At 69.2% G+C, this 450,440-nt stretch carries 424 protein-coding genes, 4 tRNA genes and 2 pseudogenes (2 of these 430 only partly in view); 240 read left to right on the forward strand and 190 right to left on the reverse strand.

The features are described from left to right. Together AB0C30_RS27645 and AB0C30_RS27650 are read left to right on the forward strand one after the other, a co-directional pair. Positions 1-18: the end of a zinc-binding dehydrogenase gene (locus tag AB0C30_RS27645; RefSeq protein WP_357949646.1), read on the forward strand. It extends 939 nt beyond the left edge of the window; only the last 18 of its 957 coding nucleotides appear in the window; the start codon falls outside the window, past its left edge; the stop codon is at positions 16-18. A gap of 75 nt (positions 19-93) precedes the next feature. After that, the gene (locus AB0C30_RS27650; protein WP_357949648.1) at positions 94-951 is read left to right on the forward strand and encodes an oxygenase MpaB family protein; all 858 of its coding nucleotides are present in this window, start codon (positions 94-96) and stop codon (positions 949-951) included. 59 nt (positions 952-1,010) lie between these two features. Here the strand turns inward: AB0C30_RS27650 and AB0C30_RS27655 are convergent, their stop codons facing one another. From AB0C30_RS27655 to AB0C30_RS27675, 5 genes are all read right to left on the reverse strand, one after another. After that, positions 1,011-1,751, reverse strand: a complete 741-nt coding sequence (locus AB0C30_RS27655) for a helix-turn-helix transcriptional regulator (protein WP_357949651.1) — start codon at positions 1,749-1,751, stop codon at positions 1,011-1,013. Then, on the reverse strand, positions 1,748-2,578 hold the full coding sequence (locus AB0C30_RS27660; RefSeq protein WP_357949654.1) for a DUF4097 family beta strand repeat-containing protein: 831 nt from the start codon (positions 2,576-2,578) through the stop codon (positions 1,748-1,750). Before AB0C30_RS27660 ends, AB0C30_RS27655 begins: the two co-directional genes overlap by 4 nt. Before the next feature lie 149 nt (positions 2,579-2,727). Continuing rightward, entirely contained in the window at positions 2,728-2,904 is a 177-nt protein-coding gene (locus tag AB0C30_RS27665; RefSeq protein WP_225301873.1) for a DUF6104 family protein, read from the reverse strand. A 238-nt stretch (positions 2,905-3,142) separates the two neighbouring features. Beyond that, positions 3,143-6,793: a multifunctional oxoglutarate decarboxylase/oxoglutarate dehydrogenase thiamine pyrophosphate-binding subunit/dihydrolipoyllysine-residue succinyltransferase subunit gene (locus tag AB0C30_RS27670; protein WP_357950741.1), complete on the reverse strand. Its 3,651-nt coding sequence runs from the start codon at positions 6,791-6,793 to the stop codon at positions 3,143-3,145. 204 nt (positions 6,794-6,997) lie between these two features. Further along, a complete protein-coding gene (locus AB0C30_RS27675; RefSeq protein WP_357949657.1) occupies positions 6,998-7,639 on the reverse strand; it encodes a phenylalanine--tRNA ligase beta subunit-related protein in 642 nt (213 codons plus the stop codon). A gap of 75 nt (positions 7,640-7,714) precedes the next feature. Here AB0C30_RS27675 and AB0C30_RS27680 point away from each other — a divergent pair, with 75 nt between their 5' ends. Further along, positions 7,715-8,287: a helix-turn-helix domain-containing protein gene (locus tag AB0C30_RS27680; protein WP_357949660.1), complete on the forward strand. Its 573-nt coding sequence runs from the start codon at positions 7,715-7,717 to the stop codon at positions 8,285-8,287. After that, positions 8,287-9,552 carry an MFS transporter gene (locus AB0C30_RS27685; RefSeq protein ID WP_357949662.1) on the forward strand — a complete coding sequence of 422 codons (1,266 nt, stop codon included), beginning with the start codon at positions 8,287-8,289 and terminating at the stop codon, positions 9,550-9,552. The genes AB0C30_RS27680 and AB0C30_RS27685 overlap by 1 nt, the downstream gene beginning before the upstream one ends. Positions 9,553-9,574: 22 nt before the next feature. On the opposite strand, the gene AB0C30_RS27690 is transcribed toward AB0C30_RS27685, so the two are convergent. Beyond that, positions 9,575-10,492, reverse strand: a complete 918-nt coding sequence (locus AB0C30_RS27690) for a CU044_5270 family protein (protein WP_357949665.1) — start codon at positions 10,490-10,492, stop codon at positions 9,575-9,577. A gap of 123 nt (positions 10,493-10,615) precedes the next feature. Between AB0C30_RS27690 and AB0C30_RS27695 the strand changes: the two genes are divergently transcribed. From AB0C30_RS27695 to AB0C30_RS27735, 9 genes are all read left to right on the forward strand, one after another. Further along, on the forward strand, positions 10,616-11,131 hold the full coding sequence (locus AB0C30_RS27695) for a SigE family RNA polymerase sigma factor (RefSeq protein WP_357949667.1): 516 nt from the start codon (positions 10,616-10,618) through the stop codon (positions 11,129-11,131). After that, positions 11,118-11,867 (forward strand): hypothetical protein, encoded by a 750-nt coding sequence (locus AB0C30_RS27700; RefSeq protein WP_357949670.1) that lies wholly within the window; start codon positions 11,118-11,120, stop codon positions 11,865-11,867. The genes AB0C30_RS27695 and AB0C30_RS27700 overlap by 14 nt, the downstream gene beginning before the upstream one ends. A gap of 109 nt (positions 11,868-11,976) precedes the next feature. After that, on the forward strand, positions 11,977-13,041 hold the full coding sequence (locus AB0C30_RS27705) for an MBL fold metallo-hydrolase (protein ID WP_357949673.1): 1,065 nt from the start codon (positions 11,977-11,979) through the stop codon (positions 13,039-13,041). Positions 13,042-13,227: 186 nt separating this feature from the next. Continuing rightward, complete coding sequence (locus tag AB0C30_RS27710) at positions 13,228-14,223, forward strand: ABC transporter substrate-binding protein (protein WP_357949676.1); 996 nt, start codon at positions 13,228-13,230, stop codon at positions 14,221-14,223. After that, positions 14,223-15,020 carry an ABC transporter ATP-binding protein gene (locus AB0C30_RS27715; RefSeq protein WP_357949679.1) on the forward strand — a complete coding sequence of 266 codons (798 nt, stop codon included), beginning with the start codon at positions 14,223-14,225 and terminating at the stop codon, positions 15,018-15,020. The genes AB0C30_RS27710 and AB0C30_RS27715 overlap by 1 nt, the downstream gene beginning before the upstream one ends. Continuing rightward, positions 14,980-15,852 (forward strand): ABC transporter permease, encoded by an 873-nt coding sequence (locus AB0C30_RS27720; protein ID WP_357949682.1) that lies wholly within the window; start codon positions 14,980-14,982, stop codon positions 15,850-15,852. The genes AB0C30_RS27715 and AB0C30_RS27720 overlap by 41 nt, the downstream gene beginning before the upstream one ends. Before the next feature lie 2 nt (positions 15,853-15,854). Continuing rightward, positions 15,855-17,135 carry an LLM class flavin-dependent oxidoreductase gene (locus AB0C30_RS27725; RefSeq protein WP_357950744.1) on the forward strand — a complete coding sequence of 427 codons (1,281 nt, stop codon included), beginning with the start codon at positions 15,855-15,857 and terminating at the stop codon, positions 17,133-17,135. Beyond that, positions 17,132-17,647 carry an NAD(P)H-dependent oxidoreductase gene (locus tag AB0C30_RS27730; RefSeq protein ID WP_357949685.1) on the forward strand — a complete coding sequence of 172 codons (516 nt, stop codon included), beginning with the start codon at positions 17,132-17,134 and terminating at the stop codon, positions 17,645-17,647. Before AB0C30_RS27725 ends, AB0C30_RS27730 begins: the two co-directional genes overlap by 4 nt. Continuing rightward, positions 17,644-18,132, forward strand: a complete 489-nt coding sequence (locus AB0C30_RS27735; protein ID WP_357949688.1) for a flavin reductase family protein — start codon at positions 17,644-17,646, stop codon at positions 18,130-18,132. The genes AB0C30_RS27730 and AB0C30_RS27735 overlap by 4 nt, the downstream gene beginning before the upstream one ends. Positions 18,133-18,168: 36 nt before the next feature. On the opposite strand, the gene AB0C30_RS27740 is transcribed toward AB0C30_RS27735, so the two are convergent. Next, the gene (locus AB0C30_RS27740; protein WP_357949691.1) at positions 18,169-19,227 is read right to left on the reverse strand and encodes a dihydrodipicolinate reductase; all 1,059 of its coding nucleotides are present in this window, start codon (positions 19,225-19,227) and stop codon (positions 18,169-18,171) included. A 181-nt stretch (positions 19,228-19,408) separates the two neighbouring features. Here AB0C30_RS27740 and AB0C30_RS27745 point away from each other — a divergent pair, with 181 nt between their 5' ends. Continuing rightward, positions 19,409-20,281, forward strand: a complete 873-nt coding sequence (locus AB0C30_RS27745; protein ID WP_357949694.1) for an SDR family oxidoreductase — start codon at positions 19,409-19,411, stop codon at positions 20,279-20,281. Between the two features lie 38 nt (positions 20,282-20,319). On the opposite strand, the gene AB0C30_RS27750 is transcribed toward AB0C30_RS27745, so the two are convergent. Next, positions 20,320-21,579 (reverse strand): nucleotide sugar dehydrogenase, encoded by a 1,260-nt coding sequence (locus tag AB0C30_RS27750; RefSeq protein WP_357949696.1) that lies wholly within the window; start codon positions 21,577-21,579, stop codon positions 20,320-20,322. Between the two features lie 661 nt (positions 21,580-22,240). On the opposite strand from AB0C30_RS27750, the gene AB0C30_RS27755 reads away from it, so the two are divergent. After that, complete coding sequence (locus tag AB0C30_RS27755; protein ID WP_357949699.1) at positions 22,241-24,199, forward strand: DUF4082 domain-containing protein; 1,959 nt, start codon at positions 22,241-22,243, stop codon at positions 24,197-24,199. Positions 24,200-24,441: 242 nt separating this feature from the next. After that, positions 24,442-25,452, forward strand: coding sequence for an ice-binding family protein (locus AB0C30_RS27760; protein WP_357949702.1), 1,011 nt, complete (start codon positions 24,442-24,444; stop codon positions 25,450-25,452). Between the two features lie 126 nt (positions 25,453-25,578). Here AB0C30_RS27760 and rfbB read toward each other — a convergent pair whose 3' ends face one another. From rfbB to AB0C30_RS27775, 3 genes are all read right to left on the reverse strand, one after another. Further along, entirely contained in the window at positions 25,579-26,568 is a 990-nt protein-coding gene (rfbB, locus tag AB0C30_RS27765) for a dTDP-glucose 4,6-dehydratase (RefSeq protein WP_357949705.1), read from the reverse strand. Further along, positions 26,565-27,632: a glucose-1-phosphate thymidylyltransferase gene (locus AB0C30_RS27770; protein ID WP_357949707.1), complete on the reverse strand. Its 1,068-nt coding sequence runs from the start codon at positions 27,630-27,632 to the stop codon at positions 26,565-26,567. Before AB0C30_RS27770 ends, rfbB begins: the two co-directional genes overlap by 4 nt. 144 nt (positions 27,633-27,776) lie before the next feature. Continuing rightward, on the reverse strand, positions 27,777-28,232 hold the full coding sequence (locus AB0C30_RS27775; protein ID WP_357949710.1) for a GtrA family protein: 456 nt from the start codon (positions 28,230-28,232) through the stop codon (positions 27,777-27,779). Between the two features lie 77 nt (positions 28,233-28,309). On the opposite strand from AB0C30_RS27775, the gene AB0C30_RS27780 reads away from it, so the two are divergent. Continuing rightward, positions 28,310-29,311 carry a glycosyltransferase family 2 protein gene (locus tag AB0C30_RS27780; RefSeq protein WP_357949712.1) on the forward strand — a complete coding sequence of 334 codons (1,002 nt, stop codon included), beginning with the start codon at positions 28,310-28,312 and terminating at the stop codon, positions 29,309-29,311. Here AB0C30_RS27780 and AB0C30_RS27785 read toward each other — a convergent pair. The 3 genes from AB0C30_RS27785 to AB0C30_RS27795 form a co-directional block, all read right to left on the reverse strand. Beyond that, entirely contained in the window at positions 29,262-30,044 is a 783-nt protein-coding gene (locus tag AB0C30_RS27785) for a GNAT family N-acetyltransferase (protein WP_357949714.1), read from the reverse strand. The genes AB0C30_RS27780 and AB0C30_RS27785 overlap by 50 nt on opposite strands. After that, positions 30,045-31,199, reverse strand: coding sequence for a dTDP-4-amino-4,6-dideoxygalactose transaminase (rffA, locus tag AB0C30_RS27790; protein ID WP_357949717.1), 1,155 nt, complete (start codon positions 31,197-31,199; stop codon positions 30,045-30,047). A gap of 87 nt (positions 31,200-31,286) precedes the next feature. Next, on the reverse strand, positions 31,287-33,617 hold the full coding sequence (locus AB0C30_RS27795; protein ID WP_357949720.1) for a hypothetical protein: 2,331 nt from the start codon (positions 33,615-33,617) through the stop codon (positions 31,287-31,289). Between the two features lie 114 nt (positions 33,618-33,731). Between AB0C30_RS27795 and AB0C30_RS27800 the strand changes: the two genes are divergently transcribed. Together AB0C30_RS27800 and AB0C30_RS27805 are read left to right on the forward strand one after the other, a co-directional pair. Further along, entirely contained in the window at positions 33,732-37,010 is a 3,279-nt protein-coding gene (locus AB0C30_RS27800) for a N,N-dimethylformamidase beta subunit family domain-containing protein (RefSeq protein WP_357949724.1), read from the forward strand. Positions 37,011-37,148: 138 nt separating this feature from the next. After that, positions 37,149-39,638: a hypothetical protein gene (locus AB0C30_RS27805; protein ID WP_357949726.1), complete on the forward strand. Its 2,490-nt coding sequence runs from the start codon at positions 37,149-37,151 to the stop codon at positions 39,636-39,638. 315 nt (positions 39,639-39,953) lie between these two features. Here AB0C30_RS27805 and AB0C30_RS27810 read toward each other — a convergent pair whose 3' ends face one another. Next, positions 39,954-40,784, reverse strand: coding sequence for a class I SAM-dependent methyltransferase (locus AB0C30_RS27810; RefSeq protein WP_357949729.1), 831 nt, complete (start codon positions 40,782-40,784; stop codon positions 39,954-39,956). A 542-nt stretch (positions 40,785-41,326) separates the two neighbouring features. Here AB0C30_RS27810 and AB0C30_RS27815 point away from each other — a divergent pair. After that, the gene (locus AB0C30_RS27815) at positions 41,327-42,652 is read left to right on the forward strand and encodes a UDP-glucose/GDP-mannose dehydrogenase family protein (RefSeq protein WP_357949732.1); all 1,326 of its coding nucleotides are present in this window, start codon (positions 41,327-41,329) and stop codon (positions 42,650-42,652) included. Positions 42,653-42,904: 252 nt separating this feature from the next. Further along, the gene (locus AB0C30_RS27820; RefSeq protein WP_357949735.1) at positions 42,905-44,044 is read left to right on the forward strand and encodes a glycosyltransferase; all 1,140 of its coding nucleotides are present in this window, start codon (positions 42,905-42,907) and stop codon (positions 44,042-44,044) included. Between the two features lie 73 nt (positions 44,045-44,117). On the opposite strand, the gene AB0C30_RS27825 is transcribed toward AB0C30_RS27820, so the two are convergent. Next, on the reverse strand, positions 44,118-45,713 hold the full coding sequence (locus tag AB0C30_RS27825; RefSeq protein WP_357949738.1) for an NAD-dependent epimerase/dehydratase family protein: 1,596 nt from the start codon (positions 45,711-45,713) through the stop codon (positions 44,118-44,120). On the opposite strand from AB0C30_RS27825, the gene asnB reads away from it, so the two are divergent. The 3 genes from asnB to AB0C30_RS27840 are packed head-to-tail and all read left to right on the forward strand — an operon-like array spanning position 45,712 to position 50,113. Next, positions 45,712-47,565 (forward strand): asparagine synthase (glutamine-hydrolyzing), encoded by a 1,854-nt coding sequence (gene asnB, locus AB0C30_RS27830; protein WP_357949741.1) that lies wholly within the window; start codon positions 45,712-45,714, stop codon positions 47,563-47,565. The genes AB0C30_RS27825 and asnB overlap by 2 nt on opposite strands. A gap of 39 nt (positions 47,566-47,604) precedes the next feature. Continuing rightward, the gene (locus tag AB0C30_RS27835; RefSeq protein WP_357949743.1) at positions 47,605-48,963 is read left to right on the forward strand and encodes a polysaccharide biosynthesis C-terminal domain-containing protein; all 1,359 of its coding nucleotides are present in this window, start codon (positions 47,605-47,607) and stop codon (positions 48,961-48,963) included. A 7-nt stretch (positions 48,964-48,970) separates the two neighbouring features. After that, positions 48,971-50,113 (forward strand): glycosyltransferase, encoded by a 1,143-nt coding sequence (locus AB0C30_RS27840; RefSeq protein WP_357949746.1) that lies wholly within the window; start codon positions 48,971-48,973, stop codon positions 50,111-50,113. Here the strand turns inward: AB0C30_RS27840 and AB0C30_RS27845 are convergent. Further along, positions 50,070-51,341: a hypothetical protein gene (locus AB0C30_RS27845; protein WP_357949749.1), complete on the reverse strand. Its 1,272-nt coding sequence runs from the start codon at positions 51,339-51,341 to the stop codon at positions 50,070-50,072. The genes AB0C30_RS27840 and AB0C30_RS27845 overlap by 44 nt on opposite strands. A 312-nt stretch (positions 51,342-51,653) precedes the next feature. On the opposite strand from AB0C30_RS27845, the gene AB0C30_RS27850 reads away from it, so the two are divergent. From AB0C30_RS27850 to AB0C30_RS27865, 4 genes are read left to right on the forward strand one after another with little or no spacing between them, the layout of a single operon-like run. Next, positions 51,654-52,805, forward strand: a complete 1,152-nt coding sequence (locus AB0C30_RS27850) for a glycosyltransferase (protein WP_357949752.1) — start codon at positions 51,654-51,656, stop codon at positions 52,803-52,805. Positions 52,806-52,809: 4 nt separating this feature from the next. Further along, a complete protein-coding gene (locus AB0C30_RS27855) occupies positions 52,810-53,790 on the forward strand; it encodes a GDP-mannose 4,6-dehydratase (RefSeq protein ID WP_357949754.1) in 981 nt (326 codons plus the stop codon). Then, a complete protein-coding gene (locus tag AB0C30_RS27860; RefSeq protein ID WP_357949757.1) occupies positions 53,787-54,830 on the forward strand; it encodes an MraY family glycosyltransferase in 1,044 nt (347 codons plus the stop codon). Before AB0C30_RS27855 ends, AB0C30_RS27860 begins: the two co-directional genes overlap by 4 nt. Before the next feature lie 4 nt (positions 54,831-54,834). Continuing rightward, positions 54,835-56,229: a polysaccharide biosynthesis tyrosine autokinase gene (locus tag AB0C30_RS27865; RefSeq protein ID WP_357949759.1), complete on the forward strand. Its 1,395-nt coding sequence runs from the start codon at positions 54,835-54,837 to the stop codon at positions 56,227-56,229. Here AB0C30_RS27865 and AB0C30_RS27870 read toward each other — a convergent pair. From AB0C30_RS27870 to AB0C30_RS27880, 3 genes are all read right to left on the reverse strand, one after another. After that, on the reverse strand, positions 56,207-56,788 hold the full coding sequence (locus tag AB0C30_RS27870) for a hypothetical protein (protein WP_357949762.1): 582 nt from the start codon (positions 56,786-56,788) through the stop codon (positions 56,207-56,209). The genes AB0C30_RS27865 and AB0C30_RS27870 overlap by 23 nt on opposite strands. 76 nt (positions 56,789-56,864) lie before the next feature. After that, a complete protein-coding gene (locus AB0C30_RS27875; RefSeq protein ID WP_357949764.1) occupies positions 56,865-58,643 on the reverse strand; it encodes a DUF4012 domain-containing protein in 1,779 nt (592 codons plus the stop codon). Between the two features lie 15 nt (positions 58,644-58,658). Next, positions 58,659-58,958, reverse strand: a complete 300-nt coding sequence (locus AB0C30_RS27880; protein WP_357949767.1) for an LPXTG cell wall anchor domain-containing protein — start codon at positions 58,956-58,958, stop codon at positions 58,659-58,661. Positions 58,959-59,542: 584 nt separating this feature from the next. Here AB0C30_RS27880 and AB0C30_RS27885 point away from each other — a divergent pair. Genes AB0C30_RS27885 through AB0C30_RS27910 form a run of 6 tightly spaced genes read left to right on the forward strand, consistent with a single transcriptional unit; the run spans position 59,543 to position 66,392 of the window. After that, on the forward strand, positions 59,543-60,700 hold the full coding sequence (locus tag AB0C30_RS27885) for an ROK family transcriptional regulator (protein WP_357949770.1): 1,158 nt from the start codon (positions 59,543-59,545) through the stop codon (positions 60,698-60,700). Between the two features lie 11 nt (positions 60,701-60,711). Beyond that, positions 60,712-62,199: a sugar ABC transporter ATP-binding protein gene (locus AB0C30_RS27890; RefSeq protein WP_357949772.1), complete on the forward strand. Its 1,488-nt coding sequence runs from the start codon at positions 60,712-60,714 to the stop codon at positions 62,197-62,199. After that, positions 62,199-63,206: an ABC transporter permease gene (locus tag AB0C30_RS27895; RefSeq protein ID WP_225292217.1), complete on the forward strand. Its 1,008-nt coding sequence runs from the start codon at positions 62,199-62,201 to the stop codon at positions 63,204-63,206. The genes AB0C30_RS27890 and AB0C30_RS27895 overlap by 1 nt, the downstream gene beginning before the upstream one ends. Next, positions 63,203-64,249 (forward strand): substrate-binding domain-containing protein, encoded by a 1,047-nt coding sequence (locus AB0C30_RS27900; protein ID WP_357949776.1) that lies wholly within the window; start codon positions 63,203-63,205, stop codon positions 64,247-64,249. Before AB0C30_RS27895 ends, AB0C30_RS27900 begins: the two co-directional genes overlap by 4 nt. A gap of 11 nt (positions 64,250-64,260) precedes the next feature. Continuing rightward, positions 64,261-65,391, forward strand: a complete 1,131-nt coding sequence (locus tag AB0C30_RS27905) for a Gfo/Idh/MocA family oxidoreductase (protein WP_357949779.1) — start codon at positions 64,261-64,263, stop codon at positions 65,389-65,391. After that, positions 65,388-66,392: a sugar phosphate isomerase/epimerase family protein gene (locus tag AB0C30_RS27910; protein ID WP_357949783.1), complete on the forward strand. Its 1,005-nt coding sequence runs from the start codon at positions 65,388-65,390 to the stop codon at positions 66,390-66,392. The genes AB0C30_RS27905 and AB0C30_RS27910 overlap by 4 nt, the downstream gene beginning before the upstream one ends. A gap of 238 nt (positions 66,393-66,630) precedes the next feature. Here AB0C30_RS27910 and AB0C30_RS27915 read toward each other — a convergent pair whose 3' ends face one another. Beyond that, positions 66,631-67,122 (reverse strand): DinB family protein, encoded by a 492-nt coding sequence (locus tag AB0C30_RS27915; protein WP_357949786.1) that lies wholly within the window; start codon positions 67,120-67,122, stop codon positions 66,631-66,633. Positions 67,123-67,562: 440 nt separating this feature from the next. Between AB0C30_RS27915 and AB0C30_RS27920 the strand changes: the two genes are divergently transcribed. Next, the gene (locus AB0C30_RS27920) at positions 67,563-68,453 is read left to right on the forward strand and encodes an NAD(P)H-binding protein (protein WP_357949788.1); all 891 of its coding nucleotides are present in this window, start codon (positions 67,563-67,565) and stop codon (positions 68,451-68,453) included. A 74-nt stretch (positions 68,454-68,527) separates the two neighbouring features. On the opposite strand, the gene AB0C30_RS27925 is transcribed toward AB0C30_RS27920, so the two are convergent. Beyond that, positions 68,528-69,109 (reverse strand): ATP-binding protein, encoded by a 582-nt coding sequence (locus AB0C30_RS27925; RefSeq protein ID WP_357949791.1) that lies wholly within the window; start codon positions 69,107-69,109, stop codon positions 68,528-68,530. A gap of 109 nt (positions 69,110-69,218) precedes the next feature. On the opposite strand from AB0C30_RS27925, the gene AB0C30_RS27930 reads away from it, so the two are divergent. From AB0C30_RS27930 to AB0C30_RS27945, 4 genes are all read left to right on the forward strand, one after another. Continuing rightward, positions 69,219-70,052, forward strand: a complete 834-nt coding sequence (locus AB0C30_RS27930; protein ID WP_357949794.1) for a helix-turn-helix transcriptional regulator — start codon at positions 69,219-69,221, stop codon at positions 70,050-70,052. Beyond that, positions 70,037-70,252, forward strand: coding sequence for a DUF397 domain-containing protein (locus tag AB0C30_RS27935; protein WP_357949797.1), 216 nt, complete (start codon positions 70,037-70,039; stop codon positions 70,250-70,252). Before AB0C30_RS27930 ends, AB0C30_RS27935 begins: the two co-directional genes overlap by 16 nt. Positions 70,253-70,437: 185 nt before the next feature. Then, positions 70,438-72,078, forward strand: coding sequence for a cytochrome bc complex cytochrome b subunit (locus AB0C30_RS27940; RefSeq protein ID WP_357949800.1), 1,641 nt, complete (start codon positions 70,438-70,440; stop codon positions 72,076-72,078). Positions 72,079-72,177: 99 nt separating this feature from the next. Further along, positions 72,178-72,732: a dihydrofolate reductase family protein gene (locus AB0C30_RS27945; protein WP_357949802.1), complete on the forward strand. Its 555-nt coding sequence runs from the start codon at positions 72,178-72,180 to the stop codon at positions 72,730-72,732. Positions 72,733-72,747: 15 nt separating this feature from the next. Here the strand turns inward: AB0C30_RS27945 and AB0C30_RS27950 are convergent, their stop codons facing one another. From AB0C30_RS27950 to AB0C30_RS27960, 3 genes are all read right to left on the reverse strand, one after another. Then, positions 72,748-73,263 (reverse strand): hypothetical protein, encoded by a 516-nt coding sequence (locus AB0C30_RS27950; RefSeq protein ID WP_357949805.1) that lies wholly within the window; start codon positions 73,261-73,263, stop codon positions 72,748-72,750. A gap of 109 nt (positions 73,264-73,372) precedes the next feature. Next, positions 73,373-74,275: a hypothetical protein gene (locus tag AB0C30_RS27955; protein WP_357949808.1), complete on the reverse strand. Its 903-nt coding sequence runs from the start codon at positions 74,273-74,275 to the stop codon at positions 73,373-73,375. Beyond that, a complete protein-coding gene (locus AB0C30_RS27960) occupies positions 74,272-74,904 on the reverse strand; it encodes a sigma-70 family RNA polymerase sigma factor (RefSeq protein WP_357949812.1) in 633 nt (210 codons plus the stop codon). The genes AB0C30_RS27955 and AB0C30_RS27960 overlap by 4 nt, the downstream gene beginning before the upstream one ends. A gap of 103 nt (positions 74,905-75,007) precedes the next feature. Here AB0C30_RS27960 and AB0C30_RS27965 point away from each other — a divergent pair, with 103 nt between their 5' ends. From AB0C30_RS27965 to AB0C30_RS27985, 5 genes are all read left to right on the forward strand, one after another. Beyond that, positions 75,008-76,192: a cytochrome P450 gene (locus tag AB0C30_RS27965; RefSeq protein WP_357949814.1), complete on the forward strand. Its 1,185-nt coding sequence runs from the start codon at positions 75,008-75,010 to the stop codon at positions 76,190-76,192. A 78-nt stretch (positions 76,193-76,270) separates the two neighbouring features. Further along, on the forward strand, positions 76,271-77,026 hold the full coding sequence (locus AB0C30_RS27970) for a dolichyl-phosphate beta-glucosyltransferase (RefSeq protein WP_357949816.1): 756 nt from the start codon (positions 76,271-76,273) through the stop codon (positions 77,024-77,026). Beyond that, the gene (locus AB0C30_RS27975; protein WP_357949820.1) at positions 76,999-78,720 is read left to right on the forward strand and encodes a glycosyl transferase; all 1,722 of its coding nucleotides are present in this window, start codon (positions 76,999-77,001) and stop codon (positions 78,718-78,720) included. The genes AB0C30_RS27970 and AB0C30_RS27975 overlap by 28 nt, the downstream gene beginning before the upstream one ends. 62 nt (positions 78,721-78,782) lie before the next feature. Beyond that, entirely contained in the window at positions 78,783-79,319 is a 537-nt protein-coding gene (locus tag AB0C30_RS27980) for a SigE family RNA polymerase sigma factor (RefSeq protein ID WP_357949822.1), read from the forward strand. After that, positions 79,306-80,265, forward strand: a complete 960-nt coding sequence (locus tag AB0C30_RS27985) for a hypothetical protein (RefSeq protein ID WP_357949826.1) — start codon at positions 79,306-79,308, stop codon at positions 80,263-80,265. Before AB0C30_RS27980 ends, AB0C30_RS27985 begins: the two co-directional genes overlap by 14 nt. Here the strand turns inward: AB0C30_RS27985 and AB0C30_RS27990 are convergent. The 3 genes from AB0C30_RS27990 to AB0C30_RS28000 are packed head-to-tail and all read right to left on the reverse strand — an operon-like array spanning position 80,255 to position 81,999. Continuing rightward, on the reverse strand, positions 80,255-81,340 hold the full coding sequence (locus AB0C30_RS27990) for a Zn-dependent alcohol dehydrogenase (protein WP_357949829.1): 1,086 nt from the start codon (positions 81,338-81,340) through the stop codon (positions 80,255-80,257). The two genes, AB0C30_RS27985 and AB0C30_RS27990, sit on opposite strands and share 11 nt — an antisense overlap. An 18-nt stretch (positions 81,341-81,358) precedes the next feature. Further along, complete coding sequence (locus AB0C30_RS27995; RefSeq protein WP_357949832.1) at positions 81,359-81,550, reverse strand: ferredoxin; 192 nt, start codon at positions 81,548-81,550, stop codon at positions 81,359-81,361. Then, entirely contained in the window at positions 81,547-81,999 is a 453-nt protein-coding gene (locus AB0C30_RS28000) for a pyridoxamine 5'-phosphate oxidase family protein (protein ID WP_357949834.1), read from the reverse strand. Before AB0C30_RS28000 ends, AB0C30_RS27995 begins: the two co-directional genes overlap by 4 nt. 85 nt (positions 82,000-82,084) lie before the next feature. Between AB0C30_RS28000 and AB0C30_RS28005 the strand changes: the two genes are divergently transcribed. Further along, positions 82,085-82,714, forward strand: coding sequence for a class I SAM-dependent methyltransferase (locus AB0C30_RS28005; RefSeq protein ID WP_357950747.1), 630 nt, complete (start codon positions 82,085-82,087; stop codon positions 82,712-82,714). Here the strand turns inward: AB0C30_RS28005 and AB0C30_RS28010 are convergent. The 4 genes from AB0C30_RS28010 to AB0C30_RS28025 form a co-directional block, all read right to left on the reverse strand. Next, a complete protein-coding gene (locus AB0C30_RS28010) occupies positions 82,711-83,715 on the reverse strand; it encodes a DUF1702 family protein (protein WP_357949836.1) in 1,005 nt (334 codons plus the stop codon). The two genes, AB0C30_RS28005 and AB0C30_RS28010, sit on opposite strands and share 4 nt — an antisense overlap. Positions 83,716-83,866: 151 nt before the next feature. After that, positions 83,867-84,907, reverse strand: coding sequence for a prenyltransferase (locus AB0C30_RS28015; protein ID WP_357949839.1), 1,041 nt, complete (start codon positions 84,905-84,907; stop codon positions 83,867-83,869). Next, the gene (locus AB0C30_RS28020) at positions 84,904-85,620 is read right to left on the reverse strand and encodes a methyltransferase domain-containing protein (protein ID WP_357949841.1); all 717 of its coding nucleotides are present in this window, start codon (positions 85,618-85,620) and stop codon (positions 84,904-84,906) included. Before AB0C30_RS28020 ends, AB0C30_RS28015 begins: the two co-directional genes overlap by 4 nt. A 41-nt stretch (positions 85,621-85,661) precedes the next feature. Beyond that, the gene (locus AB0C30_RS28025) at positions 85,662-86,915 is read right to left on the reverse strand and encodes a glycosyltransferase family 4 protein (protein ID WP_357949843.1); all 1,254 of its coding nucleotides are present in this window, start codon (positions 86,913-86,915) and stop codon (positions 85,662-85,664) included. Between the two features lie 250 nt (positions 86,916-87,165). Between AB0C30_RS28025 and AB0C30_RS28030 the strand changes: the two genes are divergently transcribed. The 3 genes from AB0C30_RS28030 (at position 87,166) to AB0C30_RS28040 (ending at position 89,646) form a co-directional block, all read left to right on the forward strand. Then, positions 87,166-88,188: a GDP-mannose 4,6-dehydratase gene (locus AB0C30_RS28030; RefSeq protein ID WP_357949844.1), complete on the forward strand. Its 1,023-nt coding sequence runs from the start codon at positions 87,166-87,168 to the stop codon at positions 88,186-88,188. Positions 88,189-88,265: 77 nt separating this feature from the next. Next, positions 88,266-88,823: a helix-turn-helix domain-containing protein gene (locus AB0C30_RS28035; protein WP_357949846.1), complete on the forward strand. Its 558-nt coding sequence runs from the start codon at positions 88,266-88,268 to the stop codon at positions 88,821-88,823. Continuing rightward, on the forward strand, positions 88,816-89,646 hold the full coding sequence (locus AB0C30_RS28040; protein WP_357949849.1) for an SRPBCC family protein: 831 nt from the start codon (positions 88,816-88,818) through the stop codon (positions 89,644-89,646). Before AB0C30_RS28035 ends, AB0C30_RS28040 begins: the two co-directional genes overlap by 8 nt. On the opposite strand, the gene AB0C30_RS28045 is transcribed toward AB0C30_RS28040, so the two are convergent. Further along, positions 89,643-90,107, reverse strand: coding sequence for a MarR family transcriptional regulator (locus tag AB0C30_RS28045; protein WP_357949852.1), 465 nt, complete (start codon positions 90,105-90,107; stop codon positions 89,643-89,645). The two genes, AB0C30_RS28040 and AB0C30_RS28045, sit on opposite strands and share 4 nt — an antisense overlap. Positions 90,108-90,192: 85 nt before the next feature. Here AB0C30_RS28045 and AB0C30_RS28050 point away from each other — a divergent pair, with 85 nt between their 5' ends. The 4 genes from AB0C30_RS28050 (at position 90,193) to AB0C30_RS28065 (ending at position 93,643) form a co-directional block, all read left to right on the forward strand. Then, entirely contained in the window at positions 90,193-91,059 is an 867-nt protein-coding gene (locus AB0C30_RS28050) for an LLM class flavin-dependent oxidoreductase (protein WP_357949855.1), read from the forward strand. A gap of 108 nt (positions 91,060-91,167) precedes the next feature. Then, entirely contained in the window at positions 91,168-91,749 is a 582-nt protein-coding gene (locus AB0C30_RS28055; RefSeq protein ID WP_357949858.1) for a hypothetical protein, read from the forward strand. A 368-nt stretch (positions 91,750-92,117) separates the two neighbouring features. Then, positions 92,118-92,948: a hypothetical protein gene (locus tag AB0C30_RS28060; protein ID WP_357949861.1), complete on the forward strand. Its 831-nt coding sequence runs from the start codon at positions 92,118-92,120 to the stop codon at positions 92,946-92,948. Positions 92,949-93,037: 89 nt separating this feature from the next. Continuing rightward, on the forward strand, positions 93,038-93,643 hold the full coding sequence (locus AB0C30_RS28065) for an SMI1/KNR4 family protein (protein ID WP_357949864.1): 606 nt from the start codon (positions 93,038-93,040) through the stop codon (positions 93,641-93,643). A gap of 85 nt (positions 93,644-93,728) precedes the next feature. Here AB0C30_RS28065 and AB0C30_RS28070 read toward each other — a convergent pair whose 3' ends face one another. From AB0C30_RS28070 to AB0C30_RS28080, 3 genes are all read right to left on the reverse strand, one after another. Continuing rightward, positions 93,729-94,022, reverse strand: coding sequence for a hypothetical protein (locus AB0C30_RS28070; RefSeq protein ID WP_357949867.1), 294 nt, complete (start codon positions 94,020-94,022; stop codon positions 93,729-93,731). Further along, positions 94,015-94,575: an RNA polymerase sigma factor gene (locus AB0C30_RS28075; protein ID WP_357949870.1), complete on the reverse strand. Its 561-nt coding sequence runs from the start codon at positions 94,573-94,575 to the stop codon at positions 94,015-94,017. The genes AB0C30_RS28070 and AB0C30_RS28075 overlap by 8 nt, the downstream gene beginning before the upstream one ends. 221 nt (positions 94,576-94,796) lie before the next feature. Continuing rightward, a complete protein-coding gene (locus AB0C30_RS28080; RefSeq protein ID WP_357949873.1) occupies positions 94,797-95,459 on the reverse strand; it encodes an NAD(P)-binding domain-containing protein in 663 nt (220 codons plus the stop codon). Between the two features lie 101 nt (positions 95,460-95,560). Between AB0C30_RS28080 and AB0C30_RS28085 the strand changes: the two genes are divergently transcribed. Further along, on the forward strand, positions 95,561-95,947 hold the full coding sequence (locus tag AB0C30_RS28085; protein WP_357949875.1) for a helix-turn-helix domain-containing protein: 387 nt from the start codon (positions 95,561-95,563) through the stop codon (positions 95,945-95,947). Positions 95,948-96,252: 305 nt separating this feature from the next. Here AB0C30_RS28085 and AB0C30_RS28090 read toward each other — a convergent pair whose 3' ends face one another. Continuing rightward, positions 96,253-96,648, reverse strand: coding sequence for a hypothetical protein (locus AB0C30_RS28090; RefSeq protein ID WP_357949878.1), 396 nt, complete (start codon positions 96,646-96,648; stop codon positions 96,253-96,255). A gap of 366 nt (positions 96,649-97,014) precedes the next feature. Between AB0C30_RS28090 and AB0C30_RS28095 the strand changes: the two genes are divergently transcribed. From AB0C30_RS28095 to AB0C30_RS28105, 3 genes are all read left to right on the forward strand, one after another. Next, entirely contained in the window at positions 97,015-98,601 is a 1,587-nt protein-coding gene (locus tag AB0C30_RS28095; protein ID WP_357949880.1) for an alpha/beta fold hydrolase, read from the forward strand. Between the two features lie 174 nt (positions 98,602-98,775). Continuing rightward, positions 98,776-99,591: a class I SAM-dependent methyltransferase gene (locus AB0C30_RS28100; RefSeq protein WP_357949883.1), complete on the forward strand. Its 816-nt coding sequence runs from the start codon at positions 98,776-98,778 to the stop codon at positions 99,589-99,591. Between the two features lie 162 nt (positions 99,592-99,753). Then, entirely contained in the window at positions 99,754-100,050 is a 297-nt protein-coding gene (locus AB0C30_RS28105) for a hypothetical protein (RefSeq protein WP_357949886.1), read from the forward strand. Positions 100,051-100,148: 98 nt separating this feature from the next. Here AB0C30_RS28105 and AB0C30_RS28110 read toward each other — a convergent pair whose 3' ends face one another. Then, the gene (locus AB0C30_RS28110) at positions 100,149-101,336 is read right to left on the reverse strand and encodes a cytochrome P450 (RefSeq protein ID WP_357949889.1); all 1,188 of its coding nucleotides are present in this window, start codon (positions 101,334-101,336) and stop codon (positions 100,149-100,151) included. Between the two features lie 261 nt (positions 101,337-101,597). After that, entirely contained in the window at positions 101,598-102,371 is a 774-nt protein-coding gene (locus AB0C30_RS28115) for an SDR family oxidoreductase (protein ID WP_357949892.1), read from the reverse strand. A 104-nt stretch (positions 102,372-102,475) separates the two neighbouring features. Between AB0C30_RS28115 and AB0C30_RS28120 the strand changes: the two genes are divergently transcribed. The 9 genes from AB0C30_RS28120 (at position 102,476) to AB0C30_RS28160 (ending at position 111,389) form a co-directional block, all read left to right on the forward strand. Then, on the forward strand, positions 102,476-103,078 hold the full coding sequence (locus AB0C30_RS28120; protein WP_357949895.1) for a TetR/AcrR family transcriptional regulator: 603 nt from the start codon (positions 102,476-102,478) through the stop codon (positions 103,076-103,078). A gap of 599 nt (positions 103,079-103,677) precedes the next feature. Beyond that, positions 103,678-104,523, forward strand: a complete 846-nt coding sequence (locus tag AB0C30_RS28125; protein WP_357949897.1) for a fumarylacetoacetate hydrolase family protein — start codon at positions 103,678-103,680, stop codon at positions 104,521-104,523. Then, entirely contained in the window at positions 104,520-105,830 is a 1,311-nt protein-coding gene (locus AB0C30_RS28130) for an L-fuconate dehydratase (protein ID WP_357949899.1), read from the forward strand. Before AB0C30_RS28125 ends, AB0C30_RS28130 begins: the two co-directional genes overlap by 4 nt. After that, positions 105,827-106,561 (forward strand): SDR family oxidoreductase, encoded by a 735-nt coding sequence (locus AB0C30_RS28135; protein WP_357949902.1) that lies wholly within the window; start codon positions 105,827-105,829, stop codon positions 106,559-106,561. The genes AB0C30_RS28130 and AB0C30_RS28135 overlap by 4 nt, the downstream gene beginning before the upstream one ends. A gap of 74 nt (positions 106,562-106,635) precedes the next feature. Continuing rightward, positions 106,636-107,661, forward strand: a complete 1,026-nt coding sequence (locus AB0C30_RS28140; RefSeq protein ID WP_357949905.1) for a sugar ABC transporter substrate-binding protein — start codon at positions 106,636-106,638, stop codon at positions 107,659-107,661. A 29-nt stretch (positions 107,662-107,690) separates the two neighbouring features. Beyond that, the gene (locus AB0C30_RS28145) at positions 107,691-109,142 is read left to right on the forward strand and encodes a sugar ABC transporter ATP-binding protein (protein ID WP_357949908.1); all 1,452 of its coding nucleotides are present in this window, start codon (positions 107,691-107,693) and stop codon (positions 109,140-109,142) included. Next, positions 109,139-110,131, forward strand: coding sequence for an ABC transporter permease (locus AB0C30_RS28150; protein WP_357949910.1), 993 nt, complete (start codon positions 109,139-109,141; stop codon positions 110,129-110,131). Before AB0C30_RS28145 ends, AB0C30_RS28150 begins: the two co-directional genes overlap by 4 nt. After that, complete coding sequence (locus tag AB0C30_RS28155) at positions 110,131-110,436, forward strand: L-rhamnose mutarotase (protein ID WP_357949913.1); 306 nt, start codon at positions 110,131-110,133, stop codon at positions 110,434-110,436. The genes AB0C30_RS28150 and AB0C30_RS28155 overlap by 1 nt, the downstream gene beginning before the upstream one ends. Continuing rightward, complete coding sequence (locus tag AB0C30_RS28160; RefSeq protein ID WP_357949916.1) at positions 110,433-111,389, forward strand: aldo/keto reductase; 957 nt, start codon at positions 110,433-110,435, stop codon at positions 111,387-111,389. Before AB0C30_RS28155 ends, AB0C30_RS28160 begins: the two co-directional genes overlap by 4 nt. A gap of 143 nt (positions 111,390-111,532) precedes the next feature. Here AB0C30_RS28160 and AB0C30_RS28165 read toward each other — a convergent pair whose 3' ends face one another. The 4 genes from AB0C30_RS28165 to AB0C30_RS28180 form a co-directional block, all read right to left on the reverse strand. Further along, positions 111,533-111,952 (reverse strand): GNAT family N-acetyltransferase, encoded by a 420-nt coding sequence (locus AB0C30_RS28165; RefSeq protein ID WP_357949918.1) that lies wholly within the window; start codon positions 111,950-111,952, stop codon positions 111,533-111,535. A gap of 539 nt (positions 111,953-112,491) precedes the next feature. Further along, on the reverse strand, positions 112,492-113,136 hold the full coding sequence (locus AB0C30_RS28170; protein WP_357949921.1) for a hypothetical protein: 645 nt from the start codon (positions 113,134-113,136) through the stop codon (positions 112,492-112,494). A 237-nt stretch (positions 113,137-113,373) separates the two neighbouring features. Beyond that, complete coding sequence (locus AB0C30_RS28175; RefSeq protein ID WP_357949925.1) at positions 113,374-114,120, reverse strand: hypothetical protein; 747 nt, start codon at positions 114,118-114,120, stop codon at positions 113,374-113,376. Between the two features lie 10 nt (positions 114,121-114,130). Then, positions 114,131-114,736: a hypothetical protein gene (locus AB0C30_RS28180; protein WP_357949928.1), complete on the reverse strand. Its 606-nt coding sequence runs from the start codon at positions 114,734-114,736 to the stop codon at positions 114,131-114,133. Positions 114,737-115,467: 731 nt separating this feature from the next. Here AB0C30_RS28180 and AB0C30_RS28185 point away from each other — a divergent pair. Continuing rightward, positions 115,468-116,643, forward strand: a complete 1,176-nt coding sequence (locus AB0C30_RS28185) for a C45 family peptidase (protein WP_357949931.1) — start codon at positions 115,468-115,470, stop codon at positions 116,641-116,643. Here the strand turns inward: AB0C30_RS28185 and AB0C30_RS28190 are convergent. The 6 genes from AB0C30_RS28190 to AB0C30_RS28215 all read right to left on the reverse strand — a co-directional run bounded on the left by AB0C30_RS28190 (position 116,630) and on the right by AB0C30_RS28215 (position 122,593). Continuing rightward, positions 116,630-117,577: a DNA polymerase ligase N-terminal domain-containing protein gene (locus tag AB0C30_RS28190; RefSeq protein ID WP_357949934.1), complete on the reverse strand. Its 948-nt coding sequence runs from the start codon at positions 117,575-117,577 to the stop codon at positions 116,630-116,632. The two genes, AB0C30_RS28185 and AB0C30_RS28190, sit on opposite strands and share 14 nt — an antisense overlap. A 16-nt stretch (positions 117,578-117,593) precedes the next feature. After that, the gene (locus AB0C30_RS28195; RefSeq protein ID WP_357949938.1) at positions 117,594-118,268 is read right to left on the reverse strand and encodes a FadR/GntR family transcriptional regulator; all 675 of its coding nucleotides are present in this window, start codon (positions 118,266-118,268) and stop codon (positions 117,594-117,596) included. Between the two features lie 25 nt (positions 118,269-118,293). After that, a complete protein-coding gene (locus tag AB0C30_RS28200; RefSeq protein ID WP_357949940.1) occupies positions 118,294-119,319 on the reverse strand; it encodes an MBL fold metallo-hydrolase in 1,026 nt (341 codons plus the stop codon). 139 nt (positions 119,320-119,458) lie between these two features. Beyond that, positions 119,459-120,577 (reverse strand): steroid 3-ketoacyl-CoA thiolase, encoded by a 1,119-nt coding sequence (locus AB0C30_RS28205; RefSeq protein ID WP_357949943.1) that lies wholly within the window; start codon positions 120,575-120,577, stop codon positions 119,459-119,461. Between the two features lie 43 nt (positions 120,578-120,620). Further along, positions 120,621-121,613 (reverse strand): sigma-70 family RNA polymerase sigma factor, encoded by a 993-nt coding sequence (locus tag AB0C30_RS28210; RefSeq protein ID WP_357949946.1) that lies wholly within the window; start codon positions 121,611-121,613, stop codon positions 120,621-120,623. Between the two features lie 41 nt (positions 121,614-121,654). Then, positions 121,655-122,593 carry an NADP-dependent oxidoreductase gene (locus tag AB0C30_RS28215; RefSeq protein ID WP_357950750.1) on the reverse strand — a complete coding sequence of 313 codons (939 nt, stop codon included), beginning with the start codon at positions 122,591-122,593 and terminating at the stop codon, positions 121,655-121,657. Positions 122,594-122,671: 78 nt separating this feature from the next. On the opposite strand from AB0C30_RS28215, the gene AB0C30_RS28220 reads away from it, so the two are divergent. Further along, complete coding sequence (locus AB0C30_RS28220) at positions 122,672-123,634, forward strand: helix-turn-helix domain-containing protein (RefSeq protein ID WP_357949948.1); 963 nt, start codon at positions 122,672-122,674, stop codon at positions 123,632-123,634. A 6-nt stretch (positions 123,635-123,640) separates the two neighbouring features. On the opposite strand, the gene AB0C30_RS28225 is transcribed toward AB0C30_RS28220, so the two are convergent. Continuing rightward, on the reverse strand, positions 123,641-124,234 hold the full coding sequence (locus AB0C30_RS28225) for a TetR family transcriptional regulator (protein WP_357644750.1): 594 nt from the start codon (positions 124,232-124,234) through the stop codon (positions 123,641-123,643). Positions 124,235-124,476: 242 nt separating this feature from the next. Here AB0C30_RS28225 and AB0C30_RS28230 point away from each other — a divergent pair, with 242 nt between their 5' ends. The 7 genes and pseudogenes from AB0C30_RS28230 to AB0C30_RS28260 all read left to right on the forward strand — a co-directional run. Beyond that, positions 124,477-126,105, forward strand: coding sequence for an AMP-binding protein (locus tag AB0C30_RS28230; RefSeq protein WP_357949950.1), 1,629 nt, complete (start codon positions 124,477-124,479; stop codon positions 126,103-126,105). Further along, positions 126,105-127,145, forward strand: coding sequence for an acyl-CoA dehydrogenase family protein (locus AB0C30_RS28235; RefSeq protein ID WP_357949953.1), 1,041 nt, complete (start codon positions 126,105-126,107; stop codon positions 127,143-127,145). The genes AB0C30_RS28230 and AB0C30_RS28235 overlap by 1 nt, the downstream gene beginning before the upstream one ends. After that, the gene (locus AB0C30_RS28240) at positions 127,145-128,299 is read left to right on the forward strand and encodes an acyl-CoA dehydrogenase family protein (protein ID WP_357949956.1); all 1,155 of its coding nucleotides are present in this window, start codon (positions 127,145-127,147) and stop codon (positions 128,297-128,299) included. The genes AB0C30_RS28235 and AB0C30_RS28240 overlap by 1 nt, the downstream gene beginning before the upstream one ends. After that, positions 128,296-129,351 (forward strand): bifunctional MaoC family dehydratase N-terminal/OB-fold nucleic acid binding domain-containing protein, encoded by a 1,056-nt coding sequence (locus AB0C30_RS28245; protein WP_357949959.1) that lies wholly within the window; start codon positions 128,296-128,298, stop codon positions 129,349-129,351. Before AB0C30_RS28240 ends, AB0C30_RS28245 begins: the two co-directional genes overlap by 4 nt. Continuing rightward, the gene (locus AB0C30_RS28250; RefSeq protein ID WP_357949962.1) at positions 129,351-129,764 is read left to right on the forward strand and encodes a MaoC/PaaZ C-terminal domain-containing protein; all 414 of its coding nucleotides are present in this window, start codon (positions 129,351-129,353) and stop codon (positions 129,762-129,764) included. The genes AB0C30_RS28245 and AB0C30_RS28250 overlap by 1 nt, the downstream gene beginning before the upstream one ends. Before the next feature lie 20 nt (positions 129,765-129,784). Then, on the forward strand, positions 129,785-130,951 hold the full coding sequence (locus AB0C30_RS28255) for a lipid-transfer protein (protein WP_357949964.1): 1,167 nt from the start codon (positions 129,785-129,787) through the stop codon (positions 130,949-130,951). Between the two features lie 509 nt (positions 130,952-131,460). Next, positions 131,461-131,760 (forward strand): annotated as a pseudogene (locus AB0C30_RS28260) (ISKra4 family transposase); the annotation flags it as partial. A 42-nt stretch (positions 131,761-131,802) separates the two neighbouring features. Here AB0C30_RS28260 and AB0C30_RS28265 read toward each other — a convergent pair. The 5 genes from AB0C30_RS28265 to AB0C30_RS28285 all read right to left on the reverse strand — a co-directional run bounded on the left by AB0C30_RS28265 (position 131,803) and on the right by AB0C30_RS28285 (position 137,209). After that, positions 131,803-132,189: a VOC family protein gene (locus AB0C30_RS28265; protein WP_357949967.1), complete on the reverse strand. Its 387-nt coding sequence runs from the start codon at positions 132,187-132,189 to the stop codon at positions 131,803-131,805. 18 nt (positions 132,190-132,207) lie between these two features. Continuing rightward, the gene (locus AB0C30_RS28270) at positions 132,208-133,806 is read right to left on the reverse strand and encodes an FAD-dependent monooxygenase (protein ID WP_357949970.1); all 1,599 of its coding nucleotides are present in this window, start codon (positions 133,804-133,806) and stop codon (positions 132,208-132,210) included. A gap of 59 nt (positions 133,807-133,865) precedes the next feature. Continuing rightward, a complete protein-coding gene (locus tag AB0C30_RS28275) occupies positions 133,866-134,678 on the reverse strand; it encodes an SDR family NAD(P)-dependent oxidoreductase (protein ID WP_357949973.1) in 813 nt (270 codons plus the stop codon). A gap of 17 nt (positions 134,679-134,695) precedes the next feature. Further along, entirely contained in the window at positions 134,696-135,925 is a 1,230-nt protein-coding gene (locus AB0C30_RS28280) for a serine hydrolase domain-containing protein (RefSeq protein WP_357949975.1), read from the reverse strand. Positions 135,926-136,060: 135 nt separating this feature from the next. Further along, positions 136,061-137,209: an FAD-dependent monooxygenase gene (locus tag AB0C30_RS28285; RefSeq protein ID WP_357949978.1), complete on the reverse strand. Its 1,149-nt coding sequence runs from the start codon at positions 137,207-137,209 to the stop codon at positions 136,061-136,063. 119 nt (positions 137,210-137,328) lie between these two features. On the opposite strand from AB0C30_RS28285, the gene AB0C30_RS28290 reads away from it, so the two are divergent. After that, entirely contained in the window at positions 137,329-138,318 is a 990-nt protein-coding gene (locus AB0C30_RS28290) for a LysR family transcriptional regulator (protein WP_357949981.1), read from the forward strand. Between the two features lie 426 nt (positions 138,319-138,744). Here AB0C30_RS28290 and AB0C30_RS28295 read toward each other — a convergent pair whose 3' ends face one another. Next, a complete protein-coding gene (locus AB0C30_RS28295; protein ID WP_357949983.1) occupies positions 138,745-139,905 on the reverse strand; it encodes a methyltransferase domain-containing protein in 1,161 nt (386 codons plus the stop codon). After that, positions 139,902-140,042: a hypothetical protein gene (locus AB0C30_RS28300; protein WP_357949986.1), complete on the reverse strand. Its 141-nt coding sequence runs from the start codon at positions 140,040-140,042 to the stop codon at positions 139,902-139,904. The genes AB0C30_RS28295 and AB0C30_RS28300 overlap by 4 nt, the downstream gene beginning before the upstream one ends. A gap of 202 nt (positions 140,043-140,244) precedes the next feature. Between AB0C30_RS28300 and AB0C30_RS28305 the strand changes: the two genes are divergently transcribed. Further along, complete coding sequence (locus AB0C30_RS28305) at positions 140,245-140,775, forward strand: hypothetical protein (RefSeq protein WP_357949989.1); 531 nt, start codon at positions 140,245-140,247, stop codon at positions 140,773-140,775. On the opposite strand, the gene AB0C30_RS28310 is transcribed toward AB0C30_RS28305, so the two are convergent. Then, entirely contained in the window at positions 140,765-142,381 is a 1,617-nt protein-coding gene (locus AB0C30_RS28310) for a hypothetical protein (RefSeq protein WP_357949991.1), read from the reverse strand. The two genes, AB0C30_RS28305 and AB0C30_RS28310, sit on opposite strands and share 11 nt — an antisense overlap. A 265-nt stretch (positions 142,382-142,646) precedes the next feature. Between AB0C30_RS28310 and AB0C30_RS28315 the strand changes: the two genes are divergently transcribed. From AB0C30_RS28315 to AB0C30_RS28335, 5 genes are read left to right on the forward strand one after another with little or no spacing between them, the layout of a single operon-like run. Then, positions 142,647-143,705, forward strand: coding sequence for an ATP-binding cassette domain-containing protein (locus AB0C30_RS28315; protein ID WP_357949993.1), 1,059 nt, complete (start codon positions 142,647-142,649; stop codon positions 143,703-143,705). Then, the gene (locus AB0C30_RS28320; protein ID WP_357949996.1) at positions 143,698-144,402 is read left to right on the forward strand and encodes an ABC transporter permease; all 705 of its coding nucleotides are present in this window, start codon (positions 143,698-143,700) and stop codon (positions 144,400-144,402) included. Before AB0C30_RS28315 ends, AB0C30_RS28320 begins: the two co-directional genes overlap by 8 nt. Beyond that, positions 144,399-145,070, forward strand: coding sequence for an ABC transporter permease subunit (locus AB0C30_RS28325; protein WP_357949999.1), 672 nt, complete (start codon positions 144,399-144,401; stop codon positions 145,068-145,070). Before AB0C30_RS28320 ends, AB0C30_RS28325 begins: the two co-directional genes overlap by 4 nt. A 36-nt stretch (positions 145,071-145,106) precedes the next feature. Next, a complete protein-coding gene (locus AB0C30_RS28330) occupies positions 145,107-146,033 on the forward strand; it encodes an ABC transporter substrate-binding protein (RefSeq protein ID WP_357950002.1) in 927 nt (308 codons plus the stop codon). A 40-nt stretch (positions 146,034-146,073) separates the two neighbouring features. After that, entirely contained in the window at positions 146,074-146,559 is a 486-nt protein-coding gene (locus tag AB0C30_RS28335; RefSeq protein WP_357950005.1) for a flavin reductase family protein, read from the forward strand. A 34-nt stretch (positions 146,560-146,593) separates the two neighbouring features. Here the strand turns inward: AB0C30_RS28335 and sppA are convergent, their stop codons facing one another. From sppA to AB0C30_RS28360, 5 genes are all read right to left on the reverse strand, one after another. Beyond that, the gene (gene sppA, locus AB0C30_RS28340; protein ID WP_357950008.1) at positions 146,594-148,291 is read right to left on the reverse strand and encodes a signal peptide peptidase SppA; all 1,698 of its coding nucleotides are present in this window, start codon (positions 148,289-148,291) and stop codon (positions 146,594-146,596) included. Positions 148,292-148,373: 82 nt separating this feature from the next. Then, complete coding sequence (locus tag AB0C30_RS28345) at positions 148,374-149,771, reverse strand: S8 family serine peptidase (protein WP_357950010.1); 1,398 nt, start codon at positions 149,769-149,771, stop codon at positions 148,374-148,376. Between the two features lie 110 nt (positions 149,772-149,881). Further along, complete coding sequence (locus tag AB0C30_RS28350) at positions 149,882-151,762, reverse strand: S8 family serine peptidase (RefSeq protein WP_357950013.1); 1,881 nt, start codon at positions 151,760-151,762, stop codon at positions 149,882-149,884. A gap of 65 nt (positions 151,763-151,827) precedes the next feature. Further along, positions 151,828-153,987: a 1,4-alpha-glucan branching protein GlgB gene (gene glgB / locus AB0C30_RS28355; protein ID WP_357950753.1), complete on the reverse strand. Its 2,160-nt coding sequence runs from the start codon at positions 153,985-153,987 to the stop codon at positions 151,828-151,830. Positions 153,988-154,114: 127 nt separating this feature from the next. Continuing rightward, positions 154,115-157,201: a BTAD domain-containing putative transcriptional regulator gene (locus tag AB0C30_RS28360; protein ID WP_357950016.1), complete on the reverse strand. Its 3,087-nt coding sequence runs from the start codon at positions 157,199-157,201 to the stop codon at positions 154,115-154,117. A gap of 82 nt (positions 157,202-157,283) precedes the next feature. Here AB0C30_RS28360 and AB0C30_RS28365 point away from each other — a divergent pair, with 82 nt between their 5' ends. Then, positions 157,284-158,123, forward strand: a complete 840-nt coding sequence (locus tag AB0C30_RS28365) for an NAD(P)-binding domain-containing protein (RefSeq protein ID WP_357950019.1) — start codon at positions 157,284-157,286, stop codon at positions 158,121-158,123. A gap of 7 nt (positions 158,124-158,130) precedes the next feature. Here the strand turns inward: AB0C30_RS28365 and AB0C30_RS28370 are convergent, their stop codons facing one another. The 3 genes from AB0C30_RS28370 to AB0C30_RS28380 form a co-directional block, all read right to left on the reverse strand. Then, entirely contained in the window at positions 158,131-159,495 is a 1,365-nt protein-coding gene (locus tag AB0C30_RS28370; RefSeq protein WP_357950022.1) for an aminoglycoside phosphotransferase, read from the reverse strand. Positions 159,496-159,498: 3 nt separating this feature from the next. Continuing rightward, positions 159,499-161,199 carry a maltose alpha-D-glucosyltransferase gene (gene treS / locus AB0C30_RS28375; RefSeq protein WP_357950024.1) on the reverse strand — a complete coding sequence of 567 codons (1,701 nt, stop codon included), beginning with the start codon at positions 161,197-161,199 and terminating at the stop codon, positions 159,499-159,501. Positions 161,200-161,269: 70 nt separating this feature from the next. Continuing rightward, on the reverse strand, positions 161,270-163,399 hold the full coding sequence (locus AB0C30_RS28380; RefSeq protein WP_357950027.1) for an alpha-1,4-glucan--maltose-1-phosphate maltosyltransferase: 2,130 nt from the start codon (positions 163,397-163,399) through the stop codon (positions 161,270-161,272). A gap of 238 nt (positions 163,400-163,637) precedes the next feature. On the opposite strand from AB0C30_RS28380, the gene glgP reads away from it, so the two are divergent. Together glgP and AB0C30_RS28390 are read left to right on the forward strand one after the other, a co-directional pair. Then, positions 163,638-166,220 carry an alpha-glucan family phosphorylase gene (gene glgP / locus AB0C30_RS28385; protein ID WP_357950030.1) on the forward strand — a complete coding sequence of 861 codons (2,583 nt, stop codon included), beginning with the start codon at positions 163,638-163,640 and terminating at the stop codon, positions 166,218-166,220. Between the two features lie 93 nt (positions 166,221-166,313). Then, a complete protein-coding gene (locus tag AB0C30_RS28390) occupies positions 166,314-167,210 on the forward strand; it encodes a MurR/RpiR family transcriptional regulator (RefSeq protein ID WP_225292140.1) in 897 nt (298 codons plus the stop codon). Here the strand turns inward: AB0C30_RS28390 and AB0C30_RS28395 are convergent. Next, positions 167,173-169,101: an N-acetylmuramoyl-L-alanine amidase gene (locus AB0C30_RS28395; RefSeq protein ID WP_357950032.1), complete on the reverse strand. Its 1,929-nt coding sequence runs from the start codon at positions 169,099-169,101 to the stop codon at positions 167,173-167,175. The genes AB0C30_RS28390 and AB0C30_RS28395 overlap by 38 nt on opposite strands. 111 nt (positions 169,102-169,212) lie before the next feature. Between AB0C30_RS28395 and AB0C30_RS28400 the strand changes: the two genes are divergently transcribed. Both AB0C30_RS28400 and AB0C30_RS28405 read left to right on the forward strand, forming a co-directional pair. Then, entirely contained in the window at positions 169,213-170,070 is an 858-nt protein-coding gene (locus AB0C30_RS28400) for an NAD(P)-dependent oxidoreductase (protein WP_357950035.1), read from the forward strand. Positions 170,071-170,072: 2 nt separating this feature from the next. Beyond that, positions 170,073-170,846, forward strand: coding sequence for an enoyl-CoA hydratase-related protein (locus AB0C30_RS28405; protein ID WP_357950037.1), 774 nt, complete (start codon positions 170,073-170,075; stop codon positions 170,844-170,846). Positions 170,847-170,906: 60 nt separating this feature from the next. On the opposite strand, the gene AB0C30_RS28410 is transcribed toward AB0C30_RS28405, so the two are convergent. The 6 genes from AB0C30_RS28410 to AB0C30_RS28435 form a co-directional block, all read right to left on the reverse strand. Continuing rightward, complete coding sequence (locus AB0C30_RS28410) at positions 170,907-172,259, reverse strand: glycoside hydrolase (protein WP_357950039.1); 1,353 nt, start codon at positions 172,257-172,259, stop codon at positions 170,907-170,909. Between the two features lie 501 nt (positions 172,260-172,760). Further along, the gene (locus AB0C30_RS28415; protein ID WP_357950041.1) at positions 172,761-173,495 is read right to left on the reverse strand and encodes an SDR family NAD(P)-dependent oxidoreductase; all 735 of its coding nucleotides are present in this window, start codon (positions 173,493-173,495) and stop codon (positions 172,761-172,763) included. Next, the gene (locus tag AB0C30_RS28420; protein ID WP_357950044.1) at positions 173,492-174,160 is read right to left on the reverse strand and encodes a VC0807 family protein; all 669 of its coding nucleotides are present in this window, start codon (positions 174,158-174,160) and stop codon (positions 173,492-173,494) included. Before AB0C30_RS28420 ends, AB0C30_RS28415 begins: the two co-directional genes overlap by 4 nt. Next, positions 174,157-175,155: a permease prefix domain 1-containing protein gene (locus tag AB0C30_RS28425; protein ID WP_357950047.1), complete on the reverse strand. Its 999-nt coding sequence runs from the start codon at positions 175,153-175,155 to the stop codon at positions 174,157-174,159. The genes AB0C30_RS28420 and AB0C30_RS28425 overlap by 4 nt, the downstream gene beginning before the upstream one ends. Beyond that, positions 175,152-175,496, reverse strand: a complete 345-nt coding sequence (locus tag AB0C30_RS28430) for a PadR family transcriptional regulator (RefSeq protein WP_357950051.1) — start codon at positions 175,494-175,496, stop codon at positions 175,152-175,154. Before AB0C30_RS28430 ends, AB0C30_RS28425 begins: the two co-directional genes overlap by 4 nt. A gap of 632 nt (positions 175,497-176,128) precedes the next feature. Then, positions 176,129-176,575, reverse strand: coding sequence for an ATP-binding protein (locus tag AB0C30_RS28435; RefSeq protein ID WP_357950053.1), 447 nt, complete (start codon positions 176,573-176,575; stop codon positions 176,129-176,131). Between the two features lie 524 nt (positions 176,576-177,099). Here AB0C30_RS28435 and AB0C30_RS28440 point away from each other — a divergent pair. From AB0C30_RS28440 to AB0C30_RS28455, 4 genes are all read left to right on the forward strand, one after another. After that, positions 177,100-177,987: a helix-turn-helix transcriptional regulator gene (locus AB0C30_RS28440; RefSeq protein WP_357950056.1), complete on the forward strand. Its 888-nt coding sequence runs from the start codon at positions 177,100-177,102 to the stop codon at positions 177,985-177,987. A gap of 2 nt (positions 177,988-177,989) precedes the next feature. After that, positions 177,990-178,226 (forward strand): DUF397 domain-containing protein, encoded by a 237-nt coding sequence (locus AB0C30_RS28445; protein ID WP_357950059.1) that lies wholly within the window; start codon positions 177,990-177,992, stop codon positions 178,224-178,226. 456 nt (positions 178,227-178,682) lie between these two features. Beyond that, positions 178,683-178,886: a DUF397 domain-containing protein gene (locus tag AB0C30_RS28450; protein ID WP_357950061.1), complete on the forward strand. Its 204-nt coding sequence runs from the start codon at positions 178,683-178,685 to the stop codon at positions 178,884-178,886. A 162-nt stretch (positions 178,887-179,048) separates the two neighbouring features. Further along, positions 179,049-179,588 (forward strand): GNAT family N-acetyltransferase, encoded by a 540-nt coding sequence (locus tag AB0C30_RS28455; protein ID WP_357950064.1) that lies wholly within the window; start codon positions 179,049-179,051, stop codon positions 179,586-179,588. 153 nt (positions 179,589-179,741) lie between these two features. Here AB0C30_RS28455 and AB0C30_RS28460 read toward each other — a convergent pair. After that, positions 179,742-179,849, reverse strand: a pseudogene (locus AB0C30_RS28460) (daunorubicin/doxorubicin resistance ABC transporter ATP-binding protein DrrA); the annotation flags it as partial. A gap of 249 nt (positions 179,850-180,098) precedes the next feature. Between AB0C30_RS28460 and AB0C30_RS28465 the strand changes: the two are divergent. The 5 genes from AB0C30_RS28465 to AB0C30_RS28485 all read left to right on the forward strand — a co-directional run bounded on the left by AB0C30_RS28465 (position 180,099) and on the right by AB0C30_RS28485 (position 185,652). Next, positions 180,099-180,503 carry a hypothetical protein gene (locus AB0C30_RS28465; protein ID WP_357950066.1) on the forward strand — a complete coding sequence of 135 codons (405 nt, stop codon included), beginning with the start codon at positions 180,099-180,101 and terminating at the stop codon, positions 180,501-180,503. 156 nt (positions 180,504-180,659) lie between these two features. Continuing rightward, positions 180,660-181,931, forward strand: coding sequence for a serine hydrolase domain-containing protein (locus AB0C30_RS28470; protein ID WP_357950068.1), 1,272 nt, complete (start codon positions 180,660-180,662; stop codon positions 181,929-181,931). Between the two features lie 294 nt (positions 181,932-182,225). After that, entirely contained in the window at positions 182,226-182,663 is a 438-nt protein-coding gene (locus AB0C30_RS28475; protein WP_357950071.1) for a Fur family transcriptional regulator, read from the forward strand. Between the two features lie 58 nt (positions 182,664-182,721). Continuing rightward, positions 182,722-184,953 (forward strand): catalase/peroxidase HPI, encoded by a 2,232-nt coding sequence (katG, locus tag AB0C30_RS28480; protein WP_357950074.1) that lies wholly within the window; start codon positions 182,722-182,724, stop codon positions 184,951-184,953. A gap of 150 nt (positions 184,954-185,103) precedes the next feature. Beyond that, positions 185,104-185,652: an SIS domain-containing protein gene (locus tag AB0C30_RS28485; RefSeq protein WP_357950076.1), complete on the forward strand. Its 549-nt coding sequence runs from the start codon at positions 185,104-185,106 to the stop codon at positions 185,650-185,652. A gap of 4 nt (positions 185,653-185,656) precedes the next feature. Here AB0C30_RS28485 and AB0C30_RS28490 read toward each other — a convergent pair whose 3' ends face one another. Next, positions 185,657-186,460: an alpha/beta hydrolase gene (locus AB0C30_RS28490; protein WP_357950079.1), complete on the reverse strand. Its 804-nt coding sequence runs from the start codon at positions 186,458-186,460 to the stop codon at positions 185,657-185,659. Positions 186,461-186,521: 61 nt separating this feature from the next. Here AB0C30_RS28490 and AB0C30_RS28495 point away from each other — a divergent pair, with 61 nt between their 5' ends. Further along, positions 186,522-186,941, forward strand: a complete 420-nt coding sequence (locus AB0C30_RS28495) for a MarR family winged helix-turn-helix transcriptional regulator (RefSeq protein WP_357950082.1) — start codon at positions 186,522-186,524, stop codon at positions 186,939-186,941. Positions 186,942-186,995: 54 nt separating this feature from the next. On the opposite strand, the gene AB0C30_RS28500 is transcribed toward AB0C30_RS28495, so the two are convergent. The 3 genes from AB0C30_RS28500 to AB0C30_RS28510 form a co-directional block, all read right to left on the reverse strand. After that, a complete protein-coding gene (locus tag AB0C30_RS28500) occupies positions 186,996-187,541 on the reverse strand; it encodes an RICIN domain-containing protein (protein ID WP_357950084.1) in 546 nt (181 codons plus the stop codon). 248 nt (positions 187,542-187,789) lie between these two features. Further along, positions 187,790-188,329, reverse strand: a complete 540-nt coding sequence (locus AB0C30_RS28505; protein WP_357950087.1) for a DinB family protein — start codon at positions 188,327-188,329, stop codon at positions 187,790-187,792. Between the two features lie 53 nt (positions 188,330-188,382). Beyond that, positions 188,383-189,360 carry a phosphotransferase gene (locus tag AB0C30_RS28510; RefSeq protein WP_357950090.1) on the reverse strand — a complete coding sequence of 326 codons (978 nt, stop codon included), beginning with the start codon at positions 189,358-189,360 and terminating at the stop codon, positions 188,383-188,385. 376 nt (positions 189,361-189,736) lie between these two features. Here AB0C30_RS28510 and AB0C30_RS28515 point away from each other — a divergent pair, with 376 nt between their 5' ends. From AB0C30_RS28515 to AB0C30_RS28565, 11 genes are all read left to right on the forward strand, one after another. Further along, the gene (locus AB0C30_RS28515) at positions 189,737-190,225 is read left to right on the forward strand and encodes a hypothetical protein (protein ID WP_357950093.1); all 489 of its coding nucleotides are present in this window, start codon (positions 189,737-189,739) and stop codon (positions 190,223-190,225) included. Beyond that, positions 190,216-191,421: a DUF6395 domain-containing protein gene (locus AB0C30_RS28520; protein ID WP_357950096.1), complete on the forward strand. Its 1,206-nt coding sequence runs from the start codon at positions 190,216-190,218 to the stop codon at positions 191,419-191,421. The genes AB0C30_RS28515 and AB0C30_RS28520 overlap by 10 nt, the downstream gene beginning before the upstream one ends. Continuing rightward, positions 191,409-191,684: a hypothetical protein gene (locus tag AB0C30_RS28525; protein WP_357950099.1), complete on the forward strand. Its 276-nt coding sequence runs from the start codon at positions 191,409-191,411 to the stop codon at positions 191,682-191,684. The genes AB0C30_RS28520 and AB0C30_RS28525 overlap by 13 nt, the downstream gene beginning before the upstream one ends. After that, positions 191,681-192,523 (forward strand): M55 family metallopeptidase, encoded by an 843-nt coding sequence (locus AB0C30_RS28530; protein ID WP_357950102.1) that lies wholly within the window; start codon positions 191,681-191,683, stop codon positions 192,521-192,523. The genes AB0C30_RS28525 and AB0C30_RS28530 overlap by 4 nt, the downstream gene beginning before the upstream one ends. 211 nt (positions 192,524-192,734) lie before the next feature. Continuing rightward, positions 192,735-194,285 carry an FAD-dependent oxidoreductase gene (locus AB0C30_RS28535; RefSeq protein WP_357950104.1) on the forward strand — a complete coding sequence of 517 codons (1,551 nt, stop codon included), beginning with the start codon at positions 192,735-192,737 and terminating at the stop codon, positions 194,283-194,285. Positions 194,286-194,344: 59 nt separating this feature from the next. Next, positions 194,345-194,857 carry a YbaK/EbsC family protein gene (locus tag AB0C30_RS28540; RefSeq protein ID WP_357950107.1) on the forward strand — a complete coding sequence of 171 codons (513 nt, stop codon included), beginning with the start codon at positions 194,345-194,347 and terminating at the stop codon, positions 194,855-194,857. Positions 194,858-194,991: 134 nt separating this feature from the next. Then, positions 194,992-197,082 carry a protein kinase gene (locus AB0C30_RS28545; RefSeq protein ID WP_357950110.1) on the forward strand — a complete coding sequence of 697 codons (2,091 nt, stop codon included), beginning with the start codon at positions 194,992-194,994 and terminating at the stop codon, positions 197,080-197,082. A 16-nt stretch (positions 197,083-197,098) separates the two neighbouring features. Continuing rightward, positions 197,099-198,895 (forward strand): serine/threonine-protein kinase, encoded by a 1,797-nt coding sequence (locus tag AB0C30_RS28550; RefSeq protein WP_357950112.1) that lies wholly within the window; start codon positions 197,099-197,101, stop codon positions 198,893-198,895. 34 nt (positions 198,896-198,929) lie between these two features. Then, positions 198,930-200,147 (forward strand): serine/threonine-protein kinase, encoded by a 1,218-nt coding sequence (locus tag AB0C30_RS28555; RefSeq protein WP_357950114.1) that lies wholly within the window; start codon positions 198,930-198,932, stop codon positions 200,145-200,147. A 200-nt stretch (positions 200,148-200,347) separates the two neighbouring features. Further along, positions 200,348-201,127, forward strand: coding sequence for an electron transfer flavoprotein subunit beta/FixA family protein (locus AB0C30_RS28560; protein WP_357950116.1), 780 nt, complete (start codon positions 200,348-200,350; stop codon positions 201,125-201,127). Between the two features lie 20 nt (positions 201,128-201,147). After that, positions 201,148-202,101, forward strand: a complete 954-nt coding sequence (locus tag AB0C30_RS28565) for an electron transfer flavoprotein subunit alpha/FixB family protein (RefSeq protein WP_357950117.1) — start codon at positions 201,148-201,150, stop codon at positions 202,099-202,101. Between the two features lie 18 nt (positions 202,102-202,119). Here AB0C30_RS28565 and AB0C30_RS28570 read toward each other — a convergent pair whose 3' ends face one another. The 7 genes from AB0C30_RS28570 to AB0C30_RS28600 all read right to left on the reverse strand — a co-directional run bounded on the left by AB0C30_RS28570 (position 202,120) and on the right by AB0C30_RS28600 (position 208,677). Then, a complete protein-coding gene (locus AB0C30_RS28570; RefSeq protein ID WP_357950120.1) occupies positions 202,120-203,562 on the reverse strand; it encodes a HAMP domain-containing sensor histidine kinase in 1,443 nt (480 codons plus the stop codon). Continuing rightward, positions 203,559-204,266 carry a response regulator transcription factor gene (locus AB0C30_RS28575; protein WP_357950122.1) on the reverse strand — a complete coding sequence of 236 codons (708 nt, stop codon included), beginning with the start codon at positions 204,264-204,266 and terminating at the stop codon, positions 203,559-203,561. Before AB0C30_RS28575 ends, AB0C30_RS28570 begins: the two co-directional genes overlap by 4 nt. Positions 204,267-204,310: 44 nt before the next feature. Further along, positions 204,311-205,078 carry a hypothetical protein gene (locus tag AB0C30_RS28580; RefSeq protein ID WP_357950124.1) on the reverse strand — a complete coding sequence of 256 codons (768 nt, stop codon included), beginning with the start codon at positions 205,076-205,078 and terminating at the stop codon, positions 204,311-204,313. After that, entirely contained in the window at positions 205,075-205,974 is a 900-nt protein-coding gene (locus AB0C30_RS28585) for an ABC transporter ATP-binding protein (RefSeq protein WP_357950127.1), read from the reverse strand. The genes AB0C30_RS28580 and AB0C30_RS28585 overlap by 4 nt, the downstream gene beginning before the upstream one ends. 155 nt (positions 205,975-206,129) lie before the next feature. After that, positions 206,130-206,804 (reverse strand): rhomboid family intramembrane serine protease, encoded by a 675-nt coding sequence (locus AB0C30_RS28590; RefSeq protein ID WP_357950130.1) that lies wholly within the window; start codon positions 206,802-206,804, stop codon positions 206,130-206,132. A gap of 76 nt (positions 206,805-206,880) precedes the next feature. Beyond that, positions 206,881-208,059, reverse strand: coding sequence for an MFS transporter (locus AB0C30_RS28595; RefSeq protein ID WP_357950133.1), 1,179 nt, complete (start codon positions 208,057-208,059; stop codon positions 206,881-206,883). A 111-nt stretch (positions 208,060-208,170) separates the two neighbouring features. Continuing rightward, positions 208,171-208,677 (reverse strand): TetR/AcrR family transcriptional regulator, encoded by a 507-nt coding sequence (locus AB0C30_RS28600; RefSeq protein WP_357643534.1) that lies wholly within the window; start codon positions 208,675-208,677, stop codon positions 208,171-208,173. Positions 208,678-208,730: 53 nt separating this feature from the next. On the opposite strand from AB0C30_RS28600, the gene AB0C30_RS28605 reads away from it, so the two are divergent. Continuing rightward, positions 208,731-209,894, forward strand: a complete 1,164-nt coding sequence (locus tag AB0C30_RS28605) for a cysteine desulfurase family protein (protein WP_357950135.1) — start codon at positions 208,731-208,733, stop codon at positions 209,892-209,894. Positions 209,895-210,036: 142 nt separating this feature from the next. On the opposite strand, the gene AB0C30_RS28610 is transcribed toward AB0C30_RS28605, so the two are convergent. Continuing rightward, positions 210,037-211,089 carry a DUF695 domain-containing protein gene (locus AB0C30_RS28610; protein WP_357950137.1) on the reverse strand — a complete coding sequence of 351 codons (1,053 nt, stop codon included), beginning with the start codon at positions 211,087-211,089 and terminating at the stop codon, positions 210,037-210,039. Positions 211,090-211,168: 79 nt separating this feature from the next. On the opposite strand from AB0C30_RS28610, the gene mnmA reads away from it, so the two are divergent. Further along, on the forward strand, positions 211,169-212,239 hold the full coding sequence (mnmA, locus tag AB0C30_RS28615; protein ID WP_357950140.1) for a tRNA 2-thiouridine(34) synthase MnmA: 1,071 nt from the start codon (positions 211,169-211,171) through the stop codon (positions 212,237-212,239). Between the two features lie 41 nt (positions 212,240-212,280). Here the strand turns inward: mnmA and AB0C30_RS28620 are convergent, their stop codons facing one another. Next, entirely contained in the window at positions 212,281-212,913 is a 633-nt protein-coding gene (locus AB0C30_RS28620) for an MBL fold metallo-hydrolase (protein ID WP_357950143.1), read from the reverse strand. A gap of 23 nt (positions 212,914-212,936) precedes the next feature. Here AB0C30_RS28620 and AB0C30_RS28625 point away from each other — a divergent pair, with 23 nt between their 5' ends. The 8 genes from AB0C30_RS28625 (at position 212,937) to gatB (ending at position 223,507) form a co-directional block, all read left to right on the forward strand. Continuing rightward, positions 212,937-213,929, forward strand: coding sequence for a methionine synthase (locus tag AB0C30_RS28625; protein WP_357950146.1), 993 nt, complete (start codon positions 212,937-212,939; stop codon positions 213,927-213,929). A 14-nt stretch (positions 213,930-213,943) separates the two neighbouring features. Continuing rightward, on the forward strand, positions 213,944-214,363 hold the full coding sequence (locus AB0C30_RS28630; protein ID WP_357950149.1) for a hypothetical protein: 420 nt from the start codon (positions 213,944-213,946) through the stop codon (positions 214,361-214,363). A gap of 86 nt (positions 214,364-214,449) precedes the next feature. Beyond that, positions 214,450-216,633 carry an NAD-dependent DNA ligase LigA gene (ligA, locus tag AB0C30_RS28635; RefSeq protein WP_357950152.1) on the forward strand — a complete coding sequence of 728 codons (2,184 nt, stop codon included), beginning with the start codon at positions 214,450-214,452 and terminating at the stop codon, positions 216,631-216,633. A gap of 150 nt (positions 216,634-216,783) precedes the next feature. Beyond that, on the forward strand, positions 216,784-218,856 hold the full coding sequence (locus AB0C30_RS28640; RefSeq protein WP_357950155.1) for an EAL domain-containing protein: 2,073 nt from the start codon (positions 216,784-216,786) through the stop codon (positions 218,854-218,856). Positions 218,857-218,982: 126 nt separating this feature from the next. Further along, positions 218,983-219,282: an Asp-tRNA(Asn)/Glu-tRNA(Gln) amidotransferase subunit GatC gene (gene gatC, locus AB0C30_RS28645; protein ID WP_101787882.1), complete on the forward strand. Its 300-nt coding sequence runs from the start codon at positions 218,983-218,985 to the stop codon at positions 219,280-219,282. Next, complete coding sequence (gene gatA / locus AB0C30_RS28650; protein WP_357950158.1) at positions 219,279-220,769, forward strand: Asp-tRNA(Asn)/Glu-tRNA(Gln) amidotransferase subunit GatA; 1,491 nt, start codon at positions 219,279-219,281, stop codon at positions 220,767-220,769. Before gatC ends, gatA begins: the two co-directional genes overlap by 4 nt. A 35-nt stretch (positions 220,770-220,804) precedes the next feature. Beyond that, positions 220,805-221,860 carry an AAA family ATPase gene (locus AB0C30_RS28655; protein ID WP_357950161.1) on the forward strand — a complete coding sequence of 352 codons (1,056 nt, stop codon included), beginning with the start codon at positions 220,805-220,807 and terminating at the stop codon, positions 221,858-221,860. Between the two features lie 141 nt (positions 221,861-222,001). Then, positions 222,002-223,507 carry an Asp-tRNA(Asn)/Glu-tRNA(Gln) amidotransferase subunit GatB gene (gene gatB / locus AB0C30_RS28660; RefSeq protein ID WP_357950164.1) on the forward strand — a complete coding sequence of 502 codons (1,506 nt, stop codon included), beginning with the start codon at positions 222,002-222,004 and terminating at the stop codon, positions 223,505-223,507. Between the two features lie 137 nt (positions 223,508-223,644). On the opposite strand, the gene AB0C30_RS28665 is transcribed toward gatB, so the two are convergent. Continuing rightward, positions 223,645-224,370: a TetR family transcriptional regulator gene (locus AB0C30_RS28665; RefSeq protein ID WP_357950166.1), complete on the reverse strand. Its 726-nt coding sequence runs from the start codon at positions 224,368-224,370 to the stop codon at positions 223,645-223,647. 84 nt (positions 224,371-224,454) lie between these two features. Here AB0C30_RS28665 and AB0C30_RS28670 point away from each other — a divergent pair, with 84 nt between their 5' ends. Then, positions 224,455-225,369 (forward strand): TIGR03564 family F420-dependent LLM class oxidoreductase, encoded by a 915-nt coding sequence (locus AB0C30_RS28670; protein ID WP_357950168.1) that lies wholly within the window; start codon positions 224,455-224,457, stop codon positions 225,367-225,369. 67 nt (positions 225,370-225,436) lie between these two features. Here the strand turns inward: AB0C30_RS28670 and AB0C30_RS28675 are convergent, their stop codons facing one another. Both AB0C30_RS28675 and AB0C30_RS28680 read right to left on the reverse strand, forming a co-directional pair. After that, entirely contained in the window at positions 225,437-226,771 is a 1,335-nt protein-coding gene (locus AB0C30_RS28675; RefSeq protein ID WP_357950171.1) for a helix-turn-helix transcriptional regulator, read from the reverse strand. A gap of 141 nt (positions 226,772-226,912) precedes the next feature. Beyond that, on the reverse strand, positions 226,913-227,143 hold the full coding sequence (locus tag AB0C30_RS28680) for a hypothetical protein (RefSeq protein ID WP_357950173.1): 231 nt from the start codon (positions 227,141-227,143) through the stop codon (positions 226,913-226,915). 203 nt (positions 227,144-227,346) lie between these two features. Here AB0C30_RS28680 and AB0C30_RS28685 point away from each other — a divergent pair, with 203 nt between their 5' ends. After that, positions 227,347-227,664: a hypothetical protein gene (locus AB0C30_RS28685; RefSeq protein ID WP_357950176.1), complete on the forward strand. Its 318-nt coding sequence runs from the start codon at positions 227,347-227,349 to the stop codon at positions 227,662-227,664. Positions 227,665-227,818: 154 nt separating this feature from the next. Here the strand turns inward: AB0C30_RS28685 and AB0C30_RS28690 are convergent, their stop codons facing one another. The 4 genes from AB0C30_RS28690 to AB0C30_RS28705 all read right to left on the reverse strand — a co-directional run bounded on the left by AB0C30_RS28690 (position 227,819) and on the right by AB0C30_RS28705 (position 231,377). Beyond that, on the reverse strand, positions 227,819-228,268 hold the full coding sequence (locus AB0C30_RS28690; protein WP_357950178.1) for a VOC family protein: 450 nt from the start codon (positions 228,266-228,268) through the stop codon (positions 227,819-227,821). A 95-nt stretch (positions 228,269-228,363) separates the two neighbouring features. Then, entirely contained in the window at positions 228,364-229,890 is a 1,527-nt protein-coding gene (locus tag AB0C30_RS28695) for a tripartite tricarboxylate transporter permease (RefSeq protein ID WP_357950181.1), read from the reverse strand. Next, positions 229,891-230,403: a tripartite tricarboxylate transporter TctB family protein gene (locus AB0C30_RS28700; protein ID WP_357950184.1), complete on the reverse strand. Its 513-nt coding sequence runs from the start codon at positions 230,401-230,403 to the stop codon at positions 229,891-229,893. Further along, positions 230,403-231,377 carry a tripartite tricarboxylate transporter substrate binding protein gene (locus tag AB0C30_RS28705; RefSeq protein ID WP_357950187.1) on the reverse strand — a complete coding sequence of 325 codons (975 nt, stop codon included), beginning with the start codon at positions 231,375-231,377 and terminating at the stop codon, positions 230,403-230,405. Before AB0C30_RS28705 ends, AB0C30_RS28700 begins: the two co-directional genes overlap by 1 nt. 157 nt (positions 231,378-231,534) lie before the next feature. Between AB0C30_RS28705 and AB0C30_RS28710 the strand changes: the two genes are divergently transcribed. The 3 genes from AB0C30_RS28710 (at position 231,535) to AB0C30_RS28720 (ending at position 235,880) form a co-directional block, all read left to right on the forward strand. Then, positions 231,535-233,109 (forward strand): sensor histidine kinase, encoded by a 1,575-nt coding sequence (locus AB0C30_RS28710; RefSeq protein WP_357950190.1) that lies wholly within the window; start codon positions 231,535-231,537, stop codon positions 233,107-233,109. Then, positions 233,106-233,768 (forward strand): response regulator, encoded by a 663-nt coding sequence (locus AB0C30_RS28715; RefSeq protein WP_357950193.1) that lies wholly within the window; start codon positions 233,106-233,108, stop codon positions 233,766-233,768. Before AB0C30_RS28710 ends, AB0C30_RS28715 begins: the two co-directional genes overlap by 4 nt. Positions 233,769-234,113: 345 nt before the next feature. Continuing rightward, complete coding sequence (locus AB0C30_RS28720; RefSeq protein ID WP_357950195.1) at positions 234,114-235,880, forward strand: VanW family protein; 1,767 nt, start codon at positions 234,114-234,116, stop codon at positions 235,878-235,880. A 63-nt stretch (positions 235,881-235,943) separates the two neighbouring features. Here AB0C30_RS28720 and AB0C30_RS28725 read toward each other — a convergent pair whose 3' ends face one another. Then, positions 235,944-237,017, reverse strand: coding sequence for a PQQ-dependent sugar dehydrogenase (locus AB0C30_RS28725; RefSeq protein ID WP_357950197.1), 1,074 nt, complete (start codon positions 237,015-237,017; stop codon positions 235,944-235,946). A gap of 29 nt (positions 237,018-237,046) precedes the next feature. Between AB0C30_RS28725 and AB0C30_RS28730 the strand changes: the two genes are divergently transcribed. The 6 genes from AB0C30_RS28730 (at position 237,047) to AB0C30_RS28755 (ending at position 244,847) form a co-directional block, all read left to right on the forward strand. Continuing rightward, the gene (locus AB0C30_RS28730) at positions 237,047-237,955 is read left to right on the forward strand and encodes a 2-hydroxyacid dehydrogenase (RefSeq protein WP_357950199.1); all 909 of its coding nucleotides are present in this window, start codon (positions 237,047-237,049) and stop codon (positions 237,953-237,955) included. Between the two features lie 237 nt (positions 237,956-238,192). Beyond that, entirely contained in the window at positions 238,193-240,826 is a 2,634-nt protein-coding gene (locus AB0C30_RS28735; RefSeq protein WP_357950201.1) for an EAL domain-containing protein, read from the forward strand. Positions 240,827-241,028: 202 nt separating this feature from the next. Further along, positions 241,029-242,765, forward strand: coding sequence for an acetolactate synthase large subunit (locus AB0C30_RS28740; protein ID WP_357950204.1), 1,737 nt, complete (start codon positions 241,029-241,031; stop codon positions 242,763-242,765). Then, the gene (ilvN, locus tag AB0C30_RS28745; RefSeq protein ID WP_225292071.1) at positions 242,762-243,286 is read left to right on the forward strand and encodes an acetolactate synthase small subunit; all 525 of its coding nucleotides are present in this window, start codon (positions 242,762-242,764) and stop codon (positions 243,284-243,286) included. Before AB0C30_RS28740 ends, ilvN begins: the two co-directional genes overlap by 4 nt. Positions 243,287-243,308: 22 nt before the next feature. After that, positions 243,309-244,292, forward strand: coding sequence for a ketol-acid reductoisomerase (gene ilvC, locus AB0C30_RS28750; protein ID WP_357950756.1), 984 nt, complete (start codon positions 243,309-243,311; stop codon positions 244,290-244,292). 318 nt (positions 244,293-244,610) lie between these two features. Beyond that, positions 244,611-244,847 (forward strand): hypothetical protein, encoded by a 237-nt coding sequence (locus AB0C30_RS28755; RefSeq protein WP_357950208.1) that lies wholly within the window; start codon positions 244,611-244,613, stop codon positions 244,845-244,847. 730 nt (positions 244,848-245,577) lie between these two features. On the opposite strand, the gene AB0C30_RS28760 is transcribed toward AB0C30_RS28755, so the two are convergent. After that, on the reverse strand, positions 245,578-245,982 hold the full coding sequence (locus tag AB0C30_RS28760; RefSeq protein WP_357950210.1) for a hypothetical protein: 405 nt from the start codon (positions 245,980-245,982) through the stop codon (positions 245,578-245,580). A gap of 20 nt (positions 245,983-246,002) precedes the next feature. Then, positions 246,003-247,130, reverse strand: a complete 1,128-nt coding sequence (locus AB0C30_RS28765) for an XRE family transcriptional regulator (protein ID WP_357950212.1) — start codon at positions 247,128-247,130, stop codon at positions 246,003-246,005. Positions 247,131-247,564: 434 nt separating this feature from the next. On the opposite strand from AB0C30_RS28765, the gene AB0C30_RS28770 reads away from it, so the two are divergent. Then, the gene (locus tag AB0C30_RS28770) at positions 247,565-247,777 is read left to right on the forward strand and encodes a hypothetical protein (protein ID WP_357643600.1); all 213 of its coding nucleotides are present in this window, start codon (positions 247,565-247,567) and stop codon (positions 247,775-247,777) included. Positions 247,778-247,884: 107 nt separating this feature from the next. Further along, positions 247,885-249,060: a low temperature requirement protein A gene (locus AB0C30_RS28775; RefSeq protein WP_357950215.1), complete on the forward strand. Its 1,176-nt coding sequence runs from the start codon at positions 247,885-247,887 to the stop codon at positions 249,058-249,060. Here the strand turns inward: AB0C30_RS28775 and AB0C30_RS28780 are convergent. Further along, positions 249,057-249,680 (reverse strand): TetR/AcrR family transcriptional regulator C-terminal domain-containing protein, encoded by a 624-nt coding sequence (locus tag AB0C30_RS28780; protein WP_357950218.1) that lies wholly within the window; start codon positions 249,678-249,680, stop codon positions 249,057-249,059. The two genes, AB0C30_RS28775 and AB0C30_RS28780, sit on opposite strands and share 4 nt — an antisense overlap. A 68-nt stretch (positions 249,681-249,748) precedes the next feature. Between AB0C30_RS28780 and AB0C30_RS28785 the strand changes: the two genes are divergently transcribed. Further along, positions 249,749-250,306: a peroxiredoxin-like family protein gene (locus AB0C30_RS28785; protein WP_357950220.1), complete on the forward strand. Its 558-nt coding sequence runs from the start codon at positions 249,749-249,751 to the stop codon at positions 250,304-250,306. A gap of 53 nt (positions 250,307-250,359) precedes the next feature. Here the strand turns inward: AB0C30_RS28785 and AB0C30_RS28790 are convergent, their stop codons facing one another. Together AB0C30_RS28790 and AB0C30_RS28795 are read right to left on the reverse strand one after the other, a co-directional pair. Beyond that, on the reverse strand, positions 250,360-250,944 hold the full coding sequence (locus tag AB0C30_RS28790; protein WP_357950223.1) for a class I SAM-dependent methyltransferase: 585 nt from the start codon (positions 250,942-250,944) through the stop codon (positions 250,360-250,362). A gap of 131 nt (positions 250,945-251,075) precedes the next feature. Then, entirely contained in the window at positions 251,076-252,014 is a 939-nt protein-coding gene (locus AB0C30_RS28795) for an adenosine deaminase (protein WP_357950226.1), read from the reverse strand. A gap of 88 nt (positions 252,015-252,102) precedes the next feature. Between AB0C30_RS28795 and AB0C30_RS28800 the strand changes: the two genes are divergently transcribed. Further along, a complete protein-coding gene (locus tag AB0C30_RS28800; protein WP_357950228.1) occupies positions 252,103-253,239 on the forward strand; it encodes a helix-turn-helix domain-containing protein in 1,137 nt (378 codons plus the stop codon). A gap of 19 nt (positions 253,240-253,258) precedes the next feature. Here AB0C30_RS28800 and AB0C30_RS28805 read toward each other — a convergent pair whose 3' ends face one another. Beyond that, positions 253,259-254,440: an amidohydrolase family protein gene (locus tag AB0C30_RS28805; protein ID WP_357950230.1), complete on the reverse strand. Its 1,182-nt coding sequence runs from the start codon at positions 254,438-254,440 to the stop codon at positions 253,259-253,261. A gap of 218 nt (positions 254,441-254,658) precedes the next feature. Here AB0C30_RS28805 and AB0C30_RS28810 point away from each other — a divergent pair, with 218 nt between their 5' ends. The 4 genes from AB0C30_RS28810 to AB0C30_RS28825 are packed head-to-tail and all read left to right on the forward strand — an operon-like array spanning position 254,659 to position 257,982. After that, positions 254,659-255,702 (forward strand): ABC transporter substrate-binding protein, encoded by a 1,044-nt coding sequence (locus AB0C30_RS28810; protein ID WP_357950232.1) that lies wholly within the window; start codon positions 254,659-254,661, stop codon positions 255,700-255,702. After that, entirely contained in the window at positions 255,699-256,451 is a 753-nt protein-coding gene (locus AB0C30_RS28815; RefSeq protein WP_357950235.1) for an ABC transporter ATP-binding protein, read from the forward strand. The genes AB0C30_RS28810 and AB0C30_RS28815 overlap by 4 nt, the downstream gene beginning before the upstream one ends. Further along, entirely contained in the window at positions 256,448-257,206 is a 759-nt protein-coding gene (locus AB0C30_RS28820) for an ABC transporter permease subunit (protein ID WP_357950238.1), read from the forward strand. Before AB0C30_RS28815 ends, AB0C30_RS28820 begins: the two co-directional genes overlap by 4 nt. Next, positions 257,203-257,982, forward strand: coding sequence for an ABC transporter permease subunit (locus AB0C30_RS28825; protein ID WP_357950241.1), 780 nt, complete (start codon positions 257,203-257,205; stop codon positions 257,980-257,982). The genes AB0C30_RS28820 and AB0C30_RS28825 overlap by 4 nt, the downstream gene beginning before the upstream one ends. A gap of 14 nt (positions 257,983-257,996) precedes the next feature. Here AB0C30_RS28825 and AB0C30_RS28830 read toward each other — a convergent pair whose 3' ends face one another. From AB0C30_RS28830 to AB0C30_RS28845, 4 genes are all read right to left on the reverse strand, one after another. Next, positions 257,997-258,395: a hypothetical protein gene (locus AB0C30_RS28830; RefSeq protein WP_357950243.1), complete on the reverse strand. Its 399-nt coding sequence runs from the start codon at positions 258,393-258,395 to the stop codon at positions 257,997-257,999. A 195-nt stretch (positions 258,396-258,590) separates the two neighbouring features. Continuing rightward, positions 258,591-259,370, reverse strand: coding sequence for a CAP domain-containing protein (locus tag AB0C30_RS28835; protein WP_357950245.1), 780 nt, complete (start codon positions 259,368-259,370; stop codon positions 258,591-258,593). A 281-nt stretch (positions 259,371-259,651) separates the two neighbouring features. Continuing rightward, positions 259,652-261,196 carry a D-alanyl-D-alanine carboxypeptidase/D-alanyl-D-alanine-endopeptidase gene (gene dacB / locus AB0C30_RS28840; RefSeq protein ID WP_357950247.1) on the reverse strand — a complete coding sequence of 515 codons (1,545 nt, stop codon included), beginning with the start codon at positions 261,194-261,196 and terminating at the stop codon, positions 259,652-259,654. Positions 261,197-261,334: 138 nt separating this feature from the next. Further along, the gene (locus AB0C30_RS28845; RefSeq protein ID WP_357950249.1) at positions 261,335-261,883 is read right to left on the reverse strand and encodes a DUF1707 and FHA domain-containing protein; all 549 of its coding nucleotides are present in this window, start codon (positions 261,881-261,883) and stop codon (positions 261,335-261,337) included. Positions 261,884-261,971: 88 nt separating this feature from the next. On the opposite strand from AB0C30_RS28845, the gene AB0C30_RS28850 reads away from it, so the two are divergent. From AB0C30_RS28850 to AB0C30_RS28860, 3 genes are read left to right on the forward strand one after another with little or no spacing between them, the layout of a single operon-like run. Then, on the forward strand, positions 261,972-262,484 hold the full coding sequence (locus AB0C30_RS28850) for a PadR family transcriptional regulator (protein WP_357950251.1): 513 nt from the start codon (positions 261,972-261,974) through the stop codon (positions 262,482-262,484). Next, entirely contained in the window at positions 262,481-263,161 is a 681-nt protein-coding gene (locus AB0C30_RS28855; protein WP_357950254.1) for an ABC transporter ATP-binding protein, read from the forward strand. Before AB0C30_RS28850 ends, AB0C30_RS28855 begins: the two co-directional genes overlap by 4 nt. Then, entirely contained in the window at positions 263,158-265,719 is a 2,562-nt protein-coding gene (locus tag AB0C30_RS28860) for an FtsX-like permease family protein (protein ID WP_357950257.1), read from the forward strand. Before AB0C30_RS28855 ends, AB0C30_RS28860 begins: the two co-directional genes overlap by 4 nt. 161 nt (positions 265,720-265,880) lie before the next feature. Here the strand turns inward: AB0C30_RS28860 and AB0C30_RS28865 are convergent, their stop codons facing one another. Continuing rightward, a complete protein-coding gene (locus tag AB0C30_RS28865) occupies positions 265,881-266,735 on the reverse strand; it encodes a hypothetical protein (protein ID WP_357950260.1) in 855 nt (284 codons plus the stop codon). Between the two features lie 238 nt (positions 266,736-266,973). On the opposite strand from AB0C30_RS28865, the gene serA reads away from it, so the two are divergent. Beyond that, positions 266,974-268,563, forward strand: coding sequence for a phosphoglycerate dehydrogenase (serA, locus tag AB0C30_RS28870; RefSeq protein ID WP_357950263.1), 1,590 nt, complete (start codon positions 266,974-266,976; stop codon positions 268,561-268,563). A gap of 503 nt (positions 268,564-269,066) precedes the next feature. Here the strand turns inward: serA and AB0C30_RS28875 are convergent. Genes AB0C30_RS28875 through AB0C30_RS28895 form a run of 5 tightly spaced genes read right to left on the reverse strand, consistent with a single transcriptional unit; the run spans position 269,067 to position 273,778 of the window. Next, on the reverse strand, positions 269,067-269,876 hold the full coding sequence (locus AB0C30_RS28875; protein ID WP_357950265.1) for a class I SAM-dependent methyltransferase: 810 nt from the start codon (positions 269,874-269,876) through the stop codon (positions 269,067-269,069). A 29-nt stretch (positions 269,877-269,905) separates the two neighbouring features. After that, entirely contained in the window at positions 269,906-270,781 is an 876-nt protein-coding gene (locus AB0C30_RS28880; RefSeq protein WP_357950268.1) for an ROK family protein, read from the reverse strand. Further along, positions 270,778-271,962, reverse strand: a complete 1,185-nt coding sequence (locus AB0C30_RS28885) for a sugar ABC transporter permease (protein WP_357950271.1) — start codon at positions 271,960-271,962, stop codon at positions 270,778-270,780. The genes AB0C30_RS28880 and AB0C30_RS28885 overlap by 4 nt, the downstream gene beginning before the upstream one ends. Then, positions 271,959-272,678 carry an ATP-binding cassette domain-containing protein gene (locus tag AB0C30_RS28890; protein WP_357950274.1) on the reverse strand — a complete coding sequence of 240 codons (720 nt, stop codon included), beginning with the start codon at positions 272,676-272,678 and terminating at the stop codon, positions 271,959-271,961. The genes AB0C30_RS28885 and AB0C30_RS28890 overlap by 4 nt, the downstream gene beginning before the upstream one ends. After that, positions 272,678-273,778 (reverse strand): sugar ABC transporter substrate-binding protein, encoded by a 1,101-nt coding sequence (locus AB0C30_RS28895; RefSeq protein WP_357950277.1) that lies wholly within the window; start codon positions 273,776-273,778, stop codon positions 272,678-272,680. The genes AB0C30_RS28890 and AB0C30_RS28895 overlap by 1 nt, the downstream gene beginning before the upstream one ends. A 107-nt stretch (positions 273,779-273,885) precedes the next feature. Here AB0C30_RS28895 and AB0C30_RS28900 point away from each other — a divergent pair, with 107 nt between their 5' ends. The 3 genes from AB0C30_RS28900 (at position 273,886) to AB0C30_RS28910 (ending at position 277,467) form a co-directional block, all read left to right on the forward strand. After that, positions 273,886-275,061, forward strand: coding sequence for an ROK family transcriptional regulator (locus AB0C30_RS28900; RefSeq protein ID WP_357950280.1), 1,176 nt, complete (start codon positions 273,886-273,888; stop codon positions 275,059-275,061). Positions 275,062-275,125: 64 nt separating this feature from the next. After that, positions 275,126-276,172 carry a 3-isopropylmalate dehydrogenase gene (locus tag AB0C30_RS28905; protein ID WP_357950283.1) on the forward strand — a complete coding sequence of 349 codons (1,047 nt, stop codon included), beginning with the start codon at positions 275,126-275,128 and terminating at the stop codon, positions 276,170-276,172. Between the two features lie 197 nt (positions 276,173-276,369). Further along, the gene (locus tag AB0C30_RS28910) at positions 276,370-277,467 is read left to right on the forward strand and encodes a branched-chain amino acid aminotransferase (protein ID WP_357950286.1); all 1,098 of its coding nucleotides are present in this window, start codon (positions 276,370-276,372) and stop codon (positions 277,465-277,467) included. 484 nt (positions 277,468-277,951) lie between these two features. On the opposite strand, the gene AB0C30_RS28915 is transcribed toward AB0C30_RS28910, so the two are convergent. Continuing rightward, a complete protein-coding gene (locus AB0C30_RS28915) occupies positions 277,952-278,521 on the reverse strand; it encodes a TetR/AcrR family transcriptional regulator (RefSeq protein ID WP_357950289.1) in 570 nt (189 codons plus the stop codon). Positions 278,522-278,611: 90 nt separating this feature from the next. On the opposite strand from AB0C30_RS28915, the gene AB0C30_RS28920 reads away from it, so the two are divergent. The 3 genes from AB0C30_RS28920 (at position 278,612) to AB0C30_RS28930 (ending at position 281,536) form a co-directional block, all read left to right on the forward strand. Then, positions 278,612-279,577, forward strand: a complete 966-nt coding sequence (locus tag AB0C30_RS28920; RefSeq protein ID WP_357950292.1) for a 2-dehydropantoate 2-reductase N-terminal domain-containing protein — start codon at positions 278,612-278,614, stop codon at positions 279,575-279,577. A 159-nt stretch (positions 279,578-279,736) separates the two neighbouring features. Further along, a complete protein-coding gene (locus tag AB0C30_RS28925; RefSeq protein WP_357950295.1) occupies positions 279,737-280,615 on the forward strand; it encodes a hypothetical protein in 879 nt (292 codons plus the stop codon). A 156-nt stretch (positions 280,616-280,771) separates the two neighbouring features. Next, the gene (locus AB0C30_RS28930; RefSeq protein WP_357950298.1) at positions 280,772-281,536 is read left to right on the forward strand and encodes a GNAT family N-acetyltransferase; all 765 of its coding nucleotides are present in this window, start codon (positions 280,772-280,774) and stop codon (positions 281,534-281,536) included. 162 nt (positions 281,537-281,698) lie between these two features. Here AB0C30_RS28930 and AB0C30_RS28935 read toward each other — a convergent pair whose 3' ends face one another. From AB0C30_RS28935 to AB0C30_RS28950, 4 genes are all read right to left on the reverse strand, one after another. Next, positions 281,699-281,929: a hypothetical protein gene (locus AB0C30_RS28935; RefSeq protein ID WP_357950301.1), complete on the reverse strand. Its 231-nt coding sequence runs from the start codon at positions 281,927-281,929 to the stop codon at positions 281,699-281,701. A gap of 50 nt (positions 281,930-281,979) precedes the next feature. After that, positions 281,980-282,336 (reverse strand): hypothetical protein, encoded by a 357-nt coding sequence (locus AB0C30_RS28940; RefSeq protein ID WP_357950303.1) that lies wholly within the window; start codon positions 282,334-282,336, stop codon positions 281,980-281,982. A 97-nt stretch (positions 282,337-282,433) separates the two neighbouring features. Then, positions 282,434-283,603 (reverse strand): helix-turn-helix domain-containing protein, encoded by a 1,170-nt coding sequence (locus tag AB0C30_RS28945; protein WP_357950306.1) that lies wholly within the window; start codon positions 283,601-283,603, stop codon positions 282,434-282,436. Between the two features lie 647 nt (positions 283,604-284,250). Further along, complete coding sequence (locus AB0C30_RS28950; RefSeq protein WP_357950309.1) at positions 284,251-284,718, reverse strand: cupin domain-containing protein; 468 nt, start codon at positions 284,716-284,718, stop codon at positions 284,251-284,253. 130 nt (positions 284,719-284,848) lie between these two features. Between AB0C30_RS28950 and AB0C30_RS28955 the strand changes: the two genes are divergently transcribed. Next, positions 284,849-285,190 (forward strand): VOC family protein, encoded by a 342-nt coding sequence (locus AB0C30_RS28955; RefSeq protein WP_357950311.1) that lies wholly within the window; start codon positions 284,849-284,851, stop codon positions 285,188-285,190. Here the strand turns inward: AB0C30_RS28955 and AB0C30_RS28960 are convergent. Next, positions 285,171-286,385, reverse strand: a complete 1,215-nt coding sequence (locus tag AB0C30_RS28960; RefSeq protein WP_357950314.1) for an FAD-dependent monooxygenase — start codon at positions 286,383-286,385, stop codon at positions 285,171-285,173. The two genes, AB0C30_RS28955 and AB0C30_RS28960, sit on opposite strands and share 20 nt — an antisense overlap. 197 nt (positions 286,386-286,582) lie before the next feature. Between AB0C30_RS28960 and AB0C30_RS28965 the strand changes: the two genes are divergently transcribed. Beyond that, complete coding sequence (locus AB0C30_RS28965) at positions 286,583-287,824, forward strand: helix-turn-helix domain-containing protein (protein WP_357950317.1); 1,242 nt, start codon at positions 286,583-286,585, stop codon at positions 287,822-287,824. Between the two features lie 294 nt (positions 287,825-288,118). Here AB0C30_RS28965 and AB0C30_RS28970 read toward each other — a convergent pair whose 3' ends face one another. Beyond that, positions 288,119-288,511: a nuclear transport factor 2 family protein gene (locus AB0C30_RS28970; protein WP_357950319.1), complete on the reverse strand. Its 393-nt coding sequence runs from the start codon at positions 288,509-288,511 to the stop codon at positions 288,119-288,121. A gap of 144 nt (positions 288,512-288,655) precedes the next feature. Between AB0C30_RS28970 and AB0C30_RS28975 the strand changes: the two genes are divergently transcribed. Then, positions 288,656-289,219 carry a PadR family transcriptional regulator gene (locus tag AB0C30_RS28975; RefSeq protein ID WP_357950322.1) on the forward strand — a complete coding sequence of 188 codons (564 nt, stop codon included), beginning with the start codon at positions 288,656-288,658 and terminating at the stop codon, positions 289,217-289,219. A gap of 109 nt (positions 289,220-289,328) precedes the next feature. Here AB0C30_RS28975 and soxR read toward each other — a convergent pair whose 3' ends face one another. Beyond that, the gene (gene soxR / locus AB0C30_RS28980; RefSeq protein WP_357950325.1) at positions 289,329-289,778 is read right to left on the reverse strand and encodes a redox-sensitive transcriptional activator SoxR; all 450 of its coding nucleotides are present in this window, start codon (positions 289,776-289,778) and stop codon (positions 289,329-289,331) included. A gap of 51 nt (positions 289,779-289,829) precedes the next feature. Between soxR and AB0C30_RS28985 the strand changes: the two genes are divergently transcribed. Further along, the gene (locus AB0C30_RS28985) at positions 289,830-290,717 is read left to right on the forward strand and encodes an erythromycin esterase family protein (protein ID WP_357950328.1); all 888 of its coding nucleotides are present in this window, start codon (positions 289,830-289,832) and stop codon (positions 290,715-290,717) included. A gap of 63 nt (positions 290,718-290,780) precedes the next feature. Here the strand turns inward: AB0C30_RS28985 and AB0C30_RS28990 are convergent, their stop codons facing one another. Beyond that, on the reverse strand, positions 290,781-291,425 hold the full coding sequence (locus AB0C30_RS28990) for an O-methyltransferase (RefSeq protein ID WP_357950331.1): 645 nt from the start codon (positions 291,423-291,425) through the stop codon (positions 290,781-290,783). A gap of 210 nt (positions 291,426-291,635) precedes the next feature. Between AB0C30_RS28990 and AB0C30_RS28995 the strand changes: the two genes are divergently transcribed. The 3 genes from AB0C30_RS28995 (at position 291,636) to cimA (ending at position 294,750) form a co-directional block, all read left to right on the forward strand. Beyond that, positions 291,636-292,277 carry a TetR/AcrR family transcriptional regulator gene (locus AB0C30_RS28995; RefSeq protein WP_357950334.1) on the forward strand — a complete coding sequence of 214 codons (642 nt, stop codon included), beginning with the start codon at positions 291,636-291,638 and terminating at the stop codon, positions 292,275-292,277. A gap of 62 nt (positions 292,278-292,339) precedes the next feature. Continuing rightward, the gene (locus AB0C30_RS29000; protein WP_357950337.1) at positions 292,340-292,990 is read left to right on the forward strand and encodes a thioredoxin domain-containing protein; all 651 of its coding nucleotides are present in this window, start codon (positions 292,340-292,342) and stop codon (positions 292,988-292,990) included. A gap of 179 nt (positions 292,991-293,169) precedes the next feature. Beyond that, positions 293,170-294,750, forward strand: coding sequence for a citramalate synthase (gene cimA, locus AB0C30_RS29005; protein ID WP_357950340.1), 1,581 nt, complete (start codon positions 293,170-293,172; stop codon positions 294,748-294,750). A gap of 5 nt (positions 294,751-294,755) precedes the next feature. Here the strand turns inward: cimA and AB0C30_RS29010 are convergent, their stop codons facing one another. The 4 genes from AB0C30_RS29010 to AB0C30_RS29025 are packed head-to-tail and all read right to left on the reverse strand — an operon-like array spanning position 294,756 to position 299,682. Next, complete coding sequence (locus tag AB0C30_RS29010; RefSeq protein WP_357950343.1) at positions 294,756-295,778, reverse strand: ABC transporter permease; 1,023 nt, start codon at positions 295,776-295,778, stop codon at positions 294,756-294,758. Beyond that, positions 295,771-297,276, reverse strand: coding sequence for a sugar ABC transporter ATP-binding protein (locus AB0C30_RS29015; protein ID WP_357950346.1), 1,506 nt, complete (start codon positions 297,274-297,276; stop codon positions 295,771-295,773). Before AB0C30_RS29015 ends, AB0C30_RS29010 begins: the two co-directional genes overlap by 8 nt. Continuing rightward, positions 297,266-298,333, reverse strand: coding sequence for a sugar ABC transporter substrate-binding protein (locus tag AB0C30_RS29020; protein WP_357950349.1), 1,068 nt, complete (start codon positions 298,331-298,333; stop codon positions 297,266-297,268). Before AB0C30_RS29020 ends, AB0C30_RS29015 begins: the two co-directional genes overlap by 11 nt. A 41-nt stretch (positions 298,334-298,374) precedes the next feature. Next, the gene (locus tag AB0C30_RS29025; protein WP_357950352.1) at positions 298,375-299,682 is read right to left on the reverse strand and encodes an enolase C-terminal domain-like protein; all 1,308 of its coding nucleotides are present in this window, start codon (positions 299,680-299,682) and stop codon (positions 298,375-298,377) included. A gap of 226 nt (positions 299,683-299,908) precedes the next feature. Between AB0C30_RS29025 and AB0C30_RS29030 the strand changes: the two genes are divergently transcribed. Next, a complete protein-coding gene (locus AB0C30_RS29030) occupies positions 299,909-300,625 on the forward strand; it encodes a FadR/GntR family transcriptional regulator (protein ID WP_357950355.1) in 717 nt (238 codons plus the stop codon). Positions 300,626-300,978: 353 nt separating this feature from the next. Here AB0C30_RS29030 and AB0C30_RS29035 read toward each other — a convergent pair whose 3' ends face one another. Further along, a complete protein-coding gene (locus AB0C30_RS29035; RefSeq protein ID WP_357950358.1) occupies positions 300,979-301,449 on the reverse strand; it encodes a MarR family winged helix-turn-helix transcriptional regulator in 471 nt (156 codons plus the stop codon). A 150-nt stretch (positions 301,450-301,599) separates the two neighbouring features. Here AB0C30_RS29035 and AB0C30_RS29040 point away from each other — a divergent pair, with 150 nt between their 5' ends. Genes AB0C30_RS29040 through AB0C30_RS29050 form a run of 3 tightly spaced genes read left to right on the forward strand, consistent with a single transcriptional unit; the run spans position 301,600 to position 303,849 of the window. Beyond that, positions 301,600-302,223, forward strand: a complete 624-nt coding sequence (locus AB0C30_RS29040; protein ID WP_357950361.1) for an NAD(P)-binding domain-containing protein — start codon at positions 301,600-301,602, stop codon at positions 302,221-302,223. A gap of 52 nt (positions 302,224-302,275) precedes the next feature. Further along, a complete protein-coding gene (locus AB0C30_RS29045; RefSeq protein ID WP_357950364.1) occupies positions 302,276-303,217 on the forward strand; it encodes an SDR family oxidoreductase in 942 nt (313 codons plus the stop codon). Between the two features lie 56 nt (positions 303,218-303,273). Next, a complete protein-coding gene (locus AB0C30_RS29050; RefSeq protein ID WP_357950367.1) occupies positions 303,274-303,849 on the forward strand; it encodes an NAD(P)-binding domain-containing protein in 576 nt (191 codons plus the stop codon). Positions 303,850-304,094: 245 nt separating this feature from the next. On the opposite strand, the gene AB0C30_RS29055 is transcribed toward AB0C30_RS29050, so the two are convergent. Further along, a complete protein-coding gene (locus tag AB0C30_RS29055) occupies positions 304,095-305,726 on the reverse strand; it encodes a heparinase II/III family protein (RefSeq protein ID WP_357950370.1) in 1,632 nt (543 codons plus the stop codon). A 139-nt stretch (positions 305,727-305,865) separates the two neighbouring features. Between AB0C30_RS29055 and AB0C30_RS29060 the strand changes: the two genes are divergently transcribed. After that, complete coding sequence (locus AB0C30_RS29060) at positions 305,866-306,462, forward strand: cyanamide hydratase (protein WP_357950373.1); 597 nt, start codon at positions 305,866-305,868, stop codon at positions 306,460-306,462. Between the two features lie 41 nt (positions 306,463-306,503). Here the strand turns inward: AB0C30_RS29060 and AB0C30_RS29065 are convergent, their stop codons facing one another. The 6 genes from AB0C30_RS29065 to AB0C30_RS29090 form a co-directional block, all read right to left on the reverse strand. Beyond that, positions 306,504-307,085, reverse strand: a complete 582-nt coding sequence (locus AB0C30_RS29065; protein ID WP_357950376.1) for an alkaline shock response membrane anchor protein AmaP — start codon at positions 307,083-307,085, stop codon at positions 306,504-306,506. Further along, on the reverse strand, positions 307,082-307,759 hold the full coding sequence (locus AB0C30_RS29070; protein WP_357950379.1) for a DUF6286 domain-containing protein: 678 nt from the start codon (positions 307,757-307,759) through the stop codon (positions 307,082-307,084). Before AB0C30_RS29070 ends, AB0C30_RS29065 begins: the two co-directional genes overlap by 4 nt. A 16-nt stretch (positions 307,760-307,775) precedes the next feature. Further along, positions 307,776-308,312, reverse strand: a complete 537-nt coding sequence (locus AB0C30_RS29075; RefSeq protein ID WP_357950382.1) for an Asp23/Gls24 family envelope stress response protein — start codon at positions 308,310-308,312, stop codon at positions 307,776-307,778. Then, positions 308,309-308,494 carry a hypothetical protein gene (locus tag AB0C30_RS29080; RefSeq protein WP_357950385.1) on the reverse strand — a complete coding sequence of 62 codons (186 nt, stop codon included), beginning with the start codon at positions 308,492-308,494 and terminating at the stop codon, positions 308,309-308,311. Before AB0C30_RS29080 ends, AB0C30_RS29075 begins: the two co-directional genes overlap by 4 nt. Next, positions 308,491-308,832 carry a hypothetical protein gene (locus AB0C30_RS29085; protein WP_357950388.1) on the reverse strand — a complete coding sequence of 114 codons (342 nt, stop codon included), beginning with the start codon at positions 308,830-308,832 and terminating at the stop codon, positions 308,491-308,493. Before AB0C30_RS29085 ends, AB0C30_RS29080 begins: the two co-directional genes overlap by 4 nt. A gap of 101 nt (positions 308,833-308,933) precedes the next feature. Beyond that, positions 308,934-309,401, reverse strand: a complete 468-nt coding sequence (locus tag AB0C30_RS29090; RefSeq protein WP_357950760.1) for an Asp23/Gls24 family envelope stress response protein — start codon at positions 309,399-309,401, stop codon at positions 308,934-308,936. A gap of 198 nt (positions 309,402-309,599) precedes the next feature. Here AB0C30_RS29090 and AB0C30_RS29095 point away from each other — a divergent pair, with 198 nt between their 5' ends. Continuing rightward, positions 309,600-310,376 carry a fumarylacetoacetate hydrolase family protein gene (locus tag AB0C30_RS29095; RefSeq protein WP_225291995.1) on the forward strand — a complete coding sequence of 259 codons (777 nt, stop codon included), beginning with the start codon at positions 309,600-309,602 and terminating at the stop codon, positions 310,374-310,376. Further along, entirely contained in the window at positions 310,369-311,742 is a 1,374-nt protein-coding gene (gene gltX, locus AB0C30_RS29100) for a glutamate--tRNA ligase (protein ID WP_357950391.1), read from the forward strand. Before AB0C30_RS29095 ends, gltX begins: the two co-directional genes overlap by 8 nt. Positions 311,743-311,841: 99 nt before the next feature. Here the strand turns inward: gltX and AB0C30_RS29105 are convergent, their stop codons facing one another. Further along, positions 311,842-313,809, reverse strand: a complete 1,968-nt coding sequence (locus tag AB0C30_RS29105) for a M3 family metallopeptidase (RefSeq protein ID WP_357950394.1) — start codon at positions 313,807-313,809, stop codon at positions 311,842-311,844. A 164-nt stretch (positions 313,810-313,973) separates the two neighbouring features. Here AB0C30_RS29105 and AB0C30_RS29110 point away from each other — a divergent pair. From AB0C30_RS29110 to AB0C30_RS29125, 4 genes are all read left to right on the forward strand, one after another. Further along, a tRNA-Gln gene (locus AB0C30_RS29110) sits at positions 313,974-314,045 on the forward strand. A 40-nt stretch (positions 314,046-314,085) separates the two neighbouring features. Continuing rightward, positions 314,086-314,664 carry a hypothetical protein gene (locus AB0C30_RS29115; protein ID WP_357950397.1) on the forward strand — a complete coding sequence of 193 codons (579 nt, stop codon included), beginning with the start codon at positions 314,086-314,088 and terminating at the stop codon, positions 314,662-314,664. A gap of 80 nt (positions 314,665-314,744) precedes the next feature. Then, a tRNA-Glu gene (locus tag AB0C30_RS29120) sits at positions 314,745-314,820 on the forward strand. An 18-nt stretch (positions 314,821-314,838) separates the two neighbouring features. Next, positions 314,839-314,911 (forward strand) — tRNA-Glu (locus tag AB0C30_RS29125). A 144-nt stretch (positions 314,912-315,055) separates the two neighbouring features. Here AB0C30_RS29125 and AB0C30_RS29130 read toward each other — a convergent pair. Together AB0C30_RS29130 and AB0C30_RS29135 are read right to left on the reverse strand one after the other, a co-directional pair. Further along, positions 315,056-316,777 carry a hypothetical protein gene (locus AB0C30_RS29130; protein WP_357950400.1) on the reverse strand — a complete coding sequence of 574 codons (1,722 nt, stop codon included), beginning with the start codon at positions 316,775-316,777 and terminating at the stop codon, positions 315,056-315,058. Positions 316,778-316,835: 58 nt separating this feature from the next. Beyond that, positions 316,836-317,552, reverse strand: coding sequence for an IclR family transcriptional regulator (locus AB0C30_RS29135; protein WP_357950403.1), 717 nt, complete (start codon positions 317,550-317,552; stop codon positions 316,836-316,838). A gap of 97 nt (positions 317,553-317,649) precedes the next feature. Here AB0C30_RS29135 and leuC point away from each other — a divergent pair, with 97 nt between their 5' ends. From leuC to AB0C30_RS29155, 4 genes are all read left to right on the forward strand, one after another. Beyond that, positions 317,650-319,038, forward strand: a complete 1,389-nt coding sequence (gene leuC / locus AB0C30_RS29140) for a 3-isopropylmalate dehydratase large subunit (protein ID WP_357950406.1) — start codon at positions 317,650-317,652, stop codon at positions 319,036-319,038. Positions 319,039-319,050: 12 nt separating this feature from the next. Then, positions 319,051-319,638 carry a 3-isopropylmalate dehydratase small subunit gene (gene leuD / locus AB0C30_RS29145; RefSeq protein WP_357950408.1) on the forward strand — a complete coding sequence of 196 codons (588 nt, stop codon included), beginning with the start codon at positions 319,051-319,053 and terminating at the stop codon, positions 319,636-319,638. After that, positions 319,617-319,856 carry a hypothetical protein gene (locus AB0C30_RS29150; protein ID WP_357950411.1) on the forward strand — a complete coding sequence of 80 codons (240 nt, stop codon included), beginning with the start codon at positions 319,617-319,619 and terminating at the stop codon, positions 319,854-319,856. Before leuD ends, AB0C30_RS29150 begins: the two co-directional genes overlap by 22 nt. Positions 319,857-319,954: 98 nt before the next feature. Next, positions 319,955-320,254 carry an HU family DNA-binding protein gene (locus tag AB0C30_RS29155; protein ID WP_225291986.1) on the forward strand — a complete coding sequence of 100 codons (300 nt, stop codon included), beginning with the start codon at positions 319,955-319,957 and terminating at the stop codon, positions 320,252-320,254. A gap of 52 nt (positions 320,255-320,306) precedes the next feature. Here the strand turns inward: AB0C30_RS29155 and AB0C30_RS29160 are convergent, their stop codons facing one another. Both AB0C30_RS29160 and cofC read right to left on the reverse strand, forming a co-directional pair. Next, positions 320,307-320,537, reverse strand: a complete 231-nt coding sequence (locus AB0C30_RS29160; protein ID WP_357950414.1) for a hypothetical protein — start codon at positions 320,535-320,537, stop codon at positions 320,307-320,309. A 75-nt stretch (positions 320,538-320,612) separates the two neighbouring features. Further along, positions 320,613-321,248 carry a 2-phospho-L-lactate guanylyltransferase gene (cofC, locus tag AB0C30_RS29165; RefSeq protein ID WP_357950417.1) on the reverse strand — a complete coding sequence of 212 codons (636 nt, stop codon included), beginning with the start codon at positions 321,246-321,248 and terminating at the stop codon, positions 320,613-320,615. 74 nt (positions 321,249-321,322) lie between these two features. On the opposite strand from cofC, the gene AB0C30_RS29170 reads away from it, so the two are divergent. The 3 genes from AB0C30_RS29170 to AB0C30_RS29180 all read left to right on the forward strand — a co-directional run bounded on the left by AB0C30_RS29170 (position 321,323) and on the right by AB0C30_RS29180 (position 324,245). Continuing rightward, on the forward strand, positions 321,323-322,033 hold the full coding sequence (locus AB0C30_RS29170) for a lysophospholipid acyltransferase family protein (RefSeq protein ID WP_357950420.1): 711 nt from the start codon (positions 321,323-321,325) through the stop codon (positions 322,031-322,033). Positions 322,034-322,037: 4 nt separating this feature from the next. Beyond that, complete coding sequence (locus tag AB0C30_RS29175; RefSeq protein WP_357950423.1) at positions 322,038-323,048, forward strand: NAD(P)H-dependent glycerol-3-phosphate dehydrogenase; 1,011 nt, start codon at positions 322,038-322,040, stop codon at positions 323,046-323,048. A gap of 102 nt (positions 323,049-323,150) precedes the next feature. Then, the gene (locus AB0C30_RS29180; protein ID WP_357950426.1) at positions 323,151-324,245 is read left to right on the forward strand and encodes a D-alanine--D-alanine ligase family protein; all 1,095 of its coding nucleotides are present in this window, start codon (positions 323,151-323,153) and stop codon (positions 324,243-324,245) included. A 4-nt stretch (positions 324,246-324,249) separates the two neighbouring features. Here the strand turns inward: AB0C30_RS29180 and AB0C30_RS29185 are convergent, their stop codons facing one another. Both AB0C30_RS29185 and AB0C30_RS29190 read right to left on the reverse strand, forming a co-directional pair. Further along, a complete protein-coding gene (locus AB0C30_RS29185) occupies positions 324,250-324,690 on the reverse strand; it encodes a DUF3515 domain-containing protein (RefSeq protein WP_357950429.1) in 441 nt (146 codons plus the stop codon). A 14-nt stretch (positions 324,691-324,704) separates the two neighbouring features. After that, positions 324,705-324,938, reverse strand: coding sequence for an Lrp/AsnC ligand binding domain-containing protein (locus AB0C30_RS29190; protein ID WP_225291979.1), 234 nt, complete (start codon positions 324,936-324,938; stop codon positions 324,705-324,707). Between the two features lie 47 nt (positions 324,939-324,985). Here AB0C30_RS29190 and AB0C30_RS29195 point away from each other — a divergent pair, with 47 nt between their 5' ends. From AB0C30_RS29195 to thiD, 3 genes are all read left to right on the forward strand, one after another. After that, a complete protein-coding gene (locus AB0C30_RS29195; protein ID WP_357950432.1) occupies positions 324,986-326,014 on the forward strand; it encodes a thiamine-phosphate kinase in 1,029 nt (342 codons plus the stop codon). Between the two features lie 127 nt (positions 326,015-326,141). Beyond that, the gene (locus AB0C30_RS29200) at positions 326,142-328,076 is read left to right on the forward strand and encodes a hypothetical protein (protein WP_357950435.1); all 1,935 of its coding nucleotides are present in this window, start codon (positions 326,142-326,144) and stop codon (positions 328,074-328,076) included. Positions 328,077-328,180: 104 nt separating this feature from the next. Next, a complete protein-coding gene (thiD, locus tag AB0C30_RS29205; protein ID WP_357950438.1) occupies positions 328,181-328,975 on the forward strand; it encodes a bifunctional hydroxymethylpyrimidine kinase/phosphomethylpyrimidine kinase in 795 nt (264 codons plus the stop codon). 167 nt (positions 328,976-329,142) lie between these two features. Here the strand turns inward: thiD and rpmB are convergent, their stop codons facing one another. Next, on the reverse strand, positions 329,143-329,328 hold the full coding sequence (gene rpmB / locus AB0C30_RS29210) for a 50S ribosomal protein L28 (RefSeq protein ID WP_049556934.1): 186 nt from the start codon (positions 329,326-329,328) through the stop codon (positions 329,143-329,145). A 201-nt stretch (positions 329,329-329,529) separates the two neighbouring features. On the opposite strand from rpmB, the gene AB0C30_RS29215 reads away from it, so the two are divergent. The 12 genes from AB0C30_RS29215 to ftsY all read left to right on the forward strand — a co-directional run bounded on the left by AB0C30_RS29215 (position 329,530) and on the right by ftsY (position 343,387). Next, the gene (locus AB0C30_RS29215; RefSeq protein WP_357950441.1) at positions 329,530-331,164 is read left to right on the forward strand and encodes a DAK2 domain-containing protein; all 1,635 of its coding nucleotides are present in this window, start codon (positions 329,530-329,532) and stop codon (positions 331,162-331,164) included. A 34-nt stretch (positions 331,165-331,198) separates the two neighbouring features. Further along, positions 331,199-333,376: an ATP-dependent DNA helicase RecG gene (recG, locus tag AB0C30_RS29220; RefSeq protein ID WP_357950444.1), complete on the forward strand. Its 2,178-nt coding sequence runs from the start codon at positions 331,199-331,201 to the stop codon at positions 333,374-333,376. A gap of 423 nt (positions 333,377-333,799) precedes the next feature. Continuing rightward, positions 333,800-334,366, forward strand: coding sequence for a 16S rRNA (guanine(966)-N(2))-methyltransferase RsmD (gene rsmD, locus AB0C30_RS29225; RefSeq protein WP_357950447.1), 567 nt, complete (start codon positions 333,800-333,802; stop codon positions 334,364-334,366). 15 nt (positions 334,367-334,381) lie between these two features. Next, positions 334,382-334,858, forward strand: a complete 477-nt coding sequence (gene coaD / locus AB0C30_RS29230; RefSeq protein WP_219530151.1) for a pantetheine-phosphate adenylyltransferase — start codon at positions 334,382-334,384, stop codon at positions 334,856-334,858. 174 nt (positions 334,859-335,032) lie between these two features. Beyond that, a complete protein-coding gene (locus AB0C30_RS29235; RefSeq protein WP_357950450.1) occupies positions 335,033-335,479 on the forward strand; it encodes a YceD family protein in 447 nt (148 codons plus the stop codon). Position 335,480: 1 nt separating this feature from the next. After that, positions 335,481-335,660 carry a 50S ribosomal protein L32 gene (rpmF, locus tag AB0C30_RS29240; RefSeq protein WP_033409409.1) on the forward strand — a complete coding sequence of 60 codons (180 nt, stop codon included), beginning with the start codon at positions 335,481-335,483 and terminating at the stop codon, positions 335,658-335,660. Positions 335,661-335,899: 239 nt separating this feature from the next. After that, positions 335,900-336,619 carry a ribonuclease III gene (gene rnc, locus AB0C30_RS29245; RefSeq protein ID WP_357950763.1) on the forward strand — a complete coding sequence of 240 codons (720 nt, stop codon included), beginning with the start codon at positions 335,900-335,902 and terminating at the stop codon, positions 336,617-336,619. Beyond that, positions 336,620-337,465, forward strand: a complete 846-nt coding sequence (mutM, locus tag AB0C30_RS29250; RefSeq protein ID WP_357950453.1) for a bifunctional DNA-formamidopyrimidine glycosylase/DNA-(apurinic or apyrimidinic site) lyase — start codon at positions 336,620-336,622, stop codon at positions 337,463-337,465. 67 nt (positions 337,466-337,532) lie between these two features. After that, positions 337,533-337,802 carry an acylphosphatase gene (locus AB0C30_RS29255; protein WP_357950456.1) on the forward strand — a complete coding sequence of 90 codons (270 nt, stop codon included), beginning with the start codon at positions 337,533-337,535 and terminating at the stop codon, positions 337,800-337,802. A 191-nt stretch (positions 337,803-337,993) separates the two neighbouring features. After that, positions 337,994-338,188, forward strand: coding sequence for a hypothetical protein (locus tag AB0C30_RS29260; protein ID WP_090938435.1), 195 nt, complete (start codon positions 337,994-337,996; stop codon positions 338,186-338,188). 184 nt (positions 338,189-338,372) lie between these two features. Further along, positions 338,373-342,056, forward strand: a complete 3,684-nt coding sequence (smc, locus tag AB0C30_RS29265) for a chromosome segregation protein SMC (protein ID WP_357950765.1) — start codon at positions 338,373-338,375, stop codon at positions 342,054-342,056. Between the two features lie 143 nt (positions 342,057-342,199). Next, positions 342,200-343,387, forward strand: coding sequence for a signal recognition particle-docking protein FtsY (gene ftsY / locus AB0C30_RS29270; protein ID WP_357950458.1), 1,188 nt, complete (start codon positions 342,200-342,202; stop codon positions 343,385-343,387). 85 nt (positions 343,388-343,472) lie between these two features. On the opposite strand, the gene AB0C30_RS29275 is transcribed toward ftsY, so the two are convergent. Genes AB0C30_RS29275 through AB0C30_RS29285 form a run of 3 tightly spaced genes read right to left on the reverse strand, consistent with a single transcriptional unit; the run spans position 343,473 to position 346,365 of the window. Beyond that, positions 343,473-344,255 (reverse strand): ABC transporter ATP-binding protein, encoded by a 783-nt coding sequence (locus tag AB0C30_RS29275; RefSeq protein WP_357950460.1) that lies wholly within the window; start codon positions 344,253-344,255, stop codon positions 343,473-343,475. Further along, positions 344,252-345,334, reverse strand: a complete 1,083-nt coding sequence (locus AB0C30_RS29280; RefSeq protein WP_357950463.1) for an iron chelate uptake ABC transporter family permease subunit — start codon at positions 345,332-345,334, stop codon at positions 344,252-344,254. Before AB0C30_RS29280 ends, AB0C30_RS29275 begins: the two co-directional genes overlap by 4 nt. Next, entirely contained in the window at positions 345,331-346,365 is a 1,035-nt protein-coding gene (locus tag AB0C30_RS29285; protein WP_357950466.1) for an iron ABC transporter permease, read from the reverse strand. Before AB0C30_RS29285 ends, AB0C30_RS29280 begins: the two co-directional genes overlap by 4 nt. A gap of 206 nt (positions 346,366-346,571) precedes the next feature. Here AB0C30_RS29285 and AB0C30_RS29290 point away from each other — a divergent pair, with 206 nt between their 5' ends. Then, a complete protein-coding gene (locus AB0C30_RS29290) occupies positions 346,572-347,537 on the forward strand; it encodes an iron-siderophore ABC transporter substrate-binding protein (RefSeq protein WP_357950468.1) in 966 nt (321 codons plus the stop codon). 137 nt (positions 347,538-347,674) lie between these two features. On the opposite strand, the gene AB0C30_RS29295 is transcribed toward AB0C30_RS29290, so the two are convergent. Then, entirely contained in the window at positions 347,675-348,751 is a 1,077-nt protein-coding gene (locus AB0C30_RS29295) for a PLP-dependent cysteine synthase family protein (RefSeq protein WP_357950470.1), read from the reverse strand. A 244-nt stretch (positions 348,752-348,995) separates the two neighbouring features. On the opposite strand from AB0C30_RS29295, the gene AB0C30_RS29300 reads away from it, so the two are divergent. After that, entirely contained in the window at positions 348,996-349,580 is a 585-nt protein-coding gene (locus AB0C30_RS29300; RefSeq protein WP_225291958.1) for a sigma-70 family RNA polymerase sigma factor, read from the forward strand. Between the two features lie 28 nt (positions 349,581-349,608). Here the strand turns inward: AB0C30_RS29300 and AB0C30_RS29305 are convergent, their stop codons facing one another. Together AB0C30_RS29305 and AB0C30_RS29310 are read right to left on the reverse strand one after the other, a co-directional pair. Next, on the reverse strand, positions 349,609-350,553 hold the full coding sequence (locus AB0C30_RS29305) for a sensor histidine kinase (RefSeq protein WP_357950473.1): 945 nt from the start codon (positions 350,551-350,553) through the stop codon (positions 349,609-349,611). A gap of 193 nt (positions 350,554-350,746) precedes the next feature. Beyond that, positions 350,747-351,580, reverse strand: coding sequence for a DMT family transporter (locus tag AB0C30_RS29310; protein ID WP_357950475.1), 834 nt, complete (start codon positions 351,578-351,580; stop codon positions 350,747-350,749). Positions 351,581-351,669: 89 nt separating this feature from the next. Between AB0C30_RS29310 and AB0C30_RS29315 the strand changes: the two genes are divergently transcribed. The 6 genes from AB0C30_RS29315 (at position 351,670) to AB0C30_RS29340 (ending at position 356,298) form a co-directional block, all read left to right on the forward strand. Further along, positions 351,670-352,245 (forward strand): XRE family transcriptional regulator, encoded by a 576-nt coding sequence (locus AB0C30_RS29315; protein WP_357950478.1) that lies wholly within the window; start codon positions 351,670-351,672, stop codon positions 352,243-352,245. Between the two features lie 173 nt (positions 352,246-352,418). Next, entirely contained in the window at positions 352,419-352,847 is a 429-nt protein-coding gene (locus tag AB0C30_RS29320; RefSeq protein ID WP_357950481.1) for a hypothetical protein, read from the forward strand. A 64-nt stretch (positions 352,848-352,911) separates the two neighbouring features. Continuing rightward, complete coding sequence (locus AB0C30_RS29325) at positions 352,912-353,217, forward strand: hypothetical protein (protein ID WP_357950483.1); 306 nt, start codon at positions 352,912-352,914, stop codon at positions 353,215-353,217. Positions 353,218-353,239: 22 nt separating this feature from the next. Then, positions 353,240-354,076, forward strand: a complete 837-nt coding sequence (locus AB0C30_RS29330) for a polysaccharide deacetylase family protein (RefSeq protein ID WP_357950485.1) — start codon at positions 353,240-353,242, stop codon at positions 354,074-354,076. A gap of 57 nt (positions 354,077-354,133) precedes the next feature. Then, positions 354,134-354,784 (forward strand): DUF2461 domain-containing protein, encoded by a 651-nt coding sequence (locus AB0C30_RS29335; RefSeq protein ID WP_357950488.1) that lies wholly within the window; start codon positions 354,134-354,136, stop codon positions 354,782-354,784. Between the two features lie 20 nt (positions 354,785-354,804). Next, positions 354,805-356,298, forward strand: a complete 1,494-nt coding sequence (locus AB0C30_RS29340; RefSeq protein ID WP_357950491.1) for a DUF2079 domain-containing protein — start codon at positions 354,805-354,807, stop codon at positions 356,296-356,298. On the opposite strand, the gene AB0C30_RS29345 is transcribed toward AB0C30_RS29340, so the two are convergent. From AB0C30_RS29345 to AB0C30_RS29355, 3 genes are all read right to left on the reverse strand, one after another. After that, positions 356,261-358,798 carry a hypothetical protein gene (locus AB0C30_RS29345; RefSeq protein ID WP_357950493.1) on the reverse strand — a complete coding sequence of 846 codons (2,538 nt, stop codon included), beginning with the start codon at positions 358,796-358,798 and terminating at the stop codon, positions 356,261-356,263. The two genes, AB0C30_RS29340 and AB0C30_RS29345, sit on opposite strands and share 38 nt — an antisense overlap. A gap of 116 nt (positions 358,799-358,914) precedes the next feature. Next, positions 358,915-360,765, reverse strand: a complete 1,851-nt coding sequence (typA, locus tag AB0C30_RS29350; protein WP_357950496.1) for a translational GTPase TypA — start codon at positions 360,763-360,765, stop codon at positions 358,915-358,917. A 58-nt stretch (positions 360,766-360,823) separates the two neighbouring features. Then, a complete protein-coding gene (locus tag AB0C30_RS29355) occupies positions 360,824-361,405 on the reverse strand; it encodes a TetR/AcrR family transcriptional regulator (RefSeq protein ID WP_357950499.1) in 582 nt (193 codons plus the stop codon). 100 nt (positions 361,406-361,505) lie between these two features. Here AB0C30_RS29355 and AB0C30_RS29360 point away from each other — a divergent pair, with 100 nt between their 5' ends. The 5 genes from AB0C30_RS29360 (at position 361,506) to AB0C30_RS29380 (ending at position 368,530) form a co-directional block, all read left to right on the forward strand. Continuing rightward, positions 361,506-362,249, forward strand: coding sequence for an AMP-binding protein (locus AB0C30_RS29360; protein WP_357950501.1), 744 nt, complete (start codon positions 361,506-361,508; stop codon positions 362,247-362,249). A 53-nt stretch (positions 362,250-362,302) separates the two neighbouring features. Beyond that, the gene (locus AB0C30_RS29365; RefSeq protein ID WP_357950503.1) at positions 362,303-364,720 is read left to right on the forward strand and encodes a LuxR C-terminal-related transcriptional regulator; all 2,418 of its coding nucleotides are present in this window, start codon (positions 362,303-362,305) and stop codon (positions 364,718-364,720) included. 56 nt (positions 364,721-364,776) lie between these two features. Further along, positions 364,777-365,208: an AMP-binding protein gene (locus AB0C30_RS29370; RefSeq protein ID WP_357950506.1), complete on the forward strand. Its 432-nt coding sequence runs from the start codon at positions 364,777-364,779 to the stop codon at positions 365,206-365,208. A gap of 28 nt (positions 365,209-365,236) precedes the next feature. Beyond that, complete coding sequence (locus AB0C30_RS29375; RefSeq protein WP_357950508.1) at positions 365,237-367,714, forward strand: LuxR C-terminal-related transcriptional regulator; 2,478 nt, start codon at positions 365,237-365,239, stop codon at positions 367,712-367,714. Between the two features lie 63 nt (positions 367,715-367,777). Beyond that, the gene (locus tag AB0C30_RS29380) at positions 367,778-368,530 is read left to right on the forward strand and encodes an alpha/beta fold hydrolase (RefSeq protein WP_357950511.1); all 753 of its coding nucleotides are present in this window, start codon (positions 367,778-367,780) and stop codon (positions 368,528-368,530) included. A 192-nt stretch (positions 368,531-368,722) separates the two neighbouring features. On the opposite strand, the gene AB0C30_RS29385 is transcribed toward AB0C30_RS29380, so the two are convergent. Both AB0C30_RS29385 and AB0C30_RS29390 read right to left on the reverse strand, forming a co-directional pair. Continuing rightward, the gene (locus AB0C30_RS29385; RefSeq protein WP_357950514.1) at positions 368,723-370,156 is read right to left on the reverse strand and encodes an aldehyde dehydrogenase; all 1,434 of its coding nucleotides are present in this window, start codon (positions 370,154-370,156) and stop codon (positions 368,723-368,725) included. A gap of 130 nt (positions 370,157-370,286) precedes the next feature. Continuing rightward, entirely contained in the window at positions 370,287-373,304 is a 3,018-nt protein-coding gene (locus AB0C30_RS29390) for a M14 family zinc carboxypeptidase (protein ID WP_357950516.1), read from the reverse strand. Positions 373,305-373,505: 201 nt separating this feature from the next. Here AB0C30_RS29390 and AB0C30_RS29395 point away from each other — a divergent pair, with 201 nt between their 5' ends. Continuing rightward, entirely contained in the window at positions 373,506-374,396 is an 891-nt protein-coding gene (locus AB0C30_RS29395; protein WP_357950518.1) for a hypothetical protein, read from the forward strand. A gap of 37 nt (positions 374,397-374,433) precedes the next feature. Here the strand turns inward: AB0C30_RS29395 and AB0C30_RS29400 are convergent, their stop codons facing one another. Next, positions 374,434-375,762, reverse strand: coding sequence for a GH1 family beta-glucosidase (locus tag AB0C30_RS29400; RefSeq protein ID WP_357950521.1), 1,329 nt, complete (start codon positions 375,760-375,762; stop codon positions 374,434-374,436). Between the two features lie 93 nt (positions 375,763-375,855). On the opposite strand from AB0C30_RS29400, the gene AB0C30_RS29405 reads away from it, so the two are divergent. Further along, on the forward strand, positions 375,856-376,506 hold the full coding sequence (locus tag AB0C30_RS29405; RefSeq protein ID WP_357950523.1) for a TetR family transcriptional regulator: 651 nt from the start codon (positions 375,856-375,858) through the stop codon (positions 376,504-376,506). A gap of 91 nt (positions 376,507-376,597) precedes the next feature. Here AB0C30_RS29405 and AB0C30_RS29410 read toward each other — a convergent pair whose 3' ends face one another. Then, positions 376,598-377,521 (reverse strand): aldo/keto reductase, encoded by a 924-nt coding sequence (locus tag AB0C30_RS29410; protein ID WP_357950526.1) that lies wholly within the window; start codon positions 377,519-377,521, stop codon positions 376,598-376,600. Between the two features lie 97 nt (positions 377,522-377,618). Between AB0C30_RS29410 and AB0C30_RS29415 the strand changes: the two genes are divergently transcribed. The 5 genes from AB0C30_RS29415 (at position 377,619) to AB0C30_RS29435 (ending at position 383,007) form a co-directional block, all read left to right on the forward strand. Further along, positions 377,619-377,978 carry a MerR family transcriptional regulator gene (locus tag AB0C30_RS29415; protein ID WP_357950528.1) on the forward strand — a complete coding sequence of 120 codons (360 nt, stop codon included), beginning with the start codon at positions 377,619-377,621 and terminating at the stop codon, positions 377,976-377,978. A 35-nt stretch (positions 377,979-378,013) separates the two neighbouring features. Continuing rightward, positions 378,014-379,444: a penicillin-binding transpeptidase domain-containing protein gene (locus tag AB0C30_RS29420; RefSeq protein WP_357950531.1), complete on the forward strand. Its 1,431-nt coding sequence runs from the start codon at positions 378,014-378,016 to the stop codon at positions 379,442-379,444. A 468-nt stretch (positions 379,445-379,912) separates the two neighbouring features. Beyond that, a complete protein-coding gene (locus AB0C30_RS29425; RefSeq protein WP_357950534.1) occupies positions 379,913-381,211 on the forward strand; it encodes an ABC transporter substrate-binding protein in 1,299 nt (432 codons plus the stop codon). 60 nt (positions 381,212-381,271) lie between these two features. Continuing rightward, the gene (locus AB0C30_RS29430; protein ID WP_357950537.1) at positions 381,272-382,153 is read left to right on the forward strand and encodes a sugar ABC transporter permease; all 882 of its coding nucleotides are present in this window, start codon (positions 381,272-381,274) and stop codon (positions 382,151-382,153) included. Beyond that, positions 382,150-383,007 carry a carbohydrate ABC transporter permease gene (locus AB0C30_RS29435; protein WP_357950539.1) on the forward strand — a complete coding sequence of 286 codons (858 nt, stop codon included), beginning with the start codon at positions 382,150-382,152 and terminating at the stop codon, positions 383,005-383,007. Before AB0C30_RS29430 ends, AB0C30_RS29435 begins: the two co-directional genes overlap by 4 nt. On the opposite strand, the gene AB0C30_RS29440 is transcribed toward AB0C30_RS29435, so the two are convergent. The 9 genes from AB0C30_RS29440 to AB0C30_RS29480 form a co-directional block, all read right to left on the reverse strand. Then, the gene (locus tag AB0C30_RS29440) at positions 382,997-384,016 is read right to left on the reverse strand and encodes a 2-hydroxyacid dehydrogenase (RefSeq protein ID WP_357950542.1); all 1,020 of its coding nucleotides are present in this window, start codon (positions 384,014-384,016) and stop codon (positions 382,997-382,999) included. The genes AB0C30_RS29435 and AB0C30_RS29440 overlap by 11 nt on opposite strands. After that, entirely contained in the window at positions 384,013-384,627 is a 615-nt protein-coding gene (locus tag AB0C30_RS29445) for a histidine phosphatase family protein (RefSeq protein ID WP_357950544.1), read from the reverse strand. Before AB0C30_RS29445 ends, AB0C30_RS29440 begins: the two co-directional genes overlap by 4 nt. Further along, positions 384,624-386,141: an FGGY family carbohydrate kinase gene (locus AB0C30_RS29450; RefSeq protein WP_357950548.1), complete on the reverse strand. Its 1,518-nt coding sequence runs from the start codon at positions 386,139-386,141 to the stop codon at positions 384,624-384,626. The genes AB0C30_RS29445 and AB0C30_RS29450 overlap by 4 nt, the downstream gene beginning before the upstream one ends. Beyond that, positions 386,138-387,613 carry an FGGY-family carbohydrate kinase gene (locus AB0C30_RS29455; RefSeq protein ID WP_357950551.1) on the reverse strand — a complete coding sequence of 492 codons (1,476 nt, stop codon included), beginning with the start codon at positions 387,611-387,613 and terminating at the stop codon, positions 386,138-386,140. The genes AB0C30_RS29450 and AB0C30_RS29455 overlap by 4 nt, the downstream gene beginning before the upstream one ends. Further along, entirely contained in the window at positions 387,613-388,845 is a 1,233-nt protein-coding gene (locus AB0C30_RS29460; protein WP_357950554.1) for a sugar ABC transporter permease, read from the reverse strand. The genes AB0C30_RS29455 and AB0C30_RS29460 overlap by 1 nt, the downstream gene beginning before the upstream one ends. Continuing rightward, on the reverse strand, positions 388,842-389,633 hold the full coding sequence (locus tag AB0C30_RS29465) for an ATP-binding cassette domain-containing protein (protein WP_225291926.1): 792 nt from the start codon (positions 389,631-389,633) through the stop codon (positions 388,842-388,844). The genes AB0C30_RS29460 and AB0C30_RS29465 overlap by 4 nt, the downstream gene beginning before the upstream one ends. Positions 389,634-389,651: 18 nt before the next feature. Then, entirely contained in the window at positions 389,652-390,740 is a 1,089-nt protein-coding gene (locus AB0C30_RS29470; protein WP_357950557.1) for a sugar ABC transporter substrate-binding protein, read from the reverse strand. Positions 390,741-390,996: 256 nt separating this feature from the next. Then, a complete protein-coding gene (locus AB0C30_RS29475) occupies positions 390,997-391,962 on the reverse strand; it encodes a sugar-binding domain-containing protein (protein ID WP_225291924.1) in 966 nt (321 codons plus the stop codon). Positions 391,963-392,084: 122 nt separating this feature from the next. Continuing rightward, positions 392,085-393,071 (reverse strand): winged helix-turn-helix domain-containing protein, encoded by a 987-nt coding sequence (locus AB0C30_RS29480; protein ID WP_357950560.1) that lies wholly within the window; start codon positions 393,069-393,071, stop codon positions 392,085-392,087. Between the two features lie 111 nt (positions 393,072-393,182). On the opposite strand from AB0C30_RS29480, the gene AB0C30_RS29485 reads away from it, so the two are divergent. Continuing rightward, positions 393,183-394,478, forward strand: a complete 1,296-nt coding sequence (locus AB0C30_RS29485; protein ID WP_357950562.1) for an MFS transporter — start codon at positions 393,183-393,185, stop codon at positions 394,476-394,478. Here the strand turns inward: AB0C30_RS29485 and AB0C30_RS29490 are convergent. Beyond that, on the reverse strand, positions 394,444-395,412 hold the full coding sequence (locus tag AB0C30_RS29490) for a LacI family DNA-binding transcriptional regulator (RefSeq protein ID WP_357950565.1): 969 nt from the start codon (positions 395,410-395,412) through the stop codon (positions 394,444-394,446). The two genes, AB0C30_RS29485 and AB0C30_RS29490, sit on opposite strands and share 35 nt — an antisense overlap. A gap of 81 nt (positions 395,413-395,493) precedes the next feature. On the opposite strand from AB0C30_RS29490, the gene AB0C30_RS29495 reads away from it, so the two are divergent. After that, the gene (locus tag AB0C30_RS29495; RefSeq protein WP_357950569.1) at positions 395,494-396,675 is read left to right on the forward strand and encodes an MFS transporter; all 1,182 of its coding nucleotides are present in this window, start codon (positions 395,494-395,496) and stop codon (positions 396,673-396,675) included. A 13-nt stretch (positions 396,676-396,688) separates the two neighbouring features. Further along, on the forward strand, positions 396,689-397,348 hold the full coding sequence (locus tag AB0C30_RS29500) for a hypothetical protein (RefSeq protein WP_357950572.1): 660 nt from the start codon (positions 396,689-396,691) through the stop codon (positions 397,346-397,348). Between the two features lie 15 nt (positions 397,349-397,363). Here the strand turns inward: AB0C30_RS29500 and AB0C30_RS29505 are convergent, their stop codons facing one another. Both AB0C30_RS29505 and AB0C30_RS29510 read right to left on the reverse strand, forming a co-directional pair. Beyond that, the gene (locus tag AB0C30_RS29505; protein WP_357950575.1) at positions 397,364-397,921 is read right to left on the reverse strand and encodes a cysteine dioxygenase family protein; all 558 of its coding nucleotides are present in this window, start codon (positions 397,919-397,921) and stop codon (positions 397,364-397,366) included. Further along, on the reverse strand, positions 397,918-398,778 hold the full coding sequence (locus AB0C30_RS29510; protein ID WP_357950577.1) for an amidohydrolase: 861 nt from the start codon (positions 398,776-398,778) through the stop codon (positions 397,918-397,920). Before AB0C30_RS29510 ends, AB0C30_RS29505 begins: the two co-directional genes overlap by 4 nt. 213 nt (positions 398,779-398,991) lie before the next feature. Between AB0C30_RS29510 and AB0C30_RS29515 the strand changes: the two genes are divergently transcribed. After that, the gene (locus AB0C30_RS29515; RefSeq protein WP_357950580.1) at positions 398,992-399,996 is read left to right on the forward strand and encodes a LacI family DNA-binding transcriptional regulator; all 1,005 of its coding nucleotides are present in this window, start codon (positions 398,992-398,994) and stop codon (positions 399,994-399,996) included. Between the two features lie 129 nt (positions 399,997-400,125). On the opposite strand, the gene AB0C30_RS29520 is transcribed toward AB0C30_RS29515, so the two are convergent. Further along, on the reverse strand, positions 400,126-400,311 hold the full coding sequence (locus AB0C30_RS29520; RefSeq protein WP_357950583.1) for an aromatic amino acid lyase: 186 nt from the start codon (positions 400,309-400,311) through the stop codon (positions 400,126-400,128). A gap of 321 nt (positions 400,312-400,632) precedes the next feature. After that, positions 400,633-401,010 (reverse strand): phage holin family protein, encoded by a 378-nt coding sequence (locus AB0C30_RS29525; RefSeq protein WP_357950586.1) that lies wholly within the window; start codon positions 401,008-401,010, stop codon positions 400,633-400,635. Positions 401,011-401,164: 154 nt separating this feature from the next. On the opposite strand from AB0C30_RS29525, the gene AB0C30_RS29530 reads away from it, so the two are divergent. Beyond that, positions 401,165-401,440 (forward strand): hypothetical protein, encoded by a 276-nt coding sequence (locus tag AB0C30_RS29530; RefSeq protein WP_225291914.1) that lies wholly within the window; start codon positions 401,165-401,167, stop codon positions 401,438-401,440. 149 nt (positions 401,441-401,589) lie between these two features. On the opposite strand, the gene AB0C30_RS29535 is transcribed toward AB0C30_RS29530, so the two are convergent. After that, entirely contained in the window at positions 401,590-402,369 is a 780-nt protein-coding gene (locus AB0C30_RS29535; protein WP_357950589.1) for an FAD:protein FMN transferase, read from the reverse strand. Positions 402,370-402,418: 49 nt separating this feature from the next. Further along, a complete protein-coding gene (locus AB0C30_RS29540) occupies positions 402,419-403,132 on the reverse strand; it encodes a hypothetical protein (protein ID WP_357950592.1) in 714 nt (237 codons plus the stop codon). Between the two features lie 52 nt (positions 403,133-403,184). On the opposite strand from AB0C30_RS29540, the gene AB0C30_RS29545 reads away from it, so the two are divergent. From AB0C30_RS29545 to AB0C30_RS29555, 3 genes are all read left to right on the forward strand, one after another. Then, the gene (locus AB0C30_RS29545; protein WP_357950595.1) at positions 403,185-403,577 is read left to right on the forward strand and encodes an OsmC family protein; all 393 of its coding nucleotides are present in this window, start codon (positions 403,185-403,187) and stop codon (positions 403,575-403,577) included. A gap of 250 nt (positions 403,578-403,827) precedes the next feature. After that, on the forward strand, positions 403,828-404,751 hold the full coding sequence (locus tag AB0C30_RS29550; RefSeq protein WP_357950598.1) for a nucleoside hydrolase: 924 nt from the start codon (positions 403,828-403,830) through the stop codon (positions 404,749-404,751). 46 nt (positions 404,752-404,797) lie between these two features. Further along, a tRNA-Lys gene (locus AB0C30_RS29555) sits at positions 404,798-404,874 on the forward strand. A 131-nt stretch (positions 404,875-405,005) separates the two neighbouring features. Here AB0C30_RS29555 and AB0C30_RS29560 read toward each other — a convergent pair. From AB0C30_RS29560 to AB0C30_RS29570, 3 genes are read right to left on the reverse strand one after another with little or no spacing between them, the layout of a single operon-like run. Further along, positions 405,006-405,839 carry an ABC transporter permease gene (locus AB0C30_RS29560; protein ID WP_357950600.1) on the reverse strand — a complete coding sequence of 278 codons (834 nt, stop codon included), beginning with the start codon at positions 405,837-405,839 and terminating at the stop codon, positions 405,006-405,008. After that, the gene (locus AB0C30_RS29565) at positions 405,836-406,801 is read right to left on the reverse strand and encodes an ATP-binding cassette domain-containing protein (protein ID WP_357950602.1); all 966 of its coding nucleotides are present in this window, start codon (positions 406,799-406,801) and stop codon (positions 405,836-405,838) included. Before AB0C30_RS29565 ends, AB0C30_RS29560 begins: the two co-directional genes overlap by 4 nt. 60 nt (positions 406,802-406,861) lie before the next feature. Beyond that, a complete protein-coding gene (locus tag AB0C30_RS29570; protein WP_357950605.1) occupies positions 406,862-407,587 on the reverse strand; it encodes a helix-turn-helix domain-containing protein in 726 nt (241 codons plus the stop codon). 169 nt (positions 407,588-407,756) lie between these two features. On the opposite strand from AB0C30_RS29570, the gene AB0C30_RS29575 reads away from it, so the two are divergent. After that, the gene (locus AB0C30_RS29575) at positions 407,757-407,978 is read left to right on the forward strand and encodes a hypothetical protein (protein WP_357950607.1); all 222 of its coding nucleotides are present in this window, start codon (positions 407,757-407,759) and stop codon (positions 407,976-407,978) included. Positions 407,979-408,057: 79 nt separating this feature from the next. Beyond that, a complete protein-coding gene (locus AB0C30_RS29580) occupies positions 408,058-408,303 on the forward strand; it encodes a hypothetical protein (RefSeq protein WP_357950609.1) in 246 nt (81 codons plus the stop codon). A gap of 179 nt (positions 408,304-408,482) precedes the next feature. Here the strand turns inward: AB0C30_RS29580 and AB0C30_RS29585 are convergent, their stop codons facing one another. Beyond that, positions 408,483-409,331 carry a DeoR/GlpR family DNA-binding transcription regulator gene (locus AB0C30_RS29585; protein ID WP_357950612.1) on the reverse strand — a complete coding sequence of 283 codons (849 nt, stop codon included), beginning with the start codon at positions 409,329-409,331 and terminating at the stop codon, positions 408,483-408,485. Positions 409,332-409,629: 298 nt separating this feature from the next. Here AB0C30_RS29585 and AB0C30_RS29590 point away from each other — a divergent pair, with 298 nt between their 5' ends. From AB0C30_RS29590 to AB0C30_RS29610, 5 genes are all read left to right on the forward strand, one after another. Then, a complete protein-coding gene (locus AB0C30_RS29590; protein ID WP_357950615.1) occupies positions 409,630-410,937 on the forward strand; it encodes a sugar ABC transporter substrate-binding protein in 1,308 nt (435 codons plus the stop codon). Positions 410,938-411,157: 220 nt separating this feature from the next. Further along, positions 411,158-411,961 (forward strand): sugar ABC transporter permease, encoded by an 804-nt coding sequence (locus AB0C30_RS29595; protein ID WP_357950617.1) that lies wholly within the window; start codon positions 411,158-411,160, stop codon positions 411,959-411,961. A gap of 6 nt (positions 411,962-411,967) precedes the next feature. Continuing rightward, entirely contained in the window at positions 411,968-412,810 is an 843-nt protein-coding gene (locus AB0C30_RS29600) for a carbohydrate ABC transporter permease (protein ID WP_357950620.1), read from the forward strand. 53 nt (positions 412,811-412,863) lie between these two features. After that, positions 412,864-413,724 (forward strand): ketose-bisphosphate aldolase, encoded by an 861-nt coding sequence (locus tag AB0C30_RS29605; protein ID WP_357950624.1) that lies wholly within the window; start codon positions 412,864-412,866, stop codon positions 413,722-413,724. 1 nt (position 413,725) lies between these two features. Further along, positions 413,726-414,925, forward strand: a complete 1,200-nt coding sequence (locus AB0C30_RS29610) for an ADP-dependent glucokinase/phosphofructokinase (RefSeq protein ID WP_357950627.1) — start codon at positions 413,726-413,728, stop codon at positions 414,923-414,925. A 12-nt stretch (positions 414,926-414,937) separates the two neighbouring features. Here AB0C30_RS29610 and AB0C30_RS29615 read toward each other — a convergent pair whose 3' ends face one another. The 3 genes from AB0C30_RS29615 to AB0C30_RS29625 are packed head-to-tail and all read right to left on the reverse strand — an operon-like array spanning position 414,938 to position 416,789. Continuing rightward, a complete protein-coding gene (locus AB0C30_RS29615) occupies positions 414,938-415,378 on the reverse strand; it encodes an NADAR family protein (protein ID WP_357950767.1) in 441 nt (146 codons plus the stop codon). Then, complete coding sequence (locus tag AB0C30_RS29620; RefSeq protein WP_357950630.1) at positions 415,309-416,205, reverse strand: FAD-dependent monooxygenase; 897 nt, start codon at positions 416,203-416,205, stop codon at positions 415,309-415,311. Before AB0C30_RS29620 ends, AB0C30_RS29615 begins: the two co-directional genes overlap by 70 nt. After that, a complete protein-coding gene (locus AB0C30_RS29625; RefSeq protein ID WP_357950633.1) occupies positions 416,202-416,789 on the reverse strand; it encodes a TetR/AcrR family transcriptional regulator in 588 nt (195 codons plus the stop codon). Before AB0C30_RS29625 ends, AB0C30_RS29620 begins: the two co-directional genes overlap by 4 nt. A 71-nt stretch (positions 416,790-416,860) precedes the next feature. Between AB0C30_RS29625 and AB0C30_RS29630 the strand changes: the two genes are divergently transcribed. Continuing rightward, positions 416,861-417,538, forward strand: a complete 678-nt coding sequence (locus AB0C30_RS29630) for an HD domain-containing protein (protein WP_357950636.1) — start codon at positions 416,861-416,863, stop codon at positions 417,536-417,538. Between the two features lie 4 nt (positions 417,539-417,542). On the opposite strand, the gene AB0C30_RS29635 is transcribed toward AB0C30_RS29630, so the two are convergent. Further along, the gene (locus AB0C30_RS29635) at positions 417,543-418,253 is read right to left on the reverse strand and encodes an FCD domain-containing protein (protein ID WP_357950638.1); all 711 of its coding nucleotides are present in this window, start codon (positions 418,251-418,253) and stop codon (positions 417,543-417,545) included. 190 nt (positions 418,254-418,443) lie between these two features. On the opposite strand from AB0C30_RS29635, the gene AB0C30_RS29640 reads away from it, so the two are divergent. From AB0C30_RS29640 to AB0C30_RS29670, 7 genes are all read left to right on the forward strand, one after another. Further along, positions 418,444-420,051 carry an ABC transporter substrate-binding protein gene (locus AB0C30_RS29640; protein ID WP_357950641.1) on the forward strand — a complete coding sequence of 536 codons (1,608 nt, stop codon included), beginning with the start codon at positions 418,444-418,446 and terminating at the stop codon, positions 420,049-420,051. Between the two features lie 4 nt (positions 420,052-420,055). Next, complete coding sequence (locus AB0C30_RS29645) at positions 420,056-421,015, forward strand: ABC transporter permease (protein ID WP_357950643.1); 960 nt, start codon at positions 420,056-420,058, stop codon at positions 421,013-421,015. After that, the gene (locus tag AB0C30_RS29650; protein ID WP_357950646.1) at positions 421,015-422,949 is read left to right on the forward strand and encodes a dipeptide/oligopeptide/nickel ABC transporter permease/ATP-binding protein; all 1,935 of its coding nucleotides are present in this window, start codon (positions 421,015-421,017) and stop codon (positions 422,947-422,949) included. The genes AB0C30_RS29645 and AB0C30_RS29650 overlap by 1 nt, the downstream gene beginning before the upstream one ends. Next, positions 422,942-423,931 (forward strand): ABC transporter ATP-binding protein, encoded by a 990-nt coding sequence (locus tag AB0C30_RS29655; protein WP_357950649.1) that lies wholly within the window; start codon positions 422,942-422,944, stop codon positions 423,929-423,931. The genes AB0C30_RS29650 and AB0C30_RS29655 overlap by 8 nt, the downstream gene beginning before the upstream one ends. Further along, entirely contained in the window at positions 423,928-424,833 is a 906-nt protein-coding gene (locus tag AB0C30_RS29660; protein WP_357950652.1) for a dihydrodipicolinate synthase family protein, read from the forward strand. Before AB0C30_RS29655 ends, AB0C30_RS29660 begins: the two co-directional genes overlap by 4 nt. Positions 424,834-424,899: 66 nt before the next feature. Continuing rightward, the gene (locus AB0C30_RS29665) at positions 424,900-425,586 is read left to right on the forward strand and encodes a hemerythrin domain-containing protein (protein WP_357950654.1); all 687 of its coding nucleotides are present in this window, start codon (positions 424,900-424,902) and stop codon (positions 425,584-425,586) included. After that, positions 425,583-426,080 (forward strand): DUF4232 domain-containing protein, encoded by a 498-nt coding sequence (locus AB0C30_RS29670; protein WP_357950657.1) that lies wholly within the window; start codon positions 425,583-425,585, stop codon positions 426,078-426,080. Before AB0C30_RS29665 ends, AB0C30_RS29670 begins: the two co-directional genes overlap by 4 nt. Before the next feature lie 74 nt (positions 426,081-426,154). Here the strand turns inward: AB0C30_RS29670 and AB0C30_RS29675 are convergent, their stop codons facing one another. The 3 genes from AB0C30_RS29675 to AB0C30_RS29685 form a co-directional block, all read right to left on the reverse strand. Further along, a complete protein-coding gene (locus tag AB0C30_RS29675; RefSeq protein WP_357950660.1) occupies positions 426,155-427,099 on the reverse strand; it encodes a sugar kinase in 945 nt (314 codons plus the stop codon). Between the two features lie 164 nt (positions 427,100-427,263). Continuing rightward, positions 427,264-429,069, reverse strand: coding sequence for a protein kinase (locus AB0C30_RS29680; RefSeq protein ID WP_357950769.1), 1,806 nt, complete (start codon positions 429,067-429,069; stop codon positions 427,264-427,266). A 92-nt stretch (positions 429,070-429,161) separates the two neighbouring features. After that, the gene (locus AB0C30_RS29685) at positions 429,162-429,716 is read right to left on the reverse strand and encodes a GNAT family protein (protein WP_357950663.1); all 555 of its coding nucleotides are present in this window, start codon (positions 429,714-429,716) and stop codon (positions 429,162-429,164) included. 110 nt (positions 429,717-429,826) lie between these two features. Between AB0C30_RS29685 and AB0C30_RS29690 the strand changes: the two genes are divergently transcribed. Beyond that, entirely contained in the window at positions 429,827-430,108 is a 282-nt protein-coding gene (locus AB0C30_RS29690) for a hypothetical protein (RefSeq protein WP_357950666.1), read from the forward strand. 70 nt (positions 430,109-430,178) lie between these two features. Here the strand turns inward: AB0C30_RS29690 and AB0C30_RS29695 are convergent, their stop codons facing one another. The 3 genes from AB0C30_RS29695 to AB0C30_RS29705 all read right to left on the reverse strand — a co-directional run bounded on the left by AB0C30_RS29695 (position 430,179) and on the right by AB0C30_RS29705 (position 433,396). Then, a complete protein-coding gene (locus tag AB0C30_RS29695) occupies positions 430,179-432,005 on the reverse strand; it encodes a transketolase (protein ID WP_357950668.1) in 1,827 nt (608 codons plus the stop codon). 63 nt (positions 432,006-432,068) lie between these two features. Next, positions 432,069-433,133 (reverse strand): SDR family oxidoreductase, encoded by a 1,065-nt coding sequence (locus AB0C30_RS29700; protein ID WP_357950771.1) that lies wholly within the window; start codon positions 433,131-433,133, stop codon positions 432,069-432,071. Positions 433,134-433,138: 5 nt separating this feature from the next. Further along, positions 433,139-433,396, reverse strand: coding sequence for a hypothetical protein (locus tag AB0C30_RS29705; protein ID WP_357950670.1), 258 nt, complete (start codon positions 433,394-433,396; stop codon positions 433,139-433,141). A 55-nt stretch (positions 433,397-433,451) separates the two neighbouring features. Between AB0C30_RS29705 and AB0C30_RS29710 the strand changes: the two genes are divergently transcribed. Genes AB0C30_RS29710 through AB0C30_RS29720 form a run of 3 tightly spaced genes read left to right on the forward strand, consistent with a single transcriptional unit; the run spans position 433,452 to position 435,458 of the window. Beyond that, the gene (locus AB0C30_RS29710) at positions 433,452-434,444 is read left to right on the forward strand and encodes a DNA topoisomerase IB (RefSeq protein ID WP_357950673.1); all 993 of its coding nucleotides are present in this window, start codon (positions 433,452-433,454) and stop codon (positions 434,442-434,444) included. Positions 434,445-434,491: 47 nt separating this feature from the next. Beyond that, on the forward strand, positions 434,492-434,740 hold the full coding sequence (locus AB0C30_RS29715) for a BON domain-containing protein (protein ID WP_357950676.1): 249 nt from the start codon (positions 434,492-434,494) through the stop codon (positions 434,738-434,740). Beyond that, positions 434,733-435,458 (forward strand): metallophosphoesterase, encoded by a 726-nt coding sequence (locus AB0C30_RS29720; protein WP_357950678.1) that lies wholly within the window; start codon positions 434,733-434,735, stop codon positions 435,456-435,458. Before AB0C30_RS29715 ends, AB0C30_RS29720 begins: the two co-directional genes overlap by 8 nt. A gap of 30 nt (positions 435,459-435,488) precedes the next feature. On the opposite strand, the gene AB0C30_RS29725 is transcribed toward AB0C30_RS29720, so the two are convergent. The 3 genes from AB0C30_RS29725 to AB0C30_RS29735 form a co-directional block, all read right to left on the reverse strand. After that, complete coding sequence (locus AB0C30_RS29725; protein WP_357950681.1) at positions 435,489-437,273, reverse strand: SpoIIE family protein phosphatase; 1,785 nt, start codon at positions 437,271-437,273, stop codon at positions 435,489-435,491. Positions 437,274-437,409: 136 nt separating this feature from the next. Next, complete coding sequence (locus AB0C30_RS29730) at positions 437,410-437,559, reverse strand: GPGG-motif small membrane protein (RefSeq protein WP_165959640.1); 150 nt, start codon at positions 437,557-437,559, stop codon at positions 437,410-437,412. A gap of 101 nt (positions 437,560-437,660) precedes the next feature. Continuing rightward, the gene (locus tag AB0C30_RS29735) at positions 437,661-438,146 is read right to left on the reverse strand and encodes a DUF1360 domain-containing protein (protein WP_357950683.1); all 486 of its coding nucleotides are present in this window, start codon (positions 438,144-438,146) and stop codon (positions 437,661-437,663) included. Positions 438,147-438,232: 86 nt separating this feature from the next. Here AB0C30_RS29735 and AB0C30_RS29740 point away from each other — a divergent pair, with 86 nt between their 5' ends. Continuing rightward, entirely contained in the window at positions 438,233-438,829 is a 597-nt protein-coding gene (locus tag AB0C30_RS29740) for a nucleotidyltransferase (RefSeq protein WP_357950686.1), read from the forward strand. A 103-nt stretch (positions 438,830-438,932) separates the two neighbouring features. Here AB0C30_RS29740 and AB0C30_RS29745 read toward each other — a convergent pair whose 3' ends face one another. Beyond that, the gene (locus AB0C30_RS29745) at positions 438,933-439,277 is read right to left on the reverse strand and encodes a PRC-barrel domain containing protein (RefSeq protein ID WP_357950689.1); all 345 of its coding nucleotides are present in this window, start codon (positions 439,275-439,277) and stop codon (positions 438,933-438,935) included. Positions 439,278-439,633: 356 nt separating this feature from the next. Here AB0C30_RS29745 and AB0C30_RS29750 point away from each other — a divergent pair, with 356 nt between their 5' ends. From AB0C30_RS29750 to AB0C30_RS29770, 5 genes are all read left to right on the forward strand, one after another. Then, positions 439,634-440,467 (forward strand): SAM-dependent methyltransferase, encoded by an 834-nt coding sequence (locus tag AB0C30_RS29750; protein WP_357950691.1) that lies wholly within the window; start codon positions 439,634-439,636, stop codon positions 440,465-440,467. Positions 440,468-440,683: 216 nt separating this feature from the next. Next, positions 440,684-441,730: an EamA family transporter gene (locus tag AB0C30_RS29755; RefSeq protein WP_357950695.1), complete on the forward strand. Its 1,047-nt coding sequence runs from the start codon at positions 440,684-440,686 to the stop codon at positions 441,728-441,730. Between the two features lie 167 nt (positions 441,731-441,897). Continuing rightward, positions 441,898-444,078 carry an accessory Sec system translocase SecA2 gene (gene secA2 / locus AB0C30_RS29760; protein ID WP_357950698.1) on the forward strand — a complete coding sequence of 727 codons (2,181 nt, stop codon included), beginning with the start codon at positions 441,898-441,900 and terminating at the stop codon, positions 444,076-444,078. A gap of 45 nt (positions 444,079-444,123) precedes the next feature. After that, a complete protein-coding gene (locus tag AB0C30_RS29765) occupies positions 444,124-444,498 on the forward strand; it encodes a VOC family protein (protein ID WP_357950700.1) in 375 nt (124 codons plus the stop codon). A 174-nt stretch (positions 444,499-444,672) separates the two neighbouring features. Then, positions 444,673-445,557, forward strand: a complete 885-nt coding sequence (locus AB0C30_RS29770; RefSeq protein WP_357950702.1) for a DMT family transporter — start codon at positions 444,673-444,675, stop codon at positions 445,555-445,557. On the opposite strand, the gene AB0C30_RS29775 is transcribed toward AB0C30_RS29770, so the two are convergent. After that, complete coding sequence (locus tag AB0C30_RS29775) at positions 445,460-446,725, reverse strand: FAD-dependent monooxygenase (protein WP_357950705.1); 1,266 nt, start codon at positions 446,723-446,725, stop codon at positions 445,460-445,462. The genes AB0C30_RS29770 and AB0C30_RS29775 overlap by 98 nt on opposite strands. 82 nt (positions 446,726-446,807) lie before the next feature. Between AB0C30_RS29775 and AB0C30_RS29780 the strand changes: the two genes are divergently transcribed. Beyond that, on the forward strand, positions 446,808-447,392 hold the full coding sequence (locus tag AB0C30_RS29780) for a TetR family transcriptional regulator C-terminal domain-containing protein (protein WP_357950707.1): 585 nt from the start codon (positions 446,808-446,810) through the stop codon (positions 447,390-447,392). Positions 447,393-447,575: 183 nt separating this feature from the next. Here the strand turns inward: AB0C30_RS29780 and AB0C30_RS29785 are convergent, their stop codons facing one another. Continuing rightward, positions 447,576-450,089 carry a hypothetical protein gene (locus AB0C30_RS29785; RefSeq protein ID WP_357950709.1) on the reverse strand — a complete coding sequence of 838 codons (2,514 nt, stop codon included), beginning with the start codon at positions 450,087-450,089 and terminating at the stop codon, positions 447,576-447,578. A 12-nt stretch (positions 450,090-450,101) separates the two neighbouring features. Further along, a protein-coding gene (locus AB0C30_RS29790; protein ID WP_357950711.1) for a GNAT family protein crosses the window boundary here: on the reverse strand, positions 450,102-450,440 show its 3' portion. 240 nt of this gene lie beyond the right edge of the window; the window shows 339 of its 579 coding nt (coding positions 241-579); the start codon falls outside the window, past its right edge; the stop codon is at positions 450,102-450,104.

The following is a 450,440-nucleotide window of genomic DNA, read 5'->3' on the forward strand; positions in this document are numbered from 1 at the left end:
ATCGTCTTTACGCGCTGAATAAGTGAAGGGTTACCTATGCGCACCCGGGATGATACAAAGAAGGTGAGGTTGTATCACCCGGGAGGCGCCGTCATGGACGTCGAACCGTTCGGCTCAGGCTCGTTGCACTGGGACACCGCCGGTGAATACCGCAACCTGCTCGTGGCGGGCAGCGCGCTGGTCCTCCAGACCATGCACCCCGCGGTGGGCGCGGCCGTCGCCCGGCACTCCACGTACAAGCAGGACCCGTGGGGCCGCCTCCACCGCACACTCACCTCGGTCCAGAAATGGGTGTACGGCGGAGTGGGCGGCCCGGCCGAGGGTGAGCGGCTGCGCGAGCTGCACAAGCCGATCAGCGGGGTGGACGAGCAGGGCAGGTCCTACCACGCGCTCAACGGCGCGGCCTGGGCCTGGGTGCACCTGTCGCTGTTCGAGCGCTTCGTCACCCTCAATCGCTACTTCGGCACTCCCTACACCGAAGACGCTGAACGGCGGCTCTACGAGGAGTCGCGGCAATTGGGGGCGATCCTGCGGGTGCCGGAGCGAGAGATGCCCGCGACCGTCGAGGAGTTCTGGTGCTACTTCGACGAGATGACGGCCGAGCGGCTGGAGCCGCATCCGACGGCGATCGACGTGCTCGCCGTCATGCGGGGGACCCCGATGCCGCCCGGGCTGCCCCGGCCGCTGCGTCGGCTCTGGGCGCCGGTGGGGGTGGGATCGGGGGAGTTCAACTACTTCGTGACGGTGGGGACGCTGCCGCCCATCGTACGGAAGAAGCTGGATCTGCCCTGGTCGGCGCGGGACGAGTGGCGGCTGCGGCAGCTCGGGCGGGCGGTGGCGGTGATCGCCCCGCGCCTGCCGGAGCGGCTGCGGTATATGCCGATCGCCTATCACGCCCGGAAGACCGCCCGAAGCCTGCGCGGCTTGGAGCAGGCCCTTCGCTCGGCGTAGCGACCGGGGGCTGCGCGGCTTGGAGCGGGCCCTTCGCCCGGCGTAATGACCCGTCGGGGTCAGGGTTTCAGTGAGTCGCGGATCTGCCGGGCGGCCTCGTCGAGTGTGGCGCGTACCTCGTCGATCGCCTTGCGGGTGAGCGGGGCGGCCGACGCCTCGCGGCGCACCTGTGCGACGAAGTCGGCCAGGCGCTCGCCCAGCTCCGCGTCGAGCTCGGCGCGGTTGGGTGGCGCGCCGCCCAGCGTGCTCCAGACCTCGGACCAGATCCTGCGCCACTCGCCGGTGAGCCGCTCGCCCTGGTCCTGCCAGTTGGTGGCGTGCTCCATCCACTGGCGTTTCTGCTGCTCCTTGAGCCGCTGGATGTTGGCCTTCTGCTGGTCGCGCACGCGCCTGGGATCGTCGGCGACGCCGGTGCGTACGTCCTTGGCCATCTTGGTGAGCTCGTCGCGCAGCGACTTGACCGTTTCGCGAACGTCCTCCTTCACCTCACGCGCGATGTCGCGTACCGAGGCGGAGATCTCCTGCTCCAGGTCGTCGAGCTCGTCCAGGCGGGCGTTGAGCTCGTCGCGACCCCGGTCGGTGATCGAGAACACCTTCTTGCCCTCGATCACCTCGTGCGTCACCAGGCCCTCCTCCTCCAGGCGGGCCAGGCGCGGGTAGATCGTGCCGGGGGAGGGGGAGTAGACACCGAGGAAGCGGTCCTGCAGCAGGCGAATGACCTCGTAGCCGTGCCGAGGGCTCTCCTCCAGCAGCTTCAGCAGGTACAGCCGGAGCCGGCCGTGACCGAAGACAGGGCTCATCGCTTCTCTCCCTTGAGCAACGTGACCTCGCCGGAGACGGTCGTCGCCGTCACCGAGGCCATGCCACCACCCAGCCGTCCGGACACCGACTTGTTGCCCGGGCGGCTCGCGTCTGACAGGTTTTCGAACGTGCTGACCAGCCTGCCGGAGGTGGATCGCATGCTGACGTCCGCCTCCACGTTCTCGGGCAGCCTGACCAGGATGTCACCGGACACGCTGTTGAAGGTCACATATCCGGTCGGGCGCAGCTCCAGATCGGCGGTGATCCGTCCGGACACGGTGTTGGCGCGCAGGCGGCGCGGCGTGCCGTCGGCGACGGTGAGCTCGCCCGAGACGCTCTTGAACGCCAGATCGCCGTCCATCGCCCGGCTCTCCACGGTGCCCGAGACGGTCGTGGCGCTCACGTCGCCGCTCACCCCGTCGAGCACGATGTCTCCGGAGACGCTCCTGACCTGGGTCGCCTTCTCGAACCCGGCGACGACCGCCGAGCCGGAGACGACTCCCACGTTGACCGTGCACTTCTTGGGCACCGCGAGCGTCAGGACGCTCTTGCGCCGGTCGCGCCGCAGCCAGCCGAGTATGCCCTCCCAGGTGAGGTCTTTGTAGGCGACGCTGAGCTCCCCGCTCTCCTCGTCATAGGTCACGATCAGCGGAGCGGAGTCGATCTCGGCCACCTCCAGTGTCGGTGGTCCGTCGGTGGCCAGCACGGCCACTCGTCCCGCGACAATCCGCACGTCAAGCGCGGTCACCGAGCCGAACGTCAGCTGCTCCGGCCGCTCGATCGTCCACTGCCGCATGATGCCTGTCCCTTCCGACGACACGTCCACACAAGACACGATATGTCGCGTCTGTTGAAAACTCAAGATGTATCGCGTGTGGCAGGCGATGAGCGCCGTCCGTGCTTCTCATCGGGCGCGAGGGTCCGGCGCGCCTCCGTCTTCTCATCGGTCGTGGCGGTCCGGTCCGTCGCGCCGCGTCAGTCGTCTTCGTCGTCGAGCCGGGCCAGCCAGGTGGCCAGGCGCTCGACCGGCGTCTCGAACTCGGGATTGAGGTCCACGAACTCACGCAGCCGCTCACCCAGCCACAGCAGGCTGACCTCTTCCTCGCCACGCCGCTCGACCAGCTCCTCGATCCCCCGGTCGGTGAAGTACATCGCTCTCCATTCATCAGTCGCGCAGCCGCGTCGTCAGGTCGCCGGCTGGGGTCCAGGCATCGGCGCGTCCACGTCTGACTTTAGTCAGCAGGCCGCGCCGCTCGAGCTCGCGCGGATCGGTCCGCGCGGTCGGCAAGACGATCTTGTGAGTACGCGCATGGCCTGCGACCCGCACCTCTTTCAGCAGTAAGCCCCCGCCGATAGCGGCGAGGGCTTATGCGGTGAAGCGACTGGCTGACTAGCCGAACAGCTCGCTCAAGATCCCCTCGAGCTCGTTGTCGTGGGAGGAGTGCGAGCCGGTCGCGGGCGAACTGTTGGGAGTCCGCGAGACGCGACGCAGCGCGCGGCCGTTCAGCAGGTCCGGGTCCTCGGCCAGCTTGAGCGTGAGGTAAGGCCACGGCCCCATGTTGACCGGCTCGTCCTGCGCCCACACCAGCTCGGCCTGCGAGCCGTAGCGGGAGAGCTCGGCGGCGAGCTCCTCCGCCGGGAACGGGTAGAGCCGCTCCAGGCGGACCAGTGCGACGTCGTCACGGCCCGACTTCTCGCGCCGGTCGAGCAGGTCGTAGTAGATCTTGCCCGAGGAGAGCACGACCTTGGTGACCTTGCCCGGCTCGACGATGGTGTCGCCGAGGACCGGCTGGAAGGTGCCCGAGGTGAAGTCGGACGCCTTCGAGACCGCCCGCTTGTGACGCAGCAGCGACTTCGGCGTGAAGACGACCATCGGCTTGCGCCTGCCCGACTCGACCTGCCACCTGAGCAGGTGGAAGTAGTTGGCCGGAGTGGACGGCTGCGCGACCGTCATGTTGTCGAGCGCGCAGACCTGCAGGAACCGTTCGATGCGGGCCGAGGAGTGGTCGGGACCCTGGCCCTCGAAGCCGTGCGGCAGCAGCAGCACGACAGCCGACCTCTGGCCCCACTTCTGCTCACCGGACGAGATGAACTCGTCGATGATCGTCTGGGCGCCGTTGACGAAGTCGCCGAACTGTGCCTCCCAGGCCACCAGGGCGTCGGGACGCACGACGCTGTAGCCGTACTCGAAGCCCAGCGCCGCGAACTCGCTGAGCAGCGAGTCGTAGATGTAGAACTTCGTGGTGCCCTGGTTGAAGACCTTGAGCGGGGTGTGGTCTTCGCCGGTCACCCGGTCGACCAGCACCGCGTGGCGCTGGGTGAACGTGCCCCGCCGGGTGTCCTGGCCGACCACGCGGACCGGGTGGCCGTCGATGAGCAGCGAGCCGAAGGCCAGCGTCTCACCCATGCTCCAGTCGATCGCGTCCTGCTCGACCGCCTGGCCGCGGCGCTGCAGCACCGGCGCCAGGCGCGGGTGCGGCGTGAAGCCCTCGGGCAGGTTGAGCTGGGTGTCGACGATCCGCTTGAGCGTCTCGTCGGTGATCGCGGTCGGCGTGTCGTTGTGCGACCACTTGATCACCTCAGCGGGCGGCACCCGCATCGCGCCCGCCTCCGGCGGCTTCTTGGCCGCCTCGCGGGTCTCGGTGAACGCCTGCTCCAGCTTGGCCTGGTAGTCGCGCAGCGCCTGCTCGGCCTCCTCCACCGTGATGTCGCCCCGGCCGATCAGCGCCTCGGTGTAGAGCTTGCGAGTGGAGCGCTTGGCGTCGATCAGGTCGTACATCAGCGGCTGGGTGAAGGCGGGGTTGTCGCCCTCGTTGTGGCCGCGGCGGCGGTAGCAGATCAGGTCGATGACGACGTCCTTGCGGAACGCCTGGCGGTATTCGTAGGCCAGCTCGCCCACGCGGACGACGGCCTCGGGGTCGTCGCCGTTGACGTGGAAGATCGGCGCCTGGATCATCCGGGCCACGTCGGTCGCGTAGACGCTCGACCTGGACGAAGCGGGCGAGGTCGTGAAGCCGACCTGGTTGTTGACCACCACGTGCACGGTGCCGCCGGTGCGGTAGCCGCGCAGCTGCGACAGGTTGAGCGTCTCGGCCACGACGCCCTGGCCGGCGAAGGCCGCGTCGCCGTGGATGAGCACCGGCAGGACCGTGAAGCCCTCCTCGCCGCGCTCCAGCAGGTCCTGCTTGGCGCGGACGACGCCTTCGAGCACTGGGTCGACCGCCTCCAGGTGAGACGGGTTGGCCACCACGGAGGCGGCGATCGTCTTGCCGCTGGGAGCGGTGAAGGTGCCCGACGCGCCCAGGTGGTACTTCACATCGCCCGAGCCGTGCGCGGTGCGCGGGTCGATGTTGCCCTCGAACTCACCGAAGATCTGCCCGTAGGACTTGCCGACGATGTTGGCCAGGACGTTGAGCCGGCCGCGGTGGGCCATGCCGATGACGACCTCGTCGAGGTCCTCGTCGGCGGCGTCGCTGATCACCGAGTCGAGCAGCGGGATCAGGGACTCGCCGCCCTCCAGCGAGAAGCGCTTCTGCCCGACGAACTTGGTCTGCAGGAACGTCTCGAAGGCCTCGGCCGTGTTGAGCCGGCTCAGGATGTTGAGCTGCTCGTCACGGGCCGGGGAGGCGTGCGGCTTCTCCACCCGCGCCTGGATCCAGGCCCGCTCCTCGGGGTTCTGGATGTGCATGTACTCGATGCCGACCGTGCGGCAGTAGGAGTCGCGCAGCACGCCCAGGATCTCGCGGAGCTTCATCAGCGGCCGGCCGCCGAAGCCGCCGGTGGCGAACTCGCGCTCCAGGTCCCACAGCGTCAGGCCGTGGGACTGGATGTCGAGGTCGGGGTGCTTGCGCTGCTTGTACTCCAGCGGGTCGGTCTCGGCCATGAGGTGGCCGCGGACGCGGTAGGCGTGGATCAGCTCGATCACGCGCGCGGACTTGGCCACGTCGTCATCGTGCGAGGCCGAGATGTCCTGGACCCAGCGGACCGGCTCGTAGGGGATCCGCAGCGCCTCGAAGATCTCGTCGTAGAAGCCGTCCTCGCCGAGCAGCTGCCGGTGGATCGTGCGCAGGAAGTCACCCGACTGGGCGCCCTGGATGATCCGGTGGTCATAGGTGCTGGTCAGCGTCATGACCTTGGAGACGGCCAGGCGCGAGAGCGTGTCGGGCGAGGCGCCCTGGTATTCGGCCGGGTATTCCATCGCGCCGACGCCGATGATCGTGCCCTGTCCGGGCATCAGGCGCGGGACCGAGTGGACGGTGCCGATCGTGCCGGGGTTGGTCAGCGAGATCGTGGTGGCCGCGAAGTCGTCGACTCCGAGCTTGCCCGAGCGGGCCTTGCGGACGACCTCCTCGTAGGCCATCCAGAACTGCCGGAAGTCCATGTCCTCGGCGCCCTTGATGGAAGGCACCAGGAGCTGCCGCTCGCCGTTGCTCTTCTGGACGTCGATGGCCAGGCCGAGCCCTACGTGCTGCGGCTTGACCAGGGTCGGCTTGCCGTCGACCTCGGTGTAGGAGTAGTTCATCTCCGGCATGGCCCGCAGCGCCTTGATGACGGCATAGCCGATCAGGTGCGTGAAGGAGACCTTGCCGCCGCGTCCCCGCTTGAGGTGATTGTTGATCACAATGCGGTTGTCGATGAGCAACTTGGCCGGGATGGCCCGGACGCTGGTCGCGCTCGGAATGACGAGCGAGGCGTCCATGTTGGCGGCGGTGCGTGCGGCGGCACCGCGCAGTTTGACTTCCTCGGCGCCCGCGGGCACCGGGGCCGCAGGCTGCTTCGGCTTGACATCGGGGACCGGGGCAGCCGGTGCAGCCTTGGGTGGAGCCGCCATGGGAGCCGGAGCGGTCGCTGTGCCGTTCGCCGCCTCCTTGGCGGGCATTCTGCCCGGTCCATAATCAGGGTTGTAGTCAGCGAAGAAGTTCCACCAAGCCCGGTCCACAGACTCAGGATCTTGGAGGTACTTCTGGTACAGCTCGTCGACAAGCCACTCGTTCTGTCCAAAGCTTGCCAGCGGGTTTGTCCGCGACGACTCAGACGACACGGCGGAAATCGCCCTCTTCCGCAGATCGGCGTTGATGTTAGAGAACCTGTCCAAGGTTACTCGTCTTGCCCGGCGGCGCGCGCAAGAGACGCCCCGCGGCCTCGCCCGATCCTCTCAAGAGAGTCCGAAGAGGTCACGCCCCCCTAGTCAATCCAGGGGGTGCCGCAATTATCACTGTTTGGTATCAACAGCTGTGCGGCAGGTTTATTTCACTCCAGACAGCACTCTGGTGCTGATCCGCACCTCGGGGGACAGCTCGGTCAGCAGGTTCGCCAGCTCCTCGCCCGCCTCCTTGAGCTCCTCCATGGACATCGGCTCCAGCCGCTCCAGGATGAAGATCGCGTTCGTGGTCTCCTCGGTAAGGCGGGTGCGCGCCACCTGGCGCCAGTTCCACCTGCGGCAGGTGACGCCGATGTCGTCGCGCCAGATCACCTCGCCGGGCTCCGGGGCGCCGAGCGCCTCCGCCTCCTCGTCGCCTTCGGCCCTGACCAGTCGCGGCGGGCCGGCGTAGTGGTCGAGGTCCTCGCCGCCGATCGGCAGCGCGTGCTTCACGCTGATCGAGTTGTACGCGTCGACGGCCTGGTTGATCTCCGGCAGCGGCAGCCTGCGGGTCAGGGCGTCGACCGAGGGTCTGGTCTTCTGCGGCTTGGCGCCGAACGCGCGGTAGGCGTCCTTCCACGCGTCGATCTTCTCGGTCTGTACGGGCTGCTCCGAGGCCGCGGCCAGCCAGGCGCGGGAACGGTCGTCGGTGGGCCCGTTGCGCAGGCCGTGCGCCGTCATGACCAGCACCGCGAAGTCGGGACGCAGGGCGAAGACCGCCTCGTCCACCCAGATCTCATCAAGCATGCGGCCCAGTTTATTCGCCAAGGAAACTCGCAAAATTCTCTTTGCAAAATTGCCTTTGCGGTTTAGCCTTCGTCTATGGAAGAGCAGTTCAAGATCAGTGATCCTCAGGTGCTCAAGGTGGTGGCGCACCCCCTGCGGGTGCGGCTGCTCGGCCTGCTGCGGGGCGACGGCCCCGCGACGGCCAGCGAGCTGGGGCGCAAGGTGAGGGAGAGCTCCGGCTCGACCAGCTACCACCTGCGCGAGCTGGCCAAGTACGGCTTCATCGAGGAGGACCCCGAGCGGCGCGACGGCCGGGAACGCCGCTGGCGGGCCCGCCATCAGTACACCTCCTGGGACAACCTGGAGATGGCGGCCACACCGGAGGGGCAGGAGGCCGTCCGGATCATGCAGCTGCGCCAGCTGGAGGCGCTGGGACGGGCGGTCGAGGCGTTCGAAGCGGGGGAGTGGCCCGCCGAGCTGGTCGAGGTCTCCGGGATGAGCGACCATCTGGTGCGGCTGCCCGCCGCGGGTGTCCGTGAGCTCAGTGAACGCGTCGACGCGCTGGTGCGCGAGCTCAGCGAACGTTACGCGGACGACCCCGGCGCCGTGCCGATGACCGTCTGGACGGCGGCCTTCCCTCGAAGGCCGCGGGAAGGGCAGGACGGCTGATGACTCCCCGATCCGCGTTACGGCGCTACCTGCTGGTCAGCTTCCTGACCTGGCTGCCGCCCGGCCTGATGACGGCCGTCATGGTGTTGCTGATGACCGACCGGGGTCTCAGCCTGGCCCAGGTCGGGTTCGCCGTCATGGTGTTCTCGATCGTCACCATCGGCCTCGAACTGCCCACCGGCGGCCTGGCCGACGTGATCGGCCGCCGGACGGTCCTGGCGATCTCGGCCGCGTTCACCGTCGCCGCGCTCGCGCTGATGGCCGTCTCGACCACGTTCTGGATGTTCCTGGCCACCGGCGTGCTCAAGGGCGTCGCCCGCGCCCTGTCCAGCGGCCCCGCCACCGCCTGGTACGTCGACACGCTCCACGACCTCGAAGGACCGGACGCCGACCTCAAGCCGGGCCTGGCACGCGGCGGCGCGATGGAGTCGGTGGCGCTGCTCCTGGGCGTGCTGGTGGGTGGGTTCGCGCCGCTCGCGGTGCCGCCGGCGGTGATGACGCCGCTGGCGCTGCCGCCGCTGCTGGGCGCGGCGGCCGGGCTCGTACTGCTGGTGACGGTGCTCTTCGCACTGCCCGAGGCCGCGCACCCGCAGCGCGTCGGGCGGTCGCTCGGGCGGGTTGTCCGGGACGTGCCCGCGACCGTGACCGAGGGTGTCCGGCTGGCGGCGGGTGGACCGTTGCTGCGTCGCCTGATGCTGGCCGCCGCGGCGTCGGGCGTCGCACTGGCCAGTGTCGAACTGCTCACCCCCGGCAGGCTGGCGGCGCTGGCCGGCACGGCGGAGCTGGGCAGCACCGGCTATGCCGTCGTGGCGGCGCTCGGCTTCGCCGGCAGCGCGTTGGGCAGCACGATCGTGCCCAGGGTGGCCAGGGCCGCGGGCGGTTCGGTACGCGGCGCGGTGGCGGGCGTCGTCCTGACCGCCCTGGCCATCGCCGCCCTGGCGGCCACGGCGGGCCTCGACGGGGCGCCCGGTTTCGCGGCCACCGGGCTGGCCTATGTCGTCATGTTCTCCGGGCTCTCGGTGGCCGGAGTGCTGTGCTCGGAGATGACGCACCACGCCGTCACGGCCGCCCAGCGCACGACGGTGACCTCGACGAGTTCCCTGTCACTGCAGGCGGGGGCGGCGCTGGCCAACACGACGTTCGGCACATTGGCCGGCCATGCCGGCCTGTCCGCCACGTGGTCGCTCGCCGCGGGGGTGGTCCTGGCCTCCGCGCTGCTGTTCGTCCGCATGCCCGCGCTCCGGCCGGCTCGCCCAGCCCGGTAATGGGGCCCGTACGGAGCATGACTCACGGGAGAGCGGGCACCGACGGGGCGGTGTCGGTCCAGCCGACCTGGAGCATGGTCGAGGTACCCGTGGCCGGCTTGCCGTCGACCTCGGCCGTCAGGCTTTCGGCCAGCGACACCATCTCGTCGGTGTCGACGATCACCTCGGTCTCTGGCCTGTGACGGACCCGATCGAGAGCGATGAAGAGTTTCGTACCGGTCCTGCCCAGAGCGTCCTTGGCCGTCCCCCGGGAGCGTACGCCGGGCATCGTCAGCAGCGCTCGGTAAGCCGCGGCGCGGACTTCCTTCGGCGCGGGAAGATCGCGTAGCAGAGTGAGCAGCGCCGCTGCCACGCCGCTGTCGACGGCGTCCTCCGGAGCCCTCGCGACCCGCACGGCCTTCGTGAGCCAGGCTTTCAGACCACTCGGGTCCGCGGGCAGCTTCTGGACCTCCTCGTACGACAACTTCTGTTCAGCCAGATAGAAGGGGCTCGAACGCTTCGGGGCGATGAGCCGGCCCTTGTCCACTTTGGTGTCCAGGGTCACGGGGCCGTCACCGGCAGGGCGGCTCAACCTGGACGGGGAGCCGTCGCGGCGCCATGCCTTCTCGTCCGCCGCGCTCTTCGGTCGTGCCCCCAGACTCCGGAGTCCGAACCAGGCCTTGCCATCGGTCGAGGTCCAGACTTCCGCGATCTGCCGCTCCTCCACCCAGTAGCGGTTGGCGCCCCTCCCGAACTGCTCGGGCTGGGTGCTCCGCAGCAGCGTCCTGGTATGCCAGTAGGCGCCTTCCGCCGGAGTCGTCACCGTACGGGTGGTGGCCGCGAGCCGCAGGTCCGGCGCGGCCAGGAGGCCGGGCGCGTTCGGCATAGTGATGGCGCTCACCACGGCCAGGCCGATCCCGATGGCGATCAGCGGCCGGATCAGGGTGGTCACGCGTTTCATCTGTTTCACGCCTCCCTATACGCCTGAACGGCCCACGGGGTTGCCTGTGGGACGGCCCTTGATCCGAGGCAACGCCCGGCGTGGCCCAGGCGTATTAGGAGGCGTGAAATCGGACGGACAGACGTGAGCAGCGCGGAGGAACAGGCATTCGCCGCGTTCGTGGCCGCTCGCGGCACCAGCCTGCTGCGGGTCGCCTACCTCACCTGCGGCGACGAGGCGGAGGCGGAAGACCTGCTGCAGACGGCGCTGGAGCGTACATGGCGCAGCTGGGACCGGGTGCGGTACGCCAACCCCGAGCCCTACATCCGCCGCGTCATCGTGAACACCGCCATCAGCCGGGCCCGGCGGCGGGCGATCCTGCGCGTCATCCCGGTGCGCACCCCGCCGGAGTCGGCGGCGCCGGAGACCGACATCGACCTGCGCCGGATGCTCATGGACGCCCTGCGCGCCCTGCCTCCCCGGCAGCGCGCGGTGATCGTCCTGCGGTACTGGGAGGACCTCGGCGAGACGCAGACCGCCGAGATCCTCGGCTGCTCGGTGGGCACGGTGAAAAGTCAGGCATCCAAGGCTATGGCCAAGCTCCGTTCGGCGCTCGGCGACGGAACGCTGGAAGGAGTGATCAGGAATGTCCGTACTTGAGGAGCGCCTTCGCCAGATCATGGCGGACGAGACCGCGAGATTGCGGGCCGCGCCCGACCTGGTGGAGCGGGTGCTCCGGTCCTCGCGGAGGAGGAGGCAACGAGTCAAGTTCGCCGCCTTGGCCGCGTCGGCGGCCGTCGTCGCGACGGCGGTCCCGGCCTTTCTGATCCTCGGGCCAGGCCCCGCGACCGTGCTGACGCCCACGGTCAGCACGTCAGCCGCGACCCCTGATCCGACGCAGCCGGACACTCCCGCCATCGACGACGCCCCGCCGCCCCCGTCTCCGACCCCCGATTTCGGGGACCTGGGCGACGGAAGGGCCTTCGGGCACGTCAAGGTGGGTTACCTGCCCGACGGGTTGAAGTGGGGCAACTGGTCCCTGAACTTCGGCGACAAGTACACGACCTCATGGAACTACGACGGGGACAAGCACGGCTTCTACTGCGTCCAGATCTACGTGTACGAAGGCGAGACCGTCCAGGAAGTCGATGACCGCATCCAGAAGTACCGCAGGGAGGGGAAGGGCGAAGAGGTGACCATCGGCGACCGGACCGGGTACCTGATCACGCAGCGGGTCGGCGAGGACGGCGGGAACGGTACCCCGACCTTCACCCTGACCATGAGCGAGGGGCGGAGGGCCGACGTGATGATCAGCCCGGTGTACGCCAAGAAGCTTGGCGGCGCCAAGACGAAGCGTGAGCTGTTGAAGATCGCCGAAGGGCTCACAGCCGACTGAAACCAGGCCCGCCAGCGGTTCTGCGGCCGGACAAAGCGGCCGTCACCGGCCGTTTCCCGGGCCAGCCCGCCGATCGGTAGTAGAACATGGTTCGGGCACAATGCTGAGCATGGCGAAGTTTGTGGTGACTCCATCCAGCGAGACTCAACGCGCGGCGTGGCTCGGCGGCACGATTCCCGAGGTCGAGCGGGTGCGGCCGGGACTGTGGTCGGTTCCGGTGCCGATCCCGGTCAACCCCCTGCGTTACGTGCTGGTCTACGTCCTGGAACTGCCCGACGGGGTCGCCATCGTCGACGCCGGATGGAACACCGACGAGGCGTACGAAGCGCTCGTCGCGGGGTTGCGGGTCGCCGGGTATGCGATCACCGACGTCAAGGGCGTACTGGTGACCCACATCCATCCCGATCACTACGGCCTGGCCGGGCGGGTCCGGGAGATGTCGGGCGCGTGGATCGCCCTGCACCCCGCCGACGCGCGCCTCGTCCACGATCGGTACGACGACAGCGCCATCGACTCGCTGGTCGAGCGCGAACGGGCGCAGCTGGTCCGGTCCGGCGTGCCCGAGCTGACCCTGGACGAGCTGGCCGGCGCCTCGATGATGATCAGGCACATGGTGTCGATGGCCAAGCCCGACCGGCTGGTCGAGGACGGCGACCGGCTGGACCTGCCCGGCTGGGACCTGCGGGCCGTCTGGACCCCTGGGCACTCGCCCGGCCACCTCTGCTTCGTGTCGCCGTCCAGGAAGCTGCTGTTCTCCGGCGATCACGTGCTGGCCAAGATCACGCCCATGGTGGCCGTGCATCCGCAGTCGGCGCCCAACCCACTGGCCGACTACCTCGACGCGCTGGCCGCCGTACGGAAGCTGGATGTGGAGGAGGTGCTGCCCGCGCACGAGTACCGGTTCCTGGAGCTGGCCGAACGGGTCGACTACGTGATGGCGCATCACGAGGAGCGGCTGGCGGAGATCGAGCGGATGCTCGGGAGCGCCTCCGGCGGGGTCTGCTGCTGGGACATCGCGACCGGCCTGACCTGGTCGCGGCCCTGGGAGACGATCCCGCCGTTCATGCGGCGCGCGGCCACCAACGAGACGCTGGCGCACCTGGTGTGGCTGGAGTCGCGGGGGCGAGCGCGGCGGGTGCTCGGCGAGCCGGAGCTGTGGTTCGCGGGCGCCTGACCAGGCGACATTTATTTCATGTAAACCCAGTAGGAAATGTTGACTTCTTGACCGCGGCTGCGTAGCGTCGAGTGCATGAGCCCGGACCTCACCCGGCGCGCGCATGTCGACTTCTGCCGCGTCGTCAGCGCACAGTGTCACTGATCACGACTTAGTCCCCGTCCCCCCTTTATTTGAGGACATCTCGTGATCAAGCGTCTCGCTTCCCTAGTCCCTCTTCTCCTCGCCGTCACGGCGTGCGGCACCGCCCAAGGCGCCGCCGAAACCCAGGAACTGCGCTACCAGGGCAGTGTCGGCACCGTCACCTTCCCCGAGCTGGCCGAGGAGCTCGGCTATCTCAAGCCCGTCAAGCTCAAGTGGATCGGCAACACGACCAGCGGACCGCAGGACATCCAGACGGCCGCCACGGGACAGAGCGACTTCGGTGGCGCGTTCAACGGCGCCGTGGTCAAGCTCGTCGCCGCCAAGGCCCCGATCAAGGCCGTGATCAGCTACTACGGCAGTGACCAGAACTCCTACCAGGGCTACTTCACCCTCCAGGACAGCCCGATCCACAGCGCCCGCGACCTGATCGGCAAGAAGGTCGGCATGAACACCCTGGGCGCCCACGCTGAGGCCGTGCTGAAGGAATACCTCAAGCGCGGCGGCCTGACCCCGGCCGAGATCAAGCAGGTCGAACTGGTCGCCGTCCCGCCCGTCAGCACCGAGCAGTCGTTGCGCCAGAGGCAGATCGACGTGGCCGTGCTCGGCGGCATCCTGCGTGACAAGGCGCTGGCACGCGGCGGTCTCAAGGTCCTGTTCAAGGACGTCGACCTGTTCGGCGACTTCTCGGCCGGGACGTACGTACTCACCGACCGCTTCATCAAGCAGAACCCGAACACGACCAGGAAGTTCGTCGAGGCCACTGCCAAGGCCATCCAGTGGACCCAGACGCACACCCGTGAAGAGGTCGTGGCCGAGTTCAAGAAGATCATCGCCAAGCGGGCCAGGAACGAGGACTCCACCACCGTCGGCTTCTGGAAGAGCAGCGGTGTCGCGACCAAGGGCGGGGTGATCGAGCCGCAGGAGTTCCAGCGGTGGATCTCCTGGCTGGAGGGCGCCGGCGAGATCAAGCCCGGCCAGATCAAACCCCAGGACGTCTACACCAACGCCTACAACCCGTTCGTCTCGGGAGGCTCCTGATGAAGATCGAGTTCGTGTCCGTGACCAAGGAGTTCGCCGTCCGTGGCAGCTCTTTCACCGCTCTGTCCGACATCTCGCTCGACGTGGCCGAAGGCGAGTTCCTCACGCTCGTCGGCCCCAGCGGATGCGGCAAGTCCACCCTCCTCGACCTGCTCAGCGGCCTGACCCTGCCCACGCGCGGCGAGATCCGCATCGACGGCGTCCCCGTCTCCGGTCCGGGTCTCGACCGGGGCATCGTCTTCCAGCAGTACGCGCTGTTCCCCTGGCGGACCGCGGTGGCGAACGTGGAGTTCGGGCTGGAGGCCAAGGGGGTGCCGCGGCGCGAACGCCGTGAGCGCGCCCGCGGCTACCTCGACCTGGTCGGGCTGCGCGGCTTCGACGAGCGCTACCCGCACGAGCTCTCGGGCGGCATGCGGCAGCGGGTCGCCATCGCCCGCAGCCTCGCCTACGACCCCGACGTCCTGCTCATGGACGAGCCCTTCGCCGCCCTCGACGCTCAGACCCGCGAGTCCCTCCAGGAGGAGCTGCTCCGCATCTGGAACAAGACCGGCAAGACCATCGTGTTCATCACCCACGGCATCGACGAGGCGGTCTATCTGGGGCAGCGGGTGGCCGTCATGACGCCCGGCCCCGGTCGTATCCGGGCCGTCGTACCGGTCTCGTTCGCCTCCCGCGAGGGGGACCTGCGCGCCGATCCGGTGTTCGGTGAGTACCGCCACGCCATCTGGACGCTGCTGCGCGAGGAGGTGACCTCCGTTGGCCAGACCCTCACTCAGCCTCTCCGCCTCCCCGCTTGACGACGACCACCTCCACCCGCCCGCCGTCACGACCCTCGCGCCGGTGCGTCCCACCGCCGTCCGGCGCCGTAGCCTCTGGGGCGTCGCCCGCCGGGTGGTCAACGCCTCCGCCGCGATCGTCGTGCTGGCCGCCGTCTGGGAGATCCTGCCCAGGGCCCAGGTGGTGGACCCCACCTTCCTCCCGCCGTTAAGTGACGTCCTGACCGCCTGGTACGACCTGCTCCGCAGCGGCGAGCTGGCCGACCATGCCCAAGCCTCCCTGGCCAGATCGCTGGCCGGGTTCGGGGCGGCCATCGTGGTCGCCATCCCGCTGGGCCTGCTGATCGGCTGGTACCGCCCGGTGGCCGAGCTGCTGAACCCGGTCCTGGAGCTGTTCCGCAATACCGCCGCCCTGGCCCTGCTGCCCGTGTTCGTGCTGGTCCTGGGGCTGGGGGAGACGTCCAAGGTGTCGATCATCCTGTACGCCTGCGCCTGGCCGATCCTGCTCAACACCATCGCGGGTGTCAAAAGCGTCGACCCGCTCCTGATCAAGTCGGCGAGGTCCATGGGGCTCGGGCCGTACCGGCTGTTCCAGAAGGTCATCCTGCCCGCCGCGGTGCCCACCATCTTCACCGGCATCCGCCTGGCCGGGGCGTACTCGATCCTCGTGCTGATCGCCGCCGAGATGGTCGGCGCCAAGGCGGGGCTCGGCTACCTCATCAACTACGCGCAGTACAACTTCCGGGTGCCCGACATGTACGCGGGGATCATCACGATCTCGGTGCTCGGCCTGCTGTTCAACCTGCTCCTCGTACGCCTGGAGCGACGCTTCTCCACCTGGAGGACCACGTGACCATGCACCTGAACGCCTTCCTGATGGGCGTCGGCCACCACGAGGCCGCGTGGCGGCACCCGCTGACCGAGCCGAGCCGCATCACCGACATCCGGCACTTCCAGGAGCTGGCCCGGATCGCCGAACGCGGCAAGCTGGACTCGGTGTTCCTCGCAGACGGCCTCGCCCTGTGGGGAAATGTCCGGCACAACGCGCTCGGTGGGCTGGAGCCCCTCACCCTGCTCGCCGCCCTGGCCGCCGTCACCGACCACATCGGCCTGATCGCCACGGTGTCCACGACGTACAACGAGCCGTTCCACGTGGCGCGCAAGTTCGCCTCGCTGGACCACATCAGCGGCGGCCGGGCGGGCTGGAACATCGTCACCTCCGCCGGCGAGGCCGAGGCCCGCAACTTCGGCATCGAACGCCCGCCGCACAGCGAGCGCTACCACCGGGCGGAGGAGTTCCTCCAGGTGGCGAACGCCCTCTGGGAGAGCTGGGCGGACGGAGCGGTCGTCGGCGACCGGCGCACCGGGGTCTACGCCGACCTCTCCCTGGTCCGGCCGATCGACCACGTGGGCACACACTTCAAGGTGCAGGGCCCGCTGAACGTCCAGCGCTCGCCCCAGGGCCGCCCCCTCCTGGTCCAGGCCGGGTCGTCGGAGGACGGCAAGGAGTTCGCGGCGCGGTTCGCGGAGGCGGTGTTCACCGCGCAGCAGACCCTGGAGGACGCACAGGAGTTCTACGCCGACCTCAAGGGCAGGCTCCCCGCGTACGGGCGCCGGCCCCAGGACCTCAAGATCCTGCCCGGCGTCTCGCCCATCATCGGCTCGACCGAGCGCGAGGCGCTGCGGCTGGAGAAGGAGCTGGAAGACCTCATCGTCCCGGCGTACGGCGTGCAGCAGCTCTCGAACATCCTCGGCGTCGACCTCACCGCCCACCCCTTGGACGGCCCACTGCCGGACATCCCGCCCAACCCGGACGGCCAGCAGAGCCGCATCAAGCTGATCAAGGACCTGGCGGCCCGTGGCGACCTGTCGATCCGCGAGATCATCGGCAAGCTCGCCGGCGGCCGCGGCCACCGGGTGGTCGCGGGCACGCCCGAGCAGATCGCCGACCAGCTCCAGGAGTGGTACGAGAACGGCGCGGCCGACGGCTTCAACATCATGCCCCCGCACCTGCCGGGCGGCCTCGCGGACTTCGTCGAGCAGGTCGTCCCCGAACTGCAGATCCGCGGCCTGTTCCGCAAGGAGTACGAGGCCCGCACCCTTCGCGACCACTACGGATTGGCCACCGCCTCATGAGCATCGTCACCGTCGTCGGCAACCCGCGCTCCGGATCGCGCACATTGGGGGCGGCGGTCGCGGCCACCGACGCCATCGCCGCCCGGCTCGGCCACACGGGCCCGAGGGACGTCATCGACCTGTCGGCACTCGCACCGGAACTGCTCCTCCCGCGGAGCACCGCGAATGTGGAGATCGCCCTCGAACTCCTCACCAGCGCCTCGGTGGCCGTCGTGGCCAGCCCCACCTACAAGGCGACCTACACCGGCCTGCTCAAGGCGTTCCTCGACCGGCTGCCCCCGAACGCCCTGGCCGGCACCGCCGCCCTGCCGATCCTCGTCATGGGAGACCCCAAACACGCCCTGGCGGTGGAGGTCCACTTCCGCCCGCTCCTGGTGGAGCTGGGGGCTTTCGTCCCCACCCCCGGCCTGGCCCTCCTGGAGTCGGAGCTGCCAGGAGACGACGGACCCTTGGCCCGCTGGGCGGATCACGTCGTGCCACAGATAACGGTCAGGCAAGGAGTGTTGAGATGACCATCTCCCTGGATCGCGACGAGTTCCGCACGGCCCTGGCCCAGCACGCCGCCGGAGTGGTCATCGTGACGGCCAGGCCGGAGGGCGTCCCGGTGGGCCTCACGGCGACCTCGTTCTCCTCGGTGAGCCTTGATCCGCCGCTGGTGTCCTTCTACGTCGACCAGTCGTCCACCACCTGGCCCTGGCTCCGGCTGGCCGATCATTTCGCGGTGAACGTCCTGGCCGGCCACCAGCACGACCTGGCCACCCGCTTCGCCCGGCGCGGCATCGACCGCTTCGCCGAACCCACCCGCTGGCAGCCCGGCCCATACGACACGCCGTTGCTGGAGGACGTCTCCGCACATCTCATCTGCATTCCGCACACGACCGTGGAGATAGGCGACCACACCCTGGTGGTCGGCCTGGTCACCGCCGCCCAAACCACCCCAGCCCGCCCGCTCCTCTACCACCGAGGGCAGTACGGACGCTTCCTTCCGCACAACTGACTGTAGGCGGCCCGCTCCCCGCCGTACGTGGCCCGCTTAACGGATGCGGACCCGGGCGCGTGCGGTGGGGAGGGGAAGATCAAGCAGGGTGCGGATGCCGGGCGGGGCGGTGCAGACGGCGGGGATGGCGTTGATGGCGTGGGCGGCCGCGGCGGCCAGCCCGTGGGAGACCTCGTCGATCGACATCGTCATCTGCGGCACGCCCTCGATGTGGATCGCGAAGCCCGGCTCCGGCCAGCGCGCCACCTTGCCGGCGTCGGCCTTGTAGATCACCTCGACCGTCATGAACGGCCGCCCCCGCACCAGCCCCGAGAACACCCAGCGTGACGCGCACACCGCGCCCTCCTCGACCCGGCCGGCCGCGATCTCGAACTCCCGCCCGGCCACCTCGAACTCGTCCCGCTCCTCCACCTCGTCCAGCCGCACGTCGAGCGCGTCGGCCACGAGTTGCACGCTCTCGGCGAAGAGCGAGCGCTGGAAGGTACGGAACGGCCGGACCGCTTCGGCGTAGTCCTTGGCCGTGCGGGTGAACCCGACCATGTCCACGACGACCTGGCGCGACGGGTGGCCGCGGAAGTCCGACGACTCGCGTACGTAGATGTGGTCGACTCGGTCCGACAGCCCGGTCAGCGCCAGCGGCAGGAAGTCGCTCATGAAGCCCGGGTTGATGCCGGTGCCGTGGAGCGTGGTGCCGCCCTTGTCACAGGCGGCCTCGATGCGTTCCACCACGTCGGGGCCGTACGACTTGGGGTAGACGAAGCCGGTGGTCGTGATGACGTTCTTGCCCGAGGCGAGCAGCGCGCAGATGGTCTCCAGGTCCAGACTCCGGTCGGGGCCGAAGTAGAAGGACGGCAGCGGCATGTGCAGCACGCAGTCGGCCTCGATGGCCATGACGCGCTCCGGGTCGTCCGTGCAGCTCACGCCGGCGTACGGCAGGCCGACCAGCTCGCCGGCGTCTTTGCCGATCTTGTCGTGGTCATAGACGAGGACTCCCGCGAGCTCCAGCCCCGGCCTGCTGAGCACGCTGCGCAGCGCATAGCGGCCGACGGCTCCCGTGGCCCACTGAACCACGCGAAGGGGCGCGTTTACCGGCATGTCCGGCCTCCGAAGGCCCGGTGGAGGGCGGACAGGAGCTGGAGGTCGCCGCCCATTCGAAGCCCAGAACTCTAGCAGAGAACGAACCTTCTGATCACTATCCGCGACGATCAGTCGTAGTGCGGCGGACTCGGGTTATTGTGCCATTACTAGAACGATGTTCTCCTGCGCTGGAGGTTCGATGCTTCGGTTCGATGACAGGGTCGCGATCATTACGGGAGCCGGGCACGGTCTCGGCAGGTCGCACGCGCTCCTGCTGGCCGAGCGGGGTGCCAAGGTCGTCGTGAACGACCTGGGCGGCGCGCTCGACGGCACCGGCGCCTCCGCGGGTCCCGCCGCCGACGTGGTCGAGCTCATCACCAAGAACGGCGGCCAGGCCATCGCCAACGCCGACAACGTGGCCACGCCGGAAGGGGCCAGGGCGATCGCGCAGGCCGCGGTCGACGCGTTCGGCAAGATCGACATCGTCGTCAACAACGCGGGCATCCTGCGTGACAGGTCGTTCGGGAAGATGGCGGTCGAGGACTTCGACAATGTGCTGGCCGTACACGTGCGCGGCTCCTACCTGGTCAGCCAGGCCGCCTACCCGTACATGAAGGAGGCCGGCTACGGCCGGATCGTCAACACCTCCAGCCCGGCGGGCCTGTTCGGCAACTTCGGCCAGGCCAACTACTCCACCGCCAAGATGGGCCTGGTCGGCCTGACCAAGACGCTCGGCATCGAGGGGGCCCGCAACGGCATCAAGGCCAACGCCATCGCGCCGATCGCCTGGACGCGGATGACCGAGTCGCTGCTGCCGGCCGAGTTCGAGGCCAAGTTCACGCCCGAGCGGGTCAGCGCGCTGGTGGCCTACCTCGTACACGAGTCGTGCGAGTCGAGCGGCGAGGTGTTCAGCGTCGGCGGCGGCCGGGTGGCGCGGGTGTTCGTGGCCGAAGGGCCCGGCTGGAAGTCGGACGAGCTCACGCCGGAGTCGCTGGCGGACAACTGGGCGGCGGTCATGGCCGAGCAGCCGTACGTGCTGTCGGCCGCGGACTCGATGAAGGCCATGCTCTAGGAACGCCGGAGGGGGCTACCTGCAGCCCCCTCCGGGTTTCACAGCCGCTCGACGTTGGGCCCCCGGCAGCGGTTGCGCGTGTCGAAGACGAAGGTGCTCACCTGCTCGACCAGCTCGTAGTCGAAGCAGTCGTGGTCGGTCAGGATCAGCACCGCGTCCGCCTGAGCGAGTTCCTGGCGCGTGGCGTCGATGATCGCAATTCCCTGCGGCAGCAGGAAGTGGTCCACGTGCGGGTCGGCGGCCCGTACATCCGCGCCCAGCTTGCGCAGGGCCCTGGCCACCTCGATCGCCGGCGACTCGCGGCAGTCGCCGGCGTTCTTCTTGTAGGCGAGGCCGAGCACGATCACCCGGCTGCCCTTGATCGGCATGGAGCGCTGGTTCAGCGCGAGCGTCAGCCGGTGGACGACGTGATCCGGCATGTGGTCGTTGATGTCGTTCGCCAGCTCCACGAACCGGAAGTTGTGCCCCAGGCTGCGCTTGACCTTCCACGACAGGTAGGACGGGTCGATCGGCAGGCAGTGCCCGCCGACGCCCGGGCCTGGGGTGAAGCGCATGTAGCCGAACGGTTTGGTGGAGGCGGCGTCGATGGCCTCCCAGACGTCGATCCCGAGCTGCCGCGCGAAGATGGCCAGCTCGTTCACCAGGGCGATGTTGATGTGCCGGAAGGTGTTCTCCAGGAGCTTGCTCAGCTCGGCCACCTGAACCGAGGAGACGGGAACGGCATCGCGCACGATGCGCTCGTAGAACGCCTGGACTCTCTTCAGCGAGGACTCGTCGATGCCGGACACGATCTTCGGGGTGTTGTCCAGCCGCCAGCGGGTGTTTCCCGGGTCGATCCGTTCGGGGCTGTAGCCAAGGTAGAAATCCTCGGGCGCCTGCAGTCCGGAGCCTTCCTGAAGCAGGGGCAGGAGATATTCCTCGGTGGTTCCGGGATAAGTCGTGGACTCCAGCACCACTGTGGCGCCCGGCCGGAGGAGCGGCGCGATGGATTGCGCGGCCGAGGCGATGTGCCGGAGATCGGGCACGCCCTCGCGAAGCGGCGTCGGCACCGTGATCACACAGATATCGAACATCTCGGCGTCGGCGTAATCGGTGCTCGCCAGATAGCGGCCGCAGCGGTGTGCGGCGATCAGCTCGTCGTCCCCGATGTCCTCGACATAAGATTCGCCGGCGGCCAATCGCTTGATCCGCCACTGGTCCACGTCGATGCCCACAACGTCGAATCCCGCGCTTACCGCCCGCATCGCCAGAGGCAGGCCGACATAGCCTTGGCCGACGACCACCAGTTTCTCTCCCATGTCAGGAGCCCCCGTTACATCGAGATGAGACACGATCCGACTGTAGGAGGCCGGAGTTCTCATATCGCCGATTTGATGGCGATGCCCGGCGTGTCGTCTGATGGCGTTTCCGTGGCAAGGCCAGCGATTAGGGGTGCATAAGGGCATTAAACGGAATATTTCCGCGCGCCCAAAAAAGGGTCGCCCGTACGGGGATACCTTGTTCAAGCTTTCCGGTAAGTGTTGCAAGCAGCTATTGAAGGGTAAAGGGCGGTTCAATAGGACGCTATCCTAGGCTTTTCTTGATCACATATAGGTTTTTCGCGTCATGCCGTTCAAGGCGTGGTCCTCCCGAATGTCGTAGCGTCTTCAACGGGATTGGCGACATTCGGGTCGCATTTCTCATGGCTGGACTTTAGCCGCATTTATGGCAAACGAGACGAATCAGGCGAGCGGCGACGCTCGCCGTATGTGTTCTTGACGAGCCGCAGGCTGCGGCGAGCCAGCCGATTGCCTGAGTAGCACAAGATACAGTGAGGAGTTGTGGCGCATGTCAAAATCACATAGCGATGCGCCCGATCGAGCAGTCCGCAAGGCCCTCCCCGAAGCTCTCAAGCGCGAAGCGACCAGCAAAGTCAGCTATTCCCGTTCTCTGGGGAATGTCGGTCGGCTGTGGACGGGGGTGAGTGCGGCGGTCGTGCTGGTGGCAGGTGCGGTGGTGGGGCTGCCGCAGGCCGCGAGCGCGACGCCGCCGGTGGACATCGGTGTCGCGGAGCCCTACGCGGTCGTGGCCGGGGTGTCGGTCACCAACACGAATCTGACCACGGTCACCGGAGACCTCGCGATCAGTCCCGGCAACACACTGACCGGCTTCCCGCCCGGCACCGTGAACGGTGACCGGGACCTCGGCAACGCGGCCGCGGCGGCGGCCAAGGCCGACGTGGTCGCCGCCTACAACGACATCGCCGGGCGGACCCCGGACGCCACGGTGGCGCAGCAACTGGGCGGCACGACCAAGGGGCCCGGCCTGTACGCCTCCAACACTGGCTCCTTCGCGATCAGCGGAACGCTCAGCCTCGACGCGCAGGGGGATCCGAACGCCGTCTTCATCTTCCGGGCGACCACCCTGACCGCCGCCAACGTCTCCAACATCGCCCTGCTGCGCGGCGCGCAGGCCGACAACGTCTTCTGGCAGTTCAGCGACACCGTGACGCTGGGCAACTACTGCACCTTCCGCGGCAACGTGCTGTCCCAGAACGCCGTCACGGTTAATGTCGGTGCCTACACCAACGGCCGCATCTTCTCCCTGAACAGCTCCATCAACATCACCGGCACCAACAGCACCCCGGCCACTCAGATCACCCTCCCCAACGACCCGCCGACCACGACGACCCTGACCACCTCGCCCAACCCCTCCTGGAGGGGGCAGCCGGTCCTCCTCACCGCGGTCGTGCAGCCGGTCAGCGGCACCCTGACGCCCGCCGGCGAGGTGGTCTTCAAGGACGGCTCGACCGTACTCGGCTCGGGCTACCAGGACGCCGACGATCCGGCCACGCTCACGACCCCGAGCCTCAGCGCCGGGGATCACCACCTCACCGCCGTCTACCTGGGCGGGGACGTCTTCGACCACGAGGCACTGATCCACTTCGCGCCGAGCTTCTCGCCGGAAGTGGTTCAGCATGTGTCGGACAGCCTGTGGGACAGATCGGCCACGCCGGCCGTGCAGTCCCAACCCGACACGCAGGCGATCACGGTCGGCGTGAAGTTCCGGGCCTCGACGAGCGGGACCATCATCGGCATCCGGTTCTTCAAGGGCTCCCTGAACACGGGGACACATACCGGGAGCCTGTGGAGCAGCAGTGGTCAGCTGCTCGCGAGCGCGGTCTTCAGTAGTGAGACGGCCTCGGGCTGGCAGCAGGTGAATTTCTCGACACCTGTCTCGATAACTGCCAATACCACTTATGTGGCCTCGTATCACACTACGTCGGGATATTATTCGATGACCCGGCCTTACTTCACCTCGGCATTCACGAACGGTCCGCTCACCGCACTGGCGAACGGTACGGACCCGAACGGGGTGTACACCTACGGGGCGACCAGCACCTTCCCGACGACCTCCTTCCAGTCCACCAACTACTGGGTCGACGTCGTGTTCGAGCCGTCGGACAGCCTGTGGGACAAAGCGGTCACTCCGGCCGTCCAGTCTCAACCCGACACGCAGGCGGTCACGGTCGGCGTGAAGTTCCGGGCCTCGACGAGCGGGAACATCGTCGCCATCCGGTTCTTCAAGGGCGCTTCCAATACGGGCACTCACACCGGGAGCCTGTGGAGCAGCAGTGGCCAGCTGCTCGCGAGCGCGGTCTTCACCAGTGAGACGGCCTCCGGCTGGCAGCAGGTGAATTTCCCGACGCCTGTCGCGATCACTGCCAATACCACCTATATCGCCTCGTATCACACCACGTCGGGATTTTATTCGGTAAACCGGCCCTACTTCACCTCGTCGTACACGAACGGCCCGCTCACCGCACTGGCGAACGGTACGGACCCGAACGGGGTGTACACCTACGGGGGGACCAACACCTTCCCGACGACCTCCTACCAGTCATCCAACTACTGGGTCGATCCGGTATTCGACTCCTAGCGAGCCCGTGATTCTCCACCGGCCCGGCCGTGCGGTTCCGCACGGCCGGGCCGCGCCATGTCTCTGGCGCGAATACGACACGGGCCGCGTCGCACGTCATTTCTCTGGAACGGCATCGATGCCCGCTAATGTCGAATATCCAGAGTCTTATGGCTGGCGGAGTATCTTCCCCGGATCGCAGATAAAGGGATCGGCTCATGGCGAATGTTGATTTGTCCCGTTTTTCAGGGAAATTCGGTCGGTTGTCACTGGGAGTGGTGGCGGCGGTCGTGCTGGTGACTCTGCCGGAGAGTGCGCGCGCGACACCGCCGGTGAACATCGGCGGTGGGAAGCCGTACGGGGTTGTGGCCGGGATGTCGGTCAACAACGCGCATCTGACCACGGTCTCCGGAGATCTGGCGATCAGTCCCCACAGCACGCTGACAGGCTTCCCGCCCGGCACCGTGAACGGTAACCGGCAGCTGGGCAACGCGACCGCGGCGGCGGTCAAGTCTGACGTGGTCGCCGCCTACAACGACATCGCCGGGCGGTCCGGCGGTTCCACGGTGCCGGGGGAGCTGGGCGGTACGACCAAGGGGCCCGGCCTGTACGACGCCGGCAACGGTGCCTTCGTGATCAACGGCACGCTCACCCTCGACGCCCAGGGGGATCCGGCCGCGACCTTCATCTTCCGGGCGGCCACTCTCACCACCGCCAGGGTCAGCAATATCGCCCTGCTGCGCGGCGCGCAGGCCGACAACATCTTCTGGCAGTCCAGCGGCGCTACGTCGCTGGGGGTGTACAGCACCTTCCGCGGCAACGTGATGGCCCAGGGCAACGCCACCGTGAACTTCGGCGCCAACGTCCAGGGCCGGGTCTTCTCCCTGAACGGCTCCGTCAACGTCACCGGCACCGACGGCATCCCGGCCACCCAGATCAGTCTTCCCGACGACCCGCCGACCACCACCACGTTGACCAGCTCCCCGAACCCCTCCGCTGCTGGACAGCCGGTGACGTTCACCGCCACCGTGGCATGGGTCAGCGGCAGCCAGACCCCCTTCGGCGAAGTGGTCTTCAAGGAAGGTTCGACCATTCTCGGCTCGGTATTCCTCAACACCAGCACCGGTCGTGCGATGTTCACGACGTCGAGCCTGGCCCCAGGGCAGCACCGGATCGTCGCGGTCTATCTGGGCGGCGACGTCTTCGACCACGAGGCCCTGATCCACCTGGCCCCGAGCACGTCAGGCCCGGTGAACCAGACCGTCACCCCATAGTGCGGTGACGACGGGCGTACTCCCTCTCCCCCCGGAGGGGGCGTCCCCGAGGGACCCCGGCGGGCCGTGGTCTTCCACTCCCCCGGGAGGCGGTATCTCCCGAGGGAGCTCAGCCACCACGGACCGTCACATAGATCGAGGCGTGGCAGGAGCCTTCAGCGGCCGCCACCACCGCTGGTTGTCCTGGTACCAGCGCACCGTCGCCGCCAGACCGTCCGCGAACCCCATAAGCGGTTCGTACCCGAGGGCCCGAAGCTTGCCGCAGTCGACGGAATAGCGACGGTCGTGCCCGAGCCGGTCCGGCACGTTCCTGACCATCTCCCAGCCCACCCCGAGCGCGCTGAGCAGCAGCTCCGTGAGCTCCCGGTTGGTGAGTTCGGTGCCGCCGCCGATGTTGTACGTCTCTCCCGGCGAGCCCTTCTCCAGCACCAGCTGAATGCCCCGGCAGTGGTCGTCGACGTGCAGCCAGTCCCGTACGTTCAGCCCGTCGCCGTAGAGGGGGACCGGCTCGCGGTCGAGCAGGTTGGTGACGAAGAGCGGGATGAGCTTCTCCGGGTATTGGTAAGGGCCGTAGTTGTTGGAGCAGCGGGTCACCCGGACATCGAGGCCGTACGTCTGGTGATATGCCCGGCAGAGCAGGTCACTGCCGGCCTTGGCCGCCGAGTAGGGCGAGTTCGGCAGCAGGGGCTCGTCCTCGGTCCAGGATCCTTCCGCGATCGACCCGTACACCTCGTCGGTGGAGACGTGCACCACCGTGCGGACGCCGGTCTCGAGTGCCGCCTGCAGGAGCCGCTGCGTGCCCAGCACGTTCGTCGTCAGGAAGTCGCCGGCGCCCGTGATGGACCGGTCGACGTGCGTCTCGGCCGCGAAGTTCACGATCACCTCGCACTCGGGAACGATCTCCGCGAGCAGCTCCAGATCGGTGATGTCCCCATGGACAAACCGGTAGCCGGGATGTCCGGCCACCGGCGCGAGATTGGCCAGATTTCCGGCGTAGGTGAGCTTGTCGAGAACGGTGATGTTCACGGCCTCGTAGCCCGGATACGCGCCGAGCAGCAGCGACCGCACGTAGTGCGAGCCGATGAAGCCGGCGCCGCCGGTGACCAGAATCCTCATGTACGCACCTGTATCTTGCTGTGATCGCCCACCATGAGCTCGTGGGTGTTCGGCATGCCTTCCGCGCGGTTCACTTCGACGTTGCGCCCGATGAGGGAGTGTCCGATGCGCGACACGCCGCGGATGGACGAGCTGTCGAGCACGATCGAGTACTCGATCTCGGCGTCCTCCAGCACGCAACTGGCCCCGATCGAGGTGAAGGGGCCGACGAAGGAAGAGACGATCTTGGAGTCGGCGCCGATCACGATGGGCCCGCGGAGTACGGAGTTCTCCACGACCGCGCCCTGCTCGACGACGACTCGCCCGGTGATCTCGCTCCGGCCGTCTACGGTGCCCCGGATGTCGGGCTCGATCTGTTCGAGGATGATCCGGTTGCATTCCAGCATGTCCTGCAGCCGGCCGGTGTCCTTCCAGTAGCCGTTGACGAAGTGGGAGTGGACGCGGAAGCCGTTGTCGATCAGCCACGCGACGGCATCCGTGATCTCCAGCTCGCCGCGCGCGGACGGGGTGATGCGCCGGACGGCCTCGTGGATGACGGGGGAGAAGATGTAGACCCCGACGATCGCCAGATCGCTGCGCGGGTGCTCCGGCTTCTCCGCCAGCCCGATGATCTCGCCTTCCGGCCCGAGCTCGGCCACGCCGTAGAACTGCGGTTCGGCGACCTTGGTGAGCAGGATCTGCGCGTCATGGTCGGCCTGGCGGAACGCGTCGACCAGGGCGGTGATGCCGCCCACCAGGAAGTTGTCGCCCAGGTACATCACGAACGGCTCGTCGGCGAGGAACTCTCTGGCGATCAGGACGCAGTGAGCCAGGCCCAAGGGGGCCTGCTGCGGGATGTAGGTGACCTCGAGGCCGAACTGCGAGCCGTCTCCGACGGCCTCGCGCACCTCCGCGGCCGTGTCGCCGACGATGATGCCCACGCTGGTGATGCCCGCGTCCCGTAGCGCTTCGAGCCCGTAGAAGAGGACCGGTTTGTTGGCCACGGGGACCAGCTGTTTCGCTGAGGTATGGGTGAGCGGGCGCAGCCTCGTCCCCTTGCCACCCGCTAGAACGAGCGCCTTCATCGGCTCCCTGAGTCCTTCCGCGAGGAGGACATGGCGGCGATGGCCGCCTGTCCGCTGGAGTTTATGCCGATCCCCGGCCAGGAAAACTGTGCGGTTCCGCGCGCTTGTCGAAGAACGCCCGGCACGTTGCCGAGACTAGATGGATCAGCGATCACGAAAAGTCCATGTTCGGTGTATCAGATAGCTTAGTGAGGGACTTATGAGAATTATCAAACCCTGTGCGATCATGATGGGAATTCCGATGACGCCCACGAGGATCGGCAGGCTGATGAGGGACGCCCCGAGGAAGCTCAGGCCGACCACATAGAATCGCAGGTACCCCCGCAGCCAGGAATCGCCGGAGACTCGGAACACCACCAGTCGATACCACGGATAGACGATCACCACGGTGACGAAGTGGCTGGTCACGACCAGGACAAGGTAGGGCACCGCACCCTCGGCGGCGAGCAATGCTAGGCCAAGGAGACAGTAATAGACAACTGCCGTCATGGCGCCGGCCATTAGGTATGTGATGCGGTTTCCAGCAAAAGTGGAGATCAGAGCCCGCCACCAGAAATGCGGCTTCTTGTCGCTTTTGGGGTGGCTCTCCACGTCAACCATGTCGCCCGCACTCCAGATCGTCATGTGGTGGGGGCGGCACGATTGTAACCGGCTCACACTGGATGATCGGGGGATCAATGTCGGTGTCGGTGGTAATTCCGTGTTACCGATCCGCGCGCACTCTTCCAGCGCTGGTGGCCAGGATCCTGTCGACCATGAGCGAGGCATCCGTCCGGCACGAGGTGATCCTCGTCGTCGACGGCAGCCCGGACGACACCTGGGCGACGGCTGCCGGGCTGGCCCGGCGAAACGAGGCCGTGCGGGCGATCCACCTCTCCCGTAACTACGGTCAGCACAACGCGCTGATCGCCGGCATCAGGGAGGCGGCCTTCGAGGTCGTCGTCACGATGGATGACGACCTGCAGCATCCGCCGGAGCAGATCCCCCTCCTGCTGGCCGCCCTTGAGGGCGACCGTCTCGACCTCGTCTACGGCGTCTCCTACCGTGAGGAGCACGGCTTTCTCCGGAGCTTCGCCTCCCGATCGGTGAAAGCCGGGATGTCCAGCGCGCTGGGCATCCGCTCCGCCCGCGCGATCAGCGCCTTCCGCGCCTTTCGTACGCGGCTGCGCGACGGGTTCCAAGAGCTGTCGGGGCCGCATGCCTCGGTCGACGTGGCCCTGTCGTGGGCCACCTCCAAGGTGGGGTCGGTCAGCGTACGCATGAACGAACGCCATCACGGGCGCTCCAACTACTCCCCGCGGCTGCTGATCCGGCACGCGGTGAACATGCTGCTCGGCTACAGCACGGCGCCCCTGCGGGCGGCGAGCTACCTCGGATTCCTCGTCGGCATCGTCGGCCTGCTGCTGGGCGGTGCCGTTCTGTGGCGGTTCGCCATGGGAGAGACCACAGTGGCAGGCTTCACGACGATCGCCTCGATGGTCGCGCTCTTCTCCTCCGCGCAACTCATCTCCATCGGGGTCCTCGGGGAGTACATCGGCCGCATTCATGGCAGCGGCATGGGCCGGCCGACCTACGTCGTGCGCGAACGTGTCGGACCGACCGCGTCCGCCGACGTGGCTCCCGGTGGTCCTAGTGTTCCGGCCCAGGCAGGAGCGCGCTCCGGACCAGATGAACAGTGAGGACCGTCCGTACGGGCTCGAACCCGTATCGGGCCCACGCCCGCTGCACGCGCGTGTTGTGCCCCTGGGTGGAGATGACGACCTCGTCCCCGCCGCGCGCCAGCGTGCGGTCCTCGACCGCCTTGAGCAGGTGGGCGTACAGACCGCGCCCCTGCGCCTTCGAGACCACGCCGGCGAGCAGGATCTCCGTCCGGGATTCGGCCTCGTCCAGGGTGGCCAGCGCGAGCACGCGCGAGGCCGCCCCCGCCGCGGGCCGATCCAGCAGCGCCAGGCAGCCCCCTTCTTCGGCCGAGCGCAGCGCCCATTCCTGGTAGCCGGCGAGCGCGTCGGCGGCGTCGAACAGGGGATTGGCCAGGTAGTGGTTTCCGTACGCGGGGAAGATGTCGGACACCAGATCCTCGATCACGGCGGTTCCGGTCAGCTCCGTCGCCCGCAGATCAGGTGACGCCTCGGGCGCCCGGCCCTCGCCGGCGCGCAGCCGCCAGTACACCAGGGAGTCCGCGAAGACGGCGGTCCGGCCCAGGGCGGTCAGCCGGGCGTACCAGCCGACGTACTCGGCCGGGTAGCGAAGGATGATCACGTCCGCGGCGGATCGTACGACGGCCTCACGGACCGCGGCGAACGACGATCCGGAAACGGCGAGCCGCTCAATCGAGCAGCCGAACCGCGCGGACTCGAGCGGGGACTCCCGCGTCCGCACGGCTTCCGCCTCGATCACGTCATTCCACGCCATTCAGCACACCTCGTAGGCTCGGACCGCGTCGATCACGCGGGACAGGTGGGCGTCGTCCAGGTCGGCGAAGAGCGGCAGCCGTACGAGACGGTCGGCGACCTCCGCCGTGACCCGGCAGCCGCCCGGGGCCGTCCGCCCGTACCGCAGGCCGGCGGGTGAATCATGGAGCGGCTGGTAGTGGAAGGCCGCCTGCACGCCACGCTCGGCGAGATGAGCGATGAAGGCCTGCCGGTTCGCCAGGTCGGGGAGCAGCAGGTAGTACAGGTGCGCCGGATGCGTGCACTCGTCCGGGATCGTCGGCTGGGCGACCCCGTTCTCCGCGGCCCAGTCCGCCAGTTCCTCGTGATACCGGTCCCACGCGTAGTGGCGCCGGAACTGGATCTTGTCGAACGACTCCAGCTGGGCGGTGAGCTGCGCGGCGAGCACGTCCGACGGCAGGTAGCTGGACCCGATGTCGACCCAGCGGTACTTGTCCACCTGGCCGCGGAAGAACCGGCTCCGGTCGGTGCCCTTCTCCCTGACGATCTCCGCGCGCTCGCCGAGGCCGGCGTCGTTCAGGAGCAACGCGCCGGCCTCTCCGCACTGCACGTTCTTCGTCTCATGGAAGCTCTGGGTGGCCATGCGGCCGAACGACCCGAGCGGACGGTCCTGGTAGAACCCGCCCAGTCCATGGGCGTTGTCCTCGATGACCGCGAGCCCGTGCCGTTCCGCGAGCTCGCCGATCTCCTTCATCGCGCACCCGACACCCGCGTAGTGGACGACCACGATGGCCCGGGTGCGGTCGGTGATGGCGGCTTCGAGCTGTCGTTCGTCCAGGTTCAGCGTGTCCGGCCGGCAGTCGGCGAACACCGGGACGGCGCCGCGCAGCGCGTAGGCGTTGGCCGTCGACATGAAGGTGAACGACGGCATGATCACCTCGTCGCCGGGCCGCAGATCGAGCAGGAGCGCCGACATCTCCAGCGCGTGTGTGCACGAGGTGGTCAGCAGCACCTGGCGGGCCCCGGTGATCTCCGCGAGGAGACCGGTGGCCCGTTGGGTGAAGGGCCCGTCTCCGCGGGTGAACCGTTGGAGTACGGCCTCCGCCAGATAGTCGAGCTCGTTCTCCGAGATATGCGGCACGTTGAAGGGGATCGCCGTCAGGCCGGATGCGTTCACGAACGCAGTGAACAACGGGCCGGACCGGCCGACACGCGTGGCGCCTGGTGGCTGGATGAGGCATTGCACAAGCCTTACCTGCCCACCTCACAATGAGTCGTCCGGCAGCTGATAGACGGCGTAATCGCCGGACCGGAACCGGAACTCCGCGCACTCGCCGATCCGCGGGCTGGGATTCCCCCGAAGCTCGTCGACGAAGAGCCAGCGCACTCCGTAGCGCTCTCGCAGGCCCCGCATGGCGGTCTGGCTCGGCGACTGGAAGGCCGTGTCGTTCAGCTTGATCAGTTCGGTGTCCCAGAACGGCAGACCCTCCGGCAGCAGCCCCGGACGCCAGTGGCTCAGGTTCGTGGCCGTGTAGGCCCAGCCTTCGACCAGCACATGCCGTTCCGACAGCGCGGCCACCCACGGGTAGCGGGTGTCGCACGGGTTCTCGTACCCCAGGCGGCAGTGCGTGTTCGTGGCCACCAGGTCGTCCGGCCCGGAATGGTCGCGCAGCCATCGTCCGGCCGCCAGGGCCCCCTGGGGGATCACCCGGTTCTCCACCGGTCTGACCACCGGGTTGGGATCGTCCCCTGTGACGTTGTCGACGGCGGAAAGGACGCGCGCGTGCCAGTACGCGGGCAGTCCGATGGTCGTGAACGCGACGATCACGAGGGCCAAGGCGCGAGCGCGTCCCCTCAGGATCGCCACGAGCAGGCCCGCCAGTACGGCCAGGGCCACCAGGGTGAGATAGGGCCGGTACAGGATTCCGTCGCCCTGGCCGGCGCGCAACGGAATCGTGACGCCACAGAGGATGGGGATCAGGTAGACGGCGAGGAGTCCCGCGCCTATCGAGCACATGACCGCCTTGGGCGACACCCGTGCCCGCCGCAGGAGGATGAGGATCCCATAGGCCGCGACGGCCGCCAGATAGGGGTAGGCCCCCCAGAAGAAGAAGAGCTGGCTCTGGCCAGGATGCCCGAGGAGCAGCACCGCGCCGAGCCCGGCCGCGCCCATGCCGAGCATGAGGCTCACCCGTGGTCGCAGGAGCAGCCGCGGCCTGCTCAACAGCCCGAGGATGCCGGACCAGGTCATGGCCCAGCAGAGCAGGTACACCAAGGTGAGGCCGAGCAGCGAGCCCGCCGAGGGCGTGGTCAGGCCGGTGAGTTTGCTCCAGGTCATGCGCATGAAGGACAGAGGGTCCGCGACCAGCCCTTGCCGCTCCCGGCCGAACAGGACGAACTGCGCGAACAGGATGCATGCCGTGGTCATTCCCAGCATGATCAGTACGTTCGTGGACGGCCGGCGTCGTCGCATCACCTCGACCGCCGCCACCAGCACCAGCCCGGCGCCGAGCAGGGGTAGATAGGTGGCTTTGGCGCCGGTCAGCACCACCAGGAAGAGCCCGGCCAGCAGCCATTTGCCGGTGTCGGGCCGTCGGCGCTCGAGAAGGTCCAGGAGAACGAGGACGAGGGGAGCGAACAACAGGGCGCCCAGCGTCTGCGTGGGGCTGATCCACGCGGTGTCCGGAACCCCTCCCCAGGTGAACACCCCGTTCGTACCCAGGTACAGGGTCGGGGCGCCCACGAAGACCGTACCCACGACAGTGACGGCCCCGCCGATCCATGAGCCCGTGACGCGGCGCCCGGTCATGCCGGCCAGGACGACGAGCCCGGCCAGCATGGGCAGCATGGCCAGGCGGTACAGCAGGACAAGAGGTTCCACTCCGGACAGCCAGCTCGCCGCCGCCAGATGCGCGTAGACGAACCAGTGGTACGCGAGAGGCTCGCCCACGACCATCGGCACCGAAGGCGGCACATGGTGCTTCAACTCGCCGATCAGCGCCAGATGGAACGGCATGTCGGGATACGACGCTCCGAGACCGGGCCAGGTGATGGCGTGGGTGCCGAAGAACTTCAGTGCGCTCCCGGCGACCAGGACGGCGATGACGAGGGCGAGGCACCACGACCACCACAGGGGAGTCGCCGGGCGGGATCCCGCCCGCCAATGCCCGCGCAGGGACGGGACCACGAGGAAGAGCGCGTAAGTGGTCAACGGCCACACCGCGACGAGCAGCGGCATTCCGATCGCGCGAGCGCCTATGTAGACCAGGATCTCCACGGCGTAACCGAACGCCAGGCCCAGCGCGATCTCCTCTGCCGCCGTGCGCGGGCCGCGGTACAGGGCCCTGATCACCAGGACTCCGGGCAGTACCACTCCCAAGGCGACGTAGACGGCGAACAACGCCATGTCCGTGACGGATACTCCGTAGCGGATCAGTACGGCAGCGGTGAAAGCCGTCACGGAGGCGGCCGCGAGCCGTCCCGACAGTGCGGGCCTCCAACGCGCTGGGCGCCGGGTGGCCCGTGCGGGCCGAGCCGGATGCGCTGTCTCCACAGTGCTCGGCGCCGAACCGTTGACAGGCAAGATCTTGTCCATGGCCGCAAGCTTGATGCGGAGAGCGCTTCGATCGGGCTTGTCCCCCTACTCACGGTTGTTTCTTGCCGCTTCCTTGTCCGGGCCAAAGGGTGATGGCTCGCGTTCTCCGGAGATATGCCGATCTCTGCGGCGATTGAGTTCTTAGCGGAGAATCAACATCCGCGTCCGTCCTGCTGGGAAATCGCCCTTCCCTCATCCGGTTCACGAGAGAACCGGGCATCGTTGTATTTAGTTGCTCATGACCCCCCACGACCGGCTGAAATCAGAGCGATCGAGGGATGCATCATGGCAGAAAATGGGAAAAGGACCGGTTTGCGATGGCGGGCCTTTCGCAGCCCGCCCCTTGTTCTGAGCGCAGGAATTGCGGCCGTGCTCGCCATCCTCGGCGCCGCCCAGGCGCCGGCGCGCGAGGACGGCGCGGTCGGCATCACCGCGAACCTCGCAGCCACCCCGGGCCAGGGCGCGACGGTGAGTCTCAAGGGAGGGACGCCGCAGTCCGCACCCGCGGGTGCTCGGACCAGCAAGGCCACGCGCAAGGATTTGAAAGCGATCAAGGCTGCTGCCCACGGCCGTCCGCCGGGCCCGCTCAGGAAGAAGGGCGCTCGGCCGGCGACCTGCCCGCCGACCTCGGTCATCTGCCTGGAGAATTCCCTTCCCGGCAATCCGCCGAGCGAGTGGGACATCGTGGGGGCGGGCAGCCCCAGCATTCAGGGATATGCGGCGGATATGAGCGTCAATAAAGGGACGACCGTCGACTTCAAGATCGATACAGACGCCACCGACTACCGGTTGGACGTCTATCGCATCGGCTACTACAGCGGCATGGGCGCGCGGCTGATCACCACGCTGCAGCCGTCCGCCACGCTGCCTCAGGTTCAGCCCACGTGCGTGAGCGATGATGCCACCGGACTGGTCGACTGCGGGAACTGGGACATCTCCGCGTCCTGGGCGGTGCCGGACACCGTCGTTTCCGGCGTCTATCTCGCCAAGCTGGTACGCGAAGACGGCACCCCCGGCGAGAGCCAGATCACCTTCGTGATCCGAGATGACACGCGCGGCGCGGACATCCTGGTCCAGACCTCGGACTCGACGTGGCAGGCGTACAACGACTACGGCGGAAACAGCCTGTACACCGGAAGTCCGGCGGGTCGTGCCTTCAAGGTCAGCTACAACCGGCCCTTCCTCAACCGGAGCGCCGACATCAGCGGCTCGGCGGAGTCTTTCTTCTTCAACTCCGAATACCCCATGGTCAGATGGCTTGAGGCCAATGCCTATGACGTGAGCTATGCCACCAGCGTCGACACCGCCAGGATGGGGGCGGAGCTGCTCGAGCATCGCGCGTTCCTGTCGGTCGGCCACGACGAGTACTGGTCCCTGGAAATGCGGAACAATGTCGAGGCCGCCCGCGCCAGCGCGGTCAACCTCGCCTTCTTCTCGGGAAACGAGATGTTCTGGAAGACCAGGTGGGAGAGCAGCATCGCCGGACCCGTCCTCGCTTTCCGGACCCTCGTCTGTTACAAGGAAACGCTGGCGAACGCCAAGATCGACCCGAGTACACAATGGACCGGTACCTGGCGTGACCCGCGTTTCTCGCCGCCGTCGAACGGCGGGCGACCGGAGAATGCCGTGACGGGCACCATGTTCCAGGTCAACGGGACCGTCTCAGATTCGGTGGCCGTTCCCGCGGCCTACCGGAGCATGCGGCTGTGGCGCAACACATCCGTGGCGAATCTCCTGCCCGGCCAGACGGCGATCTTTCCGGCCGGAACGCTGGGCTATGAATGGGACGCGGCGCCCGACAACCTGACGACTCCCGCGGGCTCGGTGAAATTCTCCAGCGCGACGATAGGCAGGCTGGACAAGATCCTGCTCAACTTCGGTGGCACGTACGGCCCCGGGGTCGCGACCCACAATCTGATCCTGTACCGGCACTCCAGCGGCGCGCGCGTCTTCGGCGCGGGCACCGTGCAGTGGTCGTGGGGGCTCGACGCCGTTCACTACCGCCCTGGGACGCCTACGGACATCCGGATGCAGCAGGCGACCGTCAATCTCTTCGCCGACATGAACCTGCAGCCGGCGAGCCTGCAGGCGGGCCTGGTTCCGGGAGTCCCGTCACCGGACACGGCCCCTCCGACGACGACGATCACGAGTCCGTCCGCCGGCGCCACCGTGCCGAGCGGCACCACGGTCTCCATCCGAGGGACGGCGGTCGACGTCGGGGGCGGTCAGGTGGGAGGTGTCGAAGTCTCTCCGGACGGCGGCACCAGGTGGTTCCAGGCGAAGGGGCTCACAGACTGGCAGTACAGCTGGACGACCGGCTCGGCGGGGCCGGTGACGATATTGGCGCGAGCGGTCGACGACAGCGGGAATCTTCAGACGTCGCCGACCCAGAGGCCCGTCACCATCTCCACACCATGCCCCTGCACCACATGGCCGCCGTCCGCGACTCCCGCCACCGCTTCGCAAGCGGATCCCGCCGCAGCGGAGCTGGGCGTGAAATTCCAGCCCACCAGTCCGGGCCACATATCCGGCATCAGATTTTACAAGGGGACCCTCAACACCGGAACGCACACGGGTGATCTCTGGAGCTCCACAGGTCAGCTTCTGGCCAGAGCGACGTTCACCAATGAATCGGCGAGCGGCTGGCAGCAGCTGAACTTCTCGACGCCCGTCGCGGTGAGCGCCAACACCACCTACGTCGCCGCCTACCACACGACATCCGGGAGGTATTCGGTAACCCGGCCGTATTTCACCCAGCAGTATTCGTCCGGGCTGCTCATCGGGCTGGCGAACAGCGCCGTCACCCCAGGTAACGGCGTTTATTCGTACACCGCGACACCCGCCTTTCCCACCAGTACCTACCAGGCCACGAACTACTGGGTGGACGTGGTGTTCTCCCCGTCGAGCACGCTGTGGGACGAGACCGCGCAGCCGGCGATCGATTCCACCGGCGACAGCAAGGCGGTCGTCGTCGGGGCGAAGTTCCGTCCCACCTCGAACGGGGTCGCCACCGGGGTCCGGTTCTACAAGTCGCCGCAGAACACGGGAACCCACGTCGGGTCTCTGTGGGCGGCCGACGGCACGCTGCTCGCCAGCGCTACCTTCACCGGCGAGACTCCATCCGGATGGCAACAGGTGAATTTCGCGACACCGGTCCCGCTCGCCGCGAACACCACGTACGTGACCGCCTATTCCATGAATCCGGGAAACTACTCGATAACCAGGCCGTTCTTCACGACGGGATATGGCCGCGGTCCGCTCTATGCGCCGGCCGGTGAGGAGGTGGCGGGAAGCAACGGGGTGTACAAATACGGGCCGCCGCTCACGTTCCCCACCAATACCTACCAGCTCACCAATTACTGGGTCGACGTGCTGTTCGACGCCACGAGTTAGGAAATCCTCCGGCCCGAGGCCGAAACTCGGGCCGGAACACCCCGCGATCCTTAAAAACCCACCAAGGGTCGGCAAGAACATCGCCGCACTCGGGCGTTCGCCCCTGTCCGAGGCGCCGGTGTGGTCAAGCTTGCGTTCATGGCCGACGCTCCACCCTTTCCGCGCTCCGCGCCGCCTTCCTACGCACCCACGCCGGAGCCGGGCGTGGCCCGGCCACCGTCCGGGAGGAAACGCGCATCGCTGCTGAAGCGCTGTTCGACCTGGCTTCCGGCGACGGCCGTGGTCGCCTGCGTCGGGGTCGCGCTGGGGTTCTATGGCGTCTCCGCCACGGACCTGGCTCTCTTCAGCCTCTACATCGCCCTGGGCGTCGCGCTGCCGGGCCTGTTGTGGGTCCGGGCGCTGTACCGGGGTACGCCCACGCTGATGGAGGGGCTCGCGCTCGGCCTGATACTCGGGTACGCGCTGGAGGTCCTCACGTACATCCCGGCTCGCGCGCTCGGCATGCCGCTGCTGGTGATGGCCTGGCCGATCGGCACCTACGTGCTCTTCCTCGCCGTCCCCCGGCTGCGCGGACACTGGAAGGGCGCCCCCGACGCCGGGAGAACGCCGCTCTGGTGGTCGTGGTGCACCGCGCTGATCATGATCTATCTGATCGTGTGGTCGGCCGTCAACGTCTTCAGAACCCAAGCCCTCACCTGGCCGGCGATGGGCACGTCGTTCATCGACATGCCCTTCCACCTGGCCCTGGTCGGCGAGTTGAAGCACCACATGCCGCCCATGGTGCCGACGGTCACCGGCGAACCCCTCGTCTACCACTGGTTCGTCTACGCGCATCTCGCGGCCGCCAGCTGGGTCACCGGGGTGGAACCACTGGTTCTGCTCTTCCGCCTCGCCATCCTGCCCATGCTCGCCGCCCTCATCGTCGTCCTCGGGATGGTCGGCCGCCGCATAACGCGCTCGTACGGGGGAGCGCTGGCCGGCCTCGTGAGCATCATCTTCATCACGGCGCCGAGCCTGTATCTCGGCGAGACCACCGGGGTGTTCACCTGGAAGACCGTGCAGTCATGGTCGAGCCCGACCCAGACCTTCGGCGCCCTGTTCTTCGCCCCGATCGTCCTGCTCCTCATCGACCTTCTCGGCCAGAAGCCACAGCCTCGGGGCAGGTGGGTCCTCCTGGGGATCCTGCTCGCGGCGGTCATGGGGGCGAAGGCCACCTATCTGCCGCTGCTCGTGGTGGGCCTCGTGGCGGTCGCGCTGGTCGAAACGGTCAAGTTGTTCAGCCTGCCCCGGCGCCCGCTCGCCGCGCTCGGCCTCACCACGGCGTGCCTGCTGTTCGCCCAGTGGGTGCTGTTCGGCGGCGCACGGCAGGGGATCGTGCTCGATCCGTTGTCGATCATGCGCCTGACCCTGCGGGGTATGACCGGCCTGGCGGCCGGGGCCGAGCCACCGGCGGCCGTCACGATCGGCGCCGCCCTGCTGTGCGTGCTCTGCGGGGTCATCACGTGGTGCGGGATCATCGGGCTCGTGGGCCGGCCGAACCTGCTCGCGCGGCCCGTGGTGGTGCTGGTGCTCAGCATGAGCGCGGCCGGTCTCGCGGCGGCGTTGGTGCTCGGCCATCCGCATCAGTCGGAGGGGTACTTCCTCCAGGCGTCCTATCCCTACCTGGCGATGCTCGCGGTCTACGGGCTCATGCTCATCGTACGGAAGGCGCGCGTGCGGCTCAGGGCGATGGTGTGCGCGGCCGGTGTGGGGGTGGTGGCCGTCTACGCCATCCGGACGCTCTGCGGCGTCAGGCTCCCGCTGGCTCCGGGCGCCGACTACACGGTCCTGTTCCTGCCGTACCTCGTTCTGCTGGGCGTGGTCCTGGTGGCCGTTGCCGTGCTGCGTGCCGCACGCCAGAGCAGGCTCCGTACCTGTGCCCTGGTGATCTGCATGGTCACGGCCGCCGGCACGCCCGCCGCCTGGTTCGCCCGCGTCATGCCCGGCACCTTCAGAACCCCCGTAACCACCGCTCAGAACCCGGCCGGGGCGAACTCGCCTGGAGTGGCCGCTGTACCGGCCCCGCCTGGGGCGGCCCCCGTTCAGGTCCCGAACGGGACCGTGCCGCTGCAGGCGATTCCCAAGGGGGCCTTCACCGCTGGGCGGTGGCTGCGCGCCCACTCGGCTGTCGACGATCTCCTCGCGACGAACGTGCACTGCCGTATGGGCTACGAAAACCCCTGTGACAGCCGCGCGTTCTGGGCGACGGCGCTGAGCGAGCGGCGGGTGCTGGTCGAGGGATGGGCCTACACGGTGACCAACATGGACAGCTGGCGCCCGGGCGAGGTAGTGGAGACCCGCCCATTCTGGGATGGCGAACGGCTCCAGGCCAACGAAGCGGTGTTCCAGGCACCCTCAGCGGAGGCGATCCGGCGGCTGCGGGACGACTATGGGGTCCGATGGCTCTTCGTGGACGAGCACCGGCTGAGTCCCGGCACCAACCTCGCCGCCTTCGCCGACCTCCGGTTCCGTGACGGCGACTACGCCGTCTACCGGCTACCCACGGCGGACCAGTCGCCAGGAGCGCTCTCTGACGACGCGAAGCCGACGCCCCCAAGTCCCTCCTCGGGAGCACGCCAGTCGGGGTAGCACGGCGCCCACAAACGTTCGCCGGGCATCGGTTCCTCCGCTCCCCCCGGATCCCCCGCCCGCAGGGACGCCGGCCACGACGGACCGGCCCTTTCTGCTCCCCCCGGGGGGATCCCACCAGGGGACCTCAGCCACGACGGACCGTCACAGGGTTTGAGGCGGTCGTGTGACGAACCCCTCGGGGAACCCTTGGGCCTGATCGCCTCGACATGGCAGAGCGCGGCGACCGTCGCCGGCACCCACCGGCGCAACCCCCGCGCTCAACCCAAGACCACCTTCGCCACCAGTCAGCGGCGGCAGCAGCCGTCCGACCGATCAGCCAACCGGGCCGTCGAGCCCAGCCGCAGTTCGCGCGAACACATACTCATTGCAGCCATGACCCGCGCAAGTCTTCAGGTAACGCAGCTCAAAGCCACGCTTACGCAAGACGTCGAAAATCTCCCCGGGCGAGGCCACTTCAAAGGGGAAACCGCCGATCCAATCGATCAGATCGTGGCGCGTGGACATTCCGCGAGGTCGGACAGCAGCGGGGAGTCCGACGGCACACGCCCGTTTCACCGGCCTGGCCAAGGCCGAACGAAGGCCGAAATATGCTCGGAAGATGAGAATGAGCAGGGCCCGCGAGATTCGACCGCTGTGCACATAGCGCCGTTTAACATACCACCACAGGCGACTTGCCAACCCTTGGTCATTGTAGATCGAGATGTACAGCAGCCCGTTCGGCGCGACAAGCCGGGAAGCCGCCTCGATCGCCCGCCACATGGCACCTGTATGGTGCAGCACGCCCCAGGAATATACGACATCGTGCTGGCCTAGAGACTGTGTGTAAGCTTCGTCGAGAATGGATCCCTGCGCCACACTCCAAGTGCTTTCCGGGGCGAATATGCTGCGCAGTTTCGCCGATGCGGCGACGGAATTCACGTCGTAGTCGAAAGAGTGGACCTTCGCCCCCAGACGGTGCGCGGCCAGCGAGAACAGGCCGCTGCCGCAGCCGATGTCCAGGAAGGTGCGCCCGCTGAGGTCGGCGACCCCGAGGGCGTCCCTCAACGACGTCACGGCCATGGCGATCCGGTGTTCGTCGACCAGTTCGAGGAAGCTCAACCAGTTGTCGCCGAAGGCGAAGCGGTCCTGGGTGGTCTTGTCCACTGAATTTACCGTCATGACTTCACTCCGCTCTGAGAGATGCTCCAAAGAGCGCGTCGCGGGCATCCGCGCAACGCTGGATCCGCACCAAAACGTGGAAATCGCCCGCGGCTGACAAAGGTGCGATCGCTGGCCGGGCAACGCCGTCAACAATACGATCGCCGATCGCGGATATCCACCCGTGGCACACATACCGGCGTGTCTACGTCCCCAGGGGGCGATGCCGGTCGAGGGCCGATCTCCAAAGCTTGTCGCCCGTCGACCGGATACGTCCGTATAGGCCTTCCCGAAGCTCACATGGGGCCTGGCACATTCCACGCTTGGTGCCGACCACATTTGGCGGGATTTTAAGGAAGCTCTGCCATGTCTTTCAGCCGTTGGCCGCCGCGTTATCAGGCGTCTCCGAGTAAGAAAGTAAGGTGATCTGGTTGGTCTCGGGCGACGTGGACGAGGACGACATCGCGGGACCAGCACCTTAATTACCGAGCGAGGGAGAAACTTTGCAGGATCATACGCTGATACGCCAAGATTCGACCCAAGTGAAGATGTCGCAGTCTCTCGAGTCGCCCGACCGCCTCCGAGTAAGCGTGATCGGCGCCGGATATCTGGGCACCGCCCACGCGGTGGGGATGGCGCAGCTCGGCCACGATGTCATCGCCATGGACATCGAGAAGGAGAAGATCGCGAAGCTGTCGGCGTGCGAACTGCCCTTCTTCGAGCCCGGCCTCGGCGAGTTGCTCCGCAAAAGCGTGGAGGCGGGCCGGCTTCGCTTCACCGCCTCGTACGACGATGTCGCCGAAGCGGACGTCCATTTCGTCTGCGTGGGAACACCGCAGCTTCCCGGCTCCTTCAACGCGGATCTGCGATGGGTCGAGACGGCCTTCGCCGAGCTGGCGCGGCGGGTGGCCGGACCGGCGATCATCGTGGGCAAATCCACGGTGCCCGTGGGAACCGCGCGGCGCATGGCCGATGTCGTCCGCCACCAGACCGCCGGCGGCCGAGTGGAGGTGGCGTGGAATCCGGAATTCCTTCGTGAAGGGCACGCGGTTCAGGACACGCTCCAACCTGATCGGCTCATTTTCGGGGTGGAGTCGCAGTGGGCGGAGCAGTTGCTCCGGGCCGTCTACCAGCCGATCATCGAGGACGGCTGCCCCCTCGTGGTGACCGACTACGCCACTGCCGAGCTCGTCAAGGTCTCGGCCAACGCCTTTCTCGCGATGAAGATCTCGTTCATCAACGCCGTGGCGCAGATATGTGAGGCCACCGGCGGTGCCGTGCTGCCGCTCGCCGAGGCACTCGGCTACGACGACAGGATCGGCCGGCGTTTCCTGGGCCCTGGGCTCGGCTTCGGTGGCGGCTGCCTCCCCAAAGACGTACGTGCCCTGTATGCCTGCGCGACGGACCTTGGCCTGGACGAGGTCGCCACGTTCATCAGGCAGATCGACGCCATCAATCTGAGTCGCAGGGACCGCGCCCTCGCGCTCGGCCGGGAACTCCTCGGAGGCACGTACGAGGGAAGGCGGGTCTGCGTCCTCGGTGCCGCGTTCAAGCCGAACACCGATGACGTACGGGACTCGCCCGCGCTGGCGGTAGCGGTCGCCGCCCATCGCGAGGGCGCGCGGGTCACCATGCACGATCCCGTCGCGATGAACAGCGCACGGCTTGTCCACCCTGAGATCGAGTACGCCGACACGATCGTCGGGGCCGCGCTGGAGGCCGACCTCGTCATGCTGTTGACCGACTGGACCGAGTTCCAAGACATGGATCCCGCGCTGCTCAGCAACGTCGTGCGCAGCCGGAATGTGCTGGACGGGCGCAACGCGCTGACGCCGGAGCGCTGGCGCGCGGCCGGCTGGACCTACCGCGCTTGAAGCAGAAGGCCGTACGGCCCCGAGGCCGTGCGGTCCCAAGGCGGTGAAGGCCGTACGGTCCCTGAGCCGTGCGGCTCTCATGCTGTCGAGGCTGTGCGGTCGCGAGGCCGTGCGGCTCTCATGCTGTCAAGGCTGTGCGGTCGCGAGGCCGTGCGGTCCCAAAGGGGTGATCACGGTGCGTTCTGGCGGACCTGATCAGTCCGGCAACACCCCGGACACAAGGATCATGCCAAGGGCATCGGAGGTCGCGTCATGAGGAGTCTGCACGTCTGCGAGGTCATCAAGGACCTGGGGGTCGGCGGCGCGGAGATGCTGCTCGTCGAGCGATTGCTGGCAGCGCCCGCCACGGGCGTGCGCTACACCGTCATATGCCAGGGCGCGAAGACCGACGAGCTCATCCAGCGGCTGCGCGCGGCGGGGACAGAGGTGATCAGCCTTGCCGCCTGGCCGCGGCGGCTCCGCCTCGCCCGGCTGGCGGTGGAGGTCAGGCGCTTGCGCCCGGACGTTCTCAATCTCCATTCACCCCTGCCCGCGTCGCTGCTCCGAGTGACGTCGCGGTTGTCCAGGCCGAGGCCCGCGCTGATCTCGACCGTGCACAACGTCCGCTACCGCCTGCCGACGATGCTGCTCGACCGGGCGACAGGATGGCTGGACGCCCGTACCGTGGCCGTCTCGCCGCAGGTCGCACGGGCCGTCGTCAGCCGGGGCGCGCGCAACCTGGTGACCAGGATCCACGGCATCAACGTGACGGAGATGCGCCGCCGGGCGGCGGAGGCCGCGCGGACGAGGCAGGGGTGGAACGTTCCCGAGTCCGCCTTCCTCATCGCGCACGTCGGCAACTTCCGCCCGCAGAAGCAGCACGGCGTGCTCATCGAGGCGGCGGCCAAGGTGGTCGACCGCGATCCGCGCGCCGTCTTTCTGCTGGCCGGCACCGGTCCCCTGTATGAGGAGACGGCTCGCCGGGTGGCCGACCTGGGGTCAGACAACGTGCGGCTCCTCGGACATGTGCCGGACGCCGCCCGCCTGATCGCTTCGGCCGATCTGCTCGTGCTCAGCTCCGCGCACGAAGGGCTGCCTGTCGTCGTCATGGAGGCCCTGGCGGCCGGCGTGCCGGTCGTGTCCACAGCAGTGGGAGGAGTACCGGACCTGATCGACAACGGTCGCAACGGCCTGCTCGCCAGGCCTGGAGACCCCGACGCGCTCGCCGAGGCCATCCTTCGGGCCATGCGGCCGGACACGTACGCCCAGCTTCGCGAAGGGATCCGGAACACCGCTGATCCTGTGGACATCACTCAGACAGCCGAGTGGTTCGAGCGGCTCTACGACGAAGTCGTCACCGATGGAGAGCGGAACGGCCGTGGTCGCGCGCCGCGCCGACGACACGGCTACTGAGGTGAGGGGGGACGGCCGAGCTGCCGGAATAGCCGGATCCCGCTGTTCGTACGCGAAACCCGGCGATCTTCCACTATTCCGGCACGGAAATGACTTCGTTCTTGAGAGTCCACTCCACCTGCGTCGTCAGCCCGGTTCGCAGATCGATCGTGGGCCGATAGCCGATCACGTCTTTCGCCAGAGAGACGTCGGCATGCGTGTCCCGCACATCACCGGCCTGTCCGCTCCCGAACTCCAGCACGACCGGCCGCCCGACGATGTCGCCGACGAGGTCGGCCACGTCGAGCACCGAGGTGGTGACACCGGTGCCGATGTTCAGCGCCTCCGCTTCGACCTCCGCGTGCATGGCCATCAGATTGGCTTGTACGGCGTCCGCGACGAAAGTGAAGTCCCTTCGCTGCTTGCCGTCGCCCAGAATCGTGACGGTCTTCCCGGACAGCGCTGATTCGATCAACTTGCTGATCAGCATGTCGCGACGTTGCCGCGGACCGTAGACGGTGAAGTAGCGCAGCGCCACGACCGTTGGCCCGGATGGTCCGCGCCGCGCGTGAGCCAGGGCCAACTGCTCCGCGGCGAGCTTCGTCACCCCGTAGGGCGAGAGCGGGGCGGGGAGGTCCGCTTCGGTTACCGGTCCGTTCGGCGCACCGCCGTACACACTCGACGAGGACGACACCACGACACGACGGACCGAGGTACGGGCGGCCGCCTCCATCAGCAGATGAGTGGCGACGATGTTGCTCCTCGCATAGCTGGGGAACTCGGCTCCCCACGAAGGGCGGACGCCGGGCCGGGCCGCGATGTGAAAGACCGTGTCGGCCCCGTCGAACTGGGGTTCGAGGGGGATCTCCGCAAGATCGCCGCGAATCAGCGTGAAGCGGTCGCCGGTCTCGTTGAGCCGAAGGTTTCGCTCGGTGATCTCCGGCGGATGGCCCAGGCAATGGTCGATTCCGATGACCTCGTGACCGTCGTCGAGCAGTGACCTCGCGATGTGGGAGCCGATGAACCCGGCGACTCCCGTCACGACGATACGTTTCCCGGCCGGCCTGTCCACGGTATCCATGGGTTTCATCGATCGGTTCTCCTCACCTGAGTACAGAGAAATTGGCCGGCCCAGCGAGAACTGCTGTGAACCGGAATAGAAGCCCTTTACATCCTGTTGCCTCTTGGTGTCTCGCCGACGGCATCGAGGCATGCGGGTGGGAAATCCGGGATGGTCTCGACCGTCCCGCCGATATGTTCCGCTGGCCATGATACCGAGAATGATCGGGCGGGCACTTGTGGCGGGAAGGCGTGTTGCGTAAACGCGAGCAACCGGCGAATAGTCGTCTTCGATGTGCTTTGCTCCAGTCGCAAAGTCCGCAGACGATGTAAGGCGGGAGAAGCGGACGAAACGGTTGACGGCCTGGAGCCACGCCCACCTCGGTGGGGATGTCGCGGTGCATGGTCCACGGTGATCTAGGATCCGTTTCCAGCGAATCATGTGGGTTTTCAGGTCGTCGCGTTGCTCAATGCCTGGCGGCGCCGTTCCGCGGAATGCGGGAAATCCTGCCGCGCGGTCAATCGCCTGGTCCGGGAATACGGTTTTTGCGTTCACTGATGGAGGACCGATGTGCGGGATAGCCGGGATCGTATCGACGACACGGCCCGACCCGGCGCTGGTGCGCCGCATGTGCGAGGTGATCGTGCACCGTGGCCCTGACGGCGACGGATTCCACAGCGACGAGCACGCGGCGCTCGGCATGCGCCGACTGGCGATCATCGACCTGGCCTCGGGTGACCAGCCCGTTTACAGCGAGGACGGTCAGGTCGTCGCCGTCTTCAACGGTGAGATCTACAACTTCGCCGAGCTGCGACAAGACCTGGCCGCACGAGGGCACCGGCTGCGCGGGACAGGTGATTCCGAGTGCCTGGTCCACCTCTACGAGGAGCATGGCACCGAGATGGTCCACCGGCTCAGGGGGATGTTCGCCTTCGCCATCTGGGATCGCGCGCGAGAACGATTGGTCCTCGCGCGTGACCGCGTAGGGAAGAAGCCCCTTTACTGGCGTTCGGACGGCACCTCGCTGATGTTCGGATCGGAGCTGAAGTCCTTGGCGCAGGATCCGCGCCTGCGCCGTGAGGTCGATCCGGTGGCGTTGGACCACTATTTGACGTACAAGTACGTCCCGGCGCCGTGGTCCATTTACCAGGACGTACACAAACTTCCGCCCGGCCATCTGCTGGTCTGGGAACGCGGAAACGCCTCCGTGGACCGCTACTGGGCGCTGGACAGTTCGCCGCGACCGGTGCTGGATGAGAAAGGGGAAGAGGAGCGGCTACGTGAGCTGCTCTTGGAGGCCACCCGCATCCGAATGGTGAGTGAGCGTCCCATCGGCGCGTTCCTGTCCGGCGGGATCGACTCGTCCGCGGTCGTCGCGGCCATGGCCATGCAGAGCCAGGAACAGGTACGCACATTCTGCATCGGCTTCGAGGACAGTGATTATGACGAGCGGCACAAGGCCCGGATGGTGGCGGAGCGATATGGCACCGACCATCATGAGCTCGTCGTCACCTCCGACTTGCTGGACGTTCTGCCGCGCATTGCCTGGCACTTCGACGAGCCGTTCGCCGACGCCTCGGCCATCCCCAGTTTCTACGTCGCGCAGCTGAGCCGGAAGCACGTCACCGTGGTGCTCAACGGTGACGGCGGCGACGAGAGCTTCGGGGGATATCAGCGTTACGTTCGGATGGGGCAGGCCGAGCGGATACCGGTCATGCCCCGCGCACTGGCGATGGCGACCGGCCGCATCGGCGACATGATCGCGGACCGGACCACCGGCGGATCTCTGCCCCGGCGGCTCGCCCGGCTGATGCAGTTCGCCGCGGAGCGCCCCGCACGCCGCTACGCCCGCCTCATGTCCCAGTACACACACCGGCAGAAGTTCGCCGTCTACAGTGACGAACTTCGCGATCTTCTGGTGGGGGCGGACAGCTACCGGCTGCTCGACGAGGCGTTCGAGCGGTCATCGGCGGCCACCGACCTCGGCCGCATCCTGGACGTGGACGTGGCGAGCTACCTACCGGACGATCTCCTGGTCAAGGTGGATATCTCCGCCATGGCCAACTCTCTGGAGGCCCGCTCTCCGCTCCTGGACCACCACCTCATGGAATGGGCGGCCGGCCTGCCCATCGCACTGAAGGTGCGCAACGGCGAGACGAAGATCCTGCTCAAGCGGGCCGTCGCTCCTTGGCTGCCCAAGGAGATCCTGGGCTTCCCCAAGCAGGGATTCGACGTGCCGCTGGCGACCTGGCTCCGGGGTGAGCTGCGTGAACCGGCCTTCGACCTGCTCACCGACGCAACCGCCCGCGCTCGGGGCCTGTTCCGGCCACAGGTCGTCCGGAACCTCCTCCAGCGGCACGTCGAAGGGGCCGACCACAGTGTCCAGCTGTGGGCTCTCCTGCAGTTCGAACTCTGGTACCGAGCTCACGTGACCTCAGACGACCTGGTGATACCGGAAACCGGCTGTGCCCCTTTGACGTAGTCCCGGTGGCCGCGTGCTCACCACGACAAGGAAGATGTGATGCGTAGCCAGCGTGAGGTAAGAAGGCGGAGCCCCTCACAACCGAGCACCGACGTCGGTAACAGGCTCTCCTCGGGCGTGCTGCGCCTTCGCGCCTGGATCTTCTCGGAAACCTCGAGTACCGCCAGGATGGTGCAGGCGGGGACGAGCCAGTCACTCCGCCTCCTGCTGTCGACAGTCACCAGCATCTTGATCGCCCGCTACCTCCAGCCTGATGGCAGGGGTCAGTACGCGCTGATCGTCAGCCTGGTCTCCGGAGCGGCCATCCTTGGACATTTCACCGTCGTCAACACCCAGATCGCGCTCTGGAAGGACGGCGCTCTCAGCCGCGTGCTGACCGCCAACGGCCTCCTGCTCGGGATAGGGCTGGGCGCGGTGGCCGGCCTGGCCGTCTTCGTCGCGTCACCGTTGGTGTTCCCGAACCGGCCGGCCCTGCTCCTGGCGGTGGCTCTGGCGGGGGTGCCCGCCATGGCCGCGATCGTCAACCTGCGGGGCATGCTGACGCTCCAAGCCAGGATGGCCCTCATCAACCGCAGCATCCTCGTTTCCGGCTTGATCAACTGCCTGCCCCTGGTGCTGCTGGCGGTGCTGGGCCACTTCACGATCTCCGCGGTCGTCATCATGTGGACCGTGTCCGCCGTCGTACCGCTCCCGTTGTACCTGCGGACGCTGCGCCCGAATCTCAGCCACGCCAGCTGGGACCTCGCCGTGCGCCAACTCGGCCTGGCCGGGCGCTACCACATCGGCCACATCGCCCAGTATTTCCTGCTGTGGTCGGCGGCGGACATCCTGCTGCTCAACGCGCTGGTGTCCGCGTCCGAGGCCGGTCTCTACAGCGTGGCGGTAGTCGTGATCACGATCGCCCGGGTGCCCGCGGACGCCGTCATTCAGGTCGTCCTGCCACAGCAGGCCAGCGGTGACATGACCACATCCGCCGCGGCTACCGCGCGCGCGCTCCGGCTCGCGTTGCTCTGTTCATCGGGCTGCGCGCTCTTCCTCGCCGCCGCCTCCCCGCTGCTGGTCCCCTTCGTGTTCGGTGCCTCCTATGAGAGAAGCGTCCTGCCGCTGGTCATCCTGGCCCCGGGGATCGCCGCGTACGCCATCGTGCGCCTGACGGGGCAGTACCTGATCCGGCTCGACCGCCCCCTCGGCATCTCCGGGATCACCGTCGTAGCGCTCACTGTGAACATCGCGCTCGATCTGGTCCTGATCCCCTACATGGGTGCGGCAGGAGCCGCGCTGTCATCCTCGATCGCTTACGGCCTGCTGGCGGTCATCGAGGTGATGTGGTTCTTCCGGGCCCGCGCGGCTCCGGCGGAGCTTGAAGAAAGCGAACTTCAAGGAAGCGGGAAGGAGTAAAGGAGCCATGCGGAAAAGAGACCGATCCACTCTACGCCGTGTCGCATTCCTCATCGGGCACCTGGGGCGCGGGGGAGCCGAGGCTCAGATATCCCTGCTCGCGCAAGGTCTGTCCGGCAGAGGCATCGAGGTGCACATGTTCCTCATCTCGAAAAGCGGACCGCACGAAGCGGTCCTCCGTGACGCCGGAATAGAAGTGCATCACCTCGGCTTCGGCCGCACATCGTCAGGATCAGCTGATCTGCTGCGGTGTCTGCGGGGTTTCGCGCGTCTCATTCGATCGCTGCGGCATATTCGGCCCGAGGTGCTGCACGCCTATCTCTTCGAGGGCCGAATGCTGGGACCACCTGCCGCCTGGCTGGCGGGCGTGCCCGTCATGGTGGCCGGTCGGCGCAACGCGGGCGAGCCGGAACAACGCCACCGGCGGGTGCTCGTTCTCGAACGAACGATGACCCGGCTCACCGATCACGTCGTGACGAACGCGGTCGCCGTGGCTGAGGAAGCCCGCGCGATCACAAAGATCCCGGCACGCAAACTGAGCGTGATCTACAACGGTCTTCGGGCCTCCGCCTTCGAGCGGGCCGAGCCGGCGAGCATCGAAGACACCGAACTCCCTGTTGTGCTGTGCGTGGCCCGCCTGGCGCCGCAGAAGGGGCACGACATCCTGATCGAGGCCGCCTCCCGGCTGCTCCGGCGAGGCCGGCCGTGCACCTTCCTGCTCGCCGGCGAAGGCAGGGAACGGCACCGCCTGGAGGAGCTGGTCCGCGGGTCGCGGGTGGATGTCCGTTTCCTCGGTGACCGCACTGACGTGAAGGCGCTCCTGGCCAGAGCCGATGTGGTGGTCCTTCCCTCCCTTTGGGAGGGCCTGAGCAACGCGGTCATGGAGGCGATGGCCGCAGGACGGCCGATCGTCGCCACCGCGGTAGGCGGCACACCCGAATTGCTGGACGGCCGGGGCGTCCTGATCCCCGCGTCCGACGCGGAGGCTCTGGCCGACGGCATCGTCCGCGTCCTCGACGACCCGGACCTCGCGGCCTGTCTAGGACGCGAGGCGCGCGCCTGGGCGCGCGAGCATCTTGATGTGGACGTGCTGGTCGATCAGCACATCAATCTCTACCAGCGGCTCGCCCTGATCCGGAAGGACTGCTGAGCGCGGTCAGCGGCGGACGTGCGGCTTCTTCGATGTCCGCCGCCGGCCGCCTCCTGCTCCATGCCACCGCGGACAGCAGGCTCGTGAGCATGACGATGGGAATGCGCTGCCGGAAGATCAGGCCGACATTGGCCACTGTCGTCGCGTAGGCGATCGTGCTCGGCACGATGAAGAACAGCAGAATCATGAGCGATCGACGGTCATAACGCCAGAGCAGCCGCGCCCCGCGGATCGCGCTGTAGAGCATGAAGTACCAGACCAGCGTCTCGATCTTCGCCAGCTGCAGCGTCGCGCTGCCATCAGCCCAGGGGAAAGGAGCCAGCAGCGTGTAGAGCAACTTCGGGAGCAGCGAACCCCACGCGCTGCCGCTGTCCTCGAACAGCACGCCTGAACCCTGGCTGGCATATGAGCGGCGAGCCTCTTCTGACTGGCCGAACTCCAACTGTCCCAGTGCCGAATCCACGAACCCGTCGTCGTCGACATAGCCGGCGAAGAACAGGCCCGACACCACCAATCCGGCGGAGACGACCAGAACGCGAGTGAACGCCGCGCCCCGCGAACCCATGAGCCCGAGCAGCCACGGAACCCCACACATGAACACCATGTAGGCACGTACGTTGAGGAGCCCCCACAGCAATGCCAGCGTGGTGAGTGGCTTGCGGATGTCAAACCGTCGAGCGTTCGAAACGGCGAGGTAGAGACAGCTCACGACGAGGAACGCGTTGAATCCATCCTTGAACGTATCCGACGTGCACAGGAGGAACATCGGGGAAAAGGCGGTGATGGCCAGCAGGACGAATGCCGCCCGTTCGTCGGCGCCCACCAACCGCGCGAATCTGTACATGACGATGCACAGCGCGCACGCTATCAACGCCACGACCGCCACGCAGGCGAGCGGAGCCGGGCCGCCGCACAGATACATGAGGATGGCGAAGACATAACACGGTAGCGCTACGGAGTCGAAGCGCTCGGCCGGCACCGAGGTGGCGAACTGAAAGCCTTCGCGCTGCCAGAACGTGGCGGTCTCCAGGGACATGGCTTCGTACCCCAGATAGTCGCCGCCGTATCCGACGGCATCTGGCCGTACTACCGCGAAGTGAATGACGATCCGGGCGGCGAAGGCGGCAAGCAGCACCGGCAACACGTGCCACGCCGCCTGTTTGTCAAAACTTATCGAAACAAGGAAGACCAGTGTGATCACCGCGGCGGCCACGATAAGGTATTCCACCCAAACTCCTCAACGCTCGTATTGGCGCCATATCGACCTCTATGTCGATGTGATCGGGACGGCACGACGAACAATACGACGAGCGGCTGCCGAGATCGGCATGGCACACCGAACCGCTGTAAGTCAGTAGGAAAGACGGCGGCCGGTCAGCTCATCCGAGCTGATTCCATAACCTGCGGGGACAAGATATGCAAATATTCCGTCGGCACCGCGACTCGGACCATTGAACGAGTCAAGGCCCAAGCTAGCTTCTGCGGCATGAAGACCCATTCCGCAGGAGCTTGTGCGAAGCCGGACGGCCGCATAAGAGTCATGGATGTCATCGCCCGGATGAACATCGGCGGCCCGGCTACTCAGCTGACGGGGTTGTGCGCGCAGCTGAACAACGACACCTTCGATCACCGCCTCTACACGGGTGACGTCAGTGGCGACGAAGGCGACCATTTCCTGCTCCGGGATTCGGCGATGCCGGTTCACCGGGTTCCTGGGCTCGGTCGCTCGATCAAGCCCGCTGATGACGTCCGGGCCGTCGCCCACCTGATCAAGGCGATACGCACGTTCCGGCCGCATATCGTGCACACGCGGACGACGAAGGCCGGATTGCTGGGTCGCGTGGCCGCTCGCCTGTCCGGCATCAACCCGGCCATGGCCCACGTGTTTCACGGGCATCTCCTTTACGGCCATTTCTCGCCGCCCAAGCGATTTGTCTACGTACGGACGGAGCGCCTTCTCGCGTCGATGTCCGATCGTCTGGTGACCGTGGGAGCCCGCGTCCGCGACGAGTTGCTGGAGGCCGGGATCGGCCGTCGCGAGCAGTACATCGTCACCCCGCCGGGCGTCGGGCTCGGCCCGGTCCCCAGCCGCGAGGACGCCCGCCGGTCGCTGGGACTTCCGCCGGACGCGCCCGTGGTCGCCTTCGTGGGCCGGCTCACCCAGGTGAAGCGTCCCGACAGATTCGTCGCCACGGCGAGGGCGGTGCTCCGGCAGGTGCCCGACTGCCACTTCGTCGTCTGCGGAGACGGTGAGCTCCGCGAGCAGATGGAGCAGGCGGTCACTCCCATGCGTGCCTCCTTCCATCTGCTCGGCTGGCGGAACGACGTGGCCACCATCTGCTCGGCCGCCGACATGGTCCTGCTGACCTCCGACAACGAGGGGATGCCCGTCGCGCTCATCGAGGCCGGCATGGTGGGCAGGCCCTGCGTCTCCACCAGGGTGGGCAGCGTCGCCGAGGTCATCAAGCACGAACAGACCGGTCTGGTGAGCAGCGCCGACGTCGGTGAGCTGGCCAAGCACACCGTACGACTGCTGACCGACCCAGACCTCAGGCACCGGATGGGCGAGGCCGCCCGCGACTGGACCACCTCCTCGTTCGGGGTGGAGCGCCTGGTGGCAGACACCGAGGCCATGTATCGATCGCTGTACGAAGAGCGCCGGGCACGCGCTTCAGCCAGAAGGGCGAGGTGACAACATGCGATATCTGCTGACAGGCGGGGCCGGTTTCATCGGATCCCATCTCACCGACGCGCTGCTGGCGCGCGGTGACTCCGTCGTGGTGGTCGACAATCTGTCGACGGGACGGACCGCGAACCTCGCGCTCGCCGCCGGCCACCCCCACCTTCAGTTCGTCCAGGGCTCCGTGCTGGACGAGCTCATGGTGGACGAACTGGTCCACGAGTGCGACGTCGTCGTCCATCTCGCGGCCGCGGTCGGCGTCAAGCTGATCGTCGAGCAGCCGCTCCGGTGCCTGACGACCAACATCCGTGGCTCCGAGGTCGTCATCGAGGCCGCGCATCGCTACCGGAAAAAGATCCTGATCACCAGTACGAGCGAGATCTACGGCAAGAACTCGTCCGGACCGCTGCGGGAGGACGCCGACCGCATCCTCGGCAGCCCGTCCGTGGTGCGCTGGGCCTACAGCACGGCCAAGGCCGTCGACGAGATCCTGGCCAACGCCTATCACCAGGAGCGCGGCCTGCCGACGATCGTCGTGCGGCTGTTCAACACCGTGGGCCCACGGCAGAGCCCGGCGTACGGAATGGTCATCCCGCGCCTGGTCCATCAGGCGGTCAGCGGCGCGCCGCTCACGGTCTTCGGCGACGGAAGCCAGACCCGCTGCTTCGCGCACGTCGCGGATGTCGTCGACGCGTTGCTGCGGCTCCTCGACCTTGAGGCGGCGGTCGGTCAGACCTTCAACATCGGCTCCGCGAACGAGGTGAGCATTCTGGACCTGGCGAAGCTGGTCATCGAGCACACCGGGTCCACCTCCGGGATCGACCTCATCCCGTATCACGAGGCCTACCGGCAGGGCTTCGAGGACATGACCCGCAGGGTCCCCGACACCACCCGGATCCGCGAGCTCACCGGCTGGGCTCCCCGGCACACTCTCGACGAGATCCTGACCGAGGTCGTCAAGCAGGTTCGCGAAGAGCTCACGGCGTCCAACCGGTGAACGCGACGATCGCCCTTGCCACCGGCGTGGCCGCCTTCGTGATCAGCTGTGCGGCGATCGTGCCGTTGAGGCGCCTGGCGCTGCAATGGGAACTGACCGATCGCCCCAGCGAGAAGAAGGCGCACGTCCGCCCGACTCCTTACCTGGGTGGCATCGCGATCACGCTCGGCGCGGTCGTGCCGGTGATCGCGGTGCTCGGCTTCGCCGAACTCCGGATCATGGCGATTCTCCTGGCGGGTACCGCGGTGTCGCTGGTCGGTCTGATCGACGACGTCGGCCCGCTGCGCCCGGTCACCAGGCTGGTCGTGGAGGCCGCGGCGGCCAGTGGGGTCGCGCTCGCCGGTGTCCACATAAGCACGCCGGCCAATGGATGGGTGGACGGCGGCCTCACGGTCGTGTGGATCGTCGTGATGCTCAACTCCTTCAACCTGCTGGACAACATGGACGGCGCGCTGGGAGCCGTCAGCACCGTCACGGCCGCCCTCCTGGGTGGAACGGCCTTCGTGACCGGCCACCCGGCGCTGGGGCTGCTGCTGATCGCGCTCGCGGGCACCAGCCTCGGCTTCCTGCCGCACAACTGGGCGCCCGCGAGGATATTCATGGGTGACTCCGGATCCCTGTTCATCGGATTCGTGGTCACCTGCTCGGCGGTCTTCCTGGTGAGGGGGCAGGGTCCGGGCGAGATGATCGCCGGATTGCTCCTGCCGACCTTCGTCGCCACCGTCGACACCGGCGTCGTGTTCCTCTCGCGGGTGCGGGCGGGCCGCTCGCCGCTGATAGGCGGTACCGACCATGTGACACACCGGCTCCGCCGGCTGGGGCTCAGCACCCGGACGGCCGCCGCGACGCTCGGCGCGCTGGCGGCCGTGGCGGGCGGCTGCTGCCTGCTGATGGCCATGCGCTGGATATCGCCCCTGGTCACGACGATGGTCGCGGGCGGAACCGCCATCGTTCTCATCGCCTTGCTGCAGGGTGTGCACGTCTACGTGCCGATCGAAGACCTCAAGGCTCCTCCAAGAATCCGCGAAAGGCGGCGTTGATCCAGTGGATTTGCTCTACTACATGCGGCTCCTGCGCCGAAACTGGCTGCTTCTCCTCATCTCGCTGGTGATCGGGATCAGCACGGCGGTGGTGGTCACCGCGAACACTCCGCCGCAGTACGTCGCGACGATCTCCATGCTGGTTTCCGGCCAGGACAGGGAAGGCAGCCTCTCCACCGCCTATCAGGCGGGCATGCTGTCGGCGCAGAGGGTGCAGTCCTACGCCACTCTGCTGTCCAGCCGCCGGGTGGTCAGCCAGATCACCACGCCCGAGGACATCCGCCGGATGCAGGCGAACATCTCCGCCGAGGTCGTCCCCGGCACCGTCCTGCTCCGTGCGACCGTCACCGACACCGACCCGGCCCGCGCCGCACAGCTGGCCAACGCCCTGGGCACGCGGTTCACGCAGCTGATCGAGCAGCTCGAGCGGGTCAATTCGGCCACCCGGCCCACGGTCAAGGTCACCGTGGTGGACCAGGCGGAGATCCCTCAGGCGCCGGTCAGCCCCAGGCCGGTGGTCAACCTGGTGGTCGCCGTACTGATCGCGCTGGTCATCGCCATCGGCTCGCTGACGCTCCGTGATCGTCTGGACACCACCATCAAGACCTCCGACGCGCTGCAGCGGGTCTCGAAGAGCTCGACTCTCGGGATCATCGGGTACGAGCGGGACGCGCGGCGTCACCCGCTGATCGTCCGTAGCGGGGGCCGATCGTCCAGGTCGGAGGCGTTCCGCTCACTCCGTACGAACCTGCAGTTCATCGGCGTGGACCGGCAGCCCAAGTCCCTGGTGATCACCAGTTGCCTGCCGAACGAGGGCAAGTCCTCGACCTCCTCCAACCTCGCGATCACCCTGGCCCAGGCGGGCTGGCGGGTGCTCCTGGTCGACGGCGACCTCCGCCGTCCGCGCATCCCGACCTACCTCGGCATCGAGGGCGCGGTCGGCCTGACGGACGTACTGATCGGCAAGGCAAAGCTGGACGAGGTGATCCAGCCCTGGGGCGAGCCGCGCCTGTTCGTGCTGCCGAGCGGCCAGATCCCGCCGAACCCGAGCGAGCTGCTCGGCTCACGAGGGATGCGCCAGGTGATCGACCAGGTCATGGACGACTACGACATCGTGATCGTCGACGCGCCGCCGCTGCTGCCGGTGACCGACGCCGCGACGCTCTCGGCGATCTGCGACGGAGTGCTGCTCGTCGCCCGGTACGGCAAGACCCGGCAGGAGCACATCGTCCGGGGCACGGAGTTGCTGGCGTCGATCAACGCGCGCATCGTGGGCACGGTCATGAACTTCGTCCCTGCCAAGGCCAGCCGATACGACGGCTACGGTTACGGCTACGGGTATGAGACCGACACCGGCGCCGAGGCCAGGGCCGCGGTCAAGGCGCCGACGGCTGTGTGAGGAGCCGGAGCGGGACGTCGAGCGATCTGGCGATCCTCCGTCCCGCCATCCGGTGGTGCCACCGGGTGCCACCGATGGGGTCGAGGATGTCGGGCCGGTCCACCGGCACCAGGCCGCGCAGCCCGCGCACCTCGTCGACCAGCGCGTGCGCCCGCCGTACGGGATCGCGATGACGCGTGACCGCCGCGGGCTCGACCGCGCCGCTCAAGATGCCGAACTCGGCGATGGTGAAGGTACGCCCGGCGGCCTGGAGCTGCCTGGTCACCACTTCGGCGCGATGCGCGGCGGCGGCCGTCAGCACGAGGTCCGCGGCGGCCACCACCTCGGTGGTCAGCGGGCTGGAGACGAAGCCGCTGGGATCACCACCGAGGCGCAGCAGCGTCTGCCGCGTGTGCTCGGCCATCTCCATGCCCGGCTCGGCGTGGGTGCCCGCGCTGGTCACCCGGAACGCCGGCCCGAGGGCCGACCGGGTCAGCCGCTCCGCCAAGGGAGAGCGGCAGATGTTGCCCGTGCAGACGAACAGGATGTGGAAACCAGACGCGTCCCGCGTACCTTCCATGAGCGCGACGCTAGAACGCCCTGGTCAGACGGCCGTCGGCGGCGCGCCGGTCTTTACCCTTCGCTTCAGGTATCGATTATTTGGTGGGAGTCTCGAAGGTACAGCCCCGATGGTCCTGGGTGATGCTGGTCTGCTGGGGATGGACCAGTGGCTGCACGGGCACCAGCGGCGCCGCGTCCGAGGCGGGTTCGAGCAGGAGGAACTCCAGCGTCTTCGACTGCCGGGGCGCGAGCTCCAGCATGGTGGAGTAGACGGGGTGGGATCGTTCGACCTCTTTGATGATCTTCACCGGCTTGCCGTCGATCCGCACGCCGCCGTTCTTCGCGCCGACCCCCGTGTACAGCGACACCCACAGCAGGTTGGATCCGACGGCATGGGCGCGCTCCGGGGAGTCAAGGCGGCTGGTGACATACCTGGGCAGCTTCCTGCGCGGCACGTCATTGGTGAGACTGACCCGCACCTTCGTGACGCGTTGCCCGTCGGGACGGCAGGGTCCCAGCTCATAGTCGACCGAGCGCTTGAGGTAGTAGTCGAGCTTGTTGCCGCCGGAATTGTTGACCACCAGTCCGGCGAACGGTCCGGGCTCCTGCGGCAGCACACCGCCCAGCGGCGTCGTGGCCAGGCGGCGCTGCTCGACGCCCCTGCGGCTCCACACCTGGATCCGCCGCTCATCCACCATCTGCGCCAAGGTGGACATCAAGGTGCGGGGATCCGGATGGGACCGGGTCATCGCCTCGCTGACGGCGCCGGCGATCGTGATGAGGTACTTCTTACGCTCGTCCGGATCCTGGTAGCGGACATAGGCCACCCGCTCGGTCAGGTCGGTGACGTTCTCGGCGGTCACCGTCTCACCGCCCGGCAGAGTGACCGGGCCGATCAGCCGCAGCAGGTAGGAGAGCCCGACCGGGTCGGTCGCGATGGCGCCATCCAGCCGCCGGCCCGTCTGCCGCTCCCAGAGCGCGGTCCAGGTGGTCGCGGCGTACGGGAAATGCGGGGAAAGATTGGAATTGGAGAGCAGGGAAAGCGCGCTCGGCCCGTAACGCGCGCTGAATGCCGGCCCATTGTCGGCGACCGGCGCCGAACTTGGCGCGAGGCGGGTGTTGGCGGAGAGCCGCTGAATGCCCAGTTTTCCTTGCCCGGCTTTCAGAATGCCGAAGGCGCCCACCAGACCGCCGGTTCCGCGCGCCTCGGCATTCGTCTGGAATGCCAGGAAATAGCGGCGTGGACCGTCATGGCCCAGCATCGGCGGTAGCAGGGCGGCGGCGTCGGCCGCGGCGCCGAGCCAGCCGTGCAGCCGATCGATCTGCTCCAGGGCCGTGACGCGGGCCTGGTCCAGCTCGCTCACGCCTGTGTCCGCCGGGGTTACGGACAGGCGTGAGCGCGCCAGAGCGACCCGGTCGGCGGCGGCGTCCAGGGCCGGTGCCGCCGACTCCAAATCGGCCAGCAGTTCGCCCATGTCGGTCATGGAAGCGCCCTTGGCGGACCCACCGGCCGTGATCAGCCGCGCGGCGGCCCGGTGCACGTCGGTCAGGGCACCGGTCAGCTCCGCGGCGGCCTCCGCCAGACCGCGGATGGTCGTCGCGCTCTCTCCGACCAGGGGAGTGTGAGCGAGCAACGACCAGTCCGGGCCGGAGGTGAGCCGGCGGGCCTCGGTTGCGTGCCACTGCGCGTCCGCGAGCGTCCCGGCCAGCCGGCCGGGGTCGCTCGCGCGCAGCAGGACCAGCGCGTTCCTGGTCGCCTGCAGGTGGTCCCGCACGCTCAAAGTGAGGTGCGCGGCCCAACCCCCGGCCAGCGTGAGACCCGCGGCGGGAGCCAGCAGGCCGGCGATGACAACTCGGCGTCTCTTGCTTCGCACTGTGAGATCGGCGACTTACTTCGCGCTGTACGAACGGCGCCGCCGCATGGCGATCAGCGTGCCGGCCGTGCCCATCAGGAGCATGCCGGCACCGGCCGCGGCCAGGGCCTTCACGGGTGCTCCGGTCATCGGCAGCTCCCTGTGGTGGCGATGGCACCCGTGGCCACAGCGCCGATGGTGACGATGCCACCCGTTGAACTCCTCGGGGTCGATGTCGACGTCGATGTTGACGTGCGACGACGACGTCGAGGTGGCCCTCGGAGTCGAGGCGGCATTGGCCGTCGGCGGATAGGGCCGCGGGCTCTCGGTGCTCATGGGTGCCACCTGGCTGCCCGTGGAGGCGGACGCCAGTCCTGCGGTCCCGAAGGCGATCCCACCTCCTACGGCCATCGCCACGAAAATAGGTATCGTGATTTTTTCTCTCATTTCGGACTCCCCGTATGGATGGCGGTTCGGGTCATGGGACATTTCGCCCGGAATTCCAGCGAAGTGTTCGCCACGGAACCCGTTATATGCGCCCTCTTAATGGGTGCTCCGGTCGCCGCACAGTTCTTACCGAATGACCACTAATGGTTCTCCAGATGTTGACGGTCTGTCGGGCGCCGATGCTCCGCGGGGCCGTCCCGGGGCTGTGTCGCTCTCGCGGGGAGGTCGCTCCGAGGCGCTGGGGCGTGTGAAGGCGGGCTGCCAGCGCGGGCGGCGGGGGGTCGTCGAAGCGTGGGGCGGCCGGAGCGTGCGGCAACGGGCCGCCGCAGGGTGGCGCGCGTCGCGACCTCGCTGGGGCCGAACTGCCCTTATGTCCGTATTAGAGGATCTTTGTTTGATTATCGGCGGAAGTAGGGATGGTTTGGGCGGCTAACACTCTTGATTTGCCGCTTGTGTGATCTTATTGTCGCCGCATGACCTCCGCTCCGGGCTCGCCCGGTGACGTTCTGACGCTCATCAGCGCCGGTTCCGCTACCACCCGCTCGGACCTCGCCCGGCTGACCGGCCTGGCCAGGTCCACGATCAGCCAGCGCGTCGACGCGCTGATCGAGCGCGGCCTGGTCTCCGAAACCGGAAGCGGCGAGTCCACCGGCGGCCGGCCGCCGCGGCAGTTACGCCTGCACACCGCGGACCACGCCTTCGCGGGCGTCGACCTGGGCGCCACGCACTGCAGGATCGCGCTGATGGACATCTCGGGCGACGTGCTGGCCGAGTGCGAGGACCCGCTGCTGATCGCCGAGGGTCCGGAGACGGTTCTGGCCCACGTCGACGAGCGGCTGGACCGGTTGCTCGCCGAGGCGGGACGGCCCCGCGCCGCGCTCAAGGCGATCGGGATGGGGGTGCCGGGGCCGGTGGAGTTCGCCACGGGCCGGCCCAACAACCCGCCGATCATGCCCGGCTGGAACGACTACCCGATTCCCGAGCACTTCGCGGGCTGCGCCGTACTCGTCGACAACGACGTGAACGTCATGGCGCTCGGCGAGCACCGCAACGCCTACCCCGACGCCGAACACCTGCTGTTCGTCAAGATCGGCACCGGCATCGGCTGCGGCATCGTGGCCGAGGGCAAGCTGCACCGCGGCGCCCAGGGCTCGGCCGGCGACATCGGCCACATCCGGGTCTCCGGCCACGAGGACGCCGGCTGCCGCTGCGGCAACAGCGCCTGCCTGGAGGCCGTCGCCGGCGGCGCGGCCGTCGCCAGGAGGCTGACCGAGCTCGGCACGCCCGCCGAGACGGGGGCCGACGTCGTGGCGCTGGTACAGGCGGGCAACACCCAAGCGCTCCGGCTGGTCAGAGAGGCGGGCCGGTTGATCGGCGAGGTGCTCGCCAGCCTGGTCAACTTCTTCAACCCCGAGGTGATCGTCATCGGCGGCGCCCTGTCCCGGGTCCACGAACACCTGCTCGCCGGCATCAAGGAGACCGTCTACCGCAGATCGCTGCCGCTGGCCACGCATCACCTCTCGATCGTGCCCAGTCGTACCGGGATCAACGCCGCCGCGCTGGGCGCCGGGATCCTGGCGATCGAGAACTACCTGTCACCCGAGAACATCAACCGGATCGTCAACGCCTGAAAGGGACCCCGATGCTGGTCATGAGGGGGATCGTCAAGCAGTTCCCCGGCGTGCGCGCGCTCGACGGGGTGGACCTCGACGTGAGCGCCGGCGAGGTGCACTGTCTGCTCGGCCAGAACGGCGCGGGCAAGTCGACGCTCATCAAGGTGCTGGCCGGGGTCCACCAGCCAGACCAGGGCACGATCGAGTTCAACGGAGCGCAGGTCAGGGCGGGCAGCCCGATCGACGCCATCAGGCTCGGCTTCGCCACCATCTACCAGGAACTCGACCTCGTCGACGGGCTCAGCGTCGCGGAGAACATCTTCCTGGGCCACGAGCACGCCCGCGCCGGCTTCGTGAACAGGGGAGCGGCCAACCGGGCCGCCGCCGCGGTGCTGGCCAGGCTCGGCCACCCGGAGATCCGGCCGAAGGCCGAGGTCGGGCGGCTGGCACCGGCCGCCAAGCAGGTCGTCTCGATGGCCCGCGCGCTCTCCCACGAGGCCCGTCTGATCATCATGGACGAGCCGTCGGCCGCGCTGGCCCACGACGAGGTGGCCAACCTGTTCCGCATCATCCGCGAGCTCACCGCCCAGGGCGTCGCCGTCGTCTACATCTCCCACCGCCTGGAGGAGATCCGCGAGATCGGCGACCGGGTCACCGTGCTCAAGGACGGGCGCACGGTCGCCGTCGGCCTGCCCGCCCGCGACACGCCGACCTCCGAGATCGTCTCGCTGATGACCGGCCGCAACGTCGAGTACGTCTTCCCGCCCCGCGCCGCCGAGTCTCCGGGTGAGGAGGTGCTGCGTGTCGAAGGACTCAGCTCGCCGGGCGCGTTCGCCGACGTGTCGTTCTCGGTGCGCGCCGGTGAGATCGTCGGGCTGGCCGGGCTGGTCGGCTCCGGCCGTTCGGAGATCCTGGAGGCGGTCTACGGCGCCCGTCGCGCCTCCGGGCGCGTCCTGCTGTCGGGCAAGGCCGTGCGGCGGGGCGACGTCGTCGGCACCGTACGGCAAGGCATGGGCCTGGCCCCGGAAGAACGCAAGGCCCAGGCGCTCCTGCTCGACCAGAGCGTGACCGCCAACATCACTCTGGGCAGCCTGCCGGAGTTCGCCACGTTCGGCTGGATGAACCGGGTGCGCGAGAAGGCCGAGGCGCGGCGCCTGGTCGAGATGCTCGACATCCGCCCGCCCGACCCCGAACGGCCGATCAAGACGCTGTCCGGTGGCAACCAGCAGAAGGCCGTACTGGCTCGCTGGCTGCTCGGCGGGCGCAAGTTACTCCTGCTCGACGAGCCGACCAGGGGCGTGGACGTCGGGGCCAGGGCCGAACTGTACGCGGTGATCCGCGGGCTGGCCGACCAGGGCATCGGCGTGCTGCTGGTGTCCAGCGAGGTGCCCGAGGTGCTCGGCCTGTCCGACCGCGTGCTGGTGCTGCGCGAGGGGACGGTCATCCACCAGGGCGACGCCCAAGAGCTCGACGAGCATCGCGTGCTCGACATGATCATGGATGGGAGAGCCGCCTGATGAGCAACCCCGCAGAAGCGGGCCCGCAGAACCGCCTGGCCGTGCGGGCGCCCGGTCCGCTGGCCTGGCTCGGAGAGGCACGGCACCTGGGCCTGGTGGTCGCGCTGGTACTGCTCGCGATCGTCGGCCTGGTCACCAAGCCCGAGAACTTCGCCACCACCTCCAACCTGGTCAGCATCCTTTCGCTGGCCGCCACGATCGGCGTCATCACAGTCGGCGCCACGTTCGTCATCATCGGCGGCGGCATCGACCTGTCGGTGGGCGCCACCATGGCCCTGGCCTCCGTCTGGGCCACCACCTTGGCCACGCAGGCGTACGGACCGGCCGTCATGGCCGTCTGCGCGATCCTCGTCGGCACCGGCACGGGCCTGGTCAACGGGCTGCTCATCGCGTACGGGCGGCTGGTGCCCTTCATCGCCACCCTGGCGATGCTGGTCGCGGCGCGCGGGCTGGCCCAGCGCATGTCCGACCGCAAGACGCAGATCATCCAGTCCGACAACGGCGCGATCGTGGACCTGTCGACCACGCGGCTGCTCGGCGTGCCGCTGCTGGTCTACATCTTCGCGTTGGTCGTGGTGCTGGGCTGGATCCTGCTCAACCGCACCACCTTCGGCCGCCGCACGTACGCGGTCGGCGGCAACCCCGAAGCGGCCCGGCTGGCCGGCATCAACGTCCGCCGGCACACGATGCTCCTGTACGCCCTGTCCGGGCTGTGCTGCGGCATCGCCGCCATCCTCATCATGGCCCGCACCACCACGGGCTCCTCCACACACGGCGACCTGTACGAGCTCGACGCCATCGCCGCCGTCATCATCGGCGGCACCCTGCTCACGGGCGGCCGCGGCACGATCATCGGCTCGATCCTGGGCCTGTTGATCTTCACCCTCATCACGAACCTGTTCATCCTCAACGGGCTCAACACCAGCGACCAGCTGATCGCCAAGGGCCTGATCATCGTCGTCGCCGTCCTTCTCCAGCGACGGAACCTGAAGGAGAGAGCACCATGAGCAACAACGTCGCGCGCAGGGGTTTCCTGGTCGGTGGAGCCGTGATGTTAGCGGCCGGCTGCACCAGCAACGAGCCCGCCGCCGCGCCCTCGTCGGCGGCGCCCGCTCCCGCGCCCGCGGCCAGCGGCAACGACCAGCCCGGCACCAAGGTGGTCATCGGCTTCTCCGCGCCCGCCGCCGACCACGGCTGGATCGCGGCCATCGCCAAGAACGCCGAGTCCGCGGCCAAGCAGTATTCGGACGTCGACTTCAAGCCCGTCGAGCCCACGAACGACATCAACCAGCAGATCTCCGCCGTCGAGTCGCTGATCGCGGCCAAGGTCAGCGCCCTGGTGATCCTGCCGAACGACGGCCAGCAGCTCAACCAGGTCGCGCTTCAGGCCACCCAGGCCGGCATCCCGGTCGTCAACCTCGACCGGATCTTCCCCGACAAGCTGGCGTACCGCACCTGGATCGGCGGCGACAACTACGGCATGGGCGTCGCGGCCGGCCAGTACATCGGCAAGCAGCTCAAGGACAAGGGCGTCTCGAATCCGGTGATCGTGGAGATCCAGGGCATCGCGACGCTCCCGCTGACCCAGGACCGCAGCAAGGGGTTCGCCGACGCGCTGAAGACGTTCGGCTTCAGCGTCACCGCGAAGCAGGACGCCAAGTTCACCGTGGAGACGGGCAACTCGGTGGCCGCCAGCCTGCTGCAGGCGCACAAGAAGATCGACGCCCTGTGGAACCACGACGACGACCAGGGTGTGGGCGTGCTCGCCGCCATCAAGGAGGCGAACAGGAACGAGTTCTTCATGGTCGGCGGCGCCGGCTCCCTGAACGCCATGAAGGAGATCCAGTCAGGCACCTCCGTGCTGAAGGCCACGGTCACCTACAGTCCTACGATGGCCTCGTCGGCCATCAAGCTGGCCAGGTTGATCGCGCAGCAGAAGGGCATGAGCGACCTGGTGGAGAACCAGGTGCCACAGTCGATCACGCTCGCGTCGGAGACCATTACCAAGGAGAACGTCGAGAAATACCTGCCACTCGGCTTCGAATCCTGATCGGGGGTTGCATGTCAGACCAAACCACCGTCGGCGTGGGCATGATCGGCTACGCGTTCATGGGCCGCGTCCACTCCCAGGCATGGCGCAGCGTCGGCGCCTTCTTCGACCTGCCGCTGGCACCGCGCATGGCGGTGCTGGCCGGTAGGTCCGAGGAGCACACCGCCGCCGCGGCCGCCCGGCTCGGCTGGGCCGACACCGAGACCGACTGGAGGGAACTGGTCAAACGCGACGACGTGCAGATCGTCGACATCTGTACGCCGGGCGACTCCCACGCCGAGATCGCCATCGCCGCCCTGGAGGCCGGCAAACACGTGCTCTGCGAGAAGCCGCTGGCCAACAGCGTGGCCGAGGCGGAGGCCATGGTGCGGGCGGCGGCCTCGTCGACCGGCAAGAGCATGGTGGCCTTCAACTACCGGCGGGTGCCCGCGGTGGCGCTGGCCCGGCGCTACGTCGAGGAGGGCAGGCTCGGCGAGATCAGGCACGTACGAGCCCAATACCTCCAGGACTGGATCGTCGACCCTTCGTCTCCGCTCGTGTGGCGGCTGCAGAAGGACAAGGCGGGATCGGGCGCCCTGGGCGACATCGGGGCGCACATCATCGACACCGCCCAGTTCATCACCGGCCAGAACGTCGTGGGCGTCTCGGCGCTCACCGAGACGTTCGTCAAGGAACGTCCCGTGTCGGCGGGCTCATCGGAAACCGGGCCCGTCACCGTCGACGACGCCGCGCTGTTCATCGGGCGGCTCACCGGCGGTGCCGTGGCCTCCTTCGAGGCCACCCGGTTCGCCACCGGCCGCAAGAACGCGCTGCGCATCGAGCTCAACGGCTCGAACGGCAGCCTCGCCTTCGACTTCGAGGCCATGAACGAGCTGTGGGTCAGCGAAGGCGACAGCGGCTTCAAACGTATCCTCGTCACCGAGGCCGACCACCCCTACGCCGGGGCGTGGTGGCCACCCGGACACGGACTCGGGTACGAACACACATTCACCCATGAGGTCAAAGACTTCCTGGAGGCGATCGCCCAGGGCAGCGACCCGGCACCGTCGTTCGCGGACGGGCTCCGGGTGCAACGCGTGCTCGCGGCGGTCGAGCGTAGTGCGGCTGACTCCAGCCGTTTCACAGTTGTGGAGGACATATGAGACCGGTCACCTTGTTCACCGGCCAGTGGGCCGACCTGCCGTTCGAGGAGGTGTGCCGGCTCGCCGCCGAATGGGGCTACGACGGCCTCGAGATCGCCTGCTCCGGCGACCACTTCGACGTGGCGCAGGCGATCAGCGACCCGTCGTACGTGTCCGCCAAGCGGGCCCAGCTCGACAAGCACGGCCTCAAGGTCTGGACGATCTCCAATCACCTTGTCGGCCAGGCGGTCTGCGACCATCCGATTGACGAACGCCACAAGGCCATCCTGCCCGCCCGCATCTGGGGCTCGGGCGACCCGGAGTCCGTACGCCAGGCGGCCGCCGAGGACATGAAGAACACGGCGCGAGCCGCGGCCCTGCTGGGCGTCGACACGGTGGTCGGCTTCACCGGCTCGTCGATCTGGCACACGGTGGCCATGTTCCCGCCGGTGCCGGCCTCGATGGTGGAGGCGGGCTACCAGGACTTCGCCGACCGCTGGAACCCCATCCTCGACGTCTTCGACCAGGAGGGCGTCCGCTTCGCCCACGAGATTCACCCCAGCGAGATCGCCTACGACTACGTGACGACCCAGCGCACCCTGGAGGCCATCGGCCACCGCCCCGCGTTCGGCCTCAACTGGGACCCGTCCCATATGGTCTGGCAGGACCTCGACCCGGTGGCGTTCATCCTGGACTTCGCCGACCGCATCTACCACGTGGACTGCAAGGACACCCGCGTCCGCGTGGGCGACGGCCGCCGCGGCCGCCTGTCCTCCCATCTGCCGTGGGCGGACATGAGGCGCGGCTGGGACTTCGTCTCCACCGGCCGCGGCGACGTTGCCTGGGAGGACTGCTTCCGGGCGCTCAACTCGATCGGGTACGCGGGCCCGATCTCGATCGAGTGGGAGGACGCGGGGATGGACCGGCTGGACGGGGCCCGGGAGGCACTGGGCTACATCCGCGGCCTCAACGCCATCACCCCACCGACCACCGCCTTCGACGCGGCCTTCTCCACCACCTGACCTGACTGCCCTGGCGCGCCCGACACGCATGGTCATCGCGTGTCGGGCGCGCTTCGCGCGAGTGGCGCTCAGGCGTGCTTCCCAGGGGGCTCCCGCCCCCTTCGACCCCCGACAAGCGCGGGCTTCGCCGTGGCGCGCTTCGCGCGGACGGCGCTCAGGCGTGTTTCCTTGGGGCTCCGCCCCGGCGAGGGGCTCCCGCCCCTCGCGAACCCCATGCCTTGCCTGGTTGGCGGACCAGCTATCGAGGCCCGAGTCCCGTCTTGCCGTCGAGTAGCTCGCGTGCGGCGTCGAGGTGGCCCGCATGGCGTGCGGTCTCCTCGATCATGTGCAGGACGATTCGCCGCAGGTCGGTGACCTCGTCCCCGAGCGGACCGGGGTGACGTCCTCGCGGGGGAGCCGAGAGCGGAGTCGCGGCGAGGACCGCGTTGGACCGCTCGCACTGGTCCCGGTAGAACGCGAAGACCACGGACGGTGGTCGCGGTGTGGTCAGCGGCATGTGGTCGTCGGGCCAGGCCAGCGGCTCGGCGTGCCCGGTGGCGATCTCCTGGAACCAGTGCCGCTCGGCGTGGCCAAGGTGCTCCACGAGCCCCAGAACCGTCCATCCCGAGGGCAGGACCGCGGTTGACAAGGCTTCGACCTCGAGGCCGTCAACGATCGCCAGCACGCTGGCCCGTTGCGCCTCCAGGAACATCAACAGCGCGTTCTTCTCGCCGTCATCCACCGGGTCCACGCCCTCTCTGATCAGGCAACGAAGAGCTGCCGGAAGAGCTCCTGCAGGATCGTCACCGGCGAATGCCGCAGGTTAGCAAGCGGAACCGACATTTATTGGACACCGCCACGTCAGGCCCGTCGGGCTTCCTCCCGGCTCGGCCTGCCCCAGCCGGTTGGTCTTGCGCACGGAGGATACGCGGGTATGTGGGAGCCATTACCGCAACCGGATCCGCGTGACGATCATGGATATGGCGCGTTGGCATGACGGCGTGCTGATGCGTTGACAGCTGAGCAGGTGGAGTCGTGGTAGCTCGGTTCGGCCACCGTTTTGGCAGGTCGGAGCCTTGTGGGCGGCGCTGGACATGCTTGTGTCGTGCCTTCGCCTGTGATCCACTTCCAGGTACGTAGTCGGCAGCAGGGGCTCCGCGATCCACAGCGACCCCGGATAGAGGGAAACCCATGTCTGAAGCGAACCACGCCACGGTGGCGGTCACCGGGGTGACCGGGGCGCTGGGCAGCCGGATCGCGGCCCGGCTCGCCGAGCATGGCGTCCCCCAACTCCTCGTCGGACGCAGCCCCGACCGCATACCCGAACTGCCAGGCGCCCAGCGACGCGGTCCGGCCGCCTACGCCGACGCCTCGGACATGCGCGAGGCGCTCGAGGGCGCGTCGACCCTCGTCCTGGTCTCCGGACATCGCACGGGACGTCGGTTGGAGGAACACGCCACCGTGGTCGAGGCCGCGATCGCGGTCGGCGTGAACCGGGTCCTGTATGTGTCCCTCGTCGGCGCGTCGCCCATCGCCACCTATGTCAACGCCCGCGACCAGTGGCTGACCGAACAGTTCCTGGCAGGGGCCGGGATCCGCCACACGGTGCTCCGGGCGGGCATCTACGCGTCGACGCCGGCCGCCCTCGCCGACGAGGAATTCGTCGTGAGCGGCCCCGCGAGCACCGGCCGGGCCGCCTTCGTCACCCACGAGGACATCGCCGACGTGATCACGGCCGTCGCGCTCGATGAGGGTCCCCGCTCCGCGTACGACGGCGCGATCCTTGAGATCACCGGGCCCGAGGCCCTGACTCTCGACGAAGCGGTCACCCGGATCGCCGCGGCCACCGGTCGGCCTTACCGCTTCGAATCCGAGACTCTTGAGGAAGCCTTCGCACGGCGATGGCGACTGGGCATCAGCGGAGAGCAGATCGAGACCTGGATCTCGTGGTTCCAGGCGATCGAGAAGGGCGAGGTCTCCGTGGTCACCGACGTCGTCTCCCGGCTCACCGGCTCACCGGCGACCCCGATCGCAGACGCGGCCTGGTGGCCAGCGCCGAAGACGGCGCGTGGTATCCGCTGAGGGCCCTTCTCGGTCGCGCGCTCTTCGGACGGTTCGCCCGGGATCCTGTTCGTCACCTGGACGCGGCGCCGCACTCAGGTCGTGGCTGAATGGTGGGCTTCCAGACATGTGGATTCGGCATTCGGCCTTACCGTCCGAAACTTCACGTTGGCCCACACGATGCGGTGATCAACTGCGGTGACAAAAGTCCCCCAGCATCCGTTGGACAGATCAGCGACAATGCGAATACCGCGCCCCGATTCGGCCTCGGGAGCGGGCTCGGCCATATGCGGCTCAGCGCCAAATGCGCCGGGATCGGTCACCTCGACGCGAAAGAAGCCGTTCCCGCGTCCCACGCTCACCGTGACCCACTCGCGGTCCGGGCCTCCTTCCACGTGCTCGCAGGCGTTCGTGACCAGCTCAGAGACCACCTGCTGCACATCGGGCACCGTCGGATGGTCGTCCGCGAGCCACCAGGCGACAGCCGCGCGCGCCTGTTTCGGCGCCATACGGCCGCGCCGCAGCCGGGTTGCTCCGATGAGAATTACATCTTCTGCTCGTATTAGCATGGAAATCACCTGACTCGCCCGAATTTCTGTGCCGTTATAACACGCGATCTCGAGAATTCGTGTGTCGCACGGGGAATTGTTGGCCTGAAACGCTGGTAAGCGTGCCATCCGGCAGGTAATTTTTGGGATGACCGTAAGGGCTCGTGCCACACGAATATGAGCCCCTCGGTGGGAAATGTTGTGTGATCCTGTGGGATCAGACCAGGAGTAGCCCCCGATGCGTCCTGCCAAAGAGTTGAATCCAGACGCCAGCGCGGAGGCCCGTTTCGGGTACGAACTACGTCAGCTTCGTCTCGAAGCGGGACTGACCCAAGGGCAACTCGGCCACAAGATCGGTTTCTCCGCCAACCAGGTCGGTTCCGTCGAACGAGCCGTACGCACACCGACCGAGGTGCTCGCCAAGCGCTGCGAGGAAAGACTGGGGCTGGAGCCGGGCCGCCTGGGCGACTTCCTGCCGGTCGGCAAGCGGGAGTCCGTCTTCAAGACGCTCGCCCCCTGGCTCGACATCGAGGCGACTGCTCGCGAACTCTGGACCTGGGAGCCAACCATCGTCCCTGGCCTCCTGCAGACGCCCGAATACGCCCGAGCCATCGTGGCGGGAAAACCGGGGGTCACCGGTGACCAGGTGGAGGAGGCGGTCAAGTCCCGGATGGCGCGCAAGGAGATCTTCCAAAGAGACAGCCCACCCACACTCTGGGCGGTCCTCGATGAGTCGATCCTTTACCGTCCGATCGGGGGCGAAAGTATCACCCGCCACCAACTGTCGCACCTCATCGAGGTGGCTCATAGTCCGTGTATCACGATCCAGATCCTCCCGCTCAGCGCCCGTCTCACGGCTGGACTGCTCGGAGGCTTTGTGATCGCGCATATGACAGGTGGGCCGAGCGCGGCCTTCGTGGACAGCCCGGTATCGGGAAAGGTGTGGGACAAACCGGCTGAGATCGAGACCCTCGGCCTCCGCTATCAGATGTGCCGCGCGGAAGCCCTTCCCCAGAGCCTGTCCATCAAGAAGATCGAGGAGAGGTTGGAGCAGGGATGGACCTGGAACTGAACGAGGAACTCAGGACCGCCGCATGGCGGAAGTCTTCGTACTCGGGCGACAACGGAAATTGCCTGGAGGTTGCCCCGCTGTCCGCCGGTCGCGTGGGTATCCGCGACACCGAGCGGCCTGACCTGCAGCCCTACGTGGTGAGCGCGTCGGTGTGGGCTGCGTTCATGGACGGCGCCAAGCGGGGAGAGTTCGACTTCTAGCCACCTCAAGAAGGGGCCCGGCAGCGTACCGGGCCCCTTTGTCATGGGTGTGGAGGGTGCTCAGCGCGGGCGGACATGTCACATTTCGGACCTCTGTGGCGTCTATGTAGCGAGGTGTCCACGAGAACGGGGAGCGACATGCCCACAGTGCCTGACATGGCGGTCGGTGTGAGCGGAGATAACGGATGAACGAGCTCAAGACCATCCCGAACGCCGTCTCAAGCCCCTCGAACTGGCTCGATGAGCGCCTCGGCGCGGCCAACTTCATCAAGCGCAACATGCGCAAGATCTTCCCCGACCACTGGACGTTCCTGTTGGGGGAGATCGCGCTGTATGCGTTCGTCTTCCTGCTGCTGACTGGGACGTTCCTGACGTTCTGGTTCAAGCCCAGCATGGCGGAGATCGTCTACGACGGGTCGTACGCCCCGCTCAAAGGCGTCCTGATGTCCCAGGCCTACGCGTCGTCGCTGGAGCTCAGCTTCGACGTCCGGGGTGGCCTCCTGGTCAGGCAGATGCATCACTGGGCGGCGCTGATCTTCGTGGCGAGCACCATCGTGCACGCGCTGCGGGTGTTCTTCACCGGCGCCTACCGCAAGCCGCGCGAGCTCAACCATGTGATCGGCGTGCTGCTGCTGACGCTGGCGCTCCTGGAGGGGCTGACCGGATACTCGCTGCCCGACGACCTGCTGTCCGGCGCCGGTCTGCGGATCACCGAAGGTGTGCTGGTCTCATTGCCGCTGGTCGGTACGTACGCGACGTTCTTCCTGTTCGGCGGGGAGTATCCGGGCGGAGATGTCATCTCCCGGTTCTATTCGCTGCACATTCTGCTCATCCCGGGCATCATCCTGGCGCTGGTCACCGCTCACCTGGTGCTCATGTGGATGCAGAAACACACCCAGATGGCTGGCAAGACCCAGACGAACCGGAACGTGGTGGGTGCGCCGTTCTATCCGGCGTTCATGGCCAAGGCGGGGGCGTACGTCCTGTTCACGTTCGGGGTGATCGCGGGGCTGGCGACGTTCGCCCAGATCAACCCGATCTGGCTGTTCGGGCCCTACACGCCCGCCGACGTGTCGGCGGGTTCGCAGCCCGACTTCTACATGGGCTTCCTCGAAGGCGCGTTGCGCATCATGCCTCCGTGGGAGATCAACCTGTTCGGTACGTCTCATGCGGGCACAGTGCCGCTCAACGTCATCATCCCGGCACTGGCGCCGCTGGGTATCGTCTTGACGGGTCTGGCGTTGTATCCGTTCCTGGAGCAGTGGGTGACGGGTGACAAGCGCGAGCACAACTTCGCCGACCGCCCGCGCAACAATCCGCACCGCACGGCGATCGGCATGACGGCCATCGTGTTCTACGGCGTGCTCTGGCTCTTCGGTGCCAACGACGAGATCTCCGCCAATTTCCACATCAGCCTCAATGTGACGACGTACGCGGGCCGGGTGCTGATCTTCGTGGCGCCCGTGCTGGCGTATGTGATCACGTACCGGATCTGTCTGGGGCTCCAGCGCTACGACGCGGGCATCATTTCCCATGGCGTCGAATCGGGTGTGATCAAGCGGTTGCCCAGTGGTGAGTTCGTCGAGGCCCACATGCCGGCGGCGGACGACATCGAGGCGCACGTACGGGGCAAGGAGCCGGTCCTGATGTTGGCGGTCGCCGAGCCCGACAGCGCGGGCATCCCGCCGAAGGGCATGCGCGGCCCACTGGGCAGACTGCGCGCTCGGATGTCGAAGGCGTACGGGGGCGAGAAGGTCCCCCTCGACGACGGCCACAGGGCCGGAGAGCTGGATCGCGCGGGCGACGACCGTACGCTGATCCATTAACTGAAGATCGGCCGAGTAGGGCATCTTAAGAGAATCGTCAGCGGGACCTGAGATGTTGTGGGTGTCACCGAGCAGCACCCCGACACTGAGGAGATCCCGATGCGCAAGATCATCAACTCGACCTACATCACCCTCGACGGCGTCATCGAGAACCCGATGTGGACGATGCCCTACTTCGACGACGAGGCTGCCGCATTCGCCGGTGAGCAGACGAATGGCGCCGACGCGCTGCTGATGGGCCGTGCCACGTACGACGGCATGTCCGCCGCCTGGCCGACCCGGGACGAGAGCGACCCGACCACCGGCGCGGCCTATTTCAACAACGTCAAGAAGTACGTCGCCTCGACCACCCTGACCGACCCCACGTGGAAGAACACCGAGGTGCTGCAGGGCGACCTGGTCGAGGAGGTCACCAAGCTCAAGGCCCAGGACGGCAAGGACATCCTGTTGTACGGGTTCGGCTCGGTCACCACTCAGCTCATCAGGGCGGGTCTGCTGGACGAGGTCCGGTTCTGGATCACCCCGGTGCTGGAAGGCGCCGAGAGCGTGACGACGCCGCTCAAGGACTTCAAGGCGTCGTTCGAGCTGGTCGACACCAAGGTCATGAAGAGCGGCGTGATCATCGCCTCCTACCGGCCCAAGGCGGCCGAGTGACGGATGGGCTCGGGATCACGACGGCGGGGTGGTCGCGGCGAGACGGATCTCGCTGAACAGCTTGAGCGTCACCGGACGCAGCCGCAGCCGTGCCTCGCGCGGCCAGCGCAGGCTCAACGACGGAAACACCGTCTCCAGGACGATCTTCAGGTAGGGACGGCCAGAACGGCCGACGGGAATCTTGGCGCACAGAGCGGACACGCTCGTGAAGGTCTCCCGTCGGCCGAGCCGCAGCCGGGTCCGCCCGCTGAACTGGTTCGGGATCCCGGCGGCTTCGAGGCTCACCGATTCCCACAGCAGTTCGGCCGTCTCCTCCTCCCGCAGCCACGCCGGGCGGGTGGGCAGCGGCAGTCGCAGGGTGAATCCCGCCAGCAGTCCGGCCGGAGTCAGCCGGAAGGAACCCTGGAACCACGACAGCTCGTCGAGGAGTCGGGGACCGTTCAGGGTGTTCATCGACAGGCTCGCCGTACTGGCTTCCATGGCGATCCGCCAGCTGGCGGGGTCGGTGTATGGGACTTCCGGGATGGACACCAACAGGATTCATCTCCCCTGCGCGGACGCCTGGACTAACGGGCGGCTACCTACGGGCGGCTACCTATAAGACGTTCCAACCGCGGGAAATGTGACAGGGCGCTGTTCCTCAGTCGGTGAGGTCGTCGTACCACTGAGGTGTTCTGACCTTCAGCGGGTCGGGGGCGGGACTGGCGCCGGCACCAGGGAGGACGTAGAGGTCGACGGTGTCGGAGCTGTGGTCGCGGGAACCGCTGACGATCCAGCCGTCCTTGATCCGGTCCGCGGGGACGGGCTGGTCGGAGAAGCCGCCGCCAGGGTAGCTCCACACCAGGCGGTAGCCGATCTTCAATCCACGGCGGCGCGCCTCGGCGCGCACGGCCGCGACCGTTTTGCCATGAGCCGTATAGCCGTCCATGGCCTCCTCTCCCTCGGGATCGAAAGCGGCGTCCTCGGCATAGGGTTCGCCCGGCTTGGCGGGACGGCCGACCCCGAAGACGACGCGTCCGGGGAAGTCCGAGGGCATCCAGACCTTGCCGCAGAACACCGACGCGCAAGGTGTCACGTCCTGCACCCCAATGCTTCCGTGCCATTTGAAGCCCTCCGGAACGATTGGGCCGAGCAGCTTGCCGACCTCGTCCGGTGCCACCGGGATGACCTTCACCGTGACGTTCAACCCGACCGCCCGGAACGCCTCCTCGAAGCGCCGGCGGTCGGCCGCCGGGTCCGTGATGGTGACGCTGAAAGAGTCCTCGGCCCGCTTGATGGAGACGGCCGCGTTGGCGAACTCGGTCGCCGGCCCCCCGGCCGGCAGGCCGACGCCGATCGCCACGGCCACGGCCGCGGCGGTGACCGCCGATGCCAGGACAGGCCGACGGAGTCCGAAGGTTCCCCGTTGCGGAAGCCAGGACCGTCGGCGGCCCGGAGCCGGTGTCGCCATGATCGCCGCACGTAGCTCGCGCGCGCCGGGCCCCTGTTCCGGCGCGTGCGGGGTCGGATCGATGGCCCTCATCAGGTTGTCGATGTCACTCATGCTTCCCCCATCGCGATCGTCGAGGACGTCGGCCGCTCCAGCGCCGCCGCCAGCCGCTTGCGCGCCCGGTGCAGCCGGGTCCGGGCGGCGACGGCCGTACATCCCAAAACCTTGGCGATCTGCTCGCTGCTCAGACCCTCCCAGTGGGCCAGCGCCATGACTTCGCGGTCACGCTCGGGCAGCTCGTCGAAGGCGGCGCGTACGTACTCCAGATCGACCGGTCTGACGGGCCGGTCGGCGGCCAGCTCGTCGCGGAGCCGCTCAGCGAGCCCGGCCCTGCGGGACGCGCCGCGTTGCTGGTTGGCCAGTACGCGGCGGGCCACCCCGTATAACCAGAGCAGTGCCCGCTCTCCCTCTGGCACGTCGCCGATGCGCCGCCAGGCGGTGAGGAACGTCTCGGAGATGACGTCGGCGGTGTCGTCGGGGGAGCTGGTACGGCGGGCGGCGTACTGATGTATCGCCGGATAGTACGCGTCATAGACCGCTTCGAAGCGATCTCGGTGTGTCACAGAGTCTCCTTGCCGAAAGGTGCCGGACACCTTGGTAAGTGTCCGGCACCCTTCGGCCTGTTGCAGTTCCCCGTACGCCGCACACGCGTGAGTCACAGCCCCGCCGACCGCCGCCGACATGGCCTGACACAGGTCAACTCCCTGTCCTTCGATGATCTGGACAGCCTGGAGGGTTGGTGAAAGCGTGGGCCAGACTGCTCGTCACCTGGTGAGAGGTGGGGCCATGAGGGACTATCCGCTCGGCATGCCGTACCAACTGGAACTGGACGACACCTACGGCTGGCTGCGCGAGCACGAGCCACTGGCCCGGATTCAGCTGCCGTACGGCGAGCCGGCCTGGCTGGCGACCCGCTACGACGACGTCCGTACGGTCTTCGCCGACCCGCGCTTCAGCAGGGCCGCTGCGGTGGGCCGGGACGCGCCGCGCATGTACCCGGAGCCGGTGCCCGGCGGGCTCTCCGACCTCGACCCGCCGGAGCACACGCGGATGCGGCGGCTGATCGGCAAGGCGTTCACCGCGCGCCGGGTCGAACTGCTGAGGCCCCGCGCCGAGGAGATCGTCGAGGACCTGCTGGATCGGCTGGCGGCTCAAGGGCCACCGGCCGACCTGGTGGAGGGCTACGCCGTGCCGCTGCCCGCGACCATGATCTGCGAGCTGCTGGGTGTGCCGTACGAGGATCGGGCGACCTTCCGGTCCTGGGCCGACGCGTACATGACGACGACCGCGATACCGCTGGAGGAGAAGACGGCGCGGCTGGCCGCGCTCGGTGGCTACCTGGCGCGGCTGGTGGCGCGCCGGCGCGAGTCCCCTACCGACGACCTGATCGGCGCTCTGGTGCGGGCGCGTGACGAGCGGGACAGCCTGTCGGAGGAGGAGCTGATCGGCTTCCTGATGACCCTGCTGGCCGCCGGTTACGAGACCACGGCGTCGCAGATCGCCAACTTCACGTACGCGTTGCTGACCCACCCCGACCAGCTCGCCCTGCTGCGTGAGGGGCAGGTGGACCTGGCGGACGCGGTCGAGGAGTTACTGAGGTACGTCCCGGTGACGGCGACCGCCGCCACGTTCATCCCGAGGTACGCCACCGAGGACGTGGCGCTCGAAGGCGGCACCGTACGCGCGGACGAGCCGGTCTTCCCGGCCTACTACACCGCCAACCGCGATCCCGGGGTGTTCGAGGACCCGGAGCGGCTCGACCTCACCCGCAAGCCGCAGCCGAACTTCGCCTTCGGCCACGGCCCGCACTTCTGTCCCGGGGCGCCACTGGCCCGGATGGAGCTTCAGGTGGCGCTCGCCGCGCTGCTCCGGCGCCTGCCCGGCCTGCGGCTGGCCGTGGCAGGGGAGGAGTTGAGCTGGAAGAGCGGCATGGTCATCCGCGGGCCGGTGTCGCTCCCGGTCGCCTGGTGACCATCGAGCCGGCCGCCGCGCGGCGGCCGGTCTGCCCTTCGCTGCAACCTGGATGACGTCCGGCCCTGTCTCCACGGTATGAGCGAGGCAACACTCGATCGGGCGCCTGTCGTCGCGGCTCAGCCCGTCGCCATCGACCTGTCGGTGGTCATTCCCGCCTACAACGAGGAACGCAGGCTCGGCGCGACGCTCACGGCCGTGCTCGGCTATCTTCGCGGCACATCACTGCGCTGGGAGCTCATCGTCGTCGACGACGGCTCGACGGATGGCACGGCCGCGCTGGCCTTTCGGGTCGCCCGGGACGAGCCGGGCGTCCGTGTCCTTCGCCGGCCCGCGAACCAGGGCAAGGGGTGCGCGGTGCGCCACGGTGTGCTCGCCTCCAGGGGAGGCCAGGTGCTGTTCACCGATGCGGACCTGGCCACGCCGATCGAGGAGTTGGCCGGTCTGCGGGCCACGCTGGCGCTGGGCGCCGATGCCGCGATCGGATCGCGCGCCTGCCCCGGCGCCCGGGTGGAGACGCCTCAGCACGTGGTCAGAAGGCTGCTCGGCACCCTGGGCAACCGGCTGATCCAGGCGAGCGCCGTACCCGGCGTGGCCGATACCCAGTGCGGGTTCAAGCTGTTCGACGGTGAGAAGGCCAGGCTGGCGTTCAGCCGGGCCAGGGTGGACGGCTGGGGATTCGACGTGGAGATTCTGCGTGCCTTCTCCCGGCGGGGCTGGGTGGTCAGGGAGGTTCCGGTCCGCTGGGCGCACCAGCCGGGGTCGAAGCTGCGCCCGCATCACTACCTGCGGATGCTCATCGAGCTGTGCCGAGTGCTCGCCGGGCGTCGGTGATCCCGCACCTCAGGCGGGGGTGCGCCGATCTCGGGTTCGCCGCCGCCTTCCTCGCCTTGGCCGTGCTGGTCTACGCGCATCTCTGGGCCGATCCGGCACGCCGCTACCTGATCGAGGGCGGCCAGGACCAGAACCAGTGGGAGTGGTTCTTCTCCGTCACCGCGCACAACCTGCTCAACGGCGAGTCGCCGCTGTTCACCACGCTGCAGAACCATCCGCTTGGCGTGAACCTCATGGCCAACACGGTCATGCTGGGCCTGTCGATCCCGCTGGCGCCGCTGACGCTGGCCTTCGGGCCGTCGGCCACGTGGGCGGTGGTGCTGACCGGCGGGCTCGCGGGCAGCGCCTTCGCGTGGTACTGGCTCCTGTCCAGGCAACTGGTGGCCACGCGCGCGGCCGCCGCGATCGGGGCCGTGTTCTGCGCGTTCGCACCGCCGATCGTCTCGCATGCCAACGCCCATCCGAACTTCGTCGTGGTGTTCGTGATCCCGCTCGTCATCCACCGGCTCGTGCTGCTGCACCGGCATCGGCGGATCTTGCGTGATGGCGTGATCCTCGGGGTGCTCATCGCGTACCAGATCTTCCTGGGGGAGGAGGTGCTGCTGCTGGCCGCCACCGGACTGGCGGTCTTCGGTCTCGGGTACGCGCTCGCGGTCCGCCCACCGACGCGGCCGGTGGTCGTGGGCGTGGCAGTGGCGGCGACGGTCTGTCTGGCTCTGGCCGGTCCCGCGCTGGTGTTCCAGTTCACCGGGCCGCAGAGCTACGCGAGCCTGATCCACGGGCCGGCGGGCAACGACGTGCGTGCTCTGGTGTCGTTCGCGGGGCGCTCGCTGGCGGGGGACGCCACCGTGGCGGGGTCGCTCTCGCTGAACCCGACCGAGCAGAACGCCTTCTTCGGCTGGCCGCTGGTCATCCTGGTCATCGGCCTCGTGGTGTGGCTGCGGCGCGTCCCCGTCGTGATCCCGCTCGGAGCGGTCGTGGTCGTGGCGGCGGCGTTCTCCCTCGGTCCAGAGATCATCTTTTATGGCGAAAAATCGGGTCTCGCGGGGCCGTGGGAGGTGATGTCGCGGTTGCCGATGTTCGAGTCGGTGTTGGAGTCGCGGTTCGCGATCGTCTGCGTGCCCGCGATGGCCGTACTGCTGGCCGTCGCCGCCGACCGGGTGATCGCCGCCTCGTGGCGCGGCGCCCCCGCGCGGGTGCTGCTCGGCCTGGCCCTGGCCGAGGCGTTGGTGCCGCTCGCGCCCAAGCCGCTGGTCGCGGCTGACCGGCCGGCCACCCCGGAGTTCTTTACCGCCGGTCTCTGGCGGCGGCACGTGCGCGAGGGCCGCGCGTTGGTGCCGGCGCCGCCGCCCGACGCGGCCGATGCCACTGCCCTGCGCTGGCAGATCGACGCCGGTCTGGGCTTCTCCCTGCCCGAGGGCTACTTCGTCGGCCCTTACGGACCTGACCGGCAGGGTGTGTACGGCACCGCGCCCCGTCCCACCGCGTCCCTGCTGCGTGACGTACGCGACAGTGGCCAGGTGCCGTCCATCGGCGCGGCCGAACGCCGCCAGGCCCGCGCGGACCTCGCGTACTGGCGAGCCGATGCCGTGGTCCTCGGCCCGCACCAGCGGCAGGCCGAGCTCCTGCGAACGCTGACCGACCTCCTCGGCCCCGGCCGCCAGGAGGGCGGCGTCTGGATCTGGGACGTATAGGACCGCCAGGGTTGCAACCTTTCGCCCGCCCGGCCGTGTCACACAGAGCGAGGAGGTGATCGATGCAGCCCGCTCAGGAACAGGAGTACGTCGAGTACGTGACCGCGCGACTGGCGTCACTCCGGCGGCTCGCCTTCTACCTGTGCAAGGACACGCACCGGGCCGACGACGTGGTCCAGATGGCCATCACCAGGCTCTACATCCACTGGAAGCGCGCCAAGGCCGCCACCGACCTGAACCGCTACGTGGACGCGATGCTCGTGCGCTGCTTTCTCAACGACCAGCGGCTCGGCTGGTGGACGAGGGTCAGCCTCAGCGGGATGGCACACGAGCTCCCGGGCACGCGGAGCACGAAGCCTCCGGACCTGGAGACTCGATCGGTCGTGCACGCGGCGCTGGCCAAGGTGCCGCCACGCCAGCGGGCGGTGCTCGTGCTGCGCTTCCTGTACGACCTGCCGGTGTCGGAAGTGGCGGAGATCCTCGGTTGCTCCACGGGGACGGTCAAGAGCCAGTCGGCGCGTGGGCTGGCCACGCTGCGCGACCTGCTGGGGGATCGGATGTTCGTCGAGGAGGGGGTGGCGCGTGATGGGCGGCTCTGAGCCGGTTGACAGGCGGCTGCTGGACCCGCTGCGCGAGGCGGAGCCCCCAGGCAGCGGCACGATCGACCTGGCCCGCGCCATGCGCACCGGGCGGCGCCGGGTCAGGGCGCGCCGGGTCATGAGCGCGGCGGCCGGCGTGGGCGCGGTGGTCGCGGTCATCGTCGGAGGCACCGCGCTGGGACGTACGGCACGGCCGCCGGAACCCCAGCCGATCAGCCGCCCGGCCGGGTTCGACGTGCTGACCCGCATGTTCACGGTGGGATCGGCGGGCGGCTTCACTCCCGACTCCTATGAGACGGGGTACGACCACCAGCGGGTGCGCCTGCGCCTGGCGGATCCGGCGAAGGCGGACACGGCGGACGCGCTCGTGGAGATGTATCCACGAGGCCGGAGCCCGTTCGCCGCCCTGTCGCCGTCCGACGGCGAGACGGCGCCGCCCGTCAACGGGCGGCCCGCCTACTGGCCGTCCAGGCCGCTGCTCAGGTCGGGAGCAGCGGAGATGGTCTGGGAGTGGGCGCCGGGCGCGTGGGGCGTCGTGTCCGTCAAGGGAGCCCGGATGGACGAGGACACCGCCCATCGAGTCGCGCAGAGCGTGCTGCCGATCACCGGAGATCGCGTCGAGGTGCCCTTCACCCTGGCGGACGGTGGGCCGGCCGGGCCGCTGTCCGGAACGGTCGCGTCGTACCCGCAACGAGCGGAGCCCGCCCGGGTCGGGCTCCGCTACGGCGACGAGCGCGAGTGGGTGGAGGTCGGCGTCGAGAACGCCGCCGATGCGGCGAAGCCCAACGCGACGGTTGGCGGGGTGCCTGCCGTACGGACGGACACCGAGGTCACGCTGTTGCGGCCGGGTGCCAGATACGCCACATATGTCAGGATGAGCCGGGCCGGTCAGCTTGACGCTCAGCGTCTGGGGGAGCTGGCGGCCGCGGTGCGCGCTAGTCCATGAGGACGATCTGGCGCAGCACCTCGCCGCCCTTGAGCGCGGCCACGGCGTCGTTCAGGTCGGCCAGCCGGATTCGGGCGCTGATCATGGATTCCAGGTCCAGCTGGCCGGCCTTGTAGAGCTTGGCGAAGTACGGGAAGGCGTGCCGCACGTCGGCTTCGCCGTACAGGCTGGACAGCAGGTTCTTGCCCTCGAACAGCAGGCTGAACGCGGAGATCGACACCATGTCGTCCACCGCGCCCGCGCCGACCACGATGACCTCGCCGCCCGCGCGGGTGACCTGCCAGGCGCTCTGGATGGTGGCCGCCTTGCCGACCACCTCGAAGCCGTAGTCGAAGCCGCCGCCCCCGGTCAGCTCGTTGACCGCCTCGGGGACCTGCTCGGGGGTGACGGCGTGGGTGGCGCCGACCTTCTTGGCCAGTTCGTGCTTGGACTCCAGCGGGTCGATCGCCAGGATCGTCCGGGCGCCGGAGACGCGCGCGCCCTGGATGACGGACAGGCCGACGCCGCCGCAGCCGACGACGGCGACGGTCGAGCCGGGGCGTACCTTGGCGGTGTTGAGTGCGGCGCCCACGCCGGTGGTGATGCCGCAGCCGATCAGCGCGGCCGCCTCCCACGAGATGTCCGTGTCGATCTTGATCGCGCCCTGCCAGGGGACGACGATCTCCTCGGCCCAGGTGCCGCATCCGGCCATGCCGTACGCCGTCTGGTCGCCGCCGAAGCGGAAGTTGCCCTTGGTGAAGGACTCGATCACGTACTTCATGCAGAGGTACGGCTGGCCGCCCAGGCACAGCTCGCAGTCCTGGCAGGACGGGCGCCAGTTGATGATCACGTGATCGCCCGGCTGGACCGAGGAAACATGCTCGCCCACCTCGACCACCTCGCCCGCGCCCTCGTGACCCGGGACGAGCGGTACGGGCTGCGGCAGCACGCCGGACATGGCCGACAGGTCCGAATGGCAGACGCCCGTAGCCTTGATCCGCACCCGTACGTCGGTCGGGCCGACGGGGGTGAGGGTGACATCGTCGCGGATGTCCAGCTTGTCGTCGCCTACGGCGTGCAGAAGGGCGGCGCGCATGGGGAGTTCCTCCTCCGGCTATTCCTCTAGGGAAAGAGCGGCTTTGGGGCAGGACCGGACTGCGTGGCGGACGCGGTCCAGGAGTTCGGGGGGTGGTTCCGGGAGCAGGATGTGGAGCTGGTCATCGTCGTCCACGTCGAACACCTCGGGTGCGAGCCCCATGCACACCGCATTGGCCTCGCACACCATCTCATCTACCTTGACCCTCATGTGAGCCTCCTGTGATCCCATGAGACCACTTTGGTGCGCTCGACAAGGTAAGCGACCCGTTTCCGCCCAGTTTGTTCGACATATGGCCGCAAAAGTTCGTCCGGCACGTCCGGGGTCATCCTGCGCGTGACCTTCATGCCGACGGCCAGGACCTGCTCGGGCTCGTCGATACGCTTGGCCTCGCCGTACAGCAGGACGCCGCGCAACTCGTTGTAGTCCTCGCCGGTCTCGATCAGGCAGCTCACCCGTGGGTCGCGCTCCAGGTTGCGGACCTTCTGCGCCTTGGCGTAGCTCCAGAAGACGATCCGCCCCTCGTCGAGGCCGTAGAACATGGTCACCAGATGGGGCGTACCGTCAGGGTTGATGGTCGCGAGCTGGAGCTTGCGGGCCCCTTCGAGGAAGGCGGTGACCTCGTCTCCGGACATCGCGATGCGAGCGCGCTGATTCACGTTGCCAAGTAGAACAGGTTGCAGAATGGCGGGCAAGGGGGCGCTGGAATGTTGTTCGGTTCTACTAGGGTGCATCCCTATGACGATGCCGCCTGAACTGCGATTCGCAGCCAAGCAAGCCAAGGGTTTCATGCCGGAGAAGGAGGGCCTGGCGCTGTTCGAGGCGGCTTGCCAGTACGGCAAGCTCGGGCCGATCTGCGAGATCGGCACCTACTGCGGCAAGTCGGCCGTCTACCTCGGGGCGGCGGCCCGGCTGGCCGGGTCCGTGGTCATCACCGTGGACCACCACCGCGGCTCGGAGGAGATCCAGCCCGGCTGGGCCCACCATGACCCGACGCTGGTCGATCCGCGGTTCGGCAAAATGGACTCGCTGCCGACCTTCCGCCAGACGATCGCCGCCGCCGGGCTGGAGGACGAGGTGATCGCCGTGGTGGGCCACTCCGAGCAGGTGGCCCGGCTCTGGAACACGCCTTTGGGGCTGCTGTTCATCGACGGCGGCCATTCCGAGGAGCCGGTGACGCGCGACTACGAGGGCTGGGCGCCGCACGTCATGGCCGGCGGCGCGCTGGTCTTCCACGACATCTATCCGGATCCGGCCGACGGCGGTCAGGCTCCCTACCAGGTCTATCTGCGGGCGCTGGCCTCGGGCGCGTTCACCGAGACCTCGGTGGAGGGCTCGCTGCGCGTCCTGGAGCGCGTGGCGCCAGGCGTTTAGTGCCGCGTCCGGCGGCGGGTCCATGCTCTGCGGGTGTGGGCCCGCCAGGACTGGAAGTCCTCGTGGGTGTGCGGGTCGTGGCCGAGCGCGATGAGCGCCCCCTCGGTCCACCCGGCGGCCTCGTCGGGCTCCGCCCCCGCCAGGATCGGTACGGCCTGCGCCACGTGGTCCGGCAGCGCCCCCGCCTGGAGCCTGGCCGAGGCGGCGAACGCGCTCCCCTGAGCCAGATGGGCCCGGAACCCGTCGGCCCCCGCGTGGTCGGTCAGCCACCACAGCTCATCGGCGTTCGCGCCACCCGTGTGCGTCGCGGCGAACCCGACACCGCTCCACAGATCGGCCCGGCGGCCTGCGGGGTAGGCGGCGATCCTGGCCGCCACGTCGTCCGGTGAGGCGCACTCGTGGTACCAGAGCAGCCGCCCCAGCCCTTGGTCGAAGATCGCGCAGTGGCTCCGGGTGAGCAGGTCGGGCATGGCCCGCTCGCCCACCATCCGATCGGCCCGCGTCAGGCTCCGCTGGAACCCGAACCCATCCACGGCCAGCCACCGGAACAACGGATGGGCCCGCCGTACGCCCCACATGGGCCGCACGCGCAGCAGCGCGTAGCCGCGCCCGGCACCGAGGTGCACGGCGTACGGGTGGAGCTGGGCGGGGCCGGCCAGTAGCTCGTGAAGGCGCCGGCCCCGAGTCATGGTGAGCAGGTCGAGCACGGTGCACGCGGCACCGGCCCCCTCGTAGGCGAAGCTCCGCTGCTCCGGAGCAACCTCGTCGATCCTGTCGGCTTCATCGGAAAGAGCGGCGTTGTACCCGAAAAGGTATGACCGCTCGGCCCCTTCGACGGCCGCCCGGGAATGTCCCTGCCGTAGCCGGAACCTCCGCCGGGCCAGGTCGGCTTCGGACTGCTCCTTCAGCAGCAGCTTCCGTAGCCCGCGAACCGGCGAAAACGTCGACTCGGTCCTGTCTTGTGCCAAGAACGCTGTCGGCTCGGTCCTGTCCTGCTCCAAGAACGCTGTTGTGCCCGTGTCGCCCACGCTTCCCCCGAAGACGCCTCGTACGGCCACTCACGAAGCTAGTAACCCCAATGAGGCGTTCAGCGGCGCCGCTCCGCATTTCCCGGCAAAGAACCCGCAAAAGCCCTTGCGTACCCGGTCGAGATCACGCGCGCGCGGGCGTGCAGCCACACAGATGCGGGTCGGCGGGGGAGACGGAGGGGGCGCTGATGTCGCGGAAGATCCCCGCACCCGGGGAGAAGGCGGACAACGCGTCCGCGGCGAGCACCGCCGCCGCGGCCGTATATCCGCTCCGCTCGTGCGGGAAGTGCCGCTGGTTGACGAACTGCCAGCCCGTCCAGTACGAGCCGTCCTCATGGCGCAGATGCTGGACGTCGGCGAACAGCCGCGCGGCCCGGTCGCGGTCGCCCAGCGCGTCGAGGGCCAGCGCCAGCTCGCACGTCTCCGCCCCGGTCACCCACGGCTGGTCCGACACGCATCGGATGCCCAGCCCCGGCACCACGAACGTGCCCCACTCCCGCTCCAGCAGCTCCTCCGCCGCCGGGCCCCGGACGGCGCCGCCGAGCACGGGGTAGTACCAGTCCATGGAGAAGCGGCTCTTGTCGGTGAACGCCTCCGGGTGCGCGGCCAGCACATGGGCCAGCCGGTCGGCGGCCAGCTCCCAGTGCGGCTGCGGGTCGCCTAAGTGGTCGGCGAGCAGGACGCCGCAGCGCAGCCCCTGGTGGATCGACGCGCAGCCGGTGAGCAGCGCGTAGGAGGAGGCCCGGCCATGCGCGTCGCGCTCCCAGACGACCTCGCCGCGTTCGGTCTGGAGCCCCACCACGTAGTCGAGCGCCCTCTTGACCATCGGCCACCTGAGCTCGGTGAGCTTCTGATCGCCCGTCACCAGGTGATGGTGCCAGACGCCCACCGCGACATAGGCGGCGTGGTTCGACTCGCCGCCCTGCTCGGTGGCGACGCCGTCGACCAGCTTCATCGCCCACGAGCCGTCGTCGCGCTGGTGCCGGGCCAGCCAGTCATAGCCGCGCGCCACGGGGTCGCGCAGGCCCGCCACGGTCATCGCCATCAGGCACTCGACGTGGTTCCACGCGTCGACGTGGCCTTCCGGCCAGGGCACGCCGCCGTCGTCGCTCTGGATCGCCGAGATGCTCAAGGCCGTCCGTACGGCCTCCTCGCGTGAGATCACGCGGCGGGCTTCCTCACGTAGAGCACCACGCTCTTGCCGATGAGCGGGTTGAGCAGGTTCTCGGCCAGCCGGGTGAGCGGCGGGCGCTTCATGATGTCCCAGACCAGCAGCTCGTGGTAGGCCTTGGCGAGCGGATGGTCGTCGTTGTTGACGCCGACCGCGCACTTGATCCACCAGTACGGGGCGTGCAGGCCGTGGGCGTGGTGGTGGGGGCCGATGTCGAAGCCGGTGGACTTCAGCTTGGCCGACAGCTCAGCCAACGTATAAATCCGGACATGTCCACCGGGGGCCGTGTGATAGTCCTCGTCCAGCGCCCAGCAGATCCGCTCGGGCAGGAAGCTCGGCACGGTGATCGCGGCGGTGCCGCCGGGCTTGAGCACCCGGAAGATCTCCCGCATCGCGGCCATGTCGTCGGGGATGTGCTCCAGCACCTCGGCCGCGATGACCCGGTCGAAGGAGCCCTCCTCGAACGGCATGTCCAGCGCCGTACCCTGAACGGTCTCGCCGCCGGCGCCGGGCGGCACCTCACCCGCCTTGTCCATCGCCACGAACATGGCCGCCACGCTGTCCAGCTCGGACTGGTCCATGTCGAAGGCGACCACGTCCGCGCCCCGGCGCAGCACCTCGAAGGCGTGCCGGCCGCCGCCGCAACCCAGGTCGAGCACGCGTACGCCGGGCCCGACCGGCAGCCGGGCGAAGTCCACCGTCAGCACTTATCGATCTCCTTGAAGTTCGGTCAGCGGGTACGACGAGTTCAGCGGGTAGGACGAGTACGGCGGGCCGCGATGGCCTCGCGGTACGCCTCGACGGTTCTCTGGGCGACGACGCGCCAGGTGTAACGCTCCATGACCCGGTCATATCCGGCCTTGCCCACCCGTTCACGCTCCTCCGGGGAGTCGTGCAGGCGGCGCAGCACCGCGGCCAGCTCCTCGGAGTCGCCGGGCGCGACCTGGATCGCGGCGTCCCCCACCACCTCGGGCAGTGCCCCGGTACGGCTGGCGACCAGCGGGGTGGCGCAGGCCATGTGCTCGACGGCCGGCAGCGAGAACCCCTCGTACAGCGAAGGCACCACGGAGACCTCGGAGGTGGCGATCAGCTCGCCCAGCTCGTCGTCGGAGATGCCGTGCACGAAGCGGACCCGGTCCTGCAGCGACAGCTCCTGTACGAGCTGCTCGGTGGGCCCGCCGGCGGTCGGCTTGCTGACCACCGTGAGGTTGACGTCGCGCTCGGTGGCCAGCTTGGCCACCGCCCGCAGCAGCGTGGCGACGCCCTTCATGGGGGAGTCGGCGCTGGCCACGGCCACGATCGAGCCCTTGCGCCGGGGCTTGTCCGGGCGCGGGTGGAAGTAGCGGGTGTCGACGCCGAGCGGGATCAGGCGCATGTTCGCCTGCGGGACGTTGAAGTCGCGGTGGATGTCGGCCAGCGACGACTCGCTGACGGTCAGGATCGGGCTCAGCCGGGGCGCGACCTTGGCCTGCATCTTCACGAAGGCGTACCAGCGGCGCATGGTCAGCTTCTTGGCGCCGGTGGCGGCCTCCAGCTCGATGCGCCGGTCCACGCTGATCGGGTGGTGGATCGTGCCGACCACCGGGAACAGCTTCTGGATACCGAGCAGGCCGTAGCCGAGCGTCTGGTTGTCCTGGACGACGTCGAAGTCGCCCACCCGCTTCTTCAGCGCGCGGTGCGCCCGCAGCGTGAACGTCAGCGGCTCGGGGAACCCGGCGGTCCACATGGTGCCGACTTCCAGCCAGTCGATCCAGTCGCGGTACTCGTGCAGCTTCGGCGTCCTGAACGGGTCCTCGTCGCGGTAGAGGTCGAGGCTCGGCACCTTCTGCAGGATCACGCCCTCGTCCAGCTCCGGGTACGGCTGGCCGGAGAACACCTCGACGTGATGGCCCAGGGCGACCAGCTCGCGACTCAGGTGGCGGAGGTAGACGCCCTGGCCACCACAGGTCGGCTTGCTGCGGTAGGACAGCAGCGCGATCCGCAGCGTGTCGCTCACGGACACCCCTTTCTAGCCCGGTATGCACCCAGAGATGGGCGTGTACCGTGAAGATGACCTTAGTCCGAGAAGGCTACCATTCGGTAGGTCATCTGGAATTGTTCACAACTGCCGCCAAAGGCCGTGCGAACTGCGATGTTGGCATGACCGAGCGCGGTTCGGTGGAACGTGTTCTAGGAGGCTCTGGTGCTGTATCGAGGCGCTTAGCTGTACATTCCCGTCCAAACGGACGCGGTCGTGATAGTGGGAGGACCCCTTGGCCAGGCGCGCTCTGATCACCGGCATCACCGGCCAGGACGGTTCCTATTTGGCGGAGTACCTGCTCGGTCAGGGGTACGAGGTGTGGGGCCTGGCGCGAGGTCAGGCAAACCCGCGCGTGTCGCGGCTGCGCAAGCTGCTGACCGATGTCCAGGTGGTCCGCGGCGACCTGCTCGACCAGGGATCGCTGATCTCGGCCGTGGAACGGGTTCAGCCCGATGAGGTCTACAACCTGGGCGCCATCTCGTTCGTACCCATGTCGTGGGAGCAGGCGGAGCTCACGGCCGAGGTGACCGGGATGGGCGTGCTGCGGATGCTGGAGGCCATCCGGGTGTGCTCGGGCGTGTCGCGTGGCAGCGCCGCCTCCGGCCAGATCCGCTTTTATCAGGCTTCGTCCTCCGAGATGTTCGGTCAGGTCAGCGAGACGCCGCAGACGGAGCGCACCGCGTTCCACCCGCGCTCTCCATACGGCGTGGCCAAGGCGTACGGGCACTTCCTCACGCAGAACTACCGCGAGTCCTACGGCATGTACGCCGTCTCCGGCATCCTGTTCAACCACGAGTCGCCCCGGCGGGGCGCCGAGTTCGTCACCCGCAAGGTCTCGCTCGGCGTGGCGCGCATCAAGCTCGGCCTCGACACCGAGCTCCGGCTCGGCAACCTGGAGGCACGGCGGGACTGGGGTTTCGCGGGCGACTACGTACGGGCCATGCACCTCATGCTCCAGGCCGGCACCCCCGAGGACTACGTGATCGGCACCGGGCGCATGAAGTCGGTCCGTGAGCTGGTCGAGGCCGCCTTCGCGGCGGCCTCCCTCGACTGGGAGCAGTACGTCGTCACCGACCAGGCCCTGCATCGGCCCGCCGAGGTCGACCTGCTCTGCGCGGACCCGAAGAAGGCCCGGGTGCAGCTCGGCTGGGAGCCGACGATGCCGTTCGACGAGCTGGTGGCGACGATGGTCGAAGCCGACCTGCGCCTGCTGTCGAACGGCGGCGACCCCGACCAGGACAGTTCCTGGCCCTGATCCACCTCCATTGGCAGTGCTCCTTCGAGCGCGCCCCATTGACAAAATTCTGTTTTACGTAAAGGATTGTTTTTGCGATGAGAGATGTCCTGTACCTAGAGCAGATCGAGCAGGCCGAGGCACTGCTCAAGCCGCAGCGCGTCGAGGTGCTGCGGCAGCTGGCCGAGCCGCGCACCTGCACCGAGGTCGCGGCCCGGCTCGGTCAGACGCCACAGCGCGTCTACTACCACGTCAAACGGCTGGTGGACGCCGGCCTGGTCGACCTGGTGTCGGAGCGCAAGGTGCGCGGTGTCCACGAGGGCATCTACCAGGCCAGCGCTCGCGCGTACTGGCTGTCACCCCGACTGGTCGGCCGGATCGGCGTGCGCAGGGTGCAGGACGAGCTGAGCCTGGGCTACCTGCTGGACCTCATGGAGGAGGTCCAGGCCGACATCGCGAGCCTCGACAGGACCGCGACGGAGCTGCCGTCGATCGGGCTGTCGGGGGAGATCCACGTGCGCCCCGAGAACCGTCAGGAGTTCCTGCACGAGCTGCAGGGGATGCTGCAGGACCTGTTCACGAGGTACGGCGGAGCGGAAGGTGACGCCTTCAAGCTCGTCGTCGCCTGTTACCCCAAGGGAGATGAACATGAGTGAGCCGATGACCGTCCGCGCCCGCGTCCAGGCACCGGTGAAGGAGGTGCACCACGCGCTGACCGACGCCGCGACGATGCGGCTCTGGCTGGCCGAGCACGCTGAGGTGCAGCTGCCGGACCGCTACGGGTTCTGGGGCCGCCACACCCCCGAAGGCGACGCGCCGCACCAGCGCCCGCTGCACGTCGACGACCACACGGTGCGCTTCTCCTGGCTGCTGGACGGCGTGGACACCACGGTCGAGTTCGGCCTGGAGGAGGAGAGCCCCGAGACGACCATCGTGTCCGTCTCGCAGACCCACTTCGACTTCCAGGAGGCGCTCGCCGAGTCGACGATCCGCGGCGTGATCCAGACGTACTGGTGCCTCATGCTGGCCAACCTGGCCGAGCACTTCGACGGCCGCCCGCTCACCCCGAAGCCCGACTTCACCTCCTCCGACCTGCGGGCGGAGGTGCTGATCGCCGCTTCGGCGGAGAAGGTCTTCGACTCGCTGATCGACTCGGAGTCGGTGACCCGCTGGTTCGGCTTCCCGATCGAGATCGAGCCGCACGTCGGCGGCCGTTTCGCCATGGGCGGCCTCGCGGACAACCCCGACCCGGCGAAGATCGTCGAGCTCGAGCCGGGGCGCCGGCTGTCGGTCGACTGGGGCGGCGTCGGGGTCGGCACCTGGGAGCTGGCGGAGTCCGGCGGCAAGACGCGGCTGACGATCGTGCAGAGCGGATTCGGCCGCTCGCCGTACGCGGCCTGGAGCGGCATCCTGTCCGGGCTCTCCGAGCTGCGCCGCTTCCATGAGATGGCCGACTGGAGCCCCATCTGGGTGTCCTAGTCGCCCTTCTCCCCAAGGTGGGTCAGCACGGTCTCCGCGACGGCCCCCAGAACGTCGATCTGCTCCGGCGTCAGCAGATCGATGAAGTGGCGGCGGACCGACTCCACATGATCGGGAGCCGCCACCTCGATGGCCCGCATTCCCTCCTCGGTCAGCACGATCACGGCGCCGCGACCGTCGCTCTCGCACTCCTCACGGGTGACCAGGCCGCGCTGCTCCATCCGTGAGATGTGCCGCGACAGCCTGCTCTTCGACCACAGCATCCGCTCGGCCAGCTCGGTGAGCCGCCCCCGACGCCCCTCGGCCGATGACAGGGACGACAGTACGTCGTAGTCGGGCGCCGACAAGCCCGAGTCGCGCAGCAGATCCCGGCTCACCTGGGCGTCCAGGAGCAGCCGCATCCGGCGGTAACCGAGCCAGGCCCGGAACTCCGCCTCATCCAACCAACGCGGGTCACCCATGCCGCCCAGATTAGCTGACTTAGTTGACGTGTAACCAACATTGGTTTTAGGTTCCATGTAAACCAAATGATGGGAGGCGGACGCGATGTCGAGTGGAATGTCGGGTGCGATGTTCGGCGTGGGCATTTCGGCCTCGGCGGCTCCCGGCGCCGATCCGGTCGGGGACGCGCGGCTGGCCGAGGAGCTGGGGTTCGACTTCGTGTCGATGTCCGACCATCCGTGCGGGACGTCGCCGACGTACGAGATCTGGACACTGCTCACCTGGATCGCCGCCGCCACCTCGCGGATCCGCGTCGCCACGCGGGTCCTCGGGGTGCCGTACCGGCCGCCGGCGATGGTGGCCAAGATGGCGGAGTCGCTGCACCGGCTCTCGGGCGGCCGCCTGATCCTGGGGCTCGGCGGCGGCTATTCGGACGAGGAGTTCCGAGCCTTCGGGCTGGGCGTACCGACGCCGCGGGAGAAGGTGGATGGCATGGTGGAAGCGATTCACATCATGCGCGGGCTGTGGTCGTCTCCGTCGTTCACGTACGAGGGCGCCCGGTATCACACGCTCGACGCCTCGCTGGAGCCCAAGCCGGTCGGCCCGATCCCCATCTGGCTGGGGACGTACGGCAACCGGGCGCTGGCGGCGACCGGGGAACTGGCGGACGGGTGGATCCCTTCACTGGGGTTCGCCCCGCCTTCGGTGGCGGCGGAGATGCGTTCGCGGGTGCTGGAGTCTGCTGGGCGGGTGGGGCGGGAGGTGGAATGCGTGTACAACGTGCCGGTCCTGGTCGGCGGATCCTCGTCCTCTGCGGTGGCGGGCTCGTCAGAGGAGGTGGTGGAGAAGTTGCTGGAGTTCGTCCGGCTGGGGTTCACCTCGTTCAACTTCATGCCTGTGGGGGACTTCCGGGAGCAGATGGAACGACTCGCGACCGACGTCCTTCCGGCATTGCGCGCATTCTCTTCCTAGCGCCTAAGATCCACCCCAAGCCCCGTAATCGCGGACCGGACAAGACGGCACTTTCCGCGCCGAGGGGAATCTTTAGGCAGTCCGTGCCTCGTGTTCTCGGGAGATGGAATGAGCCATGGAAAACGCTTGAACCTGCCAGTCCGCCTCCTACTGGCTTCTCTGATGCTCGTCGCCGCTTCCGGCTGCTCTTTCGCCTCAAAGGCGATGGCACTGGACTGCATCAACAACCCCACGGATCCATGGTCCGAGCTCGCAGGCCAAGACGCGATCCTCCGACAACCGCCGCCTCATACCGAACCGCTGGGAGATCAGTATGTATCGGCGGCGTGCGCGGACGATAACGCTATCGCGGAGGTCGGGCGCCGATACAGATTCAACGGCTCTCCTCTCGAGATCGCCACCTATTACAAAGAGCAAGCTCGCGCGGTCGGCTGGATTCTGTCCAAGGACGGCACCGGAGATCTAAGAAGGCGCCATCAAACAACAGAGGGATGGCCTTCCGAGACGTGCTTCTCAAAGAATTTCGGCGACTTCACGGCAGACCTCCAGCTCGATTTTGACTTCTGGTCATCGGACGTGGAGAAGGACCCTTCCGTGCAGACCTACTGGTTGGAGATATCGTTCTCCCCAGATGGGGGTAACTGTGCGAATTCGGTGAAGGGTGCCACGGGCACTCCCTATCGACCTTGATGTGAAGCTGCGCCGATCGGGGCCAGCGTGGCTAGATACCCTCGGAAAACCACGGTCACCTCCCCCTTTCGGAATACCTCCGCAAGCGTGCGGTGGCACCAGTCGCGCGCCTGCTCGGCGCTGTCGTCCCCGCGTGCGATGGCACTGTCCACGTTGACCTGGCCCAGCACGTAGCGGAGATAGTCGCTGAAGGATCGGCCCAGATCCGCAGTGGGCTCCGATCGCGCGGCCGATCTGGGTGGCGGATCAACCTCCCAACGGGCGATCTCTGATCAACTACTCCGTGGCTGTGGGTGACCTGTTTCAGCTATCCACAGAATCGGATTCGGCGCCTCTTGCCCATCGTCTGCTCCCTCATTCTGAACGGCGTGAACGAACCCTCGCTGCTCGAACGTGCCCAGCACATTACGCGGCTGATTCCTCAGGCGGTGGCGTGCCGCCGTACGGCCGCCCACATCTGGGGCCTGCACGTGCTGAGCCTCGACACCACCGAAGACGACTGGCCGGTTGAGCTCATCGCCCCCGGCCACCTGGCGATCCCCGGCTGCGTCACCCACGTGACCAGCCTGCCCGCCGACGACATCACGGAGCACAAGGGCGTCCGCCTCACCACCCGGGAGCGCACGGCCCTCGACTGTGTCCGCTGGCTTCCCCGCCTGGAGGCCGTGGCCGCTCTGGACCAGTTCCTCCGGCACGGAGTGGACCTGGAGGCACTCTGGCACCAGTCCACTTCATGGCACCTACGCGACACGCTCAGCCTCGCCGACCGGGGCGCCGGTTCGCCCCGGGAGAGCTGGCTGCGCGTGATCCTCGTGGACGGCGGCCTGCCCAGACCCACCACCCAGGTCCGCGTCTCCCTGTCGGATGACCGCTTCGCCTACCTCGACCTCGGCTGGCCGGAGTTCCAGGTGGCGGTCGAGTACGACGGTCAGCGGCACCACACGTCGGCCGCCGACCAACTCCGCGACGAGCAGCGCCGCGCAGAGCTACGCGCACTCGGCTGGCGGGTCATCGTCGTCCGCCGGGACGTCATCCCCGGGCAGACCGCCGACCTGCTCCACCAGGCGGCGGACACCCTCATCCAGCAGGGCTGGCAACCAGGCGCCCGCCAGACGATCCGCATCCTCTCCCGCATCAGATCCGCCCGCCGACGACGACGGTTACCTGATGCGGGCGAGGCCGCCCTTGCACCACATTAGCCAGCAGACTATGCCGAAAGTCGCGTTGTTCGTTGTTTGCGGTCAAAGGGGTGCTGGTCCTCGGACGAGCGAGGCTAGGGTGTGTGGTCATGGTGACGGAAGCGTGGGCGCGGATCGAGGAGTGGCTGGCGCGGCATACCCCCGCCAGCGCGGCCGCGCTGGCTCCACCCGCCGACCCGGCCGACGTCGCCGCCGCCGAAGCCGCGCTGGGACTCGCCTTCCCGCCTGAGCTCGTCGAGTCGCTGAGCCGCCACGACGGCCAACGCATTTGGGCGAACATCCTGCCCGAAGGGCCGCCGCTGTCGACCGCCGGCATCGTCGACCACTGGCGCGCGTGCATGGACGTCGCCGTGAGCGTCGATGGGCTCACCCCGCACCGGCCGGGCGCCGAACCGTGGTGGCACGAGCGATGGGTACCGTTTGCCGGCGCGGACGGCGATGCGCAGGTGATCGACCTGCGGCCCGGGCCCGGGTATGGCCGGGTCGGCTGGACCGCGCACGACGGCCTCGGCGACTTCGATGCTGCCTGGCCCACGCTCGGCGCCTACCTCACCGAGGTGGCCGACGCGCTCGCCGTGGGTGCTGCGGTGCGTTACTGGGTGCCGTACCTGACGGTCGACGGCGAGCTGTGGTGGAGCACCGAAAATCCGGAGGTTGCGCCCCCCGGTATCAGGCGTTTTCTCCCGACTCCCTGACACGGCGCACGTGGCAATCCGGTAGAGGTGCCGGGAACCACCGACACGATTTCCGAGACCGGACAAGTAGATCTGCGGCATCGGTTTACGAGCTGTCGTCGGCGGGGTGCGATCCAGGAGAGGGGGCCAGGGTCAGTTCACACCGGCCATCTACGCAGGAGCGCCGCACCCGGCCCATCGAAATGGTCTTTATCAAACCGATGGCCCAGCAGGTCGGACACCCTCGCAGGGCGAGCAGACCAGCCGGTGCGAGCAGCAAGCCGCCCAATCCAACCGCTGGAATCAGGGCGACCGAACCGACCAGCGCGCCGAATCCCACCAGGCCGCGCACCAGGTGTCGCGGCAGAGAGGCGCTGGCAAAGCTGCGATCGTCAGTCATCGTTGTCTCCCGCGGCTGTGCCAGGTGTGCCCTGCAGCGTGTCGTGCACCGTTGCGCGGGCGCGATGCAGCCGCGACTTCATAGCGGCGGTGCTGAGGCCGAGCGCATCGGCGACAACCCGTCCGCGATAGCCGAGAACATCTCGCATGATCAAAACGTGTCGCTGATCGGTGGGCAGAGAAGCGATCGCCGAAGCCACCCGGTCGGCTTCCAACCGCTGCAATACCTCATCCTCGGCCGACCACACGGTGGCGTCCACGACCGGTTCATGGTGTCGCACCAGCCGCCGCGTCCGCCGCAGGCACTCGTTGCGGACGATGCGAAACATCCATGACGCCAGCGCACCGGACGTCCGCAACGTGCCGATCTTGCGGTACAGAATGATCAACGCCTCCTGCGCGGCGTCTTCAGCATCTTCCGGCGAGGCACACATGGAGTAGGCGAATCGCTGCACATGCGGGTGCGCGCCGGACACCAGCGCGGCGATCGACTCGACGTCGCCATCCCGCGCGGCGACAACCAGCTGCTCAACCGGCCAACTCACCTCAGCCACGCGACCGACCCCGCCGACGCAGCACCACGACGGTGCACGCGCACAAGAGCACAGCCGCGACGACGATACCAAAGAGCATGACAACCTCCTGAACCTGTCCCGACGCTGTTGCCGGGTACAGGTATAAGAGACGCGAACCCCACCAAAGGATTCACCCAGCACCCCAAGACCGGAACTCATCCAAGGGGTGCCCTCTCCTAAAACCCATGAACGGGTCGATGTCAGGCGTCAGAGTGGGCGAAGGCCTCCTGAAGGGGCGGCAGCATCTGGCGAGCGTCGTACCCGGCGAACCACAGGCCGACCACGAACACACTCACGGCTTCCAGGTATCGCGCCCGCCTCAGCCCACCTGCCCGTACCGGCTCGAATCCCAGATCGCTCACCAGACCGGCGACCACCTCCACGGCCCGCTCATCGTCGCCGCACAGCGGCACCCCCAGCCCGCGCCCTGCGTGGGAGGTCCACACCTCCGCGGCGCACATGTTGAACGCCTTGACAACCCCCGCCTCAGGGGCCAGCCTGGCCACCCGCTCGGCCACCGCGTCGTCGGCCAGTAGGAACGAGTTCGGCGCGTCGGTGAACGCGTCAGGCTCGTAGGCGTTGGTGCAGTCGATCAGCGTCCGCCCGGCCAACGCGCCGTCCGCCGCGCCGACCCCGGCGAGAATCCCGTCCACCGACAAGGCCGGTACGGCCAGCAGCAACGCCTCGCCGTGCTCCGCGGCGGCCCGCAGATCACCGCCACAGGCGCCCGCCCCGATCGCCTCGGCCAGCTTGCGCGCCTTCTCCTGCGACCGAGCGCCGACCATCACCTCGTGCCCGGCCCGCGCCCATCCCGATCCCAGCGCCTCGGCCATCTGCCCGGCCCCGAGTATGCCAATACGCATGTCTTTCCCTCTTCCTCGCCTGAACCGCAGCTTCCCGCGAAGACAGTAGGCGTGCCGATAGGCACCTCCAGGTGTCCAACGGATGCGGGAGACTGGCGAATGTGGACCACCACGACGACGCTCCGTTCGAGCCCTACGGCGACTTCGTCGCCGACTGCCCGGCCCGTCTGGCCGTGGACCTGTTCGCCCATGCCTGGCTGCCGGTGGTGGTGTTCGCCCTCAAGGAGGGGCCCATGCGCCCCGGCCGGCTCCGCCGGGAGATCGGCGGCATCAGCCAGAAGGTGCTCACTCAGACCCTGCGTCGCATGGAACGCTGTGGCCTGGTCGAACGCCGACGCTATGCCGAGGCCCCGCCGCGGGTGGAGTACGAACTGACCCAAGCGGGCAAGGACCTGCTGGTGCCGATCCGTGCTCTGGGCGACTGGGCCTTCCGCCACGCCGACACGGTTTTGACCGCCTACGACGACTCCGCCCGCACGGCCGGCTGACCCGCACGGCCGGCTGACCCGCACGGCCAGGCGAGCCACGGCCGGATCAGCCGACGAGGCGAGTGCGTCCGCCTCACTACTCGGGAGCGCACGGCCCTCGACTGCGTCCGCTCGGGCCTCACGCCTTGCGAAACGCAGCCGCCCAGCATCGACTGCATATCCCCATTCCCGAGCGGCTTTGGCCATCCATGGCGGGATTTGCCGTCGTTGGTAAGAAAAAGGGCGGCCTGCCAGCGTGTCCGAGGGTACGCTGGCAGGCCGTTTCAGGTTACTAAGGCAACCCATGTGCTATGCAGTCACCGGTATCAGTAAGTGTGGCAAGGGGAGCCGTGAGATTCCCAGTCTGCGGTATTAGGGTTGTAATACCAGAGCTTGGCGCAGAGCCGCTTGCCGGCGACCGACGCATGCGAGCCGAACTTTTGGCCTCTGGTGCCGCCTGAGTATTGGTAGTCACCGGTTCCGCCGTACCGGGCACCGTTGGCGGCGTACCAGATGTCTATGTGATAGGTCCCGCTATTGCCGGAGTTCTGCTGGACGTCGACCCGATTGTCGGCACTTACGCCGATCCACATCCAGCCATCGTTTTCGGCCAGCGCGGGTGACGCGCCGACGGTCGCGATCGTGCCGGCGAACAGCACGCCGAGGGCTGCGCCGGTAATGCGCCGGCGAACGGAGCGGCGGGACTTCGATCGCGTTTCCATAGAAACCTCCATGGGTCGTCCGGTCGGAATTGCGACGGCCTGAGATGACACCCAACCGCCGCTACTCATGACCTTCCAGCATCCGATAATGCGGAGACCAGGACAGCCGCCGGACATTTAGCGGACATCGGAAAATAGGGGTCTCCGGCCGTCCGGGAACATGTTCTCGGACGGCCGCGACGCGTGATCGCCGGTGGCGGCGACCTACTCGCCGAGTTCCTGTTCGTTCAGCCTGGGGGGATTTTGTCAGGGCGGTCGCGGGCTCACGTCCGGAGAGACGAGTCCCCACAGGGCGAGTGCCTGCGGCCCGGCGGCCGTTTTCCTGGAAACAGGAAGGAAACAACCGCTGCGTTACAACTGGTCCGCATGACGTACCGAAGATCACTGACGGCATTGGCATTGGCGCTGGCGGGGCTGGCGGCGCATCCTTCCGCGGCGGGCGCCACCGCTGAGGCCGGCCCGAGCGCGAGCGTCACCGCGAACCCCAGCCCGAGCTCCGGCGTACCGTCCGTTCAATGGAAATCCTGCCCGGACTACTCCGATGAGGTGATCCAGAGTGTGCGCGTGACGCAGGAGCAGGTTCCGGCCTTCCGTACGCTGATGAAGCGCCTGGAGTGCGGGACGGTCGGCGTCCCGCTGGACCACCGCGACCCCGGCGGGCGGAAGATCGACATCGCGGTGACCCGGCTGGCCGCCACCGACAAGGCCCACCGGCTCGGCGCGACCGCCGTCCTGCCAGGAGGGCCGGGCAACAGCGGATACCTGGACCCGATCCTGCGGGCCGCGCTCAGGAACGAGGAGATGGCCAAGCTCAACGAGCGATACGACATCATCGGCTTCGACCCGCGCGGGGTCGGGTACAGCACCAAGGTCGCCTGCCCCACCTTGCCAGGAGGCCCGCAGGAGCCGGGCGCCCTGACCAAGGAGGCGGCCAGGAAGATCTACGACGGCCAGGTCTCCGCCAACCAGAAGTGCGGACGCTCCGACGCCGCCTTCCTCGGTCAGCTCACCACCGGCAACGTGGCCAAGGACCTGGACCTGGTGCGGACCGCACTGGGTGAGCGCAAGCTCAACCTGCTCGGCTTCTCCTGGGGCACCTACCTGGGCATGGTGTACCGCAGCCTGTTCCCCGAGCACACCGGACGGGCCTTCCTGGACAGCGTGGCGCCGCCGTGGACCCGTTTCGACGAGCACGTCAAGGACAGCGCGGAGGCGGCCGAGCGTGACTTCGGGCGCATGGCCACCTGGCTGAGCCGCCGGGATGAGACCTATGGTCTCGGTGCTACCGCCCGGCAGGTGCGCGAGCAGGTGGCCAAGCTGGTCCGCGACTACGACAAGAGCCCCAAGACGTACACCGACCTGCCGCGCCCCATCGACGGCTCGGCCGTCGCCGACCTGGCCAAGCGCAACTCGACCGAGTGGGTACGGGCGGGCAAGGCACTGGCCGAACTGCGGACGGCGACGGGCACCACCGCCCCGCCGACCGTCAAGGAGATGCTCAGCGGCGGTCAGATGATGGGTACGCCCGTGCCCGGCGCGCCCGAAATGCTGAACATGACCATGAACTTGGCGGTCGCCTGCAACGAGGACAGCAGCCGGGCCGGTTTCGACACCGCCTGGCGTACCTACCAGGAGCTCGTGAAGCGTCATCCGGCGACCGGCCGGTCCTGGGGACTGGGTGTCATGTGTGCCGGCTGGCCGCTGCCGGTGCAGCAGGCCACGTTGAAGCGGAGCAGCGGGTCGCTGGTACTGGCGGGGCACCTGTACGAGTTCATGTCCGTCTATGACTGGACGCTGCAGACGCGGCGCGCCATCGGCGGCACCGTCTACACGGTCGCCGACGACGTGCACGTGTCGACCACCCGGGTGCCCGAATGCGCCGCCGAGGTGGTGCGGTACTTCGAGACGGGCCGGATCGGCAGAGGCTGCGAGGGCAGCGCGATCCCGAGCTGACCATCGGTTCCCGGGCGCGGTGTTCCCGCGACCAGGAAAAGGATCTCCATCGTTAATCGTGCGACAGCGTGCGGCCTTGCCGGCTTTTCGCCACGCGGCCGGGTCCCGCTGTCGTTGAATTGAAGCCATTCACAGACTTCACGAAATTCTTGAAATAAGTTTAGTGTTGCTGTCATGAAGGACACCGAACTCATCGGGGTGCAGAAGACCCTCAGCCCTGTCCTGAAGGCCAAAGCACTGGACAACCGACTGCCGGACCCGATCCTCGGCGACGAATATGCCGAGCAGGCGATGCGCCGCCTCGACCCCGGCTACGACAGCCGCAGATTCGGCACCAGCCAGATGGGCCTCGCCGCCGTGGTGCGCACCAAGGCTCACGACGACTGGGCCCGAGGCTTCCTCGCCGATCACCCCGACGCGGTGGTACTGCACCTGGGCTGCGGCCTCGATGCCCGGGTGTACCGGATCGACCCGCCCGCCACCGTCGACTGGTACGACCTGGACTACCCCTCAGTCATCGAGCTGCGGCGACAATTCCTGCCGCCGCGCGAGCACTACACCCTGATCGACTCCAGCGTCACCGACCTGACCTGGCTGGAACGCATCCCCCGGGGGCGGCCGGTGCTAATGATCGCCGAGGGGTTGGTGCCCTACCTGACCGAGACTGACGTCCGGCGGCTGCTGACCAGCGTGGTCGATGCCTTCCCCACCGGCCAGATACAGTTCGACACGGTGCCGGTCTGGGCGTGGCGCACTTCGAAATGGGATCCCACGCTGCGCAAATACGGCGCCCAGTTTCACTGCGGCTTCGACGACCCGGCGGAGCCGGCCGATTGGCACCCGCGGCTCGAATACGTCGACGAGGCGCCGATGTACGACGCACCGGTGCTGATGGCCAAGGCACCCGCGGGCGTACGCCGCATGTACCGCCTCCTGAACCTGCTGCCGGGCCTGAAGCGGTCCACCCGTATCGTGCGGTTCCGCTTCTGACACGGCCGATGGTCGGTACTGCGGCCGTCGTTCGCCGCGTTCCATCTCCTCATCCAGCCCTTGTTCTTGATCGATGGGCTTAGTAGTGCCGTGGCCTCGAGGCTGTCAGCCGCTGGCGGAAACGCAGGCGATCTCGGTGCGCCCCCTGGGTAGATTCGGGCAGTGCCCGAGCTGAAGCAACTGCATGCTGGTCATGCCCCGGCGGTCCTGGCCTTCGAACTGGCGAACCGCGCCTACTTCGCCGCCTCGATCTCTGATCGCGGCGACGACTTCTTCGACCAGTTCACCGACCGGTACAACGCCTTGCTCGCTGAGCAGGAGGCCGGCGTCTGCGCTTTCTACGTACTCATCGCCGAGGACGGCTCGGTGCTCGGCAGGTTCAACCTGGTCGACATCGAGGATCGCACACCCTACGGGCGGCCACCGCCCACAAGAATGCCGCGTCCCAGAAGGTGCTGACCAAAGCCGGGTTCGTCCTGGTCGGCCCAGCTGACCCGGCCGACCTCGGCGGCAAGCCAGGCAGTTGGTACCAGCGCGACTTGGCCGGCTGGTCGCGATCAGTCCATGACGACCGGTAGCTCCTTGATGCCGTTGATGAAGTTCGACCGTAGGCGCCGGGCCTCTCCCGTTTGCCGCAGTCGGGGATACCGCCGGGCCAGTTGCTCGAACAGCACCCGCAACTCCAGCTTCGCCAGGTGATTGCCCAGGCAGAAGTGTGCCCCACCGCCACCGAAACCGATGTGCGGGTTCGGGCTGCGGCCGATGTCGAATACCTCGGCATCGGGGAAAATGGAGGTGTCCCGGTTCGCCGCCGAGTAGAAGACCACGACCTTGTCGTCCTCGCGGATCTGCTGGCCGCCCAGCACCGTGTCCGCCGTGGCCGTGCGCCGGAACAGGTTCACCGGTGACACCCACCGGACGATCTCGTCGGATGCCGTGCCCGCCAGCGTGGGATCTGCGACGAGCCGCTGCCACTGCTCGGGGTGCTCGAAGAGGGCGAGCATTCCGCCGGAGGCCGCGTTGCGGGTGGTCTCGTTGCCGGCGACCACCAGCAGGAGGACGAACAGATCGAATTCATCCTCACCGAGGGTCTCGCCGCTCTTCTCGTCGGGCTGGATGAGCTTGGTGACGATGTCGTCGCGCGGGTTCGCCTTGCGCTGTGCGGCCAGTTGGTTGGCGTACGCGTACACCTCCATAGCCGCATCGCCGCCCTGGTCCTCCGAGGTGGCGTAGTCGGGGTCCTGGGCGCCGATCATGCGGTTCGACCAGTTGAAGATCTTGTCCCGGTCCTCGACCGGGGCGCCGAGCAGTTCGCAGATCACGTAGAGCGGCAGCGGAGCCGCCACCTCGGTGACGAAGTCCGCCTCGCCCGAGCACTTGTCGAGAAGGTCGTCGCAGATATCCCGGATGTGCTGTTCGAGCGCTCCAATCGTGCGCGGCGTGAACCCCCGGTTGACCAGCGACCGCCGCCGCGTGTGCTCCGGTGGGTCCTGGTTGAGCATCATCAACCGCTGGAGCGCCCGCTGGTCCTCGGTGACCTCGTCGAACAGTGCCAGTTTCCTGGACGAGGAGAAGAGGTCCGAGCGCCGAGACACCTGTACGACATCGTCATATCGGGTGACGGCCCAGAAGTCGGGCTCGCCCTCGTGCCGGTGTACGGGATCGTTGTCGCGCAGCCAGCGCAACTGCTCGTGTGGCGGGCCGGAGGTCGCGTAACGGTCCTGGTCGACGAGGTCAATATGCACTCGAGCTCACCTCGGGCCTGTGGAGTGATCAAGCGCTTGGTTAAGCGCCTTATTGAAACGTGTTCTATTACGCCCTGCTGCCTCAGTCAACCGCCCGCCCCGCCATCATCCCGATCCCTGCCATCCTGGCCCGCCGACGCTGCCAAGCCGGCTCTGTCATGCCTGAGGCGGACTCATCTTGTCTGCTCGTCCATGATCATGCCAACCTGTCCGCCCATCCGTCCAGCGGCCCAGCTCTTGCCCTCTCAGCTCTCTCTCAGTTCATAGCCCGGCACCTCCCGTCGCGTCGATGACCCGGCCTGTCACCCAGCGCGCGTCGTTGGAGGCGAGGAAGGCCACGATGTCGGCCACGTCTTCCGGTTGTCCGACCCGGCCGAGGGCGGCCAGGGCTGCCGCATGTGCCTCGGCCTGCGGATTGCCCCGCAGCCAGGCCGCATTGACATCCGTGTCGACGATCCCGGGGGCCACCGAGTTGACCGTGATGCCCCTTGGGCCCAGTTCCTTGGCGAGGTTGAGGGTGAAGGTGTCCAGTGCGCCCTTGGTGGCGCCGTAGGCGATGATCTCCGGCATGGCCAGGCGGGCCGCACCGCTGGAGATGTTGATGATCCGGCCTCCGTCACGCAGGCGCGACAGCCCCTGCTGCACGATGAAGAACGGTGCACGTACGTTCACGGCGAAGATCTCGTCGAAGCCGTCCTCGGTCAACGAGGCGAGCGCCGCGCTGCGCCCTATGCCGGCGTTGTTGACGATGATGTCGAGCTTCCCGTCGGACGCGTGGTCTTTGCCTGCGGCGTCGAAGGCGGCCCAGAGGCGCCTCGCGTCGCCGTGCCGTCCCAGCTCGGCGCGCAGTGCGAAGGCCAGCCCGCCGTTCTTCCGGATTCGCTCGACGGTCTCGCCGGCCGCCGTCTCGTCCCGGGCGTAGGCGACGCCGACGGCGGCACCGTCCCGGGCGAGTCGTTCGGCGATGGCCCGGCCGATGCCTCGGCTGCCGCCCGTGACCAGCGCGACCTTGCCCTCAAGTGCTTCTGCTGCCATGGCTGTTGACCGCCTTCCCATTTCTTGAGCGATGACTCAAGAAATGAACGTAGCACGCTTTCTTGAGTGCTCGCTCTAAAATCAGGGGCATGAATGGACCAGGCGTGAAGCGCGGACGGCCACCGGCGTTCGACCGCACGACGGCCCTGGCAGCCGCAACGCGACTGTTCTGGGAGCACGGTTACGAGGCCACCACCATCGGCGAGCTGACCCGGGCGATGGACATCAAACCCGGCAGCCTGTATGCGGCGTTCGGGGATAAGAAATCCCTGTTCAAAGAGGTTGTCCACGCCTACGGGCGCTCTCCCGTCGGTGCGTTCATCGGCACCGCCCTGGAAGAGGAGCGCACAGCCCGGGGCGCGTTCCGCCGCATCCTTCGCGAGGCGGCCGCCGTCTATCCCGACCCCTCCCACCCGGCCGGCTGCCTGACCATCAGCGCCGCCACCAACGTCACGGTCCAGGACGCCGACATCTCGGCATTCCTGAGCGACCTCCGCAACGCGAACCTGGCCGCCTTCGAAACCCGCCTGACGACCGCGCAGCGGCAGGGCGAGCTATCCGCCGCAGCCAACCCTCGCGCCTTGGCCGCCTACTTTGCCGCGATCATCCAGGGCATGTCACAGCGGGCCCGCGACGGCGCCACGGCCGCAGAGCTCACCGAAACCGCGGAACTGGCCCTGGCCGCCTGGCCCCAAGCGCGAGGCTGATCGCCGCCCGGCAAGAAGCCCCGGCAAGAAAACGAGCTCTAACCGCGCTCGCCGCCTACGCCCTGCCGGGCTGCGGTTCCAACCGTTTGCCGGACAGTCCTCGGTTTTGGGGTTGGTGTGGTTGGTGGCGTCGCTGGGTTGCGAGGGTGAGGGTCGGAGGGGCGGAGGGCTGGTCGTGGGGGATGGGGGATGGTGTCGTACGTGGGGCATTGTGGTGATTCATCGGGTGTTTGAGGGGCTTTGATGGAGGTTTACCCGTTAAGTGGGGCTTGTGGGTGAGGCGGATGGGGAAGGCTGCGAGGTGGGTGAGCCCCGGTTCGCCCGGCAATTTATGCTAGACCTCCGAGGATCCACCCGTTACGCAGGTGAAAGGAGTCCGATATGGGGAACGGGGGCCATCCGATGTATGTGACGGCCACTCGGTGGACCTTCCCGCGAAGGTCGGGCGAAGCCGGTCACTGCAACCGTTTGTAATGCGACTTCAGCGCCACTCTCGACCCCTATGGATCCGATGTATCGCGCGTGGAGGCTTGACAGGCCCTACCCAGGCCGACCAGCATCATGCTAGATACATCCGATGTATAACTTAAGGATGCGGTGTGAAGCTGCTGCGAGTAGGACCCGTCGGCCAGGAGCGTCCGGTGGTGATGGACGGCGCCGGTAACCTGCGCGACATCGGAGAGCCCGAGATCGATGGGGCTTTCCTCGCTTCCGGGGGAGTGGCGCGCGTCCGCGACGCGCTCGAGCGCGACGCGCTGCCCGTGATCGCGGCCGAGGGGCTGCGCGTGGGCGCTCCGGTCGCGCGACCAGGCAAGATCGTCTGTATCGGGCTGAACTACAGCGACCACGCGGCCGAGTCCGGCGCGGAGGTGCCGGCGGAGCCGGTCGTGTTCATGAAGGCCACCAACACCATGGTGGGCCCCTACGACGAGGTGCTCGTACCGCGCAACAGTCTGAAGACTGACTGGGAGGTGGAGCTGGCCGTCATCATCGGTAAGCGGGCCCGCTACCTGGGCAGCCGGGAAGAGGCGCTCGACGTCATCGCGGGGTACGCGGTGGCCAACGATGTCTCTGAGCGGGAGTTCCAGCTGGAGCGGGGTGGCCAGTGGGACAAGGGCAAGTCGTGCGAGACGTTCAATCCGCTCGGGCCTTGGCTGGTGACCGCCGATGAGGTGGCCGACCCGCAGAACCTGACCATGCGGCTGTCGGTGAACGGCGAGGTGCGCCAGGACGGCGTCACCAAGAACATGATCTTCGATGTGGCGGAGATCGTCCGGTACCTGAGCCAGTTCATGGTGCTCGATCCGGGAGATGTGATCAACACCGGCACTCCGGCCGGCGTCGCCATGGGGATGCCCGGCCAGCCGTACCTGCGCGCGGGTGACGTGATGGAGCTGGAGATCGAGGGACTCGGCCGCCAGCGCCAGACAGTGGGCCAGGCATGACGACTCCCGACGGACAGAAGAGCAGCTACCGGATCGTGGAGTTGGAGACGCACGACATCCGTTTCCCCACCTCCCGGGAGCTGGACGGCTCCGATGCCATGAACCCCGACCCCGACTACTCCGCCGCCTACGTGGTTCTCAAAACCGATGACGGCTACGACGGGCACGGGTTCGCGTTCACCATCGGGCGCGGCAACGACGTACAGACCGCGGCGATCAGCGCCCTCGAGTCGTACGTGATCGGCAGGGACGTCGAGGACCTGGGCGCCCTCTACAAGGAGATGGTCTACGACTCGCAGCTGCGCTGGCTGGGCCCCGAGAAGGGCGTCATGCACATGGCGATCTCCGCCGTGGTCAACGCGCTGTGGGATCTGAAGGCGAAGCGGGCGGGCAAGCCGCTCTGGTTGCTGCTGTCCGAGATGACCCCCGAGGAGATCGTCGATCTCATCGACTTCCGGTACCTGAGCGACGCCCTGACGCCCGAACAAGCCCTAGAAATCCTGAAAAAGGCGGAAAAGGGGAAGGCGCAGCGGGTCGAGGACATCAAGCGCGAGGGGTATCCCGCCTACACCACCTCCCCGGGCTGGCTCGGCTACGACGACGACAAGCTGCGCCGGCTGTGCAAGGAGGCGCTCGACGCGGGCTTCGGCCAGATCAAGCTCAAGGTGGGCGCCGATCTCGACGACGACATCCGACGTTTCCGGGTGGCCCGCGAGGTGTGCGGGGCCGACTTCCCCATCGCGATCGACGCCAACCAGCGCTGGGACGTGGGCGCGGCCATCGACTGGGTGAACGCTCTAAAGCAGTTCAACCCGCACTGGGTGGAGGAGCCGACCAGTCCCGACGACGTGCTCGGCCACGCCGCCATCGCCGCGGGGATCAAGCCCATCCCGGTGGCCACCGGCGAACACGTGCAGAACCGGATCGTGTTCAAGCAGCTCCTGCAAGCGGGCGCGATCTCGTACCTGCAACTGGACTCTGCTCGGGTCGGCGGTGTTAACGAGAACATCGCGATTCTGCTGCTCGCGGCCAGGTTCGGCATCCCCGTCTGTCCGCACGCCGGCGGCGTGGGGCTGTGCGAGCTGGTGCAGCACCTGTCGATGTTCGACTACGTGGCCGTGACCGGCACGATGGAAAACCGGGTGATCGAGTACGTCGACCACCTGCACGAGCATTTCGTCGACCCCGTGGTCATCGAAGGCGGCCGGTACGCCGCCCCCAGCGCGCCGGGCTTCAGCGCGGCGATGCACCCTGAATCGATCGCCGCCCACACTTTCCCCGGCGGCGAGGTCTGGAGGGACGCATGAGTCTTAAAGCGATTGTCACGGGCGGCGGAGCCGGTATCGGCCTCGCCACGGCCACGTTGCTCGCCGAGCGCGGCATGAAGGTCGCCTGTTTCGACATCAACCCGCCCGGTGATCCGTTCATCGGCATCAAGGTGGACGTCACGGACGACGCCGGCGTACGCGCGGCCGTGGCCGAAGCGGCCGAGCGGCTCGGCGGTATCGACATCGTGGTCAACAACGCGGGCATCGGGGCGCAGGGTACGGTCGCCGACAACCCCGACAGCGAGTGGCAGAAGGCGTTCGACGTCAACGTGTTCGGCATGGTCCGGGTGACCCGGGCGGCGTTGCCGTACCTCAGGCAGTCGGAGCACGCGGCGGTGGTCAACACGTGCTCGATCGCGGCCACCGCGGGCCTGCCGAACCGGGCGCTCTACAGCGCGACCAAGGGTGCGGTGCTGTCGCTCACGCTGGCGATGGCGGCGGATCACGTACGGGAGGGCATCAGGGTCAACTGCGTCAACCCCGGCACAGCGGACACCCCGTGGGTCGGCCGGCTGCTCGACGCGGCCGACGACCCGGTGGCGGAGAGGCAGGCGCTGAACGCCAGGCAGCCGATGGGCCGCCTGGTCAGCGCGCAGGAGGTGGCCGCGGCGATCGCCTACCTGGCCGGGCCCGAGGCCGGCGCGACGACCGGCACCTCGCTCGCGGTCGACGGCGGCATGCAGGGACTACGGCTCCGGCCGGTCAACTGAACGAGTCGACGGACAGCCAAGCCCAGTCGAGGGCCGGTCAAGCAGAGGCATTCGAGGAAGGTAACCCCCCCACCATGAAGTTCGGTCCTTTAGCCGCAGGCGCGGCCCTCTTGGCGGTCATCACCGCGTGCGGTTCCGGAGGTCAGACAGCAGCCGGAGGAGGCGGCGGCGGGAAGGTCGGCATCGACCACCCGCGCGCCGACTCCGACTTCTGGAACTCCTACATCAAGTACGTCCCGCAGATGGCCGGCGAGCTCAAGGTCGACCTGATGCCCGCGACGAACTCGCAGAACGACGTGACCAAGCTGGTCAACAACGTTCAGGCGCTGATCGGCCAAGGGGCCAAGGCGATCGTGATGGCGCCCCAGGACACCGGCGCGATCGCCACGACCCTCCAGACGCTGGCGAACAAGAAGATCCCCGTCGTGACCGTCGACACCCGGCCGGACAAGGGTCAGGTCTACATGGTCGTACGCGCCGACAACCGGGCGTACGGCACGAAAGCCTGCGAGTTCTTGGGCGAGAAGCTGGGCGGCAAGGGCAAGGTCGTCCAGCTGATGGGCTCCCTGAGCTCGATCAACGGGCGCGACCGGGCTGAGGCGTTCCGGGAGTGCATGAAGACGAAGTTCCCCGGGATCACGGTCTTCGAGGAGCCGACCGAGTGGGAGGGCAGCAAGGCCGCGTCCATGCTGCAGACCAGGCTGGAGCAGAACCCGGACATCAAGGGCATCTATATGCATGCCGGTGGTGTGCACCTGGCCCCGACGCTGCAGGTGCTGAAGCAGAAGGGCCTGCTCGTCCCGCCGACCGATCCCAAGCACGTATTCGTGGTCTCGAACGACGGCATCCCGCAGGAGTTCGAGGCGATCCGCAAGGGCGACATCGACGCCACGGTGTCGCAGCCCGCTGACCTGTACGCGAAGTACGCCCTCTTCTACGCCAAGGCGGCGATCGACGGCAAGACCTTCAAGCCGGGACCGACCGACCACGACAGCACGATCATCCAGCTGCCGAACGGCCTGGAGGACCAGCTTCCCGCCCCGCTCGTCACCAAGGACAATGTGGACGACAAGAACCTCTGGGGCAACCAGGTCAAGTAATGAAAAATCATGTTGAAGCCCGAAATGTCGTGAAGCGCTTTGGCCCCACCACGGCGCTGAACGGCGCGGGCATCGCGATCGCCGAGGGGGAGACCCACGCGCTCGTCGGCAGGAACGGCGCCGGAAAGTCCACCCTGGTGTCGATTCTCACCGGGCTTCAGCGGCCGGACGAGGGCGAGGTGCGGTTCTCGGGAGAGGCGGCGCCCGCCCTCGCGGACCGCGACGCCTGGCGGCAGCGGGTCGCCTGCGTGTACCAGAAGTCGACGATCATTCCGGCGCTGACCGTCGCCGAGAACCTGTTCCTCAACCGCCAGACCACCGGCGGCATGATCAGCTGGCGGACACTCCGGGCGAAGGCCCGCGAACTGCTCGCCACGTACGAGGTGGAGGTGGACGCGGAGGCACTCGCCGGCGACCTGAACGTCGAACAGCGGCAGCTCGTGGAGATCGCCCGCGCGCTGTCGTTCGGCGCGCGGTTCATCATCCTCGACGAGCCGACGGCCCGGCTGGACGGTCCGGCCATCGAGCGGCTGTTCACCCGCATGCGGGCGCTGCGCGAGCAGGGCGTGACGATGATGTACATCTCCCACCATCTCGATGAGGTGTACGAGATCTGCCAGAGCGTCACCGTCTTCCGCGACGCCCGGCATGTCATGACCAGATCGGTCGCCGAGCTGCCGCACGACGAGCTGGTGGCGGCGATGACGGGCGAGGCCACGGCGGCGTACGAGGCCAGGACCCGCGGCGCCGCGAACGGCGACGTGGTCCTGTCGGCCGAGAGACTGTCGCTGGCCGGCCGCTTCCAGGCCGTCGACCTGGCGGTCAGGAGCGGCGAGGTGGTCGGGCTGGCCGGATCCGGCAGCAGCGGCAAGGTCGGCCTGGCCGAAACCCTGGTCGGCCTGCGCAAACCCGACTCGGGCACCGTCACGGTCAACGGCACCCAGGTCAGGCCGGGCGACGTACCGGCCGCCCTGGGGGCGGGCCTCGGCTTCGTGCCGGAGGACCGCAACCGCGAGGGCTTCGTCCCGCTGCTCTCGGTGGGGGAGAACGGCACGCTTCCGATCGCCCGCAAGCTCGGCAGGTACGGCCTCATCTCACCGACGAGACGCCGGAACAAGGCCTTGCGACTGATCGAGGATCTGGACATCAAGACCGAAGGGCCCGACCAGCCCGTCGGTGATCTGTCTGGAGGAAACGCGCAGAAGGTGGTGTTCGCGCGGGCGCTGGTCGACGACCCGTCCGCGCTGGTGGTGATCAACCCAACCGCGGGCGTCGACGTCAAGGCCAAACAGGCCCTGCTCGGCGCCGTCGAGGACGCGGTCGAGCGGGGAGCGGGAGCCGTACTGGTCTCCGACGAGCTCGACGACCTGCGCATCTGCGACCGGGTGCTGGTGATGTTCCACGGCAGGGTCGTGAAAGACGTGCCGCGTGGGTGGACCGACCATGAGCTCGTAGCCGTGATGGAAGGCATTGAAGAGTGACAACCACACTGTCTGCGCCGGCCCCCCGGGTGCGGCTCGCCAGGTTCCGGGACCTCACGCTGGTGCCGGTGATCCTGATCCTGCTCATCGTGGGCGCGTTCCTGGACCCGATCTTCTTATCGGTCGGCAACCTGACGAACGTACTCCAGCAGCAGGCGTCGATCTCACTGCTGGTGCTGGCCGAGGCGCTGATCCTGATCGCCGGCAAGTTCGACCTGTCGCTGGAGTCGACGGTCGGCATGGCTCCGGCGATCGCGGTGATGCTGGTGATCCCGGCGTCGGCCGGTGGGTTCGGGCTCGGCCTGCCCGGGCCGTTGGTGATCCCGCTCTGCCTGCTGATCGGGGCGGCGATCGGGGTGTTCAACGGGTTCCTGATCATCAAGTTTCAGCTGTCGGCGTTCATCGTCACGCTGGCCATGCTGATCATCGTGCACGGCCTGCAGCTGGGCCCGACCGAGGGCAAGACGCTGTTCGAGCTGCCCGACTCCATCCTCTACCTGGGCAGCGCCATCTGGCTCGGCCTGCCGGCGGCGATCTGGATCGCGGCCGTACTGTTCGCGGCGGGCATCGTCGGGCTCGGCTACTTCCGGCTCGGGCGCTCGCTCTACGCGATCGGCGGCAACGCCGACGCGGCGCGGGCGGCGGGCATCCGGGTGGACCGGGTGCTGTGGGGAGTGTTCATCCTCGGCGGTACGCTCGCGGCACTCGCCGGCGTCCTGGAGACCGGACGGCTCGGCGCCATCGGCTCCAACCAGGGCGTGGGCTGGATCTTCATGGTGTTCGCCGCGGCCGTCATCGGCGGCGTCAGCATGGACGGCGGCAAGGGCACGATCCTCGGTGCGCTCACCGGCGTGCTGGTGATCGGCCTGGTCCAGAACATCCTCACTCTCAAGGGCGTCTCCGGTTTCTGGCAGCCGGTCGTCTATGGGTGCATCATCCTGATCGCACTCATCATCAGCCGGATCGCCGGCGGAAAGGCCCAGGACTGATGGAACGCATCGCACTGCGTACCAGGCTCAAACCCGGTTACGAGGAGACCTACGACCGGGAGCACGCGAGCATCCCCGCCGAACTGGAGGCGGTCATGCGGGCCAACGGCGTGCACTCCTGGCGCATCTTCCGCGACGGACTCGACCTGTTCCACTTCGTCGAGGTCGACGACTACGCCGCGCTGCAGGCGGCGCTCAAGGACGATCCCGCCGACCAGGCGTGGCAGGTCCAGATGAACCGGCTGCTCGACGGCGACTTCGACAAGGGCGCCGGCGGGCTCGCGCTGGTCTGGGAAATGACGTGACGAATGCTGACCTGGAGAACGACATGATCGAACTGCCCCGCCACGGCTTCGGAGCGGCGCCGATCGCCGGCCTCTATGAGGCGGTCAGCGACGAGCAGGCCCGCGCGACCGTGGACGCCGCCTGGTCTCATGGCGTGCGGCTGTTCGACACGGCCCCGCACTACGGGGTCGGCCTGTCCGAACGCCGCCTCGGCGCCGCACTCGCCGGGCGCGAGGGCTACGTGCTCTCGACCAAGGTCGGCCGCCTGCTGGTCCCCTCCACCATGGGCGGTCGTGACGAGCAGGGCTTCGACGTACCGGCCGCTTTCGAGCGCGTCTGGGACTTCTCGGGCGACGGCGTACGGAGATCTCTGGAGGAGTCGCTGGCCCGGCTCGGCCTGGACCGCGTCGACATCGCCCTGATCCACGACCCGGACGCCCACGCCGACCAGGCCATCAGCGAGGCGTACCCGGCGCTGGCCGAGCTCCGCTCGCAGGGCGTGATCGGCGCGATCGGCGTCGGCATGAACCAGTGGCAGGTGCCGCTGCGCTTCGTCCAGGAGACCGACATCGACGTGGTCATGCTGGCCGGCCGCTACACGCTGATCGACCAGTCGGGGCTCCCGCTGCTCGACGCCTGCGCCGACCGGGGCGTGCGCGTGCTCGCGGCGGGCGTCTTCAACAGCGGCCTGCTGGCCACCTCCGCCCCTGGGGGCACCTACAACTACGAGCCCGCTCCCGCCGAGGTGCTCGACCGCGCCAGACGGATCGCCAAGGTCTGCGAGAGGTACGACGTGCCGCTCCCGCAGGCGGCCATGGCCTTTCCGCTCCGGCACTCGGCGGTGGCCTCGATCGTCATCGGGGCCCGGTCGCCGGAGGAGGTGGCGAGCAACGCGGCGCTCTGGGAGCGTCCGGTGCCCGACAACCTGTGGTCGGAACTGGAGGCCGAGGGCCTCCTGTCGCGACCGGCCTAGCTCTCGAGACCGGCTTCGCTCTCGCGACCGGCCTACCGTGGATCGCTGAACGTCCCGGCCACGTCGCTCGCAACTGCGGCAGACGTGGCCGGTTCAGCCATCGGGGACGTAGCTGGCCTAGCGGCCCGTAGGCGGTAGTTGGTTCAGCCGCCGTAGGCGTAGTTGGCGATCCACAGCCCCGGGATCACCTCCACCTCGTCGAGCCCCTCGAACCCCAGCCGCTCGTACAGCTTCCTGGCCGGCGCGTTGGCCCGGCCGGTGGACACCACGATCCTGCGGCCACCCGCCCGGCTCATGACCTCCTCGACGAGCGCCCGTCCCACTCCTCGCCGATGCGCCGCGGGATCGACCACCAACCGGTCGATGTCCACCTCATCTACCGCCTCGCTCCACGCGACGGCACCCACCAACAACTCGTCCTCGTCGAACGCCCCCACCCACCGCAACGGCCGCGCCCGCAGCTCATCGAGCGTCTCACTCAACGGGGGAATCCGGTCATCCTCGATGATCTTCGCCTCGACCGCGTACGCGGCATGCTGAACCGCCAGCAACCGAGGCCCCACCGACTCACTATCAGGCGATATTTCGGAAATCTGCATCCCCCGAGTATCGCCTAGCCGATCTCCCACAACGCGCTCACCGGCATCGCCCGCATCCGGTCGCCGAACGAGTAGGTCTGGTCGCCGGTATAGAGCACGAGACGGTCAAGAGATAGCGGCCCGGCCGCGGATCCCGGTCGACTTGGGACTTGATGGCAAGCAGCAGGTCGGGGACTCGCTGGATCTCGTCGATGACCATCAGGTCCGGGAACGCCACAAATCCAGGTTGCGGAGGCCGACCATGATCCGGGGTGCCGGGTAAGCCGGCACGGGCGCGCGGCGACGTGCTCCAGATGGCGGGCGAGCACGTCGATCGGGGACGATGGCACGCGAATGCGGCCCCTGTTCTTGATCGACTGGTGTAGACAGCCGACGATCATCAGGGGTCGCGTTTGTCATGCGTACCCGGGGGTGCCGCTCAACCGCGTCATGCGAACGCTTCGGCCCTGGTGGCAAGCCCGATACCGGTTGCGAGATACGTAAGACGCTTCACCGCGGCCCTCCTAATAAGTGCCATCGATGTTCTCCCGGTTATTGGAGCCAAGATCGTTGCTCTTGACGGGAGTCGTCATACAGCCGAGGCGGGAATCGGTCTTGTTGAGCATGGGTGTGGAGTAGTCGCCGTGCTGCAGGCCGACAGCGTGTCCGGTCTCATGGCAGACCAGCCCATAGGTGTAATTTCCGTTGCCTCGGATGCGAATGTACTGCTGGTCGCATTTGTAATGCGCTCCGCCGCGCGCATTGCACCACGTCATACCATCTGCACTGTCCGGAACGCTTGTCGAGCCCTCCTGGTAGACGATGTCGGTCTCCGCGCTCCCCTCGAACACCGGCGACGAGTCGTAGTGGAAGGCCAAATCCGTGGGCCGGTACTCTCCGTCAATGGCGTCGTTTACCGTCGACCGGTCCTCCGACTCCAGCTTGTATTCGCCGCTGCTGTCCATGTAGAAATAGACCTCGCGATTGTCGGTCTGGCATGGTGGATGGCCCATGCTGAGCACGCAGCTACTGCCGGTGCTTTCGGTCGGGAACATGTTGTCGGTGACGGCGGCCCAGGCCACCCCGACCGCCACCATCAACGGCACGAGAGCCATCGCGATCACGCCGGTAATCCGTCGTCGAGCGGGCCCGCGACTGAATGCTGACATTCTTCTCCTTCGGAAGTCATGAAACACGACGTGTACCGCCCGGCACACGTGCCACATGGCACATGAGTATGGAAGGACGGCGAGGTCACGCATGGGCATGAAACACGTACGGTGCCGCGCAATGGGCGGCACCGTACGACTCAGGGTCAGCCTTTATCGGCCTCGCCGGTAGCCTGTTCCAACTGGTTTGGGGGAGGCCTCTTTCCAGAAGCCCTCGAGCAGAGGGCAACCCGATGCTCAGCCGCAGGTGGCCGTCGGAGGCGGTTCGAACTGCTGTCTTTCCCCAGGCTGGGTCGCCTTCAGCTTGGCGGCGAGGGCGTCCGCGCTGTTGCCTGCCATTTCCTCTTCCAGTCCGGCGTTCGGACCGGCGTCGGCCGCCAGCGTGCGTGCCTCGGCGGCGCTCTGCGCGTGGCCCTCCTCCTCGCCCTGGCCGATGATGTCGCCGTCGAAGGGCAGCTCCGAACCCTCGCCGAGCCCCATCCACTTTGCGGGCTCCGGGGTGTCGCCCTCGGCGCAGTGCTGCCCTTCCCAGGTGATGGCCAGGATGTACTGGTGCCCGGGTTCGATGCGCGGCCGATCGTATATGGCCGTCGCGGTCGGACTGTTCAGGTTCCCCTCGGTGAAGGTCCAACCGGACGCGTTGTACTCCCACTCCTTCGGGGCCGGCTGGGCCGCGTCCTCCCGCGACCACAGCACTTTCTTGACCTCCAGCTTCACCTTCCGCCCGATCAATCCTTCCCCTCGCTCGATCTCGATCTGGGCGGGCGGGATCGTCTCCTCGGAGGCGGCGCTGACGACGACCACATGGTCGGCGTACGTCACCCAGTCCGTGGCCGTGATGCTGGGCAGGCGGTCGTCTCCGTCGGCCATCACGACCCGGCGCGGCGCGGGCGCGACGTCGGCGGCATTCACAGTGGCGACTCCCGCGACGGCGAGAGCCGCGGCGAGCCCGATACCGGTTGCGATATACGTAAGACGCTTCACCGGGGCCCTCCTAATAAGTGGCATTGATGTTCTCCCGGTTATTGGAGCCAAGATCGTTATGGTCGGTGGAAGGGGTCACCAGACAGCCGAGGCGGGAATCGGTCTTCCTGAGCATGGGTGTGGAGTAGTCGCCGTGCTGCAGGCCGACGGCGTGTCCGGTCTCATGGCAAACTCTCGCGTAGGTGTAACGCCCGTTGCCTCGGATGCGAATGTACTGCTGGTCGCATTTGTAATGCGTGCTACTGACCCCATTGCACCACGTCCTACCGGCCGCACTGTCCGGGAGGCCGGTCGAGCCCTCCTGGTAGATGATGTCGGTCTCCGCGCTCCCCTCGAACACCGGCGACGAGTCGTAATGGAAGGCCAGATCCGTGGGCCGGTACTCTCCGTCAATGGCGGCGTTGACCGTTGACCGGTCCTCCGACTCCAGCTTGTATTCGCCGCTGCTGTCCATGTAGAAATAGACCTCGCGATTGTCGGTCTGGCATGGTGGATGGCTGCCCGTGCTGACCACGCAGCTACTGCCGGTGCTTTCGGTCGGGAACATGTTGTCGGTGACGGCGGCCCAGGCCACCCCGACCGCCACCGTCAACGGCACGAGGGCCATCGCGACCACACCGGTAACCCGTCGTCGAACGGGCCCGCGACTGAATACTGACACTCTTCTCCTTCACGAAGTCATGGGCGCTTGATGTACCGCTTTATACATGGGCATGAAACACGTACAGCGCCGCACTGATATCGTTCGCAAACGCCGACGACCCGATGTTTCACATACTTCAACTCATTGCGCAGAAGACATGGCTACAGCCCCGGACAGAAAGACGCTACGACGCCGTTCTTCCGTTCCTCTTCCATTCCTCTTCCGTTGTAACGGCACCGGTCGCGGCGTGTGATACAGGTAGAAAGCCAGGTCGCGGGGGTTGCCGAGCGAGCGGCGGATGAGCAGGCGGTGCGTGGGTCACATGGCCCCAACGGCGTTGTCGAGCGCACAGTCGACCAGCCCTGCCGTCTCGGGCGAAATGGGGTGACGTGCGCGTGCCCAGCAGGTATTGCCGCGCAGCATCAGGCTGCAGGGCGCACGAGCAGAACAGGCGCAGGCGCACGCGACGGCCTGCTCGCCCTGGCTCACCCACAGCCTGGGCGCCCGCATCGGTCGCCCGCGCATTGACCCCGCCAAGATCTCGACGGACGCTGCACAAGGCTCCGCTCCCTTCGGTGCGGTGCCTGTCCCGCTGAGGCGCAAACGGTTGCCGTCCGTATCTCCGGTATGGGCCGACCGGTAATGGGGCCGCTCAACCAGGGCAGCTTCTAGGTGCGCAGCGTTCTTCGACGACTGGAGGAAACATGATCGAATACGGTCAACCCAACCCGGCAGCCGGCCCGCCGCTCGTCGCCGTCGAGGGGACGCCTCGTGAGATGGGGGCCGAGATCGGCCGCAGGACCAGCGAACTCGTCGAGCGGAGCCTGGAGACGTACCTGCGCAGGTTCCGTGACGACGTGGGCCTGTCGGACGCCGACGTGCTGCGCTGGGGTGCCACCTATCTCGCTGTGGCTCAGGGTTACGACCGTACGATCGCGGAGATGCTGGAGGGCCTGGCCGAGGGTGCGGGCCGGCGGGTCGAGCACATCACGGCGCTCAACGCGCGTACCGAGCTGCTCTACGGGACCGGCTACCACGACGAGGGCTGCACCTCGGTGGCGGTGTTGCCGCAGTACACGCGCGACGGCCACACCCTGCTCGCGCAGAACTGGGACTGGAACCCCGAGCAGGGACCCGTCACGTTCCTGCTGGCGACCCGCGACACTGAGGGCTTCTCGGTGCTCACGCTGGCCGAGGCGGGCATGCTGGCCAAGAGCGGCCTGAACTCGGCGGGCCTCGGGGTCTGCGCCAACCTGCTCGTCTCCGACCTGGACACCGGCGGCGAGGGCGTGCCGTACCACTATCTGCTGCGCGGGGTGCTGAACTCGCCGCGGATCAGCACCGCCTTGCGCAGGACGCTCAACGTGCCCCGCGTCTCCTCGGGGAACGTGCTCATCGCCGACGCCGGAGGTGAGGCGATCGACCTTGAGGTGGCGCCCGGGGTGTTCGGGCACCTGCTGCCGGAGGACGGCCTGCTGGCCCACTCCAACCACTTCCAGTGCCCGCTTCCGCTGCATGATGAGAAGGTGGCGGCCTCGGCTCTGACGCTGTTGCGGCCCGCGCGGATGCGGCATCTGCTGGAGGACGCGGCGCGCGTACGGGCGGTGACCGTCGAGGACATCGTGGCGGCGCTGCGCGACCACTTCTCCTTCCCTGACGGCATCTGCCGCCACCGTGATCCGGACGTCGCGGAGGCCGATCTGTCCACGACGGTGTACTCGATCGTGATGGATCTTGATGAGCGTGTGCTGTCCATCGCGAGCGGGCCGCCCTGCGAGAACCAGTACGCGCGCTGGCGCCTGGACGACGTCTTCACTCAGGGCGCCGTGCCCGCCCTGCACGCGATACCGGAGGAGTCGGTTGGGGCTAGGCGGGGATGAAGAGCCAGGACTTCGACGCCCCCGGCTCGTAGGGGGAGTCGAGGCGCTTGGCGATCACGCCGGGCAGCCCCTGCTCGCGGGCCGCCTGCCGTACCGGCTTGGCCTGGCCCGGCCACGCGGGGGCGGTCTGCCAGCGGGCGGAGGCCGGCTTGAGCGCTTCCAAGGCCGCGCGGCGGGTCGTGTACGGCAGCGCGACCAGGGAGTGGCCGTCGTCGTAAAGGAGGTCATAGCAGACCAGGACCTCCGTGCCCGCCATCGTGACCACCTCGCCGTCCAGCACCGCCGTGCGGCTGCCGAACGACGCCGCGAGCGGGCGCAGCCAGGGATAGCGCCGCGCCGCCTCCGTACGCCCGCCGTCGATCGCCACCAGCACGCGCTCCCCGCCCCACGCGAACTCGAACGCGTAGTCGGCCACGTCACGTGGCAGCCGGGTCCGTTCGACCGGGAGCATCGGGTCGAGCGGGGGCAGGGGGTCGCGGGAGGGCGGGTCCATGCGGTGGATCATCCAGTTCTTGCCGTTCGTCGGGAACAGCACGAACCGTCCTGCGGCTCGCGAGCCGTGCAGCACGACCTTGACCTCGCGGTCGGACCACTTCTCGGTCTCGTACGTGCCGCGGTCCCAGACCGTCATCGTGCCGCCGCCGTATTCGCCCTTGGGGATCTCGCCGTGGAAGTCGAGGTATTCCATCGGGTGGTCCTCGGTCCGTACGGCCAGGTGATTGACGCGTGGGTCGGCCGGCAGGCCCTTGGGGATCGCCCAGGAGGCGAGCACGCCGTCGCGCTCCAGTCGCAGGTCCCAGTGCAGGGCGCGGGCGTGGTGCTCTTGGATCACGAACGCCGCCCCGTCGCCCGACTCGGGGGCCGTGTCGGGGACGGGCTCGGGGGTACGGCTGGCGTCGCGTTTACTGCGATATTTCTCCAGTTTGTCGGCCACGCCGGGGTATCTACCCTCAGTCGAGGGCCTTGCGCAGCCAGGATTCCACTCCCGCGATGTGCACCGTGGCCCACGAGCGGGCCACGTCGGGCTGACGGGTCGCGATGGCCTCGTAGATCGCGGTGTGCTGCTCCCGCGTCTTCTCCATCGCGCCCTCCTGGGTCAGCCCGCGCCAGATCCGCGCCCGGGTCGTCGGCCCGGACAGGCTCTCGATGAACGAGCAGAGCACGCTGTTGCCCGAACCCCGCGCGATCCGGTGGTGGAAGTCCAGGTCGTTGGCCACCAACTCCTCCACCGTGGGCGAGTCGGGCAGCGACTCCAGGATCACCCGGAGCTCGTCGATCTCCCCGTCGGTCATCTGCTCGGTCGCCATCGCCGTCGCCGCGGGCTCCAGGATGCGGCGTACCTCGAAGAACTGGATCACCGTGTCGTCGCGATGCAGGTCGAGCACGAACGACATGGTGTCGAGCAGCAGGCGCGGCTCCAGGCTGGTGACGTAGGTGCCGTCTCCCTGGCGTACGTCGAGGACGTTGATCAGCGCCAGTGCTCGTACGGCCTCGCGGAGCGAGTTGCGCGACAGGCCGAGGCGCTCGGCCAGGTCGGCCTCCTTCGGCAGCCTGTCGCCGGGCGTGAGCTCGCCCGAGAGGATCATCTGCTTGATTTTGTCGATGGCTGCGTCGGTGACCGCCACACTTTTCTCCCTAGACATCGGATGTCTAGGATTCTAGGGCCTGGAAGCGCACCGTATCGACTCCGGAGACGCGGCGAATCACACCACGCGCCTCCAGCGTGCGCAGATGCGCGGCCGCCTCTCCCGCGGCCATGCCGCGCAGGACGGGGGACAGGTCGTCCCAGGGCCGGTTCCAGGTCATCATCGCGGCGGTCTCCCAGATGGTCAGCGGTTGCGCGCGCTCGGCCAGGAGGGCGCCGAGTCGCTGGAGCTTCTCCTCGTGATGGTGGCGGATCTCCGCGGCGCGCGCGGCTACATCCGGAAATATCCATTCATGGGCGGGAAGCGCGTCCAGCGGGCCCAGCTCGCCGACGCGGTCCAGCGACTCCAGAAAATCCCCCAACGGATCAACATCGTCCCGGTCATAGGGATAAATCCCGACGTGGGGGGTGATGTCGGGGAGGACGTGGTCGCCGGTGAACAGGCGGTCGGCGTCCTCCAGGTGCAGGCAGATGTGGCCGGGGGTGTGGCCCGGTGTGTGTACGGCCCGCAGCTTGCGGCCCGGCAGGTCCACCAGGTCGCCGTCGCGCAGCTCGCGGTCGGGCAGCGCGGGCGTGTCCGGGCGGCCGGCGGTCGCGACCGCCACGTCCTCGTGCCCGGCCCCCGCCCGCCTGAGCATGTCGGCCTGGAAGTCGCGGTGTTCGCCTTCGGCGAGGTTGTGCATGAGCCTGACCAGCGCGGCGTCCGATTCGTGCATGGCGATCCAGGCGCCGGACTCCGCCCTGACCTGACCGGCCAGCCCGGCGTGGTCGGGGTGGAAGTGGGTGACGACCACGCCTCTGACCGCGCTCACATCAAGACCGAGCGTCCGCAGGCCGCCGCTGAGGGCCGCCCAGGCGTCCGGGTGGTTCCAGCCGGCGTCCACCAGCACGGGGCCCTTGGGGGAGTCGACGGCGTAGACGAGTGTGTAGCCGAGCGGGTTGCCGGGGATCGGCACGGGCACGCTCCACACCCCGCCGCCGAGGTCCTGCGGGCGCTGCTCGGTGTACGGCCTGCGCCGGGTCGTCTTCATGCTGGGGCCCCCGTTGAGCGTGCTTGTACTTGGTCGAGTGTGCGGGAGGGAAACGTGAGATCGGTACGGGTTTTCCCCGGACACGGCCGCGGATGACTCGCCCGGCGGGTCCACGCGGTGGTGGGACGGCCGTCCCCTGTCACGTGATGCGTTCGATGATCGTGGCCGTCGCCAGCGCCCCGCCCGCGCACATCGTGACCAGCGCGGTCGCCGAGTCCGAGCGCTCCAGCTCGTGCAGCGCCGTCGTGAGCAGCCGCGCCCCCGTGGCACCGACGGGGTGGCCGAGCGCGATCGCGCCGCCGTTGACGTTGACGCGGTCGAAGTCGGGCTCGTGCACGCTCGCCCATGACAGCACGACCGACGCGAACGCCTCGTTCACCTCGAACCTGTCGATGTCGCCGATCGTCATCCCGGCCGTCGCGAGCACCTTCGCCGTCGCGTCCACCGGCCCATCCAGGTGGTAGTACGGCTCCGCGCCGACGAGGGCCTGGGCCAGGATCCGCGCCCGGGGGCGCAAGCCGTGGCGCAGGGCCGCCTCCTCGCTCATCACCAGCACCGCGGCGGCGCCGTCGGAGATCTGCGACGAGGTGCCCGCGGTGTGCCGGCCGCCCTCGCCCATCACCGGCTTGAGGCCGGCCAGCCCGTCGACGGTGGTCTCGCGTAAGCCCTGGTCCCTGCGCACCTGCCCGACGGGCACGATCTCCCGCTCGAACCGCCCGTCGGCCCACGCCTTGGCAGCCAGCTGCTGCGACCGCGCCCCGAACCAGTCGAGCCGCTCGCGGGTCAGCCCGCGCCGGTCCGCGATCCGCTCGGCCGCGGTGAACTGGTCGGGCAGGTCGATGTTCCAGTCGTCAGGCTTCGGCTTGGCCGGCAGGACGTTGCTGCCGAGCGGCGCCCGGCTCATCACCTCGACCCCGCACCCGATGCCCACGTCGATGACGCCGGCCTGGATCATCGCCGCCGCCAGGTGTACGGCCTGCTGCGACGATCCGCACTGCGCGTCGACCGTGGTCACTCCCGTTTGGTACGGCAGCCCCGCGTACAGCCAGGAGTGCCGTCCCACATGCCCGCCCTGCTCGCCCGCCTGGGTCACGCACCCGGCGAAGACCTGGCCGACGATCGCCGGGTCGATCCCGGAGCGCTCGATCAGGCCGTTGAGCGCGGTGGCCAGCACCTGCTGCGGTTTGAGCTCGGCCAGCCAGCCGCCACGCTTGCCGATGGGGGTGCGGACGGCCTCGACGATCACCGGTGTGCCCACAGTAGCCTCCAGAATGATGCTCTGGACGTGACTGTAACGGGTTCTAGTTTCCGGTGGAAGCCCCGCTCAGCGTGCGAGGCAGCCCGAAGGTGTCGAAGAGGCCCAGGTCGAAGAACATCGCGACATGGCTGACCCGCGAGCCGGTGAACGTGAGCACCGGCAGCCCGAACGCGTCATAGACATCCCCGTGCCGCAGATACATCCCGAACGCCGGCTGCCCGTTCGCCTCGACCGGCACCAGCCGCAGGTCGCCGGGCTGCTTCGCCGGGCAGTTGGTCGCGATGAGCCGGCCGATCTCCTCGGCGCCCTGATACCAGCCGGTGAACGGCGGCATCTCCCAGACCGCGTCCTTCGTGAACAGCTCCACGATGCCCGCCACGTCGTAATTCTCGAACGCCGCCACGTAGCGGTCGAGCTGCGCCCGCTGCTCGGCCGTCAGCGGCTCGATGGGGTCGTCGAGGCTCGGCGCCACCTCGTCGAGCTGGGCATGGGCGCGTTGCAGCGCGCTGTTGACCGCGACGGTCGTGGTGTCGAGCACCTCGGCCACCTCGGCGGCCCGCCACTTGAGCACGTCGCGCAGGATCAGCACCGCCCGCTGCCTGGGCGGCAGGTGCTGCAGCGCGGCGATGAGCGCGAGCCGGATGCTGTCGCGCGAGGTGACGATGGCGGCGGGGTCGTCGGCCCCGGCGCCGACCATCCCGGTGGGCACGGGCTCCAGCCACGGCACCTCGTTGCCCTCGACCAGAGGCCCGGTCGCCTCGGACGCGGGCGCGCCGAGCCCGGTCGGCAGCGGCCGCCGGCCCCGGCTGTCGAGCGCCGTCAGGCAGGCCGTCGTGGCGATGCGGTAGAGCCAGGTGCGCAGGGACGAACGTCCCTCGAACCCGTCATAGGCGCGCCACGCGCGCAGATAGGTCTCCTGGACGAGATCCTCGGCGTCGTGCACCGACCCCAGCATGCGGTAGCAGTGCGCCAGCAACTCGCGCCGCATCAGGTCGGTCTGCCGCAGGAACTCCTCATTCGACGGCCGCTCAGTCATGCCTCCCTGTATAGCCCCCGCCACCGACAAATCGACGAGTCTCAGGGACGTACAGAGAGGACGATCTTCCCCGTCGTACGGCCGGACTCGCCCAGTTCGTGGGCTTTGGCCGCGTCCGCCAGCGGCAGCACGGCGGCCACCTCGGCCCGTAGTTTCCCGGCCTTCGCCAGTGCGGCCAGCGCCCGCATCGTGGCGTGGTCGGGCTCGACGAGCATCGCCGCCGACCGGATGCCCCGCTCGGCGGCCCGCGCGTGCAGGCTCTCGTCCAGGAGCGAGAGGGCCAGCGAGACGATCGTGCCGCCCTGGCGCAGGGTGCGCAGCGAGCGCGGGCCGTAGTCGCCGCCCATGGTGTCGATCACCACATCGACGTCGCGGACGACCTCGGCGAAGTCCTCGCTCCGGTAGTCGATCAGCTCGTCGGCGCCGAGGTCGCGGAGCCACTCGTGCTTGGCGGCGCTGGCCGTACCGATCACGTACGCGCCGCGCGCCTTGGCGATCTGCACGGCGAAGTGCCCCACACCGCCCGCCGCCGCGTGCACGAGCACCCGCTGACCCTCCGTCAGCCCGGCGGTGTCCACCAGCGCCTGCCAGGCGGTCAGCGCGGCGAGAGGGATCGCGGCCGCCTGGTTGTGGTCGAGGTTCGCGGGCTTGGGGGCGAAATGGCGGGCGGGGGCGCTCACGTACTCGGCGTAGGCGCCGTGGCCGAACGGAAAGCGGAGCATGCCGAAGACCTCGTCACCGGGCTGGTAAAGGGTCGTGCCCAGGCCCACCTGCTCGACGACGCCGGAGACGTCCCAGCCGAGCACGAACGGCGGCGCCCCCAGCTGGCCGCCGCTGGTCCGGGTCTTCCAGTCCGCGGGGTTGACCCCGGCCGCGTGCACTCGCACGAGCACCTCGGTCGGTCCCGGCGTGGGCCTGTCCATCTCGATCGTCTTCAGTACTTCTGGTCCGCCCAGGGCGTCCTGGCTGATCGCGCGCATCTTCATACGGTCAAGCCTGCTGTGTCGGGTTGGGGGGCTGCGAGTGGCCCGAAGGCCAAGATGTGTAAAGATCGGGCCATGCATCGTGTGGTCGTACTGGCGCTGCCGAACGTCATCCCGTTCGAGCTGAGCGTGCCGTCCAGGATCTTCTGCACGGCACGCGATCCGGGAGGCGAGCCGCTGTACGAGGTGATCACCTGCACGCTCGACGGCCGCCCCGTCGCCACGGCCGCCGACTACACGATCGCTGTCGAACACGACGCGGGCGCGCTGGCGAGCGCCGACACCGTCGTCATCCCCGCCGCCGCCGGCTTCGCGGACATCACCGGCCCGGAGTCGCTGCCTCCCGAGCTCCTCGACGCCCTCTCCTCGATACGGCCGGGCACCCGCGTCGTCTCGATCTGCATCGCCACCTTCGTCCTCGCGGCCGCGGGCCTCCTCGACGGCCGCCCGGCCACCACCCACTGGCGGCACGCCGAGCGCTTCGCCCGCCTCTTCCCCGAGGTGCGGATGGACTCGGACGTGCTGTTCGTGGACGACGGGGACGTGCTCACCTCGGCGGGCGCGTCGGCGGGCGTGGACCTCTGCCTGCACCTGGTACGGCGCGACCACGGCAGCGAGATCGCCAACCAGGTGGCCCGCCACTGCATCGTCCCCCCGTGGCGGGACGGCGGCCAAGCCCAGTACGTAGAACGCCCGGTCCCCGAACCATCGGCCTCAGGCACCGCGCCCACCAGGGCGTGGGCCCTCCAGCACCTGTCCACCCCGCTCCAGCTGGCCGACCTGGCCGAACACGCGGGCATGAGCAGACGCACCTTCACCCGGCACTTCCGCCACGAGGTAGGCCAGAGCCCCGGCCAATGGCTGCTCCAGCAACGCGTGGAGCTGGCCAGACACCTCCTGGAGAGCACGGACCTGCCGGTGGACCGGGTGGCGGAGCAGTCGGGCTTCGGCACGGCGGCCTCCCTGAGGCAGCACCTGCACGCGTCACTGGGGGTGTCCCCGCACGCGTATCGCCGCACCTTCAGGGCTGTCGGCTGACGGCAACTAGAGGTCGTTGACCAGCCGTGCGGCGGCGATCTCGATGCGGCGCTGGATCTGCTCATAGGTGCGGCGCCCGCGCAGCATCTCCAGGAGCTCCTGCACCCACACGCTGGACAACGACCCCGCCAGGTCGAGCTGCACCTCGCTGGCCCGATCCCGCGTGAGGTCGGCCGACACGCGCAGCAGCAGCCCCGTCATCCGGTCGCCGAACGGCGTCTCCACCTCGGCCATGATCAGTGACCGGATCAGCGCGTCGGCCAGCTCCGGCTCGCGCATGAGGCCACGCGTGGCGCGCATCAGGACGTCGACCGCGCGGCCCGCCGGGGTGGAGGCGCTGGGCGGACGGCGCTGGATGCTGCTCTCCAGCAGGTCGATCTCCTCGCCGACGACCGCCACGACCAGGTCCATCTTCGACGGGAAGTAGCGGTAGAGGGTGCCGAGCGCGACCCCCGCCCGCTCGGCGACCGTGCGCATCTGCATGGCCTCGACGCCGCCGCGCGAGGCCAGGGCGGCGGCCGCCTGGACGATGCGCTTGCGGCGCTGGTGCTGGCTACGCGTACGGACGCTGTGACCGCCGGACGTGGAATGGCTCTCCATGATCCCCTCGGTGTCGCTGGGGGGCGCGGCGGTGGTCGCCTGCGGGGTACGCATGAGAACACGTTATCTGATTTCTCGATAACTCGGCTTGTTACCCGCGAGTCACAAAGAGCCTGCATAGGCGCATGTCTGTGGCGCTACAGGCATATATCCAGACTTGTTGGGATGTGTCGTGGCTGGACAGATATTAGAATCTGTTCTAGTTTGCGGAACTGTTGACCGAGCGCTTGCTGGGAGGGTCGATGGCCGCGGACACACTCGCCGCCCTGCTACTGGCCCGGGCCGATGATGACCGTCCGGGGCTGGTGTTCGAGGATCGCGTGTGGTCGTGGCGCTCGGTCGTGGCCGCCTGCCGTACCGCCGCCGACTGGTTGACCGCTCGCTCCTTCGACGGGCCGCCGCACGTGGGGGTGCTCTGCGACAACGTTCCGGAGATGGTGTTCCTGCTGGGTGGGGCCGCGCTCTCCGGGCGGGTGCTGGTGGCGCTGAACCCGACCCGATCGGTGGCGGAGCTGACCCGCGACGCCCGGGCCACCGATGTCGGCCTCCTGCTGTGGGACGCGCCGTACGAGACGGTGGCGCGGTCCGTCGCCGAAGCCTCGGGTACGGCCTCGACGCCCGTCCCGGCCTGGGGCTCGGGGGACGCGCCTGATCTGCCTCTTCCGGGGCCCGACGCGAGCCCGCCGGATCCGGGCGCGTTGGTCATGCTGATCTTCACTTCCGGAACGTCCGGGCGGCCGCGGGCGGTGCGGATCACGCAGCGGAAGATCGCCGTCCCCGGCGTCTCGCTGGCCGTGATGCTGACCCCCGCCGACGCCGTCTACTGCGCGATGCCGCTCTTCCACTCCGGCGCCGTCATGGCCGCGTACGCCCCCGCCGTGGCGTCAGGGGCCGCGCTGGTGCTGCGTCGGAGGTTCTCCGCGTCGGGCCTGCTGCCGGACATCAGGCGATACGGCTGTACGTACCTCCACTACGTCGGCAAAGTGCTCTCCTACGTCCTGGCCACCCCACGACAGCCCGACGACGCCGACAACCCCCTGAAGCTCGCCTTCGGCAACGAGGGGAGCGCCACGGCGACCAGACGGTTCGGGGAGCGGTTCGGCTGTCATGTGATCGACGCGTTCGGGTCGACGGAGACGGCCATCTCGCTCACCCCGGACCCCATGGGACCGCCCGGCTGCCTCGGCAGGCTGCCGGCGGGCATCGAGATCCGCAGCTGGCTGACCGGTCTGCCGTGCCCGCCGGGCCGCGTCGAGGACGGGCGGCTGCTCAACCCCGACGAGGCGATCGGCGAGCTGGTGAACATCGGTGGCCTCGGCCTGTTCGACGGCTACTACAACGACCCGGAGGCCGACGCCGAGCGGATGCGGGAGGGCGCGTTCTGGTCGGGCGATCTGGCGTACGCGGACGCCGACGGCTACGTGTTCTTCGCCGGGCGGGGCACCGAACGGCTCCGCGTGGACGGCGAGAACCTGGCGGTGGCGCCCATCGAGGCGGTCCTGCGGGAGTTCCCGGGCGTGATCGAGGCGGCCGTTTACCCGGTGCCGGACGCGGCGGCCGGAGACCAGGTCATGGCGGCGCTGGTCCTGGAGGCGGCGTTCGATCCCGTGGCGTTCGCCGGGTTCCTCGCCGGGCGCCGCGATCTGGGTGCCAAGTCGTTCCCCCGGTACGTACGCATCTCTGATGGTCTGCCCCAGACCCCCTCGCACAAGGTGGTCAAGCGTGTCCTGGTGCAGGAGGGCTGGCGGACGGCCGACCCCGTCTGGTGGCGTCCTGCGGGCGCGGAGATCCGATTACTGGGCGGCGCGGACGTCGCGGTGATCGAGCGGGAGTTCGCCCGGCACGGCCGGCAACACCTTTTGGAGAAATAGTGGATTTCAACCTGGATGAGACCCAGCAGGACCTGCGTACCCTGACCGCCGCCCTCCTGGCGAAGGAGGCGACCTCGGAGCGGCTGGAGGCGCACGAGAAGAGCGGCCGGCCGTATGACGAACGGCTCTGGCAGGCGCTGTGCCAGGCGGAGCTGATGAGCGTGTGCGTGCCGGAGGACGCGGGCGGCGCCGGGCTCGGGCCCGTCGAGCTGGCCGTGGTGCTCCGCGAGCTCGGCGCGCGGGCCGCACCGGCGCCCGCGCTGGCGACACTGGTGAGCACACTCGTCCTGGCCCGCTACGGCACACCCGCGCAGCAGCGCCCGCCGGGTGACGGCGTCGGTACGGTGGCGCTGCGGGAGCCGGGCTGGGCGCCGGCGGCCCCGCCTGTGACCGCCGCTGAGAGGGATAGCGACGGGTGGGTGCTGACCGGCCGCAAGGTCGGGGTCCCGTACGGGAGCGAGGCGGCGTACATGCTGGTCACGGCCGCCGAGGGGGTGTTCCTGGTCACCGGCGGATGGACGGCGCGCCCGGAGTTCGCCGCCAACGGCGAGCCGCTGGCCACCATCGTGCTCAACCGGACCCCGGCCGAGCGGCTGGCCGGTCCGGAAGCGGTCTCCAGTCTGCGGCAGATCTTCACGGCGGCCGTCGCGGCCCAGGCGAGCGGCGTGTTAGCCGGCGCTCTCAAATTGACCACCGAGTACATCAAGAACAGGAAGCAGTTCGGCCGGGCCCTGGCCGAGTTCCAGGCGGTCACCGTACAGATCGCCGACGTCTACATCGCCACACGGGCGCTCGACGTGGCCGTGTGGTCGGGCGCCTGGCTGCTCGCCAACGACCTCCCGGCGGAGGAGGACCTGGCCGTGGCCGCCTTCCACGTCAGTGAGGCGTACAAGGCGCTCTTCACCTGCCAGCACCTGCACGGCGGTCTGGGCCTCGACGTGACGTACCCGCTGCACCGCTACTTCGCGCACGCCAAGCACCTGACGCACCTGCTCGGCGGCGCCGACGCCCAGCTCGACCTGATCGGAGCGCTCGTCTGATGCTGATCGACCTGACCCCCGACCAGCGCAGGCTCCGCGACGAGCTGCGCGAGTACTTCCAGAACTGCCTCACCGACGAGGACCGCCGCAAGATCTCCCAGGATCCGTTCGGCACCGCCTACATGGAGCACTGCCGCAGGCTCGGCCGCGACCGCAAGCTCGGCCTCGGCTGGCCGAAGGAGTACGGCGGCGCCGGTTACGGCCCGCTCGAACAGCAGATCTTCGCCAACGAGATCGCCCGCGCCGGAGTGCCGTACCCGATCATCACGCTGCAGACGGTCGGGCCCACCCTGATGCAGTACGGGACGCAGGAGCAGAAGGAGATGTTCCTGCCGAGCATCCTGGCCGGCGAGTGCCACTTCGCGATCGGCTACAGCGAGCCCGAGGCCGGTACGGACCTGGCCTCGCTGCGGACCACGGCGGTGCTCGACGGCGACCACTACGTCGTCAACGGCCAGAAGATCTTCACCAGCGGCGCCCACTACGCCCAGTACATCTGGCTCGCCACCCGCACCAACCCCGACGCCAAGAAGCACAAGGGCATCACGATGATGATCGCCTCGACCGACGATCCCGGCTTCTCCTGGACCCCGATCATCACCATGGACGGCCGGCACCACACGAACGCCACCTACTACGCCGACGTCCGCGTCCCGGCGAGCATGGTCGTCGGCGAGGTGGACAAGGGCTGGGACCTGATCGTCAACCAGCTCAACCACGAACGTGTCACGCTCGGTCCCGCCGGGAACCTCGGCCAGACCTACGACCGCTTCCTGGCCTGGGCGCGGCGTACCGGGCTGGTGGAGAATCCGGACGTACGACGGGCGCTCGGCAGGGTGCGGGCGTACTTCCGTACGAATGAGCTGCTCAACTGGCAGGTCGCGGCGAACATGGACCTCGGCTGGCTGGGCGCGCCCGACGCGTCGGCAACCAAGATCTACGCCTCGGAGCGAGTGCAGGAGGTCGGCCGGCTCATCGGCGACATCCTGGCCCGCTACGGCGACCCGTCGGACCCGGAGACGGCCGAGCTCCTGGAGCGCACCGATCACGGGGTGAAGGGCGCGGTGGTGCTGACGTTCGGCGGCGGGGTGAACGAGGTGCAGCGCGAACTGATCGCGATGCTCGGCCTGAACCTCCCGAGGCCGCCCCGATGACCGACCCCTCGACTCCCGAGTCTGTGATCCCCGGCCCCGCCACGCCCGACCTCTCCACGCCTGACCCCGCGAGCGTGGACAGGGAGTTGCGGGAGCTGGCGGACAAGCAGGTCGCCCTCGGGGAGATGCGCGGCACCCCCGCGGCCGATCCGGTGAACGTACCCATGATCAGGCACTGGCTGACCGCCCTCGGCGACGCGAACCCGGCCTACCTCGACCAAGGGGTCGCCCCGCCCGCGATGATCCAGGTCTGGACCATGCAGGGCCTCCGCCAGGACGCCAAGGATCGCTCGCCGGTCGACGACATGCTCGCCGCCCTGCAGGCGCACGGCTACACGGGCGTGGTGGCGACGAACTGCGAGCAGACCTATCACCGGTACGTACGGCTCGGCGAGCGCCTGACTCCGTCGACCCGCTTCACGAGCCTCGTGGGCCCGAAGCGGACGGCGCTCGGCGAGGGCTACTTCGCCACCTGGAATGTCACCTGGTACGGCGAGGCGGACGAACCAGTGGCCGAGATGATGTTCCGAATCCTGAAATTTCGCCCACGCACCGGCCAACGCCCCAGCTCCACGACCGCACCATCCGAGACCGCTCCATCTACGGCCGCAGCGTCCGAGACCGCGAAAGCCCCGGAGACCGGCCGTCGCGAGCTGTACCCCTTGCGTCCCGCCGTCAACGCCGACACGGCCTTCTTCTGGGAAGGCGTCCAGCAGGGCGAGCTGCGCATCCAGCGCTGCGCCGACTGCGGCGAGCTGCGCCATCCACCCGGCCCGATATGTCCCGCTTGCCGCTCCACCAACCGCACCCACACCGTGGCGAGCGGCCACGGCACCGTCTACAGCTACGTCGTCCACCACCACCCCCCGGTGCCGGGACGCGAGACGCCCTTCGTGGTGGCAGTGGTGGAACTGCCAGAAGGGGTGAGGATCGTGGGAAACATCGTGGACTGTCCGACCGACGCCGTCAGTATCGGCATGTCGTTGCGCGTGACGTACAGCGCGCTGGACGACGAACTAGTCCTGCCCATGTGGGCGCCAGAGGAGTCGTGATGGCGACGCTGACCGAAGACCAGGTCGAGATCGGTTCGGTGCTTCCTGAGCTGTCGATCGACCTCACGCCCACGGTGGTCGTCTCCACCGCCCTGGCCACCATGGACTTCACTCCGGTGCACCACGACGTCGAGCGCGCCCGCGCGCAGGGCTCCAAGGACATCTTCCTCAACATCCTGACCACGATGGGACTGGTGGAGAGGTACGTCACGGACTGGGCGGGTCCAGCGGCCATCATCAGGCGCATCAACGTCAAGCTCGGCGTCCCGGCGTACGCGGGCGACCGGCTCAGCTTCACGGGCACGGTCGTCTCGCAGGCGGCGGGAGAGCTCACGGTCGAGGTACGCGGCAAGGTCAGCCTCGGCGACCACGCCACCGGCACGATCACCCTCACTCTCCCCACAGCCCCCTGACCCGAAGGAGTGGCACGTCAGTGCTCAAGTCACGAGCCGCCATCGCCGGCATCGGCGCCACCGAGTTCAGCAAGCGATCCGGCCGGTCGGAGCTGCGGCTGGCGGCCGAGGCCGTGTTCGCGGCGCTCGACGATGCCGGGGTGGCGCCGGGTGACGTGGACGGGATGGTGACCTTCACCCAGGACACCAACCAGGAGATCGCCGTGGCCCGCGAGATCGGCGCCGGTGAGCTCACGTACTTCTCCAGGGTCGAGTACGGGGGCGGCGCGGCGTGCGGCACGGTGGCGCAGGCCGCCATGGCCGTCGCGACCGGCATGGCCACTACCGTCGTCTGCTATCGGGCGTTCAACGAGCGGTCGGGCCGGAGGTTCGGGCAGCCGGACGCCCGCCTGGGCGGCCAGCCGACCTCGCAGGGGTTGGAGATGAGCTGGCACGTGCCGTTCGGGCTGATGACGCCCGCCGGGTGGGTGGCCATGTTCGCCCAGCGGTACATGCACACCTACGGCGCCACATCAGAGGACTTCGGCCGGGTGGCCGTCGCCATGCGCAGGCACGCCTCCACGAACCCCGCCGCCTGGTTCCACGGCCGCCCCATCACCCTGGCGGAGCACCAGGAGTCCAAGTGGATCGTGGAGCCGCTGCACCTGCTCGACTGCTGTCAGGAGAGCGACGGAGCCGTGGCCCTGGTCGTCACGACCACCGAACGAGCCCGCGACCTGCGCCGCTCCCCGGCCGTGATCACGGCTGCCGCCCAGGGCTCGGGCGCGGGGCAGATGATGATGACCAGCTACTACCGCGATGACATGAGCGGCCTGCCGGAGATGGGAGTCGTCGGCCGACGTTTATGGGAAATGTCCGGCCTGACCCCACAGGACATCCAGACGGCCATCCTGTACGACCACTTCACCCCGTTCGTCCTGGCCCAACTGGAGGAGCTGGGCTTCTGCGGCCGGGGAGAGGCCCCTGGCTACCTCCAGGACGGCGGCATCGAGCTCGGCGGCCGCCTGCCCGTCAACCCGAACGGCGGCCAGCTGGGGGAGGCCTACATCCACGGCATGAACGGCATCGCCGAGGCCGTACGGCAGCTGAGAGGCACGTCCGCCAACCAGGTGAGCGGCGTCCGCAACGTCCTGGTGACGGCGGGCACCGGGGTCCCGACCAGCGGGCTGATCCTTTCGGCCGGCTGACGGCCTCCTGAGCGGCCCGGCCGTCGGCGGGGGTTCCCGTGGTTCGTCACGCGACCGTCTCGATCTCTGTGACGGTCCCGGGGCCGCCCGGCGGACTTTGACGACGACCCCTGCCACAAAGTGGTGGACGGCACCGCACTCTGCCACAAGCGCGTCAACGCGAGGCTGCGCAATGAGGCACCCGGGGCGCTGCAGCCTTTGCCCGTGAGCACGGCTTGAGATGATGCGCAGGTGTTCTAGGTGTGAGACCGGAATACGAACGAAGCGTGCCATGGCTCGGTTCCACCGCTGGTGGAGGCCGGTGTATCGAAGCCTGATCGGGATCATTAGGATTCTGTCACTCTGTTGGCCGCGCTGATCGTCGAGGTATCTGTTGACGTCGATCGACCGGCGCTGGAGGAGTTCCTGACCTCCGGGCGGGAGCTGCCCTGCTGGCCGGGCACACCGGCCAGGTCATCACCGCGCTGACCAGCCAGGCCGCCACCACGGCCGCCCACCGCCGCGACGGCCTGGATGCGTGCATCCGCTACCTGACCAACAACATCGAGTACCTGCGCTATGACCAGGCGCTCGAAGCTGGATGGCCGATCGCGACCGGAGTGATCGAGGGAGCGTGCCGTCATCTGATCGCTGACAGGTTCGACCTGGCCGGGGCGCGGCGGGGTCTGGCCGGGGCCGAAGTAGTGTTGAAACTCCGCGCGCTGGTCGCCAACGGTCATCTTGAGCAGTACTGGAGTTTCCATCTCGCCCGGCAGCACGAGCGTGTCCATCAGAGTGACTACCAGGACGGATATGCCCTCACGGCTTGATCATTTCAATCACTGAGAACGAGCCGCACCCACCGTGGCGCGTCAAGCCAGGGAGCGCAGGACGCAGAACTCGTTGCCCTCGGGGTCGGCCATGACCACCCAGCTTCGGTCTAGGCCTTGGCCCACGTCTCTCTTGGTGGCGCCGAGGCCGAGCAGTCTGGTCACCTCGTCGTCGGTGCTGCCGTCGATCGGGCTGACGTCGAGGTGGAGCCGGTTCTTCACGGTCTTGCCCTCGGGCACCTGGATGAACAGCAGGGTGGGCGGCATCTGGCGGGCCCGGACTTCCTCGACGGTCGGCTCCCAGGAGCCGATCTCGACCTTGCCCTCGTTCCGGTCGATCACCTCGAAGTCCAGGACCTCGCACCAGAAGGCCGCGAGTCTCTCCGGATCGTGGCAGTCGACGGCCAACTCGATGAATCTACTGGTCATGTCTCTATTCCCTCTGTTTCAATGCGTTCCGAACCATGCGGAGAGTGCCTCCCGCAGCGGGGACATGGCGCTGTCCGTGGATTCGTCGAGGCCGGCGGCCCAGGCGACGTGGCCGTCCGGGCGGATCAGCAGCGCGTCAGCCGGCCGATCGTCGGTCTTGGCGGTGTGGACGTCGAGGAGATGCCGCCAGTCCCGGGCGATCTGGCGGAGCTCTGGGCGGTCGGCCAGGTCGAGGAGGATGGGTCGGGCAGTGTGCAGGAGGTCGGCGACGCTGGTGACGCCCTGGTCGGTGTGCAGAGTGAGGTCGGGGGCGAAGGTGCCGGTCAGCGGGTGGTGGTGGGAGCCGGGCATCGGGTAGCGGATGTCGGTTCCGGCGACGAGGGCTCCCATCCGGCGTAGCGGCTGCTCGTCGGTGAGCAGTTCGGTGAAGACGTCGCGAAGTGCTTCGGCGGCCGCGTCGTGTCCGCGTCGCAGGGCTACCTGCGCTCGGGTGTGCAGCAGGGTGCGGGCGCCGGCCAGATGGCGCTCGGTGTGGTAGGTGTCCAGCAGGCCGGCCGGGGCCGTGCCGTGGAGGTCGGCGGCCAGCTTCCAGGCCAGGTTAACCCCGTCCAGCATGCCGGCGTTGAGCGCCACTCCGGTGGCGGGGAACAGGTGTGCCGCGTCGCCGGCGAGCAGGATGCGACCGGCACGGTATCGCTCGGCCTGGTGGGCCTTGAAGGTGAACCGGGACAGCCGGGTCGATCCGGCCAGGGGCAGGTGGGCGCCGAGCACGCGGTGGATGCTGTCCTGCAGTTCGGTCAGGGTCATGGGGACGTCGTCGTCGTATTCGGTGTTCTCGTCCTCGATGGTGTAGAGGGAGACGGACTGGGTGCCGGGTGAGGAGCCGACGCCGAGCAGGCCCTGGTCGGTGCGGGTGAATCCGGCGCGGATGGTGCCGAAGCCGGGGACGTCGAGATCGCCATTGCCCAGAACGGTGACCGTGGGGGGCAGGGTGACCTGGGCCAGGCGGTTGACCTCGGGATAGGTGGTGCCAGGGAACGGGATGCCGGCCCAGTCGCGGATGCGGCTGCGCGCGCCGTCGCACCCCACGAGATAGCGGGCGCTCACCTGGTAGGGGCCGTCCGGGCCGCGCACGTCCACGGTGACCGCGTCGTCGTCCTGGCTTACCCCGGTCACCTCGTGTCCGCGGCGGAGGTCGACGCCGAGTTCTCCTGCGCGTTCGCCGAGCAGCCGCTCGAGCAGTTGCTGCGGCAGCGGCAGGGCGTGCATCGGGGGATCCGGCAGCTGGGTGAAATCCAGGTGCACGCCGCCGAACGGGAACCGGGGAGCGGGCATCGGGCCGGTGCAGGCCGCTTCGAAACGTTCCAGCAAGCCCCGGTAGCGCAGCAGCTCCAGGATCTGCCCGCCCAGGCCCCCGGCCTTGGGGGTGTCGCGGGGGCGCGGCTGTCGCTCCAGCACCAGCGGCCGCACTCCGGCCAGGCGCAGCTCGGCGGCCAGCATAAAACCCGTCGGACCGGCCCCCACGACGATCACGTCGGCGTCCCCCGCCGGCCGCTCTTCTCGCAGGTCTTCTTCCGCGGGCCGGGCGGCGTCGTGGTGCTTCATCATCTTCATCATCTATGACCTTTCGATCGTGTCGTTCGTCGCGTCGGAACGCGCGAATCGGGACGGAGCTGTCAGCCGGGTGCCAGGCGGCTGAGGTGTTCCCAGGCGCGGTACTCTTCGGCCCTGGCCTGGTTCATCTGCTGAACCAGATCGAAGGACCGGCTGCCGACGATCAGCCGCAGGGGCGGGTCGGGCAGGTCCACGAGCCGCATGACGACCGGCGCGGCCGTGCTCGGGTCGGGACCCGCTTCGTCGCCCCACATCTCGGTCAGCTTCGCCCGCAGCGGGTCGTACGCCGGGTCGGGCGTGGTGGCCGTCGTGCCGGTCGTGAACAGGCCGGTGTCGTAGCCGCCCGGCTGGACGATGGTGACCTTGACGCCGAAGGGTTCGACCTCCATGGCCAGCGCCTGGCCAAGGGAGTCGATGGCCGATTTGCCGGCCGCGTACAGGCCGGCCGAGGCCGTCCCGCCGCCCGTGCCCATCGTCGTCACCAGGAGGATGTGGCCCGAGCCCTGGGCGCGCAGGTGGGGCAGCACGGCCTGGGTGACCCAGATCTGCCCGAGGACGTTGACGTCGAAGTGGGCTCGGATCTGGGTCTCCGTGGCCTCTTCGACCATGCCGTACAACATCGCGCCGGCGTTGTTGACCACGATGTCGAGCCTGCCGAACGCGGCCACCGCCCGATCCACACCCTCGTGCACCGCGGCGCGGTTGGAGACATCGAGCGGAACGCACGCCAGGGTGTCGGGATGGCGGGCCCGCAGGCCCTCCAGCGGCGCCATGTCGCGGGCCGCGGCCACGACGCGATCTCCCCTGCTCAGCGCAGCCTCCGCGAACGCCCTGCCCAGCCCCCTGGACGCGCCCGTAATGAACCAGACACGCATGACACTCACTCCTTGCATCAGTCTTCGAGAGCCTGGTAGACGGTGGTCCAGAAGTCGCTCATCAGGTGGGCGGGGTTGGGCACGCTGTAGCCGAGCTGGCAGAGCAGGATGCCGGTGAGCTGGTTGGCTGGGTCGGCGTAGGCGGAGGTGCCGCTGCCGCCGTCCCAGCCGAACTGGCCGATCGGGGCGTAGTCGCCGCGGTAGGTGCGCACCGCCATGCCCAGGCCCCAGCCGCCCTGCTGGCCCTGGCCGAAGGAGATGTGCACGGCGTTGCGGGCCAGCGCAGTACGGGCGGCGTTCTGCTCCGGGGTGAGCCGGTTGGTGGTCATCAGCCCCACCGCCGGCCGCGACAGGATCCGCCGGCCCTCGTGAACCCCACCGTTGAGCAGCATCCGGAAGTAGGCGTGGTAGTCGTCGGCGGTGGAGACCAGGCCGCCACCGCCGCCCTGGAACGCCGGGGGCTTGCTCCACCTGCCGCCCTCGGGTTCGTCCCACGCGAGGAATTCGCCCGTGGCGGGGTCGGGGGCGTACAGGGTGGGCAGCCGGTCGATCTGGTCGGCGGGCACGTGGAAGCCGGTGTCCTTCATGCCCAGGGGCTCGAAGATGCGCTCGCGCAGGAAGTCCTCGAAGCTCTGGCCGGTCACCCGGGACACCAGCACGCCGACCAGGTCGCTGCTGATCTGGTACTGCCACTGCTCGCCGGGCTGGTGCATCAGGGGCAGCTCGCCCAGGCGGCGCATCCACTCGTCCTGCTCCGGAACCTCGGTCGGCAGGTTCGGGGTCAGCCCCCGCTCGAAGATGGCGTTCAGGATCGGGGTGCCCAGCGCGGTCATGTCCATGCCCAGGCCGAAGGTGGAGGTCAGCACGTCGCGGACGGTGACCGGGCGGCGGGCCGGCACGATGGCGTCGAGCTCGGCGTCGATGCTCTTGAGAACCTGCCGGCCGGCCAGCTCGGGCAGCCACGGGTCGACCACGTCGTCCAGCCGCAGCCGGCACTCGTCCAGCAGCACCATCGCCGCCGCGATCGAGACCGGCTTGGAGGTGGAGGCCATCCGGAAGATCGTGTCGCGGCGCATCGGCGCGCCGCCGTCGTGCCGCATCGTGCCCAGCGTCTCCACGTGGGTCTGGCCGCCGCGGCTGACCAGGGCCACCAGGCCGGGGATCTTCCCCGAGTCGACATGCCGTGCCAGCACCTCACGCAGCCTGCGCAGCCCCTGCTCAGAGAAGCCGTTTCCGCCGATTGCCATGATCCTTATCTCCTTGGCGTCATGATTGGTCCGCCGGTTCCGTTGCGATCCGGCGTTCGTGCATTCACCCTCGCGAATGGGCCCGACATCGGGCCGTCGCCGCCCTGACGCCGCCGCTGACACGGCAGCGCCAGGTCAGCGGGCGGCCCGGCCGGGTGAAGGCCGCTCCGCGGCGAAGCCGGGAACGTAGTCCTTGAGCCGTATCAGGTACGGGCGGGCCGCCGTCGTGCGATCGAGCCCCTCCTGCGGAGGCGTGCCCAGGAAGAACTGGTCGGCGCCTTCGCGCCCCAGGTGCTGGTGCTCGGCGACGAAGCCGCGCATCTCCCGCTCGTAGGCGGCGAACGCCCGCGCATGGCCGCCGTCGGCGGCCAGCTCGCCGGCCAGGATGTAGGCGCCGATCAACGCCTGGGAGGCGCCGCGACCCGAGGCCGACGCCGCGCAGTAACCGGCGTCCCCGAGCAGCACCACCCGGCCCGAGAACCAGCGGTGCATCTCCACCTGGGCGTTCGCCTCGAAGAAGAGGTCCTTCGCCCCCCGCATCTCCTCCAGCAGGCGCCGGACCAGCCGGCCTTCGTCGGCGAACCGCCCGGCCACGATGCGCTTGTGCTGCCCGGCGTCATCGCGGTCGTAGGCCAGCGGCCCGGAGGCGAAGTGCAGCGCCGCCCGGGCTCGGGTGCCGTCGCGGGTGCCGAGCACCGCGGCCGCCTTGCCCGGTACGCGGTGGACCCGGCCGCCTTCTTCGGTGCCGAAATGGCCGGGCAGGCCGAAGACCGCCGTGTAGAGGCCCAGGTGCCGGACAAAGAGCTCGGGCGGCCCGAAAACCAGCGAGCGGATCCGCGAATACAGCCCGTCAGCGCCGGCCACCAGGTCGAAGCGCCGCGGCTGGCCCCGGTCGAAGGTGACCCGCACGTCGCCGACCGTCTGCTCCAGTGTGGCGATCGAGTCGCCGAAGACATACTCGACCTCCCGGCGGGTGGCCTGGTACAGCAGGCCGGCCAGGTCGTCCCTGAGGATCTCCAGGTCGCCCGCACGGACCGCCACGGGCAGCGCGGCGTACTCGTCCGCCATCGCCGTATCACCCAGCCGCAGGTCCAGCGCTTCGGCCCGCTCCAGCAGGGCCATCCGGTCCAGCACGTCCAGCGCCTCGCCGCGCAGGCCCGCCGCATACCCGCCCGCGCGCACCCGCGGGGCGCGCTCCACCACGGTCGGGGTGAACCCGTGGTGGCGCAGCCAGTACGCCAGTGCAGCCCCGGCGACGCCGGCACCGCAAACCAGGACGTCCATCCACGTGCTCCCTCGACTAGGCGAATCGTACGCATCGAGGATCAAGTACGGTGAACACCCGAAACAACGACGAACCCCGAAAGATCACCTTCAGCGGGAGTGAACGGAGCAGGTCAGGCGTGGAACTGCGGGACATCGAGATCTTCCTGATCCTGGCCGAGGAACTGCACTTCGGCCGCACCGCCACCCGGCTGTGCCTGTCACCCGCTCGCGTCACCCAGGCGATCCAGAAGCAGGAACGGCAGGTCGGCGCTCCGCTGTTCGAGCGCAACAACCGCACGGTCCGACTGACACACGTCGGACGGCAGCTCCGGGACGACCTCCGGCCGCTGTATGCCGGGCTGAAGGACAGCATGGAGCGCGCCCAGCTCGCCGGCCAGGGCATCACCGGCATCCTGCGGGTCGGCATGCTCCCGCTCAACGCCCACGACCTGCGCCCCTACTGGGACGTCTTCCGCCTGCGCCACCCGCTGTGGAAGCTGCGCGTCCACAAAGCACAGGTGGGCGAAGCCTTTCCCGCGCTGCGGCGCGGAGACATCGACGTCCTGGTGAGCTGGCTCCCCGTCGACGAACCCGACCTCACCGTGGGGCCGGTCGTGTTCGCCGAGCAGCGCGTGCTGGCCGTCGCCACCGACCACCAGCTCGCCTCGCGCGCGTCGGTCTCGCTGGAGATGGTCTCCGACTTCCAGCACCCGCACGCCGACACCGGGCCCGGCTACTGGTACGACGCCTACGCCCCGCGCCTCACCCGGCGGGGCCGTCAGATCGAGCGCGGTCCCGTGGTGCGGGACGCGGAAGAGGCCATGACCCTCGCCAGCATGGACGGGCTTGTCGTGCTCTTCCCCGCCCACGTCACCCGCTACTGGGTACGGCCGGACATCGCCTACCTGCCGGTCACCGATATGGAGCCGCTGCCGTACGCGCTGGTGTGGCGGAGCGAGGCTGAGAGCGAGCCCATCCAGGCCCTGGCCGGGGTCATCCGCGATCTGGGCCCTCTTCCGTCGGCCCCTGCCCTTGAAGGCCTGGACGCCGCCGCCCGCAAGGGCAACCACGGCGGGCGTCCCGCCGTCATCACCGACAACATGCTCCACACCGGGCAGTCCACCTGAGGTGTCCGCACCCTGTTGCGCGCTTGCGTAACCTGCCGGGCAGCGAGTCCGAGATCGGGTTGCAGCCCTCCCTCATGTACTCAGCTTTCCCCCGCACGGCATCGACGCCGTTCTGGCTGTGGATCTCGATGCGTTGGTTGCCGCGCGCTGGCCTGAGGTGCCCTTCCCCTGGATCCCTGCCGATGCCGAACGCTTGGAAGAGTAGGACTGGCCGGTCTTGTTGCGGCAAGCGCGGAGTCCAGAGCCTGAGGGTTCTGCAGGAGCGCCGGGATCCCCGGGACCGCCAGGACGGCCAGGCGACGATGGCGAGCAGGGACAGCCCGGACCCGCTGCCTGCCCGGCAAGGACGGCTCACTTGGCTCTCTCCGGTATGAGCAGCCCCCCGTCACCTCCCACGCGGGAGGTGACGGGGGCCTTTTCGCATGCTCAGGCGCTGCTCAACACCACCTCCGGAGCGTCGAGCCATACCCGCTGTCCCTCCGGTGTGACCGTCACGCCGAAGCGCTCCCAGTGCGGCTCGCCCAAGGCAACCCACTGGGCGTACGCCTGAATGACCTCATCCCACAGCGGCCGGTCGCCTACCTGCTGGACGCCGTAGTCGAGATCGTCCGGCCGCCACGTGGCCGCTGCCCACGAGCGAGGATCGTCCGGGTCGGAGACCCACATCCGGGCATACTCGCCCGTGTCGTCGGCCCCCGTGGTGGTGTGCGACAGGCACCCGGTCAGCGCCGCTATGGCCAGGTCCGCGCCCGCGCCCATCTGACTGAGCGCTCGTGGATCGAGCGCCATCCGATAGTGCCGCCGCTCCTGACCCGGCAGTTGATTCATGCTCGGGCGGGGACGTTGCGACCGCAGCATCATGTAACCGGCGTACCCGACCACCCGCCCGACGGCGGTCCCGTCGTCCCGCACCTCCAGGCGTAGCGCGTGGCTGGTGCCGTAGCCGGGATGCCACGGCAGCACGATCATGCCGCCGGGCCGTGTCTGCTCGATCCACGGGTACGGGATCGTCCTGATTCCGCAGGTGACGTGTACGCGGTCGTACGGCTCCCCATCCGTGCAGCCGAGCGCGCCGTCACCGACGAGCAGCCGCGGATGGAACCCCGACTCGTTCAGGTTCTTCGCCGCCTGCTCGGCCACCTGGGGATCCACCTCGATGGAGGTCACCTCCCCCTGATCTCCGACGAGATGGGACAGCAGCGCCGCCGTCCATCCGGTGCCCGTCCCCACTTCGAGGACACGGTGACCGGGCTCCACCCGCAGGTGGTTGAGCAGGTCGGCCACCGTGGACGGCGCGGACGCCGACGAGGTGGAATCTCCCCGCAGCGCGCTCAGGTCGGTGGCGCCGTCGTCGAGCTGCGTGACGATGATGCTGCGCGAGTAGACGGCATCCCACCAGGCGCCAGGGTCGGCCTGCTGGTCGATCAGGTACGGCTCTCCCTCCTCGACGACCAGTCCGACCGACGGAATGAACAGGTGACGGGGCACGTTCCGCACCGCCTCCTTGATGGAGTCGCTGATGTCGCCGGCTTCCTCGGGATCGCACGCGGCGATCAGCCGGTCCATTCGCTCGGGGGTGACGTTCACTTCTTTCCCTTGCCCTTGGCGTGGCCGCCCTTGGGCTCTTGGTGCTGGTCGTTGGTGCTGCTGCCGGGAGACTTGCCGTGCTTCTCGGCGTCGAACTCTTCGTCCTTCGGGCTGTTGGGGTCTTCGCGACGGCCCATGCTGGCCTTCCTTCCTCCTTGTGGCAATGGGGTGAGCCACGGTCTTGTGGCCCCGGGCTCTGCGCAGACGGTGGCCTGCCGCATGGCCAGGGCAGTCTCATGCGCTCGACATGCCAATGCGGGTAGGTGTTACGCAGCGTCGAGAGCTGCCGATCGGTCCAGTCCGTCACGGCCATCGCCTGAGCTACGATCACCTGCAGCGTTGAGTGGAAAACAGTGGAAACCCGATAGGGCGCGCGGAGGCAGCAGCTCGTACGGTGCCGCGCTGATCGACTACACCCGCTGCAAGGCCCTGGCCATGGTCGGGCGACACGATGAAGCACGCGCGACGTTGGAGCGGATCAGCGAGCGTCTGAGCACCGGTCATCTGCCGGCCAGCATCATGGCTGACTACTGGCGGTTGGGGCAGCTCCCGTACGCTCGGGTATGGGTGTACAGCGCGGCAGGCGACATGGCGAAGGCCAGTGAGGCACGGGACCAGGTCGTCAGAGACAACCCCGATTACCAGTACCCCGCTATCGCGCGCCTGCTGACCGCGCAATGCACAGTGGTCAACGGCGGGGTTGACGAGGGCCTGCAGGTGGCTGCTGAGGTTGTGGATAGCCTGCCGGCCATCCACCGGACGACGCTGGTCGAACAGGCCGGGCGGATGGTGTTGTCGGCGGTGCCGGTGGAGCAGCGGGAGCGGCCGGCAGTGAGTGATCTGCGGTCAGTGCTGGCAGCTAGCCGATGATGAGCGGGACCGCGAAGAAGACGATCATCGCGATGGCGACGCAGACCAGGAACCCGACCAGTTCCCACGCCCAGTCGTGGTGTCGGTCCTTGCCGGGACGTACCCGGGCTCGCGGTACGTCTGGGACGTCCGGGAGGTCCTCGGGTAGGTCGTCCACGATGGGCAGGTCGTCCACGGTCGGTGGGAACGGCAGCGGGGCCGGCAGCCGGTAGATGGGCTCCCTGGCGGCGGTCCTGGGGACGAAGAAGGAGCCCGGCTCCCTGGCCTCGCCCTTGTGTACGAGGATGTCGCCGATGGCGGGCAGTTCCTGGGTGATCGGCTCGTCGTCCAGCACGTCCGCCGGAATGGACGCCGAGAGAGTGAACGGACGTTTCGGCAGGGGCTCCTCGGTCGGCTGAGCAGGCGCGGGCTTCTCGGAAGCGGGCTGCGGTAAGCGGAACAACCCATCACGCACCGGTCGCGAGCCGGAGAGGGCGTCGTCGGACGGTCGCCTGCCGAAGAGCGCGTCCCCAGATGACCGCGTGTCGGAGAGCAGGTCCCCGGGCAGTCGCGTGCTGGGTGACCGAGGCGTGAAGAAGCGCTGTCCCTCAGGAGCCAGGCCCTCAGGAGCCAGGCCCTCAGGAGTCGGACCCTTGGGAGCCAGACCCGCGGGCGCGGGGCCCTCGAGAGCGGAGCCGGGTCCGAACGGGTCGCGGAGTTTGGGCATCGGTGCCGTGGGTGCCTCGTGCTCCGGCACTCGGGACGGCGACGGCGGGGTCAGCAGTTCCGTCGGGAAGATCCCGGTGCTGGTCGCCGCGTCCGCCACAGCCAACGGCTGCGGCCACGTGGGCGGGCCCGGCCAGAGCGGCTTGACGAACATCGGCGCCGCCGTACGACCGGGCGGGATCTGCGGAGCGAAGTGCGAGTGGAGAGACGCGGGCGGCGGCGGCCAGGGCAGCCGTCCCAGTACGTCGCGCAGTGGCGCCACGCCGAGCGCCCCGTAGACGTCGGCCACCGGCTTGGACACGCGGGTTTCTGTGCAGGCCAGGGTGGTGTCGAGCGCCTGCCGGTAGCGGTGCGTGGCGCTGGTGGCCAGCTCGTCCGCCGTGTCGGGCGCTACGTCGAGCACCCAGGCCAGCTCGGCGCGGTCCAGCCCGCACACCTCGCACAGCACGAGCACCTCGCGCTGGTGCGGGCGCAGCTCCCGCAGGACCCGCTCCACCAGCGCGGACGCCGGGTCGATCAGCGGGTCGACCACCGGCGGCGCGTAGACGACATCGCGGCGCTGGATCTCCCGGCGGGCGAACGCGAACAGGGCGGCGCGGGCAGGCGGCGCCGCCTGCCCGCCGACGCGGACGGACGCCGAGGCGGCGAGTGCGGAACCGCGGGCGGACGCTGAGGTGGTGGCCCCGGAACCGCGGGCGGACGCTGAGGTGGTGGCCCCAGAACCGCGCGCGGACGCCCAGGCGTCGGCGGCGGAGCCGAGCACGGACACCAGGGCGTCGGCTGCGGAACCGTGGTCTCCGAGCTGGTCAGCGCAGTACGCGAACAGCCCGGCGGCGTAACGGTCGTAGAGCTCCGCGATCAGTTCCGCCCGGGAGGGGTGATCGGTGAGCAAGTCTGTCACGGGGCCGGATCCTCTTGCTGAAATACGGACGCTTGAGGTGGGGGGTGCGGCGTCTGAGTGTGTGGTGTTAATCATGCCAACTTACCCAGGTGCAGCGCACTATCAGAACGGCATTTCGCATGAAACTTGCAGCTTGCTGAAGCGTTTCACAGAGGCCCGAGGGGACAGAGTGAGCTGGATCGCCGTAGTCTGGTCGTCCTAAGAGATCATGCGGCGGCCGTAGCAGGGGGGCTGCGGCCCCCGCCACGAACGCGAGAGGTCGCGCGTGATCACATTTGACGACGTCACCAAACGCTATCCGGACGGCACGGTCGCAGTCGATCACCTGAGCCTTGAGGCGCCGACGGGTGAGATCACCGTGTTCGTCGGCCCCTCCGGTTGCGGGAAGACGACGTCCCTCCGAATGATCAACCGGATGATCGACGCCTCAGAGGGGCGGATCCTCCTTGACGGTGAGCCCGTGCAGGGCATCGATCCGCCGACGTTGCGGCGCGGCATCGGCTATGTCATCCAGCAGGCCGGGCTCTTTCCGCACCGGAAGATCGTAGACAACATCGCCACCGTCCCTTATTTGCTCGGCTGGGACCGCAAGAAGGCCCGTGACCGCGCCATGGAGCTGCTCGAACGCGTGGGACTCGACTCGGCCATGGGCGAGCGTTACCCGTTCCAGCTGTCCGGCGGGCAGCAGCAGCGGGTCGGTGTGGCCAGGGCGCTCGCGGCGGACCCGCCGGTGCTGCTCATGGACGAGCCGTTCAGCGCGGTCGACCCGATCGTCCGCACCAGCCTGCAGGAAGAGCTGCTCAGGCTGCAGGCGGAGCTGAACAAGACCATCGTCTTCGTCACCCACGACATCGACGAGGCCATCAAGCTCGGCGACCGGGTGGCCGTCCTGCGGGTGGGCGGCAAGCTGGCGCAGCTGGCCGACCCCAAGACGCTGCTGTCGGAGCCCGCCGACGACTTCGTCCGCGAGTTCCTCGGTCATGACCGGGGCATCAGGCGCCTGCAGTTCATCTCGACGGAGGGCCTGCGCCTGCGCGACGACCTGACCGTGCCCGAGGGCTTCGAGGGGCCCACGGACGAGCCGTGGCTGCTCGTCGTCACCGGGGACGACCGGCCGGTCGGCTGGATCTCGCGCGAGCGGCCCACCGAGCTGGAGCCGTACGGGACGTTCGTGCTCGGCCGCGACTCGATGCGCTCGGCCCTCGACGCGGCGCTGCTGTCGCCGTCGGGCTGCGCGGTGGCCGTCGACGGGGACGGCAAGGTCGTCGGCGCCGCCACCCGGGAGGCGCTCGACGAGGCACTGGCGGAGGCGGCCGATGGCTGACGGACCGCCCTCCACGTGGGCGATTGCTGACGGACCGCCCTCCATATGGGAGTGGATCGCGCGCAACTGGGACACCGGCCGGGTCGACAGCATCAAGAACCTGCTCGGCGACCACCTGATCATGTCGCTCGTGCCGATCGTCGTCGCGCTGATCGTGGCGCTGCCGCTGGGGCTGGCCAGCGTGCGCTGGCGCTGGCTCTACCAGCCGACCACGGGCGTGTTCAACGTCATCTACGCGCTGCCGTCGTTGCCGGTCTTCATGCTGCTCATCCAGTTCACCGGCCTGTCGAAGACGACCGTGATCGTGCCGCTGACCTTCTACGCCTGCGCCGTGCTCATCCCGTCGGTCGTCGACGGGCTCGGCGCGGTTCCTGAGCACGTACGGCAGTCGGCCGTCGCGATGGGGTTCACGCCGCTGCGCCGCCTGGTGCAGGTGGAGCTGCCGATCGCCACCCCCGTCGTGATCGCCGGGCTCCGGGTGGTCGCCGTCTCCAGCATCAGCCTTGTGAGCGTCGGCGCGCTGATCGGGCAGGGCGGTCTGGGCATGCTGTTCACCAGGGCCTACCAGAACCCGTTCGTGCCGCCCGCGCTCGTCGGTATCGTGCTGATCGTGCTGCTGGCCCTCATCGCCGACGGCCTTCTGGTGCTCGCCCAACGGCTGCTCACGCCCTGGGTCCGGGCTAGGAGGTCCGCGTGAACTGGCTGCTGGAGTTCTTCGGCAAGGCCGACAACTGGTCGGGCCCGGCGGGCATCCCCGCGCGGCTGCTCGAACACCTGGAGTTCTCGGTCATGGCGCTGGCCCTGGCCGTGCTGATCGCGATCCCGCTCGGCCTGCTCATCGGGCACACCGGCAAGGGCGGAATCGGCGTGGTGGTCACGGCCAACCTGGCCAGGGCGCTGCCGACGCTGGGGCTGCTGGTGCTGTTCGTGCTGCTGCTCGGCACCGCGTCCATCCTGCCGGTGATCATTCCGCTGGTGCTCCTGGCCATACCGCCGATCCTGGTCAACACCTTCGAGGGCATCAGGGGCGTGGACCCGGAGCTGCGTGACGCCGCCTACGGGATGGGCCTGCGGAGCGGGCAGGTGCTCGGGCGGGTGCTGGTGCCCGTGGCGCTGCCACTGATCCTCCTGGGGCTCCGGCTGTCGGCCATCCAGGTGGTCGCCACCACCACGATCGCGGCCTACACCGGATTGGGCGGGCTGGGGCGATTCGTCATCGATGGCTTCTCGACTCAGGATTACGCCAGCGTCGTCGGGGGTTCAGTACTGATTGTGTTGTTCGCGCTCGTCGTGCAGGTGCTGTTCACCCTCGTTCGGAGGGTGACGGTCTCCCCAGGGGTGAGCCAGCGGGTCAAGGTCCGCTAATCTCTCCAATACCTGCCGCTAAGGAAGGAAATAACGATGAAACGCATGTTCGGCACCGCGGCGGTGCTGCTGACGGCATCGCTCGCGTTGGCCGCTTGTGGGGGTGGCGGCAGTGGTGGAGGCAACCCGCTCAACACCACGAGCGCGGCGCCCAGCGGCTCGGCCTCCGCGGGCGGCGGCAAGGTCATCATCGGCTCCGCCAACTTCGATGAGAACACCCTGCTGGCCTCGATCTACGCCCAGGCGCTCCAGTCCAAGGGCGTGCAGGTGGAGGAGAAGCCCAACATCGGCACCCGCGAGGTCATCTACGACCAGGTCAAGAGCGGCGGCCTGACCGTCGTGCCCGAGTACAACGGCAACTTGCTGGCCTTCGTCGACAAGGAGACCAAGGCGAAGACCACTGACGAGGTCAACGCCGGGCTCAAGGAGAAGCTGCCGCCCGAGCTCGAGGTCCTCGACTCCTCTCCCGCCGAGGACAAGGACACCCTGACGATCAGCAAGGACACGCAGGCCAAGCAGTCGCTCAACACCATGGACGACCTGGCCAAGGTGTCCAAGACCATGGTCATCGGGGCTCCGGCCGAGTTCAAGAAGCGCTGGGAGGCGGAGCTCAAGTCGGTCTACGGGATCGAGTTCAAGGACTGGAAGGCCACGGGCGCCACGACCGCCGACGCCATCAAGGACGGCACGGTCCAGGTAGGCAACGTGTTCAGCACCGACCCGAAGATCGCCGCCAACAACCTCGTCTCGCTCCAGGACACGAAGAACCTCTTCGCCGCCCAGAACGTGACGCCGCTGGTCAACAAGGCGGCCGTGAACGACACGGTCAAGACCACGCTCAACGCGATCTCGGCCAAGCTCACCACGCAGTCGCTGCTCGACATGATGCAGAAGATCGCCGTCAACAAGGACGAGCCCGCCACGGTGGCCAAGGAATGGCTGACCTCCAACGGTCTCGGCTGACCCGCCCGGCGAGGGTCCCCGCACTCCGGGGGCTCTCGTCGTGAGCGAGTTCACCGAGGCGATGGCGCAGCTCGCGGCGGGCGTGGCGGTGGTCACCGTACGCGACGGCCGCGACGACCTGGGCACCACCGTCTCGGCGCTGATGTCGGTCTCGCTGGAGCCGCCGCTGATCCTGGTGAGCCTGGGCAGCGGCGGCTACCTCTGCGAGGTGCTGCTGCGCCAGGACCGCTGGGCGGCCTCGCTCCTGTCCGCGGGGCAGGCCGCTATCGCGAGCCGCTTCGCCACCGCCGGGCGGCCCAGCGCCCGCCACCTGGTGGCGGGCATCGCGCACCACCGCGGCACCCTCTCGGACGCGCTCGTCGTCGAGGGCGGCGTCGCGGCCCTGGAGGCGGAGACCACCCAGGTGGTCCCCGCCGGGGATCACACGCTGTTCATCGCGCGGGTGCTCGCGGTGCCGTATGTCACGCCCTCGCTCCAGCCGCTGGTCCGGCTCCGCGCCCGCTACCGCCCGATGGGCGGCTCCTGACGAAAGAGCCCACCGGACATCACGTACGGCGGTCTCAGCGAATCGTGTACCAGCTCGGGAGGGTCAGCGGCCCGGCGGCCGGGAGGCCCAGCTCGGCGGAGAGCCGGGCGAGCGGCCCCCAGGCTTCCAGGCGGACGCGGGCCAGCGCGGCGGCCTTGTCCTCGCTCGACTCCGGGCCCAGCAGCCGCTCCAGCGGGTTGAGCCGCGGATAGACCCGCACGGGCGCCTCCGCGCCCAGGCCCGCGCGCTTCCTGGCCATGCCGAGCGCGTCCTCGAGGCCGCCCAGCTCGTCGACCAGGCCACAGGACCGGGCGTCGGCGCCGGTCCAGACGCGGCCGCGGGCCAGCTCATGGGCGCGCTCCCGGGTCAGGCCGCGACCCTCGGCGACCTTGCCCACGAAGTCATCGTAGATACGGTCGAGCCAGGCGTTGACCCGCTCCCACTGCTCGGGGGAGAAGGCACGCGTCGCGGAGAACATGCCCGCGTTGGCGCCCCCGGCCACCAGCTCGGAGTTGACGCCGACCTTCTCCAGCAGCTCCCGCATCACCGGCTTGCCGGCGAACACGCCGATGGAGCCGGTCAGCGTGCCGGGCTGGGCGACGATCACGTCGGCGGCCATCGAGACGAAGTAACCGCCGGACGCGGCCACGTCGCCCATCGACACGATCACCGGCTTGACCTTGCGGGCCAGCACGACCTCACGCCAGACCGTGTCCGAGGCGACGTACGAGCCGCCGGGGCTGTCCACCCGGAACACGATCGCCTTGACGTGCTCGTCGCGCCGGGCGGCCCGCAGCGCGGCGCTCACCGTGTCGGAGCCCATCGCGCCGCCGCCGCCGAGCGGGCTGCGTCCGCTGCGGCCGGACCTGATCTGCCCGTTGCCGTGGACCAGCGCGATGCCGTCGGCCGTCGGATGCGGCAGCTTGCGTACGGCCGCGGCCTTGGCGTAGCGGGAGACGTACTGCAGGTGCGGCTCACCACCCGCGGCCCGTTTGACCTCGTCGTACACCTCGTCGCGGTAGGCCAGCCCGTCGACCAGGCCGGCCTCCAGCGCCTCGGCGCCGATGAAGGGCCCCTGGTCGATCAGCTCGCGCACCTTGGCCGGGTCGAGCCGGCGGCCCTCGGCGATGCCCGCGCCGACCTGCTCGATGACCGACTCGACGATGCGGGTCATCGACTCGCGGTGCGGCTCGGTCATGTGGTCCTGGGTGAACATGTTGGCCGCGGTCTTGTACTCGTGCCGCTGGCCGACCTCGTAGTCGACGCCCAGCTTGGCCAGCGTGCCCTTGACGAACCGCTGCTCCAGCGCCACGCCCGTCAGCCCCACGTCGCCGCTCGGCTGCAGGTAGATCCGCTCGAACGCGGTGGCCAGGTAGTAGGGCACGGTGGCGTTGCCGAACTCGCCGAACGTCTCGGCGAAGGCGACCGTCAGCTTGCCCGAGTCCCGGAACTGGGTGACCGCCTGGCGCAGCTCCTGCACCATCGCCAGACCGAGCGGGTTGCCGCCCATCTTCACGATCAGTGCCTTGACCCGGGAGTCCTGCCTGGCCCGCTTGAGGCCCGAGAGCACATCGGCCAGCCGCGTCTTGCGCATGGACAGCACAGCGGAGAGCGGGTCCGCCGGTGGCCCTTCGGTGAGCCCTTCGGTCAGATCGAGCTCGAGTACCAGCGGGGCGGTGCGCCGCTGGCGAAACCTGTCAACGGTATCCAAGATCGCCTTGCCTGCGTCCATAAAAGCCACCCTAAGCGGCAGGAGTCGGTCATGGGTTGACCAAACTCCTGCCGAGGGCCGGACGGCAGGCCGGGGCGAGGGTTTAGAGAGCGGACCGGGCCGGGAGGATCGCCCTGGCCAGGTTGATCCGTTCGGTGCTCACCTCGGTGAATTCGCTGCTGTAGGAGATGTCCATGCCGGTGTTCTGCAGCTTCGCCATGACCTGGGCGACGCTAAGGCCGGGAAAGGCCTGCTTCATCACCGCGAACCCGCCGGTCACGTGCGGCGCGGCCATCGAGGTGCCGCTCAGCTCCGCGAAGGTGCCACCGGGCACCGACGAGTTGATCTTGACGCCGGGCGCGAACACGTCCAGCATCGCGCCGCGGTTGGAGAACGAGGCGATCTGGTCACTGTCGTCCGTGGCGCCCACCGCGATGGCGCTGGAGACGCAGGCCGGAGAGGCGACGCCGTCGTTGCCGGAGTTGCCCGCCGCGATCACGGGCGCCACACCGAGCGCCCGCAGGGCGTCGAACTGCGCCTTGTGCGCGCCGGCCCGCGGGTCGTTGTCGCACGGCTCGGTCCACATGCGGCCGCCGCCGAGGCTCATGTTCACCGCGGCGATGTGCCGCGCCTTGGCCGCCTTCGCGACGTACTCCAGCGCGAGCTTCTGGTCGGAGGTGTAGCTCAGGAAGCACGGGGTCGCGGGGGCTCCCGCCGCGCCGCAGGCCGTGGCGCTGTTGATGCGAGTGAAGACCTGGATGGGCAGGATGGCCGCGGCCGGGGCCACGCCGTTGGACGGAGCGCCCCGCACCATCGCGCCCGCCGCTATGCCCGCCACGTGCGAGCCGTGGCGGCACTGGTTGACGCCGTTCGCGATGCACAGCGGGGTCTCGGCGTTCGCCGCGCCGAGGCCGGTCTGGCTGGGCTGCCCGTTGGGGCAGAGCGAGACGGCCTCGACGCTCGGGTTCGCGGAGGAGAAGCAGGCTTCGTCCGTGATCCGGCCGGCGAAGAACGGATGGTCCTCGTCGATGCCGGTGTCGAGGATGGCGACCGTGGCGCCCTTGCCGGTCCAGCCGGCCGCGTTGGCCCGGTCGGAGCCGATCACCTTGGTGCTGACGTCCAGGAGTTTGGAGTTGTCGTCCATGAAGGCCGAGCTCAGCTCGTCCTGGTAGACGGATTTGACGCGGAGGTCGTCCCTGAGCGCGTCCAGGCACGCGTCGTCGAGTTCGGCCACGAAGAAGTTCGGCGACTTCGCCGTCTCGACGATCCGCGCGGCCGCGGAGGCCGCCATGATGTCCCTGGCGACGGCCTCGCCGTCCTGGCCAGGATGGAGCTCGACGATCGAGCGGACGCGCTGCGTCCTCTGCATCTCAGCGATGAGCGCCGGGCTGATGAGCGGGCCGCCGGCGCGGCTGTCCGCGCTGCCGGCCGGGGCCGCGACGAGCGCGGCCGAGACCGTGGCGAGCGCGACCATGCCGGTCAGCAGCGGTCGTAGCTTCACTGGTTCCTCCGTGGTGGGGAAAGGCATACTGCCTGCACAGTCCCCACCCGCGAGAAGGGTGATGTCGCTGTTTCCCAAGTGACGCATCTACGCCAGAGAAACCTTTGCCGCTACTTCGGCAGGACGCTCTTCGCCGCCTTCTTCAGCGCGGCACTTGTGGCCTTGGTGGTGAGTCGCACCTTTTCGGCGGACTTCAAGGTGGTTGTCCCGTTGGTTCCGTGGGCCCAGTTCAGCCAGCCCGTCAGCAGGGCGGCGTCCAGCTTCGCGCGGTTGGTCTTGCTGGCCTTCAGCACCCGGTACGCGGTGCCCAGGGATGACGCCTTGGTCAGCTCGGGGAAGACCGTGCTGGCCTTCTGCACCAGGCTCAGGTAGCAGGTGAGCGTGGCGTCGGGCAGCTTGCCGGTGCTCCGGTGCAGCTCCACGGCCCATTTCTTGGCCGTCAGGCGGGTGCCGGTCGTACCGCGCGTACACACCGTGGCGGGGGCCTTGGGCGTGACCGTCACGGTCACGGTCACGGTGAGGGTCGGCAGCGGGACCGGCGTCGGGCTCGTCTCCGACGGCTCGGGCGTCGGCGTGGGGCCGCTGCTGTCCGACGGGTCGGGCTCGGGGTCGGGGTCGGACGGGTCGGGGTCGTCGGGGGCCGGAGCCGGGGTCTGGGTGATGGGCGGCTGCGGCGCGCTGCCGGTCAGCGCGGCGAGCACGTCCAGGCGCGGCGTGGTGACCTGGGTGCCGTCGGCGACCTGATAGACGTACGGGCGGCCGCTCGACTTGAGCTTGTCGATCAGCTCGGTCATCGGGGACTGCGGGGACTGCGCCTTCAGCAGCGCCAGCGCGCCCGCCACGTGCGGCGTCGCCATCGAGGTGCCGCTGTAGATGGCCGTCTGGTTGTCGGGCACCGAGGAGTCGATGTCCACACCCGGCGCGAACAGGTCCACCCCGGCGCCCCGGTTGGAGAAGTCGGCGATCGCGTCGCTGTCGTCGTTCGCGCCCACGGCCACCGCGGAGGTGATGCAGGCGGGGAACGAGGCGCCCTCGGAGTACTCGTTGCCAGCCGCGACCACGGTCGCGATGCCCTTGGCCAGCAGGGCGTCGATCTTCGGCTTGAAGATCGCGCCCTCCTCGCTGTCGTCGCACGAGGTCTCGGGCAGCCCGCCGCCCAGGCTGAGGTTCACCGCGGCGATCGGCTGCGCCGAGGCGGCCACGTAGTCCATGGCCAGCCGCAGCGACGACTCGTACGCCAGCAGGCACGACGGCTCGCCGTAGCAGACCGACTCGTCGTTGACCCGGCTGAACACCTGCACCGCGACGATCCCCGCGCCGGGCGCGACGCCGCCGTTGCCCGCCGCGATGCCCGCGACGTGGGAGCCGTGGTCACACAGGTTCTCCCCGTTGGCCAGGCACTTGGCCGTCATGGCGTCGGCCGCGCCCTTGCCGGTCTGCGTGGTCTGGTGGTTCGGGCACAGCGACTCCACGCCCTCGTCCACCGCGGAGAAGCACGCCTCGTCCACGATCCGGCCGCCGAAGTTCGGGTGGTCCTCGTCGATGCCGGTGTCGAGGATGGCCACCGCCTGGCCGGTGCCGACGAAGCCCTGGGCGTGCGCTTGGTCGGCGCCGATCTGGGTGAGGTTGTTCGCCGCACTCGGGGGATAGGCGCGATCACGGTGGATCGAGGTGACGCGCGAGTCCGCGGCGAGCGCGGCCAGCTCCTCGGCCGTGCCCTGGACCACCATGAACGGCTGGCTCTCCGGCCGCAGCACGACGTCCACGCTCTCGGCCGCCGCCTGCTTGGCCACCGGCGCGTTCTGCGCCGGGTCGCTCAGCTCGACGATAGCGCGCACGGTGCCGCCGCTGAGCGCCAGGCCGTCTTCGAGCTTCTCCTGGGTCGCGCTCGGCGAGGGGGTCGGGGTAGACGTGGGGTCGTCGGCGAAGGCCGGAGCGGCCGGCACTAAGGCCAGCAGGATCGCGCACACGATCAAGGAGCGAAGTCGCACGATCCCGGAGTTTAAGGGGATTTATCCGGCGCGCACAGGGGTGGAGGGCCCCTCTCAGCGAACTCTCACTCACTTCCCAGCGCGTCGTGACGCAGCCACACGGCGCCCAGCGGCGGAACCCGCAGCGTGGCGGAGTGCGGCAGGCCGTGCCAGGGCTCCTCGACGGCCTGGACCTCGCCCATGTTGCCGACCCCGCTGCCCCAGTAGTCGTAGGCGTCGGTGTTGACGATCTCCGTCCACTGCCCGCCGTACGGCAGGCCGAGCCGGTAGTTCTCGTACGGCCCGCCGCTGAAGTTGGCCACGCACGCCACCGCCGACCCGTCGGCCGCGTAGCGGACGAACGAGAAGGTGTTACCCCGCGCGTCGTCGGCGTCGATCCAGCGGAAGCCCTCGGGCGTCGCGTCCTGCTCCCACAGGGCCGGGGTCTCGCGGTAGAGCCGGTTGAGATCGCGCACCAGCCGTTGTACGCCCGCGTGCCCGTCGAACTCCAGCACCCACCAGTCGAGCCCGCGCTCCTCCGACCACTCCGAGCCCTGGCCGAATTCGCCGCCCATGAACAGCAGCTGCTTGCCCGGGTGCGCCCACATGAACGCGAGCAGGGCCCTGAGCTGGGCGAAGCGCTGCCATTCGTCGCCCGGCATCTTGCCCAGCAGCGAGCCCTTCCCGTGCACGACCTCGTCGTGGGAGAGCGGCAGCACGAAGTTCTCGGAGTAGGCGTACATGAGCGAAAAAGTCATCTGATGGTGGTGGTACTGCCGAAATATCGGCTCATGTCGTAGATAGCTGAGCGTGTCGTGCATCCAGCCCATGTTCCACTTGAACCCGAACCCGAGCCCGCCCAGGTGCACGGGCCGCGACACACCCGGCCACGCCGTCGACTCCTCCGCCACGGTCGTGATGCCCGGAGCCTCCCGGTAGCAGACGGAGTTCATCTCCTTGAGGAACTCCACCGCGTCGAGGTTCTCCCGGCCGCCGTAGATGTTCGGCGTCCACTCACCCTCGCGCCGCGAGTAGTCGAGATAGAGCATCGAGGCGACCGCGTCGACCCGCAGCCCGTCGATGTGGAACTCCTTCATCCAGTAGAGCGCGTTGGCGACCAGGAAGTTGCGCACCTCCCGGCGGCCGAAGTCGAAGACGTAGGTCCCCCAGTCGGGATGCTCGCCACGGGCCGGGTCGGCGTGCTCGTACAGCGGAGTGCCGTCGAAGCGCGCCAGCGCCCAGTCGTCCATCGGGAAGTGCGCGGGCACCCAGTCCAGCAGCACCCCGATCCCGGCCTGATGCATCCGGTCCACCACATGCCTGAACTCATCGGGCGTCCCGAACCGGGCCGTCGGCGCGTAGTAGGACGTCACCTGGTAGCCCCACGACCCGCCGAACGGGTGCTCGGCCACCGGCAGTAGCTCCACGTGCGTGAAGCCCATGTCCTGGACGTAGTCGACGAGCTGCTCGGCCAGCTCCAGATAGGACAGACCGGGCCGCCACGACCCCAGGTGCACCTCGTAGACGCTCGCCGGACCCCGCTGCGCGTTCTTCTCGGCGCGCTCGGTCATCCACGAGTCGTCTTCCCAGGTGTAGGCGGACTGCTCGACCACGGAGGCGGTCTGCGGCGGCACCTCGGTACGCCTGGCCATCGGGTCGGCCTTGTCCCGCCACACGCCGTCGGCGCCGAGGATGTGGAACTTGTACCGCTCGCCCCGCCCCAGCTCGGGGATGAACAGCTCCCACACGCCGGAACGGCCCAGCGAACGCATCGGGAAGGCGGTGCCGTCCCAGTGGTTGAAGTCGCCGACGACCCGGACGCCGCGCGCGTTCGGCGCCCAGACGGCGAACGCGGTGCCGTCGACGTCCTCGTGCCGCATCACACGCGCGCCGAGCACCTCCCACAGCCGCTCGTGGCGCCCCTCGCCGATGAGGTGCAGGTCCACCTCGCCCAGCGTGGGCCAGTGGCGGTAGGGATCACGGGCCTGGTACGGCTCGGAGCCCGCGTACTGGACGCTGAAGGAGTAGGAGGGCACCTTGTCGAGCCCCTTGACCGTGGTCTCGAAGACCCCGTGGGCTTGGTGCTTGAGATCGTGGGCCGTCCCGTCGTCCAGCACTACGCGGACCCGTTCGGCCAGCGGGCGCAGCGTACGGAAGGTGACACCGCCCTCGACGGGATGTGCTCCCAGCACGGAATGCGGATCGTGGTGTGCTCCGCCCGCGAGTCGGTCGAGCTCTGTCCTCATCGGCATGCTCCCACCCTGCCCTACGTCAGACCTACAACCCAGGCACTGCCCGCATTCACGCAGACAATCACCGAAAGTGCGAAATCTTGGGTTTATCGCGAGCCAACGACGGGGGTAAATGCCCGCTTTAAGAAGGGTTCTGGATGGTCTGCGGGGGCGCAAGCGCCGTCCGTACCGAGGCCGCGATCCGGTCGACATCGCCGCGTTCCGCCTCGGGCAGCGGGGCGCCCACCGACACCCTGAGCGCATCCGCCGTGGTCAGGAGCCCGGCCGCCTCCTCGTGCCGGCCGTCGAGCGCGTGGGCGCCCGCCAGGCCCTCCAGGGCGAGCGCGATCGCGCGCGGATCGCCCACCCGCCGCGCCACCGCCAGCCCTTCGCGCTGCCACTCCAGCGCGGCCACCGCGTCCCCGCGCTGCTCGGCGACGAACCCCAGCTCGGCCAGGATCAGCGCCGCCCCCGGCTCGCCGGCCACCTCACGCACCCAGCGCAACCAGCGGCGCAGCAGCCGTTCCGCCTCATCGAGCCGCCCCTGCCGCCGGGCGACCAAGGCCAGCCCGACCTCGGCGAACTCCTCCAGCGGCACATCCGACCGGGCGACGGCCAGCCGCCGGGCCCGCTCGTGCAGCTCCCGCGCCCCGTCGAGGTCTCCGGTCAGCAGCGCCACCCGGCCCAGCCTGGACAGCGCGCCGGACACCTCGCTCTGCAGCCCAAGCTCCTCGGCGCCGCGCAGCCCGTCGCGCCGCAGGTCGGCGGCCCGCACGTAGTCGCCGGTGATCTCGGCCAGCGTGCCGAGGTTCTCGGCGGCCCGCATCTCACCCCACCGGTCGCCCACCTCCCGGAACAGCTCCAGCCCCCGCTCCCCGTCCTGCCGCAGCGCCGCCAGATCGCCGCGCAGCAGCGCCCGCCTGGCCCGCAGGCTCAGCGCCGCCGCCGTGCCCCACCGGTCGTCCAGGGCGAGGAAGGACTCCAGCGCGCCGTCCAGCAACGCGTCGGTGACCACCGGGTCGTCATAGCCGTACAGCGTGAAGGCCAGGAACCACCGCGCCCTGGCCCGGCGCACCGGATCCGTGATCGCGGCCGGCAGTTGCTCCACACCGGGGGCCCGCCCCTGCCCGGACAGCATCCGCAGCCCGGCCAGCCAGACACGGGCCTGCGCGTCGTCGGCGGCGGCCAGCACCGCCTCCAGGGTCCGCTGTCCCTCGCCGAGCCTGCCGCGCAGCACCCAGTACCAGGCCAGCGCGTTCACCAGCCGGACCGCCACGTCCGTTGCGCCGTGCCGGAGCGAGGTCTCGATCGCGGCGCGCAGGTTGGCCGCGTCGGCGTCGAGCAGCGCGAGCCAGTGCCGCTGCTCGGGTCCGCGCAGGCCCGGCTCGGCGCGTTCGGCGAGGTCGGCGTGGTGGTGGGCGTGCCGCAGCCGGACCGCCTCCGTCTCACCCGCTTCGGACAGCCGTTCCAGGCAGTACGCGGCCACCGACTCCAGCAGCCGGTACCTGCCGCCGGGGGTCCGTACCACCAGCGACCTGTCCATCAGCCTGGCCAGCAGGTCGAGCACGTCCAGGCCCGGTTCGGCGCAGATCGCCTCGGCGGCTTCGAGCGTGCAGCCGTCGGCGTGCACGGCCAGGCGCCGCAGCACGACCCGCTCGGCCGCGGTCAGCAGCTCCCAGCTCCAGTCGATCATCGCCCGCAGCGTCCGCTGCCGCGCGGGCGCACCTCGATGCCCCGTGGCGAGCACCCGGAACCGGTCGTCGAGCCGGGCGGCCAGCCGACGCGGAGTGAGCGCCCGCAGCCGGGTGGCGGCCAGCTCCAGCGCCAGCGGGATCCCGTCGAGCCGCGCGCAGATCTCCGCCACGCCGTCGTCGTCCGGCCCGATGCCCGCCCTGGCGGCGAGCAGCCGTGCGGCGGCCTCCGGCCCGAGTGGCGGCACGCTCCACAGGACCTCGCCGGGGACACGCAGCGACTCCTGGCTGGTCGCCAGGACGCGCAACTCGGGCGCGGCCCGCAGCAGCCGCTCGGCCAGCTCGGCGACCTGGTCGACCACGTGCTCGCAGTTGTCGAGGACGAGCAGGGTCGCGCTGGTACGGAGCGCGGCGGCGAGCCGGTCGACCACGGACCCGGGCGAATCATCCCTGACCCCCAGCACCGTCGCCACCACCCCGGCCACCACGCCGTCGGTGGGGGAGGTGGCCGAGGCCAGCTCGACCAGCCACACCCCGCCGGGAAACGGCCGGCCGGGCTCGGCCGCCGCCTCCAGGGCGAGCCGGGTCTTACCGACCCCGCCCGGCCCGGTCAGCGTGACGAGCCGCCCGGCCCGCAGCAGCGACCGCACCTCGGCCACCTCCGCGTCCCGGCCGATCAGCTCGGTGAGCGGGGCGGGCAGGTTCGTCGCGGGCGGCCCGGCGAGCGATCCGGCCGGACCGGAGCCCTGCGGCGCTCCAAGAGGCGCGGGCGGATGGGAGTGCGTCGGGTCCATGGGCAGTGCGGGTGGGTCGAGGATCGGGTCCTGGCGGAGGATCGCGGCGTGCAGTGCCGTCAGTTCGGGTGCCGGGTCGATGCCCAGCTCCTCAGCCAGCAGCCCGCGCAGCTGCGCGTAACCGGCCAGCGCCTCGCTCTGCCGCCCCGCCCGGTACAGCGCCCGCAGGTGCGCGGCCCGCAGCCGCTCCCGCAGCGGGTGCGCGGTCACCAGCTCGGCCAGCTCGGCCGCCAGCGCCCCGTGGTCGCCCAGCTCCAGCCGCGTCTCGGCCAGCTCCTCCAGCGCGACCAGCCGCTGCTCCTCCAGCCGGTCGACGGCCGCTCTGGCGAAGTCGCCGAACTCGGCGTACGGAGCCCCCCGCCACAGGCCGAGCGCCTCGGTCAGCAGCGCCTGCCGTACCCGCGCGTCGTCGCTCCGCCCGGCACGGGCGAGCAGGGACTCGAACAGGCCCGCGTCCACCTCCTCCGCGTCCACCGCGAGCAGGTACCCCGGCGGCCGGAAGGCCACCAGTGAGCGGTCACCGAGCGCCCGGCGCAGTTGGGAGACCTTGACCCGGAGTGCGGCCGGCGCGTCGGCGGGCGGGCGGTCGCCCCACAGGTCCTCGATGAGCCGGTCGGTGGAGACCGGCCGCCCCCGGTGCGCCAGCAGGTCGGCGAGCAGCGCGCGGACCTTGGCCTCGGGCACCTGGACCGGCTGCCCTTCCGGCGTCCACACCGAGAGGGGGCCCAGCACCCCGAATCTCATCAGCCCCCCATAACAAACTCCGAACCCGACCATAACCCCCGGCCAGCAATGTGGAAGCCGTCAACGGAAAGGACTGCTCAGCATGCGTATCTCTATCCTCGGCCTGGGCCTCATGGGCCAGGCCCTGGCCCGGACCCTCGTCGGGGCCGGTCATAGCGTCACCGTGTGGAACCGTACGGAAGGCAAGGCTGACGGCCTGGGCGCCACCGCCGTGGCGACCGCGGCGGAGGCGGTCGCGGCCAGCCCGCTGGTGATCGTCTGCGTGCTCGACTACGCGGCCGTACGGGAGCTCCTCGGCTCGGTACGGCTGGACGACCGGGTCCTGCTGAACCTCACCAACGGCAGGCCGGCGGAGGCCCGCGACATGGCGGAGTGGGTGGCCGAGCGCGGCGGCGACTATCTGGACGGCGGCATCATGGCCGTGCCCCAGATGATCGGCACGCCCGGCGCGCTGATCCTCTACAGCGGCTCGCCCACCGCCTTCGAGCGTTACGAGGAGGCGTTGGGCGTGCTGGCCAGGCCCCGCTACCTGGGGGCGGACGCGGGGCTCGCACCGCTGTACGACCTGGCCATGCTCACCGGCATGTACGGCCAGATCGCCGGGTTCCTGGAGGCGGCGGCGCTGATCGCCTCGGAGAAGCGGCCGGTGGCGGAGTTCACCACGGAGCTGCTGGTGCCATGGCTGAACGCGATGGCCGGGCAGCAGCCCCGGATGGCGGCGGACATCGAGGCGGGCGCCTACGTGACCGACGTCTCCAACCTGGAGATCAACCAGGTGGGCATGGTCAACCTGATCCGCGCCTTCGAGGAGCAGGGGGTGAAGCCGGACCTGCTGCTGCCCATGAGGGAGGTCCTCGACCGGCGGGTGGCGGCCGGCCACGGCGCCCACGGCCTGTCGAGCCTGATCGAAGAGCTCCGTTAGCGACAGGTCAGCGGCGGAAGGCGGCCAGCGGGATGCGGATCCATGAGGGCCGGTTGCGGGCCTCGTAGACCACCTCGTACACCGCCTTCGACAGCTCGAACGCGCGCAGCAGGGCCGCGTCCGCCGAGGTGATCACGCCGCCGCCCTCGGTGTAGCCCTCCAGGAAGGCGGCCCTGTTGCGGTCGGCCCACTCGGCGGCCCGCTCCTCCAGGGATTCGGGCTGTGAGTGGTCGGCCAGCAGGTGCCTGGCCGCGTAGTCGAACGAGCGGAGCATCCCGGCCACGTCGCGCAGCGGGGACGACAGGGCCCGGCGTTCGGCCAGGGGCTGGCCCGGCTCGCCCTCGAAGTCGAGCACCACCCAGCCGGTCGCGATGCGCATCACCTGGCCCAGGTGGTAGTCGCCGTGCACCCGTTGCACGGGCACCTCGACGGTCAGGTCCTCCACCGCGTGGTAGGCGGCCTCCAGCGCGTCGACGTGCTCGCGCAGCTCCGGCACCTCGCCCACGGCCCGGCCCAGCCGCCGCCGGAAGCCCTCGGCCATCCGCTTGACCTCGTGCACCTCGATCAGGTCGGTGGGGAAGGCGGTGGCCAGCTCGTGATGGACGTGGGCGGTGGCCACGCCGAGCCGGTGCGCCTCGGCGGCGAAGTCACCTCCGACCTCGCCCGCCGAGAGCTCGGGCATCGAGCCGTACAGGTCCCGCACGCTGGCCAGGGCCAGGTCCCAGCCGTCGTTGGCGGTGGAGAGGTATTCCTGCATGATGGCCAGCGTCGTGGCGGTGCCGTCGAGGTCGGTCTCGATCCAGCCGTACGGCTTGGCGATGTGCGCGGACTCCAGGGCGTCCAGCGCGGTGACGATCTCCAGCTCCGGGTTCACACCGGGGATCAGGCGGCGGAAGAACTTGCAGATGTAGGCGTCCCCGTACACCAGGGAGGTGTTGGACTGCTCGGCGCCGAGCACCAGGCTGCGCGGTGAGGTGTCGATGGTGACGCCGGGCAGGTGGCGGAAGCGGACGGTGTCCCAGCCGCAGCCCTCGGCCATGCACTCCAGGACCCAGTGGGTCAGGGCTTGGTCGTGGACGGCGTCGTAGACGTACCACTCGGGATGGTCGGGGCCGTTTTCGAAGGCGTAGGGGCCGTGCGTGCCGATCAGCGCGTGTTTCAGCCGGTCGGGCAGCTCGGTCCGCATTCCGAGCAGGATCTGGTAGCGCTCTCTCGACGCTCCCTGCCAGACGGACACGATCAGGTGGCGGAGGCCGGGGTCGTCGGCGTCGATCACGACGTCCGACTCGATCGACAGGGAGTCGATCGCGCGCCCCTTGCCGCCGAACCATCGTTGGCGACTGATCCATGCGGCAAGGAGCTCGTCAAGCACGTCTTACTCCTCCTGGGTGAAGGCCGGTGGGAGTGTGAACCAATAGAACCCATGCCCGGGAAGCGTCAAAAGATACGGAAGTTCGCCAATTGCCGGGAATGGAACTCCACCCATCGTCTCAACGGGCGAGACGCCGACGAATCTGCGCAGGTCAAGCTCGACCGGCTGGGGGAAGCGCGAGAGGTTGTTCACGCACAACATCCGGTCGTCGCCCAGCTCGCGGACGAACGCCAGCACGCTCGGGTTGGAGGAGTTGAGCTCGGTGAACTCACCCAGGCCGAACACCGGGTGCCGCTTGCGGATCTCGATCATGCGCTTGGTCCAGTGGAGCAGCGATCCGCCGCTCTTCTGCTGCGCCTCGACGTTGAGCCCCTGGTAGCCGTAGATCGGGTCCATGATGACCGGCAGGTAGAGCCGTCCCGGGTCGCAGTCGGAGAACCCGGCGTTGCGGTCGGGGTCCCACTGCATGGGCGTTCGTACGCCGTCGCGGTCGCCGAGCCAGATGTTGTCGCCCATGCCGATCTCGTCGCCGTAGTAGAGCACCGGCGAGCCGGGCAGCGACAGGAGCAGCGCGGTGAACAGCTCGATCTGGTTGCGGTCGTTCTCCAGCAGGGGTGCCAGGCGCCGCCGGATGCCGACGTTGGCCCGCATGCGCGGGTCCTTGGCGTACTCGGTGTACATGTAGTCGCGTTCCTCGTCCGTGACCATCTCGAGCGTCAGCTCATCGTGGTTGCGGAGGAAGATCCCCCACTGGCAATGTTCCGGAATCTTCGGGGTTTGGGCCAAGATTTCGGAAATGGGGTAGCGCGACTCCCTGCGTACGGCCATGAAGATGCGCGGCATCAGCGGGAAGTGGAACGCCATATGGCACTCGTCGCCCCCGCCCACCGGGTCGCCGAAGTACTCGACCACGTCGGAGGGCCACTGGTTGGCCTCGGCGAGCAGCACCCGGTCGTTGTAGAGCCGGTCGACCTCCTTGCGGATCCGCTTGAGGTAGTCGTGCGTGCGCGGCAGGTTCTCGCAGTTGGTGCCCTCCTCCTCGAAGAGGTACGGCACGGCGTCGAGGCGGAACCCGTCGATGCCCAGGTCGAGCCAGAAGCGCAGCACCTCCAGCATCGCGTCCTGCACGGCCGGGTTCTCGTAGTTGAGGTCCGGCTGGTGGTGGAAGAAGCGATGCCAGTAGTACTGGCCGCGGACCTGGTCATAGGTCCAGTTGGACGTCTCGGTGTCGATGAAGATGATCCGGGCGTCGGGATAGGCGCTGTCGTTGTCCGACCAGACGTAGAAGTCGCCGAACGGCCCCTCCGGGTCGTGGCGCGCGGCCTGGAACCAGGGGTGGGCGTCGCTCGTGTGGTTCATCACCAGGTCGGCGATGACTCGCATGCCGCGTTTGTGGGCCTCATCGACGAGCTTCACGAAGTCTCCGAGATCGCCGAACTCCGGCAGGATCTTCATGAAGTCGGCGATGTCGTAGCCGCCGTCGCGCAGCGGTGACTCGTACAGCGGCAGCAGCCACAGACAGTCCACGCCGAGCCACTGGAGATAGTCGAGCTTGCTGATCAGGCCCTTGATGTCACCGGTGCCGTCGCCGTTGGAATCGGCGAAGCCCCTGATCAGAACCTCGTAGAAGACCGCGCGCTTGTACCAGTAGGGGTCGCGCGGCTTCTCCTCGTCGAAGGGGTTGGGAATGGGTGTGGAGCTCATGAGCACTCCCTTGGGCTCATGAAGGAGGCGCTTTCACACACGTTGAAGACTCCCCGCTGAATTCTGTGTTCTACCGTGGCGCGGCTCGTACGGTGAAGATGTGGGCTGGCTGGATGTGGGGGTCGAGGCGAACGTAGTTGTTCTGCCGCCAACGGTACGACTCGCCCGACAGTTCGTCGTCGACGACGAACTCGGCATTCCAGTCGAGACCGAGGGCCGGCATGTCCAGCTCGACCGCCGCCTCGTGGGTGTGGTGTGGGTCGAGATTGACAACCGCCAGGACGACATCGCCCAGCCCGTGCCGTCGTGTGGCGGGGTCATAGGCGCCCGGCAGGCGCTTGGAGAAGCACACCATGTCCGGTTGGTCAACCCGGTGGAACCGTAGATTACGCAACTCCTGCAGCGCTGGATGTGCTCTTCGGAACAAATTCAGGTGGGTGATGAACGGCGCCAGGCTCCACCCTGCCCGCTCTGCCTCCACCCAGTCCCGCGGTTTGTACTGATATTTCTCACTATCTAGATATTCCTCACTACCCGGGCGGACAGGGACATTTTCCCCAAGCTCGTACCCGGAATAGACGCCCCAGGTGGGTGAGGCGAGCGCGGCGAGCACGGCACGGATCCGGAAAGCAGGATTTCCGCCGTGTTGCAGGTATTCGTGAAGAATATCCGGTGTGTTAACGAACACATTGGGCCGCAGGAAGTACGACGTCTCCCGGGCCAGCTCGGCGAGGTAGGTCTCCACGTCGTGCTTGGAGTTCTTCCACGTGAAGTACGTGTAGGACTGGTGGAAGCCCACCTTGGCCAGCGTCTGCAGCATCGCCGGCCGGGTGAACGCCTCGGCCAGGAAGATCACGTCCGGGTCGGTCGCGTGGATGTCGGCCAGCAGCCGCTCCCAGAACCCCACCGGCTTGGTGTGCGGGTTGTCCACGCGGAAGATCCGTACGCCGTGGTCCATCCAGTGCCGCAGGACCCGTCTCACCTCGGTGTAGATCCCCTCGGGGTCCTTGTCGAAGTTGATCGGGTAGATGTCCTGGTACTTCTTCGGCGGGTTCTCGGCGTAGGCGATCGTGCCGTCGGCCCTGATCGTGAACCACTCCGGGTGCTCCTTGACCCACGGATGGTCGGGGGAGCACTGCAGCGCGAAGTCGAGCGCGACCTCCATGCCCAGCTCGCGGGTGCGGCTGACGAACTCGGCGAAGTCCTCGATCGTCCCCAGGTCGGGATGGAGCGCGTCGTGGCCGCCGTCGTCGGAGCCGATCGCCCAGGGCGATCCCGGCTCGTCGGGCTCGGGGCTCAGGGTGTTGTTGCGCCCCTTGCGGAACGTGAGGCCGATGGGATGGATCGGCGGCAGGTAGACGACGTCGAAGCCCATCTTGGCGATCGCGGGCAGACGCTTGGCCGCAGTCTGGAAATTTCCGGACTTGGAGACGCCGGACTCGTTGATGACCGCGCCCTCTGACCTGGGGAAGAACTCGTACCAGGAGCCGTACAGCGCCCGGCGCCGGTCCACCCTGATCGTCCGCGGCCGGGCCCTGGTCACCAGGGCGCGCAGCGGGTGCGCCTCCAGCAGCGCCGCCGTCTCCGGCAGTTGCGCGATGGACAGCCGGGCCCGGGGGTCCAGCTGCTCGTCGCGGAGCGTGGCGGCGACGGCCAGCAGCGCGGCGCGGTGGCCGCACGTGCTGTCGCCGTTGCCGTTGACCTTGGTGGATGGCTTGGTGGATGGCTTGGTGTCGGTGGCCCGGCCGGTCCTGGTGTGGGCCGCGGGATGCCCGTTCCCGTTGCCGGGGGCGGGACAGTCCGCCTGCCGTACGGCCTTGGCGGCGCGCTCGAACAGCCGGGCGCCCTCCTCGCACATGAGGTCGCTGTCCATGCCCCGCGGGATCTTGATCTCCGCGTCGTGCAGCCAGGTAGCGATGGGGTCGCTCCACGCCTCCACCCTGAACAGCCAGTCACCCTCGGCCGGCAGGCACACGTCCAGGCCCCACCTGTCGGTGCCCGGCGCGAGCTCGCGCATCGGTCTCAGGCGGCCTCGCTGCCCATCGGGCGCGGTGAGCACAACGCCCGCGGCCACGGCGTCGTGGCCCTCTCTGAACACGGTCGCCGAGACCTGAAAGGTCTCGCCGGCGACCGCCTTGGCGGGCCACTGCCCGCAGTCGACGACGGGGGAGATGTCCGTGATGGGAATTCGTCCGATCATCGCATTTCAAGGTTGCGACGGCACGCTCGGTACCGCCGGAGGCTTCCGTGGTAGGAACGATCCTTGCATGTAAATTGTGGGCAGCAGTGGAGGACCTCCCGAGTGTCCCCAGGAGAACCGACATTGGTGGAAGTTGCCCCAATATTTCCTCTTCATGCTTCTTCTCGGAAGGGGTTTGAACGGCCTTGCCGAAGGTGAGGGACTGAGAGGTCCCTCCTAGCCCATAGGGTTCGAAAACGTGAGAGCAATCCGCCGGTTCACCGTCCGCACTGTCCTGCCCGCGGAGTTGGCCGCCCTCGGCGAGCTCGTGCACAACTTGCGCTGGTCATGGCACCCGGAGACGACCGACCTCTTCGCCGAGGTCGACCCGCGTCTCTGGGAGCAGGTAGGGCACGACCCCGTCGCCCTCCTGGGCGCCGTCGACCACGCCAGGCTGGCCGAGCTGGCCGCCGACCGCCGATTCCTGCGCCGTCTCGCCGATGCCGCCGACGACCTGCGCGAATACATCACCGCGCCGCGTTGGTATCAGACGCTGCCCGACGCCGCGAGCGCCATCGCCTACTTCTCCCCCGAGTACGGCATCGCCGCCGCACTCCCTCAATACTCCGGCGGCCTGGGCATCCTGGCCGGCGACCACCTCAAGACCGCCAGCGATCTCGGGGTGCCGATCCTCGCGGTCGGCCTGCTGTATCGCCACGGCTACTTCACCCAGTCGCTTTCGCCAGAGGGCTGGCAGCTGGAGCACTACCCGTCACTCGACGCGGGCGGCCTGCCGCTGACCCTCCTGAAGGAGGAGGACGGCACCCCCGTCAAGATCCGCATCTCCCTGCCCGGTGAGCGGGTGCTGCACGCGCAGATCTGGGTGGCCCAGGTGGGCCGGGTGCCGCTGCTGCTCCTCGACTCCGACGTGGCCGACAACGACGCCGCGGCCCGCGACGTCACCGACCGCCTCTACGGCGGCGGCACCGACCACCGGCTGCTGCAGGAGCTGCTCCTGGGCGTCGGCGGCGTACGGGCGATCCGCGCGTACTGCCGCATCACCGGGCACGCCGAGCCCGAGGTGTTCCACACCAACGAGGGCCACGCCGGCTTCCTCGGCCTCGAACGCATCCGCGAGCTGACCGAGTCCCGCCTCTCCTTCGACGAGGCGCTGGAGGCCGTACGCGCGGGCACGGTCTTCACCACGCACACACCGGTGCCCGCGGGCATCGACAGGTTCCCCGTCGACATGATCGAGCGCCAGTTCGGCGGCGACAACGCCTGGCCGACCGTGCCCGTCGAACGCATCCTCGCGCTGGGCGCCGAGGACCAGCCCGGCCGGTTCAACATGGCGATCATGGGCATGCGGCTGGCCCAGCGCGTCAACGGCGTCTCCGTGCTGCACGGCGCGGTCAGCCGCGAGATGTTCAAGAGCCTGTGGCCCGGCTTCGACGTCGACGAGGTGCCGATCGGCTCGATCACCAACGGCGTCCACGCACCCACCTGGGTCGGCCGCGAGCTCATGGAGCTGGCCGGCCGCGAGCTGCCCTCGCTGATCGAGCGGGCGCGCGGCTGGGAGGGCGTCCAGAAGGTCCCCGACTCGGACCTCTGGGACATCCGGGGTACGCTCCGGCGCCGGCTCGTCGAGGGGGCCAGGGTCAGGCTGCGCAAGGCGTGGCGCGACCGCGGTGCCTCCGACGCCGAGCTCGGCTGGATCGACGACGTGCTCGACCCCGACGTGCTGACGATCGGGTTCGCCCGGCGCGTGCCGTCCTACAAGCGGCTCACGCTCATGCTGCGCGACGCCAAGCGCCTGTCGGACCTGCTGCTCGACGCCGACAAGCCGGTCCAGATCGTGATCGCGGGCAAGGCCCACCCCGCCGACGAGGGCGGCAAGAAGCTGATCCAGCAGATTGTCAAGTTCGCCGACCGGCCCGACGTGCGGCACCGCATCGTGTTCCTGCCCGACTACGACATGGCGCTCGGCCAGCTGCTCGTCCAGGGCTGTGACGTGTGGCTGAACAACCCGCTCCGGCCGCTGGAGGCGTCCGGCACCTCGGGCATGAAGTCGGCGCTGAACGGCGGGCTCAACCTGTCGATCCGCGACGGCTGGTGGGACGAGTGGTACGACGGCACCAACGGCTGGGCCATCCCCACAGCCGACGGGGTGACCGATCCCGACCGGCGCGACGAGCTGGAGGCCGCCGCCCTCTACGACCTGATCGAGAACGAGGTGGCCGACCGCTTCTACGACCGGGCCGGTGACGGGCTGCCGCGCCGCTGGCTGGAGATGGTCAAGCACACGCTCACCTCGCTCGGCCCCAAGGTGCTCGCGGGCCGGATGCTGCGCGACTACGTGGTCGGCCTCTACCTGCCCGCCGCGCGGGCCGCCCGCGCGCTGGAGGCCGACTCCTCCGCCGGGGCCAAGTCGTTCGCGGCCTGGCGCGTCCGCGTCACGCGGGCCTGGCCGGGCGTCCGGGTCGAGCACGTGGAGTCGTCGGGCGTCGGGGACGCGCCCGAGGTCGGCGCGGCGCTCGAAATACGCGCCACCGTCGCGCTCGGCGACCTGGAGCCGGGTGACATCCTGGTCGAGGCCGCTTACGGCCGGGTCGGGCCGCACGACGAGCTGATCCACCCGGCCTACGTCGAGCTGCGGACCGAGGGCGCCGACGACGACGGCCGGGCCCACTACGTGGGTGAGGTGCCGCTGGACCGTACCGGCGCGTTCGGCTACACGGTCCGGGCGGTCCCGCACCACCCGCTGGCCGCCTGCCGCGCCGAGCTCGGCCTCATCGCCGTTCCCGAGGAGCCCGCGGGGATGACGAACGGCATGCTCCGCTGAACGTAGTAACGAACGGGCGGGGTGGGTCGTGGTGATTGGGCTGGGTGGGCCGTGCAATAGGGAAAACGCTGGAGGAGCGTCATAATCGAGACCGTGGACGACAGCGCGAACGGCCTGCGGGCAGACACTCTGGTGGCGACGGTCCGCGGCGTGCTCCCGTCCCTGACTCCGGCCGCGCAGACCGTCGCCCGGCTCATCCTGGAAGATCCGGCGACGGTGGCCCGGAGCACGATCACCGAGCTGTCCGCCGCCTCGGGCACCAGCGAGGCGACGATCGTACGTACGGCCAGGCTCCTGGGCTTCGCCGGCTACCCGCAGCTGCGCCTCGCCCTGGCCGCGGCGGCCGCCCAGCCGGACCGGCTGGTGCCAGGTGACCTGGCGCCCGACGATCCGCTGTCGGAGGTCATCCAGAAGGTGGCCAGGGCCGAGTCGGAGGCGATCAACGACACGGTCGCCCAGCTCACCTCGGAGCGCCTTGGCCTGGTCGTCGACGCGATCGTCGGCGCCCGGCGGGTGGACGCCTACGGCGTGGGCGCCTCGGGTCTGGTCGCCGAGGACGTGGCGCAGAAGCTGCTGCGCATCGGCCTGTCCAGCCACGCCTTCCAGGACGCCCACCTGGCGCTGACCAGCGCCGTGCTGCTCAAGCCCGGCGACGTGGCGATCGGCATCAGCACGTCGGGCGAGACGCCCGACGTGCTCGAACCGCTGTCGAGGGCGGGGGAGGCCGGCGCGACGACCGTCGCCATCACCAACAACCCCCGCTCGTCGATCGCGGAGCTGGCCGAACACGTGCTGATCTCGGCCGGGCGCGAGACGGAGTTCCGTCCCGGCGCCCTGGCCAGCCGGATCAGCCAGCTCCTCGTCGTCGACTGCGTGTTCGTCGGCGTCGCCCAGCGCACCTTCGACTCCTCTCAGGAGGCGTTGCAGAGCACCAGGCGCGCCGTCAAGGAGTTCACCAGGCGAGCGACACCCGCACGTCGTCAGCCTTGACGAACATCACCCGGTGCCCGAACTGGATCTGCAGGTACTTCGTCTTGCCCTTGACCACCTTGTGGCCGGCCTCGTCGAAGGTGACCGCCCGGTAATACTCGGTGGCCGCGTTCCCGGCCAGGGTGTACTTCTCGCCGGCCGAGAACGTGTACTGCAGCGGGGTCACCGCCTGGTACGGGATGTCGGCCGGGTATGCCTCCTGCTCCGGGTAGGCCCTGCCGTACACCGGGACGGTCGCCAGACCCGGCCTGGGCGTGACCACCAGGCCCGCGGACGGGACGGCGGTCGGCGCGGAGCGCGGGTTGTAGAACCAGCTCTTCTGGCCGAGGTACCAGATCGCGGTCCAGTCGCCCTGCCGGTCGGCGACGGCGAACCGCTGGCCGGTGCTCGCCCTGGCGCTGTGGTCGTACACGCTGTACAGCGAGTCGTTGGTGCCCGTCGGGTGCTTGCCGATGTCCTTGATCAGCGGCGCGTCGTCACGCGGCTCGGTGCGCAGCCACACGGTCCCGGCGGGGAGCGGCGGGCAGGCGGCCTCCGGGTTCTTGCGGTCGCAGCCGTAGAAGTACGGCTTGTTGGTGGCGAAGTCGGGCCTGATCATGATGGAGCCCGCCTTGGGGCCGCCGAAACCATGCAGCGGCGCGCCGATCAGGTCGAAGTAGTGCTTCCAATCCCAGAACGGACCCGGGTCCTCGTGCATGCCCCGCACCGTGGTCGGCAGCGTGCCCGGCACGTTGTCGTGGCCCAGGATGTGCGCCCGGTCCAGCGGCACGTCGTACCTGGCCGCCAGGTAGCGCACGAGCTTGGCGGACGAGCGGTACATCGCCTCGGTGTACCAGGTGCTGCCCTCGGCCAGGAAGCCCTCGTGCTCGATGCCGATCGACTTGGCGTTGATGTACCAGTTGCCGGCCTGCCAGGCGACGTCCTTGCCCTTGACGTGCTGGGCGATGTGGCCGTCGGTGGAGCGCACCGAGTACTGCCAGCTCGCGCCGTAGTTGACGTCCTGGTTCAGCTTGATCGACGGGAGGAAGTAGCCCTCCATGTCATGGATGACGATGTACTGGATCTTCTGGCTGACGGGCCGGTTGGCCAGGTCGTAGTGGCCATAGTCGCCGTTCGGCTTCTGCGCGTAGGCCGACGGGATCCACTCGCAGGAGATCGACCTCGGGCACTCGACACCGTCACGGCGCGGCGGCCGCAGGCCGAGCTTCTCCAGCCACTTCTCGATCCGCTCCAGGCCGGGGATCGGCGTGAGCTTGACCTGCTGCCCGTCGTCGGTGACCCGCTCGGCGCCGTCCTCGATCGTGCTGTAGACCTCGTCGGCGAAGACCTTGGCCGCCTCGGACTCGTCGGCGCCGGAGTATTTGGCGACCGCCCCGTACCACTGGGCCGGGTCCGCGCTCAGCGGCGCGCCGATCGACTTCTGGTAGTCGGCCAGCAGCGCCGCGCCGCCCCTGATGTTCGTGGCGGCGTCGGACCGGAGCGCCTCGTGGCTCGCGCCGGTCAGCTGGGCGGCCTTCTCCATGGTCTTGAGCGAGGCCGGGACCTCGGTGGGCGCGACCGCCGTCGCGACCGGGGCTAACGGCCTGGCCTCGTCACCGCGCGCGTCCTCCTCACCCTCGCCGTGGTGGTTGGACCCGGTGAAGGCGGCGGCGTCGGTCAGGTGCATGGGGCCGAATCCGGCGTCGTTGCTGGGCTGCCCGGCGTGGGCGTCCCAGCGCGACTCCAGATAGGAGACACCGAGCAGGACGCTCTCCGGAACCTGGAACTCCTTGGCGGCCGCGGCGAACGCCGCCTGCCGATCCGGGGGTTGTTCGGCAGTGGTGCCGGCCGCGGCCGTCATGTTGACTAATGGCAGCAAGGCGACCACCGCGATCGCCAGTGCTCTGCGCATCTACTGCTCCTCGACTGGGGGAATATCGGAGTCAGCGTCTCAACATTTTCCTTCTTCGGCGAGAGCTTTGCGAAGACATTTTTCAGGACATCACGCCCTATGGTGGGGCGGGTGACGTCGATCGTGACCGGTGCCGCCGGGTTCATCGGCCGCGCGCTGACGTCGGCCCTGCTCGCGTCCGGCTCTCCGGTCATCGCCATCGACCGCCTGCCTGTCGAGGAACAACCCGGACTCACCGTGATCAAGGCCGACCTGCTGGACCTGGAGCCGGGGGCCTTCTCCGGCGCGGACGAGGTCTACCACCTGGCCGGCTGCGCGGGCGTACGCGACGCCGCTCCCGGGATCGCCTGGCGGCGCCATCGGGACAACGTGCTCGCGGGCGCGCGGGTGCTGGCCCTCACGCCACCCGGCGTCCCGCTCCTGATCACCTCCTCCAGTTCCGTGTACGGCGGAGCGTCCCACGGCCGGCCCAGCGCGGAGTCCGACCCGGTCCGCCCCGCCGGCGGCTACGCCACGAGCAAGGTCGCCCTCGAACGGCTCTGCCTCGACCGCCCTGACATCACGATCGTCCGGCCGTTCACCGTCGCGGGGGAGGGGCAGCGGCCCGACATGGCGCTGTCGATCTGGTTACGCGCCGCCCAGGAGGGCCGTCCTTTGCGCGTGCTCGGCTCGCTCGACCGTACGCGGGATGTCACCGACGTACGCCAGGCCGCCCGCGCGATGATCGAGCTCATCGGCGCGCCCGGCATCGTGAACCTCGGCACGGGCCGCGGCCACACCCTGCGGGCCATGGCGGAGGCGGTCGCCACGGTGACCGGAGCCGATCTCACCTTCGACGTCGTGCCCGCCCCGCTCGAGGAGCCCGGCGACTCACTGGCCGACACCCGCCGCCTCCACTCGCTGCTCGGCTGGACGCCGCGTACCGATCTACTGGACTTGGTCCGGCGCCAGCAGCTTGTAATGTCCTGAGCATGGGTGATTTCGTACGCGTTGAAGTGGCCGACCAGATCGCCACGATCCGGCTTGACCGTCCCAAGATGAACGCCCTCAACGGCCAGATGCAGCACGAGCTCGGCGAAGCCGCCCGAGCCGTCGACGCCGATCCCGAAGTGCGCGCCGTCGTCGTCTACGGCGGCGAGCGGGTCTTCGCGGCCGGCGTCGACATCAAGGAAATGGTCGTCATGTCCTACGCCGACATGGCCGCCCACTCCCGCGGGCTCCAGGGCTGCTTCACCGCGGTGGCCGCCATCGGCAAGCCCGTCATCGCCGCCGTCACCGGCTACGCGCTGGGCGGCGGCTGCGAGCTGGCCCTGTGCGCCGACTTCCGGGTGGCCGGCGAGTCGGCCAAGCTGGGCCAGCCGGAGATCCAGCTCGGCCTCATCCCCGGCGCGGGCGGCACCCAGCGCCTGCCCCGCCTGATCGGCCCCGCGCGGGCCAAGGAACTCATCTACTCAGGCCGCCACGTGCCGGCCGCCGAGGCGCTGTCGATCGGGCTGGTGGATCGGGTGGTGCCGGACGAGGAGGTGTACGCGGCGGCGCTGGCCTGGGCGGGGACCTTCACAGGCGGGCCCGCGGTGGCGCTGCGGGCCGCCAAGCAGGCGGTGGACCAAGGGGTGGAGGTCGATCTGGATACGGGGCTGGAGATCGAGCGGCTGCAGTTCTCGGGTCTGTTCGCGACGGACGATGCCAAGATCGGGATGCGGGCGTTCACGGACAAAGCCGAACCGAAGTTCACCGGCCGCTGACGGACAGCCACTCGCCATCGGCCACTCGCCGTCGGCCGGCGGCGAGTGGCCGCTTCGGGCTTAGGCGTGGCGGCCTGGGATGACGACGGTCGTGAGTGCCCGGGGCTGGAGGACCACGGTCCCACCGGTGACCGGACTCGCGTCGAGCGCGTTGGCGTTGTCGGTCACGTACGCGGTGGCCCGGCCGTACACACCGTGCCACGTCACGGCGGCGGTGCCGGTGTTGAGCACCTCGACCACCTGGGAGCCGTCGGGGTTGCGGAACGCTGAAACTTTCAGCGCCGGATCGGCCGCCGCCGCGTCCACCCGTACCGCCCCCGGCCGGATGAACCGGCTGTACGCCGCCAGCGCCCACAGCCGCTTGGAGACGTGATACGTACCCGCGGCCTCGTCGATCTGGAGCAACGCCCGCGTGGCGCCGCGCGAGGCGCCCAGCCAGTAGACGTAGCCGCTGACGTTGCCGAGCGTGAGCGCGTCATGGACGGCCTGTGCGATCGTGAAGCCGTCGTAGCCGCTGCCGTCGTCCCAGCTCTCGTCCCAGGTGGAGCCGTTGGGGTTCCACTCAGACATCCAGGTGTTTCCGCTGGTCGGCAGCGGTCCGTCCACTGGGCTGGCGTACGTGTGCCCGGTGTGCGTCTTCACCCAGCGGCGGGCCTCGGGGTCGGCCTCGATGGCGGCCGTGTACGCCTTGGCCTCGGTCCAGCCGAAGGAGTCACAGCAGGCCACCTTGAGACCCTTCACGCCCTTGGCGATCGGGCCGAGCACCTTGACGAACTCGGCGGCCTGCTGCGGGGTGAACCGCATGGAGGCGTACGTCGCCGTCCAGTCAGGCTCGTTGGTGAAGCCGAGGTCGGTGATTCTGATGCCCTCACGGGCGTAGAACTTCGCGTATTGCACCAGGTAGCGGGCATAGGCTTGCCGCCACTCCGGCTTGAGCGTGCCGCCGTTCTTGTCGTCGCCGTTGTCCTTCATGTAGGCGGGCGCGCTCCAGGCGTCGGCGTAGAACCGCTCGACCCCGTACCCCTTGGCCGCCTTCGCCACCCAGACCTGGCTGTTGTCCTTGTCGTCCCACACGTACTTGGGCGGCGCGTCCGGCCCGCCCGGGTCTTCCGGCTGGATGGAGACCATCTGGTCGTACGGGCTGCCCACGGGAGCGGAGCCGATGCCGAGCCGCAGAATGCTGAGCCCGGCGCCCTTGTCGCGGTTGAACCACAGGTCGAGGATCTCGCGCCGCTGCCCCTCACCGAGCGCCTTGACCAGCTCGTTGCGGCGGAACGCCTGGGAGATCCCGAACCCGTCGATGTGCTGATGCCGAACGCGCTCGCGCACGGTGATCGCCGGGGGATCCGCCAGGGCCGGGGCCTGGATGATGGGTAGACCGAGCAGAGTGATCGCGACAACGCCTCGTAACATGCCGCCTCCGAAACTTTCGGAACCTTCGTGATAGTTTCGCCCCCGGAACCGTAAACACCCACCGCCCCTTCGTCAACCTCTTCGGTGGTCGGCCGCCTGCTGCCCACCCGTCCACAAAGGGCTCGCCGATCGGCGCTTCGCGCTTAGAAGCTCGGCGTCCTTCCTTTGGCGCTTACGCGCACTGCACGGCCTTCCCTTCGCTCAGACGCCCCCTGAGCGCGGGCTCCGCCCGCACGCGCTTCGCCACTGGTTAGCTGGGCCTGCCAGAGACGCATGACAGACGAGACTCCCTGGAGAGTGGCGGCCCACTGACCGGCCGGACGCTGTCCGCTCCGGCGTTGGTAATCATCGCGTGGCAGGTGGCGGCCCGGGGCGGGATCGCCACCACCGTCCGGCAACGGCGCGCTCCGCCGAGGAGGTATCGCGTAGCAGGTTGAGGGCCCAGGTGTGCCATCAGCTGGTGCTGCTGAGGTCGATCGTGTTGAGGGGCCGGGTGTTCCGTCAGCCGGTGCTGCTGAGGTCGATCGCCGGAAACGTCACCGGTGTCGGTGGTTGGCCGGCCTGCACTATCCAGGCTTCGCCGGTCGCGCCGTGTCGGGTGAGGGTTTGGACCGCGTCGGCGACTTCGTCCGGGTCGGCGATGGCGAGGTGGCTACTGAGAACGTGGTCGCGGATACCGGCGAGCATCGGTGTGTCGACGAAACCCGGGCAGACGGCGTTGATGGTCACACCGGATTCGGTCAGGGCGGGCGCGAGTGACCGTACCAGCCCGATGATGGCGTGCTTACTGGCGGAGTAGACGGGGTCGAACGGGTTGGGCGCGATGCCGGCGAGGCTCGAAGTCACCACGATGGCGCCGCCGCCCGCCGAGACCAGCGCCGGCAGAGCCGCGCGGATGCCGAACATGGTGCCGTCGATGTTGACCGCGATGATGCGGCGATAGCAGTCGAGGTCGAAGTCGTCGCCGGCGCCACCGGCGCCGCCCGTCCCGGCGTTGAGATGCACGATGTCGAGCCTGCCGAAGGCGTTCACCGCGGCCTCGACGGCGATGTGGTTGTCCCGCTCGCGAGCGACATCCGCCGGCACGAACACGCCGCCGACCTCGGCGGCGACGGCCGGGCCCGCCACCTCGTCGAGGTCCGCGATCACCACGCGGGCCCCGGCCCGGGCGAAGCGCCTGGCCACCGCGGCGCCGATGCCGCTGGCTCCTCCGGTGATCAGCACCACGGTAGTCATGAGGACACCTCCCGTTCCTGCCCGGTCTCGATGTCGACGCGCGCGCCCGCGCGCCGCAGGTAGATCTGGCTGCTCACCTCGAGGGCGACGAACACCGCCACGTACTGCAGCCCGCTGACCAGCGGCACCCGGTCCACGGGGAGTGTGTACGCCAGCACCACCCGTACTCCGGCGTCCAGCACCAGCCCGACGCCCCAGATCGCGGTCGCCACCCGCATCATGTGCCGGAAGGCCGGTGAGTCACGCCACGCGATCTCGGCGCGTTCGTGGGTGGCTCCGGTGGTGAACGAGCAAATGGCCTGGTGGTAGAAGGGCGTACGCGGCAGTGTCGCGAGCATCCACAGTCCCGCGACGGCGGTCATCCAGCCGTCCTTGGCCAGCAGGAAGCGCGTGCTGCCGGTGAGGAACGACACCGCGACGCTGAGCACAAGGATGCTCAGGGTGAACACGGCGAGCCCGTCGACCCGCCTCCGCTTGGTCACGGTCCACACCGCTCGAACCCCCGGCGGTACCACCCCCAGGGCTAGCGCGAGCCACTGGCCGACACCGGCGGCGCGTAGGCCGTAGAAGATCGCGAGCGGGGCCGCCACGTTGAGGACGAGGTTGATGACGACCTCGCGTCGCGGGTCAGGCGGTTTGCCGCCTGTGGTGGCAGGTGCGGTCATCTCTGTGCCCCCACCTGCAAGGCAATCGAGTCGACCTCGCCGCCGCCGCTGCGCGGTCGCCAGGCCCGGAAGAGGGAGCCGGTGGTGACGAGGGCGAGGACGAGAACGGCGAGCCAGGCGATCCAGCTGCCCGGCGTGGCGAGGTCGCCCGTGTCCTGGGTGAGGGCGTGGTTGAGCACCTGAGCCTGCCAGAACAGCCAGGCGAGCGGTACGGTGCCCGCGAGTGTGAGCGCCGTGGCGGCCACGGCCGTGGCGGGACTCCACTGGCGCAGCCGGAAAGTCACGGCTCTGACGACGAGAGCCAGCACGGTGACGGCGATGAAGTAGGGAACCCAGAAGGCCCAGAGCCCGGGGTTGACGATCGGCACGGACGCGCCGTCCGCGGTGGTCACCGGCGAGAGCACCCGCTGCGCGAACAGCGCGGCGATCAGCACGACGGCCAGGACGACCTCGACGATCAGGTCGCTCCAGCGCGCCGGTCGCGGATTCTCGATCGTGACCAACCGGTCCGGCGTCCAGGGCTCGATGGGTTCGGTGGTCTCGGGGTGGGCGCCGCGCTGGCGATCGGCGATGGCGAACAGGGCGGTCACGCCGACCACGAGGTACATCGCCACGGTCAGCGTGATCCCGATAGGGCGGAAGATCGCCGTCCACGCGTTCTCGCCGTGGGCCCGCAGGACGAGGGCCAGGACGACGTACAGGGCCGGCAGCACCGACCAGCACGCCACGCGCAGTGCGTGGACATAGCCGGGGTAGGTGTCGGGGCCGATGAGGGCCATGGCCCGGTGAACGTAGCGGGCGGCCAGGTGTGCGGGGTCGCCCAGCTCGCGTAACGCCGCGTACTCGGCATCGGCCGGCGCCTCGCCGTGGGCGGTGCGGGCCTCGATGTCGTCGGCGATCGCGGCACGCAGCTCGCGCTCGATCTCGCGGCGGTGCCTCTCGGGTAAGTGTCGTACGGTGTGGGCGACATAGCGGTCGGTCAGCGAAGTGGTCACAGTTCCTGCCCTTCGATCTCCAGGCGGGTGAGGGCCTTGTCGATCCCCTGCCACTCACGCAGCAGTGCCCGAGCGAGGCGGATGCCGTCCTGGCTGGTGCGGTAGAACTTGCGCGGACGGGCCTCACTGGTGTCCCACTCGCTGGTCAGCAGACCTTGGCTCTCCAACCGGCGCAGCAACGGGTAGAGGGTGTTGGCCGCGACCGGCACCCCCGCGCGATCAAGCGCTTCCAGCAGGCCGTAGCCGTACCCCGGCGTCCGCAAGGCCAGGAGACTGGCCAGCACCACGGAGCCACGGCGCAGCTCTTGCCGGTGCGCATCGAGCAATTCGGACTCGTTCACATCGGACACGATAGTGTGCGTCACACAGTATCGTCTAGGCCACAACGATGTGCTGCACCTGCCTCCGGCTATGGCGCCAGGCGCATCACAGCCGCTTGGACCAGCCCCACCGCTGACATCGCCGACAGGCGTTCACAAAGGGCTCGCCGATCGGCGCTTCGCGCTTTGAAGACTCGGCGTTCTTCCTTGGCGCTTGCGCGCACTGCACGGCCCTCGCTTCGCTCAGACGCCCCCCTGAGCGCGGGCTCCGCCCGCGCGCGCTTCGCCACTGGTTTGCTTCCAGACAAATTGTCATTCGTTGGCCATAGGGGATTAGCAGGTATTTCTGCGGCGGCTATCGCACATGGCCAAAAAGCAGAGAGCTCCAGAAAGCGTCCGCAACCTCGTCTATCCAGCGATCTGTCTCATGAACCACCCTTTTCCCCTGACGCTCATTGTGCGACGGATGTAGCGCACCCCGCCGAGCGCGACCAGCTCGTACGCGACCGGCTGACAGTCGCAGGTCCACCGCAACACCCGCGCTTCAGGCTCGCCCTCATGCGGCGGCATCCACAACAGCGGTTTGTATTCCGGCCGAGTGGGAATGTGCGGCGATTCGCAGTGCGGCGGAAAATCCCATCGAACCATCCAGCTCACGCCCCGATCTCTCGCGTCAGAGCATTGCCGGTCGCCTCGCACATCACCGTGGCGAACTCCGCCCAGACCGTGAGGTGGCCAGAGCCCAGCCGTCGCATACCCCATGTGGTCGAAATCTGCTCCACCAGCCTCAGGCCCCGCCCGCGAGAGTCCAGGTCATCGGACACGCGCGGACACGGAATGGTGCGGGCCCCGTCATCGGTCACCTCGATCCGAGCCACGTCGGTACCGAAGCCGACGACATCCACCGCGACGAGGCCGCCACCACGACCCGAGGCCGTGTGCTGAATGGCGTTCGCGACCAACTCGCTGACGATCAACCGCGCGTTGTCCGCGTCCCGATGACCCGCACCCAGCAGGATCGCCGCGACGCTGCGACGAGCCACCGGCACCACCCAGGCATCGCCGGGGAACACCATCTCGCCCCGAAACCGCTCCGTCACTGCGCCTCCTCCCAGACCCGTGCAACCGCGTCCTCGTCGTACGCAGCCACCCACCGACCCTGACCGTGACCCCAGGTGAAGACCCAGTCCTCACCCCTCAACGCAGCCCGCACCCGCAAAGCGCCCCGCGCCCGAGGGATGGAAATGAACGGCTCGTGCCTTCGAGGCCACTGCATCGCCAGCGCCACCCCGAGCTGAGCCAGATCCCACGTCAATCGCATTAAGTGAATGAATTGTTCCTCATCGTGATCGAAGGTACGCATGCCAGCACCTCGCTTCGGGGTGAGCGCGACTGTGTCCTTGAACTCCGTACCGGTTGCCCACGAGCTTCGCCGCGAATTGCCCCAAGTGGGCAATTCATCGCATTTCGTAATCATGAAATGGAATGATTTGCCCGCTCAGCTGCTACTCCACGGGCGACTCCCTGGCTGTTGGCGCTACCATAGTGCCGATGGGCATCGACGATTGGCAAGATGCCATCTTGATTTGTCACTTGCATGTAGCCACGGGGTGCGGAACTCTGATTGCGCAAGGAGCAAACACTTAACGTCGAGGTGAATATGGCCGCCGGGAGTAGCCCCACAGTGAGGCGCCGACGCCTTGCCAGCGAGCTGCGCCGCTTGCGCAAAGAATCGGGACTAACGTCGGAAGCGGTAGCCATCCAGCTCGAATACGACCAATCATGGGTAAGCCGCATCGAGTCGGGACGGCGTGGTATTCGCATCCCGGACCTGAAGGCGCTCCTCGACGTGTACGGGATCACGGATCAGGCTCGCGAAGAGCTTCTGCAACTGGCACGTCAAGCTCGGCAACGAGGATGGTGGCATACGTACGTAGACGTCATCCCGGATTGGTTTCAGATCTTCGTCGGCCTGGAGGCCGAAGCCTCCGAACTGCGCCGGTACGACACCGAACTCGTGCCTGGACTGCTCCAGACTGCCGACTACTACCGTGCTTACCTCCGGGTGGCCCCGATGCCCTGGAAGCCGGAGGAAGTTGACCGGATGATCGAGTTTCGCAGGGTCAGGCAAGAGCGAATCACCACCGGATCGCTACGGCTTTGGGCCATCATGAACGAGGCCGTCATCCGACGGCACGTCGCCAGTCGCCAAACCATGAAGGCCCAGCTAAACCATCTGATCGAGATGTCAGAGACGCCGAACGTCACCCTTCAAGTGCTTCCCTTTGCGGCAGGGCCACACCCAGCCATGGACGGCGGCTTTGTGATCATCGGCTTCCCAGAGGCAAATGACCCTGACGTGATCTATCAGGAGAGTCAATCAGGTAGCCTCTATATGGAGGAGTCGGCCTTGATAGACCGGTATAACGTGGTATTCAACCATCTAATGGCCAAGGCGGACGACCCAGATAGAACCCGCGATCTACTCATCTCGGCGGCGAAGGAAGCGTGAGAATGAGCAAGCAGAAGGGCACAGAGGCGGGGATGGAGGCAGAATTCTCCCGTGCGGCGTGGCGCAAGAGCAGCTACAGCAACGCCGGTGGCGACTGTGTCGAAGTCGCCCCTCTGAGCGGGGGCCGCATTGGCGTCCGCGACACCAAGGACCGCAACGGCCCCGTACTCGTGTTCACATCTGACGAGTGGCACGCCTTCCTCAAGGGCACCAAGGGCGGCCAGTTCGACCTGATCTAGCAGGACGCTCCACAACCAACAGCAAAAGCGCCCGAGTCGTTTTTGCGGCGACCGGGCGCTCTGCGCGGGCTCCTTGCGCGCCCTACAGACAGACGGACCGCAGCGACCTGCATGGGGTTTGACGTGATCCATTTAGGGGTCATGGCTTGACGGTCGGCTTGCCAGCCCCGTCCGGTCCCAGGATGCCGATGACCTTGCCCATGGGGATCTCCAGGTCCACCCGTCCAGCGCGGTCGTCTCGCCGTACCTCCTGATCAGCCCTTCGGCTCGGATCACGTGCATCGTCCCGCCCGGCTGCTCCGCGGAATGAGATATTTGGGAGATTTCGCACGGAAGTAGAGCGCGCGACGATATAGGAACGTATTGGAGCGACTTCAAGCCATGGCGGTCAGTCCGGAAGCGACACGCGATCTGGTCGCTTGTGTGCTTGCGAGCACCAAGTGAGAGGAGTGCGGGATGGCGAAGAAGGAAGTCGATCTCTCCCGTGCCCAATGGCGCACCAGTAGTTTCAGCGGCTCGAACGGTCAGTGTGTGCAGGTCGCTTTCGTTCCCGACCATGTGGCCGTTCGCGACAGCAAGGACCCGCAGGGGCCGGCGCTGATCTTCACCCTCGACGAGTGGGCCGCCTTCCTGGCAGGAGCCAGGGACGGCGAGTTCTGAGCAAGGGCATCCGTCCTTGCCGCAGGCAGCCATGAACGCCCGGTCGCCCTCTACGGCGATCGGGCGTTCACGTACTGACAGGGAGCCGCAAAGGCTTCGATCATGCCTCCGGCGAGGGCTCCGCTGCGGAATGACCAGGCCAGGCCAGTTAGTGTCTACGCCATGCCTGACGCGATCACGGTCCACCCCGCGGAGCCGGGTGACGGGGACGTCCTCGGCGAGATCCACGCCCTGTCTTGGGGCGTCTCGCATGGCCCGTTTTGCACGCCGAAGGTCGCTGCGGCCGGGGTCGAGGAGCGGCGCACCAAGTGGCACGGCATTCTGGCCGAGGCCGAGGTCGAGGCCAAGGGCCTGGGCATGGACACGATCCTGCTGGCGCGCTTGAACGAGCGGCCGGGGGCCTTCGCCCGGTTCGGGGCCTCCACTTCCCGCCCCGGCCACGCGGAGATCCATACCTTCTTCGCCCACCCGGACGTCTGGGGCAGCGGCATTGCGAAGGTCCTGTTGATGGCCGTCTTGGACCGAGTGCGAGACGCCGGGTACGACGACGTGCATCTGTGGACGCTCCGGGACTCCGCCCAAGCGCGCCGCTTCTACGCCAAGAATGGCTTCGCCGAGACCGGCAGGACTCACGACCACGACTTCGGTGAAGGTCCCCCGCTGGCCCTGGTCGAGTTGGAGCGAGCCGTGCCTGGCCGCTGAAACGCTCGATCGGCGACTTCGTCGTGGCTGACCTCCATGGCCGGGTCCGCATCGTCAAGCGTCAGCTCAAGAAGATCCAGTACCGGCCTCATCTGATCACCACAGGCCGGCCTGACTCTCGAACCACCATGATCATCCCACTTGCCGGCCCCTATTTGGCCCCGGGATGCCGATGACCTTGCCCACGGGGACCTCCAGGTCCACCCCGTTCAGCGCGGTCGTCTCCCCATACCTCTTGATCAGCCCTTCGGCTCGGATCACGTCCGTCGCCGTCTCCTCATCGTTCGACGAGCTAGACGATGCCGGGAGCCGCTGATACGGCGCTAACAGCGGCCCCGGGACAGGCATGCGTTGCCGTGTCAGCGGCCGCGTCAGCACGGCAACGGCCCGGTATCAGAGCGGTCGGCGATCGTAAACGCCATGAACGGTTCAGCGATCGCGGCCTCAAGGCCGGGTGCGATCTCCGTCCGTTCCTTGAACTTCGTAACGGATCTGAAGGAGCACAACACGATGTCGATCACCCTTAACGACCAGGACAAGCTCACCCTGCGCACCGCCGGCTGGGGCGCCGTCTCCCTGATGTCCGCCGCCGGTGCCGCCGGCTCGGCCCACAAAGCCGCCACCGAGGCCTCCATCGCCCTGACCTCCGCGACCGGCCTGGTCGGGCACGTGCTCACCAAGGCGCCCAAGGGCGTGAAGTACGGCAAGACGGTGGCCTCGCTCGCCGACCAGGTGCTGCCGGCGCTGACCGCATCCATGAGCCTGCTCAAGGCGCAGGCTCCGGAAGAGGCCGACAACTTCCGCCGTACCGTCGTCGTCGCCATTGAGGCAGCCGGCCGGCCCCAGAAGGGCGCGCCCAGCCCCACCATGACCGAGATGGCCCGCAAGATCACTGAGGCCCTCGACGCCGCTTGACGGATGCCGACCTGCGACAGCCACAGCTCGTCACGGGGTCCTCTTCGGACCCCGTGACATGGCGGCGTGATGTCCCAGGCAGGGGCGTTCCAGAAGGCAGTGCAGCGGCTCATCGATGAGCTCTTCGCCTAAGCGCGACACCAGAGACGAGGAACTATGAAACCCGCATTCCCACCAGCGATCAGGGCGACCAAGGTCTTCCGGCGAGTGGCTCTCACGGCGCTGGCGGCCGCGCTGTTAGCTGGGGTGGCCACACCCGGGGTGGCCGCGGCCGACAGTGTGGCCGTGCCGAAGGCCGCCGCCGGGCCGGATCGCCCGGAGCTGCAGCAGGTCATCCAGGAGGTCGTCGATTCCGGTTACGCCGGGCTGCAGCTACGCGTACACGATCAGCAGGGCGACTGGGTCGGCAGCGCCGGGGTGCGCAAGCTGGGCGAGGTCGCCAAGCCGCCGACCAACGGGCGGTTCTGGATCGGCAGCTCCACCAAGAGCTTCACCGCGACCCTGGTGCTGCAGCTGGTGGCCGAGGGCAAGATCGGGCTGGACAGCCCGGTGGCCGGCTACCTGCCCAAGCTCGGGCTGGACCGGCGGATCACCGTGCGGATGATGTTGCAGCACACCAGCGGGTTGTTCAACTACACCGGCGAGTACTACAACGACGGGACGTTCGTGCCGGGGATCCCCGCCACGGGCAAAGAGTGGGTGGACAACCGGTTCCACGGTTACCAGCCCGAGGAGCTGGTACGGCTGGCGTTGTCCAAACCGGCGAAGTTCGCGCCGGGGACGAACTGGAGCTACGCCAACACCAACTACACGCTGGCCCTGCTGCTGATCGAGAAGGTCACCGGCCGCTCGTACGCCGAGGAGATGCGGCGGCGGATCCTGGGGCCGCTCGGCCTGCGGGGCACCGTGGTGCCGGGCAACCGGACCGAGCTCCCCGGACCGTACGCCCACGGCTACTACCGTTACCAGGACGCCGACCAGTGGAAGGTGGTCGACGTCACCCGTCAGAACCTCTCCCTGCTGGCCGGCGCCGGTGACATGATCTCGACCACCCAGGATCTCCAGACGTACTTCTCCGCCCTGCAGAGTGGCAAGCTCCTGCCGGCCTCGCTGCTGGCCGAGATGCGCAAGCCGGACCCGAGGAGCACCGGCCTCTTCGGCCAGTACGGACTCGGTCAGTATGTGCTGGACACCGGCCCGGACTGCGCCGGCATCATCCTCAACCACGACGGCAGCCCTCCGGGGGGCTACGGGTCGCTGATGTACAGCACGCCTGACGGCAGCAGGACCCTGACCGCCTCGCTGACCATGGGGGACGCCGCAGTCGACCAGTCAGTGGTGTTCCCGAAGGCCCTGGACAAACTCATCAAGGCGGTGTTCTGCGGCGGGCAGGCGGGGGCGGCAGACCAGGCCAACCTGGTTCAGTAGAGCGAACCGTACGGCTTGAGGGTGGACTCCCTCCGGTCGTGCATCAGGTGGAGCAAACCGGCCACGCCGAGCTCGTTGAGCTCGGTGTGGCCGTCGCCTTGGTTCCACAGCTCGGGCCTATGTGGTGGCTGGTGTCACGTTGGTTGACGGCGTCCTAGGGCGGCCGCGCTCCCCAGGCTCACTCTCCAGACGGCGTGTCGCGCCGCTATGAGATGAACGGTGCCCAGGTGCGCACTAGACTTGGATAATTCGTTATCTTGTACCATTCGTGTTTATGTAGGTAGGTTTGGTCGCATGACCGCATCCAGCACTCCGACCATCGCCGAGGAGTTGCGCGGCGCCGGCCTGCGGGTGACAGCGGCCCGCGTCGCGCTGCTCCAGGCCGTCCGGGACGGTGACCACCTCGGCGTCGAGGCGATCGCCTCCGGGGTGCGCGATCGCGTGGGCCACATCTCGCTGCAAGCCGTTTATGAGGCGCTCCACGCGCTCACCGCAGCGGGACTCGTACGCCGGATCGAACCGGCCGGCAGCCCGGCACGGTACGAGGGGCGCGTGGGGGACAACCACCACCACATCGTGTGCCGGTCGTGCGGTGCCGTCGCCGACGTCGACTGCGCGGTCGGCGAGGCGCCCTGCCTGACCGCCTCCGACGAGCACGGCTTCGCGGTCGACGAGGCCGAGGTCATCTATTGGGGCCTGTGCCCCGGCTGTTCAACCGCCCGTACTTCCTGAGCTGTTCAACCGCCCGTACTTCCTGAGCACGTGATCCACATAGTCCGGAAGGATTTCCATGACCGAGAACCATGACGCGATCGTCACCGACCCGAAGACGGAGGGAGCAGGTGGCTGCCCGGTCGCGCACGAGCGCGCCCCGCACCCGACTCAAGGCGGCGGGAACCGCCAGTGGTGGCCGGAGCGGCTCAACCTGAGGATCCTCGCCAAGAACCCCGCCGTGGCCAACCCGCTCGGTGAGGAGTTCGACTACGCCGAGGCGTTCAAGACCCTCGACCTCGCGGCCGTCAAGCGGGACATCGCCGAGGTCCTGACGACCTCGCAGGACTGGTGGCCGGCCGACTTCGGCAACTACGGCCCGTTCATGATCCGGATGGCGTGGCACAGTGCGGGCACGTACCGGATCAGCGACGGCCGCGGCGGCGCCGGGGCCGGGCAGCAGCGCTTCGCCCCCCTCAACAGCTGGCCGGACAACGGCAACCTCGACAAGGCGCGCCGCCTGCTGTGGCCGGTCAAGAAGAAGTACGGCCAGAAGCTCTCCTGGGCCGACCTCATGATCCTCACCGGCAACGTGGCCCTGGAGTCGATGGGCTTCAAGACCTTCGGCTTCGGCGGCGGTCGCGCGGACGTCTGGGAGCCCGACGAGGACGTCTACTGGGGCCCCGAGACCACCTGGCTCGGCGACGAGCGCTACACCGGCGACCGGGAGCTCGAGAGCCCCCTCGGCGCGGTACAGATGGGCCTCATCTACGTCAACCCGGAGGGTCCGAACGGCAATCCGGACCCGCTCGCCGCGGCTCGCGACATCCGTGAGACCTTCCGCCGGATGGCGATGAACGACGAGGAGACGGTCGCCCTGATCGCGGGCGGTCACACCTTCGGCAAGACCCATGGCGCGGGCCCCGCGGACAACGTCGGCCCCGACCCCGAGGCCGCCTCGATCGAGGAGCAAGGCCTCGGCTGGCGGAACTCCTTCGGCACCGGCAAGGGCGCCGACGCGATCACCAGCGGCCTTGAGGGCATCTGGACCAACACCCCCGTGACGTGGGACAACAGCTTCTTCGAGATCCTGTTCGGCTACGAGTGGGAGCTGTTCAAGAGTCCCGCCGGCGCCAACCAGTGGCGGCCGAAGGACGGAGCCGGGGCGGACACCGTCCCCGACGCCCACGACCCGTCGAAGCGCGTCGCACCGACGATGCTGACGACCGACCTCGCGCTCCGCGTCGACCCGATCTACGAGCAGATCTCGCGCCGCTTCCTCGAGAACCCCGCCGAGTTCGCGGACGCCTTCGCCCGCGCCTGGTACAAGCTGACCCACCGCGACATGGGCCCGATCGTGCGTTACCTCGGCTCGGAGGTCCCGGCCGAGACGCTGCTGTGGCAGGACCCGCTCCCCGCCGTGACGCACGAGCTCGTCGACGCCGCGGACATCGCCGCACTCAAGGGCCAGGTCCTGGCCTCGGGCCTGTCGGTGTCCCAGCTGGTGTCCACCGCGTGGGCGTCGGCGTCCTCCTTCCGTGGCAGCGACAAGCGCGGCGGCGCCAACGGCGCGCGCATCCGCCTCCAGCCCCAGAGCGGGTGGGAGGTCAACGACCCCGACCAGCTGGCGATCGTGCTGCGTACCCTGGAGGGCATCCAGAGCACCTTCAACGCCGCCCAGACCGGCGGCAAGCAGATCTCGCTCGCCGACCTGATCGTGCTCGCCGGTGCCGCGGCCGTCGAGCAGGCCGCCAAGACCGCCGGCTTCGACGTGGAGGTCCCCTTCACGCCGGGTCGCGTGGACGCCGCGCAGGAGCAGACCGACGTGGAGTCGTTCGCCGCGCTCGAGCCGGTTGCCGACGGGTTCCGCAACTACCTCGGGAAGGGCAACCGGCTGCCGGCCGAGTACCTGCTGCTCGACCGGGCGAACCTGCTGACCCTGAGCGCCCCCGAGATGACGGTCCTCGTCGGTGGTCTGCGCGTCCTGGGCGCGAACCACCAGCAGTCGTCGCTCGGCGTCCTCACCGCGACCCCCGGGTCGCTGACGAACGACTTCTTCGTCAACCTGCTCGAGCTGGGTACGACGTGGAAGGCGACGTCCGAGGACGCGACCACGTTCGAGGCCCGCGACGCCGTCACGGGCGAGGTCAAGTGGACCGGTAGCCGGGTCGACCTCGTCTTCGGGTCCAACTCCGAGCTGCGCGCGCTCGCGGAGGTCTACGCGAGCGACGACGCGAAGAAGAAGTTCGTCGAGGACTTCGTCGCCGCGTGGGACAAGGTCATGAACCTGGACCGGTTCGACCTCGTCTGATCCTTAAGGTCTGATCCTTAAGGTCTGATCCTTAAGGTCTGATCCGTCTGACCGTTGACGTCCAGGTCGGCCCACACCTCGGCCGACCTGGACGTTTTGTCATATGAACGGGCAGTACCGGGTAGCCATGCAGGTATGTCACCGGGTGTCGTGAATGACGACCTCTTTCGCGGCGTGCTCGACGAGCTCGGCGCCGTGCTCGCGAACGTCGACGAAGAGTCGATCGACGCGGCCTGCCGGCTGATCGCCGACGCCAGAACGATCGGCGTCTACGGCTGCGGCCGGGAGGCGCTGCAGATCAAGGGTTTCGCGATGCGCCTGTTCCATCTCGGTCTGCCGGTGGCGGTGGTCGGCGACATGACCATGCCGGCGCTGGGACGCGAGGACGTCTTCCTCGCCACCTCCGGCCCCGGCGAAGCGTCCACGGTCCTGGCGCTGATGCGGACGGCGACGGCGGCGGGTGCGACGAACCTGCTGCTGACCGCCGAGCCCGAGAGCGGTGCCGCGGAGCTCGCCGACGCCGTGCTCGTGATCCCGGCGCAGACCATGGCCGGCGAGTGGCGTACATCCGTGCTGCCGATGGGGTCGGCCTATGAAGGCGCGTTGTTCGTGCTGTTCGAAGTGATGGTGCTGAAGCTCGGGGCGCTGATCGGCGCCACAGGAGAGGCGATGCGCGCCAGGCACACCAACATGGAGTGATGGGTCACTGGGCCTTGACGGTGGCGGTGCTCGTCTGGCGCATGTACGCGTCGATCAGGGCGAAGGTGGCTCCCGGCTGCTCGATCTGTGGCAGGTGGCCGGCCTCGGGGATGATCTGAAGCCGGGCGTTGCCGAAGGCGGCCGCGTACGCCGCGCCGTAGGCGGGGGTGACGATGCGGTCGCTTTCCCCCCAGAGCAGCAGGGTGGGCAGGTCGACGCGGGCCAGGCGGTGGGCGAGCTTGGGGTCGTGCATGTACGGGTCGCCGGCCAGGACGCGCATGGTGGCCATGTTGCCCTGCCGGAGGGCGAGTTGCCCGGCGGGGATGTCGGCGGGATCGACGTAGAAGCGGTCCGAGTTGTGCCAGGAGTACTCGGCGACGCCACGAGCGTCGAGAGCGAAGAAGTCTCTGGTCGGCTCGGTCTCGACATGCACTCCGACGGGGTCGATCAGGACGAGCCCGGTGATGATCCCCGCGTTGTCGCGTACGGCCATCTCGGCGGCGGTCCAGCCGCCGAGTGAGGAGCCGATGACCAGCACGTCGGACAGCTGCCGGTCGTGAAGATAGTGCAGGTAGGCGAGGGCGAGATCGTCGATGCCGGTGAACCAGCCGGGGCGGTCGGTGCCGTCCCAGCCGGGGTGCGTGGGGGCGATGGCGTGGCCGGTCTGCGCGAGATGGTCGACGAGCCCGGCGACGGTGGCCGGGCCGCCACCGCCGTGCAGGATCAGGACGGGCCGGCCGGTTCCGGCCTCGGACAGGGTGAGCGGCAGGTCCGGGTAGAGCGCGATGGTGTGGCTTGTCGTAGGCATGGCCCACACCATAACTAAACTTGTTGATATAAGCTAGTTGAGTAGCTGCTAAACTCGATTCGTGTTCGGTGAACTGCAGGTCCTTGGAAGAGCGGTCAAGCAAGCCCAATACCGGCAGCACCGGGCGCTGGACAGCCGGCTCGCCGCCATCGGCACCACGCTGGCCCAGTGGGATGCCCTGCGGGCGATCAGCCGGTCACCTGGGGCGCCGGCGCGCGCCCTGGCCTCGGCGACATTCCAGAGCGAGCAGGCGTTCGGCACACTCGCCGGCCGGCTGACGGCTCAGGGCCTGATCGAGCGCCGGCCAGGTCATGGGCGACGCATCGAGCACCATCTGACACCGGCCGGCGAGCAGATGCTCGACGCGGGGCACCGGGTCGCCGACGAGGTCCTGACCGACTGCTTTGCCCCCCTGTCGCCAGGCGACCGCGCGACCCTGCTCGATCTCCTGCAACGCCTCAACTACGGCGGAGACGCCTGACGCCGTACACCACGCGCGTGTGGTGTACGGCGCCGCCATCTCAGGTGTCGTCGCTCAGGCGAGTCGCCACTCCTGGTTGCGCTGTCCGATCAGGCAGGTCCACTGATGGACGTTGGCTCCCTCGGCCGTGCTGACGCCCGCCACGTCCAGGCACTTGCCGCTGTGGCGAGCGACGAGGGAGAAGTAGCCGTTGTCCTTCTGGACGAGCCGCCACTCCTGGTTGCGCTGCTGGTTGAGGCAGGTCCACTGGTGGACGTTGGCGCCGTCGGCCGTGCTGACGCCCGACACGTCCAGACACTTGCCGCTGTGCGTCGCACGGAGGGTGTAGTAGCCGTCGCTGGTCGCCACGAAGTTCCACTCCTGGTTGGCCTGCCCGTTGATGCAGGTCCACTGGTGGACGTTGGCCCCGTCGGCGGTGCTGACGCCCGCCACGTCGAGACACTTGCCGCTGTGACGGGCCACCAGGGTCGCCGAGAACTTGGGAAGGAGCCGCTGCGCCGCGCCGGCGGTGTCGGCGTTCGCCGCCGACGCCGCCGTGAACGGGGCAACGAGCAGAGCGGCCGCGACAGCGACTGCTTGACCAGCGTGAATGAGTGTCATCGAACCTCCTGAGACGCTCTCGAAAGATCAGCAGGTCCGTCGTAACATGAATCACTCAGCGCATCGGCGAGTCGCTATCCGTGATGATATTCGTGTCGCGTGGCGTAGATGAGCTGGTTTACGAGGCGGCGAGTGCCGCGTCCAGGTGGTCCGGGTTCGGGCCGCCTCGCAGGGGTCCACCGGGTTGATCGATCAGGTGGGTCGTCCGTTCGGCCAGATGGGTCGCCTGGGAGTCGCCCGTTCGGTGGCTACTCCCCGGTGCGTCCGTCCACCGCCTCGCGGAGGAGGTCGGCGTGGCCGTTGTGCCGCGCGTACTCCTCGACCAGATGGAACAGGATCCACCTGAGGCTGGGTACCCGGCCGTCGGCCCAGGGGCGCACGGCCAGCCGGTCCAGGCCGCCGTCAGCCAGCGCGTCCGCGACCAGGGAGCGGGAGCGGGCCACGGTGTCCTGCCAGAGCGTGAGGAGTTGCTCAGGGGTGTCCTCGGTGGCCGAGTGCCAGTCCCAGTCGATATCGGCCTCCCAGTCCACGGTGTCCCACGGGGGCTCCGGGGCGTGCCCGTACAGTCGCTGGGAGCACCACCAGCTCTCGACATAGGCCAGGTGCTTGAGCATCCCGCCGAGGGTCATCGTCGAGGCGCCGACGGTCGCGTTCAGGCCGGCCGCGTCCAGCCCGGCGCACTTCCACTCCAGGGTCGCGCGCTGGTAGTCCAGGTAGCCGAGGAGGGTGGCGGTTTCGTCGGCCGCGACCGGAGGTTCGGGGCGGCCATGCTCGTCCAGGTCAATCACGCGCGGGGAGTCTACCCACCTTCCAGGGCGGCCGTCGCCCTCGCCCCGGTGCGTTAGCGGCCGCGCGTGAGTTCCAGCACGTCGGTCAGCTGCCGTGCGGTCGGCAGGATGCGCAGCGCCTCGTCGATCTCACGTTCCGCCCACTCGCGGTGCCGCCGCTCGGCGTGCGGGTCGAGGGCGACGCGGGCCTGGACCAGCAGGAAGTTCAGGTGGGACGCGAGAAGCATGGTGAAGTCCGCCGGGCCCGTGATGCGGCCCGGACCGCCCTCGCTTATGTACGCCTCATACATGCCGCGCATGGCTTCGAGGTCGGCGGTCGAGTCGTCGCAGAACCAGTCGAACAGCGCCCGCGCCAGTTCCCGGCCCGGCATGGCCGGTCCGAGGTTGTCCCAGTCGATGACCACGAGCGCGCCGGCGGAGTCGGCGAGGACGTTCTCCGGGTGCAGGTCGCGATGGCAGACGATCAGCTCGGCGGGATCGACCGGCGAGACGGCCGCGCACAGCTCTGGGAGCGTGGCCAGCAGATCGGCGAGTCTCGCGGCCCACACCGCACCCGATGTGGCCACCTCCGCCCACTCGGGCGTGGTGGGAACGCGGTCGTACCAGCGAGCGGGCGGTCCGCCGTCCGGCTCGACCGTCGCGGCCGGGGCGCACCGGTGCAGGCGTGCGAGCAGCGCCCCGATCTCTCCCGGTGTGGCCGGTGCCGTCAGCTCGACCGGCCGCAGGTCGAGCCAGTCGTACACGCGCAGCCACGTCCCACCGGGCGGCTCAAGCAGATGGCGCCCGTCGCGGTCGGGGTGACTGGCCGGCAGCCGTACCCCTGCCTCGGCCGCCCGCCGCCCGAACGCCAGCTCCGCCTGGATCAACGCCTCCGACGGCGGCTCGGCGAAGATCTCCTTGAGCGCGTAGCGTGCCGGGCCGACGTCCAGCCGCCAGATCTGCCCCAGCGCGCCCCGCGGCCCTGCGGACACCACAACGTCCTCACCCCACCCGAACGCCTCCCGTACGTGGGCGACCAGCTCATGGACCATGATCAGACTCCTGAGGACAGGAAGGACGACACGACCAGACTCCTGGAGACAGCAGGACGAACGGCGGACGGCGGACGGCGAACGGCGGGTGGCGGGTGGCGGACGGCGGGTGGACGCGGCGACAATCTGGGCGACACTGCTGCTCCCGCCGCCGACGCCACGGATGCTGCTGCCGTGCCTGACGCCGCCACTGCCGACGACACCACCGCCGCGGACGCCGCCGAGATTCACACAACTGAGTATGGGCGATACGAGTGGTGGGACGCCTGCCGATTTATCCGTCGCGACAGCGGAAGTTGACACCAGTTAGATAGCTTGGTTGCCATTCGGAAACAGCGTCCTAGCGGCCGTGGATTTGCCACTATCGTGGCGTTTCATGATGCGCGTCCTGGTCCCCGCCCGCCTGCGCAAAGCCGTGCGCACGTGGTTCGATTCCCGCTACATCTCCATCGGCGATCACCGTCAGGACATCAGGGACGCTCTCTGGGAGGTCCAGACCCTGCGCCGGGAGATGGCGAGCCTGCAGGACGAGGTCGAGCGTCTACGAAACGCCAGACCCGCCACCACCACCCCCACCAGCGCCCCCACGGACAAAGCCCGGCTCGACGACACGCACCGCCTGGCTCAGGAGACGGCCAAGGCGCTGGACGGCGTGCTCCAGAACGAGGTCCTCCTCTGGCAGGCGATCGACGACCTCAAGTCACGGACGTCAGATTCCGGGGAGGGCGTACGAGCCTCCAGGTCCGGCGACGGCACGCAAACGCCGGGCCCGCGTGACGGCGCGGAGGTGTCGAGTTCGGGGGATGGTGCTCAGGCGTCGGGTCCGCGTGAGGCTGCGCGGACGGAGGATTCGTCATGCGCGTGAGCTGGTCGGGAGGCGAGCTGACGTTCCGGCTCGGGGCCGACGACGAGATCACCGGCAGAGCTGCCGACGAGCACCCGGTCAAGCTGGCCACCAACTCCTGCACCATCGCCGGGGTGCCCGGAGACGCGCACCCCGACCTCTTCGCCGTCGCCGCGTGGACCGTGGTGGCGCCGTGGACGCGTAAGGAGATCGTGTTCGACCGGGCCATCTCCCCTGAAGTGGCCGCCGCGCTGCACGACGGGTGGGGGATCGAGGCCGGGCCGGTTGGCGCGGAGGCCCGGCGTACCGGGACGAACCTGGCGATCTCCTACAGCGGTGGCGCGGACTCCGTGGCGGCGGCGACCATCTATCCCGAGGCGCCGTTCGTGCACTTCCGGCGTGTGCCGCACCCCCGCGTGCCGAACCGGTGGCCGCACTACCGCTCCGACGTCCTTGCCAGGCTGGCCAGGCGCACCGGACGGGAACTCACCGTGGTGGACTCCGACCTGGAATTCACGTTGTCCGAGCCCCGGCCCGGATACCCGGAACACCACGCGGTCGCGGCAGGGGCGTTATTGCTCGCCGACCAGATGGATCTCGGTGGACTGGCGTTCGGGTATGAACTGGGTTCACGGTGGCTCGGCGGGGATCGCTATCTTCTGCGTTACACGCCCGACAACCTGATGTGGGCGCCGCACGGGGCGTGGGGGCGGTTGTTCGCGGCGGCGGGCGTACACATCGTGCTTCCCGTGGGCGGCGTGAGTGAAGCGGTCACCATGCGGCTGGCGCTGAACTCGGAGCTCAAGGAGCACGTCCGATGGTGCCTGCAGGGCACCGACGGTCCGTGTCGCAGATGTGGCAAGTGCCTGTACAAGGAGCTCATTCAGGCCGCCGTCGAACGGCGGCCGCTCGACACGCCCTTCACCGCCGATGACCCCCGGGTGCGCAAGTGGCTCCAGCCTCCGCCGTACGGGGGACAGGAGATGGTCGAGTACGGCCTGGCGAGGGTGCCCGGCATCGAGGACACGCTGTTCGGGAAGGCGCTCGACTATTTCGACGCCACGGAGGAGTCGACGAGCTGGCTCGACCATTGCTACCCGCCGGCGCTCGACGAGATCCCGGCCCAGTGGCGTGAGCAGGCGACCGGGTTCATGACGTCCAAGGTCGGGCTCATGACCGAGGCCGAGGTCCGCCGGGTGGAGACATGGGGTATGTGACGCTCTCACGCCCTGTTCGATCCCTCTTGCTCGACCCGCCGATGGCCGACCCGCCGATGGCCGATACGGCTTCGGCCTATCGGCCTTCGGTCGATTCCCCGGCGGTCGATCGGTCTTCGGTCGGTTCTCCTTCGGCCGATCTGTCGTTGGTCGATACGATTTCGGCCGATCTGCTGTTGATCGATTCGGTTTCGGCGGATCCGCCTATGGTCGATACGCCGTTGGTCGATGTCGGGTGCGCAGGTGAGGGAGTGGGACTGTGAAGGTGTACTTGTCGGTCGACATGGAGGGCGTGACCGGGCTCACCGACCCTGAGGAGATGCACGCGGGCAAGCGGGGCTATGAGCGGGGCTGCGAGCTCATGACCGCCGATGCCAACGCCGCCGTCGAGGGGGCGTTCGCGGCCGGGGCGACCACGGTGCTGGTGAACGACGCTCACGGGTCCACCAAGAATCTGCGGATCGACCTGCTGGACCCGCGCGCCACCCTCATCCGGGGGCCGGGTAAGGCACAGCGGATGGCGCAGGGGGTTGACGGGTCGTTCCAGGCCGCGTGTTTCGTGGGGTACCACGCCCGCGCGGGGGTGACGAACGGTGTGCTCAACCACACCTGGATGGGCAAGGAGATCCAGAACGTCTACCTCAACGGCGAGGTGTGCGGTGAGACGCGGCTGGTGGCGGCGTGTGCGGGGTTCCACGGTGTTCCGGTGGTGCTGGTGACCGGTGACGAGGCCGTCGGTGAAGAGGCGCGCGAGTTGCTCGGCGATGTGGAGACGGTGGCGGTCAAGAAGGGGATCGACAAGTTCTCGGCCGAACTGCTGCCGCCGAGCGTTGCCCAGGCTCGGATTCGTGAGGCGACGGCTAGGGCGTTGGGGCGGTTGAGCGACTTCACGCCTTACCGGGTGGCTGCGCCGTACACGCTGGGGGTGGAGTGGAACTCCACCGCCATCGCGGCCGCCGTCGGACTTGTTCCCGGCGTGAAGGCGGTGGGATCGCGTCACACCGAGTTCACTACCGATGACTTCGCACAGATCATGGCGCTGTTCGGTATCTTCGCCACGATCGGTGGTCAGATCTCCTGTGGCAGCGGCCCCTACGGTTGAACGCCACAAAGAGCAGACGCCCGCCGGCTGGTGAATGGCAGGTCAGCGCATACGGGTTGGTGAATGGCCGGTCGGCGCATGCGGGCCGGTGAGGAGCAGGTCGGCGTACGCAGGCGGGTGATGAGCCGGTCGGCAACGCAGGCGGGTGAAGAGCAGGTCAGCGCACGCAGGCCAACGGAATGGCAGGCCCGCATAGTTGGGAGCGAGTGGCATGGAGGGCGCGGCGCTGACCCGGCGGGGGTTACTCGTCGGTATCGGGGCGGTGGGTGGTGCGGGAGCCATGTACGCCGCCATGGGCGCGCTGGGTCTGGCGCCGTCCCAGCAGGACAAGGACTTCGCCGCGCCCCAGCAGGGCGACTTCTCGCTGCGCGGCAAGGCGGCCGCCAAAGTGGTGATCATCGGGGCGGGGGTCGCCGGGCTGACCGCCGCGTACGAGCTGGGCAAGGCCGGCTACGACTGCACGCTGCTGGAGGCCAAGGACCGGGCCGGCGGCCGGAACCTCACGCTGCGTGGCGGCGATCGGCTCACCGAGCTCAACGGTCCCGCGCAGGAGGTGAAGTTCGGCGAGGGCGTCTACTTCAACGCGGGCCCGGGGCGGATCGCGCCGTGGATGGTCACCCTGGACTACTGCCGTGAGCTGGGCATCCCGATCGAGACGTTCATCAACACCAATGGTCAGGCGCTCGTCCACACCAACGGGCAGACAATCCGGGCAAGGGCCGCGCGTGCGGATATGTACGGGTATGTGGCGGAGCTGCTGGCTAAAGCGACGAATGTTGGGGCGCTCGACAAGAAGGTCGGTAAGGACGATCAGGAACGACTGCTGGAGTTTCTGCGCAGGTTCGGCGATCTGGGGCCCAAGCTCGATTACGAAGGCTCCGACCGCCGGGGTTTCGTGAAATATCCGGCGCTGGACGGCGGCACCCCCATCGCGGCCCCCGGCACCCTGCACGCGGTCCTCGCCGCCGGCACCGGCCGTTCCATCACCAACGACTTCGGCTACGAGCAGTCGACCCCCATGCTGCAGCCCGTCGGCGGCATGGACGCCATCGTCGTCAAGCTCACCGAGGCGGTCGGCGCGGACCGGATCAGGACCGGCGTCAAGGTCACCAAGATCACCAACCTGGCCGACGGCGTCGAGGTGACCTGGGACGGCGGCTCTCTCAAGGCCGACTACTGCATCGCCACCCTGCCGCCCCACCTGCTCGCGAAGATCCCGCACAACCTCGGCGCCCCCGTCACGGCCGCGCTCAAGACGCCCATCCCGGTGGCAAGCGGCAAGATCGGCCTGGAGTACGGCCGGCGCTGGTGGGAGCTGGAAGACCGCATCTACGGCGGCGTGACCGAGACAGACCTGGACATCACCCACATCTGGTACCCGTCGGCGGGCTTCCACGCCCAGCGCGGCGTGCTCGTCGGCTACTACAACACCGACCAGAACGCCGAGCTCTACGGCGCCCTCACCCCGGATGACCGCAGACGCCGCGCCCTCACCCAGGGCAGGAAGATCCACGGCGACAAGTACGGCAAGGACCTTCTCTCCAGCGTCTCCATCGCCTGGGACCGCCAGGAGCACATCCAGGGCGGCTGGGTACGCTGGCCCGCCTTTGATTCGTCCTTCACTCTTCTGCAACGCCCCAGCGGAAGGGTTTACTTCGCGGGCGACTGGCTCACCCATCTGATCGCGTGGCAGGCGGGCTCCATGGAGTCGGCCCGTGGCGCCGTCACCCAGCTGCACCAACGGGTGCTGCAGTCACCGTGACGTCGCGCGCTGCTCAGGTGACCGGCGTAAGGTCCTGAGTGAGCGATCGAGGAGATGGGATGACGTTGGACTGGGTGCCCGCGACCGACCGGACCGACCTGCTGGCCGATCCGGTGGCCCTTGCCGTGCAGGGGCTGGCGGGCGTCGAAGTGGCCGAGATCGACCCCGAGCTGGCCGATACGGCGGCGTTCTGCGAGCGCTACGGGGTGACGCTCGACGAGTCGGCCAACTGCGTGGTCGTCGCGGCCAAGCGCGGCGGCGAGACGCGCTATGCGGCGTGCATGGTGCTCGCGACGATGCGGGTCGACGTCAACGGCGTCGTACGCAGGTATCTCGACGCGCGCAAGGCGAGCTTCGCCCCGATGGCGGAGGCGGTCGAGCTCACCGGGATGGAATACGGCGGCATCACCCCGCTCGGCCTGCCCGCCGACTGGCCGATCCTGGTGGACACGAAGGTCGCCGAGCACAGCAGGGTAGTGATCGGAAGCGGGGTTCGGCGGTCGAAGTTGGCCGTCTCCGGGGCCGCGCTCGCCGGGTTGAAGGGGGCGGAGACCCTTCCCCTGGCCAACTGAAGCCAGAAACTGAAGCCAATTCGAGACCGTTGAATGGGAAACCGATGGGCCCCTTCGGGACGTTGTACGAGTGGGAATGTGGCCTCATGGTTCATCTCGTGGGCGGGGATTAAGCCGGTATGGTGCTTCATGCCATGAACGATGACCGACTCGGCCCTTACCGGCTGCTCAGGCGGCTCGGCGAAGGCGGGATGGGCGTTGTCCACCTCGCTGTCGACCCGCAGGGTAGGCAGGTGGCGGTCAAGGTCCTGCGCGCGGAGGTCGCCGGCGACGAGGTCGCCAGGCGGCGTCTGTCGCGTGAAGTCGAGACCATGCGCCGCGCGCGCAGCAAATACATCGCCGAGGTGATCGACGCCGATGTGACGGGTCATCGGCCCTACATCGTCACGCGTTACGTCGCCGGGCGGCCACTCGACGAGATCGTCAAGGACGACGGTCCGCTCGACCTGCCCGCGCTGGTCAAGATCGCGCACGGGGTCGCGACCGCGCTGGCCGCCGTGCACGCGGTCGGCGTGATCCACCGCGACCTCAAGCCGGGCAACGTGCTGATCATCGACGGCGAGCCGGTCCTGATCGACTTCGGCATCGCCCAGGCGGTCGACGCGACCAGGCTGACGCAGACGGGGATGTTCATCGGCACGCCCGGATACCTCGCCCCCGAGATCATCGAGGGTCAGGAGGCCGGGCCCGAGGTCGACATCCACGCCTGGGCGGGCACGCTGCTGTACGCGGGCACCGGCCAGCCGCCCTTCGGCAAGGGCACGCTGGAGATGATCTTCTACAACATCACCGCGGGCAAGGCCGACGTGAGTGCGGCCCCGAAGGAGCTGCAGCCGCTGCTCAAGGCGGCCTTCCAGCGCAACCCCGCCAAGCGGCCCAAGGCGGCCGAGCTGGCCGAGCAGACTGCCAGGATGCTGCCCAGGCCGCCGGGCAACGAGCGCGACGAGATCTCGACCGTGCCCCGGTCCGACCGCTCCAACCCGTCGCTCGAGCTGCCGACGCCGCAGCCGCTGGCCGACAAGCCCTCGTACGACATCTCGACGCCGCCCATGACGCCGCGCCGGCTCGTCGACGGCCAGCTGCGCCAGCAGCCCCCGCACCCGGGCCAGCCGCACCAGGGGTCCGGCCCGAACTGGCAGCCCCAGGGTCAGCCGCCCCAGCCGCCGCCGCAGGAGCAGCAGTACGTCTCGCTGCTCCCCGAGCAGCAAGGCGACCCCTATCCGACCCGCCGGGTGACCCCGGAAGAGCTGCGCAAAATGCAGCGCGAGGCCAACCCGCAGCCGTGGCAGGTCTCCGGGCAGGGCAACAATCAGCAGGGCAACAATCAGCCGAGCAACAGCCACACGCCGTCGCCGGCCGACGCCGACGTGCCCACCCGGCGCGTACGCCCCGACCCGCCCGACGTCCCCACCCGCCGGGTACGCCCCGAAGCGCCCGACTACGGGCGAGGCAACCCGGTCCAACCGCCGCCCTACATCCCGGTCCAGGGCCAGTTCCCGCACGATCCGCAGGCGCAGCCCTACCTGCCGCACGAGGCGCAGACCAGGAGAGACGCCTATGGGCAGCAGCCCGACCTGCGGACCAAGCGCGAGCCGTTCATCCCGGCGGCCCGCCCTGGGCAGGTGCTGCAGCGGTCCCGGGCCTACGGCCTGGCGAGCGCGATGCTGCTGATCGTGATGATCATGGTGGCCGTGGTGGCGCCCGTGCTGGTGGGCCTGCTGGTGATCCCGGTCGTGGTGCTGCTCCGCGCGGCCGACCTGGCCCAGCCGGAGCTCGTCGCGCGCAGGTCCACCGGGTCGGCGGCGCTGGACGTGGTGCGCGTCTTCGCCTTCCCCAAAAAACTGGCCAAGTCGGTGGGGATCACGTTCGCGCTGTTCTTCTACGCCCTTATCCTGGGGCTACCGGTGACGCTGCTGCTCACCGTGTTCGTCAAGATGAACCCCTACAACGCCTTGGCCTGGGGCGCGGCGATCGCCCTGTGGACCGTCTGCGCGGGCCCCGGAGTGGAGGGGCCTGGAAGGCAGATGCGCAGAACCCTCTCATCGCTCGTACCCTCGAGAACAGCGGCGATGGTGATGGTGGGAGTTCTCGCGGCGGGGGCCGCGCTCTCCCTGATCCTCGCTTACAGCTCGTTCGACAACGCGAGGAGGGCCGTATGGGCTCCGCTGAACGTCGGACCTGTGGTGACCCAGCTCAACGGACTGAAGGGGAGCACAGGGGGATGACGCCGGGACGGTGGCGATGAGCACGCAGGCGCCGGAGCGGCTCGGCCCCTACCGGCTGGTCAGGAAGATCGGCGAAGGCGGCATGGGCGTGGTCCACCTGGGCCTCGACACCGAGGGCCGCGAGGTCGCCATCAAGGTCCTGCACCCGCATGTCGCGGCCGACCTGAAGGCCCGTGACCGGCTGACGCGCGAGGTCGAGACCATGCGCCGGGTGCGCAGCCCGCACGTGGCCGAGGTGCTCGACGCCGAGCTCGTCGGCGGCCAGCCGTACGTCGTGACCCGCTTCGCCCCCGGCCGCACACTCGAGGAGACGGTGCTGGCGGAGGGCGCGCTGGAGGCGCGCGAGGTCATCAGGCTGGCCCAGGGCCTGTGCCAGGCGCTGGTGGCCATCCACGCCGCCGAGGTGATCCACCGCGACTTCAAGCCGTCCAACGTGATGCTGGTCAACGGCGATCCGCTGGTCATCGACTTCGGCATCGCGCACCTGGTCAACGCGACCCGGCTGACGCAGACGGGCATGTTCGTCGGCACGCCCGGCTACCTGGCGCCCGAGATCATCCGCGACTCGGAGATCACCCAGGCGGCCGACGTGCACGCGCTGGCCTCCACGGTGTTCTTCGCCGCGACGGGCGCGCCACCGTTCGGCACGGGCACGTTCGAGGCGGTCTGCTTCAACATCATGGAAGGGCGCGCGCAGATCGACAAGGCGCCCGCCTGGCTGCGCGGCTGGCTGAGCCGCGCGCTGCGGGTCGAGCCCAGTGCCCGGCCCGGCGCCCAGGAGCTCCTGCGGATGGCCAGGGCGCTGGACCCGTCGGTGACCTCCTTCCACGAGACGTCCGCCGACGGGCCGACCGGGACCAAGCGGATGGGCAACCGGACGCGGGTCATGGAGAACTACTCCGACCTGCTGCCGCCGGTCGCGTACGGCACCCCGCCCGCGCCCGCGCGCGAGGAGAAGCCGCCGCGCGAGGAGCGGCCGCCGCCCTACGTCCCGGCGCCGATGCCGGAGCGGCACCCGGCCCCGCGCGTCGACCAGCGGGTCGCGGGCTACCCGGCGCCGCCGACACACCCGCCCGCCTACCGCCCGGCCACCCAGGCGGGTCAGCAGCGGCCGGTCGCGCCGCCCCCGTACACACCGCCGGCCGAGCGCAAGCGCTACCTGGTCGGCAGCCAGTTCGTCGGCCTCCTGCTGCTGGTCACGCTGACCGCGCTGGCCGTCGTGCTGCCCGTCGCGGTGAGCGCGGTGGCGGTCGCGCTGGCGTTGGTGCTGCGGGTGGGCGAATACCTCTTCGGCGACATGGTCAAGCGCCGGCAGGTGCGGGGGAGCAGCGCGGCCGATCCGCTGCTCGTCCTGGTCGGCACGCCGTGGGCGCTGGTCAAGGCCGCGCTCGTGACGCTGGTCCACGTGCCGCTGGCGCTGATGTTCGGCGTCTGTGTCTGGGGCGTGCTGCGCTGGGGTGGCGGGATGAGCGTCAACGCCGCCGCCGCGTACGGCGCGGGCGCCTTCACGGCCGGGCTGTTCGTGCTGCCGGGCGGCGGCGCGCCGCGCAAGGCGGTCACGCGCTCGCTCACCGGCATCCTGCGCACTCCCGGCGCGGCCCTGGTCGCCGCACTGATCGTCGGTACGGCCGCGATGTTCGCGGTGATGTTCGCGATGGGCCAGGCCCCGACGTGGGCGCCCTGGAGGGCTCCGGAGACCGTGATCAACGAGCTGACCAGCGACGCGCGGCGGAGCACGATGGGCTTGATCACCGGTCTGATCAACGATCTGCTCGACGGCGTGGGGATGGGGTTCCTGTCACCCTGGTCGTAAGTGTCTTGGCCCGCTCCGGGGGGAGAAAAGGGGTATGAGTGAGCGGCTGGGCCCGTATCAGTTACTCTCCCGGCTCGGGGCGGGCGGGTTCGGTGAGGTGCACCTGGCGCTCGACCCCGAGGGTCGTACGGTGGCGGTCAAGGTCCTGCACCCGCACGTGACGGCCGGCAGCGGCGCGCTGACCCGGCTGGCGCGCGAGGTGGAGACGATGCGGTTAGTGGGCGGGCCGCACGTGGCCGAGGTGCTGGACGCCTCGCTCGACGTCGACAAGCCCTATCTGGTGACCCGTTACGTCCAGGGCAGGCCGCTCAGCGCGGTCCCCACGCCGGTGGCCGAGCTCCGGCAGCTGGCCGCCGGACTGGCCGACGCGTTGCTGGCCATGCACGAGGCGGGCGTCGTGCATCGGGATCTGAAACCGGCCAACGTGATGATGGCCGAAGGTGAGCCGGTGGTCATCGACTTCGGCATCGCCAGCGCGCTCGACTCCCTCTCGGTCACGGCCTCGGGGGCCGTGGTGGGCACGCCCGGCTATCTGGCGCCCGAGGTGCTGGAGGGCAAGGAGTCGGGGATGGCGGCCGACGTGTTCTCGTTCGGGGCCACGCTGGCCTACGCGGCCACGGGGCGGCAGCCGTACGGGCAGGGACCGGCCTCGGCGGTCGCCTACCGCGTCGTGCACCACGACGCCGACCTGGAGGGGGTCCCCGACTGGCTGAGCCCGCTGCTGCGCGAGTGCCTGGCCACCGACCCGCTCGCGCGGCCGACGGCCGCGCAGATCTGCGCCAGGCTCGGCGTCGAGGCCGTCCATTACGCCATCCGCCCGCCCGCCACGGCCCTGCGCCCCCGGCCCGGTGAGGCGCACGACCTGGAGACCCGGGAGTGGCGGCCGGGCCAGGAGCGGGGCCGTCCGTCGGTCGAGGAGTCCAGGGCCAGGCATCGAGAGAAGGTACGCAGGCGCTGGCTGATCGGCTCCGGGCTGTTCGTGGCGCTGCTGGCCGCCGCCGCGCGGGAGCCGCTGCCGGAGGTGACGCTGTTCCTGCTGGCCGCGTACGCGCTGGTGGCGGTGGCCGACGCGGGGGTGGCGCTGTTCAGGCGCGGCCGCTTCCGGATGAGCCGGATCATCTTCGATTTCGCCGGGATGCTCGGCGCCGCGGGGCTCTGCCTGGGGCTGAGCACGGTCTTCAGTACGTTCACACTCGCACTGTTCGCCGGTACGGCGCTGGTGGTCGGAGTCGTCTTCCTGATGTCGGCCTGAACTCAGGCAACGGAATAAAGTTCGGTAGGGTGGTGAGTGCTTTGTCGTAAGCCTTGCTTGCTTGCGCCTAAGCTACTCATGGGTAACATGGCCGCGAGAGCACCCGCTGTCACGGCCCCCATGGGACACCTGGCAGTCTGTCAGCAAGCATCAGGCGCCGAGCGTCGGCGCACGCGAACACGGGAGGTCGGCCACCGGCCATGAACATCGTCGTCTGCGTGAAGCAGGTCCCCGACACGGCGACCGAGCGCAAGCTCCGGTCCGATGACAAGACGCTCGACCGTGACGCCGTCGACGGCGTGGTGAACGAGCTTGACGAGTATGCGGTCGAGGAGGCCCTGAAGCTCAAGGAAGCCCACGGCGGTGAGGTGACCGTTCTCACCATGGGACCGGGCCGGGCCACCGAGACCATCCGCAAGGCCCTGGCCATGGGCGCGGACAAGGCCGTCCACCTGACGGATGACGCGCTGCACGGCTCCGACGCCCTGTCGACCTCCTATGCGATGGCACAGGTGCTCAAGAAGATCGGTTTCGACCTGGTCATCCTGGGCTCGGAGTCCACCGACGCGCGTACGGGCGTGCTGGCCGCGATGTTGGCCGAGCGTCTGGGCACGCCCCAGCTCACCCTCGCCAAGAAGGTCGACATCGAGGGCTCCGAGATCGTGATCCAGCGGATCACCGACTACGGGTTCGACAAGGTCGCGGCCCAGTTGCCCGCCGTCGTGTCCGTGGTGGAGAAGATCAACGACCCCCGCTACCCGTCCTTCAAGGGCATCATGGCGGCCAAGAAGAAGCCGGTGGAGACGCTGGCCATCGCCGACGCGGAGATCGCGGCCGACCAGGTCGGCCTGGACGCGGCCTGGTCCGAGGTCGTCGAGTTCGCCGCGGCCCCGCCGCGCGCGGCCGGCACGATCGTCAAGGACGAGGGCGACGGAGGCTCGAAGGCCGCCGACTTCCTCGCGTCCAAGAAGTTCATCTGAGCACGGGAGAGACAGCTGATATGTCGGAGATTCTCGTTCTCGTCGAGCACGTCGACGGCGAGGTCAAGAAGGTCACACTCGAACTGCTGACCCTGGCCCGCTCGCTCGGCACACCGGCCGCCGTCTGGGCCGGACCCGGCATCACCGACGCGGCCAAGGCCAGGCTCGCCGAATACGGTGCCGAGAAGATCTACGTCGCCGGAGCCGACGAGATCGTCGACTACGTCGTCGCGCCCAAGGCCGAGCTGCTCGCCCAGCTCGTGGCCGACAAGTCGCCCGCCGCCGTGCTGGTGGCCGCCACGACCGAGGGCAAGGAGGTCGCCGGCCGGCTCGCGGTCAAGACCGACTCGGGCGTCATCACTGACGCCGTGGGCCTCGGCGAGGGCTTCGTGGCCGACCAGTCCATCTTCGGCGGCGGCGTCAACGTCCGCTCGAAGGTGCGCAAGGGCACGCCGATCGTCGCCGTACGCCCCAACTCGACGGCCCCCGAGGCCGCCGCGGGCGCGGGCACCGAGGAGCAGGTGTCGGTCACCCTGACCGAGTCCGCCAAGGCCGCCCGTGTCCTGGAGCGCGTGAAGCAGGAGAAGGGCGCGCGCCCCGAGCTGACCGAGGCCGCGATCGTGGTCTCCGGCGGCCGCGGCGTCGGCTCGGCCGAGAACTTCTCGGTCATCGAGGGCCTGGCCGACGCCCTGGGCGCGGCCGTGGGCGCCTCCCGCGCCGCCACCGACGCGGGCTGGTACCCCCACCAGTTCCAGGTGGGCCAGACGGGCAAGACGGTGTCGCCGCAGCTGTACATCGCGGCCGGCATCTCCGGCGCGATCCAGCACCGGGCCGGGATGCAGACCGCGAAGACCATCGTCGCGATCAACAAGGACCCGGAGGCGCCGATCTTCGAGCTCGCCGACTACGGCGTCGTGGGCGACCTGCACCAGGTGGTGCCGCAGCTCACCGAAGAGGTCTCCAAGCGCAAGTAGCGCTTGCTGGGGCCGGAGTCACTGGTCGATGGCGGGGAGCAGGACCTGGAAGGCCGCTCCCCGCCCCGGCGCGGAGCGGACCTCCACGCGTCCCCCGTGGGCGGCGACGATGGAGCGCACGATGGCCAGGCCGAGTCCCGCCCCTCCCGTGGACCGGGTCCTGGAGCCGTCGGCGCGGTAGAAGCGGTCGAAGACGCGGGCCGACTCCTCGGCGCTGAGCCCCGGCCCCTCGTCCTCGATGACCAGCACCGCCTGGTCGCCGAGGGTGCCGACGCCGATCCTGACCGGGGAGCCGGCCGGGGTGTGGGTGACGGCGTTGCCGACGAGGTTGCTGACCACCTGCCGCAGCCGGGCCTCGTCGCCCAGCACGGGGGCGCTGGCCGCGGGGCCGCCGGCGGGGCCGGTGAACGCGATCGGCCTGGACGGGTCCAGCGCGGCGAAGTCGTGCCGCGCGTCGGCGGCCAGCGTACGCAGGTCCATGGGCGTGAGGTCGAGCCCCGCGGTCGTGGGTTCATCAAGGAAGGCGAGCAGCAGCAGGTCGTCCACCAGCCGCGCCAGACGCCCGGACTCGCTCTCGATGTGGGCCAGCGCCGCGTCGGCGTCCGTGCCGCCCATGCGATACAGCTCCGAGAACCCCTTGATGCCGAACAGCGGGGTACGCAGCTCGTGGCTGACGTCGGCGACGAACCCGCGCATACGGGCCTCGGACTCGGCGCGGGCGGCGAACCCCTGCTCGATCTGGGCGAGCATGCCGTTCAGCGCGTGCGCGAGCCGCCCGACCTCCGTCCCCGGCATGGCCAGGTACGGTACGCGCCGGGTCAGATCGCCGCCCGCGATGGCCGCCGCGGTCTCCTCCACCCGCCGCAGCGGCGCGAGCCCGGCCCGGATCGCCACGCCGCCGACGAGAGCGAGTAAGGCCAGCAGCACCGAACCCGCGATGAGACAGACGACCCGCACCCGGTCGATCGTGGCGTCCATGCCGTCGAGCGACAGTGCGACGACGACACTGGCGTGAGCGGAGCCGTCCCGTCCGGCCTTGGGCAGCGCCACAGCCCGCCATGCCGTGTCATTGGCGCCGCTCACGGTGAACGGCCGCTTCGCGCGGGTGGCGACGGTCGCGGAGTCCAGCCGGGGCAGTTCGGGGCGTCCCCCGGTGGTCAGCTCCCGCAGGAGCGTGCCGTTGGCGGACAGGTAGGCCGCGTACCCCCGCTCGTCGGGGCCGGACGGCGACCCGCCCGGCGCCAGGGGGGTGTTCGCCGCGCCCTGTCGCAGCCGGACGGCCAGGTCGGGCGGGATCATGGACAGGGCGCTGCCCATGGGTTCCAGCTTCGCGTCGATCCTGCTCAGCAGCTGGGATTCCAGCTGCTGCACGACCACCGAACTGATCACCACCAGCCCGACGAACAGCAGCGCCACCGTGATGGCCAGCAGCCTGAGCCGCAGGGACAGGCGCCTGATCATCGCTTGGGCCTGCGCAGCACGTATCCGACGCCGTGCACGGTGTGGATCAGCTTCGTCTCACCGGTGTCGATCTTGCGGCGCAGGTAACTGACGTAGGTGTCGACGATGCTGGAGTCCCCGGCGAAGTCGTAGCGCCAGACGTGTTCGAGGATCTGCGCCTTGGACAGCACCCGCCCGGCGTTGAGCACGAGATGGAGCAGCAGCCTGAACTCCGTCGGAGACAGCCGTACGGCCTGACCCGCCCTGGTCACCTGGTGGCCCTCGGGATCGACCTCCAGGTCGGCCACGCGCAGCGTGTCGTTGCCGGGAGCCGCGCCCGTGCGCCGGAGTATGGCGCTGATGCGGGCCAGGAGCTCCTCCAGGTCGAACGGCTTGGTCACATAGTCGTCGCCGCCCAGCCGCAGCCCGTTGATCTTGTCTGCCGTGGCGTCGCGGGCCGTCAGGAACAGCACCGGCACGGGTCCCGGCCGGCCGTCGCCCCGGGGCAGCAGCCTGAGTCGGCGGATGACCTCGAAGCCGTCCAGGTCGGGCAGCATGACGTCGAGCAGCACCAGGTCGGGCGGGTCGGCTCGGGCCGACTCCAGCGCCTGGACACCGCTCTCGGCCGAGCTCACGGTGAAGCCGGCGAAGCGCAGGGTCGCCGAGAGCAGTTCCCTGACGGTGGGTTCGTCGTCGACCACGAGCAGCCGTTCGCCGTCACCCAACTGCTTTCCTCCCTGTCCTGACCGCTTTCGAGCGTACGAGCGGATCAGAGATCGCGGGCCTCGAACCGTACGAACGCGACACCCAGCATGACCGCCGTGAACCCGACGAGAATCCCGAACCCGCCCCAGGGGGACAGACCGGCGTGCACCTGTCCAGAGGCGGCCGCGAAGGCCGCCACGTTCGGCCAGTAGACGCCCAGGAGCTCGCGCAGCCAGCCAGGAGAGGACCCGGCGAAGATCGGGATCAGCAGGAAGGCGGTGCTGACGTTCACGGCGGCGGCCGTGGCCCGCATCAGGAAGCCGAGTGCCAGCCCGAAGAGCGCCAGCAGCGTGAGCACGAGCGGGCCGAGCGTCAGGACGCGGACGAGGGCGGCGTCGCCGAACCAGACGGCCGGCGCCCCGCGAGCCGAAAGCGTCGCCATGCAGGTCAGGACCATCAGCCACACGGCCGCCACGCTCACCGGAAGTGCGGCCAGCACGGTCATCCCGGCCTTGACGGTCAGCAGCCGTCGCCGGCCCACGGCCGCGGCGCTCGCGCGGATCGTGCCCGAGCCGTACTCGGACGAGGCCACCAGCGCGCCCAGCCCCGCGACCAGCAACTGCACGATGAACAGGCCCCGGGTGGCCGAGGTCATCGGGTCGAAGTCCAGCCGGTCCTGTACCGAGGCGGCGGCGTACTGGTTGGCGCTCGCGGTGCCGAACAGCCAGCCGAACATCGTCGAGATCGCGACGATCGCCACGGAGAGGACCGTCGTGGAGCGGATGGTGGCGAACTTGGTCCATTCGGCGCGCAGCACACCCGCGGCGGTCATCGGGGCACTCCGTACTCGACGCTGTCACGGGTGAGCTCCATGAAGGCCTCCTCCAGGCTGGTACGGCGTGGGGCGAGCTCGAACAGGGGCACGGCCTCGGTGGCGGCCAGCCGCCCGATGTCGGGCGCGGTCAGGCCGGTCACGATCAGCTCGCCGTCGAGGCCCGCCCGCACCCGGGCTCCGGCCAGCAGCAGCAGCCGGGTGAACATCACGGCCTCAGGTGTACGGACGAGCACCCCCTCGCCGGTGTCGGTGAACGTGGCGGTGTCCGCGTCGGCGATGAGCTTGCCCTTGCCGATGACCACCAGCCGGTCGGCCGTCAGCGCCATCTCGCCCATCAGGTGGCTGGAGACCAGCACCGTGCGCCCTTCGGCGGCCAGGCCGCGCATCAGCGTGCGGATCCACAGGACCCCCTCGGGGTCCAGCCCGTTCACCGGCTCGTCGAACAGCAGCACCGGCGGGTCGCCGAGCAGGGCGGCGGCGATGCCGAGCCGCTGGCTCATGCCCAGGGAGAACGTCCCCGCCTTCCTCTTGGCCGCGTCCCGGAGCCCGACCAGGTCGAGCACCTCGGCGACGCGCCGGTCATGGATCCCGTTGGTCTGGGCAAGGTAGCGCAGGTGGTTGTAGGCGCTGCGGTGCGGATGCACGGCCTGCGCCTCCAGCAGTGCCCCCACCTCCCGCAGCGGCTGGGACAGGTCGCGGTAGGCGCGCCCGTTGACCGTCACCGAACCCGCCGTGGGCAGGTCGAGGCCGACGATCATCCGCATGGTGGTGGACTTGCCCGCGCCGTTCGGGCCGAGGAAGCCGGTGACCAGGCCGGGGCGTACGGTGAAGGTCAGGTCGTCCACGGCGAGCACCTCGCCGTAGCGTTTCGTCAGTCCGTTGAGCTGGATCATGCGGCCAGCGTCGTACGCCCAGATGGAGGGCTTCTGGGGAGATCTGTGAGATTCCTGGGAACGCGAGCCCCCGAGCAGCGGATCGACATGAAGCGTGGCCGGAATCCACAGAGAACTTCCAGCTCACGCCTCGGCGAGCGTCTCACGGCCCGCTTTCACGCGAGCGATGTAGGCCGATACGTCGAACGGGACGTTCCTCTCAGAGCCCATGCCGCGATCATGCCACCCAGCAGAGCCGCGCCGTGGAGGTCGGCGAGGGCGGTGACCGTGACGGCGACGACCGCGAGGACGACGGGGAAGAGCCACAAGGGCAGCCGCTCGTGGCGGGTCACCAGCTGGAACCCGACCACAGTGAGGGCGATCGTCACCACCCAGCTCCAGATGCCGCTGGAGGGCGCGAGGGCGGACGCGCCCAGCATCACCGCGTAGAAGGCGCCCACGGAGCGCTCCAGTGACCCCTCGCAGGCGATGGCCAGCCCTGCCGCCAGGCCGCACAAGGCGATCGAGTTTCCGGCTCCCGGGTCGTTGAACAGGTATCCGGCCGCCTGCCCGGCCACGGCGCCCGCGCCGTACAGGATGAGCCATCGGGCGGGCCCGAGCGAGCGCTCGGCGAGGTAGCCGAGCACCGTCAGGAACGCCAGGTTGAACAGGGTGCCGAACACACCGCTGTCCTGGACGACGAGGGAGGTCCCCAGCCGCCACCATTCCCCGGCGCGGATGGCCGCCGGGTCGCGCATGAGTGCGGGCTCCAGGCCGGGGAGGAAGAACTGGAGGACACTCGGCACGGCGGTCACGACGAGGACCGAGGCGGTGACGATCGGTTTGACCATGGGCTCAGCCTCACACTGATCTGCGGATCGCGGCAGTGCAGAATGTAAGCCACTGAACCAGGACAAATGTCACGGGTCAGGCAGTGGCGAGTTCGGGCTCCCTGACGGACGGGCTGGCAGTGACCACCGCGGGCTCCTCGCGCGGCAGGAAGCGGGCGGCCACCGCGATCGCCACGCCCAGCACCACCGCTATCCCGAGCGCGACACGCAGCGACGTGGCGTCCGTCAGGAAGCCGATCACCACCGGGCCGAGCAGCAGTCCCGCGTAGCCCATGGCCCCCGCCTGGGCGATCGCCGGGCCGGGGGTGTCGGTGGCGGTCCCGGCCAGCGAGAGCGTCATCGGCGAGATCGTCGCCACGCCGAGGCCGACGAAGAACATCGCCAGCACCGCCACCAGCGGCGCGGGCGCGACCAGGACGACCGCGAAGAACCCCGCCGTGGCCACGCCGGAGGCCGTCATGATGCCGCGTACCCCGAAGCGCGTCCGCAGCCTGTCGCCGGTGAGCCTGGCGACCAGCATGCCCACCTCGAAGACCGGGTAGCCGAGCGCGGCCAGCGCCTCCGGCGCGCCCAGGGTGTCGCGCATGAACAGCCCGTTCCAGTCGGCGACCGTGCCCTCCACCATGAACGCGAAGAACATCAGAGCGCCGAGCAGATAGACGATCGGGGGCAGGCGGCGACCGGCCTTGGCGGTGGTCGACACGGCCGGGGCCTCGGGCAGGTACGTACGGCCCAGCAGGACCATCACCGGCAGCGAGACCAGGCCGACCAGCGCCACGTTCACGGTGAACGACAATCCCAGGGCGATCGACAGGCTGCCCACAGCGCCGGCCGAGATCGCGCCCACGCACCAACCCGCATGCATGCCGTTCAGCAGTGGGCGCCCGTAGGCCCGCTCGACCGTGGACCCCTGGGCGTTCATCGCGATGTCCACCATGCCGAACGCCATGCCGAAGAACGCGGCCGCGACCAGCAGCAGCGGGAGGTTCGGCGCGAAGGCCACGCCCACCAGGCCGAGCGCCGTCAGCGGGCCGCCGATCCGCAGGACGGTCTTGCTGCCCGCCCGGCTCATGACCCGGCGCATGGACTGCATGGTGATCAGCGCGCCCACACCCCACGCCAGCAGGATCAGGCCGACCGCCGACTCGGACAGCCCGAGCTTGTCGGTCAACGCCGGGATGCGCACGGTCATCGTGCCCACCAGGAGTCCGGCCAGGACGAAGGTAAGGACTGCCCCGAAACGGGCAATCCTCAAGTCGCGAACCATTGGTACATACCTCGCAAATCACTCATTAACTGGCATGCGGCGCGGCCCGGAGCTCATAGTGCGAGCTCGGGCGCGAAGAAAGGTGGTGGAAGGGGGAGGTTAGGGTTTGAGGAGGGCGCGACAGCGAGCCTCCAGGGCGCGCAGGTCGCTCTCGGCGTGGAGGCCGGGATCGTGGCTCGCCACGTCCCACAGCCCTTCACACGCCAGCCGGACGATCTGGGACGCCACCCGGTCGGGCTCGTCGTCCAGCCCCTCGCGGTGCCAGCGGGCCATGGCCTCGCGGATCGGCGCGAGCAGGAAGAGATTGCCCGACGCCCCCGTGACCACGGCCCATCGTCGCAGTCGGTTGGAGCGCACGGCCTCAAGCGTCGCCGCGAGGTAGCGCTCGGTGTAGGTGGGGTCGCCCTGGGCGGCCATCAGCTCGTCGAAGTCGTCGATCAGCCGCTCCACCATGCCCTTGATCAGGGCTTCCTTGGAGGAGAAGTGATAGAGGAGGCCGCCCTTGCTCACACCGGCCCGATCGGCCACCGCGGACAGGGTCAGCGCGGTCGAGCCCTGGTCGCAGAGGAGATCCTCTGCCGCGTCCAGTAGCTCGTCCCTTCTCATGCCTCTACTGTACCGTCCGGACGGTACAGTGGCAAAGGGGATACGATTTCCTGGTGAGCAGACCGTCGGCCTACCTTGATCACGCGGCGACCACGCCCATGCTTCCCGAGGCGATCGAGGCCATGACGGAGCAACTCGGCCTGGTCGGCAACGCGTCCTCGCTGCACGCGACCGGCCGCCGAGTGCGCAGAGTGGTCGAAGAATCGCGCGAGACCATCGCCGACACGCTGGGCGCCAGGCCGAGCGAGGTGGTGTTCACCTCGGGCGGCACCGAGGCCGACAACCTCGCCGTCAAGGGCCTCTACTGGGCGCGCCGGCCGAGGAAGCGGGTGCTGGTCAGCTCGGTCGAGCACCACGCCACCCTCGATCCGGCCCACTGGCTGGCCGACAGCCAGGGCGCGCGCGTCGAGCTGCTGGAGGTCGACGAGCTCGGCCGGGTGCATCCCGACACGCTGCGCGCCGCCATCGCCCGCGACCCCGACGACGTCGCCATGATCAGCGTCATGTGGGCCAACAACGAGGTGGGCACGGTCCAGCCGGTGCACGTGCTGGCCGCCATCGCCCACGACAGCGGCATCCCCTTCCACACCGACGCCGTGCAGGCGGTCGGGCAGCTGCCGGTGTCGTTCGCCGACTCCGGCGCCGACGCGCTGACGGTGACCGGCCACAAGGTCGGCGGCCCGATGGGCGTGGGCGCGCTGCTGCTGGCCCGCGGGATGACTCCGGTCTCGGTCATGCACGGCGGCGGCCAGGAGCGAGACGTACGCTCAGGCACGCTCGACGCGCCCGCCATCGCCGGCCTCGCCACCGCCATCCGGGTCGCGGTCAAGGAGCAGGAGTCGCTGAGCCGCCGCCTGACCGCGCTGCGGGACGAACTGATCCAGCGCGTACGGCAGGCGGTCCCCGACGTGCTCCTCAACGGCGACCCGACGGACCGGCTGCCGGGAAACGCCCACTTCTCCTTCCCCGGCTGCGAAGGCGACGCCCTGCTCATGCTGCTCGACGCCAAGGGCGTGGAGTGCTCGACCGGGTCCGCCTGCTCGGCCGGGGTGGCCCAGCCCTCCCACGTACTCCTGGCGATGGGCGCCGACTCGGCGGCGGCCAGGGGCTCGCTCAGGTTCTCCCTCGGCCACACCTCGACCCACGACGACGTTGACCGGCTGATCGAAGTGCTCCCGGCGGCGGTCGAACGCGCCCGCCGCGCCGGCCTGAGCTAGCCGTACTGACCACGGACGTTCGCCGGGCATCCGCTCCCCCAGAGGGGATCCCTTCTCAGGAACCCCGAAGGGTATCCCTCTCAAGGGACCCCAGCCACCACGGACCGTCACAGGGGCCGAGACGGTCGCGTGACGGACCAAATCAGTTGATGAAGGCCACCACCGCGCTCCACGCGGGATCGGTGGCCACGTCGACCCGTGGCTCCCCTTCCTCCCAGCCCACGATCAGCTCCTTGGCGTGGATCGCCGCGTCGCCGGTCGGGTCGGCGTAGATGTGGATGACCCGGTGGCTCTCCGCGCTCAGGTGCGCCACCAGCACGGCGTCGTCGTGGAGCTTGAGCAGCCGCGCCGCCAGCCGTTCCTCGAAGTCGCGCAGCGCCGTCAGCGACTCCCCGACGGGCAGCCCGTTCTCGTCGCGGTGCGCGTACGGGAGCGTGATCGCGATGTGCTGGTCGAAGAGCGGATAGTCGACCGGCCGCAGCGGATAGCGGGCGGTGGCGACCAGCGGCGCGCCGGCCGCCGTCTGGCCCTCCAGCAACGCCCACTGCTCCTGTTCGTAGCCGGAGGCCAGGTCGGCCACCACGGCGGGCAGGTGTACGGCGGCGACCGAGTCGATCGGCTGGAACGTCGCCGGGGTGATCTCGCCCACCCAGCGGGCCACATCGTCCTCGCCCAGCAGCCAGTCGAGGGCCAGCAGCGTGGTCTCCAGCCGGGTCTCCTCGTCGAGCTGGCCGAAGATCGGGTGGTAGGCGGCCACGTCCACGCGCGGCGAGTTGGGCGGCACCCGCAGCCCCAGCATCAGCTTGTCGAAGGCGAACTCGAAGCCGCCCACGTCGATCGTCAGCTCCAGCGCCTGCGGGTTGACCTGGCGCGACGGATGGAACTCCCACAGCAGGTCGGCGGGCGGCGCCCCCTTGACCAGGCGGTGCGCCAGCGAGCGCAGCTCGGCGTCGCCGGCGGCGGTCACGACCAGCGCGTGCGCCGCGTCCCTGCCGGGAGCCACCTCCCAGACCAGGCCGGGATGCACCGCGGCCACGGCCGGGGCGATCTTCTCCCACAGCAGCTCGGCGTCACCGGCGGCCACCAGCGAGTCGAGCTCCGGCCTGGTCTCCTCCCACCACGCCCAGAACGGCGCGATGCCGTCACTCGGCTCGATGGGCTCTTCGTCGTCGTCCTTGCGCCCGAACAGTCGCATGGCCTGAATACTCCCAGACGCGGAGCCCGGTTGTGCAGATGGCCGAGCAGGCTTGGCGGGACAGTACGCTGGAATGGTCATGGGATTGCGTGTGCTTGCCGCCATGTCGGGCGGCGTCGACTCCGCCGTGGCCGCCGCCCGGATCGCCGAGGCCGGTCACGACGTCACTGGTGTGCATCTGGCCTTGTCGGCCAACCCCCAATCCCACCGCACGGGGGCCAGGGGCTGCTGTACGGTCGAGGACTCCCGCGACGCGCGGCGCGCCGCCGACGTGATCGGCATCCCGTTCTACATCTGGGACATGGCCGAGCGCTTCCAGCGCGACGTGGTCGAGGACTTCGTGGCCGAATACGCGGCGGGCCGCACGCCCAACCCGTGCCTGCGGTGCAACGAGAAGATCAAGTTCTCGGCGGTGCTCGACCGGGCGCTCGCGCTGGGCTTCGACGCGGTCGCCACCGGCCACCACGCCAGGCTGGTCGACGGCGTGCTGTCGAGGAGCGCCGACCAGGGCAAGGACCAGTCCTACGTGCTGGGCGTGCTCACCCGCGAGCAGCTCGGCCACGCGATCTTCCCGTTGGGCGACTCGACCAAGGCCGAGGTACGCGAGGAGGCCGCCAGGCGCGGCCTGACGGTCGCCGACAAGCCCGACAGCCACGACATCTGCTTCATCGCCGACGGCGACACCCGCGGCTTCCTGGCCAAGCGGCTCGGCTCGGCCGAAGGGCCGATCGTCGACCAGGAGGGCGAGGTCGTCGGCAACCACCACGGCGCCCACGGCTTCACGATCGGCCAGCGCAAGGGCCTGCACATCGACCGGCCCGCCGCTGACGGCAGGCCGCGCTACGTGCTGTCGATCGAGCCGGTGTCCAACACGGTCACGGTGGGGCCGCGCTCAGCGCTGGAGGTCACCTCGATCACCTGCGGCCGGCCGGTCTGGAACGGGCCGACGGCCTCGACGGCCTCGCCGGGCGAGCTGAGGGTGCAACTGCGGGCCCACGGCGAGGTCTACGGGTGCCACTTCGAGGAGGTCGGCGACGGGCTGCGCATCACGCTCGACCGCCCCGCCACGGGGGTCGCGGCGGGGCAGGCGGCGGTGCTCTATTCGGGCGAGACCGTGATCGGCTCGGCCACCATCGCCTCGGCCGGCTGATCTAAAAGCAGCCCGGCTGATCTAAAGCAGCTCAGCTGATCTCAGGGCAGGTCGACCGACTCGCCGACCTTGAGCCGCCGCATGTCGGCGTGCTGCTTGTCGGACTCCAGCTTCAGGTAGTTGTCGATCAGGCTGAGGCCGATGTCGTTGAGCAGCCCGTCATGCGTGGAGAACGCCCTGGCCGGCCGGATCGTCCGCAGGTAGTCGACCGTCTCCAGGAGCTTCAGCCAAGGGGCGTTCGTCGGCACCAGGAGGGTGGGCACCTCGACGCCCGGCACCGTCAGCGCGTCACCGGGGTAGAAGACCTCGTCATCGAGCATGAAGCCGACATTCTGCGCGATCGGCACGTCAGGGTGATTCTTGGCATGCCACTCGCCGAACACCTTCACCTCGAACCCCGCCGCGGTGAAGTCGTCGCCATGCCGTACGACCTGCACCTTCCCCGGAACCTCCGTCAACTGGGCGGCGACCGCCTCGCAGGTCCAGATCTCCAGGTCGGAAGAGGCGGCCTTGAGCCGCTCGACGTCGACGTGGTCCATGTGCTCGTGGGTGATGAGCACCGCGCCGGCACCGTCGAGGACGGGGCCCTCGGTGAAGGCGCCAGGGTCGACGACGAGGACGTTGCCGTCCTTCTCCAGCCGCACGCACGCGTGGCCGTATTTGGTCAGCTTCATATTCGAGAGCCTACGCTTGGCCCATGTCGATGTTCGAAGCCACCGGGGTTGGGTCGCATCCGGGTGAGGATCATTTCGAGGCCCTCCGAGTGGTATTCGGTGAGTTGCCCGGCCTGCCGTACCTGCCCGAGTTGCCAGGCCGCGGCGTGGGCGCCGACCTGGTGGGGCGGACGGCGGCGCTGCTCGTGGACCTGCCGGTGGAGGTGCAGCCGTCGGGCTGGCGGCTGTCCGACCGGCCCGGTCGCGACCACCATCGGGCGGTCGACCATCTCAGGCGTGATCTCGACGGCCTGGAGGAGGTCGGGCACGACTACGCGGGGCCGCTCAAGCTGCAGGTCTGCGGGCCGTGGACGCTGGCGGGCGCCATCGAGCTCAAGTACGGCGACAAGATGCTCTCCGACGCCGGAGCCGTACGCGACCTGACCGCCTCGCTCGCTCAGGGCGTCGCCGACCACGTCGCGGAGGTGCGGCGGCGGCTGCCCGGAGTAACCGAGATCGTCCTGCAGCTCGACGAGCCCGGCCTGCCCGGCGTGCTCGCGGGTACCGTGCCGACCGCCTCGGGCTTCGGGCGGCTGGCCGCCGTGGAGGGCTCGCGGGTGGCGGAGTCGCTGCGCCTGTTCGGCGACCCGATCGTGCACTGCTGCGCGCCGTCGGTGCCGCTCCGCCTCCTTCGTACGGCCGGTGTCCGCGGCGTCTCGGTGGACGCCTCCCTGCTCAGCCGCAGGGACGACGACGCCGTGGGGGAGGCGCTGGAGGCGGGGCTGCTGCTGTTCCTCGGGGTGGTGCCGGGGACCGACACCCGGTTGCCCGATACCGGCGTCGTCGCCAGGCCGGCGGTGGATCTGTGGCGGCGGCTCGGGTTCCCGCCCGACAAGCTGGCCGGGCAGGTCGTGCTGACCCCGGCCTGCGGGCTCGCCGGAGCCTCTCCCGGCTACGCGCGGGCCGCCCTGGCCGCCTGCCGCAAGGGTGCCCAGGTGCTGCGTGACGATCCGGCAAGCGGGCTGCAAGCCGGATGAGTAGCCTCACGTTCATGATTTTTCGCACTGTGGCGGTCGGCGTCACGCTCCTGATCGCGTCCGCGTCGATCGCCGCTCCGGCCGCGGCCGCCGCCAACCCGGAGATCTGGAACTGGGGCTCCATCTACTCCTCCGACAAGGCGGGCAAGGCCAAGGGCAAGGTCGTCCTCGACCGGCCGGGGTTCGTGGTGAACGGCAAGCTTTACGACTTCCCCGGGCGGAGCGGGTGCTCGTGGCTGAAGTTCCGGTGGGTCAAGGATGACGGTGGCAGGGGCGCCAAGACGTTCCGCAATTGCTCGGGGACCAAGCCGCTGACGTTCTCCTTCCCGACCGGTTACATGCTCTCGATCGAGGGCCGGGTCTGCCGCGGCACGGCCGTGAAGGTCACCGGCAAGTGCTCGGGATGGGACGGCGTCTGGTCCCAGGGCGGCTGACCTCCGCCTCGGGCGTTGTGGAAGGTGCCCGTTGTCGGTGCTCGGCGATAGCGTTTGCCTAGGGTGTTTGACGGAAGGAGACCCTGGTGAGCGAGCCAAGCGTCGATGGCGTGCCCGTGGCCGCGCGTGAGCGGCACGCCGAGGTGAGCGAGCTGGTGGAAGAAGCCCGCTATCGCTATTACGTGCTCGACCGGCCCACGGTCAGCGACGCTCAGTTCGACGAGTGGTTCAACGAACTGCTCGCGCTGGAGGCGGCGCATCCGGGTCTCCAGACGCCCGACTCGCCGACGCAGAAGGTCGGCGCGCCGGTGGCCGGCGACTTCGCCAAGGTCGACCACCTGGCGCCGATGGAGAGCCTCGACAACGCCTTCGACCCGGCCGGGATGGCCGCGTGGCAGGCGCGGGCCGAGCGGCTGGCCGAGGGCGAGCCAGGCCCGTACCTCTGCGAGCTCAAGATCGACGGGCTGGCCATCGCGCTGGTCTACCGCGACGGCCGCCTGGAGCGCGGCGCGACCAGGGGCGACGGCCGGACGGGCGACGACGTGACGCCCAACGTACGCACCATCGAGGGCGTGCCCCACCGGCTCAAGGGAGCCGACGTCCCCAGCCTGATCGAGGTCCGGGGCGAGGTCTACATGCCGGTCGCGGAGTTCGGGCGGCTCAACGAGCAGCTGGTCGCGCAGGGGATCGCCCCCTTCGCCAACCCGCGCAACGCCTCGGCCGGCTCGCTGCGCCAGAAGGATCCGCGGATCTCCGCCCAGCGCCCGCTGCGCATGATCGTGCACGGTGTCGGCGTCTGGGAGGGCGCGGCCGAGCCCAAGGCGCAGTCCGAGGTCTACGAGCGGCTGCGCGAGTTCGGTCTGCCGGTCAGTGACCTCTACCAGGTGGTCGGCGGCCCTGCCGAGGTCGACGCCTTCATCGAGCACTACCGCGTGCACCGTCACGACCCGCCCTACGAGATCGACGGCGTGGTGGTCAAGGTCGACGACTTCCGCACCCAGCGCGAGCTCGGCTCCACCTCGCGGGCGCCGCGCTGGGCGATCGCCTACAAATACCCGCCAGAAGAGGTCAACACCAAGCTGCTCGACATCCAGGTGGGCGTCGGCCGCACGGGCCGCGTCACGCCGTTCGGTGTGATGGAGCCGATCAGTGTCGCCGGTTCCACCGTCGAGCGCGCCACGCTGCACAACGCCGCGGTGGTGGCCGCCAAGGGCGTGCTCATCGGTGACACCGTCGTGCTGCGCAAGGCGGGCGACGTCATCCCCGAGATCCTCAGCCCGGTCACCGACCTGCGTGACGGGTCCGAGCGGCCGTTCGTCATGCCGACCCACTGCCCCGAGTGCGGCACGGAGCTGGCCTACGAGCAGGAGGGCGACGCCGACCTGCGCTGCCCCAACGCCCGCGGCTGCCCCGCGCAGATCCGTGAGCGGTTGTTCTTCGCGGCCAGGCGCAGCGCGTTCGACATCGACGGGCTCGGCTACGTCGCGGCGACCGCGCTCAGCCAGCCGTTGCCGCCGCAGGAGCCGGTCGTACGCACAGAGGCCGACCTGTTCGATCTGACGCTCGACCAGCTGATCCCGATCAAGTCGGTGGTCCGCGACAAGGACAGCGGCCTGCCCAAGATCGATCCGAAGACGGGCGAGCAGAAGGTCGTCTCGTTCTTCTCCAACATCAACGGCGAGCCCAGCCAGAACGCCCACAAGCTCATCGAGGAATTGGCGCGGGCCAAGCAGGCGCCGCTGGCCAATGTCCTGGTCGCGCTGTCCATCCGCCATGTCGGGCCGCCCACGGCCCGCGACCTGGCCGCCGCCCTGCGCTCGATCGACGCCGTCATGGCGGCCTCGGAGGAGGAGCTGGCGGCCATCAAGGGCATCGGGCCGCGGGTGGCCGCCACGATCCGCGCCTGGTTCGAGGTCGACTGGCATCGCGAGATCATCACCCGCTGGCGGGCCGCGGGTGTCCGCATGGAGGACGAGCCCGCTCCCGAGAAGGGGCCGCAGACGCTCGAGGGCCTGACCTTCGTGGTGACGGGCACGCTGCCGGGCTTCACCCGCGACTCCGCCGCCGAGGCGCTCAGCGATCGGGGCGGCAAGGTCGCGAGCTCGGTGTCGAAGAAGACCTCGTTCCTGGTGGCGGGCGACAACGCCGGGTCCAAGTACGACAAGGCGGTCAGCCTGGGCGTGCCGATCCTCGACGGCGAAGGCTTCGGGGTGCTCCTCGCCGAAGGGCCGGAGGCGGCTTCGCGGGTGGCCGTCACTCCCCAGCCGTAGATCATATACGCGCTGTTGATGACGGGTATACTAAGAGTGATTTCGGGGTATATGTCCGAAGGATAAGTGACGGAACGTACGCGGTTGGTTTCGCGAAGTGGGGTGAAGGTCGTACCCTCCCATAGTGACCTAATGGGGGTTCTGTTACTGATGGCTGACCCAACCGACACCCGCGACACAGGGCCACGCGCCGGGACGCCTCTGTGGGCGTTCCTCGTTGGCATCACCGTGATCGGCTCCACCGCGCTGGCCGTGGCCATGCTCAGACTCGACCCGGCCGGCCTGGCGGAGCTCGCCCGTACGCCCTTGTTCTGGGTGCTGACCGCGCTCGTGGTGCTGGGCGAGCTCAGGCCCGTCATGGTCTCCTCGGCGACCGCCGTCGGCGGCACGTACCCCTCCACCATGTTCACCTTCGCCGTGCTCCTGCACTTCGGCCTGCCCGTGGCGGTGCTGATGCAGGCGGTGGCCGTGGTCATGAACGGCATCGTCACCCGCAAGGCGTGGCATCGGGTGATGTTCAACATCGCCCAGTCGACGCTCGCGCTGACCTCCGCCGCCGTCGTGCTCGGCCTGTTCGGCATCGTGCCGAGCCCGGCCGCGCCGTGGGTGCCCAGGGGCGCCGACCTGCTGGCGATCTTCCTGGCCGGCATCGCCTACTTCACCGTCAGGGCCGCGCTGGTGAGCGGCGCGGTGGCACTGCACGAGCGCCGGTCGATCACCCGCGTACTGAAGGCCAGTCTCGGCCCGCAGAGCCTCGTGTACGCCGCGCTGCTCGGCCTGGCGCCCCTGGTCGTCGTCGTGATGACCCATTCGCCCACTCTCGTACCGCTGTTCGTGGCGCCCCTGGCGGCGGTCTACTTCACCGCCACCCTGTCGATGCGCCGCGACCACCAGGCCATGCACGACGAGCTGACCGGCCTGCCCAACCGCAAGATGCTGATCGTGAGCACCGAGGAGGCGCTCGCCGAGGCCCGCCAGGACGAGCGGGTCGGCCTGTTCCTGCTCGACCTCGACCGGTTCAAAGAGGTCAACGACACGATGGGCCACCCGGTCGGTGACCGGCTGCTGCAGATGGTCGCCCACCGGCTCACCCATTCCGTACGCCCCGGCGACGTCGTGGCCAGGCTGGGCGGTGACGAGTTCGCCGTACTCCTGCCCTCGATCAGGGACGCCCACGCGGCCCGCGAGGTGGCCGCCCGGCTGCGCGCGGCGCTCACCGAGCCGGTACGCCTGGAGGGCATGTCGTTCGACCTGGACGGCTCGGTCGGCATCGCGCTCTACCCCGACCACGCCCCTGACTTCGAGCTGCTGCTCCAGCGCGCCGACGTGGCCATGTACCTCGCCAAAGAGGGCCGCACCGGCGTGGAGCTCTACCAGCCGGACAAGGACCGCAACTCGCCCGAACGACTCAACCTCCTCGGCGACCTGCGGCGGGCCGTGGACAACCGCGAGCTCAGGCTGCACTACCAGCCCAAGGTCGGCATGGCCACCGGTGCCGTACACGGCATGGAAGCCCTGCTGCGCTGGCATCACCCGGTGCACGGTCAGATCCCGCCGTCGGAGTTCATCCCGCTGGCCGAGCAGTCCTACCTCATGCGCCAGCTCACCGAATACGTCATCGAGGCGGCCCTGGAGCAGGCCGCCCGCTGGTGGCACAGCGGCCTGCGGGTGCAGGTCTCGGTCAACATCTCCGCCCGCGACCTGCTCGACTCGGCCCTGCCCGAGCAGCTGGAGGCAGGGCTGGCCAAGCTCCGGCTGCCGCCGTCGGCGATCCAGCTGGAGGTCACCGAGCGCATCCTGATGGGCGACCAGGCCTACACGCACGAGACGATCAAGGCGCTGGCGGTGCTCGGCGTGCCGCTGTCCCTGGACGACTTCGGCACCGGCTACTCCTCGCTGATCAGGCTGCAGCGGCTGGCGGTGTCGGAGGTCAAGATCGACGCGTCGTTCGTCCGGCGCATCGCCGAGTCCGACGACGACTACCGGATCGTGCGCTCCATCGTCGACCTGGTCCGCTCGCTCGGCCTGAGCTCGGTCGCCGAGGGCGTCGAATCCGACGACGTGGCCATCCGGCTCACCGAGATGGGCTGCGACATGGGTCAGGGCTGGCTGTTCCACAAGCCCATGCCGCCCGCCGAGGCCACGGTCTGGCTGCGCGAACACATCGAGACCCAGCCGGAGATCGAGTACGGCTACCGCTCCGGGGTCACCCAGACCGCGTGACCCGGCGCAGCGGCCGCCGCGAGGGTGGAACCCCTGTGGCGAGGGTTAATGGGTTCGGTGCCGCTCCGTCAAGGCCCCTAGGATGACAGTGTCCCAACTCCATCCACGAAACGGGTTACACGACTCATGTCCGCCATAACCCGCGACGAGGTCGCACACCTGGCCCGGTTGTCCAGGCTGGCCCTCACCGACGACGAACTCGACCATTACGCCACGCAGCTCGATGCCATCATCGAGTCGGTCGCGAAAGTGGCAGAGGTCGCCGCCGAGGACGTTCCGCCTTCGTCGCACGCGCTTCCGCTGACCAATGTCTTCCGCGCCGACGAGGTGCGACAGTCCCTGACGCCCGAGCAAGCGCTGTCCGGCGCGCCGGCCGTCGAGGACGACCGCTTCCGGGTGCCGCGCATCCTTGGGGAGGAGGCATGAGCCTGATCCACAAGACCGCCGCCGAGCTGGGCGCACTGATCGCCGGTGGCGAGGTCATGGCCGTCGAGGTGGCCGAGGCGCATCTCGACCGCATGGCCGAGGTCGAGCCCAAGATCAACGCGTTCCTGCACGTCGATCGCGAGACCACCGTCGAGCAGGCCAGGGCCGTCGACGCCCGGCTGGGCGCCGGTGAGCGGCTCGGCCCGCTGGCCGGGGTGCCGATCGCGCACAAGGACATCTTCGCCACCTCCGACATGCCGACGACGGCCGCGTCCAAGATCCTCGAAGGCTGGCGCCCGCCGTACGACGCGACCGTCACGAGCCGCCTGCGCGCGGCCGGGCTGGTCATCCTCGGCAAGACGAACCTCGACGAGTTCGCGATGGGCTCCTCCACGGAGAACTCCGCCTACGGCCCCACGCGCAACCCGTGGGACCTGTCCAGGATCCCCGGCGGGTCGTCCGGTGGTTCCAGCGCCGCCGTCGCCGCGTACGAGGCGCCGCTGTCCACCGGCACCGACACCGGCGGCTCGATCCGGCAGCCCGCGTCCGTGACCGGCATCGTGGGCATGAAGCCCACCTACGGCGGTTCGTCGCGCTATGGCCTGATCGCGTTCGCCAGCTCGCTCGACACGCCGGGCCCGTTCGCCCGCAACGTGCTCGACGCGGCGCTGCTGCACGAGGCGTTCTCCGGGCACGACCCGATGGACTCCACCTCGATCGACGCGCCCGTGCCGTCCGTGGTCGAGGCCGCCCGGCAGGCCGACATCTCCGGCATGCGCGTCGGCGTGGTCAAGGAGTTCGGCGGCGACGGCTACCAGCCTGGCGTGCTGGCCCGCTTCCACGAGGCCGTCGAGCTGCTCGAATCGCTCGGCGCCAAGGTCGTCGAGGTCTCCTGCCCGTCGTTCTCGACCGCGCTGCCCGCCTACTACCTGATCGCGCCGTCGGAGTGCTCCTCCAACCTGGCGCGCTTCGACGCCATGCGCTACGGCCTGCGCGTCGGCGACGACGGCACCCGCAGCGCCGAGGAGGTCATGGCGCTGACCAGGGCCGCCGGCTTCGGGCCCGAGGTCAAGCGGCGCATCATGCTCGGCACCTACGCGCTGTCGAGCGGCTACTACGACGCCTACTACGGCCAGGCGCAGAAGGTCCGCACGGTCATCTCGCGCGAGTTCGAGGCCGCCTACCACCAGGTGGACGTGCTGGTATCGCCGACGACGCCGACGACGGCGTTCCCGATCGGCGAGCGCGCCGACGACCCGATGGCCATGTACCTCGCCGACCTGTGCACGATCCCGTCCAACCTGTCGGGCAACGCGGCCATCTCGGTCCCGTGCGGCCTGGCCGACGAGGACGGGCTGCCGGTCGGCCTGCAGATCATGGCCCCGGTGCTGGGCGACGACCGCTGCTACCGGGTCGGTGCCGCGGTCGAGCAGGCCCTGGAAAGCCGCTGGGGCGGCAGCCTGCTGTCCAAGGCTCCGGCGCTGTAGGGAATTTTGATTTTGTAGGGAGAGGGGACGGCGGCGTGCTCACGCGCATCGAGATCGACGGGTTCAAGTCCTTCCTGGACTTCGAGCTCGACGTGCCGCCGTTCCTTGCCCTGGTCGGTCCGAATTCGAGTGGTAAGTCCAACCTGCTGGACGCGTTTGGCTTCGCCCGTGCGGCGCTCGTGGCAGGCAGGCCAGGGCTGAGCACGTCAAACGACCCGCTGCCCGCAGTACCCCGTGGTAAGCCGCAGGAGTTGTTTCACCGGCCGGTGGGGTCTGCTTCCGTCTCCAGGTTCACGATTGGCGTGGAAGCAGACATGCGGGCGTCGGATGGGCGAGATAAGACCTATGCCAGTGTCACGGCGAGCAAGGAGCCCGCTGACTGGGCTCTGACGGCGGTGCCTGGGTGGTCGGACAAGATCTGGCCGCAGGAAGCAAGATCTTGGCACTTCCATCTGCCTGACTTGGCGGCCATCCGGAAGCCGGTTACGGCGCTCGACCGCGGGCCGCTGGCGGAGAATGGCGCAAATCTGGCCGCTGTGCTGGGCCGGATGTCCCTCACCGGTGAGCTCGGCGAGCTGATGGTCGACCTGGCGGCGCTTCTACCTGATGTGACGGGCGTCCGCCCGGTGCTCGACGAGCGGCAGCAGGAGTGGTCCTTCGACATCCTCGTGGACCGAGAGCCGATGCCTGGCAGGCTCGCGTCAGACGGCACGCTCAGGGTGCTCGCCCTGCTCGCGGCCCTCTATGACCGGACATCTTCGGGTCCGCTGATGGTGGAGGAGATCGAGAACGGCCTCTATCCGAGCAGGCTCGGGGAGCTTTTGATGAGGATCGCTCAGCGAGTCGGTGCCATTGCGAGCCCCTGGCAGCAGGTGATCCTCACCAGCCATTCGCCCGTGGTCGTCTCCACTTTGTACCGGACCGCCCCGGAATCGCTTGTCTTCCTGGAGGCGGCCTGGCGTGCCGGAGGTGGTCACCCGCGATCTCGGTTGACCCTCGCCAAGCCTGTTCGTGCTGACGGCGAGCCGGGTACCTTCACATCTCCTCGCCAGGTTCGCTCCTATCTGAGCGCCGTTGAGCAGGCTGCATGAGCCGTCTCCTCATACCTGGGCTCGTCGTGGCGGGCGACATCGGTGAGCGAATGCGAGCTCTGAGGCGCTGGGGAGCCGTGGATTCCTCTGTGCGCCTGATTGATAGCGTGAAATGCGACGATCTGAACTAAGGACTTCATCATGACTGTCGGTACGCACATGCCGTACGACGAAGCCCTCGCCCGGTTCGAGCCGGTGCTCGGGCTGGAGACGCACGTCGAGCTCGGCACCGCGTCGAAGATGTTCTGCGGGTGCAAGACGACCTTCGGGGCCCCGCCCAACACTCAGGTCTGCCCGACCTGTCTGGCGTTTCCCGGCTCGCTGCCGACGGCCAACGCCGTCGCGATCGAGTCGACGATCCGCATCGGCCTGGCGCTGAACTGCTCGATCGCCGAGTGGTGCAGGTTCGCCCGGAAGAACTACTTCTATCCGGACATGCCGAAGAACTACCAGATCTCCCAGTACGACGAGCCGCTCTGCTTCGACGGCTACCTCGACGTCGAGGTCGACGGCCGGACCGTGCGCGTCGAGATCGAGCGGGTGCACCTGGAGGAGGACACCGGCAAGTCCACCCACGTGGGCGGGGCGACCGGCCGCATCCAGGGCGCCGACTACTCGATCGTCGACTACAACCGCGCCGGCATCCCGCTGGTGGAGATCGTCACCAAGCCGATCGAGGGCACCGAGAGCCTGGCGCCCGACGTGGCCAAGGCCTACGCGACCGAGCTGCGCGAGATCATGCGCACGCTGGGCGTCTCCGACGTGCGCATGGAAGAGGGCTCGATGCGCTGCGACGTCAACGTCTCGCTCATGCCCCGCGGCTCGTCCGAGTGGGGCACCCGTACCGAGACCAAGAACGTCAACTCGCTGCGCAGCGTCGAGCGTTCCGTGCGGAGCGAGATCGAGCGGCAGGCGGCGATCCTCGCCGACGGCGGCCGGATCATCCAGGAGACCAGGCACTTCCACGAGGACACCGGCGTCACCACGCCCGGCAGGTCCAAGGAGGAGGCGCAGGACTACCGCTACTTCCCCGAGCCCGACCTGGTGCCGATCGCGCCCGACCCGGCATGGGTGGCCACGCTCAAGGACGCGCTGCCCGAGCTGCCGTCGGTCCGGCGCAAGCGGCTGCAGGCCGAGTGGGGGGTGTCCGACCTCGACATGCAGGCCATGCACAACGCCGACGCGTTCGACCTGGTCGAGGCCACGGTCGCGGCGGGCGCGCCGGCCGCCGACGCGCGCAAGTGGTGGATGGGCGAGCTGGCGCGGCGCGCCAACGAGTCCGCTGTGGCCCTGGCGGACCTGCCCATCACGCCCGCGCAGATCGCCCGCGTCACCGAGCTGGTGGCCTCGGGCGCGCTCAACGACAAGCTGGCGCGCGAGGTGCTCGAAGGCGTGCTGGCCGGGGAGGGCTCGCCCGACGAGGTGGTCGAGCAGCGCGGGCTGAAGATCGTCAACGACGAGGGTGAGCTGTCGGCGATCGTCGACCAGGTCCTCGCCGCCAACGCCGACGCGGCCGAGAAGGTCCGCTCCGGGAAGATCGCCGCGGCCGGTGCGCTGGTGGGCGGCGTGATGAAGGCCAGCCGCGGCAAGGCCGACGCCGCTCGGGCCCGCGAGCTGATCCTGGAGAAGCTGGGCGTCTCCGAGTAGGGCGATCCGCTCGACTCAGGCCCCGTCACCGAGTGAGGTGGCGGGGCCTCTTTGGTGGTACGCCAAGGGGGCCGTTGGCCGGTCAAGTGGTCGGGCCGCGCCCCTCGGGGTCATCACGGGGTTGGGCCGCTCAGGGGTTAGCGGTCAGGCGGGGCCAGTGGGCGGTCGGCGTCGTTGGGGGCTGAGGTGGTCGTCACCAGGGAGAGCAGGCGGTCGATGAGGCCTTCGTCGTCGGGGGACTGCTCACTGGCCCAGCCGATCGCGTTGGCCAGCCGGAGGAGGTCCGTGATGTCCAACCCATCGGGTGCGGAGCCAGCGCGGCGGGCGTGGTCGAGCAGCGCGGCGCCGGTGGCGGTGATCTCCTCGTGGCAGGCCGCCAGGGCGCCGTCAGCGGGCCATGAGGCCAGTTGCGTCGCGACCAGTCCGCGCATGGCCGTCGCGTGTACGGCCACCGCCCGCAGCCACGCCCTCAGCGCCGCATCCGCCGATGCCCCGGAAATCGCCGACGCCCCGGATGGCGCTGAGGCCTCGGATGGCGCCGAGGCCCCGGATGGCGCTGAGATCCCGGATGGCGCTGGCGCCCTGGACGGTGCCGACGCCCCGGACGATGTCGATGTCTCGGGAAGCGCGGACGCCTCGGAGAGCAGTGCCTGCCCCTGCGCGCAGAGCGCCGCCACGTCGTCTCTGATCACTGCCACCAGCAGGTCCTGCAGCGTCGGGAAGTGCCGGTAGAGGGTGCCCGGCCCTACCTCGGCCTGTTGCGCCACCTGGTTGAGCGAGGAGTCGGGGCCGTGCTCGGTGAAGACGGCCCTGGCCACTCGTACGATCCGCTCGCGGTTGCGCAGCGCGTCGGCCCGCATCATCAGACGCTCCCTGGTTGCTAAGTGGAGAGGTTCTCCCTATCGTATCGAACCGGAGAAGTTCTCCGTTAATGGGGAGTTGAACACGTGAAGATCGGAATCGCCGTCGGCGACGTACGCGGTCCCGCGACGCTGGAGGAGCTGACCGAGCAGGTCAGGACCGCCGCCGAACTCGGTTACAGCACCGCCTGGGCAAGCCAGGCGCTCGGCTGGGACGCCCTCACCGCGCTGACCGCCGTGGGCGGGCGGGTGCCGGGCATCCCGCTCGGTACGGCCGTCGTCCCGGTGCCGCAACGCCATCCGCTGGTGCTGGCCGGTCAGGCGCTCAGCGTTCAGGCCGCCACGGGTAACCGCCTCACGCTCGGGATCGGCGCGGGGATCGCGATGATGGTCGAGTCGATGTACGGCCTGCCCGCCGACCAGCCCGTACGGCGGATGCGCGAATACTTGTCCGTGCTGAGACCCCTCCTGCGAGGCGAAACCGTGGCGCACCACGGCGAGCTGCTCACGGCCTCGGGCACGGCCGCCGTGCCCGGCGCGGAGCCGCCTCAGGTGCTGCTGGCGGCGATGGGTCCGGCCATGCTGTCGCTGGCAGGAGAGCTCGCCGATGGCGTGGTGACGTGGATGACCGGCCCGCGCACGCTGGCCGGGCACATCGTGCCGTCCGTCACCAAGGCGGCCCAGTCCGCCGGACGCCCCGCGCCCCGGGTGATCGCCGGGCTGGCGGTGTGCGTGACGGACGACGAGGTGGGGGTGCGCGGGCGCGTCGCGGAGCAGTTCGCGCTGGCGGGTCAGGTGCCGGAGTATCGCGCCATGCTCGACCGCGAGGGCGTGGCCGGACCGCAGGACGTGGTCATCGTGGGCGACGAGGCGGCGGTGGCCGAGGGGATCGGCAGGCTGGCAGAGGCGGGCGTCACGGAGTACCTCGCCGCTCCGTTCGGGACCCCCGAGGAGCAGCACCGCACCATTCAGGCGGTCGCCGCCCTCGTCACGGGGGCCTAGGACGACCGCCTGGCCGGGGCCAAGACGGCGCCAGCCACCGTGTGCCCTCGTTGTGCCCTGCCCAAAGCTACGAAGCGGGAGCGAGGCGAAGGGCGGCGTAGTCGCCGAACTCCCGGGCGGTTGTCGAGGGTCCGTGTGCGGCCAGCTCCGCGCGGAACGTCCGGAGCAGCCCCATGCCACGGTCGGTGTCCGCCTGGTCTGCGAGCAGGTCGACCACAGCCCGCGCGGTCGCACACCCTTCATCCATCCGCCCGCGTCGAAGTTGGGCCGTGGCCACCCGGCCGAGCCATGTCGCCCGGTCGCGCGGGTAGCGATCCCCGCATGAGGTGGCGGCGGCGACCAGCTCGCGCTCGCTGCCCGCGTAGTCCCCCAGGTCGTACAGTGCGCGGCCGAGCTGCGCCGTGATACGCGCCTCGTCCAGCCAGTACGCCCACGGCGGGGAGTCCCCCGACACCGCGCGGTTGAGCAAGGCACCGGCCCGGGTGAGCGCGGCCCGCGCGGTCGCCGGGTCGTCGACCTTCGCGTACGCCCGGCCGACCCGGGCCCAGGTCATCGCCTGCACGACCTCCGGAATCCGGGCCGGCTCCGCCGCGGCGGTGTCCATGAGCTTGGTCGCGTCGGTGAGGCGTCCGGTCGCGTACGCCTGGATAGCCATGAATCCGACGATGTTCACGCCGAGTGCCCGGTCACCGATCGCGGAGGCGGAGCGGAGCGCGGCGAGGTAGTACGCCTGGGCGGCAGCGTGCTGGCCCGAGTCGAACGCGGCCCACCCGGCGAGGCGGGCTATCTCCGCGGCCGTGCCGTACAGGCCGCGGCCGACGTCCGCCGAGTAGGTGCCGTTCTTCAGCAGCTCGGTGACGAACCGGAAGTCGGCGTGCAGCGCGTCGAGCAGCACCGCCCCGCCGTGCTCATCGTCCATCCGCCGGCGGGCGGCGATGAGCTGTTGAAGCTCGACGACGAGGGCAGCGCCGACGTGGCGACCGCGTTGCTGAGCGGCGATCCACGGCTCGGGGTTGATCCGCCATTCGTAGACGGGGAGCAGTAGTTCGGCCCCCGTGAGGATGAGGAACTCTCGGCGATCCACGAGCGCCCCTTTCGCGACGTCGTCGAGTGCGTTGACCGTGCCTTGCTGATCCCATGTCTCTGTTGCGCACGCTGCGGCCCCGGTGGGAAGCCAGTGCGGCCAGCTCGCGCGGACGTCGTGGGCGACCTCGAACAGGTCGCGTAGCGCCCGCTGGGCGGCAGCGTCGGGAGTCACGCCCCGCTCCCATCGGGTAACGGTCTTGCGGGTGGTGCCCAGTCCTTTGCCGCGTAGCAGTGCGGCCAAGGTCTCCTGAGACCACCCGCGCTGCTGTCTGGCGTCGGTGAGCCGATGCCGTGCTGGTGGAGCGAGATCGGCCATAAGACCCCTCCTGACCCCTGTCTGCCTCCGGGTGTCCCCAGAGGGACACCCGGAGCCCTCCTGAAGACCCCTGTCGACGTCTTTGTTCACCTCTGCGCCTCGACTTCCATGGGGAGTGTGAAAACACGAGGTGTTGCCGTACTAGCTGGCCGAGTCCGCTGTGCGCCCGGTCCGTTGAGCCCACGCCAGGATCTGGTCTTCCCACCAGTAGTCCATGTTGGCCACCTTGCCGGCGGCCGGTGGGAAGGGCTCCACCCGCTTGGCCCCGGCCGCGCGCTTGCGCCAGGCGTTGACGGTGTTGACGCTCACGCCGAGCAGGGTGGCGACGTCGCTCATAGCGAGCGGCCGAGGACGCGCAGTGAGGTCGGACATGAACGTCAGTGTATGCGCGTTCGGCGCGCGCGGAAAGAGGGTGCACCTAACTTCGGTACAGCGAGGAGTGTACGACCAGCTCAACCCAAGTCGGGCCTGCCCGGTGCTGGAACACCGAAGCAGGCCCTTGATCCCCGATCCGACCTGGTGGGCGGTGTTCGATGAAGAGCTATCCCATTCGCCGCTGCCCAACCTGGTGCGAGATGCTGGTGCACCGCGGCCCAGAGGCCATCGAGCAGCACCAGTGCCACGTCGCCGACTTGATCCAGGACGGGAGCTACATGTCCGTGTTCCTGGAGCAGCCGAACGTGGAGTGGATGGACGAGCCGCCTAGGATCCGCATGGATGCGTTCGGCATCTTCGATTGTGCGTTCGACACTGATCTCGTGCTCACGCCCGATCTGGCCGCAGAGATCGTCGAGCTGCTCGACGGCGTCGACGGCCAGGAGGACCTCCGCGAGGCTCTCGCCGAGGCGGCTCTCGTTCACAACTGCCGAGCACACAACATGTTCGGCACATGAGCTGCCCGGCCCGCCGCGTCGCCCCCGTCGTGGCGGGCCGGGTCGGTGGCCCCGTGACTCGTTGGTTCGCAGTCCCGATGTCTGCGGCCGGAGGGACGGCGCGGAGCCACCCTCCGCCAGCCGAGGCCCGTATTCCACCGCATGCGTTGCGGTCCTAGCTGATGCAGAACTCGTTGCCCTCCGGGTCGAGCAGGGTGATCGCGTAGTAGTCGGGCAGGCCCTCCACCACGAGCACCTTGGACAGCGTCGCCCCCAGCCCGACCAGCCGCTCGGCCTCGGCGTCGAGCTGGGCCCGGCGGACCTCCACCGGCCGGTCCCCGGAGGTGACGGACAGGTCGAGGTGGAGGCGGTTTTTTAGCACCTTGCCCTCGGGCACCTTCTGGAACCACAGCCGTGGGCCCACACCGGCCGGGTCGATGACCGAGTCATAGCCGCCGTCGCCCGTCAGCTCCTCCTCGGGCAGCCCCCGGGAGCGCCAGTAGTCCTGCCAGGTGGTGAAGCCCTGCGGGGGCTCCTCCAGCCGGTAGCGCAGCGCCTCGGCCCAGAACCGGGCCAGCTTGTCGGGGTCGGCGCAGTCGAACGACACCTGTATCTTCACGGCCATGCCTGCCATGATGCCCGGCTGGCACGACATAAACGGGGCCCCACCGGTTCGGACAGGCCGGTGGAGCCCCAGAGGAAATCCCACAGGGCCGCCGCCTAGTCCTCCTCCCGGGACGCGGGCGTGGCCGGTTCGACGTGGCGCCGTTCCATCAGCTTCCTGAACAGTGGCGCGAGCAGGGCGGCCAGGGAGAGCAGCAGGAGGATCACCGCGATGGGGCTGCGCACCAGCGCTGTCACGTCGCCCCCGCCGATGGCCAGCGCTCGGCGCAGCTGGATCTCCGCCATCGGCCCCAGGATCAGGCCGATGACCGCCGGGGCGACCGGCAGGCCGAAGCGCCGCATCGCGTATCCCAGCAGGCCCAGCAGGAAGAGCGCGACCAGGTCCACCACCGAGCCGTTCAGCGCGTACACGCCGAGCGCGGCGAACAGCACGATCCCCGCGTACAGGTACGGCCGGGGGATGCGCAGCACGCGAGCCCACAGCGGCGCCAGCGGCAGGTTCAGCACCAGGAGCATGGTGTTGCCGATGAACAGCGACGCGATCATGCCCCACACCAGGGCCGGGTTGTGGTCGAACAGCTGCGGACCGGGCTGCAGGCCGTACTGCTGGAAGGCGGCCAGCAGGATCGCGGCCGTCGCGGACGTGGGCAGGCCCAGCGTCAGAAGTGGCACCAGGGTTCCGGCGGCCGAGGCGTTGTTGGCGGCCTCGGGGCCGGCGACGCCCTCGATGGCGCCCTTGCCGAACTCCTCCTTGGCCACGCCGCGCGCCAGTCGCTTCTCGGCCGCGTACGACAGGAAGGTCGGGATCTCCGCGCCGCCGCCGGGCAGCGCGCCGAACGGGAAGCCGAACGCGGTGCCGCGCAGCCAGGGCAGCCATGAGCGGCGCCAGTCGGTACGTCCCATCCAGGCCCGCCCGACCGGTACCACCTCGGGCAGCGAGTGGCGCAGCCGCGAGGCCACGTACAGGGCCTCGCCCAGCGCGAACAGCCCGACGGCCACGACCACCACGTCCACGCCGTCGAGCAGCTGGTCCAGGCCGAGCGTGAGCCGCGCCTGGCCGGTCTGCTGGTCGATGCCGATCAGCCCGATCACCAGGCCGAAGCCGAGCGAGGCCAGTCCGCGCACGACCGAGCGCGACAGCACCGACGACACGGCGGTGAAGGCCAGGATCGCCAGCGCGAAGTAGTCCTCGGGCCCGAACGAGATGGCGAAGCTCACCACCGCGGGGGCCGCCACGACCAGCAGCGCGGTCGCGATCGTGCCCGCCACGAACGAGCCGATGGCCGCCGTGGCCAGCGCCTGCGCCGCCCGCCCGCGCCGGGCCATCTTGTTGCCCTCCAGCGCGGTGATCATCGAGGACGACTCACCGGGGGTGTTGAGCAGGATGGAGGTGGTCGAGCCGCCGTACATGCCGCCGTAGTAGATCCCGGCGAACATGATGAACGCGCTGGTCGGCGGCACGGTGAAGGTGATGGGCAGGAGCAGCGCCACGGTCATGGCGGGGCCGATGCCGGGCAGTACGCCGACGAGGGTGCCGAGGGTGACGCCGATGAGGGCGTACATGAGGTTGATCGGCGTCAGCGCGCCGGCGAACCCGTCGAGCAGCAGCTGGAACGATTCCACCTAGATCACCCCCCGCAGCAGCCCGCCCGGCAGCGACACGCCCAGGCCCTTGACGAACAGCAGGTACGTGGCGATCCCCAGGACCACCCCGACACCCGCCGCGCGCAGCTTGTGCTCCGCGCCGAGCACCACCGAGAGCCCGAAGAACAGCAGGCTCGCGGCGATGATCCAGCCGAGCACGTTCAGCACCGCGGTGAACGCCAGGAAGATCCCGCTCACCAGTCCGACACTGCGCCAGTCGGCGGGGGCGTCCACGTCGACGTCCTCGCTCTCCTCGGGGTCGCCGCTGCCGCCCCTGAGCACGTCGGCCACATAGAACAGGCCGATGGCGATCATGGAGCAGCCCACCAGCATCGGGAAGAAGCGCGGCCCGATGCCGAGCTGCGAGGCGGCGGCGGACACGTCGAGCGTCCCGAGCACGACGAACACGCCGAGCGCCAGCACGATGACGGCCAACCCCAGCTCGGGCCGCCACCGCCAGCGCTGCTTCTGGCCAGTGTTGTCAGCGGACATCAGGAGACGACACCCAGCTCGGCGATGATGGCCTTGACCTTGGCCTGCTCGGCGTTGAGGTAGTCGGCGAACTGCTGACCGGTCTGGAAGGAGTCGATCCAGCCGTTCTTGGCCACCGCGTCCTTCCACACCTGCGAGTCGTGCATCTTGGTCACCTGGTCGGTCAGCGACTTCTTGGCCGCCTCGTCGAGCCCGCCGGGCGCCACGAAGCCGCGCCAGTTGGTCAGCTCCACGTCCAGGCCGGACTCCTTGAGCGTGGGCGCGTCGAGGTCGGGCAGCCGCTGGGCCGAGGTCACGGCCAGCGCGCGCAGCTTGCCGGACTTCACGTGCTCGGCGAACTCACCGACGCCCGAGATGCCCGCGCTCACCTTGTTGCCGAGCAGCTCGTTCAGTGCCTCGCCGCCGCCGGAGTGGGCGATGTAGTTGACCTGCTTCGGGTCCACGCCCGCGGCCTTGGCCATCAGCCCGGCCGCGATGTGGTCGGTGCCGCCGGCCGAGCCGCCGGAGATGGACACCTTCTTCGGGTCGGCCTTCCAGGCGGCGACCAGGTCGGCCACCGACTTGAACGGGGAGGCCGCCGGGACCACGATGATCTCGTACTCCTCGGTCAGCTTGGCGATCGGCGTCGTCTGGGCCAGGGTGACCTTGGACTTGTTCTGCTCGATGGCGCCCACCATGACCAGGCCCATGGTCATCAGCAGGTTGCCGTTGCCCTTCTCGCCCGCCAGCTGGGCCAGGCCGATCGTGCCGCCCGCGCCGGGCACGTTGAACACCTCGACCTTGCGCTTCGGGTCGACGGACTTGAGCGCCTGCTCGGCCGTACGGGAGGTCTGGTCCCAGCCGCCGCCCGGTGAGGCGGGAGCCATGATGCGCAGCGCGCCCGTGCCTCCGCCGTCGGAACCTGAGCCGGCGCCGCAGCCGGACACCGCGGCGACGGAGAGCGCCGCGACGGCGGCGAGTATGCGGAGACGCATGATCACTCCAAAGGGGGGATTTCACGTTACGGAATACTGGATGGTGAAGTCCGTTGCCGATGGAGTCGACCCTTTTCACGATAGCCGTCATATAGGTCGTATTGGTCGCAACCCCCCTCGCAACCCCCCTGTGACCTCGGCATGTTTCCATGGTGCGGTGAGACGGGTACGTGACGCCTCCCTCGGAACCCAGCTGTTCGTGCTCCAGATGGTCATCGTGCTGCTAGCCGTCGGAGGCACCGGAGGCGTGTGGGCCGAGCACACGCGCGCGCAACTGGACTCGCTGCACCAGCAGCGAGCGCTGGCGATCGCCCAATCCGTGGCGGGCCTGCCTCAGGTCCGGGCCGCGTTCAACGTCAAGGATCCGCAAAATGTGCTGCAGCCGCTCGCGCTGAGCGTCCAGCAGTCGACCGGCGCCGATTATGTGGTCATCGCCAACCGCGAGCAGACGCGGTACGCCCACCCCAACGCCGCGCTGATCGGCAAGCGGCTGTCCACCGACGGCACCACGGTGCTGAACACCGGCAAGAGCTGGGTCGGCACCGAAACCGGCACGATCGGCACCACGGTCAGGGGCAAGGCCCCGATCTTCGACGAGTACGGCGACGTCATCGGCCTGGTCTCCGTCGGCGTGCTCCAGACCACGGTCACCGGCCAGCTGGCGGGCGCGCTGCCGCCGCTGGTGTGGACCGCGCTGGCCGTACTGCTGTCCGGTCTGGCCGCCGCGGCGCTGATCACCGCGCGGGTGCGCCGGCAGACGTTCGGCCTGGAGCCGCGCGAGATCGCCGCGCTGCTGGAGCAGCGCGAGGGCGTGTTGCACGGCGTCAAGGAGGGCGTGCTGGCGCTCGACCTCGCGGGCCGGGTGACGCTCGTCAACGACTCCGCCCGCGAACTGCTCGGCGAGGTGGGCGAGGACCTCACCCAGATGCCGGTCTCCGAGCGGATGCGCGACGTGCTCGGTGGCGCCGACCCGGGGGAGGACCGGATCGTGCTGCACGGCGAGCGGGTGCTGGTACTCAACCGCACACCGATCTCCGTACGTGGCCAGCACCGCGGCTGGGTGGTCACCCTCAGGGATCGCACCGAGCTGGTCCGGCTGGCTCGCGAGCTGGACGACACCAGCAGTGCCACGGGGGCGCTCAGGGCGCAGGCGCACGAGTTCGCCAACCGTATGCACACCGTCGTCGGCCTGCTCGAACTGGGCGAGCACGAGGCCGCGATCGGTTTCATCACCAGCACCACCCGCGGCACGTACATCACCGACCTGCGCGAGCGCGTCCAGTGCCCGACGCTGGCCGCGCTGCTGCTGGCCAAGTCGGCGGAGGCGGCCGAGCGCGGCGTCCTGCTGGTCCTGTCCGAGGACTCCGCCGTGGAGCAGGGCGCGCTGGGCGATCCGCAGGACGCGGTCCTGGTGGTCGGCAACCTGGTGGCCAACGCGATCGACGCGCTCGACGGGGCCACGGGCACGATCGAGGTGTCGGTGCTGACCGACGCCGACGGGCTGCACGTCCGGGTCGGGGACTCCGGTCCCGGTATCGCTCCGGACCTGGTCGAAGAGGTGTTCAGGGAGGGGTTCACCACCAAGGCCGCCCATTCGGGGCCACGCGGGCTCGGCCTGGCGCTGACCCGGCAGGCGTGCCTGCGCAGGGGCGGCTGGGTGAAGGTGGGCAACGCGGACGGCGCGGTGTTCACGGCCCTGCTGCCGGCCCCGGTTCGCGAGCGGGCGCGATGAGCGAGATCCGGGTGCTGGTCGTGGACGACGACTTCATGGTGGCGCGCATCCACAGCGGCTACGTGGCGCGGGTGCCCGGCTTCCGGGTGGTGGCCGCCGCGCACACCGGGGCCGCCGCGCTCGCCATGGCCGCCGAGCTCCGGCCGGACCTCGTCCTGCTCGACATCTACCTACCCGACATGTCGGGACTTGAGGTGCTCAAGGCGCTGCAGGACGTGGACGTCCTCATGATCAGCGCCGCCCGTGACGTATCCACGGTCAGGGAGGCGATGCGCGGCGGCGCGGTCAACTATTTGATCAAGCCGTTCACCGCCGCCGCGCTGACCGAACGGCTCCAGCAGTACGTCGACACCCGCAAGCAGCTCACCGCCATCGGCGCGGAGGCCCACCAGGACGACGTCGACCGGCTCTTCGGCACGCAGCCCGTCGCGGCGCCGCTGCCCAAGGGCCTGTCGTCGGCGACGTGCGCGCTGGTCGCCGACACCCTCCGGACTTGTGGCCGCGACCTGTCGGCGGCCGAGGCCGCCTCGCTCGCGGGGCTGTCCCGCGTCAGTGCCCGCCGTTACCTCGAATACCTCTGCGTCGCCGGGCATGCCGAACTCAGGCCCCGGTACGGTACGGCCGGACGCCCCGAACATCGCTACCGGTGGCTAGGTTGACACACTTCCGTAGTCATTTCTCGTGACATATCCCAATGCGCGTGCCTTACTGTTGCCTGAGGATGTGGCTGCGGAGCGGGAGGAGATTGAGGCGTGCGTAACGCCGGACCGATCGAATCGCCGACCGACCCTTTCGCTTCAGTGCCTCTGCCCATGTCAGGCGGTAGCAAGAAGCCACGGGTCGAGGGCTTGCCCCCGGGAGTTTCCCGTGACATCTTCGGGCCGCCCGGTCAGCCGGAACCCCGGCCGGCGACTCCGAGCGTTGCGAACGGGTCCAACGGGCAGAACGGTCAGAACGGCAGCGGCGCTCTGCCGCCGGTGGCGCCTCCGCCCCAGCCGTGGCCGGTGAACGAGGGGCGCCGGCAGGAACCGCCCGCCCCCGTGTTCGGCGCTTCCGGCTCCGAGCGGCTGCCCGCCTTCATCGACCCGGAGCCGCCCCGCCGCCGTCGCCTCCTGCCCGCGTTGGTGCTGCTCGTGGTGATCCTGGCCGTGCTGGCGTACCTCGTACCGGCCGTGCTCATGTCGGGGTCCGTACTGCGGGGCACGCGCGTGGCCGGGGTGGACATCGGCGGGCTCACCGTGACGCAGGCGGCGGACAAGCTCCGCACCGAGCTCGCGGCCAAGATGAACAAGCCCGTCGTCGTCGACATCGCCGGGCGCAAGGAGACCATCCAGGCCGACGAGGCCGGCCTTGAGCTTGACGTGGTGAGCACGATCGGGCAGGCGCCCAGCGGCTTCCCCGGCCCGGTCGAGGTGTGGAAGGGGCTCACCGGCACCACCGAGCTCCAGCCGAAGATGACCATCGACTCCTCTCAGCTGGCCAGGACCGTCGAGGGCCTGGCGGAGACCTATGACAAGAAGCCGCGTGACGGCCGGGTGGCCTTCAAGAACGGGCAGCCGGTCTCGTCGGAGCCGCGCGACGGCGTGGTGATCGACCGGACGGACGCCGTCCGCGTGATCACCGACGCCTTCCTGCGCGGCCGCGACTCCGCCGTCCTCACGCTCAGGCCCGCCAAGCCCGTCACCACGCCGACCGCCCTCAAGCAGGCCGAGGCCGCCGCCAAGCGGGCCGTCGCCGCGCCCCTCACGCTGAAGCTCGGCGCCAAGCAGGCCCAGCTGCTCCCGGCCGTGATCGCCGCCAACCTGACCTTCGTCTCCGACGACGAGGGCGGGCTGACCCCGCAGTTCAACGCGGCCGCGGCGCTCTCCTCGGTGGAGAGCAAGCTCGTCGACGCGGCGCAGGCGCCGCAGGACGCCACCTACCAGATCGTCAACGGCAAGCCGGTGCTGGTCCCCGCCCGCCGCGGCAGGGGTATCGACGCCAAGCAGCTGGCCCGCGACGTGGCCAAGGTGGTCAGCGGCAACGGCGCGCGGACCATCCCCGTGACCCTGTCGGTGGTCCCGCCGAAGGTGACCACCGAAGAGGTGACAGGGCTCGGCATCAAGACGAACATCGCCGAGTTCACCACGACCTTCGACTGCTGCCTGCCCCGCGTGACGAACATCCAGCGGATGGCGGCCCAGGTCGACGGCTACCTGGTGAAGCCGGGGGAGACGTTCTCGCTCAACGAGGCCGTGGGCGAGCGCACCGTCGAGGGCGGCTACGTCCAGGCGGGGCAGATCGTCGGCGGCCGGATGGTGTCCATCGTGGGCGGCGGTGTCTCGCAGTTCGCCACCACGATGTACAACGCGGCCTTCTTCGGCGGGTTCGACGACGTCTCCCACACGCCGATGGACTACCACGCCGCCCGCTACCCGGCCGGTCGTGACGCCGCCCTGCTGTACCCGGACCTGGACCTCAAGTGGCGCAACGACTCCGACTTCGGCGTGCTGATCAAGACGGCGTCGACCGGGACCTCGGTCTCCGTGCAGCTGTGGAGCACCAAGCGGTACGACAAGATCGACGCTGTCGAGTCGGAGAAGCGGGACTTCACCCCGTTCCGTCGCGAGACCAGCTCCGCCCCGGGATGCATGGCCACGGTCGGGGAGCAGGGCTTCACGATCGACGTGACCCGCGTGTTCATCAAGGACGGCAAGGAAGTCAAGCGGGACAAGAAGCTGACCACGAAGTACCGGCCGCAGGCGCAGACCACGTGCGTCGCTGGTAACTAGCGCGGTGGATACCCCCTTCGGGGGAGCGGACGAAGGCGGTCCGTCGTTGCTGCGGGTTGGCGGCTAGGAGCGGCTTGGGTTCACGGACAGGATGCGGTCGTCGCCGTCCCTGGGGTCGCCGCGGCCGTCCTTGTTGCTGGTGGACAGCCACAGCGTGCCGTCGGGGGCCGTGGCCAGGCCGCGGAGCCGGCCGTACGTGTCGGTGAAGTGGGCGACCGGCGTGCCGGGCGAGCCGTCCTGACCGAGGGGGATCTGCCACAGGCGCTCCCCGCGCAGCGCGGCCACCCAGAGGGAGCCCGCCGCGTAGGCCGCGCCCGACGGTGAGGCCTCCGACGTGGGCCAGGTGATGATCGGGTTGACGAACCTCGGGTCGTCGCCCTTGCCCTCCACCTCGGGCCAGCCGTAGTTGGCGCCCGGCTTGATGAGGTTGACCTCGTCGAAGGCGTTCTGGCCGAACTCCGAGGCGTACAACCGGCCCGCCGGGTCCCAGGCCAGACCCTGGACGTTGCGGTGGCCGAGGCTGTAGACGAGCGTGCCGAACGGGTTGCCGGGCGCGGGGGCGCCGTCCACCGTCATGCGCAGGATCTTGCCGCCGAGGGAGTCGCGCCGCTGGGCGAGCTGCCGGTCGCCCGTCTCGCCCGTGGTGGCGTACAGGAAGCCGTCGGGCCCGAACGCCAGCCGGCCGCCGTTGTGGATGGCGCCCTTGGGGATGCCGCGCAGGATCACCTTCGGGTCGGACACGGTGTCGCCGGTGAAGCGGTAGCGGACGATCCGGTTGTCGTCGGCGGCGGTGAAGTAGACGAAGACCTGATCGCCCTTGACCGCCACGCCCATCAGCCCGCCCTCGCCGTCCGGGGTGACCCCGTCGATGCGGCCCACCTCGGTGACCTTGCCCGCCGGCGTCACGCGCAGCAGCCTGGCCGTGTCGCGCTCGGTCACCAGCGCGTCGCCGCCGGGGACGAAGGCGATCCCCCACGGCACCGCCAGATCACGCGCCACCGTCTTCGGCGCACCGGGCGGCGGCGCGGCGGCGACGGCCGCGTCCGGCACCGCCCCTCCGGCACTGGAGCAGGCGGTCAGCACAGCGGTCAGCAGGGCGAGCGGCATCAGGGTCATGAGCTTTCTCATGTGGTTCATACTTCCTCCCTAGCCGTAAGGTTCTCGGCATGAAGATCTGGGTCCCGTCTGATGCCGTTGCCGGGGTTTTGACCGATCTGCCCGGGGTGGAATGCGATATTTATGACGGTACGGGGCCAGTTCCCGATGGCGTAGGCCAGGTGGAGGTGTGGATCCCGCCGCTGATCACTGTTCCGGACGTGCCGGGCCTGCTGGCCGCGATGACCTCGCTGCGTCTCGTACAGACCGTGAGCGCGGGGGTGGAACCGTACCGGCCCCACATGCCGGACGGCGCGGTGCTGTGCAACGCGCGCGGCGTGCACGACGCCGGGACCGCCGAGTGGGCGGTCGGCGCGATGATCGCGGTGCTGCGGGAGTTCCCGGGGTTCGTCGACGCGCAGCGTCAGGGGGAGTGGACCTACCACCACACGGACGTACTGGCCGACTCCACCGTGCTGATCGTGGGCTACGGCTCCATCGGGGCGGCGCTGGAGCGGCGGCTCGGCGGCTTCGAGGTCGAGGTCGTCCGGGTGGCCAGGAGCGCGCGTGACGGCGTGCACCCCCTCGACGAGTTGCCCGCGCTGCTCCCGGCCGCCGATGTCGTGGTGCTGCTCGTGCCCGCCACGTCGGAGACCGCCGGGATGGTCGACGCCGGGTTCCTGGCCCGGATGAAGGACGGCGCGGTGCTGGTCAACGCGGCGCGCGGCGGCGTCGTCGACACCGACGCCCTCGTCGCGGAGCTGAAGACCGGCCGGCTGCGCGCGGCCCTGGACGTGACCGCCCCCGAACCCCTGCCGGCGGGCCATCCCCTGTGGAGCGCGCCCGGCTTGCTGATCACCCCGCACATCGCGGGCAGTACCCCCGCGTCCGGGCGGCGCATGCTGCGCCTGATGCGCTCGCAGCTCCTCCGCTACCTGTCCGGTGAGCAGCTGAACAACATCATCACCGACACGTATTGAGAGGATTCCGGAACGTGGCTGGCCCGTGACCTTCGGTGCGTACGGTTGCCTCTAACCGAGGATTCCTGACTCGCTGTCAAGTGAATCTTCGGGGCAATTGGTCTGTGTGGTTATCAGATCGGTGACGACATCGCCGTTGTCACCACCCGCACACCCGCAAACGCACACACTGGCGATGTGATCGACCGGACTTCGGCGATCACTGGACAGTGTTCGAGACGGGATGGGCTAACGACTGTGATCCGCTGGCGTGATCCACGGGCACCGCTGACCGCCGCAGCGGCGTTCGGTGCGGCGGGGTTCGCGGCTGCGCTCCTTGCGGGCGGCCCGGCTCTGCTCACCGGCGCGATCTCCGGACTCCTCGCGGCGCTGCTCGCCGCGGTCTCCCTGCTCGTCGCCTCGGTCAAACTGGACGAGCACCGCTCGACCGCGCTGGGCGCTCGCTGGATGGGCAGCGGCGCCATCGTCTGGGCCGCCGGAGTCGGGGTGCGTCCGATCGCCGACACCTCCAGCGTCGCGGTGAGTTTCGCGGACCTGCTCGTGCTGCTCGGCGTGGTGCTCACCGCGGGCGGCGTCCTCATCGCGGCCCGGCGCAGGCTGCCCGCCACCGTGGTGCTGCGCCACGTCACCGGCGCCTACCTGTGCGCCGCCTCACTCTTCGTGATCGCCTGGGTGGTGGCGCTGCGGCAGGTCTACGCCGAGGCCGCAGACCCGGCGATGTTCACCTTCGCCATGCTGCCCCCGATGATCGCGCTGCTGGTGACCTGCGCCGTGATCCCCTCCGTGATCACCAGCAGGACCGCGGCCTGGCCCCTCGGGCTCGCGGGCACCGGCGTGCTCGCCACCACCTCGATCGCCGGGGTGGCTGCCGCGACCGCGCGCCTCACCGGCGGAGTGCCGCCGACGTGGAGCATCATGATCGCGCCCGTGGCGTTCCTGCTCCTGGCCGCCATGCCCTGGGGGCCGCGCCCCGCCGAGCCGCAGGCCCGCGCGAGCGGCAGCGGCATCGGCAACCTGATCGCGACGGTGCCGATGGCGCTGGTCGCGGTCGCGACCTGCACGCTGCTCGTGCACCTGGTGGGCGGCCAGCCGCAGACACCGGTCACCGGCGTCGTCGTGCTCATCGCCTCGGTGGTCCTGCTCCTGGTCGTACGACTGTTCGTGCTCGCCGCCGCCAACATCCGGCTGCGCAGGAAGGTCTCGCTCGGCGACCGGCAGCTCAGGGAGCTGGCCGAGAGCACCGGCGACGTGGTGTTCATCTGCGACTACGACGGCCTCATGTACGAGATCGGCGCCGGGATGCAGGTGACCTACGGCTACCGCCCCGAAGACCTCGTCGGCGGGTCGATCTTCGACTACATCCACCCAGAAGACGTCCCCGGCATCCAGGCCGCGCTGAACGCGATGGGCCTCGACGACGAGGGCGCCACGTCCGGCGCCTGCCTGATCGCCTGCCGCGTACGCGCGGCCGACGGCACCTGGCGGCCCACCGAGTCCGTCGCCACCCGCCACGTGGGCGGTGAGGACCAGCTGCTGGTGACCACCCGGGACGTGAGCGACGAGGAGGCCCTGCGCAACCAGGTCGCCCACCTGACCTTCCACGACGGCGTCACCGGGCTGCCCAACCGCTCCTACTTCGAGGAGCGCACGCGCGAGGTGCTGTCCGGCCGGATGTCCGGTCACGTGGCGGTGATCTTCCTCGACCTCGACGGGTTCACCTCGGTCAACGACTCCGTCGGCCATGCCAGCGGCGACTACCTGCTCGGGCAGGCCGCGCGCCGGCTGCGCGGGGCCGTACGCCCCGACGACACGCTCGCCCGATGGGGCGGCGACGAGTTCGCGGTGCTGCTGGAGACCGGCGGTGAGGCGCAACTGGCGGTCGATCTGGCCGAGCGGTTGGTCAGGGCGGTCTCGCAGGAGCCGTTCCGGGTGGCCGACCGCGACGTGGCGCTGACCGCGAGCGTGGGGGTGGCCTTCGCCGAGGAGGACATGCCCTCCGGGGATCTCATCCGCAACGCCGACGTGGCCATGGCCAGGGCCAAGGAGCTGGGCGGGCGCCGGGTGGAGGTGTTCGCCGCGCAGATGCACGCCGACGTGGTGCGCAGGCTGGAGTTGGCGGCCGACCTGCAGCGGGCGCTGATCGAGCACCAGTTCGCCATCGAATACCAGCCGGTCGTCGACCTGGCCACCTCCCGGGTGACCGCGGTGGAGGCGCTGGTGCGGTGGTGGCGCGGCTCGGAGTTCGTCCCGCCGGACCAGTTCCTCGGCCCGGCCGAGGACACCGGCCTGATCGTGCCGCTGGGCGAGTGGATCCTGCACGAGGCGTGCCGCGAGGTGGCCGCCTGGCGGGCCTCCTCCTGGGACATCGGGCTGTCGCTCAACCTGTCGGCCCGCCAGATCACCGCGCCGCGCTTCGTCGAGACGGTCGAGGAGGCGCTCGCCGAGAGCGGGCTGCCCGCCTCCGCCCTCACCCTTGAGGTGATCGAGGAGATGCTCGTCGAGGACGCCGAGGAGACGGTCAAGCGGCTGTCCGAGCTGCGCGCTCTGGGCGTACGTCTGGCCATCGACGACTTCGGCACCGGCTACGCCTCGCTGGCGTTCCTCAGGCAGCTCCCGGTCGACATGATCAAGATCGACCCGTCGTTCGTGTCCGGGCTGGGCCGCGACGAGACCCTGACCCTGCTCACCCGCACGATCGTCCGGCTCGGCCATGACCTGGGCCTCATCGTGGTGGCCGAGGGCATCGAACGCCCCGAGCAGCTCGAACTCCTGCGGGAAATGGGCTGCACCAGGGGCCAGGGTTTCCTGGTGGCACGCCCGATGGCGGCTCGCGGAGTGGACTCGCTGATGAGGACCAGTCTCACGGTTTGAGACATCTGTCCCAAGAAGTTGACATCAGGGCCCGCACAGGGGCTAAGGTGTGGCCATGCTTCGCAGTGAGATCCTCGTAGTACTTCGCCGGCGCGCAGGCCGATAGCGAAGCACTACAGCCTGCGCGCCGCCCCACTCCCACCCTCGGGTGGATGGGGCATTTTTTATGTCCTTAAGGTGTAGCCACGCAAGGAACGAGCCGATGACCGAACGGATGACAGGTGCACAGGCCCTGGTCAGGGCGCTGGAGCACGTGGGAGTCGACACTGTGTTCGGGATCCCCGGCGGCGCCATCCTGCCCGCCTACGATCCCCTGTACGACTCGACCAAGGTCCGGCACGTGCTCGTACGGCACGAGCAGGGCGCGGGCCACGCGGCCGAGGGATACGCGCAGGCCACGGGCAGGGTCGGGGTCTGCATGGCGACCAGCGGACCGGGTGCGACGAACCTGGTCACGCCCATCGCCGACGCCTACATGGACTCGGTGCCGATCGTGGCGATCACCGGCCAGGTGGCCAGCGCGGCGATCGGCACGGACGCCTTCCAGGAAGCCGACATCTCCGGCATCACCATGCCGATCACCAAGCACAACTTCCTGGTCACCGATGCGCTGGACATCCCCCGCACGATCATGGAGGCCTTCCACATCGCCTCCACGGGCCGTCCCGGTCCGGTGCTGGTCGACATCTCCAAGGACGCGCTGCAGGCCGACACCACCTTCAGCTGGCCGCCGACCATGCAGCTGCCCGGATACCGGCCGGTGACCAGGCCGCACTCCAAGCAGATCCGCGAGGCCGCGAAGCTGATCGCCGAGGCCAGGCGCCCGGTGCTCTACGTGGGCGGCGGCGTGCACAAGGCGGGCGCCTCGCCCGAACTCCTCAGGCTGGCCGAGCTCGCCAACATCCCGGTCGTCACCACGCTGATGGCGCGCGGAACGTTCCCCGACAGCCATCCCCAGCACATGGGGATGCCGGGCATGCACGGCAGCGTCACGGCCGTCGGCGCGCTGCAGAAGTCCGACCTGCTCATCGGCCTGGGTGTGCGCTTCGACGACCGGGTGACGGGCCAGCTCTCGACGTTCGCGCCGCACGCGAAGGTCGTCCACGCCGACATCGACCCGGCGGAGATCTCCAAGAACCGCCACGCGGACGTGCCGATCGTGGGCGACTGCAAGGAGGTCATCACCGACCTGATCGCCGCCGTCGAGGCCAGTGGCCAGCAAGGCGACTACGCCGCCTGGTGGAAGCTGCTCAACAGCATGAAGGAGACCTACCCGCTCGGCTACGAGGAGTTCGAGGACGGGTCGCTGGCCCCCCAATACGTCATGGAGCGGCTCAGCGCCATCGCCGGGCCCGACACCTACTACGTGGCGGGCGTGGGGCAGCACCAGATGTGGGCCTCGCAGTTCATCGACTACGAGAACCCCGGCACGTTCATCAACTCCGGCGGCCTCGGCACGATGGGATTCGCCGTGCCGGCCGCGATGGGCGCCAAGATGGGGCAGCCGGGCAGCACGGTGTGGGCCATCGACGGCGACGGCTGCTTCCAGATGACCAACCAGGAGCTCGCCACCTGCGCCTTGGAGGGGGTGCCCATCAAGGTCGCGGTCATCAACAACGGTAACCTCGGCATGGTCCGCCAATGGCAGACGCTCTTCTACGACGAGCGCTACTCCAACACCAACCTCCAGACGACGCGCCGCATCCCTGACTTCGTCAAGCTGGCGGAAGCCTATGGTTGTGTCGGTCTGCGCTGCGAGCGGCCGGAGGACGTCGACGAGACCATCAAGAAGGCCATGGAGATCAACGACGTGCCCGTCGTGGTCGACTTCGTGGTCCACCAGGACGCGATGGTCTGGCCGATGGTCGCGGCGGGCACGAGCAACGACAGCATCAAGATCGCCCGTGACATGGCGCCGAAGTGGGAGAGCGAAGAATGAGCAGGCATACGCTTTCTGTGCTTGTCGAGAACAAGCCGGGCGTCCTCGCGCGCGTGTCCGCGCTGTTCAGCAGGCGCGGCTTCAACATCGACTCGCTGGCCGTCGGGCAGACCGAGCACGACGACATCTCACGCATGACCATCGTCGTGAGCGTCGAGGAGCTGCCGCTGGAGCAGGTCACCAAGCAGCTCAACAAGCTGGTGAACGTCCTCAAGATCGTCGAGCTCGACCCGACCCAGTCCGTGCAGCGCGAGCTCATGCTGGTCAAGGTCAAGGCCGACGCCGACAGCCGCTCGCACGTGCTGGAGCTCGTCCAGCTCTTCCGCGCCCGCTGCATCGACGTGGCGGCCGACGCCGTGACCATCGAGGTCACCGGCACTCCGGACAAGCTCGAGGCCTTCGTCAAGGTGCTCGAACCGTTCGGGATCAAGGAGCTCGTCCAATCGGGCATGGTGGCCATCGGCCGCGGCGCCCGTTCCATCACCGACCGGTCCCTCAGGGCACTGGACCGTACCGCCTGAAAGGTTTATGCAAGTGACCGAGATTTACTACGACGACCAGGCCGACCTCTCGATCATCCAGGGGCGTCACGTGGCCGTGCTGGGGTACGGCAGCCAGGGCCACGCCCACGCGCTCTCCCTGCGTGACTCGGGTGTCGACGTGCGCGTCGGCCTGCCGGAGGGCTCCAAGAGCCGGGAGAAGGCCGAGAACGACGGTCTGCGTGTCCTGACGCCTTCGGAGGCGGTCGAGGAGGCCAACCTCACGATGATCCTGGCGCCGGACCACATCCAGCGCCACCTGTACGCCGAGCACGTCGCGCCGAACCTCGTCGAGGGTGACGCGCTGTTCTTCGGCCACGGCCTGAACATCCGCTACGGCCTCATCGAGGCCCCCGAGGGCGTCGACGTGTGCATGGTCGCCCCCAAGGGTCCCGGTCACCTGGTGCGCCGTCAGTTCGAGGCCGGGCGCGGCGTGCCGGTTCTCGTGGCGGTGGAGAAGGACGCCTCGGGCAAGGCGCTGGACCTGGCTCTGTCGTACGCGAAGGGCATCGGCGGCACCCGGGCCGGCGCGCTGCGCACCACCTTCACCGAGGAGACCGAGACCGACCTGTTCGGTGAGCAGGCCGTGCTGTGCGGCGGCGTGTCGGAGCTGATCAAGGCCGGGTTCGAGACGCTGATCGAGGCCGGCTACCAGCCCGAGGTCGCCTACTTCGAGTGCCTGCACGAGATGAAGCTGATCGTCGACCTCATGTACGAGGGCGGCATCTCCAAGATGTACTGGTCCGTCTCCGACACGGCGGAGTACGGCGGCTACACCCGTGGCCCGCGCGTCATCACCGACGAGACCCGCGCCGAGATGCGCCGCATCCTGGGCGAGATCCAGGACGGCACCTTCGCCCGGCAGCTGGTGGAGGAGTTCGACGGCGGCCAGAAGGAGTTCACGCGTCACCGCGAGGAGCTGGCCGAGAACCCGATCGAGAAGACCGGCGCCAAGCTGCGCCCGATGATGAGCTGGCTCAAGGCATAACCAAAGGGCCACCAAAGGGCCTCGCTACGCTCGGGCTGTTCTTTCTTTGGGGCTACAGGCGAGGTCCTCGTTTCGGGGGCTTCGCCCAATGGCTCGGGCTGTGTTTTGTGGGGGGGCTCGGCGCCCCCCACACCCCCACAAGGGCGTGGTCCTCGCTGCGCTCGGGCGCTTTGCCCGAGGCGAGGGCTGCGCCCTCGCGCTGTCGCCAGGGATCGTTGTGCCATCCTCATGAGGGATTCGGCCGGAAGCGACAGAGAAGAATTACGGAAGCCTTCGCTGCGACGCTTTTCGGGTAATCCGAGCGAAGGCAGGTTCTCCATGCGGAACAAGATCATGAGAGTGATGGTCCCGGCAGCCGCCCTGGCGATGGCGGCGACACTCGGCACCAGCGTGTCCGCGAGCGCGGATGTGGCGACGACCAAGGCCGGCCACATCAAGAGCGTCCACAAGACCCTCAAGGCGTGCGAGGCGGCGGGCCGCAAGTACTCCGGGGACGGCGAGTACTGGGACTGCCAATGGGACAGCCCTTTCTGGGCGCTCTGGGTCCTGAAGTAAGGCGCCGGACCTTCCTTTGCGCCATCCGGGAGAGGTCGTCCGCAAGGGCGAGAGCCGCATCCTCACGCTGCGGCGAGGTGCGGCTGTTTGGGCCCTCATTCTGGGCTGAGCCCATGAGGCCCTTAACGCGTGTCAGGCGACACGTACCGAGTTAGGTCCGCTGATCGTCACATCGACATGTCCGCCGAGCACCAACTCGGCTGTGGGTAGCCTGGTCGGCTCTCCAATCTCCCCACACCATGTCGTCTGCGTGGTGCTCATCGGTATTCGCTTCGCCTTCCTGAGCGCCGCCGCGTACTTGATCCGCTGATCGACCGCCTGCGGTAGCCACCCCCAGAAAACGGGCTGGCCTGCGGCCGATTGAGGGTGGTCCCAGCATGGTCCTGCTGATTTCCGTTTCGGCAGTGGGGAATGGCGGTTGCTGCCTCCAGGGAAGACGAAGCAGCCCGACCCGGCTGGCCTAGGAGGAACACGGCCAATGATCGGAATGACGAAACCGCAGCAACGACAGGAATGGATGCGCGCGCCCGACCGGTCGGCGTGGTGGTCCAGCCCGAGAAAACGTCACTACCTAATGGTGATGTCTCTTCCATGCTTCAGGGAGAGTTGTGGCGTGAAAGCGGTAGGTTCTGCGACCTGGCCCACCCGAACAGATCCGCACGTGCCGCGCTCGGGAAGCGGGCGTCGGTGTCCGCCAGGCATCTGATCAAATCCTGGGCGCTGGATTCGCTCAGAGCGCTGGCGCGGTATCCATTGATGATGAGTTGCAGCGTGCGTGCACGCGCACGCCGCGAGAGCGTCCCACGTTGCAGGCGACTTGGTCATCGACATATGCGGTGGCCGAGTGAGCCTCGGCCCAGGCGAGGACGGACGCTTCTCCTGCGTTGCGCTGGATGTTGCCGAGCCGGTTCATATACTGCCCGAACAAATACAGTTCATCGAGGTCATCGCATGACACGGTCGCGATCCAGTCAAGGTCCATGACCTTTAGTATTTCCGGATACTCGTCCGTTCCTTTGCGGAGTTCTCCTAGTACGGCTTTGGTGGTCACGCATTCAAAATCGGCGACGAGGTGTCGCAGTGCGGTGAGCTCGCCGGCCCGGGCGAAGTGGTTGAGCGGGCTCGCGTCGAACACGAGTATGCCCTTTGGTGCCATCAGATGATGTCTTCGAACTCTGAGGCCAAGGCTTCGATGGGCATCTCGTGCGGGCGAGGCAGATCCTCGGCGGCAACAGTTCGCCGGAGCAATTCGATCGTCCGGTCCGCGGTGATGACGCCTCTACGGTATGCGCGAACGGCGGCCTGAGAATAGGCCGGAGCCAATGCGACCGGCTGGAGTTCTTCGTCGAAGCGGGCGCCTACTTCCAGGTAGTCGCCAGACGTTGGGCGTCTGACCTTGAGAAGCTCGAAGTCGCTACGAGAGATCAGTTCCAAGGTCAGCGCATGTGAGATGGTCGCTGACCAGCTCACCCGAAATTCTGCGGCCAGCACGACCAATCGATGTCGAGGATCGGGCCATTGCCCCGACAACTCCGTCCAGCGGGTGTGGAAGGAGGAGCGAGGCATCAGGAAATGGATGGCGAACACATTGATCAATGCCTCACGGTCCGCACGGGTCGTCCCGAGGCCGAAATCGGCGGTGTATTCGTCGGCCAGCAGATGGTGGCCCAGCTCATGGGCCAGGTTGAACCGCCGCCGACCAGGGTCGGCTGTGCCGTTGACCAGGGCCACGCCGATATCGCCGAGTCGGACGTAGCCGCCGTCTATTACGCTCGGCCCGAGGTCCAGAGAGAACGCGAGAAGCCCGAGGGGTTCCACCGCCGCCTGAAGGTCGAGGAGGGGGCCGTCCCCACGTCCCAACAGGGAGCGTGCCTCCAACGCCCTGGCCTCTGCCTCGTCACGGGAGGTGACGCCTGGATGAAGCGCTGCGGACGGAACGGACAGGACATTAACGTCGTTCAGCAGTTCGACATCGCGACAGGTACGTTCCAGCTCGTCTTCCAGTCGCTGTACGTTGCGGTCCGCCGACAGGTCGTCACGATGGCTCGCGATCACGGCTGGGGGCTCGGTGAGGAACCACTCCACGGATCGCCCAAGGGCGTCGGCGAGTTGCGCCAGCTCCAGGGCGTCAAGATGGCGCTGGCCAAGCTCGATGCGAGTGATCGCGGAGCGGTGGAGTCCCAGGCGATCACCGAGCTCACGTTGCGTGAAGCCGCCACGTTCGCGGGCCGTGGCCACTCTGCTTCCCACTTCGGCCCAGCTGCCCAATCGCGCACGTTCCATGACGCGTACTCCCTAGGTGCGGTGCGATTTACGCACCTCCTCAGGATACACATGGCCATCAGAGGCGCTAGGACCGTGATTGAGGCTTCTGTAAGGAGTGTCTCGCGGTTGCTTGACCAGTACTGGGCGGCGCATACGAAGGGCGAGGAGTTCGATGGCGGCGGTCAACGCCAAGCAGGAGAGTGCGGGCTTGGCCTTCACGCACAGTGAGGCGGACGAGTGTGTAGGTCGGTCACCGGCGCTTTGCCCACGGACGGACGATCTGTTCGGCGTAGCACGCCGGACCCTCCTTTGTGTCATGCGGGAGAGGTCGGCCGCAAGGGCGATAGCTGCTGATATTGACTAGATCACTTGATATGTCTTGCCGCTCACCCGGCTCGTTCGCCGCTGCGATGATCTCTGTGCATTGCCCCAGCGGTGAAAGGGAGTCAAGAATGCGTGTACGGACAGCGGTAGCGGGCGCGGGAATCGCCGTCCTGGCGGTCCTGGGACTCGGCCTGCCCGCCCAAGCGGCCGACTGGGTGTCCTACGGACAGTTCCCCACCAAGAAGAAGTGTGTCGACGCGGGCCAGCAGTATGTGCGTGAGAACTTCAACGCGTACAAGTGCACCGAAATACCCGGAGCCTGGGTCCTCTGGCTCAAGTAGCCCCGCTGCCGGTCCCCTGCTCGCCGGGGACCGGCAGTCGTGTGCCGCCAGGATCGAGCAAGCAGGGTTGTGTCGGCAAGGTGAGCGCAGGTCAATAGGGTAGGCACATGTCGCCGCTCCGGACCCGCATGTCTGCTCGCGATCTGACAGAGCCGCATCGTGTCTCGAGCCCGCTCGAGCTGCTCTTCGATCTCACCTTCGTCGCCGCCGCGTCCCAGATCGTGGGCCGGCTCGCCCACGCCACCGAGCAGGGGCACGGCCTCGAAGCGGTCGGGCCCTTCCTGATGGTCTTCTTCGCCATCTGGTGGGCGTGGATGAACTTCACCTGGTTCGCCTCCGCGTACGACACCGACGACGTCCCGTACCGCGTCATGACGCTCCTGCAGATGGCCGGCGTGCTGGTGCTCGCGGCCGGGGTGCCCGCGGCGTTCGAGGGTGACTTCACCGTCGTGACGATCGGCTACCTCGTCATGCGCGTCGGGCTTGTGAGCCTGTGGCTGCGCGCGGCGGTCGCCCACCCCGAGGGACGGGCGACGGCGCTGCGCTACGCGATCGGCATCTCGTTCGTTCAGGTGCTCTGGGTGTCCAAGCTCGCGCTGCCGGGCGGCGGGCCGGTCTGGCTGTTCATCGTGTGCGCGCTCCTCGACCTCGCGGTGCCGCCGATCGCGGAGCGTACGGGCTCGACGAGCTGGCACCCGCACCACATCGCCGAACGCTACGGGCTGTTCACCATCATCCTGCTCGGCGAGAGCGTGCTCGCGGCGACGAACGCGGTGCAGGGCGCGGTCGCCCACGGGCTGAGCGTCGATCTCGTCGTCATCGCGATGACCGGCCTGGTCATCCTTTTCGCGCTGTGGTGGATCTACTTCTCCGAGCCCGCCGGCCACGGACTTGAGGAGCGACGGGAACAGTCCTTCGTCTGGGGATACGGGCATTATTTGATCTTCGCGGCGCTGGCCGCGCTCGGCGCCGGGCTCGAGGTCGCGGTGGCGTCGGCAGGGGAGGGGGAGCACCACATCGCGGCGGATGCGCGGGCCGTGGTGGCCTCGGTGGCGATTCCGGTCGTCGTCATGCTCGTCCTGCTGTGGGCGCTGCATGCCCCCTTGGTGAGCAGGACCGTCGTGCGGCCGGAGGCGATCGGCGTGGCGGCGGTGCTCGTGGTGCTCGCCGTGTTCGCGGCGCCCAGCGTGGGGGTGGCCGCGGGACTCACCGTCATCGCCGCGGTGCTCGTACTCCTGCTCGTGACGACACTCGCGCGCGAGGGGCGCAGGCCGCTCCCCTAGCGCATGTGCGTGCCCCCGCCCATGCCGCGCAGCAGGAGGGCAAGTCCGCCCCGGAACTCCTCGTCCGTGGTGACGTCGTGGGCGTGCCGGGCGGTCTCGGACAGGTAGGGGAGCTCGGCCCGGTCCGCGATGACCTGGGTGCCCGCTCCGGCCAGCGGTCCGAGCTGTTCGAGCTGGATCGCCCCCACCACGTACGCGAGCAGGGAGCGCAGCGCGATCACCCGCTCGCGTCCGTCCAGCCCGGCCTCGGCGAGGATGGCGGCCAAGGGCTCTGACCAGCGCAGTATGGCCACCGACCGGTGCCGATGGGCGATGATCAGCGGCACGAGCCACGGGTGGGAGCCCACGACGTCGCGCAGCCGCTCGACCATGATCTCGATTCGCTCGTGCCAGGTCCGGTCCTTGTCGGGCGGCATGGTGTCGACGGTGTCGAGGACTCGGTCGATGACGAGTTGTTCGAGCTCGCCGCGGTCGTCGACGTAGCGGTAGAGGCCCATGGTGCTCATGCCGATCTCCTGCGCGACCGCGCGCATCGACAGCCCGGCGAGTCCGTCCCGGTCGATGACGGCGAGGGCGGCCGTGGCCAGCTGGTCGGGAGTGAGTGAACGGGGTCGCGGCATGACAGTTGACAGCGTACGGCATACGCCTATCATCGTAAGCGTATGCCGTACGCCTATAGGGGGTTCACATGCGTGTCGTCGATGCAAGAGAGCTGAGCGCGGTGTCCGGTGAGGCGGTCGCCATCCCTGACCCGGAGCGGCCGGTCCACCTGCAGTTCCGGCGGTTCGCCGGGTGCCCGGTCTGCAACCTGCACCTGCGGTCCATCGTGCGCAGGCACGACGAGATCGAGGCGGCGGGCGTCCGCGAGGTCGTGGTCTTCCACTCACCGGCAGAAGAGCTGGCCGAGCACACGCCCGATCTGCCGTTCCCGGTGATCGCCGACCCGGACAAGCTGCTGTACGTCGAGTTCGGCGTGGGGTCGGCGGCCCGTTCGCTGCTCGACCCGCGCGTGTGGGGAACGATCCTCCGCGTGGTCGCCGTGACCACGTGGCGGGTCCTGCGGGGTCGCGAACGCGGCCCGGCGGCCAAGCCGCACGGCGGTCGGCTGGGCCTGCCCGCCGATTTCCTGATCGGGCGGGATGGCCGGGTGCTCGCCGCCAAGTACGGCGAGCACGCCTACGACCAGTGGTCGGTCGACGAGATCATCGACCTGGCGTCCCACGCGCCGAAACCCGTCCAGAAATAGCCTGGTCAAGGCGTCCCCGTCCAGCAGTAGCTTGGTCAAGGCGCCACGGCCTGCTACAGCCGCACCACCGTGAGCACCCCGTCGCCGACCTCGTGCAGCTGTACGGCGAACCGCCCGTCCGCCGTCACCAGGTCACGAAAGGCCGCCACCTGCTCCTGATGGCTGAGCGCGTTGTCCACCGCGACGACACCCCGAGGGGTGAGCACCCGCTGCAACTGCGGCCAGTAACCCACGTACGCGGGCCGTTCCGCGTCGAGCACCACCAGGTCGACCGACCCGTCCGGGCTGGCCGCCAGCACCTCCCCGCCATCCGCGTGGATCACGGTCACGTGGTCGGACACCCCGGCTGCCGCGATGTTGGCCCGCGCCTGGGCGACCCGTGCGGCGTCGATCTCCACCGTCTCCAGATGCCCGCCGGTGTCCCGTACGGCGTCGCCGAACCAGATGGCCGAATAGCCGTTGGACGTACCGATCTCCAGCACCCGCCGGCTCCCCTGGACGCGGATCAGCAGCGCGACGAGACCCGCCGCGCCCGGGGTCATGTTGCGCAGCCGCAGCAGCCGGTCGGCCAGGGGCGCGTCGTGGTCGCGGCCCAGTTGGTAGAGGCTGTCGAGGTAGTCGGCCAAGGATGTGTTCACCGGATGTCCTTCCTTCTCCTTCCGAACCTAGAGTCAGCCCATCCGGCGCCGTCATCCGCCCCGCGGTTTCGGGTCCCCGATCACATCAGCTCGTCCAGCGAGGCGAGGCCCTTGCGGATGCGCAGTTCGCCTTATTGACCGGCTGACGGGACCTCGACGAACGACGCCGCGAAGGAGTTGCGGGCGATCTCATCCAGCTGCGTCTCCGTCATACCCAGCTCGTCGCGCAGCGCCCGGTAGTTGTCTTCGACATACCCGCCGAAGTACGCCGGATCATCGGAGTTGACGGTCACCATCAGGCCCTCGTCCAGCATCGCGGGCAGGATGTGGTCCCGCAGCGACGGCACCGTGCGCAGCCGGACGTTCGACAGCGGGCACACCGTCAGCGGGATCCGCTCCTCCCGCAGGCGGGCGACCAGCGAGGGGTCCTCCATGGCGCGGATGCCGTGGTCCACCCGCTCCACCTTGAGCACGTCCAGGGCCTCCCACACGTAGTCCGGGCCGCCCTCCTCGCCGGCGTGCGCGACCCGGCGCAGGCCCTCCGCGGCCGCCATGTCGAACACCCGGCGGAACAGCGCCGGCGGATGACCGACCTCCGCCGAGTCCAGCCCGACGCCGATGAAGTGGTCCCGGTACGGCAACGCGGCCCGCAGCACCTGCTCGGCCTCCTCAGCCCCCCGGTCACGCAGGAAGCACATGATCAGGGCCGCCGAGACGTCGCTGTCCTTGAGGGCGGCCGACAGCCCGCCGAACACCGCCTCCAGCGACACGCCCCTGCTCAGATGCGCCTGCGGGTCGAAGAAGATCTCGGCATGCCGTACGCCCTGCGCCCGGGCCCGCCCCAGGTAGGCGGTGGCGAGGTCGTAGAAGTCCCGGTCGGTGCGGAGGACCGCCATGTTCTCGTAGTAGATGTCCAGGAACGACTGGAGATCGGCGAAGTCATAGCGCGCCCTGATGGCCTCCGCGTCGAAGGTCGGCAGCTCGATCCCGTTGCGCCTGGCCAGCTCGACGACGAGCTCGGGTTCGAGGGTGCCTTCGATGTGCAGATGGAGTTCGGCTTTGGGACGCATGTGATCGAGTAAACCTGACAAGACGCCGGCCACGGTATCGTGCGAACCTCCGAACTCTCGCCCGATGACCTGGCATAACATCACATTCATGAGGCTGGCGGATCTGGTGGCGCGCGAAGACCTGAGTCTCGTGCCGGTGACCGGACATGACGGGCTCGGCAGGGAGGTGGGGCGAGCCTATCCGACGGATCTGCCCGACCCGCGACGCTACCTGCGCCCCGGCGACCTCGTCCTGACCAGCGGGGTCTGGTACACCCAGCCGTCCGACTGCGAGACGTTCGCCGACGCGCTGTGGACGAGCGACGCCGCCGGGTTGATCGTCGGGCTGGTCGTGCTGGGGGAGCTGCCGGAAGCGCTGGTCAAGGCGTGCGAACGCCGCCGGTTGCCGCTGCTCCTGGCCGCGCCCGACCAGTCGTTCGGCGCGATCACCGAGGTGGTGATCGAGGAGGCGTTCGCGGCCGAGCGGCGCAGGGACGAGCGGGCCCGTGCGCAGACGCTGCTCGACCTGCTGGGCACGCAGCGGATCGCGCCCGGTGAGGTGTCGGCCCACCTGCGGCTGCTCGGCGCCGATCCAGGGCAGCCGACCACGGCCATGGTGGTGGCCAGGACCGGCGGGTCGGACGACGACGACGTGCCCGCGATCATGTACGCGCTGGCCAGGAGAGGGCGGCAGCTGGTCGTCGGCGGGCGGTCCGACGAGGGGATCGTGCTGGTCAACGGCAAGGTGTCGCGCCAGGCGCTGACCGACGAGTTGCGCGCGCTGGTGACCAACCGGCCGGGGATGCGGGTGGCGGCCGGGATCAGCGACGCGACCGCCAGCGTGTCGCAGCTCGGCGAGGCGCTGGAGTCCGCGCGGCGGGGCATGGAGTCGGCCCGCTACGGCGAGGGGCCGGTGTCGGTCATGTCGGTCGCCGACGTGGACAGCCACGAACTCCTGCTGGCCCAGCTGCCCGTGAGCGTGCGGCGCTCGTTCCGGGAGCACCTGCTCGGGCCGATCATCGAGTACGACGCGCGGCACGGCTCCGAGCTGCTGCGCACGCTCGACGTCTTCCTGGAGACGTGCGGCTCCTGGCAGCGGACGGCCGACGAGCTGTATGTGCACGTCAACACGTTGCGCTACCGCATGCAGCGGATCGAGGAGCTGACCGGGCGGCGGATGTCGTCGATGCGCGACCGTACGGACCTCTACCTGGCCCTCAGATCAGGGCAGTCGTCCGATGGATAGACGGATAGACGGATAGTGGTCAGGGCAGCTCGCCCGCGACGAGACGTCCTCGTGAGACCACGGCGACGATGTTCTCCACTGCCAGGTCCGCGATCCGCTCCCACGGGCGCCCGCGCAGCACGATGAAGTCGGCCCCGAGTCCGGGCTCGATCCGGCCCACCGGCACGCCGATCGAGTCGGCGGCGTCCGAGGTGGCCGCGCGCAGCGCCTCCGAGGCGGACATGCCCAGGATCTCGGTCATGTGGACCACCTCGGCGAGCTGGTCGCCGAACTGGACGTGGTGCCCGTTGGCATCGGTGCCCAGGACGAAGCGGACACCCAGCCGCGCCGCCTCGGCGAGCAGCACGTTGCGCGTGGCCACGAGCTCGGCGGCCTTGGCCATGGACTCCGCGGTGACCGGGACCCGGCCTTCGGCGATGGCCTCGTTGATCAGCAGGGTCGGCGCGACGGGCGTGCGGCGGGCCGCGAGCACCTCGGCGAGATCCGCGCTCAGCAGCGTGGCGTGCTCGATCGAGTCGACGCGCTCCTCGACGGCGACGCGGATGCCCTCCTCGGAGTGGGCGTGGGAGGCCACCAGCATGCCGAGCGCGTGCGCCTCGTCGACGACGGCCCTGATCTCCTCGCGCGTGTAGTTGCGCCAGCCGTTCTTGTCGCCGATCGACAGCACGCCGCCGCTGGTGGTGAGCTTGATGCCGTCCATCCCGGCGCGGGCCCAGGTGCGTACCAGCTTGCGGCACTCGTCGGGCCCGTCGGCGGTGGGCTTGCGCTGTGGGATCGCCGGCGGCACGAACAGGTCGTTGTGCCCGGCGGTCATGCCGACCACGCCGTGGACCTGGACGCGCGGGCCGGGCAGCACGCCCGCGTCGAAGGCCCGGCGCAGCGCGATCTGCGCCTCGTCCCCGGCCAGGTCGCGCAGGGTCGTCACGCCATGGCGCATGGCCCGCTGGGCGTGGGCGACACCGTGCAGCACCTGCTCGTCGCGGGTCGTGACGAGCGGCCAGGTGGCGAAGTCGGGCATCGGTCCCGCACCGGCGTAGCCGATCAGGTGCACGTGCGTGTCGACCAGGCCGGGCAGCACGCACAGCTCGTCATACCGCTGCGTGGCGGGCCGCACCTCGCCGATCCGGTCCGGTTCCCAGCTCAGCTCGACCGGGCCGCGGAATTCGGTGCCGTCCCAAAGGGAGATTCCGTCCAGTTTCATGTCATCAAAAACGCTACCGGACGCCTTCTACCGCTGGAGGGATCTACGGACCTCGCCGAGCGCTCTCGTAGGGACCTACAGGGTCTGAAGCGCCGGTGCTGGGCTTTTCCACATCCGGGCCCTGCACCCCATGCGATGTCCGATTTTTCGTCACACGATGGTAATAATCGGTGTATAGCTTCCTGACCTGCAGGTTCACCGCTCTTCCAAGGAGAATTATGGCTACCCTCGACCGTCGCGCGTTCCTGCGGACGACGGGAATGGCCGGACTGGCGCTCGGCCTGGCCGCCTGTGGCGACAGCGGGACGTCCGGCGCGGGCGGAAGCGGGTTCGGCGCGGTCAAGATCCAGCTCTCCTGGAAGAAGAACGTCGAGTTCGCCGGCGAGTACTTCGCCGACAGCAAGGGCTACTACAAGGCCGCCGGGTTCTCCCAGGTGGAGCTGCTGTCGGGCGGCGGCTCCGGCACCTCGGTCGAGTCGGGCCTGACCACCGGCCGCTGCTGGATCGGCCTGTCGACGCCGACGATCACCGCGCCCGCCGTGCTCCAGGGCGCGCCGCTCAAGATCGTGGGCGCGACCTTCCAGAAGAACCCCTTCGCCATCGTCTCCCTCGGCAAGAACCCGATCAAGGACCCCAAGGACCTGGCCGGCAAGAAGATCGGCGTCCAGGACTCCAACGAGCTGGTCTGGAACGCGCTGCTCAAGTCCAACGGCATCGACCCGTCGAGCGTGACGCGGGTGCCGTTCCAGTCCGACCCGTCGATGCTGACCTCCGGCCAGCTCGATGGCTATGTCGGCTTCGTCACCAGCGGCCCGGTGCGGCTGAAGATGCAGGGCGTGGACGCGGCGCACATGCTGTTCGCCGACCACGGCCTGCCGCTGGTCGCCGAGACGTTCACGGTGACGCAGGAGACGATCGACAAGGAGCGCGACAAGCTCAAGGCGTTCCTCACGGCGGAGATCAAGGGCTGGAAGGACGCCGTCGCGGACCCGGCCAAGGCCGCCGAACTGGCCGCGAAGACGTACGGCAAGGATCAGAACCTCGACGTCGCCGAGCAGACCGAGGAGGCCAAGATGCAGAACGACCTCGTCGTCACCCCCGACGCCAAGGCCAACGGCCTGTTCACGATGACCTCCGAGCTGATCGAGCAGAACATCGCCTCCCTCGCCAAGGCCGGGCTGACCGTCAAGGCCGAGAACCTCTTCGACCTGTCGATCCTGGACGAGATCTACAAGGCCGACGCGAGCCTCAAGCTCTCATGACCGGCATCGGCATCACGGGGCTGAGCAAGACGTTCGGCAGCGGGCTGACCGCCGTCGAGCACGTCGACCTGGAGACGCCGAAGGGCTCCTTCCTGTCCCTGCTCGGCCCCTCGGGCTGCGGCAAGTCGACCGTGCTGCGCATCCTGGCCGGGCTCGAGAAGCCCACCACCGGCGAGATCCGGGTGAACGGCGAGACCCCCGAGGAGCTCCGCAGGAGCCACCACCTCGGCATCGCCTTCCAGGACTCGGCGCTGCTGGCCTGGCGCAGCGTCGCGGCCAACATCCGGCTGCCGCTGGAGGTCGCGGGGATCAAGCCGGAGCCCGGCGTGATCGACGACCTGATCAAGCTGGTCGGTCTCCAGGGCTTCGAGAAGGCGCGGCCCGCCGAGCTGTCGGGCGGCATGCGGCAGCGCGTGTCGATCGCCCGCGCGCTGGTGGTCAAGCCCAGCGTGCTGCTGCTCGACGAGCCGTTCGGCGCGCTGGACGACATGACCCGCCAGCGGCTCAACCTGGAACTTCTGCGCATCTGGACCGAGAAGCCCGCCACCACGCTGATGGTCACCCACGGCATCGGCGAGGCGATCTTCCTGTCGGACGTGGTGGCCGTCATGAGCCCGCGTCCTGGCCGCATCGAAGAGGTGGTCCCGATCGACCTGCCGCGCCCCCGGGTGCCCGAGATGATGCGTACACCGGAGTTCCACGCCATCCACGACCACCTCAGCGACCTGCTGTTCGGGCACGGCTCGTGAAGCGGATCCACGGCCTGCTCGGCGTCGTCGCCCTGATCGCCCTGTGGTGGCTGCTCGCCGTGACGGTCTTCGCGGACGGCGGCGCGGTCCCGACGCCGTGGGCGGTCCTGGCCGGGATGGGCCACGACGGCTGGGGGTTCTACGGCCCCAACACGACCGCCACCGTCAGCGCCGCGCTCCAGGGCTTCCTGTGGGGCAACGGCCTGGCCATCGGCGTGGCGCTGATCGTCCTGCTCGTCCCGCGCCTGGAGGCGGTGGCGACCCAGCTCGCGGTGATCAGCTACTGCATCCCGCTGCTGGCCATCGGCCCGATCGTCCTGGTCGTCTTCGGCGGTGAGGCCGCCGTGGTGTTCCTGGCGGCCGTCTCCGTCTTCTTCACCACGCTCATCGGCGCGCTGCTCGGGCTGCGCTCCGCCGACCGGACCAGCCTCGACCTCATCGCGGTGTACGGCGGCGGCCGCCTGGCCAAGCTGCGGCACGTCCAGGTCATCGCGGCGCTGCCGAGCACGTTCGCCGGACTGAAGATCTCCGCCCCCGGCGCGCTGCTCGGCGCGATCATCGGTGAATACCTCGGCAGCAACGACCAGGGCCTCGGCGTCTCCCTGATGATCTCCCAGCAGCAGTTCCAGGTCCCGCGCACGTGGGGGCTGGCGCTCGTGGCCGGCCTGATCGCGGGCCTCGGCTACGCGATCGTCGCACTGGTCGCCCGCGTGGTGACACCCTGGTCGTACGGCAGAGCGAGGTCCTCCTCATGATCGGCCGCATCGTGTTGCGCGTCGTCGGCCCGCTGCTGCCCTCCGTCGTCATCGTGGTGGCCCTCTGGTGGCTGTCCCTGGAGGCGTTCGGCATCAGCCCGCTGGTGGGCAAGCGGCCCCCGCAGGTCTGGGAGTACCTGTTCGGCTCGTCCCCGGCCCATCGCGACGCGGTCTTCGCCGCCCTGGGCATCACGATCAGGGACGCGGCCATCGGCTTCGTCAGCGGGATGGTCGCGGCGGTGGTCGTGGCGATGGCGTTCGTGCTGTTCAGGACCGTCGAGCAGACGTTCATGCCGGTCGCGATGCTGCTGCGCTCGGTGCCGCTCGTGGTGATGACGCCGCTGATCACGCTCGTCTTCGGCCGCGAGCTCCTCGGCGTCGCGGTCATCGGCGGCATCGTGGTGTTCTTCCCCGCCCTGGTCAACGTCGCCTTCGGGCTGCGCTCCGCCTCACCGCAGGCCACCGACCTGATCATGGCGTACGGGGGCGGGCGGCTGACCGTGCTGCGCAAGGTGGCCGTGCCGACGGCGATGCCCTCGGTGTTCGCCTCCATGCGGATCTCCGTGCCCGCCTCGATCATCGGCGCGCTCATCGCCGAATGGCTGGCGACCGGGCAGGGGATCGGCGCCGGGATCCTGCGGGCCATCGGCGGGTTCCGGTATGACGAGGTGTGGGCGGACATCGTGGTGGTCACCGCCGTGTCGATCCTGGCGTACGCGGTCGTGGGCGTCGTCGAATCCCTGGTCCTGGCCCGCTTCTCGGACAACCGGGACTGACCCGCGCCCGCGAGTCAGGGGCGGCGGATGGGGCAGGGGTGGGTGACGTGCCGGTTCGGGCAGCAGATCACGCTGATCGTGGCGAACCTGCCCCTGGTCAGCCACTCACCCCACTGCACGTCCACCCCACGGGGTAGCGCGTCGGCGGCGCCGTCGAGCCGGGCCGTCAGCCCGACGCGGTCCGGGCGCGGGAACGCACCCCTGATCTGCGCGTACTGTGTGGCCAGCCACTCCACCGCCCGCCCCGGGTCGTCGAAGCTGGCGCGGATCCGGGAGGCCGGTCGGGCCAGCCAGTCGCCGGTACGCATCGGCGGAAGGAGCGAACCGGCGAACTCGGGCGAACCCGGACGCCGCTCGTCCTCCCTTTCCCGCTCCTCGCCGCTGCCCACCCACGTGTACGCGTGCCAGTGCATGAGATCCCCACAGTTCGGTTGCCCCGTACAGGGTCATTCCCCGCAAAAGGGTGCGGGCCCGGTCGCGGTCCGCTGTGCGGGGGGAGGCGCGACCGGGCCCGCCGGATGGGAGCGCCGTGGCGTTGCGGTGGGAACCGGCGCGGTGGCGCGCCTGGTGGAGGCCCGACGCTCCCTGGCTGGGTGGGGTTCTGTGGTCTAGTGGGCGGCGAAGTCCTGGGTCCAGTAGGGGCCCTTCGTGGACTGGCCGACGCCGATATGGGTGAAGGAGCAGTTCATGATGTTGGCGCGGTGTCCGGGGCTGTCGAGCCAGGCTCGTACGACCGCGGCGGCCGTCGGCTGGCCCATGGCGATGTTCTCGCCCCAGGTGCTGACCGGCGCGAAGCCGGCCGTCGATATGCGGTCACCCGGAGTCCGGCCGTCCTTGGAGTCGTGGTCGAAGTAGTCGCGCGCGGCCATGTCGGCGGAGTGCCGCTCGGCCGCCGCGTGGAGCTTGGGATCGTGGGTGAGCGGGCGGCAGCCCTTCTTGGCCCGCGCCTGGTTGGTGAGGCTGACGACCTGGTCCTCGGCGGCCGAGGCGGTGCCGGTCGTCGCCGGCGTCCGGGTCCCGCAGGACAGGGCCACCGGCCGTGACCGGCTCGGCTTGCCCTGGTAGTCCATGGCCAGGACGTAGTAGCGCCCGGGAGTCGCGCAGCCGGCGCGGACGCTGATCCGGCCGTTCAGCACGAGCTTGGCGCCGCTCTTCAGCGTACGGTCGGGGCGACCGGCCACGTCCCGGACGATCCGGACCCTGAGCGTGGCCTTGGTGTCGCAGCCGATCCTGCTTGCCGAGCCGACGATCACGCCCTTGGACAGGGACGGCTTGGCGGCCACGACCCGGCACGGAGCCTTCGTGGTCGCCGCCTGGGCGGCGGGCGTGGGGATGCTCAGTGCGGCCAGACTTCCGAGGCAGACGAGTGCCTGGAGTTGCCTGCGCATCCTGTCCCTCCGGTGCTGCTAGATACGGCGTCGATCCCGCATTCTGGTGTGCCCGCAACGGCCATGTCCCGAAAAACACCGCTATATCTGGAGTACCAGGTGACCCAATCGTAACGATTGCCCCACCGACCTCGGTAAACCTTCTCTGTCACCTGCGCGTCTTGTGCGAAAAATTAGGGCCGTGCGGCGAAATGCCGCACGGCCAGGGGTGGAACTCGGAGCGGATGGTTGGGAGCCGTCAGCTCCCAAGCGGACCGGAAGGCGTCAGCACGCGGTAGGCGTCAGCACGCGGCGGGCTTGAGCCAGGAGCACTCGAGGTCGCCGGTCGCGCTGTCATCCGCCGCGCGGAGCTGCGACACGGCGTCCACCGGCGCGGTCCGCGAGAACTGGGCGAGCCGGATGGCGATTTTGTCCTCGATGTCCTTCGGCGAGCCCGACAGGTACTGGTTGAGCATGATGGAGAACACCAGCGGCTCGCCCTCCGCGCTGTTCACATAGCCCGACAGCGACGTGACGCCGGTCAGCGACCCGGTCTTGGCGTGCACGTTGTTGGCGGCGGCGGTGTTGCGCATCCGGCTGCGCAGCGTGCCACCGGTGAACCGGTCGGCGTTGCCCGCGATGGGCAGCGCGTCGTACCAGGTCTTGAACCACGGCTTGGCGCGTACGGCGCTGAGCAGCTGGACGATCGAGCCCGGGGCGAAGCCGTCACGGCGCGAGAGGCCGGAGCCGTCCCGCATGTTGAGCACCTGTACGCCGTTGGCCTTGGCGAAGTCGGTGCTCACCTTGAGCCCGGCCGCCCAGGTGCCCTGGCCGGAGACCTTGCGGCCCATCGCCTTGGTCAGGATCTCGGCGTGGATGTTGTTGCTGAGCTTGAGGAAGGGCACCAGCAGCTCGCTCAGCGGCATCGACTGGTGCTCGGCCAGCGTGGTCGCGCCGGACGGGGCCGCGCCGGTGACGGTCGGGCCCGCCACGCGGACGCCGTGCTTGGCCAGCGACTTGCGGAACAGCGACGCCACATAGCGGGTGGGGTCGTCCACGGCCACCCACTCCTGGTACGGGTCGGCCACGGTGCCGGTGATGACCACGGTGTTCGTGGAGTGCTGCCGTTCGATGAGCACGTCAGTCGTGGTGCCCACGGTGGCCTTGTTGACGATCTTCAGGTAGTCGGTCTCGGGCGTCGTCGACACCTTGACCTCGTTGCCGGCGGCCGCCACGGAGACGATCACCGAACCGGCGTCGTAGTCCCGGTCCGGGGAGGCGGTCAGCGCGGAGATCTGCGCCGCGTAGTAGGCCGTCTCGTCGTCCCAGGTCCAGTCGTTGCCGAGCCGTACGGAGTCGAACCACGTGTCGTCGGCGACCAGCTTGCCCGCGACCAGCTTGACGCCCGAGGCGGCGACCTTGGCGGCCAGCGCGTCGTAGTCCTCGGCCAGCATCGTCGGGTCGCCGGTGCCGCGCAGGACCAGGTCGCCGGTCAGCACGGAGCCGAGCTTGCGCCCGCCGCTCAGCACGGTGGTGGGGAAGCGGTAGTCCAGGCCGAGCGTGTCGACGGCGGCGGCGGAGGTGAACAGCTTGGTGTTGGAGGCCGGGATCATCAGCTTGCCGGCGTCCGTGGCGTACAGCTCGTCGCCGTTGGCCGCGCTCTTGACGACCACGCCGGCCCGCCCGACCGTGAGCCGCGAGTCGGCGAGTATCTGGTTGATGTCCTGGGTCAGGTCCGCGACGCCCGCCGTGGGTTCGAGCGCGACGGCGGGGGAGGAGGGGCTGGACGCCCAGGCGAGGGCCGCGACGAGCGCGCCCGCGACGAGGGATGCTGAAGTACGCCGCATGGGGTCTCCAATGAGGACTGGGGGTCTAGCTTGGGATCATGCGGCAGCGCACGCAGCCTGTAATCCGCAAATATCCGTATTTCTTGGGTCAGTCGTACGCACGCCGTCACGAAGGCGGGCCCGTGCCCGGGAAAGTGCTCAGGAGAGCTGGCCGGCGCTCACCATGAAGCCGCAGTCGCCGAAAGAGACCTCATCGCCCGACTTGATCTTGGCGGGTCCCACCAGTCGCCAGCCGTTCAGCCGTGTGCCGTTGAGTGAGCCCAGGTCGACCAGCATCCATCCGCCGTCGTCCTCGCGCCGCAGCTCGGCGTGCACCCGCGAGACCGTCAGATCGGACAGCACCAGGTCGCAGGCCGACCCGCGACCGACCACGTAGCGCATGCGGTGGTCGTCGGGCAGGGCCAGCCTGGGCAGTCGCGGCCGGCGCCACGCGGCCTGGAGGCGGGTGGTGAAGTCGGAGACGTTCGACACCGCGTCGGTCACTCGCTGGCGGAACGTCCGGCGGCGGGGCAGATCGGCGACCAGTTCGTCGAGCTCGTGGCGGTTGCGCGCCCGCAGGGCCTGATCCACCCGGCCGACGAAGGTGTCGTGGGAGATCCGGCCTTCGACGGCGCGGTCGCGGAGCTCGTCGATCGCGCGATCGCGTTCCCCGTCGGACGCGCGGAACGGTGGATGCGTCGAGCTCATGCCCCGAGTATCGGCCTGAACGGCGTTCCCTGTCCAGAATATGCGAATCAGTTGCGTTGAGCATACTCAGTATGCATACTCAGTATCCATGTCGATCAGACACGGACTGCTCGCGTTGCTGAGCAGGGGGCCGCGTTACGGCTACCAGCTCCGGGTGGAATTCGAGGCGTCGACGGGGGCGACCTGGCCGCTCAATATCGGCCAGGTCTACACGACGCTCGCCCGGATGGAACGTGACGGCCTCGTCGAGCCCGGAGGGGCCGACGAACAGGGGAGGGCCGTCTACACGGTCACCGAGGCCGGTCGGGCCGAACTGGGGCGATGGTTCAGCACCCCCGTCGACCAGACCGACCGGCCTCGGGACGAACTGGTCATCAAACTCGCCATGGCCGTCGCCGCCGGGGACGTCGACGTGCCAGCGGTGATCCTGGCCCAGCGCACCGCCACCATGCGCGCGCTGCAGGAGCTGACCAAGGCGAAACGGGCGAACACCGAAGGGCTCGCGCAGCGGCTCGTCCTCGATTCATTGATCTTTCAGGCCGAGGCGGAACAGCGCTGGCTGGACCACTGCGAGGCCGTACTCAAGGAGAAGAACACATGACTGTGCTGAGACTGGACGAGGTGACGCGCGTGCACGGTCAGGTGCACGCGCTCAAAGGGGTGAGCCTCGAGGTCTCCAGCGGCGAGCTGGTCGCCGTCATGGGCCCGTCGGGCTCCGGCAAGTCGACCCTGCTCAACTTAGCGGGCGGCCTCGACCGGCCGACCTCGGGCAGCGTGACGATCGAGGGCACGGACCTGGCCGGCGTGACGGACCTGGCGGCGCTGCGGCGCGGCAGCGTCGGGTACGTCTTCCAGGACCTGAACCTGATCCCGTCACTCACGGCCGCCGAGAACGTGATGCTGCCGAGGGAGCTCGACGGCGTCCGCTCCCGGCAGGCCCGTGAGGAGGCGCTGGCCGTACTGGCCTCGGTGGGGGTGGACCATGTCGCCGACCGCTTTCCCGGGGAGCTGTCCGGCGGGCAGCGGCAGCGCGTGGCGATCGCCAGGGCGCTGGTCGGCGAGCGGCGTCTGGTGCTGGCCGACGAGCCCACGGGGGCGCTCGACACGGCGAGCGGCGACGAAATCCTGCGACTGCTGCGGGAGCGCTGCGACGAGGGCGCGGCGGTGCTGCTGGTCACCCACGAGCCCCGCTACGCCGGATGGGCCGACCGCGTGGTGTTCCTGCGCGACGGGGAGATCGCCGACTCGACGGCCGTACCTCTGGAGAGCGCCCGATGAGCGCGTTCGCCGCCGCGCTGCGGATCTCCCGCAGGGACGCGCTGCGGTTCAAGGGACGTACGGCGCTGATCATGGTGATGATCGGCCTGCCGGTGCTGCTCATCACCGGCGTGCTCACGGGGTACGCCACCCTCGACGTGAACGAGCGGGAGGGGCTGACCGCCCTGCTGGGCGGGGCGGACGCGCGGATCGCCACGACGCACTTTCGCGCGCCGATCGAGCAGGATGTCTTAGGCCGGGGCGTGACCAACGGGCCGGAAAAGGATTCCACGGCCGCGCCGTGGAAGCAGGCCGAGGCGGCCGAGCTGGTCGGCGGCCGGATGATCCCGTACGACAGGGGCAGTGTGCTGTTCGCGGGCACGGACGGCTACGAGATGGTGTCCGCCAGTGAGGTGGACCTGCGGGATCCGATGACGCGGGGGCTGCGGCGCCTGACGGAGGGCAGGTTCCCGGCCGCTCCCGACGAGGTCGTGGTGACACCCGCGGTCTTGGAGATGGGGGTCAAGGCCGGCGACACGGTCGCCGTGACCCGGGCGAACAAGCGGGTGCGCGTGGTCGGCGTGATCGAGTACCCGAACAGACCGGGCATGACGGAGTTCGTCGGATTGCAGGGCGTGCTTCTGCTGGACAAGAGCGACGGCAGCGGCACCGGCTGGCTCGTGGACACCGCCGCGCCGTTCGACTGGTCGCGGGTGCGGGCGCTGAACGCCCACGGGCTGATGGTCGAGTCGAGGGCCGTCATCGAGAATCCGCCCGCCGCGGCTCGCCGCCTGATCGCCTCGGACGGTGACCTGCCGATCAAGATCGCACTCGCTGTCGTCTTCATCGTCATGGAGACGGCGCTGCTGGCCGGGCCCGCGTTCGCCGTGGGACTGCGGCGGCGACGCCGGGAGCTGGCCGTGATCGCGGCACAGGGCGGTTCGGGCGCGCACCTGCGGGCCATCGTGCTCGCCGACGGGCTGGTGCTCGGCGGTGCGGCGGCGCTGGCCGGGACGGTCCTCGGCGTCGGAGGCGCCTTGGCGACGGTGCGGTGGGCCGGGCAGCTGCTCGGGTCGCTCGGCCCGTTCGAGGTGCCGTGGGCGAGTATCGCGGGCGTCGCCGTGCTGGGCGTGGTCAGCGGGCTGATCGCCGCCCTGGTGCCCGCCGTGCAGGCCGCGCGGCAGAGCCCCGCCCAGGTGCTGGCGGGCCGTGAAGGCGAGCTCCGCGACCGTGCGGGCCGTCCGGTGCTCGGTCTGCTGCTGGTGGTGGCCGGGCTGGTCCTGGTCTGGCTGGTCCTGGTCCGGCTGAGCACGCGCGGCGAGGAGTTTCCGCTCGTCGCGGCCTTGGGGCTGGTCGTGCTGGGGCTGGTCGCGTTGATGCCATGGCTGGTGCGCCGGACGAGCCGCTTCGCCGCCCGGCTGCCGCTTCCGCTTCGCCTGTCGGTCCGTGACGCCTCGCGCCACCGCTCCCGTACGGCCTCCGCGACGTCCGCCGTCATGGCGGCCACCACGGCGGCGGTCGCGTTCGGCATCGGGCTCGCCAGCTCAGACGCGGCCTACAACGCCGCCTACCACCCCTACGCTCCGACGGGCAGCATCAAGATCGAAGCCGAGAACCTGGACGACAGCGGCTGGGCCAGGCTGCGGGCGGCGGCCGAGCGCGAGCTGCCGAAGACGCGGTTGATTCCAGGCCCGGTTCCCATGGACTCTCAGGGCAAACGGGGGTGGATCGACATCGAGCGCCGCTGCGCTGGGCAGTGCGAGGACTCCTTTTACGGAGGTGAGCTTCCGGTCGGCGACGTGCGGCTGCTGGCGTTCATCCAGGGACGTCAGGATCCGCAGGCCGCCGCGGCCCTGACCGCGGGCAAGATCGTGGTGTTCGATCCGGAGCTGATCAAGGACGGCCTGGCCACCCTGAAGTTCTACACGTCGACTGGCGAGATCAGCCGCAAGCAGGTTCCCGCCGTGCTGGCGAGTGCCGCCGACTCGCGGGTCAGCGGCGGGGTCGTTCCACCGGCCGTCCTGCGGCCCGTTGGGCTGCAGGTGAAGGAGCGGCGGCTGTACGCCATGGAGCCGTCGGCCGATCAGGAGCGCCTGAGGAAGCATTTCTCAGTGGTCGGAGACCGGATCGACGTCTACTTCGAGTACCCCAGGGACGGCGAGCTCGCGGGGGTCCTCTGGATCCTGCTGGGCGCCGCCATGGTGCTGGTGCTCGGCGGCACGTTCGCGGCCACCGGGCTCGCCGCGGCCGACATGCGCCACGACCTGAACACCATGTCGGCGGTCGGCGCACCGCCGCGCGTCCGGCGACTGGTGGTGGCCGGTCAGGCGGGTTACATAGCCGGGCTGGGCGCGCTGGTCGGCGTCGTGACCGGGGTCGTGGGCGGAATCGCGCTGTCGTGGCCGATGAGCCGCCATAACGGGGTCCAGGGGGCGGATTGGTTCAATCCCGGACCCACGACGATCTCCATCCCTTGGCTGTTCCTCGTCGCGTTCGCGGTGGGATTGCCGCTGCTGGCGGCGCTGGTGGCCTGGGCGTTCGCCAGGACGCGGCTGGAGCTGACCCGCCGCCTGGCGTAAGCCGTACCCGCGTGTTCGTGACCGCGGTCCGCTCGATGCGGGCCGCGGTCATGCGCGTCCGTGGCCCGGTGTCAGCCGGGCCACGGGTCGGGCCGGTTTCGGCCGCGCCAAAGGTCGAGCCGGTTTCGGGCCGCCGGGGGTTCGGGCCGCCAGGGTCGTGGCTAGTCGATCACGTCGGCGCAGACCACGTGGGCGCCGATCTCGATCATCCGGCGTTCGCTGCGCGAGTCCGCCACCCGGGCCATCAGGATGGGCGCCCCGCTCGCCGCGAACTGCGGCAGCCGGGCGCGGGCCCCACGGTGCAGGTCACGGACCACGTCCTCGGCGGCCGACATGTGCACCTTCACGTGCAGCATGATCCCCGGGGCCCCCGAGGCGGTGCGCGCCTCGGAGATCCAGACGTGGTGCACGAGCGGGTAGTCCATGAGCAGGTTCCCGATGGCCCGCCGCAGGGCGGGCAGGATCGGGTGCGTGCACCGGCGGTAGCCGGGGTCGACCTGCTGCATGGGCCCCGACAGGTGCGGTCGCGGCGCCGGGATCCACGGCAGCGCGGGCGCGTCCCGCGAGGGCGGCGCCACCTGGGCGAGCGCGGCTCCCCGTGACACCGTGGCCATCGCGCCCGTCGCGTACGCGGCGGGGACGGCTCCCGACAGCACTGGATGAGGCCCCGATCGCGTCGAGGCGAGGAAGCGCTGGAGGTCGTCGATGGGCACGGCCGCCGCCGCGGGCCCCGCCGCGTCGATCACGATCTCCCGCACACCCGTGACGCGCTGGATGTCGAGGATCGTGTCCGGATCGCAGGCGGAGAGGGAGTGACTGCCGCGGTGCCGGGCGTACGTAGCCGCGCCCGTGTATCCGAGCAGCACTCTGTCGCCGGCCTGGGTCGTACCCAGGACGACTGATCGGTCTGGTCGCACTGCCACCAGAACCCCACCATCAGCGAGCGCCGCCAGCAGGCGATGTGGATTGCCATGCTGGGCGAGCACGTCGGCAAGCGCAGGATTCCCGATGCTCATATGACGAACCATAGGTAGTCGGTCACGGCTTATCAGGCTAATAGCCAAGAAATCCCCCGATCAAGACAAAGATGGGAGCAGTGTGGATGAGTTTGCGGGAGCCGGGGTACGGAGGCGCTGTCTCAGATCCTGGGTCACTCGTGAACACGTTCACAAGCGCGGATAGACTCGGGGGGTCCGAGGGGCCCTCTGAGGTGTCCCTCAACGCCCGCCCGCATGCCCCTAAGGATTCACTTCCATGAGCAAGCCCGTCGTACTGGTCGCAGAGGAGCTGTCCGAGGCAGGCCTCGCCGTACTCGCCAACGATTTCGAGGTCCGCCACACCGACGGCGCCGACCGCTCGCAGCTGCTGCCCGCGCTCGCCGACGTGGACGCGCTCATCGTCCGCTCCGCCACGCAGGTCGACGCCGAGGCCATCGCCGCGGCGCCGAAGCTGCGCGTGGTCGCGCGGGCCGGCGTCGGGCTCGACAACGTCGACGTCGAGGCGGCCACCAAGGCCGGTGTGATGGTGGTCAACGCCCCGACCTCCAACATCACCAGCGCCGCCGAGCAGACCGTCGCGCTCATCCTGGCCAGCGCCCGCAACACGGCCCAGGCGCACGCCGCGCTGAAGAACGGCGAGTGGAAGCGGTCCAAGTACACCGGTGTCGAGCTCGACGAGAAGGTCGTCGGCATCCTCGGCCTGGGCAAGATCGGTCAGCTCGTGGCGCAGCGCCTGCAGCCGTTCGGCGTCGAGCTGATCGCCTATGACCCCTACCTGCCGCCGGCCCGCGCCGACCAGATGGGCGTCAAGCTGGTCAGCCTCGAAGAGGTCATCAAGCAGGCCGACTTCATCACCGTGCACCTGCCCAAGTCCAAGGAGACGCTCGGGCTGATCGGTGACAAGGAGCTGCACGAGGTCAAGCCGTCGGTGCGGATCGTCAACGTGGCCCGCGGCGGCATCGTCGACGAGGCCGCGCTCTACTCGGCGATCAAGGAGGGCCGCGTCGCCGGGGCGGGCATCGACGTGTTCTCCAAGGAGCCCTGCACCGACAGCCCGCTGTTCGAGCTCGACCAGGTCGTCGTCACGCCGCACCTGGGCGCCTCCACGCATGAGGCTCAGGAGAAGGCCGGCACCCAGGTCGCGCGGAGCGTCAAGCTCGCCCTCGCCGGTGAGTTCGTGCCCGACGCGGTCAACGTCCAGGGCGGAGCCGTCGCCGAGGACGTCAAGCCGGGCCTGCCGCTGGCCGAGAAGCTGGGCCGCGTCTTCACCGCGCTGGCGGGCGAGGTCGCCACGAAGCTCGACGTCGAGGTGCGCGGCGAGATCGCCTCGCAGGACGTCCGGGTGATCGAGCTGGCCGCGCTCAAGGGCATCTTCGCCGACGTGGTCGAGGACTCGGTCACGTACGTGAACGCGCCGCTCCTGGCCAAGGACCGCGGGATCTCCGTCAACCTGGTGACCAGCTCCGACAGCCCCGACTGGCGCAACGTGGTCACCGTGCGCGGCGTGCTCGCCGACGGCCGCCGTGTCTCGGTCTCGGGCACGCTGTCGGGCCCGCGCCAGATCACGAAGATCGTCGAGGTCAACGGCTACGAGATGGAGATCGAGCCGACCGCGCACCTGTCGTTCTTCACCTACACCGACCGGCCCGGCATCGTCGGCGTCGTCGGCCGCCTGCTCGGCGAGCACGGCGTCAACATCGCCTCGATGCAGGTGGCCCGTGACGCCAAGGGTGGCAAGGCGCTGATCGCGCTGACGGTCGACTCCGCCATCCCGGCCGACGTGGTCGAGCAGATCGGCACCGAGATCGGTGCCGAGAGTGGCCGCTCGGTCGACCTGGAGGACTGACCCCTTCTTCAGAGCGTTCCAGGATCAACGGCTGTCGCGTCCGCGGCAGCCGTTTTTCTGTCTCAGGATGCGAGATAGTAGGACGTCCAACGAGACAGCCAAACTACCGCCAGGTATTCTTTCGGAAGATGCGCCAGGTTCTCGTACTTATTACCTGCCGCGGCGGGGCCTGTTAGGGCAGGTCGACGACCCGCCGTGGTGTGCGGCGTTGCGTCGACCGGTAAGCCCCATCGTCCGGTCCGCGATCCGGACCCCACGAGCTCAGGCCCGGTCGGATTCGTGACCGGAGTCCGACCGCACAGCACACGACGCCCCGCGAAATGAGATGAGACACACATGTACGAGATGTATGCCTGGAACTCCACCGACGAGACCGCTGACGAGGCGACCGAGGCCCTGCAGACCGCCCTGGACCGCAGGGACAATGGCGGCGCCCCGCAGAACACCAGCCGCTAGCCTCTCCAGCTCCGGCCGGAAGCCCTCAGCACTCCGGCCGGTTGCCCTCAGAACGCCAGCCGGTAGAAGGCCGCCATCCTCCTGAATCCGGGCACGACCTTGGCGAGCCCGACCGAGATCCGGTGCGACGCCGACAGACGGCCGTAGCCGGGCAGGTCGAAGGCGCTCATCGCGGTGACGAGGCGGAGCTTCGGACTGATCGACAGCAGGTCGGCCGGGCCGTCCATGCCCCAGTGCATCGTGGCCTCGGCCTTCCTGACCGGTTTGTTGAGCTTCTGCAGGCGCAGGCCGAAAGGGCTCAGCGCGTCGAAGACGAACTGGCCGCTGGGGAACCGATCGACGATCGCCCTGATCAGCGCGCGGCCCTCCGCCGGGTCGAGGTAGTAGAACAGGCCCTCGGCGATGACCAGCACCGGCTTGCCCGCGGGCACCTGGTCCAGCCAGCCGAGGTCGGTGACCGAGGTGCCGATCGTCCGGCGCTCCTCCGGATACAGCCGCCGCCGTAGGTCGATGACGTCTGGATAGTCCACGTCGTACCAGTCGACGCTCGGCGGCGGGTCCAGGCGGTGGGCCCGCGTGTCGAGACCGCAGCCCAGGTGCAGCACGGTCGCCTCGGCGTGCCGGGCGAGGAACTCCCTGGCCCAGCCGTCCAGGAAGCGGGCCCGGATCGCGACCGAGCCGGCCATGCGCTGGTCCATGCCGGTGTCGCTGAAGTCGTGGTCGATGCGCTCGACGGTCGCGGCCGCCAGGCGGTCGCCGAGTATGGGATGCGGTGAGCGGGCGTCCAGTGCCCTGCCGTACAGGGTGGCGAGGAGCGTGGCCTTCTCGGCGGCCAGTCGCACCTTTTCGGGAGCCATGCCGTCGAAGCTACACCTGTTTCACAAATTCATGAAGCCTGTGAAGCGGCGTGGGCGAGGGCCAGCGCGCCGAGCAGCGGGGCGTCGTCGGCGAACCGCGCCGGGCGTACCTCGGGCGGGAAGGGTACGGCCCGTCGCAGCTCGGCTGTCAGACGGGGCATGATCAGGTCGGCCGCGCCCATCATGCCGCCGCCGACCACCAGGCACTCGGGGTCGAAGGTCGCGCACAGGTTCGCCGCGTTCATGGCCAGCAGCCCGAGCGCCTCGTCCACCAGCTCCGCGACCGCCGAGCCGGGGGCCGAGGCGGACAGGGCGAACAGGTCGGCCGCCGTGGTCTCGCGGCCCAGCAGGGCCGTGCCCCGGGCCGCGAGCGCGCCGCCCGAGACCCGCTCCTCCAGGGGAACGTGCCCGTCGGCGAAGGCGGGCTCGCCCGGAACGGCCTGCAGGTAGCCGATCTCGCCGGCCGCGCCGTGCGCCCCGGACACCACCTGACCGTTCACCACCAGCGCGGCCGCCAGCCCGGTGCCCAGGTTCAGGTAGACGCCCGCCGACACGCCGCGCAGCGCTCCCCAGCGCAGCTCGGCCGCGGCAGCCGCCTTCACGTCGTTGTCGATCGCCACCGGGATCGCGCCGTACTCCTCCCGCAGCAGCCGGGGCAGCTCCAGCCCCTCCCAGCCGGGCACATTGGGGGCCAGCCATATCCGGCCGTCGCGGATGACGCCGCAGGTCGAGAAGCCCACGGCGGCCGGCGCGCCATCCAGGTCCCGGGCCGCCGCCAGGGCCCGTTCCAGGGTGCCGGCGCCGGTGTCGAGCCGGATCCGCTCGACGATCTCCGGTCCGTCGGCGCTGGACACGCCGACGGCGACCTTCGTGCCGCCCACATCGATGCCCAGCACGCGGCTCACTGGGCGGCTCCCCGGCGGGCCAGCGAGTCGATCGCCACGGCCAGGGCCAGCACCGCGGCCGTCACCATGAAGCGTACGGAGGAGTCGACGCTGAGCAGGTACATGCCGCTGGTGATCGACTGGATCACCAGCACCCCGAGTAGCGCGTCATAGGCCCGCCCCCGGCCGCCGAACAGCGAGGTGCCCCCGATGACCGCCGCGGCGATCGCCATGAGCAGGATGTCGCTGCCACCCGACTGCTGGTTGACCGCCGACAGCCGGCTGGCCGCCAGGATGCCCCCGGCCGCCGCCAGCGTGGAGGCCAGCATGAACGCCAGGATCCTGATGCGCGTCACGTTGATCCCGGCCCGCCTGGCCGCCTCCGCGTTGCCCCCGACGGCGTACACATGCCTGCCGAACGCGGTATGCCTGAGCACGAGATCGAACACCACCACCAGCGCGCCGAAGATGATCAGCAGCAGCGGCACGCCCCGGTCGGCCGACATGATGACCACGCCCGCCGCGAGCAGGACGGCCAGGCCGCCCGTTCTGACCAGCAGCCACCACAGCGGGGTGACGGGCAGTCCGGCGGCCAGCCTGAGACGCCGGGTGAGCAGCGCCGCGCCGCCCGAGACGAGCACCAGGGTCGCCACCAGCAGCCACGACAGCCAGGACGGCAGCCAGGTGTCGCTCAGCTTCGAGATGAACCCGGTGAACGGCAGGTTGATCGTGCCGCCCTGCCGCAGCAGGAACAGCAGCAGCCCGAGCCAGCCCATCAGCCCGGCCAGCGTGACCACGAACGACGGCATCCGCAGCTTGGTGAACATCAGCCCGTGGATCAGCCCGATCCCCGCCCCCGCGGCGAGGGCGATCAGGATGGCCGCCAGCGGGTTCCAGCCCTGCTTGACGTGCATGATGGTCATGATCGTCGCGCACAGGCCGCTGACCGAGCCGGCCGACAGGTCGATCTCGCCGAGCAGCAGCACCATGATGATGCCCAGCGAGATCGTGCCGGTCGCGGCCATCTGCAGGGCCAGGTTCGTGAGGTTCTCCGGCGCCAGGAAGCGGTCGTTGAGCGCGCTGAAGACGATCGCGATCGCCACCAGCCCGCCGACGACCGGCCACGCGCCGACGTCGCCCTGTCTCAGCCGCTCGACGGCGACCTTCGGTGTGTACGGCTTGCGCGCCAGCGTGTCGGTCATCGCCCTGCCCCCGTGATCGCGGCCACGATCTCCTCCTGCGTGGTGTCGGCCGTACCGAAGTCGCCGGCGTTGCGTCCCAGACGCAGCACCACCACGCGGTCGCTCACCTCCCGGACGTCGGCCAGGTTGTGCGAGATGACCAGGACCGCGAGCCCGCGGTCGCGCAGCCGTCCGATCAGCGCGAGCACCTGGGCGGTCTGCTCCACGCCCAGCGCGGCGGTGGGCTCGTCCAGGATGACCAAGCGCGGCTCGCCGATCAGCGCCCTGGCGATCGCCACCGACTGGCGCTGACCGCCCGACAGCATGGCGACGGGCACCCGGATGTCTCTGATGCGTACATCGAGCTGCTGGAGCAGATCACGGGTGGCGCGTTCCATCGCGATGTGGCGCAGCAGCGACCAGCGGCGGCGTTCCGTACCGAGGAACAGGTTGGCCACCACGTCCAGGTTCTCGCAGAGCGCGAGGTCCTGGTAGACGGTCGAGACGCCGAGCGCCTGCGCGTCGTGCGGGTTGGCGATTTTGACCGGCGTGCCGTCGAGCGTGATCGTGCCCTCGTCGGGGACGACCACCCCCGAGATGGCCTTGACCAGCGTGGACTTGCCCGCGCCGTTGTCGCCCATGAGGGCGGTGACCTCGCCGGGGCGCAGGTGGAGGCTGGCGCCGTCGAGCGCCTGGACCGCGCCGTAGCGCTTGGAGATGCCTGTCGCGGAGAGCACTACTGGATGCCCGCCTTTGCGCAGGCCGCCTTGACCTCGGCGGTGCAGATCTGGTCGGCCGTGTAGAACTTGTCCTTCACGATGGTGTCCTTGACCTTGTCCGCGGTGACGGCGATGGGGTCGAGGAGGAAGGCGGGGATGTCCACGGTGCCGTTGTTGACCTTGCTGGTCGCGGCGGGCTGCTCGCCCTTGGCCACGGCCACGGCCAGCTCGGCGGACTTCTCCGCCTCAGCCCTGATGTCCAGATATATGGTCATGTACTGCTCGCCGGTGAGGATGCGCTGCACGGCGGCCAGCTCGGCGTCCTGTCCGGTGATCGGCGGCAGCTGCTTGTAGCCCGCGCGCTTCATGGCCGCGATGGCGCCGCCCGCCATGCCGTCGTTGGCCGACAGCACGCCCACGATGTTGTCCCGGCCGATGGCGGTGATCGCCTGCTCCATCTGCTGCTGGGCCTTGTCGGGACTCCAGTCGGGCGTGTCGAACTCCCTGCCGACCTTGACCTTGCCGTCCAGGACGCTCTTGGCGCCCTTCTTGTAGTCGGCCGAGCTGGGGTCGGTCGGGGCGCCGTGGATCTCCACGATCTGTCCCTTGGCCGTCGTGCCCTTGGCGTTCATCGCGTCGAGCAGGGCCTGGCCCTGCATCTCGCCGACACGGACGTTGTTGAACGAGACGTAGTACGCGTAGTCGATGCCGGAGATCAGCCGGTCGTAGGCGATCACCGGGATCTTCTTCTGCTTGGCCTGGTTGACCAGCGGCGCCACCGCGTTGGCGTCGACGGCGTCCAGCACCAGGACGTTCGCGCCCTGGGTGAGGGCCGCCTCGACCTGTTGCTGCTGCTTGGCCGCGTCCTGCTCGGCGTTGCTGTAGAGGATCTTGCAGTCGGCGCAGAGCGACTTCACCTTCGCCTCGAACAGCGGGCGGTCGAACGCCTCATACCGCGTGGTCTTGGACTCGGGCAGGAAGAGGGCGATCGTCTTGGATGCCGCCCCGGCGCTCGCGCTCGCGCTCGCCGTGCTGCCGCCGGTGCCGGCGGAGTTTCCGCAGGCGGCGGCGGTCAGCAAGAGCGCTGCGGCCGGAATCAGTCGCCATGCTCGGTCCATCGCACATCGTCCTCTCGAGTGGCCCCGCCCGGCTGTTCGTTGTTTGGTAAGAAAGCTAATTTACTACCAGGGTGGTTGGCTAGAGTTTGGCGCGAGGAGGGCTGAAGATGCGAGGTGGGCTGGGAAATCCGCGGCTGCTGCGGGTGCTGAACGAGCGTCGGCTGCTCGACCAGCTCCACGCGAACGGCCCGGCGTCACGGGCGGATCTGGCCAAGATCACCGGACTGTCGAAGCCGACGGTCTCGGCGGCGCTCGCCGGGCTGGAGGAAGACGGGCTGGTGCACCTGGTCGGCGAGGTGTCGGGCCGGCCGGGCCCGGTGACCTCGCTCTACGACATGAACGCGGCCTCCACCCACGTGGCGGGCATCGACATCGGCCGCGACTGGATCCGCGTCGCCGTGGCCGACCTGCGCGGCACGTTCGCGGGCCGGACCGACGGGCGCAACACCGCCCGCGACTCGGCCGAGCTCGCGGTCCTCGTAGGCGACCTCTGCCGCGCCGCGGCCAGGGAGGCCGAGCTCGACTGGTCGGTGATCGCCTGCGCGGTGGTCGGCTCGCCCGGCGTCTACGACCCGGCCCAGGGCCGCCTGGACTTCGCGCCCAACCTGCCGGGCCCGCCCGACCTGGCGGGTCGCCTCCGGTCGGCGCTCGACGTAGAGCTGACCATCGAGAACGACATCAACCTGGCGGCGGTCGGCGAGCACACGTACGGGGAGGGGCGCGGCAAGGCCAACTTCGCCCTGGTCTCCATCGGTACGGGCGTCGGGATGGGCATCGTCATCAACGGCGAGCTCTATGTCGGAGCCAGGGGAGCGGCGGGAGAGGTTTCGTACGTCCCCACGGACTCGCCCCCTTACGTCCCACCCTTTACGGACGACGCCCTGGCCCACGGTGCCACGGAGACGGTGACCTCGGCCCCCGGCGTGGTCCGCGCGGCCAGAGCGGCCGGGCTGGACCTCGAGACGGCCAAGGAGGTCTTCGCGGTGGCGGCGGCCGGTGATCCGGCGGCCCGCTCAGTGGTGGAGGCCGAAGGGCGGCGCATCGGCGGTCTCCTGGTGGCGGTGGCGGCGGTCCTGGATCCGGAGGTCATCGTCCTGAGCGGCGGAGTGGGCCGCAACCTGGACCTGCTGGGCGCGGCGATAGAGGATCGGATAGCTGAGCTGGGCCCCCTGCGGCCGATGGTGGTCGCCAGCGCTTTGGGGGACAGCGGAGTATTGCTGGGCGCGGTCGCCCATGCCCGAACCAGGGCATGGGACCTGATCTTCGACGCCAGACAGGGCTGAAAGGTCTTGTCCAAGACGTGAGATGTCGTGCTCGTCAGTCGAGACAAGCAGGTAAGGTACGCACATGGAGTCGCGGAATATTCGCCTGGCCGTCATCCCCGGAGACGGCATCGGCGCCGAGGTCGTCGCCGAAGGGCTGAAGGTCCTGGAGGCCGTCGGGACCAAGATCGAGGCCACCCACTACGACCTGGGTGCCGCCCGCTATCACCGTACCGGTGAGACGCTGCCCGACGCCGTGCTCGAAGAGCTGCGCGGCTATGACGCGATTCTGCTCGGCGCCGTGGGCGATCCCAGCGTGCCGCCCGGCATCCTGGAGCGCGACCTGCTGCTCCGCCTCCGCTTCGTCTTCGACCACTACGTCAACCTGCGCCCGGTCAAGCTGTTCCCCGGCGTCGAGACCCGGCTGGCCGACACCCCCACCGAGAACATCGACATGGTCGTCGTCCGCGAGGGCACCGAGGGCCTCTACGCGGGCACCGGTGGCGTGATGCGCCGTGGCACACCTTACGAGATCGCCACCCAGGAGTCGCTCAACACCGCCTACGGCGTGGAGCGGGTCGTCCGCTACGCGTTCGAGAAGGCCAAGTCCCGCCCGCGCAAGAAGCTGACGCTCGTCCACAAGACCAACGTCCTGACCTACGCCGGCGACCTCTGGCAGCGCACGGTCAACCGCGTGGGGGAGGAATACCCCGAGGTCACCACCGACTACTGCCACATCGACGCGGCCTCGATGTTCTTCGTGAGCCAGCCCGAGCGGTTCGACGTGATCGTCACCGACAACCTCTTCGGCGACATCATCACCGACCTCGGCGCGGCGATCGCGGGCGGCATCGGCCTGGCGGCCAGCGGCAACATCAACCCGGAGCGCACCGCTCCCAGCATGTTCGAGCCGGTGCACGGCAGCGCCCCCGACATCGCCGGGCAGGGCAAGGCCGACCCGACCGCCACGATCCTGTCGGTCGCCATGCTCCTGGAGCACCTCGGTCTGTCCGCCGAGGCGGCCAGGGTCGAGCAGGCCGTCGCCGACGACATCGTCGAGCGCCTGGCCGGCTGGGCCGGCCGCACCACAAACGAGATCGGTGACGACATCACCGCGCGAGTATCGAGCTAGGGCCGCCCAGCTCCCCAAGCGCCTGGCGGTCCACATGAGGACCGCCAGGCGCTTTTTCACGTCTAAACGGCCAAAGCACCCCATTAGCCACTTGCAATCCCAAATAGCGAGACACTAGGAAGTACAGGCCTGCTCATAGCAGTGACTGTCCCGAACCGTAAAGTTTGTCCAGGACCGTAGAGAGAAGGACCTCCGTCATGACCATCGCTCAGAAGCTCAGCTTCGACGTGCAGCTATCCGACCACGCTCGCACTGCGGCCGAGCGGGAGCAGGTACTGGCGAACCCCGGGTTCGGGCAGACCTTCACCGACCACATGGTCTCGATCGACTACACCGAGGGCGAGGGCTGGCACGACGCCCGGCTTGAGCCGTACGGGCCGCTGTCGCTCGACCCGGCCACCTCGGTGTTCCACTACGCGCAGGAGCTGTTCGAGGGGCTCAAGGCGTACCGCCAGGCCAACGGCTCGATCGCGACCTTCCGCCCGTACGCCAACGCGGCCCGCTTCAACACCTCGGCCGAGCGCATGGCGATGCCGACGCTTCCGGAAGAGGTGTTCGTCGAGTCGCTCGAACTCCTCGTCCAGACCGACAAGGACTGGGTCCCCACGACCGAGGGCCACAGCCTCTACCTGCGCCCGTTCATCATCGCGACCCAGGTCGGCCTCGGCGTCAACTACCCGTCCCGCACCTACCGGTACATGGTCATCGCCTCCCCGGCGGCCTCCTACTTCACCGGCGGCGTCAAGCCCGTCTCCGTCTGGCTCTCCACCGAGTACACCCGCGCCGCCCCCGGCGGCACCGGCTTCGCCAAGTGCGGCGGCAACTACGCGGCCGCCTTCGTCGCCCAGCGGCAGGCCGTCGAGCAGGGCTGCGACCAGGTGGTGTGGCTGGACGCGCACGAGCACCGGTACGTGGAGGAGATGGGCGGGATGAACCTGTTCTTCGTCTTCGGCGACAAACTGGTCACCCCCGCGCTGACCGGCACCCTGCTGCCCGGCATCACCCGCGACTCCATCCTGTCCCTGGCTGCCGACCTGGGCCTGGAGGCGTCGGAACGCCTCATCTCGACGGAGGAGTGGCAGGCCGGCTGCGAGTCGGGCGAACTCACGGAGGTGTTCGCCTGCGGGACGGCGGCAGTGGTGACCCCGGTGGGCTCGGTCAAGGGCACGGACCGCGCGTGGACCGTGGGCGACGGCAACCCTGGGGAAGTGACGATGCGCATCCGGGAGGAACTGGTGGGCATCCAGTACGGCTCCCGCCCCGACACCCACAGCTGGGTCCACAAGATCAGCTAACACGCCTCCACCGGGCATCTTTCGCCACCCACCCGTGTGGTTGGCCGTCTGATGCCCACCCTTCTACAACGGGCCTCCGCTTCGCTCCGGACGTTCTCCCAGGCGGGCTACCGCCCGCCCCCTGGAGGACCTCGCTCCGCTCGGACAGCCTTGCCAGCGCTTCGCCGGGTTGGCCGGTTGGAACGCGTGAGATGCCTGGCCGGAGGCCCATGGCACGGTGAAGCCTCGCCGATCAGAAGACTTCTCCGGGGGTCGCTCTGCTCGCTGGAGGCTTGATCCTCGCGTTTGTGCAGCTAAGAGGCTGTTAGAGAAGGCAGTAGCGACTTGCGGTGCAGCGACCTCGCTGCGTGTCGGGAGCGAGGCGCGGGAACAACAGTGATGTCGCAGGCATGGTGGTCACATTGAGGCGGTCTCGGTTGTGATGAAGTCGACATAACCGAGGCGCCCTCAGAGCTCGAGGCATGCGACCTGGCGTCCCATCTTGTCATTGCGGGCGGCGTAGTCCGTCCAGTACGAGGGTGATGAGATCGTCGGCCTCGGCCCGCCAGTCGGGGCGGTCATGGGCCGCACCGATGCCGTGCAGCGCCATCATCACGGCACCGGCGTCCACGTCGTCGCGAACGGCGCTGTCTCGCACGGCGGCGGCTACCAGGTCGGTGACAGCCTGCTCCAGCGCCCGGCTGCCCTCGGCGAGGGCACCCGAGCGATCGGCCCATAGCGTGGCCAGCGTCCGGGCCAGGCCCTCGTGGGCATCGATGTGGTCGACCATGCCGCGTAGGAACGTTGCCAACGCCTCCGCTGCGGGCAGCGTGGCCTGTAGCTGGCGGGCGCGGTCGCACAGCGCGGCGACTTCCCCGTGGTAGACCGCCTCGGCCAGCGCCTCCCGGGTGGGGAAGTGGCGGTACAGCGTGCCCGTGCCCACCCCGGCCAGGCGAGCGAAGTCGTCGAAGCGCAGGTCGAAGAAGCCTCCGGCGTCGAAGACCTCTCGCGCCTTGGCGATCAGGACATCGCGGTTGCGTCGGGCGTCGGCCCGCAGCGGCTTGTCGGCGGTCATGCGCTACCTCGCGTTGACAAATGGAGATGACCTCCATATTTTGAAAAGTGGAGATGACCTCCAAATCGATCGTACCCCACGAGGTGCAGCGTGAAGATCCTGATGTTCGGCCGAGGCGTGATCGCCACCATCTATGGCTGGGCCCTGGAACGGGCCGGGCATGAGATCGAGTTCTACGTCCGGCCGGGCCGCGCGGCGACGTACGGGGAAGCGATCGACCTCGACCTGTTCGATACGCGGCGCCGGGTGTGGGGGCAGCGCGTCGTCGAGCAGTGGCCGGTGCGCTACCGCGAGGCGCTGGAGCCGGATCACGACTTCGACCTGATCGTGCTCAGCGTGCCGCACCACCGCCTCGCGGAGGCGACGGCCTTCCTGGCCCCGCGGGTCGGCCAGGCCACGGTGCTGGTCTTCGGCAACATCTGGACCGAGCCGCCGGCCGCGATCGGCGCACTCCCCGTCGACCGGATCGCCTGGGGCTTTCCCCAGGCCGGTGGCGGTTTCGGCGCGGACGGCGTGCTCCGTGGGGGGATGCTGCCGTCGGCCATCTTCGGCACCCTCGGCCAGCCCCCGACCGACCGGGAGCGGGCCGTGCGCCAGGCGTTTCGCGAGGCCGGGTTCCGGCCTAAGGAGCGGCCTGACTTCCGCGGCTGGCTGTGGGTCCATTTCGTGTCGGATGCCGGCCTGTTCTCGCAGGGCTTGAGGCTGGGTTCCCTGTCCAAGCTGGCCGGGTCGACGAGCGACTTCCGCGAGGCACTGCTGACTGGCCGCGAGCTGCTGCCCCTCCTCAAGGCGCGCGGCATCGACCTGCGACGTCACCGGGGCGGTGTGCTGCTGTTCCGGGCGCCCACCTGGCTGATGGCGCCCGTGCTCGCCTGGCTGACTGCTCATGTCACGCCGCTGCGCGTGAATTTCGAGGCGCACTCCCACCCCGACGCCGAGGAGCCGCGTGAGATCTGCCGAGACACCCTCGCGGAAGCACGACGGCTGGGCATTGCGGTACCACGACTGGAAGCGGCGGAACCGAACTTTGCCCGTGAGGGGACGGGCCGAGTCTGAATTTACCGATGTTGTCGGTCCCGGTGGTCCATTGCGGCTCCTTGGTCCGCCGCATCCCAGAGCCAAACTCGGACTTACCGTCGATCAACTGCCGTTCACACACGGCTTTCGGTGTCCAGCCTCTATCGCCTGTCCGTGACGTCGTGGAAGGAAAAAGCCATGACTACCGCCGAGAAGCACGAGTTCCCCATGGCCCGTACGTGCCCGTTCGCGCCGCCGCCAGCGTACGAAGAGATCCGCGAAGAAGAGCCGGTCTCGCGGGTTCGTCTGTCCGACGGCGGGTGGGCCTGGGTGGTCAGCCGCCACGAAGACGTGCGAACCGTGTTGAACGACCGGCGGTTCAGCGCCGACCGGCAGCATCCGGACTTCCCGCATCTGGTCAAGGGCGAGGCGGCGTCCCGGCGGCCGGACGAGGAGCGCCTCCTGATCGCGATGGACGCGCCCGAGCATGGGCCGGCGCGCAAGGCCGTACTCGGCGAGTTCACGGTGCGCCGGTTGGAGGCGCTGCGGCCGCGGATCCAGGAGATCGTCGACGGGCAGATCGACGTGCTGCTGGCCGGGCCGCAGCCCGGTGACCTGGTGGACTCGCTGTCACTGCCGGTCCCGTCGCTGGTGATCTGCGAGATGCTGGGTGTGCCCTACGCCGACCATGAGTTCTTCCAGGAGCACACGGTGAAGGTGATCAAGCAGTCGACGCCACCCGAGGAGCGGTGGGCGGCCATGGGGGCCATCCAGGGCTACATGGCCGACCTCGTCGCGGAAAAGGAAAAGAACCCGCCGGACGACCTGCTCGGGCGGCAAATCGTCAAGCTGCGCGCGGACGGCACCTACCGGCGGACGGCACTAACCGGCATGGGCGTCCTGCTGCTCTTGGCCCTGCTGCTGGACGCCCGCGGTGTGGTGGCCGAGGTGGAGTTCGGCGGCCGGCACGACGAAGGCATGCAGTCGTGGCAGGGGAAGTTCGAGGCGGCCCATACGTCTACAGATATCAACTCATCGACCAGCGCGTATTGGACGTATCAACCCTGGTCCTCCTAGCGTTCGTCGGGTGACGGAGCGACGCGCGATCCTCAGCGGATCGACCTTCGGGGAACAGCCTTTTGAGGAACAGATCGGGTACGCCAGGGCCTTGGGCGGCCGCGTGCACGTGTCGGGGATCACCGGTTCGACTACTCGACAAGGATGACCTCGGCCATGATCAGGGAACTCCACGTGAACGAGGAGTTCGAGCAGGTCGAGGAGCTGTTCGAGCGGATCTGGGGGTTCGAGCCGGACACCCGGCCGCCGCTCACCGCCGGGCTGATGCGGGCGCTGACCCACGTGGGCAACTACGTCTCCGGCGCCTTCGACGGCGACCGGATGGTCGGGGCGGCGGTGGGTTTCTTCGGGCAGGACTCAACCCTGCACTCGAATACCACGGGCGCGGTGGCGGGACAGGGCATCGGCTTCGAGCTGAAGCTGCACCAGCGGCTGTGGGCGCTGGACCGCGGGCTCTCCCGGATCACCTGGACCTACGACCCGCTGGTCCGCCGCAACGCGCACTTCAACCTGGCCAAGCTGGGCGCGCGGCCAGCGGAGTACCTGCCGAACTTCTACGGCGTGATGGCCGACGCCATCAACCAGGACGACGAGTCCGACCGGATCCTGGCTGTGTGGCCGCTGACCGATCCACTGGTCGAGGCGGCGGTCCGGCGGGTGCCGTACCTGCCGGCGGTGCCGGAGGACGCCGTGGTCGGGCTGGGCGACGACGGCGACCGCCCGGTCGAGGGCCGTGCCGACGGGCGCGTGGTGCTCGTCGCCGTCCCCGAGGACATCGAGCGGCTGCGCGCGGTAGACACCAGCGCCGCCAAGGCGTGGCGGCACGCCGTGCGCGACGTGCTGGGCGGCCTCATGGAGGAGGGCGCCACGGTGACCGGCTTCCATCGCAAGACCTACTACGTGGTGGAGAGGCACACCTGAAGATCAGAGGGCCTCCGCTCCGCTCCGCTCCGGATTGGGCTACCGGCCGCCCCCTGAAGGATTTCGCTCCGCTCGGACAGCCCTCCCGGCGCTTCGCCGGGGTTGGCCGGACGGAATGCGCGAGATACCTGGCCGGAGGCCCATGACTCGGTGAAGCCGGACCTACCGTGCCTCGCCGCACAGCAGTGCGGCCCACACGTCGTGGGCCTCGCGTAGCGGCCAGCGAAAGGTCTCCTTGATCTCACGCTGGAGCTCGCATTGGAGCGTTCGGCGGATGAAGGATTGGCCGCCGGCCTGGCACAACTCGTAGAACGTCGCGCGGCATTCACAGGTCCAGGCCAGGACGCGGACCCGGCTCACCCCGCAGAACGGCGGGTGCCAGACCAACCGCATGTGGTCTTGTTGCGGCAGAGGCAGGTGCGGACTCAGGCATGCTGAGTCGATCACGATGAGTGGCCCATCAACAGCGCGGACAGTGGATGATTCTGGCGGAGGTCTTTGTAGCGAAGAGCGACGCGACGAGCAGTGGTTACCGGGTCGTCGACCGGAGTCAGCGCGTAGACCCATCGCCCACTGCGCGCAGATTTCCGCCCAGACCACCAGCGGTAGCACCAGCCGTCGGTCCAGACCACCAGATCGACCCATACGGACACCAGAGCAAGCCCGTGTCCTTCCTGGACATCGGTTCGGATTCCCAGTGCCGCCAATTCGTCGCTCAATCGCTTGGCGGCGCGCGACGGCGTGGCCGATGATTTCCCGTGTGCGTTTATGGGAGCGAATCCCATGGAGTCCGGGTGCATGCTGCAACGCTACGAGCAGGTCAAATAGGCTCGGAAGTGCGATTTCGTGGCACTTCCTGATGGCCTCCAGCGGAAGTGACACGAGCGGTGTCATAACTCAGTATTCAAGTCGCACAAAGTCCGCAAGATCGCGCATTTTATTGGTGAGAGTGCGCCGCCTACCGATGATTCCCTTCAGGATGTCTCTGGCATAGCTCTGGTTCGTCATCCACTCCGGGGCATCGTGCCGAACACCCTGCAAGATCTCAAAGGCCTCACTCTGCCGATGCATGCGGCGGTGTGCCTCGGCCACGTCGAGGAGATGCCGGTTCCGGTTGTTCGAGGTGGGACGCAGGTCGGTGAGGGGGATCGTCTGGGAGAGCTGGAGGACCTTGTCCGGCCGGTCCTCGATCATGGCGTTCTCCACCTGCTTCATCGCGACGGTCACTGGCCCAAAGGTGCGAAGGAAGTCATCGCCCGGCGTCAGGTCACGGCCCATGGCCACGGCCGCGGTGCGCGCGAGGCGGATCGTGTCGTCCGCCTCCCCGGGCCGGTTGTCGCGGATGGCAGCGGCAGAGGCCCGCAGCAGCAGCCAGCCCCAGGCGGACAACTGGTGCGGGGTCGCGCGGGAGATGCGAGGTTCCACGTCATCGGACCAGCGCGTCGCCATCTGGCAGGCTTCGTCGAGGCGGCCCTGACGCAGAAGAAGCCAGCAATGCGTGCTGATCGTCGCCGCCGCGTCCAGGGAGTCGTTCATGTCGTCCATGGCCCGGGACAGTGCGAACTCTGCCTGGTCGAACTGGCGTGTCTGCGTCATCAGCCAGCCGACGAGGTGTAGCAACCTGCCTCGTACGTGACGGTGTGACAGGTCCACCTCTACCAGCGCGTCCGCGTCCCTGATCATCACGGGCAGCATGGCGGCGATCTGCGAGTAGCGGTCCTGTTTCCACAGCGGCATGGACGCTTCCAGGGCGTCGCCCAGGCCCTCTCGCGTCGGCGCCTCTGTGGGCTGACCGTCGAGTCTGTGGAGTGCCCGCCGTACCGGCGCCCACAGGTCGAGTGTCTCTTCGTGCGCCGACTCGGCGTCCAGTCGGGTCATGAGTGACGTCGTCGGCACCTTGAGGGCCACCGCGACCTTGCGCAGCGTCTCCAGTCGCACGTCTTTTCGTGCGTCCTGTTCCAGCTTGCGAATAAGCGAGGCGGATACGCCGGCGAGGTCGGCCAGGCACTGCTGCGTCAAGCCCCGGCGCTTCCGAACGCTGCGAATGCGTGCGCCCATCGTGGCCATGAATCCATGCTAGGGACAGGCCGCCGAGCGGTGGGCCGACAGTGACAACGAGATGCCGGATGTAAAGCCGGGCGACGTGCTGCCGCGGGGTGTCCGGGGACTGGCCGCTCAACATCCGTCCTCAGCCCGCCCAGGTCACTGCTGTGGAGTACGACGCACTCCCGGAGGAGATCGCCCAAGCCATCGAGATCGCCGACGGCTACGTGGCCCACTGCCCGACACCTGCGCCAGATCATCAGACCGCCGGTCGGCGGCTCGCCAACATGCAAGTGGACCTCGCCGTCGATCACTCTCAGCCGTTCATACCTCGACCAGGCCCTCAGGCGCTCTGGCGGCCGTCACGTCCGTCGTCTCAGACGCCTGTCGTGGCCCGTGATCTGTCGGTTTTTCGCCCCGTCAAATGTCGGTTGGCCGTCCGCAGTCTGTCGGTTTTTTAGACCGTCAAATGTCGGTTGGGCTTCACGCTGATGTCGATCGTCGCAGGTCGGAGCTGCCAAGCCTGAGTTGGTCACACGCCGGGTGACCGGCCATGCCGAGGGGTTCCTCGGTGCCTTCAGGATCGTGATCGTCAATGGACCGAGGCCCGCGCGGGGACGCTCAACGTCTTGCGCGGGCTTGGCCGATCGTCACGGCATATCCAGCAGCGGCTAGAACGAGGTCGTGTGGTGGCGGGCCCGGAACTTCGCCAAGAGTTCGTCGGTCACCTCCGCGCCGCCCGCCACGGCCGCATGCACCTCACGGAAGTAGCCCTCGTACCCGGCCGGGGTGTAAAGGCACAATGCCTGGACCGGCTCGGTGCCGGCGTTGCGGAAGCCATGCGGGGTGCCGCGCGGCGCGGCGAGCAGGTGTCCGGGGCCGACCGTCACCTCCCCGTCGCCGTGGTGCAGGGTCAGGTCGCCCCGCAGGACGTAGAAATACTCGTCGTGCTCTTCATGTACGTGCGGGCGGGCCCCCATCGCGCCTCCCGCCAGGGTGAACTCCTCGAACGCGAAGCGGCCGCCCGTGTGCTCACCCGTCAGCCGGAAGAAGTGCGCCACTCCAGCCACGTCGATCAGCTCGCCGTCCTCGGGGCGGCGTAGTAGAGGGCGCGGCCCCGGCATCTGCTTATCGATCATCTCAGCATTATCGGCTGATGGCATCGGAGCGGCCCGCACGCGCCGATGAGTTTCGGGTGGGGGAGTGGTCTCACTCTCGAAGCGACGACGGGAAGGGGTGGCTTCGGTGGACTTGTACAGCGTTGTGTGCGTGCGTGACCTGGCGACATCGCAGAAGTGGTTCGAGGTGTTCTTCGGGCGGCCGGCGGACGAGATCATCGGCGAGGAACTCCTGTGGCAGGTTGGTGAGAACGCGTGGGTCGTCATCGACGACCGGCACATGCGGGCCGCACGGGTGGGCGGCACCATGATCACGTTCGGCGTGACCGACCTCGATGACATCCTGGCCCGGCTGGCCGCGTACGGCGTCCAGCACGAGCCCGTGGAGACCTACGGCAACGGTGTGCGCCACGTGGAAGTCCTCGACCCGGACGGCAACAGCCTGTCGCTCGCGCAGGCACCCGCCCACACCCTCAGTACGCCGCGAGCGTAAGCGCGTTGGCGGCCTCGTTGAGCGGCTTCATGATCGGCCGCATCGCCAGGTCCTTCCACGGCAGGCGGTTGACCAGCCGCATCATCGTGGTCTGCATCTTGATCTGCATCGGGCTGCCCGCGACCATCTGCGCGGCGTTGCTCGCGCCGAGCGTCACGTTCACATCCACGTACTCGCGCATGGCCTCCCGATAACCGGCGTAAGCCGCACGATGCTCGCCCGCCGCCGCGCTCAGTTCGCCGGCCAGCACGTACGCACCCACCAGCGCGAGGCTGGTGCCCTGCCCGGACAACGGGGACGGGCTGTAGGCGGCGTCGCCGACCAGGGCGGTCCGGCCGGTAGACCAGTCGTCCATGCGAACCTGGCTGACCGGCGTGAAGTAGAAGTCCGGCGAATGCGGCATCGCTCGTAGCAGCGTGTCACTCTCCCAACCGACGCCGGCGAATGCCTCGGTCAGTACGCGCTGCTGAGCGGCCCTGTCGGAGCGGTCGGGCAGGACGGCGGGGCTCGGGAAGACGAACTGCGCCTTCGCGGTGTCGGGCCGGGTGGCGTAGACGTTCACCACCTTGCCGGGCGTCGGATAGAGCAGTTCCCAGTGGTCGAGTCCGAGGTGGTTGGGGACGGTGAAGACGGCCGCGTGCATCCCGAGGGGGTGTACGTAGCGCTCCTCCGGACCGAAGGCCAGGCGGCGCACGGTCGAGTGCAGGCCGTCGGCGCCGATGACGAGGTCGAAGCGGCGTGGCGGGGCGTGTCGGAAGGTGACGTCGACTCCGTCGGGGCCTTCGCGGAGCGAGGTGATGGTGTCGCCGAACAGGTATTCGCAGCTGTCACGTGTCGCGTCGTAGAGGAGCCGGGCGAGGTCGCCGCGCATCACCTCGTCGTCGCCGGGAGCGCGCATGCCGATGAGGTCGGGGCCCAGGTTGGCCAGTGGCTTGCCGCTCTTGGCAACCCACGAGCCGCCGCGGATGGCGGTACTTGCCCGCCGTACGGCCTCCAGCATGCCCATCCGCTCGACGACCTGCATGGCCACGCCGCGCAGGTCGACCTTGTAGCCGCCCTCGCGCACCTCGGGCGCCAGTTCGACCACGGTAGGGGTGAATCCGTAGCGGCGCAGCCAGTAGGCCAGAGCGGGGCCGGCCACGCTGGCGCCGGAGATCAGGACGTTGCGGTTGGCGAGTCGCCGTGAGTTCGTCATGCCAAGAACCGTAACAGCCTTGCCAGACACTTGGCAATAGCTTTCCAATTAAGTTGCCATCATGCTCTGACTGGCCTACTCGACCCTGCTAGAAGCTTTGGCAAGGATTTGCCAGGTGTATGTCACGTGGCTAACATGAACTGCGGCAGAGGGCCGGTCGGCCCGGCGCTTCGACCTGGCAAGGAGACGACAGGCAGATGTTGACGCAGCCAGCCTTCGGCCGACGGCTCAAACAGCTGAGGACCGAACGCGGCCTGACCCAGGCTGAGCTCGCGGGCGAGGGCATGTCCACCGGCTACCTCTCCCGCCTGGAGTCCGGGGCCCGGCCCCCCACCGATGAGGCCGTGACCCACCTGGCCCGCCAGCTGGGCGTCGCTCCCCAAGACCTGGCCGAACCGCCGGCCTGGTCGCTGGCGCGCAGCCTGGCCACCACCGTCGGACTCGACGTGGACGAGGCGGGCGAGCTGCTGGCCCGAGCTCTGCGTACGGCGGGCGGCGAGGACCCCCTGCTGCGTTGGCAAGCGCTCTGGCAAGTCGCCGAATGGCGACGTCTCAACAATGAGCCCACCGAGGAGCGCACCTGCCTGGACGAGCTGGTGGCGCTCGCCGACGAGCTCGACCTGCCCGAGCTGCGCGCCCGAGCCGGGGCGCGGCTGGCGCGCGCGCAACGCGGGGCGGGCCAGGTGCCGGCCGCGGTCGAGGCCGCGATCGGCGCCTACCGCCTGGCGGTCGACGAGGGCCTGCCACCGCATATCGTGGCCGACACCCTCTTGGCGCTGGTGTCCTCGCTGGCCGAGGCGGGCCGGATGGCCGAGGCTCGACAGCACGCCGACGAACTGCTCACCCTGGTCGCGGGCTTGCCCGCCGGCAGGCTCCTGGCGGAGGCTGCGTGGACCGTGGCCGGCGTCCGGCTCCGACAGGGCGAGCCCCAGGTCGCGCTGAAGCTGGTCAATGACGCACTGGAGCAACTCCAAGGCCGCCTCGACCCGGCCATGTGGGTACGGCTGCGCATCGTCGCGGCCCGCCTCCACCTCAATTTCACCCCGCCCGAGACCGAGCCCGCGCGGCGCCGTATCGAGGAGGTCGAGGCGTGCCTGCCGTTCGCCGGCACGCCCACGGTCGAGCAGGAACTACTCGCGCTACGCGCCCGACTGGCCTTCCACACCGGGCACACCGACGAAGCCCGCGCCCTGCTCGACCAGCTCGCCGACGCGCACGACCACCTGGCCTACCAGGAGCAGATCCGCTTGGACGTACTGCGCAACCAGCTCCTGCTGCTGGACGGGAAGCAGGACGAAGGCATGCGGGGCCTTCGAGCGCTGGCCGAGCAGGCGCAGGAGCGCGCCAACTTCGACCTTGCCGCGGAGATCTGGCGCCACGCCGCCGAATCACTGGCTCGAACCGGCGGCGAGAACCAGCCACGGGAACCCGCCACGTAGGCCGTCACGAGGAGGAGCACCAACAGAGCAGCGTAGGCTTGCACAACAGTCCATCAGCACTTACCGTCACATCCGCCCTACTCCCAGGATTGAGGCGAAGCGGGCTCAGCGGGCGATGCGTGCCGTGGCGCAGATCTCCCGCCACGTCTCAGGTGTCGACGCGGCTGTGCTCAACGCCGGAGCGGCCCGCGTCAAGGGAAAGTTCCGGGAGCGTCCGGTGTCGATGGGCCGGCTGTGTGACGTGCGGTCAGTCCCGTGTCGCCTGCTCCGTGATGACGGTCGCATCGAAGCCGGTCACGCGCCCAACGCCTCTTGCTTGATCTGCTCGAACTGCGCGCCCATCGCCTCGGCCAGCGCGTTGGCTCCTGACAGCGGCCGCACCATGACCGTCAAGTCGTCGATGAGGCCGTTGTCGTCCATGTGCAGGAAGTCGCAGCCGTGGACCTGCTTGCCGTTCACCTTCGCCTTGAACTCCAACGCGAGGTCACGGCCGTCCGCGTTGGCGATCTCGCGGACGTAGTGGAAGTCCTCGAACACCCTCGAGACGCCACGGATGATCGCCGCCGTGAGCGCCCTGCCCGGATAGGGCTGGTACGCGACCGGGCTGGTGAACACGACGTTCTCGGCGAGTAGCGCCTCGATCGCCGCCATGTCGTGGGCCTCGACGGCCTTACGGAACGGATGCACGCCTACCCCTACTCAATTTGTTGACTATACGCCGTTGACAGTAACTCCGACGTGGTGTGCCGTCCAGGGGATGGGCGAGTGTCGATAGTCACATCGTTGACTAGGAAATGGGACGGTTAATCAACCCGGCGATATCGTTGGCAGATGTCGTTGCGCCACGCGGTGATGGCCGCGCTCCTGGAGGGCGAAGCGTCCGGATACGACCTGGCCAAGGGGTTCGACGCGTCGGTGGCCAACTTCTGGATGGCCACGCCCCAGCAGCTGTACCGGGAGCTGGACAGGATGCGGGCCGAGGGCCTGGTCCAGGCGCGCGTCGTCGAGCAGGAACGCCGTCCCAACAAGCGGCTGTTCTCCCTGACCGAAGTCGGACGCCAAGCGCTGCGTGATTTCACCGCCGCACCGCCGCGTCCGGGCGCGATCCGCGACGAGTTGATGGTGAAGGTTCAGGCCGTGGACGCCGGCGACTCCGAGGCCGTGCGCGCCGCTGTGGAGGAACGCATGGTCTGGGCTCAAGCCAAGATCGCTCGATACGAACGGCTACGCGCCCGGTTGCTGAACGGCCGCAGCGAGGAGGAGTACCTGGCTCAAACCGACCACATCGGCCCCTACCTGACCCTGATGCGCGGCTTGGCCTTCGAACGCGAGAACCACCAGTGGGGCGAGTGGGCCCTGGCCGTACTGAAGCGGCGCTCGACCGCCACCACCTGAAGCCCCCGAACGCGGCCCCGTGGATTAGGTGCGTCCGTGGGGGAATTGAGGCATCTGTTCAGCTTGGCCCGGCTGGTCGGCCGAGCTTGGCCTCCCATCAGGGGCTTGATCAAGGCTCCAGCAGGCGGCGCGGGCCCGGGCCCTGCTGGGCGAGCGTGTCGCCCGGATTGACCAGTACGCACTGCTCGAACGACAGGCACCCGCACCCGATGCACTCCGTGAACCGGTCCCGCATCCGTTCCATCCGCTCGATCCGGGCGTTGATCTCCTCGCTCCAGCACTCCGACGCCCTGACCCAGAACTCCCGCGTCGGCGGGACGCCCTCCGGCAGGAAGGCCAGCACGCTCCCGATCACCGACAGCGGTATGCCTACGCTCTGGGACGCGCGGATGAACGCCACCCTCCGCAGCGTGGTGCGGTGATAGCGACGCTGGTTGCCGGTGGTCCGGCGGCTGTCGATGAGCCCCTGCCGTTCGTAGAAGCGCAGCGCGGACGCGGGTACGCCGCTGCGCTCGGACAGCTCACCGATGGTCAGTTCCTTGGCGATCGCTTCGGGCATGCCCCGAGCCTAGCTTGACTTAAACATTGGTTTAAGTACGAGCCTGCTCTCATGACTGATATTGCCGATGCGACGGCGGTCTGGATCAACCGTCACGCCCACCCGCTCGATCCACGGGACCCGCTCCCTGATCTACGGCCATTGCGGGACATCGTGCGCGATGCCACGGTCGTCGCCCTCGGCGCCTCGACCCGTCAGGCCCATGAGCTGTCGGTCTCCGCGCATCGGATGGTGCGGTTCCTGGTCGAGGAGCTGGGGTTCCGCTCGCTCGCGCTGGAGGGGGACGACCCGGCCCGCGTCGGGCTCGACGATTACGTCCGTACGGGGAAAGGCGACCCGCGCGCGTCGCTGGCCGGTGCGCGGGCCTTCTGGCGGACCGGGGAGATCCTCGACCTGGTCCACTGGATGCGGGCCTACAACGAGGACCATCCTGATGATCCGGTACGGTTCGCCGGCGTGCGGCCCCAAGCCGGGCCGGCCGTCGGTATGAAGGCCATCGAGCAAAGGATGGCCGAGGACACGATCTGGTGGCACGAGCGCACCGGAGACAAGATCGTCTATTGGGGCGGCCTCGCGCACACCAGCATGAGCCCCGGCAACGTGGGCGGGCATCTGCGCGAGCGCTTCGGAACCGGCTACCTGTCGATCGGGCTGACCTTCGGACACGGCACATTGCCGTTCGAGGTGCCCGCCCCGCCTCCGGACTTCGCCGAGACGGCCCTGAGCGCCGCCGATCTCGACGACTTCCTGCTGGACCTGCGCGTCGAAGCCCCGGCCGCCGTACGGGCCTGGCTCGACGCGCCGGCCAGGACGCGGCTCATCGGGCCTCGCTACGACCCGGCGGACGACGCCGCCTACCACCTGTCCGGAGGCTCGTTCGGCGGATGGTTCGACGCAGTCGTCCACCATGAGCGGGTGACGCCCGTCCGCGAGCTGTAGGCGGCTGGTCTGCGAGCCGCGGGTCGCCGGGCGGCAGGCGGCTGAAGCGTAGTCTGACGGGGTCTAGTGGCGGCGCACCATGGTGAGCCCGTCGGCGATCGGCAGGACGACCACGGTGACCCGGGGATCCTCCCGCACGAGGTCGTTGAACTCACGCATCTGCGCGGTTCGCTCATCCGTGACGGCCGGGTCGGCCACCCGGCCGCTCCACAGTGTGTTGTCCACCATGAGCAGGCCGCCCGGCCGCAGCCGGTCGATCAGCAGCTCGTAGTACGCCGGGTAATTGGGCTTGTCGGCATCGAGAAAGGCCAGGTCGATGGGCCCCTGGAAGGCGGCGAGCGTCTCGCGCGCCGGGCCCAGGGTCAGGGTGACGCGGTCGGTCACGCCGGCCTTCTCCCAGTAGCGGCGGGCGATGGACGTCCACTCGTCGCTGACGTCGAAGCAGTGCAGGGTGCCGCCGGACAGGCCCCTGGCGATGCAGAGCGACGAGTAGCCGGTGAACGTGCCCACCTCGACCGCCACCTCCGGCCGGGTGAGCTGGGTGATCATCGTGAGGAACGTGCCCTGGTCGGGCGTGATCTGCATGCCCGCGCTGTCGCCTGTCGCCGCGATCGTCTCGGCGGCGAGCTCCTCCAGCAGGGGGTCGGGCGGGGTGGAACGGTCGAGGATGTACTGGGCCACGGCGGGGTCGAGAAATTCTGCTTTCATGATTCTATTCTTAATGGGCATGGGACCAGCTCCGGCCACTAGCCGGGCACAATGGGGAAAGTCATAATCCCCGATCCCTAAAGACATAAAACGTCCGATATGTCAAACGGGTACTCTTACGGGGTGGGTGAAACGGCGACCTCGGCGAGGGGCCTAGGGGCGACCGGAAAGGCTGCTCCGCGCGGGCGTATCGCCAAACGAGAAGCGATCATGACCGCTGCAATGAGGGTGTTCGTGCGCGACGGTTACTCGGGCGCGAGCATCGAAACCATCGCCGCTGAAGCGGCGGTATCCAAACAGACCATCTACAACCATCTGGGCGACAAGCAGCGCTTGTTCGAGTCCCTGATCGACGAGAACTTCGATCGGGTCAATGCCCAGCAATTCGCCATGATCGAGACTTTTCCCGATCGACCGGCGAACCTCATGGTGGAGCTGACGGCGTTCGCCGGTGCTCTCATGCGTGAATGTCTCATGGACGAGCGGGCGCGCGCCTTGCGCACACTCGTCCAGGCAGAGGGATCTCGGCGTCCCGACATCGCCAGGCAGTGGCGGCAGCGTGGTCAGGGCCAGCTCGCGGGGTCCCTGGCCGCCAGGTTCGCCAGGCTGGCGCTGGCCGGGAAGCTCTCCCTGGCCGACCCCGATCAGGCGGCGCGCGACTTCCTGGCGTTGATCACGTATGACGCCCAGGTCGGCTGGACCATCGGCGACGCGTCGATGCGAGACGACGAGCTCGACGCCTCCATCGCCGCCGGGGTCCGGACGTTCATGCGCGCATACGGGAACGGCAACGGACACCACAACGGCAACGGCAACGGCAACGGACACCACAACGGCGCGGCTGGAGGCTGACAGACGCCCGCCCTTGCTCTTCGGGTAAGGTCTCGGCGATCAATGAGCTAAGGGCGGGCAAAATGAACAAAAGGGTGACGGCTGTCGTGGCCGTGGGCGTGGCGCTCGTCGTGCTGCTGACTGTCGTGGCGTTCTCCGAGCCCGGCACGTCGGCGGCGCAGGGAGTGCGACTCACCCGGCAACCCGACGGTTCCATGGTGCTCGCGGACAGGGGCGGCGACGCCCCTGTGCTCGACCTCTACGAGGACTTCGACTGTCCCGTCTGCAAGGAACTGCACACCAGGGTCAACGCGACGATCGAGCGGCTGGCCAAGGAGGGCAAGGTCAAGGTCGTCTTCCATCCGGTGACGGTCTTCGAGGACGAGCCCATGCGCTCCAACTCCGTCCGCGCCGCCGCCGCTGCCCGCTGCGTGCCCGAGGAGAGCTGGCTGGCGTTCAGGGAGGAGCTGTACGCCATGCAGCCCTCGCCACACGGACTGGCCTCGGGCTTCGACGTACAGGAGCTGGCCAAGGCGGCCAGGAAGGTCGGCGCGGACGTCGACCAGTGCGTGATCTCGCAGTCGTACGCCGACGCGCACCTGCAGGAGAGCGCGAAGGCGGGGATCGACGGGACACCGACGCTGCTCCTCGACGGCGAGGTGCTGGGCAACGAGGCGTTCGACCCGGTCACCCTGGAGCGGGCCATCACCGGCGGAACAGGCATCACCGTCTGACACGTCCCAAGGATTGAGATCGATGTGCCGACCAGTGGATAGGTGTGGCAGACTCACAAGCACCATGTTCTACGGTCTGCTCATTATCAGCAGGCGCGCTGGCTGACAAAGGGACACCGCCAGCGCGCAGACCTCTCACGTCCGTGAGGGGTCTTTTTGTTTTCCAGGGAGACGACACCATGGCCGACGACCGCTTTCACGTCTATGACACGACGCTGCGTGATGGCGCCCAGCAGGAGGGCCTCACCCTCACCGTCGCCGACAAACTCGCCGTCGCGCGGCAGCTGGACGGCCTGGGTGTCGGCTTCATCGAAGGGGGCTGGCCCGGCGCCAACCCCAAGGACACAGAGTTCTTCAGGCGCGCTCAAACAGAGCTCGACCTGAAGCACGCGCAGCTCGCCGCGTTCGGTGCGACCCGCCGAGCAGGTGTGAAGGCAGCCGACGACCCGTTGGTGGCCGCCTTGCGCGAATCCGGCGCGCCGGTCGTGACCCTTGTCGCCAAGAGCCACGACCGGCACGTGGAGCTGGCCCTCCGCACGACTCTCCAGGAGAACCTCGCGATGATCCGCGACACGGTCTCCCACCTTCGTGCGGGGGGACAGCGAGTCTTCCTCGACGCCGAGCACTTCTTCGACGGCTACAAGTCCAACCCAGCCTACGCGCTCGAGGTCCTGCGCACGGCGGCCGAGGCGGGGGCCGACGTCATCGCTCTGTGCGACACCAACGGCGGCATGCTTCCCGACGAGCTGGCGGACATCGTCCACGCCGCCGTCCAGACCAGCGCCCGCGTCGGCATCCACTGCCACGACGACACCGGCTGCGCGGTCGCCAACACACTCGCCGCCGTCAAGGCCGGCGCCACGCACGTGCAGGGCTGCGCCAACGGCTACGGCGAGCGGTCCGGCAACGCCAACCTGTTCACCGTGGTCGCGAACCTCCAGCTCAAGCGGGGCTTCGACCTGGTGCCGCAGGAGTCGCTCGCCGACATGACGCGCATCGCCCACGCGATCACCGAGGTCACCAACGTCACGCCCAACTCCCACGCGCCCTACGTCGGCATGTCGGCGTTCGCGCACAAGGCCGGGCTGCACGCCAGCGCCATCAAGGTCGACCCGAACCTCTACCAGCACATCGACCCCGCCCAGGTCGGCAACGACATGCGCATGCTGGTCTCCGACATGGCCGGCCGCGCCTCGGTCGAGCTCAAGGGCCGCGAGCTGGGCTACGAACTCACCCCCGAGGCCACCAAGGCGCTGGTCGAGCGGGTGAAGGACATGGAGTCCAGGGGCTTCACCTTCGAGGCCGCCGACGCCTCCTTCGAGCTGCTGCTGCGCGACACCGTCCACGGACAGCGCAAGCGCCACTTCGAGGTCGAGTCGTGGCGGGTGATCGTCGAGCGCACCAAGGGCGGCGAGCTGGTCAGCGAGGCCACGGTCAAGCTGCACGCCAAGGGCGAGCGCATCGTCGCCACCGGCGAGGGCAACGGCCCGGTCAACGCGCTCGACCGGGCGGTACGCCTGGCGCTGGAGAAGCTCTACCCCGAGCTGGCCAGGCTGGAGCTCATCGACTTCAAGGTGCGCATACTCGAGGGCACCCACGGCTCCGACGCCATAACCCGCGTGCTCATCACCTCCAGCGACGACACGGCCGAGTGGTCCACGGTCGGCGTCGCCGAGAACATCATCGACGCCTCCTGGCAGGCGCTGGAGCAGGCGGTGACGTACGGCCTGCTCCGCGCGGGCCACGAAGCCGGCTCGTAAGGCGCCTACTCCTGGACCTTGCCTCCGGTGAGCCGGGACAGGACCAGGGCGATGATGATGATGGCGCCGTTGAGGGCCTGGATCCACTGGGCGGGCACGCCGGCCAGGGTGAGGACGTTCTGGATCATGTAGAGGAGGAGGATGCCGGTGAACGCCCCGAACATCGTGCCTTTGCCGCCGTTGAGGCCGACACCGCCGATCACGGCCGCGGCGAACACGGTGAAGATGGCGCCATCGCCCTGAGCAGCGGCCACCGAGGCGAGGTGACCCGACATCAGCAGGCCGCCGAGCGCGGCGAGCAGGCTGGCGCCCACCAAGGCGGTCCACAGCACCCGGTCGGTACGGATGCCGGCCGCCTTGGCCGCGTCCACGTTGCCGCCGATGGCGTACAGGGCACGGCCGTACTTGGTGAAGCCGAGCAGCACGATGCCGGCGGCGAACAGCAGCAGGCACAGCCAGATCGAGGCGGGCACCCCCAGCCACATGGCCGAACCGAGGTAGAGCATCGACGACGGCAGGTTGAAGAAGGTCTGGCCGCCGGAGATGCCCGTGAGCAGGCCGCGCAGCACGATCAGCATGCCGAGGGTGACGATGAAGCCGTGGAGCCCGAACCGTACGATCAACAGGGCGTTGACCATACCGATCAGCACCCCGACGGCCAGGGTGATCGGAATCGACCAGGCGCCAGGCACCAGGCCGAGCCCGGCGCCCGAGCCGGCGGCGACGGTCAGCCAGGCGGCCACGCCCGGCGCAAGGCCGAACGTCGACTCTAGCGACAGGTCCATCTTGCCGGCGACCAGCACGATGGTCTGGGCCAGCACCAGGAGAGAGATCTCCGACATGGTCTGCAGGATGTTGATCAGGTTGTCGCCCTGCAGGAAGATCGGGTTGACGATCTGACCGACGACGGCGATCACGATGATCGCCGGGATCAGCGCGAAGTCGCGCAGCCGGGCGAGCCGCACCTGTGGCCGTGCCCGCTCCTGAGGGGCGCTCCCGGTGACGGGCGTGAGGGTTTTCTCAGGCATCGAGCCGGACTCCTTCCATGGCCGCCACCACGTCGTGGTCGTGCCACCCGGCGGCCATCTCCGCGACGATGCGACCCTGGAACATCACCAGCAGCCGGTCGCAGAGCCGCAGGTCGTCGAGTTCGTCGGAGGCGATCAGCACGCCGGTCCCCTCGGCGGCCGTCTCCTCGACCTTGCCCAGCAGGAACTCCTTGGACTTCACGTCCACCCCGGCGGTGGGGGTGATCAGTACGAGCAACCGGGGATCGGAGGCCAGCGCCCTGGCCATGACGACCTTCTGCTGGTTGCCGCCGGACAGGCCCATCACGGGCAGGCCGGGACCGGGCGTCTTGATCGCCAGGTTGGCGATCAGGGTGCCGGCCAGCCGGTCGCGCCGCCTGCCGCTGATCAGGCCGGCCTCGCCGAGCCGTTCGGGGACCGTCATGGTGGCGTTGTTGGCGATCGACATCATCGGGACGAATCCCTGATGGTGCCGGTCGCGGGGGACGAAGCCGACGCCCGCGGCGAGCGCGTCAGGCACGCTGCCGGGACGGGGGACCCGCCCGGCGACCTCGATCGTGCCTGAATCGGCCGCGCGCAACCCGGCGATGGTCTCGGCCAGCTCGGTCCGGCCGCTGCCGGCCGCGCCCGCCAGGCCGACGATCTCGCCGGCCTGGATCTGGAAGCCGACCTCTCTGTACGCGTCGCCGTACGACAGGCCGCGCACGCCGAGCACCACATCGGCGCCGGCGGGCACGGCCGTCCGGGAGGAGGTGCCGGCCAGGCCGGCGGCCTCTCCCGCCAGGGCCGCCACCAGCTCGGCGTGCGGCAGGCCGGCCACCGTGGTGGTCAGGATGTGCCGGGCGTCGCGGAAGACCGTGACCGTGTCGCAGATCTCGTAGATCTCCTGCAGGTGGTGGCTGATGAACAGGAAGGTCACTCCCTGCTCCTGCAGGGTGCGGATACGGGTGAACAGGCGGGCGATGGCGGCGGCGTCGAGCTGGGCGGTCGGCTCGTCGAGGATGATGAACCGGGCACCGAAGGACAGCGCACGGGCGATCTCCACGAACTGCCGCTGTTCGACGTCCAGTTCTCCGGCGGGCAGCCGTACGTCCACGTCCACCGACCACGTCTCCAGCAGGGCGGCGGCCTTGCGGCGCAGGTCCGGCCAGTTGACGAAGGCGGCGTGGCGGTTGAGGTAGAGGTTCTCGGCCACGGTGAGCTGGGGGATGATCGTGGACTTCTGGTAGACGCAGGCCACCCGCTGCCGCCAGGCGTCACGGTCGGCGAGGCGCGGGGCGGGTTCGCCGTCGAACCGCACCTCGCCCTCGTCGGGTGCCTGGAGCCCGGTGAGTATCGAGACCAGGGTGGACTTGCCTGCCCCGTTGCGGCCGACCAGAGCGTGGGTCTGGCCGGGCATGATCCGGATTCCGGCGCGGTCCAGCGCGACGGTCTCGCCGTATCTCTTGGTGACGTCCACCGCCTCGGCCAGAGGCGTGGGCGCCTGGTCAGCCGCCAAGATTGTTGCCCCAGAGCGAGGATTCGCCCGGCTTGACGCTCGTGACGCCCCCGTAGGTGCCGCCGTCGGCTGTGACCAGCGGCGCGGAGAGCTGGTCCTCCAGCAGGCCAGGGCGCACCTGGATGATGGTGCTGTCGTGATCGGTCGCGCCGGGCTTGAACGTCTTGCCGTCGATGGCGGCCTTGGCGTACTGCAGCGCGTACTTGGCGTACTGGTCGGCCGGCTGGGAGACGGTGGCGTCGATGTTGCCGGCGGCGATCTCCTTCAGCTCCTGGGGGATGCCGTCATTGGAGACGACGAAGACGTGCTTGGGGTTGTCCGGGGGGACCAGCAGGCCGCGCTGCTGGAGCACTTGGAGGGTGCCGGACAGGGCGAAGCTCGATTGCATATAGACGCCCTTGATGTCCGGATTGGCGGTGAGCCGCGTCTGGAGCTTCTGCGAGGCGATCGCGCCGTCCCAGTTGGCCGCCTCGCCGAACACCGTGATGCCGGGGTAACTCGCCTTCATGCATTCGTTGAACGCCTCGGTGCGGTCACGGCCGTTGATGGAGGCCAGGTCGCCCTGGAGCATCACGACCTTGCCCTTGCCGCCCAGCTTCTCGCCGAGGAACTTGCACGCCTTCTCGCCGTACGCCCGGTTGTCGGCACGCACCACCATGAAGGCCTGGCCCTGCTCGGGACGGGTGTCGACCATGACGACGGGGATCTTCTTGGCGTTGAGCTGCTGGAGGGTGGGGGCTACGGCAGCGGTGTCCTGCGGCGCCAGCACGATGCCCTTGACGCCCTGGCTGATGAGACTCTGCACGTTGGCGGTGAGCTTGGAGATGTCGTTCTGCGAGTTGGAGGTCTTCAGCTCCAGGCCGTTCTCGGCGCCGAACTTGGGGACGTACTTGATGAAGGAGTTCCAGAAGTCGGTGTCGGAGCGGGGGTAGTCCACCCCGACGACTGGCTTGCCGCCTCCTGAGGCGGTCGTGCCGCTGCCCGCGCCACCCCCGCAGGCCGCGGCCAGTCCGGCCGACAGGGCGACGGCCGCCCCCAGGGCGAGTCCTCGTTTCATGCCTGTTCCTTTCCTGCGCTGTTCCGGGTCGCTGTTCTGGGTCACAGCCGGAGGTCGGCTGTCCACTGGGGACCGTGCGGGTAGGCGTACTCGGCGCGGGATTCCGGACGCATCTCGGCGCCCCCGCCCGGCCGTTCAGGGGCGAGGTATCGGCCTTCCCGGATCACGACCGGGTCGGTGAAGTGCTCGTGCAGATGGTCGATGTACTCGATGACGCGGTCCTCGGCGGTGCCGCTGACGGCCACGTAGTCGAACATCGACAGGTGCTGGACCATCTCGCACAGTCCGACGCCGCCCGCGTGCGGGCACACCGGGACCCCGAACTTGGCGGCCAGCAGCAGGATGGCGATGTTCTCGTTGACCCCGGCGACCCTGGCCGCGTCGAGCTGCAGGATGTCGATCGCGTCCGCCTGCAGGAACTGTTTGAACATCACCCGGTTGTGCGTGTGTTCGCCGGTGGCGACCTTGATGGGCGCCACCCGCTTGCGGATGGCGGCGTGGCCGAGCACGTCGTCGGGCGAGGTGGGCTCCTCGATCCAGTACAGGTCGTACCGCGCCAGCGGGGCCAGCCACTCGATCGCCTGGCCGACGTTCCACGCCTGGTTGGCGTCCACGGCGATGCGCACATCGGGTCCGACCGCCTCCCGGGCCAGCCGTACGCGCCGGACGTCCTCGGCTTGGTCGGCACCGACCTTCAGCTTGATCTGGCGAAAACCGTCAGCGACCGCTTCCTTGGCCAGCCGGACCAGCTTGTCGTCGGTGTAGCCGAGCCAGCCGGGGGTGGTGGTGTAGGCGGGGTAGCCCTCGGCTAGCAGACGGGCGTGGCGCTCGGCGCGGCCCGGCTCGGCGCGGCGCAGGATGGCCAGCGCCTCCTCCTGGGTGAGGGCGTCCTCCAGGTAGCGGAAGTCAACGACGTCGACGATCTCCTCCGGCGACAGCTCCGACAGCAGCCGCCACAACGGCTTGCCCGCCCTGCGCGCACGAAGGTCCCACAGCGCGTTGAGCACGGCTCCCGCCGCCATGTGGGTGACGCCCTTCTCCGGGCCGAGCCAGCGCAGCTGGCTGTCGCCGGTGAGCAGGCGGGACATCCCGCCGAGGTCGCCGAGCACCTCGGCCACCGGCCGCCCGGTGACCAGCGGTGCCAGCGACTCCACCGCGGCGACGGCGATCTCGTTGCCGCGCCCGACGGTGAAGGCGAGCCCGTGGCCTTCCTGCCCGTCGCCGGTCCGCACGATCACGTAGGCGGCCGAGTAGTCGGGCTCGGGGTTCATGGCGTCGGACCCATCGAGGTGCCGTGAAGTCGGGAACCGGATGTCGTGGGCCTCGACCGCAGTGATCAGCTCGGGCACGATGAGGTACCTCCATGGGATGTTTCCCAGCAAGTCAAATTTTTGACATGGGATGTCTTTGTAATCCCGGCCCTTGCTTCCTGTCTAGAGGTAGCCGAAAAGGACCTTAGACAGCCCATGTCTGTTCATCGCCAGATCTGGTTCTCGCTTAGACATGGGATGTCTGTTATGTTTCCCGTGTGGCTCGCGTGCCGATCGAGCCGCTCCACCTCGGGAGGCCGTACCCATGTCCCTGACCGACGAGGCGATCTCCCGCATCCGGGCGCTCATCCAGTCGGGCGAGCTGTCCCCGGGGGCGCGGCTGCCACCGGAGCACCAGCTCGCCGCCCAGCTCGGCGTCTCCCGTAACCCGTTGCGCGAGGCGGTCAAGGCGCTGGTCGTGGCCCGGGTGCTCGACATACGGCGGGGCGACGGCACCTTCGTGACCAGCCTGGAGCCACGGCTGCTGCTGGAAGGGCTGGGGCTGGCTGTCGAGCTGCTGCGCGACGACACCCTGCCGGAGATCGTCCAGGTACGGCGGATGCTGGAGCCCGCGGCGACCGGTCTGGCCGCGTCCCTGATCTCCAGCGAGCAACTTGAGGAGATCGGCGAGCACCTGAACGCCATGCGCGCCGCCAGTGACGACGTGGAGAAGCTGAATCACCACGACGCCGCCTTCCACCGCGCCGTGGTGCGGGCGACCGGTAACGAGACGCTGTCCACCCTGCTCGACGGCATCTCCGGCCGTACGCTGCGGATGCGGGTGTGGCGCGGCACCGTCGAGGCGGGCAGCTCGCACAAGACCGTCGCCGAGCACGAGGCGATCTACAACGCCCTGGCCGCCGGCGACGCGACTCTCGCCCAGGCCGCGGCGCTGATGCACATCAGCACGACCGAGAGCTGGCTCCGCTCGGTGCTGGGAGACGTCGAGGGCTCCCGTGACCAGGAGGAGTACACATCATGAAGGTCCGCCTGGCATGCGGGAAACCGGGCTGACGGCCGAGTTGCCCGAGAGGCCACTCTCGACGTGATACCTGGTTCTCTGCGACTGCGATCATTCCGCTGAAGGCCATGTAGGCCCTGAAACGGTCCCGAAACTCAAGTTTTCCGACCAAGATCATTAGTGCGTGTCAGTTTCCCAAGTCGTCTGCACGTGAGCCGCGCCTTCCAAGGGCATGTCGCTGATCAAGTCAGGCGTTGAGCGGGTCGTAGCTGTGGGTCGTGCATCGCGAACAGCTATGCCGGCGCCCGCGGGATGCTGTAGGCAGCGGTCTGACACGCACGCAGTTCGTGAGCGATGAGGTCCGGGATCGGGTATCAGTGCTTGTGTTCCAGCGCCGCCAGCCGTTCGGCTACTTTGTCGCCGATGGTGACGAGTATCGCCATCTCTGTCGCAGTGAGATGATCAATGAGCACGTCGCGGACGTCGGCCACGTGCTGCGGAGCCGCGATTTTGATCAGGTCGCTGCCCCGGGGAGTAATGGCGACTACCGCCCCCCGTTGGTCGGCGAGGCACCGCTCGCGGGACACCAGGCCGCGATTCTGCATCCGGCCCAGGTGCTGCGACAGGCGGCTCTTTTCCCAGCGCAACAACTGGCCGAGTTCGAACGACCTCAGCCGGCCTTCGGGCGCCTCAGAGAGATGGGCCAGGACCTGGTAGTCAGCGCCGGACAGCCCGCACCGGTTGCGCAGCTGCCGCTCGATGAACTCCGACAGGCCGTCCTGCATCTTCATCAAGCTGCGCCAGGCCTGCTGTTCTCGCTCGTCCAACCACCGCGGCTCGGTCACGCACGTCACTTTACCGTCTAGTTGACATGGTAACCAAGCGCCACGTACATTCTGGTTCACACGTTAACCAAATGGGTGTGTCGATGACACAGCCGTTGACAACGACGGGTGGGCATGGCGTCCTATCCAGCTCCAGAAAGCAGGCACTCCATGATCAGCATCAGCATTATCGGCCTGGGGAGTATGGGCCGCGCCATTGGCGCCCGCGCGGTCGAGGGCGGCCACGCCGTCGAGGTCGTCGGTCGCGACGCGGCCAAGGCCAAGGACCTGGCCCTCGCGCTCGGCGGCGGCGCCACGGCCGGGACATTCGGCACCGCCCCAGCCGGCGACATCGTCATCCTCGCCGTGCCGAACGCCAGCGCCGTGCCGGTCGTCGCCCAGTACGGCGACGCGCTAGCCGGCAAGGTCATCATCGACATCACCAACCCCATGAAAGCCGACGCCACCGGGCTGACCACCCCTGACGGCACTTCCGCCGCGCAGGAGATCGCCAAGGCCGCCCCGGCGAGCGCGCACGTCGTGAAGGCGTTCAACACCGTCTTCGGCCACGTCCTGACCCCGGGGCGCCCATTGGACGTGCTCTTCGCCGGCGACGACGCGCGGGCCAAGGCAAGCGTATCGGCCTTCATCGAGAGCCTCGGGTTGCGCCCGCTGGATGCCGGAGGCCTGGAGATGGCGCACTGGCTGGAAGGGACGGGCCTGCTGATGATCAACCTGGGCCGCCACGGCGTGGGGGACTTCAACTTCGCCCTCGGCGTCAGCAATCTCAGCTGAGCACACCCGCACCACCGATTCTTGCGCCAGCTCACTCATAAGGAACAGCAGAATGCGCGTTTTCGTCACTGGCGGGACCGGCCATTCCGGTTCGTACATCGTCCCCGAGCTCATCGCCGCCGGGCACGAGGTCACCGGCCTGGCCCGGTCGGACACTGCCGCGGCGGCGCTGTCCGCGCTCGGCGCGAAGGTGCGTCGCGGCGACCTCGGGGATCTCGACGGGCTCAAGGAAGCGGCTGCGGACTCCGACGGCGTCATCCACGTCGCGCACCGGCAAGACCTGCTTTTCTCCGGCGGGATCCACGCCGTGGCCGCCGCCGAGCTCCCGATCATGCTCGCCTACGGCGAGGCACTGGCGGGAACCGGAAAGCCGCTGGTCGCGGCGGGGAGCATCGGCTCGCCCGGGCAGGGATTCCTGGGCCGGACGGCCACCGAGGAGGACCCGGCCCTTCCCAGTGGCGATGAGCACAAGGGCACCCTGCGGGCTCGTAACGTCGTGGAAACCGCCGTAGTCGGCCTCGCCGAGCAGGGCGTGCGATCTTCGGTCGTGCGGATCGCCAACATCGCGCACAGCACGACCGATCGTGCCGGCTTCCTCCCGACGCTGATCGCGCTCGCGAAGGAGAAGGGCTTCATCGGCTACCCCGGAGACGGCGCGAACCTGTGGAACGCTGTGCACATCCGCGATGTCGCCTCCTTGTTCCGCCTGGCGCTGGAGAAGGGCCCGGCCGGCAAATACTGGCACGCGGTCGACGACGGGGGCATCCCGTTCCGCGAGATCGCCGAAGCCATCGGCAGCCGTCTGGGCCTGCCCGCCGTGAGCGTTCCCGTGGACGAACTGGTGCTGCCGGGATACTTCGGGTTCCTCGCGAACATCGTCACGCAGAGCTACCCGGCGTCCAACCTCGTCACCCGCCGGACCCTCGGCTGGGAACCCGCTCAGCCCCGCCTGCTCGCCGATCTGGACAACGGCCACTACTTCCCCGCCGGCTGATGACAGGACCCGAGTCTCAACGAGTCCGGCACATGACAAGGAGGGCGGCTCAGAATATGACGACTGTGGGATTCATCGGCAGCGGCGCCATCGGCAGCACCATCGCGCGGCTCGCCGTCGAGGCCGGGCATCAGGTCGTGCTCAGCAACTCGCGCCGTCCCGAAACGCTCGCGGACACGGTCGCAGAACTGGGGCCGCGGGCGTCCGCGGCGACGAGCGGGGAGGCCGCGGCGGCCGGTGACATCGTCGTGGTCACGGTGCCGGTCAAGGCGTTCCCCAACTTGCCCGCCGTGCCACTGGCCGGGAAGACGGTCATCGACACGTGCAACTACGGCCCCGAGCGTGACGGGCACATCCCCGCGCTCGACAGCAAGTCGCTCACCTCAAGCGAGCTGCTGCTGCAGTATCTCCCGGACGCCATGGTTGTGAAAGCGTTCAACAACATCTTCTTCAAGCACCTGTTGTCACTCGCCCGCCCGGCGGCGGGGGCGGCCGACCGCTCGTACCTGCCGATCGCCGGGGACTCCGCGCCGGCGAAGGCGGCGGTGACCGAATTCATCGAATCCATCGGGTACAGCGTGCTGGACGCGGGACCACTGGCCGACAGCTGGCGGCAAGCGACGGGCACCTGAAATCGTCCCAGCGGCTCCTGAGCGGGTCGGCCCCCGCGCGGCCAAGCCCACGCCGTCGGCATCGCGACATCAGAACGCGGTCCTGCGCCGTCAGGTCCCACGGGAGCGTTACGAGCCGACCGATCGCCTGTGGTCGGCTGTCTCACCAGCCCAGGTCATACCGTGATGGCGATCACCACGGCAATCCGGCGATCTTCAATCAACCTGACGTGCGGAAAACGGGGCTAGCCGTTCTAGCCAACCGGCTAGAGCAGGTTGGCGGGGAAGGTCAGGCCCTGGACCTTGACCTTCCCGCCCGAACAGGACACCTTCGGCGAATCGGTGTCGGGCACGATGACCGTCAGCAGTGACTTGGCGGCGGGGGAGACGACGACGTTCGTCGGCACCTTGGACAGGTACGTCGGCGACACCCACCCCAGTTTCCCGCCGCGCTGCACCTGCTGCCCACCCACCGGCTTGCACCCCGCCAGCTGGACCATCGTGACCCGGTACTTCCCGTCGCCCAGCACGACCCGGCCGCCGCCGTTGGAGATCACCTTGAGCGACGGGGCGAACCGCCACAGGTTCTTGACCTTCTTGCCGCCGGACGCGGTGTCGAGCACCGCCATCACGTCCTGGCCGTGGTTCACCAGCACCGATCGGGTACGGGAGGTGCCATAAGCCTTGTCGGTCAGCCGGAAGGCCTGCCGGTCCTTGCCGTACGAGGACTTGATGAGTTTGCTGGCCGTGCGCGGACGGAAGCGCCCGCCCACCACGGACGGCACGTTGTGGGCCTCGGGGGAGAGCGTCCAGTAGCGGTAGGAGCTCTTCTCGTAGGAGTTGAAACCGCCGTCGACCAGGATGTCGCGGCCCTGGGCGTAGTAGGTCACGCTCAGGTGGTCCTCGTGGCCGTGGAACTTCAGGCCGGGGCCGAACCTGATCGAGTAGAAGGCGGATTCGGGCTTGCCCCAGTCGGTCCGGCCGTACACGTAACCGGCCTTGTAGACCTTGACCTTCTCCTTGGGCGTGCCGGTCTCGATCTTGGGTTCGACCTCGGCGCTGCCGTCGCCGATCGGCACCATGAAGCCGTTGGGCTGGGTGGAGTGGGCCACGAACGTCTTGAGCGCGTCGGCCCGCCGGGTGATCTCGCCGGGCACCTTGCGGCCGCAGTCCTTCATGTTGGTCATCGCGACCATGAGCCTGCTGTGCACGTAGACGGCGTAGCGCGGCGCCTGCTCCATGAGCGCGCCCTGGGAGTCGACGTCGAGCTTGACCGTGCCGGTCAGCCGCTTGACGGCCAGGCTCAGCCAGTCCTTGCGGCCGTAGCGGCAGGCGATGCCCATGAGCGCGATGTCCTGGTCGATCCCGTGGTTGTGGCCCTTCTTGTACAGCCGCGAGTCGGTCAGGAGCTTGCCGTGCTCGGCCAGCGTCTGCTTGAGCCAGGCGTCCTTGACGTGCATGCTCAGGCAGACCAGTGCCTGGGAGCGGAGGGAGACGGGGTGGTCCTTCCAGGCGTACGACGGGGTGCCGCGGGCGCCCCGCCTGTTGCTCTGGGCCCAGTCCTTGGTGATCTCCACGGCCCGGTCGAGGTAACGCTCCTCGCCGCTGTTCTCGTACGCCACGACGAGCGTGCCCATCCAGCGCAGCGACTGGAAGACGAACTCCCACGAACGGTTGTGGTACGGGCTCATGCTCCAGTTGATCTTCTTGCCGATCTTCACCGGAGGCTGCTCGACCAGGGGCAGCTCACCCCGCATGACCTCGTCCGCCGTGGGCGTACCGGGCAGCCAGTCGCCCTGGCACTGCGAGGTGCGCTTCACCGACGTGTCGGCGTGCGCGGTGCTCACCAGCCCGGTGGAAACGAGCATGAGAGCGAGGGGGATCGCAAGGCGGCGCACGCCGGTTCCTTCCGGGCAAAAAGATGGGGGCGGAACATGCTGACCGAATCACGATCAACTGGTCAAGTTGGGTGCCGGATCGTTAGCGGCTCGATGCGGCTCGGTTTCCGGGCCGGACATTTCACGACATGCTGAGGGCATGAGATACGACGACATCGTGATCCCGGACACCCCCGTCTGCCGGGGCGCCTTGGAGGTGGCGACCAGGTATCACTCGCCCTCGTTGCTCAACCACTCCGTCCGCGCCTACCTGTGGGCGGCGGCGTACGCGGGGCTGCACGAGATCGCCTTCGACACCGAGCTCCTGTACGTGTCGTCGATGCTGCACGACATCGGGCTGACCGCGGAGTTCGACAGCCACACGGTGCCGTTCGAGGAGGCGGGCGGGCATGTGGCCTGGGCGTTCGCGGCGGGGGCCGGGTGGCCGGTCGAGCGCCGGGTCCGGGCCGCCGAGGTGATCATCCGTCACATGTGGGACGAGGTGCCGCTGGCGGAGGATCCCGAGGGACACCTGCTGGAGCTGTCGACCGGCATGGACATCTCGGGCCGGCGTACCGAGGAGATCCCCGCGGAGTTGCGGCAGGAGGTGCTCGCCCGCCATCCGCGGCTGGAGATCGCCAAGGAGTTCGCGGCCTGCGTGACCGAGCAGGGCACCCGCAAGCCGTCCAGCCTCGCGGGCCGGTTCGTCCGGGCGGGCATCACCGACCGCATCGCCCGCAACCCGCTGGATGGCTAGCGCCGACCAGCGCCGACCAGCGCTTCAGCTGGAGCGACGTCTCAGTGGACGACGCGGTGTGCGGCAGGGGCGGGTTCCAGGGTCACCCGGGCCACCGCCGGTACGCGATCCTGATCCAGCGCGCTGCGCATGTGCGGGATCGCCACGCCCGACAGGTGGTCCCTGAGCTCGCTCATCGGCGCCTGCTCGTCCGCCACGAGGCGCAGCCGTACCAGCAGCCGGGCGCCGGAGCCGCCGAGGTCGGCCCTGGCACTCAGCACGGCGGGGTTGGTCTCGACGTCCGCCGCGACCGCGGTCGTCATGCCCTTCGCGGTGAGGTCGGTGACGCCTCCGGGGCCGGTCTCCAGCCGCAGCGAGTCGCGGCTGTCGCGGCGCCCCTGGACGAACAGCCAGCGCAGGCCGAGCAGCGCCACGATCACGGCCACCAGCGCGATGGCCCACCAGATCCACGGGCTCCAGGCCGCGAAGAACGACCGCACGGAGAAGTTCACGATCGGCGTCAGCGCGCGGGCCCGCCCGAACGCCCCCAGGCCGCGGGCCAGCGCGTAGACGCCGAGCAGGAGCAGCACGATCCCGGTCAGGGCCAGACCCCAGCGGTTGCCGCGGCTCGTTCTGCGGTTCACTTGCGCTCCCTCACGTTGACCTTCACGTGGTACGCCTCGATGGGGCTCAGCGCCACGAGCCTGGACAGCACCGCGGTGTGTACGGCCGCACCGAACCGCTCCCGATCCCACCCGGCGGTGGTCGCGGTGACGGCGGCCGTGTGGCCGCGGACCGAGGCGCGGGCCGCGTGCACGCCCGGAACCCCTTCCGCGGCATGCGCCAGTGCCCTGGCGAAGCTCCTGCGCCGCATGCCGATGATCAGGTCCGCGTCCCCGGTACGTACCGGCACCAACCGCGGCCTGCCGGGCACCAGTGCGGCCACGATCAGCGCCAGCCCGACCAGCGCGACGATCGCGGCGCCGAACAGGAACAGCCCGTTGTTCCACGGAGTGGACGCCGCCCAGCTCAGCATCCGGTCCAGGCGAGCCCACCGCAGCGGCCGCCCGGCGAGCGCCGAGATCGTCTGCGCGGCCACCACCACACCCAGGATCGTGAGCAGCGCGGCCACCACGACGGCGGGTACGGTCCGCCGCGGCCTGAAGGCCCGCATCGCCGCCCGATCCGCCGCCCGCCCGGCGCCGCTCGCGGGCCGGTCCGTCACCTGGCCGATCGCACCGCCCAGCGGCGCCTCCATCGCCTGGTCGCCCAGGGTCGTCGTCACCGGTTCATCCGCCCCGTGGGCTCCGGTACTCATGGCGAAACCTCCGGACTCATGGCGAAACCTCCGGCGGTGTCCGCGGCGGCGGCTTCGGCGGTGCCTGTCGTGCGGTCTCCCGCGAGGTCTCCTGCGGTGCCTCCGGCAAGGACTCCCGCGAGAAGGTCTCCCGCGAGAAGGTCTCCCGCGAGGACCCCCACGTCGGCGCCGGTGGGGCCGTGAGTTCCGCCATCGTGATGTCCACATGGGACACCTGGAGTCCCGTCAGCGCGGCGATCCTGCTCGCCACGTGGCTCCTGATCGCGGCCGCCACCACGCGCAGCGGCATCGGATAGGCCACGGACACGGTCAGCCCGATCTCCACGGTGTCACCCCGCACCGTGGCGCTCGCCGGGCGCGTCCCGCGTAGCCCGCCGCGCTCGATCACCTCGCCCACCCCAGCCACCTCACCGGCGGCATGGCGGGCGATCTTGACCGCCACGCGGTCCGTGACCTCGGTACGGCCACGCCCCTCGGGAGGTACCGCCGGAGTAGGACGCTGCCCCGGCACCAGCACGGCGGACGCCTGAGACGCGGGCGTGTCCGTGGTCATCTCCGCCTCACGGTGAGGTTCGACAGGTTCACCTCGCCGCCCTCCATGATGCGGCCCACCAGAAGACCGATCGCGCCCAGGACGAGCACGAGGAGGAAGGCGCCGAGCCCGCCGATGGCGCCGACGATGCCCAGCACCATGCCTACGGCCATGCCGATCACGGGCAACCATGAGATGTTCATCTTGAGGTCTCCTTCACCGCGTCTTCGGGCCTCTTGTCTGTGGGCACCGTGTTGTCTGTGGACACCGTGTCTTCAGGCACCACGTCGTCGATCAGGATGTTCACCGGACGGTCGCCGGCCAGGTCGGCCACCGCCCGCCGCACCTCTTCCGCCGTCTCAGGCAGTGGGCGGCCAAGGCGCGCCACGATGGCGATGGTCACCTCGCGCTCGTCCACGGAGACGCCCATGAGGCGCTCGCCGGGCAGGTAGGTCGCCACCGTCCCGAAGAGACCGCCCGACAGCCCGGCCACCCCGGCGCAGGCGCGAACCCGCTCGGCGACCGACTGGGCCTCGCTCATCGGGGCCTCGGCCGTTCGGGCGCCACTCGCTTGAGCGTCGCTCGTCTGGGCATCACTCGCCGGGGCGCCGCTCGTCTGAGCGCCGCTCGTTTGGGCCTCGGTCATTGGACCCTGGGCCCCTGCTCCGACTTACCGCGAGACTGCTCGCCCGCGGCGGTGCCCATCCCGCTCTCCTCCCCGGCGGGTGTGTCCCGCATGGGCATGTGTACGTCGTCGACCCTGATGTTCACCTCGGTGACCTCGAGCCCGCACATGCGCTCGATCGCGTTGATGACGTTCCTGCGCACGGCCCCGGCCAACTCCGGGATCGCGATGCCGTACTCGGCGACCAGGTCGAGGTCCACGGCCGCCTGCCGCTGGCCCACCTCCACCGAGACGCCCTGAGAAAGGCTCTTGTCGCCGCCGACCATGCCGCGCATGGTGCTGAGTGCTCTGGCGGTGCCGCCACCCATGTCGTACACGCCGGACACTTCGCTCGCCGCGATGCCGGCGATCTTCGCGACGACCACGTCCTCGATGGTGGTGGTGCCCTTGTCGGTCACCAGTGACCCGGACGGGCCGCCTTCCATCGTCCTGGCCCGCGGTACCGTGCCCTGCTGATTGACTACCGTGTCAGCCACGATCCGTCACCTCCTGACACTCGATGTGTCACAAAGCCCTCGTAACCTCCAGGCAACCGAAAATGCGCGACAAAACGGACTTTAGGTACGTTTATGACCGATTCATGAGGCGGGCGGAGGGGGTGGCGGCGGCGATAGCCTTGTCAGGTGCGTATAGCGAGGTTCTCCACAGGCGAAGGCGTGTCGTTCGGCGTGGTCGAGGGTGGCCCTGGTGAGGAGTTCGTGTCCGCGATCTCCGGGCACCCGTTCGGGGACGTCCAGTTCACCGGCGAACGCCACCCGCTGTCCCAAGTGCGGCTGCTGGCCCCGATGCTGCCCAGCAAGGTGGTGGCCATCGGCAGAAACTACGCCGAGCACGCCCGTGAGCTGGGCAACGAGGTCCCGGACGAGCCGCTGATCTTCATCAAGCCGTCCACCTCCGTGATCGGCCACGGCGAGCCCATCGCCTACCCGACGTCGCTGTCCCACCGCGTCGACTACGAGGGCGAGCTGGCCCTGGTGATCGGCCGGCTCTGCCGCGAGGTACCGGTCGAGCGCGCCAAGGACGTCATCTTCGGCTACACGTGCGCCAACGACGTCACCGCCCGCGACCTGCAGAAGAAGGACGTCCAGTTCACCAGGGCCAAGGGCTTCGACACCTTCTGCCCGCTCGGGCCGTGGATCCAGACGGATCTCGACCCCTCCGACCTGGCGCTCACGACGACGGTCAACGGTGAGGTGCGCCAGAGCGGCCGTACCAACCAGCTCATCCACGACATTCCCGCGCTGGTCGCCTACGTCAGCGCGGTCATGACGCTGATCCCCGGTGACGTGATCCTGACCGGCACCCCGGCGGGCGTCGGCCCGGTCGAGGTCGGTGACGAGGTCAGCGTCGGCATCGAAGGCATCGGCACTCTGACGAACAAGGTGGTCTCCCGTGACTGATCTACGGGTGCGTTTCGCCCCGTCGCCTACCGGTATGTTCCACGTCGGCGGCGCCCGTACGGCGCTGTTCAACTGGGCGCTGGCCGAGCAGTCCGGCGGCCGCTTCGTGCTGCGCGTCGAGGACACCGACGCGACGCGCAACCGGCCCGAGTGGACCGAGGGCATCATCTCGGCGCTCGACTGGATCGGCATCAACGGCACCAACCCGGTGTTCGAGGGCCCCTATTTCCAGTCGGCCTACGAGCCGCAGCACCGCGAGGCCGTGGCCAAGCTGCTCGCCGACGGCAAGGCGTACTTCTGCGACTGCACCCGCGAGACGCTCGTCGCCCGCACCGGCTCCGAGCACAAGGGCTATGACGGGTTCTGCCGTGACCGGGGCCTGACCGAGGGCGCCGTCCGCTTCCGCACCTCCGACGAGGGCGTCACGGTCGTCGAGGACGTCATCAGGGGCCGGGTGGAGTTCCCCAACGACGCCCAGGAGGACTTCGTCATCGCCCGCACCGACGGCTCGCCGCTCTACGTGCTGGCCAACGCGGTCGACGACATCACCCAGGGCATCACCCACGTGGTGCGCGGTGAGGAGCACCTGGGCAACGCGGCCAAGCAGCAGCTCCTGTGGCCCGCGCTCGGCGCCAACCCGCCGGTCTGGGCGCACCTGCCGGTGATCGTCAACGAGCAGCGCAAGAAGCTGTCCAAGCGCCGCGACAAGGTGGCACTGGAGGACTACCGCGCCGAGGGCTACCTGGCCGAGGCCATGGTCAACTACCTCATGCTGCTCGGCTGGGGCCCCGGCGACGACCGCGAGATCATGCCGTGGGTGGAGATGATGCCGCTGTTCAAGCTGGAGAGCGTCAACTCCGCCAGCGCGTTCTTCGACGAGAAGAAGCTGCGGGCCTTCAACGGCGAGTACATCCGGGCCCTGCCCGTCGAGACGTTCGAGGAGCGCTGCTCGTCCTATCTCGAGGCCGACTGGGACCGGGAGATGTTCAGCAAGGTCGCGGCGCTGGCGCAGACCCGCATCACCGTGCTGTCCGAGATCAGGCAGAACGTCGACTTCCTCTTCCTCGACGAGCCCGTGTTCGACGAGGCATCCTGGGACAAGGCGATGAAGAACTCCCCGGTGGAGATCCTCGGTGGCTACCTGGAGCGGCTCCAGGGCGTCAGCTGGGACCCCGATTCGCTGAAGGAGGCGCTGGAGCAGGTCGGCGCCGCCCACGGACTCAAGCTGGGCAAGGCCCAGGCGCCCGTACGCGTCGCCGTCACGGGCCGGACGGTGGGCCTGCCGCTGTTCGAGTCGATCGAGGTGCTCGGCCGCGAACGCACCGAGGAGCGGATCCGCGCCGCCCTGGCCCGCCTCCAGGGCTGACGGCAACGATCCGGCGGGCACTCAGGGGTACGGCGCGCCGCCGCGCCCCTGAGCCGGTCGAGCACGCCGGACAGGGGGCAGCGGACAGACGCGGGGAGGTCAGAGGAGGCCGCGGCGCTCCAGCAGCGGCTGGATGCTGGGTTCCCGGCCGCGGAAGTTGCGGAAGGCGGTCAGCGGGTCGATGCTGCCGCCCCTGGACAGCAGCTCGCGGCGGAAGTGGTCGCCGTTCGCCCGCACCAGGCCGCCGTTCTCCTTGAACCACAGGACGCTCTCGGCGTCCAGCACCTCGCTCCAGATGTAGGAGTAGTAGCCGGCGCTGTAGCCCCCCGCGAAGATGTGCGCGAAGTAGTTGGTCCGGTAACGCGGCCGGACCGTCGGCAGGGCGATCCCGGCCGCCTCCAGCGCCGCGGACTCGAAAGCCTCGGCGTCGGCCACCGCCTCGCCCGCGGCCAGCTTGTGCCAGGCCCAGTCGAGGAGCGTCGCGGCCAGATATTCGACCGTCATGAAGCCCTGGTTGAACTTCTCCGCGGCCTTCATCTTCTCCACCAGCTCGGCGGGCATCGGCTCGCCGGTCTCGTGGTGCTTGGCGTAGTTGGCCAGGATCTCCGGCCAGGTCGCCCACATCTCGTTGACCTGGGACGGGTACTCGACGAAGTCGCGCGGCACGCTGGTGCCCGACACGCGGGGGAAGCGCACCTCGGAGAACAACCCGTGCAGCGCGTGCCCGAACTCGTGGAAAGCCGTGTTGACCTCGTCGTAGGTCAGCAGCGTCGGCCCGGAACCCGGCTTGGTGATGTTGAGGTTGTTCATCACGACCGGCAGCTCACCGAACAGGCCCGACTGGTCGACCAGGTTGTTCATCCACGCGCCGCCCCGCTTGTTGGGCCGGGCGTACGGGTCGAGCAGGAACAGGCCGAGCCGGCCGCCGTCCTCGTTGAACACCTCGTAGACGCGTACGTCCTCGTGGTAGCCCTTCAGGTCGGGCCGCTCGGTGAACGTGACGCCGTAGAGCCGCGTGGCCGCGTAGAACACGCCGTCGCGGTAGACGCGCCACAGCTCGAAGTAGGGTCGCATGGCCCCGGCGTCGAAGTCGTAGCGGGCCTGGCGCACCTTCTCCGAGTAGTAGGACCAGTCCCACGGCTCGACCGCGAACCCGGCCTGCTCGGTGAGCGCCTCCGCCTCTTTCTTCGCATTGCGTACGGCCGGCCCGACGAGCTGCCCCAGCATGGCCTCGACCGCCTCCACGGTCTTGGCCGTCTGGTCGGCGACCGTGTGGGCGGCGTGGTTGGGGAAGCCCAGCAGCGCGGCGCGTTCGGCCCGCAGCGTGGCCATCTTGATCGCCAGCTCGAAGTTGCGCGGCGCCCGCTCCACGCTCAGCGTGTAGAGCCTGCGACGCACGTCGCGGTCGGTGAGCTGGGCCAGCGCCGGCTGGTTGGTGTAGTTGAGCAGCGGCAGGACGTAACGCCCGTCCTTCGCCAGCGACTGGATCGTGGCCTCGTCGAAGCCGTCGAGATCCTTGGCGTCGTCGACGACCAGCGCGGACTCGCTCAGCGCTTTCAGCAGGTTCTGGGCGAACTCGGTGGACAGCCGGGACAACTCCTCGTTGAGCCGCCGCAGCTCGCCCTGCTCGACCTCCGTCAGGTCGGCGCCGGCCCTGACGAAGTCCTCACGGTATTTCTCCAGCAGCCACGACTCCTCGGGGTCGTCCGTGGTCACCCGCTTGACGCGGGCCCAGAGCGCGCGGTTGAGCCGGATCGCGTCGCTGTGCTTGGCCAGCGCGGGCGAGATCTGCTTCTCCAGCTCCAGGACGCCCTCCGTGGAGTTGGAGGAGACGATGCTGAAGAAGGCCGCGGACACGCGCTCCAGGATGCGCCCGGAACGCTCCAGCGCGGCGATCGTGTTGTCGAAGGTGGGCGGCTCACCGCTGTCCGCGATCGCCTCGACCTCGGCCAGCCCTTCCGCCATCCCGCGCTCGAACGCGGGGAGGTAGTGCTCCTCGCGGATCTCCTCGAAGGGCGGCAGCTGGTAGGGCAGGCTGCTGGGGGCGAAGAAGGGGTTCTCTGCCAACGCTTGGGCTCCTCCACGTGGTGCTTTGTCCCCCTCAGCTTGGCACGCCCGGCTCTCTTCCGCGCCCTGGAAGAAGGCGGTTCGGCAATCGTTTTGGTCTTGGCGCCCAAGCTGGGCTATTCTTTCGGACGTCGCCTTAACGCGCCCCACGGGGTTCGGGCCGGTGGGGTATGGTGTAATTGGCAGCACGACTGATTCTGGTTCAGTTAGTCTAGGTTCGAGTCCTGGTACCCCAGCGCTTAACGGATGTCTCATAGAGGCGTCCGTTTTTTGCTTATGGATGAATTTCGGATGCGGCCGGGGTCGTTCCTCGCCTTCCTGGCTCCCCTCCTGATGCCCCTCGTGCTCTTCTTCCCCGTGTGCCTGCTGCTCGGTGCGATCGTGACGGGCAGCACGGCCGCCGGAGTGCTGATCGGCGCCCTCGGCGTCGGCGCGCTCACCGGCGTGCTGGCGATCAAGCACCGCCGGATGGTGGCGGGCACCGTCGTGCGCTTCTCCCCGCAGGGCGTGGAGCTGGCCGACGCGCACGGCTTCCGCCTCCGGCTGGCGTGGGCCCGGATGGAGCGGATCGACGTCGTGGAGAGCCGGATGGCCAGCCCTCGTCCGATCGGCCGCCTCGGCGGCGTCCGGGTGCGGGCCGACGCCCTGCGGTCCGTCGGGCTGATCGGCTGGGGCGAGCGTGACGTGCCGCCGCGGATACCCCCGTGGATGCGGGCTCAGCTCGCCGCGGTGCCCGTCGATCCGGAGACCGGCCTCCAGTGGCTCGGCATTCCGCTCGGTGCCGTCGATCCACTCTGGGAACGCGGCCCGATGGGCGACTGGGTCCGCCGCCATAGGCCCGATCTGCTGGCCTGATAGTGGTTTGGTGGTGCTCCGAGGGTGCGGTAGAGTTACCTGCGTTGCCGGGGGAACCTGGCAAAATCGCTTGTGGACAGGGTCCCGTCGTCTAGTGGCCCAGGACGCCGCCCTCTCAAGGCGGTAGCGCCGGTTCGAATCCGGTCGGGACTACCACTGCCACAAGCTCACGAAGGTCCCGTCGTCTAGTGGCCCAGGACGCCGCCCTCTCAAGGCGGTAGCGCCGGTTCGAATCCGGTCGGGACTACATTTCATCACCGCTCTCGGTCGCATTTCGCGCCGGGGGCTTTTTCTTTTGCCCGTCCAAGCCGGTGGCCAGCCCAAGACGTCGCTGGAACGGCGATGGCGCCGCTCCAGCGACTGGAGCGGCGCCATCCCGTACGGAAAGTGCCTAGGAGTTGGAGCGGGCCTTGAACAGCGCCCGCCGCGCCGCCTTGGCGACCTGCTTGTCCGGGTGGACCTGAGAGATCAGGTCCAGCAGCTCCTCCACGTGCGCGTGCGGGATCTTCCAGATCACCTCGAGCAGGTTGTTGAGCAGCTCCGGCCCGATGTCCCGCAGGCTCCCGATGAACTCCGACCGGCCGAGCCCGGCCGAGATCGTCCACATGTCGAGGATCAGCCAGTGGGTGTCGTCCTGCGTCGGCTCCGGCGCGCCCTCCACCTGGAGCTGGCTCAGGTGCGTGGCCGCGTAGGGGCGCAGCGAGGACTGCTTCAGCGCCTCCTGCCAGGCCGGGATCGCCGCCTCGCCGAGCGTGCCGACCACGCTGGCCGCCTGCACCCGGATGAGCGCGTCCGACTCGTCCTGGGCGGCGGCCTCCAGCAGCTCCTCGGCTGCCTTGCCGGGCTCGCGCAGCCGCATCCAGTCGGCGAACTCGGCGTCGGCCTCCTCCTCCGGCAGCTCGGCGCTGAGCGCGAGCAGCTCGTGGGCGCTCATCGACTCGATGGCCGGCCGCGCGTCGACCTCGATGTCGGAGTCGTCCACCAGGTGGACGACGCCCTCGGTGCCGAGCGGCGTGAGGCTGACCGTCTGGCCGGTGACCTCGACCATGCCGTAGCCGGTCAGCCAGGCGAGCGCCCCGGCGAGCGGGTCGCCCGCCGCCTCCCAGGCGTCGGCGCCCAGCTCGTCGAGCTCCGCGGCCGCCTCGGCCAGCTCCTGGCCGAGCTCCGCGAGGTCGCGGGAGCCGCCACCGAGGAGCAGCCTGACCAGCGCCCCCCGCGTGAGGCCCGCCAGGGCCATGGTGAGGTCCTCGTCGGCCAGTTCGGGGTCGCCGTAGTCGACCGAGTGCAGGCCGAGCATCCAGGCGTCGAGCACGTCCTCGTCGTCGTCGAACGGCCACTCGGACGTGTCGTCCTGGACGCCCACGGTGTTGGCGTCACCCGGCTCCAGGAACTCCAGGTCGACGGCGAGGTTCCAGACGTTCCACAGGTGCGGGACGGCCTCGGCGAGCGAGCCCTCGGTCTCCGGCCTGGGCAGTCCGACGGCGGTCAGCGCCTCGGCCACCTCGTCGTCGGAGAGCAGGGTGTCTTCCCCCACCCTGCGCCCGGAGCCCACCCACACGGCCAGGTCGCGCGCCTGGGCGATCAGCGGCACCTCGCGGGCGGCCGTGGCCAGCTCGGAGTCGGGGCGCAGCCTGATCGTGTCGAGGTCGGCCAGCGCGTCGGCGAACGGCTCGAAGTCGCCCAGGTCGCCGATCTCCTCCTCCTCCTCATCGTCGTCGCCTTCGGCGTCGTCGTCGAGGAGGTCCTCCATCAGCTCGACGAAGTCGTCCTCGACGTCGTCGAGCTCGGCCTGCAGGTCGGAGAGGGAGTCAGAACCCTCGGTGAGCCGTCCGGTCTGCGAGAGGAACGTCAGGTACGCGTCGACGGCCGGGAGCATCCCGTCGGCCGCGGCGTCGGGGTCCTCCACGACCTTGGGCATGCGGTCGAGCAGCAGGTTGCGCAGGTCGGCACGCTTCCACGTGCCGAGATCCTGGGAGAAGGCGAGGCGGTGCCACAGCGCCGCTGGTCCCACGAGCTCGGGGTCGCTCTCGGGCGCGTTGTCGCGCGCCCAGATGATGAACTCTTCGAGCAGGGGTCGCAGCTCAGTGGCGGCTACCTCGATGCGATCTGTCACGCACTCAGGCTAGTGCGCCCGCGAGGCACTCGGCTCCCCAAATAGGCGCTTTTGCTGATCATGACGTGCGGCGCATCGCTTCCGTGATGCGTTCGGCCGCCGCCATGACGGGCACCGCGTGCAGCCGGCCGGGGGCTCTCGTCAGCCGTTCGATGGGCCCGGAAACCGAGACCGACGCGATGACCTTGCCGCCGCTGCCCCTTATCGGCGCGGAGACGCTGGCCACCCCCTGCTCGCGCTCGCCCACACTGTGCGCCCATCCTCTGCGCCGCACCGACGCCAGCGTGGCGGCGGTGAACTTGGCGCCGCGCAGCCCCCGGTGCAGGCGGTCGGGCTCCTCCCACGCCAGCAATATCTGGGCGGCGGAACCCGCCGTCATCGGCAACGCCGAGCCCACGGGCACGGTGTCGCGCAACCCGCTGGACCGTTCGGCCGCCGCCACGCAGACCCGCTCGTCACCCTGGCGCCGGTAGAGCTGCGCGCTCTCGCCGGTGAGGTCGCGCAACTGCATCAGCACGGGCGCGGCCACCGCGAGCAACCGGTCCTCACCCGCCGCCGTGGACAACTCGGAAAGCCGTGGGCCGAGCACGAACCTGCCCTGCGTGTCACGGGTCACGATGCGGTGGTGCTCGAGTGCGACGGCGAGCCGATGGGCCGTGGGCCGGGCCAGGCCGGTGGCCTGGACCAGCTGTGCCAGCGAAGCGGGACCCGCTTCGAGGGCATTGAGTACCAGAACGGCCTTGTCCAGTACGCCGACTCCGCTAGAGTTGTCCATACACCGATACTGACGTCTCGACATATGAGAAGGCAAGTCGGAGGACACTCCCGCGAGGGAGCGCGATGGGGAGCATCGCATCAACCAGGAGGAGATCATGGCCCGCACATTGGCGGAGAAGGTCTGGGAGCAGCATGTCGTGCGCCGCGCCGACGGCGAACCCGACCTCCTCTACATCGACCTGCACCTCATCCACGAGGTGACCAGCCCGCAGGCGTTCGACGGTCTCCGTCTCGCCGGGCGGACCGTGCGCAGGCCTGAGCTCACCATCGCCACCGAAGACCACAACGTGCCGACCGTGCTCGGCCCGATCGCCGACCCGGTGTCCAAGACGCAGGTCGAGACGCTGCGCAAGAACGCCGCCGAGTTCGGCATCCGGCTGCATCCCATGGGTGACGCGGGTCAGGGCGTGGTGCACATCATCGGCCCGCAGTTCGGCCTGACCCAGCCGGGCATGACGATCGTCTGCGGTGACTCCCACACCTCCACGCACGGCGCGTTCGGCGGCATCGCGTTCGGCATCGGCACCTCCGAGGTCGAGCACGTGCTGGCCACCCAGACGCTGCCGGCCTACCGGCCGAAGACGATGGCCATCGAGGTCTCGGGCGAGCTGCCCGTCGGCGTCACGGCCAAGGACCTGATCCTGGCCATCATCGCCAAGATCGGCACCGGCGGCGGCCAGGGCTACATCGTCGAATACCGTGGTGAGGCCGTACGCAAGCTCTCCATGGAGGGCCGCATGACGGTCTGCAACATGTCGATCGAGGCCGGCGCCCGCGCGGGCCTGATCGCGCCCGACGAGACGACCTTCGACTACCTCAAGGGCCGTCAGCACGCGCCGACCGGCGAGGCGTGGGACCAGGCCGTCGAATACTGGAAGTCGCTGCGCACCGACGACGACGCCGTGTTCGACAAGGTGGTCGAGATCGACGCCTCGACGCTCACCCCGTACGTCACCTGGGGCACTAACCCGGGCCAGGGCCTGCCGCTGGACGCGTCCGTGCCCAGCCCCGAGGACTTCGCCGACCCGATCGCCCGCTCGGCGGCCGAGCGGGCGCTGGAGTACATGGGCCTCACGGCCGGCACGCCGCTGCGCGAGATCGAGGTCGACACGGTCTTCGTCGGCTCGTGCACCAACGGCCGCATCGAGGACCTGCGCTCCGCCGCCGAGATCCTGCGCGGCCGCCAGGTCACCACCCGCACGCTGATCGTGCCCGGCTCGATGCTGGTCAAGCTCCAGGCCGAGCAGGAGGGCCTGCACGAGGTGTTCAAGGCCGCCGGCGCCGAATGGCGCGAGGCGGGCTGCTCGATGTGCCTCGGCATGAACCCCGACACGCTCCAGCCGGGCGAGCGCAGCGCCTCCACCTCCAACCGCAACTTCGAGGGCCGCCAGGGCAAGGGTGGCCGCACCCATCTGGTGTCGCCGCAGGTCGCCGCCGCGACCGCCGTCACCGGCCGCCTGACCGCCCCCGCCGATCTCGTTTAGGAGAGCCTTCCGATGGACGCCTTCACCACCCACACCGGTACGGCGGTGCCGCTGCGCCGCAGCAACGTCGACACCGACCAGATCATCCCGGCCGTCTGGCTCAAGCAGGTCAGTCGGACCGGGTTCGAGAAGGGCCTGTTCGCCGCCTGGCGCGAGGACCCGGCGTTCGTGCTCAACGACCCGGTCTACAACGGCGCCTCGATCCTCGTCTCGGGCCCTGACTTCGGCACCGGCTCCTCGCGCGAGCACGCCGTGTGGGCCCTGCAGCAGTACGGCTTCCGCGCCGTGATCGCCGCCCGCTTCGGCGACATCTTCCGCAACAACTCCACCAAGATGGGCCTGCTCCCGGTCGTCCTGCCGGGCGACAAGGTCGAGGCGCTCCAGGCGGCCGTCGAGGCCGACCCGGGGCTGGAGGTGACCGTCGACCTCGTGGAGCGCCAGGTCCGCTGGGCCGGGGAGAGCGTCGGGTTCGAGATCGACGACTACACCCGCTGGCGCCTCATGGAGGGCCTCGACGACATCGGACTGACCCTGCGTCATGCCGACGATGTGGCGACGTACGAGAATGGTCGGCAGCCATGGCTGCCGACGACCGTCTAGAAGACGACGAACTGGCGCGGCGGCTGCGCGAAGCGCACCGCCGCGTCCGCATGCTGCCCGCCGCCGAGAAGGAACGGCTGGGCCGCCGTTACGTCGCGATCTGCGATCTGGCGAAGCGGGATCCGGAAAGGGCGGCGACCCGCCTCGACGCGTTTCTCGCCACACTCGACAGCGATTTCGACACGCCACGCGCACCCGAAAACACGCTCGGTGATTGAGTTCCCCCGCGATCCCGCCTACTTTCGAGCGCGTAAGGGGTTTCTACCGAGAACTCATGAGCTGGAACCCCGAGCCGTAACTGGGGGAGCAGACCTTTATGAACAAGCGGGAACTCGTCGACGCCATCGCAGACCGGGTGGGCGACAGGAGGACGGCCACGGAGGCCGTGAACGCGATCATCGACGCCATCCAGAAGGCGGTCGCCAGCGGAGACAAGGTCTCGATCACCGGCTTCGGCGCGTTCGAGATGGTCCACAAGGGGGCCAGGAGCGCCCGTAACCCGTCTACGGGTGCCGAAATCGCGGTCCCGGAGAGCTGGGGGCCCAAGTTCCGTCCGGGTTCGGACTTCAAGGAACTCGTGAACGTCGGCGGCAAGAAGCTCTCGAAGAAGAAGTAATCACAGGAAGTAGCCGGGCGCCCGGTCCCCTGTCGGGGGGCCGGGCGTTTCCTTATCCCTGGGACTCCTGGATTCCCGGCGAATCAGGGAGCGGAAAGGTCGACAGCGTTATGTAGGTGATCTCGTCACCCGTCATCGCGAGGCGGACCCGCTGCCCCGAGCGCAGGAGCCGCAGCGGCCCCGCGTCGAAGGCGGGCGTGCCGAACTCCAGCACGGTCCCGTCATCGAGGAAGACCGAGCCGGAACGCGTCACCGGATCGAAACTGCGTACCGTCGCCTGCATGCGGCCCAGCGTAAACGGTGCGTCCGCGCCCAGCGAGACCCCGGCACGTCACGAAGACGATCACAACTCGCCGGGTCACGCAGGCGGCCACAGTTCGGCGACGACCGCCGCGGTGTGCCGTCCCAGTCCCAGGGCGATGGCGGCCCGCAGATCGTCGGGGGTGTCCACGTCGCGCCTGACCGAGTCGATGTCCTCCGTACACAGCTCCTTGGCGCCGCCCGCCAGGTGCCTGGCCCGCGACTCCCCGCCGAAGCGCGGCGTGAACGGGCGGCCCGGCCGTACCCCGTAGAAGGTGGTGCCGACGTCGAGCGCGTCGGGCACGAAGGACTGGTCGAACTCCGCGGCGCGGGCCAGCGCGGTGGCCAGCTCCGCCGGGCGCAGGGCGGGCAGGTCCGCCTGCAGGGCACCGATCCCGTCGCCGGGCGCGATGCGTACGGCGTGCGCCGCGCCCGTACGCAGGGCGGTGTTCAGGCCGCGGTCGGGGTCGTGCACCACCTCGGCCCCCAGCGCGGTCAGCGGCCCGGCGGCGGCCGGGTCGGCGGTCACCACGATTACCCGGGCCACCAGCGGGCAGGAGAGCGCCGCCGCGACGGTGTCGCAGGCGACGGCGACGGCCAGCCGGGTGCGGTGCGGACCCGTGGCGGCCGCCAGTCGAGTCTTGGCCGCGACCAGCGTCTTCACCGGAATGACCAGTGACCAGCGGATGCTCATAGGGTTAAGCATCGCGCCTCGACATCCCATGCGGCCAACCGGGAGACTTGGGGCGCAGACCGTAGGAGGAGATCATGAGCCGCCCCACGCGCCCATCGCGTTTCTGGGAGACCCTGGCCGTAGTGATCGTGAAACCACTGTCATGGCTCCTGATCAAGAAGGACTGGCGCAAGGGCGAGCGCATTCCTCGCACAGGCGGCATCATCATCGCGACGAACCACCTCTCCTGGACCGACCCCGTGCTGCTGGCGCACTTCCTCTACAACAACGGGCGGTGGCCGGTCATCCTGGCCAAGGCCACGCTGTTCAAGGTGCCGTTCCTGGGCAACGCGGTCCGCTCCCTACGGGCCATCCCCGTCGAGCGGGGCAGCGACGAGGCGGCCAAGTCGCTGCACGAGTCGGCGGCGCGGCTGAAGGACGGCGCCGCGATCCTCTTCTATCCCGAGGGCACCTGCACCCGGGATCCCGACCTGTGGCCGATGGTCGGCAAGACGGGCGCGGCCAGGCTGGCGCTGGAGAGCGGCGCGCCGGTGATCCCGGTGGCCCACTGGGGCGCGCACGAGCTGCTGCCCTATGGGGAGAAACGGCCAAGGTTGTTCCCGCGCAAGACGTTCCGCGTGATGGTGGGGCCGCCGGTCGACCTGTCGGCGTACACAGGGCAGGAGCCGCAGGCCGACGTGCTGCGCGCGGCCACCCACGACATCGTGATGGCGATCACCGAGCAGCTCGCCGCGTTGCGCGGGCAGCAGGCTCCCGCGGCCCCCTATGACCCGGCCGGACGGTGATGGCATGACGAAGGTCGCGGTGTTCGGCACCGGATCGTGGGGCACCACGTTCGCGATGATCCTGGCCGAGGCGGGCAACCACACTGTGCTGTGGGGCCGCCGGCCGGAGCTGGTCGCGGGGATCGAGCGCAGTCACGCCAACCTCGACTACCTGCCCGGCGTGGCGCTGCCCCCGTCGTTGCGCGCGACGACGGACCCGGCCGAAGCGCTCGACGGCGCCGACTTCGTGGTGCTCGCCGTGCCGTCGCAGTCCCTGCGGCCCAACCTGGCCGCCTGGCGTGAGCACATCCCGCGCGACGCGGTCCTGGTCAGCCTGATGAAGGGCATCGAGCTCGGCACGACCAAACGGATGAGCGAGGTCATCCGCGAGGTGGCGGGGGTGCACGAGGATCGGGTCGCCGTCGTCTCGGGCCCCAACCTGGCCAAGGAGATCGCCCAGCGCCAGCCCGCCGCCACGGTCGTGGCCTGCGTGGACGAAGGGGTCGCCGCGCGCCTGCAGGCGGTCTGCCACCTGCCGCCGTGGTTCCGCCCCTACACCAACACCGACGTGGTCGGCGTCGAGCTCGGCGGTGCGGTCAAGAACGTGATCGCGCTGGCCGTCGGCGTGGCCTCGGGCATGGGTATGGGCGACAACGTCGGCGCCATGCTGATGACCAGGGGACTGGCCGAGATCTCCCGGCTGGGCGCGGCGCTCGGGGCCGACCCGCACACGTTCGCCGGTCTGGCCGGGATGGGTGACCTGGTGGCGACCTGCACCTCACCGCTGTCGCGCAACCGTACGTTCGGCGAGAACCTGGGCCGCGGCATGACGCTCGCCGAGGTCATCGCCGCCACCAGGCAGACCGCCGAGGGCGTCAAGTCCTGCGAGTCCGTGCTGGAGCTGGCCAGGAAGCACGACGTGGAGATGCCGATCACCGAGGTCGTGGTCGGCGTGGTGCACGACGGCATGTCGCCGAGCGAGGCCGGAATGCTGCTCATGTCCCGCTCGCCCAAGCCCGAGCGTTACGGCGTATGACACGTCTTCCGCTTGCCTGATTTGTGGTCCGGCGTGCGTATGGCGACGTCATCCGCGCGCTTGACTCGCTGTGCGGCGTACGCGCCGGTAGATTCGGACCTCATGAGCAAGCCACGCGTCGCCGTCGTTTTCGGAGGTCGCAATTCCGAGCACGCCGTGTCCCTGATGGGAGCCGGCAGTGTCCTGGAGGCGATCGACAGGAGCAAGTACGAGGTGATCCCCATCGGGATCGCCCAGGACGGCAGGTGGGTGCTGGCCGCGTCGGACCAGCGGTTCGCCATCGAGGCGGGCGAGCTGCCCGCCGTCGACACCACGGGCGCGGCCCTGGCGTTGCCCTCCGGCAGCGCCTCGCTGGTTGCCTACGACCCGGGCAGCATCCCGGTCGAGCTGGGCAGCGTCGACGTGGTCTTCCCCGTCATGCACGGCCCGTTCGCCGAGGACGGCACGATCCAGGGCCTGCTGGAGATGGCCGGCGTGCGTTACGTCGGCTCCGGCGTGCTGGCCAGCGCGGTGGGCATGGACAAGGCCCACATGAAGACGGTCATGGCCGCCGCCGGACTGCCGATCGGACGCCATGTGGTGGTGCGCGAGCGCGACTGGCGGCTCTACCGGGAGCGGGTGCTGAAGGAGGCCGAGGAGCTCGGCTGGCCGGTGTTCGTCAAGCCCGCCAGGGCCGGGTCGTCACAGGGCATCTCCAAGGCGCACGACCGGGCCTCGCTGGAGCGGGCCGTCGAGGTCGCCCGCGAGCACGATCCCAAGGTGCTCATCGAGGCCGCCATCGAGGGGCGCGAGATCGAGTGCGCGGTGCTCGAGTCACTCGGCGACGAGCCGGCGATCGCCTCGACGCCGGGCGAGGTCAAGGTCCAGGGCGGTCAGGAGTTCTTCGACTTCGAGGCCAAGTACTACCCCGACCAGATGTCGCTCACCGTGCCCGCCGACCTCCCGGAGGCGGTGGCCGAGGAGCTGCGGGAGATGGCCGTACGCGCGTTCGAGGCGCTCGACTGCGAAGGGCTGTCGCGGGTCGACTTCTTCTACACGCCCGAGGGGAAGCTGATCTTCAACGAGATCAACACCATGCCCGGGTTCACCTCGCTGTCGGTGGCGCCGCAGCTGTGGGCCGCCTCGGGGCTGTCGTACCCGGCGCTGGTCGACCGGCTCATCCAGCTCGCCCTGCACCGTTCACCCGGGCTGCGCTGACTGACTACGGGGTGGGCTTCTGGGAGGCCGACGCCTGGCTGATCGGCCCCGAGAGGTCCGCGAGGACCGAGGGGGCGACGTGGGTGCCCGCGATCGTGACCTCGACATAGGCGGGGTCCTCGATCGCGGTGTACAGGGTCGGCTTGTCGGGGTCGGCGAACCAGCCCACGCCGTCGATCTCCTGCAACGTGTCGGTCGGGGACATCCGCGCCGGGCGCGGCACACCGCAGCGGAGCGCGATCTCCGCCTCCCCCCAGACCGTGACGTACGGGGACGCGGGCGTGGACTCACCGCGTGCGGCGCCGTCAAGCGTCTTGGGCAGCCGCCCGGCCAGCCTCTCGCAGGCCGCCGCCGCCTCCCCCTGAGGCTTGGGCGGCTCCACGCGAACGGCGCCGCCACACCCCGCGAGGATCAGCAGGGCGAGCAGGACAGTGGTGCGGCGCATGAACTAGATTTACCTCAAATATGGACGATCGGGCACGTCAGAGTACGTGTGATGCCCTCCACGGCCTGAATCTGGGCGACCACCAGCTTGCCCAGTTCGTCGACGTTGTTGGCCTCCGCGCGCACGATCACGTCGTAGGGGCCGGTGACGTCCTCCGCCTGCGTGACTCCGGGAATGCCGGAAATCTCGCGGGCCACGCTCGCGGCCTTGCCGACCTCGGTCTGAATAAGGATGTAGGCCTGCACCATTACGTCCTCCCGGGCGATTCGATCACGCCGAAGGGCCACCGTACCCTGTGTGCGTCAGGAGGTGCGTCATCACAGTCGGAGATCTCGGCGAATTCGGAGCGGTGTCTCGTATTTCCGGGCGTTTGCCGCAAGGTGCGACGGTTCTCCTCGGACCGGGCGACGACGCCGCAATGGTAAGGGCGCCCGACGGGCGCGTCGTGGTGTCTACGGACCTGCTACTCGAGGGTAGGCACTTTCGCCGCGATTGGTCCAGCGGCTATGACGTGGGGCGCAAAGCCGCAGCTCAAAACCTTGCCGACGTGGCCGCGATGGGGGCCGTGCCGACGTCCATCGTGGTCGGCCTGGGGATGCCCGCGGACCTGCCGGTGGAGTGGCTCGACGCGCTCGCCGACGGGTTCCGCGACGAGTGCGCGATCGTGGGGGCGAGCGTCGTGGGCGGCGACATCGCGCGCGGCGACCTGGTCGTCATCGGGGTGACGGCGCTCGGCGATCTGGGCGGCCGAGCGCCGGTGACCCGGTCGGGCGCACGCCCCGGGCAGGTGGTGGCGGTGGCCGGACGCCTTGGGTACGCCGCCGCGGGGCTGGCACTGCTCGAATCCGGCTGGCCACCCAGCCAGCCTTCGGAGCCGAGCCGTGTGGAGGGGATGCCCCTCTCTCCGCCCTTCTCTCCGCAGGGAGAGGCGCTCTGGGAGGCCGTGGCCGCGCATCGGCGGCCGTGTCCGCCGTACTCCTCGGGGCCCCAAGCCGCGGAGCTGGGGGCGAGCGCGATGCTCGACGTGAGTGACGGCCTGCTTCAGGACCTCGGGCACATCGCGGCGGCCAGTGGCGTACGCGTCGAGCTGGACCCGGCCGCGTTCGTCGTTGGGGAGCCGGTGGCGGCGGTGGCCGAGCGGCTGGGGGCCGATCCGCTGGACTGGGTGCTGTCGGGCGGTGAGGATCACGCGCTCGCGGCGGTGTTCCCCGCCGGAGTGGCGCTGCCGCCTCCGTGGCGAATCGTGGGGGACGTAGTGGCAGGTCAGGGAGTTCACGTCCGAGGGCGTGAAATTGGTCACGCCGGATGGGATCACTTTGCGTGACAAGCCGCCGCGATTTGTGTAAGGTTTGGCGGATTTGGGGTGTGACTACCGGGATTACTGGGACAAAGCCGTAGTAAAGGTGTTATGAAGATTGGCGGCCACTGTAACCTGCAGAAAGGGCAGCCATATGGGCCGCCACGGCACAGGTGGATCCGACGACGAGGATGAATGGGGGAACGAGGGCTCCGACGATTCACAGGAGGACCCCAGGTTCACCACCGACCCCGCCGCGAGGTGGGCCGCCGTCCCGGATCCGACCGCCAAGAGCGCCTTCTGGGGCCCGGACGAGCCAGGAGCCGAGCCACCCGGCTGGCCCTCGCCGCCCGACCAGGTGGAGGTGACGGGCCAGTGGGCGCCGATGCCGAAACGGGAAGGCGGACCGGCCCCGACCGGGCCTGCTCCCGGCGTACGGCCTGACCCGTTCGAGACGACGGGCGCGTTCGCGCCGCCGCCGCGGTCGAAGGCCGCCGGCCGGCCCCCGGAGTCGTCCTCCGAGCCCCCGAGCATGTTCAGCCGCCCAGAAGGACCCACGGGCGGTTTCACCCGCCCCGAAGGACCCGCAGGGGGCTTCACCGGGCCCGAAGGGCCCGCACGCGGCTTCACCCATCCGGAAGGGCCCTCAGGCGGCTTCACTCGCCCCGAAGGGCCCTCGGGCGGCTTCGCTCACCCGGAAGGACCCGCGGACGGCTTCACCCGGCCCGAAGGGGCTTCGGTCCTCCCCTTCATGCGTCCCGACGGGTCAGCCACGCGGCCCCAGGGGCGTCCTGAGGGCTCTGGGGCGTTCCCAGAGGGGCCTTCCGAGACCACGGGGGCCTTCATCATGCCCCCCGAAGGTGGGTTCAACCAGCCGCAGCAGCCGCCGGCGGGCGGTGCCGGACAGTCCGACCGTCCCGAGGGGCCGTTCGAGACGACCGGCGCCTTCACGCGTCCGGAATGGGACACCCCCGGCCGGCCATCGGGACCCGCCGGCGAGCCCGGCTCGAACGAGACACGTGACTTCAACGAGCCCTTCGGCGCCACCCAGGTCTTCGGTTCCACCGAGGTGTTCGGGCCGCCGTCGAACGAGCCGCCCGCGCCGGGCGACATCAAGGTGTACGGCGCGCCGACCATGGTCGACGCGCCCACGCCCGCCTGGGCGGACAGCGCCGACAACGGCTTCCTCGGCTCGGGCTGGTCGTCGGACGAGCCGATCGACGAGCCGGAGCCGCGCCGCCGCCGTGGCCGCAAGAAGCCGCCCGCCGACCCCGACGTGCTCGCCGCGCCTCCCAGTGGCGGGCGGGGCAAGGTGGCGCTGCTCTCGGTCGCCGCCGTGGCGGTCGTCCTCGGCGGTACTGTCGCCGGCGTCAAGATGATGAGCTCCTCGAACGATCCGGCCAAGTGCGCCGGCGCCACCTGCGCCGCCGTACAGGTGACCAACCAGCCGGGTGCGAAGCCCAGCGAGTCCCCGGCGGATGAGGAGCCCACGGAGGAGCCCTCCGAGGAGCCGACCAAGGAGGAGACCAAGGCCGCCGACACCCCGAAGCCGTCGGCCACGGTCAACGTGCACACGCCGCACCGTAGCGCCTCCCCGACACCGACGCCGACCAAGACGAAGACGAAGAAACCGGTCAAACCCACGAGGGAGCCGGCCGACCCGAGCCCGACGGAGAGCCCCACGGAGGAGCCGACCGAAGAGGCCACGACGGTCAACAACCCCGACACCCAGACCGGCACTGTCACGACGGCCCCCGTACCCACCGACCCGGCCCAGGCCGCGGGCGGTCAGTCGGTGAGCCTGAACTTCGACGTGACCAACCAAGGGCTGGTCGGCTACACCGCGCACCTGGACGTCGTCAACTCCTCCCTGGCGGCGCTGCCGTCGCTCACGGTCTCCCTGCCGATCCGCGGCCGGGTACTGGACGTGAAGGGCGCCGGGTGGACGCAGGACGGGGATCAGCTGATCATCGACCTGCCCGAGTCGCTCGCCGAGGGCGGCACCGCCCAGCTGACGATCTCGGCCACGGGCCGGGGCGCCGCGCCGGCGAACTGCGGCCTGGTGGGCGGGGACTGCGCCGTCAGCTAAGCAGCCATGCCGGTGGGGGAGGGGCCGTCAGCTAGTCGGCCCTCCTACCGGGGACGGGCCGTTGGCTAGCCGGCCATCCCGGCGGGGGATGGTTGGATGGGGATATGACGGTTACGACCCCTCCATGCGTGCTGACCGTCGCCGGGTCCGATTCCGGCGGCGGGGCGGGTATTCAGGCCGACCTCAAGACCATGCTCGCCTTGGGCGTCCACGGCATGAGCGTCATCGCCGCGGTCACCGCGCAGAACTCGCTCGGCGTCCAGGGCTACTGGGAGCTGCCGCCCGAGGCCGTACGGGCGCAGCTCGACTCGGTGCTCGGCGACATCGGCGCCCGGTCGGTCAAGACCGGCATGCTGGCCTCACCCGGACTGGTCGAGGTCGTGGCGGCGGCGCTGGGCGCGTACTCGGCGCCGGTGGTGGTCGACCCGGTCGGCGTGTCGAAGCACGGCGACCCGCTGCTCGCGCCCGAGGCCGTCGAGACGGTCAAGACGCGGCTGCTGCCGGTCGCCACCGTCGTCACGCCCAACCTGTGGGAGGTCGAGCAGCTCACCTCGGTCAAGGTCGAGGACGAGGACGGCCTGCGCCGCGCGGCCGACGCCATCCTGGAGCTGGGCCCCGCCTGGGCCCTGATCAAGGGCGGCCACCTGCCCGGCGAGCCCGTGGACCTGCTCACGGACGGCACGAGCGAATATCGCTTCTCCGCGCCGCGCCTGGACAACCGGCACACGCACGGCACAGGCTGCACGCTCGCCTCGGCCATCGCCTCCCACCTCGCGCTGGGGGACGACGTGCCGGCGGCGGTGGGCAAGGCGAAGGAGTACGTGACGGGCGCCATCGCCAAGGGCTTCCCGCTCGGCGACGGCATCGGCCCGGTCGACCACGCCTGGCGCTGGCGCTGACCCGAGCCATCCGGGGGCGCTGAGTCCACCCCGGCTGTCGGGGGCATCCCGGACGCCGGGTCACCCCCCGATGCCGGGAGAATCCCCCGACGTCGAGTCACCCTGGACACGGCGAAAGCCCGCCGCTCGGTGTCGAGCAGGCGGGCTTTGGCGAAAGTCGGGACCGGCTAGCGGGTGACCTTGCCGGCCTTGATGCACGAGGTGCACACGTTGAGCTTCTTCGGCGTGCCGCCGATGACCGCGCGGACCGTCTGGATGTTGGGGTTCCAGCGACGGCGGGTGCGGCGGTGCGAGTGGGACACGTTGTTGCCGAAGGTCGGCCCCTTGCGGCAGACATCGCAGACGGAAGCCACGGTATCGCTCCTTAAAACAGTCGATGTAGCCCTGTCCGCGTGATGCTTTCCGGGCGAAGGGCATGCCGGGACAACCGGCCAGCCTGACGAGGATATCCGATCCGCGCCACTGGGCGCGAACCACGAGCACTAGACGGGCTCAAATGCGGAGATATCCTCCTGCATTAACGGTAGCGCATGCGGGGAGGTCGGAGCGCGCAGATGGAGGTTCTCGACCCGCCCGCGGTACGCCGCTGGGCCCGCCTGGCCGCCGACGCGCTGGGCGGCGCCAGGGCGGAGATCGACGCGCTCAACGTGTTCCCGGTCGCGGACGGCGACACCGGCACCAACCTGCACCTGACCGTGCTCTCCGCGGCCGAGGCCGTCGAGGCGCTGCCGGACGACGTGGACGCCGCGGTGATGTGGCAGACGCTCTCCTACGGCGCGCTGATTGGCGCCAGGGGCAACTCGGGGGTCATCGTCAGCCAGGCGCTGCGCGGGCTCGCGGAGGTGCTGAAGGACGGCGCCGACTTACGCGCCGGGCTGCTGCGGGCCGCCACCTTGGCCAGGGAGGCCGTGGCCAGGCCGGTCGAGGGCACCGTGCTGAGCGTGCTGGAGGCGGCGGCACAGGCCGTACAGGAGATGCCCGTACAGGAGGTGCGCAGCCAGGAAGTGTGCGCCCACGAGGTGCCCGGCCAGCAGGATGAGCAGCAGGAAGTGGTCGGCCAGGAAGTGACGGGCGATCTCGCGGCGGTCGCGCGGCGGGCGGCCGGTGCGGCTCGGGCGGCGCTGCGGCGTACGCCCGAGCAGCTGGACGTGCTGGCGCGCAGCGGCGTCGTGGACGCCGGCGGCGCCGGGCTGGCGATCATCCTGGAGTCGCTCGAACGGGTGATCACCGGCTCCTACAGCGACCGCTACGACGTGCCCGCGCCGACCTCACGGATCTCGCCGATGAGCGAGGTGGGGGCCGGCTATGAGGTGATGTACCTGCTCGACGCCGACGACGCCGCGGTGGCCAAGCTGCGCGAGGAGCTCGACGCGATGGGCGACTCGCTCGTCGTGGTCGGTGGCGAGGGCCTGTGGAACGTCCACGTCCACGTGGGCGAGGCGGGCCCCGCGGTCGAGGCGGCGCTGCGCGCGGGGCGGCCGCACCGGATCAGGATCACCTACCTGGCCGAGCGTACGCACCGGGCCAGCGCGGGTCGGGGCGTGGTGGCGGTCGCGGCGGGCGACGGGATCGCGGCGCTGTTCGAGGAGTGCGGCGCGGTGGTGGTGCGCCGCGCTCCCGGCACGCGGCCCACGCTGCCCGCGATGCTGGCCGCCATCCGGGAGGCGGGCGGCGAGGTGGCGGTGCTGCCGAACGACGAGGGCGCCGGGGCGGTGGCGACCGCGGCGGCCGAGGTCGCCCGTGAGGACGGCGTCGTGGTCAGTGTGCTGCCCACCAGGGCCACCGTGCAGGGGCTGGCCGCGCTGGCCGTGCACGATCCGCTGCGCCGCTTCGACGACGACGTGGTGGCCATGACCGACGCGGCCGGGCACACGCGCCACGGGCACCTGGTGGTGGCCGACCGCGAGGCGGTGACGAGCGCGGGCGTGTGCCGTCCCGGTGACGTGCTCGGGCTGATCGACGGCGACGTGTCGGTGATCGGCGGCACGTTGGAGGAGGTGGCCACGCTCGTCGTGGACCGGATGGTGGCGGGCGGCGGCGAACTGGTCACCCTGGTCACGGGGGCCGACGCGCCGGTACGCCTGGCCGCGCACGTCGAAGCCCACCTCAGGGTCATCAGGCCCGACGTGGACCTGGTCGTCTACGACGGAGAGCAGGGCGGTTATCCACTGCTCATCGGTGTCGAATGATTCCTGTCGGCCGCAGGCGGTAGAACATAGTCCCGTGAGCCGTTTCGACGAGCCCCTGACGAAAGCGCTCGACCCCAAGACCGCCAAGCTGCTGCACAGCGTGCTCGGCCTGGAGACGGTCGGCGACCTGCTGCGCCACTACCCGCGCCGCTACGCCGAGCGCGGGGAGCTGACCTCGCTCGACGCGCTGGAGGTCGACGAGCACGTCACCGTGGTGGGCGAGGTCACGAGGCTGATGCGCAAGCCCATGCGCAACCGCGGCGGCACCTGGCTGGAGGTCGAGGTCGTCGACGGCGGGCGCAACAAGATCTACCTGTCTTTCTTCGGCAAGGGCTCCCACGTGGCCGAGTCGCGGCTCAAGCCGGGGCGGCGGGGGATGTTCGCCGGGAAGGTGGGCATGTTCGGGTCCAGGACGACGCCGCGGTGGCAGCTGTCGCACCCGGAGTTCGAGCTGTTCGAGGAGGGCGAGGCGAGCGCCGAGGACTTCGCGGCGGCGCCCGTCCCGATCTATCCGGCGGGCAAGGACCTGACGCCATGGGCGATCAGGCGGGCGATCGGCGTGGTGCTCGACACGCTCGGGCCCCTCGACGATCCGCTGCCCGCCGAGCTGCGGGATCGGCGCGGGCTGGAGGGGCTGGGCGAGGCGCTGGAGTCCATCCACCGGCCGAAGGACTTCGCCGACATGCGGCGGGCGCGTGAGCGGCTGAAGTTCGACGAGGCGTTCGTCCTGCAGGCCGTGCTGCTGCAGCGCAGGCAGGCGGCGACCGCGTGGCCGGCCAGGTCCCGGCCCCGGCGGGCCGACGGCCTGCTGGCCGACTTCGACGGGCGGCTGCCGTTCTCGCTCACCGAAGGGCAGGCGCTCGTCGGCGAGGAGATCGCGGCCGACCTGGCGCTGGAGCATCCCATGCACCGGCTGCTGCAGGGCGAGGTGGGCGCGGGCAAGACCGTGGTGGCGCTGCGCGCGATGCTGCAGGTGGTCGACGCGGGGGGCCAGGCGGTGTTGCTGGCGCCCACCGAGGTGCTGGCCCAGCAGCACCACCGCTCGATCAGCGGCATGCTGGGCGACCTCGCGCAGGGCGGCATGTTCGGCGGCACGGCCGTAACCCTGCTCACCGGCTCCATGGGCGCCGCCGCGCGCAGGTCCGCGCTGCTCGACGCCGCCTCCGGCACCGCGGGCATCGTCGTGGGCACGCACGCCCTGCTCCAGGAGCATGTCCAGTTCGCCGATCTGGGGCTGGTCGTGGTCGACGAGCAGCACCGGTTCGGTGTGGAGCAGCGTGACGCGCTGCGCGAGAAGGCCGGCGGCGGCCGTCCGCACGTGCTGGTCATGACCGCCACCCCGATCCCGCGTACGGTGGCCATGACGGTGTTCGGCGACCTGGAGGTCTCGACGCTGTCGCAGCTGCCGTCGGGCCGCGCGCCGATCACCACCCACGTCGTGCCCGCCGCCGAGAAGCCGCACTTCCTGGAGCGCACCTGGGAGCGGGTCCGCGAGGAGGTCGCCCTCGGCAGGCAGGCCTACATCGTCTGCCCGCGCATCGGCGACCTGGAGGGCGACGAGGGGGATCTGCAGGCGCCGCCGTCCGACGACGAGCGGCGCCCGCCGCTGGCCGTCCTCGACGTGGCCGAGCTGCTCTCCAGCGGCCCCTTCCGCGACCTGCGGCTGGGCGTCCTGCACGGCAAGCTCCCGCCGGAGGAGAAGGACGCGATCATGCGCGCGTTCACCCGTGGCGAGCTCGACGTCCTCGTCGCCACCACGGTCATCGAGGTCGGCGTCGACGTGCCCAACTCGTCAGTCATGATCATCATGGACGCCGACCGCTTCGGCGTCTCCCAGCTCCACCAGCTCCGCGGCCGGGTCGGCCGGGGCGGTCTGCCCGGCCTCTGCCTCCTGATCTCGGACTTCCCCGAGGGCACCCCCGCCCGAGCCCGCCTGTCGGCCGTGGCGGCGACCCTCGACGGCTTCGAGCTGTCCCGCGTGGACCTCGAACAACGCCGCGAAGGCGACGTCCTGGGCGCGGCCCAGTCAGGCAAACGCTCGTCCTTGAAGCTGCTCCAGCTCCTCCGCGACGAGGACGTCATAGAGGCGGCCAGAGACGAAGCAGCGGCCTTGCTGGCCGCCGACCCGGACCTGAAGTCCAATGACGGTCTGCGCGCGGAGATAGACCGCCTGCTGGCGGACGAACGGGCCGAGTACTTGGAGAAGACCTGATCCAAGGGCAGCTCCGGGCATGAGATGCCACGGAATCGAGTAAGGATCGCACGTAACGGTGCCCGGCTCTGTGCGGGTTCAGCGGCCGTTTTCCTGGAGGCCCCCAGCCACGTATGGCGGGTGGCGGCCAACCCGGCCGTGCCGTAAAACAAAAAAAGCCCTTGATCTTGATGTGGGCCCCAGCCGCGGGGACGGCCTCCCCCCGAATGCCGTCCCCGGCTGGGCCCACCCTCGGGTCAGGTGCCGAGGGAACCGGCGTGCGGAAGGGCTCACGATCACGCCGGTCGGCCTCCAACTGGGTCACCTTGAAGGCCGCAGGACCCATCATGCGAGACCCTCCCCGCGATGGGAATCACCCTTGCGTACTCGAGGCCGACACTTGTCCACTCTTGACCTGCGTCGACATGCGGAACAATGGTCCTCATGACTCGGATCATCGCGGGGAGCGCGGGTGGCAGGCGGCTGGCCGTGCCGCCGGGGCGCGGGACGAGACCGACCAGTGACAGGGCGCGAGAAGGGATCTTCTTGACCCTTGACTCGCTGCACGGGCTGGCGGGCGCCCGGGTGATCGATCTGTACGCGGGGTCGGGGGCCGTCGGGCTGGAGGCGCTGTCCCGGGGGGCCGCCCACGCGGTGCTCGTCGAGTCCGACCCGAAGGCCGTCCGCACGATCAGGGCGAACGTCGAGACGCTGGCGCTCGACGGGGCGCGGGTGGTGGCCGACAAGGTCGAGCGGTTCCTGTCGAAGCCCGAGGAGGAGGGCTTCGACATAGTTTTCGCGGATCCGCCCTATGCCGTCACTGACGACGAGGTCACACGCGTACTGGAGTCACTGCGCGACAACGGCTGGCTGACGGATGGGGCTTTGGTGGCGTTCGAGCGGGAAAGCAGGGGAAAAGCCCTGGTGTGGCCCGAAGGCTACGCAGAGGAGAGGGTCCGTCGCTACGGCGAAGCATCCGTTTGGTACGGTCGCGCCGCCGGGAACCCGTAGACCTGGGGAGGCGTTTTGCGCCGCGTTGTCTGCCCGGGGTCATTCGACCCCATCACCAACGGCCACCTCGACATCATCGGCCGGGCTGCCCGGCTGTACGACGAGGTGACCGTGGCAGTGCTCATCAACCTCGAGAAGAGCGGCCTGTTCACGGTCGACGAGCGGATCGAGGTCCTGCACACCGTGACCAAGGAGTACGCGAACGTCAAGGTGCAGAAATTCCATGGCCTGCTCGTAGACTTCTGCAAGCAGAACGACATCCCCGCGATCGTCAAGGGGATCAGGGTGGTCAGCGACTTCGACTACGAGCTGCAGATGGCACAGCTCAACTACCGGTTGTCGGGGGTCGAGACGCTGTTCATGCCGACCAACCCCGAATACTCCTTCCTGTCCTCCAGCAGGGTCAAGGAGATCGCCCGATACGGTGGTGACGTGTCCGGACTGGTGCCTGACCTGGTGCACGAGCTCCTCATCGAGCGGCTCAGGAGCTGACACCGACCTGCTATCCTTTGATTTCGGCCTTGTACGACGGCGACATTTCGCCATGCCTAGCGAGAGCAGATGACTCAGCACCTCGACCCCCGCTCCCCTTGGGTGATCTCCACTCACGACCTGGGTAGGCGACCGGGCTCGATGAAGCGGATGACCCTGTCCCTCCCGGCACCGGTGGATCTCGGCGTCGACATGATCGGTGTCCCCAAGGACGCCGAAGTCGAGCTGGATCTCCGGCTCGAAGCAGTGATGGAAGGCGTGCTCGTCTCGGGCACGGCGCAGGCCCCGCTCGCCGGGGAGTGCGCGCGGTGCCTCGACCCGGTCACCTCGGAGATCGAGGTCGACCTGCAGGAGCTGTTCTTCTACTCCGACGAGGACGCCTCGGAGGAGGATTCACTGCTCGACGGCGAGCTGCTCGACCTCGAGCCGACGTTCCGCGACGCGGCGGTGCTCGCACTGCCGCTGAGCCCCGTCTGCGGTGAAGACTGCGCGGGTCTCTGCACGGAATGCGGGGTCAAGCTGGCCGAGGCCGGCGACGATCACCGGCACGAGAAGATCGACGCTCGCTGGGCGTCGTTGCAAGGTCTGGTTACCGAGAACGATAACGATCAGGAGAAGTGACGTGGCCGTCCCGAAGCGAAAGATGTCGCGGAGCAACACCCGCGCCCGTCGCTCCCAGTGGAAGACGACTGCTGTCGCCCTGGTGAGCTGCCCGCAGTGCCGTTCGCCGAAGCAGCCGCACATCGCGTGCCCCACCTGCGGCACCTACAACCGCCGCCAGGTGATCGAGCCGTCCGCCTGATCGCACCACCTGGTGAGCGGACCATGACCGCTCGAAGGGTTGACGCACTGCCGACCGGGTGCCATTGTGCCCCGGTCGGCGTTACCGTCTGACGCGTGCGGTGGCGGTTCGCCCGCGGCCGTGGTGGACGCCGGGGTTTGATCCCCCCGACGCCCACCACGTTTTCGGGCATCTTCCGCAGCCGTCGCGCCATGTGAAGATGTCCGAGGAGGAAGCACGTGGGCACAGGTCCTAAGCCGGTGGCCGTCGAGGTCGCCCGAGAAGAGCTGGAGCGGGTGCTGCTGGTCGGCCTCGGCTCCGACATCCTGGAGCGGGCGCTGACCCACCGCTCCTACGCGTACGAGAACGGTGGCCTGCCCACCAACGAGCGCCTGGAGTTCCTCGGCGACTCGGTGCTCGGCCTCGTCGTGACCGACACCCTCTACCGCAACCACCCCGACCTGCCCGAAGGCCAGCTGGCCAAGCTGCGGGCCGCGGTGGTCAACATGCGTGCCCTGGCCGATGTGGCCCGCACGCTCGGCCTGGGCCGGTTCCTGCGGCTCGGCAGGGGCGAAGAGGGCACCGGCGGCCGCGACAAGTCCTCGATCCTGGCCGACACGCTGGAGGCGCTGATCGGTGCCGTCTACGTCGACAAGGGTCTCGACGAGGCGTTCCGGGTCGTGCACCTGCTGTTCGACCCGCTGATCGTCCGCTCGGCCTCGCTGGGCGCCGGCCTCGACTGGAAGACCTCGCTGCAGGAGCTCACCGCCTCAGAGGCGCTCGGCGTGCCCGAATACCACGTCGAGGAGAGCGGCCCCGACCACGCCAAGTCGTTCACCGCCGAAGTGCGGGTGGGCGGCGAGTCCTACGGCGCGGGCACCGGCCGCAGCAAGAAGGAAGCCGAGCAGCAGGCGGCCGAGGCGGCGTGGACCCGCATCAGGGCCCGCCGCGAGCAGCGCGAGAGCCAGCCGGCGGGCTAGGTGCCAGAGCTGCCGGAGGTCGAGGTCGTCCGCCGCGGCCTCGCCGAATGGGTCACCGGCCGGGAGATCGCCTCAGCCGAGGTGCTCCATCCCCGTGCCACCAGGCGGCACGTGCCGGGCGTCGAGGAGTTCTGCGCGCGTCTGAGAGGCCGTACGGTGCTCTCCGCGGAGCGCCGCGGCAAATACCTGTGGCTGCCGCTCTCGGGCGACGACGAGGCGCTCCTGGCGCACCTGGGCATGAGCGGTCAGCTGCTCATCGTGCCGCCCGACTCGCCGCTGGAGAAGCATCTACGCGTACGCCTCAGCTTCGCCGACGGCGGCTCCGACCTCCGCTTCGTGGACCAGCGGACCTTCGGCCACGTCATGCTCACCCCCCTGGTCGAGGGCATCCCCGCGCCGATCGCGCACATAGCCCCCGACCCGTTCGAGAAGGCGTTCGACGAGGCCGCCTTCGCCACGAACCTGCGCAAGAAGAAGACCGAGATCAAACGGGCCCTGCTCGACCAGTCCTTGATCAGCGGAGTCGGCAACATCTACGCCGACGAGGCGCTCTGGCTGGCGAAACTCCACTGGGCCCGGCCCACCCAGACGCTCACCCGCCCCAAGATCGCCGAGCTGCTGGCCGCGGTCCGCCAGGTCATGGGCGCCGCCCTCCTGCAGGGCGGGACGTCCTTCGACAGCCTGTACGTCAACGTCAACGGGGAGAGCGGCTACTTCGAGCGCTCCCTGGAGGTCTACGGCCGGCGCGACCAGCCCTGCTCCCGCTGCGGCACCCCGATCAGGCGCGACCCGTTCATGAACCGCTCGTCCTACAGCTGCCCGACCTGCCAGCGCAAGCCTCGCTGAGCGGAGTCCTGCGGAGGACCGTGTGGTGGCCTGGATTCGGCTTGCGTAAAGGAAAAAGGGGGATCCCATGGTGCGGTTGACGGTGTGGGTGCGGGGGCGAGTGCAGGGCGTGGGCTTCCGATGGTGGACGCGCGCACGGGCTCTGGAGCTCGGACTCACGGGCTGGGCGAGGAACGCGACCGACGGCCGGGTGGAGATAGTGGCGGAAGGCACACAAGAGTCCTGCGTCAAGCTGCTGGAGCTGCTCAGAGGTTGCGACACGCCGGGCAGAGTCGATGGAGTGGTGGAACGATGGAGCGAAGCCCGAGGTAGTTTGGTGGGGTTTGTGGAGAGGTAAGGGGTTTCGTTAAACAGCTCAAATAGGGTATAGTTGTATGTCGGGAGTGCCCGAGGGTAGGTCTATGCGGTTCGTTCGACTTGACCGCCCACACTGCCGGTGCGACTCTTGTTAGGTACCACGCGCACCCCTCCCGCAGAATAAGAAGTGCGCGAACCAGTCTGGTCACTCAGCGTGGAGGACCCTTTACCATGGCGAAGGCTCTACTCGGCCACGTCGGCGGTCCTGACCCTCGAATGGTCTCGGAGATGCGCCGTCTGCAACAGCGGATCCGGGATTTGGAGGCAGAACTCATCCGACTCCAGGCCACGAATGACGCTCTTGCGGCGCAAACCCGCGACGAGGCGCTCAGCCGTATGCAAGAGCGCGAGCCGGCACTCACCTAAGAGTGTCCGGAGCGCACGACACCCCAGGGACGTCTCGAAGAGGCGTCCCTTGTTATTTGCATATTCCCTAGAGTTTTGTGCCTCCTTTACCAGACCGGCGCGGCCTCGACCGCACCCGCCCTCGTAGGGCAGGGAAGACCAGTAGGCTTTCCCGAAGTCGGTTCTCGCAGAAGGGGGCGTGGTCTTGCACCTGAAGACCCTCACCCTGCGCGGCTTCAAGTCGTTCGCCTCCGCGACCGCCCTCCGCTTCGAGCCCGGCATCACCTGCGTGGTGGGCCCCAACGGCTCCGGCAAGTCCAACGTCGTCGACGCCCTGGCCTGGGTCATGGGCGAGCACAGCGCCAAGTCGCTGCGCGGCGGCAAGATGGAAGATGTCATCTTCGCCGGCACCTCCTCCAGGCCGCCGCTCGGCCGCGCCGAGGTGACGTTGACCATCGACAACTCCGACGGCGCGCTCTCGATCGACTACACCGAGGTCACGATCAGCCGCCTGATGTTCAGGTCGGGCCAGAGCGAATACGCGATCAACGGCGACACCTGCCGCCTGCTCGACATCCAGGAGCTGCTGTCCGACTCGGGCATCGGCCGTGAGATGCACGTCATCGTCGGTCAGGGCCAGCTCGACGCCGTGCTCCACGCGGGCCCCGAAGACCGGCGCGCCTTCATCGAAGAGGCCGCGGGCGTACTCAAGCACCGCAAACGCAAGGAGAAGGCGCTCCGCAAGCTCGACGCCATGCAGGCCAACCTCACCCGCGTCCAGGACCTCGCCACCGAGCTGCGCCGCCAGCTCAAGCCGCTCGGCCGGCAGGCGGAGATCGCCCGCAAGGCCGCCGTCATCCAGGCGGACCTGCGCGACGCGCGGCTGCGCCTGCTGGCCGACGACGTGTGCGTGCTACGCGACACGCTGGAGCGCGAGGCGGCCGACGAGGCGGCGATCCTGGCCCGGCGCACCAGGGTGGAGTCCGAGCTGGCCGAGGGCCAGCAGCGGGAGGCCGCTCTGGAGAGCGCCGAGGCCGAGGCCCAGCCCCGGCTGAGCGCCGCCCAGGAGACCTACTTCCGGCTCTCCTCCCTGCGCGAACGCATCACCGGCCTCGAACAACTGGCCGCCGAACGGCACCGCCACGCGCTCGACGCGGCCGCGATCGAGCGGCGCGGACGCGATCCGGAGGAGCTCGAACGCGAGGCGGCCGAGGTACGCGAGCACGAGCTGATCCTCCGGGCGGAGCTTGAGCAGGCCCAGGACCTGCTGGAAGAGGCGGTCCAGCGGCGTGCCGAGTCCGAGGCCGAGCTGAGCGCCGAGGAGCAGCGGCTCGCGATGGCCTCGCGGGCCGCCGCCGACCGGCGCGAGGGCCTGGCCAAACTGCGCGGCCAGGTCGATTCCGTACGCAGCAGGGCCCGTGCCGCCGAAGACGAGATCGGCCGCCTCACCCGCGCCGTGACCGAGGCCGCCGGACGTGAGCGCCAAGCCCGTGAGGACCTGGAGGCGCGGCGGCTGGAGGAGCCCGCCGTCGACCCGGCGCTGGCCGCGGAGCTGGTCACCGCGCAGTCGCTGGTCGACGAGGCCAAGGCGGCGGCCGACGAGGCACGCGCGGCGGTCGAGCAGGCCAAGTCCGCGCTCGACGCGCCGCGAGCGGCCCTTCAGTCCGCCCGGTCGGGCATCGGCACGGCCCGCGCCACCGACCAGGAGGCCCAGCGGTCCGTGGCCGCTCTGCGGGCTCGCTGCGAGGCCCTGGAGCTCGGCCTGGCCAAGGGCGACGGCGGGGCGGCCCTCCTTGAGACCGACCTGGCCGGGGTGCTCGGTCCGCTGGCGGCCTCGATGCAGGTAACACCGGGCGCCGAGCCGGCGGTCGCGGCCGTGCTCGGGCCGATCGCCGACGCGATCGCCGTCAAGACGGTGGACACCGCGATCGGCGCCCTCGAACTGCTCCGCGTCAAGGAGGCGGGCCAGGCGACCCTCCTGGTGGCGGGTTCCGGCGGACAGGTCGCCGACCAGGTACGCGCGGCCGCGCCTGAGGGGAGTCGCTGGGTCGCCGCGCTGGTGACGGTGCCCGGACACCTCAGGGCCGCCCTCGACCATGTGCTGGCCGGCGTCGTCGTCGTGGACGACCTCGAGGCCGCCCGCGCGATCGTGGACGCCCATCCCGAGCTGCGGGCCGTGACCAAAGGCGGCGACCTCGTCGGCGCCCATCTGGCCAGCGGCGGCTCCGAGGGCGGCACCTCCGTGCTGCAGGTGCGGGCGGCGCTCGACGACGCCGTCGCGGACCTGGAGGAGGCCGAGGGCAGGGCCGAGGAGACGGCCGCCGCCCTGGAGGAGGCCGCGGCCGCCGAGCAGGCCGCGCAGCTGGCCCTGGAGTCGGCCCAGAGCCAGGTCAACGAGGCGCAGACCGCCGCGGGCACCGCCCAGGCCGGGGTCAACGCCGCCCAGGGCGCGCTCGACCAGGTCAGAGCCAGGCAGCGGGAGGCCGACCAGCGCAACGCCGCGGCGGCCAAGCGGCTGGCCCAGCTCGAAGCCGCCGCCGACGCAGCGCGCGCCGAGGCCCAGCGCCTCGCCAAGAGCGTCACGACGGCTGAGGAGTCCCGCGCCGAGGGGCTGGAGGAGCTGGCCGAGCTGGAGATCCGGCTGGCCGAGGCCGAATACGCGCAGGAGCTGGAGACCGAGCCGACCACCGAGGTCCGCGACGAGCTGGCCGCCACCTGCCAGGTCGCCAGGCAGCGCGAAATGGAGACCCGCCTGCAGGTCCGCACCGCGGAGGAGCGGGTCAAGGGCATCGAGGGCCGGGCCGACGGCCTGATCAGGGCGGCCCAGCGCGAGCGCCACGAACGCGCCGAGGCCGCCGCTCAGCGGGCCAGGCGCAGACGGCAGGCCGCGGTGGCCGAGGCCGTGAGCAGCGGCGCCAAGCAGGTGCTCACGGTCCTGGCGACGTCCATCCAGCTCGCCGCCCGCGAACGCGACGAGGCCGACCTGGCCCGCGTCGCGATCGACGCCGAGCTCAAGCAGGTCCGCCTGCACGTACGCGAGCTGGGCCAGGAGCTCGACAAGCTGGTCAACCGGGTCCACGGCAGCGCGGTCGCCCGCACCGAGCAACGGCTCCGCCTCGAACAGCTCCAGCAGCGCGCCCTGGAGGAGTTCGGCGTCGAGCCCGAGTCGCTGATCTCCGAGTACGGCCCGGAGGCCCCGGTCCCCGGCGACCCGCCCGTCCCCTACGTACGGGAGGAGCAGGAGAAGCGGGCCAAGATCGCCGAGAAGCAGATGAACCAGCTCGGCAAGGTCAACCCGCTGGCCCTGGAGGAGTTCGCGGCGCTGGAGGAGCGGCACGCCTTCCTCAACTCGCAGCTCGAAGACCTCAAGAAGACCCGGCGCGACCTGCTGCTGGTGGTCAAGGAGGTCGACGACCGGGTGGAGCAGATGTTCTCCTCCGCCTACGAGGACGTGGCGCGGGAGTTCGAGCAGATCTTCACCAGGGTGTTCCCCGGTGGCGACGGCCGCCTGGTGCTGACCGAGCCCGGTGACATGCTGACCACCGGCATCGAGGTCGAGGCCCGGCCGCCCGGCAAGAAGGTCAAGCGGCTGTCGCTGCTGTCGGGCGGGGAGCGGTCGCTGACCGCGGTGGCGTTCCTGATCTCCATCTTCAAGGCGCGGCCCTCCCCGTTCTACGTGATGGACGAGGTGGAGGCGGCCCTCGACGACACCAACACGCAGCGGCTGCTGCGGCTCTTCGAGGAGCTGCGGCAGAGCTCCCAGCTGATCGTCATCACCCACAACAAGCGGACGATGGAGATCGCCGACGCCCTCTACGGCGTATCGATGCGCGGCGACGGCGTCACCCAGGTGGTCAGCCAGCGACTCCGGGAGCGCGAGTCCGCCTGACGTCGGCCCGGTCGTCCGGTCCCGATGGTCCGGTCCCGATGGTCCGGTCCTGACGGTCGGGCCTGATCGTCCGGGCCCCGATCGGGCCGGTCCGCGCGGCGCGGGTCATCAGCATGCCGGTCCATCTGGAAAACTGACCTGTTGTGGATGGTTACCTCGGCGTCATCGTGATCGTGGTCGTCGTCGCCCTGCTGGCGGCCGGCGGCCTTTTCCTGCTCTTCAGGCCCGGTGGCAAGGGCGCGCCGCCGGTCGAACCGCCCCAGATGCCCCAGGCGCCCACGCTCCCCGAGCAGCGTCCGGCGCCCAGCGCGGAGGAGGGTGAGGGGGGAGGGGCGACCACCACGCTCCCGCCGCCCGCGCAACCCGCTGTCGTCACGCCCGAGATCGAGGTGCCGCCGCCGTCCGCCGGCCGGATGGTGCGGCTGCGCTCCCGGCTGGCCCGCTCGCAGAGCACACTCGGGCGCGGCCTGCTGGAGCTGCTGTCCCGCGACCGCCTCGACGACGAGGTCTGGGACGAGATCGAGGAGAGTCTGATCACCGCCGACGTCGGCGTGGCGCCGACGCGCGCCATGGTCGAGGAGCTGCGGACGAAGGTCAAGGTGCTCGGCAGCCGCACCCCCGAGGAGGTGCGCAAGCTGCTCCGGGAGCAGCTGCTCGCCCAGATCAACCCCGATCTGGACCGTACGCTGCACGTCCAGAAGCACGGCGAGCGGCCCGCCGTCGTGCTCGTCGTCGGCGTCAACGGCACCGGCAAGACCACCACCACGGGCAAGCTGGCTCGCGCGCTGATCGGCGACGGCAAGAAGGTCGTGCTCGGCGCGGCGGACACGTTCCGGGCCGCCGCCACCGATCAGCTCCAGACCTGGGGAGATCGGGTCGGCGCCGATGTCGTACGCGGGCCGGAGGGCGGCGATCCCGCCTCTGTCGCCTTCGACGCTACGGCCAAGGGCATCGAGGAGAAGGCCGACGTCGTCATCATCGACACCGCCGGCCGCCTGCACACCAAGACCGGCCTCATGGACGAGCTGGGCAAGGTCAAGCGGGTCATCGAGAAGAAGGCCACGGTCGACGAGGTGCTCCTCGTCCTCGATGCCACCACCGGCCAGAACGGGATGCGGCAGGCTCAGGTGTTCGCCGAGGTCGTCAACATCACCGGCATCGCGCTGACCAAGCTCGATGGCACGGCCAAGGGCGGCATCGTCATCTCGGTCCAGCGGGAGCTGGGGGTTCCGGTCAAGCTGGCGGGGCTCGGCGAGGGTCCAGACGACCTGGCGCCCTTTGATCCCGAGGTGTTCGTGGACGCCATTCTCGGCGACGACAATTCCAAGTAAATCGGGATATGAGGATGTGCGGCGGGTTGCGTGCCGACCGGCCGTCAGGGAGGCGTGCCGCCAGGGGGTTCAGGCGTGAGTGCCCTCAGCGGTGTGTGCCGATGGGGATGACGAGTGGCGTGCCCGCCACCGGGTCGGCGATGATCTTGGCGTCCAGTTCGAACACCTCCCGCAGCAGGTCCTCCGTCAGCACCTCATGCGGGTCGCCCGCGGCCACCACGCGGCCCTCCCGCATGGCCACCAGCCGGTCGGTGTAGCGGGCCGCCAGGTTGAGGTCGTGCAGGACCATGACGATGGTCCGGCCCGCCGCCCCGTGCAGGTGCCGTACCAGCTCCAGGACCTCCACCTGGTGCGCCAGGTCCAGGAACGTGGTCGGTTCGTCGAGCAGCAGCAGGTCGGTGCCCTGAGCCAGCGCCATGGAGATCCAGGCCCGCTGACGCTGCCCGCCTGAGAGCTCGTCCAGGGGGCGTTCGGCGAGGTCTGCCAGGCCGGTCATGGCCAGCGCCTCGTCCACGGCCGACTCGTCGTCCGACGACCACTGCCGGTACCAGGTCTGGTGCGGGTGCCTGCCCCTGGCGACCAGGTCGGCGACCGTCAGCCCTTCCGGCGCGGTGGGCGCCTGCGGCAGTACGCCGAGGATCTTGGCTACCTCGCGGGTTGGGGTCCGGTCGATGCGCTTGCCGTCGAGCAGCACCTCGCCGCCCTGCGGTCGGAGCAGCCGGCCGAGCGCGCGCAGCAGGGTGGATTTGCCGCAGCCGTTGGGGCCGATGATCGTGGTGACCGTGCCCGCCTCGATGCCGAGGTCGAGCCCATCGACGATGGTGCGATCGCCGTACCCGAGCTTGACGTCGACGGCCTGGAGCCTCATTTGCGCGCCTTCCAGATCAAGTGGATCAGGTACGGGGCGCCGAGGACCGCGGTCACGACGCCGACGGGCAGTTCGATCGGGGAGAAGACGGTACGCGCGATCAGGTCGGCCGCGGCGGTCAGCACGGCGCCGACCACCGCCGACGACAACAGCGGCGGCTGGCCGTAGCGGGTCAGCCGGAGCGCGACCTGCGGCGCGGCCAGCGCGACGAACGCGATCGGGCCCGCCGACGCCGTGGCGACGGCGGCTAGGAGCACCGCGGTGAGGATCATCAGCGCGCGCGCCGGGTTCATGCGCAGGCCGAGCGCGGTGACCGTGTCGTCGCCGAAGCGCAGCGCGTCGAGCGAGCGGGTGCCGAGCAGCGTCAGCGGCACGAGTACGGCCAGCGCGAGCGCCACGGGCAGCACGTGCTCCCAACCCCGGCCATTGAGCGAGCCGCTGATCCAGACCATGGCCCGGCCGGTGTCGTTGACGTCGCCGACGGTCAGCAGCCAGTACTTGACGTTGGTGAACACCGCGGCCACGCCGATGCCTACCAGGACCAGCCGGTAGCCGTCGAGCCCGCGCCGCCAGGCCAGCGCGTACACGATCACGGCTCCCGCCAGGCCGCCGACCAGGGCCAGCAGGGGGATGCCGAGAGTCGAGAGCAGCCCGCTGACCCCGCCGTACGCGCTGCCGCTGGCCACCACCCCGGCCACGACCGTGACGGAGGCGCCGGTGGTGACACCGAGGATCTCGGGGCTGGCCAGCGGGTTGCGCGCGATGGACTGGATGATCGCGCCGGACAGCGCCAGCGCCGCGCCCACCAGGGCGCCGGTCAGGGCGCGCGGCAGGCGAAGCTCCATGATCACGAAGTGTTCGGCGCTGTTGACGTCGAACGTGCCGCCCAGCACCTGGGACAGGCTCATCGGGATGTCGCCGATGCGCATGTTCAGGGCCATGAGCAGGCCGAGGAGCGCCAGGCCGCCGAGCGTGAGGGCGACGGCGCGCGGCCGTACCCGCCAGGACAGGCCCGCCACCCGCAGCGGGATCGTCGTCATCACGGCCCAACCGGTCTTCCTGAGCGGGGTCGTCGTCACAGCCGCACCGGCTTCCTGCGGCGGACCAGGACGACGAAGAAGGGGGCGCCGAGCAGCGCGAGCACCACACCGACCTCCAGCTCGCCCGGCGGGGCGACCACGCGGCCGATCACGTCCGCGAGCAGCAGCAGCGCCGCGCCGACCAGCCCGGAGTACGGCAGCAACCACCGATGGTCGGTGCCGGACAGCGGGCGGACCAGGTGCGGCACGATCAGCCCGACGAACGCCAGCGACCCGCAGGCGGCCACCGAGGCGCCGGTGAGGAGGGTGACGGCGGCGACACCGACGGTGCGGGTGAGGGCGATGTTCTGGCCGAGGCCGCGGGCAACGTCCTCACCCAGGGCCAGCGCGTTCAGCCCCGGGGCGTTGACCATCGCCAGCACCAGGCCGACCAGGATGAACGGCAGCACCTGCCAGACCACCTCGGAGCCCCGGGCGGCGATGGAGCCGGCCTGCCAGAACCTGAAGACATCCATCGCCTGCTCGTCCAGGAGCACGATGGCCGAGGTCAGCGCGTACAGGAAGGCGCTCACGGCGGTGCCCGCCAGGGCGAGCGTGACCGGCGTCGGGCCGCCGCGCCCGCCGACCATGCCGAGCGCGAAGACGCCGACGCTGGCGATCAGCGCGCCGGCCAGGCCGAACCAGATGTAGGCGAGCAGGCTGGAGGCGCCCAGCAGGATGATCGAGGCGACCATCGCGAACGCCGCCCCCTGCGTCACGCCGAGCAACCCTGGGTCGGCGAGCGGGTTGCGGGTGTGGCCCTGCATGAGCGCGCCCGCGACGCCCAACGCTAACCCGGCCAGTACGCCGAGCACGGTCCTGGGGACGCGTAGCGAGCGGATGACGATGTCGTTCTCGGTGCCGGTCGGGGCGGTGAGCGCGTGCCAGGCGTCGGCCGGCGGTACGGACTTGGCGCCGATCGTGATGCTCAGCACCACGCCGATCACGACGGCCCCGAGCAGAGCCAGGAGAACGGTGAGCCGCCGATGCTGAACGCCGTGCGGCCGCGGCGTCACAGCCGTAACGGTCACGCTGGTTTCCTTCCTGCCTATTCGCCGCACTCCGTGCGGCGGGCTCGGTCGCCCGATGCCGCCGTCTTCCTCCGTCTTCCTCCGTCGCTCTGGTCGCTTCGCTCCCGGCGCTCCCTCTCCTGTTTGCCTGACCTTGGTGAAGTATGCCAGGTTAGGCAGGGCTAACCTTAATTAGGGTTGCCTAACGTTTGCTGGGAAGGGATCAGATGAGACCGTTGCGCGCTCTGGTGGGGGTCGTATTCGTGGCGGTGCTCGCCGCCTGTGGTTCTTCGACTCCGGTTGCGCAGAAGCCGGCGGAGCCGTTCCGTACCGTCAAGCACGCGATGGGTGAGACCAAGATCCCGGCGCAGCCCAAGCGGGTGGTGGCCCTGGACCAGAGCTTCGTCGACGCGGTGCTGACGCTGCGGACGCCGGTGGTCGGCTACACCACATACCGGTCCATCGACACGAAACTACCCGATTACCTGGGCTCCGTCGCCGCCGAGTACGGCAAGGAGGCCACCCCGGTCGGCAACCTGGAGCAGCCCAGCCTGGAGAAGATCATCGCGCTCAAGCCCGACCTGATCGTCTCGGCCAAGGTCCGCCATGAGGCCCTCTACGACAAGCTGTCCAAGATTGCCCCGACCGTCTTCAGCGAGACCACCGGTGCCATCTGGAAGGACAACATTCGGCTCATGGGGCAGGCCCTGGGTCAGGAGCAGCTCGCCGATACGACGATCAAGTCGTACGAGGAGCGCGCCGCGAAGATCGGCACTGCGATCAAGGAGAAGGACGGGAAGCTGCCCACCATCTCCATCGTCAGGTTCGCCGGTGAGCCGACGACGCGGCTGTACGTCGAGAACTCCTACTCGGGTGTCGTGATGAAGGACGTCGGCTTCCCGCGCCCGGAGGGCCAGCCCACCAAGCAGGACGCGATCGTGGTGGACGTGAGTCAGGAGCGCATCGGGGACCTGGACGCGGATCACCTGTTTGTCGCGACATATCCGGATCCGTCGTCTGAGGGGCCCAAGGAGAAGTTCGTGGGCAACCCGCTGTGGGGGAAGCTCAAGGGTGAGAAGCACGAGGTCAGTGACCTGACCTGGATGAGCGCGGTCGGCATCCAGGGCGCCCATGCGATCCTCGACGACGTGGCGAAGCTCTTCGCCGTCGATCCCGCCAGAACCACGTCCTAGCCCGCCAGAACCCGTCCTAGCCGGCCAGAACCACTTCCGGGGCCGATCCGGCCGGCGCCTCTTCCTGAGTCGATCCGGCCGGAACCGCTTCCTGAGCCGATCCGGCCGGAGCCGCTTTCTGGTCGGCCGTGACCAGGTCAGCCCGCGGACAGGAACGTACGCAGGTCTGCCAGGTGGGGTGTGAGGTCCAGGCCCTGGGCGGCGAGCCAGTCCTGGTCGCAGTAGGTGCCCCGGTAGCGCTCGCCCCCGTCGCAGATCAGGGTGACGATGCTGCCCTGGGCGCCGGACTGGCGCATCTCGCGGATCAGGTCCACGCAGGCGGCCATGTTCGTGCCGGTGGAGCCGCCCACGTCGCGGCCCGTCACCTCATGGACCCAGTGCATCGCGGCGATCGAGCGGGCGTCCGGAACGGTGATCATGCGGTCGATGACCATCGGCTGGAACGAGGGCTCCACCCTCGGCCGGCCGATGCCCTCGATGCGGGAGCCCCGCGCGGTGACGGACGTGTCGCCCGACACCCAGCTCGGATAGAAGGCGGAGCCCTCCGGGTCGGCCACCGCGAGACGCGTGGGATGGCGGCGGTAGCGGATGTAGCGGCCGATCGTCGAGGAGGTGCCGCCGGTGCCCGCGCCCACCACGATCCAGGTGGGCTCCGGGTGGGGCTCCATGGACATCTGCGAGTAGATCGACTCGGCGATGTTGTTGTTGCCCCGCCAGTCCGTGGCCCGCTCGGCGTAGGTGAACTGGTCCATGAAGTGGCCGTTGGTCTCGGCCGCCAGGCGGTAGGACTCGTCATAGATGGTGCCGGGGTCGTCGACCAGGTGACACTTGCCGCCGTAGAACTCGATCAGCGCGATCTTCTCCGGTGACGTGGACGCGGGCATCACCGCGATGAAGGCCAGACCGAGGAGCCGGGCGAAATATGCCTCGCTGACCGCCGTCGAGCCGCTCGACGCCTCCACGACCGTGGTGGCCGGCCCGATCCAGCCGTTGGCCAGGCCGTACAGGAAGAGAGATCGAGCAAGTCGGTGTTTGAGTGAACCAGTGGGGTGGACTGACTCGTCTTTCAAGTAGAGGTTTATGCCCCAGTGCGAGGGAAGCGGGAAGACGTGGAGGTGCGTATCACAGCTCCGGTTGGCGTCGGCTTCGACCTTACGAATCGCCTCCGTCACCCACAGTCGCGTCTCCATGTCATGCCGATCCACGAAATCCATGGTCTATACGCTATCCCATGTGACTCTGACCACATTAAGTGCGAAATTGGGGGTATAGTGTTATGCTAATGAGACTGGTCCCGCCGTGGACGTGATGACGCACGCCGCGAGCAGGTGGACCTTTAACCTCTCTGACCTGGCGGAACCGTTAACGCGGCCCTTACGTGCCGATTGCGAAACTGGTACCGAGGCCAGCGGCTTGGCCGAGATGGGGGATAGCGCAAGGGGGAATGATTTGATCACCATGACCGATGAACAGCGACAAGACTGGTTCGAGCGCGACGTCGTGCCCGTGACGTCGCAGCTGTTCGCCTCCGCCATGCGCCTGACCCGCAACTCCGCCGACGCAGAGGACCTGGTCCAGGAGACCGTGGCCAAGGCGTATACCTCGTACCACCAGTTCCGTGAGGGCACCAACCTGAAGGCCTGGCTGCACCGGATCCTCACCAACAACTTCATCAACGACTACCGCAAGAAGCAGCGCTCGCCCAAGCTGGCCGCCGCCGAGGAGATCGAGGACTGGCAGCTGCACGCCGCCGAGTCGCACAGCTCCACCGGCCTGAAGTCGGCCGAGACCGAGGCGATCGAACGGCTGCCCGACAACGTCGTGATGAACGCGCTGCGCTCCCTGCCGGAGGACTTCCGCGTCGCCGTCTACCTGGCCGACGTCGAGGGGTTCGCCTACAAGGAGATCGCCGAGCGCATGGGCACGCCGATCGGCACGGTCATGTCCCGGCTGCACCGGGGCCGCCGCCAGCTGCGCGGCATGCTGGAGGGCTACGCCCGCGAAGAGGGCGCCCTGCGCGTGCCGGCCCAGAGCGCCGCATAGCAGCCCAACCCCTATACCCAGGTGCCGTCTAGCCGTCCAACCCCATATGGAGCCGTACGCGGAGTGTTCCGTTCTCGGCGCGTAGGTCGACGTAGTCGCAGAGCTGTCGGCTGATCCAGAGCCCGTATCCTCTAGGGGATTCGGGCTCAGGTGGTATATAGCCCGGTAAAGGGTCATCGAGCGCGCCGCCCGGGTCGGCGATCTCGCAGATCATCTCCCCTCCGCTCACCCACATCTTGATCATGCCGTGGCCGGCGCCGTGCTCGACGCTGTTCGCGGCGATCTCGGAGACGCTGAGGACCAGGGAGCCGATGAGGTTCACGTCCATCCCCGCGGCGCTGGCGTAGTCGCGTACCGTGTGCCTGAGCCCCTTGATCTCCCGCGCCGTGAAACTGACCGTCGCCACCCGCCCGCTCGGCGCGGGCAGCGGCTCCAGGTCGCCGTTCAGTACGAGCTCGTGCGGCCGGACGAAGCCCGTGCTGACCGCCTCGCCGGTGGCGTCCAGCAGCAGGGGATGGATCGCCGGTTGATACTCCAGCACCGCCGCCGGGGTGGTTCGCGGGTTGTAGAGGCACAGCGCGACCGCTTTGGCGTCCTCCAGGGCGGCGTTCAGCACCGATTCGTACCGGATCCACTCGCGGGTCTCGCGCTCGCCACGCTCGGGCCAGGGAATCTCGCCGATGACGAGCGTGCGCCGCCCCCGGGTGTACTCGTGGTAGGCGGCCAGGGTCCGGGGCGGGTGGATGTACCAGGTGCGGGAGTCTCTGCGGTCGATCTGCCGGGCTTCGTCGCCCAGCGCCTCGTCGAGCAGCCGGAGCTTGTCCGCCGAGGTCGCCACGATGACCCGCCTGTCGTGGGCGAGGGCCGCGCGCACGCGCGGCACGGTCAGCCTCAGGAAGGCGGCATTCGAGTCGTACGACACCGCAACGTGCTTGAACGACTCGTGGTCTGGACGAGCCCGATCAGGGCGCACGGCCGAAACGTAGCAAGCGCTTGCAATCTGCGCAACGGCTGCGGTCAGCACCGCGCCGGACGGCCGAATTGACGCGCCAAGCGACCGCAACTGTCGCGCAGAGACCTCACACGACCTCGCACCAAGCGACTGGAGAGACCTCACGCGAGCCGTGCCAAGCGGCCGCGGAGACCCCGGGCGAAGCGCAGCCGCGTCAGGCGACCGCGATGAGCGCCACCGCGCCGAGCGCGCACGCGACGCCCGCCACCTGGATCGCGTGCAGCCGCTCGCCCAGCACCCGCCTGGCCAGCAGTAGCGTGCTCGCCGGATAGAGGGACACCAGCACCGCCACCAGGCTCAGCAGGCCCAGCTGCTTGGCCTCCAGGTACAGGACGTTGGCCAGCATGTCGAGCACGCCCGCCAAGAGGATGATGTGCAGCGACCGGCCGCTCGGCTTCAGCGTGCGCCGCGTCGCCACCGCGAGGGCCACCACCAGCGCCACCGAGGACAGTCTGGCCCCCACCAGGGGCCACAGCCCGCCGTCGGCGGGAGCCAGGGCGAGCAGGATGAAGAAGCCGCCGAACCCGGCGCCCGCGGACAGTGCGATGAGCGCCGAGCCGATCGAGCCGCTCTTGGCGGCGGAGCGATCCTGGCTGACCAGGAGTACGGAGCCGAGGGCCAGCACCACCCCGACCAGCGCCACGGGCTCGGGGCGCTCGCCGGTCGCCAGGCCGTACATGACAGGGAGTGCCGCCGACGTGACCGCGGTCGTGGGCGCCACCACCGACATGACGCCGACGGCGAGCGCCCGGTAGAAGAGCACCAGCCCGGCGGCGCCCGCCACGCCCGCGCCCAGCCCCCAGAGCAGCGCCGCGTCGCTGAACACGCCCGGAAGCAGCGGCAGCAGGACGAGGATCACGGCCAGGCCGGAGAGCTGCGAGAGCGCCACGACCGAGAACACCCGCGATCGGCGGGTGGCCAGGCCGCCGAAGAAGTCGGCCGTGCCGTAGACCACCGCGCTGGCCGTCGCGAGGATCACCGTGAGCATGCTCCACCGTCCAGTTCATCAGAGTGCACTGCTAGTACAACTTATTAGAGTACAACACAGTGCAAATCGCCTTCACTACACTGCACTGCATGGAGGATCCGGAGACGATCACGCAGGCCATCGCCAACAACGTGCGCGCTCAGCGCGCGCACCGCGGGCTCACCCTCGACGCGCTGGCCGCCAGATCGGGAGTGAGCAGAGGCATGCTGGTCCAGGTCGAGCAGGCCCGGACGAACCCCAGCGTCTCCACGCTCACCCGGATCGCCTCCGCGCTGGGCGTGACCGTGGCCAGGCTGGTGGAGGTCTCCGACGTGCCGGTGGTGCGGATCGTCGAGAAGGCCGACGTGGTCACGTTCGACCAGGGCGAGGTGCAGGCGAAGCTACTGGTCGGGGCAGATACGCCGATGATCCTCGAGCTGTGGGACTGGCGGCTGCCGCCCGGCCGGCACCACGACGGCGACGCCCACCCGCCGGGCACCCGCGAGATGCTGACGGTCCTGGAAGGCGAGCTGACACTCACGGTGTACGGCAGGAGCCACGTGATCAAGGCCGACTCCGCCGTGCTCTTCACCGCCGACAGACCCCATCGCTACGCCAACCAGGGATCCGAGGAGCTCCGGCTGGTGATGGTGGTCGCCGAGCCCAGAGAGGCGCCTGACCAATAACGTCGAACAACCTCCGGATCACCTTCTGGAGTTTCATCTGAATGGTGACGCGGAAACCCGGTCCTGCAGGGCCGGGAGGAAGCCCCACCCCTCTTTCGAAAACAGCATGGAAAGGCTCGGTGACGTTAGGTAATATGTGCGGTGGGTGATGGCGCTGTGACAGGAGGTGCGCGATGGCGATCCGCCACTCCGCCACCAAACGCCACGGCCTGCCCATGGTCGTGCGGTTGCGGCTCACGCCTACCCCGGTCCAGGCTGAGGCGCCGGCGGCGGCGGTGTCGCTGTGGACCCCCACCGGCCGCGTCACCGTGCCCTACACCGGCCGGCCGGAAGACCTCAAAGCCGTGGACACGCTGCCGGTCGCCGGCAACGGCCACGTCCGCACGCTGCGGGAGCGGCGGCACCGGCAACGCTGCCGCATGCAGAAGAAGGGGACTTCTGCGGCGCGGCGGGTGCCGCGCCGTCTGTCCGGGCGTGAGCACCGGATGATGACCGACCTCAACCACCAAATCTCGAAGTTTGTGGTGCGTGAAGCCGAACGCACCGGCCGTGGCGTCGCCCTGGAGGACCTTCAGGGCATCCGCGATACAGCATGTCCTTGACGGCTGATGCCGGATGGTGGGTACATCCCGGTGTGTGCGACGTAACGTCAGCTGGGGGTGGCGCGTGACCGAAGGGCGCACGGCGACGGAGAAGCTCCACGCGGAGCTGCACGGTCTCGGTGTCACCAGCGCCTACGAGGTGGGCGACGACGCCACCCTATCGGTGTGGATCGGCCTGGTCGTGCATTACCGAGACGGGTTTTACCGCTGGCAGGAAGGGCCCGTGAAACGTCGGCATTTGGGTACGGATCCGGTTGGATGTGCCATACGAGTGGCGCGTCGATACACCGAACTGCAGGCCGATATCCCACTCTGGTGGGAGGACCTGGCCAAGGAGCTGCGGGGTAACCCGGTACAGGAATATCCGTAAACCCCGCTCTCAGGGGGGCGGCATGCGGGGCTGGGCGGTATCTCTGGCATTGCTCGTCTTCGTGGAGCTCGTCTTCGTGGAGCTCGTCGTCGTGGCGGGATGCGGGACCCGGCCGATGATCCAACCCCAGCTGACCCGCCCACAGGCGCCCATCGACCCGAAGAAGCTGGCCAGGCGGCTCGAAGCCATGCAGCCCGGCTGGCCGGCGGCCCGCAGGATCAACTGCAGGCGCATGAAGTGCGTCGCGCTCACCTTCGACGACGGGCCCGGCGACTACACCGCAAGGCTGCTGGACCTGCTGAGCGCCCGGAAGGTCAGGGCCACCTTCTTCGTCGTGGGGCAGATGGTCGCCGCGCACGGGGGCGCCCAGCTCGTACGCCGCATCGTGGCCGAGGGGCACGAGCTCGGCAACCACACGTGGAATCATCCACCGCTCACCGGGCTGACGGACCGAGGCCTGCGCTTCCAGCTGAAGCACACGAACGACCTGGTGGAGCACGTGACCGGGGTCCGGATGCGGGTGATGCGCCCGCCGTACGGGGCGACGAACCGCCGGGTGGCCGCCGAGGCGCGGCGCCTGGGGCTGGCGCAGGTCCTGTGGAGCGTCGACACCCTGGACTGGCAGGACCGGGTGCCCGCCCTCGTGGCCAGGCGCGCGGGCAAAGCGGCAGTGGGGTCGATCGTGCTGATGCACGACATCCACCGCAGCACCATCCAGGCGGTCCCTACCCTGCTCGACCTGCTGGCGAAGAAGGGCTGCGTGCCGGTGACGATCTCGGAGCTGTACGGCAGGACGCCGGCGCCGGGCCGGATGTACGCGGCCCGGACGTACACGGCCCGAATGTACAAAGCCCGATGAGCCGGTACGGCCGTGCGGCGCGTCAAACCGTCGGCCGGCCGTGGCACTCTTGACCACATGGGTTTCACCGGTTTCCCCGACGAGGCGTTCGTGTTCTACGAGGGCCTTGAGGCGGACAACAGCAAGACATATTTCACCCGGCACAAGCACTTCTACGAGGACGCGGTGCGTGCGCCGATGCTCGCCCTCACCGAGGAGCTGGCGGCGGAGTTCGGCCAGGCCCAGCTGTTCCGCCCCTACCGTGATGTCCGCTTCGCCAAGGACAAGTCACCGTACAAGACCCATCAGGGCGCCTTCGTCGACCTCACGCCCGGCATCGGGTTCTACGTCCAGATCGGCGCCGACGGACTGTTCACGGCGGGCGGCTGCTACACCCAGGCGTCCGACCAGGTGGCCCGCTACCGCGCCGCGGTCGACGAGGACCTGACGGGCAAGCCGCTGGCCGACATGGTGACGGCCTTGCGGGCCGAGGGCTACGTCATCGGCGGCGACCGGCTCAAGACCCGTCCCCGTGGCATCGCGGAGGACCATCCCCGCCTCGACCTGCTGCGCCACAGGTCCCTGCACGCGGGCCGCCGATGGGAGCCCGAGCCGTGGGTCCACACCGCCGAGGTCCTCGACCGGGTCCGCGCCACCTGGCGTGCCTTCGGGCCGCTGGTGGACTGGATGTGCGCCCACGTACGCGCCAGCGAGCTGCCGCGCCGCTGACCATGGGAGGTCAACCGAGCGTGACGGTGCGCGGGGACGACGCGGCGTCGGTCATCGCCGAGACGGGGGATCGGACGCGCCGCGACCGTGTCAAGCTGGCGGCGATCACCGCCACGGCGGCCGCTCTCTACACCACCCTTTCCATCACCAAACTGGCGAACTTCAAGGCCGGCGCCTACGACCTGGTGATCTTCGACCAGGCCGTACGCTCCTACTCCCAGTTCCGCCTGCCCATAGCCATCGTCAAGGGCGTCCACAACGGCTTCGGCCCGGACTTCTCCACCCTCGGCGATCACTGGTCGCCCATCCTCGCCCTCCTGGCCCCGCTCTACTGGCTGTTCGACGGCCCGGTGACGCTGCTGGTCGCCCAGGCGGTGCTGATGGCCGCGGCGGTGGTCCCGCTGTGGGTGTTCACGCGGCGGGCGCTGGGGCCGGGCGCCGCGCATCTCGTCGCCGTGGCCTACACGCTCTCGTGGCCCGTGGTGGAGACCGTGGCGTTCGACTTCCACGAGGCGGCGTTCGCGCCGCTGCTCACCGCCGTGCTGCTCGAACGCCATCAGGCCGGTAAACGGGTCGGCGTGGTGACGGCCGCCCTGGCGCTGCTGTGCGTCAAGGAGGACATGGGGCTGCTGGTCGCCGGGTTCGGGCTGGTCCTGCTCACCCAGCGCGGCTGGCGGGTCCTGGGCGGCGCGTTCGTGGCCGGCGGGGCGGCCTACACGTGGCTGGCCTCGCAGGTGCTCATACCGCTGTTCGGGGGGCGGGCCGACTACTACTGGGCGTACGGCGCGCTGGGGCCGGACATGCGGGGCGTCGCGCGCACCGTCCTGACCGATCCGCTCGCGGTGCTCGCCCAGCTCGGCAGCCCACCGGTCAAGCTCGTCACGCTGGCCCTGCTGCTCGGCATCACGCTGCTGACGGCGCCGCCGTCGCCGCTGCTGATCATGGCGGTGCCGCTGCTGGCCGAGCGGATGCTGGCCAGCTCGTTCCCCAACTGGTGGGTGGCCGGCTACCACTACAACGCCTTCGTCGTGGTGGTGGTCTTCGCGGCCGGAGTGGACGGCGTCCGGCGCTTGCGCGCCCGCCACGCGCCCATCGGGGACCGGGTGACGCGGGTCTGGGCTTTGGGGGTGGTCGGGTTCGCGCTGGTCTCCGTGCCGTTCTTCTCCCTGGCCGGGCTCGCCGACCCCGACTCCTACCGGCACGACGCCCGCGAGCGGGCCGCGGCCGCCGCCGTCGCCGTGGTGCCCGACGGGGTGCTCGTGGAGGTGGCCAACAACCTGGCGCCGGCCCTGTCGGGGCGGAGCAGGGTGCTGCTGTGGGACCGCACTCAACGCGGGGCGCCGTGGGTCGTGGCCGACGTGGGGCGCAAGACCTTCCCGTTCGTGAACGTGGCCGAGCAGCGGGAGCGAGTACGGCTCCTGGTCGGCAGCGGCTACGAGGTCCGGTTCTCCCGGGACGGCTACGTGGTCCTGGCGGCTACGGCCCGGACGACGAGGACACCTGGTCCCCCTTGAGGATGCGGTCCACGGTCTGGCCCGCCGCCGACGTCGCCGCCGTGGTGCCCGCCGCGATGACGACGGCCAGCAGCGGCGTGGCCAGGCTGCGTACGCTGCGTATGTTGCGCACCCGCGCCCACGGCTCCCCGGCCAGATGCATGACGCGCCACTCCCAGTACAGTCCGAGCCCGATGCAGACCAGCGCCACCTCGCCCACCACGATGGCCACCACCTGCACCTTGACCGCCATCCCGATGTCCGGCTCGAACAGCGTGGGCAGGTACGCCGACAGCTCCGTGACCAACGCAGCCGCCATCAGGTGGAGCGCCTTGGTCATCGGCTGGGTGCCCCGGACGCGCGGGTAGAAGTAGCCGAACACGAAGCCGAAGGCGGGCAGCGTCAGCAGGTACCGGGAGTCGAACACGAAGCTGCTCAGGTCGGCCCCCGTCGGCCAGCCGAACACCAGCACGAAGGGCAGGCTCAGCAGCAGGCTGATCACGAACGCGTACACGCCGTTGTGCCAGGGCGTGCACCCGGCGGCGGTCGCCAGGGCCGTCTCGGGGTGCCGCCCGTGCTCGTCCAGCGCGGCCTCCAGTTCGTGGCGCCGCGTGTCGAACTCGGTCATCGTCAGCTCGCCGGCGCCCAGCTTGCCCCGGCCGATGCGATAGAGCTCCTGCTCGGAGATGAGCAGGAGCCGCTTGTGCAGGGCGGCCCTGACCAGCTGCCGGTGTTCCTCGGCGGTGGCGGGCTCGACGACGGCCGGGTGGGGGCGTACGAGGAGCCAGCGGGCCGTCACCCAGGCGGCGATCGAGGTGATCGTCAGCTGTGGCAGCGCCACGTTGGCGTCGGTGAGCGTGGTGCTGCCCCGAGGGGTGAGGTAGAGCACCATCAGGCAGGCGATCACCGTGGGGTGCGTCGCCGGGTGGTCGAGCGCGGCCAGCGAGCCGCCGAGCCGCCGGAGCCGGAGCACCAGCAGCGCGAACGCCAGCAACAGTAACCCGAGCACTCCGCGTACGAGCGGGTCGAGCGGCAGGATGCCGATCTTCGGTATGTTCGACATGTCCGTGCCGCCGAAGGGCAGGTTCCACGACCCGCTGTCCAGCCATTCGGTCGGCCAGCCCTGCACCAGCAGGCTCACCAGCACGGCGCCCACGACCGCGGTGCGGGTCCACATCTTGGTGGCCACGGCGATGGCGGCGACCGGGATCACCGCCCAGCCGAGGGCCAGCACCAGCCGGATGCTGTCCGGCGGGTACACCCCGGTCAGCAGCGCCCGCCCCCACAGGGCGAGCGCCAGCAGGCCGATCGCCGCCTCGGCCGCCAGCACCGCCAGTCGTACGATCACCACGCGGACCCCCAGGTCCACGCTGAACACCACCGCCGCCGCGGCGGCCGTCACGGCCGCGACCACGGAGCCGATCAGCAGCGTCTGGGCGGGCAGCTGCTCGTGCAGCCACGACCAGGACAGCATGCCGAGGCCGACGAGGCAGGCGAGCCCGGTGACCACGAGCATGTCGCGGGTGGTCCACGGCGGGCTGGTCGGCAGGACCCGGCTCGCGTGCCGCGCCGTGAGCGCCGGCAGCGCGAGGAACAGGGCCACGTACGCCACGGGCCGCCAGTCCGGCGCCAGGAGCGGGAGCAGCACCAGGGGCGTGATCAGGGCGATCCCCAGGAGGAGTTCGCGGTTGGGCTGCCGGTTCCACCAGGCCAGGCCGAGCGAGCGGGCCAGGAAGGCGGCCAGCGCGATCGCGGTGAGCACGCCGAGCCCGGCCGTCCACGAGAAGTCGTCGGTCTCCTCCGCGTCCGGGAACCCGTAGGAGTCCTGGGCCAGCGTCACCTTCACCAGGTACGACCCGACGGTGAATTGCAGACGCTCCGACTCCTCCCGCTCGGGATCGAGCCCTTGGGCCTGCAGCACGGTCCAGTCGCCCGGCAGCAGGCTGATCGTCCGCTGGCTCACGATGAGCGGCTTGGCGCTGGGGGCGGTGAAGTCGAGCGTCATCAGATCGCTGGGCTCGAACTGCCGCAGCAACGTCACCCGGAACTCGGCCGTGGTCAGCCCGCCGGTTGTGGTGAGGATCGGTGCCGGCCGTGTGGTCGGGGCCAGCCAGTCGCCACCCACCTTGATGGCCCCGAACCCGTCGTCGGTGAATTGCTGGATGCCGCCGGGGAAGCTGCCGCCCTGCCGCAGCGTCTCGACCAGCGGGTCGGCCCGGTTCATGCGCAGCCGGTGCGTGATGGTCACCTTCACCTGGCGCTGCCGCTCGTCGAGCCGCCCCTGGGGCACAGCGCTCAGGTCACCCGGGCCGGCCCTGGTCACCGCGACCTCGGTCGTCGCCTGCCGGGCGAGCTTCACCTGCGGGTCGCCCCGGTCCTCCAGCTCCCATGGTTCGGGCACGGCGGGACCCGCGGACCGCGTGGACAGCGGCACGGGCCTGGCCGCCACCGTGCACCAGACGATCGCTCCCGCCGAGACCATCGCGAGCCCGAACGCGATGAACATCCGGAGCTTCCCCACAAGTGGATGATTCACTCACGGAGGGAGTTGTTCTCGCCACTCCGGTCACGGTGTGGTCACACCTGACTTCTACCGAATGTCAGGAAGAAGTCAGGTGTGGTCGGTGAGTGCCTGAATCAGGCGCGCTTGGCGCGAGCCGCGGAGCGGCCACGCGTGGAGGCGTCGAGGACCACCTTGCGGATGCGCACATGGTCAGGGGTGATCTCCACGCACTCGTCCTCGCGGATGAACTCCAGCGCCTGCTCCAGCGACAGGTTGCGCGGCGGGATCACCTTCTCGGTCTCCTCGCTGGTGGAGGAGCGCATGTTGGTGAGCTTCTTCTCCTTGGTGATGTTGACGTCCATGTCGTCGGACCGGGAGTTCTCGCCGATGATCATGCCCTCGTAGACCTCGGTGGTCGGCGACACGAACAGCGTGCCGCGCTCCTGGAGGTTGAGCATGGCGAAGGCGGTCACGGGACCGGAGCGGTCGGCCACCAGGGAGCCGTTGTTGCGGGTGCGCAGCTCGCCGAACCACGGCTCGTAGGAGTCGAAGACATGGTGCACCAGGCCGGTGCCGCGCGTCTCGGTGAGGAACTCGGTGCGGAAGCCGATCAGGCCACGCGCCGGCACCACGAACTCCATCCGGATCCAGCCGGTGCCGTGGTTGGTCATGTGCTCCATGCGGCCCTTGCGGACGGCGAGCAGCTGCGTGATCGCGCCCAGGTATTCCTCCGGGCAGTCGACCGTGAGGCGCTCGACCGGCTCGTGCACCTTGCCGTCGATGATCTTGGTGACCACCTGCGGCTTGCCAACGGTCAGCTCGTAGCCCTCGCGGCGCATCTGCTCGACCAGGATGGCCAGCGCCAGCTCGCCGCGGCCCTGCACCTCCCAGGCGTCGGGCCGGTCGGTGGGGAGCACGCGCAGCGACACGTTGCCGACGAGCTCCTTCTCCAGCCGGTCCTTGACCATGCGGGCGGTGACCTTCGAGCCCTTGGACTTGCCGACCAGCGGCGAGGTGTTGGTGCCGATGGTCATCGAGATGGCGGGCTCGTCGACCGTGATGAGGGGCAGCGGGCGCGGGTCCTCGGGGTCGGCCAGCGTCTCACCGATCATGATCTCGGGAATGCCGGCGATCGCGATGATGTCGCCGGGACCGGCCTCCTCGGCCGGCTTGCGCTCCAGGGCCTCGGTCATGAGCAGCTCGGTGATCTTCACCCGCTGGATCGTGCCGTCGGTACGGCACCAGGCCACCTGCTGGCCCTTGCGCAGCACACCCTGGTGCACCCGGCAGAGCGCGATGCGGCCCAGGTAGGAGGAGGAGTCGAGGTTGGTGACGTGCGCCTGCAGCGGGGCGCTGGGGTCGTAGGTGGGCGCCGGGATCGTCGACTTGATGATGTCGAAGAGCGGCTCCAGGTCCTCGGCGTCCGGCATGCCGCCGTCCTCGGGACGGTTCAGGGAGGCGCGGCCCGCCTTGGCGGAGGCGTAGACGATCGGGAAGTCGATCTGCTCCTCGGTCGCGTCGAGGTCCATGAAGAGCTCGTAGACCTCGTCCACGACCTCCTTGATGCGCGCGTCGGGCCGGTCGACCTTGTTGATGCAGAGGATGACCGGCATCTTGGCGCCGAACGCCTTGCGCAGCACGAAGCGGGTCTGCGGCAGCGGCCCCTCCGACGCGTCGACCAGCAGCACGACACCGTCGACCATCGACAGGCCGCGCTCGACCTCGCCGCCGAAGTCGGCGTGGCCAGGGGTGTCGATGATGTTGAGGGTCATGCCGCCGTGACTCACGGCGGTGTTCTTCGCGAGAATGGTGATGCCCTTCTCGCGCTCGAGGTCGTTGGAGTCCATGACGCGGTCGTCGACATCCTGGTTGGCGCGGAACGCCCCGGACTGCCAGAGCATGGCGTCGACCAACGTGGTCTTGCCATGGTCGACGTGCGCGATGATCGCGATGTTCCGCAGGTCGTCGCGGCTGTTCAAAGGCATGATGACGTCTCGCTCTGTGATCGTGGGGTCGGCCACGCGAAGTCGCGGCCTTATAAGTCTAGTTGATCCCCTCTGATGGCAGGAGCGGGACGAGATGCCGCCTGGCGTAGGCACGGGCTTCGTCGTCGCTGTCCAGCGGAATCGCACTGTCCGGAGTGAGCACGAACGACAGCGCGATGCGGATGAACATCTCGGCCACGGCCTCGGCGTCCGGGGCGTCTGAGGCATTGAGATGGCCGGCGAGATACGCCCTGGCGGCCGCGAGGTAGGGGCCCGCCTGCACAGTAAGGTGCGGCAGGATCATGTCGGGCTCGGTCGCCAGCAGCCTGCTCAGCAGCGGATGCCCCCGCACCAGGCGCAGCGTGACCGCGAACCCCTCCGTCACCCGGTCGGCCATGGTCGGCAGCGGCCCGACCTCCTGCTCGAACGCCCGCAGGAACCGGTGGAGCTCGCGCAGCATCACGCCCTGGATCAGGTCGCTCCTGCGGGCGAAGCGCCGGTAGACGGTGATCCGCGACAGGCCCGCCTGCCGGGCGACGTCGTCGACGGTCAGGCGGCGCAGGCCGTGCTCCAGCATCCGCGCGTAGGCCGCGTCGAGGATGCGCCCAGCCGTGGTCGGCTCGCCGGAGTCGTCCTGCATGGATCAAGACTATGGGCGGCTCGCCGGGCACCGGACGTACATAGCGGGTTGCACATTTCTACGCATGTCCCGGCCGGTGCCGGATGCCTACATTGGCGGCATGACCTGGACAGAGCTGGTGCTGGGCGCCTCTCCCGTACAGGGCGACCAGCCCGCGGTCAGTGACGTCAGAACCGGCGAGGTGCTGTCCTACAACGCGTTCGCGCGGAAGGTCACGCACGCGGCGGCGGGGCTGCGCCGTCACGGTCTGCGCTACGGCGACCGCGTGATCGTCGACATGCCGCTCGGGGTGGGATTCGCCATCGCCGTCCACTCCGTCGCCTGGTCCGGGGGAGTGGCGGTGCTCGGAGACTCCGGGACCGCCCGCATGATGATCGCCCAGCGCGGCTACGACCCGCTCGCGGTGGATGTTCAGAAGGTCTTCACCTTCGAGCCGACGCCGGGGGAGCTCCCGTTCAGCGACCTGCTGGGTGAGCGTTCGGTCCAGTTCGGGCCGCTGGCCGGCCCCGCGCTGAGCGTCGGCGGCGAATACGTCTACGACCACGACGAGCTGGCGTCGGACCTGCGCAGTCTGTCGTCCCGGCTGCTGGTCAACGAGGACGACGTCGTGCTCGCCGCGGTCAGCGATCCGCTCAAGGGGCTGCGGGTGCTCGATCTGGCGTTGATGTCGGGCGCCCACGTGGTCATCGCGCACGAGCCGAGCCTGATCGGCTGCCGCGTGCTCGCGCACGTGCACGCGGCCACCCTGGTGATCGCGCCGAACGAGGTGGTCAGACGCCTGCTCGGCGATCCGACGTTGCGCGTTGTGGACGAAAGGGCCGTCGTCAGCTCGCTCAGCCGGTGAAAAGTGCGACACTGTGGGAGAGTGTGATCCTTCCGCGACGCAGGGTAACCACAATGTCCGAGCCCCCCAGGCACAATCTTCCGGCCGAGCCCAACAGGTTCGTCGGTCGCGAGCGCGACGTCGACGACCTGTGCGGGCTGCTGGGTGAGACGCGCGTGGTCACGTTGTGCGGGGTCGGCGGCATCGGCAAGACCCGCCTGGCGCTGCGGGTCGCCGCGCGTCTGGTGCCCTCCTATCCGGGCGGCGTGTGGCTGGTCGAGCTGGCCAGGCTCACCCGGGGCGAGCTGATCCTGCAGGAGATCGGCCGGGCCGTCGGCATCCACGAGGAAGGCGCCCGCCCGCTGCTCGACACGGTGGCGGCCCGGCTGCGCGACACGCCCGCCCTGCTGCTGCTGGACAACTGCGAGCACCTGGTCGACCAGTGCGCCGAAGTGGCCGCCGAGCTCATCGCGGCGTGCCGGGGCCTCGGCATCCTGGCCACCAGCCGCGAGCCGCTGCGCATCGCCAGTGAGCTGGTCTGGCGGGTGCCGCCGCTCGACCTGCCCGACGAGCGGCATCCCGACGCCGAGTCCGTGCTGCTCTTCGTCGACCGCGCCACCGCCGCGGGCACCAGACTGAGCCCGGCGAGCCTGGACGATGTCGTACGACTGTGCCGGGCGCTCGACGGGCTGCCGCTCGCCCTGGAGCTGGCCGCGGCCCGCACCAGCCTGCTCAGTCCCGGCCAGATCGTCGATCGGATCGACGGCCGTTTCTCGCTGCTGACCACCGGCGGCCGCACCGCTCCGCCCAGGCAGCGCACACTGCTGGCCGCGGTTGAATGGAGCTACGACCTGCTGTCGGCCAAGGAACAGGTGCTCCTGCGCAGGCTGTCGGTGTTCGCCGGGTCCTTCGACCTCGAACTCGCCGAGCAGATCTGCGCCGACCGGCCCATCTCCGAGGCGGAGATCGTCGACCTGCTCGGCGCCCTGGTCGACAAGTCCCTCGTGCTGTGCGACGAGGAGCGCAGGCGCTACCGGCTGCTGGAGACCATCAAGCACTACGCGGCCGAGCGGCTGGCGGAGGCGGCCGAGCGCGAGGTGCTGCGCGACCGGCACCTGGAGGTGCTGTGCGAGCTCCAGCTGCGCCACTTCGGCACCGAGATGGTCGAGCCCGACCTGCCGTGGCCGGTGCGGCTGGCCGCGCTGGAGGCCAGCCGGAGCCTGGTGGACGACCAGCGGGCCGCGCTCGACTGGGCGATCGAGTCCGGCAACGCGCCGCTGGGCCTGCGCCTGTGCGCCTACAGCACCAGCCTGCTCCCGGTCAGCAGCGCCAATCCGGCCGAGATCGTCGGCTGGGTGGAGCGGCTGCTGGCCCTCGACCTGACCCAGGTGTCCGACGAGCAGATCGCGCATGCCCACGCGTACCTGGCCTATGGGCTGGAGGGTCGCGACGAGCTGGCCCGCTCGCTGGAGTACGCCATGGCGAGCCTGGCGGGCCTGGGCGCCGACAACGTCTTCCCCAGCTGTGTCATGCACAGCCTGACGGTCGTGGTGCTGTTGCGCATGGGACGAGGTGACGAGGCGCTGCACCACGCCGAGACCGGCCTGGCCCTGGCCACCGCCTCCGGCGACCAGTGGAACCAGGCGGCCGGGCTGGCCGGGCTGTCGGCGGTCGCGCTCACCCGCGGCCGGCTGCGCGAGGCCCAGTGTCACGGCGAGGAGGCCCTGGCCAAGGCCCGCCAGCACGGGCACCGCTGGCTGCTGGCCAGGACCGCGACCCAGCTCGGCGCGGTCGCCGAGGCGCGCGGCGACCTGGTGAAGGCGATGGCCCAGTACGAGCTGGCGGTCCCGTGGCTGGAGGAGCTCAATGGCACCATCGAGCTGGCCCGCTGCCTGGCCAGGATCGGCCGGGTCGCGGCGCTGCTGCACGAGTTCGAGGTGGCCAGGGAGCGGCTGGCCGCGAGCCTGAAGCTGAGCAGGCTGACCGGGCAGCGCCAGAGCGTGGCCCGCTGCCTGGTGAGCCTGTCGGTGCTGGCGGAGACCGAAGGGGACCTGGAGAGCTCCGTACTTGCCGCCGCCTCGGCCACCGCGCTGCGCGAGTCGATGGGCCAGCACTCCGCCACGATCCGCATCGAGGAGCTGCTCACCCGCGCCCGCGCCAAGCTCGGCGAGGGCCGCACCGCGACGCTCTGGTCGCGGGGCAGGACGATGAGCCCCGACGACGCCGCCCGCCAGGTCCTCGCGGGCGAGCGGCCGGTCCCGGCCGGTCCGGTGGCGACCGAGCCCGTCAGGCACTCGCTGCTGACCGCCCGGGAGCAGGAGATCGCGGCCCTGCTGACCAGGGGCCTGTCCAACCGGGCCATCGCCGAGGAGCTCGTCATCAGCCCCGCGACCGTGGCCAGGCACATCGCCAACATCATGGAGAAGCTTGGCTACACCTCGCGCGCTCAGATCGCGGTGTGGGCGGCCGAGCAGCCGCGCGGTTCTGCATAGCGATCTGCATATTCCGCCCCATGTGTGCATGAGATGCCCTCCATAGCGTGGGCGCCATGGAGGAGCGCATCGTGATGGTGGACTCTGGCACCGGCCTGTGTCTCACCGAGGGGCAGCTGGACGAGAGGTCGGCCGCCGCGACCGTCCAGCTGCGACGCCGGGGCGTGCGCGCGGGCGACACGGTGCTCATCTGCCTGACCGTCGGTCCCGACCTGCTGGTGGCCACCGACGCGGTGATAGCCGTCGGCGGGATCGTCTGGCCGGTCCCACCGGAGCTCGACGAGGGCAAACTGCGGGATCGGATCATGGCCAGCCGGGCCCGCCTGATGATCTCCGACCTGCCGCGGGCGATGAACGCGGCGAGAGAGTCACGCGTACGCATGGTGGTGAGCGTCGCGGAGCTACATTCGTATCCGGTCAGTCGCGAACTCTGCACGGAAAGTGATCCCACCGGGCGGCGAACCAAGGGAGACTGTGAGGGAGTGTGATCCTCCCGCCAACACTTGGACCTCCGCCATGACTCCGCAAGTCCAGCACAACCTCCCCGCCGAACCCAACCGTTTCGTCGGACGGGCGCGCGACGTGGCCGAGCTGTGCGCGCTGGTCCGCGGTGAGCGCGTGGTCACGCTCAGCGGAGTGGGCGGCATCGGCAAGACCCGCCTGTCGCTGCGGGTGGCGGCCAGCGCCCTGTCCGGCTTCGCCGACGGCGTGTGGCTGGTCCAGCTCGCCCGCGTCAGCGACCCCGAGCTGATCGTGAAGGAGATGGCCGACGTGCTCGGCGTCCGCGAGGAAGGCTCCGAGCGGCTGCTCGACGGGCTGCGGATCCGGCTGCGCGGCACCAGGACGCTGCTCCTGCTCGACAACTGCGAGCACCTCGTCGAGCCGTGCGCCGAATTGGTCGCCGGCCTGCTCGCCGACTGCCCCGAGCTGAGATTCCTGCTCACCAGCCGCGAGCCGCTGCGCATCCCCGGCGAGCTGATCTGGCGGGTGCCGCCGCTCGACCTGCCCGACGAGCGGCATCCCGACGCCGAGTCCGTGCTGTTCTTCGTCGAGCGGGCGGCCGCGGCCGGGGCCCGCGCCGTGACCGACAGCATGCCCGACGTCATCCGGCTGTGCCGGGCGCTCGACGGGCTGCCGCTCGCCCTTGAGCTGGCCGCGGCCCGCAGCAGCCTGCTCAGCCCGGGGCGCATCGCCGACCGGATCGGCGACCGGTTCAAGCTGCTGACCACCGGCGACCGCACCGCCCACGCCCGCCAGCGCACGCTGCTGGCCACGGTCGAGTGGAGTCACGACCTGCTCGCCCGCAAGGAGCGGGTGCTGCTGCGGCGGCTGTCGGTGTTCGCCGGGCGGTTCGATCTCGACCTGGCCGAGCAGGTGTGCGCCGACGGTGACCTGCTGCGCCGCGGCGAGGTGCTCGACGTGCTCAGCGGCCTGGTCGACAAGTCGCTGGTGCTCCACCATGGCGACGGCGGCCGCTACCACCTGCTGGACACCATCAGGCACTACGCCGCCGAGCGATTGTGCGAGGCGGGCGAGGAAGCGCGGCTGCGCGGCGGCCACCTCAAGGTGATCTGCGCCGAGATGGAGCGCTGCAACGAGGCCGGTTCGCTCCACCGCCGGTTGTCGTGGCCGGCCCGCGCCGTCCACTTCGCCAGGGGGCGCCGCCTGCTCGACGACTGCCGGGCGGCGATCGACTGGGCCGTCGAGTCCGGCGGCGCCGAGCTGGGGCTGCGCCTGGCCCACGCGGCGCTGACCATCCTCGCGGTGCGCGGCGATCTGCGGGAGAGCGTCGGCTGGTACGAACGGCTGCTCGGCCTCGACCTGTCGGGCGTGCCCGACCAGCTGATCGGCGTGGCCAAGGGCGGCCTCGCCTACGGGCTCGAAACGCGCGACGAACTCGACCGGGCCGCGGCGCTCATCGAGGAGAGCATCGAGGAGCAGCGGCGCCACCCCTATACGCACTGGCTCGGCGTCACCTACGGCGTGGCCCTGACCGTCTTCTTCCGCACCGGCCAGACCGGCACGGCCCTGCGCCACCTGCGCGAGCTCGAAGTGGCGGCCGCCGAGCACGACGACCTGTTCAACCTGACGACCGCCCGCATCGCCCGGCTCAACCTGGCGCTCTTCCAGGGACAACCGCGTCAGGCGCAGCGGTTCGGCGAGGAGGCGCTGGCCCTGGCCATGGAGACCGGCCACCACTGGACCCTGGCCAGGGCCCTGACCCACCTGGGCGCGGTGGCCGAGGCCAGGGGCGACCTGGCGGCCGCCATGCGGCACCACACGGCCGCGCTGCCCATCCTCGAGGAGCTCGACAACCGGGTCGAGCTGGCCCGCTGCCAGGCCAAGGTCGGCAGGGTGGCGGCCAGACTGCACGACTTCCCCGCCGCCCGGCGCAGCCTGGCCGCCAGCCTGGTGCTGAGCACGCAGACCGGCCGGCGCAGCGGCGTCGTCCGCGCGCTGGTCGCCCTGTCCGTACTGGCGCAGGCCGAGGGCGATCTCGACGGGGCGGTCGTCGCGGCCGCGGCGGCGAGCGCGCTGCGCGAGTCGATCGGCCAGCACGACGCCCCGGCCCGCACCCAGGAGCTGCTCTCGCTCGCCCGCGACAAGCTCGGCGAGGGCCGGGTGGCGCTGCTCTGGGCCAGCGGCATCGCGCAGGATCCCGGCGCGGTGGCCCGGCGGATCCTCGACCAGAAGGCCGACGCCGGAGACGTGCACGAGCCCGCCGCCCTGCTCCCGTCCCTGCCCGCCACGCTGTTCGTGTCCTCGTCGGGCCCGGCCGCCCGCGAGCCGCGCTACGCGACGCTGACGGCGCGCGAGCGGGAGATCGCCGGGCTGCTCACCGAGGGCCTGAGCAACCGGGCCGTCGCGGCGCAACTGGTGATCAGTCCGGCCACGGTGGCCAGGCACGTGGCCAACATCATGGAGAAGCTGGGCTTCGGCTCGCGCGCCCAGATCGCGGTATGGGCGGCCGAGCACGGCCTCGACAACCGGTGACCATGAGCGCCGTATGGGCGGCCGAACATGGCCTCGGCAACCGGTGACCATAAGCTCGGAAACATGGCGCTCGCTCCCAACTTCCCGGTCATGCTCCGCACCGAGGACGGCGTCCGCATTGACGCCGCGCACACCCCGTCCACCCGCTCCGGCCTCGGCATCGTGGTGGCGCACGGGTTCACCGGCTCATGGCGCGACCCGGCCACGCGGCGCATCGCGCACGTGCTGAGCGGCTACGGCGGCGTGGTCGCGTTCGACTTCCGGGGGCACGGCCGTTCCGGTGGTGAGTCGACCGTGGGTGACAAGGAGATCCTCGATGTCGACGCCGCCGTACGGCACGCGCGGGTGATCGGCTATTCCAAGGTCGCCGTGGTCGGCTTCTCCATGGGCGCCGCCGTGGCCGTACGCCACGCGGGACTGCTCGGTGGCATCGACGCGGTGGTGTCGGTGAGCGGCCCGGCCCGCTGGCACTACCGCGGCACCAAGCCGATGCGTCAGGTGCACTGGGCCATCGAGCGGCCGATCGGCAGGTGGGCGGCCAGGGTGGCCAAGCGCACCAAGATCGCTCGCGGCGAGTGGGACCCGATCCCGGTGCCGCCCCACGAGGCCGCCGCGCTGATCTCTCCGACGCCGCTGCTGATCGTCCACGGCGACGCCGACGGGTTCTTCCCGCTGGAGCACGCGCACCAGCTCTACGAGGGCGCCCGCGAGCCCAAGAAGCTCTGGATCGAGCGCGGCTACGGTCACGCGGAGTCCGCGGCGACCCCGGAACTCATCCGCCGAATCGGAAAGTGGATCAGTACGAACCTTTTCTGAGTAATAGACGTCTATCTAGGGCGTAAGGAAGAAATCCGCCGGGAGAAAGTCCTACGGGAAGGAAACCGTCGAGGCGGTGGACGTAGGACATACTTCGTGGAGTAGCGGAGACCACACCAAGCGTTGCGGGGGCGCGCTGGGTGCGGGGCGCCGTGAGAAGGGCTCCGGTACGTCGTACCGGAGCCCTGTTCCTTAACCCAGGCGGGCGATCGTCTTGTATTCCAGGTAGCTGCTGAGGCCCTCGGGGCCCAGTTCGCGGCCCACGCCGCTGGCCTTGTAGCCGCCGAAGGGCGCGTTCGACTCCAGCATGAAGCAGTTGATCCCGTAGGTGCCCGTGCGGACCTGGCGGGCCACCTCCATGCCGTGGTCGGCGTCGGCCGTCCAGACCGTACCGGCCAGGCCGTAGTCGCTGTCGTTGGCGATGCGGATCGCGTCCGCCTCGTCCTCGTACGGGATCACCGACAGCACCGGGCCGAAGATCTCCTCGCGGGCGATGCGCATCTCGTTGGTGACGCCCGCGAAGACGGTCGGGGCGACGTACCAGCCGCGGTCCATCGGCCGGTCCAGGCCGCCGACGACGACCTTGGCGCCCTCGTCCATGCCGGCCTGGATGTAGCCCTCGACGCGGTCCTGCTGCCGCTTGGCGACCAGCGGGCCGATGCCGGTGCCGGGGTCGGCGGGGTCGCCGACGGGCTGGGAGGTGACCATGTTCGCGACCGCGTCCACGACCTCGTCGTAGCGGGTCCGTGAGGCCAGGATGCGGGTCTGGGCGACGCACGCCTGGCCGTTGTTCATCAGCGAGGCGATGGCCAGCATGCCCATGCTGGAGGGCAGGTCGGCGTCGTCGAGGATGATCGCCGCCGACTTGCCGCCGAGCTCCAGGCTGACCCGCTTGAGCTGCTCGCCGCAGATGGCGGCGATGCGGCGGCCCGCGGCGGTCGAGCCGGTGAAGGCCACCTTGTCCACGCCCGGGTGGGAGACCAGGTGCTCGCCGGCCTCGCGGCCCGCGGGCACGATGTTGAGCACGCCGGCCGGGATTCCGGCCTCAATGACCATCTCGGCCAGCAGGTACGCGTCGAGCGGCGTCTCCGGCGCGGGCTTGAGCACGATCGCGCAGCCGGCCAGCAGCGCGGGCGCGATCTTGGACATGGCGACGAACTGCGGGACGTTCCACGGCACGATGGCCGCCACCACGCCCACCGGCTCCCGCCGCACGGTCGTCGGCCCGAACAGGCCGGGCCGCTGCTCCTCCTGGGCGAAGGTCTTGCCGTAGTCGGCGTAGTACTGCAGCATGCCGAGCGGCTGGGGCGCCTGCGCCAGGTTGGAGAAGGTGATCGGTGAGCCCATCTCCTCGGTGATGAGCGCGGCCATCTCGCCCTGACGGGCGGCGTAGATCTCGGCCAGCCTGCCGATCACCTCGGCCCGCTCGGCGAACGTCATGCGCGGCCACGGACCGTGGTCGAACGCCTGCCGCGCCGCGGCCACCGCGCGGTCCATGTCCTCGGGCGTGCCGTCGGGCACGCGGCCCACGACCTCTTCGGTGTGGGGGGAGATGACGTCGATGGTGCCGGTCCCGGCCGGGGCCACCCATTCGCCCCCGATGAACAGCGTGTCGTGCTGGCGCATGTCGTGAGCCTCCTGCTTGACCGAATGCTTGCTTGGCTACGGTGCTCCTCAAGGTGACCGAACCATGTTCTGTCCACGCGCGCAAGAGGGGTCCGGCACGCGCGTACGCGTACCGGACCCCTCCGGTCGATCAGCCGAGCAGGTGCCGCAAGGACCGCTTGACCAGGTCCGTGCGCATGGCCTGGGTCGTCAGGCTCTCCACGCCGAAGCCGAGGTAGACGGTGTCCTTGGTGGCGATGCCGCCGCCCTCCTCGAACACCTGGTCCGTGCGGGCCCAGGTGTTGATCGAGGGCGAGGTGCCCTCAGGAGGCGCCGCCGCGCTCCAGCCGCCCAGGTCGCTCTCGAACGAGGTCTGCTCCGCCGTCGCGCCGTTCAGCGTCACGGTGAAGTCGTCGAGGAAGACGCCCGCGCCCTGGGTGCTCCAGTCGCTGATGTACGAGACGGACAGCTCCACCTTCTTACCCGCGTACGGGGTCAGGTCGACCTTCCACTGCTGCCAGCCGGCCGAGTTGCCCGAGGCCGCGTTCCACGAGCCGGAGGTGCCGGTCGGCTCGCAGTTGGCGCCCTGGTAGCGCTGGGTGAACGGATGGAGCGCGCGCCAGCCCTCGCCGCCGCTGGGCGGGTCACAGCTGCTGCCCGTGCTCTGTGAGGTGTGACCGTTGACGTCCGGCAGGGTCGTCCAGTCGTCGCCGCCCACGGTGTGCGCCTCGACGGTCAGGAAGTCCCAGTCGGCCTCGGTGTCGTACGAGGTCCAGAACGACAGGTCGCCGCTGGTCTTGCCGGTCAGGTCGACGGTCTTGGTCAGCCGCTTCCAGGAGGCGTCGGCGATGCCGCTGTAGACGTCCCAGGAACCGGTGTGCGGGTCGAACGGTCCGCCGGGCCGTGCCCACTTGACCGGCGCGGAGCTGGCGAACTGCGGGAACTGGGCGGCCGGCAGGATCGCCGAGGTCGCCACGAACGAGTTGGTGTGGCTCGGCTCCAGCGTGCCGGCGAAGCCCTTGAACCGGCCGCTCACGCCCTGCAGCGCGTACGGGAGGCCCGTGTCGGGGTTGATGCCCGAGTCGTCGAAGAAGACGTAGGCGCCCAGCCAGTACTGCTGGAAGTCGTTGAACACCTGGATGCACGGCGGGTCGTTGGGGGTCGCGCATTCGGGCTGGGCCGGCTGGTCGGGCTGGTAGTAATAGGCGCCGTTGTTGTTGGCCGCGTATGACGGGTACTTGCCCGAGTGCAGGAGCTTGCCGCCCTCGTTCAGGTAGTCGCGCACGGCCAGCTCGGTGTCGACGCCGCCCTTGGAGGTGGTGCCGGCCACCTGGCCGACCGATCTCGGGATGATGTCGTCGCCCGTCTCCCAGACCACCGCCTTGTAGTGGCTGAGCACGCCGAGCGCGTGCGGAGCCTTGCGGCCCATCTTGTCCATGTCATAGACGTCGGAGCTGTAACCGGCCTCGTCGAGCGCCTTGACGTAGTCGTCGGCGTACTTGGCCTCGGTCACGCCCTGGACGGGGCTGAGGCCCGTGACGTCCTCGGTGGCCAGCACCAGCACCTTGCCGCCGATGTCACTGGCGACCTGGTAGGTGAAGTCTCCGCTCTTCCTGCCGATCGAGCTGAACCAGACCTTGACCTTGTCCCCGGGCCTGGTGCCGGTGATCTTGCCGCGCATCCAGTGGTAGTAGGTGTCGTAGCCCTTGCCGTAGCGCTCGCCGCCCCGCCACTCGCCGGTCAGTACGGTCTTGGTCCGGCCGCCGTTGACCTGGTAGTTCAGGAAGATCGGGCCGAGCTTGCGCTTGGCGTCGACCTGGACCACCTGGTCCCGGCCGTAGCTGACCTCGAACGGGTCGAGCACGAAGTCGGCCGTTGCGTTGCCGAGGTGGTTGACCGGCTCGGACCAGTTGGTGGCCGACTTGGCCACGTCCAGGGCAAACGGGATGTTCTTCTCGAACTCCGCCTGGACCAGCGCCTCGTCGTCGGGGAAGACGAACCCGCAGCCGTCACAGCCCTCGTCGAGCTCCGGCGTCCAGGCCAGCGTGCCGTACGAGGCGTGGGCGTGGTCGGTCGTCTCGCCGTTGGTGGTGTAGAGCTCCGCCGACAGGTCCGGGTCGAAGCCCGGGATCGCCGGCTTGGCGTCGTTCCCGGAGATGGCCTCGTAGATCGGGTTGTCCGCGGTCTTGGTGGCGACCTGCCAGCCGATCGGATAGAGCAGCAGCGGGCCGAAGGAGTGGTAGTTCACCTGGCCCTTGAACCGGATCCGCTTGAGCAGCCCGTCGAGCGCCCTGGTCTCGGGCTCGCTGGCGGGCGCCGCGCCGCGGTAGGTCTCGCTGCTCGGGATCGACGAGGAGCCCTCCTCGTCGTAGTGGAAGTTGGTGGGGTAGTTGCGGTTCGGGTCGACGCCGTCGCCGGTGGTGATCCGCCCGTCGCCGTCGTTGTCACGCAGATTCTTGCGCCACAGACGGTTGCCCTCGGTGAAGGTGAAGTCGTAGCCGTCGGGGTTGGCGACCGGCACGAACCAGAGCTCGGTCCTGTTCAGCAGGTCCTTGAGCGCGGCCTGGTTGGCGATCACGTGCTTCAGCAACCGCATGTCGACCTCGGTGGAGATCCACTCGCGGGCGTGCTGCGTCGCCGAGTACAGCGTCGCCGGCTTGATGCCGTCGGGCAGCACCCTGGCCAGGGCGGTGACCTTGACGGCGAGGATGTCCTGGCCCTTCAGCGTCTTGCCGAGGGACTCGATCTTCACTATGTCCTTGTTCGCGTTGGCGATGGCCTTGAGCTGGTCGGCGATGCCGCCCGGCTCGGAGTAGGACTTCCAGACGGTGTAGCCGCCGGTGGCCTGCGCCTTGGCGGCCTCCAACTGGGTCTGGCCCTGCGGGTTGCGTACGGGCTCCGGCTTGTAGCCGAGTTTGCGCAGGCCGTCGAGGTCGGTCTGGGCGGCGGTCACCTCGACGTGCTCCTTGCCGCCCTTGGTGTCCTGCTGGACGACGTCGAAGCCCTTCTCCTTGAGGGCCTGCCCGGTGCCGGGCGTGCTCTCCAGTTGGTAGAGCTCGATCCTGTCGCGGGGTGGTAGGGGGTCCACCGACGCCTGGGCCTCCAGGGCGACGAGGGACGTGCCGAGGCCGAGGACGACGGCGGTGGACAGGGTCAGTAATCGAGACACGAGGTCTGCCCCTTCGCAGAGACGAGTTTCGTCGCCATCTCAGACCGATACGTCGCGCTCGGCAAGGCCCAATCTTTATGCCTGCCTTAGATCGGACAATCTTCAGATAATTCGCCAAAGGGGCGCGACTTGCCGTGTTCAGGTGACAATATTCAAGATCATCTTCTATAGTTTCGGTCCGTCGATGAGGGGAGGACGGACGTGAAAATCAGTCGCTTCGCCCTATTCGCCATCGTCCTGGTGGGGCTGTTCGCGTTCCCTCTCCCGGTCTCCGCGGCTCCCAACCCGGCCGAGTTGCGCAAGCTGACCAAGCAGGCGTCCCAGCTCAACGACCTCTATCGCGGCCAGATCCAGAGCCTGGAGGAAGTACGGATCCAGGCCAAGAAGGCCACCGACAACTCCGGCGACCTGGAAGCCCGGCTCGCCAGCGCCAAGGCCGAAGTGACCTCGATCGCCCAGAGCACCTACATCGCGGGCCCGCTCGACGGCGTCCAGTTGATCGCCCCGGGCGTCGACCCCACTGTCGCGCTCGGCCAGGCGGCGAACATGACCTATCTGGCCAACGAGCGCATCAGCAAGGTGCAGAGCATCCAGGCGTTGATCGACAAGGCGGCGGACGCCAAGCGGACCGCCGCCGAAAAGATCGACAAGCTGAAAAAAGAGATCAAGACCATGCAGGGCAAGCGCCGCGAGATCGAGCGGCTCCTCGCCAAGTACGGTTTCCAGCAGCCGGGCGGCTCCTCGGGGCTCACGCCGCGCATGATCGCGGTGCGCGCCGAGATCATGCGGAACTTCCCCATGCCGTACGGGGTGGGCTGCCTGCGGCCTGGTGACCCCGGTGAGCACGGCAAGGGGCGGGCCTGCGACTTCATGATGTCGAGCGGCGGGCGGGCGGCCTCGGGGGCCGACGGCGACCGGGGTGACGCGCTGGCCGAGTGGCTGATCAAGAACGGGCCCCGGATCGGGGTGATGTACATCATCTGGAAGCAGCGGTATTACGACATTCGGTCGGGGGGTGGTTGGGACCCGATGTCGGATCGGGGTGGGGTCACCGCCAACCACTACGACCATGTGCATGTGTCGGTGTTCTAGCGGCTGTGCGGAACGACGGTCCGTTGTGGTTGGGTCCCTACAGGGAGATACCCCCTCCGGGGGAGCGGGAGAAGGCTGCGATGAGGTCGCGGAGCCAGGCGTATGACGCCTTTGGCGTGCGGTGCTGGGTGGTGAAGTCCACGTGGACCAGGCCGAAGCGCTGGTGGTAGCCCTCGGCCCACTCGAAGTTGTCCAGCAGTGACCAGACGAAGTAGCCCCGGACGTCGACGCCCTCCGCCGCCGCCTGTTCCACCGCTCTGATGTGGCCGTCCAGGAAGGCGATGCGGCCCTGGTCGTCGATCGTGCCGTCCGGGCCGGGGACATCCTCCTGGGAGCAGCCGTTCTCCGTTACGTACACCGGCGGCAGCGCGGAGCCGTACCTGGTGCGCAGGCCCGTCAGGAGTTCGCGCAGGCCGTCGGGGACGACCGGCCAGCCGAAGGCGGTGGTGGGGTAGCCGGTGATGCCGTGGTCGGTGAAGGGCAGGCCGTCGTCCGTGGGCGCGCCGATGCGGGTGGGGTTGTAGTAGTTGATGCCCAGGCCGTCCAGGGGCGCGGAGATGACGGCCAGGTCGCCGTCGCGGACCACGTCCATGGCGCCGATGGCCTTCAGGTCCGGATACTCGCCCAGCAGGATCGGGTCGTTGAACAGGCGGTTGTGCAGCGTGTCGTACGCGTCGGCCGCCGCCAGGTCCGCGGCCTCCTCCGAGACGGGCCAGACCGGGGTGCAGTTGTTCGTGATCAGCACCTGCCGCGCCCCGGCCGCGCGCAGCGCCTGTACGGCCAGGCCGTGGCCGAGCAACTGGTGGTGGGCGACGGGCAGGGCGTCGAACAGCAGGGCCTGGCCGGGGGCGTGGACGCCCATGCCGTACCCGAAGGCCATGTGCACGAACGGCTCGTTCAGCGTGATCCACATGGGCACCCGGTCGGCGAGGCGCTCGGCCACTATCGCCGCGTATTCGGCGAAGTAGTAGGAAATATCGCGGTTCATCCACCCGCCCATGTCCTGCAGCGCCTGCGGCAGGTCCCAGTGGAACAGGGTCGGCACCGGCGCGATCCCCGCCGCCAGCAGGCCGTCGACCAGTCGGTCGTAGAAGTCGAGGCCCCTCGGCTCCACCCGGCCCGTGCCCAGCGGAAGCACGCGGGGCCAGGCGATCGAGAAGCGGTAGGCGTTGACGCCCAGGCCGGCCATGAGCGCGAGGTCCTCGGGCCAGCGGTGGTAGTGGTCGCACGCGACGTCCCCGGTGTGCCCGTCCCGGATGCGGCCCGGCTCGTGGGCGAAGGTGTCCCAGACGGAGACGCCCCTGCCGTCATCCTTGACGGCGCCCTCGATCTGGTAGGCGGCTGTGGCCGTACCCCATAGGAACATGCGCACTCCTAAGCGATCATCCGAGTGGGACTCATGTTAACTCGCGGAGGCTCGGGGGAGCCTACCTGGCGGTAATACGCCAAGATGGGGGGCATGACGAGTACCCTGCGCCGGCGTCCAGCCCAACGCCGCAGCGTGGAGCGAGTCGAACGGATGCTCGACGAGTGCGCACATTTGCTCGACGAGGTCGGTTACGAGGCACTGACCACCAAAGAGGTCGCGCGCCGGGCCGAGGTGCCGATAGGCACGTTCTACCAATTCTTCTCCGACAAGCAGGGTCTGGTGCGAGCGCTGGCCCTGCGCAACCTCGATGCCTTCCTGCAGCGCATCACCGAGCGGCTCACGGAGCGGATCGCCGAGTCCGGTCTCGACCACTGGACCGACCTGGTCGACCTGGCCATCGACGAGTTCGTGGTGATGAAGCGGACCACTCCGGGATTCGCGGTGGTCGACTTCGGGGAGGTGCTGACGGCGCCGGGCGGGCCGGCGCTCAAGGGCACCGACCGGATGCTCGACGCCGCCCTGGAGAACAACGTCGTGGTCGCCGACCGGCTGCGAGCCCTCACGGTCGACCTGCTCGACGCTCCTGTCGGGCCGGGGCTCGACCGCGCCCTGCTGGTGGCGGTCGAGGCCACGGACGCGGTGCTCAAGCTGGCCTTCCGGGTGCGTCCCGACGGTGATTCCGACCTGATCGCCGAGTGCAAGCAGCTGGTCCACCGCTACCTGGCCGACCACCTGCCCTGACGGTCCATCTGTCGCTGACGGACCGCCTGCTTCTGTGTCTGCGGCACTTCGCGGGAGCGCTCCCGCAACGCGCCGGTCCGCGGTGCCGGTCTCAGCACGCCGCGTCCAGCCGGGCGCGTAGCTCGTCGTCCAGCCGTACGTCCGCCGCGCCCAGAGCCTCCTCAAGCTGGGCCATCGTGGAGACGCCGACGATCGGGACGTGCCCGTCGGCCAGCAGCCAGGCCAGCACCACCTGGTTGGGCGTCGCCCCCACCTCCGCCGCCACCGCACGCAGGACCGCGAGCCGCCGGGTCGTACCCGGATGCTGGTAAATGTCGGGGATCGGGCGGTCGGGCCGTGTGTAGGCGCCCGCCATCAGCGTGTTGTACGCCCACAGCGTCACGTCGGGCTCGGCGCGTACATACTCCAGCGTCTCGTCCGTCGCCAGCGCGTGGCCCGACTCGGCCAGCCGCGTGAGCGGTCGCGGGCGCAGGTAGGTGTGCCGGAGCTGCAGGCATGTGTACGGCAGCCAGCCCCGCGCCGCCGACAGGTTCCTGGCCCGCTCGGCCCGCCAGGTGGCCAGGTTGCTGGCCCCCACGCTGCGGATCCTGCCCTGCCGGGCCAGGTCGTCGAATGCCCCCAGAGTCTCCTCCAGGGGTACGGAGCGGTCCTCGATGTGCGACCAATACACATCGATGTAGTCCGTCCGCAATCTCCGCAGGCTGCCCTCGATCGCCTTGCCGATGGAGGCGGCGGACAGTCCCTCCGCCGAGGCGAGCGTGTCGTCGCCGGGTACGGTGGGCCGGGCGCCGGTTTTCGTGCTCAGGAAGATCCGGTCCCGGTTGCCGCGCGCCGCGAGCCAGGAGCCGATGGCCAGCTCGCTCTCGTCGCCCGTGCACCCCGGCACCCAGAACGGATAGTTGTTGGCCGTGTCCAGCATGGTGCCCCCGGCCTCGACGAACCGGTCCAGAATGGCGAAGGTGTCCTTCTCGTCGACCGCGGTGCCGAACGGGATCGTGCCCAGTGCGATGTTCATGGCCGTGATCGTGAAAGCTGGAGTGCGCTCCATGTCAAGCCGGCCTCTGCTGAGAAGTGGTTGACCTGGAGTCGGCTCCAGGTGCGATGCTTCTGCCGTGAGCGTCTACACACCCGCGGAAGTGGTCGAGGAGACCGGCTTCACCCTGGACACGTTGCGCTACTACGAGAAGATCGGCCTGCTGGAGCCTGTCGGCCGCAACGCCGCAGGTCAGCGCCGGTTCACTGAGGAGGACGTCGGCTGGCTCGGCACGATCCGCTGCCTGCGCGACACCGGCATGCCGATCGCCGAGATGCTCCGCTTCGCCGACCTGGTGCGGCAGGGCGACCACACGATCGCCGACCGCATCAAGCTCCTGGAGGAGCACGACGGCCGCGTCCGGGAGCAGATCGCCAACCTCACCGAGCGTCAGCGCTACATCCACAACAAGATTTCCTACTACCGCAGAGTCGTCTAGCCCTGTCTTTGGGGTCCGGTTGTTAGACCGGGACCATGGCCGGGCCCAGGGCGAGACGGATCAACATCCCGCTGCGCCGCGTCGCCAAGGGGTGCGCGATGCTGCTGTTCGCGGTGCTGGCCAACATCACGGTGATCCAGGGGTTCGGGGCGCGGGGGCTCAACGCCGATCCGCGCAACCAGCGCTCCGCCATCGCCAGGTTCGACCATCCGCGCGGCGACATCCTCACCTATGACGGCACGACCGTCGCCGTGAGCCGTCCGACGGCCCGCGGGCCGTACGCGTATCGCCGCGTCTACCCCCACGGCGAGCTGTACGCCCCAGTGACCGGGACGGCGTCGCTCAGCCGGACCACGGGCATCGAGGGGGCCGCGGACGACGTCCTGTCCGGCGACGACTCGAGGATCCAGGTCCGTTCGCTCGTCCGGCACGGCAGGGCCCGCGGCGCCGACGTCCGGCTCACGATCACCGACCGCGCGCAGACGGCCGCGTACGAAGGCCTCAGGGCGGCGGGCCGGCCGGGCGCCGCGGTCGCCGTCAACCCGGCGACCGGCGCGATCCTCGCCCTGGCCAGCTACCCGTCGTACGACCCCAACGCCTACACCACCACCGACCCCGCCGAGCTGGCCAAGACGGACCGGCGTCTGCGCGGCGACCCCGCCGGGCCGCTGGTCAACCGGGCGGTCAGCCAGAGATATCCGCCCGGCTCCGCGTTCAAGCTGGTCACCACGGCCGCCGCGCTGTCGTCGGGCGAGTACTCGCCCACCTCACGGGTCGATGCCCCCGCCCGGCTGCGGCTGCCCGGCAGCACGGCCTACCTGCCTGACACGGGCGGGTCCTGCGGCGATGCCCGTCCGACGCTGCCGGACGCCTTCCGGTCCTCCTGCGACACCGCCTTCGCCGGCATCGGCCTCCAGCTGGGGCAGGACATCCTGCGTGACCAGGCGGAGGCGTTCGGCTTCAACGACCGCGACCTCACGATCCCGCTGCAGGTCACCGCCAGCACCTACCCCCCGAACATGAACCGGGCCCAGACCGCCCTGTCGGCCATCGGGCGGCATGACGTCCGGGCCACGCCGCTGATGATCGCCATGCTGTCGGCCGCCGTCGCCAACCACGGCGTCCTCATGCGCCCGTACCTGGTGGAGGATGTACGTCTTCCGGACGGCTCGCTCATCGATCGGGCCGACCCGGCGCCGTACCGGGTGACCATCCCCGCCACCCTGGCCCGCCAGCTCACCTCGATGATGCTCACGGTCACCGGTGCCGGCGGTTCCGGTACGGCGTCCGCCATCCCGGGGGTGGAGGTGGCGGCCAAGTCGGGGGCAGGGGAGGACCACGCGCTCTTCACGGCGTTCGCCCCGGCGGACACGCCGGAGGTGGCCGTGGGCGTGGTCCTGGAGCACGCCGCGCCGTCGACCGCCGCCCTCATCGCCCGCGCCGTCCTGGAGGCGGCACTCTCCTGAAGTGGTACGCCAACACGCGCTCACCGGGATGACCTCGGCACTCTTCTCCTCCTACATATGGCGCTGCACAGACCTCTCTACACATCTCCGGGGTCGAACGGTTACATCCTCGAATGGCCATCTCGACGCATGCGGTGTCCCGTCCACATGTCTAACGTTCTGCATGTGATCGACCGCACCTTGCGATCTCGCCTCTCAGTCAGGGGGCGTCGTGGCTCGATCCAATGGGGCGTCGCGTGTCCAGGCGGAGCTTGGCCTCCTCGGAGGGGTGGGGGTCTGGTTCCGGACGCGTGACAGCGGGCTCGAGCCGCGCAGGGCTCGGGCCCGCCCACCATCTGCTGGTCGTCGCGCCTATGCGGACCTGTTATCAGCACATGCCTTGACGGCTCCAAGTGCGAAGTGGGTTGATTGCCCTACTGACAACGTTGTCAACCTTCACCACTCGGGGTTTCGAAGGGACGGTGTGCGATGCGACGACGGTGGTTGGCGGCCGTCGCGATCACTATGGCGAGCGTGCTCGGCCTGGCCGGCTGCGGTGGTAGCGGCGGCGGCGCAACGGCGAGCCCGCAGGCCACGGGTGGCGGCGAGAAGAAGCAGGTCGAGGTGTTCTCGTGGTGGACCGGGCCGGGTGAGGCCGACGGTCTGAAGGCGATGCGGGAGATCTTCGAGAAGGAGAACCCGAACTACACCTTCTTCGACGCGGCGGTGGCGGGCGGCTCCGGCGACAAGGCCAAGGCGCTGCTGCAGTCGAAGTTGCAGGCGGACACCCCGCCGGACACTTTCCAGGGTCACGCGGGCGCCGAATTGCAGGGCTACATCAAGGCGGGCGACCTGGAGGACCTCAACTCCCTCTATGACGAGTTGAAGCTGAAGGACGTCTTCCCCTCCCAGCTGATCGACCAGATCAGCGTGGACGGCAAGATCTATTCGGTGCCGGTCAACATCCACCGGTCGAACGTGCTGTGGTTCAACCCGAAGCTGCTGAAGGAGGCGGGGATCGCGGCCGCGCCCAAGTCGGTCGACGAGTTCATCGCCGACCTGGGCAAGGTGAAGGCCAAGGGCAAGATCCCGCTGTCCATCGGCTCGGAGTGGACCGTGGTGCACCTGATGGAGAGCGTGCTGCTCGGCTCGCTCGGCACCGACGCCTACAACGCGCTGTTCAAGCCGGGCGCCAACTGGGGCAGCCCCGAGGTGAAGAAGGCGCTGGAGAGCTTCAAGACGATCATGTCGTACGCGGGCGACCCGCAGGACGACTGGCAGCCCGCGGCCAAGCAGGTGGCCGACGGCGAGGCCGCGTTCAACGTCATGGGCGACTGGGCCTACGGCTACTTCCACAACCCGCCGGACGGCGGCCTGGGCAAGAAGTCGAAGGAGGACTTCGACTGGGCGCCCTCTCCCGGCACCGAGGGCACCTACCTGTGGCTGTCCGACAGCTTCACGCTGCCCAAGGGCGCCAAGAACCGTGACGGGGCCATCGCCTGGCTCAAGGTCGCGGCCAGCAAGGAGGGACAGGACGCCTTCAACCCGAAGAAGGGCTCCATCCCCGCCCGTAAGGACGCCGACCAGTCGCTCTACACCGACTACCTGGCGGACGCGCTGAAGGACTGGTCGAGCAACAAGCTGGCCGGCTCCATCCAGCACGGGGTGTCGGTGAACCAGCCGTGGCTGGCCTCGATCACCGAGGCGGTCGGCCTGTTCATCGGCAGCAAGGACGTCGCGGCCCTGCAGAAGGGGCTCGTCGACGCGGCAACGGCCAACGCGCAGTAATTGCGGTCACCCGGGTACGGCAGGCGTTTCGCGCCTGCCGTACCTCTTGGAGGGGATGTTGTGAGGCGGGCACGCACCTGGCTGCCTGGGTTACTCCTCGTCACGCCGTCCATCATCGCGATCGGCGTGTTCGTGTACGGCATGCTGGGCTGGAACTTCCAGCTGGCCATGACCGACAAGCACGACGAGGTGTCCGAGGGCAAGTTCGTCGGGCTGAAGAATTTCGTCGACATCTGGGACCTGCCTCGATGGCACATCTCGGTGCAGCACGCGATCATGTTCACGCTCGTGTTCGTGCTGGGCGCGCTGGTGCTCGGCTGGTTCCTGGCCTTCCTCATGGAGAAGGGGATCAGGGGCGAGGGGACGTTCCGGGCGATCTACCTGTTCCCGATGGCCATCTCGTTCGTCGCGACCGGCATCGTGTGGCGGTGGTTGATGAACTCGGGGATGGAGCAGCGGGCGGTCGGGCTCAACCGGCTCTTCGACTGGATCGGGCTGCCGCAGTGGCAGTGGTTCCGGGATCCGGACTGGGGGATGGCCGCGATGGCCCTTCCGGCAGTCTGGCAAATGTCCGGATATGTCATGGCACTGTTCCTGGCGGGGTTCCGTGGTGTGCCGGAGGAGCTGCGCGAGGCGGCGCGGGTCGACGGGTGCAACGAGTGGGGCGTCTACCGGTACGTCGTGCTGCCGATGCTCCGGCCCGTGACGCTGTCGGCGCTGATCATCCTCGGGCACATCTCGCTCAAGGTGTTCGACCTGATCGTGGCGGTGTCGGGCAAGCAGATCATCACCGACGTGCCCGCCGTGTTCATGTGGGTGGCGGTGTTCGACTCCCACGACCCGGCCAAGGGCGCCACCATCGCCTCGTACATCGTGCTGAGCGTGGCCATCTTCGTCATCCCGTATCTGATCTGGTCCGTGCGTAAGGAGAGGCGTTCATGACCGCGGTGATCGGGCGCCGGCGGGTGTCCAGCGGCGTGCGGCTCGTCCTGCTGATCGCCTTCGTGGTGATCTTCCTGATCCCGATCTACGTCCTGCTGGTCACCAGCTTCAAGCCGCTCACCGAGGCGGACCCGAGCCAGGCGTGGAATCTGCCGCGGACCTGGACCTTCGAGGCGTGGCGGGTGGCGTGGGAGAAACTGGCCCCGGGCCTGTGGAACTCCGTCCTGCTGGCCGTGCCGGGCTCGCTGCTGTCCTGCGTGCTCGGCTCCATGAACGGCTATGTGCTCTCGAAATGGCGCTTTCCGGGCGCGGACCTGCTGTTCACGCTGTTCCTGTTCGGCATGTTCATCCCCTACCAGGGGGTGATGATCCCGCTGGTGCAGCTCCTGGTGAAGCTCAACGAGGTGACCGGGCTGCAGGGCGTCTTCTACGGCGGCATCCCCGGGCTGACGCTGGCGCATGTGGTCTACGGCATCCCGATCTGCACGCTGATCTTCCGCAACTACTACGTCACCATCCCCGATGAGCTCATCGAGGCGTCTCGGGTGGACGGCGCGGGGATGCTGCGTACGTACTGGTCAGTAGTGCTGCCGGTGTCCGCGCCGGCCATCGCGGTGGTGATCATCTGGCAGTTCACCTCGATGTGGAACGACTTCCTGTTCGCCGTCTTCCTCACCGGGCCGACGAGCTGGCCGACGACCGTCATGCTCAACAACATCGCCGGCGCCCAGGCCACGCCGTACAGCCAGCAGATGGCGGCGGCGATTCTGGCGTCGGTGCCGACGATGCTGATCTACGTGCTGCTCGGCCGGTTCTTCATGCGCGGGCTGATGGCCGGCGCGCTCAAGGGATGAGCGCCGCCGGGTTGGCCCAGTGCTTGAGCGGCTCCTTGCGGACATAGCGGGCCACGTCCTCGGCGACGATCTCGGCGGCCTTCATGGCCGTCTCCTTGCTGGCGCCGGCCAGGTGCGGGGTCATCACCAGGTTGGGGGTCGTGAGGAGCCGCGACCCCGCCGGGATGGGCTCCTCGGGGAAGACGTCCACCGCGGCGCCGAACAGGTGACCCGACTCCAGCGCGTCGCACAGGGCGTCGTAGTCGAGCAGCGAGCCGCGCGCGCAGTTGACGATGACGGACCCGCGAGGCATCGCGGCGATCTGCGGCGCGCCGATCATGCCGATGGTCTCGGGGGTGGCCCGCGCGTGCAGGGAGAGGAACTGGGAGCGTTCGAGCAGCTCGTCCAACTCCACCTGTCCTGAAATTTCCACGTAAGGGTCGTAGACCAGGACCTCCGCCCCGAAGCCCTCCAACATGCGGGCCACCCGGCGGCCGATCGCCCCATAGCCGACCAGGCCCGCCGTGGAGCCCTCCAGCTCGGGCCCGACGTTGTCATAGGTGTAGTAGTCGCCCCGCCAGACGCCCCCCGCCAGGTCGGCGTGCGTCTGGGGGATGCGGCGGGTGGCCGCGAGGAGCATGGCCAGCGTGTGCTCGGCGGTGGCCACGGCGTTGCGTCCCGGCGCGAACGTGACCGCGACCCCCGCCTCGGTGGCCGCGTCCAGGTTGGCGTTGACCGGGCCGCCCCGGCTGACACAGAACAGCTTGAGCTCCGGCGACGCGTCCAGCACCCGCTTCGTCAGGGGGGCCATCTGGGTCACGCAGACCTCGACGCCGCGCAGCGCCTCGATCAGCTCGTCCTCCACATCGGACGCCTCGTCCACCTCGCTCACCCGGCCGAACGGCACCTCCGGCCACGGCAGCGTCAGCTCGCTGATCTCCACCTCACCGGGAACCGCGTGCCGGAGCGCGTCGATGAAGAGGCGGTTCTGGACGAAGTGGTCGCCGGCGGCGAGGACTCGGATGGTCAACGAAGAGCTCCAATCGGGGAGTTGTACCGCAGGATCGCCACCTGGCCGTTCCGCGGGCGGATCTCGGTGATGGCGCAGTTGTCCAGGCTCGGGAAGAGCCGCCGGTACTCGTCCAGCGGCACGCCCATGAGCCGGCACAGCGCGATCCTGATGACGGTCGTGTGGGCGACGACCATCACCCGGCCGTCGGGATGGGCCGCGGCGATGTCCCGCAGACACTCGGTGAACCGGTCGGCCGCGAGCTTGGGGTCCTCGCCGCCCGGCAGTGGGTTCGTGGCGGGATCGGCCTCGAAGGCGGCGCGGGCCTCGGGGAAGAGCTCGCGCATCTCCGCCGCGGTCAGCCCGTCGGCCTGGCCGAAGTCGAGCTCCCGCAGCCGCTCGTCCACCCGCAGGTCGACGCCCGCCGCCTCGGCGCTGGCGGTGGCGGTGATGCGGGCCCTGCTCAGGGTGGACGCCCAGACGGCCGCAAGCCCGGCCCGGCCCGCCCAGGAGGCCAGCTGCCCGGCCTGGTCGAGGCCGCGCGGGGTCAGCTCGACGTCGCTGAGCCCGGCGTAGCGGTTCTCGGCATGCCAGACGGACTCGCCGTGGCGCACCAGTGCGATGTTGGTCATGGCGCGGTCCTCTCACGGGCGTGGTCGGCGGCGCTCGCGGGCAGCCAGCCGCGTCCTTCCAGTTCGGTGACGAAGCGTAGGTAGGTCTCGTCCATGCGGGGTCCGGCCGGGTCCACGACCGCGCGGGTGCGGATCATCCCGGCCGCGTCGCCCTTGTCTCCCGCGGCCAGTACGGCCATGCCGAGCGCGGGCTCGGCGTTCTCCCGCAGCGTGACGGGCCGCCCGAGGACGTCGGCGCGCAGTTGGTTCCAGTACGCGCTCCTGGTGGCTCCGCCGGTGAGCACGATCTCCCCGTCCGCCGGGGCGCCCAGCAGGTCGAGATAGTCGAAGCAGAGCCGCTCGACGAACGCCGCGCCGCGCAGGATCGCCACGTAGCGCTCCACGTCGTCGGCGGGCCGGCCGAGCGTGAACCCCTCGGCCTCGGGCGCCACGAACGGGAACCGCTCCCCGCGCGACACGAGCGGATAGGTGACGACCGGTTCCGTGGCGGCGACGACCGGCTCCCCGGCGCCGCCGTTGGCGGCGGGACCGAAGTGGGCGGCGGGCCCGAAGCCGGCGGTGGGGCCGTAGCGGGCGGCGGCCCGGGTGCTCAGCGCGTCGAGGTCCTGTCCGGCGAACTCGCGGGTCAGCACCCCCGCGCCCGTGCTCGACGCGCCACCCGGCAGCCACGAGCCGTCCGGCGCGCGGTGCGAGTAGACGACGCCCAGCGGGTCGTGGATCAGCTCCCTGGTGACGCCCTTGAGCACCAGGGTGGTGCCCATGACGGAGTTCCAGCTGCCCGGCGTCATCGCTCCGGCGCCGAGCTGCGCCGCGCACCCGTCGGTGGTCCCGGCGATCACCGGGGTGCCGACCGGGATGCCGGTGCTCGCGGCGGCCTCGGCGCAGACCGTGCCGAGCGTGGTGCCGGGCCGTACGACGTCGGGCAGTGTCTCGGCGGGCACCCCCAGCTCGTCGAACACCTCGTACGGCCACCGCTCCTCGATCAGGTCCACGCCGGTCTTGAGCGCGTTGCTCAGATCGGTGGCCACGTCGCGCCCGACGAGGCGCCGGTTGACGAAGTCGTTCTGGTGCGCCAGCCGCGCGCCCGGCGGGGCGTCAGGCAGTAGCCACAGCAGCTTGGGCAGCGCCCAGTTGGCCTGCATGCGCTGGTAGCCGAGCCGCTGCCAGACGGGCGCGCCGACCGAGTCGATCCGGGCCACCTCGGCCGCCGCCCGCCGGTCGTCGTACATCAGACCGGGGGTCAGCGCGGTGCCGTCGGGGCCGGTCAGCAGGATCGTGCCGGAGGTCGCGGCCACGGCGACGCCGCGGATCCGCTCCGGTGGCACGTCGCGCAGCGCCTCGCTGGTGGCGGCGGAGAGCTGCCGCCACCACTCCTCGGGGTCCTGCTCGTGCCGGGGCCCGTCGCGGTGGCTGGTCAGCGGCCTGCTCGCCGCGCCGAGCACTTCGCCGCCGTCCGTGACGGCCATCGCCCGGACGCTCTGCGTGCCCAGGTCCACACCGATCCAGACGCTCACGAGCGCCCCCGCATCTCGGCGAGCAGCGGCCATGATCGGGCGCTGGTCTCGCGCAGGGCCAGAAAGTCCTGGTACGCCGTGCCGTACGCGCCGGACTCGGGTCGTACGGCGTCCCGCAACCGGACGAACCGGTCGGCCGCCGCCTCGATGCTCGTGGCCGCGCCCGTGGCGACCAGGCCGACCAGGAAGGCGCCCCTGGCGCCGACCTCGGCGTCTCCCGATCGGAAGACCGGCAGGCCGGTGACGTCGGAGATCATCCGCAGCCACAGCGCGCTGGCCGAGCCGCCGCCGCACACCCGCAGCTCGTGCGGCCCGTCACCGGAGGCGGCCAGGCAGTCCTGGATGACGAGGGTGAGCCCTTCGAGCACGGCCCGGGCGACGTGCTCGCGCCCATGCTCGAAGGACAGGCCGAGGAAGGCGCCCCTGGCCAGCGGATCGGAGAACGGCGCGCGCTCACCGGCGGGGGAGAAGTAGGGCTGGAACGACAGCCCGCCCGCGCCCGGCGGGCCGGTGGCGGCCAGCTCGCCCAGCTCGGCCGGGCCGTCCAGGCCGAGCAGCCGGCAGGCCCACTGCAGAACCTCGGTCCCGGCGAAGGTGGGGAAGGCGCGCAGGTAGCCGTCGGGCATCGCGATCGTGATGCCGACGGGCTCGCCGTCCAGGTCGGGCCGCTCGACGACGGTCTCCGTGCAGAGCGTGGTGCCCAGGATGCTGCACGCCTGGCCGGGGCCGACGGTGCCGGCGCCGATCGCGGTGGCGGCGATGTCGTAGGGCGCCATCACGACCGGCGTCCCGGCGGGCAGCCCGAGGAGCTCGGCGGTCTCCCTCGTCAGGGCGCCCACCCGCCGCGTGTCGTCGCGTAGCTCGGGCAGCAGGCGTTCGGCCCACTCCAGGCCGAACATGGCCAGGAGCGCGGGGGAGTAGGCGCGGGTGCGCAGGTCCATGAAGGGGGCCGAGCCGTCGGACTCGTCGGCGGCCAGCTCGCCGGTCAGCCGGGAGAAGATCCAGCCGCCGCACGTCAGGTTGGCGGCCGAGCGGGTCAGCCGGTCGGGGTCGTGCTCGTTCAGCCAGGTCAGGATCGCGTGGGGGAGCCCGGAGGCGGCGGAGGAGCCGTTGACGCGGAAGGCGTCGGCGGCCAGCCCCGAGCGGTTCCAGTGGTCGACCGTGGCGGCGGCGCGGCCGTCGTTCCACAGGATCGCCGGACCGGTGGGCCGGCCCGCCGCGTCGACCAGCCAGCAGCCGTCACCCTGCGCGGTCACGGCCACGAAGTCGGGCGCGGTGCCGAGCCGGGACGCGACCTCGCGGACCGTGCCCGCGACCGCGTCCCAGACTGAGTCCATGTCCTGCTCGGCCTGGCCCGGCGCGGGCCTGGAGACGGTGGTCGCGTGCCGGGCGACGGCCGTCTCGGCGCCCGTCTCGTCGTATCCGACGGCTTTGATGACCGTGGTCCCCGCGTCGACGCAGATGACCGCCATCAGGCGCGTCCGTGGGAGGTCCGCGACTTGCGGGCGATCGAGTCGACGACCACCGCGAGCAGCAGGACGATGCCCGTGACCACGAAGCGGATGGAGGAGTCGAGGTTGAGCAGGGTCAGCCCGCTGGAGATCGACTGGATGACGATGATGCCGAGCAGCGCGCCGAAGGCCGTGCCGCGCCCGCCGAACAGGCTCGTCCCGCCGATCACGGCCGCCGCGATGGCGTTGAGGTTGACGTCGCCCGCGCCGCTGCTCTGGTTCGCCGCGGCCAGCCGGGCCGCCGCGAGAATGCCGCCCACCGCCGCGAACGACGAGCAGAGCACGAACACCGAGGTGTAGATGGCCCTGACGTTGATGCCCGCGCGGCGCGCGGCCTCCACGTTGCCGCCGACCGCGTAGACGGCCCGGCCCCACTTGGTACGCGACAGCATGTAGTGCATGATCAGCACCAGCGCCACGAAGAAGATGAACATCCAGCCGATGCCACGGGTCTGCCCGAGGTAGTAGACCACGAAGGCCAGCACGGCCAGCAGCGCCAGGCTCCTGACCAGCAGCATGGACAGGCTCCTGGCCGACAGCCCGGCGCGCCGCCGCTCCTGGGCGTGCAGGTAGCCGCTGGCGAACAGCCAGACGGCCGCGATCACCGCGAAGCAGTACGACAGCCAGGCCGGTACGAAGTCGAGCTGCGCGAAGTTCACCAGGCCCGAGTCGAACGGCAGGTTGATCGAGCCCTTGGTGCCCAGCACATAGAGCTGCAGTCCGAGGAAGGCCAGCAGCCCGGCCATCGTGATGACGAAGCTCGGCACCCCGAAGCGGTTGAACAGCTGCGCGTACACCCAGCCGATCGCCGCGCCCATGATGACCGCGGCCAGGATGGCCAGCCAGACCGGCAGCCCCTTGACCACGAAGAGCACGGCGAGCACGGCCCCCGACAGGCCGCTGACCGAGCCGACCGACAGGTCGATCTGGCCGACCAGCAGCACGCAGACGATGCCCAGCGCGATGATGCCGGTCGCGGCCGACTCCAGGGTGAGGTTCACCAGGTTCGCGCTGGACAGGAAGATCGGGTTGAGGATCTGCAGCACCGTCCAGATGACGATGAGCCCCACCACGACGGGGATCACACCCAGGTCGCCGCCACGGGCCCGCTCGACCACGTCGGCGATCGCGCCGCGCACCCCTTCGTTCGCGCTCAGCCGCTCGTCCTGGCGGTCCGTGAGCGTGCTGTTCATGAGGGCAGACCTTCCTTGCGGCGCGCCTGGCGCTGGGAGACCGCATTGTCGGTGGCGCCGGTGATGGCGGCGATGATCTCTTCGGTGGAGACCGCGCCCACGTCGAACACCCCGTTGTTGCGGCCGAGCCGGAGCACGGCCACGGTGTCGGCCACGGCCTGCACGTCGGCCATGTTGTGGCTGATCATGATGACGCCGAGGCCGTTCTCGCGCAGCCGCTCGACCAGATTGAGCACCTCCGCCGTCTGGGCGACGCCCAGGGCGGCGGTCGGCTCGTCGAGGATGATCACCTTGGGGTCGCCGAGCAGCGACCTGGCGATGGCCACCGTCTGGCGCTGGCCGCCGGAGAGCGCGGCCACCGGCACGCGGACACTTGGGATCTTCGCCGACAGCTGGCGGAGCAGGTCCCAGGAGCGGGTCTCCATCGCCACGTCGTTCAGCCGGAGCGGGCGGACCTCCTGGCCCAGGAACAGGTTCTGGATCACGTTGAGGTTCTCGCACAGGGCGAGGTCCTGGAACACGGTGGCGATGCCGAGCTTGTGCGCCGCCGCCGGCGTCGGGATGTGGATGTCCCGCGACTCGAAGGTGATCGTCCCCGAATCGGGCGGATGCACCCCCGACAGGATCTTGACCAGCGTCGACTTGCCCGCGCCGTTGTCGCCGACGATGGCCATGACCTGGCCCGCCGCGACATCGAGGTCGATGTCGGTGAGCGCGGCGACCGCTCCGAACGTCTTGCTGATCCCTCGCAGGGACAGAACGCTGTCCGCTTGCTGTGTGGGCGACAAGGCCGCTCCTCCCTAGCCTTACTTGATGCCGAGCTCGGCGCAGCCCTTGGCGTATTCGCCGGTGCACACTTCGCCGGCCTTCATGATGCCGCTGTCGAACAGGACCGCCTTGATGTTCTCCTTGGTCACGACCGTGGGGACGAACAGCTGGGACGGGGTGTTGTAGAGCGTGGTCTTGCCCGCGGGCTTCTTGCCCTGCATGAACTGGTAGGCGACGTCGGCCGACGCCTCCGCCACGATCTTGATCGGCTTGGAGATCGTGTTGTACTGGTCGCCGGCGATGATCCGCTGGGCGGCGGCCGGCTCGGCGTCGTTGCCCGTGACCGGCGGCACCTTCACGCCGGCCGCCTTGAACGCGGCGATCGAGCCGCCGCCGGTGCCGTCGTTGGCCGCGACCACGCCGGCGATCTGGTCCTTGAACTGCGTGATCTGGCCGCTGACCCAGGTCTGGGCCTTTTCCGGCTGCCAGTCGGGAGTGTCGTACTCGGCCAGCAGCTTGAAGCCGCTCGGGTCGATCGCGCTGTGGATGCCCTTCTTGATCAGGCCGGCCGCCGCGTCCGTGGGCGAGCCGTTGACCTCCAGGAGGCCGCCCTGGATGTTCTCCTTCTTGAGGTGGTCGACCAGGGACTGGGCGATCATGTTGCCGATCTTCTCGTTGTCGAACGAGATGTAGTAGTCGGCGGGCGTGGCCGGGATCGGCCGGTCGTAGGCGATGACCGCCACTCCCTGAGACTGCGCCGTCTTGACCATCGTGGCCGCGGCGGCCGAGTCGACCGGGTCGAGCACGATGGCCTTGACGCCCTGCGCCAGGGCCGAGTTCGCCTGTTGCTGCTGCTTGGCCGCGTCGGAGTCGGCGTTCTGGTAGATGACCGTGCAGCTCGGGCAGAGCTGCTTCATCTTGGCCTCGAACAGCGGCTTGTCCTGCAGTTCGTACCTGGTGGAGGCGAGGTCGGGCATGAGGAAGGCCACCTTGGCGTTCTCCGCGCCGCCGCCCGCCTTGGTGCCGCTGTCACCACCGGTGGAGCCGGAGCCGCAGGCGGCCAGCGCCGACCCTGCGATGACTACAACCGCGGCGAACGCGGAGGTCCGCATCTGAACTCTCTTCACGGGATATTTCCTCACTCACTACGTCCTCACGGACTCGCTGATCGCGTCGCTCCCCCGAAAACGCCACGGGAGACAAGCCGCTCACAACCGGCCACGTCCTGTGGTGTGGCTCACGCTAGCGCGAGGTCTGAATAATTGTCCAGCAAAAGTGTTCAGGGCCTAGGCCTGGTTTTGGGCAAGAAGTGGTCGTTTGGGGTTCGTTCCCGGTTTGTCGGGTGTTTATCGGGACGTCGCTGTCAGGAGCGTCGGCTGCTTGTCAGGAACGGCGTGCCGCGGCGAGCAGGCCCTCGGCGGTCAGGACGTCGGTGACCAGCTGGTTGAAGTAGCCGCCCTTGGCGCCCGCGATGATCGACAGCACCTTCTCGGCACCCACTGCGACGGCGATCGACGACGGGATGCGGCGTAGTTCGTGCAGGCCGGGGGCCACCAGGCGCTCGCTGCCCGGGTAGGAGACCGGCTCGCCGGCGCGGTCGTACACACGCATGCAGACGTCGCCCACGGCCTCGCGCAGGCTCTCCGCGTCGCGCGGCATGAAGGCGGGCACGACCTGCCGCATCAGCGGCGCGGAGCCGACGCCGACGATGGCGCACTTGGCGTGCGCCCACAGGTCCATGACCTTGCGTACCGACGGCTCGTGCTGGAGCGAGTAGAACAGCTCGGGCCCCGGCAGCGCGGGCGCGTACAGGTAGCTGGGCACGCCGCCGACGCGTTCGGCCAGGATGCGGGTGGTCTCGTTGGTCTGGAACCACGGCTGCGGCTCCTCCTGCCCGCCGACGGCCGGTGCGATGGTGACGCCGGGGAACTGCCCCAGCCCCTCGCGCGCGCACTCGTACACCGTGCTGCCGGACGAGACCAGCACCACGTCACCCGACTCCAGCCCGACCCCGGCCAGGGCACGGGCCAGCCCCGGCGCCAGCCAGGGGCCCAGCGCCGGGCCGCTGACCTTGGGGACCAGGTGGACGCGCCGCAGCCGCAGCGCCTCGGCCACGCTGGCGGCCAGGGGGCCGTCCTCGAGGGTGGCGGGCCGGTGCACCTTGATCTCGACGATGCCCTGGCGGCGGGCCTCGGTGAGCAGCCGGCTCACGGTCGCCCTGCTGACGCCCAGCCGCTTGGCGATGTCGGCCTGGGTGGCGTCTTCGAGGTAGTACTGGGTCGCCGCCGCGTACATGAGATCGTGCGGGAACCGGGCCTGCGCCTCTGGCGCGACATCGGCGGCCTTCATGCGCGCGCTCCCTCGGCCTGAACAGTTGTGCTGGACAGATGTGACTATACCTTCGTGCCCTCGGATCACGGGGGTATCGAGTCTGCCGAACTATCATCGGTCCTCGCGCGCGTACCCGTGCTTCAGTTGTTTCCCGCTACGAGGGCGTCGCCGAGTGGAGTGCGGGCGTACAGGACGGCGCGGCCGGTACGGGTGCCCGCGATGAGGCCGGTGCGGCGCAGGGCGGCCAGGTGGCCGCCGGTGGTGCCGAGGCTGTGCCCGAGCAGGGCCGCGAGGTGGGTGGTGGTGGCGGGCACGGCGAGCTCGGCGAGAATGCGGGCCCGGGTGCGGCCGATCAGCACCGCCAGGCCCGCCCCCGCTCCCGCCGCGGGCACCTCGACGGCCGTGCCACGGGCCGGGTACGTGAGCGCGTACGGCCACGCGTCCTCCAGGTAGGCGCCCACGGCGGGCACGAACGCCGACGGCAGGAACAGCAGCCCCTTGCCGCCGAGCCGGTGCCGCTCGTCGCTCTGGCCCATCCGGACCTCGATGTACCCGTCGCCGTGCCATCGGACCTGCTCGCTCAGGTCGTCGAGCGCGGCCGCCCAGCCGTACGCGGCGAGCCGGCCCGCCCGCTGCACCACGTCGCGTTCCAGGATCGCCTGGAAGCGCGGCCAGTCCTTGGAAAGGATCTCCGTCCACAGCGTCTCGTAGGCGTCGGCCAGTACCTGGACGACGTCGGGTCCGAGCAGCAGCGCCCTGGTCCACTCCGGCACGGGTGGCCGCTGGGCCAGGACCGAGGCGATCTCGGCGTGCGCCTGCTCGACCGGAGTCGTGCGCATGGTGGCCAGTTCGGTGTCGAACGGCACGCTCATCCCGGCGGGCGGCGGCGCGATGAAATCGACGTTGCCGGTGCCCTTGTTGCCGGTGATCGCCGCCATGGCGCGCAGGGCGGGGAGGCGGCCGGCGAGCTCCTTGTACCGCTCGTGCCATCTGTCCACCCACCGCCGGTGCGCGCCCGCCCTGGTCCGCCCTTCGAGCACCCACTGCGCGTGCATGGTCTCGATCAGCGGCGAGATGGCAAACCGGCTGGCCACCACGTCCTGCGGGGTGACCTCGATCCTGAACACCTTTCGTTTATATCCGAAAGATTCGCCCTCGCCGGGCGTGGTCCCGCAGCATCGTGACCGGCGGCTCCGAGACCTCCCTCCGGAGCCGCCCTTTCACGATGGGGGTGCGGGTTGACCGAGCGTGGGGCCACCTTCGGGCAGGTGTTCGCGGTACGGGAGTTCCGGGTGCTGTTCGGCAGCTTCGCGCTGCTGATCTCCGGGGACTCGATCAAGATGCTGGCGCTGTCGGTGCTGGTGTACGCGGAGACGGGGTCGCCCGGGCTCTCGGCCGCCGCGTACATGGTCGGGTGGCTGCCGTACATCCTGGGCGGGATGTTCCTGCTCTCGCTGGCCGATCGGCTGCCGCCGCGGGCGGTGATGGTCGCGGGGGAGCTGGTCAGGGTGGTGGTGTGCCTGTTGCTGGCCTTCGCCGGACTGCCGGTGCCGGTGATGCTCGGGCTGGTGCTGGTGACGGGGTTGTTCGCGCCGGTGTTCGGGGCGGCGCGCAGTGCGTTGCTGCCGGACGTACTGCCCGGGGACGCGTTCGTGCTGGCCCGGTCGCTCATGGGGGTTACTTCGGCGGGCGCCCAGATCGCGGGGCTGGCCGTGGGGGGTGCCTTCCTGGCGGTCACGGGGCCGCGCGGGGCGCTGGCGATCACGGCAGGGCTCTCGGCGGTGGCCGCCCTGGTGCTCCGGTACGGCCTGCCTTACCGGCCCGGCCGGGGCGCGGCTGCCGGTAGTACGGCGGCTGGTGGCGCGGCGGTGGGTGGTGCGGAGGCGGCTCGCGGCGCGGGCGGTGGGGCCGTGCGGGTGACTCTGCGGGTGAATCGGTCGCTGCTGGTCGATCGGCGGGTGCGGGGACTGCTGCTGGCGAGCTGGCTGCCGAGCACGTGCATGGCCGGGGCCGAGGCGATGGTCGTGCCCTACCTGGGTGGCCAGGGGCAGGCGGGGGTGGTGCTCGCGGCGGCGGCCGGTGGGATGGCGGTCGGGGAGTTCGTGGTGGGGCGGTTCGCGGCTCCGGCGGTCAGGGAGCGGTTGTCGCTGCCGCTGGCGGTGCTGATCGGGCTGCCGTGGCTGGCCTTCCTGGCGGCGCCCGGCGTGGCGTGGGCGGCGGTGCTGGCCGCCGTGTCCGCCGCCGGGGTGTCCTACCAGCTCGGGTTGCAGCGGCGCTTCGTGGATTCGGTGCCGGAGGAGGCGCGCGGCCAGGCGTTCGGACTGCTGTCGGCCGGGCTGATGACCGGGCAGGCGATCGGCGCGGCGCTGATCGGTGTCCTGGGGGAGGCGATCGGTCCGGGACCGGCGATCTTCGCGGCGGGCATCGCGGGCGTCCTCGTCGCCCTGGCCCTGTCCGGCGCACTACGCCCGGAAGCTCGCCCCGTCTCCGCCTCGGAGGTCACGGAGGTAGTTCGCCCGAGCCGCGGGGGATGAGGCGTACCGGCAGCTCGACGTGCTCCGACGGCCCGCCGTCCCCCGCCAGGCGGCGGAACAGCAGCTCGGCGGCCACCCGGCCCATCCCGGCCGGGTCCTGGGCCACCACCGTCACGCCGGGCGTCAGCAGGTCGGCCAGCTCGAAGTCGTCGAACCCGACCAGCCCCATCCGCCGCCCGCCCAAGGCACGCAGCGCCGTCACGGTGAGCCGCCCGTTGCCGGTGAACAGGGCGGTCGGCGGCGCGTCGAGCGCCAGCATGCGCTCCAGATCGTCCCTGACCGTCTCGGGCGTGGGGGCGCGCATCGCCACCAGCCGGGGATCGAAGAGCGGGCCGAGGGCCGCGCGGTAACCCGCCAGCCGCTCGGCCGCCGTGTAGATCGACGGATGGTCGCCGAGCATGGCGATCCGCCGGTGGCCGTGCGCCAGGAGATGGCCGACGGCCTCCCTGGCGCCGCCCGCGTTGTCGCTGAGCACGGTGTCGACGTCCAGCCCTGGTCCGGGCGGCCGGTCGGCGAACACCGCGGGCGTCCCGGCGTCGAGCTCGGGACGCAGGTAGGAGTGGTCGTCACCGGCCGGCACCACGATCAGACCGTCGACCCGGCGGGCGCAGAAGGTGCGCACCAGCTCGCGCTCCCTGGTCGGCTTCTCGCCGGACGAGCCGCTCAGCAGCAGGCAGCCCTCGACGATGACCACGTCCTCGACCGCCCGGCTCAGCCCCGCGTAGAACGGGTCGGCGACGTCCTCGATGACCAGCCCGACGGTCGCGGTGCGGCCCCTGCGCAGCACGCGCGCGCTCTCGTTGCGGCTGTAGCCCAGCCGGTCGATGGCCTCGCGCACCCGTTCGGCCGTCGCCGGGTTGACGCCCGGCTCGCCGTTCACGACGCGCGAGACCGTCTTGAGCGCCACCCCGGCTGCCGTGGCGACATCCTTCATCGTCGGTCTCACCCTTGGATCCTTTCCCAAGTAAGACGGCCAGACAACGTTGTCAGAGCGTTATGCGAGAGTAGAGGTTCTATGCCCCTGAGATCCGCACTCCTCGTCGCCGGGTTCGTGCTGGCCGCGCTGAACCTGCGGCCCGCGATCGCCGGTATCTCCCCGCTCCTCGACGAGATCATGAACGACGTGGGCCTCACGCCCGCCGCCGGCGGCGGGATCACCACGGTGATGGTGGTCTGCCTGGGCGTGTTCGGGCCGATCGCGCCGCTGCTCGCGCGCCGGATCGGGCTGGACCGCACGCTGCTCGCCGGGCTCCTCGTGCTCGCCGCCGGCGTGGTGCTGCGCGGCCTCGACGGCATCCCCGCGCTGTACGCGGGCTCGGCGATCGCGGCCACCGCCATCGCCGTGATGAACGTAGCCATGCCCGGCATCACCAAGGAATATTTCCCCGACCGGGTCAATCTGATGACCGGCGTCTACAGCTCCGCGATCGTGGGCGGCGCCGCGACCGCCTCGGCACTGGTCATCCCCGTCGAGCACGCCACGGGCTACGGCTGGCGCGGTATGTCGGCGCTGATGGCCGTACCCGCGCTGCTGGCCGCGTTGCTCTGGCTGCCGCAGGCGCTGCGCGGGCAGGCGGGGCCGCAGGGCGGGCCGCGGCCGTTCGGGGTGGTGCTGCGCAGCCGGGTCACCTGGTACGTGACCGCGCTGATGGGCCTGCAGTCGTTCACCTTCTACGTGCTGCTGGCCTGGCTGCCGACGATCTTCCATGACGCAGGACTGCCCGCCGACCAGGCCGGCTACCTGCTCAGCGTGACGAACCTGGTCCAGGTGGGCGCCACGCTCGGCGTGCCGATCCTGGCCGGGCGGCGGCCGTCGCAGGTGCCGTTCGTGATCGGGGCGGGGCTGCTGACCGTGGCCGGCTACCTCGGCATGTTGCTGGCCCCGGTCGCCGCGCCCTGGCTGCCGTGGCTGTGGATGGTCGTGCTCGGGGTCGGGCAGGGGGCCTCGTTCGCGCTGGCGCTGCTGCTGATCGCGCTGCGTGCGCCCGACCCGGCGTCGGTGACCGCGCTGTCGTCGGTGGCGCAGTCGGTGGGGTACGCGGTGGCCGCGCTGGGGCCGGTGCTGTTCGGGCTGCTCAGGCAGGTGTCCGGCGGGTGGACGGTGCCCTTGCTGACGGGGCTCGGGGTGCTGGGGGCGCAACTCCTGGCCGGCTGGTTCGCGGGACGCCCTGCTACGTTGGACAAGGCTTACCGGTAGCGGAAGGACTCACGTGCTGACGGAGGCGCTCCAGCGGTTGGCCGACGAGCGCGGCGGGGTGATCGGGGTCGAACCCGGCCTGGTCATCACGCCGGACGAGACCTGGACGGCCGCCTCGGAGCTGCTGCGCCCGCCGTACACCCTGCTGGAGGAGCTGGTCGACCAGACGGCGGCGCGCTGGAGCGCCCCGCGCCACGTCGGTGCCGCGCTGTTCTGGAAGACCTACGGCTACTGGCACACGCTGCCGATGGCGCTCGGCTGGGCGCTCGACGGGCGGGTGCCGACCATGCGGCCGGCCGAGACGTACTTCAAGGTGTCCGGGGCGGGGGTGACGATCGCGGCCTCCCGCGTGAGCTGGGGCTCCGGCGTCGCGCCGATCAGGCGGGCGCTGGCCGAGTCGCAGGAGCCGCTCGTACGCGTGCTCAGCCGGATGGCCGGAGTGGGTGAGCGGACGCTCTGGGGTTCGACCGCGGAGGCGTTCGCCCACCCGTTGACGCAGTTCGTGGCGGGTGACTACATGGCGCTGCTGGCCGAGATCGGCAAGCCGGTCGACGGGCTGATCGAGCCCGCCGACGACGGCTACTTCCGCAGGACCTGCTGTCTGTGGATCGCGCTGCCCGCCGTGGAGCCCTGCGCGAGCTGCTGCGTGCTCAGGCCACGACGCCGTTCCTAGCCACTACCGCCTCTCCTAGGCCACCACGGCGTCGTCCATCGGACGAAGCTCGTCGGCGTAGCTGACCGAGACGCGGCGCATGACGCCGGTGTCGTCGATGGAGTACTGGCCGAGCCGCCACAGCGGCGGCGAGTAGGCGTGGATCGAGACGCTGTTGTCCACGGCGCCGTTGAGCCGGTGGATGTGGTCAGGCCCGAACGAGAACGACTGCCCCTCCGACACCACGGTCTCCAGGTGCTCGCCGCCGATGCGCGGGTTGCACTCCAGCAGCGCCCCCTGGACCACGTGGACCGCGCCCGAGGAGATGTCGTGGTCGTGCCAGCCCGTGTCGTCCTCGGGCCGCCAGCACAGGAGCCAGACGTCGACGTAGGCGTCACGGTAGAGCGAGGCGTAGTGCCGGCCGCCGTCGGCGGGGAACTCCACCTGTTCGCGCCACTCGGCCGGGTTGGCCGCCAGCTCGTTCACCAGCTGGCGCAGCTCGCGCCGGTCCAGTGTGCGCTCCGGGAGCTGAGCACAGGCACCCCCGTCCTGGGTCTGGTTAATGCCGGGGTGCTCGATGGTCTGCTCGCTCACGTACGGGTCTCCTTTCGGCCGAGTAGACGACGGGGATTGGTGACCCGGATGGCGTGGGCGGCTGCCTCGCCGAGTCCCGGGTCTGGTGCGGTGGCGTAGGGGGCGTCGGAGCCGTTGACCACGACGTCGACGCCGAGCTCGCGGACGATCGCGTCGATCGCGCGCGGGCCGTACGAGGAGGTCTCCACGAAGCAGCCGGGGTCCACCAGGCCGCGGCCCGTGCCGCCCCTCGCGATCAGTCGCTCCGAGTGGAGCGGGGCCAGCCCGGCCAGCAGCGCGAAACACACGCGCAGCCTGGGGTGGCGCGGTCTGACGACCGCGTGGAAGTAGTGCCACGACGCGTGCATCTGCTGGACGTACGGCACGAGCGCGGGCCACCAGGACGGTGTGCCGGGCGTGGCCGCGGCCGGGCCCGGATGGACGAACAGCGGCAGGTCCCGCTCCGTGAGCACGTCCAGCAGCCGGTCGTCGGGCAGGGCCGTCGCCGGGATCTGCAGCCCGGCGAACCCGCGGTCGAGGTCCTTGGCCAGGCGCTCGGGATCGGGCTCGCTGTGGCAGGTCGAGGCCCACGCGCCGAACGGCGCGGGCAGCCCGAGCGCGCCCTCGTGATAGGCGTCGAGCAGCGGCCACGCCTCCTCCGGAGGCAGGAACTCGATGCCGAGCGGGCTGGACAGCGAGACCAGGGCCAGCTCCAGCCCGGTGACGTCCCGGTCGGTGTGGTCTGCGGGGTCGACCTCGTAGGGCGGTTCGCCGTCGAGGATCAGCGTCCAGCCGTCGAGGTAGGGGGGTGCGGTCCGATCGCGGAGCGCTTCGACGAATGTTCGGGTCCACAAATGCTGATGGATGTCGATGATCACGACCACACCTCCCTCTATTTCCTACTAGTATTGCAGGTAAACCTATCACGCTGGAACTTCGAGGCTGTGAACCGTTTCAGTGATACGGTTCAGTGAACCGCTTCACTGGACAAATGTCAACGGTGGGCCGCTTGCCCCCCGATAGGGACGAACCCCGCCGGCGGCTTCTTTGGCATGCGAGCTTCTGTCGGTGCCACGCAATAGGCTGGCTAGATGCCACGGAAGAGAGCGACGATCCGGGAAGTGGCCCAAGCGACCGGTCTGTCGCCGGCCGCTGTCTCTTACGCGCTGCGTGGCATGCAGGTCTCCGAGGAGACCATGGAGCGGGTCCGCGCCGCCGCCGCAGAGCTCGGCTACGAGGCCGACCCCATCGCCAGGGCCCTGGCCAGCGGGCGCACCAACATGATCGGGCTGCTCTGCGGCTCGCTCGAGGACCTCTGGCAGCAGTCGCTGGCCGTCGGCATCAGCAGGGGCCTGCGGGAGAAGGACCGCTACGCGCTGATCCTCGACGCGGTCGGCGACCCGGCCCGCGAGCGGGCGCTTGCCCAGCAGCTGCGCGACCAGCGGGTCGACGGCATGATCGTGCAGCCCGTCGATCCGGCGGCGCCGTTCTGGTCGGAGCTGTGCGAGTCGCTGCCGGTGGTGGCGATCGGCGACTCACTGGCGGGCACGGCCGGCGAAGTGGTCTTCGACAACCGCGGTGGCGTCACCCTCGCGCTGGAGCACCTCCACGCGATGGGCCACCGGCGGATCGCCCTCCTGACGCCGACCATGACCAGCACCCCCGACCGGCCGGCCGACGTGCTCGTCACCGCCGAAGCCGACCGCCTCGGCCTCGACATCGTGGTGGCCACCGCGCCCCACGGCCTGGCGGCGGCCACCGACGCGGCCCACCGCATCCTCGACGCCCACCGGCCCAGCGCGGTGTTCTGCTTCGCCGACTCGATCGCCTATGGCGTCTACGCGGCGGCGGCGGAGCTGGGGCTGTCGATCCCGGGCGACGTCTCGGTCATGGGTTATGACAACCACCCGATGTCGGGCCTGCTCACACCGGGGCTCACGTCGGTCGACTGGGACATCGACGGCATCGTGCGGGCTGCGGTCCGCCTCATGTCGGCGGCGGCCGACGGTGGGACGCGGCGTCGGCGGGTGGTGCAGCAGCCGACGCTCCGCGAACGCGGCTCGGTGGGGCAGCTGCCGGTCGTGGGCGGTCCGTAGCGGCGGGACTGCCTGTCTTCGGCGGGCTACTGGCCGTGGGCGGGGCTGCGGCGGTGCGCGGACAGGGTCTTCCGCGGGCCGTAACGGCGGGATATTCGTACCGGTCAGCGGCCGTCTTCCTGGAGGCCCTCAGCCCCACTGGCCGGGGTGGAGTCGGGCCTCCTGTACGGCGGCGGCCAGCGGCTCGGCCGAGGCCGCTACGGCGACGAAGCTGAAGGCCGCCACGTCGACGGCGGCGTCGAGCAGGACACGCACCCGGTGCACCGCGATGGCGGCGTCGGCCAGCGTCGCGGCCCCGGAGCTGATGAACGGCAACCGCCGGGATCGACGCCCGAGCCGCCCGCCAGCAGCTGGTGGAGCCGTACCACCAGCATCGCCCTGGCCTGTTCTGGCGCCACGAGCGGCCCCGCCCGCCCGCGTGGCTGCGCAGCAGGTCGAGCCCGCCCTCCTCGACGGCCACGTCCTTGTTGGCCCCGACCCCGGTGCTCTGCCCATAGACGGGGCCGGTCAGCTCCTGGGCGGCCCGCCACGCGGCCCGGGCCCGATCCAGTGAGGAGATCGTGACCCGGGCCGCGCCGTACGCCGCCGCATGGACCTGCGCGCAGGTCAGACCGGCACCGTCGAGCTCCACCGAGCTCAATCGTTGTCGGGGATGAACAGGCCGAGCAGCCAGCTGACGACGCTGATGATGATCGCGCCCCAGAAGGCGGCCGGATAGAAGTTGGCGACATGGAAGGGGATGTCGAGCTGGCCGGAGATCCAGCTCGTCAGCAGCAGCATGGCCGCGTTGATCACGAGGAGGAACAACCCCAGCGTCAGCACGATCAGCGCGCAGCCCAGCGTTTTGATGATCGGCTTCACGATGGCGTTGATGAGGCCGAAGATCAGGGCGACGATGAGCAGGGTGCCCCAGTATTTGGGGGTGTTCGACCCGGCGATCTGAATGCCAGGGACGAACTGGATGGCGACCCAGAGGGCGACCGCGGCCGCCAGGGTTCTGATGATGAATCTCACGCTGGTTGATCCTCCCATTACCGATCGGTGCTCCGATAGAGGCACTCCGTGATGAGCGGATATGTGCCACCCAGCCACCCACTGTGATAGGCGTTGTCGATAGGCGTTACCGAGGGCCAACGCTGGGAAGAGGCAGTCGGGGGAAGGGAGCGAGATGGACTCGGATGGATTCGAATCGCTGTCGGCCAGCGAGCTGCACGATCGCGCGGTCAGCTACGCCGTACGCCACGGCGATCTGGGCTTTCTGTGGAATCTGTTGCGGGTGATCCCGGCGGCCGAGGCCGCCAGCGGTCACGACACGGAGACCGCCAACGACCTCAGCCGGGTGTCCGCGCTGCTCAGCGATGCCCTGGCGGCCGGCGAAGGCGAGCTCGGCGAGGCTCTGCGGCCGGTCTACATCGAATATCTGAGCAAGCATCCCGAGGCCTAGCGCTTCCACCCCACAGCTGTTCTGTTCCACACCGATCGAAAGCCGCGCGACCGGCAAAGCCGCGCGACCGGCAAAGCCGCGCGACCGGCAAAGCCGCGCGACCGGCAAAGCCGCGCGACCGGCGAAGCCGCGCCGCCCGAAAGGCCGCCTCAGCCCGCCAGGAGGGCTTCCGGGCTGCTGTAGGCGGCGAAGCCGGGTGTGGTGATGACCTCCTGGCCGTCACGGCCGATGATCATCGTCTGGTACGGCCCGGCCGCCGCGAGTTCCATGGCGAAGCGCCTGCCCAGCACCGGCCCCATGGCGTACATCGCCGTCGCGTAGGCGTCGGCGGCGCCCAGGTCGGGGCCGAGCACGGTGACCGATCCGAGGGTGTCCTGCTTGATTCCGGTGCGCGGATCGACGACCTTCGCGCCGCCTGTGGTGGCGATGCCCAGGTCGTGGGTGAACACGACGGTGCGCACCCGATCGGTACGTGGATCGCGCACGCCGATCTGCCAGCGCTTGCCGGGGGCGGCCGAGCCGCGCACCCTGATGTCCCCACCGGCGTTGATGCGGTGATCGACGGCGCCGGCGTTGGTCAGCGCGCGGGAGAGCCGTTCGAGCGCCCAGCCCTTGATGTAGCCGGAGGCGTCTATGACGCCGTTGATGCGGGACTCGAACCACCCGCCGGTCGCCTCGCTGAGCTCGTCGCAGCGATGCAGCACCTCGATGAGCTCCGGGACCTGCCGGATGGTCCCGCCGCGGTTCAGCGCGCTGATCTGGCTGCTCTCCCTGTCGGGGTTGAACGTCTCGTCCACCCAGCGCAGCCAGGCGAAGGCGTCGTCGAGTACGGGGGCCAGCTCGCGCCGTGGCAGGGCGGTACGGATGTCCACGCTGACCGGTATGCCCATGACCATTTCGACACGGGCGCTTCCGGGGAAAGTCGTCACCTTGCCTCCTTGTTCGCAGCAACCGTCCCACGGCGCGCGTAATGCCTGGTTAAACCCTAGGCTTGCGTTTGAACCGAGTTGTCCTGACCTGCGCCTTTGGTACGGATAGCCGGGTCAGGGCGCCCCGGACGTACCGCTGGAAGGGCCGGGGTCCGGCGACGATCACGGTGCGTTCGGCGATGTCGGGCACCTGGCGCCGCAGCCCCGAGGCGCTGAGCCGCTCCTTGGCCCGGGGGTCGTGCTCCTCGCCCTCGACGAGTACCAGGCCGTGCTCGGCCTCCAGCTCGCGCAGCTCGTCGGTCACCCGGTCGGTCCGGTAGACGGTCACGGTGTCGCCCGTGCGGGTGGCGAGCAGGTCGCGCAGCCCGGCGGGTTCGAGGTCGGCGACGATGAGCAGGGAGCCCCGTGTGGTGGCCCGTACGCCGTGGTGCCAGACGGCCATCACGGCCGCGATGCCGTACAGGAGGAGCGAGCCGGTGCGGCTGGCGCTGGTCACATAGGCGGTGGAGCTGAGCTGGTGCGTCACCAGCAGCGTGCCCGCCGCGTACCCGGCCAGGCGCAGGCGCCGCCTGACCTGCTCCGAACGGAGGAGTTCCGGCGCCCTGGCGGACAGCAGCCCGAGCGTCACCAGCAGTCCGGCGACGGCCCACGCGGAGGGACGCCACGGGTAACCGAACCCCGGTTGGATCGCCCCGAACTCCGCGACCGCCACACCGCACCAGAACACGATGAGAGGCTGATTCGCCTTTGCCTCGCTAGCCATGGGATAGACGATGCTCGCCGAACATGAGAGTCGTCTGAGTAGTGTCTAAAACATGGCTAACGTACGTGTTGAGCGGACCGAAGACGGCGGATTCCGGGCGACGAACGCCCGTGGCGCGGAGGTACGGATCGGGGCCGGCGACGAGGAGGGCGCGTTCACGCCCGTCGAGCTGCTGCTCGCGGCGGTGGGCGGGTGCAACATCGTGACCGTGGAGCCCCTGACCGCCAAGCGCGGGCAAAGGCTGATCCGTCTGGCGATGACCGTCGAATCGGAGAAGGTCGAGCCGAACCTGCTGGGTCCCGTCACGGTGACCTATGACGTCGAAGTCCCCTCTGAGCAGGCGGACGAGGTCTTCCGGGCGGTAGCGGATCGGGTGCACGCGAAGTACTGCACGGTCAGCCGCTCCCTCCAGGAGGGTACGGAGGTCCGTTTGGTAATCCCGTAACCGGATTAGGCGGACATTCGACCCCCCTATGACACGTTCGTTGCATTCGTCTCGGTAGTGTCGAGGCAGGTCAAGAGTCCTGCGACTGACTTGCAGACTTTTACCGAAGAGCGGACGCGGAGGGGGACCGTCGTTCGCAGTGCGGGACCGCCGACGTTTTTGGGGGAAAGCGTCGGCCTGGACCGCCCTCGGTCGGGGCCGGACAGTTGGGGGACTGTCCGGCCCCGATTCATGCGTATTGTTCGGTTCTGTGACAAAGGTCCTCATTGACTGCGATCCCGGCATCGACGACGCGCTGGCCCTGGCGCTGGTGGCGGGCACCCCGGCCCTCGAACTCGTGGGCATCACCACGGTAGGCGGCAACGTCGACCTCGCGCTGACCACGGCCAACGCGCTGGCACTCAGGGAATTTCTCGACCTCGGCGACGTTCCGGTCGTTCCGGGCAGCGCGGGCGCGCTGGTGTGCCCCACGGTCCGCGCCGCCGACATCCATGGCCTGTCCGGCCTCGGCGACGCCGTCCTCCCACCGGCGACGCGCCCCGTTTCCGACGGCCACGCCGTGGACTTCATCGTGCAGAGCCTGCGAGCCGCTCCGGGCGAGATCACGCTGGTCGCCATCGGCCCGCTGACCAACATCGCGCTGGCCGTACGCCGGGAGCCACGCGTCGTGGAGTGGGCCCGCGACTTCGTGATCATGGGCGGCTCCTTCACCCGCGGCAACACGACCCCCGCGGCGGAGTTCAACATGAAGGCCGACCCGGAGGCGGCCGCCATCGTCTTCGACGCCGGCTGGACGGTGAAGATGCTCGGCCTCGATGTGACCCTCACGGCCGCGGTGACCACCGATGTCCTGGACCGGATGCGTCCGCTCGGCCGGCTGTCCGACCTGCTGGTCCCGGCCGCCCAGTCCTACGGCGAGGTCACGGCCGACTCCGGACCGGCCATCCATGACGCGTGCGCCGTGGCGTACGTGCTCGACCCCACGCTTTTCACCTGCGTACCGGCGCGGGTGGATGTGGAGACGATCGGCCGGCACACCTCGGGAATGACGGTCACCGACTTCAAGCTCCGTGACGCGCGGCCCAACGCCCTGGTGGCCACATCGCTGGATGTGAAGCGGTTCTGGGAGACGGTGCTGGAGGCCTACGAGGGGCTGGGCGAGCGGCTCGGATGATGTGCTGGGTGGTGCGCGGTGGCTGCTACAGTTACTTCTGTTGCGGGCGCCGCTAGCTCAGTTGGTTAGAGCAGCTGACTCTTAATCAGCGGGTCCGGGGTTCGAGTCCCTGGCGGCGCACCAGCGAAGGTCTTCTGGCCAGGTAAAACCGCCTAGTTCGCTAGGCGGTTTTACTGTTTTCTGGGCCGGGATCGACGTCTTCAGGCGGTGACACTCCCCACTCATGACCCCGCCGTCGCTGGAAAAGGACGGCTCTACCGGGTGGTTCGCTGGAATCTCCATGTCGCCAGTGGGATGAAGACGACGAGGATGGCGATGGACCAGGCCAGCGTGGCGGTGAGGGGGTGCTGCAGCGGCCATGATCCCTCTGCGGGGGTGATGGTGGGGTTTCCGAAGAGTTGGCGGCTGGCGGCGACGAGGGCGCTGATGGGATTCCAGTCGGCGATGAAGCGTAGCCAGGCGGGCATGCCGTCGGTGGGGACGAAGCTGTTGGACAGCGCCGAGATCGGGAAAAGGATGGGGATGAGCGCGTTCGCGGTCTCGGGGCTGATGGAGAGGCCGACGGTGACGCCGATCCAGCTGACCGCGAAGCGGACGAGAAGGATGAGGCCGAATCCGGCCAGTGTGGCGGCCAGGCCGTTGTGGGCTCGCCAGCCGACCAGGAGTCCCACGCCGGCCATCATGGCGGTGGTGACGATGCCGGTGGCCAGATCGGCGAGGGTGCGGCCGAAGGGGATGGCCGATCGTGCCATGGGCATGGAGCGGAATCGGTCCATGACGCCTTCGGCGATGTCCTTGGAGATGAGCAGGGCGCTGGCGATGACTCCGGTGATGGCGGTCATGGCGAACAGCCCCGGCATGAGATATTCGCGGTAGCTGCCGCCGCCCGGCACGTTGATGGCGCTTCCGAAGACGTAGCCGAACAGAAGCACCATGATGACCGGGACGATCATCGCGCCGACCAGTTCGCCGGGGTGGTGGCGGAGTTGGCTGAACTCCCGGCCGGCCACCGCCCACCCGTCGCGGATGGCCCAGCCCAGCCGGGAGAGCGGGCCCGCGACCGCGGGCGCTGCGGATGTGGACGTCACGGTGTCTCCTGCTCTTCGGTGGTGGTGTGGCCGGTCAGACGGAGGAAGACGTCGTCGAGTGTCGGTCTGCGCAGGGTGATGTCCTCGACAGTGACGTCCGCCGCGTCCAGCGCGCGGACGGCGGTCAGCAGATCGTCCCTGGCACCTTCGGTCAGCGCGCTGACCCGGCGGGCACCCGGGGTGATGTGGGGTTCGGTGGTGAACGCCCGGGCGAGTGCCGCTGCGGCGGCCGGCAGGGTGGCCGGGTCTTCGACCACGACCTCGATGCGTGCGCCGCCGATGCCGGCTTTGAGGTCGGTAGGGGTGCCGTCGGCGATCAGCCGGCCGCGGTCGATGACCGCGATCCGGTCGGCGAGCTGGTCGGCCTCGTCGAGATATTGCGTCGTCAGGAGCACCGTGGTCCCGTCGCGGACCAGGCCGCGGACCAGGTCCCAGACCTGGTTGCGGCTGCGTGGGTCCAGCCCGGTGGTCGGCTCGTCGAGAAACAGCACGGCCGGCTCGATCATGAGGCTGGCCGCCACGTCCAGGCGGCGCCGCATGCCGCCGGAGTAGGTCCGCACCACCCGTCCGGCGGCCTCTAACAGGTCGAACCGAGCCAGCAGTTCCTCGGCACGCTGCCGGATCAGTTGTCCCGGCAGATGGTAGAGGCGGCCGAACAGGCGTAGGTTCTCTCGTCCCGTCAACTTCTCGTCCACAGCGGCGAACTGGCCGGTCAACCCGATCTGATAGCGCACCGCGGTGGCCTGGCGGACGACATCGTGTCCGGCCACCCGGGCGGTGCCGGCGTCCGGCCGCAGAAGGGTCGACAAGATCCGGATCATCGTCGTCTTGCCCGCGCCGTTGGGGCCGAGCAGGCCGTAGACGGTGCCGGTCGGAACGGACAGATCAACGTCCTGCAGGGCGGTCGTCGAGCCGAAGCGTTTCACGATGCCGCGCGCTTCGACAACGGGCTGCATTGTCATACCTGCTCCCAGAGAGTTGCGAGTGGCGCACCTTGGGGGGCTTCTCCGGCGGCGGAGCCACTACTCGGATGGCGTTTCCGATCCGCCGAGGCCGGTGTCCAGGATGTCCAGTGCGCGGCCGACCGTCTCGGTGAGGGCGGCAGTGATCTGCTCGGCCGGTTGGCCTTCGGCCCGTAGCCGCATCGCCTCTTCGACCATGGCGGTGACCGTGGTCAGGATGAAGGCGGCGAGTGCGCGCGCCGCGACGGGTCCCAGGCGCGCGGGCACCCGGTCGGACAGGATCGCCGCCAGGTCCTCCTGGTAACGGCTGCCGCGCCGCCGCAACGCGTCCTGTATCGAGGGGCTCTTCATGATGATCGCCCCCACGCGGGCGAGGCGCGGGTCGCCCCCGGCCCGCCCGCCGCCGCCTTGCGGGTCGCCCGCGGCCCGTCCGCCGCCTTGGGGACCTGCGGCCCGTCCGCCACCGCCTTGGGGGGCCTTCGGTGTCTCCGGCAGTTTCGCGAACATGCGCGGCAGTTCCTCCTTGAGGAACTCCGGTAGCGGGGTGCTCAGGGGAAGCTGGTCGATCAGGTCGATCACGTCGGCCTCCACCGGGCGGTGCCAGGCGAGGAGGAGGTCCTCCTTGGCCGGGAAGTGGTTGACGACGGTCTGTTTCGCGACGTCCGCGGCCTCGGCGATCTCGGCGATGGTCACCGCGTCGTAGCCGCGCTCGCTGAACAGGGTCAGGGCCGTGTCGGCGATCCGTTCCCTGGTCTGGATCCGCCGCCGTTCGTGTCGGGTCTTCACGGTCTCTTGGTGAGGCTGGTCTGTACTCATACAAGTACCGTACCAAAGTTGGCCTCATATCAATATTGGGATCAGTCTTATTTTCCCGGAGTCGATGGCGTTCCGATGGCGCCTGGTGAGGTTGCCCTCAGTACTCGCGGATCCTTCCGACCGACGATGAGGACAAAGCATGGGCAGCAAGGTGCAGATCGGCCTGGCGGTGGGCCGGGGCACGGGTGCCGAACTGGCGAGCGCGTTCGAGCAGGTCATCGGGAAGCTCGGGGACATCTACGCGGTGCGGCCCGTGATCAGCCGATCACCTCGGATCTACGGCTCGTACTTCTCGCTGCTTCCAGAGCTCGACCGCCGGGCGCATCAAAGAGGCGACGGCCGAGGACGCGCGCCACTATGAGGAGTTCTGCCGCGGTCAGGCGAGCCGGGGAGTCACGGCGATATTCCGGACCGCGATCAACGCCCAGTCCCTGTACATCGTGCGAGAGCGCCTGCACTCGGTCAAGGTCGACGCCCTCGACACGGATCTCGTGTCACTCCTCCTGGCCCGCGACCAGGCCCAGGGTTTCTACACCGGCTTCAACACGTACGACGACGGTGTCGTGACGCGCACGTTCCAGTTCAGCAGGCACACCACTGAGAAGGTCGTCTCGTTCGCGCTGGTCCTCGCCCGTGGCACGGGGGGTTTCCACTCCGCCCTGGTGCTGACCGCGTCCGACGACTGACCAGACCAGACCCCACTCAGACGGCGACTGACCAGGTCAGACCCCACTCAGACGACGGCCGACCAGGTCAGACCCCCACCCAGAGACGAGGAGCGCCATGGACCGCATCGACGTATCGACTGTCCTCCGGATCCTGTGCGAGGCGGCGGGGGAGGAAGGAACGGCCAGCGGTGCACGAACTACTGGGGATCCTGATGGGCTTCAGGGGCGCCTTCGACGGTCTCCGGCGTGATCAGCTCTACCTCGTTCTCCTTCAGCGCCGCCAAAAGATCAGGCGGCGGGGTGGAGTCCGTGACGAGGTAGTCGGCGCCACCGAGCTCGGCCACCTGGGCGAAGAGTCGGCGACCGAACTTGGAGGAGTCAGCCAGTATCGCCACGCGCGCCGCCCGAGAGATCATCTCTCGCATCATCGCCGCCTCGGCGAGGTTGCTCGTGGTGTAGCCGGCGGCCGCCGAAACGGCGCCGACCCCGATCAACGCCAGATCGCAGCTGATGTCCAGCTCGCTTCCGCCGGACGCCCGGAAGCTGACGGGGCCGATGGTGGCCAGCGTGAGAGTGCGGACCGCGCCGCCGACGACGTACACGTCTCGGACCGCCGAGGACGGCAGCGCCGGGGGTACGAGCAGGCTGTTCGTCACCACTGTCAGGTCCCGGTGGTTACGCAGGTTCCGGGCCACGGCGAGAGTGGTCGTACCGCCATTGATCATGACGATGGACCCGTCTTCCACCAGCGACCCGGCGAGTACCGCGATCTTCTCCTTCTCGCGTTCCTCCATCTTGAGCCGCACGTCCACGGCCCGGTCGACCCGGGAGAGGGTCGACTGACTGACCGCTCCGCCATAGGTGCGGACCAGGACGCCGTCGGCGCTCAGCTGGTCCAGGTCCCGGCGGATCGTGTCGATGGAGACGCCGAAGCGCTCCGCGAGCGCGCTGACCGTGACCTGCCCGGTCTCTGCGACGTATGCCGCCAGTTGGGCTTTACGTCCGGCGGGTAGACGACGCTGCCGATCCTCTTCGTCAAGGGTCACTGACCCTCCCATCTCTGCGGTAGTTGCGTTGTGGATCAACGCAACAGAGGGGTGATACAGGTCCTAGAACTGCAGACTACCGCATAACACTGCTTCTTCCAGGCGAGATGCTGCTTACTCCGCGGGCTTGGGGGCTGCGATCCACCCGCAACTGTGCGTCTCTTCCCTTTTCTTTGCCGAACTGTGCGGTTTCTAGCGGAACTTTGCTGTTGCTAGGTCTTGTGAGGCGACGTCACGCGTTGTTAATGTGGCGGAAACCGGCAAAGAGCGGTAACACCTGTACAGCAAGGAGGTCGCGATGACCGGAGGCAGCACCCGGTTGCAGGGCCGGACACGGCGACTACTCGGGGTGGTGGCGGTGGCGGTGCTCAGCGCCACGGCCGTGGGGTGTGGTTCCAACTCGGGAACCAGCGCGGGATCAAGCGGCGGCGGCCCTGTCACGCTTGAGTTCGCGCAGTGGTGGGCGCCGGAGCTACCGGCGGGATCGTTCGACAAGCTCATGACGGAATTCACCGCCCAGAACCCGAACATCAAGGTCAAACTGCTGAGCGGTCCGTACGCGTCCACCAAGCAGCAGTTGGTGTCCGGAGCGGCGTCGAGGACGTTGCCTGATGTTGTGGGCCTCGACGGCGCATGGGTGAGCGACTTCGCCAAGCAGGGTGCCATCGCCGACCTGTCCGAGCTCATGGCGAGTGCGAAGTACGACTCGAGCCAGCTCGCCAGCCAGATCCAGGTCAAGGGCAAGACCTACATGATCCCCGTGGTGAACTTCGTCTACCCCCTGTTCGTCAACAACGATCTGCTCGAGAAGGCGGGGGTCAAGAAGCCGCCGAGCACACGTACGGAGTTTCTGGACGCGGCCAAGAAGATCAGCGCGCTCGGCGGCAACGTCAAGGGCTGGGCCCTGCCACTCGACACCGCCGTCCCCAACGGCATTCAGAATGACGTGATGTCATGGCTGTGGGCATCGGGCGGCAGCATGCTCACCAAGGACGGCAAGCCCGACCTGACCGGCCAGGGCGTCAAGAGTACCGTTGAGTACGTCAAGAGCCTGAACGACGCGGGTGTCATCGCCCCCGGATCGCTCACCATGAAAGAGCAGGACAAGGTGGAGAAGTTCTCCACCGGCCAGGTCGGCATGATGATCGATTCCTTGGCTCACATCACGCTGATCAAGAAGAACAATCCCAAGCTGAACTTCACGGTGGTGCCGATCCCGGCCCAGGACGGCTACACCGGCAAGCGCGGCATCCCGTACGCGTCCTGGGGCATCGGCGTCGCCGACTCCTCCGAACACAAGGCCGAGGCGTTCAAGCTGGTCCAGTTCTTGATGGACAAGAAGGCGAACGCGGAGCTGAGCACGTTGGCGAAGGGCTTCCCCGGCAACAAGACGGCCGAGCCGGACTTCAGCAAGAGTGACTCGCTGTTCAAGACGGCCTTCGACATCTACAAGGCGGGCTACCCCGCCAACGAGTTCGTGGGCTTGCCGAAGGCCGAAGACCTCATGCGCAGCTTCGACGAGCAACTGCAGCTCCTGCTCACCGGCAAGCAGAGCATCGACGACACCCTCAACAAGGCGCAACAGGCCTGGGCGCCGGTGCTCTGACCTTCCGCACTTCGTGGGCCGCGCCGACCGTGCGGCGCGGCCCCGAACCAAGGAGACATCGATGGACACCGCGAAACTCGATCCCGCGGCCTCCCCGGGAGCCGCACCATCGGCATCGGAATCCCCTGTGAGCCGACGAAGAAGTACGCGGCCTTTCCCCGTACAGCGTGTTGTCCCGTACGGCTATCTCTCGCCGACGCTGATATTGATCTTTGTGTTGATGATCATCCCCATCGCGATGGTGGTCAGCTATTCGTTCAAGGACAACGTGATCGTCGAGCAGAATCCGGTCTTCGCCGGTCTCGCCAACTACACCACGGTGCTCACCGATCCCAACTTCCTGGCCGCGCTGAAGAACACGTTCATCTTCATCACTCTGAGCACGGTCGCGCACCTGGGCCTCGGGCTGGCCTTCGCGACGATGCTCAACACGCCGTTGCTGGGCGGAGTGACGAAAGCCATCTTCCGCATCGTCTACATCCTGCCCTGGCTGTTCACGGTCGCCGTGATCGCGGTCATCTGGCGGCTCATGCTGGACCCGTCCGGGGTGGTCAACTACATCCTGACCACGATCGGCGTACTGCGCGCGGAAGTGAGCTGGCTCTCCGACCCGAACATGGCGCTCTGGGCGTTGACCTTCATCAACATCTGGGCCGGCTTCCCCTTCTTCATGATCAGCATCCTGGCCGGATTGCAGGGAATCTCGCCCGTTCTGTACGAGGCGGCCTCCGTGGACGGCGCGACCACTTACCGCAAGTTCCGCAATGTGACGCTTCCCCAGTTGAAGCCGGTGCTCCTGAGCATGGCCGTGCTCGATCTCATCTGGACCTCTCAGCAGTTCGCCCTCATCTGGATGACCACCGGCGGCGGCCCGCTGAATGTCACCGAGATGCTCAGCACCTACACCTACAAGCAGGCCTTCAGCAGTTACGAGTTCGCCACCGCGTCCGCCGCCGCCGTCATAGTCCTGCTGCTCACGATGATTCTGGCCGTCTTCTACGTTCGCCTGCAAAAGGAGAGGTGATCACCCGTGCTCACCCGCAAAAGGCGGCGCCTCTACGCGAAGAGCGCCGTGCTCGCAGGCTTGATCGTCGGCGCGCTCTTCGCCGGCCTGCCGGTCGTGTGGATGCTGTCGACGTCGTTCAAGACCAATGGAGAAGTCTTCCAGGTTCCGCCACGGCTGATCACCGACAACTTCTCGTTCGACGCCTACGCGAAGATCCTGGGCGACGCGGCCGAGTTGCGGTTTTTCATCAACAGCTACATCGTCGCGCTGTCGGTGACGGTGCTGACATTGTTCGTGGCGATACTCGCGGCATATGGATTCAGCCGCTACAACTTCCCGTTGAAGCGATCCATCAACGTCGTGATCGTCAGTGTTCAGGCTGTGCCGCCGATCACACTCGTCATTCCCTACTTTGGTCTCGTGGTGGGGCTCGGCCTGTATAATACTTATGCGGGGTTGATTCTCACGCACATGGTCTTCACCTTGCCCTATGCGATTATCATGATGACCGCTTATTTCAATACCCTGCCCCGGGAATTGGATGAATCCGTCAAGGTGGACGGGGCGTCGAGCTGGACGGCTCTCTGGCGGATCCTGGTGCCCATTTCGGTTCCCGGGCTGGTCGCCGTGGGCGTCTACACCTTCATGATCTCGTGGAACGAATACCTGTTCGCGCTGACCCTCACCCGTACCGACGACATGCGAACCGTCCCCATCGGCATTCAGTTGTTGATGGGCCAGCACTCCTACGAGTGGAACCAGATGATGGCCATGAGCATTCTGGGATCCATTCCGGTGCTCCTGTTGTTCCTCATCTTCCAGCGGCGATTCATCGGCGGCCTCACCTCGGGTGCCGTCAAGACCTGACGCATCATGCCCGTCCCGCGGCATAATCAACTATTCAGAGGAGAAATACAGTAATGCTGACGACCGGCAAGGTGCTCCTGGCCGCCGCGCACGAAAACAACTTCGCGGTGCCCGCCTTCAACATCAGCGACTACGCCATGTTCAACGGCATCGTGGACATCAGCGAAGAGAAGAACGCGCCGCTCATCGTCGGGATCCATCCCGACGAGGTGCGGCACCTCGGAGTGGACGTGATCGCCGCGATCACCCAGCGGGCCCATCGCTCGTCCGTGCCGATCGCGATTCACTGGGACCACGGCGCGACCTATGAGGAGATGCTGACCGCGATCCGGATCGGCTTCACCTCGGTGATGATCGACGCCTCGATGAAGTCCTTCGAGGACAACGTCGCGCTCTCCAAGAAGGTCACCGAGACCGCGCACGCGGTCGGCCTGTCGGTCGAGGCGGAGCTGGGGACGATCGGCAAGACCGACAACGAGGCCGAAGACGGCAGCGACGCGATCATCTACACCGACCCGGCGGACGCCGTGACCTTCGTACGGGAGACCGGGGTGGACAGCCTCGCCGTGGCCATCGGCACCTATCACGGCATCTACCCGAAGACCCTGAAGCCGGAGCTCAAGCTCGACCTGCTGAAGGAGATCAAGGACCGGGTCAGGATCCCCCTGGTGCTGCACGGCGGCTCGGGCAACCCCGACGAGGAGATCGCGGAATCGGTCAAGCTCGGCATCAACAAGATCAATATCTCCAGTGACATCAAGCTCGCTTACCACATGAAGATGCGCGAAGTCCTGGCCGATGAGAGCCTGCGTGAGCCGAACTCCATCCAGCCGCCGTGCATCGAGGCGATGAAGGTCGTGGCCGCGCAGAAGATCGACCTCTTCGAAGCGACCGGCAAGGCGTCTCTCTACTGACATGGCCAGCCATGTGGTCCTGGGTTTGGGGGGATGCGTCGACTACGAGCTCAAGCTGTCCTCGGCGGTCTTGGAGCAGCTGGTCGACGAGTATGAGATCCACAATGCCGAGCTGACGTCATCGGTCACCGTGACCGATGAGCGCGAGCTGGTCATCTCGATTCTCACCTACCTCAAAAAGGGCGGAGGAGGCGAGCACTTCGTCGCCTCCTCCGAATGCCTGAGCGCGTTCGCGGGGCGGTTCCCCAAACGAACGACTCTGGGCGGCACCTCCGTCCGGGCGGCGCTGGAGATGAGCCGGCTCGGCGTACCCTCCACCCTGCACCTGGTCAGTCTCAACGACATCGTCCGCCGCCTGCTGCCGGCAAGCTGCGACTACATCTGCAGCGGCGACCGGGACACCCTCTATCCGCACCTGATCGTGCAGTACGACCAGGACCTGCGGGTTCGAGCAGGCGACATCGACATCCGGGCGCCGTTCCCGAACAGGTTGATCTACGTCAATGACCCGGCGAACGAGTCCATGCTGCTGAGTGATGAGCTGGGCTCGTTGCTCCGCGACGCACGGGTCTTTCTGATCTCGGGATTCAACGCGATCAGGGACCAGCAGAAACTCGACCGGCGTCTCACCACGCTGAGAAAGCACATGCGACAGCTGCCGGCCGAGGCGGTCGTCTACTACGAGGACGCCGGATTCCACGAGCCGGGCCACAGCCAATTGGTCCGCGACGCGCTTCTGGAAGTCATCGACGTCTACGGACTGAACGAAGACGAGCTGCAGCTGCACCTGGGCTACGCCGTCGACCTGCTCTCCGTGACGGAGGTGGCCCGCGCCCTCGAATCGCTGCGCGCTCTCATCCCCGCGCCGACCCTGGTTGTGCACACCAAGTACTGGTCGGCGGCATTCGGCGAGAGAGCCGGCGAGTACGCGGAGCCGCTGAACGAGGGCATCGTGATCGCCAGCACCCGTTACTCCCACGGCGATGGTTACACAGAGCACCAGTACGAACTCATGCGCAACCGGCCAAGGCGACCGGAGTCAGTGGAGTTCGCCGCGGCGCTGGAAGACCGAATGGGCGAGGTCGTTCGCTGCCTGCCCGGCTTCGACCTTGACGTCGCCGCACCCACGACCATCGGGCTCGGCGACGCGTTCGTCGGCGGTTTCCTGGCCGCGGTCGCCCAGGGCCGGTCAAGCACATGAGCTGACCCGCGCCTACGAAGCCGCGGCGAGCGTGTCCCGTACGGACATCAGGCCGAAGCCGAGAAGGTTCAGGCCCTGCCAAGTCACCGGGGAGGCAGCGCGCTCGTCGTTGGCGGTCAGGCCGATGCCCCAGATCCGGTCGTGGGGGCTGGCCTCGACCAGGACCCGGTTCCGGGTGCCGAGCAGGAAGTCGGCCAGTTCGGGGTGCTGGGCGAACTTGGCGAGGTTGCCGCGGACCACGATGTCGAAGCGGTGGGCGTTCCAGACGTCCTCCTCGAAATCGCGCACGCCCCGGCCGAGTTTCTTGGCTTCGCCGGGATGACCTGCGGCGAGGATCTCGGCGGCGGTCTGGTGGTCGTCGAACAGCCACGCCTTGTGAGCCATCATGTAGTGCTCGGCGGAGGCGAAGGTGTGGCCGTCCTCGCTGAACGTGACCGGCCACCACTGGGACAGGCAGCCGGGGCCGACGCCGCCGCGAGCCGGGCGATGGCCCCAGAAGAAGAGATAGCGCAGAACCTGGCCCGCCTGCTCGGCGGCGATCGCCTCGGCCACGGTCTGGGGAAGCGCGATGCGGGGGAGTTCGTCGGACACGCCCACACCGTCCCACAGTCGCGCTCGGATCCGCCAACGGCCGAGGCGTGCCGCGTGCGGACGCGTTCCTTGGAGCGGCTGAAAAGCCCGGGGAAGATCGTGATCTGTTGACGGGGCTTTACCGCATCGGCCCGGACCTCCGGGTCCGTGAAGATCCACGCGGCCGTGTGGAAGCCGAGGTGGCGCAGGAAGTCGCGCTCCTCGCCGAACACCAGGCCGCGGACCGTCGAGTGGATGCCGTCGGCGCCCACCAGGAGGTCGGCCTCCAGCGTGTCGCCGCCGACGGTCACCCGGACGCCGTCCGGGTGGTTCTCGACGCCGGTGAGCGCGGCGCCGTAGCGGAGGTCGACGCGGTCGGAGAGATATTCGCGCAGGGACCGTTCGAGGTCGGGGCGCATGATGCTGATCAGGCGGCCGTCCACCACCTTGGCGAACTGGTCGAAGCCGAGCCCGGAGCGGCGGCGGCCCTCCTCGTCGCGGTAGGTCATCTTCGTCACCACGTAGCCCACCTCGTGCAGGCGAGGAAGTACGCCCATGGCCTCCGCGGCGTCGAATCCCGGACCGAAGAAGTCGATCATGTAGCCCTGGGTGCGGGGGCCGGGGGACCGCTCCAGCACCACCACGTCCCAGCCGATGGCGTCGAGGCGCTGGGTCAGGGCCAGCCCGCCGATGCCGGCACCGCAGATCACGGCTTTCGTGAGAGCTCCCTTCTGTCGAGGAGCCGTCTGAGTACGGGGGCGACGGCCGGGGCGGTCAGGTCGGGAGTGAAGGCCCGGTGCAGCATGAGGCCGTCGATGGCGGCGGCGACCACCGCCGCCGTCTGGTCCGGCGCCGCCACGCCCTGGGCGGCCAGCCGCGAGGCCAGCCGGTCGCGGAAGGCGTTGATCACCTCGGCCAGCGATCGGCGCAGCGTCTCGTCGCGGGTGGCCGCCAAGTACGTCTCGGTGAACAGCAGCGACATGGGGTCGCGGCCGTCGTGCTCGTCCAGCGTGGCGAGCATGAGGTCCAGCGCCTCCTCCGCCGTGCCGGCCTGCTCCAGCAGCGGGCCCACCCCCTCGACCAGGCCCCGCATGGTGCCGATGGCGGCCTCCGTGAGCAGCGCGTGCACCGAGGAGAAGTGGTAGTGCACCAGTCCGGGCGTGACCCCGGCGCGCTCGGCGAGCATCCGCGTGCTCACCGCCGACCAGCCGCGCTCGGCGATCAGCTCCGCGGCCACGCGCAGCAGCCGCCCGCGCACCTCGCGCCCCTGGTCCGCCGACTTGGGTCCCGGCATGGACTCCTCCGTTTGGACGTACGCCCTGGGCGATCGTCCAAGGCGATTGACCAGAGGATAGCATCCGAGGCATGACTGAGATCTTCACGAGCTGGAAATCCTGGCGGGACGCCGAGCGACCGCTGGCCGCGGCGCTGCCGGGGGAGACGGTCGTGATGCTGGAGGAGGCCGTGGCCTTCGCCGAACTGCGGCACGGGGATCAGTTGCGGCCGACCGGCGTGCCCTACCTGGAGCATCTGCTGGAGGCATTGGAGGTCGCGGTGCGCGGGGCGGCGGTGCGCGACCCGGACGTGCTGGTGGCGATCGTGCTGCACGACGTGGTCGAGGACACCCCGTGCACCCGCGCGGAGATCGCCGAGCGGTTCGGAGAGCACGTCGCCGAGCTGGTCGCCTGGGTGACCAAGCCCGACGTGGCCGCCTCACAGGACGAGCCGGGCGTGGCCGCCCCACAGGACGAGCCGGGCGTGGCCGCCGGGCAGGACAAAGCAGCGGCGAGGGCGGCGGCGAAGGCGGCGGTGAAAGCGGCCTACCTGCGGGGGCTGGCGGCAGCGCCGCCGCAGGCCGTGCTGGTCAAGCTGGCCGACCGGGTGAGCAACGTGCAGGAGCTGCACCGGGTGCCGGCGGACTTCCAGCGGCGATACCACCGGGAGACGGTGGAGCACATCGTGCCGCTGGCGGCGACGTCACCGTGGTTCGCCCGCTGGTTCGCCGACTGGCGGGACGACTGGCGGGCCTTCGAATCGGAGTAACCCCTCAGCGGGTGTGCAGGCGGGCCAGCCGGTTGCGGACGCCGTCGAAGTGGGCGAAGACCGCCGCCACCGCCGCGGTCTTGTCACCGGCCTGCACGGCCGTGTAGATGTCGCGGTGCCGCTTGGCCACGTCGGCCGGGGGCTCGTCGGGCGTGCCGAGCTGGTCGCGCAGCTGGTGGTAGACGTCCCAGAACGCCCCGAGCAGCTGGCTGACCAGCGGGTTGCCGAGCGGGCGGTAGAGCAGGTCGTGGAAGAGCCGGTCCGTCTCCGGTGACACGTCGCCGACCAGCGCCTCGCTCTCCATGCGGGCCATCACGTCGGCCACCGGTGTCAGGTCGGCCTCGGGGCCCAGGTCGATGAGCCGCTGTACCAGGCCGGCCTCCAGGATCTCGCGGATCTCGGTGAGGTGGGTGAGGTGGCTCTTGCCGTCCTGGAGGGTGATGCGGCTGTGGAAGGCCAGCTCGTCGACCAGCCCGGCCAGCGACATCCGGCCCACGAACATGCCGAAGCCGTGGCGGATGTCGACGATCCCGACGGCCTGGAGCGCCTTGAGCGCCTCCCGGACGGAGTTGCGGCTGACCTGGAGCTCTTCCATGAGCTCGGTTTCGGTGGGCAGGGGATCACCCGCCACAAGCCCGCGCCGGAGGATGAGCTCTTTGACGCCCTCCTGGGCCTCGACGGCACGGCTGGGCCGCGGGCGCGGGACAGTGGTCATGAAAAATCCCTTCGTCGTAAGCGCTTAGGTAACATTCCGGAAATCTCCTGTTGACCTCAACCGGGTCCGGCCCATAGCGTCCACCCTACGCACAACATAGGACATGGGATGTCCCACGTTCTACATTAGGACCGTAACGAAGCGGCCTAATGCGGATCGCAGGATCTGCACCAACCCCCAGGAGGCATCCGTGAGCTCTGAGTTCAGCCGCCGTGATTTCCTGCGCTACAGCGGGGCCACGGGTGCGGCGGCGTTCATCGCCACCACCCTCTCCGCCTGCTCGGGTGGCCCGGCCTCGACCGGTTCGGTCGGCGCCGGATCCAACAAGGACCTGATCACCGCCGTCATCGGCTATGGCAACGACCAGAGCTGGGATCCGACGCAGACGGCCTCGGCCTTCGCGATGGCCGGCATCCAGCACGTCTACGAGGGCCTGCTCGACACCGACCCGATCACCCGCGAGCCGTACCCGGCTCTGGCGACCGCGCTGCCGACGGACCTGAACGCCACCTCGTGGAAGTTCACCCTCCGCGACGGCGCGAAGTGGCACGACGGCCAGCCGGTGACCGCCGACGACGTGGTCTTCACCTTCCAGCGCATCCTCGACCCGGAAGCCAACGTGCTGACCGGCAACTTCTTCAAGTCCTGGCTCCAGGAAGTGAAGAAGATCGACGACAAGAACGTCGAGCTGGTCTTCAAGTTCGCCTTCCCCGACGCGGCGCCCAGGCTGACCATCGCCAAGATCATGCCCAAGCACGTCTTCAGCCAGCCGGGCGCCTGGGACCAGGCCAAGACCGGCAAGGCCGTCGGCTCGGGGCCGTACAAGCAGACCGCGCACAACCCCAAGAGCAACACCACCTTCGAGGCGTTCGCCGACTACAACGGGCCGCGCCCGGCGACCGTCAAGAAGATGAACTGGCTGACGATCGTGGACGCGGCGGCCCGCGTCGCGAAGATCTCCGGCGGCTCGGCCGAGGCGCAGATCGCCGACAACATTCCGTACGCCAACGTCGAGCAGCTCAAGCAGCAGGGGCTGAGCGTCGAGGGCGGCGCGGGGATGAACCACATGTTCCTGATGTTCAACACCGGGACCAAGCCGTTCGACGACGTCCGCGTACGCCAGGCGCTGCACTACGCCATCGACAAGAAGAAGCTGATCGACGTGGCCCTCAAGGGGCACGGCACCGCCTCCAGCTCCTTCCTCAACGAGGGCCACCCCGACCACAAGCGGGCCTCGGTCGTCTACGACTACGACCAGGAGAAGGCCAAGGCGCTGCTCAAAGAGGCGGGCGTGACCAACCTGACGGTCAACCTGATGGCCGTCAACGTGAGCTGGATCGCCGACTGCCTGCCGACCATCGCCGCCTCCTGGGAGGCGATCGGCGTCAAGACGACGCTGGAGCCGCAGGACACGGCCGCGCTGTTCGCCAAGATGGACCAGTTCCAGGACTACCAGGTGGTCGCGGCGGCCTCGAACCCCAACCAGTTCGGCATGGACGCCGACCTGATCATGCGCTACAACTACGTGGCCGGCGGCCTGTGGATGAAGTACAGCCACTGGGGCGACAGCAAGGACGCCAAGGCCCTGTTCACCCAGATGGACGAGGCCACCAAAGAGCCCGACAAGGCGGCCAAGACCGCGAAGGTCCAGAAATATCTGGATCTCATCGCGGAGCAGGCGGTTCTCTACCCCGTCGTCCACACCGAGCTGATGACCGCCTGGGACCCGAAGAAGCTGACCGGGATCCGTGCGCAGGCATACCCGGGCATCAACGTCCTCCAGGCCAAGCGCACCTGAGCCCATGGCCTTCATCGTCAGAATGCTCCTCCGGCGGATCCTCGTCCTGGTCCCGCTGGTGCTCGGGGTCGCCGCGTTCGTGTTCATCGTGATGCGCTTCTCCAACAGCAAGCCGGAGTACGCCTACTTCCAGGGCGCGAACCCGACCCCCGAGCAGATCCACCAGTTCCAGGTCGAGAACGGCCTGCTCGACCCGCTGCCACTGCGCTACCTGCGCTTCGTCGGCGACCTGGTCCGCGGCGACCTGGGCACCAGCGTGCTCACCAAGAAGCCGGTGCTCGAATCGGTCACGACCGCGCTGCCGCTGACGCTCCAGCTCACGCTGCTCGGCCTGCTCGTCGCGGTCGTGCTGGCGCTGATCTTCGGCGTCACCGGGGCGTTGTTCCGTGACCGCTGGCCCGACCAGGTGATCCGCGTCGTGTCCCTGATCGGGGTGGCGGCCCCGGCCTTCTGGCTGGCGCTGCTGATGATCCAGTGGCTCGCGGTGGGGGAGGGGCTGTTCCCGACCGGCGGCTACATCAACCCCGCCGACTCGACGAGCGGCTGGCTGCGCTCGATGACGCTGCCCGCGCTGTCGCTGTCACTGCCGGTCGCGGCCCAGCTCACCAGGATCATCCGCACCTCGATGGTGGAGGAGCTCGACCGCGACTACGTACGCACCGCGATCGGCAGCGGGCTGCCGCCGATCGTGGTGGTGGGCCGCAACGTGCTGCGCAACGCGCTGATCAACCCGCTGACCGTGCTCGGCCTGCGCATCGGCTACCTGATCGGCGGCGCGGTGGTCATCGAGCAGATCTACGGCCTGCCCGGCATGGGCCAGCTCATGATCAACGCGGTGCGCGACGGCGACCCCGCGGTCGTGCAGGGCGTCGTGCTGACCGTCGCGGTCGGCTTCATGGTCGTCAACCTGCTGGTCGACGTCCTGTACCTGCTGGTCAACCCCAGGCTCAGGAGCGCCACCTGATGAGACGTGGACTGACCGAACGCCTCGCCAAGCCGGGCGTCAACCTCAGACGGCTACGGCCGCTGTCGTGGATCGCCGTGGGCGTCGTCGCCGTGATCGTGCTGGCCGCGCTGCTCGCGCCGGTGATCGCGCCGCACTCGCCGTACTTCCAGGAGATCGCCGGCGGCGGCCCGTCCGCGAGCCACTGGATGGGACTGGACAGCGCCAACCGCGACATCCTGTCCAGGCTCCTGTACGGCGCGCGCTGGTCGCTGCTCATCGGCCTCGGCGCGACCGTCCTGGCCCTGGTCGTGGGGGCCGTCGTCGGCGCCGCCGCGGCCACCTCCCGCCGGGCCGTCGACGAGACGATCATGCGCTTCCTCGACGTGATCATGGCCTTCCCCGGCATCGCGCTGGCCGCGGTGCTGGTGGCGGTGTTCGGCGGCAGCATCCCGGTGCTGGTGATGGCGATGGCCTTCCTCTACATGCCCTCGGTGGCGCGCGTCGTACGGGCCAACGTGATCGCCCAGTACGGCGAGGACTACGTCGCGGCCGAGCGGATCATCGGCGCCCGCACCCCGCACATCCTGATCCGGCACATCGCCATCAACTGCGCCGCGCCGGTGCTGGTGTTCTGCACGGTGATGGTGGCCGACGTGATCGTGTTCGAGGCGTCGCTGTCGTTCATCGGCGCCGGAGTACGCCCGCCGAACCCGTCGTGGGGCAGCGTCATCGCCGACGGCAAGAACATGGTGCTCCTCGGCGGCTGGTGGGCCACGGTCTTCCCCGGCCTGCTCATCCTGATCACCGTGCTGGCCCTGAACATCCTCTCCGAGGGCATCTCCGACGCCTGGGCCGCGCCCGCGACCCGCAAGGCCGCCATCAAGAAGGACGACGCGTTCGAGGCGGCCCGGCCGGGCTCGGGCGAGGTCGTCGAGCTGCCGGGACTGGCCGAGGCCGCCCGCAGACTGGCCGAACGGGCCCGCCCCCTGCCCTCGGGCCCGCCGATCCTCGCGGTGGAGCGGCTGCGCATCGGCTTCGCCGAGGGCGTGGACATCGTCGACGGCATCGCCTTCGAGGTACGTCCGGGCGAGGTCCTCGGACTGGTCGGCGAGTCCGGCTGCGGCAAGTCGCTGACCGCGCTGACCATCATGGGCCTGCAGCCCCGCGACGCCCGAGTCAGCGGCCACGTACGCTTCGACCAGCAAGAACTCCTCTCGCTGCCGCGCCGCGCCCGCCGCCGCCTGCTCGGTCACGAGATGGCGATGATCTACCAGGACGCGCTGTCGTCGCTGAACCCGGCCATGACCATCAAGGCCCAGCTCAAGCAGGTCACCCGCCGTGGTGGCCGCCGGACACCGGCCGAACTGCTCGAGCTGGTCGGCCTGGACGCCCGCCGTACCCTGTCCTCCTACCCGCACGAGCTGTCCGGCGGGCAGCGGCAGCGGGTGCTGATCGCGATGGCGCTGTCGCGCGAGCCCAAGCTGATCGTCGCCGACGAGCCCACCACCGCGCTCGACGTGACCGTCCAGGCGCAGGTCATCGAGCTGCTGCTGGAACTGCGCGCGGAGCTCGGGTTCGCGCTGATCCTCGTCTCGCACGACCTCGCGCTGATCGCCGACGTCACCGACCGCGTCGTGGTCATGTACGGCGGGCAGATCGTGGAGACCGGCGCCACGGCGACGCTGGTCGGCGCGCCCGCCCACCATTACGCGCGCGGGCTGCTCGGCTCGGTGCTGTCGCTGGAGTCGGGGGCCGAGCGGCTGACGCAGATCCCCGGTGTGGTGCCCGCGGCGGCGGACTTCCCGGCCGGTTGCCGCTTCGCCGACCGGTGCCCGATGGCCACGGACGTGTGCCGTACCGACACTCCGATGCTGGAGGGGGACACCCAGCGGCATGCCGTGGCGTGTCACCATCCCGCCGTCGTCCTCGTGGGGAGTGATCAGCATGCTTGAGCTGAAGGACGTGCACGTCGTGCACAAGGCCCGCTCGGGCGGGGTGTTCTCGAGGGACCGCGTCTACGCGCTGACCGAGGCGAACCTCTCGGTCAGTCCCGGTGAGACGGTCGGCGTCGTGGGGGAGTCGGGCTGCGGCAAGTCCACGCTGGCCAAGGTGCTGGTGGGCCTGCAACGGCCGACCTCGGGCACCGTGACCTTCCGGGGCAAGGACCTGTGGGCGCTCAAGGAGGGGGAGCGGCGCGGGCTGATCGGATCCAGCGTTGGGATGATATTTCAGGATCCGTCCACGGCGCTCAACCGGCGGCTGCCCGTCAGCAAGGTGCTCCGCGACCCGCTCAACGTGCATGGGCGCGGCACCCCGGCCGAGCGGGACGCCCGCGTCCGCGAGCTCCTCGACCTCGTCGGCCTGCCCGCCGGCGCCGCCGACCTGCTGCCCGGCCAGCTGTCCGGCGGGCAACGGCAGCGCGTGGCCATCGCCAGGGCGCTGGCCCTCGAACCCGACCTGCTCATCGCCGACGAGCCGACCAGCGCCCTTGACGTGTCCGTACGGGCGCAGATACTCAACCTGCTGCTCGATCTGAAGGAGCGGCTCGGGCTGGCGCTGGTGTTCGTCTCGCACGACATCCAGACGGTCCGGCGGATGAGCGATCGGGTGGTGACCATGTACCTGGGCAGGATCGTCGAGCAGACCCCCGCGCACGCCGTACCCCTGAACGCCCGGCACCCCTACACGCGGGCGCTGTTCTCCGCCACGCCGGGACTGATCTCCCCGATCAACCCGATCCCGCTGGTCGGCGCCGTGCCCTCGGCCACCAGGCCGCCGAGCGGCTGCCCGTTCCGCACCCGATGCTGGCGGGCGGACGAGGAGTGCGGCGCGGCCTGGCCCGCGGCGCGCAGCGACGCCGACCACCTCTTCCACTGCTACCACCCGGTGGCGGCGGGAGCCACCGACCTCGAACTGATCCAGGAGCGCCCATGACATTGACCGGTGTGATCCCCCCGGTGTGCACCCCGATGACCGCCGACGGCCAGGTGGACGCCGCGTCGCTGATCCGGCTGGTGGATCACCTGCTCGACGGCGGGGTGGACGGGCTGTTCGTGCTCGGGTCGTCGTCGGAGGTGGCCTACCTGCCCGACGCCCAGCGCCGGGTGGTGCTCGACACCGTGGTCGGTCATGTGGGCGGACGGGTGCCGGTGCTGGCCGGGGTGATCGACATGACGACGCCGCGGGTGCTCGAACACGTGCGTGTCGCCGTCGAGGCCGGGGTGTCGGGGCTGGTGGCGACGGCGCCGTTCTACACGCGCACCCATCCCACCGAGATCCGCACCCATTTCCGGACCATCAGCGCGGAGAGCGGCTTGCCGGTCTACGCCTATGACCTGCCGGTCGCCGTGCACACCAAGCTGACCGCCGAACTGCTGCTGGGGCTGGCCGCCGAAGGGGTGCTGGCCGGGGTCAAGGATTCGAGCGGGGACGACGGCGGTCTGCGGCAGGTGATCCTGGGCCGCGAGGCGCCGTTCAGCGTGCTGACCGGTTCCGAGGTGACGGTGGACTCCGCCTTGTGGATGGGCGCCGACGGGGTGGTGCCCGGTCTGGGCAATGTGGATCCCCACGGGTACGTCCGGCTCTACCAGGCGGCCCGGCGGGGCGACTGGGAGGCGGCCCGGCTTGAGCAGGAGCGGCTGGTACGGCTGTTCGAGATCGTCACGGTCGGCGGCGACCGGATGGGCGGCAGCTCGTCGGGGCTCGGCGCCTTCAAGGCCGCGCTGCACCTGCGCGGCGTCATCGACCACCCGGCCACCGCGCTGCCGCAGGTCCCGCTGAACGACGAGGAGACCGGCCGCATCGGCAAGCACCTGGCTGCCGCGGGTCTGTTGTAACAGACTGGTCGGCGGCTTGGATCAGTGGACAATCGTATGGCAATCGGCCTCCGCCATCCTGTCACGGTGACTACTGACAACGCCCCTGCCATCTGGGAGATGGTGGTCGTCCACCGCGTGTTCCGCCGCGAGTTCAGGCTGGCCCCCGAGCTGATCCGGCAGGCGGCCCCCGGCGACACCGAGCGGGCCGCCACGCTGTCCGCGTACCTGGGCGAGATCCTGGCAGGCCTGCACCACCACCACGAGGCCGAGGACAAGCTGCTCTGGCCGGTGCTCCTGCGCCGCGTACGGCTGGAGGGCGCCCTCATCCGCACGATGGAGGAGCAGCACGAACGCGTCGCCGGCCACATCTCCGTGCTGGAGGAGCTGCTGCCCGCCTGGCGGGCCGAGGCCGACGCCGACCGGAGGGACCGGCTGGCCGACACGCTGACACTGCTCCACGACGAGCTGCTCGTCCACCTCGACCAGGAGGAGGAGCGCATCCTGCCGCTCGTCGCCGCGCACCTGACCAAGGCCGAATGGGACACGCTCTCGGAGTACGCCCGCGCCCAGATGCCCAAGGACCGGCTGCTGGTCAACCTGGGCGCGCTGCTGGAGGACGCCACGCCATGGGAGCGCGAGGCCTTTCTCCGCCTGATGCCGATGGCCGCCCGTGTCCTGTGGAGACTGATCGGCCAGCGGCAATACCGGCGCGAATGCCAGAAAGTCCGGCTTAGAACTTTTGGTGTGGTGCACGCGTCAAAAAGCCCATGAAGACGTTCAGGATCGCCGCACTCGTGGGCGGGCTGCTGCTGATCGGCGGTGCCGCGCCCGCGCTGGCGCAGGAGACCGGGCAGCTGGCCGCGGCTCCGCAGCGCTGCTCCACCACCCAGCTCCAGGTGCGCTTGGGCCGGGTGGACGCGGGGGCGGGCAACCGCAACGCGCCGCTGGTGTTCACCAACCGGTCGCGCGCCACGTGCACCCTGCAGGGCTATCCGGGGCTGGTGATGTTCGACAAGCAGGGTGACGCCCTGCGGACCCGCGTCCGCCGGACACCGGGAGCGCGGCCGAAGGTGACGCTCAAGCCTGGCGGCAGTGCCCGCGCCGTCCTCCACTGGACGGTCGTGGAGACCGGCACCGAGACCGCCTGCCCGGGTGCGGCCCGGCTCATGGTCATCCCGCCGGACGAGCGTGCGCACACGGAGATCGCGTTCGCCGTCGACCGCGTGTGCGACCAGGGCCGACTCGACGTCACACCGATCAAGTGACCGACTGGCGGCCCTGATGGCATGCCGGTCAGGTGTCCGACCGGCGCAGGCGCGGCCGTGCCGGGGTGGGGTGATTAGCGGCTGACCCCGTCGGCGGGCCGCTGGAGCAGGTTCAGGTCGGCCCGGCTGGGCAGGCTCTCCCAGTCGCCCTGCGAGGTCACCGCGAAGGCCCCCGCCGCGCACGCCGTGCGCAGCCGCTGGTCGGCGTCCGCGCCGGCCAGCCAGTCGGCCAGCCACCCGGCCGCGAACGCGTCCCCGGCGCCGACCGGGTCCACCTCCGTCACCTGGTACGGCTGAGCCTGCCGTACGGAGCCGCCCGAGAACTCCAGGGCCCCCTTGGCGCCGGACTTCACCAGCACGTGGGCGGGACCGAGCGAGCTGAGCGCCTTGGCCAGGTCGGCGCCCCCTTCGACGTCGGTGACCAGCCGGCCTTCCGCCTCGGTCGCGAACAGGACGTCCACGTCGCCGATCGTCTCGCGCAGCCAGGCGCCGGCCTCCTCGGGCGTCCACAGGGCCCGGCGGTAGTTGATGTCCAGCGACACGAACACCCCGGCGGCGCGGGCCACGGCGATCGACCGCCGTACAGTCTCGCGGGCGGACGCCGACAGGGCCGGGGTGATCGCGGAGACGTGCAGCACCCGGGCGGCCTGGATGAGCGCGGGGTCGACGTCTTCGGGCGTGATCCGGGAGGCGGCGCTCCTCGCGCGGTAGTAGCGGACGTCGACGAGGTCGGCCGTCCGACGGCCCTTGATCATCAGGCCGGTGGGCGCCCCCGGATCCGTGACGGTCCGGACGTCGACGCCCTCGCCCTGGAGCGTGAAGCGGATCAGCTCGCCGAACTCGTCGGCGCCGACCCGGCTGATCCAGGTGGCGCTGTGACCCAGGCGGCTGACGCCGATGGCCACGTTCGACTCGGCGCCGCCGACACCCAGGTCGAAGTCGCGGGCGAAGCGCAGCGGACCGGTGCGCCGGGCCGCGAACAGCGCCATGGTCTCACCGAAGGTCACCAGATCGGTCATCGAGTCGAGCTCCCAGCTATTCGAAGATGCGCGGTGCCGTCGTGGGGACGTTCGGCCGCCCCACAGGCTACCCGCCGACCAGGAGCGGCATCACGGTGGCGCCCGTGCAGCGCCGGGCCGGGCAAGCATCGGGCAGCCATGCATCGGGCCGGCCAAGCGCCGGGTTAGCCGAATATCTGACGCTCGCGCCGGGTGTAGCCCGGTCTGGTGGCCGCCGCGAGCAGGCGCAGCGGCCGGCCCGCCCTCTTGAGCAGGCGCGCGGCCTCCTCGGGCGTGGCGTGGCGGAGCAGCCACGGAGTGGTGAAGGCCAGTTCGCGGAGGGTGGTCCGCCTGGCGACCTGCCGCTCCACCCGTACATAGGCGTCGAACGGTACGAACCGGAAGACGATCGGGAACAGCTCGGACTCCTCCTCGGCGAGGTGCTCCTCGAGCGGCTCCAGCAACTCGCCCAGCTCCCGGCCGAGCGCGCCCGGGTCGCCGCTCAGCGCGGCGCGGCAGCGGTCCAGCAGCGGGCCGAACGTCTGGCGGCCGACGCTGTAGGGGGTCAGGTCGACGGACTGGCCCGCCGCGCGCTCGATGGCCGGCCACAGCAGTTCGCGCTCGTTGGCGTGGTGGTGGTCGACCTGGGTCAGCAGCGAGGCCGTGTAGCCGCGCACCGCCCTGCCCTTGGCCGCGCCGAGCTCGGCGGGCCCGGTCAGCAGCTCGGCGAGCCGCCGCAGGTCGGTCAGCATGGCGCGGTGGACGACGTACATCGAGGTGAGGTCGGCCATCGAGGTGAGGTCCGGCATCGGGCTTGAATCGGTGTGGGGCGCGTCGGCTTCGCGGGCGCCGGCCGCCCGCCGGGCCGCCGGGCCGTTCGTCCGCCGGGCCGGCGCGTCGCCTGAGCGGCGGGTCGCCGCGTCGTGCGCCGCCCAGTCGCGCAGCCGGGGCCAGGCGCGGAAGAGCGCGGCGCTGGCCGGGGCGACCCGGTCGTCGCTGATCGCCACCAGCTTGCCCACCTCGGTCGTGACGGGCACGACCCGGACGCTGAGCCGTACCAGCAGGCCGGCGGCGACCAGGCGGGTCAGCACGCCCCCCTCCTCGCCGTCGTCCTTGACCTCCTCGCCGTCGAGCAGGCGCAGCAGCAGGCCGGGCAGCTCGCCCTGCTGCGCCGGGGTGAGTGAGGCGTACACCTTCTCGGCCACCTCGCCGAGCGAGCGCGGGCCGGTCAGCCCGCCGGGCGGGCGCAGCTCGGCCGGACCGCGGGCCGGCAGCTCCGTGGCGGAGGGGCGGTCGGCCGGGTTCTTCGACAGAGCGCGCCCCACCAGGTCGCGCAGCCGCGGCGGCAGCTCGCCGAGGTCCGGGTCGACGGTCAGCAGCCGGTGCATGATCGCGCCGAGGCTCTCGCCCTGGAACGGGTCGCGGCCGGTGGCCGCGTAGAGCACGACCGCGCCCCAGGCGAACACGTCGGCGGCCGTCCCGGCCCGCTGACCGGTGAGCACCTCGGGCGCCAGATAGGTGTGCCGCCTGCCGACCGGATCGCCGGCCGCCATGCCGTAGTCGATCACTCGCGGGCCGTCGGGGGCCAGCAGCACGTTCTCGGGCTTCAGGTCGCGGTGGGTGATGCCCGCCTCGTGCAGCGTCCTGAGCGCGGTCGCCAGGGCGAGCGCGAGCGCGAGCAGCTCATCACCCGCGTACGGCCCATGGACCGCCACCGCCTGCCGCAGATCGGGCCCGTCGGCGAACTCGCTGACGATGTAGGGGCTCTCACTGTCGAGCCCGACACCGACCACCCGGGCCAGATGGCGCGGCTTGATCAGGCCGACGGCCTCGGCGAGTTGTCTGGTGACCTCGCCCCGAGGCACCTTGATCGCGAACCGGCGGCCTTCGTCGTTGTAGGCGTCGTAGACCACCCCGCGCCCGCCCGCGCCAAGCCGCCCGGCCAGCCAGTAGCCGCCAAGTCTCTCGGGGTCACCGGGCACCAAGCGCATCGTCACTGCTGCTTAGATGCACGAAATCGTGATTTGGTTGCAAGACGTCACAGGTCCCCCGCGCGCCCCGGAGGACCCGTGCGTCATGATCATTATGTCAGGCTTTCCGATCTTGGCCGCCATTCGGTCCGCAGTACCGACATGGTGATGGCATCATGCCACTCGCCGTCCCAGAGCAGCGCGTCACGTTGTACGCCCTCCTCGACGAATCCCACCTTCTTGTAGACGTGCCTGGCACGGTCGTTGAAGGCGAAGACCTCCAGGCCGATCCGGTGCAGCGGAGTCGTCGTGAAGGCATGGTTCAGCAGCAGGTCGATGGCCTCCGTGCCGTAGCCCTTGCCGAACGCGCGAGCGCCGATCAGCGCGATCCGCATGCTGCACGAGAGATTGCCCGCGTCGAGCTCGTTGAGCACGATCTCGCCCACGAAGCCGCCTTCCGCGATGATCGCCAGGTCGAGGCGGTCGGCGTGCTGACTCCTCGTCGCGTACCAGTGGCGGCTGGCCTCCCGGTCGAACTCGCCGTGCGAGCCGGTCAGCCGCCGCACCTCGGGGTCGGTGACCAGCTCGAACAGATCGTCGGCGTATTCGGGACCGACCGGGCGCAGGGTCACTCGATCGCCCTGGAGAGTGGGCTTTTCAGCGAACATCCCCCCTCACTATCAAGCCTGGTCAGCAGGGGCAAACCCGACCCGGCCATGACCGCTGGTTTGTTTTTCGACATGGGGATAGAGGTTCATCTTGTCAAGGAGGTAAAAACATGACCATCGCCGGAAGCATCATCCTCATCATGCTGGGTGCGATTCTCACCTGGGCCGTCGAATTCGATCTTGCCGGTATCGACATCAACGTGGTCGGCGTCATCCTCATGCTCGGTGGCGTGGTCGGCCTGCTGTTCGGGATCTACCGGATCAGTGTGACCCGCAGGGCTGTGGCCCCCATCGACGAGCCGGTAGTCCGTCAGGACGTCTACGAGGAGCCCCAGGCTCGCCGGACCACCGTGTACGAGGAACGTCGCCGCTATGACGAGCCGCCCCTGTAAATCCTCCGGCCACAAGAAGGCCAACCCGCGGGCCGGCGCCAAGGCCCGCGGCTTACCCCCACAACCCAGCTCACAGCACCCGCTTGACCGCCTCGGCTATCGCGTGGCGGTCAATGCGGGCGTCTGCCAGCTGCTCCTGCGGCGTCGCCGACCCGGGCAGCTCCCGTACCGCCAGCTTCACCACGCGCGGCCCGAGCTCGCTGACGGCGTCCTGCACGGCGTCACCCAGCCCGCCCTCCGGCCGGTGGTCCTCCACCGTGATGAGGGTGCCGGTGGTGGTGGCCGCCTCCATCAGCGCGGCCGTGTCGATCGGCTTGATCGAGTACATGTCGAGCACGCCCACGGGGATTCCCTCGCGGCTCAGCTCGTCGGCCGCCGCGAGCGCCTCGTGCACGGTGATCCCGGCCGCCACGATCGTGGCCCGATCCGCCGCCGACTGCCGCAGCACGGACGAGCCGCCCACGGGGAAGCGCTCGCCCGGCTCGTAGATCACCGGCAGATCGCCACGGGTGGTACGCAGGTACGACACCCCTGAGATGTCGGCCATCGCGGCCGTCAGCGCGGCGGCCTGGTTGGCGTCGCACGGGTAGAGCACCGTGCTGCCGTACACCGCGCGCATCATGGCCAGGTCCTCCAGCCCCATCTGCGACGGGCCGTCCTCGCCGATCGACACGCCGGAGTGCGAGCCGACCAGCCTGATCGACGCGTGGCTCACCCCGGCCATCCTGATGAAGTCGTACGCCCTGGTCAGGAAGGCCGCGAAGGTGGCGGCGTAGGGGATCCAGCCGCGCACCTGCAAGCCGATCGCCATCGCGACCAACTGCTGCTCGGCGATGTAGCACTCGATGAAGCGCTCGGGGAACTCCTTGGCGAAGTCCTCGGTCCTGGTCGAGTCGGCCACCTCGCCGTCGACCGCGACCACCTCGCCACGGGCCGCGCCCAGCGCGACCAGCGCCGCGCCGAACCCGTCCCGGGTGGCGACCTCGTCGCCGGTCTTGTACGCGGGCAGCGCCAGGTCCCCGCTGTGGAAGCGGAACGGCTCACCGTTGGGCTCGGGCGGCCGCACCTCGACCCGCACGTCCCGTACGCCGCCCAGCTCGCCGATGGCCTTGTCCGGGTCCTTGAGCGCCTTGCCGTGGGCGCCCTCGCGGTTCTCCACCTCCAGGACGCCCTCGCCCTTGCGCGTCTTGGCGAGGATCACGGTCGGCCGCCGGCGGGTGTTGCAGGCGTCGTTCAGCGCGAAGTCGATCTGTCCTGGGTCGTGCCCGTCGATCTCGATCGTGTGCCAGCCGAACGCCCCGAACCTACGGGCGTACGCGCCGGTGTCCCAGCCATGCCGCGTCGGGCCACGCTGGCCCAGCCGGTTGACGTCCACGAGCAACGTCAGGTTGGCCAGCCCCTCGGCACCCGCCTGCTCGGCGGCCTCCCAAATGGACCCCTCGGCCAGCTCGCTGTCACCGCAGAGCACCCACACCTGGTACGGCAGGCGCTCCAGCCGCCCGGCCGTCGCCACCCCCACCCCGATGGGCAACCCCTGCCCGAGCGAGCCGGTGGCGACGTCCACCCAGGGCAGCTTGGGCGTCGGATGGCCCTCCATACGGCTGCCGCGCTTCCTGAACGACAGCAGCTCCTCGTCGGTGATCGCGCCCACGGCCTTGTACAGCGAGTAGAGCAGCGGCGAGGCGTGACCCTTGGAGAAGATGAGATGGTCGTTGGCGGGGTTGCCGGGATTCTGAAAGTCGTAGCGCAAGTGGCAGGCGAACAGCACCGCCATCAGGTCGGCGGCCGACATCGACGACGTCGGATGGCCGGAGCCGGCGGCGGCCGAGCTGCGTACGGAGTCCACACGCAACTGCGCGGCGAGTTCGGACAGGAAATGCAGATCGCGATCAGGCATCAGGTCCCTCCTCGTGGTTGCCCGCCGCCTACCCCCTCTGGCTTGCTTAACGCTCGGGCTTGCTTAACGCCCCGGTCTGCCGCCCCGGCTGAGGACCGCGAGGCCGGTCGCCGTCGCGGCGGCGGCCAGGGTGAGGAGCACCGCGCGCCGGTGCTGCGACAGCCAGAGCTGCGGGCTGCGGGCGTGCGAGCGCTTGTCGAAGCTGCCGTGCGCGCCGTAGTCGCGGTCGTCGTCCACGGGCTCCCAGAGGTTGGCCGCACCGCTGGGCGGCTTCTCGTCCGTCACTTGGGAGTCCACGCCGGTCCGCGCCAGGTAGCGGTCCACCAGGGCGGGCGCGATCCGCTGCGCGACCAGGGTGGCCGCGGTCGTGGCGCCGACCCAGTACTCCTTGCGCTCCGGGTGCTCGGCGGCGTACACGATGCCGTGGGCCGCGACCTCGGGCTGGTAGATCGGCGGCACCGGCTGCGGGTGGCGGCGCAGCTTGCTGAGCACCCAGTCGAACTGGGGCGTGTTGACCGCCGGCAGCTGCACCATGGTGATCTTGACGTTGCTGCGGGCCGCCATGAGCTCGACCCGTACGGACTCGGTGAAGCCCTTGATCGCGTGCTTGGCCCCGCAGTACGCCGACTGCAGCGGGATCCCCCGATACGACAGGGCCGAGCCGGTCTGCACGATGACGCCCCTGTTGCGGGGCCGCATCAGCTCAAGCGCCACCCGCGTGCCCCAGACGTAGCCGAGGTAGGTGACCCTGGTCGTCCGCTCGAACTCCTCCGGGGAGACGTCGGAGAACCTGGCGAACACCGAGGAGAACGCCACGTTGATCCACACGTCGATCGGGCCGATCTCCGCCTCGATGCGTTCGGCCGCCTGGCGTACCTGGTCGTACTCGGCCACGTCCGCCTCATAGACCTGCCCGCTCCCGCCCGCCACGGCGACGTCCACGGCGGCGGCGCCCAGGCCGGTCGTCCCGCGGGCGATCAGTGCCACCTTGGCGCCCTTCGCCCCGAGTTCGCGCACCACGGCGCGGCCCACGCCGCCGCTCGCGCCCGTCACCACGACCACGCGGTCACGCAGGTTGTCGGTGATTTCCGTCTTGGTGGTCAGATTCTCGGCACTCTGTGGCGCCATGAAGGTCATCCCGCCTCTCCTGATCTACCGCGGTGCTGCCGCCGGATGGCCAGCACCATGTCAATGACCGTGGCGATCGCCGCCACGACCGCGATGCCCGTCATCACCGGGGCCCTGGCGATGACGCCGAGCACGGCGAACGCGAACAGGAACATCAAGATGAAGGAGCCCACCCTGATGTGCGCCACATCGCGCGGTGTCGCGGGGACCATCGCGTGGGATCGCTCATCCCGGCTCTCTTCCCAACCGTTGTTCTCAGGCATAGGGCCCACCTGCCCCCGCCGTTTGCCGCGTAACGTCGCGGGTAGCCGCGCCGGCGTGCCTGAACTACGGCCGAGTGACCAGAACGAGCCGGGGATCGCGCGCCGTCGGCGCGGTCGCGGATTCAGCTACCACCGGCCCGACGGCGGCACGGTGCGCGACGCCGGGACGCTGAAGCGGATCAGGGCGCTGGCCATCCCGCCGGCCTGGACCGACGTGTGGATCTGCGCCTCGCCGGACGGGCACCTCCAAGCGGCCGGCACCGACGCCGCCGGGCGCAGGCAGTACCGCTACCACGACGACTGGCGCGAGCAGCAGGACCGGGAGAAGTTCGACCGGGTGCTGGAGCTGGCCGAGCGGCTGCCCGCCTTCCGCGAGAGCGTCGAGAAGCAGCTCTCCGGGCGCGGGCTGACCAGGCAGCGGGTGCTCGCCGCCGCCGCGCGACTGCTCGACGTGGGCTTCTTCCGGGTCGGCGGCGAAAGCTACGACTCCTACGGCCTGGCGACGCTCAAGATGGAGCACGTGTCCTGCGGCAAGGGCGTGATCACCTGCTCGTACCCCGCCAAGGGCGACATCCCCCGCGAGATCGAGGTGGCCGACCCGGGGGCGTGCGCGGTGATCAGATCGCTCAAGAGGCTCAGGGCCGAGGGCGAACTGCTGCGTTACCGGCACAACGGCGGCTGGGCCGACGTACGCAGCGAGGACATCAACGACTATCTGCGCGAGACGATCGGCTACGAGGTGACCGCGAAGGACTTCCGCACCTGGCACGCGACCGTGCTGGCCGCCGTGGGGCTGGCGGTCTCCACCCACGCCGGGACCGGCAAGCGGGCGGTCACGCGGGTGATGAAGGAGGTGGCCGAGTATCTCGGCAACACCCCCACGGTCGCTCGCGAGTCCTACGTCGACCCGCGGGTGATCAAGGCGTACGACCAGGGCAAGACGATCGCGGGCGCGCTGACCGAGCTCGGCGCCGACGCCGGCTTCGGCCAGCTGGCCACGCGTGGCCCGGTGGAACGGGCGGTCATCGGCCTGGTACGCGCCGTTTGAGCGGTTTCCCTCCGGGCATGCGGCGTCTGGAGAAGGAGGAAGTTGCGATGGAAGCTCCGCAGTACGTCGCGGCCAGGGTCCAGCGGGCGCTGGCCGAGGATGCGCGCACGCACGAGCTCGGCATCCGGGTCGACATCAGAGGCGATCAGCTGTTCCTGCGCGGCCAGGTGGACGGCGCCGAACAGCGCGAACGGCTCGGGGCGGTGGCCCACGAGACGGCGCCGGCCCTCCACCTGCACAACGAGATCAAGATCGTGGAAATCATCGAGCCCGGAGAGGATGAGCACCTTGACTGACCTGCGTATAGCGGCCGTGGGGGATGTTCACCTGGGCGAGGACAGCCGGGGCCACTACCGGAAACATCTGGAGGGCATCGAGGAGCGCGCCGACGTGCTGATGCTGGCGGGCGATCTGACCCGCCACGGCACGCTGGCGGAGGGCCGGGTGGTCGCCGACGAGTTCCGAGACCTGCCCGTCACGGTCGTCGCCGTGCTCGGCAACCACGACTACCACTCCGACCAGCAGTACGAGATCGCTTCGGAGCTCCGCGACGCCGGGGTGACCGTGCTCGACGACGACGGCGCCGTGCTCCAGTGCGGCGAGACGAAGCTGGGCGTGGTCGGCGGCAAGGGCTTCGGCGGCGGGTTCGCGGGCAAGAGCGCGAGCGAGTTCGGCGAGCGGGAGATCAAGAACTTCGTCGCGCACACCCGGCACATCGCCGAGGCGTGGAAGGTGGCGCTGAAGGAGGTTCAGGCCGATCATCGCCTGGTGCTGTCGCACTACTCGCCGATCAAGGAGACGCTGGAGGGCGAGCCGCCCGAGATCTACCCGTTTCTCGGTAGCTACCTGCTGGCCGAGGCGGTCGACACCGCCGGGGCGGACCTCTTCGTGCACGGGCACGCGCACAAGGGCACCGAGAAGGGCATGACACCGGGCGGGATCAGGGTCCGCAACGTGGCCCTGCCGGTGCTCGGCAGGGCGTACGGGGTCTACTGCCTCGACGACTGCGACTGACCGATCTGCGCCTGACCGATCTGCGACTGATCACAGGATGCGGGCGGCGACGATGCAGACGTCGTCGTCCGAGGCCCGGCCGCCCAGGTGCGACAGCACGCAGTCGATCATCTTCTCCGGGTCGTCGCCGACGCACTGGCTCCCGGCCTGGGCGAGGGCGGCGATCCCGGTGTCGAGGTCCTGGCTGCGCCGTTCAATGACGCCGTCGGTGTAGAGCACCACGGTGTCGTCGGCCTCCAGTTGCGTGGTGGCTAGGCCGTACTGGGCGGCCTCGAAGGCGCCCAGCATGGTGCCGGGCACGCCTTCGAGCAGCTCGGCGTGGCCGTTCCTGACCAGGACCGGTGGCGGGTGGCCGGCGTTCGTCCAGGTCAGCGTGCGGTCCGCGGGGTCGAAGTGGCCGATGATCGCGGTGCCGGTGACGGTCACGCCCTCGTTGGAGTGGACGAGCAGGTCGTTCAGCCAGGTAGTGAGCTGGTTGGCGGGCGCGTGCGTGTAGGCCAGGCCGGCCAGCGCCGAGCGCATCTGCAGCATGAGGCTCGCCGCCGCCAGCCCGTGGCCCATCGCGTCGCCGATCGCCAGCAGCACCCTGCCGTCGGGGATGGGACGGGCCTTGAACCAGTCGCCGCCCAGCCGGGCCAGCTCCTCGCCGGGCAGATACCGCACCCCGATGGACAGGCCGGGCAGCTGCATCAGCCCCCGGCGTACCGGCAGGATCGTGTTCTGGAGCTGGACGGTGACGCGGTGCTCCTCCTCGGCCCGCTCCCGCTGCCGGGAGGCCTGCGCGTGGGCCACGGCCAGGGCCCGCTCCCTGCGGCGGTTCTTGGTCACGTCCTGGACGAGGAAGCGCACCTTGATGGGCAGCCCGTCGGTGTCCAGGACCGGCTCGCTGACCACACTGAGGTGCCGCAGCCCGTGCCGGTGCTGGATGCGGAACTCCGTCTCGACCGCCTCGCTGTGCTCCAGGAGCGTGCGCAACTGGTCGTCCACGATGGACAGGTCCTCGGGCACCACCACGAGGGGCAGCTCCTCCAAGGGCATCGGGCCCTCGCCGTGTTCCCTGCCGAACATCTCGTACATCTGCGGCGTCCACAGCGTCCGCTCGGTGGCCAGGTTCCATTCGCCCCAGCCCAGCTCGGCCAGCCGCTGCGCCCGCTCCCAGCCGGCGACCAGCACTTCCTCATCGTCCAGCGCGCGCCAGGTGACGAGCAGCCCGTTGTCCATGCGCACCGCGCGGACGGTCATCGTGGCCGGCCAGAGCAGGTGGTCCCGTGCCTCGACGAACTCCAGCGGCCCCCGGTGCAGCGTCTCACCGGTCTCCAGGACGTGCAGGAGGTCGTCGAACAGCCCCGAGCTGGCCGCGCCGGGGCTGGTCTCGATGAGGCGGCGCCCGCGCAGCTCCTCGGGCGTCTGACCGGCCGGCTCGCCGGCCTGCTGGTTGGCCGCCGCGATCAGGAAGTCCACGACGCGGCCCGTGGCGTCGCGCACGGGGGTGAGGAAACACGCCGGGACGTGCACGCTTTCGAGAACTCCGGTGACCCAGCCGGGCAGCTTCGGTGGCTCGACGGGCTTGCCGGGCGGCCGATCGACCCCCATGGCGACCTCGACCAGCGAGATCCCACTGTCGTGCGCCATTCGTGACAGCTCGTCGGCCGCTTCCGCGGGCCTGACGTTCAGCCGTATCGCCAGCCGCGCGGTGGCCTCGTCGACGATCGCCTCGTTACGCATCCGGCGACGCAGCCGCGTCAGCAGCTCGCGAATCCCGGCGGCCGCCGCGCCACAGTCGTAGCGGCCGCCGAACGGCGGGTAATTGCTCACATCCTTCCCATTCCCTAGCAGAGGGCGGGAAAGAGGTGCATACGTTGCGATATTTCAGCAAAGAGTGGACAGTCCACTGGGCCGGACTCGAAGACCGGCCCAGTGGAGGGGACGGTGGGACGGGGCGTCACGCCCCTTACACATTGAAGATGCTGACACCGCCGGGACCCACCAGGAAGCCGAGTACGATGAGCACGATTCCCCAGAGAAGGTCGCGCCGGGCCAGGATCACATAGATCCCGGAGATGACGAGTATGACGGCGATGATCCAGAGCAAAGTAGCCATGAGCCGCCTCTGCCCTCAGCCATCGGCCTTTAACATGCTTTTCTCCGAAGCACCAGGTAGAAAGGTGTATAAGCCAATTTCTTGGCCTGCGAAGGGGCTCGCTAATCGGTCGCCTTGATGAGCTTGGCGTAGCCCAACTGGAGCCAGTCGGCGACGGCCACCGCGGTCATCGTCGCACCCGCCAGCCGGGTGAACCGGGGCGCGAAGACCATCCCGGCCGCGTACACCGTCGCCGCCCACTGGGCGATGCAGAACGGGCAGCCGAGCAGTTCGCCGATCGTGTTGCGGGGCGTCTCCTTCAGCTCGGCGGGCCCGCTCACTCCCTCGTAGCGGGTGAAGGGCGCCCGTATCGGGCTGGTCACCGGATCCTTGGCGATCAGCCGCGCCACCTTGTGCGTGCAGGCGGCCATCAGCGCCACGTCCATGAACCCGACGTGCTCGGGCGGCCGCCGCCCGGTGAGCGCGGCGGCCGCCACCGCCGTCGCCACAGCGCCGCCGTAGACGGCCATGATCCGTGCGTAGGTGCCGAGTGGCCGGTCGTGCTCGCCTTCGTAGTCCCGTTCTGTCTGCTCCAGGAAGTCGGTCATAAGGGCAGGCGCTACCCTCGGCCTCCAGCTCTACTCCGCCGCGCGGGGTAACGCCTACTTGTCGATCGTCCGGGTAGCCCGATCCCATGGGCAGCCATAGTCATGCGGTCACTGATGCCATCCTCGACACACTCAAGCGCGCGAGCTCCGGATTGAAGGACGCGGGGGTGAAGTTCGCCCTGGCGGGCGGCTGTGCGGCCTATGCCAGAGGTGCGGCTCCTTCGCTGCACGACGTCGATTTCGTACTGACCGAGCATGATGTGCCGGCCGCGTTGGAGGCTCTGCGGGGGATCGGCTTCAAGACCGCCAAACCGCCGGAGGACTGGCTGGTCAAGGCATTCGACGAGGACCGGCTGGTCGATCTGATCTTCCGGGTGTCCGACCAGGCGATCACGGACGAGCTCCTCGACCGGGCCGAGCCGATGACGGCGTCGGCGGTCATCGTGCCCGTGCTGGAGGCGACCGACCTGGTGATCTCGTGGCTGTTGCCGCTGTCGGAGCACGCCTGCGACTACGGGGCGCTGCTGCCCCAGGTGCGGGCCCTGCGCGAGCAGGTCGACTGGCCCCGGGCGGCCGCCGTGGTCGCCGGATCGCCGTACGCCACGACGTTCATCACGCTGCTCGAACGCCTGGCCGTACTGGAAGCGCCGGTGAAGGCGAACGGCGACCCGCACTGGCCGTGACCGTATGACGCGTCGGTGGTCGCGACGGCGGCCGCAATGGCGGTCGTGAGACGGCGAGAGCCGCGCCCGTGGTCGGGCGCGGCTCTCGTCTCGTACGGGGAGCTTAGTGCGGGAAGCGGCCGTAGTAGTCACCCAGCCGCGTCCTGTACTCGGGCTCCTTGAAGCTGCCCTCGTCGAACTCGGGCGCGTCCTTGATCTCGGCCTTGGTACGCGAGACGTGGACGTTGCGCTCCTGCGGGTCGATACGTGTGACGACCTTGGCAGGGAGCATCACCTTCTTGCCGAAGATCCACGGGCCGGTGTCGACGATGATGTAGCTCTCGCCGACCTCGTACGTGGCTTCATCGACGGACCCGATTTTCCCGTCCGTCGCCTGGACGTGGTAACCCACGAGGTCCAGACTCTGGCCGCGATTGTAGACGTCAGGCTGATAGTCCCAGAGCTCCATGGCTCATCCTCTCTCCGTCTTTCGTCTTTTCTCGGGCAGGCCCTCCGCTACCCCGTCTATGGCCGCTAAACACCGCGCTCTCGTATAGCGGTCGTCAATGAGCCGTCAAGGCGGCTGGGCGCCCCTCCTCATGACGAAGGGGGCGAATCACATGAAGAATCGGCGTTCGCGCTGGTCGCGCTCCAGGTGACCGGGCCGCTGGCCAAGCCGTGGCCGGCCACCGCGGGCGCGCTCACGTACCCGCTCGCTCAAGCGCCTGATGGCTCCCCGGCGGCGCCCCGCCAAGGTGGCCAGCAGTTTCGGAATAGCCAGCTAGCGGATAACATCCGCGTCACAGATGAGGTGAAAGGGGACAGGTGACTCTCGGGTCCGAGTGGGCGCCTCCCGGCGTGGACAGCACCACGCCGAGCGTCGCGCGCGTGCACGACGCCCTCCTCGGCGGCACCGAGAACTTCGCCGCCGACCGGGCCATCGCCCGCCGCCTGAAAGAGGCGGTGCCCGAGGTGGTGAACCTCGTCTGGTGCAACCGCGCGTTCGTCGGCCGGGTCGTCGACTTCTTCGTCCGTGAGGCCGGGATCCGGCAGATCATCGACCTGGGATCCGGGCTGCCCACGATCGAGAACACCCATGAGGTCGCCCAGTTCGCCGACCCCTCCGTGCGAGTCGTGTACGTCGACTCCGACCCCATGGTCGAGCCGCACGCGCGGGCGATCCTGAACGGGAACGAGAACGCGCTGGCGATCACCGAGGACGCCAGGGACGCGGCGGCCGTGCTGCGGCATCCGAGGCTGACGCGGCTCATCGACCTCTCGCAGCCCGTCGGGCTGATGGCCATCGGGCTGCTGCACCTGTTCCCCGACAGGGACAATCCGCACGGGCTGGTCAAGCGATACATGGACGCGCTGGCGCCGGGGAGCTACCTGGCGGCGTCCAACATGCTGGCCTCGGTCAGCCCGCAGGCCCAGGCGCTGGAAGCCATGCTGCACGCGACGATGGGGACGGGCTACTTCCGGTCGCGGGAAGAGATCGAGCGCTTCTTCGACGGGCTGGTGCTGGAGGAGCCCGGGGTGGTGCACTTCCCGGAGTGGCGGCCGGACGAGCGGCTGCCGGGGCCGTTGGCCACGTGGGAGGCGCTCCTGCTGGGTGGCGTGGCCCGCAAACCCGCCTCAGCTGCCCGGAAGCCCGGCTGACGTCCGGGCGTTGGCCTCCGACGTCCGGGAATCTGGCGAATCGTGGTGGATTGTCGGCGCTAGAGTGGGCGTCGTGCCGCGTCGACTGATCTGTTCCCCTCCGCCCGCCGAGTAGCGGGCGGCTTTTCCCGATTTTTCCGGATCTGACCAGATCTGGGGGTGGCTGCTGCCCGCGCGCCGGGCCCACTTCCACCACTCCATCCGGAGAGATCAGTCATGTCCCATGTCTCCGCGCGGCGGGGCGCCTTCTTCATGTCCGTGGCCGCGACCGCCTGGGGCACCGGCGGTGCCGCCGGTTCCCTGCTCTTCCAGTCGGGCGGGCTCGGCCCCGTCGACGTCTCGTTCTGGCGCTACCTTTTGGGCGCTGCCTTCCTGTACGTCACCACCCGCCTCACCACTCGCCCCACCGCGACCGCCGTTCGGCGAGCCGCCGTTCGGTCGGCCATCGTTAGGCCAGTTGTTGTGCGGCCGGGTGATGTCGGCGGGCGTCGGCCTTCTCTGCTGTGGGCGCGTTTCGACCGGCGGCTTCTGGTCGTCGGGATCGGGATGGCCGTCTATCAGACGGCCTACTTCGGCGCGATCGCCCAGTCCGGCGTCGCCATCGCCACGGTGGTCACGATGGGCGCCACGCCGGTGTTCACCGCACTGGGCAGCCGCTTCCTCCTGGGGGAGCGCGTCACCCGCACCGCGCTCGCCGCGCTGGTCGCGGCGCTGGGCGGCCTGCTCCTCCTCACCGGTGAGAGCGCCTTCACTGGGGAGAGCGCCCTCACCGGGCAGAGCAACCTCTCCGGGGTGAGCGCCGTCCTCTCCGGGAGCGTCGGCGGTGGGCGGGCGGCCGGGATCGTCCTGGCTCTGGTGTCCGCCGCCGGGTACGCCGGCGTGACCCTCTATTCGCGCCACCACCGCGACGACCCCCAGCGCACGGCCATGGGCGGGTTCGCCGTCGCGGCCGCGTGCCTCGCCCCGTTCGCCCTGGTCGACGGGGTGCTACCGACGGCCGGGGCGACACCTGTGGCCCTGCTGCTCTACCTGGGCGCCGTGCCGACCGCGCTCGCGTACGGGCTGTTCTTCCGCGCCCTGACCACGCTCAACGCCACGACCGTCTCCATCATCTCGCTCGGCGAGGCGGTTGGCGCGGCCGTGCTCGGCGTGGTGCTGTTCGGTGAGCGGCTCACGCCCATGGCATGGTGCGGATGCGGGTTGCTGCTGGCGGCGGTGGTGGTTCCGGCCGTTCAAGCAGGGCGTACTACAGAGAAGGATTAGCGGTCGCGGAGCGGAGTGGCGATTGCGGGCGTCCTATGAGTTAGGGTCCGGTACGGCGATGCTTGCCGTACCGTCGCTCCGCTCCCGATAGAGCGCACTTGACACTAAATGGGAACGGCGCTGACAAAGCATGCGTTGGAGGGATTGTGGCGTCGATTTCCGGAATAGTGAGAAACCTCCTGGATCGTCCGGGCGGGGTGAACCTCAGCCCGTACAAAAAGATCGTCAAGGCGGCGGGCGAACGAGCCGAACGCGTCAGCGCGCTCGAAGAGTTGCCCAGGCCGAAAATGGATGATCTGGCGGAGTTCTGCGCCGTAGCGCGGGAGGCCGCCGACCGGACGCTCGGGCTCAGGCCGTACGACGTGCAGCTTCTTGGCACGCTCGCCCTCCTCGACGGGCAGATCGCCGAGATGGCGACCGGTGAGGGCAAGACGCTGTCGGGGGCGATGGCCGCGGCCGGCTACGCGCTGCAGGGCAAGCGCGTGCACGTGATGTCCGTCAACGACTACCTGGCCAGGCGCGACGCCGAGTGGATGGCGCCGTTCTACGAGGCCATGGGCGTCTCGGTGGGCTGGATCGACCAGAACTCCACGCCCGACGAGCGGCGCGCGGCCTACGCGCAGGACGTCACGTACGGACCCGTCAGCGAGATGGGCTTCGACGTGCTGCGCGACCGGCTGCGCACCGACGCGGCGGAGATCATCGTGCCCGCGCCCGAGGTGGCGCTGGTCGACGAGGCCGACTCGGTGCTCGTGGACGAGGCGCGGGTGCCGCTGGTCATGGCGGGGGCGGCGGACGAGGGCAGCGCGGTGCCGGAGATGGCCGCGCTGGTCAGGCAGCTGATCCGGGGCTACCACTATGAGATCGACGACCAGGCGCGCAACGTCTACCTGACGACCAAGGGCGCCGACAGCGTCGAGGGCATGCTGGACGTCGAGCTGTACGACGAGAACGAGCCCGGCACGCTGATCGAGCTCAACCTCGCCCTGCACGCCCATGCCCTGCTCACCCGTGACGTCGACTACATCGTGCGCGACGGCAAGGTCCAGCTCATCAACCCCTCGCGCGGCCGGGTGGCCGTGCTCCAGCGCTGGCCCGACGGCCTGCAGGCGGCCGTGGAGGCCAAGGAGACGCTGCCGCCGAGCGAGAAGGGCGAGATCCTCGACTCGATCACCGTCCAGGGCCTGATCCGGCGTTATCCGCAGATTTCCGGGATGACGGGCACGGCGGTCGCCGTCAGCGAGCAGCTCGGCGAGTTCTACGGCCTCAAGGTCGCGGTGATCCCGCCCAACCGGCCGTGCGTCAGGAAGGACGAGCCGGACCGCATCTATCCGACCGTTCCGGACAAGGACGCCGCGCTGGTCGAGGAGATCCAGGAGGCGCACGCCACCGGCCGGCCCATCCTCATCGGCACGCTGGACGTGGCCGAGTCGGAGAACCTGGCCAAGCTCCTGCAGCGGCGCGGCCTGGAGCCCGTCGTGCTCAACGCCAAGAACGACGCCGAAGAGGCCGCGATCATCGCCAAGGCCGGCGAGCGCGACGCCATCACCGTCTCCACGCAGATGGCCGGCCGCGGCACCGACATCCGGCTCGGTGACGGCGTGGCCGAGCTGGGCGGCCTGTACGTGATCGGCTCGGGCCGCCACGCGAGCAGCCGCCTGGACGACCAGCTGCGCGGTCGCGCGGGCCGTCAGGGCGATCCCGGCGCCTCGGTGTTCTTCGTCAGCATGCAGGACGACCTCATCACCCAGTTCGTCCCCGACGAGCGCCCGCCCGCCGCCGACGCCGACGGCCTCGTACGCCACCGCCGCGGCCCCTACCTCGTGGCCCACGCCCAGCGGGTCGCCGAGGGCGTGAACCTGGAGATCCACCGCAACACGTGGCGCTACACCCGCCTGCTGGAGCACCAGCGCGAGCTCATCCTGGAGTGGCGCGACAAGGTCCTGCACGGCGACTCGGCGGCCAAGGCGCTGGCCGAGGCCGACCCCGAGCGCTGGGAGTCGCTGCCGGAGGACACCCGCGACGAGACGGCCAGGCAGATCGTGCTGCACGCGATCGACCGCTGCTGGACCGAGCACCTGGCGTTCCTGACCGACCTGCGCGAGGGCATCCACCTGCGGGCGCTCGGCCGGATGAGCCCGATCGACGAGTTCCACCGGGAGGCCGTGGCGGAGTACAAGTCGCTGCTGTCGGAGGTCGAACGCCGCTCGGTCGAATCGTTCGAGGCACCGGAGCCCGACCTCAAGCGCCCCACCGCGACCTGGACTTATCTGGTGCAGGACAACCCGTTCGGTACGGAGTGGGACAGGATCCTCAAGCGTGTGACATCGGCCACTCGTCGCGGCTAGGCGTACCTGACAAAAGATGGCAGGTATGCCTGCGAGCCTTTCATCATGACAACTCACGCGAAGCTCATCGCCTTCACCATCGACTGTGCCGAGCCCAAGAGGCTGGCCGAGTTCTGGCACCAGGTGACCGGGCTGGACATCCAATACTCCGAGGACGAGTACGCCGCGGTGGGCGACGGGACGACGAACATCTACTTCGGCCGCGTCGCCGACCGCAAGCCGGTGGAGTGGCCCAGCTCGGACAAGCAGTTCCATCTCGACTTCCGGGTGCCGGACGTGGAGCGGGCGGTGGAGGAGTACATCGCCCTGGGGGCGACCAAGCCCGAGTTCCAGCCCGGGGTCACGGACGGGAAGGTCGGGTGGATCGTGATGCAGGACCCGGAGGGGCACGCGTTCTGCGTCTGCCCCGAAAAGTCCTGAAAAATCCTGACACGTCCCGTCGTCCCGCTGTGTGGCTGGGGTGATGGACCGGACTGGTGCGGCGGTACGTCCGTGATGAGGGATGTCTGGCCAAAAGGATGATTCAAGCACTTAGCTTCCCTCATAAGCTGGTGCAATGCTCTTGGAAGGATCCATGTCCCTGCGCGGGCGCCGATGACCTGGGTCGGTCTCGTGATCGCGCTGGCCGGGGCACTCGGATACGCGTTCGGCGCGGCGCTGCAACAGTACGAAGCCGTAGCGGAGGGCGCCTCCCTCAGGCTGGTGAGGCGTCCTCGCTGGTGGATCGGCGGGGTCATCGGCTTCGTCGGCGCGTCCCTGCACGCCGTGGCGCTGAGCCTCGCGCCGCTGGTCGCCGTACAACCGATCAGCGTGGCCACTCTGGTGTTCGCGGTGCCGCTCGCCGCGCTGATGTACGGCCGCCGCCCGTACAAGGCGGAGATCCTCGGCTCCATCGCGGTGGCCGTCGGGTTGCTCTGGCTCATGGTGCTGGTCCCGGCGCACAACGTCAGACCGAGTCTCGGCAGCGGGGCCGCGATCGGCTTCATCGTCGTGATCGGCCTGATCGTGCTCGCCGCCGAACTGTTCGCCAACAGGCTGCGCGGACCCAGCAAGGCCCTCGTCCTGTCCGTGGGCGCCGGCGCCGTGACCGCGAGCGTGTCAACGTTCGTCCGGGCGGTCGGCGGTGGCATGAACGGGGACTGGGGCAGGCTGTTGCACTGGTTCACACTCGTCATACCTGTGCTGCTGGTCGGCGCGGTCGTGATGCTGCAACGCTCTTACGCGGTCGGCTACTTCGGCATCGCGTACGCGGGCGTACAGGTCGTGGACCCGATCACCTCGGTGCTCGCCGGCGCGATCCTCCTCGGCGAACCACTCCCGACCAGCCCGTCCACGGCGATCCCGGCCATGCTGGCGGCCGCACTCACCATCGGGGGAACGATCACACTCGGGCGGCTGGCCCCTGATCACTCCCAGCCTGTCGGGGTGGACGCCACCCGAGGATCTCGTTCATTGACCGCAACATCAGATCTGGTGTGATCCGCGAGGCCAGCGCCACCCCCGCGTTCCGCAGCCCGACGGCCACCGGATTCCGCAGCTTGGTCACCTTGCAGATGGTCATCGCCTGGCGCACGATGCCCGCGGTCCGCTCCAGACGCGCGGCCGTATAGGCGGCGAGCCCACCCCCAGCGCCGAGGCGCCCACCTGGGTCATTCGCGTCGAGGTGCCCACCCGCGCCATTCGCGTCGAGGTGTCGGCCTGGAGAACCACCATTAATCCAGAAGTCGCCGCAGACGGTGAGGGCGAGAACGACGGCGTCCTCGATGGCCTGGCAGGCGCCCTGGCCGAGGTTGGGCGTCATGGGATGGGCCGCGTCGCCGACCAGCGCCACCCGGCCTCGGTGCATGGCGGGCAACGGGGTGTCGAAGTAGTAGAGGTCATTGCGGAGGATCCGTGCGTTGTCCGACGCGCGGATCAGGGCGGGGATCGGATCGTGCCAGCCACCGAACCTGCGCAGCAACTCCGCGCGCTCGTCCGCGTGCACGGCTCCGGCGGGTGACAGGTCCGTCGCGTAGTAGTAGATGAGTTCGTCGTTCAACTGGTGAGCCCCGAACACCAGGCCCCTGCCCCACGTCTCCGTGCTCGGGACCTCACGGTCGAGCGCGGGCACCAGCCCCCGCCAGGCGGTGACTCCCGAGTACACCGGACCGGGGTGCTCAGGGAACAGCGCGGTGCGCGTCGCCGAGTGGATGCCGTCGGCGGCCACGATCAGATCGGCCTCCATGTCACCGGCACCGGTGCGGACGATGCCCTGGCCTGCGTCCACCCCGGTGACGGTGGTGTTCAAGCGCAGGCGCTCGTGACCCAGGCTCTCTATGAGCAACTCGACGAGGGTGGCGCGGAGCAGGATGACGATCGAGTCGCCGTAGAGCTTCTGGGCCTTGTCCTCGGTGGTGTGCGTCAGCCAGCGCCCGTTCTGCTGTCGTACGCCCACCTGGCCCTGGATCCTGGACAACTCGCGCACGCGGTCGCCCAGGCCGATCACGTCGAGTGCCTTCAACGCGTTGGCGGCGACGGCCACCCCGGCCCCGACGGGCTCCAGCGCGGCCGCGCGTTCGAGCACGGTCACGTCCCAGCCCTTGCGCCGCAACGCGATTCCCGAGGTCAGCCCGCCTATACCGCCACCGATCACCACGGCTCTGGCCATGCCTTGCCTCCCAAACTACGTCTGTAGTTTCACCCTACTACGCCTGTAGTCCGGTGGCACTACCGGTGTAGTCTTGCTGCTCGTGAAGCGCTCTGAGACCGTCGCGGACACGGCCATCACCCTGCTGGCGGAGCGCGGCATGCGCGGCCTCACCCACCGGGCCGTCGACGAGGCAGCGGGCCTCCCGCCCGGGTCCACGTCCAACCTGGCTCGCACCCGCGCCGCGCTGCTGGAACTGACGCTTTCCCGCCTCACGGACCTGGAAGTACAGGCATTGGCCCCGGTCTACCGGCTCCAGGGCGCGAACGCCGCAGCTGACCCGTTCCTGGAGTCCGATCTGCCGGGGCTGGTGGCTGAGGCGCTGCACGTTCAGCTCGGCGACTCCAGGCGCACGCTGGCCCGCTACGAGCTGGCGTTGGAGGCGACCAGGCGGCCTGAGCTGCGCGAGATCTACGACAAGGCGGGGCGCCGCTTCCGCGATCCCGTCGTCGGGCTGCTGGCCGCCCTCGGGTCGCCGGATCCGGTGCGGCATGGGCGGCAGTTGGTGGCGTTCGGCGAGGGCATCATGTTCGACGCCATCGCGGGGGCGGGTGCCGTGCCCTCGCGCGACGACCTGCGGGAGGCCGTACGGGACCTCCTGCGGGGGATGCTGGGGTCAGGCACCTGAGGCGGCGCGGGCCATCGCGCCCGGCCACCTGCGCATGCGGGCATCGGCGTGCGAGTGTCTGCGCATGCGGGCATCGGCGCCCGGCCACCTACGCATGCGGCCATCGGCGTGCGAGCGCCTACGCACGCGGCCACTGACGTGCGAGCGCCTACGCACGCGAGCACCTCCACGTGGTGGGGTGAGCTAGCACACCGGTCGATACGGCACCTCGGCCAGATAACGGTCCCAGTCAGTCTGGGACAGCCCTCCGTACCGGCCGCAGATCGACGCCGCCGACCCGGCCGGATCCGGGGGCGGGGTCGCGTGGGCGAGGTCGATGGTGAGGACCGTGCCGTGGCCGGCCAGTACGCGCAGCCAGCGTCCGCCCGGCGCGAGAGCGGCCTGGACGGGACGGTCGGCGCCGGCCGCCGGGGCCTGGCGGTCCGTGAGGCGGGTGCCGTCCGCGACGCGCCAGACCCGGACACGGTCGCTGTCCGTGCTGGTCAGGAGCTGGCCGTCGGCGCTGAAGGTGAGGCTGCCGGGAGAGGGCCGGAGCCGGGCCGGGAGCACGGGCACGCCGTCCAGCGTGTAGATCTGCACGCCGGTCTCCTCGGCGATCGCCACCCGTTCACCCTCGGGGCTGAACACCGTGTACTCCCACGGCATCCGGTCCAGCCAGGGCGCCGGCGTACGGGCGCCACGGCCGGACAGGCGGACCACCTCCGAACGCGTCCCCGCGAACACCAGCGCCACCTTGTCACGCGGCCCCACCACCGCGTACTGGCCGACGAACGCGGCCCGGCCGGTCCGCAGGTTCCAGGCCCATCGCTCGCCCGACTGGCGGGCCGCGGCGAACAGCAGACCGCCTCCTGGACTGAACCAGGCCGCCTGCTGTCCCGGCGCGCCCAGCCCCCGGCCGAAGGGCCGTCCCACGCCCGTGCCCGAGGTCGTGTCCCACAGGTAGGACCGGTCGACGCCGACGAGCGCCAGTGTCCGGCCGTCGGGGGACCAGGCCAGCGCCCGTACGCTCTGGGCGGGACCGGCGGTCATGGCCAGCTGCCTGCGGGAAAGGGGGTCGTACACCCGGATCGTCCCGTCGGTCAGCGCGGCCAGCCGGGTGCCGTCGTCGCTGAGGGCGTCCAGCGAGTGCGGACCGCCGTACGGGTCGGCGAACACGTCCACCGCCGGATCGGCCGCCGAGTCGGCCAGCGCGGCACGGGCCTCCGCGACCGGGGCCAGGCGCCACGCGGCCAGGCTCAACCGGCGCGCCGTCACCGGGTCGGCCGCCCGCAGCGCCCGCGCCCTGGACGCCGCCACCCGCGCCATCGCCTGGTCCAGCCGCCCCTCGGCGCTGCTGTTGTGCCAGACGGCGACGACGACCGCCGCCAGGACCGCCACGAGGGTCACCGACGCCAGGGCCGCCATGGTCCGCCGCCGACCGCGTGCGCGACCGCGTACCAATGCGCGTCCGCCGTCCAGGAACGCCTGCTCGGCGGCGCTCAGCGTCACGCGCCGCCGCCCGCTCGCCGCCCACGCCAGCGCCCGGTCCAGGTCGTCCTCCTGGAACAGGTCGCTCTCCCGCCGGCCGCCCGACTCCCACCGCCGCGCCGCCCTGGTCAGGTCGCGGTGTACGGCGAGGCCGTCGCGTTCGGCCTCCAGCCACTCGTGCAGGCGCGGCCAGGCCCGCAGGAGCGCCGCCTGGGCGATGACCAGGCCGCCCGCGTCGATGCCACTCCGGTCGATGTCCACCCCGTCCGCGTCGGAGTCGCTCTGGTCGATCAGCCCCGCTTCCGTGTACGCCCTGAGGACCCGGTCCATGGCGGCCTGTTCCGGAGGGCGGCCGGTGACCAACTCGGTACGGGTGGCGCGACGGCGGGTGTCGGTGCCGTCGGCCGCCATGCCGACCAGGCGCAGGAACACCTCGGGCACCAGGTCCTGGTCGGCGGGGCTGAGCTGGAGGTAGAGGCGTTCGGCTCGCACGCCCAGTGGGGGGTCGTCCACCGGCTCGGGCGGGAGCAGGCGCCCCTGCTGCGACTGCGGCACGTCGAGCAGGGACAGCAGCAGTTGGTGCGCGCTCGGCCGCCGGTCCGGATCCCGGCGCAGGGCCGCCAGCACGAGCTCCCGAAGCGGCCGATCGAACCGATCGAGCAGCCGCTCGGGCCGCCCAGGCTGGCCGGGTTGAGTGGGCTGGCCGGAGGGCTGGCCCGGCGACGGGTCCACCCCGTCGGGTGGCGCGGGGCCGTATGCCGCGAACACCAGCAGCCGGCCCCAATCCCGTACATCCCCCGGCGGCCCACTCCCGTCGGTCGCGGTCCCGAGCCCGACGAGCCGTGGCCCCTCCGCCCCCAGGACGACCCGGTCCGGCGTGAGCCCTCCGTGCACCGCCCCGGCCTCGTGGATCGCCGCCAGCGCCGTCGCCGTGGCCGCCGCCAGCCGGTACAGGTCGTCCCCGCCGTACGGCCCCCGCCGCCCGACCACCTCCGCCAGCGTCGGCCCGGGCACGTACTCGCTGACCAGATACGGCGCGTCCCCGTCGAGACAGGCGTCCACCACCCGCGCGACGCACAGCGACCGGACCTGTAAGGCCGCCTTGACGGGGCCCGGGGGCCGCGCGGGGAGGCGGGTGACCGCATATCGAGTGCCCGACTCGTCGTAGGCGTCATGGACGGCACCGCCGAGCCGGGAGCCTAACCAGTAGCCCCCCAGCCGGTCGGTCATGCGGCCCTTTCGCTAACGGATCAGGCGAGCTCGGTGGTCCGGCCACTCCTCTTCGAGGATGCCGAAATAGACCGTGTCACGCCAGGTGCCGTCCGGCCTCCTGCGCTGGCGGCGCAGCGTCCCTTCGTGCACACCGCCGATGCGCTTGATGGCGTTCTGCGAACGTAGGTTGAGGACGTCCGTCTTGAGCAAGACGCGGTTGTAGCCCAGCTTGTCGAAAGCATGGTCGATGAGCAACACCTTGCAGGCGGTGTTGACCGCCGTACGCCAGACCGTCCGGCCGTACCAGGTCCAGCCGATCTCGATGCTCTTCTCGAACCCGGGCACGTCGCCGTACGTGGTCCAGCCGAC

This window comes from Nonomuraea sp. NPDC048901 (assembly GCF_040649695.1).
Classification (GTDB): Bacteria; Actinomycetota; Actinomycetes; order Streptosporangiales; family Streptosporangiaceae; genus Nonomuraea.

Excerpts from the sequence above, each read along its gene's own strand:
- AB0C30_RS28740 (WP_357950204.1), top strand. The coding sequence starts at position 241,029 with ATGACCGAACGGATGACAGGTGCACAGGCCCTGGTCAGGGCGCTGGAG.
- AB0C30_RS28135 (WP_357949902.1), top strand. The coding sequence starts at position 105,827 with ATGAGTCTTAAAGCGATTGTCACGGGCGGCGGAGCCGGTATCGGCCTC.
- AB0C30_RS28930 (WP_357950298.1), top strand. The coding sequence starts at position 280,772 with ATGATCAGGGAACTCCACGTGAACGAGGAGTTCGAGCAGGTCGAGGAG.
- AB0C30_RS28185 (WP_357949931.1), top strand. The coding sequence starts at position 115,468 with ATGATCGAATACGGTCAACCCAACCCGGCAGCCGGCCCGCCGCTCGTC.
- AB0C30_RS29010 (WP_357950343.1), bottom strand. The coding sequence starts at position 295,778 with ATGCCTGAGAAAACCCTCACGCCCGTCACCGGGAGCGCCCCTCAGGAG.
- AB0C30_RS28470 (WP_357950068.1), top strand. The coding sequence starts at position 180,660 with ATGAAACCCGCATTCCCACCAGCGATCAGGGCGACCAAGGTCTTCCGG.
- AB0C30_RS28410 (WP_357950039.1), bottom strand. The coding sequence starts at position 172,259 with ATGTTACGAGGCGTTGTCGCGATCACTCTGCTCGGTCTACCCATCATC.
- AB0C30_RS28755 (WP_357950208.1), top strand. The coding sequence starts at position 244,611 with ATGCGGAACAAGATCATGAGAGTGATGGTCCCGGCAGCCGCCCTGGCG.
- AB0C30_RS28510 (WP_357950090.1), bottom strand. The coding sequence starts at position 189,360 with ATGGTCCATGAGCTGGTCGCCCACGTACGGGAGGCGTTCGGGTGGGGT.
- AB0C30_RS29645 (WP_357950643.1), top strand. The coding sequence starts at position 420,056 with ATGGCCTTCATCGTCAGAATGCTCCTCCGGCGGATCCTCGTCCTGGTC.
- AB0C30_RS29650 (WP_357950646.1), top strand. The coding sequence starts at position 421,015 with ATGAGACGTGGACTGACCGAACGCCTCGCCAAGCCGGGCGTCAACCTC.
- AB0C30_RS29660 (WP_357950652.1), top strand. The coding sequence starts at position 423,928 with ATGACATTGACCGGTGTGATCCCCCCGGTGTGCACCCCGATGACCGCC.
- AB0C30_RS29370 (WP_357950506.1), top strand. The coding sequence starts at position 364,777 with ATGGAGGAGCGCATCGTGATGGTGGACTCTGGCACCGGCCTGTGTCTC.
- AB0C30_RS28585 (WP_357950127.1), bottom strand. The coding sequence starts at position 205,974 with ATGATCCAGCTCAACGGACTGACGAAACGCTACGGCGAGGTGCTCGCC.
- AB0C30_RS29260 (WP_090938435.1), top strand. The coding sequence starts at position 337,994 with ATGGCGAAGGCTCTACTCGGCCACGTCGGCGGTCCTGACCCTCGAATG.
- AB0C30_RS29075 (WP_357950382.1), bottom strand. The coding sequence starts at position 308,312 with ATGACCACGGACACGCCCGCGTCTCAGGCGTCCGCCGTGCTGGTGCCG.
- AB0C30_RS28095 (WP_357949880.1), top strand. The coding sequence starts at position 97,015 with ATGACGTACCGAAGATCACTGACGGCATTGGCATTGGCGCTGGCGGGG.
- AB0C30_RS29605 (WP_357950624.1), top strand. The coding sequence starts at position 412,864 with ATGCTGACGACCGGCAAGGTGCTCCTGGCCGCCGCGCACGAAAACAAC.
- AB0C30_RS28330 (WP_357950002.1), top strand. The coding sequence starts at position 145,107 with ATGAAACGCATGTTCGGCACCGCGGCGGTGCTGCTGACGGCATCGCTC.
- AB0C30_RS27895 (WP_225292217.1), top strand. The coding sequence starts at position 62,199 with ATGAGCAACCCCGCAGAAGCGGGCCCGCAGAACCGCCTGGCCGTGCGG.
- AB0C30_RS28885 (WP_357950271.1), bottom strand. The coding sequence starts at position 271,962 with ATGACCGACACGCTGGCGCGCAAGCCGTACACACCGAAGGTCGCCGTC.
- AB0C30_RS27925 (WP_357949791.1), bottom strand. The coding sequence starts at position 69,109 with ATGGCACGCTTACCAGCGTTTCAGGCCAACAATTCCCCGTGCGACACA.
- AB0C30_RS28555 (WP_357950114.1), top strand. The coding sequence starts at position 198,930 with ATGAGTGAGCGGCTGGGCCCGTATCAGTTACTCTCCCGGCTCGGGGCG.
- AB0C30_RS28465 (WP_357950066.1), top strand. The coding sequence starts at position 180,099 with ATGTCGATCACCCTTAACGACCAGGACAAGCTCACCCTGCGCACCGCC.
- AB0C30_RS27770 (WP_357949707.1), bottom strand. The coding sequence starts at position 27,632 with ATGAAGGCGCTCGTTCTAGCGGGTGGCAAGGGGACGAGGCTGCGCCCG.
- AB0C30_RS28995 (WP_357950334.1), top strand. The coding sequence starts at position 291,636 with ATGACCGCTGCAATGAGGGTGTTCGTGCGCGACGGTTACTCGGGCGCG.
- AB0C30_RS28730 (WP_357950199.1), top strand. The coding sequence starts at position 237,047 with ATGAAGATCTGGGTCCCGTCTGATGCCGTTGCCGGGGTTTTGACCGAT.
- AB0C30_RS27650 (WP_357949648.1), top strand. The coding sequence starts at position 94 with ATGGACGTCGAACCGTTCGGCTCAGGCTCGTTGCACTGGGACACCGCC.
- AB0C30_RS27730 (WP_357949685.1), top strand. The coding sequence starts at position 17,132 with ATGAGCATCGTCACCGTCGTCGGCAACCCGCGCTCCGGATCGCGCACA.
- rfbB (WP_357949705.1), bottom strand. The coding sequence starts at position 26,568 with ATGAGGATTCTGGTCACCGGCGGCGCCGGCTTCATCGGCTCGCACTAC.
- AB0C30_RS27685 (WP_357949662.1), top strand. The coding sequence starts at position 8,287 with ATGACTCCCCGATCCGCGTTACGGCGCTACCTGCTGGTCAGCTTCCTG.
- treS (WP_357950024.1), bottom strand. The coding sequence starts at position 161,199 with ATGAGCTCCACACCCATTCCCAACCCCTTCGACGAGGAGAAGCCGCGC.
- AB0C30_RS28630 (WP_357950149.1), top strand. The coding sequence starts at position 213,944 with ATGATTTTTCGCACTGTGGCGGTCGGCGTCACGCTCCTGATCGCGTCC.
- AB0C30_RS28935 (WP_357950301.1), bottom strand. The coding sequence starts at position 281,929 with ATGCGGTTGGTCTGGCACCCGCCGTTCTGCGGGGTGAGCCGGGTCCGC.
- AB0C30_RS28990 (WP_357950331.1), bottom strand. The coding sequence starts at position 291,425 with ATGAAAGCAGAATTTCTCGACCCCGCCGTGGCCCAGTACATCCTCGAC.
- AB0C30_RS27910 (WP_357949783.1), top strand. The coding sequence starts at position 65,388 with ATGAGACCGGTCACCTTGTTCACCGGCCAGTGGGCCGACCTGCCGTTC.
- AB0C30_RS28005 (WP_357950747.1), top strand. The coding sequence starts at position 82,085 with ATGCCGCCTGAACTGCGATTCGCAGCCAAGCAAGCCAAGGGTTTCATG.
- AB0C30_RS29380 (WP_357950511.1), top strand. The coding sequence starts at position 367,778 with ATGGCGCTCGCTCCCAACTTCCCGGTCATGCTCCGCACCGAGGACGGC.
- leuC (WP_357950406.1), top strand. The coding sequence starts at position 317,650 with ATGGCCCGCACATTGGCGGAGAAGGTCTGGGAGCAGCATGTCGTGCGC.
- AB0C30_RS28805 (WP_357950230.1), bottom strand. The coding sequence starts at position 254,440 with ATGAAACTGGACGGAATCTCCCTTTGGGACGGCACCGAATTCCGCGGC.
- AB0C30_RS27850 (WP_357949752.1), top strand. The coding sequence starts at position 51,654 with ATGGATGTCATCGCCCGGATGAACATCGGCGGCCCGGCTACTCAGCTG.
- cofC (WP_357950417.1), bottom strand. The coding sequence starts at position 321,248 with ATGAGCATCCGCTGGTCACTGGTCATTCCGGTGAAGACGCTGGTCGCG.
- AB0C30_RS29490 (WP_357950565.1), bottom strand. The coding sequence starts at position 395,412 with ATGAAGGATGTCGCCACGGCAGCCGGGGTGGCGCTCAAGACGGTCTCG.
- AB0C30_RS28515 (WP_357950093.1), top strand. The coding sequence starts at position 189,737 with ATGATGCGCGTCCTGGTCCCCGCCCGCCTGCGCAAAGCCGTGCGCACG.
- AB0C30_RS29360 (WP_357950501.1), top strand. The coding sequence starts at position 361,506 with ATGACCTGGACAGAGCTGGTGCTGGGCGCCTCTCCCGTACAGGGCGAC.
- AB0C30_RS29630 (WP_357950636.1), top strand. The coding sequence starts at position 416,861 with ATGACTGAGATCTTCACGAGCTGGAAATCCTGGCGGGACGCCGAGCGA.
- AB0C30_RS28550 (WP_357950112.1), top strand. The coding sequence starts at position 197,099 with ATGAGCACGCAGGCGCCGGAGCGGCTCGGCCCCTACCGGCTGGTCAGG.
- AB0C30_RS29300 (WP_225291958.1), top strand. The coding sequence starts at position 348,996 with ATGACCGATGAACAGCGACAAGACTGGTTCGAGCGCGACGTCGTGCCC.
- AB0C30_RS27805 (WP_357949726.1), top strand. The coding sequence starts at position 37,149 with ATGGCCGACGCTCCACCCTTTCCGCGCTCCGCGCCGCCTTCCTACGCA.
- AB0C30_RS28765 (WP_357950212.1), bottom strand. The coding sequence starts at position 247,130 with ATGGAACGTGCGCGATTGGGCAGCTGGGCCGAAGTGGGAAGCAGAGTG.
- AB0C30_RS28640 (WP_357950155.1), top strand. The coding sequence starts at position 216,784 with ATGGCTGACCCAACCGACACCCGCGACACAGGGCCACGCGCCGGGACG.
- serA (WP_357950263.1), top strand. The coding sequence starts at position 266,974 with ATGAGCAAGCCCGTCGTACTGGTCGCAGAGGAGCTGTCCGAGGCAGGC.
- AB0C30_RS28795 (WP_357950226.1), bottom strand. The coding sequence starts at position 252,014 with ATGCGTCCCAAAGCCGAACTCCATCTGCACATCGAAGGCACCCTCGAA.
- AB0C30_RS28270 (WP_357949970.1), bottom strand. The coding sequence starts at position 133,806 with ATGATGAAGATGATGAAGCACCACGACGCCGCCCGGCCCGCGGAAGAA.
- AB0C30_RS29765 (WP_357950700.1), top strand. The coding sequence starts at position 444,124 with ATGACAACTCACGCGAAGCTCATCGCCTTCACCATCGACTGTGCCGAG.
- AB0C30_RS29405 (WP_357950523.1), top strand. The coding sequence starts at position 375,856 with ATGACGAGTACCCTGCGCCGGCGTCCAGCCCAACGCCGCAGCGTGGAG.
- AB0C30_RS29445 (WP_357950544.1), bottom strand. The coding sequence starts at position 384,627 with ATGACCAACATCGCACTGGTGCGCCACGGCGAGTCCGTCTGGCATGCC.
- AB0C30_RS28845 (WP_357950249.1), bottom strand. The coding sequence starts at position 261,883 with ATGAGCTCGACGCATCCACCGTTCCGCGCGTCCGACGGGGAACGCGAT.
- AB0C30_RS27750 (WP_357949696.1), bottom strand. The coding sequence starts at position 21,579 with ATGGGAGAGAAACTGGTGGTCGTCGGCCAAGGCTATGTCGGCCTGCCT.
- AB0C30_RS27885 (WP_357949770.1), top strand. The coding sequence starts at position 59,543 with ATGACCTCCGCTCCGGGCTCGCCCGGTGACGTTCTGACGCTCATCAGC.
- AB0C30_RS28625 (WP_357950146.1), top strand. The coding sequence starts at position 212,937 with ATGTCGATGTTCGAAGCCACCGGGGTTGGGTCGCATCCGGGTGAGGAT.
- AB0C30_RS29770 (WP_357950702.1), top strand. The coding sequence starts at position 444,673 with ATGACCTGGGTCGGTCTCGTGATCGCGCTGGCCGGGGCACTCGGATAC.
- AB0C30_RS28250 (WP_357949962.1), top strand. The coding sequence starts at position 129,351 with ATGGCGACGCTGACCGAAGACCAGGTCGAGATCGGTTCGGTGCTTCCT.
- AB0C30_RS28675 (WP_357950171.1), bottom strand. The coding sequence starts at position 226,771 with ATGGCCGATCTCGCTCCACCAGCACGGCATCGGCTCACCGACGCCAGA.
- AB0C30_RS29635 (WP_357950638.1), bottom strand. The coding sequence starts at position 418,253 with ATGACCACTGTCCCGCGCCCGCGGCCCAGCCGTGCCGTCGAGGCCCAG.
- AB0C30_RS29335 (WP_357950488.1), top strand. The coding sequence starts at position 354,134 with ATGGGTTTCACCGGTTTCCCCGACGAGGCGTTCGTGTTCTACGAGGGC.
- AB0C30_RS29425 (WP_357950534.1), top strand. The coding sequence starts at position 379,913 with ATGCGACGACGGTGGTTGGCGGCCGTCGCGATCACTATGGCGAGCGTG.
- AB0C30_RS29385 (WP_357950514.1), bottom strand. The coding sequence starts at position 370,156 with ATGCGCCAGCACGACACGCTGTTCATCGGGGGCGAATGGGTGGCCCCG.
- AB0C30_RS28830 (WP_357950243.1), bottom strand. The coding sequence starts at position 258,395 with ATGCACTGGCACGCGTACACGTGGGTGGGCAGCGGCGAGGAGCGGGAA.
- AB0C30_RS27800 (WP_357949724.1), top strand. The coding sequence starts at position 33,732 with ATGCCGATCTCTGCGGCGATTGAGTTCTTAGCGGAGAATCAACATCCG.
- AB0C30_RS27715 (WP_357949679.1), top strand. The coding sequence starts at position 14,223 with ATGAAGATCGAGTTCGTGTCCGTGACCAAGGAGTTCGCCGTCCGTGGC.
- AB0C30_RS29735 (WP_357950683.1), bottom strand. The coding sequence starts at position 438,146 with ATGACCGACTTCCTGGAGCAGACAGAACGGGACTACGAAGGCGAGCAC.
- AB0C30_RS29310 (WP_357950475.1), bottom strand. The coding sequence starts at position 351,580 with ATGCTCACGGTGATCCTCGCGACGGCCAGCGCGGTGGTCTACGGCACG.
- AB0C30_RS27970 (WP_357949816.1), top strand. The coding sequence starts at position 76,271 with ATGAGCGAGGCAACACTCGATCGGGCGCCTGTCGTCGCGGCTCAGCCC.
- gatA (WP_357950158.1), top strand. The coding sequence starts at position 219,279 with ATGAGCCTGATCCACAAGACCGCCGCCGAGCTGGGCGCACTGATCGCC.
- AB0C30_RS27960 (WP_357949812.1), bottom strand. The coding sequence starts at position 74,904 with ATGTCGGCGGCGGTCGGCGGGGCTGTGACTCACGCGTGTGCGGCGTAC.
- AB0C30_RS28275 (WP_357949973.1), bottom strand. The coding sequence starts at position 134,678 with ATGCGTGTCTGGTTCATTACGGGCGCGTCCAGGGGGCTGGGCAGGGCG.
- AB0C30_RS28610 (WP_357950137.1), bottom strand. The coding sequence starts at position 211,089 with ATGCGACTGTTCGGGCGCAAGGACGACGACGAAGAGCCCATCGAGCCG.
- AB0C30_RS29180 (WP_357950426.1), top strand. The coding sequence starts at position 323,151 with ATGAGCAAGCCACGCGTCGCCGTCGTTTTCGGAGGTCGCAATTCCGAG.
- AB0C30_RS29420 (WP_357950531.1), top strand. The coding sequence starts at position 378,014 with ATGGCCGGGCCCAGGGCGAGACGGATCAACATCCCGCTGCGCCGCGTC.
- AB0C30_RS27835 (WP_357949743.1), top strand. The coding sequence starts at position 47,605 with ATGCGTAGCCAGCGTGAGGTAAGAAGGCGGAGCCCCTCACAACCGAGC.
- AB0C30_RS28700 (WP_357950184.1), bottom strand. The coding sequence starts at position 230,403 with ATGTCCGCTGACAACACTGGCCAGAAGCAGCGCTGGCGGTGGCGGCCC.
- AB0C30_RS29190 (WP_225291979.1), bottom strand. The coding sequence starts at position 324,938 with ATGGTGCAGGCCTACATCCTTATTCAGACCGAGGTCGGCAAGGCCGCG.
- AB0C30_RS28545 (WP_357950110.1), top strand. The coding sequence starts at position 194,992 with ATGAACGATGACCGACTCGGCCCTTACCGGCTGCTCAGGCGGCTCGGC.
- AB0C30_RS27990 (WP_357949829.1), bottom strand. The coding sequence starts at position 81,340 with ATGCGCGCCGCCCTTCTGCACGCCGTAGGCGACGACAAGCTGGACATC.
- soxR (WP_357950325.1), bottom strand. The coding sequence starts at position 289,778 with ATGCCCGAAGCGATCGCCAAGGAACTGACCATCGGTGAGCTGTCCGAG.
- AB0C30_RS29020 (WP_357950349.1), bottom strand. The coding sequence starts at position 298,333 with ATGAAACGAGGACTCGCCCTGGGGGCGGCCGTCGCCCTGTCGGCCGGA.
- AB0C30_RS29150 (WP_357950411.1), top strand. The coding sequence starts at position 319,617 with ATGGCTGCCGACGACCGTCTAGAAGACGACGAACTGGCGCGGCGGCTG.
- AB0C30_RS28405 (WP_357950037.1), top strand. The coding sequence starts at position 170,073 with ATGGGTGATTTCGTACGCGTTGAAGTGGCCGACCAGATCGCCACGATC.
- AB0C30_RS29655 (WP_357950649.1), top strand. The coding sequence starts at position 422,942 with ATGCTTGAGCTGAAGGACGTGCACGTCGTGCACAAGGCCCGCTCGGGC.
- AB0C30_RS27935 (WP_357949797.1), top strand. The coding sequence starts at position 70,037 with ATGGACCTGGAACTGAACGAGGAACTCAGGACCGCCGCATGGCGGAAG.
- glgB (WP_357950753.1), bottom strand. The coding sequence starts at position 153,987 with ATGAGGACAGAGCTCGACCGACTCGCGGGCGGAGCACACCACGATCCG.
- AB0C30_RS27795 (WP_357949720.1), bottom strand. The coding sequence starts at position 33,617 with ATGGACAAGATCTTGCCTGTCAACGGTTCGGCGCCGAGCACTGTGGAG.
- mnmA (WP_357950140.1), top strand. The coding sequence starts at position 211,169 with ATGGGATTGCGTGTGCTTGCCGCCATGTCGGGCGGCGTCGACTCCGCC.
- dacB (WP_357950247.1), bottom strand. The coding sequence starts at position 261,196 with ATGCGGCGTACTTCAGCATCCCTCGTCGCGGGCGCGCTCGTCGCGGCC.
- AB0C30_RS29675 (WP_357950660.1), bottom strand. The coding sequence starts at position 427,099 with ATGACCGATCTGGTGACCTTCGGTGAGACCATGGCGCTGTTCGCGGCC.
- AB0C30_RS28450 (WP_357950061.1), top strand. The coding sequence starts at position 178,683 with ATGGCGAAGAAGGAAGTCGATCTCTCCCGTGCCCAATGGCGCACCAGT.
- AB0C30_RS28850 (WP_357950251.1), top strand. The coding sequence starts at position 261,972 with ATGTCGATCAGACACGGACTGCTCGCGTTGCTGAGCAGGGGGCCGCGT.
- AB0C30_RS28445 (WP_357950059.1), top strand. The coding sequence starts at position 177,990 with ATGAGCAAGCAGAAGGGCACAGAGGCGGGGATGGAGGCAGAATTCTCC.
- AB0C30_RS27675 (WP_357949657.1), bottom strand. The coding sequence starts at position 7,639 with ATGCTTGATGAGATCTGGGTGGACGAGGCGGTCTTCGCCCTGCGTCCC.
- AB0C30_RS28895 (WP_357950277.1), bottom strand. The coding sequence starts at position 273,778 with ATGGACCGAGCATGGCGACTGATTCCGGCCGCAGCGCTCTTGCTGACC.
- AB0C30_RS29275 (WP_357950460.1), bottom strand. The coding sequence starts at position 344,255 with ATGAGGCTCCAGGCCGTCGACGTCAAGCTCGGGTACGGCGATCGCACC.
- AB0C30_RS28855 (WP_357950254.1), top strand. The coding sequence starts at position 262,481 with ATGACTGTGCTGAGACTGGACGAGGTGACGCGCGTGCACGGTCAGGTG.
- AB0C30_RS28490 (WP_357950079.1), bottom strand. The coding sequence starts at position 186,460 with ATGCCTACGACAAGCCACACCATCGCGCTCTACCCGGACCTGCCGCTC.
- AB0C30_RS29740 (WP_357950686.1), top strand. The coding sequence starts at position 438,233 with ATGGGCAGCCATAGTCATGCGGTCACTGATGCCATCCTCGACACACTC.
- AB0C30_RS28050 (WP_357949855.1), top strand. The coding sequence starts at position 90,193 with ATGTCGAGTGGAATGTCGGGTGCGATGTTCGGCGTGGGCATTTCGGCC.
- AB0C30_RS29135 (WP_357950403.1), bottom strand. The coding sequence starts at position 317,552 with ATGGACAACTCTAGCGGAGTCGGCGTACTGGACAAGGCCGTTCTGGTA.
- AB0C30_RS29320 (WP_357950481.1), top strand. The coding sequence starts at position 352,419 with ATGGCGATCCGCCACTCCGCCACCAAACGCCACGGCCTGCCCATGGTC.
- AB0C30_RS28690 (WP_357950178.1), bottom strand. The coding sequence starts at position 228,268 with ATGGCCGTGAAGATACAGGTGTCGTTCGACTGCGCCGACCCCGACAAG.
- AB0C30_RS28900 (WP_357950280.1), top strand. The coding sequence starts at position 273,886 with ATGCGAGGTGGGCTGGGAAATCCGCGGCTGCTGCGGGTGCTGAACGAG.
- AB0C30_RS28055 (WP_357949858.1), top strand. The coding sequence starts at position 91,168 with ATGAGCCATGGAAAACGCTTGAACCTGCCAGTCCGCCTCCTACTGGCT.
- AB0C30_RS28090 (WP_357949878.1), bottom strand. The coding sequence starts at position 96,648 with ATGGAAACGCGATCGAAGTCCCGCCGCTCCGTTCGCCGGCGCATTACC.
- AB0C30_RS28665 (WP_357950166.1), bottom strand. The coding sequence starts at position 224,370 with ATGATGCGGGCCGACGCGCTGCGCAACCGCGAGCGGATCGTACGAGTG.
- AB0C30_RS27665 (WP_225301873.1), bottom strand. The coding sequence starts at position 2,904 with ATGTACTTCACCGACCGGGGGATCGAGGAGCTGGTCGAGCGGCGTGGC.
- AB0C30_RS27815 (WP_357949732.1), top strand. The coding sequence starts at position 41,327 with ATGTCGCAGTCTCTCGAGTCGCCCGACCGCCTCCGAGTAAGCGTGATC.
- AB0C30_RS28680 (WP_357950173.1), bottom strand. The coding sequence starts at position 227,143 with ATGTCCGACCTCACTGCGCGTCCTCGGCCGCTCGCTATGAGCGACGTC.
- AB0C30_RS28380 (WP_357950027.1), bottom strand. The coding sequence starts at position 163,399 with ATGATCGGACGAATTCCCATCACGGACATCTCCCCCGTCGTCGACTGC.
- AB0C30_RS28715 (WP_357950193.1), top strand. The coding sequence starts at position 233,106 with ATGAGCGAGATCCGGGTGCTGGTCGTGGACGACGACTTCATGGTGGCG.
- AB0C30_RS28170 (WP_357949921.1), bottom strand. The coding sequence starts at position 113,136 with ATGTCAGCATTCAGTCGCGGGCCCGCTCGACGACGGATTACCGGCGTG.
- AB0C30_RS29595 (WP_357950617.1), top strand. The coding sequence starts at position 411,158 with ATGATCATCCCCATCGCGATGGTGGTCAGCTATTCGTTCAAGGACAAC.
- AB0C30_RS28300 (WP_357949986.1), bottom strand. The coding sequence starts at position 140,042 with ATGGGCCGTCGCGAAGACCCCAACAGCCCGAAGGACGAAGAGTTCGAC.
- AB0C30_RS28215 (WP_357950750.1), bottom strand. The coding sequence starts at position 122,593 with ATGCGCGCGATCAGCCAGGACGCCCTGGGCGGACCAGAAGTACTGAAG.
- AB0C30_RS28045 (WP_357949852.1), bottom strand. The coding sequence starts at position 90,107 with ATGGGTGACCCGCGTTGGTTGGATGAGGCGGAGTTCCGGGCCTGGCTC.
- AB0C30_RS29090 (WP_357950760.1), bottom strand. The coding sequence starts at position 309,401 with ATGGAAGGCGGCCCGTCCGGGTCACTGGTGACCGACAAGGGCACCACC.
- AB0C30_RS28915 (WP_357950289.1), bottom strand. The coding sequence starts at position 278,521 with ATGACCGCCGACAAGCCGCTGCGGGCCGACGCCCGACGCAACCGCGAT.
- AB0C30_RS29685 (WP_357950663.1), bottom strand. The coding sequence starts at position 429,716 with ATGTTCGCTGAAAAGCCCACTCTCCAGGGCGATCGAGTGACCCTGCGC.
- AB0C30_RS29185 (WP_357950429.1), bottom strand. The coding sequence starts at position 324,690 with ATGCGCCGCACCACTGTCCTGCTCGCCCTGCTGATCCTCGCGGGGTGT.
- AB0C30_RS27655 (WP_357949651.1), bottom strand. The coding sequence starts at position 1,751 with ATGAGCCCTGTCTTCGGTCACGGCCGGCTCCGGCTGTACCTGCTGAAG.
- AB0C30_RS28570 (WP_357950120.1), bottom strand. The coding sequence starts at position 203,562 with ATGATCAGGCGCCTGTCCCTGCGGCTCAGGCTGCTGGCCATCACGGTG.
- AB0C30_RS28070 (WP_357949867.1), bottom strand. The coding sequence starts at position 94,022 with ATGACTGACGATCGCAGCTTTGCCAGCGCCTCTCTGCCGCGACACCTG.
- AB0C30_RS28985 (WP_357950328.1), top strand. The coding sequence starts at position 289,830 with ATGACTGATATTGCCGATGCGACGGCGGTCTGGATCAACCGTCACGCC.
- AB0C30_RS28600 (WP_357643534.1), bottom strand. The coding sequence starts at position 208,677 with ATGAGAAGGGACGAGCTACTGGACGCGGCAGAGGATCTCCTCTGCGAC.
- AB0C30_RS28320 (WP_357949996.1), top strand. The coding sequence starts at position 143,698 with ATGGCTGACGGACCGCCCTCCACGTGGGCGATTGCTGACGGACCGCCC.
- AB0C30_RS28475 (WP_357950071.1), top strand. The coding sequence starts at position 182,226 with ATGACCGCATCCAGCACTCCGACCATCGCCGAGGAGTTGCGCGGCGCC.
- AB0C30_RS27825 (WP_357949738.1), bottom strand. The coding sequence starts at position 45,713 with ATGCGGCGCACCAGCGCCGGGTCGGGCCGTGTCGTCGATACGATCCCG.
- AB0C30_RS27820 (WP_357949735.1), top strand. The coding sequence starts at position 42,905 with ATGAGGAGTCTGCACGTCTGCGAGGTCATCAAGGACCTGGGGGTCGGC.
- AB0C30_RS28365 (WP_357950019.1), top strand. The coding sequence starts at position 157,284 with ATGCGTATCTCTATCCTCGGCCTGGGCCTCATGGGCCAGGCCCTGGCC.
- AB0C30_RS28960 (WP_357950314.1), bottom strand. The coding sequence starts at position 286,385 with ATGACGAACTCACGGCGACTCGCCAACCGCAACGTCCTGATCTCCGGC.
- AB0C30_RS29695 (WP_357950668.1), bottom strand. The coding sequence starts at position 432,005 with ATGCCTGATCGCGATCTGCATTTCCTGTCCGAACTCGCCGCGCAGTTG.
- AB0C30_RS28800 (WP_357950228.1), top strand. The coding sequence starts at position 252,103 with ATGAGGCTGGCGGATCTGGTGGCGCGCGAAGACCTGAGTCTCGTGCCG.
- AB0C30_RS27745 (WP_357949694.1), top strand. The coding sequence starts at position 19,409 with ATGCTTCGGTTCGATGACAGGGTCGCGATCATTACGGGAGCCGGGCAC.
- AB0C30_RS29315 (WP_357950478.1), top strand. The coding sequence starts at position 351,670 with ATGGAGGATCCGGAGACGATCACGCAGGCCATCGCCAACAACGTGCGC.
- AB0C30_RS28910 (WP_357950286.1), top strand. The coding sequence starts at position 276,370 with ATGACCATCGCTCAGAAGCTCAGCTTCGACGTGCAGCTATCCGACCAC.
- asnB (WP_357949741.1), top strand. The coding sequence starts at position 45,712 with ATGTGCGAGGTGATCGTGCACCGTGGCCCTGACGGCGACGGATTCCAC.
- AB0C30_RS28835 (WP_357950245.1), bottom strand. The coding sequence starts at position 259,370 with ATGCGCAGGCAACTCCAGGCACTCGTCTGCCTCGGAAGTCTGGCCGCA.
- AB0C30_RS29775 (WP_357950705.1), bottom strand. The coding sequence starts at position 446,725 with ATGGCCAGAGCCGTGGTGATCGGTGGCGGTATAGGCGGGCTGACCTCG.
- AB0C30_RS27690 (WP_357949665.1), bottom strand. The coding sequence starts at position 10,492 with ATGAAACGCGTGACCACCCTGATCCGGCCGCTGATCGCCATCGGGATC.
- AB0C30_RS28080 (WP_357949873.1), bottom strand. The coding sequence starts at position 95,459 with ATGCGTATTGGCATACTCGGGGCCGGGCAGATGGCCGAGGCGCTGGGA.
- AB0C30_RS28965 (WP_357950317.1), top strand. The coding sequence starts at position 286,583 with ATGTTGACGCAGCCAGCCTTCGGCCGACGGCTCAAACAGCTGAGGACC.
- AB0C30_RS27780 (WP_357949712.1), top strand. The coding sequence starts at position 28,310 with ATGTCGGTGTCGGTGGTAATTCCGTGTTACCGATCCGCGCGCACTCTT.
- AB0C30_RS27905 (WP_357949779.1), top strand. The coding sequence starts at position 64,261 with ATGTCAGACCAAACCACCGTCGGCGTGGGCATGATCGGCTACGCGTTC.
- AB0C30_RS29625 (WP_357950633.1), bottom strand. The coding sequence starts at position 416,789 with ATGCCGGGACCCAAGTCGGCGGACCAGGGGCGCGAGGTGCGCGGGCGG.
- AB0C30_RS29715 (WP_357950676.1), top strand. The coding sequence starts at position 434,492 with ATGGAAGCTCCGCAGTACGTCGCGGCCAGGGTCCAGCGGGCGCTGGCC.
- AB0C30_RS28035 (WP_357949846.1), top strand. The coding sequence starts at position 88,266 with ATGAGAGATGTCCTGTACCTAGAGCAGATCGAGCAGGCCGAGGCACTG.
- typA (WP_357950496.1), bottom strand. The coding sequence starts at position 360,765 with ATGCCTTTGAACAGCCGCGACGACCTGCGGAACATCGCGATCATCGCG.
- AB0C30_RS28905 (WP_357950283.1), top strand. The coding sequence starts at position 275,126 with ATGGAGTCGCGGAATATTCGCCTGGCCGTCATCCCCGGAGACGGCATC.
- AB0C30_RS28785 (WP_357950220.1), top strand. The coding sequence starts at position 249,749 with ATGCGTGTCGTCGATGCAAGAGAGCTGAGCGCGGTGTCCGGTGAGGCG.
- AB0C30_RS29785 (WP_357950709.1), bottom strand. The coding sequence starts at position 450,089 with ATGACCGACCGGCTGGGGGGCTACTGGTTAGGCTCCCGGCTCGGCGGT.
- AB0C30_RS27785 (WP_357949714.1), bottom strand. The coding sequence starts at position 30,044 with ATGGCGTGGAATGACGTGATCGAGGCGGAAGCCGTGCGGACGCGGGAG.
- AB0C30_RS28775 (WP_357950215.1), top strand. The coding sequence starts at position 247,885 with ATGTCGCCGCTCCGGACCCGCATGTCTGCTCGCGATCTGACAGAGCCG.
- AB0C30_RS28225 (WP_357644750.1), bottom strand. The coding sequence starts at position 124,234 with ATGGAGAGCCATTCCACGTCCGGCGGTCACAGCGTCCGTACGCGTAGC.
- AB0C30_RS28950 (WP_357950309.1), bottom strand. The coding sequence starts at position 284,718 with ATGATCGATAAGCAGATGCCGGGGCCGCGCCCTCTACTACGCCGCCCC.
- AB0C30_RS29435 (WP_357950539.1), top strand. The coding sequence starts at position 382,150 with ATGACCGCGGTGATCGGGCGCCGGCGGGTGTCCAGCGGCGTGCGGCTC.
- AB0C30_RS27995 (WP_357949832.1), bottom strand. The coding sequence starts at position 81,550 with ATGAGGGTCAAGGTAGATGAGATGGTGTGCGAGGCCAATGCGGTGTGC.
- AB0C30_RS28560 (WP_357950116.1), top strand. The coding sequence starts at position 200,348 with ATGAACATCGTCGTCTGCGTGAAGCAGGTCCCCGACACGGCGACCGAG.
- AB0C30_RS28155 (WP_357949913.1), top strand. The coding sequence starts at position 110,131 with ATGGAACGCATCGCACTGCGTACCAGGCTCAAACCCGGTTACGAGGAG.
- AB0C30_RS28100 (WP_357949883.1), top strand. The coding sequence starts at position 98,776 with ATGAAGGACACCGAACTCATCGGGGTGCAGAAGACCCTCAGCCCTGTC.
- AB0C30_RS28825 (WP_357950241.1), top strand. The coding sequence starts at position 257,203 with ATGATCGGCCGCATCGTGTTGCGCGTCGTCGGCCCGCTGCTGCCCTCC.
- AB0C30_RS27775 (WP_357949710.1), bottom strand. The coding sequence starts at position 28,232 with ATGGTTGACGTGGAGAGCCACCCCAAAAGCGACAAGAAGCCGCATTTC.
- AB0C30_RS28240 (WP_357949956.1), top strand. The coding sequence starts at position 127,145 with ATGCTGATCGACCTGACCCCCGACCAGCGCAGGCTCCGCGACGAGCTG.
- AB0C30_RS29540 (WP_357950592.1), bottom strand. The coding sequence starts at position 403,132 with ATGGCTAGCGAGGCAAAGGCGAATCAGCCTCTCATCGTGTTCTGGTGC.
- AB0C30_RS29670 (WP_357950657.1), top strand. The coding sequence starts at position 425,583 with ATGAAGACGTTCAGGATCGCCGCACTCGTGGGCGGGCTGCTGCTGATC.
- AB0C30_RS28780 (WP_357950218.1), bottom strand. The coding sequence starts at position 249,680 with ATGCCGCGACCCCGTTCACTCACTCCCGACCAGCTGGCCACGGCCGCC.
- AB0C30_RS29045 (WP_357950364.1), top strand. The coding sequence starts at position 302,276 with ATGCGCGTTTTCGTCACTGGCGGGACCGGCCATTCCGGTTCGTACATC.
- AB0C30_RS27980 (WP_357949822.1), top strand. The coding sequence starts at position 78,783 with ATGCAGCCCGCTCAGGAACAGGAGTACGTCGAGTACGTGACCGCGCGA.
- AB0C30_RS28940 (WP_357950303.1), bottom strand. The coding sequence starts at position 282,336 with ATGCACCCGGACTCCATGGGATTCGCTCCCATAAACGCACACGGGAAA.
- AB0C30_RS29700 (WP_357950771.1), bottom strand. The coding sequence starts at position 433,133 with ATGGCGCCACAGAGTGCCGAGAATCTGACCACCAAGACGGAAATCACC.
- AB0C30_RS29355 (WP_357950499.1), bottom strand. The coding sequence starts at position 361,405 with ATGCAGGACGACTCCGGCGAGCCGACCACGGCTGGGCGCATCCTCGAC.
- AB0C30_RS28525 (WP_357950099.1), top strand. The coding sequence starts at position 191,409 with ATGGGGTATGTGACGCTCTCACGCCCTGTTCGATCCCTCTTGCTCGAC.
- AB0C30_RS29545 (WP_357950595.1), top strand. The coding sequence starts at position 403,185 with ATGGCTAACGTACGTGTTGAGCGGACCGAAGACGGCGGATTCCGGGCG.
- AB0C30_RS28040 (WP_357949849.1), top strand. The coding sequence starts at position 88,816 with ATGAGTGAGCCGATGACCGTCCGCGCCCGCGTCCAGGCACCGGTGAAG.
- AB0C30_RS28565 (WP_357950117.1), top strand. The coding sequence starts at position 201,148 with ATGTCGGAGATTCTCGTTCTCGTCGAGCACGTCGACGGCGAGGTCAAG.
- AB0C30_RS28620 (WP_357950143.1), bottom strand. The coding sequence starts at position 212,913 with ATGAAGCTGACCAAATACGGCCACGCGTGCGTGCGGCTGGAGAAGGAC.
- AB0C30_RS28815 (WP_357950235.1), top strand. The coding sequence starts at position 255,699 with ATGACCGGCATCGGCATCACGGGGCTGAGCAAGACGTTCGGCAGCGGG.
- AB0C30_RS28945 (WP_357950306.1), bottom strand. The coding sequence starts at position 283,603 with ATGGCCACGATGGGCGCACGCATTCGCAGCGTTCGGAAGCGCCGGGGC.
- AB0C30_RS29400 (WP_357950521.1), bottom strand. The coding sequence starts at position 375,762 with ATGTTCCTATGGGGTACGGCCACAGCCGCCTACCAGATCGAGGGCGCC.
- AB0C30_RS27705 (WP_357949673.1), top strand. The coding sequence starts at position 11,977 with ATGGCGAAGTTTGTGGTGACTCCATCCAGCGAGACTCAACGCGCGGCG.
- AB0C30_RS29680 (WP_357950769.1), bottom strand. The coding sequence starts at position 429,069 with ATGCGCTTGGTGCCCGGTGACCCCGAGAGACTTGGCGGCTACTGGCTG.
- cimA (WP_357950340.1), top strand. The coding sequence starts at position 293,170 with ATGGCCGACGACCGCTTTCACGTCTATGACACGACGCTGCGTGATGGC.
- AB0C30_RS28420 (WP_357950044.1), bottom strand. The coding sequence starts at position 174,160 with ATGACCGCACCTGCCACCACAGGCGGCAAACCGCCTGACCCGCGACGC.
- AB0C30_RS28540 (WP_357950107.1), top strand. The coding sequence starts at position 194,345 with ATGACGTTGGACTGGGTGCCCGCGACCGACCGGACCGACCTGCTGGCC.
- AB0C30_RS29730 (WP_165959640.1), bottom strand. The coding sequence starts at position 437,559 with ATGGCTACTTTGCTCTGGATCATCGCCGTCATACTCGTCATCTCCGGG.
- AB0C30_RS29460 (WP_357950554.1), bottom strand. The coding sequence starts at position 388,845 with ATGAACAGCACGCTCACGGACCGCCAGGACGAGCGGCTGAGCGCGAAC.
- AB0C30_RS27680 (WP_357949660.1), top strand. The coding sequence starts at position 7,715 with ATGGAAGAGCAGTTCAAGATCAGTGATCCTCAGGTGCTCAAGGTGGTG.
- AB0C30_RS27890 (WP_357949772.1), top strand. The coding sequence starts at position 60,712 with ATGCTGGTCATGAGGGGGATCGTCAAGCAGTTCCCCGGCGTGCGCGCG.
- AB0C30_RS27840 (WP_357949746.1), top strand. The coding sequence starts at position 48,971 with ATGCGGAAAAGAGACCGATCCACTCTACGCCGTGTCGCATTCCTCATC.
- AB0C30_RS27740 (WP_357949691.1), bottom strand. The coding sequence starts at position 19,227 with ATGCCGGTAAACGCGCCCCTTCGCGTGGTTCAGTGGGCCACGGGAGCC.
- AB0C30_RS29475 (WP_225291924.1), bottom strand. The coding sequence starts at position 391,962 with ATGAAGGCCGCCGATGTCGCGCCAGAGGCGCAGGCCCGGTTCCCGCAC.
- gatC (WP_101787882.1), top strand. The coding sequence starts at position 218,983 with ATGTCCGCCATAACCCGCGACGAGGTCGCACACCTGGCCCGGTTGTCC.
- AB0C30_RS29705 (WP_357950670.1), bottom strand. The coding sequence starts at position 433,396 with ATGCCTGAGAACAACGGTTGGGAAGAGAGCCGGGATGAGCGATCCCAC.
- AB0C30_RS29455 (WP_357950551.1), bottom strand. The coding sequence starts at position 387,613 with ATGGCGGTCATCTGCGTCGACGCGGGGACCACGGTCATCAAAGCCGTC.
- AB0C30_RS29515 (WP_357950580.1), top strand. The coding sequence starts at position 398,992 with ATGCCACGGAAGAGAGCGACGATCCGGGAAGTGGCCCAAGCGACCGGT.
- AB0C30_RS27945 (WP_357949802.1), top strand. The coding sequence starts at position 72,178 with ATGCGCAAGATCATCAACTCGACCTACATCACCCTCGACGGCGTCATC.
- AB0C30_RS29745 (WP_357950689.1), bottom strand. The coding sequence starts at position 439,277 with ATGGAGCTCTGGGACTATCAGCCTGACGTCTACAATCGCGGCCAGAGT.
- AB0C30_RS29565 (WP_357950602.1), bottom strand. The coding sequence starts at position 406,801 with ATGACAATGCAGCCCGTTGTCGAAGCGCGCGGCATCGTGAAACGCTTC.
- AB0C30_RS28500 (WP_357950084.1), bottom strand. The coding sequence starts at position 187,541 with ATGACACTCATTCACGCTGGTCAAGCAGTCGCTGTCGCGGCCGCTCTG.
- AB0C30_RS29215 (WP_357950441.1), top strand. The coding sequence starts at position 329,530 with ATGGAGGTTCTCGACCCGCCCGCGGTACGCCGCTGGGCCCGCCTGGCC.
- AB0C30_RS27955 (WP_357949808.1), bottom strand. The coding sequence starts at position 74,275 with ATGAGTGACATCGACAACCTGATGAGGGCCATCGATCCGACCCCGCAC.
- ilvN (WP_225292071.1), top strand. The coding sequence starts at position 242,762 with ATGAGCAGGCATACGCTTTCTGTGCTTGTCGAGAACAAGCCGGGCGTC.
- AB0C30_RS28360 (WP_357950016.1), bottom strand. The coding sequence starts at position 157,201 with ATGAGATTCGGGGTGCTGGGCCCCCTCTCGGTGTGGACGCCGGAAGGG.
- AB0C30_RS28220 (WP_357949948.1), top strand. The coding sequence starts at position 122,672 with ATGCATCGTGTGGTCGTACTGGCGCTGCCGAACGTCATCCCGTTCGAG.
- AB0C30_RS27855 (WP_357949754.1), top strand. The coding sequence starts at position 52,810 with ATGCGATATCTGCTGACAGGCGGGGCCGGTTTCATCGGATCCCATCTC.
- AB0C30_RS29040 (WP_357950361.1), top strand. The coding sequence starts at position 301,600 with ATGATCAGCATCAGCATTATCGGCCTGGGGAGTATGGGCCGCGCCATT.
- AB0C30_RS29590 (WP_357950615.1), top strand. The coding sequence starts at position 409,630 with ATGACCGGAGGCAGCACCCGGTTGCAGGGCCGGACACGGCGACTACTC.
- AB0C30_RS27965 (WP_357949814.1), top strand. The coding sequence starts at position 75,008 with ATGAGGGACTATCCGCTCGGCATGCCGTACCAACTGGAACTGGACGAC.
- AB0C30_RS28140 (WP_357949905.1), top strand. The coding sequence starts at position 106,636 with ATGAAGTTCGGTCCTTTAGCCGCAGGCGCGGCCCTCTTGGCGGTCATC.
- rsmD (WP_357950447.1), top strand. The coding sequence starts at position 333,800 with ATGACTCGGATCATCGCGGGGAGCGCGGGTGGCAGGCGGCTGGCCGTG.
- AB0C30_RS29365 (WP_357950503.1), top strand. The coding sequence starts at position 362,303 with ATGTCCGAGCCCCCCAGGCACAATCTTCCGGCCGAGCCCAACAGGTTC.
- AB0C30_RS29115 (WP_357950397.1), top strand. The coding sequence starts at position 314,086 with ATGGATGAATTTCGGATGCGGCCGGGGTCGTTCCTCGCCTTCCTGGCT.
- AB0C30_RS28115 (WP_357949892.1), bottom strand. The coding sequence starts at position 102,371 with ATGGCAGCAGAAGCACTTGAGGGCAAGGTCGCGCTGGTCACGGGCGGC.
- AB0C30_RS28535 (WP_357950104.1), top strand. The coding sequence starts at position 192,735 with ATGGAGGGCGCGGCGCTGACCCGGCGGGGGTTACTCGTCGGTATCGGG.
- AB0C30_RS28210 (WP_357949946.1), bottom strand. The coding sequence starts at position 121,613 with ATGACTGAGCGGCCGTCGAATGAGGAGTTCCTGCGGCAGACCGACCTG.
- AB0C30_RS29255 (WP_357950456.1), top strand. The coding sequence starts at position 337,533 with ATGGTGCGGTTGACGGTGTGGGTGCGGGGGCGAGTGCAGGGCGTGGGC.
- AB0C30_RS28520 (WP_357950096.1), top strand. The coding sequence starts at position 190,216 with ATGCGCGTGAGCTGGTCGGGAGGCGAGCTGACGTTCCGGCTCGGGGCC.
- AB0C30_RS27940 (WP_357949800.1), top strand. The coding sequence starts at position 70,438 with ATGAACGAGCTCAAGACCATCCCGAACGCCGTCTCAAGCCCCTCGAAC.
- AB0C30_RS29080 (WP_357950385.1), bottom strand. The coding sequence starts at position 308,494 with ATGAACATCTCATGGTTGCCCGTGATCGGCATGGCCGTAGGCATGGTG.
- AB0C30_RS28455 (WP_357950064.1), top strand. The coding sequence starts at position 179,049 with ATGCCTGACGCGATCACGGTCCACCCCGCGGAGCCGGGTGACGGGGAC.
- AB0C30_RS29690 (WP_357950666.1), top strand. The coding sequence starts at position 429,827 with ATGACCATCGCCGGAAGCATCATCCTCATCATGCTGGGTGCGATTCTC.
- AB0C30_RS29290 (WP_357950468.1), top strand. The coding sequence starts at position 346,572 with ATGAGACCGTTGCGCGCTCTGGTGGGGGTCGTATTCGTGGCGGTGCTC.
- AB0C30_RS29030 (WP_357950355.1), top strand. The coding sequence starts at position 299,909 with ATGTCCCTGACCGACGAGGCGATCTCCCGCATCCGGGCGCTCATCCAG.
- AB0C30_RS29200 (WP_357950435.1), top strand. The coding sequence starts at position 326,142 with ATGGGCCGCCACGGCACAGGTGGATCCGACGACGAGGATGAATGGGGG.
- AB0C30_RS28395 (WP_357950032.1), bottom strand. The coding sequence starts at position 169,101 with ATGCGCAGAGCACTGGCGATCGCGGTGGTCGCCTTGCTGCCATTAGTC.
- AB0C30_RS28590 (WP_357950130.1), bottom strand. The coding sequence starts at position 206,804 with ATGGTCAAACCGATCGTCACCGCCTCGGTCCTCGTCGTGACCGCCGTG.
- AB0C30_RS28265 (WP_357949967.1), bottom strand. The coding sequence starts at position 132,189 with ATGACCAGTAGATTCATCGAGTTGGCCGTCGACTGCCACGATCCGGAG.
- AB0C30_RS29155 (WP_225291986.1), top strand. The coding sequence starts at position 319,955 with ATGAACAAGCGGGAACTCGTCGACGCCATCGCAGACCGGGTGGGCGAC.
- AB0C30_RS29000 (WP_357950337.1), top strand. The coding sequence starts at position 292,340 with ATGAACAAAAGGGTGACGGCTGTCGTGGCCGTGGGCGTGGCGCTCGTC.
- AB0C30_RS27930 (WP_357949794.1), top strand. The coding sequence starts at position 69,219 with ATGCGTCCTGCCAAAGAGTTGAATCCAGACGCCAGCGCGGAGGCCCGT.
- AB0C30_RS28230 (WP_357949950.1), top strand. The coding sequence starts at position 124,477 with ATGGCCGCGGACACACTCGCCGCCCTGCTACTGGCCCGGGCCGATGAT.
- AB0C30_RS27725 (WP_357950744.1), top strand. The coding sequence starts at position 15,855 with ATGCACCTGAACGCCTTCCTGATGGGCGTCGGCCACCACGAGGCCGCG.
- AB0C30_RS27900 (WP_357949776.1), top strand. The coding sequence starts at position 63,203 with ATGAGCAACAACGTCGCGCGCAGGGGTTTCCTGGTCGGTGGAGCCGTG.
- AB0C30_RS28685 (WP_357950176.1), top strand. The coding sequence starts at position 227,347 with ATGCTGGTGCACCGCGGCCCAGAGGCCATCGAGCAGCACCAGTGCCAC.
- AB0C30_RS28065 (WP_357949864.1), top strand. The coding sequence starts at position 93,038 with ATGGTGACGGAAGCGTGGGCGCGGATCGAGGAGTGGCTGGCGCGGCAT.
- leuD (WP_357950408.1), top strand. The coding sequence starts at position 319,051 with ATGGACGCCTTCACCACCCACACCGGTACGGCGGTGCCGCTGCGCCGC.
- AB0C30_RS27700 (WP_357949670.1), top strand. The coding sequence starts at position 11,118 with ATGTCCGTACTTGAGGAGCGCCTTCGCCAGATCATGGCGGACGAGACC.
- AB0C30_RS28925 (WP_357950295.1), top strand. The coding sequence starts at position 279,737 with ATGACTACCGCCGAGAAGCACGAGTTCCCCATGGCCCGTACGTGCCCG.
- AB0C30_RS28200 (WP_357949940.1), bottom strand. The coding sequence starts at position 119,319 with ATGAAGACGACCCGGCGCAGGCCGTACACCGAGCAGCGCCCGCAGGAC.
- AB0C30_RS29295 (WP_357950470.1), bottom strand. The coding sequence starts at position 348,751 with ATGGATTTCGTGGATCGGCATGACATGGAGACGCGACTGTGGGTGACG.
- AB0C30_RS28875 (WP_357950265.1), bottom strand. The coding sequence starts at position 269,876 with ATGGCTCCCGAAAAGGTGCGACTGGCCGCCGAGAAGGCCACGCTCCTC.
- gatB (WP_357950164.1), top strand. The coding sequence starts at position 222,002 with ATGACTGTCGGTACGCACATGCCGTACGACGAAGCCCTCGCCCGGTTC.
- AB0C30_RS27880 (WP_357949767.1), bottom strand. The coding sequence starts at position 58,958 with ATGAGCACCGAGAGCCCGCGGCCCTATCCGCCGACGGCCAATGCCGCC.
- AB0C30_RS28975 (WP_357950322.1), top strand. The coding sequence starts at position 288,656 with ATGTCGTTGCGCCACGCGGTGATGGCCGCGCTCCTGGAGGGCGAAGCG.
- AB0C30_RS28245 (WP_357949959.1), top strand. The coding sequence starts at position 128,296 with ATGACCGACCCCTCGACTCCCGAGTCTGTGATCCCCGGCCCCGCCACG.
- thiD (WP_357950438.1), top strand. The coding sequence starts at position 328,181 with ATGACGGTTACGACCCCTCCATGCGTGCTGACCGTCGCCGGGTCCGAT.
- AB0C30_RS29375 (WP_357950508.1), top strand. The coding sequence starts at position 365,237 with ATGACTCCGCAAGTCCAGCACAACCTCCCCGCCGAACCCAACCGTTTC.
- AB0C30_RS29610 (WP_357950627.1), top strand. The coding sequence starts at position 413,726 with ATGGCCAGCCATGTGGTCCTGGGTTTGGGGGGATGCGTCGACTACGAG.
- AB0C30_RS29530 (WP_225291914.1), top strand. The coding sequence starts at position 401,165 with ATGGACTCGGATGGATTCGAATCGCTGTCGGCCAGCGAGCTGCACGAT.
- AB0C30_RS28580 (WP_357950124.1), bottom strand. The coding sequence starts at position 205,078 with ATGACCGCCGCGGGTGTGCTGCGCGCCGAATGGACCAAGTTCGCCACC.
- AB0C30_RS28285 (WP_357949978.1), bottom strand. The coding sequence starts at position 137,209 with ATGGACGTCCTGGTTTGCGGTGCCGGCGTCGCCGGGGCTGCACTGGCG.
- AB0C30_RS28865 (WP_357950260.1), bottom strand. The coding sequence starts at position 266,735 with ATGAGCATCGGGAATCCTGCGCTTGCCGACGTGCTCGCCCAGCATGGC.
- sppA (WP_357950008.1), bottom strand. The coding sequence starts at position 148,291 with ATGGACGCAGGCAAGGCGATCTTGGATACCGTTGACAGGTTTCGCCAG.
- AB0C30_RS29755 (WP_357950695.1), top strand. The coding sequence starts at position 440,684 with ATGTCCCATGTCTCCGCGCGGCGGGGCGCCTTCTTCATGTCCGTGGCC.
- AB0C30_RS28280 (WP_357949975.1), bottom strand. The coding sequence starts at position 135,925 with ATGGCAATCGGCGGAAACGGCTTCTCTGAGCAGGGGCTGCGCAGGCTG.
- AB0C30_RS27735 (WP_357949688.1), top strand. The coding sequence starts at position 17,644 with ATGACCATCTCCCTGGATCGCGACGAGTTCCGCACGGCCCTGGCCCAG.
- AB0C30_RS27985 (WP_357949826.1), top strand. The coding sequence starts at position 79,306 with ATGGGCGGCTCTGAGCCGGTTGACAGGCGGCTGCTGGACCCGCTGCGC.
- AB0C30_RS29495 (WP_357950569.1), top strand. The coding sequence starts at position 395,494 with ATGCCCCTGAGATCCGCACTCCTCGTCGCCGGGTTCGTGCTGGCCGCG.
- AB0C30_RS29060 (WP_357950373.1), top strand. The coding sequence starts at position 305,866 with ATGAGATACGACGACATCGTGATCCCGGACACCCCCGTCTGCCGGGGC.
- AB0C30_RS28810 (WP_357950232.1), top strand. The coding sequence starts at position 254,659 with ATGGCTACCCTCGACCGTCGCGCGTTCCTGCGGACGACGGGAATGGCC.
- AB0C30_RS29410 (WP_357950526.1), bottom strand. The coding sequence starts at position 377,521 with ATGAACATCGCACTGGGCACGATCCCGTTCGGCACCGCGGTCGACGAG.
- AB0C30_RS27870 (WP_357949762.1), bottom strand. The coding sequence starts at position 56,788 with ATGGAAGGTACGCGGGACGCGTCTGGTTTCCACATCCTGTTCGTCTGC.
- AB0C30_RS29085 (WP_357950388.1), bottom strand. The coding sequence starts at position 308,832 with ATGAGCGAGGCCCAGTCGGTCGCCGAGCGGGTTCGCGCCTGCGCCGGG.
- AB0C30_RS28770 (WP_357643600.1), top strand. The coding sequence starts at position 247,565 with ATGCGTGTACGGACAGCGGTAGCGGGCGCGGGAATCGCCGTCCTGGCG.
- AB0C30_RS28860 (WP_357950257.1), top strand. The coding sequence starts at position 263,158 with ATGAGCGCGTTCGCCGCCGCGCTGCGGATCTCCCGCAGGGACGCGCTG.
- AB0C30_RS29160 (WP_357950414.1), bottom strand. The coding sequence starts at position 320,537 with ATGCAGGCGACGGTACGCAGTTTCGATCCGGTGACGCGTTCCGGCTCG.
- AB0C30_RS28130 (WP_357949899.1), top strand. The coding sequence starts at position 104,520 with ATGACGACTCCCGACGGACAGAAGAGCAGCTACCGGATCGTGGAGTTG.
- AB0C30_RS29070 (WP_357950379.1), bottom strand. The coding sequence starts at position 307,759 with ATGAGTACCGGAGCCCACGGGGCGGATGAACCGGTGACGACGACCCTG.
- AB0C30_RS29050 (WP_357950367.1), top strand. The coding sequence starts at position 303,274 with ATGACGACTGTGGGATTCATCGGCAGCGGCGCCATCGGCAGCACCATC.
- AB0C30_RS28705 (WP_357950187.1), bottom strand. The coding sequence starts at position 231,377 with ATGCGTCTCCGCATACTCGCCGCCGTCGCGGCGCTCTCCGTCGCCGCG.
- AB0C30_RS29175 (WP_357950423.1), top strand. The coding sequence starts at position 322,038 with ATGACGAAGGTCGCGGTGTTCGGCACCGGATCGTGGGGCACCACGTTC.
- AB0C30_RS29575 (WP_357950607.1), top strand. The coding sequence starts at position 407,757 with ATGGGCAGCAAGGTGCAGATCGGCCTGGCGGTGGGCCGGGGCACGGGT.
- katG (WP_357950074.1), top strand. The coding sequence starts at position 182,722 with ATGACCGAGAACCATGACGCGATCGTCACCGACCCGAAGACGGAGGGA.
- AB0C30_RS28725 (WP_357950197.1), bottom strand. The coding sequence starts at position 237,017 with ATGAACCACATGAGAAAGCTCATGACCCTGATGCCGCTCGCCCTGCTG.
- AB0C30_RS28415 (WP_357950041.1), bottom strand. The coding sequence starts at position 173,495 with ATGACTACCGTGGTGCTGATCACCGGAGGAGCCAGCGGCATCGGCGCC.
- AB0C30_RS29330 (WP_357950485.1), top strand. The coding sequence starts at position 353,240 with ATGCGGGGCTGGGCGGTATCTCTGGCATTGCTCGTCTTCGTGGAGCTC.
- AB0C30_RS27920 (WP_357949788.1), top strand. The coding sequence starts at position 67,563 with ATGTCTGAAGCGAACCACGCCACGGTGGCGGTCACCGGGGTGACCGGG.
- AB0C30_RS29170 (WP_357950420.1), top strand. The coding sequence starts at position 321,323 with ATGAGCCGCCCCACGCGCCCATCGCGTTTCTGGGAGACCCTGGCCGTA.